General features: G+C 66.6%; 415 protein-coding genes, 1 tRNA gene and 8 pseudogenes (2 of these 424 cut by a window edge). 245 read left to right on the forward strand and 179 right to left on the reverse strand.

The window, feature by feature from the left end; translation table 11 throughout:
• Positions 1-471 carry the final stretch of a heavy metal translocating P-type ATPase gene (locus tag HDC96_RS03685; protein ID WP_179458786.1) on the forward strand. It extends 2,070 nt beyond the left edge of the window, so the window shows 471 of its 2,541 coding nt (coding positions 2,071-2,541); its start codon lies off the left edge, out of view; its stop codon occupies positions 469-471.
• Positions 468-968 carry a Cu(I)-responsive transcriptional regulator gene (cueR, locus tag HDC96_RS03690; protein ID WP_179458787.1) on the forward strand — a complete coding sequence of 167 codons (501 nt, stop codon included), beginning with the start codon at positions 468-470 and terminating at the stop codon, positions 966-968. Before HDC96_RS03685 ends, cueR begins: the two co-directional genes overlap by 4 nt.
• 17 nt (positions 969-985) lie before the next feature.
• On the opposite strand, the gene HDC96_RS03695 is transcribed toward cueR, so the two are convergent.
• Together HDC96_RS03695 and HDC96_RS03700 are read right to left on the reverse strand one after the other, a co-directional pair.
• A complete protein-coding gene (locus HDC96_RS03695) occupies positions 986-1,678 on the reverse strand; it encodes a type 1 glutamine amidotransferase domain-containing protein (protein ID WP_179458788.1) in 693 nt (230 codons plus the stop codon).
• Between the two features lie 95 nt (positions 1,679-1,773).
• Entirely contained in the window at positions 1,774-2,373 is a 600-nt protein-coding gene (locus tag HDC96_RS03700) for a TetR/AcrR family transcriptional regulator (RefSeq protein ID WP_179458789.1), read from the reverse strand.
• Positions 2,374-2,577: 204 nt separating this feature from the next.
• On the opposite strand from HDC96_RS03700, the gene HDC96_RS03705 reads away from it, so the two are divergent.
• The 5 genes from HDC96_RS03705 (at position 2,578) to HDC96_RS03725 (ending at position 7,193) form a co-directional block, all read left to right on the forward strand.
• Positions 2,578-4,080 (forward strand): efflux transporter outer membrane subunit, encoded by a 1,503-nt coding sequence (locus HDC96_RS03705; RefSeq protein ID WP_179458790.1) that lies wholly within the window; start codon positions 2,578-2,580, stop codon positions 4,078-4,080.
• A 28-nt stretch (positions 4,081-4,108) separates the two neighbouring features.
• Positions 4,109-5,239 (forward strand): HlyD family secretion protein, encoded by a 1,131-nt coding sequence (locus HDC96_RS03710; protein ID WP_179458791.1) that lies wholly within the window; start codon positions 4,109-4,111, stop codon positions 5,237-5,239.
• Complete coding sequence (locus HDC96_RS03715) at positions 5,236-6,282, forward strand: DUF2955 domain-containing protein (protein ID WP_179458792.1); 1,047 nt, start codon at positions 5,236-5,238, stop codon at positions 6,280-6,282. The genes HDC96_RS03710 and HDC96_RS03715 overlap by 4 nt, the downstream gene beginning before the upstream one ends.
• 17 nt (positions 6,283-6,299) lie before the next feature.
• Positions 6,300-6,842, forward strand: a complete 543-nt coding sequence (locus HDC96_RS03720) for a hypothetical protein (RefSeq protein WP_179458793.1) — start codon at positions 6,300-6,302, stop codon at positions 6,840-6,842.
• A gap of 81 nt (positions 6,843-6,923) precedes the next feature.
• On the forward strand, positions 6,924-7,193 hold the full coding sequence (locus HDC96_RS03725) for a hypothetical protein (RefSeq protein WP_019184646.1): 270 nt from the start codon (positions 6,924-6,926) through the stop codon (positions 7,191-7,193).
• A gap of 19 nt (positions 7,194-7,212) precedes the next feature.
• On the opposite strand, the gene HDC96_RS03730 is transcribed toward HDC96_RS03725, so the two are convergent.
• Positions 7,213-8,580 carry a PLP-dependent aminotransferase family protein gene (locus HDC96_RS03730; protein ID WP_179458794.1) on the reverse strand — a complete coding sequence of 456 codons (1,368 nt, stop codon included), beginning with the start codon at positions 8,578-8,580 and terminating at the stop codon, positions 7,213-7,215.
• A gap of 190 nt (positions 8,581-8,770) precedes the next feature.
• Here HDC96_RS03730 and cyoA point away from each other — a divergent pair, with 190 nt between their 5' ends.
• Genes cyoA through HDC96_RS03765 form a run of 7 tightly spaced genes read left to right on the forward strand, consistent with a single transcriptional unit; the run spans position 8,771 to position 15,270 of the window.
• The gene (cyoA, locus tag HDC96_RS03735; protein ID WP_179458795.1) at positions 8,771-9,745 is read left to right on the forward strand and encodes a ubiquinol oxidase subunit II; all 975 of its coding nucleotides are present in this window, start codon (positions 8,771-8,773) and stop codon (positions 9,743-9,745) included.
• A gap of 2 nt (positions 9,746-9,747) precedes the next feature.
• Positions 9,748-11,727 (forward strand): cytochrome o ubiquinol oxidase subunit I, encoded by a 1,980-nt coding sequence (gene cyoB, locus HDC96_RS03740; protein WP_179458796.1) that lies wholly within the window; start codon positions 9,748-9,750, stop codon positions 11,725-11,727.
• Positions 11,724-12,362 carry a cytochrome o ubiquinol oxidase subunit III gene (gene cyoC / locus HDC96_RS03745; RefSeq protein WP_179458797.1) on the forward strand — a complete coding sequence of 213 codons (639 nt, stop codon included), beginning with the start codon at positions 11,724-11,726 and terminating at the stop codon, positions 12,360-12,362. Before cyoB ends, cyoC begins: the two co-directional genes overlap by 4 nt.
• The gene (gene cyoD, locus HDC96_RS03750) at positions 12,359-12,682 is read left to right on the forward strand and encodes a cytochrome o ubiquinol oxidase subunit IV (RefSeq protein ID WP_179458798.1); all 324 of its coding nucleotides are present in this window, start codon (positions 12,359-12,361) and stop codon (positions 12,680-12,682) included. The genes cyoC and cyoD overlap by 4 nt, the downstream gene beginning before the upstream one ends.
• Entirely contained in the window at positions 12,679-13,161 is a 483-nt protein-coding gene (locus HDC96_RS03755; protein WP_179458799.1) for a copper chaperone PCu(A)C, read from the forward strand. Before cyoD ends, HDC96_RS03755 begins: the two co-directional genes overlap by 4 nt.
• Entirely contained in the window at positions 13,161-13,733 is a 573-nt protein-coding gene (locus HDC96_RS03760; RefSeq protein ID WP_179458800.1) for an SCO family protein, read from the forward strand. Before HDC96_RS03755 ends, HDC96_RS03760 begins: the two co-directional genes overlap by 1 nt.
• A gap of 37 nt (positions 13,734-13,770) precedes the next feature.
• Entirely contained in the window at positions 13,771-15,270 is a 1,500-nt protein-coding gene (locus HDC96_RS03765) for an MFS transporter (RefSeq protein WP_179458801.1), read from the forward strand.
• Positions 15,271-15,305: 35 nt separating this feature from the next.
• Here the strand turns inward: HDC96_RS03765 and HDC96_RS03770 are convergent, their stop codons facing one another.
• The 3 genes from HDC96_RS03770 to HDC96_RS03780 form a co-directional block, all read right to left on the reverse strand.
• Positions 15,306-16,139, reverse strand: coding sequence for a class I SAM-dependent methyltransferase (locus tag HDC96_RS03770; RefSeq protein WP_179458802.1), 834 nt, complete (start codon positions 16,137-16,139; stop codon positions 15,306-15,308).
• Between the two features lie 85 nt (positions 16,140-16,224).
• Positions 16,225-17,565, reverse strand: coding sequence for an Nramp family divalent metal transporter (locus tag HDC96_RS03775; protein WP_179459603.1), 1,341 nt, complete (start codon positions 17,563-17,565; stop codon positions 16,225-16,227).
• A 73-nt stretch (positions 17,566-17,638) separates the two neighbouring features.
• On the reverse strand, positions 17,639-18,583 hold the full coding sequence (locus HDC96_RS03780) for a LysR family transcriptional regulator (RefSeq protein WP_179458803.1): 945 nt from the start codon (positions 18,581-18,583) through the stop codon (positions 17,639-17,641).
• Positions 18,584-18,679: 96 nt separating this feature from the next.
• Here HDC96_RS03780 and HDC96_RS03785 point away from each other — a divergent pair, with 96 nt between their 5' ends.
• From HDC96_RS03785 to cml, 7 genes are all read left to right on the forward strand, one after another.
• Positions 18,680-19,891 (forward strand): MFS transporter, encoded by a 1,212-nt coding sequence (locus tag HDC96_RS03785; RefSeq protein WP_257018579.1) that lies wholly within the window; start codon positions 18,680-18,682, stop codon positions 19,889-19,891.
• A gap of 46 nt (positions 19,892-19,937) precedes the next feature.
• Positions 19,938-20,708: a hypothetical protein gene (locus HDC96_RS03790; protein WP_179458804.1), complete on the forward strand. Its 771-nt coding sequence runs from the start codon at positions 19,938-19,940 to the stop codon at positions 20,706-20,708.
• Positions 20,709-20,758: 50 nt separating this feature from the next.
• Positions 20,759-21,736 (forward strand): zinc-binding dehydrogenase, encoded by a 978-nt coding sequence (locus HDC96_RS03795; RefSeq protein ID WP_179458805.1) that lies wholly within the window; start codon positions 20,759-20,761, stop codon positions 21,734-21,736.
• A gap of 202 nt (positions 21,737-21,938) precedes the next feature.
• Positions 21,939-22,358, forward strand: coding sequence for a cupin domain-containing protein (locus tag HDC96_RS03800; RefSeq protein WP_179458806.1), 420 nt, complete (start codon positions 21,939-21,941; stop codon positions 22,356-22,358).
• A 77-nt stretch (positions 22,359-22,435) separates the two neighbouring features.
• Entirely contained in the window at positions 22,436-23,092 is a 657-nt protein-coding gene (locus tag HDC96_RS03805) for an SDR family oxidoreductase (RefSeq protein WP_179458807.1), read from the forward strand.
• Positions 23,093-23,168: 76 nt separating this feature from the next.
• A complete protein-coding gene (locus tag HDC96_RS03810) occupies positions 23,169-24,098 on the forward strand; it encodes a M14 family metallocarboxypeptidase (RefSeq protein WP_179458808.1) in 930 nt (309 codons plus the stop codon).
• A 149-nt stretch (positions 24,099-24,247) separates the two neighbouring features.
• Entirely contained in the window at positions 24,248-25,447 is a 1,200-nt protein-coding gene (gene cml / locus HDC96_RS03815; protein ID WP_179458809.1) for a CmlA/FloR family chloramphenicol efflux MFS transporter, read from the forward strand.
• A 9-nt stretch (positions 25,448-25,456) separates the two neighbouring features.
• Here cml and HDC96_RS03820 read toward each other — a convergent pair whose 3' ends face one another.
• Entirely contained in the window at positions 25,457-26,320 is an 864-nt protein-coding gene (locus HDC96_RS03820; protein WP_179458810.1) for a LysR family transcriptional regulator, read from the reverse strand.
• 297 nt (positions 26,321-26,617) lie between these two features.
• Here HDC96_RS03820 and HDC96_RS03825 point away from each other — a divergent pair, with 297 nt between their 5' ends.
• Complete coding sequence (locus HDC96_RS03825; RefSeq protein WP_179458811.1) at positions 26,618-26,989, forward strand: multidrug efflux SMR transporter; 372 nt, start codon at positions 26,618-26,620, stop codon at positions 26,987-26,989.
• Positions 26,986-27,306: a multidrug efflux SMR transporter gene (locus HDC96_RS03830; RefSeq protein ID WP_179458812.1), complete on the forward strand. Its 321-nt coding sequence runs from the start codon at positions 26,986-26,988 to the stop codon at positions 27,304-27,306. The genes HDC96_RS03825 and HDC96_RS03830 overlap by 4 nt, the downstream gene beginning before the upstream one ends.
• Positions 27,307-27,312: 6 nt before the next feature.
• Here the strand turns inward: HDC96_RS03830 and HDC96_RS03835 are convergent, their stop codons facing one another.
• Both HDC96_RS03835 and HDC96_RS03840 read right to left on the reverse strand, forming a co-directional pair.
• Positions 27,313-28,137, reverse strand: coding sequence for an isocitrate lyase/phosphoenolpyruvate mutase family protein (locus HDC96_RS03835; protein ID WP_179458813.1), 825 nt, complete (start codon positions 28,135-28,137; stop codon positions 27,313-27,315).
• 116 nt (positions 28,138-28,253) lie between these two features.
• Positions 28,254-29,162 carry a LysR family transcriptional regulator gene (locus tag HDC96_RS03840; protein ID WP_179458814.1) on the reverse strand — a complete coding sequence of 303 codons (909 nt, stop codon included), beginning with the start codon at positions 29,160-29,162 and terminating at the stop codon, positions 28,254-28,256.
• A gap of 101 nt (positions 29,163-29,263) precedes the next feature.
• Here HDC96_RS03840 and HDC96_RS03845 point away from each other — a divergent pair, with 101 nt between their 5' ends.
• Both HDC96_RS03845 and HDC96_RS03850 read left to right on the forward strand, forming a co-directional pair.
• Entirely contained in the window at positions 29,264-30,025 is a 762-nt protein-coding gene (locus tag HDC96_RS03845) for an SDR family oxidoreductase (protein WP_179458815.1), read from the forward strand.
• 198 nt (positions 30,026-30,223) lie between these two features.
• The gene (locus HDC96_RS03850; protein ID WP_257018580.1) at positions 30,224-30,535 is read left to right on the forward strand and encodes a DUF3817 domain-containing protein; all 312 of its coding nucleotides are present in this window, start codon (positions 30,224-30,226) and stop codon (positions 30,533-30,535) included.
• 710 nt (positions 30,536-31,245) lie between these two features.
• Here HDC96_RS03850 and HDC96_RS03855 read toward each other — a convergent pair.
• The 4 genes and pseudogenes from HDC96_RS03855 to HDC96_RS03870 form a co-directional block, all read right to left on the reverse strand.
• Positions 31,246-31,569: a thioredoxin family protein gene (locus tag HDC96_RS03855; protein WP_176988796.1), complete on the reverse strand. Its 324-nt coding sequence runs from the start codon at positions 31,567-31,569 to the stop codon at positions 31,246-31,248.
• Positions 31,563-32,027 (reverse strand): flavodoxin, encoded by a 465-nt coding sequence (locus HDC96_RS03860; protein WP_179458817.1) that lies wholly within the window; start codon positions 32,025-32,027, stop codon positions 31,563-31,565. The genes HDC96_RS03855 and HDC96_RS03860 overlap by 7 nt, the downstream gene beginning before the upstream one ends.
• 13 nt (positions 32,028-32,040) lie before the next feature.
• Positions 32,041-33,081: a ribonucleotide-diphosphate reductase subunit beta gene (locus tag HDC96_RS03865; protein WP_179458818.1), complete on the reverse strand. Its 1,041-nt coding sequence runs from the start codon at positions 33,079-33,081 to the stop codon at positions 32,041-32,043.
• A gap of 93 nt (positions 33,082-33,174) precedes the next feature.
• Positions 33,175-35,478: pseudogene (locus tag HDC96_RS03870) on the reverse strand (ribonucleoside-diphosphate reductase subunit alpha); the annotation flags it as partial.
• A 504-nt stretch (positions 35,479-35,982) separates the two neighbouring features.
• Between HDC96_RS03870 and HDC96_RS03875 the strand changes: the two are divergent.
• The 7 genes from HDC96_RS03875 to HDC96_RS03905 are packed head-to-tail and all read left to right on the forward strand — an operon-like array spanning position 35,983 to position 45,584.
• On the forward strand, positions 35,983-37,182 hold the full coding sequence (locus tag HDC96_RS03875) for an MFS transporter (protein ID WP_179458820.1): 1,200 nt from the start codon (positions 35,983-35,985) through the stop codon (positions 37,180-37,182).
• The gene (locus HDC96_RS03880) at positions 37,179-38,357 is read left to right on the forward strand and encodes an isochorismate synthase (protein ID WP_179458821.1); all 1,179 of its coding nucleotides are present in this window, start codon (positions 37,179-37,181) and stop codon (positions 38,355-38,357) included. The genes HDC96_RS03875 and HDC96_RS03880 overlap by 4 nt, the downstream gene beginning before the upstream one ends.
• Positions 38,358-38,373: 16 nt before the next feature.
• Positions 38,374-40,026: an AMP-binding protein gene (locus tag HDC96_RS03885; RefSeq protein ID WP_179458822.1), complete on the forward strand. Its 1,653-nt coding sequence runs from the start codon at positions 38,374-38,376 to the stop codon at positions 40,024-40,026.
• Entirely contained in the window at positions 40,026-40,661 is a 636-nt protein-coding gene (locus tag HDC96_RS03890; protein ID WP_179458823.1) for an isochorismatase family protein, read from the forward strand. The genes HDC96_RS03885 and HDC96_RS03890 overlap by 1 nt, the downstream gene beginning before the upstream one ends.
• Positions 40,658-40,909 (forward strand): phosphopantetheine-binding protein, encoded by a 252-nt coding sequence (locus HDC96_RS03895; RefSeq protein WP_176988803.1) that lies wholly within the window; start codon positions 40,658-40,660, stop codon positions 40,907-40,909. The genes HDC96_RS03890 and HDC96_RS03895 overlap by 4 nt, the downstream gene beginning before the upstream one ends.
• On the forward strand, positions 40,906-44,817 hold the full coding sequence (locus HDC96_RS03900; protein WP_179458824.1) for a non-ribosomal peptide synthetase: 3,912 nt from the start codon (positions 40,906-40,908) through the stop codon (positions 44,815-44,817). Before HDC96_RS03895 ends, HDC96_RS03900 begins: the two co-directional genes overlap by 4 nt.
• The gene (locus tag HDC96_RS03905) at positions 44,814-45,584 is read left to right on the forward strand and encodes a 2,3-dihydro-2,3-dihydroxybenzoate dehydrogenase (RefSeq protein WP_179458825.1); all 771 of its coding nucleotides are present in this window, start codon (positions 44,814-44,816) and stop codon (positions 45,582-45,584) included. Before HDC96_RS03900 ends, HDC96_RS03905 begins: the two co-directional genes overlap by 4 nt.
• 156 nt (positions 45,585-45,740) lie before the next feature.
• Here the strand turns inward: HDC96_RS03905 and HDC96_RS03910 are convergent, their stop codons facing one another.
• Positions 45,741-48,020, reverse strand: a complete 2,280-nt coding sequence (locus HDC96_RS03910) for an autotransporter outer membrane beta-barrel domain-containing protein (protein ID WP_179458826.1) — start codon at positions 48,018-48,020, stop codon at positions 45,741-45,743.
• A 199-nt stretch (positions 48,021-48,219) separates the two neighbouring features.
• Positions 48,220-50,805: an autotransporter outer membrane beta-barrel domain-containing protein gene (locus tag HDC96_RS03915; RefSeq protein ID WP_179458827.1), complete on the reverse strand. Its 2,586-nt coding sequence runs from the start codon at positions 50,803-50,805 to the stop codon at positions 48,220-48,222.
• A gap of 352 nt (positions 50,806-51,157) precedes the next feature.
• Here HDC96_RS03915 and HDC96_RS03920 point away from each other — a divergent pair, with 352 nt between their 5' ends.
• From HDC96_RS03920 to HDC96_RS03940, 5 genes are all read left to right on the forward strand, one after another.
• Positions 51,158-51,403 carry a hypothetical protein gene (locus tag HDC96_RS03920; protein WP_179458828.1) on the forward strand — a complete coding sequence of 82 codons (246 nt, stop codon included), beginning with the start codon at positions 51,158-51,160 and terminating at the stop codon, positions 51,401-51,403.
• 156 nt (positions 51,404-51,559) lie between these two features.
• Positions 51,560-52,897 (forward strand): thioredoxin family protein, encoded by a 1,338-nt coding sequence (locus tag HDC96_RS03925; protein WP_179458829.1) that lies wholly within the window; start codon positions 51,560-51,562, stop codon positions 52,895-52,897.
• 520 nt (positions 52,898-53,417) lie between these two features.
• On the forward strand, positions 53,418-53,804 hold the full coding sequence (locus HDC96_RS03930) for a hypothetical protein (protein ID WP_179458830.1): 387 nt from the start codon (positions 53,418-53,420) through the stop codon (positions 53,802-53,804).
• Positions 53,805-53,842: 38 nt separating this feature from the next.
• Complete coding sequence (locus tag HDC96_RS03935; protein WP_179458831.1) at positions 53,843-54,310, forward strand: hypothetical protein; 468 nt, start codon at positions 53,843-53,845, stop codon at positions 54,308-54,310.
• Positions 54,307-54,600 carry a hypothetical protein gene (locus tag HDC96_RS03940; protein WP_179458832.1) on the forward strand — a complete coding sequence of 98 codons (294 nt, stop codon included), beginning with the start codon at positions 54,307-54,309 and terminating at the stop codon, positions 54,598-54,600. Before HDC96_RS03935 ends, HDC96_RS03940 begins: the two co-directional genes overlap by 4 nt.
• Before the next feature lie 19 nt (positions 54,601-54,619).
• Here the strand turns inward: HDC96_RS03940 and HDC96_RS03945 are convergent, their stop codons facing one another.
• Genes HDC96_RS03945 through HDC96_RS03960 form a run of 4 tightly spaced genes read right to left on the reverse strand, consistent with a single transcriptional unit; the run spans position 54,620 to position 58,952 of the window.
• The gene (locus HDC96_RS03945) at positions 54,620-55,225 is read right to left on the reverse strand and encodes a DUF2894 domain-containing protein (protein WP_179458833.1); all 606 of its coding nucleotides are present in this window, start codon (positions 55,223-55,225) and stop codon (positions 54,620-54,622) included.
• Positions 55,215-55,862 (reverse strand): OmpA family protein, encoded by a 648-nt coding sequence (locus HDC96_RS03950; RefSeq protein WP_176988844.1) that lies wholly within the window; start codon positions 55,860-55,862, stop codon positions 55,215-55,217. The genes HDC96_RS03945 and HDC96_RS03950 overlap by 11 nt, the downstream gene beginning before the upstream one ends.
• Positions 55,859-58,264: a DUF802 domain-containing protein gene (locus tag HDC96_RS03955; protein WP_179458834.1), complete on the reverse strand. Its 2,406-nt coding sequence runs from the start codon at positions 58,262-58,264 to the stop codon at positions 55,859-55,861. The genes HDC96_RS03950 and HDC96_RS03955 overlap by 4 nt, the downstream gene beginning before the upstream one ends.
• Positions 58,265-58,274: 10 nt before the next feature.
• Positions 58,275-58,952: a DUF3348 domain-containing protein gene (locus HDC96_RS03960; RefSeq protein ID WP_179458835.1), complete on the reverse strand. Its 678-nt coding sequence runs from the start codon at positions 58,950-58,952 to the stop codon at positions 58,275-58,277.
• Positions 58,953-59,176: 224 nt separating this feature from the next.
• Between HDC96_RS03960 and HDC96_RS03965 the strand changes: the two genes are divergently transcribed.
• From HDC96_RS03965 to HDC96_RS03990, 6 genes are all read left to right on the forward strand, one after another.
• Positions 59,177-60,262: an alpha/beta hydrolase fold domain-containing protein gene (locus HDC96_RS03965; RefSeq protein ID WP_179459605.1), complete on the forward strand. Its 1,086-nt coding sequence runs from the start codon at positions 59,177-59,179 to the stop codon at positions 60,260-60,262.
• 116 nt (positions 60,263-60,378) lie between these two features.
• Positions 60,379-60,795: a host attachment family protein gene (locus HDC96_RS03970; RefSeq protein WP_179458836.1), complete on the forward strand. Its 417-nt coding sequence runs from the start codon at positions 60,379-60,381 to the stop codon at positions 60,793-60,795.
• A gap of 11 nt (positions 60,796-60,806) precedes the next feature.
• A complete protein-coding gene (locus HDC96_RS03975) occupies positions 60,807-61,136 on the forward strand; it encodes a thioredoxin family protein (protein ID WP_179458837.1) in 330 nt (109 codons plus the stop codon).
• A gap of 276 nt (positions 61,137-61,412) precedes the next feature.
• On the forward strand, positions 61,413-63,707 hold the full coding sequence (locus tag HDC96_RS03980) for a GH92 family glycosyl hydrolase (RefSeq protein ID WP_257018582.1): 2,295 nt from the start codon (positions 61,413-61,415) through the stop codon (positions 63,705-63,707).
• Between the two features lie 93 nt (positions 63,708-63,800).
• Positions 63,801-64,142: a type II toxin-antitoxin system prevent-host-death family antitoxin gene (locus HDC96_RS03985; protein ID WP_179458839.1), complete on the forward strand. Its 342-nt coding sequence runs from the start codon at positions 63,801-63,803 to the stop codon at positions 64,140-64,142.
• 3 nt (positions 64,143-64,145) lie between these two features.
• Positions 64,146-64,769, forward strand: coding sequence for an AAA family ATPase (locus HDC96_RS03990; RefSeq protein WP_179458840.1), 624 nt, complete (start codon positions 64,146-64,148; stop codon positions 64,767-64,769).
• Between the two features lie 3 nt (positions 64,770-64,772).
• On the opposite strand, the gene HDC96_RS03995 is transcribed toward HDC96_RS03990, so the two are convergent.
• Complete coding sequence (locus HDC96_RS03995; RefSeq protein ID WP_179458841.1) at positions 64,773-65,390, reverse strand: LysE/ArgO family amino acid transporter; 618 nt, start codon at positions 65,388-65,390, stop codon at positions 64,773-64,775.
• A 101-nt stretch (positions 65,391-65,491) separates the two neighbouring features.
• On the opposite strand from HDC96_RS03995, the gene HDC96_RS04000 reads away from it, so the two are divergent.
• Positions 65,492-66,385 carry a LysR family transcriptional regulator ArgP gene (locus HDC96_RS04000; protein ID WP_179458842.1) on the forward strand — a complete coding sequence of 298 codons (894 nt, stop codon included), beginning with the start codon at positions 65,492-65,494 and terminating at the stop codon, positions 66,383-66,385.
• Between the two features lie 15 nt (positions 66,386-66,400).
• Here the strand turns inward: HDC96_RS04000 and HDC96_RS04005 are convergent, their stop codons facing one another.
• The 3 genes from HDC96_RS04005 to HDC96_RS04015 form a co-directional block, all read right to left on the reverse strand.
• The gene (locus HDC96_RS04005; protein WP_179458843.1) at positions 66,401-67,480 is read right to left on the reverse strand and encodes a catalase family protein; all 1,080 of its coding nucleotides are present in this window, start codon (positions 67,478-67,480) and stop codon (positions 66,401-66,403) included.
• Between the two features lie 131 nt (positions 67,481-67,611).
• Positions 67,612-68,190, reverse strand: a complete 579-nt coding sequence (locus HDC96_RS04010; RefSeq protein ID WP_179458844.1) for a M23 family metallopeptidase — start codon at positions 68,188-68,190, stop codon at positions 67,612-67,614.
• The gene (locus HDC96_RS04015) at positions 68,187-68,804 is read right to left on the reverse strand and encodes a DNA-3-methyladenine glycosylase (RefSeq protein WP_179458845.1); all 618 of its coding nucleotides are present in this window, start codon (positions 68,802-68,804) and stop codon (positions 68,187-68,189) included. The genes HDC96_RS04010 and HDC96_RS04015 overlap by 4 nt, the downstream gene beginning before the upstream one ends.
• Before the next feature lie 182 nt (positions 68,805-68,986).
• Between HDC96_RS04015 and xth the strand changes: the two are divergent.
• Together xth and HDC96_RS04025 are read left to right on the forward strand one after the other, a co-directional pair.
• Positions 68,987-69,763, forward strand: a pseudogene (xth, locus tag HDC96_RS04020) (exodeoxyribonuclease III); the annotation flags it as partial.
• 104 nt (positions 69,764-69,867) lie between these two features.
• Positions 69,868-70,665 carry a helix-turn-helix transcriptional regulator gene (locus HDC96_RS04025; RefSeq protein ID WP_179458847.1) on the forward strand — a complete coding sequence of 266 codons (798 nt, stop codon included), beginning with the start codon at positions 69,868-69,870 and terminating at the stop codon, positions 70,663-70,665.
• On the opposite strand, the gene HDC96_RS04030 is transcribed toward HDC96_RS04025, so the two are convergent.
• From HDC96_RS04030 to pip, 3 genes and pseudogenes are all read right to left on the reverse strand, one after another.
• Positions 70,622-71,302: a hypothetical protein gene (locus HDC96_RS04030; protein ID WP_179458848.1), complete on the reverse strand. Its 681-nt coding sequence runs from the start codon at positions 71,300-71,302 to the stop codon at positions 70,622-70,624. The two genes, HDC96_RS04025 and HDC96_RS04030, sit on opposite strands and share 44 nt — an antisense overlap.
• Positions 71,299-72,522, reverse strand: coding sequence for an MFS transporter (locus tag HDC96_RS04035; protein WP_179458849.1), 1,224 nt, complete (start codon positions 72,520-72,522; stop codon positions 71,299-71,301). Before HDC96_RS04035 ends, HDC96_RS04030 begins: the two co-directional genes overlap by 4 nt.
• A gap of 222 nt (positions 72,523-72,744) precedes the next feature.
• Positions 72,745-73,692: pseudogene (pip, locus tag HDC96_RS04040) on the reverse strand (prolyl aminopeptidase).
• 200 nt (positions 73,693-73,892) lie between these two features.
• Between pip and HDC96_RS18430 the strand changes: the two are divergent.
• Entirely contained in the window at positions 73,893-74,354 is a 462-nt protein-coding gene (locus tag HDC96_RS18430; protein ID WP_179459606.1) for a prepilin-type N-terminal cleavage/methylation domain-containing protein, read from the forward strand.
• Between the two features lie 62 nt (positions 74,355-74,416).
• On the opposite strand, the gene HDC96_RS04050 is transcribed toward HDC96_RS18430, so the two are convergent.
• From HDC96_RS04050 to HDC96_RS04060, 3 genes are read right to left on the reverse strand one after another with little or no spacing between them, the layout of a single operon-like run.
• Positions 74,417-74,668 (reverse strand): hypothetical protein, encoded by a 252-nt coding sequence (locus HDC96_RS04050; protein WP_179458850.1) that lies wholly within the window; start codon positions 74,666-74,668, stop codon positions 74,417-74,419.
• Positions 74,665-76,011, reverse strand: coding sequence for a TFIIB-type zinc ribbon-containing protein (locus tag HDC96_RS04055; protein WP_179458851.1), 1,347 nt, complete (start codon positions 76,009-76,011; stop codon positions 74,665-74,667). The genes HDC96_RS04050 and HDC96_RS04055 overlap by 4 nt, the downstream gene beginning before the upstream one ends.
• 21 nt (positions 76,012-76,032) lie before the next feature.
• Complete coding sequence (locus HDC96_RS04060; RefSeq protein WP_179458852.1) at positions 76,033-77,172, reverse strand: SPFH domain-containing protein; 1,140 nt, start codon at positions 77,170-77,172, stop codon at positions 76,033-76,035.
• Positions 77,173-77,370: 198 nt separating this feature from the next.
• Between HDC96_RS04060 and HDC96_RS04065 the strand changes: the two genes are divergently transcribed.
• Both HDC96_RS04065 and HDC96_RS04070 read left to right on the forward strand, forming a co-directional pair.
• Complete coding sequence (locus tag HDC96_RS04065; RefSeq protein WP_179459607.1) at positions 77,371-77,997, forward strand: sigma-70 family RNA polymerase sigma factor; 627 nt, start codon at positions 77,371-77,373, stop codon at positions 77,995-77,997.
• Positions 77,994-78,668, forward strand: coding sequence for a ChrR family anti-sigma-E factor (locus tag HDC96_RS04070; RefSeq protein ID WP_179458853.1), 675 nt, complete (start codon positions 77,994-77,996; stop codon positions 78,666-78,668). Before HDC96_RS04065 ends, HDC96_RS04070 begins: the two co-directional genes overlap by 4 nt.
• Before the next feature lie 12 nt (positions 78,669-78,680).
• Here HDC96_RS04070 and HDC96_RS04075 read toward each other — a convergent pair whose 3' ends face one another.
• From HDC96_RS04075 to HDC96_RS04090, 4 genes are all read right to left on the reverse strand, one after another.
• Complete coding sequence (locus HDC96_RS04075; protein ID WP_257018583.1) at positions 78,681-80,468, reverse strand: bifunctional diguanylate cyclase/phosphodiesterase; 1,788 nt, start codon at positions 80,466-80,468, stop codon at positions 78,681-78,683.
• A 37-nt stretch (positions 80,469-80,505) separates the two neighbouring features.
• Positions 80,506-82,092, reverse strand: coding sequence for an SDR family oxidoreductase (locus HDC96_RS04080; protein WP_179458854.1), 1,587 nt, complete (start codon positions 82,090-82,092; stop codon positions 80,506-80,508).
• 189 nt (positions 82,093-82,281) lie between these two features.
• Complete coding sequence (locus tag HDC96_RS04085) at positions 82,282-82,476, reverse strand: hypothetical protein (protein WP_179458855.1); 195 nt, start codon at positions 82,474-82,476, stop codon at positions 82,282-82,284.
• 6 nt (positions 82,477-82,482) lie between these two features.
• Entirely contained in the window at positions 82,483-82,734 is a 252-nt protein-coding gene (locus HDC96_RS04090) for a hypothetical protein (protein ID WP_179458856.1), read from the reverse strand.
• Between the two features lie 182 nt (positions 82,735-82,916).
• Between HDC96_RS04090 and HDC96_RS04095 the strand changes: the two genes are divergently transcribed.
• The 5 genes from HDC96_RS04095 to HDC96_RS04115 all read left to right on the forward strand — a co-directional run bounded on the left by HDC96_RS04095 (position 82,917) and on the right by HDC96_RS04115 (position 88,529).
• Positions 82,917-83,462, forward strand: coding sequence for a sugar dehydrogenase complex small subunit (locus tag HDC96_RS04095; protein WP_179458857.1), 546 nt, complete (start codon positions 82,917-82,919; stop codon positions 83,460-83,462).
• Positions 83,463-83,509: 47 nt separating this feature from the next.
• Entirely contained in the window at positions 83,510-85,150 is a 1,641-nt protein-coding gene (locus HDC96_RS04100) for a GMC family oxidoreductase (RefSeq protein WP_179458858.1), read from the forward strand.
• Positions 85,147-86,544: a c-type cytochrome gene (locus HDC96_RS04105; RefSeq protein WP_179458859.1), complete on the forward strand. Its 1,398-nt coding sequence runs from the start codon at positions 85,147-85,149 to the stop codon at positions 86,542-86,544. The genes HDC96_RS04100 and HDC96_RS04105 overlap by 4 nt, the downstream gene beginning before the upstream one ends.
• Positions 86,541-87,812: a carbohydrate porin gene (locus HDC96_RS04110; RefSeq protein ID WP_179458860.1), complete on the forward strand. Its 1,272-nt coding sequence runs from the start codon at positions 86,541-86,543 to the stop codon at positions 87,810-87,812. Before HDC96_RS04105 ends, HDC96_RS04110 begins: the two co-directional genes overlap by 4 nt.
• Before the next feature lie 132 nt (positions 87,813-87,944).
• Complete coding sequence (locus HDC96_RS04115; protein ID WP_179458861.1) at positions 87,945-88,529, forward strand: hypothetical protein; 585 nt, start codon at positions 87,945-87,947, stop codon at positions 88,527-88,529.
• Here the strand turns inward: HDC96_RS04115 and HDC96_RS04120 are convergent.
• Positions 88,497-88,907, reverse strand: a complete 411-nt coding sequence (locus tag HDC96_RS04120; RefSeq protein WP_179458862.1) for a response regulator — start codon at positions 88,905-88,907, stop codon at positions 88,497-88,499. The genes HDC96_RS04115 and HDC96_RS04120 overlap by 33 nt on opposite strands.
• A gap of 166 nt (positions 88,908-89,073) precedes the next feature.
• On the opposite strand from HDC96_RS04120, the gene HDC96_RS04125 reads away from it, so the two are divergent.
• Entirely contained in the window at positions 89,074-89,430 is a 357-nt protein-coding gene (locus HDC96_RS04125; protein ID WP_179458863.1) for a YkgJ family cysteine cluster protein, read from the forward strand.
• A gap of 28 nt (positions 89,431-89,458) precedes the next feature.
• Here the strand turns inward: HDC96_RS04125 and HDC96_RS04130 are convergent, their stop codons facing one another.
• The 4 genes from HDC96_RS04130 to HDC96_RS04145 are packed head-to-tail and all read right to left on the reverse strand — an operon-like array spanning position 89,459 to position 94,113.
• Positions 89,459-90,571, reverse strand: a complete 1,113-nt coding sequence (locus tag HDC96_RS04130; RefSeq protein ID WP_179458864.1) for an ABC transporter permease — start codon at positions 90,569-90,571, stop codon at positions 89,459-89,461.
• A complete protein-coding gene (locus HDC96_RS04135; RefSeq protein WP_179458865.1) occupies positions 90,568-91,755 on the reverse strand; it encodes an ABC transporter permease in 1,188 nt (395 codons plus the stop codon). Before HDC96_RS04135 ends, HDC96_RS04130 begins: the two co-directional genes overlap by 4 nt.
• Positions 91,752-92,768, reverse strand: coding sequence for an efflux RND transporter periplasmic adaptor subunit (locus HDC96_RS04140; RefSeq protein ID WP_179458866.1), 1,017 nt, complete (start codon positions 92,766-92,768; stop codon positions 91,752-91,754). The genes HDC96_RS04135 and HDC96_RS04140 overlap by 4 nt, the downstream gene beginning before the upstream one ends.
• Positions 92,761-94,113: a TolC family protein gene (locus HDC96_RS04145; RefSeq protein ID WP_218842080.1), complete on the reverse strand. Its 1,353-nt coding sequence runs from the start codon at positions 94,111-94,113 to the stop codon at positions 92,761-92,763. Before HDC96_RS04145 ends, HDC96_RS04140 begins: the two co-directional genes overlap by 8 nt.
• A gap of 335 nt (positions 94,114-94,448) precedes the next feature.
• On the opposite strand from HDC96_RS04145, the gene HDC96_RS18320 reads away from it, so the two are divergent.
• The 3 genes from HDC96_RS18320 (at position 94,449) to HDC96_RS04160 (ending at position 96,681) form a co-directional block, all read left to right on the forward strand.
• The gene (locus HDC96_RS18320) at positions 94,449-95,369 is read left to right on the forward strand and encodes a hypothetical protein (RefSeq protein ID WP_179458868.1); all 921 of its coding nucleotides are present in this window, start codon (positions 94,449-94,451) and stop codon (positions 95,367-95,369) included.
• Positions 95,366-96,271: a LysR substrate-binding domain-containing protein gene (locus tag HDC96_RS04155; protein WP_179458869.1), complete on the forward strand. Its 906-nt coding sequence runs from the start codon at positions 95,366-95,368 to the stop codon at positions 96,269-96,271. The genes HDC96_RS18320 and HDC96_RS04155 overlap by 4 nt, the downstream gene beginning before the upstream one ends.
• A 101-nt stretch (positions 96,272-96,372) precedes the next feature.
• Positions 96,373-96,681, forward strand: a complete 309-nt coding sequence (locus HDC96_RS04160; protein WP_179458870.1) for an MFS transporter — start codon at positions 96,373-96,375, stop codon at positions 96,679-96,681.
• On the opposite strand, the gene HDC96_RS04165 is transcribed toward HDC96_RS04160, so the two are convergent.
• A complete protein-coding gene (locus HDC96_RS04165) occupies positions 96,662-97,855 on the reverse strand; it encodes a membrane dipeptidase (RefSeq protein ID WP_179458871.1) in 1,194 nt (397 codons plus the stop codon). The genes HDC96_RS04160 and HDC96_RS04165 overlap by 20 nt on opposite strands.
• A gap of 133 nt (positions 97,856-97,988) precedes the next feature.
• A complete protein-coding gene (locus HDC96_RS04170; RefSeq protein WP_218842020.1) occupies positions 97,989-99,173 on the reverse strand; it encodes a DUF6708 domain-containing protein in 1,185 nt (394 codons plus the stop codon).
• Between the two features lie 114 nt (positions 99,174-99,287).
• On the opposite strand from HDC96_RS04170, the gene HDC96_RS04175 reads away from it, so the two are divergent.
• The 3 genes from HDC96_RS04175 to HDC96_RS04185 are packed head-to-tail and all read left to right on the forward strand — an operon-like array spanning position 99,288 to position 103,396.
• Positions 99,288-100,943: an acetolactate synthase large subunit gene (locus HDC96_RS04175; RefSeq protein ID WP_179459610.1), complete on the forward strand. Its 1,656-nt coding sequence runs from the start codon at positions 99,288-99,290 to the stop codon at positions 100,941-100,943.
• Between the two features lie 34 nt (positions 100,944-100,977).
• Positions 100,978-102,360, forward strand: coding sequence for an aldehyde dehydrogenase family protein (locus HDC96_RS04180; protein WP_179458872.1), 1,383 nt, complete (start codon positions 100,978-100,980; stop codon positions 102,358-102,360).
• A 58-nt stretch (positions 102,361-102,418) separates the two neighbouring features.
• Positions 102,419-103,396 (forward strand): DUF2268 domain-containing protein, encoded by a 978-nt coding sequence (locus HDC96_RS04185; protein ID WP_257018584.1) that lies wholly within the window; start codon positions 102,419-102,421, stop codon positions 103,394-103,396.
• 82 nt (positions 103,397-103,478) lie between these two features.
• Here the strand turns inward: HDC96_RS04185 and HDC96_RS04190 are convergent, their stop codons facing one another.
• Both HDC96_RS04190 and HDC96_RS04195 read right to left on the reverse strand, forming a co-directional pair.
• Positions 103,479-104,039: a DUF4865 family protein gene (locus tag HDC96_RS04190; protein ID WP_179458873.1), complete on the reverse strand. Its 561-nt coding sequence runs from the start codon at positions 104,037-104,039 to the stop codon at positions 103,479-103,481.
• On the reverse strand, positions 104,036-104,434 hold the full coding sequence (locus HDC96_RS04195) for a tautomerase family protein (RefSeq protein ID WP_179458874.1): 399 nt from the start codon (positions 104,432-104,434) through the stop codon (positions 104,036-104,038). Before HDC96_RS04195 ends, HDC96_RS04190 begins: the two co-directional genes overlap by 4 nt.
• A gap of 103 nt (positions 104,435-104,537) precedes the next feature.
• Between HDC96_RS04195 and HDC96_RS04200 the strand changes: the two genes are divergently transcribed.
• From HDC96_RS04200 to HDC96_RS04225, 6 genes are all read left to right on the forward strand, one after another.
• Positions 104,538-105,434: a LysR substrate-binding domain-containing protein gene (locus HDC96_RS04200; protein WP_179458875.1), complete on the forward strand. Its 897-nt coding sequence runs from the start codon at positions 104,538-104,540 to the stop codon at positions 105,432-105,434.
• A 148-nt stretch (positions 105,435-105,582) separates the two neighbouring features.
• On the forward strand, positions 105,583-105,939 hold the full coding sequence (locus HDC96_RS18435) for an excalibur calcium-binding domain-containing protein (protein WP_179458876.1): 357 nt from the start codon (positions 105,583-105,585) through the stop codon (positions 105,937-105,939).
• A gap of 13 nt (positions 105,940-105,952) precedes the next feature.
• Positions 105,953-107,224 carry a serine hydrolase domain-containing protein gene (locus HDC96_RS04210; protein WP_257018585.1) on the forward strand — a complete coding sequence of 424 codons (1,272 nt, stop codon included), beginning with the start codon at positions 105,953-105,955 and terminating at the stop codon, positions 107,222-107,224.
• Between the two features lie 95 nt (positions 107,225-107,319).
• The gene (locus HDC96_RS04215) at positions 107,320-107,847 is read left to right on the forward strand and encodes a DUF6622 family protein (protein WP_179458877.1); all 528 of its coding nucleotides are present in this window, start codon (positions 107,320-107,322) and stop codon (positions 107,845-107,847) included.
• Between the two features lie 132 nt (positions 107,848-107,979).
• Positions 107,980-108,327 carry an RcnB family protein gene (locus HDC96_RS04220; RefSeq protein ID WP_179458878.1) on the forward strand — a complete coding sequence of 116 codons (348 nt, stop codon included), beginning with the start codon at positions 107,980-107,982 and terminating at the stop codon, positions 108,325-108,327.
• Between the two features lie 181 nt (positions 108,328-108,508).
• Positions 108,509-108,994: a DUF2165 family protein gene (locus HDC96_RS04225; protein WP_179458879.1), complete on the forward strand. Its 486-nt coding sequence runs from the start codon at positions 108,509-108,511 to the stop codon at positions 108,992-108,994.
• A 3-nt stretch (positions 108,995-108,997) separates the two neighbouring features.
• Here the strand turns inward: HDC96_RS04225 and HDC96_RS04230 are convergent, their stop codons facing one another.
• Entirely contained in the window at positions 108,998-109,891 is an 894-nt protein-coding gene (locus HDC96_RS04230; RefSeq protein WP_179458880.1) for a LysR family transcriptional regulator, read from the reverse strand.
• A gap of 106 nt (positions 109,892-109,997) precedes the next feature.
• Here HDC96_RS04230 and HDC96_RS04235 point away from each other — a divergent pair, with 106 nt between their 5' ends.
• From HDC96_RS04235 to HDC96_RS04250, 4 genes are all read left to right on the forward strand, one after another.
• Positions 109,998-111,056 carry an alpha/beta hydrolase gene (locus HDC96_RS04235; RefSeq protein WP_179458881.1) on the forward strand — a complete coding sequence of 353 codons (1,059 nt, stop codon included), beginning with the start codon at positions 109,998-110,000 and terminating at the stop codon, positions 111,054-111,056.
• Positions 111,053-112,264: an MFS transporter gene (locus HDC96_RS04240; protein ID WP_179458882.1), complete on the forward strand. Its 1,212-nt coding sequence runs from the start codon at positions 111,053-111,055 to the stop codon at positions 112,262-112,264. Before HDC96_RS04235 ends, HDC96_RS04240 begins: the two co-directional genes overlap by 4 nt.
• Positions 112,265-112,425: 161 nt before the next feature.
• On the forward strand, positions 112,426-113,097 hold the full coding sequence (locus HDC96_RS04245; protein WP_179458883.1) for a carboxymuconolactone decarboxylase family protein: 672 nt from the start codon (positions 112,426-112,428) through the stop codon (positions 113,095-113,097).
• 48 nt (positions 113,098-113,145) lie between these two features.
• Positions 113,146-113,523 carry an antibiotic biosynthesis monooxygenase family protein gene (locus HDC96_RS04250; protein WP_257018586.1) on the forward strand — a complete coding sequence of 126 codons (378 nt, stop codon included), beginning with the start codon at positions 113,146-113,148 and terminating at the stop codon, positions 113,521-113,523.
• 20 nt (positions 113,524-113,543) lie between these two features.
• Here the strand turns inward: HDC96_RS04250 and HDC96_RS04255 are convergent, their stop codons facing one another.
• Positions 113,544-113,891: a hypothetical protein gene (locus HDC96_RS04255; RefSeq protein ID WP_179458884.1), complete on the reverse strand. Its 348-nt coding sequence runs from the start codon at positions 113,889-113,891 to the stop codon at positions 113,544-113,546.
• Positions 113,892-114,036: 145 nt separating this feature from the next.
• Between HDC96_RS04255 and HDC96_RS04260 the strand changes: the two genes are divergently transcribed.
• Both HDC96_RS04260 and HDC96_RS04265 read left to right on the forward strand, forming a co-directional pair.
• On the forward strand, positions 114,037-114,561 hold the full coding sequence (locus HDC96_RS04260; RefSeq protein WP_179458885.1) for a GNAT family N-acetyltransferase: 525 nt from the start codon (positions 114,037-114,039) through the stop codon (positions 114,559-114,561).
• Between the two features lie 147 nt (positions 114,562-114,708).
• Positions 114,709-116,577, forward strand: coding sequence for a hypothetical protein (locus HDC96_RS04265; protein WP_257018587.1), 1,869 nt, complete (start codon positions 114,709-114,711; stop codon positions 116,575-116,577).
• A gap of 10 nt (positions 116,578-116,587) precedes the next feature.
• Here the strand turns inward: HDC96_RS04265 and HDC96_RS04270 are convergent, their stop codons facing one another.
• Positions 116,588-117,649, reverse strand: a complete 1,062-nt coding sequence (locus HDC96_RS04270) for a LacI family DNA-binding transcriptional regulator (protein ID WP_257018588.1) — start codon at positions 117,647-117,649, stop codon at positions 116,588-116,590.
• A gap of 327 nt (positions 117,650-117,976) precedes the next feature.
• On the opposite strand from HDC96_RS04270, the gene HDC96_RS04275 reads away from it, so the two are divergent.
• From HDC96_RS04275 to HDC96_RS04310, 8 genes are all read left to right on the forward strand, one after another.
• Positions 117,977-121,111 carry a TonB-dependent receptor gene (locus HDC96_RS04275; protein WP_179458887.1) on the forward strand — a complete coding sequence of 1,045 codons (3,135 nt, stop codon included), beginning with the start codon at positions 117,977-117,979 and terminating at the stop codon, positions 121,109-121,111.
• Between the two features lie 68 nt (positions 121,112-121,179).
• Positions 121,180-121,938: a SapC family protein gene (locus tag HDC96_RS04280; protein ID WP_179458888.1), complete on the forward strand. Its 759-nt coding sequence runs from the start codon at positions 121,180-121,182 to the stop codon at positions 121,936-121,938.
• Between the two features lie 3 nt (positions 121,939-121,941).
• Positions 121,942-122,961 (forward strand): cupin-like domain-containing protein, encoded by a 1,020-nt coding sequence (locus HDC96_RS04285; RefSeq protein ID WP_179458889.1) that lies wholly within the window; start codon positions 121,942-121,944, stop codon positions 122,959-122,961.
• A gap of 13 nt (positions 122,962-122,974) precedes the next feature.
• The gene (locus HDC96_RS04290; protein ID WP_179458890.1) at positions 122,975-124,504 is read left to right on the forward strand and encodes a tryptophan halogenase family protein; all 1,530 of its coding nucleotides are present in this window, start codon (positions 122,975-122,977) and stop codon (positions 124,502-124,504) included.
• Between the two features lie 64 nt (positions 124,505-124,568).
• Positions 124,569-126,062: a xylulokinase gene (xylB, locus tag HDC96_RS04295; protein WP_179458891.1), complete on the forward strand. Its 1,494-nt coding sequence runs from the start codon at positions 124,569-124,571 to the stop codon at positions 126,060-126,062.
• A gap of 42 nt (positions 126,063-126,104) precedes the next feature.
• On the forward strand, positions 126,105-127,439 hold the full coding sequence (xylA, locus tag HDC96_RS04300) for a xylose isomerase (protein WP_179458892.1): 1,335 nt from the start codon (positions 126,105-126,107) through the stop codon (positions 127,437-127,439).
• 47 nt (positions 127,440-127,486) lie between these two features.
• Positions 127,487-128,896: a sugar porter family MFS transporter gene (locus tag HDC96_RS04305; protein ID WP_179458893.1), complete on the forward strand. Its 1,410-nt coding sequence runs from the start codon at positions 127,487-127,489 to the stop codon at positions 128,894-128,896.
• Positions 128,893-131,457, forward strand: a complete 2,565-nt coding sequence (locus tag HDC96_RS04310; RefSeq protein ID WP_179458894.1) for an exo 1,3/1,4-beta-D-glucan glucohydrolase — start codon at positions 128,893-128,895, stop codon at positions 131,455-131,457. The genes HDC96_RS04305 and HDC96_RS04310 overlap by 4 nt, the downstream gene beginning before the upstream one ends.
• A 17-nt stretch (positions 131,458-131,474) precedes the next feature.
• Here HDC96_RS04310 and HDC96_RS04315 read toward each other — a convergent pair whose 3' ends face one another.
• Positions 131,475-132,530: a LacI family DNA-binding transcriptional regulator gene (locus tag HDC96_RS04315; protein WP_179458895.1), complete on the reverse strand. Its 1,056-nt coding sequence runs from the start codon at positions 132,528-132,530 to the stop codon at positions 131,475-131,477.
• A gap of 111 nt (positions 132,531-132,641) precedes the next feature.
• Between HDC96_RS04315 and HDC96_RS04320 the strand changes: the two genes are divergently transcribed.
• The 14 genes and pseudogenes from HDC96_RS04320 to HDC96_RS04380 all read left to right on the forward strand — a co-directional run bounded on the left by HDC96_RS04320 (position 132,642) and on the right by HDC96_RS04380 (position 150,694).
• Positions 132,642-134,756, forward strand: coding sequence for an alpha-glucuronidase family glycosyl hydrolase (locus HDC96_RS04320; RefSeq protein ID WP_179458896.1), 2,115 nt, complete (start codon positions 132,642-132,644; stop codon positions 134,754-134,756).
• Positions 134,753-136,783: a sialate O-acetylesterase gene (locus HDC96_RS04325; protein WP_179458897.1), complete on the forward strand. Its 2,031-nt coding sequence runs from the start codon at positions 134,753-134,755 to the stop codon at positions 136,781-136,783. The genes HDC96_RS04320 and HDC96_RS04325 overlap by 4 nt, the downstream gene beginning before the upstream one ends.
• Complete coding sequence (locus HDC96_RS04330; RefSeq protein WP_179458898.1) at positions 136,783-138,474, forward strand: glycoside hydrolase family 43 protein; 1,692 nt, start codon at positions 136,783-136,785, stop codon at positions 138,472-138,474. The genes HDC96_RS04325 and HDC96_RS04330 overlap by 1 nt, the downstream gene beginning before the upstream one ends.
• 71 nt (positions 138,475-138,545) lie before the next feature.
• Complete coding sequence (locus tag HDC96_RS04335) at positions 138,546-141,170, forward strand: glycoside hydrolase family 3 protein (protein ID WP_179459614.1); 2,625 nt, start codon at positions 138,546-138,548, stop codon at positions 141,168-141,170.
• 10 nt (positions 141,171-141,180) lie between these two features.
• Positions 141,181-142,650: pseudogene (locus tag HDC96_RS18325) on the forward strand (MFS transporter); the annotation flags it as partial.
• Between the two features lie 27 nt (positions 142,651-142,677).
• Positions 142,678-143,643, forward strand: coding sequence for a glycoside hydrolase family 43 protein (locus tag HDC96_RS18330; protein ID WP_343203005.1), 966 nt, complete (start codon positions 142,678-142,680; stop codon positions 143,641-143,643).
• Positions 143,633-144,481: an aldose epimerase gene (locus HDC96_RS04345; RefSeq protein ID WP_179458899.1), complete on the forward strand. Its 849-nt coding sequence runs from the start codon at positions 143,633-143,635 to the stop codon at positions 144,479-144,481. The genes HDC96_RS18330 and HDC96_RS04345 overlap by 11 nt, the downstream gene beginning before the upstream one ends.
• 256 nt (positions 144,482-144,737) lie before the next feature.
• Positions 144,738-145,436: a hypothetical protein gene (locus tag HDC96_RS04350; RefSeq protein ID WP_179458900.1), complete on the forward strand. Its 699-nt coding sequence runs from the start codon at positions 144,738-144,740 to the stop codon at positions 145,434-145,436.
• 100 nt (positions 145,437-145,536) lie between these two features.
• Positions 145,537-145,911 carry a nuclear transport factor 2 family protein gene (locus tag HDC96_RS04355; RefSeq protein WP_179458901.1) on the forward strand — a complete coding sequence of 125 codons (375 nt, stop codon included), beginning with the start codon at positions 145,537-145,539 and terminating at the stop codon, positions 145,909-145,911.
• A gap of 212 nt (positions 145,912-146,123) precedes the next feature.
• A complete protein-coding gene (locus HDC96_RS04360; RefSeq protein ID WP_123729278.1) occupies positions 146,124-146,387 on the forward strand; it encodes a DUF3653 domain-containing protein in 264 nt (87 codons plus the stop codon).
• 37 nt (positions 146,388-146,424) lie between these two features.
• On the forward strand, positions 146,425-146,868 hold the full coding sequence (locus HDC96_RS04365) for a hypothetical protein (protein WP_179458902.1): 444 nt from the start codon (positions 146,425-146,427) through the stop codon (positions 146,866-146,868).
• A gap of 320 nt (positions 146,869-147,188) precedes the next feature.
• Positions 147,189-147,884, forward strand: coding sequence for a VIT family protein (locus HDC96_RS04370; RefSeq protein ID WP_101101553.1), 696 nt, complete (start codon positions 147,189-147,191; stop codon positions 147,882-147,884).
• Between the two features lie 114 nt (positions 147,885-147,998).
• Positions 147,999-148,718, forward strand: coding sequence for a response regulator transcription factor (locus HDC96_RS04375; RefSeq protein ID WP_179458903.1), 720 nt, complete (start codon positions 147,999-148,001; stop codon positions 148,716-148,718).
• Positions 148,715-150,694: a PAS domain S-box protein gene (locus tag HDC96_RS04380; protein WP_179458904.1), complete on the forward strand. Its 1,980-nt coding sequence runs from the start codon at positions 148,715-148,717 to the stop codon at positions 150,692-150,694. The genes HDC96_RS04375 and HDC96_RS04380 overlap by 4 nt, the downstream gene beginning before the upstream one ends.
• 37 nt (positions 150,695-150,731) lie before the next feature.
• On the opposite strand, the gene HDC96_RS04385 is transcribed toward HDC96_RS04380, so the two are convergent.
• Positions 150,732-151,451, reverse strand: a complete 720-nt coding sequence (locus HDC96_RS04385) for a helix-turn-helix domain-containing protein (RefSeq protein WP_179458905.1) — start codon at positions 151,449-151,451, stop codon at positions 150,732-150,734.
• A 55-nt stretch (positions 151,452-151,506) separates the two neighbouring features.
• Between HDC96_RS04385 and HDC96_RS04390 the strand changes: the two genes are divergently transcribed.
• Together HDC96_RS04390 and HDC96_RS04395 are read left to right on the forward strand one after the other, a co-directional pair.
• Complete coding sequence (locus tag HDC96_RS04390) at positions 151,507-152,424, forward strand: glucose 1-dehydrogenase (protein ID WP_257018589.1); 918 nt, start codon at positions 151,507-151,509, stop codon at positions 152,422-152,424.
• Between the two features lie 93 nt (positions 152,425-152,517).
• Positions 152,518-153,081, forward strand: a complete 564-nt coding sequence (locus HDC96_RS04395; RefSeq protein ID WP_179458907.1) for a GNAT family N-acetyltransferase — start codon at positions 152,518-152,520, stop codon at positions 153,079-153,081.
• 45 nt (positions 153,082-153,126) lie between these two features.
• Here HDC96_RS04395 and HDC96_RS04400 read toward each other — a convergent pair whose 3' ends face one another.
• Together HDC96_RS04400 and HDC96_RS04405 are read right to left on the reverse strand one after the other, a co-directional pair.
• A complete protein-coding gene (locus HDC96_RS04400; RefSeq protein WP_179458908.1) occupies positions 153,127-153,825 on the reverse strand; it encodes a phosphoribosyltransferase family protein in 699 nt (232 codons plus the stop codon).
• 193 nt (positions 153,826-154,018) lie between these two features.
• A complete protein-coding gene (locus tag HDC96_RS04405) occupies positions 154,019-154,846 on the reverse strand; it encodes a universal stress protein (protein WP_179458910.1) in 828 nt (275 codons plus the stop codon).
• A 51-nt stretch (positions 154,847-154,897) separates the two neighbouring features.
• On the opposite strand from HDC96_RS04405, the gene HDC96_RS04410 reads away from it, so the two are divergent.
• The 4 genes from HDC96_RS04410 to HDC96_RS04425 all read left to right on the forward strand — a co-directional run bounded on the left by HDC96_RS04410 (position 154,898) and on the right by HDC96_RS04425 (position 158,696).
• Complete coding sequence (locus HDC96_RS04410; protein ID WP_179458911.1) at positions 154,898-156,277, forward strand: DUF4010 domain-containing protein; 1,380 nt, start codon at positions 154,898-154,900, stop codon at positions 156,275-156,277.
• An 88-nt stretch (positions 156,278-156,365) separates the two neighbouring features.
• A complete protein-coding gene (locus tag HDC96_RS04415) occupies positions 156,366-157,136 on the forward strand; it encodes a universal stress protein (protein ID WP_179458912.1) in 771 nt (256 codons plus the stop codon).
• 20 nt (positions 157,137-157,156) lie between these two features.
• Entirely contained in the window at positions 157,157-157,996 is an 840-nt protein-coding gene (locus HDC96_RS04420; protein ID WP_179458913.1) for a universal stress protein, read from the forward strand.
• Positions 157,986-158,696, forward strand: a complete 711-nt coding sequence (locus tag HDC96_RS04425; RefSeq protein ID WP_179458914.1) for a DUF2238 domain-containing protein — start codon at positions 157,986-157,988, stop codon at positions 158,694-158,696. The genes HDC96_RS04420 and HDC96_RS04425 overlap by 11 nt, the downstream gene beginning before the upstream one ends.
• On the opposite strand, the gene HDC96_RS04430 is transcribed toward HDC96_RS04425, so the two are convergent.
• Positions 158,675-158,974, reverse strand: a complete 300-nt coding sequence (locus HDC96_RS04430) for a metalloregulator ArsR/SmtB family transcription factor (protein WP_032967187.1) — start codon at positions 158,972-158,974, stop codon at positions 158,675-158,677. The genes HDC96_RS04425 and HDC96_RS04430 overlap by 22 nt on opposite strands.
• Before the next feature lie 177 nt (positions 158,975-159,151).
• Between HDC96_RS04430 and HDC96_RS04435 the strand changes: the two genes are divergently transcribed.
• From HDC96_RS04435 to HDC96_RS04455, 5 genes and pseudogenes are all read left to right on the forward strand, one after another.
• Positions 159,152-160,093, forward strand: a complete 942-nt coding sequence (locus HDC96_RS04435) for an MBL fold metallo-hydrolase (RefSeq protein ID WP_343202994.1) — start codon at positions 159,152-159,154, stop codon at positions 160,091-160,093.
• A complete protein-coding gene (locus tag HDC96_RS04440; protein WP_005413386.1) occupies positions 160,090-160,530 on the forward strand; it encodes a YeeE/YedE family protein in 441 nt (146 codons plus the stop codon). Before HDC96_RS04435 ends, HDC96_RS04440 begins: the two co-directional genes overlap by 4 nt.
• Positions 160,527-160,958 carry a YeeE/YedE family protein gene (locus tag HDC96_RS04445; RefSeq protein WP_179458915.1) on the forward strand — a complete coding sequence of 144 codons (432 nt, stop codon included), beginning with the start codon at positions 160,527-160,529 and terminating at the stop codon, positions 160,956-160,958. Before HDC96_RS04440 ends, HDC96_RS04445 begins: the two co-directional genes overlap by 4 nt.
• The gene (locus tag HDC96_RS04450) at positions 160,955-161,392 is read left to right on the forward strand and encodes a TIGR01244 family sulfur transferase (RefSeq protein WP_179458917.1); all 438 of its coding nucleotides are present in this window, start codon (positions 160,955-160,957) and stop codon (positions 161,390-161,392) included. Before HDC96_RS04445 ends, HDC96_RS04450 begins: the two co-directional genes overlap by 4 nt.
• Before the next feature lie 27 nt (positions 161,393-161,419).
• Positions 161,420-161,527, forward strand: a pseudogene (locus tag HDC96_RS04455) (sulfite exporter TauE/SafE family protein); the annotation flags it as partial.
• Here HDC96_RS04455 and chrA read toward each other — a convergent pair.
• From chrA to arsH, 3 genes are read right to left on the reverse strand one after another with little or no spacing between them, the layout of a single operon-like run.
• Positions 161,528-162,730: a chromate efflux transporter gene (chrA, locus tag HDC96_RS04460; RefSeq protein ID WP_179458919.1), complete on the reverse strand. Its 1,203-nt coding sequence runs from the start codon at positions 162,728-162,730 to the stop codon at positions 161,528-161,530.
• A 54-nt stretch (positions 162,731-162,784) separates the two neighbouring features.
• Entirely contained in the window at positions 162,785-163,204 is a 420-nt protein-coding gene (gene arsC, locus HDC96_RS04465) for an arsenate reductase (glutaredoxin) (protein ID WP_179458920.1), read from the reverse strand.
• Entirely contained in the window at positions 163,201-163,989 is a 789-nt protein-coding gene (arsH, locus tag HDC96_RS04470; RefSeq protein ID WP_179459618.1) for an arsenical resistance protein ArsH, read from the reverse strand. The genes arsC and arsH overlap by 4 nt, the downstream gene beginning before the upstream one ends.
• Between arsH and HDC96_RS04475 the strand changes: the two genes are divergently transcribed.
• From HDC96_RS04475 to arsB, 3 genes and pseudogenes are all read left to right on the forward strand, one after another.
• Positions 163,981-164,295 (forward strand): metalloregulator ArsR/SmtB family transcription factor, encoded by a 315-nt coding sequence (locus HDC96_RS04475; RefSeq protein ID WP_179458922.1) that lies wholly within the window; start codon positions 163,981-163,983, stop codon positions 164,293-164,295. The two genes, arsH and HDC96_RS04475, sit on opposite strands and share 9 nt — an antisense overlap.
• A gap of 26 nt (positions 164,296-164,321) precedes the next feature.
• A pseudogene (locus tag HDC96_RS04480) lies at positions 164,322-164,518 on the forward strand (arsenate reductase ArsC); the annotation flags it as partial.
• Positions 164,519-164,556: 38 nt separating this feature from the next.
• The gene (gene arsB / locus HDC96_RS04485; RefSeq protein WP_179458923.1) at positions 164,557-165,615 is read left to right on the forward strand and encodes an ACR3 family arsenite efflux transporter; all 1,059 of its coding nucleotides are present in this window, start codon (positions 164,557-164,559) and stop codon (positions 165,613-165,615) included.
• 106 nt (positions 165,616-165,721) lie between these two features.
• Here arsB and HDC96_RS04490 read toward each other — a convergent pair whose 3' ends face one another.
• Positions 165,722-166,570, reverse strand: coding sequence for an OBAP family protein (locus HDC96_RS04490; protein ID WP_179458924.1), 849 nt, complete (start codon positions 166,568-166,570; stop codon positions 165,722-165,724).
• 195 nt (positions 166,571-166,765) lie between these two features.
• Here HDC96_RS04490 and HDC96_RS04495 point away from each other — a divergent pair, with 195 nt between their 5' ends.
• Together HDC96_RS04495 and HDC96_RS04500 are read left to right on the forward strand one after the other, a co-directional pair.
• Complete coding sequence (locus HDC96_RS04495) at positions 166,766-167,263, forward strand: DUF892 family protein (protein WP_179458925.1); 498 nt, start codon at positions 166,766-166,768, stop codon at positions 167,261-167,263.
• 124 nt (positions 167,264-167,387) lie between these two features.
• Complete coding sequence (locus HDC96_RS04500; RefSeq protein ID WP_179458926.1) at positions 167,388-167,936, forward strand: isochorismatase family cysteine hydrolase; 549 nt, start codon at positions 167,388-167,390, stop codon at positions 167,934-167,936.
• On the opposite strand, the gene HDC96_RS04505 is transcribed toward HDC96_RS04500, so the two are convergent.
• From HDC96_RS04505 to HDC96_RS04535, 6 genes are all read right to left on the reverse strand, one after another.
• Positions 167,921-168,265 (reverse strand): hypothetical protein, encoded by a 345-nt coding sequence (locus HDC96_RS04505; protein ID WP_179458225.1) that lies wholly within the window; start codon positions 168,263-168,265, stop codon positions 167,921-167,923. The two genes, HDC96_RS04500 and HDC96_RS04505, sit on opposite strands and share 16 nt — an antisense overlap.
• Positions 168,266-168,535: 270 nt before the next feature.
• Complete coding sequence (fabF, locus tag HDC96_RS04515) at positions 168,536-169,813, reverse strand: beta-ketoacyl-ACP synthase II (RefSeq protein WP_179458928.1); 1,278 nt, start codon at positions 169,811-169,813, stop codon at positions 168,536-168,538.
• Between the two features lie 36 nt (positions 169,814-169,849).
• Positions 169,850-172,915, reverse strand: a complete 3,066-nt coding sequence (locus HDC96_RS04520; protein ID WP_179458929.1) for an efflux RND transporter permease subunit — start codon at positions 172,913-172,915, stop codon at positions 169,850-169,852.
• Complete coding sequence (locus HDC96_RS04525; protein ID WP_179458930.1) at positions 172,912-174,024, reverse strand: efflux RND transporter periplasmic adaptor subunit; 1,113 nt, start codon at positions 174,022-174,024, stop codon at positions 172,912-172,914. Before HDC96_RS04525 ends, HDC96_RS04520 begins: the two co-directional genes overlap by 4 nt.
• A 62-nt stretch (positions 174,025-174,086) precedes the next feature.
• Complete coding sequence (locus HDC96_RS04530) at positions 174,087-174,716, reverse strand: TetR/AcrR family transcriptional regulator (RefSeq protein WP_179458931.1); 630 nt, start codon at positions 174,714-174,716, stop codon at positions 174,087-174,089.
• A gap of 114 nt (positions 174,717-174,830) precedes the next feature.
• Entirely contained in the window at positions 174,831-175,412 is a 582-nt protein-coding gene (locus HDC96_RS04535) for a TetR family transcriptional regulator (RefSeq protein WP_179458932.1), read from the reverse strand.
• Positions 175,413-175,634: 222 nt separating this feature from the next.
• On the opposite strand from HDC96_RS04535, the gene HDC96_RS04540 reads away from it, so the two are divergent.
• The 4 genes from HDC96_RS04540 (at position 175,635) to HDC96_RS04555 (ending at position 186,466) form a co-directional block, all read left to right on the forward strand.
• A complete protein-coding gene (locus tag HDC96_RS04540) occupies positions 175,635-176,417 on the forward strand; it encodes an SDR family oxidoreductase (RefSeq protein WP_179458933.1) in 783 nt (260 codons plus the stop codon).
• A complete protein-coding gene (locus HDC96_RS04545) occupies positions 176,414-177,415 on the forward strand; it encodes an NADP-dependent oxidoreductase (protein WP_179458934.1) in 1,002 nt (333 codons plus the stop codon). Before HDC96_RS04540 ends, HDC96_RS04545 begins: the two co-directional genes overlap by 4 nt.
• A gap of 85 nt (positions 177,416-177,500) precedes the next feature.
• The gene (locus HDC96_RS04550) at positions 177,501-186,209 is read left to right on the forward strand and encodes a glycoside hydrolase family 94 protein (protein WP_179458935.1); all 8,709 of its coding nucleotides are present in this window, start codon (positions 177,501-177,503) and stop codon (positions 186,207-186,209) included.
• A complete protein-coding gene (locus HDC96_RS04555; RefSeq protein WP_179458936.1) occupies positions 186,206-186,466 on the forward strand; it encodes a hypothetical protein in 261 nt (86 codons plus the stop codon). Before HDC96_RS04550 ends, HDC96_RS04555 begins: the two co-directional genes overlap by 4 nt.
• 54 nt (positions 186,467-186,520) lie before the next feature.
• Here the strand turns inward: HDC96_RS04555 and HDC96_RS04560 are convergent, their stop codons facing one another.
• From HDC96_RS04560 to fusA, 5 genes are all read right to left on the reverse strand, one after another.
• Positions 186,521-187,309: a hypothetical protein gene (locus HDC96_RS04560; protein WP_179458937.1), complete on the reverse strand. Its 789-nt coding sequence runs from the start codon at positions 187,307-187,309 to the stop codon at positions 186,521-186,523.
• A 74-nt stretch (positions 187,310-187,383) separates the two neighbouring features.
• Positions 187,384-188,103, reverse strand: a complete 720-nt coding sequence (locus tag HDC96_RS18335) for a hypothetical protein (RefSeq protein ID WP_257018591.1) — start codon at positions 188,101-188,103, stop codon at positions 187,384-187,386.
• A gap of 68 nt (positions 188,104-188,171) precedes the next feature.
• Positions 188,172-188,834 carry a hypothetical protein gene (locus HDC96_RS04570; RefSeq protein WP_179458938.1) on the reverse strand — a complete coding sequence of 221 codons (663 nt, stop codon included), beginning with the start codon at positions 188,832-188,834 and terminating at the stop codon, positions 188,172-188,174.
• A gap of 145 nt (positions 188,835-188,979) precedes the next feature.
• Complete coding sequence (locus HDC96_RS04575; RefSeq protein WP_179458939.1) at positions 188,980-189,900, reverse strand: M14 family metallocarboxypeptidase; 921 nt, start codon at positions 189,898-189,900, stop codon at positions 188,980-188,982.
• 121 nt (positions 189,901-190,021) lie between these two features.
• Positions 190,022-192,064, reverse strand: coding sequence for an elongation factor G (gene fusA, locus HDC96_RS04580; protein ID WP_179458940.1), 2,043 nt, complete (start codon positions 192,062-192,064; stop codon positions 190,022-190,024).
• Positions 192,065-192,632: 568 nt separating this feature from the next.
• Between fusA and HDC96_RS04585 the strand changes: the two genes are divergently transcribed.
• Positions 192,633-194,831, forward strand: a complete 2,199-nt coding sequence (locus HDC96_RS04585) for a TonB-dependent siderophore receptor (RefSeq protein WP_179458941.1) — start codon at positions 192,633-192,635, stop codon at positions 194,829-194,831.
• A 69-nt stretch (positions 194,832-194,900) separates the two neighbouring features.
• Here the strand turns inward: HDC96_RS04585 and HDC96_RS04590 are convergent, their stop codons facing one another.
• The 7 genes from HDC96_RS04590 to HDC96_RS04620 all read right to left on the reverse strand — a co-directional run bounded on the left by HDC96_RS04590 (position 194,901) and on the right by HDC96_RS04620 (position 201,897).
• Positions 194,901-195,668 carry a heme ABC transporter ATP-binding protein gene (locus HDC96_RS04590; protein ID WP_179458942.1) on the reverse strand — a complete coding sequence of 256 codons (768 nt, stop codon included), beginning with the start codon at positions 195,666-195,668 and terminating at the stop codon, positions 194,901-194,903.
• On the reverse strand, positions 195,665-196,708 hold the full coding sequence (locus HDC96_RS04595) for an iron ABC transporter permease (RefSeq protein ID WP_179458943.1): 1,044 nt from the start codon (positions 196,706-196,708) through the stop codon (positions 195,665-195,667). The genes HDC96_RS04590 and HDC96_RS04595 overlap by 4 nt, the downstream gene beginning before the upstream one ends.
• An 11-nt stretch (positions 196,709-196,719) precedes the next feature.
• A complete protein-coding gene (locus HDC96_RS04600; RefSeq protein WP_179458944.1) occupies positions 196,720-197,754 on the reverse strand; it encodes an ABC transporter substrate-binding protein in 1,035 nt (344 codons plus the stop codon).
• Positions 197,755-197,823: 69 nt separating this feature from the next.
• A complete protein-coding gene (locus tag HDC96_RS04605) occupies positions 197,824-199,206 on the reverse strand; it encodes an ATP-binding protein (RefSeq protein ID WP_179458945.1) in 1,383 nt (460 codons plus the stop codon).
• Between the two features lie 121 nt (positions 199,207-199,327).
• On the reverse strand, positions 199,328-200,335 hold the full coding sequence (locus HDC96_RS04610; protein WP_179458946.1) for an alpha/beta hydrolase-fold protein: 1,008 nt from the start codon (positions 200,333-200,335) through the stop codon (positions 199,328-199,330).
• Between the two features lie 112 nt (positions 200,336-200,447).
• Entirely contained in the window at positions 200,448-201,203 is a 756-nt protein-coding gene (locus HDC96_RS04615) for a hypothetical protein (RefSeq protein ID WP_179458947.1), read from the reverse strand.
• Between the two features lie 85 nt (positions 201,204-201,288).
• Positions 201,289-201,897, reverse strand: coding sequence for a TetR/AcrR family transcriptional regulator (locus HDC96_RS04620; RefSeq protein WP_179458948.1), 609 nt, complete (start codon positions 201,895-201,897; stop codon positions 201,289-201,291).
• 75 nt (positions 201,898-201,972) lie between these two features.
• Here HDC96_RS04620 and HDC96_RS04625 point away from each other — a divergent pair, with 75 nt between their 5' ends.
• Positions 201,973-202,578 carry an NAD(P)H-dependent oxidoreductase gene (locus tag HDC96_RS04625; RefSeq protein WP_179458949.1) on the forward strand — a complete coding sequence of 202 codons (606 nt, stop codon included), beginning with the start codon at positions 201,973-201,975 and terminating at the stop codon, positions 202,576-202,578.
• A gap of 22 nt (positions 202,579-202,600) precedes the next feature.
• On the opposite strand, the gene HDC96_RS04630 is transcribed toward HDC96_RS04625, so the two are convergent.
• Both HDC96_RS04630 and HDC96_RS04635 read right to left on the reverse strand, forming a co-directional pair.
• The gene (locus tag HDC96_RS04630; protein ID WP_179458950.1) at positions 202,601-204,052 is read right to left on the reverse strand and encodes an amidohydrolase family protein; all 1,452 of its coding nucleotides are present in this window, start codon (positions 204,050-204,052) and stop codon (positions 202,601-202,603) included.
• A 110-nt stretch (positions 204,053-204,162) separates the two neighbouring features.
• Positions 204,163-204,768 (reverse strand): glutathione S-transferase family protein, encoded by a 606-nt coding sequence (locus HDC96_RS04635; RefSeq protein ID WP_179458951.1) that lies wholly within the window; start codon positions 204,766-204,768, stop codon positions 204,163-204,165.
• Between the two features lie 114 nt (positions 204,769-204,882).
• Between HDC96_RS04635 and HDC96_RS04640 the strand changes: the two genes are divergently transcribed.
• Positions 204,883-205,878, forward strand: a complete 996-nt coding sequence (locus tag HDC96_RS04640) for a WYL domain-containing protein (protein WP_179458952.1) — start codon at positions 204,883-204,885, stop codon at positions 205,876-205,878.
• A 51-nt stretch (positions 205,879-205,929) separates the two neighbouring features.
• On the forward strand, positions 205,930-206,823 hold the full coding sequence (locus HDC96_RS04645) for a LysR family transcriptional regulator (protein ID WP_179458953.1): 894 nt from the start codon (positions 205,930-205,932) through the stop codon (positions 206,821-206,823).
• On the opposite strand, the gene HDC96_RS04650 is transcribed toward HDC96_RS04645, so the two are convergent.
• The 5 genes from HDC96_RS04650 to HDC96_RS04670 all read right to left on the reverse strand — a co-directional run bounded on the left by HDC96_RS04650 (position 206,816) and on the right by HDC96_RS04670 (position 212,153).
• Positions 206,816-207,088 (reverse strand): hypothetical protein, encoded by a 273-nt coding sequence (locus HDC96_RS04650; RefSeq protein ID WP_019184750.1) that lies wholly within the window; start codon positions 207,086-207,088, stop codon positions 206,816-206,818. The genes HDC96_RS04645 and HDC96_RS04650 overlap by 8 nt on opposite strands.
• Positions 207,089-207,184: 96 nt before the next feature.
• Complete coding sequence (gene crcB, locus HDC96_RS04655; protein ID WP_179458954.1) at positions 207,185-207,583, reverse strand: fluoride efflux transporter CrcB; 399 nt, start codon at positions 207,581-207,583, stop codon at positions 207,185-207,187.
• Positions 207,583-208,884, reverse strand: a complete 1,302-nt coding sequence (locus tag HDC96_RS04660; protein ID WP_257018593.1) for a replication-associated recombination protein A — start codon at positions 208,882-208,884, stop codon at positions 207,583-207,585. The genes crcB and HDC96_RS04660 overlap by 1 nt, the downstream gene beginning before the upstream one ends.
• A gap of 121 nt (positions 208,885-209,005) precedes the next feature.
• Positions 209,006-209,644: an outer membrane lipoprotein chaperone LolA gene (gene lolA, locus HDC96_RS04665; RefSeq protein WP_179458956.1), complete on the reverse strand. Its 639-nt coding sequence runs from the start codon at positions 209,642-209,644 to the stop codon at positions 209,006-209,008.
• Positions 209,645-209,795: 151 nt separating this feature from the next.
• A complete protein-coding gene (locus HDC96_RS04670) occupies positions 209,796-212,153 on the reverse strand; it encodes a DNA translocase FtsK (RefSeq protein WP_179458957.1) in 2,358 nt (785 codons plus the stop codon).
• Between the two features lie 255 nt (positions 212,154-212,408).
• On the opposite strand from HDC96_RS04670, the gene trxB reads away from it, so the two are divergent.
• The 5 genes from trxB to HDC96_RS04695 all read left to right on the forward strand — a co-directional run bounded on the left by trxB (position 212,409) and on the right by HDC96_RS04695 (position 216,256).
• Positions 212,409-213,371 (forward strand): thioredoxin-disulfide reductase, encoded by a 963-nt coding sequence (trxB, locus tag HDC96_RS04675; protein ID WP_179458958.1) that lies wholly within the window; start codon positions 212,409-212,411, stop codon positions 213,369-213,371.
• 114 nt (positions 213,372-213,485) lie between these two features.
• Positions 213,486-214,622 (forward strand): GNAT family N-acetyltransferase, encoded by a 1,137-nt coding sequence (locus tag HDC96_RS04680; RefSeq protein ID WP_179458959.1) that lies wholly within the window; start codon positions 213,486-213,488, stop codon positions 214,620-214,622.
• Positions 214,619-215,368, forward strand: a complete 750-nt coding sequence (gene aat, locus HDC96_RS04685) for a leucyl/phenylalanyl-tRNA--protein transferase (protein ID WP_179458960.1) — start codon at positions 214,619-214,621, stop codon at positions 215,366-215,368. Before HDC96_RS04680 ends, aat begins: the two co-directional genes overlap by 4 nt.
• 86 nt (positions 215,369-215,454) lie before the next feature.
• A complete protein-coding gene (gene infA / locus HDC96_RS04690; RefSeq protein WP_005409596.1) occupies positions 215,455-215,673 on the forward strand; it encodes a translation initiation factor IF-1 in 219 nt (72 codons plus the stop codon).
• A gap of 202 nt (positions 215,674-215,875) precedes the next feature.
• Positions 215,876-216,256: a hypothetical protein gene (locus HDC96_RS04695; RefSeq protein ID WP_179458961.1), complete on the forward strand. Its 381-nt coding sequence runs from the start codon at positions 215,876-215,878 to the stop codon at positions 216,254-216,256.
• Positions 216,257-216,334: 78 nt separating this feature from the next.
• Here the strand turns inward: HDC96_RS04695 and clpA are convergent, their stop codons facing one another.
• On the reverse strand, positions 216,335-218,614 hold the full coding sequence (clpA, locus tag HDC96_RS04700; RefSeq protein WP_179458962.1) for an ATP-dependent Clp protease ATP-binding subunit ClpA: 2,280 nt from the start codon (positions 218,612-218,614) through the stop codon (positions 216,335-216,337).
• A gap of 237 nt (positions 218,615-218,851) precedes the next feature.
• Between clpA and HDC96_RS04705 the strand changes: the two genes are divergently transcribed.
• Positions 218,852-219,007: a hypothetical protein gene (locus HDC96_RS04705; protein WP_179458963.1), complete on the forward strand. Its 156-nt coding sequence runs from the start codon at positions 218,852-218,854 to the stop codon at positions 219,005-219,007.
• A gap of 69 nt (positions 219,008-219,076) precedes the next feature.
• Here HDC96_RS04705 and clpS read toward each other — a convergent pair whose 3' ends face one another.
• Positions 219,077-219,409, reverse strand: a complete 333-nt coding sequence (gene clpS, locus HDC96_RS04710; protein ID WP_179458964.1) for an ATP-dependent Clp protease adapter ClpS — start codon at positions 219,407-219,409, stop codon at positions 219,077-219,079.
• 95 nt (positions 219,410-219,504) lie between these two features.
• On the opposite strand from clpS, the gene HDC96_RS04715 reads away from it, so the two are divergent.
• From HDC96_RS04715 to HDC96_RS04745, 7 genes are all read left to right on the forward strand, one after another.
• Positions 219,505-219,969 (forward strand): hypothetical protein, encoded by a 465-nt coding sequence (locus tag HDC96_RS04715; RefSeq protein ID WP_179458965.1) that lies wholly within the window; start codon positions 219,505-219,507, stop codon positions 219,967-219,969.
• A 1-nt stretch (position 219,970) separates the two neighbouring features.
• The gene (locus HDC96_RS04720) at positions 219,971-220,432 is read left to right on the forward strand and encodes an NUDIX hydrolase (protein WP_179458966.1); all 462 of its coding nucleotides are present in this window, start codon (positions 219,971-219,973) and stop codon (positions 220,430-220,432) included.
• Complete coding sequence (gene mnmA / locus HDC96_RS04725; RefSeq protein WP_179458967.1) at positions 220,429-221,568, forward strand: tRNA 2-thiouridine(34) synthase MnmA; 1,140 nt, start codon at positions 220,429-220,431, stop codon at positions 221,566-221,568. The genes HDC96_RS04720 and mnmA overlap by 4 nt, the downstream gene beginning before the upstream one ends.
• The gene (gene hflD / locus HDC96_RS04730; RefSeq protein WP_179458968.1) at positions 221,565-222,179 is read left to right on the forward strand and encodes a high frequency lysogenization protein HflD; all 615 of its coding nucleotides are present in this window, start codon (positions 221,565-221,567) and stop codon (positions 222,177-222,179) included. Before mnmA ends, hflD begins: the two co-directional genes overlap by 4 nt.
• A 133-nt stretch (positions 222,180-222,312) precedes the next feature.
• Positions 222,313-223,503 (forward strand): methyl-accepting chemotaxis protein, encoded by a 1,191-nt coding sequence (locus HDC96_RS04735; protein WP_179458969.1) that lies wholly within the window; start codon positions 222,313-222,315, stop codon positions 223,501-223,503.
• A gap of 96 nt (positions 223,504-223,599) precedes the next feature.
• Positions 223,600-223,905, forward strand: coding sequence for a hypothetical protein (locus HDC96_RS04740; RefSeq protein ID WP_179458970.1), 306 nt, complete (start codon positions 223,600-223,602; stop codon positions 223,903-223,905).
• A gap of 66 nt (positions 223,906-223,971) precedes the next feature.
• Positions 223,972-224,391 carry a crosslink repair DNA glycosylase YcaQ family protein gene (locus HDC96_RS04745; RefSeq protein ID WP_218842088.1) on the forward strand — a complete coding sequence of 140 codons (420 nt, stop codon included), beginning with the start codon at positions 223,972-223,974 and terminating at the stop codon, positions 224,389-224,391.
• 81 nt (positions 224,392-224,472) lie between these two features.
• Here HDC96_RS04745 and HDC96_RS04750 read toward each other — a convergent pair whose 3' ends face one another.
• Complete coding sequence (locus HDC96_RS04750; protein WP_179458971.1) at positions 224,473-227,256, reverse strand: bifunctional diguanylate cyclase/phosphodiesterase; 2,784 nt, start codon at positions 227,254-227,256, stop codon at positions 224,473-224,475.
• Positions 227,257-227,406: 150 nt separating this feature from the next.
• Between HDC96_RS04750 and HDC96_RS04755 the strand changes: the two genes are divergently transcribed.
• Both HDC96_RS04755 and HDC96_RS04760 read left to right on the forward strand, forming a co-directional pair.
• Positions 227,407-229,512 (forward strand): PAS domain S-box protein, encoded by a 2,106-nt coding sequence (locus HDC96_RS04755; RefSeq protein WP_179458972.1) that lies wholly within the window; start codon positions 227,407-227,409, stop codon positions 229,510-229,512.
• Positions 229,513-229,516: 4 nt separating this feature from the next.
• A complete protein-coding gene (locus HDC96_RS04760; RefSeq protein WP_179458973.1) occupies positions 229,517-231,268 on the forward strand; it encodes an EAL domain-containing protein in 1,752 nt (583 codons plus the stop codon).
• 144 nt (positions 231,269-231,412) lie between these two features.
• On the opposite strand, the gene HDC96_RS04765 is transcribed toward HDC96_RS04760, so the two are convergent.
• The 4 genes from HDC96_RS04765 to flgA all read right to left on the reverse strand — a co-directional run bounded on the left by HDC96_RS04765 (position 231,413) and on the right by flgA (position 234,116).
• A complete protein-coding gene (locus tag HDC96_RS04765; RefSeq protein WP_179458974.1) occupies positions 231,413-232,636 on the reverse strand; it encodes an ATP-binding protein in 1,224 nt (407 codons plus the stop codon).
• An 85-nt stretch (positions 232,637-232,721) separates the two neighbouring features.
• Entirely contained in the window at positions 232,722-233,054 is a 333-nt protein-coding gene (locus HDC96_RS04770) for a flagellar protein FlgN (RefSeq protein WP_172407607.1), read from the reverse strand.
• Between the two features lie 2 nt (positions 233,055-233,056).
• Positions 233,057-233,359: a flagellar biosynthesis anti-sigma factor FlgM gene (gene flgM, locus HDC96_RS04775; protein WP_179458975.1), complete on the reverse strand. Its 303-nt coding sequence runs from the start codon at positions 233,357-233,359 to the stop codon at positions 233,057-233,059.
• 109 nt (positions 233,360-233,468) lie between these two features.
• The gene (gene flgA / locus HDC96_RS04780; RefSeq protein ID WP_179458976.1) at positions 233,469-234,116 is read right to left on the reverse strand and encodes a flagellar basal body P-ring formation chaperone FlgA; all 648 of its coding nucleotides are present in this window, start codon (positions 234,114-234,116) and stop codon (positions 233,469-233,471) included.
• A 105-nt stretch (positions 234,117-234,221) separates the two neighbouring features.
• On the opposite strand from flgA, the gene HDC96_RS04785 reads away from it, so the two are divergent.
• The 64 genes and pseudogenes from HDC96_RS04785 (at position 234,222) to HDC96_RS05100 (ending at position 302,126) form a co-directional block, all read left to right on the forward strand.
• On the forward strand, positions 234,222-235,166 hold the full coding sequence (locus HDC96_RS04785) for a chemotaxis protein (protein ID WP_176989010.1): 945 nt from the start codon (positions 234,222-234,224) through the stop codon (positions 235,164-235,166).
• Positions 235,167-235,245: 79 nt separating this feature from the next.
• Complete coding sequence (gene flgB, locus HDC96_RS04790; protein WP_176989011.1) at positions 235,246-235,641, forward strand: flagellar basal body rod protein FlgB; 396 nt, start codon at positions 235,246-235,248, stop codon at positions 235,639-235,641.
• Positions 235,642-235,644: 3 nt separating this feature from the next.
• Entirely contained in the window at positions 235,645-236,052 is a 408-nt protein-coding gene (gene flgC / locus HDC96_RS04795; RefSeq protein ID WP_088435081.1) for a flagellar basal body rod protein FlgC, read from the forward strand.
• Positions 236,053-236,078: 26 nt separating this feature from the next.
• Complete coding sequence (locus HDC96_RS04800) at positions 236,079-236,765, forward strand: flagellar hook capping FlgD N-terminal domain-containing protein (protein ID WP_176989013.1); 687 nt, start codon at positions 236,079-236,081, stop codon at positions 236,763-236,765.
• A gap of 31 nt (positions 236,766-236,796) precedes the next feature.
• Positions 236,797-238,020, forward strand: coding sequence for a flagellar hook protein FlgE (flgE, locus tag HDC96_RS04805; RefSeq protein ID WP_179458977.1), 1,224 nt, complete (start codon positions 236,797-236,799; stop codon positions 238,018-238,020).
• 32 nt (positions 238,021-238,052) lie between these two features.
• The gene (locus HDC96_RS04810; protein WP_179458978.1) at positions 238,053-238,808 is read left to right on the forward strand and encodes a flagellar basal body rod protein FlgF; all 756 of its coding nucleotides are present in this window, start codon (positions 238,053-238,055) and stop codon (positions 238,806-238,808) included.
• A gap of 104 nt (positions 238,809-238,912) precedes the next feature.
• Positions 238,913-239,698, forward strand: coding sequence for a flagellar basal-body rod protein FlgG (gene flgG, locus HDC96_RS04815; protein ID WP_179458979.1), 786 nt, complete (start codon positions 238,913-238,915; stop codon positions 239,696-239,698).
• 22 nt (positions 239,699-239,720) lie between these two features.
• Positions 239,721-240,413 (forward strand): flagellar basal body L-ring protein FlgH, encoded by a 693-nt coding sequence (gene flgH / locus HDC96_RS04820; protein ID WP_179458980.1) that lies wholly within the window; start codon positions 239,721-239,723, stop codon positions 240,411-240,413.
• Positions 240,414-240,456: 43 nt separating this feature from the next.
• Complete coding sequence (locus HDC96_RS04825) at positions 240,457-241,575, forward strand: flagellar basal body P-ring protein FlgI (RefSeq protein ID WP_179459621.1); 1,119 nt, start codon at positions 240,457-240,459, stop codon at positions 241,573-241,575.
• Position 241,576: 1 nt separating this feature from the next.
• The gene (gene flgJ / locus HDC96_RS04830) at positions 241,577-242,794 is read left to right on the forward strand and encodes a flagellar assembly peptidoglycan hydrolase FlgJ (protein ID WP_179458981.1); all 1,218 of its coding nucleotides are present in this window, start codon (positions 241,577-241,579) and stop codon (positions 242,792-242,794) included.
• An 8-nt stretch (positions 242,795-242,802) separates the two neighbouring features.
• Complete coding sequence (flgK, locus tag HDC96_RS04835; RefSeq protein WP_179458982.1) at positions 242,803-244,683, forward strand: flagellar hook-associated protein FlgK; 1,881 nt, start codon at positions 242,803-242,805, stop codon at positions 244,681-244,683.
• Positions 244,680-245,882, forward strand: a complete 1,203-nt coding sequence (gene flgL / locus HDC96_RS04840; RefSeq protein ID WP_179458983.1) for a flagellar hook-associated protein FlgL — start codon at positions 244,680-244,682, stop codon at positions 245,880-245,882. Before flgK ends, flgL begins: the two co-directional genes overlap by 4 nt.
• A 341-nt stretch (positions 245,883-246,223) precedes the next feature.
• Positions 246,224-247,390: a flagellin gene (locus tag HDC96_RS04845; RefSeq protein ID WP_179458984.1), complete on the forward strand. Its 1,167-nt coding sequence runs from the start codon at positions 246,224-246,226 to the stop codon at positions 247,388-247,390.
• A 72-nt stretch (positions 247,391-247,462) separates the two neighbouring features.
• Positions 247,463-248,653, forward strand: coding sequence for a flagellin (locus tag HDC96_RS04850; RefSeq protein ID WP_179458985.1), 1,191 nt, complete (start codon positions 247,463-247,465; stop codon positions 248,651-248,653).
• Positions 248,654-248,734: 81 nt separating this feature from the next.
• Positions 248,735-249,913: a flagellin gene (locus tag HDC96_RS04855; RefSeq protein WP_179458986.1), complete on the forward strand. Its 1,179-nt coding sequence runs from the start codon at positions 248,735-248,737 to the stop codon at positions 249,911-249,913.
• A 79-nt stretch (positions 249,914-249,992) separates the two neighbouring features.
• Positions 249,993-251,168 (forward strand): flagellin, encoded by a 1,176-nt coding sequence (locus HDC96_RS04860; protein WP_179458987.1) that lies wholly within the window; start codon positions 249,993-249,995, stop codon positions 251,166-251,168.
• A 454-nt stretch (positions 251,169-251,622) separates the two neighbouring features.
• Positions 251,623-253,005, forward strand: a complete 1,383-nt coding sequence (gene fliD, locus HDC96_RS04865; RefSeq protein ID WP_179458988.1) for a flagellar filament capping protein FliD — start codon at positions 251,623-251,625, stop codon at positions 253,003-253,005.
• A 127-nt stretch (positions 253,006-253,132) separates the two neighbouring features.
• A complete protein-coding gene (gene fliS, locus HDC96_RS04870; RefSeq protein WP_179458989.1) occupies positions 253,133-253,549 on the forward strand; it encodes a flagellar export chaperone FliS in 417 nt (138 codons plus the stop codon).
• Positions 253,546-253,842, forward strand: coding sequence for a hypothetical protein (locus HDC96_RS04875; RefSeq protein ID WP_179458990.1), 297 nt, complete (start codon positions 253,546-253,548; stop codon positions 253,840-253,842). The genes fliS and HDC96_RS04875 overlap by 4 nt, the downstream gene beginning before the upstream one ends.
• Positions 253,839-254,420 (forward strand): PilZ domain-containing protein, encoded by a 582-nt coding sequence (locus HDC96_RS04880; RefSeq protein ID WP_179458991.1) that lies wholly within the window; start codon positions 253,839-253,841, stop codon positions 254,418-254,420. Before HDC96_RS04875 ends, HDC96_RS04880 begins: the two co-directional genes overlap by 4 nt.
• Before the next feature lie 87 nt (positions 254,421-254,507).
• Positions 254,508-255,140, forward strand: coding sequence for a response regulator transcription factor (locus tag HDC96_RS04885; protein WP_179458992.1), 633 nt, complete (start codon positions 254,508-254,510; stop codon positions 255,138-255,140).
• A gap of 263 nt (positions 255,141-255,403) precedes the next feature.
• Positions 255,404-256,816 carry an RNA polymerase factor sigma-54 gene (gene rpoN, locus HDC96_RS04890; protein ID WP_179458993.1) on the forward strand — a complete coding sequence of 471 codons (1,413 nt, stop codon included), beginning with the start codon at positions 255,404-255,406 and terminating at the stop codon, positions 256,814-256,816.
• A 14-nt stretch (positions 256,817-256,830) separates the two neighbouring features.
• Positions 256,831-257,208, forward strand: coding sequence for a response regulator transcription factor (locus tag HDC96_RS04895; RefSeq protein WP_026070040.1), 378 nt, complete (start codon positions 256,831-256,833; stop codon positions 257,206-257,208).
• A complete protein-coding gene (locus HDC96_RS04900) occupies positions 257,205-258,701 on the forward strand; it encodes a sigma-54 dependent transcriptional regulator (protein ID WP_179458994.1) in 1,497 nt (498 codons plus the stop codon). The genes HDC96_RS04895 and HDC96_RS04900 overlap by 4 nt, the downstream gene beginning before the upstream one ends.
• A 272-nt stretch (positions 258,702-258,973) precedes the next feature.
• Positions 258,974-259,336 carry a flagellar hook-basal body complex protein FliE gene (fliE, locus tag HDC96_RS04905; RefSeq protein WP_179458995.1) on the forward strand — a complete coding sequence of 121 codons (363 nt, stop codon included), beginning with the start codon at positions 258,974-258,976 and terminating at the stop codon, positions 259,334-259,336.
• A 12-nt stretch (positions 259,337-259,348) separates the two neighbouring features.
• On the forward strand, positions 259,349-260,989 hold the full coding sequence (gene fliF / locus HDC96_RS04910) for a flagellar basal-body MS-ring/collar protein FliF (protein WP_179458996.1): 1,641 nt from the start codon (positions 259,349-259,351) through the stop codon (positions 260,987-260,989).
• Positions 260,990-261,002: 13 nt separating this feature from the next.
• Positions 261,003-261,989, forward strand: coding sequence for a flagellar motor switch protein FliG (gene fliG / locus HDC96_RS04915; RefSeq protein ID WP_176989152.1), 987 nt, complete (start codon positions 261,003-261,005; stop codon positions 261,987-261,989).
• Positions 261,986-262,621, forward strand: a complete 636-nt coding sequence (locus tag HDC96_RS04920; protein WP_179458997.1) for a FliH/SctL family protein — start codon at positions 261,986-261,988, stop codon at positions 262,619-262,621. Before fliG ends, HDC96_RS04920 begins: the two co-directional genes overlap by 4 nt.
• Positions 262,618-263,997 (forward strand): FliI/YscN family ATPase, encoded by a 1,380-nt coding sequence (locus HDC96_RS04925; protein ID WP_179458998.1) that lies wholly within the window; start codon positions 262,618-262,620, stop codon positions 263,995-263,997. The genes HDC96_RS04920 and HDC96_RS04925 overlap by 4 nt, the downstream gene beginning before the upstream one ends.
• Positions 263,998-264,000: 3 nt before the next feature.
• Positions 264,001-264,459, forward strand: coding sequence for a flagellar export protein FliJ (fliJ, locus tag HDC96_RS04930; protein WP_179458999.1), 459 nt, complete (start codon positions 264,001-264,003; stop codon positions 264,457-264,459).
• Entirely contained in the window at positions 264,459-265,610 is a 1,152-nt protein-coding gene (locus HDC96_RS04935; RefSeq protein ID WP_179459622.1) for a flagellar hook-length control protein FliK, read from the forward strand. Before fliJ ends, HDC96_RS04935 begins: the two co-directional genes overlap by 1 nt.
• A 115-nt stretch (positions 265,611-265,725) precedes the next feature.
• Positions 265,726-266,244, forward strand: coding sequence for a flagellar basal body-associated FliL family protein (locus HDC96_RS04940; RefSeq protein ID WP_179459000.1), 519 nt, complete (start codon positions 265,726-265,728; stop codon positions 266,242-266,244).
• Between the two features lie 8 nt (positions 266,245-266,252).
• Positions 266,253-267,260 carry a flagellar motor switch protein FliM gene (gene fliM / locus HDC96_RS04945; protein WP_176989036.1) on the forward strand — a complete coding sequence of 336 codons (1,008 nt, stop codon included), beginning with the start codon at positions 266,253-266,255 and terminating at the stop codon, positions 267,258-267,260.
• Positions 267,257-267,610 carry a flagellar motor switch protein FliN gene (fliN, locus tag HDC96_RS04950; protein ID WP_179459001.1) on the forward strand — a complete coding sequence of 118 codons (354 nt, stop codon included), beginning with the start codon at positions 267,257-267,259 and terminating at the stop codon, positions 267,608-267,610. The genes fliM and fliN overlap by 4 nt, the downstream gene beginning before the upstream one ends.
• Positions 267,607-268,008 (forward strand): flagellar biosynthetic protein FliO, encoded by a 402-nt coding sequence (gene fliO / locus HDC96_RS04955; protein WP_179459002.1) that lies wholly within the window; start codon positions 267,607-267,609, stop codon positions 268,006-268,008. The genes fliN and fliO overlap by 4 nt, the downstream gene beginning before the upstream one ends.
• A 2-nt stretch (positions 268,009-268,010) precedes the next feature.
• Positions 268,011-268,793, forward strand: a complete 783-nt coding sequence (fliP, locus tag HDC96_RS04960; RefSeq protein WP_019184808.1) for a flagellar type III secretion system pore protein FliP — start codon at positions 268,011-268,013, stop codon at positions 268,791-268,793.
• Positions 268,794-268,832: 39 nt separating this feature from the next.
• Entirely contained in the window at positions 268,833-269,102 is a 270-nt protein-coding gene (locus HDC96_RS04965; RefSeq protein ID WP_019184809.1) for a flagellar biosynthetic protein FliQ, read from the forward strand.
• Positions 269,103-269,113: 11 nt separating this feature from the next.
• On the forward strand, positions 269,114-269,905 hold the full coding sequence (gene fliR / locus HDC96_RS04970) for a flagellar biosynthetic protein FliR (protein ID WP_121036735.1): 792 nt from the start codon (positions 269,114-269,116) through the stop codon (positions 269,903-269,905).
• Positions 269,906-270,078: 173 nt separating this feature from the next.
• Entirely contained in the window at positions 270,079-272,223 is a 2,145-nt protein-coding gene (locus HDC96_RS04975; protein WP_179459003.1) for a bifunctional diguanylate cyclase/phosphodiesterase, read from the forward strand.
• Positions 272,224-272,286: 63 nt separating this feature from the next.
• Positions 272,287-273,417 (forward strand): flagellar biosynthesis protein FlhB, encoded by a 1,131-nt coding sequence (flhB, locus tag HDC96_RS04980; protein WP_176989041.1) that lies wholly within the window; start codon positions 272,287-272,289, stop codon positions 273,415-273,417.
• Positions 273,418-273,434: 17 nt separating this feature from the next.
• Positions 273,435-275,516 (forward strand): flagellar biosynthesis protein FlhA, encoded by a 2,082-nt coding sequence (flhA, locus tag HDC96_RS04985; protein ID WP_179459623.1) that lies wholly within the window; start codon positions 273,435-273,437, stop codon positions 275,514-275,516.
• Positions 275,517-275,665: 149 nt separating this feature from the next.
• Positions 275,666-277,312, forward strand: coding sequence for a flagellar biosynthesis protein FlhF (gene flhF, locus HDC96_RS04990; RefSeq protein WP_179459004.1), 1,647 nt, complete (start codon positions 275,666-275,668; stop codon positions 277,310-277,312).
• Positions 277,299-278,186, forward strand: coding sequence for a MinD/ParA family protein (locus tag HDC96_RS04995; protein WP_179459005.1), 888 nt, complete (start codon positions 277,299-277,301; stop codon positions 278,184-278,186). The genes flhF and HDC96_RS04995 overlap by 14 nt, the downstream gene beginning before the upstream one ends.
• Entirely contained in the window at positions 278,183-278,929 is a 747-nt protein-coding gene (locus tag HDC96_RS05000) for an RNA polymerase sigma factor FliA (RefSeq protein WP_179459006.1), read from the forward strand. The genes HDC96_RS04995 and HDC96_RS05000 overlap by 4 nt, the downstream gene beginning before the upstream one ends.
• Positions 278,930-278,945: 16 nt before the next feature.
• Positions 278,946-279,338, forward strand: coding sequence for a chemotaxis response regulator CheY (gene cheY, locus HDC96_RS05005; protein ID WP_179459007.1), 393 nt, complete (start codon positions 278,946-278,948; stop codon positions 279,336-279,338).
• On the forward strand, positions 279,338-279,952 hold the full coding sequence (locus HDC96_RS05010; RefSeq protein ID WP_179459008.1) for a protein phosphatase CheZ: 615 nt from the start codon (positions 279,338-279,340) through the stop codon (positions 279,950-279,952). The genes cheY and HDC96_RS05010 overlap by 1 nt, the downstream gene beginning before the upstream one ends.
• Positions 279,953-279,957: 5 nt before the next feature.
• Positions 279,958-281,805: a chemotaxis protein CheA gene (locus tag HDC96_RS05015; RefSeq protein WP_179459009.1), complete on the forward strand. Its 1,848-nt coding sequence runs from the start codon at positions 279,958-279,960 to the stop codon at positions 281,803-281,805.
• Between the two features lie 79 nt (positions 281,806-281,884).
• On the forward strand, positions 281,885-282,625 hold the full coding sequence (locus HDC96_RS05020) for a flagellar motor protein (RefSeq protein ID WP_176989046.1): 741 nt from the start codon (positions 281,885-281,887) through the stop codon (positions 282,623-282,625).
• Position 282,626: 1 nt separating this feature from the next.
• A pseudogene (motD, locus tag HDC96_RS05025) lies at positions 282,627-283,457 on the forward strand (flagellar motor protein MotD); the annotation flags it as partial.
• 176 nt (positions 283,458-283,633) lie between these two features.
• Positions 283,634-284,416, forward strand: coding sequence for a ParA family protein (locus HDC96_RS05030; protein ID WP_179459011.1), 783 nt, complete (start codon positions 283,634-283,636; stop codon positions 284,414-284,416).
• Positions 284,413-285,714 (forward strand): chemotaxis protein CheW, encoded by a 1,302-nt coding sequence (locus HDC96_RS05035; protein WP_179459012.1) that lies wholly within the window; start codon positions 284,413-284,415, stop codon positions 285,712-285,714. Before HDC96_RS05030 ends, HDC96_RS05035 begins: the two co-directional genes overlap by 4 nt.
• Positions 285,715-285,811: 97 nt before the next feature.
• Complete coding sequence (locus HDC96_RS05040) at positions 285,812-286,120, forward strand: STAS domain-containing protein (protein ID WP_179459013.1); 309 nt, start codon at positions 285,812-285,814, stop codon at positions 286,118-286,120.
• A complete protein-coding gene (locus HDC96_RS05045; RefSeq protein ID WP_019182916.1) occupies positions 286,117-286,482 on the forward strand; it encodes a response regulator in 366 nt (121 codons plus the stop codon). Before HDC96_RS05040 ends, HDC96_RS05045 begins: the two co-directional genes overlap by 4 nt.
• Before the next feature lie 45 nt (positions 286,483-286,527).
• Positions 286,528-288,486 carry a chemotaxis protein CheA gene (locus HDC96_RS05050; RefSeq protein ID WP_179459014.1) on the forward strand — a complete coding sequence of 653 codons (1,959 nt, stop codon included), beginning with the start codon at positions 286,528-286,530 and terminating at the stop codon, positions 288,484-288,486.
• Between the two features lie 587 nt (positions 288,487-289,073).
• Positions 289,074-291,329, forward strand: coding sequence for a methyl-accepting chemotaxis protein (locus tag HDC96_RS05055; protein ID WP_179459015.1), 2,256 nt, complete (start codon positions 289,074-289,076; stop codon positions 291,327-291,329).
• A 217-nt stretch (positions 291,330-291,546) separates the two neighbouring features.
• Positions 291,547-292,326, forward strand: coding sequence for a flagellar brake protein (locus tag HDC96_RS05060; RefSeq protein ID WP_179459016.1), 780 nt, complete (start codon positions 291,547-291,549; stop codon positions 292,324-292,326).
• A gap of 635 nt (positions 292,327-292,961) precedes the next feature.
• Positions 292,962-293,453: a chemotaxis protein CheW gene (locus HDC96_RS05065; protein WP_179459017.1), complete on the forward strand. Its 492-nt coding sequence runs from the start codon at positions 292,962-292,964 to the stop codon at positions 293,451-293,453.
• Positions 293,454-293,626: 173 nt separating this feature from the next.
• Entirely contained in the window at positions 293,627-294,010 is a 384-nt protein-coding gene (locus tag HDC96_RS05070; RefSeq protein WP_179459018.1) for a hypothetical protein, read from the forward strand.
• A 96-nt stretch (positions 294,011-294,106) separates the two neighbouring features.
• Positions 294,107-296,467 (forward strand): methyl-accepting chemotaxis protein, encoded by a 2,361-nt coding sequence (locus HDC96_RS05075; RefSeq protein ID WP_179459019.1) that lies wholly within the window; start codon positions 294,107-294,109, stop codon positions 296,465-296,467.
• A gap of 217 nt (positions 296,468-296,684) precedes the next feature.
• Positions 296,685-298,967, forward strand: a complete 2,283-nt coding sequence (locus HDC96_RS05080) for a methyl-accepting chemotaxis protein (RefSeq protein ID WP_179459020.1) — start codon at positions 296,685-296,687, stop codon at positions 298,965-298,967.
• Between the two features lie 52 nt (positions 298,968-299,019).
• The gene (locus HDC96_RS05085; protein ID WP_179459021.1) at positions 299,020-299,880 is read left to right on the forward strand and encodes a CheR family methyltransferase; all 861 of its coding nucleotides are present in this window, start codon (positions 299,020-299,022) and stop codon (positions 299,878-299,880) included.
• Entirely contained in the window at positions 299,877-300,473 is a 597-nt protein-coding gene (cheD, locus tag HDC96_RS05090; protein ID WP_121036713.1) for a chemoreceptor glutamine deamidase CheD, read from the forward strand. The genes HDC96_RS05085 and cheD overlap by 4 nt, the downstream gene beginning before the upstream one ends.
• A complete protein-coding gene (locus tag HDC96_RS05095; RefSeq protein WP_179459022.1) occupies positions 300,470-301,540 on the forward strand; it encodes a chemotaxis response regulator protein-glutamate methylesterase in 1,071 nt (356 codons plus the stop codon). Before cheD ends, HDC96_RS05095 begins: the two co-directional genes overlap by 4 nt.
• A gap of 367 nt (positions 301,541-301,907) precedes the next feature.
• The gene (locus HDC96_RS05100; RefSeq protein ID WP_179459023.1) at positions 301,908-302,126 is read left to right on the forward strand and encodes a hypothetical protein; all 219 of its coding nucleotides are present in this window, start codon (positions 301,908-301,910) and stop codon (positions 302,124-302,126) included.
• A gap of 139 nt (positions 302,127-302,265) precedes the next feature.
• On the opposite strand, the gene HDC96_RS05105 is transcribed toward HDC96_RS05100, so the two are convergent.
• Together HDC96_RS05105 and HDC96_RS05110 are read right to left on the reverse strand one after the other, a co-directional pair.
• Entirely contained in the window at positions 302,266-302,763 is a 498-nt protein-coding gene (locus HDC96_RS05105; RefSeq protein ID WP_179459024.1) for a hypothetical protein, read from the reverse strand.
• Positions 302,744-303,025, reverse strand: coding sequence for a hypothetical protein (locus HDC96_RS05110; protein WP_179459025.1), 282 nt, complete (start codon positions 303,023-303,025; stop codon positions 302,744-302,746). Before HDC96_RS05110 ends, HDC96_RS05105 begins: the two co-directional genes overlap by 20 nt.
• A 275-nt stretch (positions 303,026-303,300) precedes the next feature.
• Here HDC96_RS05110 and HDC96_RS05115 point away from each other — a divergent pair.
• Positions 303,301-303,693, forward strand: a pseudogene (locus HDC96_RS05115) (LysR substrate-binding domain-containing protein); the annotation flags it as partial.
• A 237-nt stretch (positions 303,694-303,930) separates the two neighbouring features.
• On the opposite strand, the gene HDC96_RS05120 reads toward HDC96_RS05115, so the two are convergent.
• The 6 genes from HDC96_RS05120 to HDC96_RS05145 form a co-directional block, all read right to left on the reverse strand.
• On the reverse strand, positions 303,931-304,293 hold the full coding sequence (locus HDC96_RS05120; RefSeq protein WP_179459027.1) for an energy transducer TonB: 363 nt from the start codon (positions 304,291-304,293) through the stop codon (positions 303,931-303,933).
• Between the two features lies 1 nt (position 304,294).
• The gene (locus tag HDC96_RS05125; RefSeq protein WP_257018594.1) at positions 304,295-305,302 is read right to left on the reverse strand and encodes an RHS repeat-associated core domain-containing protein; all 1,008 of its coding nucleotides are present in this window, start codon (positions 305,300-305,302) and stop codon (positions 304,295-304,297) included.
• 17 nt (positions 305,303-305,319) lie between these two features.
• A complete protein-coding gene (locus HDC96_RS05130; RefSeq protein WP_179459029.1) occupies positions 305,320-309,063 on the reverse strand; it encodes a wall-associated protein in 3,744 nt (1,247 codons plus the stop codon).
• Between the two features lie 1,771 nt (positions 309,064-310,834).
• Positions 310,835-313,420, reverse strand: a complete 2,586-nt coding sequence (acnB, locus tag HDC96_RS05135) for a bifunctional aconitate hydratase 2/2-methylisocitrate dehydratase (RefSeq protein WP_179459030.1) — start codon at positions 313,418-313,420, stop codon at positions 310,835-310,837.
• A gap of 49 nt (positions 313,421-313,469) precedes the next feature.
• Entirely contained in the window at positions 313,470-313,868 is a 399-nt protein-coding gene (locus tag HDC96_RS05140) for a type II toxin-antitoxin system VapC family toxin (protein ID WP_176989067.1), read from the reverse strand.
• Between the two features lie 7 nt (positions 313,869-313,875).
• Positions 313,876-314,100: an AbrB/MazE/SpoVT family DNA-binding domain-containing protein gene (locus tag HDC96_RS05145; RefSeq protein WP_019182937.1), complete on the reverse strand. Its 225-nt coding sequence runs from the start codon at positions 314,098-314,100 to the stop codon at positions 313,876-313,878.
• 283 nt (positions 314,101-314,383) lie between these two features.
• Here HDC96_RS05145 and acnA point away from each other — a divergent pair, with 283 nt between their 5' ends.
• The 3 genes from acnA to HDC96_RS05160 all read left to right on the forward strand — a co-directional run bounded on the left by acnA (position 314,384) and on the right by HDC96_RS05160 (position 320,090).
• Complete coding sequence (acnA, locus tag HDC96_RS05150; protein WP_179459031.1) at positions 314,384-317,140, forward strand: aconitate hydratase AcnA; 2,757 nt, start codon at positions 314,384-314,386, stop codon at positions 317,138-317,140.
• A 245-nt stretch (positions 317,141-317,385) separates the two neighbouring features.
• On the forward strand, positions 317,386-319,062 hold the full coding sequence (locus HDC96_RS05155; protein WP_179459032.1) for a long-chain fatty acid--CoA ligase: 1,677 nt from the start codon (positions 317,386-317,388) through the stop codon (positions 319,060-319,062).
• Between the two features lie 158 nt (positions 319,063-319,220).
• A complete protein-coding gene (locus HDC96_RS05160) occupies positions 319,221-320,090 on the forward strand; it encodes a crotonase/enoyl-CoA hydratase family protein (protein WP_179459033.1) in 870 nt (289 codons plus the stop codon).
• Positions 320,091-320,141: 51 nt separating this feature from the next.
• Here HDC96_RS05160 and HDC96_RS05165 read toward each other — a convergent pair whose 3' ends face one another.
• From HDC96_RS05165 to HDC96_RS05185, 5 genes are all read right to left on the reverse strand, one after another.
• Positions 320,142-322,316: an ATP-binding protein gene (locus HDC96_RS05165; RefSeq protein WP_179459034.1), complete on the reverse strand. Its 2,175-nt coding sequence runs from the start codon at positions 322,314-322,316 to the stop codon at positions 320,142-320,144.
• A gap of 1 nt (position 322,317) precedes the next feature.
• Positions 322,318-323,457: a two-component system response regulator gene (locus HDC96_RS05170; RefSeq protein ID WP_179459035.1), complete on the reverse strand. Its 1,140-nt coding sequence runs from the start codon at positions 323,455-323,457 to the stop codon at positions 322,318-322,320.
• Positions 323,458-323,657: 200 nt separating this feature from the next.
• Positions 323,658-325,175, reverse strand: coding sequence for a lysine--tRNA ligase (gene lysS / locus HDC96_RS05175; RefSeq protein WP_179459036.1), 1,518 nt, complete (start codon positions 325,173-325,175; stop codon positions 323,658-323,660).
• A gap of 126 nt (positions 325,176-325,301) precedes the next feature.
• A protein-coding gene (prfB, locus tag HDC96_RS05180) for a peptide chain release factor 2 (RefSeq protein ID WP_179459037.1) occupies positions 325,302-326,427 on the reverse strand; the annotation gives its coding sequence in 2 pieces (ribosomal slippage) (positions 325,302-326,351 and positions 326,353-326,427; 1,125 coding nt in all).
• 97 nt (positions 326,428-326,524) lie between these two features.
• Positions 326,525-327,394: a LytTR family DNA-binding domain-containing protein gene (locus tag HDC96_RS05185; protein WP_179459038.1), complete on the reverse strand. Its 870-nt coding sequence runs from the start codon at positions 327,392-327,394 to the stop codon at positions 326,525-326,527.
• Positions 327,395-327,569: 175 nt separating this feature from the next.
• Here HDC96_RS05185 and HDC96_RS05190 point away from each other — a divergent pair, with 175 nt between their 5' ends.
• Positions 327,570-328,796 carry an acyltransferase gene (locus HDC96_RS05190; protein ID WP_179459039.1) on the forward strand — a complete coding sequence of 409 codons (1,227 nt, stop codon included), beginning with the start codon at positions 327,570-327,572 and terminating at the stop codon, positions 328,794-328,796.
• Positions 328,797-328,800: 4 nt separating this feature from the next.
• Here HDC96_RS05190 and HDC96_RS05195 read toward each other — a convergent pair whose 3' ends face one another.
• Entirely contained in the window at positions 328,801-331,680 is a 2,880-nt protein-coding gene (locus tag HDC96_RS05195; protein WP_179459040.1) for a VIT domain-containing protein, read from the reverse strand.
• A 148-nt stretch (positions 331,681-331,828) separates the two neighbouring features.
• Between HDC96_RS05195 and HDC96_RS05200 the strand changes: the two genes are divergently transcribed.
• Positions 331,829-332,878 carry a DUF1176 domain-containing protein gene (locus HDC96_RS05200; RefSeq protein ID WP_179459041.1) on the forward strand — a complete coding sequence of 350 codons (1,050 nt, stop codon included), beginning with the start codon at positions 331,829-331,831 and terminating at the stop codon, positions 332,876-332,878.
• Between the two features lie 28 nt (positions 332,879-332,906).
• Here HDC96_RS05200 and HDC96_RS05205 read toward each other — a convergent pair whose 3' ends face one another.
• Both HDC96_RS05205 and recJ read right to left on the reverse strand, forming a co-directional pair.
• Positions 332,907-333,596: a hypothetical protein gene (locus HDC96_RS05205; RefSeq protein ID WP_179459042.1), complete on the reverse strand. Its 690-nt coding sequence runs from the start codon at positions 333,594-333,596 to the stop codon at positions 332,907-332,909.
• Positions 333,589-335,253: a single-stranded-DNA-specific exonuclease RecJ gene (gene recJ / locus HDC96_RS05210; RefSeq protein ID WP_257018647.1), complete on the reverse strand. Its 1,665-nt coding sequence runs from the start codon at positions 335,251-335,253 to the stop codon at positions 333,589-333,591. The genes HDC96_RS05205 and recJ overlap by 8 nt, the downstream gene beginning before the upstream one ends.
• Positions 335,254-335,463: 210 nt before the next feature.
• Between recJ and HDC96_RS05215 the strand changes: the two genes are divergently transcribed.
• A complete protein-coding gene (locus HDC96_RS05215; protein ID WP_179459043.1) occupies positions 335,464-336,573 on the forward strand; it encodes a DUF1176 domain-containing protein in 1,110 nt (369 codons plus the stop codon).
• A 50-nt stretch (positions 336,574-336,623) separates the two neighbouring features.
• Here HDC96_RS05215 and HDC96_RS05220 read toward each other — a convergent pair whose 3' ends face one another.
• The 9 genes from HDC96_RS05220 to HDC96_RS05260 form a co-directional block, all read right to left on the reverse strand.
• The gene (locus HDC96_RS05220) at positions 336,624-337,544 is read right to left on the reverse strand and encodes a phosphoglycerate mutase (protein ID WP_179459044.1); all 921 of its coding nucleotides are present in this window, start codon (positions 337,542-337,544) and stop codon (positions 336,624-336,626) included.
• Between the two features lie 5 nt (positions 337,545-337,549).
• Positions 337,550-338,014, reverse strand: coding sequence for a transcription elongation factor GreA (greA, locus tag HDC96_RS05225; RefSeq protein ID WP_179459625.1), 465 nt, complete (start codon positions 338,012-338,014; stop codon positions 337,550-337,552).
• 8 nt (positions 338,015-338,022) lie between these two features.
• Complete coding sequence (carB, locus tag HDC96_RS05230) at positions 338,023-341,265, reverse strand: carbamoyl-phosphate synthase large subunit (RefSeq protein ID WP_179459045.1); 3,243 nt, start codon at positions 341,263-341,265, stop codon at positions 338,023-338,025.
• Positions 341,266-341,319: 54 nt separating this feature from the next.
• The gene (locus tag HDC96_RS05235) at positions 341,320-341,874 is read right to left on the reverse strand and encodes a hypothetical protein (RefSeq protein WP_179459046.1); all 555 of its coding nucleotides are present in this window, start codon (positions 341,872-341,874) and stop codon (positions 341,320-341,322) included.
• Positions 341,874-343,004 carry a glutamine-hydrolyzing carbamoyl-phosphate synthase small subunit gene (gene carA / locus HDC96_RS05240; protein ID WP_179459047.1) on the reverse strand — a complete coding sequence of 377 codons (1,131 nt, stop codon included), beginning with the start codon at positions 343,002-343,004 and terminating at the stop codon, positions 341,874-341,876. The genes HDC96_RS05235 and carA overlap by 1 nt, the downstream gene beginning before the upstream one ends.
• A 240-nt stretch (positions 343,005-343,244) precedes the next feature.
• Entirely contained in the window at positions 343,245-343,985 is a 741-nt protein-coding gene (gene dapB / locus HDC96_RS05245; RefSeq protein ID WP_179459048.1) for a 4-hydroxy-tetrahydrodipicolinate reductase, read from the reverse strand.
• A 103-nt stretch (positions 343,986-344,088) separates the two neighbouring features.
• Positions 344,089-344,343: a DUF6587 family protein gene (locus tag HDC96_RS05250; RefSeq protein WP_176989092.1), complete on the reverse strand. Its 255-nt coding sequence runs from the start codon at positions 344,341-344,343 to the stop codon at positions 344,089-344,091.
• The gene (locus HDC96_RS05255) at positions 344,343-346,202 is read right to left on the reverse strand and encodes a ferrous iron transporter B (protein WP_179459049.1); all 1,860 of its coding nucleotides are present in this window, start codon (positions 346,200-346,202) and stop codon (positions 344,343-344,345) included. Before HDC96_RS05255 ends, HDC96_RS05250 begins: the two co-directional genes overlap by 1 nt.
• Positions 346,199-346,456: a FeoA family protein gene (locus HDC96_RS05260; RefSeq protein ID WP_179459050.1), complete on the reverse strand. Its 258-nt coding sequence runs from the start codon at positions 346,454-346,456 to the stop codon at positions 346,199-346,201. Before HDC96_RS05260 ends, HDC96_RS05255 begins: the two co-directional genes overlap by 4 nt.
• Before the next feature lie 114 nt (positions 346,457-346,570).
• Between HDC96_RS05260 and HDC96_RS05265 the strand changes: the two genes are divergently transcribed.
• From HDC96_RS05265 to HDC96_RS05290, 6 genes are all read left to right on the forward strand, one after another.
• Positions 346,571-347,359 (forward strand): enoyl-CoA hydratase-related protein, encoded by a 789-nt coding sequence (locus tag HDC96_RS05265; RefSeq protein WP_179459051.1) that lies wholly within the window; start codon positions 346,571-346,573, stop codon positions 347,357-347,359.
• Positions 347,360-347,540: 181 nt separating this feature from the next.
• Positions 347,541-348,434 carry a hydroxymethylglutaryl-CoA lyase gene (locus HDC96_RS05270; protein ID WP_179459052.1) on the forward strand — a complete coding sequence of 298 codons (894 nt, stop codon included), beginning with the start codon at positions 347,541-347,543 and terminating at the stop codon, positions 348,432-348,434.
• Positions 348,431-351,019 carry an EAL domain-containing protein gene (locus tag HDC96_RS05275; protein ID WP_179459053.1) on the forward strand — a complete coding sequence of 863 codons (2,589 nt, stop codon included), beginning with the start codon at positions 348,431-348,433 and terminating at the stop codon, positions 351,017-351,019. The genes HDC96_RS05270 and HDC96_RS05275 overlap by 4 nt, the downstream gene beginning before the upstream one ends.
• A 52-nt stretch (positions 351,020-351,071) precedes the next feature.
• A complete protein-coding gene (locus tag HDC96_RS05280) occupies positions 351,072-351,842 on the forward strand; it encodes an SDR family NAD(P)-dependent oxidoreductase (protein ID WP_176989098.1) in 771 nt (256 codons plus the stop codon).
• A 68-nt stretch (positions 351,843-351,910) separates the two neighbouring features.
• Positions 351,911-352,477, forward strand: coding sequence for an elongation factor P-like protein YeiP (gene yeiP / locus HDC96_RS05285; RefSeq protein WP_121036675.1), 567 nt, complete (start codon positions 351,911-351,913; stop codon positions 352,475-352,477).
• Positions 352,467-352,931: a hypothetical protein gene (locus HDC96_RS05290; protein ID WP_179459054.1), complete on the forward strand. Its 465-nt coding sequence runs from the start codon at positions 352,467-352,469 to the stop codon at positions 352,929-352,931. Before yeiP ends, HDC96_RS05290 begins: the two co-directional genes overlap by 11 nt.
• A 45-nt stretch (positions 352,932-352,976) precedes the next feature.
• On the opposite strand, the gene HDC96_RS05295 is transcribed toward HDC96_RS05290, so the two are convergent.
• The gene (locus tag HDC96_RS05295) at positions 352,977-353,714 is read right to left on the reverse strand and encodes an MliC family protein (protein WP_179459055.1); all 738 of its coding nucleotides are present in this window, start codon (positions 353,712-353,714) and stop codon (positions 352,977-352,979) included.
• Positions 353,715-353,817: 103 nt separating this feature from the next.
• Positions 353,818-354,213 (reverse strand): nuclear transport factor 2 family protein, encoded by a 396-nt coding sequence (locus tag HDC96_RS05300; protein WP_179459056.1) that lies wholly within the window; start codon positions 354,211-354,213, stop codon positions 353,818-353,820.
• Positions 354,214-354,437: 224 nt separating this feature from the next.
• Between HDC96_RS05300 and HDC96_RS05305 the strand changes: the two genes are divergently transcribed.
• Positions 354,438-355,187: a response regulator gene (locus HDC96_RS05305; RefSeq protein WP_179459626.1), complete on the forward strand. Its 750-nt coding sequence runs from the start codon at positions 354,438-354,440 to the stop codon at positions 355,185-355,187.
• On the forward strand, positions 355,187-356,254 hold the full coding sequence (locus HDC96_RS05310) for an ATP-binding protein (protein ID WP_179459057.1): 1,068 nt from the start codon (positions 355,187-355,189) through the stop codon (positions 356,252-356,254). The genes HDC96_RS05305 and HDC96_RS05310 overlap by 1 nt, the downstream gene beginning before the upstream one ends.
• Here the strand turns inward: HDC96_RS05310 and HDC96_RS05315 are convergent.
• The 3 genes from HDC96_RS05315 to HDC96_RS05325 form a co-directional block, all read right to left on the reverse strand.
• The gene (locus HDC96_RS05315; protein ID WP_179459058.1) at positions 356,232-358,049 is read right to left on the reverse strand and encodes a DUF4105 domain-containing protein; all 1,818 of its coding nucleotides are present in this window, start codon (positions 358,047-358,049) and stop codon (positions 356,232-356,234) included. The two genes, HDC96_RS05310 and HDC96_RS05315, sit on opposite strands and share 23 nt — an antisense overlap.
• A complete protein-coding gene (locus tag HDC96_RS05320) occupies positions 358,049-358,342 on the reverse strand; it encodes a DUF2388 domain-containing protein (protein WP_176989104.1) in 294 nt (97 codons plus the stop codon). Before HDC96_RS05320 ends, HDC96_RS05315 begins: the two co-directional genes overlap by 1 nt.
• Positions 358,343-358,403: 61 nt before the next feature.
• Positions 358,404-359,792 carry an FAD-binding oxidoreductase gene (locus HDC96_RS05325; protein ID WP_179459059.1) on the reverse strand — a complete coding sequence of 463 codons (1,389 nt, stop codon included), beginning with the start codon at positions 359,790-359,792 and terminating at the stop codon, positions 358,404-358,406.
• A gap of 204 nt (positions 359,793-359,996) precedes the next feature.
• Between HDC96_RS05325 and serA the strand changes: the two genes are divergently transcribed.
• Positions 359,997-361,238, forward strand: coding sequence for a phosphoglycerate dehydrogenase (gene serA / locus HDC96_RS05330; protein WP_179459060.1), 1,242 nt, complete (start codon positions 359,997-359,999; stop codon positions 361,236-361,238).
• On the opposite strand, the gene HDC96_RS05335 is transcribed toward serA, so the two are convergent.
• Positions 361,235-361,816: an NUDIX hydrolase gene (locus HDC96_RS05335; protein ID WP_179459061.1), complete on the reverse strand. Its 582-nt coding sequence runs from the start codon at positions 361,814-361,816 to the stop codon at positions 361,235-361,237. The genes serA and HDC96_RS05335 overlap by 4 nt on opposite strands.
• 185 nt (positions 361,817-362,001) lie before the next feature.
• Between HDC96_RS05335 and HDC96_RS05340 the strand changes: the two genes are divergently transcribed.
• From HDC96_RS05340 to mtnC, 6 genes are all read left to right on the forward strand, one after another.
• The gene (locus HDC96_RS05340) at positions 362,002-363,480 is read left to right on the forward strand and encodes an amino acid permease (protein ID WP_179459062.1); all 1,479 of its coding nucleotides are present in this window, start codon (positions 362,002-362,004) and stop codon (positions 363,478-363,480) included.
• A 68-nt stretch (positions 363,481-363,548) separates the two neighbouring features.
• On the forward strand, positions 363,549-364,976 hold the full coding sequence (locus HDC96_RS05345; protein WP_179459063.1) for an amino acid permease: 1,428 nt from the start codon (positions 363,549-363,551) through the stop codon (positions 364,974-364,976).
• 646 nt (positions 364,977-365,622) lie between these two features.
• Positions 365,623-366,189 carry a hypothetical protein gene (locus HDC96_RS05350; protein ID WP_179459064.1) on the forward strand — a complete coding sequence of 189 codons (567 nt, stop codon included), beginning with the start codon at positions 365,623-365,625 and terminating at the stop codon, positions 366,187-366,189.
• Positions 366,190-366,498: 309 nt separating this feature from the next.
• On the forward strand, positions 366,499-367,158 hold the full coding sequence (locus HDC96_RS05355; protein WP_179459065.1) for a methylthioribulose 1-phosphate dehydratase: 660 nt from the start codon (positions 366,499-366,501) through the stop codon (positions 367,156-367,158).
• 99 nt (positions 367,159-367,257) lie between these two features.
• Complete coding sequence (locus tag HDC96_RS05360; protein WP_179459066.1) at positions 367,258-367,821, forward strand: acireductone dioxygenase; 564 nt, start codon at positions 367,258-367,260, stop codon at positions 367,819-367,821.
• Positions 367,822-367,824: 3 nt separating this feature from the next.
• Entirely contained in the window at positions 367,825-368,523 is a 699-nt protein-coding gene (gene mtnC / locus HDC96_RS05365; RefSeq protein WP_179459067.1) for an acireductone synthase, read from the forward strand.
• A 103-nt stretch (positions 368,524-368,626) separates the two neighbouring features.
• Here the strand turns inward: mtnC and HDC96_RS05370 are convergent, their stop codons facing one another.
• The 6 genes from HDC96_RS05370 to HDC96_RS05395 all read right to left on the reverse strand — a co-directional run bounded on the left by HDC96_RS05370 (position 368,627) and on the right by HDC96_RS05395 (position 378,451).
• Positions 368,627-371,260, reverse strand: coding sequence for a glycoside hydrolase family 2 protein (locus tag HDC96_RS05370; protein ID WP_179459068.1), 2,634 nt, complete (start codon positions 371,258-371,260; stop codon positions 368,627-368,629).
• A gap of 81 nt (positions 371,261-371,341) precedes the next feature.
• The gene (locus HDC96_RS05375) at positions 371,342-372,535 is read right to left on the reverse strand and encodes an AGE family epimerase/isomerase (RefSeq protein ID WP_179459069.1); all 1,194 of its coding nucleotides are present in this window, start codon (positions 372,533-372,535) and stop codon (positions 371,342-371,344) included.
• Positions 372,532-373,527 carry a carbohydrate kinase gene (locus HDC96_RS05380; RefSeq protein ID WP_179459070.1) on the reverse strand — a complete coding sequence of 332 codons (996 nt, stop codon included), beginning with the start codon at positions 373,525-373,527 and terminating at the stop codon, positions 372,532-372,534. Before HDC96_RS05380 ends, HDC96_RS05375 begins: the two co-directional genes overlap by 4 nt.
• Positions 373,528-373,534: 7 nt before the next feature.
• A complete protein-coding gene (gene fucP, locus HDC96_RS05385) occupies positions 373,535-374,845 on the reverse strand; it encodes an L-fucose:H+ symporter permease (protein WP_179459071.1) in 1,311 nt (436 codons plus the stop codon).
• 44 nt (positions 374,846-374,889) lie between these two features.
• Positions 374,890-375,933 (reverse strand): LacI family DNA-binding transcriptional regulator, encoded by a 1,044-nt coding sequence (locus HDC96_RS05390; protein ID WP_179459072.1) that lies wholly within the window; start codon positions 375,931-375,933, stop codon positions 374,890-374,892.
• A gap of 118 nt (positions 375,934-376,051) precedes the next feature.
• Complete coding sequence (locus tag HDC96_RS05395; RefSeq protein ID WP_257018649.1) at positions 376,052-378,451, reverse strand: GH92 family glycosyl hydrolase; 2,400 nt, start codon at positions 378,449-378,451, stop codon at positions 376,052-376,054.
• Positions 378,452-379,106: 655 nt separating this feature from the next.
• Here HDC96_RS05395 and HDC96_RS05400 point away from each other — a divergent pair.
• The gene (locus tag HDC96_RS05400) at positions 379,107-382,175 is read left to right on the forward strand and encodes a TonB-dependent receptor (protein ID WP_179459074.1); all 3,069 of its coding nucleotides are present in this window, start codon (positions 379,107-379,109) and stop codon (positions 382,173-382,175) included.
• A 134-nt stretch (positions 382,176-382,309) separates the two neighbouring features.
• Here the strand turns inward: HDC96_RS05400 and HDC96_RS05405 are convergent, their stop codons facing one another.
• The 15 genes from HDC96_RS05405 to hisS all read right to left on the reverse strand — a co-directional run bounded on the left by HDC96_RS05405 (position 382,310) and on the right by hisS (position 396,198).
• The gene (locus HDC96_RS05405) at positions 382,310-383,059 is read right to left on the reverse strand and encodes a copper homeostasis protein CutC (protein WP_179459075.1); all 750 of its coding nucleotides are present in this window, start codon (positions 383,057-383,059) and stop codon (positions 382,310-382,312) included.
• Complete coding sequence (locus HDC96_RS05410) at positions 383,056-384,054, reverse strand: N(4)-(beta-N-acetylglucosaminyl)-L-asparaginase (RefSeq protein ID WP_179459076.1); 999 nt, start codon at positions 384,052-384,054, stop codon at positions 383,056-383,058. Before HDC96_RS05410 ends, HDC96_RS05405 begins: the two co-directional genes overlap by 4 nt.
• 33 nt (positions 384,055-384,087) lie before the next feature.
• A complete protein-coding gene (locus tag HDC96_RS05415) occupies positions 384,088-385,089 on the reverse strand; it encodes a glucokinase (RefSeq protein WP_179459077.1) in 1,002 nt (333 codons plus the stop codon).
• 145 nt (positions 385,090-385,234) lie between these two features.
• Complete coding sequence (locus HDC96_RS05420) at positions 385,235-386,833, reverse strand: calcineurin-like phosphoesterase family protein (protein ID WP_179459078.1); 1,599 nt, start codon at positions 386,831-386,833, stop codon at positions 385,235-385,237.
• A gap of 92 nt (positions 386,834-386,925) precedes the next feature.
• Positions 386,926-387,564: a bifunctional phosphoribosyl-AMP cyclohydrolase/phosphoribosyl-ATP diphosphatase HisIE gene (hisIE, locus tag HDC96_RS05425; protein ID WP_179459079.1), complete on the reverse strand. Its 639-nt coding sequence runs from the start codon at positions 387,562-387,564 to the stop codon at positions 386,926-386,928.
• Positions 387,554-388,330, reverse strand: a complete 777-nt coding sequence (hisF, locus tag HDC96_RS05430; RefSeq protein ID WP_070472955.1) for an imidazole glycerol phosphate synthase subunit HisF — start codon at positions 388,328-388,330, stop codon at positions 387,554-387,556. The genes hisIE and hisF overlap by 11 nt, the downstream gene beginning before the upstream one ends.
• Complete coding sequence (gene hisA, locus HDC96_RS05435; protein WP_179459080.1) at positions 388,324-389,058, reverse strand: 1-(5-phosphoribosyl)-5-[(5-phosphoribosylamino)methylideneamino]imidazole-4-carboxamide isomerase; 735 nt, start codon at positions 389,056-389,058, stop codon at positions 388,324-388,326. Before hisA ends, hisF begins: the two co-directional genes overlap by 7 nt.
• Positions 389,055-389,657: an imidazole glycerol phosphate synthase subunit HisH gene (gene hisH / locus HDC96_RS05440; protein ID WP_179459081.1), complete on the reverse strand. Its 603-nt coding sequence runs from the start codon at positions 389,655-389,657 to the stop codon at positions 389,055-389,057. The genes hisA and hisH overlap by 4 nt, the downstream gene beginning before the upstream one ends.
• Positions 389,654-390,727 (reverse strand): bifunctional histidinol-phosphatase/imidazoleglycerol-phosphate dehydratase HisB, encoded by a 1,074-nt coding sequence (hisB, locus tag HDC96_RS05445; protein WP_179459082.1) that lies wholly within the window; start codon positions 390,725-390,727, stop codon positions 389,654-389,656. The genes hisH and hisB overlap by 4 nt, the downstream gene beginning before the upstream one ends.
• Complete coding sequence (hisC, locus tag HDC96_RS05450; protein WP_179459083.1) at positions 390,724-391,812, reverse strand: histidinol-phosphate transaminase; 1,089 nt, start codon at positions 391,810-391,812, stop codon at positions 390,724-390,726. The genes hisB and hisC overlap by 4 nt, the downstream gene beginning before the upstream one ends.
• The gene (gene hisD / locus HDC96_RS05455; protein ID WP_179459084.1) at positions 391,809-393,104 is read right to left on the reverse strand and encodes a histidinol dehydrogenase; all 1,296 of its coding nucleotides are present in this window, start codon (positions 393,102-393,104) and stop codon (positions 391,809-391,811) included. Before hisD ends, hisC begins: the two co-directional genes overlap by 4 nt.
• Positions 393,101-394,012, reverse strand: coding sequence for an ATP phosphoribosyltransferase (hisG, locus tag HDC96_RS05460; RefSeq protein ID WP_121036643.1), 912 nt, complete (start codon positions 394,010-394,012; stop codon positions 393,101-393,103). Before hisG ends, hisD begins: the two co-directional genes overlap by 4 nt.
• Positions 394,013-394,023: 11 nt before the next feature.
• Entirely contained in the window at positions 394,024-394,344 is a 321-nt protein-coding gene (locus tag HDC96_RS05465) for a YerC/YecD family TrpR-related protein (protein ID WP_179459085.1), read from the reverse strand.
• Positions 394,345-394,510: 166 nt separating this feature from the next.
• A complete protein-coding gene (locus HDC96_RS05470; RefSeq protein ID WP_179459086.1) occupies positions 394,511-394,804 on the reverse strand; it encodes a hypothetical protein in 294 nt (97 codons plus the stop codon).
• Positions 394,801-396,198, reverse strand: coding sequence for a histidine--tRNA ligase (hisS, locus tag HDC96_RS05475; RefSeq protein ID WP_179459087.1), 1,398 nt, complete (start codon positions 396,196-396,198; stop codon positions 394,801-394,803). Before hisS ends, HDC96_RS05470 begins: the two co-directional genes overlap by 4 nt.
• 141 nt (positions 396,199-396,339) lie before the next feature.
• Between hisS and HDC96_RS05480 the strand changes: the two genes are divergently transcribed.
• Positions 396,340-397,101, forward strand: coding sequence for a helix-turn-helix domain-containing protein (locus HDC96_RS05480; RefSeq protein WP_179459088.1), 762 nt, complete (start codon positions 396,340-396,342; stop codon positions 397,099-397,101).
• Between the two features lie 48 nt (positions 397,102-397,149).
• On the opposite strand, the gene thrC is transcribed toward HDC96_RS05480, so the two are convergent.
• The 6 genes from thrC to HDC96_RS05505 form a co-directional block, all read right to left on the reverse strand.
• Positions 397,150-398,442 carry a threonine synthase gene (gene thrC, locus HDC96_RS05485; protein ID WP_179459089.1) on the reverse strand — a complete coding sequence of 431 codons (1,293 nt, stop codon included), beginning with the start codon at positions 398,440-398,442 and terminating at the stop codon, positions 397,150-397,152.
• A gap of 31 nt (positions 398,443-398,473) precedes the next feature.
• Positions 398,474-399,406 carry a homoserine kinase gene (locus HDC96_RS05490; protein WP_179459090.1) on the reverse strand — a complete coding sequence of 311 codons (933 nt, stop codon included), beginning with the start codon at positions 399,404-399,406 and terminating at the stop codon, positions 398,474-398,476.
• Positions 399,403-401,925, reverse strand: coding sequence for a bifunctional aspartate kinase/homoserine dehydrogenase I (thrA, locus tag HDC96_RS05495; protein WP_179459091.1), 2,523 nt, complete (start codon positions 401,923-401,925; stop codon positions 399,403-399,405). The genes HDC96_RS05490 and thrA overlap by 4 nt, the downstream gene beginning before the upstream one ends.
• An 89-nt stretch (positions 401,926-402,014) precedes the next feature.
• Entirely contained in the window at positions 402,015-402,143 is a 129-nt protein-coding gene (locus tag HDC96_RS18340) for a hypothetical protein (protein WP_257018595.1), read from the reverse strand.
• A 129-nt stretch (positions 402,144-402,272) separates the two neighbouring features.
• Positions 402,273-403,220, reverse strand: a complete 948-nt coding sequence (locus HDC96_RS05500; protein WP_179459092.1) for a DMT family transporter — start codon at positions 403,218-403,220, stop codon at positions 402,273-402,275.
• Between the two features lie 66 nt (positions 403,221-403,286).
• The gene (locus tag HDC96_RS05505; protein WP_179459093.1) at positions 403,287-403,976 is read right to left on the reverse strand and encodes an AraC family transcriptional regulator; all 690 of its coding nucleotides are present in this window, start codon (positions 403,974-403,976) and stop codon (positions 403,287-403,289) included.
• Between the two features lie 89 nt (positions 403,977-404,065).
• On the opposite strand from HDC96_RS05505, the gene HDC96_RS05510 reads away from it, so the two are divergent.
• Entirely contained in the window at positions 404,066-404,554 is a 489-nt protein-coding gene (locus HDC96_RS05510; protein ID WP_179459094.1) for a GNAT family N-acetyltransferase, read from the forward strand.
• Between the two features lie 54 nt (positions 404,555-404,608).
• Here HDC96_RS05510 and HDC96_RS05515 read toward each other — a convergent pair whose 3' ends face one another.
• From HDC96_RS05515 to HDC96_RS05560, 10 genes are all read right to left on the reverse strand, one after another.
• Complete coding sequence (locus tag HDC96_RS05515) at positions 404,609-404,896, reverse strand: hypothetical protein (protein ID WP_046272599.1); 288 nt, start codon at positions 404,894-404,896, stop codon at positions 404,609-404,611.
• 159 nt (positions 404,897-405,055) lie between these two features.
• Positions 405,056-405,505, reverse strand: a complete 450-nt coding sequence (locus tag HDC96_RS05520) for a PA2169 family four-helix-bundle protein (protein WP_019183020.1) — start codon at positions 405,503-405,505, stop codon at positions 405,056-405,058.
• Between the two features lie 169 nt (positions 405,506-405,674).
• Entirely contained in the window at positions 405,675-405,944 is a 270-nt protein-coding gene (locus tag HDC96_RS05525) for a PQ-loop domain-containing transporter (RefSeq protein ID WP_179459095.1), read from the reverse strand.
• Positions 405,944-406,657: a glycosyltransferase gene (locus tag HDC96_RS05530; RefSeq protein WP_179459096.1), complete on the reverse strand. Its 714-nt coding sequence runs from the start codon at positions 406,655-406,657 to the stop codon at positions 405,944-405,946. Before HDC96_RS05530 ends, HDC96_RS05525 begins: the two co-directional genes overlap by 1 nt.
• On the reverse strand, positions 406,654-407,241 hold the full coding sequence (locus HDC96_RS05535; RefSeq protein ID WP_179459097.1) for a class I SAM-dependent methyltransferase: 588 nt from the start codon (positions 407,239-407,241) through the stop codon (positions 406,654-406,656). Before HDC96_RS05535 ends, HDC96_RS05530 begins: the two co-directional genes overlap by 4 nt.
• Positions 407,238-407,960 carry a PIG-L family deacetylase gene (locus HDC96_RS05540; protein WP_343202995.1) on the reverse strand — a complete coding sequence of 241 codons (723 nt, stop codon included), beginning with the start codon at positions 407,958-407,960 and terminating at the stop codon, positions 407,238-407,240. The genes HDC96_RS05535 and HDC96_RS05540 overlap by 4 nt, the downstream gene beginning before the upstream one ends.
• Positions 407,961-407,983: 23 nt before the next feature.
• A complete protein-coding gene (locus tag HDC96_RS05545; RefSeq protein WP_257018597.1) occupies positions 407,984-408,976 on the reverse strand; it encodes an acyl-CoA dehydrogenase in 993 nt (330 codons plus the stop codon).
• 1 nt (position 408,977) lies between these two features.
• Complete coding sequence (locus tag HDC96_RS05550) at positions 408,978-410,141, reverse strand: zinc-dependent alcohol dehydrogenase (protein ID WP_179459098.1); 1,164 nt, start codon at positions 410,139-410,141, stop codon at positions 408,978-408,980.
• Positions 410,142-410,332: 191 nt separating this feature from the next.
• The gene (locus HDC96_RS05555; protein ID WP_179459099.1) at positions 410,333-410,563 is read right to left on the reverse strand and encodes a hypothetical protein; all 231 of its coding nucleotides are present in this window, start codon (positions 410,561-410,563) and stop codon (positions 410,333-410,335) included.
• 91 nt (positions 410,564-410,654) lie between these two features.
• Positions 410,655-411,143 (reverse strand): YetF domain-containing protein, encoded by a 489-nt coding sequence (locus tag HDC96_RS05560; protein WP_179459100.1) that lies wholly within the window; start codon positions 411,141-411,143, stop codon positions 410,655-410,657.
• Between the two features lie 156 nt (positions 411,144-411,299).
• Here HDC96_RS05560 and HDC96_RS05565 point away from each other — a divergent pair, with 156 nt between their 5' ends.
• Positions 411,300-411,671 carry a hypothetical protein gene (locus tag HDC96_RS05565; RefSeq protein WP_179458226.1) on the forward strand — a complete coding sequence of 124 codons (372 nt, stop codon included), beginning with the start codon at positions 411,300-411,302 and terminating at the stop codon, positions 411,669-411,671.
• A 267-nt stretch (positions 411,672-411,938) separates the two neighbouring features.
• Here HDC96_RS05565 and HDC96_RS05570 read toward each other — a convergent pair.
• Positions 411,939-412,015, reverse strand: a tRNA-Arg gene (locus HDC96_RS05570).
• Between the two features lie 144 nt (positions 412,016-412,159).
• Here HDC96_RS05570 and HDC96_RS05575 point away from each other — a divergent pair.
• From HDC96_RS05575 to HDC96_RS05630, 13 genes are all read left to right on the forward strand, one after another.
• Positions 412,160-412,804, forward strand: coding sequence for a phosphatase PAP2 family protein (locus HDC96_RS05575; RefSeq protein WP_179459101.1), 645 nt, complete (start codon positions 412,160-412,162; stop codon positions 412,802-412,804).
• A 183-nt stretch (positions 412,805-412,987) separates the two neighbouring features.
• Positions 412,988-414,520 (forward strand): aldehyde dehydrogenase family protein, encoded by a 1,533-nt coding sequence (locus HDC96_RS05580; protein ID WP_179459102.1) that lies wholly within the window; start codon positions 412,988-412,990, stop codon positions 414,518-414,520.
• Positions 414,520-415,305: an SDR family oxidoreductase gene (locus tag HDC96_RS05585; RefSeq protein ID WP_179459103.1), complete on the forward strand. Its 786-nt coding sequence runs from the start codon at positions 414,520-414,522 to the stop codon at positions 415,303-415,305. The genes HDC96_RS05580 and HDC96_RS05585 overlap by 1 nt, the downstream gene beginning before the upstream one ends.
• Positions 415,306-415,355: 50 nt before the next feature.
• Positions 415,356-415,640 (forward strand): DUF4190 domain-containing protein, encoded by a 285-nt coding sequence (locus HDC96_RS05590; protein ID WP_179459104.1) that lies wholly within the window; start codon positions 415,356-415,358, stop codon positions 415,638-415,640.
• A 7-nt stretch (positions 415,641-415,647) separates the two neighbouring features.
• A complete protein-coding gene (locus HDC96_RS05595) occupies positions 415,648-416,418 on the forward strand; it encodes a class I SAM-dependent methyltransferase (RefSeq protein ID WP_179459105.1) in 771 nt (256 codons plus the stop codon).
• A 9-nt stretch (positions 416,419-416,427) separates the two neighbouring features.
• Positions 416,428-417,483, forward strand: coding sequence for a quinone-dependent dihydroorotate dehydrogenase (locus HDC96_RS05600; RefSeq protein ID WP_179459106.1), 1,056 nt, complete (start codon positions 416,428-416,430; stop codon positions 417,481-417,483).
• The gene (gene murB, locus HDC96_RS05605; protein ID WP_102788374.1) at positions 417,480-418,529 is read left to right on the forward strand and encodes a UDP-N-acetylmuramate dehydrogenase; all 1,050 of its coding nucleotides are present in this window, start codon (positions 417,480-417,482) and stop codon (positions 418,527-418,529) included. Before HDC96_RS05600 ends, murB begins: the two co-directional genes overlap by 4 nt.
• A 32-nt stretch (positions 418,530-418,561) precedes the next feature.
• Complete coding sequence (locus HDC96_RS05610; RefSeq protein ID WP_257018652.1) at positions 418,562-419,449, forward strand: DMT family transporter; 888 nt, start codon at positions 418,562-418,564, stop codon at positions 419,447-419,449.
• A gap of 229 nt (positions 419,450-419,678) precedes the next feature.
• Positions 419,679-420,029, forward strand: coding sequence for a helix-turn-helix transcriptional regulator (locus HDC96_RS05615; RefSeq protein ID WP_179459107.1), 351 nt, complete (start codon positions 419,679-419,681; stop codon positions 420,027-420,029).
• Positions 420,026-421,333 carry a HipA domain-containing protein gene (locus HDC96_RS05620; protein ID WP_179459108.1) on the forward strand — a complete coding sequence of 436 codons (1,308 nt, stop codon included), beginning with the start codon at positions 420,026-420,028 and terminating at the stop codon, positions 421,331-421,333. Before HDC96_RS05615 ends, HDC96_RS05620 begins: the two co-directional genes overlap by 4 nt.
• 190 nt (positions 421,334-421,523) lie before the next feature.
• Complete coding sequence (locus tag HDC96_RS18345; protein ID WP_257018598.1) at positions 421,524-421,649, forward strand: hypothetical protein; 126 nt, start codon at positions 421,524-421,526, stop codon at positions 421,647-421,649.
• Between the two features lie 181 nt (positions 421,650-421,830).
• Positions 421,831-422,145, forward strand: coding sequence for a metalloregulator ArsR/SmtB family transcription factor (locus tag HDC96_RS05625; protein WP_179459109.1), 315 nt, complete (start codon positions 421,831-421,833; stop codon positions 422,143-422,145).
• 2 nt (positions 422,146-422,147) lie between these two features.
• Complete coding sequence (locus tag HDC96_RS05630) at positions 422,148-422,609, forward strand: SRPBCC family protein (RefSeq protein WP_179459110.1); 462 nt, start codon at positions 422,148-422,150, stop codon at positions 422,607-422,609.
• Positions 422,610-422,705: 96 nt separating this feature from the next.
• Here the strand turns inward: HDC96_RS05630 and HDC96_RS05635 are convergent, their stop codons facing one another.
• Positions 422,706-423,617 (reverse strand): LysR substrate-binding domain-containing protein, encoded by a 912-nt coding sequence (locus HDC96_RS05635; protein WP_179459111.1) that lies wholly within the window; start codon positions 423,615-423,617, stop codon positions 422,706-422,708.
• Positions 423,618-423,879: 262 nt separating this feature from the next.
• On the opposite strand from HDC96_RS05635, the gene HDC96_RS05640 reads away from it, so the two are divergent.
• The 4 genes from HDC96_RS05640 to lpdA are packed head-to-tail and all read left to right on the forward strand — an operon-like array spanning position 423,880 to position 428,936.
• Positions 423,880-425,130: a 3-methyl-2-oxobutanoate dehydrogenase (2-methylpropanoyl-transferring) subunit alpha gene (locus HDC96_RS05640; protein WP_179459112.1), complete on the forward strand. Its 1,251-nt coding sequence runs from the start codon at positions 423,880-423,882 to the stop codon at positions 425,128-425,130.
• 5 nt (positions 425,131-425,135) lie between these two features.
• Positions 425,136-426,179: an alpha-ketoacid dehydrogenase subunit beta gene (locus HDC96_RS05645; RefSeq protein ID WP_179459113.1), complete on the forward strand. Its 1,044-nt coding sequence runs from the start codon at positions 425,136-425,138 to the stop codon at positions 426,177-426,179.
• Positions 426,180-426,182: 3 nt separating this feature from the next.
• Entirely contained in the window at positions 426,183-427,526 is a 1,344-nt protein-coding gene (locus tag HDC96_RS05650; RefSeq protein WP_179459114.1) for a dihydrolipoamide acetyltransferase family protein, read from the forward strand.
• Positions 427,527-427,529: 3 nt separating this feature from the next.
• Positions 427,530-428,936 (forward strand): dihydrolipoyl dehydrogenase, encoded by a 1,407-nt coding sequence (lpdA, locus tag HDC96_RS05655; RefSeq protein WP_179459115.1) that lies wholly within the window; start codon positions 427,530-427,532, stop codon positions 428,934-428,936.
• A 646-nt stretch (positions 428,937-429,582) separates the two neighbouring features.
• Here the strand turns inward: lpdA and HDC96_RS05660 are convergent.
• The 9 genes from HDC96_RS05660 to moeB form a co-directional block, all read right to left on the reverse strand.
• The gene (locus tag HDC96_RS05660; protein WP_179459116.1) at positions 429,583-431,121 is read right to left on the reverse strand and encodes an N-acetylmuramoyl-L-alanine amidase; all 1,539 of its coding nucleotides are present in this window, start codon (positions 431,119-431,121) and stop codon (positions 429,583-429,585) included.
• A gap of 741 nt (positions 431,122-431,862) precedes the next feature.
• Positions 431,863-432,840, reverse strand: coding sequence for a PIN domain-containing protein (locus HDC96_RS05665; protein WP_179459117.1), 978 nt, complete (start codon positions 432,838-432,840; stop codon positions 431,863-431,865).
• A 51-nt stretch (positions 432,841-432,891) separates the two neighbouring features.
• On the reverse strand, positions 432,892-433,884 hold the full coding sequence (locus tag HDC96_RS05670) for a TIGR02391 family protein (protein WP_179459118.1): 993 nt from the start codon (positions 433,882-433,884) through the stop codon (positions 432,892-432,894).
• 282 nt (positions 433,885-434,166) lie between these two features.
• Positions 434,167-434,808: a hypothetical protein gene (locus HDC96_RS05675; RefSeq protein ID WP_179459119.1), complete on the reverse strand. Its 642-nt coding sequence runs from the start codon at positions 434,806-434,808 to the stop codon at positions 434,167-434,169.
• A gap of 203 nt (positions 434,809-435,011) precedes the next feature.
• On the reverse strand, positions 435,012-436,577 hold the full coding sequence (gene guaA / locus HDC96_RS05680) for a glutamine-hydrolyzing GMP synthase (protein ID WP_179459120.1): 1,566 nt from the start codon (positions 436,575-436,577) through the stop codon (positions 435,012-435,014).
• 111 nt (positions 436,578-436,688) lie between these two features.
• Complete coding sequence (gene guaB, locus HDC96_RS05685; protein WP_123729717.1) at positions 436,689-438,146, reverse strand: IMP dehydrogenase; 1,458 nt, start codon at positions 438,144-438,146, stop codon at positions 436,689-436,691.
• A gap of 229 nt (positions 438,147-438,375) precedes the next feature.
• Positions 438,376-439,275: a bifunctional methylenetetrahydrofolate dehydrogenase/methenyltetrahydrofolate cyclohydrolase FolD gene (folD, locus tag HDC96_RS05690; protein WP_179459121.1), complete on the reverse strand. Its 900-nt coding sequence runs from the start codon at positions 439,273-439,275 to the stop codon at positions 438,376-438,378.
• Positions 439,276-439,412: 137 nt separating this feature from the next.
• Positions 439,413-441,239: a monovalent cation:proton antiporter-2 (CPA2) family protein gene (locus HDC96_RS05695; RefSeq protein ID WP_179459122.1), complete on the reverse strand. Its 1,827-nt coding sequence runs from the start codon at positions 441,237-441,239 to the stop codon at positions 439,413-439,415.
• 251 nt (positions 441,240-441,490) lie between these two features.
• Positions 441,491-442,627 (reverse strand): molybdopterin-synthase adenylyltransferase MoeB, encoded by a 1,137-nt coding sequence (moeB, locus tag HDC96_RS05700; RefSeq protein ID WP_179459630.1) that lies wholly within the window; start codon positions 442,625-442,627, stop codon positions 441,491-441,493.
• 293 nt (positions 442,628-442,920) lie between these two features.
• Here moeB and HDC96_RS05705 point away from each other — a divergent pair, with 293 nt between their 5' ends.
• Positions 442,921-443,607, forward strand: coding sequence for a hypothetical protein (locus HDC96_RS05705; RefSeq protein ID WP_179459123.1), 687 nt, complete (start codon positions 442,921-442,923; stop codon positions 443,605-443,607).
• Positions 443,608-443,660: 53 nt separating this feature from the next.
• On the opposite strand, the gene der is transcribed toward HDC96_RS05705, so the two are convergent.
• The 7 genes from der to ndk are packed head-to-tail and all read right to left on the reverse strand — an operon-like array spanning position 443,661 to position 450,266.
• Positions 443,661-445,052 (reverse strand): ribosome biogenesis GTPase Der, encoded by a 1,392-nt coding sequence (gene der / locus HDC96_RS05710; RefSeq protein WP_121042160.1) that lies wholly within the window; start codon positions 445,050-445,052, stop codon positions 443,661-443,663.
• A 12-nt stretch (positions 445,053-445,064) separates the two neighbouring features.
• Positions 445,065-446,273 carry an outer membrane protein assembly factor BamB gene (gene bamB, locus HDC96_RS05715; RefSeq protein WP_176989803.1) on the reverse strand — a complete coding sequence of 403 codons (1,209 nt, stop codon included), beginning with the start codon at positions 446,271-446,273 and terminating at the stop codon, positions 445,065-445,067.
• Positions 446,273-446,911, reverse strand: coding sequence for a tetratricopeptide repeat protein (locus HDC96_RS05720; protein ID WP_179459124.1), 639 nt, complete (start codon positions 446,909-446,911; stop codon positions 446,273-446,275). The genes bamB and HDC96_RS05720 overlap by 1 nt, the downstream gene beginning before the upstream one ends.
• A 59-nt stretch (positions 446,912-446,970) precedes the next feature.
• Positions 446,971-447,834 (reverse strand): RodZ domain-containing protein, encoded by an 864-nt coding sequence (locus tag HDC96_RS05725; protein ID WP_179459125.1) that lies wholly within the window; start codon positions 447,832-447,834, stop codon positions 446,971-446,973.
• A 6-nt stretch (positions 447,835-447,840) separates the two neighbouring features.
• On the reverse strand, positions 447,841-448,638 hold the full coding sequence (gene pilW / locus HDC96_RS05730; RefSeq protein WP_179459126.1) for a type IV pilus biogenesis/stability protein PilW: 798 nt from the start codon (positions 448,636-448,638) through the stop codon (positions 447,841-447,843).
• Positions 448,625-449,830 (reverse strand): 23S rRNA (adenine(2503)-C(2))-methyltransferase RlmN, encoded by a 1,206-nt coding sequence (gene rlmN / locus HDC96_RS05735; RefSeq protein WP_179459127.1) that lies wholly within the window; start codon positions 449,828-449,830, stop codon positions 448,625-448,627. The genes pilW and rlmN overlap by 14 nt, the downstream gene beginning before the upstream one ends.
• Before the next feature lie 10 nt (positions 449,831-449,840).
• Complete coding sequence (ndk, locus tag HDC96_RS05740) at positions 449,841-450,266, reverse strand: nucleoside-diphosphate kinase (protein ID WP_008265389.1); 426 nt, start codon at positions 450,264-450,266, stop codon at positions 449,841-449,843.
• Between the two features lie 320 nt (positions 450,267-450,586).
• Between ndk and HDC96_RS05745 the strand changes: the two genes are divergently transcribed.
• The 3 genes from HDC96_RS05745 (at position 450,587) to HDC96_RS05755 (ending at position 454,964) form a co-directional block, all read left to right on the forward strand.
• Positions 450,587-451,249 carry a TetR family transcriptional regulator gene (locus tag HDC96_RS05745; RefSeq protein ID WP_179459128.1) on the forward strand — a complete coding sequence of 221 codons (663 nt, stop codon included), beginning with the start codon at positions 450,587-450,589 and terminating at the stop codon, positions 451,247-451,249.
• Positions 451,250-451,292: 43 nt separating this feature from the next.
• The gene (locus HDC96_RS05750; protein WP_179459129.1) at positions 451,293-453,665 is read left to right on the forward strand and encodes a 3-hydroxyacyl-CoA dehydrogenase/enoyl-CoA hydratase family protein; all 2,373 of its coding nucleotides are present in this window, start codon (positions 451,293-451,295) and stop codon (positions 453,663-453,665) included.
• 90 nt (positions 453,666-453,755) lie between these two features.
• Positions 453,756-454,964, forward strand: coding sequence for an acetyl-CoA C-acyltransferase (locus HDC96_RS05755; RefSeq protein WP_179459130.1), 1,209 nt, complete (start codon positions 453,756-453,758; stop codon positions 454,962-454,964).
• Between the two features lie 169 nt (positions 454,965-455,133).
• On the opposite strand, the gene galU is transcribed toward HDC96_RS05755, so the two are convergent.
• The 7 genes from galU to rpsA form a co-directional block, all read right to left on the reverse strand.
• Positions 455,134-456,015 carry a UTP--glucose-1-phosphate uridylyltransferase GalU gene (galU, locus tag HDC96_RS05760; RefSeq protein ID WP_179459131.1) on the reverse strand — a complete coding sequence of 294 codons (882 nt, stop codon included), beginning with the start codon at positions 456,013-456,015 and terminating at the stop codon, positions 455,134-455,136.
• Complete coding sequence (locus tag HDC96_RS05765) at positions 456,015-457,922, reverse strand: nucleoside-diphosphate sugar epimerase/dehydratase (protein ID WP_179459132.1); 1,908 nt, start codon at positions 457,920-457,922, stop codon at positions 456,015-456,017. Before HDC96_RS05765 ends, galU begins: the two co-directional genes overlap by 1 nt.
• A gap of 16 nt (positions 457,923-457,938) precedes the next feature.
• Positions 457,939-458,913 carry a glycosyltransferase family 4 protein gene (locus tag HDC96_RS05770; protein WP_179459133.1) on the reverse strand — a complete coding sequence of 325 codons (975 nt, stop codon included), beginning with the start codon at positions 458,911-458,913 and terminating at the stop codon, positions 457,939-457,941.
• A gap of 3 nt (positions 458,914-458,916) precedes the next feature.
• Positions 458,917-460,095, reverse strand: coding sequence for a lipopolysaccharide assembly protein LapB (gene lapB / locus HDC96_RS05775; RefSeq protein WP_176989792.1), 1,179 nt, complete (start codon positions 460,093-460,095; stop codon positions 458,917-458,919).
• Positions 460,096-460,101: 6 nt separating this feature from the next.
• Positions 460,102-460,389, reverse strand: a complete 288-nt coding sequence (locus HDC96_RS05780; RefSeq protein WP_179459134.1) for a LapA family protein — start codon at positions 460,387-460,389, stop codon at positions 460,102-460,104.
• A 103-nt stretch (positions 460,390-460,492) separates the two neighbouring features.
• Positions 460,493-460,798 (reverse strand): integration host factor subunit beta, encoded by a 306-nt coding sequence (locus HDC96_RS05785; RefSeq protein WP_019183098.1) that lies wholly within the window; start codon positions 460,796-460,798, stop codon positions 460,493-460,495.
• Between the two features lie 87 nt (positions 460,799-460,885).
• A protein-coding gene (gene rpsA, locus HDC96_RS05790) for a 30S ribosomal protein S1 (protein WP_019183099.1) crosses the window boundary here: on the reverse strand, positions 460,886-461,373 show its final stretch. Its footprint extends 1,198 nt past the window's final position; only the last 488 of its 1,686 coding nucleotides appear in the window; its start codon lies off the right edge, out of view; its stop codon occupies positions 460,886-460,888.

Genomic DNA, 461,373 nt, shown 5'->3' on the forward strand with positions numbered 1-461,373 from the left:
CTGCCGGACGGCAAGGTCGCGGCGTTGAAGCGTTTCCGCGCGGGCGGCGCCAAGGTGGCCTTCGTCGGCGACGGCATCAACGACGCGCCGGCACTGGCCGAGGCCGATGTGGGCCTGGCAATCGGTACCGGGACGGATGTGGCGATCGAGGCCGCGGATGTGGTGCTGATGTCGGGCGACCTGCGTGGCGTGCCCAATGCCATCGCACTGAGCAAAGCGACGATCCGCAACATCAAGCAGAACCTGTTCTGGGCCTTCGCCTACAACGCGGTGCTGATTCCGGTGGCCGCGGGCCTGCTGTACCCGTTCAACGGCACGCTGCTCTCGCCGATCTTCGCTGCGGCGGCGATGGCATTGTCCAGTGTGTTCGTGCTCGGCAACGCGCTGCGGCTCAAGCGCTTCCATGCACCGATGCAGGCCGATACGCTGGGTAGCGGCGTCGAGGCAGGCGCGATGAGGACCGGACGATGAATATTGGCGAAGCGGCAACGTTCTCGGGCGTGTCGGCCAAGATGATCCGCTACTACGAGCAGATCGGGTTGATCCCTCCGGCGGCCCGCTCGGAGGCGGGTTACCGGCATTACAGCCCGCAGGACGCGCACAGCCTGCGCTTCATCCGGCGCGCGCGCGACCTCGGGTTTTCGGTCGAGCAGATCGGCGAACTGCTGGTGCTGTGGCAGGACCGCGAGCGCGCCAGTGCCGACGTCAAGGCGGTCGCACTGTCCCACGTGGGCGGGCTGAAGGCCAAGATCGCCGAGCTGCAGGCGATGGTGCAGACCCTGGAGCATCTGGCCGAGCACTGCCATGGCAACGACCGGCCGGATTGCCCGATCATCGCCGACCTGGCCGAGCCCGTTGCCGCCGCATCGGACGCGCCGGCGTCCGGGAAGGCACGACGGACGCCGCTGTTCGGGGCCGATACCCCCGTGTCCTCACGCGGGGTATCGGCGCGGAAGCCACGCGCCTGAGTGACGTCCGCCGGTGATCAGGCCTGGTTGGCAGAGGCGAGCGTCTGCATCAGCACGGCCGCGGCTTCGGCGGACGAGGCCGGATTCTGGCCGGTGATCAGCAGCCCGTCGCTGACCACGTACGAGCCCCAGTCCGGGCCCTGCGAGTAGTCGCCACCCGCAGCCTTGAGCATGTCTTCGACCAGGAAGGGCACCACGTCAGTCAGGCCGACGCCGGCTTCCTCGGTGTTGGTGAAGCCGGTGACCTTCCTGCCCTGGACCAGCGGGGCGCCCTCGGCGCTCTTGACGTGACGCAGCACGCCGGGGGCATGGCAGACCAGCGCAACCGGCTTGCCGGCGGCGATGAAGGCCTCGATCAGCGCGATCGAGTGGCTGTCTTCGGCCAGGTCCCACAGCGGGCCATGGCCGCCAGGATAGAACACGGTATCGAAGTCGGCCTGCGAGACGCTGTCCAGGCGCACGGTGTCGGCCAGCTGTGCGTTGGCGTCCGCATCGGCTTCGAAACGACGGGTGGCGTCGGTCTTGAAGTCAGGCTCGTTGCTCTTGGGATCCAGCGGCGGCTGCCCGCCCTTGGGCGAGGCCAGCACGATCTCGGCGCCGGCATCCTTGAAGGTGTAGTAGGGCGCGGCCAGCTCTTCCAGCCAGAAGCCGGTCTTCTTGCCGGTATTGCCGAGTTCGTCGTGCGACGTCAATACGATGAGGACTTTCATGGGTGATACTCCTGTGGGTGCTTGATTAGACTGGTCGTCTAGTGATGGGGCCGAGAAAAACACGCCTATGCCGGCGTGCGTGAGACATCCCTTTGTCAGGGGGCGGTATGCAGAAGGCGGCTGGTCAACGCCACGGCGTCCTGGAAGGGGCGGGCCGTGCGGGCGATCTTGACCATGATGCTGGTGCCCAGCCACAGCTGGTACAGGCGCCGCGCCACCGCATCGGGCGGGTCCTGGAGCGTCACCGATCCGTCGGCGACGCCTGCGTCAAGCGCACGCGCCAGACGATCAGTGATCCCGGTGGTGCCGCGCTGGAGGGCGGCCCGCATGGGCTCGGACAGGTCGGCGACTTCCGCACCGAGCTTCACCGCCAGGCACTTGCCCTGGCAATCCTCGAACGACTGGCTGTCCTGCCACGCAGCGAAATACGCCTCCAGCTGCTGGGCCTTGGTCTGGCCCGACTGCCGGAAAATGCGGTCCATGTCGGCGAGGTACGCGCTGAAGTAGTCCTCCAGCAGCGCCTCCCCGAACGCCTCCTTGGAGGCGAAGTAATGGTAGAACGAGCCCTTGGGGACGCCTGCCGCCGCCAGAACTTCATTAAGGCCGACGGCGGAGAAACCCTTGGCGCCCATGATCCGCTGGCCGGTGGCCAGGATCGTGTCGCGGACGGGCGAGGTGGTGGAGGCAGAGTTCATGGGAGGGACTGTACGCATGATTAGACCGGTCGTCTAGTATCGGGTGAGCCGATGCCCGTTCTGCGCGGGACGGTAGAAATACTGAGATCCAATCCTCCCGTCCAAGCGCATGATGCGCGGAAGGCAGGGGCACCCGGGGGATGCAAGGTGCACGCGCCTGAGGATCGTTTGATCCGCCATCCCCTCCAGACACAGGGTGCCGCCATGACGTGCCCGCAGTCAGTGATCTCTCCGCGCGCGGCATCGGCTGCACGGCCGGTCTGCGTCCGGCGGCATGTACGGTCTGCCCCCGGCGTCTGCGGCGCGGCGCTGCTTGGTGTGCTGGCCACGAGCGGATGCATGTCCACGCCCGGCTACGTGCGGCCCACCGTCGAGGTGCCTGCCGCCTACCGGCTGCCCGGGATCGCATCGGCACCGGCGAACGGCCCTTCGCTCGACGCGCTGGCCCCTTGGTGGCAGGGCTTCGGCGATGCGCAGCTGGATGCGCTCGTCGACGAAGCGTTGCGCGCCAATCACGATCTGGGCATCGCGGTGGCGCGGGTGGACGAGTTCGCCGCCCGGGTCACGGCCGCCCGGTCGGCCGCGTTGCCGCAGCTGGGCTACGGCGTCAGCTCGGGCCGTCAACGTGCGCCGGGGATCGGCGCATCCGGCACGCACGCGGTGGGCCTGTTCGCCAGTTGGGAACTCGATCTCTGGGGGCGCCTGCGCAGCGAGCAGGACGCCGCACGTGCCGAGCTGATGGCCAGCGAACAGGCGCGCCGGGGCGTGGCGTTGAGCGTGGTCGCCTCGGTGGTGGCCGGCTACATCACCCTGCTCGATCTGGATCGGCGCCTGGAGATCGCCAACGCCACCGTGGCCGGCCGCCGCGAGAGCGTGGCGCTCTTCCAGCTGCGCCTGGACGGCGGCGCCCTGTCCGAGTTCGAAATGCTGCAGGTCAGCGCCGAGTACGAAAGCGCCGTGGCGGCCGTGCCGGAACTGCAGCAGGCGCTGGCCGAGCAGGAGAACGCGTTGTCGGTCCTGGTCGGACGCACTCCCGGCCCGATTGCGCGTGGCGGCACCCTGCAGACCCTGCGGCCTCCGGTGCCGCCGGCAGGACTGCCTTCCGATCTGCTCGCGCGGCGACCGGACATCCTGCAGAGCGAGCAGCAACTAGTGGCGGCACATGCGCGGATCCAGGTGGCCCGGGCGTTGTATTTTCCGTCCCTGTCACTGACCGGACAGGGCGGGCGTGCCAGCGCGTCACTGGACGATCTGTTCAGTGGTCCGTCGCGGACGTGGTCCTTCGTTGGCCAGCTGCTGGGGCCGATCTTCGCCGGCGGTGCCATCGATGCGGCAAACACACAGGCGCAGGCCCGCAACGCGCAGGCGGTGCTGGACTACCAGCGCACGATCCAGAACGCGTTCCGTGACGTCGACGACGCCCTGGCCGCCATCCAGTCGAAGACGGACCTGGTGGCGTCGCTGGAACGCCGGGTGGACGCATTGCGACGTGCGGTTGCCCTGGCCGGCGAGCGCTATGACAACGGCTACGCGGATTACCTGGAGGTGCTCGATACCGAACGCGGGCTGTTTTCCGCCGAGCTGGCGCTGAGCAGCGCACGCGGTGACCGCTACCGGGCAAGCGTCGCGTTGTATCAGGCCCTGGGCGGGGATGGGGGGAACCGGGAGATGGCCAGCCGGTCATCGGTTTCCGTCCCGCCGCGCTGACAGCTTCGACACACCACGAGAGGGCACGATGCAGAACCAGACGACAGAAGCAGACCCGACCGAGGCCGGGACCGGCGCAGCGCAGAGCGCGCGGCCGCCGCTGCGGCGGATCGTGCAGGCGGTGCTGGCGCTGTTGCTGCTCGTGTTCGTCTATCACCTCATCGCCGATCGCTTCACCCCGTATACCTCGCAGGCCACCGTGGACGGCTTCCTGGTCCAGATCGCGCCGGAAGTGAGCGGGCCCGTGGTGAGCGTGGAGGTGCGGGACAACCATCCGGTGCGCGCCGGCCAGGTGCTGTTCCGTCTGGATCCGCTGCCGTTCGAGATCGCCCTGCGTGCGGCCCAGGCCAATCTTGCGGTCGTCCAGCAGGGGATGGAGGCGACGGCCGCGGAGGTGCGCGTCGCCACCGCGCAGCTGCAGCGCCAGCGGGTGGAGCTGGCCAGCAGCCAGCAGTTGGGCCGGATCGTGCTGGATCTCGCTGCCAAGCGGGCCTTGTCCGAGACCTCGGCGATCCGCGCCCGCAGTGACATCGCGCGCACGCGCGCGGAGATCCAGCGCGCCGAGGCCGAGGCCGAGCGTGCGCGGATCCGCCTGGGCAGTGGGGAGGGCGGCTCTCCGCAGGTGCTGCAGGCGAAGGCTGCCGTCGAGCAGGCCGCGCTGGACCTGCGCCATGCCACGGTGGTGGCGCCGGCGGCCGGCGCCATCAGCAATCTGCGGCTGGCGCCTGGCCAGTTCGTCGGCCGCGGCCAACCCGTGCTGGGGTTCATCGGCGACGGGCCGCGCTGGGTCACCGCGGCCATGCGCGAAAACCAGTTGGGTCGCATCGCACCCGGGAACCGGGCCTATGTGGCCTTCGATGATCGCCCGGGGCAGGTCTTCGTCGGGCGCGTGGACAGCATCGGCGAGGGCATTGCACGCGGGGGCGAGGTGCCGACCGGTGAGCTGCCGACGGTGACGGCGCCTACCGGGTGGCTGCGCGAGCCCCAGCGTTTCCCCGTGCACATCGTGCTCGACCCGCCCACGCAACCGACCGCGCGACTGCCGGGGCGGAGTGGGGCGCAGGCCAGCGTGGTGGTGCTGACCGCCGAGCGTTCGCTGCTCAATCCACTGGCCCGAGCATGGATATGGCTGGCCGCGCAGTTGAGCTACCTGCAATGAACGCATCCTCCAGCGCGACCACGATCCAGCTACACGGCGTGCTGCGCTTCGCCGTCGCGGTCACCGCTGCGTTCGTCATCGGCGAGGTGATGCAGTGGTGGCCCAGCTTCCTGGCAGCGGTATTTGTCGCGGTGCTGCTGTCCAGCCTACCGGTGCGGCCCACGCCACGCATGGCGCTGGGCCTGGTGATGGTGATGACGGTCGTGGCCTGGCTCCCGTACCTGTTGGCGTCGCTGTTGCGGGGGATGCCGATCGTGCTGTTCGGGCTGACCCTGCTCGGCATGTTCCTCGCCTTCCTCGGCCTGCTGCTCGGGCGCCCGCGGCTGCCGGCGATGCTGCTGCTGATCTGCCTCGCGGTGATCCCGGTGGTGGTGATGACCGCACCGGCGCAGGCCGCCGTGTTGCCCTGGGCGCTGGTACGCGGCATGGCGCTGGCGGTGGTGCTGATGCTGGGGGTCCATGCGCTGTGGCCGGCGCTGCCTGCGCCATCGGCGGCTCCACCGGCCGGCCCATTGCCGGGCTCGCCACTCGCGCTGGCGATTGTCTCGACCCTGGTGCTGTTGCCGGTCCTGCTGGTCTATCTGCTGCTGGGGCTGGTCGATGCGCTGCCGGTGATCGTCACCACGGTAATGCTGGTGATCAATTTCGAGCCGCAACGCAGTGCACGGCATGCGCTCGCGCTGGTACTCGGCAACCTGGCCGGTGGATTGCTGGGCTGGTGCCTGCATGTGGTGCTGTTGAGTACCCCGAATCTGCTGTTCCTGAGCCTGTTGCTGCTGCTGGTGATGATCGGCTTCGGCCGCTGGATCAGCGCTGGGGGCGCGGTCGGTGCCGTCGCGCTGGTGGCCTGCAACGCGGCACTGATCATTTTCGGTACGGCGCTGGCCACCGGCCCGACCTCGGTCATGGTCTGGCTCACCCGGCTGACCCAGTTCGCACTGGCCGGCGCGGTCGCGTTGACCCTGATGCACCTGCTCTGGCGCTGGCTGCCCCGCGCGGCCGCGCCGTCCCCATCCCCTTCCGCGTCCCCCCATCCGCGCTGAGCGCGAGGAGCATTGCCATGACCACCCTCGATTCGCCCCAGGTTCCCGGTGTGCAGCCCTCCGACCCGCGACAGCGGCGGCGACTGATCCTCGGTGTCGCGGTCTGGATCGTGGGATGGATACTCGGTCTGGGCCTGATGCCCGTCGTTGAGGCGTCCACCTTGTCCGATGGCCTGAAAACCACCCTCAACGGCGTCCTGCTGCTCGGGTTCCCCAAGCTGTTCCTGGTGCTTGCGGTGGCGATCATGGGCAAGCCCGGGTTCGCCTACCTCAAGTCGCTGATCGGCGGGCACCTGCGCCGCTTCGCGCCGGCGGCGCAGGTCAGCCCAGTGCGCTACCGGATCGGGCTGATCCTGTTCATCGCGGTCATCGTGCTGAGCTCGATCGGGCCGTACGTCGCGCCGCAGACCGGCTCGCTGCGCATGCAGCACCCGCACCTGGTCGCCATGAGCGGTGACCTGCTGCTGGTGGTCAGCCTGTTCCTGCTGGGCGGCGACTTCTGGGACAAGCTGCGTTCCCTGTTTGTCCGCGACGCCAAAGCGGTGTTTCCGCCGTCGTGAGCGGCCACGGCAGGCCCCCGGTGGCCGGGGGATCACGGTATATTCCCCGGCCCCATTTCATCGCCAGATCCAGACCCCGCCATGAGCACGCCCCGGAAGTACTACAAGCACCCTGCGGAATCCGAGATCGGCAACGGCACGATCTACCTCGAGGCACAGGGCGATGTGATCGTCCGCCAGGTCGAAAGCTATCGCAGCGTGCTGGTCTGGGCCGACAAATCCGGGCAGGCCGACGCGCGTTTCCCGCTGTCCGATCAGCCCTTGTCCTGGCTGGACCTGGATTCGGATGACAGCATCACCGCCAGCCAGTTTGAAGCGGTCTGGAAGCAAGCCAAGGCCGTATCCGGCTGAGGGTGCCGGGGCGCGGGAATCAGACCGTCCAGCCGGGGCGTTCCGCCGCCGCCACATGCATCAGCTGATCCAGCTGGCGCAGTGCCCGGTGCAGTTCCTGCCGGTGGGCGGCCGCGCCCAATGAAATCCGCACCGCATCGTTGATCGCCACGCCTTCGGGCGTGAAGGCCGACGACGGTGCGATGCCCAGGCCCTGCAGCCGCGCGGCGTGGGTCAGGCTGGCATCGGTCCAGTGCGCGGGCAGCCGGCACCATGCGTGCACGCCCGCGCAGTGCTGCAGGAAGCGCGGCGACAACGCCGACTGCGCCAGGTAGCGGCGTTCGGCCGCTTCTTCCTGCACCAGCGTCAGCATCGCCTGCGCGGAGCCATCCAGGATCAGCTGCGTCACCAGGGCATTCATCAGCGGCGGCGCCATCAGGTTGACCGCGCGCAGGGCATCGAGCACCGGTTGCCGGTCCATGCCGTCGGGCAGGCGCACGAAACCGGTGTGCAGTCCCGGGCTCAGGCACTTGGAGAGCGTGGAGATGTAGCAGGTGTGCCGTGGCGCCAGCAGCGCGAGCGGGGCAGGGGCGTCGTCGACCAGCAGCCAGTACGGATCGTCTTCGATCAGTGGCAGGTCCTGCGCGCGGATCACCTGGGCCAACGCCTCGCGGCGTGCCTGCGGCATCGTGTGGGCGGTCGGGTTCTGCGCGGTCGGGTTGAGGTAGATCACCCGTGCGCCCTGCTGCTTCGCGGCGCGCGCCAATGCGTCCGGACGCATACCGTGCGCGTCGCACTCGACCACGTGCAGCCGTCGCTCCAGCACCCGCGCGGCGTGCAGCAGGCCCGGGTAGACCAGGGGCTCGCACAGGATCGTGTCGCCGGCGTCGGTCAACGCCAGCAGCAGCGCCGACAGCGCCGCCTGCGCGCCTTCGGTGACGACCAGCGTATCGGCATCGACCTTGCCGAGGATCGGTTTGAGCCAGTGCTGGGCCGCCCGGTGATCGGCGCGGCTGCCGCCGCCCACGTGATACGTCATCAGATTGTCCGCATCGCTGCGGGTCAGCACGGACGACAGGCCACGCCGCAGCACGTCGGCGACCTGGCCGCCGCCGGGGCTGGGCGGCAGGTTCATGCTCAGGTCGACCAGTTGGGTCAGTTCCACCTGCGGCGGCGCGACGAACGAGCCGAGCGGGCCGCGCGCATCGATCAGACCGCGTTTTCGTCCCTCGGTGAAGGCGCGGGTGATGGTGGTCAGATCCACGCCGAGTTCGGCGGCGAGCGCGCGCTGTGCGGGCAGGCGCTCACCCGGGCGCAGCGCGCCGGACCAGACCGCACGTTCCAGTGCCTGCACGATGCGCAGGTAGACCGGCCCGTGGCCGTCGGCGATGAGGGGGCTCCATTCCATGCGCGCATGGTACGCGCGGCGCAGGGCCGGGCTGCGACAGTGTGTCGCATCATGTATGGATCATGTCGTTGCCTAACGTACGCGGCTGCGGCGGGCACCCCCCATGCATATCGGTCATGCAGGGGGGTGTTCGCCACTTTTCATGATCCGGGCCGCCCGGCCCGGCACTGCGTTGGAAGGGCCGTCACGCATGAACCCCGCTACACATCCCGCTCGCCGCGCCACCCCGGCCGGTCGAGCCCGCGCCGGACGCTGGTTCGGCCTGGCAGCGCTGCTGCCACTGCTCACAGGGTGCAAGAACCTGGAGCTGTTCAACCCCATGGGCAGCATCGCCGAGCAGGAAATGCAGCTGATCCTGGTCTGCACCGGCCTGATGCTGCTGGTGGTGATCCCGGTGATCATCCTCACGCTGTACTTCGCGTGGCACTACCGCGAGTCCAACAAGAACGCCACCTACGCGCCGACCTGGTCGCATTCCACCGCGATCGAAGTGGTGGTGTGGACGATTCCGTGCCTGATCGTGGTCGTGCTCGGCGTGTTGATCTGGAAGAGCACCCACGCGCTGGATCCCTACCGCCCGATCGCGTCGGACAAGCCCGCACTGCGCGTGGAAGTGGTCTCGCTCAACTGGAAATGGCTGTTCATCTACCCGGACCACAACGTGGCCACGGTCAATGAACTGGTGATGCCGGTCGATACGCCGGTGGCGTTCAAGCTGACCTCCGAGTCGATGATGAATGCCTTCTTCGTGCCGCAGCTGGGCAGCATGGTCTACACCATGCCCGCGATGCAGACCCGCCTGCACCTGATCGGCCACACGCCGGGCACCTATGCCGGCATGTCGTCCGCCTACAGCGGTTCGGGCTTCTCGGACATGAAGTTCGATGCGCGGGTGATGACCGAGGCGGACTTCACGCAGTGGCTGGCGCAGTCGCGTGGCACCGACGAGCACCTGGACCAGGCCCGCCTGGCCGAACTGGAGAAGCCGACCCACGGTGCACCGATGCAGCGCTTCGCCAGCGTGGACACCGGACTGTTCGACAGCATCCTGCGCCGTTACGGCGGCATGCCCGACGACGAGATCTGCCTGCCCGGCGAAGAACCCGGCGCGAAATCCCAACTCGTAAGCCTGGCCGCGTCTGCCAGCCGTACCGCGGAGAACTGATTGTGCTTGGAAAGTTGAACCTCGAAGCGATTCCCTACCACGACCCGATCATCATGTCGGCGCTGGTGGGCTCGCTGCTGCTGGGCGTGGCGATCGTCGCGGCCATCACGTATTACAAGAAGTGGGGCTATATCTGGACCGAGTGGATCACCTCGGTGGACCACAAGAAGATCGGCGTGATGTACATCATCCTGGCCCTGGTCATGCTGGTGCGCGGCTTCGCCGATGCGCTGATGATGCGTGCCCAGCAGGCCATCGCCGCCAATGACAGTGCAGGCTACCTGCCCCCGGAGCACTACGACCAGATCTTCACCGCGCATGGCGTGATCATGATCTTCTTCGTGGCCACGCCGCTGATCGTGGGCCTGATGAACATCGTGGTGCCGCTGCAGATCGGCGCGCGCGACGTGGCGTTCCCGTTCGTCAACTCGCTCAGCTTCTGGCTGTCGGCGGTCGGCGCGGTGCTGGTGATGCTGTCGATGTTCGTCGGCGATTTCGCCGCGACCGGCTGGGTCGCCTATCCGCCGCTGTCCGGGATCGAGTACAGCCCCACGGTGGGCGTGGACTACTACATCTGGTCACTGCAGGTCTCCGGCATCGGCACCACGCTGACCGGCCTGAACTTCATCGTCACCATCCTCAAGATGCGTGCACCGGGCATGGACCTGATGAAGATGCCGGTGTTCACCTGGACCGCCCTGATCACCAACATCCTGATCGTGGCGATCTTCCCGGTGCTGACCGCGACCCTGGCGCTGCTGACCATGGACCGCTACTTCGGGATGCACTTCTTCACCAATGACGCCGGCGGCAACGCCATGATGTACGTCAACCTGATCTGGATCTGGGGCCATCCGGAAGTCTACGTGCTGATCCTGCCGTGCTTCGGCGCGTTCTCGGAGATCATCGCCACGTTCTCGGGCAAGCCGCTGTTCGGCTACCGCTCGATGGTCTACGCGACCTCGTCGATCGGCATCCTGTCGTTCTTCGTGTGGCTGCACCACTTCTTCACCATGGGCTCGGGCGCGAACGTGAATGCCTTCTTCGGCATCATGACCTCGATCATCTCGATCCCCACCGGCGTGAAGCTGTTCAACTGGCTGTTCACCATGTACCGCGGCCGGATCCGCTACCACTCCTCGACGTTGTGGACGATCGGCTTCATGGTCACCTTCGCCCTGGGTGGCATGACCGGCGTGATGCTGGCGATCCCGGGTGCCGACTTCGTGCTGCACAACAGCCTGTTCCTGATCGCGCACTTCCATAACGTGATCATCGGCGGCGTGGTGTTCGGTTGCCTGGCCGGCATCAGCTTCTGGTTCCCGAAAGCCTTTGGTTTCACCCTCAACGAGCGCTGGGGCAAGATTTCGTTCTGGTGCTGGCTGGTCGGTTTCTACCTGGCCTTCATGCCGCTGTACGTGCTGGGCTTCAAGGGCATGACCCGCCGCATGAATCACTACGGCGTGGAGGGCTACCAGCCGTGGCTGATCGTGGCCGCGATCGGTGCGCTGGTGATCGCTGCCGGCATCGCCGCGATGTTCATCCAGTTCTACGTCAGCGTGCGTGACCGCAAGGCCAACATGGACCTCACCGGCGACCCGTGGAATGCGCGCAGCCTGGAATGGGCCACGTCCTCGCCGCCGCCGTTCTACAACTTCGCCACGCTGCCCACGATCACCTCGCTGGAACAGCATTGGGACGACAAGCAGCACGGCAGGGCCTGGCAGCGCCAGGACAGCTACGAGGACATCCACATGCCGCGCAATACCGCAGCGGGTGTGGTGATCTCGGTGTTCAGCCTGGTCCTGTGCTTCGCCCTGGTCTGGCACATGTGGGTGCTGGCCGGCATCGGCCTGATCGGTGTGATCGCCACCTTCGTGCTGCGTTCGTACGACCGTGACGTGGACTACTACGTGCCCGCCGCCGAGGTGAAGCGCATCGAAGACGCGCACTTCGCGCAGATGGAAGGAGCCAAGGCATGAGCGGCGATACCCTGACCGCTGCTTCGCAGCACGGGCAGCTCGCGGCCGGTCATCACGACCACGCCGACGAGCACCACGACGACGGCAACAAGACCGTCGTCGGGTTCTGGATGTACCTGATGGGCGACTGCCTGATCTTCGCGGTGCTGTTCGCCACGTTCGGCGTGCTGCTCAACGGCACGGCCGATGGCCCCAGCGGCAAGGAGCTGTTCAAGCTGGGCTTCGTGCTCTCCGAAACGGTGGTGCTGCTGCTCAGCAGCTTCACCTTCGGCCTGGCGATGCTGGGCCTGCAGGCCGGCAGGCGCAACCAGGTGGTGGGCTGGCTGGCGGTTACCGGCGTGCTCGGTGCGGTGTTCATCGGCATGGAGCTGTATGAGTTCGCCGAACTGATCCATGAAGGCGCCACCCCGGACGTGAGCGCGTATCTGTCGGCGTACTTCACGCTGGTGGCCACCCACGGCCTGCACGTCACCTTCGGCCTGCTGTGGCTGGCCATCATGATCCACCAGGTGCTGAAGTTCGGCCTGGACGGGATCGTGCGTCGCCGCCTGGCCTGCCTGAGCCTGTTCTGGCACTTCCTGGATCTGATCTGGATCTGTGTGTTCACCTTCGTCTACCTGCGGGAGTTCGTATGAGCGGCCACGCCACCCTGAAGGGCTACATCCTCGGCCTGCTGCTGTGCCTGGTGCTGACCGGCGCCTCGTTCGCCGTGGTCATGAGCGGGCTGGTACCGCAGCCGCTGCGGCTGACCGCGATCGTGGTGCTGTGCGTGGTGCAGCTGGTCGCGCAGCTGGTGCTGTTCCTGCATATCGGGGCAGGGCGCAGCCAGCGCGAGAACACCGGCATCTTCCTGTGCACCGCCTTTCTGATCGCCATCGTGGTGGCCGGCTCGCTGTGGGTGATGCACAACGCCAACCTCAACATGATGCCGATGCAGATGTCGGGCACGCCATGAGCAGGTCCCGCACGGGCGCCCTGTTGGTCGGGCTGCTGTTGACGAGCCCCCTGATGCCGGTGGTGGCTGCGGCCGCGCCGACCCACGCCGCGGCAACGGTGTCGGTCAGTGATCCGTGGATCCGGCTGCCACCACCGGCGGCGAACGTGGCGGCCGGCTATGCCCAGCTGCATAACGGTGGCGGGCCGGACCGGCTGCTGTCCGCCGCGTCCGCGGCGTTCGCCGAGGTGCAGATCCATGCCATGCGCATGGACGGCGAAGTGATGCGCATGCAAGCGCTGCCCGATGGCCTGGCCTTGCCGGAAGGCCAGACCGTGGCGCTGCAGCCCGGCGGCTATCACCTCATGCTGTTGAAGCCCAAGCGGCCGTTGTCGGCCGGGCAGACGGTGCGGATCAGACTCCGGTTCGCGCACGGTGCCGAACAGGCGGTGGACTTCAGTGTGCGCGATGGTCGGGTCGCGCAGGGAGTGGCGAAGTGATGCGGCGACGTGCCGCGGGCCTGCTGGCGCTGGCGCTGCTGGCCGGCTGCGCGGACGGGCAGGCACCGGTCATGGGCCAGGCGGCCTTTGCGGCCGTGACGCTGCAGAGCAGCGACGGCCGCACGCTCACCATCCGGGATCTGCAGGGCAAGCCGACGCTGCTGTTCTTCGGGTTCACCCATTGCCCCGAGGTGTGCCCGCTGAGCCTGGTCAAGGCGGTGCAGATCAAGCGCCTCCTGGGCCCGGCCGCAGAGCAGCTGCAGGTCGTCTTCGTGACGGTCGACCCGCAGCGCGATACACCGGCGCACCTGCGCGAGTACCTGGCCGCCTTCGATCCGGGCTTCCTCGGCCTGGCCGGTGACGAGGCGGGAACGCGTGCCATCGCCGAAAGCCTGGGCGTGAGCTATCGCCGCGTCGGCGTCGGCGACGGCGACACCGCGACCTTCGAGCACACCGCGTCGTGGTTCCTGCTCGGTGCCGACGGACAGCTGCAGGATGTGTACGGCTATGCGATGAGCGAGCAGGCGATCGTGGAGAAGCTGCGCGGTCGGCTGGCGGCGGCCGGCACGTGAGGCCGTTGACGGCCACGTTCCGAGGGCGGGCACTGCGATGAGCCGTACTGCGCCGCACCGCGCCGACGCCGTGCTGCTGCTCGGCTCGGCCGGCTGCGCGCTCACCGTGCTCGACACCAATGTGGTCGGTGTGGTGCTGCCGACCATCGCACGCGATCTGTCGGCCTCCTTCGCGGACATCGAGTGGGTGGTCAGTGCCTACGTGCTGTGCTTCGCCGCGTTGCTGCTGCCGGCGGGCACGCTGGCCGACCGCATCGGTCGTCGGCGCCTGTTCCTGATCGGCTTGAGCCTGTTCGCGCTGACCTCGGTGGCCTGCGGCATGGCCGGCACTGCGATGGCCTTGTACCTGGCACGGGCCGGGCAGGGCGCGGCGGCCGCGTTCATGCTGGCACCTGCGCTGTCGTTGATCGGGCATGCGCACCAGACCGCCCCCTCGCGTGCGCGTGCCTGGGCGATCTGGGGCGCGATCATGGGCCTGACCATGGTGCTCGCGCCGTTGATCGGTGGCGCCATCGCCACCTGGTTCGGCTGGCGCTGGGCCTTCCATATCAATCTTCCCCTGTGCCTGCTGCTGGCCGGCCTGGCGTGGGCGTTCGTGCCGGAATCGCGCGATCCGGTCAGCCGTCGCATCGACGTGCCGGGCGTGCTGCTGTTCGCGGGGAGCATGCTGTCGTGGACCTGGGCGCTGATCCGTGGGCCGGTGGAAGGCTGGGGCAGTACCGCTGTGTTGCCCTGGCTGCTGGCCGGCACGCTGCTGGGCGCGGGCTTCATCGTGGTCGAGCAGCGCCGCGCCCAGCCCATGCTCGACCTGCGCCTGTTCCGCGTGCCGGCGCTGGTCGGCGCGGTGCTGGCGATGTTCGCCTACGCCGCCTGCGTACAGGTGATGGCCTCGTTGCTGCCGCTGCTGCTGCAGAACGCCCGCGGCGACAGCGTGCTGCAGGCCGGCGTGCACATGCTGCCGTTCGCGCTGGCGATGCTGCTGCTGCCGTTCCTCGGTCGCCGCCTCGGCACGCGATGGGCTTCCGGCCAGATCCTGGCGCTCGGCCTGGGCGTGGCCGTGATCGGCAACCTCGGCATCGCCGTGGCGCTGTGGCAGCACAGCAGTGCGGGCCTGCTGCTGGCGATGGCCGTGCTCGGCAGTGGCGGTGGCCTGCTCAATGGCGAAACGCAGAAGGCGATCATGAGCGTGATCCCGCCGGACCGCGCCGGCATGGCCTCGGGCATCAGTACCACCGCACGTTTCTCCGGCATTCTGATCGGGTTCGCCACGCTGGGCGCGGTGCTGTCCAGCCATGTACGTGGCGCCGCCCGCGGCGCGCTGACCGAGGCCGGGCAGGCATGGACGCCGGCGCTGATCGAGCGCGTGGTGGTGGGCGAGCTGTCCGTGCAGGGCGCGGCCAGCGACAGCCTCATGCGGCTGGCCCGCCACGCCTATGCGGAGGGGGCCGCCTATGCCTTCGTGACGGCCGCCGCGATCGCACTGGGGGCGATGTTGCTGACCCACACGCTGATGGCGAGGCGCTGTTCGCCGGGGTAGAGCGCCGGCGGGTCGCATCCACGCATGGCGTGGATTTACCACGCGCGGGCGCGCACCTCCCAGCAGGCGGCGGTGAACGTCACCGCATCGCCTTCAACGAACGGCGCAAAGGCCTGCAGTACCGTGTCCATGACCTGCGACCGTGCAGCCGCATCGAGTGGCGCATTCCGCAACGCGCTCCCTACCGGTCCCAGCAAGGTCACGTAGGTCGCCAGGTCCGCACGGTCGATCCGGCAGACCACGTCCAGCGGCAGGATCTCGACATCCTCCCAGCCCGCCGCCGTCAGGATCCCCTCGACCTGCGCACGGTCGGCGAACGCGAACTGCCCCGGCCCCCCGGGCTGGCGCGCTGGCAGGGTCAGCCACGGTGCGGCCGCGCGCTCGGCCGTGGTCATGAAGCCATTCTCGTCGGGGTCGCGCCAGGCCAGGGCCTGCAGCACGCCGCCGCGTTTCGCCGCCCGCTGCAGCTGTCCGAAGGCCTGCACGGGATCATCGAAGAACATCACCCCGAAGCGCGACACGATCCGGTCCAGGCTTCCCGGTGCGAACGCATGCTGCTGCGCATCGGCGACGATGAACTCCACGGCCAGCCCGGCACGCTGCGCGCGCTCACGCGCCAGCGCGATCATCGGGGCCGAGATGTCGACCCCGCTGACATGCCCGCCAGGCTCCAGACGCCCGGCAATGGCCAGCGCCACCGCGCCGGTCCCGCAGCCCACATCCAGGACGTGCAGTTCGTCGCCGGGCGGGATCGCCTCGACCAGGTGGGTGGCAAGCGGCGCGAACATCTGGTCGAGAATGCGCTGCGCCTCCACCCACGCCTCACCGGCGGGGCCATTCCATAGCGCGTGCTGCGAGGTGTCGGTCATTGCGTGGCTCGATCTGGGCTTGCCAGTGGGGTAAGGAGCTCGCACTGTGCCACCTCAACCATCGTTGAGGTCAAGTGGGGATGCCTCAGCCCCGCCACACATCCACCAGCAGTTTCACGTTCAAGACGATGATCAGGCCACCGATCAGCCATGACAGCGCGATCAGCCGGCGCGGCGCGACCAGCGCCCCCATCTTGGCCTTGTCCGACACGAACCGCACCAGCGGCACCACCGCGAACGGCAGCTGCATCGACAGCAGCACCTGGCTCAGCACCAGCAATCGCGCGGTGCCTTGCTCGCCGTAGATCGCGGTGACCACCACCACCGGCACGATCGCGATGCCACGGGTGATCAGGCGCCGTGCCCACGGCGCGATCCGCAGCCGCAGGAAACCCTCCATCACGATCTGCCCGGCCAGCGTCGCGGTCACCGTCGAGTTGATCCCGGAGGCGAGCAGGGCGACCGCGAACAGGGTGGAGGCCAGCCCCACGCCGAGCATCGGCGCCAACAGTTCGTACGCCTGCTCGATCTCCTGCACGTCGGTACGGCCGTGCGCATGGAACACCGCGGCGGCCAGGATCAGGATCGAGGCGTTGATGAAGAGTGCCAGCATCAGGGCGATGGTGCTGTCGGTCACCGCCCAGCGCAGCGCACTGCGGCGCCCGGCATCGGTGCGCGGGTAAGCCCGGGTCTGCACGATCGAGGAGTGCAGGTACAGATTGTGCGGCATCACGGTGGCGCCGATGATGCCGATCGCCAGGTACAGCGCCTTGGGGTCGGTCACCACCTGCGCGTGTGGGATGAAGCCGGCCAGCACGGCCTGCAGCGGCGGGGCGGCGATGAAGATCTGGATTGCGAAGCAGCCGAAGATCACCAGCAGCAGCGCGATCACGAAGGCTTCCAGCGCGCGGAAGCCGCGGTTCATCAACAGCAGCACCAGCACCACGTCCACCGCGGTGATGATCGCGCCGGCCAGCAGCGGGATGCCGAACAACAGCTTCAACGCGATCGCCGTGCCGATCACCTCGGCCAGGTCGCAGGCGATGATCGCGATCTCGCACAGCAGCCACAGGCCCAGGTTCACCGGCCGCGAATAGTGATCGCGGCACGCCTGCGCCAGATCGCGCCCGGTCGCGATGCCCAGCCGCGCGGACAGCCCCTGCAGCACGATCGCCATCAGATTGGAGAGCAGGATCACCGAGAGCAGCAGATAGCCGAACTGCGCGCCGCCGGCGATGTCCGTGGCCCAGTTGCCCGGGTCCATGTAGCCGACCGAGATCATGTAGCCGGGGCCGAGGAAGGCCAGCAGCCGGAACCACCAGTGGCCGCCGCTGGGAACGGCCACGCTGGCGTTCATCTCACCCAGGCTGGGCGTGTGCCCGGCCGAGGAAGGCCAGGCAGGGGAGTTCCCGGGGCGGCGTTCGATGTCCACGGCGGCAATATAGCAGAGGCTATGTTAGTAAGGCTTTGCAATTTCAGGTCATGCGAGCTGCTTCCAATCAGCGTGGCGGCGGCAGGCGGCGCATCCCATGGGTGTGTGGCAGGGAGGCCTTCATCGCGTCGATGAAGGCACGCAGCCGACTTGGCATCTGACGCGTCGTGGGATAGACGAGGTGCACCGGCAAGGGAGGCGCCTCCCGCTCCGGCATGAGACGGATCAGCCGACCGGCTCGCAGCGCCTCCTCCACCAGCCAGGCGGACACGACGGCGGCTCCCAGGCCCGCCAACGCCGCCTCGCGCACGACGAATAGATTGTCGGTGAACAGGCGGGGCTGGATCGCGATCTGCAGGGACGGTCCACCGTCGTCGGGCAGCAGCGTGATGCGGTCGCGGTAGTAGGTGGTGAGCGCGATCCAGGGCACGGCGGTCAACAGGGCGGGGTCGCGCGGATCCGCTTCGCCGATCAGCTGTGGCGAGGCAATGACGATGCGAGGCACCTCGGCCAGGGGCACTGCAACGAGGTGTGGCGCGTCCACCGTGCCAACCCGGATCGCACAGTCGATGCCTTCGGCGATGAAGTCCGGATGGCGATCTTCCAGGATCCACTCCAGATTGACCTGGGGATGGCGCGTCAGGAACTGCAGCATCGGGGCCAGCAGTTGCGCCTGCCCGAACGCGTGCGGCACCAGCACCCGCAGCCGCCCGCGCGGCACGTTCACCTCGCCGCGCAGGTCGGCCTGGATCGCGTCCCAGTCGGCGACCAGTGCCTCGGCATGGGCGAAGCACCGCTCGCCGTCTTCGGTGAGGGTCATGCGGTGCGTCGAGCGCTTGAGCAGTTGCAGGCCGAACAGGCGCTCCAAGGCCTGAAGACGCCGGCTCACGGTTGGCTGCGAGGTGCCGAGTTGGGCCGCAGCGGCTGAAAGGCTGCCGCTTTCCACGATGCGCACGAAGGTCCGCAGCAGATCGATACGGTCGGCGCTGGGGACGGGACTGAGGCTGGTCATGCGCGTGGTGTATGAAGAATATGCGGGAAAGCCTACTACACGCCGCGCCTGGGGAGGACGATGCTGGCCCCACTTTCCCCGTGGTTGGAGCTGCCCATGTCTGTCCTGCATATACCTGCCATCGCGCCGCCCGCGCAGACGCTGGCACCGAGGTTGATCCTGGCGATGGCCGCGGCGACCGGTTTTTCCGTTGCTTCCATCTACTACAGCCAGCCCATGCTGGGGGTGATGGGACCCAGCCTGTCCGCGGCGCCCGCCGCCATCGGCCTGGTGCCTACGCTGACGCAGCTGGGTTATGCGCTCGGCATTCTGCTGCTGGCGCCATTGGGCGACCGCTTCGATCGCCGTCGGCTGATCCTGGTCAAGGCCGCGCTGCTCGCCATGGCGCTTGGCGGGGCGGCACTGGCTGGCAGTCTGCCGACGCTGCTGCTGGCCAGTCTGCTGGTGGGCCTGACGGCGACAGTCGCCCAGGACGTCGTACCCGCGGCAGCCAGCCTTGCACCTGAGGCAAACCGGGGCGCCGTGGTCGGGAAGGTCATGACCGGGCTCCTGCTCGGCATCCTGCTCTCACGCGTCGCCAGCGGGCTGGTCGCTGAATGGCTCGGCTGGCGCACGATGTTCGGCCTCGCGGCGCTTTCGGTCGGGCTGATGGCGGTGGCCCTGGGACGGGAGCTGCCGCGCTTCGCGCCGAGTACCACGCTGCGCTATCCGGCCTTGCTGGCGTCGCTGGTGGCGCTGTGGCGCGGGCAACCAGCGCTGCGCCGCGCCGTGTTCGCGCAGGGGCTGCTGGCGGTCGGGTTCAGTGCGTTCTGGTCGACTCTGGCCCTGATGCTGCACAGTCGCTATCAACTGGGCAGTGCGGTGGCCGGCGCCTTCGGCATCGCCGGTGCGGCGGGTGCGCTGGCGGCACCGCTGGCCGGGCGGTGGGCCGACCGGCTCGGCAGCCATGCGGTGGCCCGGATCGCGATTCTGGTCGCGCTGTGCGGGTTTGCGATGCTCCTGCTGGATCCGTGGCTGCCGCGGGTCACGGTGGTGCCGCTGCTGGCGGTGAGTGCCATGGTGTTCGATTTCGGCTTCCAGTCGGCCCTGGTCTCGCACCAGACCCTGGTCTACGGGCTGATGCCCGAGGCGCGCAGCCGGCTCAACGCACTGCTGTTCACCGGCGTCTTCCTCGGCATGGCCGCGGGCGGCGCGCTGGGAAGCTTGGCCCTCGCGGAGTGGGGCTGGATGGGCGTGGCGACCCTGGCGACCGCGGCAGCGGCCCTGAGCCTGTTCGTGCGCCGCCCGCGCCCCCTCCCAACGTCTTAACCCTGAACCGCGTATCTTCACCGCTCTTTTCAGCTGGAGTGGATGCATGCGTTGGATCGTGTTGTTGGCCGCATTGGCGATGCCCGTAGTGGCATGGCTCTCACAGACCGGCATGTTCGGCCCGACCAACGGCGCAGTGTCCGACCAGTATCCGACGCTGCTGGTGGCGGCCGGGTACGCCTTCGCGATCTGGGGCGTGATCTTCCTGTGGGACGTGCTGTTCGGGTTCTGGCAGCTGCGCCTGCGCAAGCCCGACATCACCGGGGTGCGCCCATGGGCCGCCGCCGGTTTCGCGCTGACCGCCGCGTGGATGCCGGTGTTCTCCAACCAGTGGTTCCTGCCGGCGCTGGCGATCATCTGGGCGGCCTTGATCTGCCTGATCGTGGCCGCCTACCGCGCCTCGCCGATCACCGCTCCGGGCGGTCAGCGCGCCTGGGCCGCCTATCCGCTCGGGTTGCATGCGGGCTGGCTGTCGCTGGCGGCCTACCTCAACACTGCCCAGGTGATCGTCGCCTACCGTTGGTTGCCGACCGACACCATGCTCGGCTGGAGCCTGGTGCTGCTGGTCCTGGCCACGCTGCTGGTGCTGGTGGTGAACCAGCTGCTGCGCGGGCATTTCGCCTATCCGGCGGCCGTGATCTGGGCGCTGGCGGGCATGTACGTCAAGCAGTCCGGCTGGGATCTGCCGGGGGCGGGCAACATCGCCACCCTGGCCCTGGTGCTGATCATCATCGTGGTGATCCAGACCGTCTGGCTGCGCGTACGCGCGTACCGCCAGCCGCGCGCGATCGCCGCCGCCCACCGTCATCGTCGTTGATTCCCGTTGCAGGAGACCCCCATGAACATCGTGAAGAAGGAGCGTTGCTGATGCGCGCTGCGATCCATACCACCTTTGGTGACCCCACCCAGGTACTGCACGGCGGCGACGTGCCGCAGCCGACCCCGGCGGCCGGCGAGGTGCGCATCCGCACCGTGCTGGCGCCCATCCACAACCACGACCTGTGGACCGTGCGCGGCCAGTACGGCTACAAGCCCGAGCTGCCGGCGATCGGTGGCAGCGAAGGCACCGGCGTGATCGACGCGCTGGGCGAGGGCGTCGAGGGCCTGAAGATCGGCCAGCGTGTCAGCGCCGCCTCGGTGCATGGCACCTGGGCTGAGCACTTCATCGCGCCGGCACGCATGGTCATTCCGATGCCGGACAGCATCGATGACAACACCGCCGCGCAGCTGATCGCCATGCCGCTGAGCGCGCTGATGCTGCTGGAATTCCTGCAGGTGAAGGAAGGCCAGTGGATCCTCCAGAATGCGGCCAACGGCGCGGTCGGCAAGGCGCTGGCGATGCTGGCCAAGGCGCGCGGCGTGCACTGCATCAACCTGGTGCGGCGTGACGCGGGCGTGGCGGAGATGAGCGGCCTCGGCATCGACCACACCATCTCCACCGCGCAGTCGGACTGGATGGCGCAGGTGCAGGCCGCGACTGGCGGCGCCTCGATCGCCGCAGCGGTCGACTCGGTCGGCGGGCGCGCGAGCAGCGAGCTGATGACCCTGCTCGGCGATGGCGGCACGCTGGTCTCGTTCGGCTCGATGACCGGCGAGCCGATGCAGCTCAGCTCGGGCGACGTGATCTTCAAGCAGGCTACGGTGAAGGGCTTCTGGGGCAGCAAGGTCAGCCAGGCGATGGCGCCGGAGGACAAGCGTCGCCTGGTCGGCGAACTGCTGCAACTGGCCGCCCGAGGTGGATTGAGCCTGCCGGTGGACGGCGTGTTCGGGCTGGATGAGGTCGGTGATGCCGCCAAGGCCAGCCTGGAGCCGGGCCGCAACGGCAAGGTGCTGCTGCGCCCGTGACAGCTACGGTAGAGCCGACCCATGGTCGGCTGTCGCGGAGCCCGCCGGAATGCAGCCGACCCTGGGTCGGCTCTACCGGCACGCTCCATTGATGAGCTGGGCTCATGACGGCATGCCGGTTGTGGCCGCTAGTCCCGGTGCGGCCGCGCCCCTACAGTGAGGGTCAGCGGCGAGCTGCGCCGTTCCTTCAGGAGATCGCGCCATGCCCACCGAAACCGCGCCCATCCGCATCACCAGCGCGGGCACCACCGCCTCGGCGGCCGGTCCGGCGGACTATTTCACCGGCCAGGTGCGCATCGATGCACCGTTCCAGACCGATGCGCCCGCACGGGTCGGCGGAGCCACTGTCACCTTCGAGCCCGGCGCACGCACCGCGTGGCATACCCATCCCTTGGGCCAGACCCTGATCGTCACCGCGGGCGTGGGCAGCGTGCAGGAATGGGGCAAGCCCGCGCGCGACATCCGACCCGGCGACATCGTCTGGATCCCGCCGGGCGTCAAGCACTGGCATGGCGCGAAGGCCGCTACCGCGATGACGCATATCGCGATCGCAGAAGCGGTCGACGGTTCGCCGGTGACGTGGATGGAGCAGGTCAGCGACGCGCAGTACAGCGGCGGCTGAACGACGACGCGCGTCGGGACGGTCGTGTCACATCCGCCTGCGTACCCTTGCAGGCCGATTGAAACAGGAGAACCGTCTTGAGCACTGTCTTCATCGTCGGCGCGGCCGGCAAGGTCGGCCGTCACCTGGTCAAGCAGCTGACCGACAAACAGCATCGCGTGCTCGCACTGCATCGCCGCGCCGGGCAGGGCGCTGAACTGGAGGCACTGGGCGCTACGCCGGTCACCGGTGATCTCACCGCCACCGACGTGGCTGCACTGGCCGCACAGATGGCCGGCAGTGACGTGGTGGTGTTCACCGCCGGTGCGGGTGGCGCAGGCGTGGAAGTGACCAACGCCATCGATGGCCGCGGCCTGGAACTTGCCGTCGATGCCGCCCGGCAGGCCGGCGTGCGTCGCTTCCTGCTGGTCTCGGCATTCCCGGAAGCGGGCCGCAACAAGGGTATGGGCGAGGGCTTCGAGAATTACATGACGGTCAAGAAGCGCGCCGATGTGTATCTGGCCGCCACCGATCTGGGCTGGGTGATCCTGCGCCCGGGCACGTTGAGCGATGCGCCGGGCACGGGCCGCGTCAGCGCCGGTCCGGCGATTGCGTACGGCGATATCCCACGCGCCGATGTGGCTGCCACGCTGGTCGCGCTGGTCGAGCACCCCGAGGTGCGCCGCACGATCATCGAGCTGACCGAAGGCGACCGGCCGGTGGAGGACGCTGTCGCGCAGCTTGCCCGGACGTAAGCGGGCAGCCCGGCGCGGCGAGGCTGAAGGCGATGGTAAAATCGCCGTTCCACACCGCAACACAGACGAGCACGCCATGAACGACGCCTCCTTCTATTCCATCGGCACCCCCGGCCAGCCGTGGGGCGCGGCGGAGAAGGCGCAGTGGCGTGCCCGCCAGGTGCCGCAGCGGCGCTATGCCGAGGACGTGCTGCCAGCGGTCGACGCGCTGCGCGATGCGTTCGATGTGAGCCAGTACGGCACGCTGGACTACGCGCCGGACCAGTACCCGCTGTTCGCGGTGCGCAGCCGCGACTGGAATCCGGCGCTGCCGACGATGCTGGTCACCGGCGGCATCCATGGCTACGAAACCAGCGGCGTGCAGGGCGCACTGCAGTTCCTGCAGACCCGTGCAGCGGAGTATGCCGGCCGCGCCAATCTGCTGGTGGTGCCCTGCGTCAGCCCCTGGGGCTACGAGCGCATCCAGCGCTGGAACGCCGATGCGATCGATCCGAACCGCTCGTTCATGGCCAACAGCCCGGCGGCCGAATCCGCAGCGCTGATGGCCCTGGTCGCGCCGCTGCGCGGCAGCATCGCGATGCATATCGACCTGCACGAAACCACCGACACGGATGAGACCGAATTCCGCCCGGCCCTGGCCGCACGCGACGGCAAACCGTTTGAGCCGGGCCTGATCCCCGATGGTTTCTATCTGGTCGATGACAGCGAGAACCCGCAGCCCGCGTTCCAGACCGCGGTCAATGCGGCGGTCGAGCGGGTGACCCATATTGCCCCGGCCGACGACAAGGGCGAGATCATCGGCTCGCAGGTGGTTGCGCCGGGGGTGATCGAGTATCCGCTGGAGAAACTGGGCCTGTGCGCCAGTGTCAGTGGCGCAAGGTATACCACCACCACCGAGGTGTACCCGGACAGCCCGCGTGCCACCCCGCAGCAGTGCAACGACGCCCAGGTGGCGGCGATCTGCGCGGCGATCGATTACGCTATCGCGCATCCAGTCGGCCGCTGATCCGGCCTGGGAGTAACTGCATGGGAAACGCCAAGTCCTCGGACGAGTAAGCCGCAACAACCCTGGTCGTTGTTGCGGCGCTCTGTCGAACGGCATTGCCTGATAGGACAGACGCTGCGCTGTGTTCTTCACTGCGCGGAGGTCTACGCATGTCTGCTCGAAATCCTGTCTGGACCCACTCCCTGCCTGCAGCGCTCTGGCTGATGGCACCGTTCGATATCCTGGCCTCGCTGGCGATGGATATCTATCTCCCCGTCGTACCCCAGATGCCAAGGGTGCTCGGCACCACGCCGGCAGTCATCCAGCTCACCTTGAGTGTCTACATGGTGCTGCTGGGCGTGGGGCAACTGCTGTTCGGTCCGCTCGCGGACCGGCTCGGCCGGCGCCCGGTCCTGCTCGGAGGAGGAGCGCTGTTCGCAGTCGCCTCGATCGGCATGGCCGCCTCCTCGGACGTGCCGATGTTCATCACGTTCCGCGTGCTGCAGGCCCTGGGTGCCTCGGCGATGCTGGTCGCGACCTTTGCCACCGTGCGCGACGTCTACGCCCATCGTGAAGAAGGGACGACGATCTACGCCGTGTTCAGCGCGATGCTTGCCTTCGTCCCGGCGTTGGGACCGATTCTCGGCGCGTTGCTTGCCGGGGGGTGGGGCTGGCGCGCGATTTTCATCGCTCTGGGGCTGGTTGCGTCACTTGCGCTGGCGAATGCAGCTCGTGGCTGGCATGAAACCCGCCCCATCCGGGCCGATGCGTCGCCGCGACATGTCGGGCGGGTGCTGCGCAGCCTGCGGTTCTGGACCTACACGCTCGGCTTCAGTGCCGCGATGGGCACGTTCTTCGTGTTCTTCTCCACCGCGCCGCGCGTCCTCATCGAGCGCGCGGGCTACGCACCGCTGGCCTTCAGCCTGACGTTCGCCACAGTGGCGTTGGTGATGGTGATCACCACCCGCTGGGTCCGTCGTGGCGTGATGCGCTGGGGCGAGGGCGGCTGCCTGGCGCGTGGCATGGGACTGCTGGTCATGGGGGCGGTCCTGCTCGTCGCGGGACAGTGGTTGGATCGGCCGTCATTCGTGACGTTCATCCTGCCGATGTGGGTGTCGGCCGTCGGCATCGTGGTCACCGTGGCGGTGACCGCCAATGGAGCGTTGAAGGCGTTCGACGACATGGCGGGCCTGGCTGTCGCGGTGTACTTCTGCGTGGAGAGCCTGCTGGTGGGTGTAGCCGGCACCGCGGTGGTGCTGGTGTTGCCCGGGGACACGGCGTGGCCGCTGATCGTATTCCCGCTGGGGATGGCCGTCGTCGTGCTGCTCGCCCTGGCGGCGTTGCAGCGCAGGGAGCAGCCCGCGTCCTGAGGGGGCGCGTCAGGGGGTCGGCAGCAGGAAGTGATCCAGCAGCCACAGCGCCGCCGGCCCCAGCGGCGTGCCCTTTTGCCATACCGCATCGGTGGAGACCAGCCGCGGCCAGCCGGGCAGCGGCAGCTCAACCAGCATGCCCCGGCCATAGCGCGTCACCAGCGAGCGCGGCAACGCCGCCCAGCCGAACCCGTCCTCGGCCATCTCCAGCACCATCAGGTAATCCGACGCCGACCAGGTGCGGCCGCGTGCGTGGCCCTCGCGTGCGGCATCGCCGCTCAGGCAGATCTGGCGGTGGCTGGCCAGATGCGATTCGTCGGGCGCAGGCAGCGCCGCCAGCGGGTGGCCGGTGGCGACGAAGATGGCCATGTCCGCGCGCAGGGGCAGGGCACGCACGGCCAGTTCGGACGGGTAGGCCGGCTGATGCGGGATCAGCCCGAGATGGGCGCGCCCCCGTTTCACCACGTCGAGCACATCGCTGCCTTCGGCATCCAGCCATTCCAGCTCGATATCCGGGAAGCGCTGCTCGAACCGACGCAGCAGATGCTGGTCGGGGTTGAGCTGGTAGATGTCCGAGAACACCAGGCTCAGGCGCGGTTCGACCTCGTCGGCCAGCCGGATGCTGAGCTGCTCCAGGCGATCGGCGGCGGCGAGGATTTCCTGCGCATGGCCCAGCACTTTGCGGCCGTCTTCGGTCAGGACCGGATAGCGGCTGCTGCGGTCGAACAACGTGAGGCCCAGGTCGGCCTCCAGCGTGGCGATCGCGGTGCTGATGGTCGATTGGGTCTTCTTCAGGCGGCGGGCGGCGGCGGAGAACGAGCCGAGTGCGGCGGCTTCGACGAAGGCGTGCAGGGATTCGGGGCCGTAACGCATGGATGTATCGCCTTTGTCGATGGATTCCATCTTTGGAGTGATGGAAAAGGCGATGATAATGGGCGCGTCGCTTGGGTACCATGGTCCGGCCCGCGTGTACCGACCAACGGTCGGTACCTACCGGTGCGGTGCCGATGCGGTCGGTACCTGCACGATGCGGTGCCGATGCGGTGCCGACCTGGTGTCGGCCGCCATGTCACCCGGCCCGCTGCGACGCACGTGCATCCGCCATCCCGGCCGATGCCCCGGTGTCCGACGTTCCGTCGGTGTGCGCCGGCCGCAATCAAGGAGCTTTCCATGCACACACAGGTGCATTCGCAACCCGGTGCCCGTGGCGGTCTGATCGCCTGGGCATGCCTGACCGCGGCGATCGTCGCCGAAGTGGTCGGTACCTCGTTCATGGCCGATGCCGCCCGTCATGGCGGCCACCTCGGCTATGTCGTCATGGCCGTGGCCCTGGCCATTTCGTACTACTTCCTGGCGCTGTCCGTGCGTGGCATCGCGGTCGGTGTGGCCTACGCGGTCTGGGAAGGCCTCGGCCTGACCCTGCTGACGCTGGTCGGCATGTTCGTGTTCAAGGACAGCCTCTCGGTGCAGCAGATGATCGGGCTGGTGATGGCGGCGGCCGGCATCGTCTGCGTCACCCTCGGCGAGGAGCACACGTCATGAATCTCACCGCGTTCCTGTTCGTGCTGTGCTCGGCGCTGATCGACATCGCCGCCAACATGATGGTCGCCAAGTCCGATGGCTTCCGTAAGCCGGCGTGGGGCGTCGCCGCGATCGGGCTGGTCTGGATTGCCTTCGCGTTGCTCGGCCAGGCGGTCAAGACCATGGACCTGGCCACGGCCTATGCGATGTGGGGCGCCATCGGGGTGACCGGCACCGCGCTCTGCGGGCGCGTGCTGTTCGGCAACCGCCTGCGCCCGATCGGCTGGGTGGGGATCGCGCTGGTCACGGGTGCGGTGGTGGTGCTGTCCAGCCACTGAGCCTGATCAGCGGAACAACTGATTCAACACCGCCCCGGAGGCCGCGTCGGCGAACCCGTCGAAGCGGCCTTCGTCCATCAGCAACTGCGAGGCGCGCATCATCCCGGCCCAGGCGGTGCGCGCCATCGCACCGCCCACGCTGACCCGGCGCACGCCCATGCCGGCGATGTCCTGCAGGGTGAAGGGCAGTGCGCTGCCGACCAGCAGGTTGACCGGACGCGGCGCCACCGCAGCCACGACGGCCTCGATCTGTTCGCGGGTGCTGATGCCCGGCGCGTACAGACAGTCCGCGCCGGCGTCGGCATAGGCCCGCAGGCGGGTGATCGCATCGTCCAGGTCGGGGCGGCCGACGAAGAAGTTCTCGGCGCGGCCGATCAGCAGCACGTCCTCACCGGAGGCGTCGATCGCACGGCGTGCGGCGCGTACCCGTGCGACGGCATCCTCCAGCGTGCGCAGCGGATGGGCGGGATCGGTGCTGGCGTCTTCGATGGAAATGCCCGCCACCCCGGTGGCGATGGCGCGGGTGACGTTGCGGCCGACATCCTCCAGCGTGCCGAAGCCATCGCCGAAATCGGCATTCAACGGGAGCGGGGTCGCGGCGGCCAGGCCGTGCAGGTGCGCGAGCGTTTCGTCCAGGGTCAGCGTGCCATCGGCCTGCGCCTGGCTCCACGCATAGCCGGAGCTGGTCGAGGCCAGCGCCTGGAAGCCGAGGCTGTGCAGATAGCGTGCGCTGCCGGCATCCCACGGATTGGGCAGCACGAAGCAGCCGTCCTCATGCAGTGCGCGGAAGGCAGCGCGGCGCGGGCGGGGATCGAAGGGCAGGGCCGTCATGGTGCGCATCCGGTGGGCAGTGGACCGATGGTAACGCCATCGTCCGGCACGCCCGTCGGGCCTTTTCCCACCGCGCGCACAGCCCCACCCGCACCAGCGTCACCGCCGTGCGCCGCTCATGCCATCGGCAACAGCTCCGGCCGGATCACCGCCGCCGCCCAGTCCATGAACGCGGCCACCCGGCGCGGCAGATGACGGCGCTGGGCATACAGCAGCGTGACCGGCATGGGCTCGGCCTTCACTCCGGTGAGAATCTCCACCAGCGTGCCCGCCGCCAAGGCCTGGCGCACGCCCAGCCGTGGCACCTGGATGATGCCCAGCCCGGCCAGCGCCGCCGCGCTGTATCCATCGCCGCTGTTGACCGTCACCGCGCCCCCCATCGGCAGGCTGCGATAGACCTCACCGTCGGGGTACTCGAAACCAGGCGAGCGCTGGCCGAGGGTGCCGACGTAGTGGATCAGGGCGTGGCCGGCCAGATCGTCCAGCGTCGTGGGTGTACCGCGCGCGGCCAGATACGCCGGGCTGGCGCAGTTGATGATCGGCAGCTGCCCGAGCGGGCGGGCGACCAGCGTGTTGTCATCCAGTGGGCCGACCCGCAGCACGCAGTCGAAGCCTTCGCGGATCAGATCGACCCGACGGTCGGTACCGCTCAGCTCGATCTCCACCCCCGGATGCCGGGCCAGGAACTCCGGCAGCTGCGGAATCACCAGTTGCCTGGCCAGCCCACTGGACATGTCCACCCGCAGGCGGCCCTTCAACTGGCTGGTATCGATCCGGAACATGCCCTGCAGATCGTCCATCTCGTGCAGCAGATCGTGCGCGCGCGCCTGGAACTGGGCGCCATCCGCGGTGAGCTGCACCCGGCGCGTGGTCCGGTGCAGCAGCTGCACGCCCACTTCCGCTTCCAGCCGTTGCACGGCCAAGGACACACTGGCTTTGGGCAGGCCGAGGCTGTCGGCCGCGCCGGTGAACGAGCCCAGTTCGGCGACCCGCAGGAAGCAGCGCAGTTGATCGAGGCGATCCATGGATTGTTCGCGAAGTATGGACAGTCAAATCAGCATCCGCTCATTTATGCCGCTCTGCAATGCCAATACGCTGGCCTCCCTTATCCAAGCAGGTGACTGACATGCACAACGCACGCCGAATCGTTCTGATCACCGGCGGCAGCCGTGGCCTCGGCCGCAATGCCGCCCTCGCGTTGGCCGCCGATGGCGCCGACATCGTGCTCACCTACCGCAGCCAGGCCGAGGCCGCCCAGGAGGTGGTCACCCGGATCGAGGCGCTGGGGCGTCGCGCCGCGGCCATTCCGCTGGACATGGCCGACAGCGCCGGGTTTGCTGCCTTCGCCGGCCAGGTCCGCACCGTGCTGGACGGGTGGGGCGAGACCCACCTGCAGGGGCTGCTCAACAACGCCGGCGAAGGGTTGCACGCGATGATTGCCGACACCACGGTCGCGCAGTTCGACGCGCTGGTCGCCGTGCATCTGAAGGGCCCGTACTTCCTGACCCAGGCGCTGTTGCCGCTGATCGCCGACGGCGGCCGCATCCTCAACGTCTCCAGCGGGCTGGCGCGTTTCTCCCTGCCGGGCAGCTCGGCCTACGCGATGATGAAGGGCGGCATCGAAGTGTTCACCCGCTACCTCGCTAAGGAGCTTGGCGCACGTGGCATCAGCGCCAACACACTCGCGCCGGGCGCGATCGAAACCGACTTCGGGGGTGGCCGCGTGCGCGACGATGCGCAGGTCAACGCGATGGTGTCCTCGGTCACCGCGATGGGCCGGCCGGGCAAGCCCGATGACATCGGCCCGGTGGCGGTGGCGTTGTTGTCGCCGCAGACTGCATGGGTCAACGCGCAGCGGGTGGAGGCATCGGGGGGCATGTTTGTCTGAGGGTCGTGTGGCGGCGCTGCGACCGGCGGCGCCGACATCGGTGGGTCACGCCCTGAACGGTGGGGCACGACCGTTGGTCGCGACGCCTTCATGCATGGCTGAGAATGATTCGCATCACTCGCCGTCACTGGCTATGATGCGGGTCCTTTCCGTTACGACCCCGAGCCCCTCTTGAAGCATGCGTCGCCAATCAGCCCCATGGGCCGCGTATTCGCCACGGTCGCCTTCGTTGAAGCCTTGACCTGGGCCGGCCTGTTGATCGGCATGTATCTCAAATATCACGCGGCCGATCCGACCCCGGTCGGGGTCAAGATCTTCGGGCCGGTGCACGGCGTGGCCTTCATGGTCTATGTCGTTGTGTCGGTGCTCGCCGCCATCCGTCTGCGCTGGCCCTGGTGGGCGGCACTGCTGGCGCTGGCCGCGGCGGTACCGCCGCTGGTCACGCTGCCGCTGGAATGGTGGTTCAAGCGTCGCGGGCTGTTGTCTGCGCCGATCGCACGGAATGGCTGACGACAGCATCGGGCCTCTATGTTCGCTGGCCATATGAAGTGAAGAAGGGAGTGTTGCCTGAATTGCAGGTACCGCTTCAATGGAAGTGCTGTGTCCCGGTCGCGGGTTTATATTATCGGAGTGGTTTGGACGTAGAGCTTGCCGATGAGCCAAGGCGTCCGATTGCGATTCAATATTGATAGGCAGCCGAGGTCGTCGCAGACCAAGGTTGGCCTGCGACGATTCCACGTGGCGAGTTCCCCCTACCTCCGAATGTCTGTAGCAAGTTGCGAGTGGTCTCTGCAGGCTTGCATGCAGTTCGCATACTCCTCCGTGCACTTTACCGGGTCTTCCCCTATTTTCAGACAGGTCTTGTAATCGTAATCGCATTGCTTCTCGCAGAACGGAGGTGCGCCATCCGCCACGTATGCTGTGAATACGGCTACCCCCGAGATGATAGCTGCGGTCAATAATTTGACCATCTGCATGGTATCTCTCCATCATGGGCCTGATCATTCAGGCATGCTGATAGTGGATGCAGGGCATTTCGATTTTTGCAACGCAACGCCCAATGTAAGTTTGGATCGAAAGATCTAATCGAATTAGAGCGTTTAAGAGGCTGCAATCCGTATATGCCGACAGTCCCAGCTTCTCACGGCGACGTTGCGCACTGGCGAGGCGCCAGCAAGCGGCGGCCGCGCCCCCTTAGCGAGTTCAGACGTGCATATGCGTCACCCAGCGCCGAGCACGCCAAGAATCTGCTTCGGCGACTGGAATCCCGCCAGCCGCGCGGTTTCGTGACCGTCGCGGACCACCAGCAATGTAGGGGTCTGCCGCAGCCCGAGCTCGCGGAACAATCCTTCTCCAACCGTTTCGAGTCTGACCTTCAGCAGGGTCATGCCAGCGTCTTGAATCGCGCCGGCAACGCTCGCCAGTGACATCTCCAGCATCCGGCATCCCGGGCAGTCGTCCTTGTGGAAGTCCACCAGCAGGGCGGGATGTTCGCGCAGGGCGGCGTGGTAATCCTCGGGGGTCTGGGCGTGCAGGGTCAGCATGTCGTCGTGCTCGTGGTGTGGGCCAACACGGTGTCGGTCCAGTGGTGGATGGCGTGGGTATCTTCGGCGCCGTGCGGCATCTGCTCGATTTCGAGTACCGGGCAGGACGAGCTGAAGAACCGCGCCAGCCGATGCGCGGCGCCGCAGTAGTACTCCTCGCCCCATTGGGTTTCGCCGGTGCCGAACACCGCCACCGGGAAGGGCAGCGGCAACCCGAAGCGGTCACGCAGCGCGGCGACGCAGTCCTTCATTTCCGCCGGGGTACGCCCGGCGTTGTCGGTCCAGGAACCGAGCAGGCACAGCGTGGGTGCCGCGTCCGTCAGCACGGCGGCCACGTCGCCGGCATCGACGTCGAGCCAGTCCACGTGATGCCCCAGCGCTTCGCAGCGCGCCCGGATCAGCGTCGCCACCTCCCGGGTGTTGCCGCTCAGCGAGGCGAAAGCCAGCAGGATGTGCATCTTCCCGGACCCCTTACAGATCGTCGAACCCATTGTCCGAATTGGTCTTCTTGTAGCTGGCGTTGCGCATCTCGAAAAAGTCGGTCTTGGTCTCGGTGAAGTTGTCGGCGTACGCCTTGATCCACGGCATCACGTTGACGTTGGTCTCGCTGTACAGCTTCTCGATGCCGAGCATGCCGGCCATCTTGTTGGCGCGGTACTTCACGTAGCGGATCATCTCGTCCACGTCGATGCCGTCGATGCCGTCGAGCACTTCACCGGTCCAGCGCGTCTCCAGCTGGATGGCGTGCTCGAAGGCTTCATGCACATACGCGGTCAGCTGCTCGCCCTGCAGGGCCGGGTTCTCGCCGATGATGGCGCGGATCAGCTCGCTGATGAACTTGGTGTGGGCCAGCTCGTCGCGGTTGATGAAGCTGATGATCTTGCCGGTGCCGGTCATGCGGTTCTGGCGGACCAGGTTGTAGAAGAACGCGAACCCGGAATAGAAGTTGATGCCTTCCAGGATCGAGGACTGGATCAGCGCACGGATCAGTGTCTCGGCGGTCTTCTCGCGCATGAAGTCGTCGTAGGACTGCATGATCGGCGCGTTGCGGGCGAGGATGGTGGGGTGGGTGCGGGCGATCTCGAAGACGCGGTTCTGGTCGGCGAGGCCGGCGATCGACGCCAGCACGTAGCTGTAGCTCTCGTTGTGGATCACCTCCTGCTGGCCGATGATCGCGGCGTTGGCGTGCGCGGCGGGATCGGTGATGTACTCGGCGACGTTGTAGATGAAGCGCGTCTGCGGCGAGTCCAGCGTGGCGAGCAGGCCGATGATGGAGTCGTAGGCGTTCTTCTCGCGGGCATTGAGCTCACCGTACTGGCGCGCGTCGCCCTTCATGTCGACTTCGTCGGGAATCCAGAAGTTGGTCGAGAGCTCCTTGTACGCCCGGTAGAAGGACGGGTAGGGGATGTCGTTCCAGTTGAGGATGCCGCTGGTGCGGCCGTTGATGATGCCGGTGGAGCGGTTGGGGTGGCGCGGTTCGAGGATCTTGATGCGTTCGAGGGTGATGGCCATGGGGGGTCCTTGGTTCTATGCGATTGCATGGGTTGGCGGGGTTGCCGGCCAGCGGCCGGCACTACCGGTCAAGGGGCTGACGACCAACGGTCGTCAGCTACCACACCATTCGCACTCCGAAATATCGATGTCGTTCGAGCGCACGTAATAGGTCGTCTTCAGGCCTTCGCGCCAGGCACTCATGTGCAGCGCGAGCAGGGTGCTGGCGCGGATGGTGCTGGGCACGTAGAGGTTGAAGCTGATCGACTGGTCCACGTGGCGCTGGCGGCGGGCGTTCTGGCGGATGCTGGCGAACTGGTCGACCCGGTACGCGCCTTTCTCGTAGTACGGGTAGGTGTCCAGCGAGAGCCCCGGTGCGGCGACCGGGCGGCGGAAGTCCTTCTTTTCTTCGTAGTAGAACGCGCCGTAGACCGGGTCGATCGAGGCCGTGGAGCCGGCGATCTGGGCGGTGCTCATGTTCGGGGCAACCGCCATCAGCCAGCCATTGCGCAGGCCGTTGACGCCCACCTGCGCCGCCAGTTCCCGCCAGGCCGGGCTGTCGTAGCCACGTGCGCGGAAGTACTCGCCGTTCTGCCAGTCGCTGCCGACGAAGGCGCGGTAGCGGCCCTTTTCCTTGGCCAACGTCATGCTCGCCTGGATGGTCAGGTAGTTGATGCGCTCGTACAGGCTGTCCGCATAGTCCTCGGCCTGGGTCGAGTTCCACTCGATCTGCTGCAGGGCCAGCAGGTGATGCCAGCCGAACGTGCCCAGGCCGATCGCGCGGTACTTGCGGTTGGTGATGGTCGCCTGCGGCACCGGCAGCTGGTTGAGGTCGATCACGTTGTCCAGCATCCGCACCTGGATCGGCACCAGGCGCTCCAGCACGTCGCTGCTCAGCAGGTCCGGGGCGGCCGTCACCGCGCGGCCCAGGTTGATCGAGGACAGATTGCACACCACGAAATCGCCGGCCTGCTTGGTCGTTACGATCTGGTCGCCGCTGATCATCTCCTGGATCATGCGGGTGGGGCTCATGTTCTGCAGGATCTCGGTGCACAGGTTGCTGGAGTAGATGCTGCCGGCATGCTTGTTCGGGTTCATCCGGTTCACTTCGTCCCGGTAGAACATGAAGGGATTGCCGGTTTCCAGCTGGCTGACCATGATCCGCTTGAACAGGTCGATGGCCTTGATCGTGCGCCGGCTGATGCGCTCGTCGGCCACCACCTCCTCGTACTTCTCGCGGAAGCTGCCCTGGCCGCGCTGCTCATCGTGGAAGTCCTGCAGGTACCAGCCCTTGATCCGCTTCACCTCATACGGATCGAACAGATACCAGTCACCCCGCCGCTCCACAGCCTCCATGAACAGGTCCGGCAGGCATACCGAGGTGAACACATCGTGCGCGCGCAGGCGCTGGTCGCCGTTGTTCAGGCGCAGATCGAGGAAGGCTTCGATGTCGCGGTGCCAGACATCCAGGTACACCGCGATCGCGCCCTTGCGCTGGCCCAGCTGATCCACGCTCACCGCGGTGTTGTTGAGCTGCTTGATCCACGGCACCACGCCGCCGGAGGAATTGGCCACGCCGCGGATCGAAGAACCGGCGGAGCGCACATAGCCCAGGTAGGCACCCACGCCACCGCCGTGCTTGGAGACGCGCGCCACGTCGGTGTTGGAGTCGTAGATGCCCTGCAGGCTGTCGTCCACCGTATCGATGAAGCACGACGACAGCTGGCCGCCCACCTTGCCGGCATTGGCAAGCGTCGGCGTCGCCACCGTCATGTACAGGTGGGACAGCGCCCAGTACGCCTCGCGCACCAGCAGCATGCGCCGCCGCCGCGAGCGCTCGCCGTGCTCGTGCTCGTGCTGCATCAGGTACAGCGCGATGGTCAGCCAGCGTTCCTGCGGCAGCTCGTACACCGCACGCGAGTGGTCGGTGGCGAGATAGCGGGTGGCGAGCAGGTACAGGCCGTTGTAGGCGAACAGGGTGTCGCGCTCGGGCTCGATCATCTGCCCGGCTTCCTCCAGTTCGTCCTTGGAATAGGCCTTGAGGATGTCGATCGAGTACACGTTACGGTCGGCCAGGCTCTCCTGCAGACCCACGTAGGAGCCGTACTTCAGCGTGGCATCGTAGAAGCGGTTCTTGCTGGCGCGCTTGTACAGGCGGCGCAGGTAGAGGCGGGCGGCGAAGTGTTCCCAGTCCGGCGCGGTGAGATCGATGCGCGATTCCGCCTCGCGGATCAGCAGGTCCACCATCTCATCGGCGCTGAGCTGCTGCCGGCGCGCGATCTGCCCGAGCACGCTGCGCAGGTAGTCCGCCACGTCCAGCTGCGGAAACTCGGCGTGCACGCTGTGTACGGTCCGTTCGAGCCGCCCCTGGTCGAACGGCATGCGCCGGTTGCCGCCTTCCTTGGTGATCCACAGCGTTTCATTGACAGTGGCCGCATCAAAGACGGTATCGGTGGGCGGGGTGAGGGTCGAGGCGACGGTGTCGTCGATGTTCATGCGATCTCCTTGCATGGCGCAGTGCCCAGCAGGCGGCGCGGCAGAGCCGAGCGGCAGCCGGACAGTAGGCGTGATGGGTGGGCAGGCCCTGCGTGTGCAGGAATACGTCGCCAGAGGCTCACATCGGTGGCGACGGGCCTTGCTTCCAGGCGCCGGTCAGGTGGTACGACGGGGCGTTCAAGCGCAACGCGGCGTCGTGACGGTGCACCGGGCCTGGCGGAAGCGGGGAGCCGATGGACACAACATAGTGGGGTGCGAGTGGATCGTCAACCGAAGATGTAGTGCTTTTTTGTCGCAGGGCACCAAGGTGGACATGAATATCTCATAAGGCCCGCCCTATCAAACGCAAATGCGAGCCGTTATCATTTAATCGATCACAGGGCGGTGATGCGTTGTGGTTCAACTTCTTATTGGCTGTGGTGTTCAATGTCTTCACGTCCCGTCGTTTCCGGTTTGCCCGCCCTCGTATCCGCCGCCCTGCTCGGCACCATGGCGATGATGGCGTTCGTGTCCGTGATCGGCCCGGTGGTGCGGGTGCTGGGTCTGGCCGAGTGGCACGCCGGCCTGTCGGTCACCGCGGCGGGGGTGTTGTGGATGCTCTCGGCACGCCGCTGGGGCGCGCTCAGCGATCGCATCGGCCGCAAGCGCGTGCTGCTGATCGCACTGGCGGCCTATGCCGTGATCTACGTGGCGCTGGCGGTGTTCGTCGATGTGGCGCTGACCTCACCGCCGGCGATCTGGATGTCCGTGCTGGTCCTGGTCGGCACGCGCGCCCTGGTCGGGTTGTTCTACGCCGCCGTGCCGCCGACCGCCGCCGCCATCGTCGCCGACCAGGCCGCCCCGGGGCAGCGCGGCAGCGTGATGGCCAAACTCGGCACCGCCAATGCGCTGGGCATGGTGCTCGGTCCGGCCGCCGCGGGTTGGATCGCCTACCAGAGTCTCTCGCTCACGCTGTATGTGGCCGCGTTGTTGCCGTTGCTGTCGCTGCTGATGATCTGGTGGCGGCTGCCGAATACACCCCCGGTCGCGCCGACGCACACAGGCCCCAAGCCCACGCTCGGGCTGGGCGATGCACGTCTGCGCCTGCCGTTGCTGGCGGTGTTCGCCGCGATGATCTCGGTGACCATCGCGCAGGTGACGGTCGGCTTCTTCGCGATCGACCGCCTGCGCCTGTCGCCGGCAGACGGTGCGCGCATGGCCGGGCTGGCCCTGACCGCGGTCGGCGTAGGCCTGATCTTCGCGCAGGGCCTGGTGATGAAGCTCAAGGACATCCGCCCGACGCGCTGGATCCTGGTCGGCGCACTGATCTCCGGGTTGGGCTTCGCGTCGGTCGCGCTGGTCAGCGTGCCGTGGCAGCTGCTGGCCAGCTATGCGATCGCGGCGTTCGGCATGGGCTTCGTGTTCCCCAATTTCCAGGCGCTGGCTGCCGATTCAGTGGAGGCGCACGAGCAGGGCGCGGCCGCTGGCACGGTGGCGTCGGTGCAGGGCATGGGCATGGTGGTCGGGCCAATGATCGGCACGCTGCTGTACCGCTGGTCGCCGAGCGCGCCGTACCTGCTGGTCGGCGTGGTGCTGCTGATCCTGGCCATCTCCGCAGCGGTGCACCGTGAGCGGGGTGCGGCATGAACGAGATGCTTGCCACCGGCGTGGCCGAGGAGATGACCGACGCCACCGCCATCGACGCCGCCGATGCGCCGTACTTCCTGCTGCGCAGCCCGCAGCAGGCGATGGAAGCGCAGGGTGTGCGTGCGCGGCTGCCGTCCGGCGCGGCCGCCACGCTGGCCGGGCGCGTCGCTGCGTTCTTCGCCGCGCCGCGCTCCGGCCCGCGCTTGCTGGTGGGTGCGGTGCCGTTCGATCCCGAGCAGGGCGATGCGCTGTATCAGCCGGACCAGGTGTCCGGCCAGCCCACGGTGGTCCGTGTGGAAACGCCAACGCTGGTCGGTGATGTGGTCGCTGAACCGTCTGCGGATGCGTATGCGCAGGCAGTGGCAACGGCCGTCACCGAACTGCAGCACAGCGACAGTCCGCTGAAGAAAGTCGTGCTCGCCCGCAGCCTGCGCGTCACCACCGCGCAGCCGCTGCATCCGCGCGTGCTGGCCGCGCGCCTGGGCAAGGATCCCAGCGTGGCCACCTACGTGGTGCCGGTGCCTGCCGCGGGCGCGGCCGACCCGGCCTGGCTGGTCGGCGCCACCCCGGAGCTGCTGGTCTCCAAGCGCGGTGACCGCGTGCTGTCGCACCCTCTGGCAGGTTCGGCCCGTCGTTCGGCCGATCCCGCCGAGGATGCGCGCGCCGCCGAAACGCTGCTGGCCTCGGCCAAGGATCATGACGAGCACCGCCACGTGGTCGAGGCCATCGTCGCCGCGCTCGCGCCGCTGTGCCACCACGTCGAAGCGCAGCCGCGCCCGACGCTGCATGCCACCGCGACCATGTGGCACCTCGGTACCCGCATCCATGGCACGTTGAGGGACGCCTCGGTGTCCTCGGCCGCCCTGGTCGCCTTGCTGCATCCCACCCCGGCGGTGTGCGGTACGCCGCGCCAGCAGGCGCTGGAACTGATCCGCCAGGCCGAACCGGTGGCGCGGGGTTTCTATGCCGGCGCCGTCGGTTGGACCGACGCCCAGGGCGATGGCGACTGGTACGTGGCGATCCGCTGCGCACGGGTGCAGGGCACGGAAGTGCGTCTGTATGCCGGGGCCGGCATCGTCGCGGACTCACACCCCGATCTCGAGGTGGCCGAAACAGCCGCCAAGTTCATGGCCCTGCTGACCGCGCTCGGCGTCCATGACGTTCGTTCTTTCTGATATGCGGGAGTTGTCCATGAACGCATCCTTCTCTTCCTCCCGGGTGCCGCTGCGCCAGGTCTGGCCACCGGCGCTGGTCGCGCGCTACCGCGCTGCCGGGCACTGGCGTGGCGAGACCTTCCCGGGTTTCCTGCGCGAGCGCGCCGAGCGCTTCGCCGGTGACATCGCCGTCGTCGGTGGTGACACGCGCCTGACCTATGCGCAGCTGTGGCAGGAGGCCGGCCGCATCGGTGCCGGTCTGCTGGCCCAGGGACTGGCACCGGGTGACCGGGTGGTGGTCCAGCTCGGCAACGTGCCCGAGTTCGTCACCGTGGTCTGCGGCCTGTTCCGTGCCGGCCTGATTCCCGTGTATGCGCTGCCTGCGCACCGCATCACCGAAGTCACGCATTTCGCGCGCAAGGCCGAAGCCAGTGCGTACATTGCGGCCGCGAACCATGACGGCTTCGATTACCGCACCCTGGCGCGCGAGCTGCAGGCGCAGCTGCCGGACGTGCAGCACGTCATCATCGCCGGTGATGCGGCCGGGTTCACCGCCCTAGACTCGCTGGCCGGTGACCTGGAACAGCTGCCGGCCGATCCGGACCCGCAGTCGGTCGCGTTCCTGCAGATTTCCGGCGGCAGCACCGGCCTGTCCAAGCTGATCCCGCGCACGCACGATGACTATCTGTATTCGTTCCGCGCCAGCAACGCGATCTGCGGCATCACGCGGGACAGCGTCTATCTGGTCGCGCTGCCGGCTGCGCACAACTTCCCGATGAGCTCGCCCGGGTTCTTCGGCACGCTGTACGCCGGGGGGCGCGTGGTGCTCAGCCCCGGTGCGGGCCCGGACGCCGCGTTTCCCCTGATCGCGCGCGAGCGGGTCACCTGTGTCGGCGTGGTGCCGCCGCTGGCGCTGCTGTGGGCCCAGGCCGCCGCGACCACAGCCCACGATCTCTCCAGCCTGCAGGTGGTGCAGGTCGGCGGCGCCAAGCTGGTGCCGGAAGCTGCGCGCCGTGTCATCGCCGGGCTGGGCTGCACCCTGCAGCAGGTGTTCGGCATGGCCGAGGGTCTGGTCAACTACACGCGCCTGCACGACAGCGACGAGCTCATCGTCTCCACCCAGGGGCGCCCGATCAGCGAAGACGACGAGGTGCTGGTGGTCGATGACCACGGCAACCCGGTCGCAGAGGGTGAAACCGGCCATCTGCTCACCCGCGGCCCCTATACCATCCGTGGTTACCACAACGATCCGGCCGCCAATGCGCGTGCCTTCACCGAAGATGGCTTCTACCGCACCGGCGACATGGTCCAGCGGCTGCCGGGTGGCTATCTGGTGGTGCAGGGCAGGGCCAGCGACCACATCAACCGCGCCGGCGAGAAGATCTCCGCGGAAGAAATCGAGGACCACCTGCTGGCGCACCCGAGTGTGTTCGATGCCGCCGTGGTCTCGATCCCCGATGACTATCTGGGTGAGCGCAGCTGCGCCTTCATCATTGCCCAGGGCGAGCCGACCAAGGCCGCCAGCCTCAAAGCCTGGGTCCGCAGCCGCGGCCTGGCCGCGTTCAAAGTGCCGGACCAGATCGTGTTCGTCGATGCCTTCGGCACCACCGCGGTCGGCAAGATCAGCCGTCGCGAACTGCGTGCCCGGCTGCGCGAACGTTTCATGCAACAGACAGGAGAAATGCGCTGATGGCGCTGCCCAAGATCCAACCGTATCCGCTGCCCACCCAGGCCGAGCTGCCGACCCCACGCGGCGCCTGGCAACCGGACACCGCGCGCGTGGCGCTGCTGGTGCATGACATGCAGCGCTACTTCCTGGCCGCCTTCGCGCCGGATGCGGCACCGCTGGCCCCGGCCGTCGCCAACATCGTGCGCCTGCTCACGCACTGCCGTGCGCGGGGCATCCCGGTGTTCTACACCGCCCAGCGCGGCAACCAGGACCGGCGTGACCGTGGCCTGCAGGCCGATCTGTGGGGCCCGGGCATGTCCGCCACCGAAGAACACGAAGCCATCATTGAGGCCGTGGCCCCGGTGGCGGGCGACCATGTCCTGGTCAAACACCGCTACAGCGCATTCCAGCGCAGCAATCTGGAGACGATGATGCGCGCCCGTGGCCGCGACCAGCTGCTGGTCACCGGCGTGTACGCGCATATCGGCTGCACCGCCACGGTCGCCGAAGGCTTCCAGCGCGACATCGAGAGCTTCATCGCCGCCGACGCGGTCGCCGATTTCTCGCGCGCCGACCATGACCTGGCCCTGCACTGGATCGCCCGCACCTGTGGCGTGCCGATGACCACTGATCACCTGCTGGAGACGCTGGCATGACCGCACTGACCCTGGAGCGCATGCGCGCCGATGTCGCTGGGATGCTCGGCGAAGCCCCCGAGGACATCCAGGACGACGAGAACCTGATGGACCTGGGGCTGGATTCGATGCGCGTGCTCGGTCTGGTGCTGGCCTGGGGCAATACCGGCATCCCGCTGGAATTCAGTCATCTGGCCGAACACGCCACGCTGGGCGGCTGGTGGACCGTGGTGCAGCGGCTGCAGGCCGAGGCGGCGGCCAGCGCATGAATGCCCGTGCGGTGCCGGGCGCGGCCGGGCCCATCGTCCGCGGGCTGAGCGAGGCCCAGGCAGGCCTGTGGTATGCGCAGCGGCTGGCGCCGGACAACCCCGCGTTCAACACCGCCCACGCCGTGTGGATCGAGGGGGCGCTGGATGTCGCGGCTTTCGTGCGTGCCGCCGATCAGGCCGCGCAGGAAGCGGAGGCGCTGGCCCTGCGCATCGTCGAGGACGCGCAGGGCGTGCCCGGCCAGTGGATGGACCCGCAGCACACGCCGACGTTGCAGGTGCTGGATCTGTCCGATCAGCCGGACCCCGCCGCCGCCGCGCGCGAGGCCATGCAGCGCGACCGGCTCAGCCCGGTCGATCCCGCCCGCGATCGGCTCAGCCAACAGCGTCTGTTCCTGCTCGGCCCGGCGCGCAGCGTCTGGTACCTGCGCGTGCACCACCTGGCCACTGATGGCTACGGCATGGGCCTGCTGACCGAGCGCGTCTGCGCGCTGTATGCAGGGCATCCGCAGCAGGCTGCGCTGGCACCGTTGCTGCCCGTGCTGGATGAAGACGCCCAGTACCGTGACAGCGAGCGCCGCACCCGCGATGCCGCTTACTGGCGCGAGGCCATGGCCGACGCGCCGGCCGCCACCGGGCTGCAGGCGGGCGTGGCGCCGGCCGCAGCGGATGCGCTGCGAAACGTGCAGCCGATCGACACCGCCCTGCGCGAGCGCCTGCACACGGCAGCAGCCGCGATCGGCCAGCCCTGGCCGGACCTGTTGACCGCGCTTGGCGCGGAGTACTGCCGCCGGATCAATGGTGAAGCAGAAGCGGTGATCGGCGTGCCCTTCATGGGCCGCCTCGGCAGCGTCTCCGCCCGCGTCCCCGCGATGGTGATGAACGTCCTGCCGCTGCGGGTCGCGGCCACGCACGACAGCGTGGATGCGTATGTGCGCGATATCGCCATGCGCCTGATGCGTGGCCGGCGCCATGGTCGCTACCGGGGTGAGCAGCTGCGGCGCGACCTCGGCCTGATCGGCGGCCAGCGTCGCCTGCAGGGTCCGCTGGTCAATGTGCAGCCGTTTTATCGGCCGCTGCAGCTGGCTGGCGTCACTGCGACGCTCGACGTGCTTTCCACCGGGCCAGTCGATGACGTCACGCTGGGCTTCCGCGGGGATGGCACGGCCGTGCTCGATCTGGAGATCGAGGCCAATCCCACGCTGTACACCCCCACAGAGGTGCAGGCGCATGCCGCGCGCCTGCTGCATTTCGTGTCGGCCGCGCTGGACGTACAGGCCACCGGCGGCACGATCAGCTCGGTGCCGCTGTGCACGCCCGCCGAAGCGCAGCGCTATCTGCATGACATCAATCCCACGGCGCATCCGCTGCCCGAGCTCAGCCTGGCCGCGCTGATCAGCGCACGGATGGCAGCGACGCCGGCGGCCACCGCGGTGGTGTTCGGCGCGGATCGCCTGAGCTTCGCCGAGCTGGAGCAGCGCAGCCGTGCGCTGGCCGTGCAGCTGCAGGCGCAGGGCGTGGGCCGTGAGGCGAGGGTGGTGGTGGCGCTGCCGCGCTCGCTGGAGCTGATCATCGCCCTGGTCGCGGTGCTGCGTGCCGGCGGCGCCTACCTGCCGGTGGACCTGGCCCATCCGGACGAGCGCCTGGCCCGGATCCTGCGCTCGGCGCAGCCGGTCTGCGTGCTGGCGCTGGCGCAGGATCGCGCGCGGTTCCCGGGCACACCCGTGCTGGACCCTACCCAGTGGCAGCGTCACAGTGACGCCGCACTGACCACCGTGCCGCAGCCGAACGATGCGGCCTATGTCATCTACACCTCCGGCTCGACCGGCGAGCCGAAGGGCGTGCTGATCGAGCACCGCGCCATCGTCAACCGGCTGGAGTGGATGCGCGAGCATTACGCGATCCAGCCCGACGACCGCATCCTGCAGAAAACCCCGGCCACTTTCGATGTCTCGGTGTGGGAGTTCTTCCTGCCGCTGATCAGTGGCGCCACCCTCGTCGTCGCCCCGCCCGAAGCGCACCGCGATCCGCTGGCGTTGGCCGCACTGATCCGCCAGCACGCGATCACCACCCTGCATTTCGTGCCGTCGATGCTGGCCGCGTTCCTGGCGGCCCCGGCCGCGAGCGGGCTGCAGCTGCGCCGCGTGTTCACCAGCGGCGAGGCACTGGACGCCGCGCTGCGTGACCGCTTCCATGCCACGGTCCAGGCCGAGCTGCACAATCTGTATGGCCCCACCGAGGCGGCCGTGGATGTGAGCTTCTGGCCAGCCAGCCAAGACGACACTTCCGCGCCGGTGCCGATCGGCCATCCGGTCTGGAACACCCGCCTGTACGTGCTCGACGACTGCATGCAACCGCTGCCGCCCGGCGTCGCCGGCGATCTGTATCTCGGCGGGGTGCAGCTGGCACGCGGCTATCTGGGGCGCGACGATCTGACCGCCGAGCGCTTCCTGCCCGATCCGTTCGTTGCCGGGGGACGCCTGTATCGCACCGGCGACGTGGCGCGCTGGCGCGAAGACGGGGCAGTGGAGTATCTCGGCCGCAGCGATCACCAGATCAAGCTGCGCGGCCTGCGCATCGAACTCGGCGAAATCGACGCCGCACTGCGTTCGGCACCGGGCGTCACCCGTACGGAAGTGTTGCTGCGCGAAGACCGTCCCGGCGAGCCGAGGCTGGTGGCCTACCTCAACGCGGGTGGCCCGTCGCTGGAGACGCTGCGCGCTCATCTGGCCAGCCGGCTGCCGGACTACATGGTGCCAGGGGCCTTCGTGGAACTGGACCACTGGCCGGTCACGACCAACGGCAAATTGGATCGCGCTGCGTTGCCCGCACCAGCGCAGGCGTCTGCCTCGGGCGTTGCGCCGAGCACCGCGACCGAGCAGGCGCTGGCCGCGCTGTTCGCCGAGACGTTGGGACTGAGCACACCGGTCAGCGCCGATGCCGACTTCTTCGCCCTGGGCGGCGACTCCCTCAGCGCCGTGCATCTGCTGCTGGCGATCCAGCAGCGGTGGCGCTGCGACCTCGGCCTGGGCGCGGTATTCGCGGCACCCACGGTCGCCGCGCTGGCAGCCCGTATCGATGCGCCGCCCACCGCCACCGATCATGGGCTGGCCCCGATGATCCGGCTGGCCCGTGGAGATGCGGCGCTCGCCCCGCTGTATGTGATCCATCCTGCCGGCGGCATCGCCTGGAACTACCGCGACCTGGCACGCGCACTCTCACCCGCGCGCGAGGTGCAGGGCCTGCAGTCGCCGGTGCTCGATCCGAGCCGGCCGCTGCCGGACAGCATCGAAGCGCTGGCGGCCGATTACGCGGAGCGCATCCTGGCATTGGGCCGGCCCGGGCCGGTGCATCTGCTCGGCTGGTCGGTCGGCGGCATTCTCGCCCAGGCCATGGCGGTGCACCTGCGTGGGCGCGGCCACGAGGTCGGCGTGCTGGCGCTGCTCGATGCCTATCCCAGCGAGTGCTGGCGGGCCGAACCCGAGCCGGACCCGATCGCCGCGCTGCGCGCCCTGCTCGCCATCGCCGGGCATGACCCCGATGCACATCCCGAGCTGGACAGCCGCGCACGCATCCTGGCCTTCCTGCGCCGCGGCGACAGCGCACTGGGCAACCTGCCGGATATCGTCCTCGATGGCGTGGTCCGGGCCGTCACCGGGACCAACCGCCTGATCCGCGCCCACCACCACACGCACTACGACGGCCTGCTGCTGCACGTGCGTGCCGGCCGCGACCATGTTGCCCGCCCGCAGCTGCAGTCCGCGTTGTGGCAGACCCATGCGGACCACGTAGAGGCGATCGAGCTTCCCTACCTGCACGCTGAACTCACCGGCCGCGATGCCGTGGCGCAGATTGCACCCTGGCTGGATGCGCATCTTCGGCGGCACGACCTACACAGGACATCGGCATGAAACTCACCGGATTCGACAGCACCATCGCACTGGTCACCGGCGCGGGCGGCGGCATCGGGGCGGCACTGGTCGAGCAGTTGCGCGACAGCGGATGCATCGTGATCGCGACCGACGTGGTGGCGCCCGTACCTGTGGCCGGGGCAGGGCAGTCGAGCGTGCACGCCAGAGCACTGGACGTGACCGACCCGGCCGCGGTGGATGCACTGGTGGCCGAGGTGGAGGCCGGGATCGGGCCGATCGGGTTCGGCATCAACGTCGCTGGCGTGCTGCAGACCGGCACCGTCGTCGACACCGACGACACGGAATGGCGCCGGGTATTCGCGGTCAACGCGGACGGCGTCTTCCATGTCTCCCGTGCGCTGGCGCGGGTGATGTCGCCGCGGCGCAGGGGCGCGATCGTCACGGTCAGCTCCAACGCCGCAGGCGTCCCGCGCCACGGCATGGCCGCCTACGCCGCCTCGAAGGCCGCTTCCACCATGTTCACCCGCTGCCTCGGCCTGGAGCTGGCGCCGCTGGGCATCCGCTGCAACATCGTCGCCCCGGGCTCGACCCTGACCCCGATGCAGACCGGCATGTGGGCGGACGAACAGGGCGCCGAGCGGGTGATCCAGGGCAGTCCGGAGACGTACAAGGCCGGCATACCGCTGCAGAAGCTGGCGAGCCCGGAAGACGTTGCCAACTCGGTGATGTTCCTGCTCTCCGACCAGGCCGGTCATATCGCGATGAGCGATCTCTACGTGGACGGGGGCGCCACGCTGCGGGGGTAGGTCCGAACCATGTTCGGATAGCGCGAGGGCAGACCGGAGAGCATCCGACGATGCGTCGGATCCACCCCCGCACCTTGCGCATCACCTGTGCGCGGGTGATGCACTCGCCAGGTGCCGACCGGCGACGACAGGAAGTCGTCGCCGGGGTGCGTGATTTTACCAGCTGGCCCGCAACCCGATCTGCCCAGCCACATCGCGATACCCGCCCTGGCCCTTCTGAAGACCCATGTCGCCCCACGCCGTCCAGCGCTGGCCCAGCTGCAGCGATGCGCCGGCCTTGGCTTCATATCGATCCTTCGGCAGGCCGCCTTCCAGACGATCACCGTCGAAGCGCAGGCTGTTGTCGTCGGCACCATGAATCCAGTTCACGGCCACGAACGGCTGTACGCGGTTGCCGATATCGCTGTTGGCATGACCGAAGAGGCGCACACCCACGCGGCTGGTCAGACCACCAGCATCACTGCCGTCGATCACCGTGCCGTTGGTCTCCACGTGATGGTCCGCGCTGAAATCGGTGTAGCTGAGCTGCAGCTGTGGCTCAAGGAACATCGCCGTGCTGCTGCTGTCGAGCAGCTTGAAGCTGTAACCGGCCTCGACCGATGCGGTTTTCGCATCACTGTCGTAGCGTTCTTTGGTGAGTGCATCACCCTGCACGGTGTTCTTGAACTGCGCGTACTGCGCCCACGCATCAACGTACAAACCGGTCGTCTGCGCCGGATCCTGCAGCCAGCTGGCATAGATGCCCACCGCCTGGCCTTCGACCTTGCCCTTGGCCGAATAGCCTGTCTCGCGCGAGGTCACCGTGTTGTTGGCCCGCCCGCCGCCCAGCATCACGCCGAACTGACCGCGGCTGTCCGCGCCCCAGCTGAGGAGGTCGGTACCCACCTGCAGCACCGAGGTGTCGCCGTTGACGGAGAGCTGATCGGCGATCACGCCATAGTCGGCCTGGTTGCGGCTGACGCGGGCCCAAGCGCCGCGATCGGACAGGCCTCGCGCGGTACCGCCGGTGCGATCGCTCAAACGCATGCCGAACATCTGTGTCGCAGCGGCCTGATTGGCCAAGTACGCACCGGGCTCCGGGCGCAGCACCGGAATCGGCGGCTGGCACTGGGGCAGGGCGGGATTCACCACGCACGGATCCGGATCCGGCGGCACCACGACCGGCGTGCACCCCGGCAGGGTCGGGTCGGCCAGGCACGGGTCCGGCACGACCGGAAGCTCGGACCGCAGATACCAGTTGCCCTCGGTCGGTGCCGCAGTGGTGCCCTGGTGCAGGAAGTACTCGTACTGCCCACCCACCGCACGGCCGGCAAGGGTGAACACGCCAGCGGAGGCGCCGCCCACCTGGATCAGCTGGATGCCGTTGACGGTCTGCGCGCCGGCGCCGCCGACATTGTTCACCGCCACGTTGGTCTGGCCGCTGGTGCTGCCACCGATGATCAGCTTGTCACTGGCCGAGGCGTCATCACCGAGCACGGCGTTGAACAGCAGCGTCCCACCGGCGCCGACATAGTCGCCGCTCACGGTGAGGGTGTTGAAGGCAGTGCCATCGCCCAGCGCGACGGTGCCACCGCCGCCGAGGGTCAGCGCACCCACATCCGAATCACCCGCAAGCTCCCAGCGGCCGCCACCGGCCAGCGCGGCCGAGGTGACGTTGTCGAACACACCGGTGATGCTGGCGTTGTTGCTGAGGTTGACGTGGGTCGTCGAGGTGGCGTCGTTGATGACATTGCCGGTCAGCGCACTGCTCTCGACGTTGAAGTTCGCGGTGGAGCCACCTTCCACTTCGAGTATGTTGCCATTGCCGCCAATTAAGCGGGCACCGTTGCGTGCATATATCGTGCTGTTGGTGGTCTCGCCGTCAAAGCGGACGGCAATGGCGCTGCCCGAGCCGCCCTCTACCAGCGCATTGTCAACGGTCAGGCTGCTATCCGTCTGCGAAGGAGCGCCTGCGGTCACCAAGGTCATGACTACGCCATTGCGGTCGCCCCTGACCTCGCTCTGGCCGGCCACGATGGCCGTGCCAGCAAGCACGGCAATGCCAACGCCGCCGCCTGACGCCCCGGTTGAGCCATCGTCCAGTCCTGCGACCTCGGTACGAACGAGATTGACCGCCCCGCCTCCCGCGACAGCGATGCCGTAGCCCGGGCTGGTGACGGTACTGTCTGCAACGCTGACGGAGGAGGTCGGCTGCGAACTGCCGGCGTCTGCCGCAGTAACGATGCCTGCAAACGATGCGGAGACGATGGAGGAGTTGCGGATGTCACCAACGGCATTGGTGAAGTAGACGCCGCCAGAAGCGCCATTGACTTCCGCGCCAACCAGATTGACCGTTCCCTCCGTTGCCTCAATCGTCAATGTCTGGCCGCCGGGCGTCACGTTGAGCGTGCCGTTGGGATTGACGACCCACAGCTCGGCCGCGTCCCCAGCGTTCACAGTGACCGTTGTTCCCCCGGGTACGTTTCCCGCCATAGCGGGAGCAGCGCACAGCGCAAGACCAATGGCCCCGCCCAAGCGACTGAAGAAGAAGCGGCGGTGCGCGGCCCGACGGTGAGAACCATTGCGGTCGATATACATAATGAGTTCCTTTCAGAAAAGGGAGTTGACTGGTAGATGCTCTGATACTGCGTGTGTATTACCAGCTCGCACGCAACCCGATCTGCCCAGCCACATCGCGGTACCCGGCCTGGCCTTTCTGCAGACCCATATCGCCCCACGCCGTCCAGCGCTGGCCAAGCTGCAGCGAAGCACCGGCCTTGGCCTCGTAACGATCCTTCGGCAGGCCACCTTCCAGGCGATCACCATCGAAACGCAGGCTGTTGTCGTCGGCGCCGTGAATCCAGTTCACCGCCACAAAGGGCTGCACGCGGTTGCCGATGCTGCTGTTGGCGTGCCCGAACAGACGCACACCCACGCGGCTCGTAAGACCGCCAGCATCGTTGCCGTCGATCACCGTGCCATTGGTCTCCACGTGACGGTCCGCGCTGAAATCGGTGTAGCTCAGCTGCAGCTGCGGCTCAAGGAACATCGAGGTGCTGGCGCTGTCCACTACCTTGAAGCTGTAACCCGCCTCGACCGATGCGGTCTTGGCATCGCTGTCGTAACGCTCCTTGGCCAGTGCATCGCCCTGCACGGTGTTCTTGAACTGCGCGTACTGCGCCCAGGCATCGACGTACACACCGGTGGTCTGTGCCGGGTCCTGGAGCCAGCTCGCATACACGCCTACGGCCTGACCCTCGACCTTGCCCTTGGCCGAATAACCGGTCTCGCGCGAGGTCACGGTGTTGTTGGCACGGCCGCCGCCCAGCATCACGCCGAATTGGCCGCGGCTGTCCGCGCCCCAGCTGAGCAGGTCGGTGCCGACCTGCAGCACAGAGGTGTCGCCGTTGACGGAGAGCTGATCGGCGATCACGCCATAGTCGGCCTGGTTGCGGCTGACACGGGCCCAGGCGCCGCGCTCGGACAGGCCACGCGTGGTGCCGCCGGTGCGATCGCTCAAACGCATGCCGAACATCTGTGTTGCAGCCGCCTGGTTGGCGAGATACGCGCCCGGCTCCGGGCGCAGCACCGGAATCGGCGGCTGGCACTGGGGCAGGGCGGGATTCACCACGCACGGATCCGGATCCGGCGGCACCACGACCGGCGTGCAGCCCGGCAGCGTCGGGTCGGCCAGGCACGGGTCCGGCGCCACCGGCAGCGCCGAGCGCAGGTACCAGTTGCCCTCGGTCGGCGCCGCAGTGGTGCCCTGGTGCAGGAAATACTCGTACTGCCCGCCAATCGCACGGCCGGCAAGGGTGAACACGCCATTGGAGGCGCCGCCCACCTGGATCAGCTGGATGCCGTTGACGGTCTGCGCGCCGGCGCCGCCGACGTTGTTGACGGCCACGTTGGTCTGGCCGCTGGTGCTGCCACCGATGATCAGCTTGTCGCTGTCCGAAGCGTCATCACCGAGCACGGTGTTGAACAGCAATGCCCCACCGGCGCCGACGAAGTCGCCGCTGACGGTGAGCGTGTTGAACGCGGTGCCATCACCCAGCGCGACGGTGCCGCCGCTGTTGAGGGTCAGCGCGCCCACATCCGAGTCGCCGGCCAGCTGCCAGCGTCCGCCAACGGCCAGCGTTGCGGAAGTAACGTTGTCGAACACACCGGTGATGCTGGCGTTGTTGCCGAGGTTGACGTGGGTGGTCGCTGCCGCGCCGTTGATGATGTTGCCGGCCAAGGTAGAGCTTTCCACATTGAACGCAACGGTGACTGTGTCGGTCGCCTCAAGCAGTACACCGTTTCCAGCGACCAGGGTGGAACCGTTGCGGACTGTGATATCGGCGACCACAGGCTCGTCGCGTTCCCGCACCAGGATTGCTGGGCCCGAAAGTCCTTCGACACGTGCGTTGGTGAGGATGCGCGCGGCGCTGGCCTGCCGGGAGGCGAGCGCCCGCGCGTTGCGCTGGGCGTGGGTCACGGCAAGCAGGGTGGCCAGCAGGACAGCGCATAACACCGTGACCTGCAGGCGGTAGTGGGTCAGTACCGCACGGACGGTGGGCGGAGACCGATACAGGGCGTTGAGCCAGCGCTCCAGGATGTCCTGCCGGGTATCCAGCGGCAGCGAACGGAACGTCTGGTGGGCCATCTCCATCTCGCCCGCACGATGCGGCAGCGACGCCACGCGCATCTCCACCGGGGGCGCGTCGGGAGCAACCTGCACCGCCAGTCGCGTATCGAAACGTTTGCGGGCCAGCGGGGCCAGGACCGCGTCCACGCCCAGCGCGGCATCGATCGCCCCCCGATCCACCGCGTCGAGCATCTCGTCCACGTTGGCCATCTGGTAGATGTCGACGTCGGGAAAGTTCTGGGCCAGAAAGGCCCGGTATTCGCCATTGCCGATCACCCCGACCCGCATCCCGCCCATCGACGAGAGTGCTGCAGGCGCGGCAGTCCGGCGCGTGACCATCACGGTGCTCCCGCTGTAGAAGGACGGCGACAGTGCTACCGAGGACGGCAGCAGGGATACCGTGGAGGGCAGTGAGAACGCCAGTCCATCGACCTGCTGGTGTTTGAGCAGCAGCGCCGCGCGTTCGATCGACGGCGCGCGCACCAGCTCAAGTCTGAGACCCGACAGGGCCTGTACGGCCTCCAGGTAGGCGCTGGCGCCGCCGTTGGCAGGATCCCCAGAGAGCCCGTGCTGACTGATCAGTTGGGGCCCGATCGCCAGATGGTAGGGCACGCGTTGCGCCGTGGTGGGCCTCAGGGCCAACCATAGGAGGATGCCGCCGAGGGCAAGCAGGGTCGCCTGCCACGCCACGCGACGTGCACGCTTTCGGTCGAGGATCGATGGATACATGCGTGTTAGAAATACACGCGACAGCGCAATAGCGGTATGCAACAAGTACGAAAGCTATGGCCGCTATCGGGAACTGAGGCACGGGGCTGATTCTGTCCCAGGAACATTCGAGACGCCGGGACGTCATCCGCTCCGCCGCCGACCCGCTGTACTCGCGCCGCCGTCACGATGGTTCCACACCTTGCTGCCTCCGCGAACCCTACGATGGAACTCCCCTCCTGACGTTCTCCTCCCCATGACCACAGCACTGCATGATCTCGACGCACTTGAGCCCATCGATATCGACGGACTCAAGGCACAGGGTGTGCCGCCGGTCGCCCAGTACCTGGTGGACCAGGACAAGTTCGTTCTGCTCGGGGGCCAACGCGGCATCTATCGCCTGGCCGGGGCGGATACCGTGTGCTACTTCACCAGCCTGGATCAGATCCGGCTGCATCTGCTGGGACAGTCATTGACCCGACTGACGGTCGAATTGGCGTAAGACATGCGCTGATGATCACTGCTGATGCGATGCACGCACAGTTTTCGTATTTGTTGTATCGACCTGCCGGCATGACCTGCATAGGGTGGACGGTCGGCACAGGCGGTGATCACGCTGATCCCGTAGGTGCCGCTCCTTATCTGACAGGACATCGCGATGCATCTGGCAATACGCTTTTCCCGTGGAGTGATCGGCGTGGGCGCGCTGGCCTGCACAGCTTCCGCCCAGGCGGCTTCGCTGGCTGTCACCGCGCCCACGGTGCCCGATGGGCTTGCGTGGGTACTGGCCATGGCATTGCTGGGCGGGGTTGTGCTGAACCTGATGCCCTGCGTTCTACCGGTCCTGTCGTTGAAGGTGCTGTCGGTGCTGGGCACGGGTGCCGACCCGGTGCAGCTGCGGCGGCACGCACTGTCCTACACCGCAGGCGTCCTGATCTCATTCCTTGCCATCGGCGCGTTGATTCTGGTCCTGCGCTCCACCGGTAGTGTGCTGGGGTGGGGTTTCCAACTGCAGCAACCCGCGTTCGTCGCTGTGCTGGCCTGGATGATGGTGCTGGTTGGCCTGAGCCTGGCAGGCATGTTCACGCTGGGCGGCTCGGTAGGCAGTACGGGCCAGAAGCTGCTGGGCAAACAGGGCTACACCGGTGACTTCTGGGCCGGTGTGCTGGCCTGCGTGGTGGCGAGTCCCTGCGTAGCTCCTTTCATGGGGCCTGCATTGGCGTATGCATTCAGTGCCTCATGGGGCGCTGCGTTGCTGGTCTTCGTGATGCTGGGCCTTGGCCTGGCATTGCCCTTCCTGCTGATCGGCTTCTTTCCGGTGCTCGGACGCTGGCTGCCCCGGCCCGGCGCCTGGATGGAGACCCTGAAAGTCCTGCTGGCGTTCCCGATGCTGCTGACCGCTGTCTGGCTCGTGTGGTTGCTGGGAAACCAGAAGGGCATGAATGCGGTCGCCCTCATCCTGTCCGCCTGCGTGGTGCTGGCGCTGGGCCTGTGGTTGTTCGAGCAGGGCCGCTGGCGCAGCCAGACCTGGCGCAAGGTGCTGGGTGGGTTGGTGATCGTCGCCAGTCTAGCGTCGGTGGGCGCCATCCACCGTCTGCCCAATACCGATGGCAATGCGACCCGTCCCTCGAAGATGATCGGCGCGACGTCCTATTCTGCGCGTGACCTGGCCCGTGCCCGGAGCGAGGGGCGCCAGGTCCTGCTGACGGTCACCGCCGACTGGTGCATTACCTGCATCGCCAACGAGCAGACGGTGCTGGCCACGGACCGCTTCCAGTCCCTCTTGCTGAGCACCGAAACGCTGTACATGAAAGCGGACTGGACCCACAGCGATCCGCTGGTCGGCGCGTTGCTGAAGGAGCAGGGCGCCCCCGGTGTGCCGCTGTATGTGCTCTATCGGCCGCATCAGGAGGGTGAAGTGCTGCCGCAGGTGCTTACCCAGGAGACGATGCGCCAGGCGCTGGTGACGGAACCGGTGGAGGACCAGCAACTGTAGGGCGCCAGCTCGTTCTGTGCTTACATCGGCGAGACGGAGGTGCCACTGGCGAGCAGCAAGGCCAGGGCGGATGAAAGCAAGGTGGTCTTTCATCTAGTACGTCACCTGTAGGGCTCTTCCACTGAAAGACAATGGCCCCGAATGGTTCAGAGTAAGGGTGCCATGGCAATGAACAAGGGAACGCGCTTGGAGATGTTCGATGTGGCCGAGCACCTGCGTACACCCCACGAGATAGGGGCCTACGTCGATGCTTGCATCATCGAAAGCGACAGGGATGCGGCTTTCATCGCCAAGGCGCTGGGCGACATCCCTCAAAGTCACCCGTGCACCGGGCGTGACCCTGCGTGCAAGCGCGGCGTGATGTTGAATCCGTGGGACTTACGGGCACCAGCGTTGAGACGCTCAGCTGGCCACCTTCCCGCACGCGAGGAGTGCTCTAGGGTAGTGGCCGGGGTTTATCGCTGGGCAGACGTAGTCAGGTAGAGTGGCGCAAGAACGGGATGAACGGGGGTTTCAATCCATGTGGCGACAACTTGGGGCTTTGGTTCTGGTGCTGGCACTGGTATTCGGGGCCGCCTACTTCCTGGGCATCTCAGTAGTGGCTCGAAGCGATTTTGCATTCGATACGAGCGACGTGCTGTCCTCGGCTGCCGGCATGTGGTTCGCGCTGTTTGGCGGGCTGATCGCAAGGCAGTACCGGTTCGCGATCATCGTCGGGGTGCTGTACGTGTGCCTATGGGGAATGGCGACTTACTTCGTCAACGCGGTAACCCAGGCAGGCTTCCTGCCAATCTTCCGCATCAATGCGCCGAACATCGTAGTGTCCGTCCTGAGTGGCATGGCGGGCGCATGCGTTGGCGTGTTTGTTCGACGTGGTCTACGCCGCTCTGAAGAAAGCGCCGCTTAGCGTTGATCGTTCGACGGACAAAAACCCCACATATGCCAATGTACGCAGAATTGATCATTGCGCGATCTCTGAAGCTTGCAGCGATTGCGGCAGCGTTTGTTGCCTGCTTCGTACTTGCGCGCAACCTGGTTAGCATGAGTTGCCCGCTCGACGCCTACCCGCCGAGCGTACTGGCGGCGATGTATGTGGCTGTATTGATGCTGATGGTGTACTCGAGGTTCAAGTTTGCATCGAGGGGCCTGGTGAAGCTGCCTGCATCATGGGTTGGACGCGTGCTCGGTGCGGTGGTCGCGGTTGAACTGGTCGGTGTCGGCGTGCTGCTTGCGTGGAACCGTGACTGTGGGAGCATCGTTCGCGCACTCCCGGTCCCGGCAGCGCTTCTGATCTTCTATACGACGGTAGGATTCTCGTTGCTCTTTGGTGATGCCCATCTGGGCATACTGAGGAACGTGATTCGCCTGGGCGTCAAACCGAAGGACTTCCTCCGGGACGGTGATTTGAGATGATTGCACTCAGGGACGTCGTGCTCGGATGGTCAGTGCTTTGTGGCTGGATAGGGTTGCCATGGCTGCTCTGGTTCGCGGCCCATGGGTTGGACAACGTGGTCTGGTTCACCCTGCATCAGATGTATTACCTGCCGCTTGGCAGCTGGATGGGCGAGCCGTTCTTCAGGCCAGATTCCGAGGTGATGTTCTTCGTGCTTCCGGCCGGGCGTTTGCTCACCGTGCTGTTCTATCTTGCCGTCGCAGTAGCGCTCACCCTGTCCCGCCGCGCGTGGAGGCGTAGACGTACATAGGGCGTTCTCGACGCTTCGATCAGCCCGGCGCCTTACCCGCACGCGGCCGCCGCGGCTTCGCCCCACGCGGCACCACCTTCGGCGTCGCCACCAGCACGCCCCACTGATGCAGGTGCTCCATGCCCGACAGCGCATCCAGGTACGCCATGAAATGCGTCAGGTAACCGGGTGAGGTCTCTTTCATCAGCGTCAGGGCGCGATGGACCAGTACACCGGAGTTCAACGGCCCCCCATTGGTGGGCATCTGGGCCAGGGATTCCTTGAGCTGGCTGGCATTGCGAAGCCTGGCCCACGTCGCCCGGACCTCGCCCAGCACCGGCAATTCCGGATACGCAGCACTGTGCTGCCCCGTTAATTCCGTGACCAGCGCCTGCAGGCCGATGCGACCCGATGACAGGCCCGGCTCGGATGTCAGCGATGCCGACGCATCGGCAACCCGCTCAGCGTAACCCGCGACCAACGCGTCCAGCTTCCGTTGCAACAGCGCCCGCACCTCACCGTCATGCATCTGTGCGCGGGCATGCAGGGCCTCGATCACCGCAAAACGCGTGCGGTCCAGCCCGTCGAGCTTGTCCGCTCGCCAGTTCTCGAGAATCTCAGCGGTTGCAACAGGGTTACGGGGCATCCGCGGCCTTGCTCGCCTTGGGTTTCGGGATCGGGGCGATTTCGACGCGGCGGTTCTTGGCGCGGCCATCCTCGTCGGCGTTGGAACTCACCGGCTGCTCCGAGCCAAACGCCGCGGCAAACACCGCATCCGACGGCACGCCTTCGGCGATCAGGGTGCGGGTCACGGTCAATGCACGCTCGGCGGAGAGCTCCCAGTTGTCGGCGAAGCGCCAGTTGCCATCGCGCACCTGCTGGTCGTCGGTGAAGCCGCTGACCATGAGGATTTCCTCGCGCGAGGCCAGGTAGCCCTTCAGCGGCCCGGCCAGGCTCTTGAGGACGTCGACGCCCTCGGGCTGCAGCGTGTCGGAGTTCAGGGCGAACAGCACATTGCCGCGGATGCCGATGCGGCCATCCACCAGCGTCACGCGCCCTGCGGCGAGCGGGCCGGCCAGTGCCTGCTCCAGCGTCTGCCGGCGCTGCACTTCGGCCTGGCGCTGCTTGACCTCCTCATCCAGCCGGTTGGTCAGCTCCAACTGCAGCGCGACCACGCCGACCAGGATCAGTACGAACGCACCGAGCAGCACCGACATCAGGTCGCCGAAGGCGGCCCAGATCGGCGCGCCTCCGTCGGCTTCGACTTCGATCTCGTCGCTCATGCCGAGGCGGCTCCGGCCTTGCTGCTGCGGCGGCCGGCCAGCTGCTGCAGCTCATCGATGATCTGCTTCTGCGAGAGCACGCTGAGGTCGATGACCTCGCGCGCCTGGGCCACGTAATAGGCAAGCTGCTCGTCACTGCGTGCCAGCGACCCGTCCAGCGAGGCGGCGATCTGGGCCAGCCGCTCGTTGAGGCCGTCGCTGGCCGTCCCGAAGGACTGCACGGCACTGCCGAGCGCATCTGCCAGGCTCGCGACTTCCACCGCGCTGCCGGTGACCTGTACGGCCACGCTGCCCAGCTTGCCGGTCTCGGCTTCGATGTGATCGGTGAAGCGGGTGCCGACCCGGTCCAGCAGCTCGGCCGAGGTCGATACCAGTGCATCGACGGCGACGCGCTGTTCGTTGGCGGCGTGGTTGACCGCATCCAGCAGGGTCTCCACGGTCGCCAGCAGGCGGCTGCGTTCTTCCAGCGTAGCGGTGTCGCGGACCAGACTGTCGGACAGTTTGCTGCGCAGTTCGGCGACGACATCGGCCGCGGCCTTGGGCGCTTCCGAAGCGGCCTGGACCAGGCGCGAGATCTCGCTGATCGTCTCGCTGGCGTGCGCCTGGGCCTGCTGGGTGATGTCGTTGGCGGTGCGGGCGAGGGTGTCGCAGATCTCCTGCTGGCGACGGGCCACGCTGTCGCCGGTCTGCTCCCAGCGTTCGCCGAGGCGGGCGCTCATGCCGGTGAAGGCCTCGGTCCACGCGCTCAGACGCTGCTGATCGCGCGCTTCCAGGGCGTCCTGGAGCTGGGCATGCGACTGCTGCATCGCGTCGCCGAGCGACACCGCCTGCGCCTGCAGCGTCGCGGCGGCGGCATCCAGCGCCTGTTGATGACGCTCGCTCAGTGCCGTTGCGGCCGCGTCCTGGCGGGCCAGGGCCTGCTGCCATGCCTCGGCGATCTGCGCCGTGGTGGCGTCCATGCGGCTGCCGACCGAGTCGATCAATCCAGCGGCCCGGGCGTCATGCGTTTCGGTGAAGCTGGACAGCGCGCTGCGCAGTTCGGCAGTCAGCGCGGCATGGGTCTGTTGCTGCGCGGCCTGGGCATCCTGCCAGCGCGTCGCAATCGTGTTGAGCTCGGCGGAGACTGCCTCGAGCAAGGCGCTGGAGCGCTCGCCATGCTGCTCGGCGAACTTGGCCAGTGCACTGCGCAGTTCGGCCGCCATGGCTGCATTGGTCTGCTGCTGTGCGGACTGGGCCGCCTGCCAACCGTCAGCGCTGCTGACCAGCTTCGCGGAGACCGCGTCGAGCAGGCCAAGCGCGCGTTGATCGTGCTGCGCGGCGAATCCGTCCAGCGCGGCGCGCAGGTCGGCGGTCAACGTGGCATTGGTCTGTTGCTGGCCGTCCAGCGCGGCCTGCCAGGACGCGGCGTTGGCGACGCGGCTGGCATCGAAGCCTTCGGTCAGACCGGCCAGCTGGCGCTGCACTGCCTCGGTCACCGTCTCGTGCATGGCAGCGTTGGCGCGGGCGATGCCGGCCAGGGTGGTGTCCATCACCGGCTGCAACGCCGCACCTACCGCGCGTGCGCTTTCGGCGACGCTGTCCTTGAGTGACTGCTCGATCGCGGCCGTCAGGCGTGCGTACTCTTCGTCGGCCTTGGCGTGGAAACTCTGCTGGTTGGCCAGCAGCCGTTCGCCGGAGGCGCTGCTCTGCTGTTCGATCGCGGCCGTCATGGCCTGCAGCCGATCCACCAGCGCGGGCATGAGCTCGGCCTGCTGCTGCAGCAGCCGGAAGGCTTCATTGCGCTGCCAGGACTGCGAGTGCGTGTGCAGGGTGGTCGCGATCTCCACGTCCAGCCGCTGCACCGCCTCCAGGCGCTCACGCCGGCACAGCGCCGAGAGCAGGCCGAGCATGGCGGAGGTGGCGACACCGGCGATCGAGGTGCCGAACGCTACCGCGAGGCCTTCCACCGGCGCGCCCAGCGAACCACGGATGGCCTGCAGGTCGGTCGCGCTCTCCAGTGCCAGGCCGGTGCCACGCAGGGTGGCCATCATGCCGAGCAGGGTGCCGAGCATGCCCAGCAGCACCAGCAGGCCGACCAGGTACGGCGTCAGCACCGGACCGGGCAGGGCGACCCGTTCGCCTTCCACGCGCAGGCGCACCGCGTTGCGCAGGCTGGGATGCAACTGGCCGAGCCAAGCGGCGAGCCCTGCGCCTGCCGTACCCGCACTGGCGCTGGCCGACGCAAGCGAGGCGGTCGCCTGCCGATAGCGATACAGCTCGAGGCCACCGGCGAGGTAGCAGACGGCGATCAGCAGGGCGATCGCGAAGCCGACCGGATGGGTGCTGGCATACCCCGCCCCGATCCAGCACACCGCCACAAGGCCAAGCAGGAAAACTACGTAGTGAAGACTGGTTCTGAACATGACGTCCCGGTTATTGGGTGCGAAGCGCTGCAAGCAGGCCTTCGATCGGTTGAAAACGGAGATCCAGCTCGGCCAGCAGCAGGCTCTGCATGTCGCGGCGGAACACCTCGCGCCAGGCATCGTCGCTGCCGGCCTCGCGCAGGCGTTCGAAATGCACGCCGAGCAGCACCGGCACCTTGGCCAGCAGGCTGTGCTCGCGCGCGCTCAGGGTCTGTTCCATCAGCGCATCGACTTCGGCTAGCCTGGCCATCTCGGGCGAGATGCGGGTCAACATGTCGCGCAGACGGCCACGCAGACGGCTGGTGGCACCGAGCATCGAGCGCTGCAGGGTGATGTAGCGCTCGCGGAACACGGTGTAATCGCTGGACGCTTCGGCACTGCCGGCGTCGACCACCCGGCGAGGCGGCCTGCCAGGCTCAGGTTCCTGAACAATGCTGGCCTCCAGCGTCGCGCGAATCCGCTGGCAGTCGGCATCCTCGTCGGCGTCGAAATCCGGGCCTTCCACCGCAGGCGGGAGCCGGCCATCGAGCGCCTTGGACAAGGTGACCGCCCGCGTCCAGTCCACCCACTCGCTGAGCCGGTCGGACAGGGCCGGGCCCGCCGAGGACAGGTTGCTTTCGGCGAGGCGGGCCAGCAGCCGGATGAAGGCCGGGCCCGGGACAGGCGTCCGTTGCGCGGTTTTGGCCATTGTTCCGGTTAAAACGACGAATTTTACACCGTAATGATCGACCACCGCCCGGGTGCGGGGTTCAGGCTCGGCTAAACGCCCCGTCGCCTGTGCGCCTGGCGAACCGTATCAGTCGATGGAATCCCGGCCCTGCTGCGTAGCGTCTGCGGTGAGGCAACGACTATTCTGTGATCCGATATCACAAGGGAGTGCGGAAGATGGGGTGGACCGGGAAGATCGCGCCGATGGCGCTGTGCTTGGCTGTCAGCGGGACCGTCATGGCGGCCACTCCCGCACCGTCAACCGTGGAAGGCGTGCGGAACGTCCCCGAATTCGCTTTACCGCTCTCGCCCTACCTGAGTCCTGAAGCACAGGCGGCGATGCGAAGCGCGGTGGTCAACGGCGACCCCGTCGCAAAGATGGACAACGCCACCGTGCTCAAGGAATTGGCAGCGATCCGCAAGGGCGCGGACGCGTGGGCCTACGGAGAAATCCAGGCGCTGCGCGAGCGCTATCCGGTTGAGCTGCACCATGAACGCTGGAACGGCGTGCCCGTGGTGCGGGTCGAGCCGCGCAGTGCACCCACCGACCCGGCGCAGCGGCGGCTGCTGATCGAGCTGCATGGCGGTGCCTTCGTGTTCGGGCGTGCGGACAGTCTCGGCCTGCTCGAGGCGATCCCGGTGGCGGCGATGACCGGTGCCACGGTGCTGGCGGTTGAATATCGGCAGGGGCCCGAGCACCAGTTCCCGGCCGCCAGCGAGGATGTCGCGGCGGTATATCGTGCCGCGTTGGAAAAAATGCCCGCGCAGCACATCGGCCTGTTCGGCTGCTCGGCCGGCGGCGTGCTGACCGGCGAATCGCTGGCGTGGTTCGACAAGGAAAAGCTGCCGATGCCGGCCGCGGCCGGGTTGTTCTGCGCCGGCGGCGATGCCCGTTACGGCGGCGACTCGCGCTATGTAGCCGCGGCGGTCACCGATGCCCTGCTGCCGCATGCCGATGGCACGCTGCCGATCATGGAAGACCTGTACTACGGCAAGGTCGATTTCCGGGATCCGCTGGTGTCGCCGGTGTTTTCCGATGCGGTATTGGCCCGGTTTCCGCCCACGCTGTTCATCACCGCCACCCGCGCGGCCGAAATGAGCAACGTCGCCTACACCCACTCCCGGCTGGTGGACCTCGGTCGCGCGTCGGACCTGCACGTCTGGGACGGCCTGGGCCACGCCTTCCACCTGGACGCGCGCTTGCCGGAAAGCCAGCAGGCCTACCGGGTGATGGCGCGTTTCTTCTCCAGGCACCTGCAGATGCCGCTGCCGGCATCCCCGGGGGAGTAGGGCGCACAGGGCCTGCATACGCTGTGCATACATCCGTATGCACGGTGCTTACATGCCGTTGCCTACGGTGGAACCCGAGTGCACCCGCGCTCGGTTTTCCCCATAAGGAGTAGATGATGAGTCAGCAGATTCCCGAAGGTACCCTGGTCGTTGTAGCCGATGGCGGCTCGGCCCGCGTGTTCACCAACGTCGGCACCGCGCACAAGCTGCAACTCAAGCAGGAGGGGGAACTGCAGCTGCAGGCCGTCAGCGATACCGGCGCGTCCGGGCAGGGGCCGTCCGGCTCGGTGCCGCAGGAGATGAGCATCTCCCAGCTCAACGAGGCGACCTTCGCCAAGCAGGTGGCCGCGCAGTTGAACGAAGATGCGCTGAAGAACCGCTACGCACACCTGATCCTGATCGCCGATCCGCAGACCCTGGGCCGCATCCGTCCGCTGCTGCACAAGGAAACCCAGGAGCGCCTGATCAAGGATCTGGCCAAGGACTACACCAACGCGCCGCTGGAGGACATCCAGCGCGCTCTGTCCTCCTGAGGGAAGCGTCCATGGCCTTCGTTCGTGAGTACAGCCCTGCCGACATCACCCGCGCCGATCTCGATGCAGGCAGCGGCTGGGTGCTGCTGGAGTTCGGCACGGGCTGGTGTGGCCACTGCAGCGCCGCACAGCCGCTGCTGCAGAAGTTCCTCGGTGGCTACGACACCACGCATCTGAAGGTGGAAGACGGGAAGGGGCGGCCACTCGGCCGCTCCTTCGCGGTGAAGCTGTGGCCGACCGTGATCCTGCTTAAGTACGGCCAGGAAATCGCGCGGGCGGTACGGCCGCAGGAGAGGGAAGATCTTGCGCCCTTGATCGATGCGCTGGAGCGCGATCCGTAAGTCATTTCATCATCGTGACGCTGGCCGCTGGTGCGTGCGCACTACCTGATGGGCGCGGCGGTGATCGGCGTGATCACCATGCTGTTCGTGCGTTAGACGGCCGGGATGCCGCTGCGTGGCTCGCCGCCGGCGGTCGGCCCGGCGCCGCCAACACCCGCACCGCAACATGCGACCCGGCCGCGCCAGTGCTAGGATCGAGCTCACCTGAATCGATCTAAATTCAACGCCATGACAAAAACGGGGACGGTGCGGTGGTTGGGGCTCGCGGTAGGGGCGATGTTGGTGGCCGGCACGGCCACGGCGGCACCAGCGACGCTCGGCGAACGTGCCTATGCGGCGGTCGATCCGTTCATCGGCACGGCCGGGGAGGGGCACACCTACCCCGGCGCGACCGTTCCATTCGGGATGGTGCAGCTCAGCCCGGACACCCGCATCCAGCCGCGCGAGAAGGCGTATGGCTGGGCGGCGGGGTACCGGCATGACGACACCAGCATTGTCGGTTTCTCGCACACGCACTTTTCCGGCAGCGGCCATTCCGACCTGGGCGATGTGCTGCTGATGCCGGTGCGCACCGATGCCAGCCTGGAGCGGGGCGACCCGGACAAACCCGGCAGCGGCTACACCTCGCGCTTCCGCCACGACGACGAGCGCGCCGAGCCGGGCTACTACGCCGTCACCCTGGATGATCCGAAGGTCCGCGCCGAGCTGACCACCAGCACCCGCGTCGGCGTGCATCGCTATACCTATCCGGCCCAGCAGCCCGCGCGCGTGCTGCTGGACCTGCGCACCAGTCTTTACGACTACCCGGGCAAGATCATGTGGTCACGCCTGCGCGCGCGCGAGGACGGCACCATCACCGGCTTCCGCGAGACCCGCGGCTGGGCACCGGGCCGGCAACTGTATTTCGCGATGCGCTTCTCGCGGCCGCTGACCGGTCACGCATTCCACAACACCGAGACCGACATCGCCTACAAGGGCTTCCCGCCGCCGGGGCACCAGAGCCCGGCCCAGCGTGCGCAGATTGAAGGGCGCCAGCTGGTCGGCACCTTCGATTTCGGCACGCTGGACACGCCGCTGGTGGTGACGGTGGCGATTTCGTCGGTCAGCGAGGCCGGTGCGATCGCCAACCTGGAGAGTGAAGTACCGGGCTTCGATTTCGACCGTGTCCGTGCCGAGGCTAAAACGCAGTGGACGCAGGCGCTGTCGGTGCTGGATATCGACGGCCCCGAGCACGACCGCCGCAGCGCCTACACCGCGCTGTACCACAGCCTGCTCGGGCCGACCGTGTTCATGGACAGCGATGGCCAGTACCGCGGCGCGGACAATGCCGTGCACCGCGCCGAGGGCTATACCAACTACTCGACGTTCTCGCTGTGGGACACCTACCGCGCCCTGCATCCGCTGCTGACTTTGGTGCAGCCGGAGAAGCGCAACAGCGATTTCATCAATTCGCTGCTCGCGCACCAGCACAACAGCGCCTACGGGATGCTGCCGGTATGGGCGTTCCACGGCCAGGAAACCTGGTGCATGATCGGCTACCACGCCGTGCCGGTGATCGCCGATGCCTACCTCAAGGGCATCCGCGGGTTCGATGAGAACAAGGCGCTGGCGGCGATGGTGGCCACCGCGAACTACGGCCCGTACGACGGCATCGCGCAGTACCGCGAACTGGGCTGGGTGCCGATCGATGAAGAAGGCGAGGCCGCCAGCAAGACGCTGGAATATGCCTTCGACGACTGGACCATCGCGCGCATGGCCAAGGCGATGGGCAACACCAAGGTCGCCGCCGAGTTCGAGAAGCGCGCCACGAACTGGCGCAATGCCTATGACAAGGACACCGGGTTCATGCGGGCGCGCAAGCGCGATGGCAGCTTCCGCACGCCGTTCGATCCGAGCGCCAGCGGCTACGGCACGGATTACACCGAAGGCAACGCCTGGCAGTACTCCTGGTATGTGCCGCACGACGTGGCCGGCCTGGCCGCCGCGCATGGGGGCAGCGACGCGCTGCTGGCCCGTCTGGACCAGGTGTTCGAGGCCAAGGTCGACCCCGCGATCTTCGAGCACATGGAAGACATCACCGGCCTGATCGGCTGGTACGCGCACGGCAACGAGCCCAGCCACCACGTGGCCTACCTGTACGCCCATGCCGGCCAGCCGTGGCGCACCCAGGCCCGCCTGAAACAGATCATGGACACCCAGTACGCCGACCGCCCCGACGGTCTGGCCGGCAATGACGACCTGGGCCAGATGTCGGCGTGGTACGTGTTCACCGCGCTGGGCTTCTATCCGGTGGCGCCGGGCAGCGGCGAGTACATCATCGGGCGCCCATTCCTGCCCAAGGCGGCGCTGCACCTGCCCAACGGCAAGACCTTCACCATCGTCACCGATGGGCTGGGCAAGGGCCATGACTACGTCGGCTCGGTGACGCTCAATGGCCAGCCGCTGCAGCGCACCTTCCTGCGCCACGAGGACATCCTGGCCGGTGGCGAGTTGCGCTTCACCCTCCAGGCCGAGCCGAACAAGGCCTGGCCGGGGCAGGGCGCGGAGCAGCCGTACTCGATGTCCCGCTGACCGGCTGCCGGGGTGCCCTTCTGGCCAAAATGGGATTTATGTCCAATTTGGCCAGAAGGGGTATAGTAGGGCCATCCCGTCCTGGAGCGTGCCATGACCCTGCCACTGGATCTGCCCGGCCTTGAAAAGGCCACGGCGTCGTCGGTGAAAACCCGCGGCTGGCCCAGCCTGATGCGGACCGTCCGCGAGAAACAGGCCCTGGTGATCACCAACCACAATCACCCCGAAGCGGTGATCGTGGACATCAAGACCTACCAGGAGCTGCTGGCCAAGGCCGCCGGTGGCGATGCCGACGAGCGGCTGGGCGAGCTGGAACGCCTGCGCGCCGCGTTCGATACCACGCTGGCCAGCCTGGGCCGCGATGGCGGGCTGGGCAAGGTGCTGGGTCAGCCGATCCGCCGTGGCCGCAAGGTCGCCCTCGGCAGCCCCCTCTGACCGATGGGGCGCATTCTGGTACTGGCCGGCGTCAATGGCGCCGGCAAGAGTTCGCTGCTGGGCATGTGGTTGGAAGAAGAAGGCCTGACCTGGTTCAACCCGGATACGTTCACCCGCCGCCTGGTGGAGACGGGATGGTCGCTGGGTGAGGCCAACGCTGCGGCCTGGAACGAAGGCGCGCGCCGGCTGCGGCAGGCGATCGACGAGGGCACCGACTTCGCGTTCGAAACCACGCTGGGCGGCAACACCATCCCGCGTCTGCTGCGTGAGGCGTGCGAACAGCACGACGTGGCGATCTGGTTCTGCGGCCTGCAGAGCGTGGAGCTGCACATGGAACGCGTCGCCGCGCGGGTCAGTCGCGGTGGGCACGATATTCCCGCCGACAAGATCCGCGCCCGCTACGACTCCTCCCGCGAAAATCTGCTGGCCCTGTTGCCGCATCTGGCGGAACTGCACGTCTACGACAACAGCGCCCCGGCCGACGCCGACGGCGCCGAACCGCTGCCGGTGCTGCAGCTGGATCGCAACGGGCTGCACTATCCGGCCTCGGCGATCGAGCTGCTGCAGACCCCGGACTGGGCGAAGCCCATCGTGATGCGGGCCATGGAGCTGCATACCCCTGCGTAGGCGTTACTGCAGGGGCCTGAGCAGCAACAGCACGCTCAGCGTCAGCATGAACACCGCGATGCCCGCGTCCAGCCAGCGCCATGCCCTGGCATGCGCGAACCACGGTTGCAGCCAGCGCGCCCCGACGCCCAGCAGGGTGAACCACGACACACTGGCCAGGCACGCGCCTGCCGCGAACAGCCACCGGGCATCGCCCGGGTAGCGGGTCGAGAGGCTGCCGAGCAGCACCATCGTGTCCAGGTAGACGTGCGGATTGAGGAAGGTGAATGCCAGGCAGACCAGCAGCGTGCGCTGCCATCCCGCCTGCATGTCAGCCGCTGCATCAAGCCCGCCACCGCCGGACCAGGCCCGGCGCGCTGCCATCAGGCCGTATACCGCGAGAAAGGCCGCCCCACCGAAGCGCAGGACCTCGAGCAGCAATGGGAAACGCGCCACGGCGGCACCGATACCGGCCACCCCCAGCAGGATCAGCACGATGTCGCCGGCCGCGCAGACCGCGACCACCAGCGCGACGTGCTGCTGTTTCAGGCCCTGGCGGAGCACGAAGGCGTTCTGGGCCCCGATGGCGATGATGAGACCGGCACCGGCGAAAAATCCGGCGAGGGCGGCAGCTGGCTGCATGGGGAAATCCACGGAAGGGGCGTGCAGGGTGGCTGCAGGAGGGGGATAAGCCCAGCTACATTTCCTGTGGCACGATAAGCATTCCTGATGCCGAGGTCGCCATGAGCCTGCTCCATCCCCAACTCGCCGCGTTCTCAGCCGTTCTGGAGGAGGGCAGCTTCGAGGCCGCCGCGCGGCGGCTCAACCTCACCCAGTCCGCGATCTCCCAGCGGATCAAGGCGCTGGAGGACCGTCTCGGCCAGGTCCTGATCGTGCGCCAGGCACCGTGCCGCCCCACACCCGCCGGTGAGCAGCTGCTGCGCCGCGTACGTCCGATGCAGACCCTGGAAGAAGAGGTGCTCGCCGACTTCCTGCCGGATGCGGAGGTGCGGCATCGCAACGTCTGTCTGGCGGTCAACGACGACTCGCTGGAAACCTGGTTTCTTCCCGCGCTGGCCGCGTTGCATGCTGCGCATGGCGATACCTTCGACCTGCGCGTGGACGACCAGGACCACACGCTGGATCTGCTGCGGGACGGCTCGGCACTGGGCGCGGTGACGGCGGAGGCCAAGGCCCTGCAGGGCTGCAATGTCCATCCGCTGGGCACGATGCGCTATCTGGCGATCGCGGCGCCGGCATTCAAAGCGGCGTATTTCGGTGTGGGCGTAAGCGCGGCATCCCTGGCCACTGCCCCGATGATCGTGTTCAACCGCAAGGACCGGCTGCAGGCGCGGTATCTACGCGCTGTCACGCGCGCCACGCTGTCCCCGCCGGTGCACTACCTGCCTACGTCTACGGGTTTTGTCGAGGCCGCCGCACTCGGGTTGGGCTGGTGCCTGGTCCCCGAGTCACTCGCACTCGCTGCCCTGAAGAGAAACGCGGTGGTCGAGCTGGATCCAGCGCGCTGGATCGACGTGCCGCTGTACTGGCAACACGCCGCGATCCGCTCGACCACGCTTCAGCGCATCACGGCTGCCATGCGGGACGCGGCAAGCAAGGTACTTCGCAATCCGTGACGCGGCCGGCGCGTGTCAGCCGACGGGCTCGTGGATCGGGCAGCCATTGAATCGCGAGCGGAACTGACGCGAGGCGGCCATCACCACGCGGCGTGCCCGATTCAGGCCGCCGAGCGGACGATGCTCGGCCAGCGCGTGCCACGGCGCGAACGCGAGCGCATCCTCGACGCCCGGCGAGGCGTCAGGCTGCCACGCCTCCTGCTGCGCCACGCTCAGGCGTGCGACCGGCAGGAACGGGCTGTCCGCCTCGGGCCAAGCAACCGACGCATCTTCGATCGGCATGCGCTCCACATCGCGGCACAGCTGCACGCGCAGCTCCCATTCGACCGGATTGGGCAGGTCGGTGAAGAAGGCCACCACCGCGTCGCGCTGCGCATCTTCGTCCGAACCGATTTTGTCGCCGGTCAGTGCGAGCAGGGCAGGTGAGATCGGCGCCAACGAAAACTTGGCCATGTACGGACCGTAGAGAAACGGCACCTGGCTGAAGAAGGTCTCCCCCAGCGGATGGTGCTGCGGCTCGCCGCCCATGCCTTTGAGCAGGGCGCTCTGGCCACCGACCGCCTCCAGCGCCGCCTCCGCACCCCGCAGTGTGGCCGAGATCATCCGCTTGGTACGCGGCATCCGCTCGGTGGTCGCGGCGAGCAGCTTGGCCGAACGCAGGAAGCCGGCCACACCGGGGGTGCTGAACGCGCGGCCGTTCACCATCAGGAAGTCCTGCGTGTGCTGCTCCTCGGCACCTTCCGCACGCGCGCCCTGCACGCCGATCACCTTGAGCGCCATCGCGCGCGGGGTGGAGACCGAATCGGGGAGCTGCTCGGCCGGCGGCGAGGACAGCCGCACCCGCGCGTCGTAGCTGCCGGGCCGCGCAAACAGGCCGTGGCGCAGCTCCGCCGGCAGTTCATCCAGCACCCGCAGCCGGCCTTTCAAGAGGCCCTGGCCCTTGGCATGCACGGCGCGGTGCGCGTGGCCTTCCTGTTCGGCTACCGTCAGTGCCATGCGCGCGAACACTTCGGTCAGCTCACGGATGTGGGTGGCCTCGTCCGCATCGGCGTGCTCGAGCGAGGCGTGGTAGAGAACGGGTGGGCGCAACGTCATGGAGGCTCCGATGGGGTCATGGTAGATGGGAGGCGCCGCGAGAGCATTCTGGCCGACACCACAGTCTTCGACCCTAGGCGAGCCGGCGTTAGCCTGGCGCGGAGTAGCGTGAAGAGGGCCTGCACGCGCGCTCAGGGCGCGTCCGGCCATGCCTTCAGCAGCGGCAGTGGATCGTAAGCGCCGTCGGCACCGTAGATGCCCCAGTGCAGATGCGGCGGCGTGCCCTTGGCGTTGCCGGTATCGCCGACGTAGCCCAGCACGGCGCCTTGTTCGATGACATCGCCGCGCGCCAGGCCTTCGCGCCAGTCGTCCAGATGCGCGTAGTAGTAGCGCTCACGCGCCGGGCCCATCACCCACACCTGGCGGCCACCCAGACCACTCTCACGGATATCCGCGACGATGCCGGGTGTCGCGCTGCGCACCTCGGTGCCACGTTTGGCGAAGATGTCCACGCCGGCATGCGTACGATCGCGTCCCCGGGGTGCGCCGAAGGTATCGGCCACTTGGCGTGCCGAAACACCGGCCACGGGAACGGGCAGGGCGGTTGGGGCTGGCATCTGCGACAGGCGCCAGAGCGCGCGGGGCGATTCCGCGATCGGGCTGTTCCAGAGCACGCCGGCCGCCACGATGCAGACGACAAGGACGAACATCCGCACCAGCCAGCGCCGTACGCGCCGCGCAGGGGAGGAGGTGGACGGCGAGGGACTCATGCTGTCCCGCCTGTCTTCGTCGCAGCCGTGCGTCCCGACACATGCAGATGCTCCAGCACATGCCAGCGCCACGGGAACTCGATCGCCTTGCTGATGCCGATACGTGGCCCGACCACCGGCGCCTCTGGTGGCGCCATTCCATCGGACACAATGCGGATGCCACGGTCATTGCGCACCAGATCCGCACCATCCAGCGCCTTGGTGATACCCATCGCCTGCGACAACCGCCCCGGACCACTGGCCAAATCGCGATCGCGCTGGATGGCCGGACGCGCTTCGCGGATCAGCTCCAGCCCCGCCACCGGCTCGAGCGCCCGCAGCAGCACGCCCCAACCCTGGCCGACGTCACCGCAGACCGCATTCGACCCCCAGTGCATGCCGTAGCTGAAATACACGTAGAGGTGCCCGGCCTCACCGAACATCGTGGCGGTGCGCGCGGTCATTCCGCGGTACGAATGCGCCGCAGGATCCTGGTCGCCGGCGTATGCCTCCACCTCGACGATGCGGCCGGCCCGACCGTCATCGCGCACCAGCAGCTTGTTCAGCAGTTCGGGCGCCACGTCGGTGGGGTGCCGCTGGTAGAAGCGTCGCGGCAGAACGGTCCACTTCTTCATGCCAATCCGCGCAATGGAGATACCTTTGCCAGTCCGAAACGAGTCCTTACTGTGACGCGCCGAAGGTCAATACACGATCAACGCGCCGCCATCGTCACGCGATGCTCGCCCGACATTCGCGGCAGGTTGATCTATACAGGGCAATCCTCGGCATCGGATTCCGCCGCCACGAAGCACGCGCCATGCCCGCCAGAAAACGCCTGAAGATCGCGACCTTCAACGTCAACGGCGTGCTGACCCGGTTGCCACATCTGCTCGCGTGGCTGGAGCGCGAACAACCGGACATCGTCGCCCTGCAGGAACTCAAGGCCACCCAGGAGGCGTTTCCGGAAGCCGCCATCCGCGATGCGGGCTACGGGTGCATCTGGCAGGGCCAGCGCGCATGGAACGGGGTTGCGCTGCTGGCACGCGGCCAGGACCCGATCGAAAGCCGGCGTGGCCTGCCCGGCGATCGGAAAGACGACCAGAGCCGCTATCTGGAAGCTGCCGCGCATGGCGTGATCGTGGGCGGCCTGTACCTGCCCAATGGGAATCCGCAGCCCGGCCCGAAGTTCGACGACAAGCTGAAGTGGATGCAGCGCCTGCACAAGCACGCCAAGAGCCTGGTCGCGCTGCCGCACCCCGTCGCACTGATCGGCGATTTCAACGTCGTACCGACCGATGGGGACATCTACGATCCCAAGTCCTGGCGAAAGGACGCGCTGCTGCAGCCAGAGGTGCGCGAGGCATACCAGGCGCTGCTCGGGCAGGGCTGGACCGACAGCCTGCGCGCGGTCCACGGTGACGCACAGATATTCACCTTCTGGGACTACTTCCGAGAGCACTTCGCCCGCGACCGCGGACTGAGGATCGACCATCTGCTGCTCAATCCCGTGCTCGCGCCCAATCTGAAAGACGCGGGCGTGGACCGGTGGGTGCGCGCCCTCGAAAAGCCCAGCGACCACGCGCCCACCTGGATCGAGGTGCTGGCGCCCACGAAACCCCGATAGCGGGCCGGCGCCCATACCGAAAATGCGCCTGAGGCGGTACAGTCGCCTGGCAGGCTGTTTTGAAGGGTATTGCCATGCCATATCGAAGAAGGGACATCGCCCCGGGCGTCGGCGAAGGCAAGCGACTGCCGGCCGGCCCGGAGACCCCGGTGTTCTGCCGGGCGCGTGAGTATCCGGCGGGCACGATCATCGCGCTGCATCACCACCCGGACCGTCATCAACTGGTCTACGCCGAGTCCGGCGTGCTGGTGGTGCAGGCCGGGGCAGGGCGCTGGGTGGTACCCAGCACGCGCGCGATCTGGATTCCGGCCGGCATGGGGCACAAGGTCAGCTGCATCGGCGCGGTCGGCATGCGCAGCCTGTACATCCTGCCGCAGGCGATTGCCCAGCCGCCGGCCAGCGCATCCACGGTCTCGGTGACGCCGTTGCTGGCCGCACTGATCCGCGCCGCCATGGACGTACCGTCTCCGTACCAGGCCGAGTCACGCGACGGGCGGCTGATGCAGTTGATCCTGGATGAGCTGCAGATGCTGCCGGTGCTGCCGCTGCACCTGCCGCAGCCGACCGACCCGCGCCTGCGGGTGATCGGCCAGCAGCTGGAATCCACTCCGGAGGATCCGTCCACGCTGCAGGACTGGGCCATCCGCCTGGGTGTGGACGTCAAAACCATCCAGCGCCTGTGCGCGCGCGAACTGGGCATGACCTTCGGGCAATGGCGCCAACAGGCGCGCCTGCTGCGTGCGCTGGAGCAGCTGGCGCACGGTGAAAAGGTGATCGACGTGGCGCTCTCGCTGGGCTATGCCAGTCCGAGCGCGTTTACTGCGATGTTCAAGAAGCGCTTCGGGCAGCTGCCGAGTCAGTTTTTTCACTGAAGGCGGCCGCAGGAATCCTCTCGAGGAACAGCTGGAGACCTTGCTGGAAGGCGGCGGGCTCCATCGCCTCGGACCGCTTCGGAATCCAGTAGGCCTTGCCGCGGCGATGCAGCGCGGCGCAGGCGATGCGATGGAAGTGCTCGGTTTCGGCCGCGTGCACGATCCCGGTCCAGGCCAACGTCACCGGGCGCTGAGGGTCGCGGCCCAGGCGGAAGCCGTGGTCATCGAAGCGGAGCACGTAGTTGCCTTCCTGCGACGCCAGACGTGTGCGCAATGTGATCTCGGCCAAGCGCAGGCTGAGCGCACCCAGACGGCCGGCGTGCCTGCCTGCACGCATCTCGATGCGCCGGTGCAGGGGCGCGAGGAGGCGATCGGCAAGACGCCACAGCGGCAGCGTGAGCAGTGCAAGCACGATCGCGGTGACCATCGTGGTGGGTGTCGCATCGCGTTGCAGCAGCAGATACGCGCTGGTCACAGGAAACGGCAGCAACAGCAAAAGCTTGAGTGCACCCGGCTGTCCGCGCGCCACCGCATCCAGCAACCTCGCGTCCTTTCGGGCCTCGTGCGCCAAGGCCTCGGCCACGCGCAGCCGGGTCATCGCCGGGGTGAGGGTGTAGTGCAGTTCGATAGGGGTCACGTCATTCTGGTCCTCGGCAGGAACGCGGTCGCCAGCCCAAGCAGCGGCATGTACGAGGTAAAGTGGTACACCCACACCAGGCCGTGCACATCCGCCAGGTTGCCCAGCCCCGCGGCACCGATACCGCCGATGCCGAACATCAGGCCGAACATCAGCCCCGAGACCATGCCTACGCGCCCCGGCACCGCTTCCTGCGCATACACCACCAGCGCAGCGAACGCCGAGGACATCACCAGCCCGATCACTACCGCCAGCACCGCCGTGCCCATCAGGTTGGCATAGGGCAGGGCGATCGCGAACGGTGCCACGCCCAGGAAGGAAATCCAGATCACCGCTTTGCGCCCGATGCGGTCCCCGACCGGACCCCCGATGAAGGTGCCCAGCGCGACCGAGGCCAGGAAGATGAAGAGGTAGATCTGGCTCTGCTGCACGCTCAGGCCGAAGCGCTCGATCAGGTAGAAGGTGAAGTAGTTGGTGAACGAGGCGATGTAGACGAACTTGGCGAACATCAGCACCGCGATGACGGCGATCGCCTGGACCACCTTGCCCCGACTCAACCCGATGCCGTGGCTTGTGGCCAGGCCCTTCATCTTGGCCTGGCCGTGCTGGATGGTCCAACCCGTGAGGCGGAACAGCACGGTGATGGCCAGCGCGGCGGCGAGCATCAACCAGGCGATCGCCCGCTGCCCGTGCGGAATCACGATGGTCGCCGCCAGCAGCGGGCCGATGGCCGAGCCGGTGTTGCCGCCGACCTGGAAGGTCGATTGCGCGGTACCGAAGCGACCGCCCGAGGCCATCCGCGCCACGCGCGAGGCTTCCGGATGGAAGGTGGCCGACCCGATGCCGACCACCGCCGCGGCGACAAGCAGCATTTCGTAGCGGGTCGCCGTGGCCATCAGGGCGATGCCGACGAAGGTCGCGATCATGCCGGACGGCAGCAGATAGGGAAGCGGCCGCTTGTCGGTGTACATGCCCACCCACGGCTGAAGCAGAGAGGCGGTGACCTGGTAGACCAGGGCGATGATGCCGATCTGCCCGAAGGTCAGCGAGAACTGGGCCTTGAACATCGGATAGACCGCCGGCAGCACCGCCTGGATCATGTCGTTGAGCAGGTGCGCGAAGGCAGCGGCGCCGACGATTCGGATGGCGAAGCCCTGGTTCGGGGCAGGGGCTATCGGTTCGGTGGGAATGACGGGCGGGGCAGCGGTTTCAGTGGTCATGGGGGAGAACGATCGGGAACGGGGGGGTATCCACGCGGCTGGGCTAGGCAGCCGGCGCCGTGGCACGACAGCAGGACGCCAAGCGTAGGCCGGAGGTGATGCCCCGTCTCTCGCGAATTGGGCGGTGCTCGTCGCGATTAGGACATGGCCACGTCGTCGGCAACAGGCTCAGCACGATCTGCCGGAACCGCACGTCGCTGACGCCGATGTACAGGCGGGTCCTTACTGACGGTCGGCAAACGCATCCGTCGCGCGCACCAGCGCATCGGCCGTTGCCGGTTCCATCGCGCTGTGGCCGGAGACCACCATCTGCAGCGAGGCCTCCGGCCAGGCACAGGCCAGGTCCCACGCGCTGCGCGCCGGGCAGATGATGTCGTAGCGGCCCTGCACGATCACCCCCGGCAGATGCCGGATGCGGTCGACATCACGCAGCAGCTGCCCATGATCGAGGAAGGCGTGGTTACGGAAGTAGTGTGCCTCGATGCGCGCCTTGGCGAGCGTGTGCAGCGGGTCATCCCCGGAGACGGCATCGACGTCGTGCACCAGAGTCGCGGCGTGATCCTCCCAGCCGAGCCAGGCCTGCGCCGCGGCGATGCGGGTCGCCTGGTCGGGGCTGTCCAGTCGGCGCCAGTAGGCCTCGATCATGTCGCCGCGCTCGTCTTCGGGGATATGCGCTTCGTAGCGCGCCCAGCGCTCCGGGAACACCCAGCGCGCACCGCCGTCGGCCTCGGCGAACCAGCGGTTTTCCTCGGCACGGCCGAGATACACGCCCCGCACGATCACGCCCGTCGCGCGGTCCGGATGGGCCTGCGCATAGGCCAGGGCCAACGTCGATCCCCACGAGCCGCCGAAGACCAGCCAGCGCTCGATGCCGAGCAGGGCGCGGATGACCTCGACGTCGGCCACCAGGTGCTGGGTTGTGTTGTCACGCAGCTCACCGAACGGCGTGGAGCGGCCGCTGCCGCGCTGGTCGATCAGCACGATGCGATAGCGCGCCGGATCGAAGAAGCGCCGATGGACCGGCGATACGCCTGCACCCGGGCCCCCATGCAGGAACACCACCGGGATGCCGTCCGGGGTGCCGCATTCCTAGACATGCAGCGTATGCAGCGCATCCACCGCGATGCGGTGCTCGGCGTAAGGGGTGGCTGTCGGATACAGGGTGCGCATGGTGCGGATCTCGGTGGCAGGTCAATGTGAGGATAGCCCCCGCTGTTGTCATCGTCATGTGCGCGTTTGCAAGAACTTGCAAACGCGCAATGAGTGATGCCTTTTCCAAGTTCTTGCATGGTGGCTGCTGCATCCAGGTGGTCTTCTGTTCGTCACCGGATCACCACATCAAATGCGGCCAAGGAAGCGTAGAAACCATGATGAGATTCTCCGTCCGCAGCAGGTCAGGAGCCGGCGGCGCGCACGGCTTCACCTTGGTGGAGTTGATGATCGTGGTCGCGATCATCGCCACTCTCGCGGCGATTGCCCTTCCCGCGTACAAGAACTACATCGCCCGCGCACGGGTCACCGCCATGGTGGCGGAGCTTTCCCGCGCCAAAGCGGCCGCGGTGTTATTGGTAGCCGAAGCAGATGGCGGGCAGCCTCCCTCTGATATCCCGCCCGCAGCATTGGGTTTGCAGGAATCGAGCGAACTATGCGAGAGAATCCACGTCACTACTTACACGAGGGGCCTGAGGATAGGTTGTAATTATGGACGTTCCGGAGTTGTCCATATGTACTACCAGAGCGAAGAGGGGTGGACATGTTTTGTCGACAACTTCGATCTAAGGGGCTGGGCGCCGGAAGGCTGCCGTCATTACAACCTCCCCCCCGATCCGTAACCAAGGTCACCGATAGAGCACGCCTTCGCCGTCCATCTTCGCGGCAGTGGGCGTGCTCGCGCTCAACTGCTGTCGCGCTGCACCCGTGTCCGATACGCACCCACGTTGTCCCCCCGGATGCGCCGTTCCTGCGTCCCCGTCACGGTATCGACCTTCCGGTCGGCGCCCGTCACCGGCTTGGCTTCGATGGTCGTTTCATGCTCGAACGCATGCGACTTGTCGGTGTTGCGGTAGTACCGGTACAACGCCCAGTACAACGCCGTCGCACCGGCCGGGCCGGCGGCAAGCAACCAGAGTCCACTGTCATCGCTCATGAGGCAGCTACCAGGAAGAAGAGAACGAGGGCTTCAATGATCGTGCCGGTGGTGAGCGCCGCCAGCAGCAGCTTCCACTGCTGCACGGGCACGCTGCCCATGGTTTCACCGGTGCGGCCATTCACCGCGATGTAGTGCAGCATGCCGCCGTTGCGGCCCGGCTGGTGATACGAATAAAGCCACACGGGCAGGTACATCGACACCCAGCGGGTACCGTGCACATCCACGCGTTCGCGCTCCCAGCGCACACCGCGATCGTAGCGGCGCACCGAGCCCTCGACCTGCGCGCGCGCGATCGACAGCAGCTGATCTTCCAGGCGCGGCCGCAGCTTCTCCACGTCGAGATTGCGTTTTTCGGAGGTGAAGCCCGCCAGATAGGAGGCGTTCCACTTCAGGGCGTTCTTGGTGTCGAACGGCAGGATTGCGTTGATGATGTTGTTGGTGTTGGCCTGCGTATCCAGGTTGCCGCGTTCGGCCGAGGATTCCATGGTGAGATCGTCCACGGTGAAATCCACCTGGCGATCCACCTGGTAGACATCGGCGTCGTAGTAGGTCTGCTTGTTCTTCTCGGTGCCCCGCGTGTACTGCCGGGTCTGGATTTCGCCCTTGCCGGACACGCTGGCGCTGACGTTGCTGTCCACGATCATGTAGGGCAGGTAGACGCCGGTGACGTTCTCCGGCGTGAACTGGTCCTTGAACGCCTTGAGCGCGAACAGGCGGCGCTTGTCCACGAACTGGCGGATGCGGGCGACCGCGTCGTCCTTGCTGATGTGGAACGGCAGCACCGCATCGGGCACCGCACCATTGGAAATCTGCTCGTTGACCCCGAACACATGGCGGCACCAGTGGCAGCGCGCCGTCATCGTGCTCTCGGTGTTGATGGTGACTTCGGCACCGCAGCCGGTGCATTTGAAGCTCATCAGGCTGGCGGTATCGGCCTCGATGTCGCGCGCACCCGAGGCCACCACCGTGCCGCGCAGCTTGCTAATGCCTTCGCCGAACCCGAAGGCTTCCTCCACGCGGTCGCCATGCCATTCGTGACGGCAGAACTGGCAGACCAGCACGTCGCTGCCCAGCTTCAATCGGATATCGCTGGAGCCGCACTTCGGGCAGCGGTTGAGGCCGTCCTTGAGCTCGGCCGCCGAGGTATCCAGCGCGACCGGGTCGGGCGCCTGCACTTCATCGCGGATGGGCTGGGGCAGGGTCTCCGGGTCCAGCGGAAAACTGCCGGGCAGGGGCGGCACATCCCGGGGCGAGCCCGGGCCGGTGACCGGTGCCGCCGGGGAAGGCGGCAACGGCGGCGGAACCGCCGGGATCGGCGGTGGGATCTTGGGGTCGGACATGGTGTCGGTGCGCTCGGTGTCTTACAGCCCCAGCGCCTTGGCCTTGAGCGTGTCGTAGTCGTCCTGGGTGATCAGGCCGAGGTCCAGCATCTCCTTGGCCTTCTTCAGCTTGGCGACCGGATCGTCCGCTGCCGGAGCGACCGGCTGCTGCATGCCACCGACCCCGAGCATGCCCGAGGCCATGCCGACGCCGACCAGGCCCGCCGCGCCGCCGTTCTCGCCGGCCGACTGGATGCCCTGGGCCACGCTGGCCTGCAGGTTGGAATTGCCGCGCGAGCCGGCCAGGGCATCGGCGCGCTGCACGGTCTTGAGCAGCTCGCGGGTGTTGGCGTCGTACTCGATCGAGACGATGGCGGTCTTGACGATGGCCAGGCCACGATCGGACTTCCACTGGTAGCCCTGCTCGACGGCAGCGGACAGGCTCTGCGCGAAGCCCAGCGAATCCTGCTGCAGCTTGGTGATGCGGTTGCCCTTGCCGGGATCGTTCGTATACAGGCTGAAGGCCGGGGCCAGCGAGCCGACCACTTCATTGAACAGCTGGCTGGCGGCGGCGTTGTCCAGATCGGTGAAATCGAACACCTGGCCCGGCTGCAGGTAGCTGGCCGGCACGAAGTTCTTCACGAACAGGATCGGATCGACGATCTTCAGCGTGTACGAGCCGCGCGTGACCGCGCCGACCTGGGTGCCGAGGAAGCCGTCATCCCAGTAGATCTCGGACTGCGTACCGAAGCGGTTGTCCGGCAGTTCCTTCAGAGAAACGAAGAAGGCCGCCTGCTGCGACCCCGGCTGGCCGCCGAACTTGAAGCGTTCCCAGCTTTGCTTGATCAACGGGCTGACGAAGCCGTCGCCGGCGAAGATCGACTGCGAATTGGCATCGTCCGAGCGCCATTCGTAGCCGCCCGGTTCGGCGACGAAGCCGGTGATCGCGCCGTCCTGGAACAGCAGCAGGCCGTAACCCTCAGGCACCACGATCTTCGAACCGTTGGTGATGATGTTCGAGGAGGCGCTGGTGTTCGAACCGCGGCCGGCATTGGTGCCGCGCTGCACGGCCGCGAACAGCGCTGCCGTGGAGGGCAGGCCGGTCGGCACGGTGTAGAAGTCCTTCCACTGGTCGGCCAGAACGCCACCGACTGCCCCTGCCACTGCCTGACGAAGACCCATGACCCGCTCCCTGTGATTCGTGGACGGGCACCGTGCCCGCCATGCTCGGCTGACTATATCAGCAGCCGGTGCGCCGGCAGGGGGTGGGGCAGGTCCGACCATGGGGCCTGGTCAGCTGGCGGTTGCATCCAAACTGCCCCGCTGCCCGTACAAGCCGCCATGAACCTCAAGTCGCCGATCGCCCGGAACTGGCCTACGATGGACGCCGACCCGTCTGCTGGAAGGATGACGCCTTTCGAGGCCGCCCGGATGATCGCCGTTCCCGCTCAACCCACCGCGGAGCTGAAGACCTGGGCTGCGGACGTGGCCGCGGTGGCCGGGGCGCGTGATCGCGAGTGCTTCCTGCGCATCTACGACCACTTCATGCCGCGGCTGTGCCGGTATCTCAACGGCCTGGGTGCGGCTGATGGCGTGGCGGAGGATCTGGCCCAGGAAGTGCTGCTCAAGCTGTGGAACCGCGCCGATCTTTACGATCCGTCGCGAAGCAGTCTGGGCACCTGGCTGTATCGGGTCGCCCGCAACCTCCACATTGATCGCGTCCGGCGAGAACACATATGGGTGCATGCCCATGAGGTGGTCGAGCAGGCCGCGGAACAGGATGATGGGCGCGGCTCCCAGGCCGAGCTGCATACCGAGCATGTCCGGCTCAAGCAACGGCTGGATGAACTTTCCGCCACCCAGGCACGGTTGATCCGGATGTCGTATTTCGAAGCAAAGACCCATTCGGAGATTGCCGAAGAGTTGAACATGCCGCTGGGTACGGTCAAATCGCACATCCGCCGGGCGTTCCTGCAGCTGCAGGCGCTGATGGGAGAGCAGCGGTGAACCCTCGCCACCATCTTGATCCTGCCACCGTACTTGGCTTTGCGACCAGCACATTGGCGCCGGAAATGTCCGTGGTTGCCGCCGCGCACCTGGAATCCTGCGCCCATTGCCGGGAGCAACTGCGCTCGGCCGAGCGCCTGGGCGGGCTGTTGATCGAACAGCAGTTGTCGCCGCCGTCCGAGGAACATCGCCAGGCAGCGCTGCGCGAGGCCATGCTCGGCAGGCTGGATGCGCAGGCCCTGCCGGCGGTACCGCGCGATGAGGTGGCGTGCAGCCCCCGCGCCGCCCACGATCCGGATCGTCTGCCCTCGGCGCTTGAGCCGCACTTCGGAACGTCCTACCGGTCGCTGAAATGGCGGTGGATGGCGCCGGGCGTGCACTGCATCCGCGCGCCGGACCTGCCGTCGCTGATCATGCTGAAGATAGCGCCCGGTAAATGCCTGCCCATGCACAGCCATGGCAACAGCGAGCTCACCCAGATTCTCCGGGGCGCGTACAACGACTCGCTGGGGCACTTCGCACCGGGCGACGTAGCTGACCTGGACAGCGAGGTGGAGCATCAGCCGGTGACGACCCCCGGGGTGGCGTGCATCTGCGTTTCAGCGCTGGATGCGCCGCTGGTCTTCAGTGGCTGGTTCGCCCGCAAGCTGCAGCAGGTGTTCAAGCTCTGACCGCCGCGGGAATCACGCGGCGGTGCCGGGCGGACCTTGACTGTCCGGCGGCTCGAATACCTGCATCAACAGGGCGGGCCGCATCGGCCGGCCGAGCAGGTATCCCTGGACCTCGTCGACCCCCATGTCTTCCAGCACGGCCAGTTGCGCGGGCTGCTCGACGCCTTCGGCGACGGTGACATAGCCAAGATCGTGGGCCAGGTGATGGATCGCGGACACTTTTGCGCGTGCCCGTGCATTGGTCGCCACGCCGTCGATCAACGACTTGTCCAGCTTTACGGTATCGATTGGAAGATCGGACAGGTAGCTGAAGTTGCTGTATCCACTGCCGAAGTCATCGATGGCGACCTTGATGCCTGCCTGCCCCATGGCGGTGATCTGCTCGACGGCCGGGGAGCCCGGGTGCAACCATTCCCCTTCGGTGATCTCGACCTCGATCATCGAAGACGGCAGTCGCCTGCGCTCAAGCTTGTCGCGGATCTCCCGCCACGCCGATGCGTTGGAGAGATAGCTGCTGGACAGGTTGATCGACACCGGGATGTCACACCCCTGGTTGCGCCAGGCCACGACCTGGTCCAGTGCGTTGTCCAGCACCCAGTCGGTGACCTCATCCATCAGCGCGGTCCGCTCAAACACGGGAATGAACTCCCCGGGCGGGATCGGCCCGAGGGTCGGGTGGGTCCAGCGGATCAACGCTTCGGCCGATACCGGGCGCCGGCCCGTCAGGGTGAAGCGGGGCTGATACTCCAGATGGAATTCGCCGGCCTGCAGGCCACGCTCTGCATCCGACGCGAGGCGGTACGCGCGGTGCATCGTCTCGTCGCGATGCTCGGAGTACCAGCACAACGGCTCCCGCGCGTCGAACGCCCCATGCATGCTGACCAGCAGCTTGCGGAGCAGGTCATGGCTGTCCCCGTCCTCCGGGTCAACCGCGCAGATCCCTGCGTGGAAGCGCGGCGACATCGGTACGGCTGCGGCCATCAGCGGGCGCAGCATCCGCGTCCGCAGCTCCAGGACCAGGCTCTCCACCTGCGCAGCGCTCGGCACCCTGACGATGAACGCAAAACGCGTCACCCCGACGTGATAGACCGTGGCCACATCCTCCAGCGCGGTGCGCAGACGCACGCCGGCGCGCCGGATCAGCGCTTCCAGGGGCCGCAGCCCCAGCACCTGGCCGACCTGGTTGGCGCGCGGGATGTCCAGGACATCGATCGCCACGGCATACGCCGTTCCCCGTTCGTATCGCGCAAGAATGCCGGGGAGATCCGCGTGGAACTGGTGGCGGCTCGGCAGGCCGCTGACCGGGTCCAGACGACCGGCCATGTTGCGCAGCTCCAGCTGCTCCATGACCAGCTGGGCCAGCGTGGCGAGCTGAGCCTGATCACGCGGGTCGAAGCTGCGGGGATGCACGTCCATGATGCACAGCGCACCGAGGGAAACCCCGTTCTTCGCCACGAGCGGCGCGCCTGCGTAGAAACGGAGGTGCGGGCTGTGGGTGACCAGCGGATTGTCACGGAAGCGGGGATCGGCCAGCAGGTCGGGCACGACCAGCAGGCCTTCGGAGGTCACGGCGTGGGCACAGATCGAGGACCGGATGTCGGTTTCGGCCATGGGCAAGCCGATCCGGGAGACGAAGCGCTGCTTGACGTCTCCCAGGATCGACACGAAGGCCACCGGTGCCCGAAAGGTGTAGCTGGCCAGCGCCGTGATCCGGTCCAGCGAGGGCAGCGCGCCGACGCCCTCGACCTGCATCGTGCTGCAGACCGCGCGTCGTTCGTCAGATGGAGAGGGGGGGCTCATTCCAGCGTATACGTGCAAAAAGGGCGCCCGGATGCGCTTACCAGTCGGTCGGCGCGTAATCCTTCAGGAACTGGCCCCAGACGTGCTCGCCGCTGTTGATGCCGTGGATGATCGGATCGACGATGCGTGCGGCGCCATCGACGATATCCAGCGGCGGGTGGAAGCGCTCTTCCTTGACCTTCTTGGCCGCGATATCCGCCGGATCCTCGTCGGTCACCCAGCCGGTGTCGACGCTGTTCATGTGGATGCCGTCGTTCTGGTAATCGGCCGCCGAGGTGCGCGTCATCATGTTCAGCGCCGCCTTGGCCATGTTGGTATGCGGGTGGCGGGTGGTCTTGAAGTTGCGGTAGAACTGCCCCTCCATCGCCGAGACGTTGACGATGTGCTTGTCGTGGCCGGGCGTGCGCAGCATCAGAGGCTTCAGCCGCGCATTGATGATGAACGGGGCGATTGCGTTGACCAGCTGGGTTTCCAGCAGCTCCACCGAGGGCACTTCGGCCATCAGCATGCGCCAGGAGTTGCGGCCGCGCAGATCGACCTGCTGCAGATCCTGATCCAGGCGACCGTCCGGGAACAGGTGCTGCTGGGCGACCAGCTCATCCTCCAGCAGCGGCACCTGGGACAGCTCGGCTGCCCGGGTCAGGCCATTGGCGGCGTTGAAGTCGCGGCCCTGGACCACCGGCAGCGCGGCCGACCCGGTGGTACCGAGCAGCTCGGCGCTGCGCAGCCCCTCGTAATCGCCGATCAGCCTGCGCAGCGTATCGGGCACCTCCTGCAGCGGAGCGGTCTCACCGGCCATCATGTGCGCGTAGAACTGCGGCGGACGACGCACGGTCTGGCAGGCGTTGTTGATGATGAAATCCAGGCGCGACCGCGTGGCCAGCAGCTCGTTGCAGAAGGCTTCCACGCTCGGCGTGTGGCGCAGGTCCAGGCCATAGACCTGCAGGCGGTGGCCCCACTCGGCGAAATCCGGCTCTTCGGCGTAACGCGCGGCCGAATCACGCGGGAAGCGCGTGGTGACGATCAGTTCCGCACCGGCACGCAGCAGCTTCAGGCCGGCCTGGTAGCCGATCTTGACCCGGCCGCCGGTCAGCAGCGCGACGCGGCCGGTGAGGTCGGCGGTCTCGGTGCGCTTGAAGAAGTTCAGCTCGGCACACGCCGGGCACATCTGGTCGTAGAAGTGATGCAGCTGGGTGAACTTCTGCTTGCAGACATAGCAGTGGCGCAGCTCGGGCGAATGCACCGGCTCCGGCGTGGCCGCGGCGTTCTCGCCGTTGGAAGCGTCGTGCAGACCCGCGGCGTGCGGCGGGAAATAGTTCGGGGTGCTGAACACCGGCTTGCGGCGCAGGGCGCGGATGCCGGTCTGCTCCAGCAATGCCTCGGCCTTGGCGACCTTTTCCTGATGACGCGCCTTGGCCTGTTGCTTCAGCTTCGCCCGGCGGGCCTTGGGCTCGGGGTGATAGACCTTGGCGACGACCTGGTGAAGGCGGACGCGGTCGGCTTCCGGCAGCGTATCGAGCACGCTGCGGTCGGCTTCGATGGCCTCCAGCAGGTCCAGCGCGGTGCGCAGGCGGTCGGTCAGGGGCAGGTCGTCATCGGCGAGGGGCAGGGCGGTGGTATTCAATTCGGATCCGGAAAAGCGGCAGGAAGGCAGGCATGGACGGCCGCGCAATGGCCGCCTGGGCGGGCATTCGCCGGCAGGCCGGGGCAGACGGTGGGCGGGTATTGTCCCTGATCCTGGGATTTGATGCCGGATCGGGTGTTCAGCGGCCGAAAACGCAGGCGCGCCCTGATCGGCCCACTGCCGGCGCGCTCAGCCGGCCGACAGCGAGGCCTGCAGCGCTGTCGCCAGTGCCGCATCACCGTTCACCAGTTCCGTCCACTTCAGGGTCAGACCGTTGCGCTTGCCCTTGGGCACCAGTTTCAAGCCCTCCGGGTCGATCGTGAGCGTGTAGCGCTCGTCGCCGATCTGGACTTCCCGGCGCAGTGGTTTATCGAGCGGCGTCATGACGTTCTACTGCTTCGGCGGCGATTCGCGCTTCGGCTCTGCCGGGGTCTGGGTGCCATGCCCGGAATCCTGCTCTTCGGAGGCTGCCGTTCCACTGCCGCCCCCGGGCACGTTACGCGCGGTATCGCCACCCGCAGGCGCCGTCGCCGCTGCAGGCTGCTCGATCGCGTCGGCATGTTGACCCTGATCGGTACGTTCGGCCTGGCCGCAGGCAGACAGCGCCATCGCCGCAAGGGCACTCAACAACACAGTTCGCATGGCAACGCTCCCGCAGTGATGACGAATCCGGTTTGTAGCGGTGTCGTCGTTGGCGATGCGTGATCAACCCGATGATCACTCTGTGATGACAATCGCATGGAGTACCCTCTCCGCCGTCGATGCTTAGCCGTTCCGTGGTCTACGGGCGGGGAGCCGGCGTGTTCCGGAACAGAGTTCACATCATGAGTATTCCCGAGGGATTGGACGAGAATCGGCGGGCGCACGGTCTCACACGAAGAGGCTTCCTGCTTGCGGTCGGTTCGGTTTCGTTGCTCGCGGCCTGCGGTGGGAAAGCGCCTCCCGCAACAACGCCTGCTGCGGCAGCACCTGCGGCCAAGTCCGATACCGCCTTCCTCGATCTCTCCCATGCCCTGACCGGCAAGACCGATCTGGACCCGGCCACGGCCGACCGGATCGAAAAGGCGTTTGCCCACCTTCAGCCCGAGCTGCATGCGCAGTTCCCCGCTCTGGTTACGCTGGCCGGGCAGGTGAGGGGTCCCACTGCACTGGTCGCCGCCGCCGGCGAGGCCAAGCCGGCAGCGCTGGCCATCATCACCGCGTGGTACACCGGCACCGTGGGCAAGGGCGTGCATGCCGTGACTGTCTCCTATCGCGATGCGCTGATGCAGCGATGCGTGGACGACGGCCTCTCCCCGCCGACCTACGTCCAGGGCGGACCCGCCTGGTGGACCGCCGCGCCCCCGGCCCCCATTCGAGCCCACGCATAAGCCTGCGCGGTTCTCTTTCTTTCTGTCATTGATCTGGAATTCCTCTCATGAAAGCTCCGGTTTTCCGTGATGGCGACGCCGATGCCGACGTCGTGATCGTCGGTTCGGGCGTCGTCGGTGCGTTGATCGCTCACCAGCTGGTGCGTGCCGGCAAATCCGTCCTGGTCCTGGAGGCCGGCCCGCGCTTGAACCGCTCCGATGTGGTCGAGAACTGGCGCAACGCCAGCTTCGAACGGCGCATCGGCAGCGACTTCCAGGGGCCGTACCCGCAATCGAAGTTCGCGACGGCACCGCTGTATTTTCCCGCCAACGATTACGTCGGCCTGACCGGCCCCGATGCCAGCAGCTTCCACCAGGGCTTCATCAAGGCGGTCGGTGGCACCACCTGGCACTGGGCGGCCTCCTGCTGGCGCCATCTCCCGGTCGACTTCAAGATGCAGTCCGCCTACGGTGTCGGCCGCGATTGGCCGATCAGCTACGAGGACATCGAGCCGTACTACTGCCGCGCTGAGGAGGCCATGGGTGTCTCCGGGCCGAACGACCCGGCGCAGCAGAGCCCCTCGGAACGCTCCAAGCCCTACCTGGCCGACATGATTCCGTGGGGCAACGGTGACAAGGTGTTCGCCGAGGTGGTCAATCCGCATGGCTACAACCTGGTGCCGATCCCGCAGGGGCGCATGATCAAGCCCTGGAACGATCGTCCTGCGTGCTGTGGCAACAACAACTGCCAGCCGATCTGCCCGATCGGGGCGATGTACAACGGCGTGCATACCGTCGAGGCCGCCGAGGCACTGGGCGCCAAGGTGCTGGCCGAAGCCGTGGCGTACAAAATCGACACCGACGCGCAGAACCGTGTCACTGCCATCCACTGGTATGACAGCGACAAGGTCAGCCACAAGGCTACCGGCCGCAGTTTCGTGATTGCCTGCAATGCCCTGGAGACGCCGCGCCTGCTGCTGCTCGCGGCCAACGAACAGAACCCGAACGGCATCGCCAACTCGTCCGACCAGGTCGGGCGCAACATGCTGGACCACTCTGGCTTCCACTGCTCGTTCATTGCGGATCGGCCGATCTGGCTGGGGCGCGGGCCGGCGCAGTCCAGCTGCATGGTCGGGCCGCGCGATGGCGCGTTCCGCTCCGAGTACTCGGCCACCAAGATCATCCTCAACAACATCAGCCGCGTGGCGATCGCCACCGACCAGGCGCTGAAGATGGGGCTGGCCGGTGAGGCGCTGGACGCCGAAATCCGCCGCCGCGCGATCTACGGGGTGGACCTGTCGATCAGCCTGGAGCCGTTGCCCGACCCGACCAACCGGCTGACGCTGTCCAAGACCCGTGTCGACGGCCACGGCCTGGCCTGCCCGGACATCCATTACTCGCTGGGCGATTACGCGCGCAAGGGGTACGACAAATCGTGCGAGCAGCTGCGGCACATCGGCACGCTGTTCAATGCGGAAGAGTTCGTGATCACCACGGCGCTCAACGCCAACAACCACATCATGGGCTCGACCATCATGGGCGCCGATCCGCGTGACTCGGTGGTCGATGGCGATTGCCGCGCGCATGACCACCCGAACCTGTGGCTGCCGGGCGGCAGCGCGATGGTCTCGGCCAGCGTGGTCAACAGCACCCTGACCATGGCCGCGCTGGCCCTGCGCGCGGCCGATGCCATCGAGCGTGCGGCATGAAGACCCTCCTGCTCATCACGATGACGCTGCTGGGTGGCCTCAGCCAGAGCGTGCGCGCCGACGATACGGTGGAGCGCGGGCGCTACCTGTCCGTGGCGGCGGACTGCGTGGCGTGCCATACCAGCCCGAAGCAGGGCAAACCGTATGCGGGCGGCTACGCGATCGCCTCGCCGCTGGGCGAGATCTGGGCCAGCAACATCACCCCGTCCAAGAGCCACGGCATCGGCAACTACAGTGAGGCCGATTTTGCCAAGGCGGTCCGCGAGGGCGTGCGCAAGGACGGTGCCCATCTGTATCCGGCGATGCCGTACACCTCGTATGCCAAGCTGACCGACGAGGACATCCACGCGCTGTACGTGTACTTCATGCAGGCGGTGGCGCCGGTCGATGAGGAAGCCCACGCGACCGAACTGCCATTCCCCTTCAGCGTCCGCTCGTCCATGGCGGTGTGGAATCTGCTTTTCCTCGACAAGAAACCCTTCCAGCCCGATCCCGCAAAAGACGCGCAGTGGAATCGCGGCGCGTATCTGGTGGAAGGGCTGGCGCACTGCTCGAGCTGCCACAGTCCGCGCGGATTGATGATGCAGGAAGTGGGCGACAAGGCGTTCGCCGGCGGCTCGCTGGGCGACTGGTATGCGCCGAACATCACCTCGCACCCGATCAGTGGCATCGGCGGCTGGACCGATGACGAGCTCGCCCAGTACCTGAAAACCGGCCGTGTGGCCGGCAAGGGACAGGCGGGCGGTGGCATGGCCGAGGCGGTGACCAACAGCCTCTCCAAACTGCGCGATGAGGACATCCGTGCCATCGTGACCTACCTGCGCACCGTGCCCGCGGTGGCGGACAAAGACGCCACCCGGGCTGCCTTTGCCTGGGGCGATGCCACCCGGACACCGGGCGAGCAGCCGGTGCGTGGCACGGACGCCCCCCTCGCGTCTGGTGCGGTGCTGTACTCCGGCCTCTGCGCAAGCTGCCACGGTTCGCGAGGCGAGGGCAGCCAGGACGGCTACTACCCGCCGCTGGTCCACAACAGCACCGTGGGCATGGCCCGTCCACAGAATCTCGTGGCCACCATCATCGGCGGCATCGACCGCGAAGTGAATGGCGAGCACGTGCTGATGCCGCATTTCTCGCAAGGCTCGTTCGTGCAGGCCTTGAGCGATGCCGACGTCGCGGCGGTCGCGAGCTACGTGCGGACGAGCTTCGGCCCCGGCGACCAGGTCACGGAAGCCCAGGTCGCGCTGATCCGCGACGGCGGCGAGAAGCCACTGCTGGCCAAGATCGCACGCCTGTGGCTGCCGCTGCTCATCCTGGGGCTTGCGGCCTTCATAGGGGTGATGCTGCTGCTGCGACGCGCCTGGAAAAAACGCACGCAGCGGAGGGCTTCGGCATGAAGCGCACGTCTCTCCTGGCCGGCCTCGCGCTGGCGGCATTCGCGGCCAGCGTCCCGGCGTGGGCAGCCGACCCGGACGCTTCCAAACCCAAGCCCGTCGACACCATTGCCCAGACGCCGCTCAGTGCCGACTGGGCGGCCCGGATCTGGCTGCAGGACCGCGGCGTGACGCCGAGCGCGCGCATCGTGATCGCCACGGGCGTCAACAGCGATGGCTACAAAGGGACCGGCTGGTCCACCGCCGAGCACGTCGATGTTGGCGCCCTGATCGATACCGGCAAGGCCTTCGGCTTCGACGGCACGATGCGCGTGGTGCTCTCCGACCGCTTCGGCAATGCGGTCAATGACCGTTCGACCGGCTCCTATGTGCAGAACCAGGCCTTCTATGGCCAAGGGCAGAACCTGCGCTTCAACGAGCTCTCCTATGAGCGGTGGCTGCTGGACAAGCGGCTGAGCCTGAAGGGTGGGTTCTCCTCGATGGGCAACGACTTCGGCGGCTTGCCGTACACCTGCAATTTCAACAACAACGGCCAATGCGGCCATCCGCTGGGGCCGATCTACAGTTCCGGCTGGCTGGACAACCCGACCGGCCAGTGGGGCCTGCGGGTGAAGTGGGCCGATCCCTCGGGCTGGTACGCGCAGACCGGCATCTACGATGTCGTTCCGCTGCGCAAGCAGGCCAACAGCGGGTTCCGCGTGTCCGATCGTGGCAAGACCGGCCTGTTCCTGCCCGTGGAAGTAGGCTACAGCCACGGCAATACCGGGGAGCATTACGGCGGCACCTACAAGGTCGGCTATTACCTGGACACGTCCAATGCCGACGACATCGGCAATCCGGCCGCACCGCGCGCGTCCCATCGCAGCGGCTCGTACATCCAGCTGGCGCAGCGCGTCCTGAAGCCCGAGGGCGACACGGTGCGCGGGCTGTCGGTGTTCGGGGTGGCGACACGTGCGGATGCAAGGACCGGCCTGATGCGGTACTCGTGGGAAGCCGGGCTGAGCTGGCGCGGCGTGGTGGCATCGCGGGAGGATGATGTCCTCAGCCTGGCGTGGACCCGGCTGGATATTTCCGATCGGCTTGCCCAGTACCAGCGCATCACCGGCAAGGACGTGCAGAGCAACGAGCAGTTCGTTGAACTGAACTATGGCGTGCAGGTCACGCCGTGGCTGATCCTGCGGCCCGCGGTGCAGTATGTCGCGCGCCCCGGGGCGTATGAAAGCCGTCCGGACAGCTGGGTGTTCACGCTGCAGGCGCAGGCGACGCTGTGAGGATCGAGGGCAGGGCGTCCGCGTTGCTGGCGCCCGGCCTCACGGCATCGCGGCGTGTCACCTTCGCGGTGTGCAGAACCGGCGGTGAGTGAGGGTCGCTACACTATGCGCCCACAGACAGGACCCTCCCCGTTGAATCCCCGCACTCTGACCTCCGCGCTGCTTCTGGCAGTCATCGGACTCGCCTTGGCACCAGCCACGCTGGCCTCGGACCCCGCCCGCACCTCGGTGCCCACCCGGACGCAGATCAATCAGGCGTTGAAGCTGGTGAACTGCAAGGCTGATCGCAAAGCCTTCCGGACGCTCGCGTTCGCCATGCGCGACGTTCAAGACAGTGGGGAAGCGAAGGCGGGCTGGCAACCGATCGCCACCGAAGGTGAGGGCGATGGCATGCCGCCGGGCGGCATGATGGGCGTCATCGCGGAAATGCGGCTGCCGGCCCCTGTGCGGGTCTTCGGACATGAGACCACCCGGTTGATCCTGTCGCGCATGTCCATCGTCGCGGCGTTCGATGATCCGGGCGTTGCCCGGGAACTCACCGGGACGCTGGAACTGGAGGGCCGGGGGGCAGAGGCACCGCCGGGCGGGATGCGAGTGCTCCATTCCGCGCCCGAGGAGCACGGTGATGGCATCGAGGTCATCGCGCTGGTAGCGGATCGGATCGAGAGCGATCCGTCGCCCATCTCAGTCGCCGGCTGCCTTTACACCACCCGATGACGCCGGCGGCCTGGCCAGTGCTTCCTCGACCCGTTGCTGCAGCGCCTTGACGTCGAACGGCTTGCTCACGAACGGCACCTGTTGATGCGCGCGTGGCACGACCTGGTAATACACCGCTGAGGCGAACAGGAAGGGCGTTCCAAGAGCCGCCAGGCGGTCTGCCACCGGAAACACCGGCCCGTCCCGGAGCTCGACATCCAGAATGGCGGCATCGAAGCGCTGGTGGGCGATGACGCTTAGCGCGTCGCTCACGGAATAGGCGGGAATCGCCGTATGACCCGACTCGTTCAGCACTTCGATGAACAGCCGGGAGAGCTCGATCTCGTCTTCGACGACCAGTACGGTGCGACCAGCAGAAGCAACAGCAGAACGGTTCATGGGGGTGGGGGCGGAGAAGGAGAGGGCATGGTCTGCCTTCGGGTGTCAACGACGGGCCAAGGCCGTTTTCCTGTTTGTTGACACGGGTCCGGCCGGTGCCTGATGCGTACCCAGGGTGCCACGGTTGTAAAATGACCTCCCGTTGACGCCGCCGAGGCCCACCCCGATGCCCTATACCAACCGCGACGCGATACAGCGGTTGCGCGAGCAGATTCCCTCGTTCCGCTGCGTGGTGGGGTGCCACGACTGCTGTGGCCCGGTCACCGCCTCCAGCGAGGAAGTGGCGCGCCTGCCGGTCAAGAGCGATGCCGAGCATGCCGCCGCGCTGGCCGAGCTGAGCTGCCCGTATCTGGGCAGGAACGGCTGCGAGGTCTACGAAGAGCGGCCGTTGATCTGCCGCATGTTCGGCACCACGCCGACGCTTCGCTGCCCCAATGGCCAGCGGCCGGTATACATGCTGGACGAGGCGGTCGAGAACGAGATCCATCAGTTCCTGCGCAGTACCCGGCAGGTCCTGATCTAGCCGGCAGCGGAACCGGGCGCGCACCCCGTCAGTTTGATCTGCGTGCGCCGAGGCGCCACACCGCCAGGCCGCCATACAGGATCAGCAGCACCACCAGCGTCCCTAGTTCGTGGCTGACTTCGCCCAGGCTCGCATCCATCTGGTTCAGGCGCACCATCAGGTTGATGCCGGGCGTGGTGGGCAGCAGGTGGGCCAGCGCGACCAGCGCAGGCGGCGAGGTGACCGCCGGCCAGGACAGGTTGGCCAGGAAGAACAGCGGGATCGAGCAGGCGATGACCACCTGGAACGCACGCTCGCGGGTGGCGAAGAAGCTGCCGACGAACAGTCCGAACGCCACGGTGGCGGCGATGAACACCGTGCCCCCCAGCAACTGGCCGATGGGATTGCCGCCGCGCGGATAGTCCTGCACCCAGGCGGTGAATCCCGCGTAGTAGAGCAGCCCGAGCAGGCCGATCGTGCCGAAGCCCACCGCCATGCCGGCCAGCGTCGGCAGGTCGAAGCGCAGGCGGCGGCCCAGCGCCAGTCGACGGGCGCCAAGCAGCACGCCGATGCCCATGAGCAGGGTCTGGTGCACGATCAGTTCAGCCACGCCGGGCACGATGGCACTGCCGTAGCCCTCCTGGGTGTTGAACAGCGGGCGCTGCACCAGGGTGATCGGCGGCGCCTGGGGTGCGCCCATGAACGCCGCCTGCGACACCGCCGCCTCGCGGGCGAAGGCGGTCAGGGCATCGGCCACGCCGCCCAGTACCCAGCTGGCGCGGCCCAGGTATGCCCCGTTGCCCATCAGCACCAGATAGCCATGGCCGCCGCGCAGGATGTCGCGTTCGAGGTTGGCTGGGATCAGCAGGATGCCCTCGGCCCGGCCGGCCTCCATCGCTTCGCGCGCCTGGTCGACGCTGGCCGGCTGGTCGACGATGCGGACCGTGCGCAGGGCATCGACCCGGCGCAGCAGTTCCCGGCTGGTGGCGCTCTGGTCATGGTCGACCACCACGATCGGCAGGTTGCTGGCCACCTGATGGCGGTAGGCGGCGGGGTAGAAGAACGAGTACAGCACCACCGCGCCCACCATCAGCACCACCGCATAGCGGTCGGTGAGTACCGTGCGCAGGGTCAAGCGCAGGCTGGCGGCGAATCGGTTCATGCGCCGGCCTCGTTCCGCGCAGCCGGCGGTAGCGGATCGGGGCTGCGGGCGGCGGCGATCAAGCGCCAGCCACCGATGCCGCCGGCCACGAGCACCATCAGCAGCAGGGTGCCCAACGGCCACAGCGAAACGCTCCAGGGCGCGCCGACGAATTGTTGCTGGGTCTGCAGCTTGACGTAAGCGGTGAGCGGCAGCAGCACGTTCCAGATCCGGGTGAACAACGGCGCGTCCACCACCGGGAAGGTGGCGCCCGAGAATGCCAAGGCCGTGCCGATGCTCAGGCCGATCGCGGAGAGGGAGGTGCCCATGTCGCGGGTGAGCCCGACAAACAGCAGCGCCACCGCCGCACAGGCGAGATAGAACAGCGGCTGGGCCAGCATCAGCAGCAGCGCGCTGCCGGCGATGCCGTCGCCGCGGAGCAGGGCCAGGTAGAGCACGCCCAGCGCACCGTAGAGCGAGAACAGCGCGACATACGGCGCGATCTTGCCGGCGATGGCCGCCCACGGTGCGGCGCCCAGCCAGTCGCGCAGGTGACCGTCACGGACCTCGCGGCCGAGGCTGGCCGCCACGGCAAGCGCGAGCCCCAGCGAGAGGACCGCAGGGAACAGCAACGGCAGCAGGAACAGCTCATAGCTGCGTGCCGGGTTGTGCAGGATGTCCGACTGCACCGCGATCGGCGGCGCGCGCAGCGTGGCCGGCCCGACCTGTTTGGCGATGCGCTCGCCCAGCAACCGCGCATTCCAGGCGCTGACCGCTTCAACGATATCGCGCACGGCCGACTGGCCGGTGGTGAGGTAGGTGGCGTTGTAGTACGCGAACACCGTGCCCTGGCGGCCGCGCAGCGCATCACGTGTCGCATCGCGCGGGACCAGGACCACCGCGAATACCTCCAGTCGGCGTATCTGTGATTGCGCATCGGCCAGGCTGGACGGCTGGCTGGCCACGCGCACGCCGGGGCTGGCATCGAGCATCCGCGTCAGCTGGCGGCTCTCGGCACTGCGGTCGAGGTCGACCACCGCGATCGGAATATCACGCATCACCGAGGCGGCGAACAGCCAGGCCATCACACCCAGCATCAGCGCCGGCAGCAGGGTGACCAGCAGCAGGTCGGCGCGGTCCCGACGCAGGTGGTGCAGTTCGCGCTGCAGCGAGGCGGTCAGCCCCGCCCACACCGGACGGTTCATCCCTGCGGCCACGCGAACAACACGCTCATCCCCGGCCGGAAGCCTTCGATACGCGCGACCGGGCGCAGCCGGATCTCGAAGCTGCGCACGTCATAGCCGGAGGATTGGCGGGTGGCGCGCCAGGTGGCGTAGTCGCCGGCCGGATTGATGAAATACACCTCGAACTCAGCGTCGCGATCCAGTGCGGGGACGTTGCCGCGCAGCCGGCTGCCCACCTTCAGGCCGCGCATCTGCGACTCACGCAGGTTCACCGAGACCCACATGTGATCGATGTCGACCAGGGTGAACACCGGGTAGCCGGCCGGCACCAGCTCGCCGATGTCGGACATGCGTTTGTTGATCTCGCCCGCCACCGGTGCGCGGCCGTTGACCTCGTCGCGGGCGACGTTGACTTCGGCCACCGCGCCTTGTGCCTGGCGCACCTGGCCCTGCGCGGCGCGCTTGTCCTGGTCGCGGGCACCCGCCAGCGCCTGGTCGTACTGCGCACGCGCCGCATTGGACAGCTCGCGCGAACTGCGCGCCTGGGCCAGGGCTTCGTCACGTTTCTGCCGTGTCATCACCCCTTCGTTGAACAGGTTCTGCACCCGCTGATAGGTGGCGTCGCCGAGGGTGGCACCGGCCTCGGCGCGTTTCCAGTTGGCCTGCGCGGCGCGGATATCCTCGCTGCGGGCGCCTTCGTCGGCCTTGTCGGCCACGGCGCGCGCCGCGTCCAGCGCGCCATGCGCCTGCTCTTCCTTGGCGGCCACTTCCGGGCTGTCCAGCACGAACAGGACCTGGCCGGCCTTGACCCGGTCGCCCTCGCGCACCTTCAGTTCGGCAAGCCGCGCGGTGATCTTGGCGGCGACGTTGACAGTGTCGGCGTCGGCCATGCCCTGCAACTGTTCGGCCGGGGTACGCCAGGCCAGCCACAGGCCGACCACCACCACGATCGCCAGCACGAGCACGATGAGGATGCCGAGCTTGCGCTTCTTCGGCGGCGGCGCGTCGGCCGGTGCCTGCAATGTGTCATTCATGCGCGATCACCTCGTCGCCGCGGCGGCGGAATTCTTCATATCGATCCATCTGTCCACTGATCTCCAGCAGCTGTGCCAGTGCCACGTCATACTGATAGGCCGCCTGCGCGCGTTCCACCTGCGCGCCGCCCAGTCCCAAGCGTGCATCGATCACGTCCAGCGAGGTCGCCTGGCCTTCGCGGAACGCCAGCTCCTGCAGGCGCAGGTTCTCACGGTTCTGTTCGATGCTGCTGTCCAGCAGCAGGTACTGCTGGCGTGCGGTGTCCAGTTCGTACCAGGCCTTGCGGACGCCGAGCGTCACCTGGTTCTCGGCCTCGCGCAGGCCGGCTTCGGCCTGCTCCTGCTGCGCGCGGGCGGCGCTGATCTGCGCGGGACGCGAACTGGGCGACAGGAAGGTGTACTTGAGGCCGATGCCGAACGCCCAGTCCGGATCGGTCAGCATTTCATCGCGACGACGGAAATCGTACTGGCCGAACAGGAAGACGGTGGGCTTGAGCTTGGCCTGCTGCACCCGCACGCCTTGCTCGGCCTGGGCCACCAGGGCACGCAGCCGCGCGATCTGGGGTTGCCGGGCCTGCGCGTCGCGTTCGAACGTGGGCAGCGCACCGATCGGCGCCCGGTGCACAAACAGGGGCGACAGTGGCCGGACTTCGCCGCCACTGCGGAGCAGGGTGGCCAGCGCCGCCTTCAGCGTCTGAAGATCATTCAGCGACTTCTGGTACTCGCGCTCGGCCTTGTCGCGGGCCACGTTGGCCTGCAGGCGCTGGGCACGGGTGGCGAAGCCTTCGCGCTCCAGTTTCAGGGCATCGTCGAGGTGACGCTGCAGGCCGTCGCGCACGTCACGGCGCACGTCCACTGCCTGTTCCGCCAGGCGCTGGCCGAAATAGGCCTGGGCCAATTGCACGCTCAAGGATTGCCGTTGCGATTCGCGCTCGGCGCTGGCCTGGTCGGTGGCACCTGCTGCGGCCTGTTGGGCGGCAGGGATCAGGCCACCGGTGTACAGCGGCAGGACCGCGGTCACCACCGGACGGGTCCGCCAATCGCGCTCGGTGAACTGCAGGGGCGAGTCGATGCCGAAGGCCTCGGCGACGGGGGCCAGCGAGCCGAGGGGCAGGGTCAGGGTCTTCTGGAACTGCAGGCGACGCACTTCCCCGGTGATCTCCGGCAGGCGCAGCAGGCGGGTGGCGTCCTGCAGGTCCTGTTTGTTGCGCACCGAGGCGTCCGCCGCGGCGAGGGCATCGGCCACCTGTTCCAGCCGCTGCTGGGATTGCTGCCAGTCCAGGGCGGGAATGGCGGCGTCGCCCGGTGCGACCTGGGCGACGGCAAGAGCACTGCAGAGCAGCAGGGGGAGACTGGTAAGTCCTTTTAAAGCGCGCGTTGGCGGCCAGTGCCGGCTCACGAGGGGGCAGCTCCGTGGGGTGTGACGGCAAGAGGGTAGTGTGCGTCGCGTGAAGTGCGGGTCTTCACGCGGGCACCTTCGAAGGACATCTACGTGGCGGCAGGCAGGACGATTCCTGCGGCGGGCGCGCAGGAGTACCGGCGCTGGAATGCGGTGATGATGCAGCTGCGCACGGTGGGTGTGTCGCTCGATTACAGCTTCTGATCGAGCGGCCGGGGCGGTGCGGCACCGGAGCAGATATGCTTGCACGGGTCCGCCCCACACCCGCAGGCCGCAGCGCGATGAGCTTCAGACTGGATTCCCTCCTGCGTTCTGCCGCACTGCTGGTGTGTGCGGCGCCGCTGTTGACGGGATGTGCCCGGACCCACCGGGAAACCGTGCTGTCCTCGGACACGTTGAAGGTCGTGGCCGTGACCGAAAGCCGGCTGGACATCAACGTCAGCCGGTATCAGCAGTACACGACGTACGTGCTGTACGTGGACGGCAACAGGCTGTCCGATCAAGGATTCTCGGCGCTCCTGCAGGATCCTGACGCGGCGGGCGATCAGTTCGTGCATACCGATGCCGTGGTGCTGGACGAAGACGCGGTGTTGATCGCCTCGCATAACCGTGACGGGTCACGCTGCTGGACGACGCGGCTTGCCGCACGCAATGGCACGCCGACACTGGACACGATCATGAAAGGGACGGCCGACTGCAGCATCCGCCCGGCCGCTCCGGGCTGGCGGGCACTTTACAGAGACCCCGGCGATCTGACCCTGGTCCGTGAACGACCCTTCCAGGTCCATCCCATCGCGGGGTACTGGTACGCGCTGTGGATCGACGGCGACACCGTCGCCCTGTACCGGAAGGACCGGGATCATGAGCGCCTGGTCGTCAGGCTGGCACGGATTTCTTCGGATACCCCGCTCGCCGAGCAGACCCTGCCGATGCAGACCTATGCGGAACCCGACCTCCTGCATGCCTCGCCCGAGCAGCGACGGCAATGGCTGTTCGACAACTTCACGGTCTCCACGGGCGCCTCTCCCTCGATCGCGCTGCGTTCGGACCATCGACTCGACACGATCACGCCCGAGGTATGGGCGGAGTATCAGGCGATCGAGCGGCAGAACAAGGAACTGGATGCCCAGGCACGTGCCACCGGGGACGCCTGGATCGAGGCCCAGCGCCGGGAGCTGATGGAAGCAGAGACGTCGAAGTGATCGAGACCCGTCTGCTTCAACAGTTCATCGCCGTGGCCGAGGAGCTGCATTTCAATCGCGCGGCCGAGCGGCTGCACATGGCGCAGCCGCCACTGAGTCAGGCCATCCGGAAGCTCGAGGGCCTCGTCGGCGCGCCGTTGTTCGAACGGACCCATCGCAGCGTGGCGTTGACCCCCGCCGGCGTGGCCTTCCTTGAAACCGCCCGGCGCACCGTGCAGTCCCTGGAAGAGGGCATCGCGCAGACGCGCCGGGTCGCACAGGGCATCGAAGGTCACCTCACCCTGACCTTCATCAACATCGCCCCGTATGTCCCTCTGCTGCGCGTGCTTCGCACGTTTCGACAGGCCAACCCCGGCATCACCTTCACGATGCGGGAGGCCACTACCCAGGAGCAGATCAACGCGCTGGAGCAGGGCAGGGCGGACATCGCCTTCATGCGGGCACCGGGAACGACGACACCGCACCTGCGCCTGGCCGCGGTGCTGAACGAGCCCATCTGCATTGCGCTGCCCGTTGGTCATCGCCTTGAAGCCAGCCCGGCCGTCGACCTGGCCTCTCTCAGGGACGAGGCGTTCGTTGCGTCGCCGAGGACACTGGGCAAGGGCTTTCACGACCGGCTCCTCAGCCTGTGCCAGGGTGCCGGGTTCGTGCCCGACATCGTGCAGCACGGCCGACAGATGCAGACCTTGATCGCCCTGGTGGCCGCCGGGTTCGGCATCGCACTGCTGCCCGCCTCGCTGGCGACAGACGGACGTCCGGATGTTGTGTTCCGTCCGCTCCAGGTCGATGCGCCCGAAGCCATGGCACGGTTGGACCTGTTCATGGCATGGAACGAGAACCGCGCCTCTGCGATCCGCGACCGGCTGATCGACGCCGTGCTGCAGGTGTTGCCATCGCGTTGAAGCGGTGAGACGCGCCGCATCTTGCCGCGGTATGCAGACGGTCCTTCACCCACATCCCAGCAGGCACTAGTCTTCGGCAGCTCCGCCGTCGAGGATCCGCAATGCCTGCTGCCATCTATGTGTTTTCGCTGTGCGCCTTCGCGTTCGGTCTGTCTGAATTCGTTGTCGCGGGGCTGTTGACCGCCATTGCCGATGATCTCGATGCGCGGATCTCCCTCGTCGGCACGGCCATCGCGGCCTATGCACTGGGCGCGGCCATCGGTGCACCCTTCATCACCGCCCTGGTCGCCCACTGGCGGGACCGGCAGATCCTGCTGCTGGCCACCGCATTGCTCGGGCTAGGCAGCCTGCTGATGAGTGCATCGCCGAATCTGGTGACGATGAGCGCCATCATCCACATACGTCGGTGAACAGCCGGGCGTAGTTGTTGCCCAGGATCTTCTCGATGCGCGCGTCACTGTGCCCGCGCCGGGACAGCAGGAGCGCCAGGCGGTCGAAGCGATCAGGTTGGTTGAGGTCGGGCAGGAAGGTGACGACATCGCCGCTTTCACCGGGCGCGGAGATGCCGCGCTTGATGCGCTCCTCGACGACGCTGCGCAGCCGCTCGCGGTACGCCGGGGTCAGATCGATCGAGGAGATCATGCCATCGGTGCCCAGGCAGACGTGGTCCTCGCCACAGACGTTGATGGCGTGTTCGATGTGGCGGATCAGATCGTCTGCCGTCGGCTGCCCCTGCTCGCGCAGGAACGGCATCAGGTAGATGCCCGCGACACCGCCCCGCGCGGCAAGCTGGCGCAGTTCCTCATCGCTCTTGTTGCGCGGGTTGTCGGCGAGCGCGGCACAGCCGGTATGACTGATCGTGACCGGATGCCGGGACGCTGCGATCGCATCCAGCGTGGTGCGCTGGCCCGCATGCGAGAGATCGATCAGCCCGCGGCCGGCATCGATCTTCTCGACCAGCTCGCGACCGAATCGGCTCAGCCCGGCATTGGCCGGCTCGAGGCAGCCATCACCGACCAGATTGCGGCGATTGTAGGTCAGCTGGTAGACGCGTACGCCCAGTCCATGGAAGGTCTCGAAGCGTTCAACATCTTCGCCGAACGGCGTCGAATCCTGGAAGCCGTAGATCACGCCAAGGCGCCCGCTGCGTTTGGCATCCACGAGGTCCGCACCGATACGCACGAGGCTCAGGGCGTCCTCATGCAGCGCCCGTTGCCCGTTCCAGTACGCGATGTTGCGCATCGTCAACGCATAGTCGTTGAGGTAGCTGCCGACGCCACTGACGGTAATGGTGCACGCGGTCAGCCCGGAGGCGCGCGCGTCGGCCAGAGAACGTGCACTCAGCGGCGCATAGTCGGTTTCCTCCCGTATATCGAGTGGCCCGCCACTGAGCGCATCGATCACGGTGGCGCGCCGATAGCCCGGCCACTGCGTGCGTGCGGAAGCCGTCGGGGCAGCGGCGCCCGCCTGCGCCGGCAGCAGCAGGGCCCCGGCGGCACCGAGCGCGCAGGCACCCAGAAAATGTCGTCGCGACTGCTTGGCTTCAGAGGGGTCGTTCGTCATCGCGTCCGTGTGGAAATTCATCGGGTCTGTCCCTGCTTGCGTGGCTGGAGGCCGAGTGATGGCGCGATGGCGGCTGGATCGAAGACTCGGCCACCCGGAAGCACCCTGTCAACCGAGCGGATCGCGCATGCCGGCATTTCCTGGCCGCACCACACTACAGTCCGGCTGCCTTGCAGGCATCCACGAAGGTCGCGCCCTGTTTATCCATCGCCGTTTTCACGATCTCATTGGCTTTCACAAGCGCAGCGCTGGGCTTGGCCCATTGCGCTCCCGGCAGTGCCTGGGACCAGGCCACCACTGCTTCCGGCAGCACAGGCCGGTCCCGGCGATGGACCCATTCGGCCAGCAGATAAGGCGCCTTCCAGAATGTCAGTACGCGCCAGAGGTACCAGCGACGAAGCGGCCAGTAGGAGCGCGTGCTGTATCCGTACTTCTCCCGTTGCTCCGGGGTCAGATCGTCGCCGCCATCGTCCAGCGAACCCATCGCGCGAGCATCCTCACGCTCGATCTCGAACGTGTGCATGCCCTCGTAGGTCTTCAGCCGATCCGCGCTCGGCGTGAGGCCCAGTGCCTTGAACCACGGGTTAGGCGCATTGAACTGCTGATGGTCTTCCATGTAGTTGCGGATCGCCGTCCACATGCCCAGGGAGTGCGAATCACTCGGCTGGGACAACAGGATGAACTGCACCCTGTCCAGCGCTTCATCCTCCAGCCCCATGCCGAAGGTGTATTGGCGGGTCGCGCCGTAAGCGGTCACGCCCTGGGAACTGGATACCCAGGCGACAACGCTTTCCCATGGCACGATCAGGACGCGGCGGGTCTTGCGGTCGATGTAGCAGACTTCGCGGCGCTGGCGGTTGAAGCGCACGGGGTAGGGCTTGTCACGCTTGAATGTGTCACCGAGCAGGCCGTAGGCGAATGCTCCCAAGGGAAGCAGGCCGCCAAGCGACCCCAGCGCAAAGACCTGGATGAACGATTTCAACTCGCCCCAGGGATCCGGCCAGTTCTGCGGATAGGCAAGCACGCCGTACAGAACCATCAGGGCCGGCACGCCGACCACCATCAGCACCAGCAACGAGATGGCCCCGGCCAGCCATTTGCTTCCCTCGACCGTTCCCCAGTTGCTTCCGCCCATCTCCAGGAACACATCATTCACGTCCGAGAAGTTTCGACGGGATGCCTGGACCTGGCCGGTGTGAACCGGCAACGGCGACAGGAACAGGGTTTCGCTCAGGCCTTCGACCCGGATTTCACCCGCTGAAGGACGTTGACCGCGGACGTCGAGACCTGGTTCGGCCGCAACCTCCTTGTTGCTTCTCTTGAAGAGACGTTTGAACACGCGCTGTTGCCGGATGGACAACGTTGCATGATTTCACACGGGATAACGACTGTCACCGGGCGGGAAAACAACCCGGCGTATAGTGAGCCCATCCTCACCGCAGGGATCAACGCTATGCAGAAGGGCTCGGATCTACTGGTCAAAGCGCTGGAAAACGAAGGCGTAGACCGCATCTTTGGTGTGCCGGGCGAGGAGAACCTGGACTTTCTGGAGTCGCTGCGGAACTCGCGCATCCAGCTCGTCCTCACCCGCCACGAGCAAGCGGCCGCCTTCATGGCCGCTACCCACGGCCGGCTCACCGGCCGGCCCGGCGTGTGCCTGGCCACGCTCGGCCCGGGCGCACTGAACTTCTCGACCGGCGCGGCCTATGCCCACCTTGGTGCGTGGCCGATGATTCTCATCACCGGGCAGAAGGCCGTGATGAGCGCCAAGCAGGCGCGCTTCCAGATCGTGGACATCGTGGCGTCGATGAAGCCACTCACGAAAATGACGCGCCAGATCGTCAGCCCGGCCGCGATTCCCGCCACGGTGCGGGATGCGTTCCGCGTGGCGATGGAAGAACGCCCCGGCCCGGTACACCTGGAGCTCCCGGAGGATGTCGCCGGTGAGGAAGTGGAAGATGTGCCCGTCATTCCCGTGCATCCCCTGGAACGTCCGATCGCGCCTGCTGCCGCGCTGGATAGGGCGGAAGCTGCCATCCTCGCGGCCAAGCGGCCGCTGGTGATGATCGGCGCGGCCGCAAGCCGGCCGTGGCTCACCGAGGCGCTGTCCGCGTTCGTGGCACGCACCCGGCTGCCGTTCTTCAACACGCAGATGGGCAAGGGTGCGGTGACCGGCGGCTCCAACCTCTACATGGGCACGGCCGCACTGTCCGAGGGCGACTATGTACATGAGGCCGTCGCCCGCGCGGACCTGATCATCGCCATCGGCCATGACACCGTTGAAAAGCCCCCCTTCCTGATGAAGAGCGGCGGCGGCCCCAAGGTCATCCATATCAGCTTCCAGTCGGCCACGGTCGAGCAGGTCTATCACCCCGACATCGAGGTGCTGGGCGACATCGGCCCCTCGGTGGATGCCCTGGCCGGGCGCCTGGAAGGGCGCCTGACGGCTGACGACGGCATGATCGAGCTGCGCCAGAACATCCTGGCCCGGCTCAACGACCGCGCGGAGGAGGACCGTTTCCCGGTCACCCCGCAGCGGTTGGTGCATGACGTCCGCCAGTCCATGCCGGACGATGGCATCGTCTGCCTCGACAACGGCATGTACAAAATCTGGTTCGCACGCAACTACCGCACGCATGTCGCCAACACGCTGCTGGTCGACAATGCGCTGGCCACGATGGGGGCCGGCCTGCCGTCCGCCATGATGGCCGCGATGCTGTACCCGCAGCGGCGCGTCATGGCCGTGTGCGGCGATGGCGGCTTCATGATGAACTCGCAGGAGATGGAAACCGCCGTCCGGCTCGGGCTCAACCTGGTCGTGGTGATCCTCAACGACAGCGCCTACGGCATGATCCGCTGGAAGCAGGCGGTGGATGGCTTCGAGGATTTCGGGATGCGCTTTGGCAATCCTGATTTCGTAAAGTATGCGGAGGCCTACGGCGCGAAGGGCAGCCGGTTGACGGCCGTCGACCAGTTGGTGCCGATGATCGAAGCCGCCTTCGCGGGCGGCGGCGTCCACGTGCTGGACGTGCCCATCGACTATTCCGAGAACACCCGCGTGCTGGTGGATGAACTGCGCAACCGCACCCCGAACGTGGGCTGCGCATGATCGCCTCCGCTGCCATCCCTTCAAGGAGTCCCGCATGTTGACCGTCGTACAGGCCTTCGACCGCGCCCCGATCGCAGAGGTCGGCTTCGACACTGCCACCGCGCTGGAGCACAAGCTCAGCGCCGCCGAGCGGGTGTTCAAGGACCGCGACGGCTGGCTTGCGCCGCACGCGCGCATCGCGATCCTGCGCAGGCTCGCCGCCTTGATGGACGCCAAACGCGACCACCTCGCCCTGCAGATTGCCCGCGAGGGTGGCAAGCCGCTGCCGGATGCCATCATCGAGACCACGCGCGCCATCGATGGCGTCCACAACGCCGCCGATGAGCTGCGCAACTTTGCCGGCCGCGAAATACCGATGGGGCTGTCGGCGGCGTCGGAGGGACGCTGGGCGTTCACCACCCGCGAGCCGATCGGCGTCGTGGCGGCGATCTCGGCGTTCAACCACCCGCTGAACCTCATCGTCCACCAGGTGGCACCGGCCATCGCGGTCGGTTGCCCGGTCATCATCAAGCCGGCCTCGGCAACGCCGCTGTCCTGCCTGGAATTCGTGGCGATGGTGCATGAGGCCGGACTGCCCGAACCGTGGTGCCAGAGCTTCCTCCCGGAAGGTAACGACCTGGCCGAGGCCTTGGCCACGGACCGCCGCGTTGCCTTCCTGAGCTTCATCGGCTCGGCGCGGGTAGGGTGGTCGCTGCATGCCAAGCTGGCACACGGCGCCCGTTCGGCGCTGGAGCACGGCGGCGTTGCGCCGGCCATCGTCGACCGCAGTGCCGATCTGGCCAAGGTCATCGAGCCGATCGTCAAGGGCGGCTACTACCATGCGGGCCAGGTGTGCGTCTCCACGCAGCGCATCTTCGTCCACGACGCTGTTGCCGATGACTTCACCCAGGCCCTCATCGCCCGGGTCGAACGCCTGCGCACCGGCGATCCCACGCTGAAGGACACCGAGGTGGGCCCGCTGATCCAGCCACGCGAGGCGGACCGCGTCACCGAATGGATCGAGGACGCCGTGCGCGGCGGCGCGCAGCTCGCCACGGGCGGCAAGCGCCTCTCGGAGACCACGCTGCAGCCCACCGTACTGCTCGATCCGGCCAGCGACGCGCGGGTGACCACGCAGGAGATCTTCGGCCCGGTGGTGGGGGTCTATCGCTACACCGACCTTGACGAGGCGATCGCGCGAGCCAACTCCCTGCCCACTGCATTCCAGGCCAGTGTGTTCGCCCAGGATATCGACATCGCCCTGCGCGCCGCCAACCGGCTGGATGCCTCGGCCGTGATGATCAACGACCCCACGGCGTTCCGCACCGACTGGATGCCCTTCGCCGGCCGCCGCGAGTCGGGCTACGGCACGGGCGGCATTCCGTACACGATGCGGGACATGTCGCAGGAGAAGATGGTCCTGATGCGCAGAAGCTGAGCGAGACGTGCAGGGCCGGGGACGTCACCCATGAATCCACCCTCCGAGAGGTATCTCCATGTCGACTCTGCACCACCTGCGCATGACCGCACTCGCTGACTCTGCGCGCCGGGTTGTACCACGGAAGGCAGCGACCGCCCTCGTCGTTGTTGGACTTGGGGCCGCGCAAGCGATGCTGGTTTCTCCAGCCGGCGCTGAGCCGCTTGTGGTGACCAGCGACGTCGACCGCTTCTATGCGATCTACGAGGCTTCCGATGGCAAGCCGACAGCGGATCAGCTGCAGCGCGACTATCTGGCGATGGGGTCCGAAGGCTTGAAGCACTTCGCCCGCATCCGCAATATCACCGGGGAGCGCATCGCCAAAGCCATCGCCGATAGACCGGAAATCTATGTCGACGCACGCAAGTGCGCCACGGTGCTCCCTGCCGCCAGGATCCGCGTGGGCCGCGCGTTGAGTCTCTTCTCAGAAATGTACGCTGGCGCCCGGTTTCCGGCGGTGACGGTTTCGGTAGGGCGCGGGCGCCCCGTTGCTGTCGCGGGCCCGAATGACGGCATCAATATCGGACTGGAGGCGCTGTGCGCGACCACCTTCATCAACCCGGATGTCGAAGATCGCTTCGTGCGCGTCATGGTCCATGAATTCGTCCATGTCCAGCAGAATCCCGCGCTGACCGACAAGCCAGACCCCACGGTTCTTGATGTATCGCTTGTCGAAGGCTCAGCCGAATTCTTGACGGAGCTGCTTACCGGTGATGTCGCCTACGCTTACATGGCTGACCTGGTGAAGGGGCGGGAGCTGGAAATCGAGTCAAAATTCCAGGCAGAGATGGGATCAATCGATCTGTCAAACTGGTTGTACAACTCCTCCGCATCCAATCCACAGGACATCGGTTACTGGGTCGGCTATCGCATCGTCAAAGCATACTATTTCAATGCCAAAGACAAGCGTCAGGCGCTCAAGGAGATCATCACGATGGGCGACCCCCACACCATCCTGGCAGGCAGTGGCTGGAAGCCGGGCGTGGTTATCGAGTGATAGCCGTGAGGCCGCGCGACGTTTTCCAGATATGCTCTGATCATCCTCGCAGGATTGGTCGGATGCGGCAGGCCCGGCGTATTCACGCGGTCGGCAACGACACATGCCCGACTGCATACACCTGCGCCGCCGCGTCCTCCAGGACAGGAGCCTGCTTCCATAGCTGGAGGCGCAGCTGAGTCCAGCCAGCGGGATCGAACCCATTTACCACCGCCAGCGCGCCGCGCGCGATTGCTTCGCCCGCCTCCGCAATGGCCTGGGCGCGCAGGGCCGCCAGATCGGCATCGGCGCTGATCGGAGTGAGGGTGCGGCTGGCGTGGCGCGCCTGCGCCAGCCCCGGCGCCAGTTCGGCATGCCACGGCAACCAGGTCTGCACCGCCGGCCGGCCCAGGTCGCGGCACAGCGTGGCAAATGGCGGGCTGGCCAGAAAGTCGGTTTGACCCTGCGGCGTTGCCCACAGATAGAACGGCGCGTACAGATTGACGCTGCCATGCACCCCAGGCTGCCGGCACGCACTGAGCCAGGCCTTCATGCGCAGTTGCGGGTAACCGTCGAACAGCGGCCCCTTGTCGGCGATGCGACGGTCGATCTGCGCCATGTCATGGGCGTCGTCCAGAACGACGCTGTATTGCATGGCGATCATGGTGCCGCCCCGCTGTCATCGGCCGCCGAAATGCCGCCACCGAACGACCAGTCCTCCCAGCCCGATTCGGCGATCACCACCATCACATCCTGGGCGGGAATGCCCGGCGCCTGTTCCAGCTCATCGACCAGTCGCCGGAAGAACGCCGCCTTGGTAGCAGCGGTGCGCGGCTTGCCGGTGGTGATATGGAACAGCACGTACTGATCCGAGCGCGGACCGCCACGGTAATGGCGGTCGAACACGAGTTCGCCTGGGGCATGCTGATGCACGGCCACGAAACGGTCGTGTGGCGGTACCTGGAAGCTTTCGACCAGTGCGCGGTCCAGGGCGTTGTTGAGTGCCCCGAGGTAGGCCGGCGAACGGCCGGCCAGGAGCGAGATGCGGGTAAAAGGCACGGAGAGCTCCGAAGCGGGGCGGGGAGGTGTACTCTCGCCTGCCTGAGGCGTCCTGAAAATCGGATTATTCGGGATCGACAATCCCGCAATATGGGACAGTTATATGCGTCTGACCAATCTCGACATGGATGCGCTGCGCAGTTTCGTGACCGGCCTGGATGCCGGTTCGTACGCGCGCGCCGCCGACCGGCTGGGCCGCTCCACCTCGGCGGTGAGCGCACAGTTGAAGAAACTTGAAGAGCAGGCCGGGGTGCCGCTGCTGCGTCGCTCCGGCCGCGGGCTGGGCCTGACCGGGGAGGGCGACGTGCTGCTGTCCTACGCGCGGCGCATGCTCGGGCTCAACGATGAGGCGGTCGCGGCGCTGCACCGCGAGCCACTGCAGGGCTGGGTGCGGCTGGGCATCCAGGAGGACTTCGGGCAAAGCGTGCTGCCGCAGGTGCTTGGGCAGTTCGCACAGGCCCATCCGCAGGTGCGCATCGAGGGCCGCATCGCACGCAATGCCGAGCTGCTGGACAAGGTGGCCAGCGGCCAGCTCGACCTGGCACTGGCGTGGGACGAGGGCCATGCCGCGGCGGCGCGGATCGCGGCGGTACCGCTGTGCTGGCTGAGTGCGGCCGACGGCGGCCCACACTGGCACCGCAACAGCGGCGAGCCGTTGCCGCTGATCGCACTGGAGGCACCGTGCCTGATGCGCACCCTGGCCTGCGAGGCGCTGGACCGGCTCGGCATCGCCTGGCGGCTGGCCTTCACCAGCCCCAGCCTGGGCGGGTTGTGGGCAGCCACCGCCGCCGGGCTCGGCGTCGCGCTGCGCACGCCGATCGGACTGCCGAGCACGCTGCGCGCACTACCCCCCGGTGCGCATGGGCTGCCGCCGCTGCCGTCGCTGGGCTTGGCACTGCACCGCGCGCCGCAGCAGAGCAGCGCACCGGCCGCGCACCTGGCTGACATCATCGAGCAGGCGTTGCACGCGGCATTGCCTGGCGGTTGGCTGTTGCGGTGAGCTGTTATCTGGTGGACCTGCAGCCGAGGCGTCGTAGACCGCGCCCAGTTCATACAGCCTGCACAGGTATGCACAGGTAGCGCGAGAGGACGAGCTACCTGCGTGATAGCCTTGCCGCCAGGTAGGACAGCCTGACGGGGGGGGCGGCATGGATACCCGAGCCAGTGGGTTCATCATATTGGTTGCGGTCGGGCTGCTTGCATTGATACTGCCTGCCGAAACCCGCGCGCATAGCGGCGGGCTGGATAAAAATGGCTGCCACACCAATCGCGCGACGGGCGACCATCACTGCCATCGGGGCACACCAGCCCCGCTTCGCAACTCCCAGTCGCCCCGGAACACTCTCAGTCCTGTTCCCGCCGGAAGGGCTCGAGCATTTGCAAACTGTGCTGAAGCTCGCGCAGCCGGCGCGGCACCCGTGCGCCGCGGAGACCCTGGATACGGGCCTCACCTTGACCGCGACAACGATGGCATTGGGTGTGAGCCCTACCGTGGCCGCAAGTAGGGTGCCGCCCACCATGGACATCGCCTTGTTGCAGGGCCCCAGCACCTCTAAGATCGCGCTCTGCCACATCCTTCTCAAGCGCCTACGCATGCACGCGACGTCCATGAGTGTTCCCAGTAGTGCGTGGTTTCGCTGCCTCGTTCTCTCCGCCTCGCTTTTTGCCGTGGGCTGCGCGGGCGGGAAGGGCCCAACGAAGGATCTCGGGGCGGAGATCGATGAGGTCGCCGCAGCGCTGGTCGAGCAGCCCTTGCTCCACTCAGCCTCGATCGGCGTCGTGTACCGGGGCAAGAAGGTCATCCGGCATCGCGGCGACATGGAAACCGGGAAACCGGGCGCGCCGACCGATGCGACCCTCTACGAAATCGGTTCGTTGAGCAAGACCCTGGCCGGCACCCTGATGGCCAATGCCGTGCTGGATCGCAAGCTGGGCCTGGACGACGACGTTCGGATGTATCTGCAGGGTGACTATCCGAACCTGCAGTACGAAGGCGACCCCATCCGCATCCGGCACCTGCTGTCGCACACCAGTGGCTTGCCGAACATGTTGCCGGAACGCGCGAACACGGTGCTCGCCGACTTTACGGATCATCGTACGCCCGACGCGCTCAATGCCGTCTATGCGCGCTACGACAAGGCCGACTTCCTCCGGGACCTGCACACGGTCGAGATTCCCCGGGTGCCGGGGAAGGATTACGGCTATTCCAGTGCCGGGACGGAGCTGACGGCACATGTCCTGGAAGTGGTCTACAAGAAGGATTACGAGTCGCTGTTGCGCGCATACCTCGTCGACGCTGCGGGGATGACCGGCCTCAGGATCAGGCTGAGCGATGAAGAGGCGCCCCGTCTTGCGGTCGGCTATCACAGCGACAACCCAGTACCGACCACGCCGATGCCACCGTTGCCGTGGGGTGCATCCGGAAACGCAAAGGCGACGCTTGCCGACATGGTGAAGTACCTGAAGTTCCAGCTGGCCGACGGGCCCGTGGCAAAGGAATCGCATCGTACCCTGGTCACCTTTGATGCCGAGTCCAGCATCGGCTACTTCTGGAACATTGTCCGTGGCGACCCCCTGAAGGGCACTTACTATGCGCACCATGGTGGCGTGCCGCGCTCGCAGTGCTACATCTACATCCTGCCGAAGTACGACCTCGGCATCTTCGTGATCACCAACCAGAGCGGCGACCAGACTGCGCGCGCCCTGGAAACAGCGATCGATACGTTGGTGGAGAGCATCGCGGCGCGGGAGAACGGCGCTGGCAAGGGTGAAGTAATTCCGGATGCCTGACACCTGTCACTTGTGACGGGTTGGTGCAAAGCGAGAATGGACCCATTCCCGCGCGGCGTTGCATCGCCGGCACCCACCCACATCAAGGACTCCCCGTGATCATGCTGCAGCACCTCATCTCGAACACCCCTGTGTGGGTCTGGGCGCTTCTGGTTTTCCTGGTCAGCCGCGGCATCGCTGCCATGAAACCCGGTGAAACCTCGCTCACGAAACTGGCCATCGTGCCGGCTCTCTTCACCGCCTGGGGAGCCTGGTCGCTCGGCCACCGTTTCGGCGGCTCCTGGGACGCGTGGGGCGAGTGGCTGGTGGGCATCGGCGCAGGCATGGCCCTTGGGTGGATGCTGCTGCGACGCGCAACGCTCACCATCAACGCTTCAACCGGGAAGCTGTGGCGCAGTCCGGACTACAGCCTGCTGCCGCTGCTGCTGGTCACGTTCGCGGTGAAGTACGGTTTCGAGGTTGCGCTCTCCGCGTCTCCTTCACTGAGCGCCGATGGCAGTTTCCGCGCGGCCTACCTGCTGTTGTCGGGCGGTTTCACCGGCATCTTCATTGGCAAGTACGTGCGATACCTGCGCGCCGCGCGGCTTGTCATGCCAAGCGGAAAGCTGGAAGCGGCGGGCTGAGCCTGTGAAGCCCTGGCCGACGTGGAACCGGGGCACCCGTGGGGTCAGGGCAGGGCGCGTCGATCCATTCACACGCAGCGGCCTATATTCGCCGCTGTGACGCCGCGCTGCGGCCGAAGTGGAGGCTGTCCTATGAAAACCCGACGCTTGCTTGGCATTACGTTGATGGCCGCAGTGGCGATGGCCACAGCTCCCGCCTGGGCCGACCCGCCGCACCACGCACGGGGCAATGGCCCACCCCCTCACGCCGGCGGCCCCCACAACCGCGATGCCCCACCGCCGGGATGGCAGAAAAAGGCATGGAGACGCGGGGAGAGGCTGCCTTGGGCTGAGGTCGACCGCCGCTACTGGGTGGACGACTACGCGCACTATCGTCTGCGGGACCCTGGTCGCGGTCAGCGCTGGGTGCGACAGTCGGATACCGAGTACCTGCTGGTGGAGATCGCAACAGGCGTGATCATCGACGCACTGCACCGATAGGAACACGCCCCCCCGGCCGGCCGCCATGGCGGGTCGTGGCGTCGCACGCTCAGACTGCCCCAGCCCTCACCTCGATGAGGTCGGGCTGGGGTTTAGCGCGAAGGGGAAGAGGTCGCTGTTGACCTGAATCGCGGTTGAGGTAATAGGCTGCTCAGCCCAGCTTCCTCAGGATGGATTCCCCATGTCGTTGCCGACGTCGATCTGGCTGTTCCAAGCCGTCTACGCGACGGGCTTGACTGTCTGGCTGGCCATCGCCGTCATCGACAACATCAGAGCATTCCGCGAACTGGCCGGAGCGGTGGGCATCACCCTGTCCATGGCACTCCTGCGGCAGGCACCGCCGGTAGAAACCGCGCTTGCGACGCGTGCGGTGACGTCCAGTGTCCTGAGCAGAATCGCAGCACTTGCGCTGCTGGCCCTGAAGCTCCTGGCGCTTTCAGCGATGGCGATGGGATGCTGTCTGCTTCTGTTTGCGAGCGGCATTGATCAGGCCCGTCCGTGGTTGAACCTGGCGCTGAGTTTCTTCACCCTCCTGCTGCTCGCCATGCACCTCGGCGGACTCTGGTTTGCGTACTGGATCCGTCAGGACGACCTGCAGCGCGGGCACCTGATGCTGCTTGTCTGGATCCTGGGCGCATTCTTCCTGTTCAACGGCTCATGGGCGTGAGCGCTAGGCATCCCGTTTGAGCCACGCGACCAACGCGGAGAATGCCGGCGAGGGTTGCCGGCGGTTCGGATAGTAGAGGTGATAGCCGGGGAAGGGCACACACCACTTGTCCAGGACGGCCACCAGCCGCCCCTCGGCAAGGTGATCGGCCACCATCGGCTCGGGCGCATACGCCAGGCCCAGCCCGTCGAGTGCGGCATTGATGACGTGGACCATGCTGTTGAACACCAGCGGCCCGTCGCCACGCACGGTGAATTCCTTGCCCTTCTCCTCGAACTCCCAGGCATAGATGGCGCCGTTCGGGCGGTGCCGGATGTTCACGCAACGGTGGCGCGTGATGTCGGCGGGTTTCCTCGGCTTGGGATGCGTCTCGAAATACTCAGGAGACCCCACCACGACCAGCCGCCAATCCGGACCCACCCGGACCGCGATCATGTCCTTGCTCAGCGCCTCGCCCAGCCGGATGCCCGCGTCGAAGCGCTGTTCCACCACATTGGTGAAACCGTAGTCGACGTAGAACTCGAGCGTGATGTCCGGATACTCGGCGAGGAACCCGGCCAGGCGGGGACGGATGATGGTCTCCATGGAGTCGTCCGTGCAGGAGATCCGCAGCGTCCCGGCCGGGCGGTCGCGCAGGTCGCCGAGTGCCTCGACGCTGGCGCCGATGGCCTCGAAGTGCGGGGCGATGGAGCGCATCAGGCGCTCGCCTGCCTCGGTCGGGGCGACATTGCGCGTGGTCCGGGCCAGCAGCCGGATGCCCAGGCGCTCTTCCAGCAGCCGCATCGAATGGCTCAACGCAGACGGGGTGACGCCCAGGCGAGCCGCCGCCTTGGTGAAACTCTGCTCCTGCGCCACCACCAGGAAGGCTTGCAGGTCGTTGGTCTTCACTGCGCTCATGGGCCAATTGTGAGCTCAACTCAGTAATGCATCAACTTTCAGCCGGCTTATCGCGGTAACGGCCCGGGCCTATCGTGGCGTCCTCACTCCTCCAGAGGCGGTCCGCATGAAACCCACCACGCTGCTGCTGGCGCTGCTCGCCAGCCCCCTCGTTCCACATTCCGCGTGGGCTTCTGACGCGCCAGCGGCCACCAGGACCACGGGGGCGGACAATTTCTACAGGAGCGACCGGGTGACCGGCGAGCGCGTCCGGTTCAAGAACCAGTACCAGATGGAGGTAGTGGGCACGCTGTACCGGCCCGAGGGTCTGGGACGCGACGGCCGCGCGCCGGCCGTGGTGGTCGGTCATCCGATGGGCGCGGTGAAGGAACAGAGCTCGCAGCTGTACGCACAGAAGCTGGCCGAACAGGGCTTCGTGACGCTCGCGATCGACCTGTCCTTCTGGGGTGAAAGCGCGGGCACGCCGCGTCACCTGGTATCGCCGGAAATCTATTCGGACGATATCAGTGCGGCCGTGGACTTCCTGAGCACGCAGTCGTTCGTGGACCCGGAACGGGTGGGCGGCCTGGGCATCTGTGGCAGCGGCAGCTTCGTGATCAGCGCGGCGAAGATCGACCCGCGGATCAAGGCCATCGCGACGGTCAGCATGTATGACATGGGCGCCGCCGTGCGCCAGGGGCTGAACAATGCGCAATCGATGGATCAGCGGAACGAAATGATCCAGGCGGCCGCGCAGCAGCGTCTGGTGGAGTTCAAGGGCGGGCAGCGCGTGTATGTGCCCGGGACCGTGAACACGCTCGAGCCCGATACCCCGGACGTGCAGCGCGAGTTCTTCGACTTCTACCGCACGCCGCGCGGCGCTTACGCGGCCGCCGGCGAACGCCCTGAACTGACCACGCAGCCGCTGTTCAGCAGCCTGGTCAAGTTCATCAACTTCCATCCGTTCAACGACATCGAGACCCTTTCGCCACGGCCGATGCTCTTCATCTCCGGCGACACCGCGCACTCCCGTGAGTTCAGCGAAGACGCGTACCGGCGGGCCGGCCAACCGAAGGAGCTCTACTGGGTGAAGGGTGCCGGGCACGTGGACCTGTATGACCGCACCGACCTGATTCCGTTCGCCAAGCTGACGGCGTTCTTCCAGCAGAGCCTGGCCGGGAAATGAGTCGTCCCGACACCACCGTGGACAGGGGCAACTGGGGCGGCGTACTCGCCATGATGCTGTGCGTCTTCGCGTTGATCGCATCCGAATTCATGCCGGTGAGCCTGCTCACGCCCTTGGCCGCGGACCTTGGCGTGACCGGGGGCCTTGCCGGATACGGGATTGCCATTTCGGGCGCCTTCGCGGTGCTGACCAGCCTGTCGATCTCCCGGCTGGCCGGGACCATCGACCGCAGAACGTTGCTTCTTACGCTGACTGCGTTGATGGCGGTGTCGGGTCTGGTCGTGGCGCTGGCCCCCAACTATCCGGTCTACATGATCGGCCGTGCGCTCATCGGCGTGGTGATCGGCGGGTTCTGGTCACTGTCTGCGGCGACCGCCATGCGGCTGGTGCCCGCAGCACAGGTGCCGCGTGCCTTGGCGATCTTCAACGGCGGCAATGCGCTGGCAACGGTGATCGCCGCGCCGCTGGGCAGTTACCTGGGCGGCGTGATCGGGTGGCGCGGGGCATTCCTGTGCCTGCTGCCGGTGGCGGCTGTCGCGCTGGCGTGGCAGTGGGCCTGCCTGCCGTCCATGGCAGCGGAGCGCAGGCAGCCACAGCGCGGCGTGCTCGTGCTGCTCCGGCGGCGGGTGGTGGCGCTGGGCATGACCGCGTGCGGCGCCTTCTTCATGGGCCAGTTTGCCTTGTTCACCTATGTGCGACCTTTCCTGGAACGGGTCACCAACGCGGGTGATGCCACTGTCCCGCTGGTGCTGCTGGCCATCGGTGTAAGCGGCCTGGTCGGGACACTCGCCATCGGGGCGTTCCTCAGGCGCGGGCTCTACCGCACGCTGGTGACTGTTCCTGCCTTGATGGCGGTGATCGCCGCGGCACTGGTTCCGCTGGGTCCGCAGGTGTGGCCGACGGCCGCACTGCTTTCAGCCTGGGGCCTGCTGGCCACGGCGGCACCGGTGGGGTGGTGGAGCTGGCTGGCCCGCACCTTCAGCAACGACGACGCCGAAGCGGGTGGGGGGCTGATGGTCGCAGTGGTGCAGTGCTCGATCGCGCTGGGTTCCACCCTCGGCGGCCTGCTGCTGGACAGCGTCGGCTTCGCCGGCACATTCCTGGCCAGTGCCGGCGTATTGGTGTTTGCGGCGCTGCTGGCCTATCTCACGGCCGCGGACGCCGGGTCCGCCGCCCCGTCGGCGGTGGCTGCGGAGGCCCGAAGCTGATGAGGCGGATGACGTCGATCACTGGGCAGCTGCTGAGCGTTTGCCTCGCATTCGGTGCGCTGCCGGCAGGGTTGGCCGAGCCGAATCAACACATCGTGGCGCTCACGAAGGTGGCGTCCAACCCGAAGGTCCACTCCGAAACGCATACGAAGGAGACATCGATGAACATCAATCCCACTGACGTGCCAGCCACCACGCTGGATGCCAGGCAGCAGGCCATCATTCCGATCAGCGCCGCCGCGGCAGCCGGTGACATGGCCCGCCTTGGCGAGGCATTGAATCACGGCCTGGACGCGGGGCTGAGCGTGGCCGAGGCACGCGAGATCCTCGTACAGGTGTACGCCTATGCCGGCTTTCCCCGAAGCCTCAATGCACTCGGCGAGATGATGAAGGTGGTGGACGCGCGCAGGCAGCGCGGTATCCACGATGAGGCCGGTCGCGAACCGGTGAAGCCGATACCCAAGGGTGATGCGTTGCTGGCGGCAGGGACGGCCAATCAAACCACGCTGGCAGGTGCGCCGGTCGCCGGACCCTTGTTCGAGTTCGCGCCGCAGGCCAACGCCTATCTACGGACCCACCTGTTCGGGGACATCTTCGAACGTGACAACCTGGATTGGCAGATCCGCGAGCTGGCAACCGTCAGCATGCTGGCTGCGATGTCCGGGGTGGAATCCCAGCTGCAGTCCCACGTCGGGATAAGCATGAACATCGGCGTGAGCGTCGAGCAGCTGCGTGAGCTGGCCGATGTTCTTGACGCGCGTTTCGACCCGCACGCGGCAACGCGTGCGCGCGATGCCATTGAACGTCAACTGGACTCGCTGCGCACCGAGTGACGCGGAGAGAGGTTTTCATCGAATGACGCGCAGGCGTCGGAGAGAGCAATGAACAAGGCAATGTGGTGCATTTCAATCTGTCTGATCGCGCTTTCATTCAGCGCTCGGGCAGAGGAGGCGCAGATGACGAGACTGTCGAAAATCACCGTGGACGCTGCCCATCTCCCCGCCTATCGGGAGGCGCTGGCTGAAGAGGTCCGCGCTTCAATGGCGCTTGAGCCTGGTGTTCTGTCGCTGTATGCGGTGTTTGACAAGGAGGATCCGACACGACTGACCATCCTGGAGATCTACGCCAATCGCCAGGCCTACGAAGCACATGTAAAGAGCCCGCACTTCCTCGCGTACAAGAACGGAACACTGCACATGGTCACGTCGCTGGAGCTGGTGGACGTCGATCCGCTGCTACCGGAGTTGAAGATCAAGTGAGCCGACGGGCAGCGGCCCGCTCAAGGCCCTTGCTGATCGGCATCCGGAGCGCTGGCCGTATCGCCGTCCAGCGTCAGCGGCCTCGCCATGTCCTTGATCCAGCCCCACAGACCATAGAGGACGGCGTAGGCGCTGAGGGCGCTGAGCAACATCGGCCACATCGCTTCTTTCATCAGCTCCCCTGGGTCGCATTGGAGCGGGCCGCTGTTGCCCTTGCCCATCCGCATGCAGCCGTGTTCGGGATAGGCCATCGTATAGGCGCCCCAGGCGAGGAACGCGGCGAGCAGTGCGAACAACAGCATCACGCCGACGTCGGCATCACGATTGCCCAATCGCTCCCAGCGTTGCGCCAGCCGCAGCTTCAACATCCTTCAACATCCCTGTCCATACAGCCACCCATGATAACAGTGCACGATATCGCGCAGACATCGGGTCGGTAGACTTGGTGTCTGCCACAGATGGCGGCAAACTACTGCTGGACGTGGCGTAGCGCCACCGGCAGGAGTGACATGCGTGACTGATCCAGGAAAGGAAGCGCTGACCATCCGTCGCGCCAGGGTGACCGATACATCCGCTGTGCTGCGGTTGTTCGACGAAGTGATTGCGTGGTTCGTGGCCATCGGCAACCCGCAGCAGTGGGGCAGCGAAGCATGGTCGTCCATTCCGCGCCGCATCACCCAGGTGACCGACGCCTGCACGCTGCCCGGCGCTTGGGTGGCTGAAACAGGGCAGGGTGAGGTACGCGCATTCCTGGCGCTGGGCGAGGCCATGCCTTACGTGCCCGCGGCGACCGGGCCAGAGCTCTATGTCCGTGTGCTGGTTGCTTCGCGGGATCCGCGCGTGCGCGGTATCGGCCGCCGGCTGATGGCGTTCGCCGACGAGCAGGCACGTGCCGCGGGCGTCGCCTACCTGCGCGTGGATTGCTATGGCGGAGGCAGTGGCGACCTGGTGCGTTTCTACGAATCGTGCGGTTACGAAAGGCTGTCGACCTTCACCATAGACGGTTGGCCGGGCCAGGTTCTGGGTCGCCGCTTGTAAGGTAGCGGCGTTCCTCATGCAGGCCGTCGATCTCAGATGGGGCGTCTCGATACGTCGCAGCTGCGCGGCTTGGAAGATGGCTCTCGACTCGCTGCATCGGTGCCCTCCAACGTGTAATCTGCACCGCTGCTTTTGACGGCCTTCTCGATGAAACGCATTTTCCTCTGCTGGGTGCTGTGGACCCCGAGCCTGGCGATGGCGGCCCCTGGCGCGTTCGCACCGCAGTTGAGCGGATTCGAGGGTGAGCCGCTGATCAGCGCGGATGGCCGCCTGCTGGTAGCGCCCAACGCAGCAAGGATGGTTCCCTTGTCTGCCGACCGCTGGTATCGAACGGGCTGGTACAACGGAAGCGAGCACGGTCGTCAGACCCGGCCGCAGTGGTTCGACGGCCAAGGCCACATGCTGCGCGAGTCTTCAGGTGGCATCCGGTACGGCGACCGCCTTGAAGGCAGCAACACACTATGGAAGGTCGAACTGCGCGATGAGCAGGACAGCTACCTCGGTACCGGATTGGCAGATGCGCAGGGGAAGGTTCACTTCCAACCGACGCGCGAATCCGGGGACTGGAGGTTCGTCGCGCCGGATCGGATAGCGTGGCAGGGCCGTAGGGGTGGGGCGCGCATCTTCAGTCTGGACGGCCTCGAAGTCCTGCGCATCCAGGCACACGAGATATGGGTAGGCGGGCCCTTCGCAGGTCGCAAGGCCTATGTGATCTGTGGCGACTACGAGATGGCCTCCTGTCGCGTGCAGGAAGAAGGCGGCGCAGTGCTGTTTGAGGGGGACTTCGACGAGGCGCGCGCGGCTGGAGAGGGGTGGTGGCTGCGTAAGCTGGATACCTGGAGGCGTGTCGATGCGGCGGGCGTGGGTGTGGACCGCGCACGGTATCAGGGCATCGCGCTGTGGCCGCATTATCGCAGCAGCGTTGCGGCCGACAGCACCGCAGACCAACCACTGGAGGTCCGCCGCCATGCCAATGGCCTCGACAGCGACACGCCCGAACGCGGCTGGCTGCTGGATGATGGACACTTTGCCGCACTCCCGGCGTCCGGTACCGGCATGATCGTGGAGTACTGCCCGGGGCGCTGGCTGCTGCGCACCGAGTCAGGCGTCGAGCCGATTGTGGACGCGCGTGGGAAGGTACGGGCCCAGACGCAGACCATGGGCTTCAACGAACATCCTGAACTTCCATGGCGGCTACGCCAGGACTATGGCGGCAACGGTGCTGCGATCCTGGATTGTGAGGGTAGCGTGCTGTTTGAGCAGTCGGACGTGCTCAACGTCCGATCGGCGCACGCCGGTGCCATGGGTACGCTGGCCGGAGAGGAAGCGCCGCGACTATGGATTGACGCCGCTCTGCGACCGCATCTATTGCCCAGCGGGCTGCGGCTGCAGGAGCGCTACGTCGCGCCCCCCTTGCTGGTGGCGGAGGATGTAGAAGGCAACAGCCACCTCTACAACACATCGCTGGGCAAGGTCGTAGCGCCGTCTTTCGGCGCTGTCGAAGAACTGACGCCAACGCATCTGATTTTCCTCCGCGACGGACGCTACGGAATGCTGTTGCCCGATGGCCGCGAACTGCTGCCGCCGATCTATGCCCAAATCCTGCCCCTGTCGGCACAAAGAGTCTGGGCGCGGCAGGACGTGGGGCGCGATGGTGACTGGAGAAGCCAGGTCACTCTGTTCGACGGTGCCCTGCGCATGCTGGTGCGTCGGACGTTCGATTCGGGCGGGATGGACAGAGTTTCCGTGCGCGAGGGCGGCGAGCATGTGCCGGAGGTTCTGGCACTGTCGCTCGGGAGCATGACCGTGGGCGACATGACCTATGGGCTGAAGCAATGGCTGGGGGGTGACGGGCAGGTGCTGGCGAGTGCAGTTCACTGCGTGTCGGAGCAACGAGGCCAGGAAGGAGAGTCGGGCGTCCTGTTGGGCAGCGGCTGGCGTGTGGACAGCGATCCACAGCGCCCGTGCCAGGTGCCTACGGACGTGATGCAGGCCCTGCGGGCCAGTGACCTTTGATGTGCGGCCACTACAGGGCCCGCAAAGGCCGCGATACGGACGCCCGCGTGACCAACTGGTGCGGAAGCACATGGTTGACGATGCCGCGCGCCGAAGCAGAGGGGGGTCGAATCTCGCGCAACAGGATGTCGATGGCAGTGTCCGCCATCTCCGCCACCGGTTGACGGATCGTGGTCAGCTCCGGCCACACCATCGTCGACGCGGAGGTGTCGTCGAAACCGACCACCGACAGATCGCGCGGCACCTCCAGGCCGCGACGGTGCGCCACGGAAACAACGGCAGACGCCATGTCGTCGTTGCTGGCGAAGATCGCACTGGGCGGCGTGTGCAGGGCCAGCAGCCCTTTGGCCGCCTCCAGTCCGGAGCGGTAGGTGAAGCAGCCGGGCTGGACGAGTGCAGCGTCGTACGCGATGCCCACGTCAGCCAGCGCATCCCGGTAGCCCTGCCAGCGGTGCGCGCTGGCGGTCTGATTCGGATCACCCTTGATGTAGCCGATGCGGGTATGTCCCTGGCTGATCAGGTGCGACACCATGTCATGGCTGGCCTGGCGGTCATCAATGCGCACACAGGACACCCTGTCACTGAAATGACTGGACGCGATGGAGATGACGGGAATGCCGCCGAGCAGGAATTCGTCGACGATGTCCTTCGACTCACACAGGGGTGGGGGAAGAATCACGCCCGCCACGCTGCTGGACAGTTGCCGTGCCGCCTCGCGACGCGCCTGCGTGCCCAGGTCGTCCCAGGTGGCGATCACCAACTGCGCCGCGGCCCGGGTGGAGCCGCGCAGGGCCCCGACCAGCAGTTCGCGAAGATAGCTGGCGCTGGGATTGGTGTAGATCAACGCGATGCAGGTGTGCTGCGCCGCCGCCAGGGCGCTCGCCGCAGGATTGGGCCGATAGTCCAGTTCGAGCACGCTGCGCATGACACGCTCGCGGTTGCCTTCGCGCACCCCCGCATGGCCGTTGATGACGCGGGACACCGTCATGGCGGATACCCCGGCGTGCGCCGCGACGTCGTCGATGGTGATGGCACTCGCTTTTCGACGGACGGTTCTGTGGCTGTTCTTCAAGGGCTCGTTTCCTTTGCTGCGCTGCATGATGACAAGCGCGACCCCGGATGATTAGTCTGCGGCCGTGACGTGATGGTAGCGCTACCACCTGGCCGGGGTAAGGACCAGTGGGTACCCCCCCCTTTACCACGCGGCTGTTCTGGCAAGCCTGAAAGCGAGTGTGAGTCGCAGTGAGCGCACAGCGCACTGCGATGTTCGGTGTGGAAGACGGGCATCGCCCGTACGTGCCCCCAGGAGGGGCGGTACATCCATTCGATCGTATATGTCAGAGGGGAGAGTCATGAGCGCTTCTACGTTCCGTCGTACCCAAGGCCGGGGGGCTCGTTCATGAGCCGCACGCTGGCGAAGTTCACCTCCAGGGCCATGTTCACGTTTGTGGGCGGCGTCCTGGTCATCAATCCCGCCTTCGCACAGGACGCCTCAACGCCGGCGCCCGTCGCCCAAGCGCAGGCCCAGCCCAGCAGCCCGACGCAGCTGGATACCGTGCAGGTCACCGGCATCCGCAACAGCCTCAGCCAGGCGATGGACATCAAACGCGACTCGGCCGGCGTGGTGGATGCGATCAGTGCCGAGGACATCGGCAAGTTCCCGGACACCAACCTGGCCGAGTCCCTGCAGCGCATCACCGGCATCTCCATCGAGCGCCGTGATGGCGAAGGCGCGCAGGTCACGGCCCGAGGCTTTGGCCCGCAGTTCAACATGGTGACGCTCAACGGGCGCCAGATGCCGGGTGCTGATGCGTTCGGTGCCTCGGGACAGGTCGCCATCGGCGGCGTCGACGGCGGCACCCGCGCGTTCAACTTCGCCCAACTGGCCGCCGAGGCCATCAACGGCATCGAGGTCTACAAGACCAGCCAGGCCAATGTGCCCAGCGGTGGCATCGGTGCCACCATCAACATTCTGACGGCGCGGCCGTTCGACCATGATGGCACCGTCGCCAGTGCCGGTGCGAAGGTCGTCTCCGACCAGAGCCAGCCGTTCGACAGCGACCTGACGCCGGAACTGTCCGGTATCTTCAGCTACAGCAACCCGGAAAAGACCTTCGGCGTGGGTGTGAGTGCGAGCTACCAGAAGCGCAAGGGCGGCTCGGTGCAGGCCACCAACAACTACTGGAACATCCAGCCGTGGACCGGCACGTTGCCCGGCAACCCGACCGTGGTCAACGCACCGGCGATAGGCGCGCTGTACGGTCGCCCGAACGATCTCCGCTATGCGTTCTCCGAGTTCGAGCGTGAGCGCGTCAACGGCCAGGCGGTGCTGCAGTTCGCACCGACCGACGCGGTGACCCTGACCCTCGATTACACCTATTCGACGAACGAGATCACCGAGAATCGTGGCGAACAGGGCATGTGGTTGCAGAACAGCAACTACACCGATGTCACCTTCGACACCAGCGGCGCGGTCGCAACCCCGATCTACATCCGCGAAGTGGCGGGGACCAAGGATTTCGGGCTTGAACAGCAGCGCAGCATGCAGAAGTACAAGCTGGGATCGCTCGGCTTCAATGCCCAGTGGAACGTCACCGACCGCTTCAAGCTGAGCTTCGACGCGCACGACTCGAAGAACGAAAGCCGGCCGAACGATCCGCTCACCGGGGGCGGCTCCATCTTCAGCAGCATCGCCGGCACCAACAACTGCACCACCGGACCGCATTGCGGTGGGTCGTGGGTGCAGGAAATGAACTTCAACAACGGCCTGCCGGTGGGCACCCAGGTCTGGTACCCGAGCACGGCCGATGCCCTCGCCAAGACCAACGGCGTGGTCAATCCAGGCTTCGTGCCCGGCGAGATCGGGTCGCAGGTGCTGCGCGTCAATTCGCAGACCCAGATCAGCGAGATCAAGCAGGGTCGCGTCGACGGTGAGTGGAGCTTCGACAAGGGCCGCTTCCAGTTTGGCGTGGACTCGAGCAAGCAGACCACCCACCGCATCCAGGCCGCGGAGAACTACAACACCCTGGGCGACTGGGGCGTGGCCAACGTGGACGGGGATGTTGCCAACGGGCTGATGGACCTGCTGCAGCCGGTCAACATCGTCGGCTTGTTCAACGACTTCAATGCCAACAGCTTCACCGCCTGGCGCGGCGATGCGGGCCGCCTCGCGCAGTGGGCGGCGGACAACTATGGCGCCAGTCTCGGCGTGAGTCCGCAGCGCGCCGCCGACAACCTGGTGGAGGAGAAGACCAAATCGGCCTATTTCCAGGTCGAACTGGACGGCGAGCTGGGCGGCCTGCGCACCAATACCCGTCTGGGCGTGCGCTATGAAACCACCGATGTGGTGTCGACGTCGGTCATCGCCATTCCGGAAGCGATCGAATGGCAGTCCAACAACGACTTCCGCGTGGTGTTGTCCGACGAGCAACAGCCCTTCACCGAGAAGAACAGCTACAGCTACATCCTGCCCAACCTCGACTTCAGCATCGACCTCATGGACGACCTGAAGGGGCGCGTCTCGTTCGGCAAGAGCATCGCGCGCGCGCCGATCGGCAACCTCTATGCAGGCCCGACCGCACAGCAGCCGTTCGGCTCCGTGCTGATCGATCCGTCGTCGCGGGCCAGCGGCACGGCACAGAACCCGCAGTTGAAGCCGCTGGAATCGGACAACCTCGACCTGGCGCTGGAGTGGTACTTCGCTGACGCGAGCTACGTGTCCGTCACGTACTGGAACAAGCGGGTCGCCAACTTCATCGGCAACACCGTGGTCCAGGAGAACCTGTACGGCCTGCGGGATCCCACTTCCGGCCCGGATGCACAGTCGGCGCTGGCGTTCCTCAACAGCGGCGCCTGCGTGACCCAGGTCGGTGCGGCCAATGCGGCGGCCTGCAACGGCAACGACACCGCGCTGTTCACCGCGCTGGCGCTGCTGCGCAACAATCCCGCCGGGCTGGGTGCCTACAACGGTACGGACGCGCAGGTCCTGGCCACCGAAGCCAGCTACGATCTGTATGGCACGGCGGCCGACCCGCTGTACCAGTTCAACGTCAACCGGCCCATCAACCAGAACGAGTCCAAGCTGCATGGCTGGGAGCTCGGCGGGCAGTACTTCTTCGGCGACACCGGGTTCGGCGTCCTGGCCAACTACACCCTCGTGAACGGCGATGTCGGCTACAACAACGGGGGCGACCCGGGCATCGACCAGTTCTCGCTGACCGGCCTCAGTGATACTGCCAACGCCATGCTGATGTACGAAAAATACGGCTGGTCGGTGCGCCTGGCCTGGAACTGGCGTGACCAGTACCTGATCCTGGCCAACCAGGGCGCCAGCCGTAATCCGTACTACGTGGAAGCTTACGAACAGTGGGATCTCAGCGTGAACTACACCCTGGATGATCACTGGTCGTTTGGGCTGGAGGCGATCAACCTGACCGGTGAGGACGTCCGCTGGCGCTCGCGCACCTCGCAGATGATCGTGAAGCTGGCAGACCAGAGTCCGCGTTATATGCTTGGCGTTCGTTACCGGTTCTGATGTGTGGGGGTGCCGCTGCCCTGGCGGCGGCACCCGTTCAAGGGTCCTGATGGGGTTGAAAGAACACCATGCCGCGTTACGAAATGCTCAACAACATCGCCCACCGCGATCTGCGCGTGGCCACCGACTTCGGCCCCGAGTTCGGCGACGCGGTCGGCATGGTCCCGGCCTACCCGAGCGAGTTCGCCGAACTGCAGCGCGAATATCCCATTTTCCTTCGCAGGGACGCCGCCACGGGCGAGTGGCAGTCCGTGGCCCTGCTCGGGTTCGAGCAGCACGAAAATCTGTTCCTGCAGGACGGCCGATGGAATGCGTCCTACCTGCCCGGGGCGGCAGCCAAGGGACCGTTCCTCATCGGCTTCCAGGACAACCAGATCGATGGCACGCTCATCCAGGAAGCGGTGCTGCACGTGGATCTGGATCATCCGCGCGTGAATGCGATGCAGGGCGAGCCGGTGTTCCTGCCGCAGGGGGGCAACACACCGTATCTGGACCATATCGCAGGCGTGCTGCGTGGCATTCACGATGGCCACGCCTTCGGCGCGCAGATGTTTGCCGCGCTCGATGCCAAAGGACTCATTCAACCGATCACGCTCGACGTGCAGATCGCCCAGGAGCATCGGGTGGGTATCAACGGTCTGCACGCCATCGACCGTGACCGGCTTGGCCAGCTGGATGGCCCCGCCCTTGCCGAGCTCAACCGCGCCGGCTACCTGGAAGGTGCGTATCTGATGCTGGCATCGCTGCACAACATGCGGCGCCTGATCGCCGAGAAGCAGAAACGTCTGCGCCTGCAGGATGCCGCTGCGGCGGCGGGCAGGAACTGACCCGTGCAGGACGGCGTTGCCATGCGGACCCTGGAAGACCTGGAGCCCGGCGCGCTTCCGCTGGAGGCGCTGGTGGCCGCCGGCGAGCCGGTGGTGCTGCGCGGCATCGCGCGCGACTGGGGGCTGGTGCAGGCGGGGTTGCGCTCCACGCAGGCGGCGATGGGGTATCTGCGCGGCTTCGATGCGGGAATCCCTGTCCAATACTCCTTCGGCGGACCCGAGATCGAGGGGCGCCCGTTCTACAACGCGGATTTCACCCGGTTGAACGTCGAGGTCCGGCGTGGGGTGTTGAGCCAGGTGCTGGACGGGATTGCCGATCATCTCGACGACCCGAGGCCACCCACCTACTATCTCGCGTCGCTGCTGATCGATCGGGCGCTGCCCGGCTTCGCGGAGGCCAACGACGCCGGGCTTGCGGGGCAGGGCATCGAGGCCTCGGCGTGCATCTGGATCGGCAACCGCGTGACCGCCTCCTGCCATTTCGACACCCCGGACAACCTGGCGTGCTGCGCCGTGGGCCGGCGCCGGTTCACGCTTTTCCCTCCCGAGCAGATCGACAATCTGTATCCGGGGCCGCTGGAACCCACCCCGGGCGGGCAGGTGGTGAGCGTGGTGGATTTCGACCGCCCGGACTTCGCGCGCCATCCACGGTTCCGTGATGCATTGGCAAGCGCGCAGAGCGCCGAGCTCGAACCGGGGGATGCGATCTTCATTCCTGGCCTGTGGTGGCACCACGTGCGCAGCCTCGCGCCGTTCAATGTGCTGCTGAACTACTGGTGGCGCAGTTCGCCGGCCTTCCTGTCCTCACCGCTGCCGGCACTCCATCACGCGATGTGGGCCGTGCGCGATCTGCCGATCCGCGAGAAGCAGGCCTGGGCAAAGATCTTCGAGTACTACGTATTCGGTCCGGGTGAGCGGGCAGGGCAGCACCTGCCCGACGCCGCCCGGGGCGACCTGGCACCCTTCGACGAGACGCAGGCGCGCCGCATGCGCGCCCAGTTGCTGGCTCGACTCAACCGCTGATGGGAGCACCGCATTGAACGTGGCGAACACAACCGAAGGGCGCATCCGCAAGGTCGTCATCGCCGGGGGCGGCACCGCAGGCTGGCTGGCCGGCTGTGCGCTGGCGCACCAGTTCCGCGACCAGCTCGACATCACCCTGGTGGAGTCCGAGCAGATCGGTACGGTGGGTGTCGGCGAGTCGACCGTGCCGCCCATCCGCACGTTCCACCGTTTCCTGCAGATCGATGAGCAGGAGTTCCTGCAGGCCGTCGCGGGCACGTTCAAGCTCTCGATCTCGTTCGAGAACTGGCGTCGGCCCGGCGACCGCTTCATCCATCCGTTCGGCACGATCGGGCAGGGCACCTGGGCTACGCCGTTCCACCACTTCTGGCTGGACAGCCTGCGCCGCGGCATGCCGTCGGACCTGGGCGATTTCTGCCTGGAAAGCGTGGCCTCGCGGGAGGACCGGTTCTCGCTGCAGACCCAGCCCCAGGTCAATTACGCGTATCACTTCGACGCCGGGCTCTACGCGAAATTCCTGCGCCGCAAAGCTGAAGGCCACGGGCTGCGCCGGGTGGAAGGCAAGATCCGCGAGGTGCGGCAACATCCGCATGACGGCTCCGTTGCCTCCCTGGTGCTGGAAGACGGGCAGGTCATCGAGGGCGATCTGTTCATCGACTGCACTGGCTTCCGCGGCCTGTTGACCGAGCAGACCCTGCATACCGGCTATGAGGACTGGAACGAATGGTTGCCCAGTGACCGCGCCGTCGCGGTGCAGACCGAGTCGGTCGGCCCGCCGGTGCCGTACACCCGCGCCATCGCGCACGAAGCCGGGTGGCGATGGCATATCGCGCTTCAGCACCGGGTCGGCTGTGGCCTGGTGTTCTCCAGCCGCCACATGTCCGACGACGAAGCGCAGGCCAAGCTGCTGCGTGACGTCGACGGGCCGCCGCTGCGCGATCCCTGGCTGGTGCCGTTCCGCAGCGGGCGCCGGTTGAAGGCCTGGAACAGGAACGTGGTGGCGCTGGGTCTTGCGAGCGGCTTCATCGAGCCGCTGGAGTCGACCAGCATCCATCTGACCATCAGTGCGGTGGTGCGCCTGATCCAGCTGTTCCCGTTCGACGGCATCAGCCCGGCGCTGATGGACCTGTACAACGATGTCAGCCGCCAGGAGATGGAGCATGTGCGCGACTTCATCATCCTGCACTACCACGCCAACCAGCGCGACGAGCCGATGTGGAAGGCCTGTCGGGAGATGGAGCTGCCCGAATCGCTCGCGGTCCGCCTGCGCGCCTGGCGCGAACGTGCGCATGCCTGGCAGGACCCCGGCGAGTTGTTCCGGGTGGACTCCTGGACGAGCGTGCTGATGGGGCAGGGGATCCAGCCGGGACCTCCGCACCCGCTTGCCGCTGCCATCAGCGACGCGGACCTGCGCACGCTGTTGATGCGGCTCCGCCAGCCGGTGGAGCAGGCGGCCGCGACGATGCCGTCGCAGGCAGCGTTCATCGAACGCTACTGCAGGGCGGCGCAGGACGTCTGGCCACGGGCCTCAGCCCTGGCCTAGCAGGGCAGCACGCTGCTGCACAGAAATGGTAGCGCTACCTCCATACACCCACGGGATGAGATAGATGGATCTGGTTGCAGGAATCGATGCGGGTACACAGAGTCTGAAAGTCGTGGTGTACGACCCCGCCGGGCGGCAGCTCATTGCCAGCGCGAGCGCCCCTCTGGACCTGGCGTCCGCCGCCGATGGCAGCCGTGAGCAGCAGCCGGCCGCGTGGGTCGCAGCCCTTCAGGCCTGCTTCCGTGCGATCGATTCCAAGGTTCGTTCCCGCATCTCCGCGCTGGCGGTATCGGGGCAACAGCACGGCTTCGTCCCGGTCGACGCCGCGGGGGAGGTCCTCGCACCGGCCAAGCTGTGGTGCGACACCAGCACCTCGGCCGAGTGCGTGCTGATCATGGACGCACTCGGCGGACCAGCGCGCACGATCTCGCTGGCCGGCAACCCCATCCTGACCGGTTACACCGCGTCCAAACTGCCCTGGACGAAGACGCACCGGCCCGACGCCTACGCCCGGCTGGCCACGATCCTGCTGCCGCACGACTACCTCAACTTCGTGCTGACTGGGCAGCGCTTCTGCGAGTATGGCGATGCGTCGGGCACGGGCTGGCTGGACGTGCGCACCCGGACCTGGTCAGCCGACCTGCTGCGCGCGACCGATCCGGAGCGCGACCTGGCCCTCTGCCTGCCGCGCATCGCCGCGCCCGACGAACTGTTCGACATCGATCCGGCCACGGCGGGCGTATTGGGGCTTCCCGGGACGGTGAAGATTGCGGTTGGCGGGGGCGACAACATGATGGCGGCCATCGGTACCGGCTGCGTCGTGCCCGGCCGCCTGGCGATGAGCCTGGGTACCTCGGGCACCTTGTTCGCCTATTCGGACACGCCCGTGGTCGATCCGGACGGCGCCTGGGCCGCGTTCTGCTCGTCCACCGGTGGCTGGCTGCCGTTGATCTGCACAATGAACTGCACCGTGGTGACCGAACAGGTCGCCGACGCCTTCGGCTTCAGCACCCGCGATGGCGATGGGCACCTGCGTGCCACAACCCCCGGTGCCGACGGCCTGGTGATGCTGCCGTTCCTCAATGGCGAACGCACGCCGGACCTGCCGCTGGGCAAGGGCGTCCTGGCCGGTCTGGACACGACGAACATGACCCCGGCACACCTCTACCGCGCGGCCATGGAAGGCGCCACCTATAGCCTGAAGTATGGCTACGACGCCTTCGTCCGCGCGGGCATGCGGTTCGACCGCATCGTGCTGACCGGTGGCGGCAGCAACAGCGCGCAGTGGCGGCAGATGGTGGCCGATGTCTTCGGCCTGCCGGTGGACGTGCCGACCCAGTCCGAGGGGGCGGCGTTCGGTGCGGCATTGCAGGCCCTGTGGGCGCTGGGTCACGCGCGCGGTGACGCCGCCTCCATCGCCGATATCGCGGACCGGCACGTTGCGGTCGATCCGCTGCAGTCCACTCATCCGGATCCGATGCGTACGCACGCCTATGCCACGGCCTATGCACGTTTCCTGCGACATCTCGACGCCCTCACGCCGCTGTATCGCGGCTGATCCCTCTACGCACCACCTCGCACAACGACAGGAAGACGCACCATGAGCAATCAACCCTTCATCGGCGCCAAGGAATACTTCCCCGGCATCGGCCGCATCCCCTTCGAAGGCCGGGGCTCGGACAATCCGCTCGCGTTCAAGGTCTATGACGCGGACAAGGTCATCGGTGGCAAGACGATGCAGGATCATCTGCGCTTCGCGGCCTGCTACTGGCACACCTTCTGCAACGCCGGGCATGATCCGTTCGGTCCGGGCACCCGTAATTTCCCGTGGGAACGCGCCTCGCCGATGGCGACTGCCGAGGCGAAGGTGGACGCGGCGTTCGAGTTCTTCACCAAGCTGGGCGTGCCGTACTGGTGCTTCCACGATATCGACCTGGCGCCGGATGCGGACGACGTCGCCCAGTACGAGAAGAACCTGAAGCACATGGTGGGCCTGGCCAAGGCCCGGCAGGATGCGACCGGCATGAAGCTGCTGTGGGGCACGGCCAACCTGTTCTCGCACCCGCGCTACATGAATGGTGCGTCCACCAATCCGGATTTCGCCGTGGTGGCGCGCGCCGCCGTGCAGGTGAAGGCCGCCCTGGAGGCGACGGTTGAACTGGGGGGCGAACACTATGTGTTCTGGGGTGGCCGCGAAGGCTATGCCTCGCTGGCGAACACGCAGATGAAGCGCGAGGTCGATCACTTCGCGCGGTTCCTCACGATGGCGCGCGACTATGGCCGCAGCATCGGCCTGAAGGGCAACTTCCTGATCGAACCCAAGCCGATGGAGCCGATGAAGCACCAGTATGACTTCGACAGCGCGACCGTGGCGGGCTTCCTGAAAGAGCATGGCCTGCACAAGGACTTCAAGCTCAATATCGAGGCGAACCACGCCACGCTCTCCGGCCACACCTTCGAGCACGATCTGCAGGTCGCCTCGGACCACGGCCTGCTGGGCAGCATCGACGCCAACCGCGGCAACGCGCAGAACGGCTGGGATACGGATCAGTTCCCGACCGACCTCTACGACACGGTGGGCGCGATGCTGGTCGTGCTGCGGCAGGGCGGCTTGGAGGGCGGCCTGAACTTCGATGCCAAGTTGCGCCGCGAATCCACCGACATGGAAGACCTGTTCATCGCCCACATCGGCGGCATGGACGCATTCGCACGCGGGCTGGAAGTGGCCTACGCGCTGCTCAACGACTCGCCGCTGGAACAGTGGCGCACGGCGCGCTACGCCAGCTTCGACACTGGTGCCGGCAAGGAGTTCGCGCAAGGCGCGCTCAGCCTCACGGACCTGGCCGCACTGGGTGCCAAGGGCGGTGAGCCCCACCAGACCAGCGGCAAGCAGGAACGCTACGAGAACCTGCTCAACCAGTACCTGCTGCGCTGAGCGCGACAGTTCGCAGCGATGACACCGAACCGGGGAGGGGCAGGGCAATGAAGCAGGCAGCGAGCGGTGGGGAGAACACCCGGCTGATCGTATTGATCAGCGTGGTGGCGACGATTGGCGGATTCCTGTTCGGCTTCGACAGCGGCGTGATCAACGGTACCCAGGACGGCCTGCACCAGACGTTCCGGTCAGGCGAGTGGATGCAGGGGTTCGAGATTGCCTCGATGCTGTTGGGCTGCGCCATCGGTGCCTTCAGCGCCGGCCGGCTGTCCGACAGTCTGGGGCGCCGCAACGTGTTGATCGTCTCGGCGGTGTTGTTCCTGCTGTCGGCGATCGGGGCAGGTGCAGCGGCGTCGTCGACCATGTTCATCATCGCGCGGGTGATGGGGGGCTTTGCGGTGGGTGCGGCCAGCGTGATCTCGCCCGCGTACATCGCCGAAGTCGCGCCAGCCCGTTACCGTGGTCGCCTCGCGACAGTGCAGCAGATCGCCATCATCAGCGGGCTCACCGTCGCGTTCCTGTCCAACTATCTGTTGGCGGCCACCGCCGGCGCCTCGACCGAGCCGCTGTGGGGCGGGCATGCGGCGTGGCGCTGGATGTTCTGGATGCAGGCGGTGCCCTCGCTGCTGTTCCTGGCACTGTTGCTGACCATTCCAGAGAGCCCGCGCTACCTGGTGGTGAAGCGCCGCAAGGATGAGGCGCTGCACGTGCTGACGCGGCTGTTCGGCGGTGCCGAGGCGCAGGCCAAGCTGGCCGAGATCGACGCCTCGCTGTCGACCGATCACCACCGCCCGCGGCTGTCGGATCTGCGCAGCAAGGCCACCGGGAAGATGCGCCCGATTGTCTGGGTCGGCATCGGCCTCGCCATCTTCCAGCAGCTGGTTGGCATCAACGTGGTGTTCTACTACGGCGCCGTGCTCTGGCAGGCGGTCGGTTTTTCCGAGAACGATGCACTGCTGATCAACGTGCTGTCCGGTGCGCTCAGCATCGGCGCCTGCATCGTCACCGTGCTGCTGATCGACCGCATCGGGCGCAAGCCGCTGCTATGGGTCGGCTCGGCCGGCATGGCGGTGTCGTTGGCGCTGCTGGTGGCCGCATTCGCGAGTGGCTCGCTGGTCGATGGGCGCCTGCAGCTGCCCGGGAGCATGGGCACGCTGGCGCTGGTGGCGGCCAATGCCTACGTGGTGTTCTTCAACGTCTCCTGGGGCCCGGTGATGTGGGTGATGCTGGGCGAGATGTTCCCCAACCAGATCCGCGGCTCGGCACTGGCCGTGGCGGGTGCGGCGCAATGGACCGCGAACTTCGCCGTCACGGTGACGTTCCCCATTCTGTTGGCCGCCATCGGGCTCGCGGCGACGTACAGCCTCTACCTGGCGTCGGCCGTCATCTCGGTCTTCTTCGTGCTCAGGTATGTGCACGAAACCAAGGGCAAGGAACTGGAGCAGATGGAAGGATGAACACCATGACCAATCGACGCCTTACCCACGCCCGCCGTGGCGTGCTGCTGGCCGCGCTGATCGGGGTGCTGGCTGCCTGCGGAAACGATGACAAGGCCGTTGTGCCGGCGGCGGCCGATCCGGATCCGTGGCCGCAGGTGGCCTGGCCGCTGCCCCAGGATGCCGCGCTGGAGAAGCGGATCACCGACCTGATGGACACCATGACGGTGGAGGAAAAGGTGGGTCAGCTGGTGCAGGGCGACATCGCCAGCATCTCGCCGGAGGACCTCCGCACCTACCGGCTCGGCTCGATCCTCGCGGGCGGCAACTCCGATCCCGGCGGCCGCTACGATGCCTCGCCGGCCGAATGGCTGTCACTGGCCGATGCGTTCTATGCCGCCTCGATGGACACCTCGCAGGGCGGCAAGGCGATCCCGGTGCTGTTCGGCATCGACGCCGTCCACGGGCAGAGCAACATCACCGGCGCGACCCTGTTCCCGCACAACATCGGCCTGGGCGCGACCCGCAACCCGGAACTGCTGCGCCGCATCGGCGAGATCACCGCGCTGGAAACCCGTGCGACCGGGATGGAGTGGGCGTTCGCGCCGACCGTGGCGGTACCGCAGGACGACCGCTGGGGGCGTACCTACGAGGGGTACTCTGAATCGCCCGAGGTAGTGGCCAGCTATGCCGGCGCGATGGTCGAGGGCCTGCAGGGCAAGGTGGGCTCGCCAGGTTTCCTTGACGGTCGCCATGTCATCGCATCGGTCAAGCACTTCCTCGGTGATGGCGGAACGACCGATGGCAAGGACCAGGGCGACACCCGGATCAGCGAGGCCGAGCTGGTGCGCATCCACGCCGCCGGCTATCCGCCCGCCATCGCGGCGGGCGCGCAGACGGTGATGGCCTCCTTCAACAGCGTCAACGGCGAAAAGATGCACGGTAACAAGCCGTACCTGACCGATGCGCTGAAGGGGCGCATGCACTTCGGCGGTTTCGTGGTGGGCGACTGGAACGGCCACGGGCAGGTCAAGGGTTGCACCACCACCGATTGCCCGGCCACGATCACTGCCGGCCTGGACATGGCCATGGCGTCGGACAGCTGGAAGGGCTTCTACGAGACCACGCTGGCCGCAGTGAAGCACGGCACGCTTCCCCAGCAACGCCTGGATGACGCCGTGCGCCGGATCCTGCGGGTCAAGATGCGGCTGGGCCTGTTCGAGGCGGGCAAGCCGTCGTCGCGCGCCGTCGGTGGGCAGTTCGCACTCGTCGGCGCGCCGGAGCATCGTCAGGTTGCACGCCAGGCGGTGCGCGAATCGCTGGTGCTGCTGAAGAACCAGGGCGGCGTGCTGCCGCTGTCGCCGAAGCAACGCATCCTGGTGGCCGGTGACGGTGCGAACGACGTGGGCAAGCAGGCGGGCGGCTGGACGCTGAACTGGCAGGGTACCGGCACCACCCGCAAAGACTTCCCGAATGCGGACACGATCTACGAAGGCATTGCGCAGCAGGCCAAGGCCGCTGGCGGCGAGGCGCAGTTGGCGGTGGATGGCGCTTACACCACGAAACCGGATGTGGCCGTGGTGGTGTTCGGCGAGAACCCCTATGCGGAGTTCCAGGGCGACCTGCCGACCCTGGCCTACAAGCCGGGCGACGACGCGGATCTCGCGTTGATCAAGCGGCTCAAGGCCGACGGCATCCCCGTGATCGCGGTGTTCCTCAGCGGACGCCCGCTCTGGGTGAACCGTGAGATCAACGCCGCCGATGCCTTCGTGGCGGCGTGGCTGCCCGGTTCGGAAGGCGCCGGCATTGCCGATGTGCTGCTGCGCAGGCCGGATGGCAGCGTGCAGCACGACTTCAAGGGCAAACTGAGCTTCAGTTGGCCGCGCACCGCGACGCAGTACGCCAACAATGTCGGGCAGAAGGACTACGACCCCCTGTTCGCCTTCGGCTTCGGCCTGACCTATGCCGACAACGGTGATCTGGCCGCGCTGCCGGAAGCATCGGGCGTGACGGGCAACGAAGGGGCCGTCGGCGTGTTCTTCGCGCGTGGGGATGCCGGCTCCGGCATGGCCCTGCGGCTGGAGGGCAGCACAGGGCAGGGGGTGACCGTCACCCAGGTGCCGGAATCCCTCGAGGGCGATCTGCTGAAGGTCACCGGCGTGGATCACCTGGCGCAGGAAGATGGCCGCCGTCTCGCGTGGTCGGGCAAGGGTGAGGCGATCGTCGCGCTGCAGTCGCACACGCCGCTGGACCTGCAGCGCGAGAGCAACGGCGACCTGATGCTGTTGACCACGATGCGCGTCGACGCCGCACCCCAGAGCGAGGCGTGGTTGTCCGTGGGCTGCGGCACGGGCTGTTCGGCACGGGTCGCGCTCGGACCGGCGCTGGCAAAGCTGCCCGTGGGCCAATGGACCCGCGTGGGCGTGCCCTTGAAGTGTCTGGCGGCGGCAGGCGCGGAGGTCGGCAAGCTGGATCGCCCCTGGTCGATCGGGACGGCAGGCGCGATGACGCTCTCGGTGTCACGCGTTGCCCTCGGCGCCTTGAACGAAGCGGAGGCCACCATCGCATGCCCCGGCGCGTGACGATGTGGCTTCCGCCCTCAGCGCTTGGGCGGGCGCGCGACCGAGTCGCGCACCACCAGCCGGTGCGGCATGACGTGATCGGTCAACACGCGCGTGTCATCGCCCTTGCGGCGGATGATGCGCAACAGGATATCGATGGCGGCGTCGGCCATCGCGGCGATCGGTTGATGAATGGTGGTGAGCTCGGGCCAGACGGTCGTTGCCGCCGACGTGTCATCGAAGCCCACCACCGACAGGTCGCGGGGCACCTCGAGGCCACGTCGGTGTGCAACGGAGATGGCCGCTGCGGCCATGTCGTCGTTGCTGGCAAAGATGGCCGTCGGCGGCCGACGCTGGGACAGCAGCTTCTCGGTCGCGGCAAGCCCGGATCGATAGGTGTAATCCCCCTGTTGGACGAGGCCGGATTCGACCTGCAGCCCTGCGTCCTGCAGGGCGGTGACAAACCCATCGTAGCGTCGCGCGCTCGCACTGAGGTCGCTGCGGCCGCGGATGAAGCCGATCCGACGGTGCCCGTGCTGGATCAGGTGTTCGGCCATCTCCTTGCCCGCGTGGAAGTCGTCGATGCGGACGCAGGAGAGATCGTCTCTCAGGTGCCCCGACGCGATCGCGACCACCGGGATGCCGGCGCTGACCAGTTCGGTCACGGCCGCCTGCGACTCGCACAGCGGCGGCGGCAGGATGACGCCATCCACGCGTCCGCCCAAGGCGCGCGCAGCGTTGCGCTCGGCCTCGGGGTCGAAGTTGTCCCAGTAATGGATGACCAGCTGGATGGCCGCGTTGGACGCGACACGCAGCAGGCCCACCAGCAGCTCCCGCAGGTAGGCGCCGCTGGGATTGGTGTAGATCAGCGCGATCCGCGTGTGCTGCGCCGCGGCCAGCGAACTCGCGGCCAGGTTGGGCGTGTAGCCCAGTTCGCGCACCGCGCGCATCACCCGTTCGCGCGTGACATCGCGCACCTTGCCTTGGTTGATCGCGCGCGACACCGTCATCGGCGAGACCCCGGCCAGCGCAGCCACCTCGTCGATCGTCACGCCACTGGTTTTGCGGCGGACCGATTTCTTCGGCTTGTCCAATGCGTGTTGCCTTTCTTCTTTGTGACGCTGCCGCGAGGCGGGCACGTCCGCAGCTTACAAGGTTTGCTGGCGACACTGCTGCTGCGCCGGAATGTCGAGCGGTGTCACTGGATGTTGGGTGTCGCCCTGGCACTTTTCGCCTGCGCGGGCAGCGTGCGCGCGGAGGACGGCTACGCCCTCTGGCTGCGCTACGCACCGCTGGAACCTGCCCTCGCGACCGACTACCGGACACGGCTGGGCGGGGTCGTGGCCCCCGATCAGACCCCGACGCAGCGTGCCGCGCGCGAGGAACTCGTGCGTGGCCTCACCGGCCTGCTGGGTCGCGCGCCGCGTATGCAGAGGGCGCCCAGCGCGGACCCCAGCGTGGTGCTGGGCACCCCGGATTCGTCGGCCATGATCGCGCCCCTCCGCAAGGAGATGGAATCACTCGGCGACGACGGCTACCTGCTCAGGCGTGCGCACATCGGCGGGCGCGACGTGCTGCTGGTGGCCGCACGCCAGGATATCGGGGTCCTGTATGGCGTGTTCCATCTGCTGCGACTGCTGCAGACCGGCGCATCACTCGATGCCCTCGAGGTTCGCGAATCACCACGGCTTCGGCTGCGCGTGCTCGACCACTGGGACAACCTCGACGGCTATGTCGAACGCGGCTATGCGGGTCGCTCGCTGTGGGACTGGCAGACCCTGCCGGAGTGGCGGGACCCGCGTTATACGGACTATGCGCGTGCCAACGCCTCGCTCGGCATCAACGGCACCGTGCTGAACAATGTAAACGCGAGCGCGCAGAGCCTTGCGCCGGCATATCTCATCAAAGCGGCCGCGCTCGCGGACATGTTCCGGCCGTACGGCATCCGCGTGTACCTGAGCGCGCGCTTCAGCGCCCCCATCGAGCTGGGCGGGCTGAAGACAGCCGATCCGCTCGACCCGGACGTGCAGCGGTGGTGGCGCGACAAGGCTGACGAGATCTACGCGCGCATTCCGGATTTCGGCGGCTTCCTGGTCAAGGCCAATTCGGAAGGACAGCCCGGACCGCAGGACTATGGCCGCTCGCATGCGGACGGCGCCAATCTGCTGGCTGACGCGCTGGCACCGCATGGCGGCGTGGTGATGTGGCGCGCCTTCGTCTACGCGCATGAGGTGCCCGAGGACCGCGCCACGCAGGCCTACACCGAATTCGCCGGCCTGGACGGGGAGTTCCGCCCGAACGTGGTCGTGCAGGTGAAGAACGGGCCCATCGACTTCCAGCCGCGGGAGCCGTTCCATCCCCTGTTCGGGGCCATGCCACGCACACCGCTGATGATGGAGGTCCAGATCACCAAGGAGTATCTCGGCTTCGCCACGCATCTGGTGTACCTGGGGCCGCTGTACGAGGAGGTGCTGCAGTCGGACACCCACGCACGCGGCGCGGGCGCCACGGTCGCGCAGCGCCTGACCGGCATCGCCGGCGTGGCGAACATCGGCAACGATCGCACCTGGAGTGGCTCGCACTTCGACCAGGCCAACTGGTACGCCTTCGGCCGTCTCGCCTGGAATCCGGACCAGTCCGCCCGCGACATCGCGACGGACTGGGCAGCGATGACGTTCGCGCCGGATCCCGAGGTGGTGGCACCCATCGTCGACATGATGATGGTCTCGCGCGAGGCCGCGGTGAACTACATGACACCGCTGGGCCTGCACCACCTGATGGCGCGCGGGCACCATTACGGGCCCGGCCCCTGGGTGGACGGCGGTCCGCGCGCGGACTGGACCGCCGTGTACTACCACCGCGCCGACCGCGATGGCATCGGCTTCGATCGCACCGCGCGCGGCAGCAACGCGGTGGCCCAGTACGCCCCCGAACTGGCCGCCGTGTACGGCGACCTGACGCGGGTGCCGGAGCCGTTCCTGTTGTGGTTCCACCATGTCTCGTGGGATCACCGCATGGCCTCGGGACGACCGCTGTGGGACGAACTGGTGGGGCGTTACTCCCTGGGTGTACGCCAGGTAGAGGGCATGCAGGCCACCTGGGCAGGCATGCAGGGCAGGGTGGATGCGCAGCGGCATGCGCAGGTCGCCGCCTTCCTCGGCATCCAGCGGCGCGAAGCGCAGTGGTGGCGCGATGCCAGTATCGCGTACTTCCAGTCGATCAGCGGCAGGCCCTTGCCTGCGGACGAAACCGCGCCGCCACACGCGCTGACCTGGTACCAGCGCTTGCAGTTTCCTTCCGCGCCGGGAGATGGGCGATGAGTCGGACACGGGTGATCGTCTGGATGCTGGCGACCGCCGTGGCATGCGCTGCCATGCCGGCCGTGGCACAGGAACCGGCAACACCGCTGTTGCATCCGCTGTTCCAGGATCACGCCGTGCTGCAGCGCGACCAACCGATTCCGGTCTGGGGCCATGCTGCGCCCAGCACTCTGGTTTCCGTGGCGTTTGCGCGACAAACCGTCACCACGCGCGCGGATGCCGGCGGCCAGTGGCGTGCAACGCTGAAACCCATTCCCGCTGGCGGCCCTCACGAAATGACCGTCCGCGCAGGGCAGACCGCCCAGATCGTGCATGACGTGCAGATGGGCGATGTCTGGTTGTGTTCCGGGCAGTCGAACATGGAACTGCCGGTGTGGCGCGCGCTCGACGCAGACAGTGAGATCGCCTCCGCCACGCACCCGACGATCCGCCTGTTCACCGTGCCCAAGGCGGCAACCGTTACGCCGCAGAGCACGTTCCCGGCGCCGACGGCGTGGAAGCCGGCGTCGCCAGCCGCGGTGCGCGCCTTTTCCGCCGCCTGCTTCTACTTTGCGCGTGAACTGCAGAAGACCGTCGACGTCCCGATGGGGCTGATCCAGGCGGCGTGGGGCGGCTCGCGCATCGAGGCGTGGACCAGCGCCGACTCCCTGCGTACGCAGGGCGGCATGGATCCCGCGCTTGACCTGCTCGCGCTCTACGCGAGCAACCCTGCGGCGGCAACCGCCGGCTGGGGCGAGGTATGGCAGCGGTGGTGGTCGAAGCGCGACGGAGCCCGGCAAGGCGACACTCCCTGGCAGCCGGGCGCAGACAACACGGCATGGCACACGGCACCGGCCGCACTGGGGGCTTGGGAGCGTTGGGGCGTGCCGGACCTTGCCGCGTACAACGGCATGGTCTGGTACCGCACCCAGGTCACGCTGACCGCCGCGCAGGCGGCGCAGGGCGCACGGCTTGCGCTGGGCGCCGTCGATGAGACGGACATGACCTGGGTCAACGGCGTGGCGGTGGGCAGCCAGTACGGTGCAGGGGAGGCGCGGCGTTACACACTTCCGGCCGGTCTCTTGAACGCCGGTGAGAACACGGTGGTGATCAACGTGCTGGATACCTACGGCGAGGGTGGGCTGTCGGGACCGGCCGCCGCCCACGCGGTGGAGCTCGACGACGGCACGCGCATCGTCCTTGACGCACCGTGGCACTACCGGGTGGCGCCCGGTGCACAGGCACCGCCGCTGGCGCCCTGGCATGCCGCCACGGGTCTGTCGACGCTGTACAACGGCATGATCGCGCCGCTCGGCAGCTATGGCCTGCGTGGGATGCTCTGGTACCAAGGCGAGTCCAACACGGGTGACGGCGCCGCTTATGCCAACCGGCTGCGCAGCCTGCGCGATGACTGGCGCAGCCGGTTCGGTGCGCGGATGCCGCTGCTGGTGGTGCAGTTGGCCGGCTATGGGCAGCCGCCCCAGGCGCCGGTGGAGAGTGGCTGGGCACAGGTGCGCGAGGCGCAGCGTCGCGTCGCGGCGGAAGACCCGCATACCGGGCTCGCGGTGGCCATCGACATCGGCGATGCGTACGACATCCACCCGCCCAACAAACAGGAGCTGGGCCGTCGCCTGGCCCGGGTGGCGCGTCACGTGGTCTACGGCGAACGGGCGCTGGCACCTTCCGGCCCGACGGTGCGCACGGCGTCGCGCGCGCAGGGCGAAACAAGGATCGCGTTCGACAACGTCACCGGCACCCTGGTCACGACCGGTGCGAACGGCCCCATAGGATTCGAGCTCTGTGATGCCGACGCACGGCACTGCCGCTATGCCGAGGCGGTGCTGGAGCGGCGCGACGTGCTGCTGTCATGCCGGGATTGCCGGGATTGCGTGGATTGCGTGGAGCCGGCCAGCGGCCGGCACTACCGGAGCGGCGCGTTGCGTGTGCGCTATTGCTGGGCGGACGGTCCGGTCTGCACGCTGCGCGACAGCAGCGGTGCGCCGGCCGGGCCCTTTGAGCTTTCCCTTAACCCTGCGGAGGTTCGCTGATGCGCCTGCTGATAGCCACAGTCGTTCTGCTGTTGTCGGCGACGGTGTCGCCACTGGGTGCTGCGCCTGCGCCGCCGGTTTATTTCGACTGGTTCGAATATTCGGGTCACGACGCGGCCTTTGAAGCACCACTGCCCGCCGGTCACTACCGCAACCCGATCCTGGCCGGCTTCCATGCGGATCCGAGCATCGTCCGCGCCAACGACCGCTTCTATCTGGTCAATTCCAGCTTCACCTACTTCCCGGGTATTCCGGTATTCGAAAGCATCGATCTGGTGCACTGGAAACAGATCGGCAACGTAATCGACCGACCGACGCAGCTGGACTTCGATGGACTGAGCGTATCGCGCGGCATCTTCGCGCCGGCGATCGAATACCACGACGGCATGTTCTATGTGGTCACCACGGCTGTCGACAGTGGCGGCAACTTCATCGCGACCGCGCGTGACCCTGCCGGCCCCTGGTCCGACCCGCACTGGCTGCCCAGCGTGGAGGGCATCGACCCGTCGCTGTTCTTCGACGAAGACGGCACCGTCTACCTGGTCAACAACGATGTGCCGCCCGGTCCGCAGCGCTACGAAGGCCACCGCGCCATCTGGATGCAGCAGATCGATCTGGCCGCGTTCAAGCCGGTAGGGCCGCGCAGGGTGCTCATCGACGGCGGGGTGGAGCCGGCGAAGAACCCGATCTGGATCGAGGGGCCGCATGTCTTCAAGCGCGATGGCTGGTACTACCTTTCCGACGCCGAGGGGGGCACCGGGCCGCAGCATTCCCAGGTGGTCCTGCGCAGCCGCGAGGTCTGGGGGCCGTACCTCCCGTATGCGGGCAATCCGATTCTCACCCAGCGCGACCTGCCGGACGACCGGCCGCTGCCGATCACCAACGCCGGCCATGCCGATCTGGTGGAAGGTCCGGACGGCGCCTGGTGGGCGGTGTTCCTGGCCAGTCGCAATTACCAGACGCGCCACTACAACACGGGGCGTGAGACGTATCTGCTGCCCGTGCAGTGGCGGGATGGCTGGCCGGTGATCCTGCCGGCCGAGCAGGTCATTCCGTACGTGGTCAAGGCGCCGTCGTGGATGCAGGGCAATGCCTCGCAGGCGCCTTCAACCGGCAACTTCGTCGATCGCGACGGCTTCGATGGACCGACGCTCGGCACGGGATGGTTCCAGGTGCGCGTCCCCAAACAGGCATGGGCAGACCTGAGCGTGCGGCCGGGTAGCTTGGCCGTGCACCCGCTGCCGGAGAACCTGGACACACTGCGTAACCCGGCCTTCCTTGGCCGCCGGCAGCAGCATCTGCGCTTCGACGCCAGCACCGACATGACGCGGCCGGCGACGGGGGTGGCGGCGGGGCTTGCTGCGTTCCAGAGCGAAAGCTACTGGTACTTCCTGGGCGTGCGCAGCCTCGGCGGGGAACGCGTGGCGGTGTTCCTGGAAGGGCGCGATGGCAGCGGGGTGACCCGCACCCTGGCCACGCGCAACGCGACGGCGTCCACGTCACTGCGCCTGAAGATCGCCGGTGACGAGGGCAGCTATGCGTTCGCATTCGACACGGGTGATGGGCAGGGCTGGCAGACGCTCGCCGACGACGTGGACGGAACGGTGTTGAGTACGGATCGCGCAGGCGGCTTTGTCGGCGCGCTGCTGGGACCATTCGCGCGTGACGAGCGCGCCTTGAGGAGCAAATGATGACGCGTCCGCCTTACCTCTGCAGTGGCCGTCGTGGCCCCACCTTCCGCACCCTGGTGCTGTGCGCTGCCATGGCAGCGGCGACCGCCGGTCATGCCGCGGAAACCCAGCCCTGGCTGGACACCTCGGCCAGCTTTGAAATCCGCGCCGCCGCGCTGGTGGGGCAGATGACCCTGGAGGAAAAGGCCGCGCAGATGCAGAACGCCGCGCCCGCCATCGAGCGTCTTGGCGTGCCGGCCTACGACTGGTGGAACGAAGGCCTGCACGGTGTGGCGAGGGCAGGGCAGGCCACCGTCTTCCCGCAGGCGATCGGGCTGGCGGCCACCTTCGACGTGCCGTTGATGGAACAGGTCGCGACCACCATCAGCGACGAGGCGCGCGCCAAGCATCACCAGTTCATCCGTGAAGGGTCGCATGGCCGCTACCAGGGCCTGACCTACTGGTCGCCGAACATCAACATCTTCCGCGATCCGCGCTGGGGTCGGGGCCAGGAAACCTACGGTGAGGACCCGTACCTGACCGCGCGCATGGGCGTCGCCTTCGTGCACGGCCTGCAGGGCGACGATCCGGTGTACCGCAAGCTCGACGCCACGGCCAAGCACCTGGCCGTACACAGTGGTCCCGAGGCCGACCGCCACCACTTCGACGCACGGCCCAGCAAGCGCGACCTGTATGACACCTACCTCCCGGCCTTCGAGGCGCTGGTGAAGGAAGGCCAGGTCGACGCGGTGATGGGCGCCTACAACCGGGTGTACGGCGAGTCCGCCAGCGCCAGCACGTTCCTGCTGCGCGACGTGCTGCGCCGGGACTGGGGCTTCAAGGGCTACGTGGTGTCCGACTGCTGGGCCATCGTCGATATCTGGAAGCATCACAAAATCGTGCCCACCCGCGAGGCCGCCGCAGCACTGGCGGTCAAGAACGGCACGGAGCTGGAGTGCGGCCAGGAATACGCCACGCTGCCGGCCGCGGTACGCCAGGGGCTGATCAGCGAAGCGGAGATCGACGATGCGGTGACGCGGCTGTTCACCGCACGGATGCGGCTGGGCATGTTCGATCCGCCCGAGCGCGTGCGCTGGGCGCGGATACCGGCCTCGGTGAACCAGGCCCCGGCGCACGACGCGCTGGCCCTGAAGGCCGCGCAGCAGTCCCTGGTGCTGCTGAAGAACGATGGCGTGCTGCCGTTGTCACGAAACCTCAAGCGCATTGCCGTGGTCGGCCCGACCGCCGATGACACCATGGCCCTGCTCGGCAACTACTTCGGCACGCCGGCCGCGCCGGTGACCATCCTGCAGGGGATCCGCGACGCGGCGAAGGGGGTGGAGGTGCAGTACGCACGCGGCGTGGACCTGGTCGAAGGGCGCGACGATCCCGGTGCGACACCGCTGATCGAGGCGGCGTACCTGCGGCCGTCGGCCGATTCCCCGGAACGTGGCCTGCGCGGTGAGTACTTCCGCATGCCCGATCTGTCAGGGACGCCGGCCCTGGTCCGCACCGATGCGCAGATCGGCTTCCGCTGGGACCGGGGTTCACCCACCGACAACCTGCTGGCCCGCGGCGAAGCGGCGCCGGGGCAGGGCATTCCCAACGATGGCTTCAGCATCCGCTGGCGAGGCCAACTGCTGCCGCCGGTCTCGGGCCGCTACCGGATCGAGGCGGCCGCTGATGACGGCTTCCGTCTCTACGTGGATGGAAAGCGGGTGCTGGACCACTGGGCCAACAGCGATCGCCTGCGCAGCGACGGTGTCGACCTGGACCTGCAGGCGGGCCGCGCCTATGAACTCACGCTGGAGTACTTCGATAACGAACGCGACGCCGGCGTGCGGCTGGGCTGGCGCATGCCCGGGGCGAAGGCGCCGTTCGAGGAGGCGCTCGATGCCGCCCGCAACGCGGACGTGGTGGTCTTCGTCGGCGGCCTGACCGGCGATGTCGAGGGCGAAGAAATGACGGTGAACTATCCGGGCTTCGCGGGCGGCGACCGCACCGACCTGCGCCTGCCCGCCCCCCAGCGCGCCCTGCTGGAAGCGCTGCATGCCACCGGCAAGCCAGTGGTGATGGTGCTGACCGGGGGCTCGGCGCTGGCGGTGGAATGGGCCCAGGAAAACCTGTCCGCGATCCTGATGAGCTGGTATCCCGGGCAGCGCGGTGGCACCGCGGTGGGCGAAGCGCTGTTCGGCGACACCAATCCCGCAGGCCGGCTGCCGGTGACGTTCTACACCGCGGACCAGGCGATGCCGGCCTTCGACGACTACACGATGGAGGGCCGCACCTACCGTTACTTCCGCGGCACACCGCTGTATCCATTCGGCTACGGGCTGTCCTATACCCGGTTCGGCTACGGCAGACTCCGTCTGGATGCGCCCCGCATCGCCGACAACGGCACACTCAAGGTGCAGGTGGACGTCTCCAACACGGGCAAGCGCGCGGGTGATGAAGTGGTGCAGGTGTATGTGCGGCGGCTGGCCGCCGGCGCAGGCGATGCACAGCAGACCTTGCAGGGCTTCCAGCGCGTCCACCTGGCACCTGGCGAGCGGCGCACCGTGGCATTCGAGCTGGACGCACAGCAGGCGCTGCGCCAATACGACGACGCGCGCGGCACCTATGCGGTCCCGCCGGGGGAGTACGAAGTGAGGGTGGGCGGCTCCAGCGCCGACGCCCGTGTGCAGAGCCGCTTCACCGTGGAGGCACGTCGTGACTGATGCCCACCACATGGATGTTCCCGAGCACACGCTGTCCGTCCGGGAGAAGCTGGGCTACAGCCTGGGCGACCTCGCGGCCAACCTGATCTTCCAGACGCTGATCACCTACCTGGCGTTCTTCTACACCGATGTGTACCGGTTGCCGCCCGCCACGGCGGCGACGATCATCCTTGTCATCGGCCTGCTGGGCGCCTTCGTGTTCACCCCGCTGATCGGCATTGCCGCTGACCGCACGGTCAGCCGCTGGGGAAAGTTCCGGCCGTGGATCCTGTGGACGGCGATTCCCTTCGGCGCGCTGTCGCTGCTTGCCTTCAGTACGCCGGACCTCGGCGGACGCGGCAAGGTCATCTACGCGCTGGTGACCTATGGCCTGCTGATGTTCGTGTACGCGGCCAACAACCTGCCGTACTCCGCGCTCAGCGGCGTGCTGACCGGCAGCATGGCCCAACGCAACAGCCTGTCGGCCTACCGCTTCGTGGCGGTGATGATCGCGCAGTTCATCATCCAGGTGCTGCTGCTGCCGCTGGTGCTGATCCTGGGCGACGGGGACCGTGTGCAGGGCTTCGAGCGGGTAATGACCGTGTTCGCGGTCGTGGGCACGCTGTTCTTCCTGATCACCTTCGCCACCACCCGCGAGCGCATCGTACCGGCCAAGGAGCAGACCGGCGGGGTGATGCAGGACCTGTCCGACCTGCTGCACAACCGGCCGTGGAAGGTGATGCTGGCCCTGACGGTACTGGTCTTCATCAACCTCGCCCTGAAGGGCGGCACCTACATCTACTACTTCCAGTACTACATGAGCGAAGCCGCGTTGGCGGGTTTCCTCGACACCTCCGGCTTCAACGGCTTCATCGCGGGATTGAACGCGGCCCTCAACGGATGGGGCCTGTCCGGCTTCACCTGGCCGGAGGATCCGGCGACGTCGGCCTTCAGCCTGTTCAACGCCTGCGGCATCCTCTGCATGATCCTGGGCATCGGCGTCTCCCGCCGCCTGGCCGACCGCTTCGGCAAGCGTGATGTCTTCGGCGGCGCGCTGCTGGTGTCCACCGTGTTCCTGCTGGTGTTCTACCTGTTTCCGCCCACGGCGGTCGGCGTGGCCTTTGGCGCCTTCATGCTGCACGGATTCTGCTACGGCATCACCATCCCGCTGCTGTGGGCGATGATCGCCGACGTTGCCGACTATTCGGAATGGAAGAACCATCGCCGCGCCACCGCGATCATCTTCTCCGCGATGCTGTGCGGGTTGAAGATCGGGCTCAGCATCGGCGGTGCACTGGTCGCCGGGATTCTCGCGCACCATGGTTATCAGGCCGGTGCGGAACAGCAGCCCCAGGCCGTGGTAGACGGCATCCGCCTGACCGTAAGCCTCTACTGCTCCATTCCGTTCCTGGTCGCGGTTGCGCTGCTCTTCCTCTACAAGATCGACAAAGGGATGGAGACGCGCATCGAGCATGACCTGCATCTGCGTCGCCAGGGCAGCACCCTGGATCAGCTCGCGGCGCATGCCATTTCCCAGCCGCTGGTGACCCACATGTATACGGCCGATCCGTCGGCCCACGTGTTCGAGGGGCGCCTGTACGTCTATCCGTCGCACGATATCGACGGCGGCGCGCCCTTCGACGATGAGGGCGGGCATTTCGGCATGGAGGATTACCACGTGCTGCGGATGGATTCGCCCGAGGCCGACGCCACCGATTGCGGCATGGCGCTGCATGTACGCGACGTGCCCTGGGCCGCGCAGCAGATGTGGGCCCCGGATGCGGCCCACCGCGACGGCCGCTACTACCTGTATTTCCCGGCCAAGGACGGGCAGGGCATATTCCGGATCGGCGTGGCGGTGGCGGATCGCCCGGAGGGGCCGTTCACTGCCGAACCGGAACCGATGGAGGGCACGTACTCGATCGACCCGGCCGTGTACGAGGATGACGACGGCACGCATTACCTCTACTTCGGCGGCATCTGGGGTGGCCAGCTGCAGAAGTACCGTGACAACCGCTTTGATGCGACGCACGAGGAGCCCACCGGCGATGCGCCTGCGCTGGGCCCGCGTGTCGGCCGGCTGGACGCGGGCATGACACGGCTGGCGGAGCCCACGCGCGAGGTCGTCATCCTGGACGAGCACGGACAGCCGCTGCGTGCCGACGACCATGCGCGCCGATTCTTCGAGGGGCCGTGGCTGCACAAGTACCAGGGCCGCTATTACCTCTCGTACTCCACGGGCAATACGCACCTGCTGTGCTACGCCATCGGCGACAGCCCGTATGGGCCGTTCACCTATGCCGGCGTGATCCTGAAGCCCGTTGTGGGCTGGACCACGCATCACTCCATCTGCGCGTTCAAGGGACAGTGGTATCTCTTCTACCATGACGCTTTGTTGTCAGGCGGCGTGACCCATCTGCGCTCGGTCAAGTGCACGCCGCTGCAGATGGAAGCCGACGGCAGCATCCGGACGATCGATCCGTATGGCGCTTGAAGCGGCGTCACCGAAAGACGATGCGCAGGCGCCGCTGCCGGGTGGGCGCCTGCACTGGTTGCGGGCAGGCGTTCTCGAGGTCGCGCTTGCACCGGAAGCCGGCGGACGCATTGCCCAGATACGCTACGACGGGGTCGACTGGCTGGTGGGCGAGCAGGAGGGCGGGGCGGCTGCGATCGGATGGGGGTGCTATCCGATGGTGCCTTGGGCCGGGCGGATCCGACAGGGGCGCTTTGCCTTCGATGGCAAAGCGTATGCGCTGCCGCGGAACTTCGGCGGGCACGCGATCCACGGGGTGGGCTTTTCACGGCCGTGGCATATCGACAGTCTCGGGGCGGACAGCGCGGCGCTGTCGCTGGAGCTTCCCGAAGATAAGTATTGGCCCTTCGGGGGCCGTGCGACCCAGGTCATCCGTGTGCTGGCCGACAGCCTGGAGCTGTGCCTTGCGGTGCAAGCCGGCGACCAGGCGATGCCGGCGGTGCTTGGTTGGCACCCGTGGTTCCGGAAGCCGGATCAAGTGCTGTTCTCGCCCAGTGCGATGTATCCGCGGGACGGGGAGGGCATCGCTGCATTGCCCTGCATTGCTCCCACGCCTGGGCCTTGGGATGACTGTTTCATCAATGAGGCTCAGGTGACGCTGGTGTGTGGAGAGCAGCAGCTGCGGCTGCGGGCGGATACGGATCACTGGGTGGTGTATGACGGTGCTGCGCAAGCGACGTGTGTGGAGCCGCAGACTGGGCCGCCTGATGGGTTTACGTTGGTGCCGAACCACCTGCAGCCAGGCCAGCGGCTGCAGCTGACGTTCGAGCTTGAGTGGGAAAGCGACGACCTTGGGTAGCACCGGAACCGTGGCTGCCCATCGCTGCCGCCACCGTGCTGGGCGCGCACACTGTGGTGCCGATTCACTACGGCATCTCGGGAGTTGATGCGTACGACGAAGTGAACGATCCTCTTGACGCCCTGATCCGGGTGGCGCGGGGAACGGCCATCGAGGTTCAGTCAGTGCAACCGGGGGCGTGGGCGGCGTGGCGGTGAAGTCCTGCTGCAACGTCGACGCGCCCAGCCAGAAGCCACTCACCGCCACGGGAACCTGCATGAAGAACCTTGCCTTCGCTGCTTTCATTGCCTCCGTGTTTGTCAGCCCTCTGTCCCATGCGGCGGAGGATTCAGGCCCGTCCCGGCCCTCATTGGGCGCGCTGCAGCGCATCATTGAGTCCCGCAGTCCGGAGACAACGGTCGCCACGCCTGACCATGACAGGATCACTGCCCGACGCATCGATATTGTCGACGAGAACGGGGTTATCCGCATGACCCTATCAGGCCGAACGCCGGCCCCGATCATCGATGGGATCCAATACCGCCGTGCGTTCAACGTCGCCGGGATGGTGCTTTACGACGACAAGGGCAGCGAGCGGGGCGGCTTCGGCACCGCCGATGTGGCCGGAGGGATGGCCGTTCTGGCCCTGGATCATCCGGCGATGGATGCCATCGGCTGGCGCGTCTCACCGGACGGCGAGGTGGCGTTCTCGATCAACCAGGCGCCGCCGCTGCTGCGCGAGCCGGCCCTGGACAACCGATTGGTTCCCGGGGTTAAAACGTCCACGCGCATCCGCATGGTGGTGGGTGCTGACGGAACCCCTGCGATCGCGTTGAACGACAAGGCCGACAAGACACGCCTGCGGCTGACGGTAACCGAAGAGGGCTACGGCGCCATCGAGTTCCTCAATGCGAACGGGGAGGTGATTCATACCCTGGCGCCGGAGGCGGAGACAGAGCTGGCGAAGGCGCAATAGATTCGCCGGCGAACTTTGAAGATGTGGATCGACTCACGTGCAATGGCTGAAGAGCTGCAGTGCATCTCGACATGGAGCGCTACCTGGAGAATCGACGAAAATGCAGATTCTGGACTACGAAGAGCGACTTCGAGCTGCCATGCTGCATAGCGATGTAGCTGAGCTGGACGCCCTCATTGATGATGACCTACTGTTCGTCGGGCCAGCAGGCGTCATCTACACGAAGGCGGATGATCTGCAGCTGCATCGCTCGGGGTCGCAACACATGTCTCAAGCCGACTGGCATGCGGTAGAGGTGCATTCGTACGGCACGACATGCATCACGGTGGTAACTGCCCAGCTGTCTGGCACGCTCATGGGAGCATCATTCTCTGGCTGGTTCCGCTATCTCCGCACTTGGGTGCAGAAAGAGGGCGCTTGGAGAGTGGTTGCCGGTAGCGTGTCGCAGATTGCGGATCCGACGCTGCAAGTGTAGTGCTCATCCTTGCTGGGCTAGGTTCCCGGGAAGGGAGGCAAGACTTGATCCAAAGCCAGACCCGCGAAAGACGGCCCATCATTCATTTCGCATAATGTATATTATGTAAAGAGGCTGGCAGCAGCGGTGAGGTACCACCTAGGCCTGCTGAAGCTCCTGCTGGCATCGCTCTTGCCTCTCCGTGGTTCCAAGGACAAAGCGAGCATTGATGCATGTGCCAGTACCTAACCGGACCCTTCGCGGGCTGGAGCGTCAGAGGCAATTACCTAGTCAGCCCTGACGGCGACCGCATGACACCCGAACGGATTGCCGGGCTGGCATGGCGCGATCAGATGGAACTCAGGGTCGCCGGGTTCGCCTCCCGACGCAAAGCCGAGGCCGGACAGAGAAAAGCCGGTCAGCGCCAGATGGTCAAGGTCGTCGTTGTTGACCTCGGCGACTTCCGTGACCGGCACTTCGGGCGGTCCGCAGGCTGAGGCTAAAATGCCCGCAGGATGCAATCTAGGGGGATTCATGGACAGAGAACGGCAAGAGCCGACATTCAGCGCGCCGGACGTGACGGACCTTCAATTTCGCAGCGACCGGGTTCGTCAGATAAGCCGGGAGACCAGAGGGCCGCCTTGGGGATATATCGCGGCGGGCGTTGTGGTGACAATTCTCATCGCCATGGGCCTGATCGAATGGAATGTCCGCAGGCAGGCAGCAGCGATTACCGCAGAACTGACCCGGCCCATGACGAAGGCCGAGCAGGCAAAATTCGACGCAGACGTAGCGAAGCTCAACCGGGAAGCAGAGGCGGAAGCTAGGGCGTTCCGCCGATCAATGGAGCAGGCGTTAGACACCATGCCCGCTTACGCCGCACCCAATCCGCTGCGTACTGGCGAACGGTGCATAGGCGGAAAAAGGCTACAGCGGATTGAGGGTGGCTGGCGGGATGTGCCCAACGACCCGTGCTAGCCGCCACCCTACCGATTCTGCGCTGAATCGGGGACGTCCCCATGCATCGCTGCGGTGCGGGTCCTGAGCGGCAAGAGCGGCGCAGCTGACATTCATGGTGAGCACGAGCGCGATAAATCCCCATACGCGTGACGTTGGATATCCGATCCGTGCCCTGCCCTTTGGACCAGGTCTGCCTGAGCGGCACCCCGGCAGGATCTTCAGGCATGAATATTCCCATCTTGGGAATAGCTCTGTTGAACAGCCGGGACGCACAGAGTCAGTGACCACGGACGATTAGGAGTACGCTGGAACAGTTCGCTCCCCACGTCGGATACGCCATGAGCCACGGAGAATTTCATCGCAGTCAACGCGGCGGCTGGTTGCGTGCCGGGGTATTGGGTGCAAATGATGGACTTATATCGACCAGCAGCCTGGTCGTCGCCATGGTCGGTGCTGGCGCGGCAACTCAAACGATTCTTGTCGCTGGCCTCTCAGGACTGATCGCCGGTGCACTCTCGATGGCGGCGGGCGAGTACGTTTCAGTCAGCTCGCAGGCAGACGCCGAAAACGCAGACGAAGAGAAGGAGCGCGGGGAGCTGCTGAGCCAGCCGGACGCAGAGTTGCTTGAGCTGACAACGATCTACGAAAAGAGAGGGTTGACGCGACGGCTTGCCGAGGAGGTTGCCCGCGAGCTGACCGCGCATGATGCGCTGTCAGCGCATCTGAGGGACGAACTGGGCATTCACGATGTACTGAAGGCAAGGCCATTCCAGGCAGCGGGTGCCTCTGCAATATCATTCGTCGTCGGCGCCCTGCCCCCGGTTCTTTTGGCTGCAACCCTGGCGCATAGCAACCTGGCGGGAGTTGTCGTCGTAACCACGCTATGCGTCCTGGCCGCGCTCGGGGCTGTTGCGGCGCGGCTCGGTGGAGCATCCCAATTGCGTGGCGCGCTGCGGGTTGTGGTCTGGGGCGCCATCGCAATGGGGGCCACATACGCGATAGGTGCGTGGTTTGGGGTGCTGACCGCGCCCTGATCATGACACTCCGGAAGCCACCGTGGAGCCTTCGCAAAGATGAATCAAGGGCTTGCCGCGTGCAGGCCGCAGCTAAGGGTATGATCATCCTACCTATGCCGTAAGGGCGCGTCGATGGCAGTGCTCGAACGACCCCTGATCGCCCGGCCGCGCATCCTCCTGGTCGAAGACGACGAGGCCATCGCCGGGCTCACGACCCGCTTCCTGCAGAATCATGGCCTCGAGTGCCACATTGCCCCAGGCGTTGCGGCGGCGGAACAATGCCTGTCCCTAGGGGCCGTTGACCTGATCCTGCTGGACCTGGGCCTGCCAGATGGGGACGGGCTGACGATGTTGCGGGGTCAGTCCTGTCAGATTCCGGTCATCATCGTGACCGGCCGAGGTGACTCGGTGGATAGAGTCGTGGGCCTTGAGCTCGGTGCCGATGACTATGTCGCCAAGCCGTTTGATTACCGCGAACTGCTGGCCCGCATACATTCGGTGTTACGGCGTGCACAGCGCCCGTCGACCTCAGCCAGAGATGTTTTCCGCTTCGACGGGATACTCCTCAACGCGTCGGAGCGGGTGGTGCTTGACCGTAACGGAAACGCGGTCCGCTTGACCTCGGCCGAGTTCGATCTGCTTCACGCGCTGGTTCAAGGCGCCGGCACGGTGCTGAGCAGGGATCAGCTGATGAATTCGCTACACGGACGCGACGCGGGCCCGTTCGATCGTGCCATCGACGTCCACATCGGCCGACTGAGGCGCAAGCTCGAACGTGATCCGTCGCAGCCTCAGCTGATCCAGGCGACCCGAGGGGTCGGCTATCGGTTGGCTGCCAGCGTGTCGCCGTGACCGCACTGATGCTCCCGCAGCTGTTTGATATCGTTCCTGATGCGCTGCTGCTGGTGGATGCAGAGGGGCGCATCATCCGCGCCAATGGCAACGCAGAGCGTCTTTTCGGTCATGGCAATGACGGGCTCGTTGGCCTTTCCGTGGAGGCCCTGATGCCAGCCGACGCGCGAGAGCGCCATCTGCAGCATCGCCTCGGTTACATGTCTTCCCCGCGCGTCCGACCGATGGGCCAATCCGATCAGGTGCTGGTCGGCCAGAAGGCGGACGGTCAGCAGTTTCCGGTGGAAATCGCGTTGAGTCCGATCGAGACCGCACACGGACGACACTACCTCGCCTCGGTGCGCGATATTTCGGAGAGTCAACGCGTTCGGCAAGCCTTGGTGCGCGCCAGCTATGATGCCTTCATTGCACGGTTGGGACAGATGGCCCTGGACGCGGGCAGCGAGCAACAGCTTGTTCGCTCATTGCCTGGCATGCTTATCGATGAACTCCAGGCCGACGCAGTCGCGTTGGCCTTTCCTGAGTCGGATGGTCATGCGATAGATGTGCGCGTTGCCGGACAGATCAACGGCGAGGCCCTTTGCCACATACTGTCCTCGCGCTGGGCCCTGCTTGAAGCATCGCTTCCAGTGGACCGCGCCACCATCCTGGATGATCGGCAATTGGAACTGCTGGCCGAAGCTGGTGAGGGGTTTGCGTGTGGTGCAGCAACGCTGCTCCGTGACCGCGACCACCCGACAGGGATCCTGATGGTGCTTTCCACGGATACGCGACCGATCCAGCACGACATCCTTCATCTGATACAGGGCGTCGCAGTCCTGGTTGCGGCGATAATGCAGCGCCGCAGAACGGCGGAGCAACTCGCCCATGCGCAACGCCTGGATGCGCTCGGCCAGTTGACTGGCGGTATCGCGCACGATTTCAACAACTTGCTGACCATCATCTCCGGCAGCCTGCAGCTTCTTGATGACGAGTATGCTCCTCACCAGGGCGCGCGCGATCTTATCGCAGGGGCCCTCCACTCGGTGGCGCGCGGAGCATCCCTCACCTCCAAGTTGCTTGCCTTTGCAAGACGCCAACCCTTGGCTCCGCAATCGGTCAAGCTTCACCAGCTGGTCCACGATCTGGGCACCATGCTGCAACGAATCCTGGGCGAGTCATTCTCATTGACGATCGAATGCCACCGTGGCCTCCCACCTGCGCATGTGGACCCCTGCCAGCTTGAGACTGCGTTGGTCAACGTGGTGTTGAATGCGCGCGACGCCCTTCCGGGAAACGGCGAGATCCTGCTCTCGGTGGGCGAGCAATGGGTCAGACCGCAGGAGATGGAGGAGCTGCAGGCCGGGCACTACATTGTCATCCGGATCACGGACCGCGGCATGGGCATGTCCGCCAGTACCGCTCGGCGTGCAGTCGAACCCTTCTTCACCACCAAATCGATGGGCCAAGGAAGCGGGCTTGGCCTGAGCATGGTGTATGGCTTCACAAGACAGAGCCGAGGCATGTTGCACATTGACACCGTGCACGGCCGAGGCACAACGGTAAGCATGTACCTCCCGGTCGCAACGTCCCTGCCAGAGCGCGTGCTGCCCCCGCGACATCGCGTGGAAGGCGCGCGGCAGACCATTCTGGTGGTGGAAGACGATCCGGGCGTGCGACGGATTGCCGTATCGTTTCTCCAGGCGGCGGGCTATGTCACTTTGGAAGCATGTGACGCGGTCGAGGCACTTGCGATCGCAAAGATGCACCCGGAGACGGCCTTGGTCTTCAGCGACGTCATGCTGGGAGGCGCGATGAACGGCCATGCGCTGGCATCCACCTTGCGCGAGCAGCTGCCCGGCTTGGCGGTGCTCCTGACCACTGGCCACGATGACGCGCCCGATGTCAGTCCCGACCTCGGGCACTGCGGCACCTTGCTACGAAAGCCGTATCGGCGCGAGGATCTGTTGGTCGCGATCCAGCAACTGATCGCCTGACAGCGGTTTTCGCACCCGACATGGGCGCCTCAAGAGGTCAGTTCAGCGTTGTTGACTGCGCACGCAGGCGCGGCAGATCGACGATGCGTATATGGGAACGACTGACCTCGATCAGGCCTTGATCCTGCAACCTGTGCAACGCGCGGACGACTGTCTCGATCTGCATGGCAAGAAAACTGCCGATGTCGGCACGCGTCATACAGAGCAGCATCTGTGTCGCGCTGAAGCCGCGCTCGGCCAGGCGCGTGGAAAAATCAAGCAGGAACGATGTCAATCGCTGCTCGGCATTCAGGCTGCCGAGCGCCAGCATCCATTGCCAATCTCGTCTTATCTCCGAGGCGAGTATCCCGGTCAAGCGCGCCTCGAATCCAGGAAGGCACTGACGCAGAAGGAAGGGCTGCAGCTCCCATATCTCGCCGTCATTCAGCGCGATCACGTCGCATGGATACGCAGCCAGGTCCAGTGCTTCCTGCCCGAGCAGTTCGCCGCGCATCGGGAACGCCGTCACACGTTCTCGGCCGTCTTCACTGATGAGCGCACTTTTGAAGATGCCCGACCGCACCAGGAACAATCCACGAAATGGCTGGCCTGCGCGGATGACGTGCTGCTTCCTGCGAACACGGCGTCGGACCAGGGGCATGCCCTGCAGCAGGTGCTCCCAGCTCCCGCCAACACCGGCGGCGACGCCGCCTTGAAGGCCGACCAAGGGTTCCACACCCGCCGTTTCGAACGTGACGTGACTGGGAGTTTCCCACATATCCGTTCCTCCACCTGACCCATACCCAATCTAGGCACGGGCGGGCGCCTGGCGAATGGCGGTGGAGAACTGTTTTGTAAAGATCTGTAAAGAACCGCATCTCTTGATGCAGGTCAACACGCCCTTTTCCGGTACGCCGCCAAATGAAGACAGGTATGGGGGTGCTGTGCGCACCTCCGGCCTGAAGAGGACGCTCCAGATGAATCGATTGAAAGGAAAGGTCTGCATCATCACGGGTGCGTCAGTGGGCATTGGCCGCGCCTGCGCAGTTCGCATGGCCGAAGAAGGCGCCGCGGTAGCCCTGTTCGACATACATGACGGAGAGGGCAACGCATTGGTCAATCAGCTGGCTGGCGCTGGCTCTGCCGCGATCTACTGGCACGTCGACGTTCGGGAGGAAGCCAGTGTGCAGAATGCCATCGACGCCGTCGTGGATCGGTTTGGACGTCTGGATGTCATGGTCAACAATGCCGGAATCGCTGGCGCCAACCGTCCGACCCACGAGCTCAGCGAGGCCGATTGGGACCAGGTGCAGGCAGTAAATGTGAAAGGCGTCTTCTTCTGCACCAAGCATGCCCTGCCCCACATGCGCAGGAACCGTGCCGGCAGCATCATCAATCTTTCTTCCATCTATGGCTTGGTGGGCGCAGCCGACCTTCCCGCTTACCACGCATCCAAGGGCGCGGTCACGCTGATGAGCAAGACCGACGCGTTGATCTATGCGAGCGATGGCATTCGGGTCAATTCGGTGCACCCTGGCTTCATCTGGACGCCGCTTGTCGAGCAGCACCTGCGAGACAGCGGTACCGCTGATCTGGTCGCCGGTAGACACGCGCTGGATCAAATGCACCCGTTGGGCCATGTCGGTACGCCGGACGATATTGCCTGGGGAGTGGTCTACCTTGCATCGGAGGAATCCCGATTCGTCACGGGCTCGTCCCTGGTGATCGACGGCGGCTACACGGCGCGCTGAGCTTGCAGGTAACACCACGTACGTTGACCTGCGTCAATTTGCTGGCTGCGGCAGGGTTCTAGCATGCATGCGTCCCCGTTAGCCGTGGCTGCCATGAACACTCCAGACCTCCCCTCTCCCCTTTCCCCCGAGCTTTTTCCACGCTGGATAGAGGTGCTGCGCGACCGCACGAGGGTATTGATTCGACCCATCACGGCGGCGGACAGGGATATCGAGCGCGCGTTCATTGAGGGCTTGTCGCCACAGGCCCGCCGTTTCCGGTTCCTGGGCCAGATTCGTTCGCCCAGCGAGCAATTGCTGACGCAGTTGACGGTGCTGGACCATACTCACCAGGTCGCCTTTGCCGCGGTCGTTTCCGACGAGTCGGGTGAGCAGTTGATCGGCGTAAGCCGTTACAGCACCACTGCCTCCGGGGATGCTTGCGAGTGTGCGGTGACGGTCGCCGACGAATGGCAGGGACGTGGACTGGGGGTGATCCTCATGAACCACCTGATTGCCATCGCCAGGTCGCAAGGCATCAAACATATGTACTCGATTGACGACGCTCAGAACACACAGATGCGGGAGCTGGCCAAGCATCTGGGATTCAGCAGCCGTATCGACGCCGACGACCATTGCCAGGTCATCCATGAGTTGCCCCTCGATCCCAGCACCTGACATCGCGGAGGGCAGCATCGTGTAGCTTCTGTGGTGCTCAGGCGATCACGGCTTTCCTGTTCCGAGCGAAAGACAGCCCGCGCACGTCCCGTCACCATCGGCCCATCGCATCGGCTTGGGGAACAACGCACGTACCGCCTGTCGGTCAGTGACCACGGGGTACTCCAGAAAGTGCGCGGCTACCGCATTGACCGAGTCTGTCGCGGCCAGATAGATGCACGCATCGGCCAGCCCCGACGCTCGTGCCAGGGTTTCCGTCGTGGTGACCGGTGCCGCATACACCAACAGCGCCGGACCATACACGCGTACCATTCGCAAGGCAGCCTCAATGGTGGAGGGTGTCGCCGAGCCGTCATCGAGCACGATGATCGTTCGCTGCGCCAGTCCAGCCGATGAGCAGATTCCACAGCGCCTGCGATGCGCCTGAGCCTGGGCCACGAGCGCTTGCTGCACATCCTCGAGACCGGCTTTGCCGACCGTTGTGTCTGGACTGCCCAAGGGCGGTGACGATTCCGCCCGCTCCCTGCGGCTGGCGATCGCCACATGGAATGAAGCAGTCGCCCGCACGGCGGGCATACCCGCGAGCCTCAGCTGCGCCCCAAGCGCATCGGCGATGAGCCGTGCCATCGGCAACGCGGCACATGAAACGGCCAGTATGGATGCCCGGCTTTGCTTGTACGCGCTCAACGCGTCCACGAGCCCGAGAGCTGCTTCAAGACAATCCCGGAAGACAAAGTGCGTCACGACGCTGTCCTGTTTGGCAGAAGGTGCTTCTCGCCGCCCATGCCGCAGGGTGGCGACGCTCTATGGCCTCTGCGGGCCATGCCGGACCGTGCTCATCCCGCGTCCAGGTCAGTGTGCTGTAGATGCTCGGGGATGCATGTAGAGCACCACAGCTGCCGTTCAACAGCCAATGGCTACCGCCCTTCCTCTGACCTCAGTGGGCGAACAGTACTGGTACCGGACTGTGCCGGATCAGTGTGCGGGTCACGCCGCCGAACAGGAATTCCGAGGCACGGGATCTGCCGTAGCCACCGGCGACAATGCAATCGGCGCCGCTCTCCTTCACGAAGTTCAGTATGGCCGGTCCTGCCCCGCCCTCCTCATAACCGCGGTGCACAGGCGAGGCTGTTACGCCATGGCGCCGTAGATGAGCGACCAGGCGCAGACTGGCGTCGTCCTCCCTGCTCGGATCGTCCGGATCGGAATCGATATACAACAGGTGCACGCGCTGTGCAGCGATCAACAACGGCAAGGCATCATGGACCGCGCGAATGGCTTCCCTGGTGCTTTTCCACGCAATCACAACATGACGCGGCACCGCGTCGCGGGCGCCCGGCGGGACAAGCAGCAACGGCACCCCCGATTCCACCAGCAACGAGGAGACCAGCGTGTCCTCAGTGCCGGGGTCATCGCGATGCAACCCCAGGATGGTCAGGTCAACGCATCCTGCCTGAGGCATCACCTGATCCACCGGCCCCTCCCACACCCTCTCGTTCGCACATACGAGCCAATCCACACCCGCGCCTGCCAGCCGCTCCTCCAGCGTGGTGGCAAGCACCCTGACCGTTTCCTTGGCCGGTTCGTGAAGAGCGGTGTAGACGGCTGGGTAGTACATCCAACCCGTCGCGACCGGCACAACCACACTGGCCCCAGCCAGTGCTACCAGGCGGCTCCCCTGCTCACGCGAAAGCGCCGTGGCGAGACCCAGCGCCTGCTCGTGCAGGCGGCCCAAGACGAAGGGCAACAGAATGTCGCAGTACATGCTCGCTCTCCCCGGGGTGAAAGAGCCGGTAGCTTGAACCCAGCGCGACGAATGAACTTGATCGAAGTCAATCAAAATTCCCTTGGATCGTTGACCTGGGTCAAGTCATCCCGGGATTCGTTCTGGACAAATGCCGGAGCAGAATCGCCTTTGACCGATTCCAGTGGGCAACCAGACATGCTGAGCATCGTCCAGGATCCGGCAGGCACCGCCGCGGGGCTGATTACCGCCGCTGTCGTGGGCGCCGTTGTTGGACTGGTCTGGCAGCGGGCAGGCGGGAGGATGGCGGCGGCCCACACGCGCTTTGGCGGCAGTGTTGTGCTTGCGCTGGTCGCGATCTCAGGCGGGTTGGGAGCGCTGCTGGGAGGCGCGGCTCTGGTAGCTGGCGCGGTACTGCTGGGCCTGGTTGTCTGCCCTCGCCGGCGATACTCCCAGGCAGCTGCCGCCCATCTGATTGTGCTGCCTGCCCTGTATCTGGTCGGCGCCCTTGCAGTAAGTACACCGGCAACGGCGATCCTCGCCGGCAGTGCCATCCTGGTGATACTGGTTGGGGGGCCTGCCCTGATACGGAAGGTGAATACGAATGTTTCCAACCGGGACCTTCGGGACATCGCAACGGTGCTGGCCGCGGGCTTTCTGATCCTTCCCTTGCTTCCAGACCGCACCGTCGACCCTTGGGAAGTCATCAACCCGAGTCGGCTCGGCACCCTCATCGTGGCGCTGATGGCAGTCAGCGTCGGAGCGCACCTAGCGCTGCGCCATCTGGGGCCCAGGTCGGCCCTGGCCTTGACCGGCTTCGCCGGTGGGTTCGTCTCCAGTACCGCCACCATTGCCGCAATGGCGGACGGGGCGCGGTCGTCGCCTCGACTGGCGCCTGCCTTCGCAGGAGCGGCCTTGCTTTCCAACGTGGCCATGATCCTGCAGTTGGGCCTGGTAATGGGCACGCTCGCACCTGCATTGCTCGCCTACAGCATGGTCCCGCTGGTCTGCTCGGCAATCGTGGCCATGGGGACAGCATTGGCATTCGGATGGCGGTCCTTGCTCAGTACCTCAGCAGTGTCCGGGCTGGCCATCGTGCGGCCATTTAAACCGTTGGCGATCCTGGTTTTTGTTGGGCTGATCGTCATTCTGCTTCTGGCAGCAAGTCTGCTGCGAGACTGGCTGGGTGACGAGAGCCTGCCCTGGACTCTGGGTATCTCCGGCATTGCCGACGTACACGCCGCCACCGCCTCTGCCGCCCAGATGGTGGGTGCGGAGCAGATCAGCAACGGTATCGCGATACAGGCGATCACCATCGCACTTGCGACCAACTCATTACTGAAATGCTTGATTGCCGCGGCAAGAGGCGGATGGCGCTTCTCTGCTCCGTTGTTGATCGGGACCAGCCTGATCGTCGGAACGTTCGCTGTGGCCGCCGGGCGTAGCGGGTGATCGTCAACACCTTGACCCACGTCAATATCTCCGCGCAGGACTGGCGGAGAATGAGGGGCAACGCCGGCCTCTGTGTGCAACAGCCACGATGGATATTCTTGTCCCTTTGACGGATACGCCCGCTGATGCTTCTGCCATGCAGCTGGCAGCAGCGCTTGTCGGCGCCCGTGGCGGGCACGTCACGCTGGTGCAGCCAGTGGAATCTCCGTTGCCCGACGTTGCACGCACCGAAGTCCCGCCCAGAGTCGCCACGCTCTTGCGCCGGGTCGCGCAGTGGAGCGTTCCTCATGACATCCAGATCGAGGACGGGCGCGCGGAACGTCCTGTGGACGCGATTGCCCTGCGCGCACAGGGTTTCGACCAAGTGATAATGGCGTGCGCCGGACATGACCACGCCGAGCGCAGGCTGCAACATGCTCAGTTCTCTTCACTGGTGAGCCGATCCGGACGCCCCATCCTGGCATTGCCAGGGAGAACCCGTTTCGACGGAATCTTCAAGCGGGCCGTCATCGGCTGGAGTGCAACCCCCGAATCCGCTCGCGCGGCACATGATTTCCTGAGCTTGGATTTCGCGTGCGCCCTTGTGGTTACCACCGTGGACGGAAGTGACCGGGTCAATGAACATGCTCAGGCGTTCGTCAACAGTCTGGTGCGGCAGGGGCGAGAGGCGACATTTACTCCCGTGTCGTCATATGGGAGGAGCGTGGCTGAAGCGCTGCTGGGCCACGCATTCGATAGTCAGGCGGATCTACTCGTCTGCGGCGCCTATGGCCATTCGCGCGCGCGCGAATGGCTGCTGGGGGGAACGACGAGGGAGCTCTTCGAGCGCACCCTCACTCCCCTGTTCCTGTCACGTTGACGCACCCGGATGCCAGAGCCATGTTGAAGGATATTCTTGTGCCTTTGTCAGACTCATCGGCAGATGACGCGGCCATCCGCTTCGCCGTCGAGATCGGCAGGTCGCAGGACGCGCGGGTGCGCATCATCGAAACGTTCGACCTGCCTCCGCCGGCGATCGGGACTGCTGATCCGACACCCCGCGCATCGTTCCTGGCTGCCCAGGACGCATGTCGGCGGGAGGCCTCGGAAAGAGCCTCAAGGATCAGGGCCAGAATCGCAGAGCACCCTGGTGTTTCCGTAGAAGTTCACGAAGCGGGCATTGAATCTCCTGCAGAGCTCGCCGCTCGACTGGCCTTCTCTGCGGATCTGGCCATTGTCGGGGGCTGGTCAGGATTCGCCAAGGCCGACCCAGCGGGCGTGGCCCTGTTCAATGCGCTGCTTTTTGACGCGGGAAGGCCCGTCGTGGTGGTGCCGCCGCATTGGCGGGCAAGCGACCACTCGTGTGCGATTGTGGGTTGGAAAGACACCCCAAACGCATGCCGCGCCCTGCACAGCGCGATCCCATTGCTACAGCAGGTGAAGACTGTCCTTCTGGTGGAGATATGCAGCCATTCGGACGAGATGGAGGGTGCTGCTGGCACTGTCACAGCTTCCCTCATTGAACACCTCCGGAGCTGGGGCATCGCCGCATCGGCCACCCGGCTGCTTGCCAGACACCGCCGTTCCAGCGAGGTCCTGCTCGATCACGCCCGCGCGACCAAGGCGACGTTGATCGTGGTTGGCGGATACGGACACTCCCGCCTGCGCGAGCGGACCATCGGAGGGATGACGATGGAGCTATTGCAGGGGGCGACCATTCCGGTCCTTTATGCCCATTGAGTACCCCCAACGCCAGGATCGTGCCTCGGCAACGGCGAAAGGCAGATTGGGGAGCACGCAGTCGGACTCCTGGCGCTTCGCGCTGTTCTGCCTTGGAATCTACATAGGGTGCTGGCTGCTTGCCGCAGTCGAACCCTACCACCGGCGCGACTGGTTGCTGGAGAATCTGCTGGTATTCATCGCCATTCCCTACGTTGTCTTCCAGCAGTGGAAGCGCCCGTTCCGGCCCGCAACCAATGTCTCGCTTCTGCTTTTTCTGTGCCTGCATGCCGTGGGCGCTCATTTTACGTACTCGGAAGTCCCTTACGACGCTTGGGCGCAGAAACTGGCGGGCTACAGGATCACCGACCTGTTCGGCTGGGATCGCAACCATTTCGACAGACTCGTTCACCTCGCCTACGGCCTATTGGTCTTTCCCGCGGCGAGAGAGCTCTACGCAAGGCGTGCTGTGGCCAGCGAGCTGACGCTGACCCTGATTGCCACTCAGTTCATCGTCGCCACGTCCGCTGCCTATGAACTGATCGAATGGGGCGCGGTTCTGGTGGTCGACCAGGACCTTGGAATGGCTTATCTCGGCATCCAGGGCGACGTGTGGGATGCGCACAAGGATGTGCTGTTGGCGTCGGCTGGAGCGATCATCAGCGCGGTGGGTGCCAGCGTACGGCACGCCACGTCTGCTCACTCCCGGTCGTCGGACTGATCCACGCAGAAGATCCTGTGCATGGCAACCAGCATCGCCTCAACGCGGCTGTCGTTGATGCGATAGAAGACTGAACGTGACTCTCGCCGGGTCGTCACCAGATGCCGTTGACGCAGTTCGGCGAGCTGCTGGGAAAGGGCCGGCTGTCGGATGCCGGTGGCCTCCTCGAGGGCACCGACGGTCGACTCCCCTTGGGACAGCTGACAAAGCAACAGCAGACGCGACGGCGTGGCCATGAAGCGCAGCAACTCGGCCACTTCAGGCGCCCGTTCCTTCATGTCGGCCAGATTGTTGGCGGTGAGGCGGTTGGTCAAGAGCGGGGCACCAGAAAGGAGAGCTAGAGCGTACCTGTTAATCCGCACGCCAGCTGAACCGGACAAAGGACACGAGAAGGCACTTACATAGTTTACGTAAGTATGTATTACTATCCATCATCCAACCACCGGGAGCGAGTCGTGAACAGGCCTGTCGTCGTCGATTCTTCATTGGAGAGAGCTCAAGACATCGTGCGTGAAGCGCGAGGTGGCCGCACGCCTTCGCCTTGCGTGAAGACGTTCTTCGACCCCGCCACCTTTACGGCCAGCCACGTGGTACGCGACCCCCGGTCTTCGGCGTGCGCCATCATCGACAGCGTTCTTGATTTCGATATGCCCTCTGGACGCACCTCGACCGACTCCGCCGCGGCGCTGGTCCAGTACATTCATGACGAAGGGCTGCAGGTTCAGTGGCTGCTGGAAACGCATGCCCACGCCGATCACCTTTCCGCTGCACCGTGGTTGCAGCGGCAGGTCGGCGGAACGCTTGCCATTGGCGAGCACATCACCGGCGTGCAGGACACCTTCGGCAAGGTGTTCAACGCTGGCAAGGAGTTCAAGCGCGACGGGAGCCAATTCGACCATCTGTTTGCCGATGGCGCGGAGTTCACCGTTGGGAATCTCCAGGCAACTGCCTTGCACGTGCCAGGCCACACCCCTGCGTGCATGGCCTACGTCATCGGGGATGCGGTCTTTCCGGGCGACACTCTGTTCATGCCGGACTACGGCACGGCCCGCTGCGACTTCCCCGGTGGCTCGGCCCGCCAGCTCTATCGCTCCATCCAGCGTCTACTGGCCCTGCCGGATGACGCCCGGGTGTTCCTCTGCCACGACTACAAGGCCACGGGCCGGGATCGGTTCGCATGGGAAACCACCATAGGCGCGGAACGAACCGCGAATATCCATGTGCATCAAGGCGTGACGGAGGACATGTTCGTGGAGATGCGTGAGAGCCGCGACGCGACGCTCCCCATGCCGCGCCTGATCCTGCCCTCAGTGCAGGTCAACATGCGCGCGGGCCATCTGCCCGACCCGGATGACAACGGGGTGCGCTACCTCAAACTGCCGGTGGACCTGCTATGACCCTCCCCTCTTTGGCGTGGTACTGGCCCGTCATCGGCGGCCTGATGATCGGTACGGCAGCAGGTGGATTTCTGCTGCTGACCGGTCGCATTGCCGGCGTCTCCGGCTTGCTTGCCAACACTCTTGGCCTGTCGTCCGCTGGCGACCGCTCCTTGTCGGCCCTGTTCCTGGCAGGGCTGCTGGTGGCGTCCGGGCTGGCGCTCGCGGTCAAGCCCATTTCGCTGCCGTCGCTTTCAATCTCCGCTACGCCGTTGTTGGTGTTGGCCGGGCTGCTGGTCGGCTTTGGAACGCGCCTCGGATCTGGCTGCACGAGCGGTCACGGCGTTTGCGGCCTGGCCAGGCTGTCACCACGCTCCATGGTTGCCACGGGCGTTTTCATGCTCATGGGCATGGCGACCGTGGCGGTTGTCCGCATGATGATCGGAGGCGGAACATGATCCGGCTGGCGGCAGTTCTGTGTGGCGCCTTGTTTGGCCTGGGCCTGGTCGTCTCGGACATGGCCAATCCCGCGCGCGTACTCGCCTTTCTTGACGTCACAGGCAGGTGGGATCCATCACTGGCACTTGTCATGGCCGGGGCGCTGATTCCGTCAGCGATCGCCTATCGATGGGTCCGCGCACGCAATGCTCCTGTGCTCGCTGCGGCGCTGCACATTCCCAATCAGCGTCAGATCGACCGGAACCTGGTCATTGGCGCGGCAGTGTTTGGCGTTGGGTGGGGGCTGGCAGGCGTATGCCCGGGCCCGGCCATTGCACTGTTGCCAACGGGTCAACCCTTTGCACTCGTTTTCGCGGCCGCCATGGTCGTCGGCATGCTCCTCCACTGGCTCCTCCCCCGTCCCCGCTCAACAGAGAATTCGCCATGAATCTGCACTCACTTGCGCCGAGCTTGCATGTGACCGACCAACTGGTTCCCACTGACATACCTGCCTTGAAAAAGGCGGGCATCTCGAGTGTCATCTGTAATAGACCCGACGGCGAGCAGCCGGACCAGCCCGATCACCTTGCACTGCAGGCGGCCTGCTCCAGGGCGGGCCTGGGCTTTGCCTATCTGCCCGTCGTGCCTGGCGCCATCACCGATGGACATGTGCAGCAGTTTGGCGTGCTGCTGGAACAACTGCCTGCACCCATCGTCGCTTACTGCAGGACCGGCACCCGCTCGACGTCGCTATGGGCCCTATCCCAGGTTCGTAACGGCGGCGCTACGCCCGAACAGGTGCTGTCCATTGCCGGTGAGGCTGGTTACGACCTGTCCTCTCTTGCTTCGCGCCTGCGAGGCGCCCCCTCTTCCGCTGCCTAACGGCCAACCGACATGGAAGCCCCTCCCGGAGCGCGCGCATCTGCAGCGCTGGCAGAGCACCGTGGAGTGTTGAATGTTGCATTCGCGCTACTCATTTTCATGACGGCGGCTTATATGCTCTGGCAGATGCCCTGACTACCGCGCCATCGCCCAACCCGCCATGGCAGCCAGCAACACCACCACGATCGGCGGTGCACGCGCGACGACCAGTAGCCCGAACGCAACCAGCGCCATCGTGACATCCCATCGGTCATGGATCGCACTCGTCCACACCGGGTCGTACAACGCTGCCAGCAGGATCCCGACGACCCCGGCGTTGACGCCTGCAATTGAACCCTGCAGATCCTTGCGGTGGCGCAGCGACTCCCAGAAGGGCAGCACTCCTACGAGCACGAGAACGGCAGGCATGAAAATGACCGCCAATAGCGTAAGACCTCCTGCCCAGCCACTCAACGGACCCGCGGCCATGGCCCCCAGGTACGCTGCGAATGTGAAAAGAGGGCCCGGCACCGCCTGCGCCGCACCGTACCCGGCGAGCAGATCTGTCGTGCTCACGGTGCCGCTCTGGACAACCGCGGTCTGCAGCAATGGCAGCACGACGTGGCCGCCGCCAAAGACCAGGGCGCCGGCGCGGTAGACCCCCTCCAACAGCATGGCCAAGGGGGATCCGCTCGCCGCGGCCCACACCGGCAGCAGAACAAGTGGCAGCACCAGTAGCACCAGTGCCACCGTGCCGGTTCTTCGCGAGACGGGATAGCCGCCGTCTGATTGTCCGGAAACGGGTTCGATCTTCAGCATCCAGCGACCGAGCAGTCCGCTGAAGATGATCACCACGATCTGGCCGACGACCGAGGGCATGGCCAAGGTCAACACAGCGGCAACAAATGCCATCCCTGCGCGCAGACGGTCCGGGCACAGGGACCGGGCCATTCCCCATACCGCTTGGGCCACCACGGCAACTGCCACGATCTTCAGGCCATGCAGCCAGCCGGATTCAACGATGCCCTGGTATCCGGCAACGCCCAAGGCAAACAGGATCATCAGCACGGCCGAGGGCAGGGTAAAGCCTGCCCAGGCGGCCACCAGACCAGGCCAGCCGGCTCGACGCAGGCCAAGCGCCATTCCAACCTGGCTGCTGGCCGGGCCCGGAAGTAGTTGGCACAGGGCCACCAGATCGGAATAGCTACGGTCCGTCAGCCAACGGCGACGCTCGACGAACTCGTGGCGGAAATAGCTCAGGTGGGCAATCGGGCCGCCGAACGACGTCAGTCCCAGTCGCAGGAACACCAGGAAGACGCGCCACGCGCTTTCGGTTGTTGCGGGATCGAGCGGCGACATAGGGCATGACCTCCTGTGGTTCTCAACGGCAGCGAGCCCAGCCAAGCAATGGGATCACGGCGTCGAGCTTCCGGTATGCCCGGTCACCCACTCTCCATCTTCCTTTCGGAACGGTCCGGGCAGCGGCGGCAGGATGTCCAGCACCACTTCTGATGGCCGACACAGACGGGTACCCCTATCGGTTTGTACGAAAGGACGATTGATGAGTATCGGGTGCGTCAGCATCGCATCAAGCAGCGCGTCGTCGCTCAGTGCAGCATCGCCCAGTGCCAGCTCGTCATACGGCGTGCCCTTCTGCCGGATGGCATCACGCACGCTCAACCCAGCCGCCGTGATGAGGTCGACCAGGCGCGCGCGGCTGGGCGGGTGGGCCAGGTAGTCGATCACTTCCGGTTCGATCCCGGCGAAGCGGATCAGCGCGAGTGTGTTGCGCGAGGTGCCGCACTTGGGATTGTGGTAGATGACAGCGTTCACGCACTTTCCTCCTGATTCAAAATGGTCTCGACCACGCCTGCAGCGGCCGCCAGCGCCGCCGCTTCAACGGCGCCCTTGCGCTCGCTGTAGCGGTCGACCAGGTAGTCACTGCGCCCGCGCATCAGCAGGGTGAACTTGACCAGTTCCTCCATCACGTCCACCACGCGATCGTAATACGCCGAAGGCTTCATTCGACCTTCGTCGTCGAACTCCTGCCACGCTTTGGCGACCGACGACTGGTTGGGGATCGTCACCATCCGCATCCATCGGCCGAGCACGCGCAGCGCGTTGACCACGTTGAACGATTGCGAGCCGCCGCAGACCTGCATCACTGCCAGCGTGCGGCCTTGGGTGGGTCGCACGCTGCCCTCTTCCAGTGGCAGCCAGTCGATCTGGTTTTTGAATACCGCAGTAAGGGTGCCGTGGCGTTCCGGGCTGATCCATACGTGGCCTTCCGACCACAGCGAGGCCTGGCGCAGCTCCTGCACCTTGGGGTGGGTGGCCGGCACCGAGTCAAGCATCGGCAGCTCATGTGGATCGAACAGGCGGGTTTCCGCCCCGAGCTGTTCCAGCAGCCGCTGCGCCTCCAGCGCCAGCTTGCGACTGAACGACTGAGGTCGCAGCGACCCGTAAAGGATCAGGATGCGCGGGCGATGCCGCTGCGCGGCAGGGTCGTTGAGCTTGGCGGCCGTCGGGATATCCAGGGCACCTGGGACCACGTTGGGGATCTGCTGCACGGGGTTGTCCTGCGGTTTCGATTCCACTATTCTAGAATCATGGAACATAACAACGCAACCCACGCTCTTGCTGCCCTGGGCCACGCCACCCGCCTGTCGATCTTCCGCCTGCTGGTGCAGGCCGGCAGCGGCGGCAAGCTGGCCGGCGACATTGCCCAGGCCCTCTCCTTGCCTGGGGCCACCCTCTCCTTCCACCTGAAGGAACTGCTGGCTGCGGGCCTGATCAGCGCCGAGCAGCGTGGCCGGACCATCTGCTACCGGGCCGAGTTTGTGGCGATGAACCAGCTGCTGGCCTACCTCACAGAAAACTGCTGTGCCGACGAACAGTCCTGCGAACGCCCCACTGGCTGCTGACCAACCCTCCCTTGGAGATCGCTCGAATGACCCGTCGCGTCTTGTTCTTTTGTACCGGTAATTCCGCGCGCACGGCCTGCGCAGCAAGTCCTGGGACGAATTTGCCGAAGCGGATGCCGCTGCAATGGATCTGATCGTCACCGTATGCGACAGCGCGGCCGCCGAGGCGTGCCCGGTTGTGTTTGGCGACGTTGTGCGGGTGCACTGGGGCCTGTTCGATCCGATTGCGCAGATCCACTGACCGTCCTCCCGGAAAATTCCATGACCACTGACACCTCCCGCTTGTCCTTTCTGGACCGGTACCTGACGCTGTGGATCTTCGCCGCCATGGCGCTGGGCGTCGGACTGGGGGCGCTGTTCGAAGGCATACCCAGCGCGCTGAACAGCCTCTCCATAGGGTCGACCAACATCCCGATCGCGATCGGCTTGATCCTGATGATGTACCCGCCGCTGGCCAAGGTGAAGTACGAAGAACTGCCACGGGTCTTTGCCGACAAGCGGGTGCTGATGCTCTCGTTGCTGCAGAACTGGATCGTCGGTCCGTTCCTGATGTTCGGCCTGGCCGTGCTGTTCCTGCGCGACTACCCCGAATACATGACCGGGCTGATCCTGATCGGGCTGGCCCGCTGCATCGCCATGGTGCTGGTGTGGAACCAGCTCGCCCGCGGCGACGCCCAGTATGTGGCTGGACTGGTGGCATTCAACTCGATCTTCCAGATCGCACTGTTCAGCGTCTACGCGTGGTTTTTCCTTTCCTGGCTGCCGCCGGTGTTCGGTCTGCAGGGCAGCATCATCGATGTCAGTTTCTGGACCATCGCCGAGGCTGTTCTGATTTACCTTGGCATCCCGTTCCTGGCCGGCTTCCTCACCAGCCGATGGCTGAAGGCGCGCAAGGGCGTGCAATGGTATGAAGAGAAGTTCCTGCCCGCCATCAGTCCGATCACCCTGGCTGCGCTGCTATTCACCATCGTAGCGATGTTCAGCCTGAAGGGCGGCGACGTGCTGCGGATTCCGATGGACGCGGTACGCATCGCGATCCCGCTGACGCTGTACTTCATCATCCAGTTCGTCATCAGCTTCTTCATGGGCAAGCTGATCGCCAAAGACTATCCCCGTACCACCGCGATCGCGTTCACTGCAGCAGGCAACAATTTCGAACTGGCGATCGCTGTGGCCATTGCCGCTTTCGGCCTGGCTTCGCCGGTCGCATTCGCCGCGGTCATCGGCCCGCTGGTGGAGGTGCCGGTACTGATCCTGCTGGTCCACGTCGCCTTGCGGCTGGGCAAGCGCTACTTTCCGGCTGATGCACGGAGCGACTGATCAAACCCGTAGTGGAAACCCGGTGCAAGGTCGAGGACAGACGAAGTCCTCCCGTTCGCCATTCAGCCAACATGGCAGGCCCATTTCACTACCGCTCGCACGCGCCTCACCGGGCAGGAGCCATCGAACCAGGCGGCGCCCCACCTAAGTGTCCGGAACTGCCCTTGGACGTCGCATTCTTGTGGCCGATGGATGGCGCGTCAGCCTCTTCGCTCCCATCGTGAGCATGTCCGCCGGTCGGGTCCTCGATCTGGATGACTGTCCCCTTCTGCCACGCATCCGCTCCTGCATCGATGGGCGGCGCGGCGATGTCGGCACGGCGTTTTCGCTTGTCCTCACTACTGACGCCCAACCGTGCGTCGCGTGCAGCCACCATCGCAGGGTCCGCCTGGCCATCTGCGGTGAAGCCCATCATCAGCTGCGGCATGCCTCGGGGCAGATCCTTGTCCAGGTCTGTGTGCCACGTGTGCCAGGTTTTGCCATACGTGTGGATGAGCTTCTCCATCAGCTCGTGCTCGGCCACCTCGGGAATCCCTGGCGCGATGAGTTGACCGGATTTCACCTCCTGAACGTGGCTGTGCCATAGCGCCTTCTCCTGCTCGGGAAGGCCTGCGAAGAGCTTCTCACTGATGATGTACTCCACCCCCATCAACTTGGCGTCTTTCACGTTGCCGTCGTAGATGGTGCACTGGATCACATCCTCGTTGAGGATGGAGCAGTAATGGTGCGCCTCCATCTGGACCTTCATCTGACCGTTGTAGAAATGGAACCCGTCCAGATAGGCGTTGAGGGCATCGACCGGCGGTCGGTCCTGCAGCACGGCTGCCCCGGTCTCGAGCGCTTTGGTCTTCGCGCTTTCTTCGGCCCCGGGCGCTTGGACGCTGGACTCTGTGTTTCCTCCCCCGCACGCAGACAAGGCGAAGATGACAGCGACACATACTACGGTTCGGTGCATGACGGCTTCTCGTGAAAGTCCCACTCGTCCAGCCTCTTTCTAGCCCTTCGACCGTCGGGCGGCCGTGAACAGGTGTGCATGCAGTGCGCAGAAGACATGGCAGGCGTGTAGCAGACCTTCACAGCTCTGCGCACGAACCTAACGGGAGAGCCCGTAGCTTCAGCGCTCCACCCGCCACCAACCTGGAGGACCATCATGGCGATCAAGACCGCTGAAGACCTGTTCATCCACGAACTGTCGGACATTTACAGCGCGGAGAAGCAGCTGACCAAGGCGCTGCCCCGCCTTGCGCGCGCCGCCGCCAACCCGGACCTGGCTGCCGCCTTTGAAACCCACCTGGAGGAAACCCAGGGCCAGATAGAGCGCATCGACCAGGTTGTCGAATTGCTCGGCATCCGTCTCAAGCGCATCAAGTGTGCCGCCATGGAAGGGCTGGTTGAGGAGGGGAAGGAAGCCATCGACAGCATCGAAGAGGGACCGGTGCGCGATGCGGCTCTCATCGGCGGCGCCCAGAAGGTCGAACACTACGAGATAGCGTCCTACGGCACGATCGCAGCGCTCGCCAAGCAGCTGGGCTACAAGGACGCGCTCCCGCTTCTCCTTGAAACCCTCGAAGAAGAAAAGGCAACCGATGAGAAGCTGACGATCCTGGCCAAGTCGGGTGGGAATGCCAAGGCGGCAAAGGCCGCCTGAGGCCCGTGGCCCGGATTCGGCAGCTGATCCAGGAGCGGCATGCACCGCCGCTCCTTCACTAGCCATTATCGAGCCGCTGCCGACGCCTTACGACCAGACGGACGATTGAGGTGGGAGGAAAGCCATGGGTATTCCCAACCCCGCGCTCGTGATCATCGATATGTTCACGTTGTTCGACTTCCCGGAAGCCGTCCAAGTGAAGCCCAAGGCTCTGGAAGCGGCTCAGCACATCGCAAGGCTCGCGCGGCATTTCCGCGAGCGCGGCCATCCGGTGATCTACGCCAATGACAATTTCGCGAATTGGCAGATGGACTTCAAAGAGTTGGTGCGGCTGTGCCTGTCCACGGAGGGCGCGTCATCGGCGATCGCGAAAATCCTCCAGCCGGAGCACGGTGACTACTTCGTGCTCAAGCCCAAGCACTCGGCCTTCCTCGCCACCCCACTCGCCGTGCTGCTTGCCAAACTTGGCGTAAGGGAGCTTGTCGTTGTCGGAATGACAGCGGAGTCCTGTATCACGGCCACATGCTTCGATGGCAACGCCAGAGAGTATGAAATGATCGTGGTAAAGGAAGCGGTCGCCGGCATCGGCTCTCGTAAGACCACGACATTGCAATTGCTCCACGCATCCAGCGCAGCCACCGTTCTGAAACTGGCCAGCTACCTGCGCCGTTGAGGCGTTGCATAGGCCCGAACAAACAGCGCGACGGTTGCATCGCTCCGAGAGACACGCCTGGGCCCCTCCGGCAAGCCATGCTCCGTGAGCACCAGCCTCAGGAAATTATCGCTGTCCGCGGCGTTGGTCGGGCACGCGGAAGCCTCGATGAAGACGTCTTCTGCAAGCGTCAGATACGGTTCCAGCACCGCATTCCACTGGTCTCTGTAGACGTCACTGGCGGGACCGGAGCGCGACAACGACCCGCAGAACGCCTGACACGAAGCATCCGCCGCCAATCGGCCGATGCCGTCAGCGATACGCCTCAACGCCTCGCCAAGATCGGCCATCCCCATGCATGTCGAGCATCACTGAGGGCATCGCTGCGAGATGGCCGTCCATGACCGTCCTGTAAAGACGCTCCTTGTCACGGAAGTGCGCGTAGAGGGTGACCTTCGTAATGCCACAGGCCTCTGCGATGCGCTTCATCGTCGCACGCTCAAAGCCCTCCTCCGCAAACACGGTGGCGGCGGCATCAAGGATGCTCCTTCGGCTACGCGCTCTCGCCCGCTCCCAACGCAGCGTGGTTTTGCTTGCGCCGCCGGTTGAGGCCACGGCATTCACAGGCGCCGGAACAGCGCGCTGGCATTCACCCCGCCGAAGCCAAATCCATTGGTCAGGGCGAACGCGATATCCGCCTTCCGCGGCACGCCGCCTACGATCGTCAGTCCTTCCGCCAATGGATCCGGCCGAATCAGGTTGAGCGTCGCGGGCGCGATCTGATCACGTAACGCGAGCACGGTGAAGATGGCCCCGATGCCCCCCGCCGCCCCCAGCAGATGCCCGGTGCTGGACTTGGTGGCGGAAATCAGAAGATCGGGTCGGGTACCGAACAGCGCACGCATCGCCGCGAGTTCTGCGCGGTCGCCCACCTGGGTGGACGTGGCATGCGCGTTGATGTGATCGACCTGCGCCGGCGTAATGCCTGCCTGTGCCAGCGCGATCTCCATCGCCCGCCGCGCCCCGCTGCCGTCGTCGGGCCCGGCTGTCAGATGGAAGGCATCGGAGGTCGTGCCGTAGCCAACCAGCTCGGCAAGCGGCTTGGCGCCGCGCGCCAAGGCGTGGTCCAGGCGCTCGATCACCAGCAACCCTGCCCCTTCGGACATGACGAATCCGTCCCGCTGCTCGTCAAACGGGCGAGAGGCGGCCTGGGGCGTGTCATTGAACGACGTGCTGAGCGCCTTGGCCGCCGCGAAGCCGCCCAGGCTGACCCGGTGCATCGCCGCCTCCGCCCCACCGCACAGCGCGATGTCCGCCTCACCGGACTTGATCAGCCGTGCTGCATCACCGATGGCCTGGACACCCGCTGCGCAGGCCGTGACGGGTGCGCCCTGCGGGCCTTTGAACCCGTAGCGTATCGATGCCTGCCCTGCCGCCATGTTGGCCAGGAAAGTCGGCGCAGTGAAGGGCGACAGCCGGCCAGGCCCACGGCTTTCGGTGGTGTGGACCGCATTGACGATCGATCCAAAACCGCCGATGCCCGTGGCAATCACGGTCGCCGTTCGCAGCAGCCCGCGCTCATCGGCATCATGCCAACCCGCCTGCGCAAGCGCTTCATGCGCGGCGACCAGCGCAAACTCAACGAACCGGTCCATCTTCTTGAGATCTTTCGGCGCGATGATGCCGGTCGAATCAAAACCCGCCTCCGGGTCTTGAACGCAGTCGGGCACGCGGCCGCCGACTTCGCAGCCGGTCCCCGCCGCAAGATCGGCACCCAGCGCCCCGATCCCGGAGCGCCCGGCCAGGAGGCGCGACCAGACGGTTTCAACCCCGCAGCCGAGTGGGCTGACCACGCCCATTCCGGTCACCACGATGCGGTCTTTGTCAGCAATGCTCATGAGTCACTTCCCATATAAAAGAGGTCCGGGCCAATATCAGGCAACGGGGGTCTTTTCCGCTCGGACCTTGAACCAGATGGCATACATCGCCGGGAGGAACACCAGCGTCATCACGGTGCCGGCGATGGTGCCGCCGATCAACGTGTAGGCAAGCGTTCCCCAGAACACCGAGTGGGTCAGCGGAATGAAGGCAAGCACCGCTGCCAGGGAGGTCAGGATCACTGGACGCGCGCGGTGAATCGTCGCCTCAATGATGGAGTGGAAGGTCTCCATCCCTGCTTGTTCGTTCTCATGGATCTGACCAATGAGGATGAGCGTGTTGCGCATCAGGATTCCCGACAACGCGATCAATCCAACCAGCGCGTTGATGCCGAACGGCTGCTGGAACAGCAGCAGCGTTGGCACCACGCCAATCAGCCCCAACGGACTGGTCATGAACACCATCATCATTGCCGAGATGGAGCGCACCTGCAGGATGATGATCAGAAGGGTCACCGCCAGCATGATCGGGAACAGCGGCAGCATGGCGCTCATTGCCTTGCCCGATTCCTCGATGGAACCTGCCTGCGCAATGGCGTAGCCCTCAGGCAGCGAGGCAATGAGTGGCTCGAGCTGCCTGCTGATCGCGGCGGATACGTCCGGTGGCTGCAACGCATCGTCGATGTCACCGCGCACGGTGATGGTGGGCACCCGATCACGACGGCGCAGCACCGGCTCTTCCATCCGGACCTCCACTGTGCCGATCTGGGACAGCGGCACGCGCTGGCCAGCCGCACCGACCAGGGTGAAGTCCGCAATCCGGCCAGGATCCAGGCGTGTGTCGCCGCCGGATCGAGCGACAACCTCGACGGTGCGGATGTCCTCACGAACAGCCGTGACGGGCACCCCGCTCAGGAAGAACTGCAACTGCTGCGAGACAGAGGCCGACGTCATCCCCATCGCTTGCAGGCGGTCCTGATCCAGCGTGAAGTGCAGCGTCGGCGTGCGCGCACCCCAATCGGTGTTGACCGTGCGCATCATCGGGCTGGCGTGCAGGGTCTGCTCGACCTTGGCCGCAATGCCACGGACGACATCCGGATCCGGACCACTGACCCGATACGCCACTGGGTAGGGCGAGTAAGGCCCGAACACCAACTGCGTCACCCGCACACGCGCCTCGGGCGCCAAGCCCTCCGCCACCGCTCGGCGAAGCTTGGCTTTCAAGGCATCGCGCTGTTCCTGGCTGTCAGTGCGCACCACGATCTTGGCAAACGCCGGGTCCGGCAGTTCCGGCGAGATGGCGAGATAGAACCGGGGCGCGCCCTGACCGATGTAAGCCGTGACGATCTTCGCTTCTTCCTGCGCCGAGAGCCACTTCTCGACCTTCTGGGTCGCCAGGCTGGTCTGTTCGATGGCCGTGCCGTAGGGCATCTGCACTTCGACCAACACCTCCGGACGGTCAGAGATGGGGAAGAACTGCTTTTTCACCAGCCCCATGCCCACCACCGAGAGCACGAACAGTGCGATCACCGAGCCTGCGGCAAGCCACTTGCGCGCAATCACGCGCGCCAGGATCGATCGGAAGCGGTTGTAGCGCGGCGTGTCGTAGAGACTGCTGTGCCCGCCTTCGACGGCCTTGAGTTCAGGGAGAAGCTTCACACCCAGGTAAGGCGTAAAGAACACCGCGACCACCCACGACACGATCAGCGCGATGCCCACGATCCAGAACATGTTGCTGGTGTATTCGCCCGCAGTGGACCGGGCAAAGCCGTTGGGCATGAACCCCACCGCAGTCACCAGGGTGCCAGCCAGCATCGGCGCTGCCGTATGGCTCCACGCGTAGGCCGATGCCTTGACCCGGCTGTAGCCCTCTTCCATCTTCACCACCATCATTTCAATGGCGATGATCGCGTCGTCTACCAGCAGGCCAAGCGCCAGGATCAGCGAGCCTAGCGTGATGCGGTCGAAATTCTTGCCGGTTGCGGCCATGACCATGAACACGGCAGCCAGCGTCAGCGGCACGGCCGCAGCCACCACGACACCCACTCGCCAGCCCATGCTGACAAAGCACACCAGCATCACCACCAGCAGCGCGGCGAAGAACTTCATCATGAACTCGTCGACCGACGCACTGATGTTCACCGCCTGATCGGTGACCTTGTCCAGCGCCATCCCTACCGGGAGGCCCGCATTGATTCTCTTGACCTCCGCGTCGAGTGAGGCGCCGAGATCCAGGCCGTTCCAGCCGTCACGCATGACGATCCCAAGCAGCATCGCCGGCTCGCCGCCGTTGCGGATCATGAAGGCCGACGGATCCTCATAGCCCCGCCTGACGGTCGCAACGTCCCTCAGCTTCAGCGTCCTGCCCTGTGCAACGACCGGCGTATCGCGGATCTTCTCCAGCTGGTCCAGCGCCCCATCCAGGCGGATGAAGATCTGCGGACCCATGGCCTCGACCGAGCCTGCGGGCGTCAGGGCATTCTGTCCGTTGAGCGCCCCGAACACCTGCTGTGGTGTGATGCCAAGGTTCGACAGGCGTTCGTGCGAAAGCTCCACATAGATGCGCTCGGGCTGCTCACCGATGATGTTGACCTTCTTCACGCCAGGCACGTGCAGCAAGCGCTGGCGCAGGGTTTCAGCGTCGCGTGCAAGCACACGGAACGGCTCACCCTTCGCTTTCAGTGCGAACAGAGCGAAGGTGACATCCGCGTATTCGTCGTTCACCATCGGGCCGATCACGCCTGCCGGCAGGTTCGCCGCTTCGTCGGCCATCTTCTTGCGCGCCTGGTAGAACTCTTCCTGCACGGCTGAAGGCGGCGTACCGTCCTGCAATGTCAGCGTGGTGAAGGACAAGCCAGGCCGCGTGTAGGTTTCGCTGCGGTCATACCAGCGCAGTTCCTGCAGGCGCTTTTCCAGCTTCTCGGCGACCTGGTCCTGCATCTCCGTCGGCGTGGCACCTGGCCAGGCCGTCACGATGGTCATGACCTTGACGGTGAACGCGGGGTCCTCCGCGCGGCCGAGCTGGAAGAACGACACGATGCCGGCAACGGAAATCAGAAAGATCAGAAAGACCGTGATAGCGCGCTCGCGCACCGCAAGCGCGGACAGGTTGAACCCACTCACTGATGCGCCCCATCTGCAGCGGTGCTCCTGGCCGTGTCAGCCAGACGAACCACCTGCCCTTCCCGCAGCAGGTGTGCGCCAAGCGCCGCCACGCGATCCGAGGCCTTCAACGGGCCCTCGACCAAGGCCTGATCGTCGCCCAGCTGCTTGACGGCGACCGGCGTCCAGCTGGCTTTGAGCGGCTCACCGCTGATCACCCATACGCCGGTTCCGGTGCCGGGATCGAACAACGCCCCCAGCGGAACCTCAAAACCAGCCGGGACGCCGGCAGGGGCCGAGCCTGCAAGCTCGACCGCCACCGTTGAACCCAGCGGCAGTGCGGCGCTGCCCTCTTCCAACGTGTAACGGGCTTCGAAGGTCCGGGTTGCGGCGTCTGCCGATTCAGAGAGCACGCGCAACCGCGCGGGAATCCTGCCGTTTCCCCCGAACGAAGACGCCAGGGCGACCGAGCCGATCAGGGGACGAAGCGTTTCCGGCAGTTGGACGACCGCCTCTCGGCTCCCCGCGCGGGCAAGCCGGGCAACCACCTGCCCCGCCGCCACGACCTGACCCGGCTCGGCGTTGATGGTCATGACCACCCCGTCGGCATCGGCAACGAGCGCTGTGTACTGGCTCGCATTGCGCGCAACCCGGGCCTGGGATTCGGCCGCTCCGAGCTGAGCGGCCGCCGCATCGGCCGCCGCTTTTATCTGGTCGTAGGATGATCGTGACACGACGCCCTTGGCCGCCAGATCGCGATACCGCGCTTCGTCGGCCGTGGCCTGCGCGCTCTGCGCACGCGCCGCGATGACGGCCTGCTGCTGGGCGGCCGCGGCCAGGTTCAGATCGTTGGGGTCCATCCGGTAGAGCACATCGCCGCGCTTGACCGTCTGACCCGTCTCGACGAGGCGCTCAGTAAGCTTGCCTCCCACACGGAATGCCAGGTCGCTCTGCACCCTTGCCGCGATGGTGCCGGTGAATGTGCGCGCGTTTCCCGCGCCCGGTTGCACGGTGGCAACCCGGACGATGGGCGGCGCGGTCCGGGGGTCGATGTCATCCGACGTTCCGCAGGCTGCAAGGAACAACGGAACAACACAGGAGATGGCTGTGAGTACAAAACGGCGCCGCATACAGACTTCCGGAGTGGGGTATCCGGACGCATTCTGTTCCTAGTGACCATTTACGTCAATGGTCACTGTCGTAGCGGGGACAGACTCCGAAGGACCAGGTCCTGCAGCGCGGTGGGCGCTTCCTCATGCCAGACCGACAGGTGGGGAAGCGTTACGGGGTTCAGATAGGGCACCAGCACCTGGTAGACCGCGCGGCTGGTCTCGCCAAGCGACGTTGAGCTCTCGAACGCGCCGGAGACACGTCCGTCTTTCAGGATCTCTTCGACAAGCTGCCGGATGCGGACTTGGTAGGCCTGGGTCGAGGGCCAGTGATCCGTCGCGGCCGCCACCGCAATTTCATAGAGCCGGCGTTCCTCGAGGAACAGGCGAAGACTGGCCTCCACGATGACGGTGAACAGAACACGAAGCCTTTCAGGCGGCGCTTGAACGCCCTTCAAGGCAGCATGCACCTCGCTTTCGATCTCCCCGAGGCAATTGGCGCAGATGACCTCCCCGATGGCTTGTTTGGAGGCAAAGAACTTGTAGATGTAGGCCTTGGAGAAGCCGATGGCCTTGGCAAGGTCGGACACCGTGGTCTTGTCGTAGCCGTAGTGACTGAAGTGCCCGGTGGCCGCCTTGATGATCTGCGTGCGCACATCGTGCTCGGCGGGGCCGCGGCCGGCGTCGAGCGCTGCGGAGGGTGAAATGGACATGGGCCAAGGGTAGCGCCGCGGAGTGAACCGGGCAATCGGTGACCGATCGGGTATGGGTTCACCCCAGCCTGTTGCCGTGGTGACCGCAACGGTACTCAGCGCCGAAGGACAGCCTCAGGCCACAGGGGCATCCGGCAACCGCGCCAGTATGTCGTCCCGACAGGCGTCCAGAATCTCGTCGGCGAGCGCCGCATCATCCGGGCAGGACCGCGACAACACCACCGCGCCCACCGCCTGCGCAATCAGGGCGATCCGCCGCGCACGGCTGCGCTCAGCAGCAGCGGCATCCACGTGACCCTCGGGACCTGCTCCCGCTGCCAGCCGCGCTTCGATACCGGTTGCGAACGCAGCCTTGACCGATGCCGGCTGACGCGCGGCGTCCGTGCACAGTGCCGCCATCGTGCAGCCCTGCCCTGGCGCATCCCGGTGTTCACGGGACAGGTAACACGTCAGGAACGCACGCAGATCTGTCTCGGCCAAGGCCTCGGCGGATGCCTCAAAACCACAGGTGGCCGCCTCCGCCATCAGGTCGGTCTTGGAGGCGAAGTGCTTGTAGAAGCCGCCGTGGGTGAAGCCTGCGGCCCCCATCAGGTCTGCCACGCCCACGCCATCGTACCCCCGCTCCCGAAACAGCGTGGAGGCGGTTTCGACGATGTGCGCCCGGTTGGCCTGCGCCTGTGCCTTGGTGACCTTCATGAACGATGCCCTGCAACGCTGTGCTGCGGAAGTAAGGCACTTTATCACACTTAGATTACGTGCATAATCAAACCGTTGACATCTAAGATTACGGTCATCATCATTGTGTCGCAGCCGCGCTCGTGGCCTGCCGCCTTCCTGAAGACCGCGCGACATTGAACGTATTGACAGATGCGACGCCGCAATAGCCGTTCGCCCCCCCCAATTTCCACGAGACACACCATGAGCCTGCTTCCCACCGTCCTCATCACCGGCGCCTCAAGCGGCATCGGCACCGTTTACGCCGAACGCTTCGCACGCCGCGGCCACGACCTGGTGCTGGTCGCGCGCGACAAGGCGCGCCTGGACACACTGGCCGCCCGCCTGCGCCAGCACACCGGGGTGGCCGTCGACGTCCTGCCGGCCGACCTCACCCAACACACCGATCTGGTCACAGTGGAAACCCGCCTGCGCGATGACGCCCGCATCGGCATCCTGATCAACAACGCGGGCATGGCCCAGACCGGCGGCTTCACCGCGCAGTCGGCCGACAGCATCCATCAGCTGGTGACACTGAATACTCTCGCCCTGACGCGCCTCGCCGCGGCCGTTGCACCGCGACTGGCCGACGCCGGCGAAGGCGCGATCGTGAACATCGGCTCGGTGGTGGGTCTGGCCCCCGAGTTCGGCATGACCGTCTACGGTGCGACCAAAGTCTTCGCCCTGTTCCTGTCGCAGGGGCTCAGCCTGGAACTGTCGCCCAAAGGCGTGTATGTGCAGGCCGTGCTGCCTGCCGCCACGCGCACCGAGATCTGGGAGCGTGCCGGCATCGACATCAATACGTTGTCGGAGGTGATGGATGTCGGCGAGCTGGTGGATGCCGCCCTGATCGGCTTTGATCGTCGCGAGACCGTGACCATTCCGCCGCTGCACGTCGCCGAACGCTGGGACACACTGGAGGCATCGCGCCAGGGCCTGCTCTCGGACGTCCGGCAGGCGCAGGCAGCGGAGCGCTATCGCGCATGAAAGCCTTCCTCATCGACCGCTATGGCAAGAACGAAACAGGGCGCATCGATGACGTGCCGACGCCGTCGCTGCGCGATGACGATGTGCTCATCCGGGTGCATGCTGCAAGCGTCAACGCGCTGGACACGAGGATCCGGCGGGGCGAGTTCAAGGTGATCCTGCCGTATCGCCTGCCGCTGATTCTGGGCAACGACCTGGCCGGTACGGTGGAGCGCGTCGGCGCCAGCGTTCGCCAGTTCAAGCCGGGCGACGAGGTGTACGCACGTCCCGACGATGACCGCATCGGTGCGTTCGCGGAGTTCATCGCCGTCAAGTCCACGTCTGTGGCACTCAAGCCCAGCAACCTCACCATGGTGGAGACTGCCTCGCTGCCGCTGGTCGCGCTGACCGCGTGGCAGGCACTGGTCGAAACCGCCCAGCTGAAACCCGGGCAGAAGGTGTTCATCCAGGCGGGCTCCGGCGGCGTCGGCACCGTGGCCATCCAGCTGGCCAAGCACCTCGGCGCGCTCGTTGCCACGACAACCAGTACGCCCAACGTAGCCTGGGTGAAGGACTTGGGCGCGGACGTGGTCATCGATTACAGGCAGCAGGATTTCGCTACGGAACTGCACGACTACGATGTGGTGCTCAACAGCCTGGGCAAGGATGAACTGGAGCGCTCGCTGCAGATCCTCAAGCCGGGTGGCCATCTTATTTCCATCTCGGGACCGCCCACGCCCAGCTTTGCAGCTGCGCGCGGGCTGGCCTGGCCGCTCAAGCAGGTCATGCGCCTGCTCAGCCTTGGCATCCGCAGGAAGGCAAAACTGAAAGGGGTGACGTACTCCTTCGTCTTCATGCGGGCTGATGGGGCGCAACTGAGCACCATCACATCGCTCGTCGAGTCCGGCGCAATCGCCGCCGTCATTGATCGGGTATTTCCGTTCCAGGATGCCGAGGGTGCGCTGGCGCACGTGGAGAGCGGTCGGGCGAAGGGCAAAGTGGTGGTGGAACTGCCGTAGGCACCCAGCCGCACCCGACCTTCACAGCTACCAAGGCACCCCAAATGCAACTATGAAGGCCGCGACCTGCCCCCCTCGGTAACCCATGCCCCACTTTCGTCGTCTTTTTGGTCGTTGGCTCCGCCTGCGTCGTGTAGTGCGTTGGCGTTGGCGTGAGCGCCAGGCCTCGGTCCCGGCCATCGAAGCCACCGAGGTCCCACTGCGTGCCGCGCTGTACAGCGTTGAACAGATGGAGGTGTACGGCCGCGCACTGGCGCGCCAGCATCGGGTGCGGATGCGACCTGGCGCAGAGCGCCTGCTCGATCGCCTGCAGGCCAACGAGCGTGTCCTGGAAGACGCCAACACGCTGCTCAGCAACGTAGTGCGCGAACAGCGGCCGGTGACCCCGGCCGGGGAATGGCTGCTCGACAACTACTACCTGATCGAAGAACAGATCCAGACCGCGCGACGCCACCTGCCGCGCGGCTACAGCCGGCAGTTGCCTTCGCTTGTCGGCGGCCCCTCGGCCGGGTTGCCGCGCGTGTATGAGCTGTCGATGCAGGCCATCGCGCACGGCGATGGCCGCATTGACGCCGATACCCTGGGCCGCTTCATCGCCTCGTATCAGTCGCTCGCGCCGCTGAGCCTGGGCGAACTGTGGGCCGTTCCCATCATGCTGCGCCTGGCCCTGCTGGAGAATCTGCGGCGCATGGCGGCGCGGGTGATGCGCGACGGGACAGACCGTGGCCTGGCCGCCCAATGGGCGGACAACCTCAATCGCGCGGCCTCCGACACCCCTACCGATGTGGTCCTGGTGGTGGCTGACATGGCACGGTCCGAGCCACCTCTGACCGGCGCCTTCATCGCCGAGCTGACCCGCTCGCTGCAGGGGCGCGGCGGCGCATGGGCCATGCCCGTCGCCTGGCTGGAACAGTGGGCAGCCGCGGCCGGGCAGCGCATCGACGAACTGGTCGCCGCCGAGGGGCAGCAACAGGCGGCCGATCAGGTCTCGATCGGCAACAGCATCGGCAGCCTGCGCTTCCTCTCCACCATGGATTGGCGCACCTTTGTCGAAGATATGAGCGTGGTCGAGCAGCGGCTGCGGGACGACCCCATGGGCGTCTATGCGCAGATGGATTTCGGCACCCGCGACGCCTATCGCCACGTGGTGGAGAAGATTGCCCGCGGCAGCCGCGTCGCCGAGGAGCGCGTTGCGACCATCGCGCTCGACCTGGCACGGGCTGCGCCGCTCGAGGGGCCTCGCACGCACGTGGGCTACTGGCTCGTCGGCGAAGGCGTGAACGCCACCATTGACGCAGTGGCCGAGGCAGCCCCGCGCCACCGCAAGGCACCGCGACTTGCGCATCGCGTGCCGCTGGCGCTGTACCTGCTGCCGATCATCCTGCTTGCGGTGCTGGCCACCGGCGGCCTGCTGGCCACCGGCAGTGGCGCGGCGCCCCTCTGGCTGGCCGCGCTGCTCGGGCTGCTGGTCTTCAGCGAGCTGGGCATCGTCCTGGTCAACTGGACCGCGACGGTGCTGGTCACGCCCAGGCCGCTGCCCAAGCTCGATTTCAGCGAAGGCATCCCTGCCGCATGCGCCACCGTGGTCGCGGTCCCGTCGATGCTGTCCAGCATCGAGGGCATCGACGTCCTGACCGAAGCGCTGGAGGTCCGCTTCCTGGCCAACCGCGATCCCCAGCTGCGCTTCGTGCTGCTGACGGACTTTCTCGATGCCGCGGCCGCCGAGACGCCGACGGACGCCACCCTGCTTGCGCATGCCGTGGAGCGGATCGAGGAATTGAACCGTCGTTACGCGCCAGAGCGCGGCGATCGCTTCTACCTGCTGCACCGCCCCAGGCAATGGAACCCGGGCGAAGGCGTGTGGATGGGACACGAGCGCAAGCGCGGCAAGCTGGCCGCGCTGAATGCCCTGCTCCGCCAAGGCAATGCGGCCGCGTTCATGCGCGTCGTCGGTGACGCGGCGGCTCTGATCGGCGTCCGCTACGTGATCACCCTGGATTCGGACACACAACTTCCGCGGGATGCGGCACGCGCCTTCGTCGCCACCCTGGCGCACCCACTCAACCGCCCGCGCTTCGATCCGACGCTGCAACGCGTGGTGGAAGGCTACGGCATCCTGCAGCCCAGCGTCGGCACCAGCCTCGGCCGGCGCCGCACCTCGCGTTTTGCCCGGATGTTCGGCAGCGAGCCGGGTATCGATCCGTACACGCGCATGGTCTCGGACGTCTACCAGGACCTGTTCGACGAAGGCTCGTTCGTGGGCAAGGGCATCTATGACGTCGAAGCCTTCGAGCATGCGCTCGAGGGCCGCCTACCCGAGAACCGCATCCTCAGCCATGACCTGCTGGAAGGCTGCTATGCACGCGCAGGGTTGGTGAGCGACGTGCGCCTGTACGAGGACTATCCCGAACGCTACGCCGCCGACGCCAAGCGCCGTGCACGCTGGATCCGCGGCGACTGGCAGTTGCTGCCGTGGTTGCTGCCGTGGACACCGCGCCCGGGATCCGGATGGGAACGCAACCGGCTCAGTCTGCTGTCGCGCGGCAAGTTGCTGGACAACCTGCGCCGGAGCCTGGTGCCGATCGCGGCCCTGGCCCTGTTGATGGCGGGCTGGCTGTATGCCGGGAACCCGGCCGCATGGACGGCGTGGGTGCTGGCGCTGTGGTTCGCGCCGCCGCTGATCGGCATGCTGCGCGATGCGCTGAGCGTTCCGGAAGACACGCCGCTGGAAGCGCACTACATCATGGTCGGGCGCGGTACGTTGCAGTCGTTGCTGCGCGCGTCCACCCAGATCGCCTGCCTGCCCTACGAAGCGTTGCTGGCCGGTGGTGCGATCCTGCGCACGCTCTGGCGGATGGCCATCACCCGCCGTCACCTGCTGCAATGGAACCCCTCCAGCGAAGTCGAGCGCCGCCTTGGCGGCGACCGCGGCGCGGAATGGCGTGTGATGGCGCCGGCGTCGCTGCTGGCGCTCGCGTTGGCGGCGGTCGTGGCCAGCGTGCATCCGCAGGCGCTGCCTGTCGCCCTGCCCTTGCTGCTGGCGTGGACCTTCGCGCCGGCCTTGATGGCGTGGCTGGGCCGGCCGCCGGCGGCGAGCGTGGCGGAACTGTCCGTGACCCAGCGGGCCTTCCTTGGCCGGCTGGCGCGGCGCACCTGGTCGTTCTTCCAGGCCTGGGTGCGCGAGCAGGATCACTGGCTGCCGCCGGACAACATCCAGGAGCATCCGACGCTGGTCGTCGCGCGCCGCACCTCGCCGACCAACATCGGCCTGTCCCTGCTGGCCAATCTGTCCGCGTGGGACTTCGGGTATCTCCAGCAGGGTGCGGTCGCCAGACGTACCGCCCTCACGTTCGATACGCTGGACCAGCTGCCGCGCCATCGCGGCCACTTCCTGAACTGGTACGACACCGAAACCCTGGCGCCGCTGCCGCCGCGCTACGTCTCCACCGTGGACAGCGGCAACCTGGCTGGCCATCTGCTGACGCTGCGCCAAGGCCTGCTCGCGCTGGTCGACGCGCCTGTCTTGGCGCCGCACACGTTCGACGGCCTGGCCGATACGCTCGGCGTGCTGGAGGAGGAACGGCAGCGCCATCGCCCGGATGACAGGCACCTCGGCGAGGCGCTCAACCACCTTCGCCAGCGCTTGGCGTCAACGCGTACCGACCTCCCCCGCGGGACGGCGCAGCTGCTGGCCCGGTTGCAGGAGCTGGCCGGTCTGGCCGACGCCGTGCTGGCGCAGTGGCCGGCACCGGAATCGCCCGAGGAAGGTGAGCTGCACTGGCCCGCCCTGTTCGCTGCCGAATGCCATGCCGCCCAGGCGGCACTCGCCGACCTCCCTGCCGCTGCCGGCGCGGACGGCGAGGCGCCGGTGCCCAGCCTGCGCCAGCTGGCCGCCCTGCCCGGTACGGCGGGTGCGGACGCGCGCGCGCGCATCGAGCAGCTGCACGCCCTGGCGCACCGTGCGGGGCAGTTCTCGCTGATGGAATACGGGTTCCTGTTCTACCGTAGCCGCAACCTGCTCTCGATCGGCTACAACGTCGACGACCACCGCCTCGACAACAGCTTCTACGACCTGCTGGCCTCCGAAGCGCGGCTGTGTGCCTTCGTGGCCATCGCCCAGGGCCAGTTGGCGCAGGAGAGCTGGTTCGCGCTCGGCCGGATGCTCACCGAGGTAAACGGCACGCCGACGCTGCTGTCATGGAGTGGCTCGATGTTCGAGTACCTCATGCCGCAGCTGGTGATGCCGAGCTATCCGGACACCCTGCTCGACCAGACCGCACGTCACGCGGTCGAGGCGCAGATCGTCTACGGCCGTACCTTGAACCTGCCGTGGGGCGTATCCGAGTCCGGCTACAACGCCGTCGATGCCCGCCTGAACTACCAGTATCGGGCGTTCGGCGTGCCGGGATTGGGCCTCAAGCGCGGCCTGGGCCAGGATCGGGTCATCGCGCCCTATGCCAGCATGATGGCGCTGATGGTGGCGCCGGAGGCGGCGTGCCAGAACCTCCAGGCGCTCGAAGGATTGGGCTTCTCCGGACGCTTCGGCATGTACGAAGCGATCGACTACACCCCTGCCCGCGTCCCGCCGGGGCAGGATCACGTGCTGTTGCGTTCGTTCATGGCCCACCACCAGGGCATGGGCCTGCTGTCGCTGGATTACCTGTTGCGCGACCAGCCGATGCAGCGTCGCTTCGTTGCCGATGTCGAGTTCCAGGCCACCCTGCTGCTGCTGCAGGAACGCATCCCGCGCATCGGCGTATTCCATCCCCATGAGGTCGAATCCCTGGGCGAGCACTCCGCCATGGCCGAGCACGAGACCTCCCTGCGCGTCCTGCGCGATCCGGGTGGTCCGCGTCCGGAAGTGCAGCTGCTGTCCAACGGCCGCTACCACGGCATGCTGACCCATGCCGGCGGCGGCTACAGTCGCCACGGCGACCTGTCACTCACCCGTTGGCGCGAAGACGGCACCACCGATGCCTGGGGCTCGTTCTGCTATCTGCGCGACGTGGACAGCGGCGAGTTCTGGTCTGCCGCCTACCAGCCCACCTGCGTGGCAGTGGACAATTACGAGGCGATCTTCTCCGACGCCAAGGCAGAGTTCCGCGGTGCCCGCCGCGGCTGCGAGAGCCACCTGCAGGTCGCCATCTCCGCCGAGGACGACATCGAGCTTAGGCGCCTGCGCCTGACCAACCGCAGCCGTCGCCAGCGCACGGTGGAAATCACCACCTATGCCGAAGTGGTGCTCGCCCCCGCCGCATCCGACGATGCGCATCCGGCCTTCAGCAACCTCTTCGTGCAGAGCGAGATCCTGTCGGCCAAGCAGGCCGTGCTGTGCACGCGCCGGCCGCGTTCGCACGACGAGGTACCACCGTGGATGTTCCATCTGGTGGCGGTGCATGACGCCGAGGTGGTGGCGATCTCCTACGAAACCGACCGCGCACGCTTCCTCGGTCGTGGCAACACGCCGCGGACGCCGCAGGCGTTGACCACCGATACCGAGCTCTCCGGCACGGACGGCTCGGTGCTCGACCCGATCGTGGCGATCCGCGTCCGCGTGGTTCTTGAGCCCGAGCAGACCGTGCAGCTGGACATGGTGTACGGCATCGGCGCCGACCGCTCCGGTTGCGAGGCACTGGTAGACAAATACCGTGATCGCCGCCTGGCCGACCGCGTCTTCGACCTGGCCTGGACGCACAGCCAGGTGGTGCGCCGGCAGATCAACGCCAGCCAGGCCGAGGCGTCGCTGTACGAGCGCCTGGCCAGCCACGTGTTGTATGCCAATCCGCTGCTGCGCGCGGGCGCCGCCGTCCTCCAGCAGAACCAGCGAGGACAATCCGGCCTGTGGGGCCATGCCATCTCCGGCGACCTGCCCATCGTCCTGCTCAAGGTCACCGACGCCGAGAACGTGGAACTGGTCCGGCAACTGGTGCAGGCACATGCGTACTGGCGCCAGAAGGGCCTCAACACCGACCTGGTCATCTGGAACGACAGCAAGGCCGGCTATCGGCAGGAACTCCAGGATCAGATCCTGGGGATGGTGGCGGCCAGTTCGGAGACCGGCCTGCTTGATCGCCCGGGCGGCATTTTCGTGCGGCCGGTGCAGAACATGAGCCACGAGGACCGCATTCTGTTGCAGGCGGTCGCACGGGTGGTGATCAGCGACGAGGACGGCACACTGGCCGCGCAGGTGGGACGCCAGCCGCTGCCGGTGCGACGGATTCCGGCCCTGGTGCCGCAGGCGGAGCAGCAGGAGCTGGCCCTGGCGATGGACGCGACGCCCGGGCTGCCCGTCGTCGCCGACCCGGGTCCCGAACCCGGACTGCCCCCGGGCGTCGAGCACGACGAAGAGGTGGACGACCCTTGGCCGTTCCTTCCGTATCGCGGCGCAGGCCGATTCGACAACGGCACCGGCAGTTTCAGCGAGGACGGCCGCGAGTACGTCGTGGTGGTGCGCGAAGGCGCCCCGACCCCGGCGCCGTGGGCCAACGTAATCGCGAACGCCCGCCTGGGCACGGTCGTCAGCGAGAGTGCACCGGGCTATACCTGGTTCGAAAATGCACACGAATTCCGCTTGACGCCCTGGCTCAATGATCCGGTGTCCGACACCGGCGGCGAGGCCTTCTACGTGCGCGACGAGGACACCGGCCGTGTCTGGTCGCCGATGCCGCTGCCATGCAGGGGCACCGGTGCGTACCGTACCCGCCATGGCTTCGGCTATACGGTCTACGAGCATATCGAAGACGGCATCGCCAGCGAGTTGTGGGTCTTCGTCGATGTCACCGCGCCGCTGAAGTTCTCGGTCCTGCGCTTGCACAACCTCTCGGGCAGGCCACGGCGGCTGTCGGCCATCGGCTACGTTGAATGGGTCATGGGCGACCTGCGCACCAAGTCGCGGATGCACGTCGTCACGGAACGCGACCCGCAGACCGGGGCGCTGCTGGCGCGCAACAGCTACAGCACCGAGTTCGGCGGTCGCATGGCCTTCTTCGACACCGATGCCGAGGGCTGCGGCTGGACCTGTGATCGCCTGGAGTTCATCGGCCGCAATGGCGGCCTGCATGCACCGGCGGCGTTGCGTCGCGAACGTCTGGATGGACGCTTGGGCACGGGGCTGGATCCCTGCGCGGCGATCCAGGTGCCACTGGTGCTGGCGCCGGGCGACCGCAGTGAAACGACGTTCCGCCTTGGCGCGGGGCGCGACCGCGAGGAAGCGGTCGCGTTGGCACGAAGCCGCCAGGGTGCCCATGAGGCCATCGATGCGCTGGATGCCGTGCGCATCCACTGGCGGAATGTGCTGGCCACCGTGCAGGTACGCACGCCGGACCCGGCGTTGGACGCACTGGCCAATGGCTGGCTGGTCTACCAGACCCTCGGCTGCCGCTACCTGGCGCGCAGTGGCTATTACCAGTCAGGCGGCGCGTTCGGCTTCCGCGACCAGCTGCAGGACGCACTCGCCCTCGTACACGCTCGCCCGGATCTGACCCGCGATCACCTGCTGCTCTGCGCTGCCCACCAGTTCGCCGAAGGCGATGTGATGCACTGGTGGCATCCTCCGCAGGGTCGCGGCGTGCGCACCCGTTGCTCGGATGATTATCTGTGGCTGCCCCAGGGTGCGTGCCGCTACCTGGAGGTGACCGGCGACGCCAGCGTGCTGGACGAAGTGGTCGGCTTCATCGAGGGACGCGCGGTGACACCGGAAGAGGAAGGGTATTACGACATGCCCACGCCTTCGACACAGCGCGGCACCCTGTATGCGCACTGCGTCCTCGCGCTGGAGCGCGGTTGCCGGTTGCTCGGCGAGCGCGGCCTCCCGTTGATGGGGACCGGCGATTGGAACGACGGCATGAACCGCGTCGGCGACCAGCAGCGCGGTGAGAGTGTGTGGCTCGGATTCTTCCTCCACGACACGCTTCGCCGCTTCATCGTGCTGGCCAACGCGCGGGGCGATGCAGCCCGTGCGCAGTGGTGCCAGGAGCAGGCCGAGCGTCTGCGTCAGAACCTGGAACAGCACGCCTGGGACGGGGCATGGTACCGCCGCGCCTGGTTCGACAACGGCACCCCGTTGGGCTCCTCGCAAAGCCAGGAATGCCGCATCGATTCGATCTCCCAGAGCTGGTCGGTGCTGTCAGGCGTTGCCGCGCCGGAGCGTGCCCGGGAAGCACTGAATTCGCTCTATACGCATCTGGTGCGAAAGGACGCCAAGCTGATCCAGCTCCTCGATCCGCCCTTCGACAAGACAACGGAGGACCCCGGCTATATTCGTGGCTACGTACCGGGCGTTCGCGAGAATGGCGGCCAGTACACCCACGCGGCTGTATGGGCGGCGATGGCATTCGCACAGCAGGGCGATGCGGTGCGTGCCTGGGAGCTGGCCGGGATGATCAACCCGCTCAACCACACGCTGGACCCGGAGGCAGTGCAGACCTACCGCGTCGAACCGTATGTGCTGGCAGCCGATGTATACGCCGTATCGCCGCACGTCGGCCGCGGCGGCTGGACCTGGTACACCGGTTCGGCCGGCTGGATGTATCGCCTGCTGGTCGAATCCCTGCTCGGCATACGTCGTGACGGCGATCGTCTGTCGCTTGAACCGTGCCTGCCCGATCACTGGCCGTCCTTCGAACTGAGCTACCGCTTCGGGCGCAGCCTGTACGAGTTCGTGGTGACCCGCACTGCGCAGGGCCAGCCGACGCTGCATGTGGATGACGTCCTGCAGCCGGACCTCACCGTCCAGCTCCGCGACGACGGTCACTACTACCGCGTCGCGCTTGACTTGGCGGCGCCTCCGGGATGAACGTTCGCCCCGAAATACAGGTACAGCTCGATGCGCTGGCCGAGATGCTGGTCCACTGGGTGGCGCAGGTGCGCCATCCAGCGCAGTTCTGGCCCCAGTTCGAAATGCTCGCTGGAGAGATTCTGGATCAGTGCGCGCACGGGGAGAGAGACAACGCATGCGCATGCATCCAGGCCATGCTCAAAGAGCATGCGCTGGAGCTTCCGGCGTGGCACGAACGTGATGAAAGCGTGCCGCCGAAAGAGCCAGGGGCGTGATGACCATTGCTATGGAAGGTGGACAGCAGCAGCACCATTGGATCACTGCGGGATCTACTGCTGCCAGATGAATCCTACGATAAGAATGATCAGCACCTGGGCAAGCAGGACCATTGCGACCGGGCGTTTGCGTACGAGTGCCGCTGCGATCACACCCGCCACCACGGCGCAGGCCGCGCCGACAGGCAAAAGTAGAAGAAGCGAGCTTGATTCCCACATCGATAGCGGTTGAGCCGCCAGCGTGTAGAGCACAAGAATCAGGAAAGCACCGAATGCGGCAACGGCAGAGCGCTTCAAATAGACCATCAACGCCTTCCTGGTTCTGCCTGCTCCAGCAGCAGGCCATGCCAATTGCTGCGAGCCTTCATCCAGGCTGCCGCCAACATGCTGCCGAGTCGTACAGCGGACTATTGGCACCGATTCCGACGCCACATCTACGATGTGGTTGCCACAGTGCACTGCGTAGTGCTTGAACGGTCCTGGGTACTCGTCGTCAGCGAAGGTACCAGCCGTGACAAAGTCCAAAAATCTTGATTTGGAGTAGATTCGCAGTTGCTCGCCCTGCCATTCCTCTGTGTCGTCCCAACGGCAGTAAGATTCATCTCGCACCGCGTAGCTTACGTAGGTTCGCCAGATCAACTCGAAACGACGAGAATCCGTGGTTACCTCGATCGGCCGGATACCGCTGAGCGAGACGCCGTTGATTTCAATTGACTCCGTCCGATCCAGCACGAGCGCTTCATCAACTACGATGCGAAGCGCATTCTCTTCGGGCTCTCCGATCTCGGCAAGAATGAGGTGTTCGCAGGTATCCAACTGCTCAGCTGAGGTCATATCGTTCATCAGGTTAGGGAACTCAGTTTGGTACGGCCACATTGCCTGTCAAACCCCCCACGCCAACTGCGCACGGGCTCTTGTTACTTGCCGAGAGCGCGTTCGCTCTGAAGGGCCGACTCAAGCAGATTGACGTAGGTGTCTACTCGGGTGCGCAACCCGATCAGCAGCCAGCCCGCCGCATACAGCAGCACCATCATCCAGATGAGCAGGCCAGCCACCAGGTTCACATCGAACGCCGACGCCCAATCGCCCCATTTCCAGTTGCGGAACTGCAGGTAGAGCGCGACCAGGACCGGGAAAATCCCCAACCGCTGAAAGCCGCCGTAAACAAGGCCCATCCGCTCATTCATGCGATCGCGCAATGCGCTGGCAAATCTCAGCATCTCCTCTGTCTGCGCGCGTGGAAACCCACGCAGCTCTGCAACGAGCTGGCGCCAGTACGCAAGATCGACGTCCATCTCCGCGGCATGCGCCAACCGCGGCTTGATCAGCTGAGGCAGTTCACGCTTTGCCATGAGAATCAGGTGGATCGCGAACCCGGCAAGCTCCACCGCCAGACAGGCGGACAGGACCCCTGCTGCCAGCTGTGGGCCAATGACACGCGGCGACAGAGCGGCAACGAGCAACCCCACGCCAGCGGCACCTACCCCGACCCAGACCGACGCCCGCTCCACGCGGGAGGGTTTCGGATAGCGACTATGCGCAACGTACGCTGCCACTTTGTCGTGCAGCCAGGAAAAACTCAGCGCGAGTCCAGCGTCCCGCTGTCCAGATGTTCGTGATTCCGTCGTGGTGTCCATTCCTGACCTTTTGGCTCCCTGTCAACGGCAGATCATAGCCCCAGACACTCGGGTGAGGAGAGCGCCCGTCAGCGCACCCAGTACACGGCCTTGAGCGCCTCCGCCAATCGCGATGCCGCCTCTTCCTGCGTGAACGGTGGCGTGCGCGGCGGATCGTAGACCTCCGGGCGCGTGCCCGCCACAACCAGATCGATCGCGTAGCAGCTCCCGTCATGGACCGCGCGGTAACCCTCCGCGTTGACGTAATGACTCATCGCCGCATCGCCGGCGGTGAAGTGGGTGAACGGCACGCCACCAATATCGACGAACGCCACTGCTGCGGGACCCGTCGCTTCGGCAGGGATCTCCAGGCAGGCTCTGACTGCCGCCGCATCATTGCTTCGCCCGATCCGCAGTTCACCGGCCGTCACCCGATCCGAGCCGTCCAGCACCAACGCCACCAGCGGTGCGCCCACGCTGTCCGGCGGTGCGAACAGCTTCCACGTCGGCGAGGCAAGGTAGTCGCGCTGGAAATCGTGCGCCACCCGCGTTCCCGCGACCGGACCGACCGCAATGCCCGAAGCACTTTCCTGATAGACCGGTGCCGGCCGCCCGGCCGTGGTCACGGCGCCCCCGGGATCAGCTGCCTTCGCCGCCCCCGGGTCCGCGCCGCTGGGCGGCAGCAGCGGCGCAGCACCGCCCTCGCCCTGCGGTGAACAGGCACACAGCAGCACCGTCAAAGCGGCGGCCATCCATCCTGCGTTGTTCTGGATCTGCATCTGCATGGAAGGCTCCAGTGGCAATGATCCCAGCCTGCCTCGCGGTCCGTGAACGGCATGCCATGTCGTCCGCGGAGGGCACGGCCGGTTGCGAGCGCTGGCTGAAGAGCTGACCCGGTCAGCGCTGGGCGAGCGCGTAATCCAGTGCCGCGCAGATGGCCGCCACCTGCGCGTCATTGCACTCGGTAGGCGACGTGCGCGGGCTGTCCGGATACACCTCGGTCGTGGTGGCGTAGCGCGCGTCGGTGAAACCGGCGCACGCCCCGATCGAGCGCGACTCGCCCCAGACCACGCCCGGTGACTGCAGCGGCATGCCGATCAGCTCGCCGTTCGCATCGGCCGGGGCGATGTGTGTGATCTTCTCGACCGCGGCGATCAACGCCTGCTGGAAGGCCGGCTGCGGATCTTCGCTGTTGCCGATCACGTAGAAGCCGTCCGGAATGATGTCCGGCACCAGCGCGATACCGTCGCGCGCGCAACGCGCCGGATCGAACTCGTGCAGGTCACTGTCGGTGGTTTCGTGCAGGTCCATGTGCACCAGCAGCGTATCGCCGCGTGCCGCCATCCAGCGCATCAGGGACGCGGCTTCCTCGATGATGCCCTCGCCTCGGAAGCTGCGGTTCGGATCGATCGCCTCTGGATTCCAGCGCTGGATGCGCTCGTAACCCCACGGGCTGACACAGGGCGCGACGATCAGGTTGATGCGGCCCGCGTACGCCTCGGCGTGCTGGTCCAGGAACTGCAGCGCGCCATGCACGCCACTGGTCTCGTAGCCATGCACGCCACCGGTGACCAGCGCCGTCGGCAAGGCCGGATCCCAGTCGTGGCTGACCACCGCGAACAGCGGGTAATGATCCGGCGCGTAGTCGAGCTGACCGTACTGCACGACATCAAAGCGCTCGCCCAGCCGCTCCAGCGTGGCCACGACATCATCGTGGTAACTGCGCTGCCGTTGCTGCCCTGCCCGCCACTGCGCGCGTTCCGCGTCGCCCCAGGGCTGGCCGGGGGTGCCGATCGGGTAGAAATGCGTGTTGCTCATAGCGGTACTCCAAGGTGAAATCCGGTCGCTGCGCGGGTTGGGCTGCGCGCGACAGTGCGATGGATATTCTATGAAAAAAGGAGCCGGTTGCCCGGCTCCCCTTCTTTTTCCACATCAACGGTCAGGCCGTCTGCGCCGCCTCGTACCCGTTCAAGCGCATGTCGCTGGACGCGCGCCCCTGGGTCAGCGAGCGCAGCGAGGTGGTATAGCCACCGAGCCGGGCCAGCGGTGCATAGCCCAGCACTTCGGCCTGCCCATCCTGGTCCTCGATCGAGGCCACCCGCCCACTGCGGCGGTTGAGGTCGCCGACCACATCGCCGACGTTGCCCGACGGTGCATGGATGGCGATCTCCATCACCGGCTCCAGCAGCTGCGTGCCCGCCTGGGCCAGCGCCGCTTTCACCGCTTCACTGCCGGCACGATGGAAGGCCATGTCCGAGGAGTCCTTGACGTGGGTCTGGCCGTCGACCAGCGTCACCTCGATACCGACCACCGGATGGCCCAGCGGACCTTCGCCCAATGCCGCACGCACGCCCTTCTCCACCGCGTTGACGAATCCGCGCGGGATCGCGCCGCCGACGGTGCGGTCGACGAAGCTCACCTCGCCGTCCTCGCGCGGGGTGATGTCGATCAGGACCTGGGCGAACTGGCCCTGGCCACCGGTCTGCTTGGCGACCTTGCCTTCCACCCGCTGCACGGCACGCTTCGGCGTCTCCTGGTAGGCCACGCGCGGCTGGCCGGTGCGGACGTTGACGCCCCACTCCGTGCGCAGGCGCTCGACCATCACCTCCAGATGCAGCTCGCCCATGCCCCAGATCAGGGTCTCTCCGCTGTCCGCATCGGTCTCGACACGGAACGACGGATCCTCCTGCGCCAGGCTGGCCAGTCCCTGGCTGATGCGGATCAGGTCCGAGGCCTTCTCCGCCGTCAACCGCCATGCCAGCACCGCATGCTGCGCCTGGATCGTATCGAGCAGCAGCGGGCGCGAGGGCGCACTCAGCGTTTCACCGCTGACGGCATCCTTCCAGCCCAGCACCGCGACGATGTCACCGGCCACGGCCTGCTTGATGTCGTGGGTCTGGTCGGCCTGCACCCGCACCAGGCGGCTGACGCGTCGCCCGTGTACATGCTGCGAGCTGGCCAGCGCATCGCCCACCTTCAGCGTGCCCGAGTACACCCGCACGAAGCTCAGCGCACCGTGGTTCTGGTGCGTGATCTTGAACAGCAGCGCCGCGAGCGGACCATCGGGATCAGGGGGCAGCAGCAGATCGTTGCCGTTCTCGGTGGCGACCACCGCCGGCCGATCCAGTGGCGACGGCAGATAGTCGACCACGGCATCGAGCAGCGTTTCCACGCCCTTGCTCTTGAACGCCGAGCCCGCGAGCACCGGTACGCCGGCACCGGCCAGGGTGCCGCGACGGATCGCCGCGCGCAACTGCGCGTTGTCGATCGCCGCGCCTTCCAGCCACGCCTGCGCCAGCACGTCGTCGGCATCGGCCACGGCCTCGATCAGCGCCTCGCGCTGCGGCATCCACTGGGCCGCCTCATCGGTCGTCCAGGCATGACGCAACGCCGTGCCCTTGTCGTCCCAGTGCACGGTGCTGCGATCGACCAGGTCCACCCAGCCGTTGAACTGGCTTTCGGTCCCGATCGGCACCCCGAGCGCCCACGGCGTGGCCCGCAGCTTCTCGCTCAGTTGCGCGAGCACGCGTTCGAATGCAGCACCCGTGCGGTCCATCTTGTTGACGAAGGCGATCAGCGGCACCCCGTGGCGACGCGCCTGGCGCCAGACCGATTCGGACTGGGGCTGCACGCCATCCACGGCGGAGAACACCGCCACCGCGCCATCCAGCACGCGCAGGGAACGCTCCACTTCGATCGCGAAATCGATGTGGCCGGGGGTGTCGATCAAGGTCAGGTGGTGGATCGGCTGGTCGCGCGGCGCCCAATGCGCCTGGACGGCGGCCGCGCCGATGGTGATGCCGCGCTCGCGCTCGATCGCCGAGAAATCGGTGGTCGCCGCACCGTCGTGGACCTCGCCGACGCGATGGATCTCGCCGGTTTTCCACAGCAGGCGCTCGGTGAGCGTGGTCTTGCCGGCGTCGATGTGGGCAATGATGCCGAGGTTGCGCCGGAGGGACAGGGTCTGGGTATGGGTGTTCATGGGATGGGTCTCGCTGCCAACATCGGGGAGCCGCACGCCGCCGTTGGCTAACGGGCGTGCGGCCAGGTTTGGGGCTCGGCGATCTGGTGCATGGCACGTTCTCCTTCAAACAGTTCTGGTGCGTGGAAACGAAAAGAGCGCCCGGTGGGCGCTCTGCTTGGGGTCCAGGGTGACCGGTGTTCCGGTCAGCAGCCTCGCACTCCGAGTGACAGACGCGCCCGTGCCGCGTAATCGCGGGTCAGGGTAAAAAACGTCAGAAGCGGCATCGGAGTCATGAGGGTCACCTGGGGTGTAGCCGGCATTGTAGACCTCCCGTGGCCGGCTACAAGCCCTGATTAACATCACCCATGCAACACTGAACCCCACGCACTCCGATAAGGCTCGTTGTTGGCACACCGACATAATGAGCAATTCGGACATGAGAATGGGTCGCAATTGCGTATATGACGGGAATCCTTAAAATGGCGGCCTATGCGTCGCCAGCGGCGACGCCCGCGCGTCAGGCTCCGCCCCTAAAAGCAACGAGCCGCGCTCGCGCCCCTCCTTCCGCGTTGCCGAGTTGTTGCCCATGACCTGCTGCTCCTCCCCGAATCCGCGCCGGTTGCGCCCCAACCTGCTGGCCCTGGCCTGCCTGGCCGCCGCGCTTGCTCCTGCCGCCCATGCCCAGACCGCGACCGATCTGGATGCGGTGCGGGTCAATGCCTACCGCGCCGCCAACAGCACCAGCGGCGCGACCAAGACCAGCACCGCGCTGGCCGAAACCTCGCAGTCGGTCTCCGTGATCGAGCGCGCCGAACTGGATGCCCGTGGCGTGCAGTCGCTCAACGATGCGATGCGCTATGTCGCCGGCGTCAGCCTCGAAAGCTCGGGCATCGACAACCGCGTGGACGATTTCCGCATCCGTGGCTTCGATGCCGGCAGCTGGTCCAACAACGTCACCCTGGATGGCATGCGCGCGCCGCAGGGCAGCCAGTGGAACCGCAGCATGTTCGACAGCTGGAACCTGGAGCGGGTGGAAGTGCTCAAGGGTCCGTCCGCCGTGATGTATGGCCAGGTGGCGCCGGGCGGCATGGTCAACCAGGTCAGCAAGACCCCCACTCCGGACCAGATGCAGCAGCTGCGCCTGGGCGTCGATGCGAATGGCCAGTACAGCGCCGCTTTCGACGTGGGCGCCGGCACTGCGGGGGATGATCACCTGTTCCGCCTGGTCGGCCTGTACCGTGACGGCCAGACCCAGATCAAGCGCACCGAACAGGAGCACTGGTTCCTCGCCCCCAGCTACACCTGGCAGCTCGCCGAACGCACCCGCTTGACCCTGCTGGGCCTGTACCAGAAAGACGATGGCGGCTCGACCTACCAGTTCCTGCCGGCGGCCGGCACGCTCAATCCGACGGCGTCGGGCTACATGAAGAACAGCACCTTCATCGGCGAGCCGGACTGGAACACCTTCGACCGCACGCTGTGGACCGCCGGCTGGATGTTCGAGCACCAGTTCAACGACCACCTCACGCTGACCCAGAGCGCGCGCCGCACGCATGTCGATTCGCTGTTCCGCAGCGTGGTCACCTTCGGCGCACTGAATGCCGATGGCCGCACCCAGAACCGCCGCGGCGTGATGGGCACCGGCGACTCCGATGGCGACACCTTCGATACCCGCCTGCAGGCGCGCTTCAGCACCGGCGCGGTCGACCATACCGTGCTGCTCGGCTGGGACTGGCAGCGTGCGGACTGGGAAGGCGTGCGCAGCGCCATGAGCAGCCCGCGCCCGATCGACATCTTCAATCCGGTGTATTCGACCTACCGGCCGACGGTGAGCACGGAAACCCCGACCGCCGGGATCAATCGCCAGAGCGGCGTGTACCTGCAGGACCAGCTGGCGCTCGGCAACTGGCGGATGACGTTCGGCGGCCGCTACGACTGGACCAAGGACGACAGCAGCAGCGCCAACCGCAACATCGCCACCGGCATCTCCACGCCGGGCGGGCGCAACGTGATCAGGAGCGAGGCGTTCACCGGCCGCGCGGGTGTGCTGTACGTGTTCGAGAACGGGCTGACCCCGTACGTGAGCTACGCCGAATCGTTCCAGCCCTCGACCAAATCGCCGCTGGACAGCTTCACCCAGACCGCGTTCGAGCCGGTGACCGGATCGCAGTGGGAAGCCGGCCTGAAGTACCAGCCGGCCTCGGTGGATGGGCTGGTCACCCTGTCGGTCTACGACCTGCGCCAGCAGAACATGATCGTGGATGATCCGGTGGCCTCGCATCGCAACTGCGGCGCGACCGGTACCGCCACCTGCTCGATCCAGGGTGACGAAGGCCGCGTGCGCGGCATCGAACTGGAAGGGCGGATCACCCCGATCGAGGGCTTCAGCCTGATCGGTGCCGCCTCCCGCATGGACTCGGAAATGACCCGTTCGGCGCCCTACAAGGGCAGGGAACTGGCGATGGTGCCCGACTACAGCGCCTCGTTCTGGGCGGACTACACCTTCCAGGCCGGCGCCCTGCAGGGTCTCAGCCTGGCGGCCGGCGCACGCTACAACGGCGTCAGCTACGGCGACAGCGCCAACCTGTACCGGATTCCGTCCTACACCCTGTTCGATGCGGCGATCCGCTATGACGTGGGCCGGATCGGCGGCACCCAGGTGCAGCTGGCACTCAACGCCAGCAACCTGGCCGACAAGCGTTTCGTGTCGACCTGCACCGGCGTATCGTCGTGCTATTACGGCAGCGGCCGCACGGTGATGGCGACCGCCAGATTCGGCTGGTAATCCGTAAACGGCAGGGCTGGCCGATGGGCCGGCTCCCGTCACACCGTCAACGCGCCGGCCAACCCGGCGCTACGCGTCGGTCACCACCACCAACGGAACATCGCGCTGCGGATGCCGCAGCACCAGCACCGGCTGCTGGTAGACCCGCTCGATATGCTCGCGCGTCAGGACCTCGGTAGGCGTCCCGTCGGCGGCCACGCGGCCCTGTTCCAGCAACACGATCCGATCCGCGTAGGCCGCGGCCAGATTCAGGTCATGCAGCACCACGATCACACAGGCGCCGGCATCGGCCAGCTCGCGGACCGCGCGCAACGTGCGTTCCTGATGGCGGAGATCCAACGCCGCCGTCGGCTCGTCCAGCAGCAACAGCGGCGTGTCCTGGGTCAGCACGCGGGCGAAGGTCGTCCGCGCCGCCTCACCGCCGGACAGATGCTCCACTTCCCGCTCGATCAACGCATGCAGGTCGGCACGCGCCAGCGCATCGGCGATGCAGGCCGCGTCTGTGACCGGGTCCGGCGGATGCGGCAGGCGCCCCATCGCGACCACTTCATGCACACGGAAGGCGAACCGGACCGCGTGCTCCTGCGGCATCACCGCGCGCTCGCGCGCCAGCGGCTTGGCCTTCCACTCCGCCAGCGGCTGTCCACGCAGCAGCACGTGGCCCTGCTCCGCCTCCAGATCGCCGGCAGCCACCGCCAGCAGCGTCGACTTGCCCGCACCGTTCGGGCCGACCAGCGCCGTCACCGTGCCGGGCACGAAATCCAGCGTGATGTCATCCAGGATGCGACGTGCGCCGCGACTGAGCTGCACCGACTGCAGTTGCAGCAACGCGCTCATGCGCCGCTCCGATGGCGCTGACGCATCACCAGCCACAGGAAGAACGGCGCACCCAGCGCGGCCGAGAACAGACCCAGCGGGATCTCTGACGGTGGATCCAGCGTGCGTGCGGCGGTGTCGGCGACCACGATCAGCAGCGCTCCGGCCACGGCCGAGACCGGCAGCAGCCAGCGATGGCCGGGGCCGACCAGCAGGCGCACGACATGCGGCACGACCAGACCCACGAAGCCGATCGAGCCGGCGAATGCGACCGCCGCACCGACCAGCAGCGCGCTGAAGGCGATCAGCTTGAGCCGTGTGCGCTTCACATCCAGCCCCAGGTGCTGGGCCTGGCGCTCACCGAGCGCGAGCATGTCCAGCGGCGTGGCCAGCCGCAGCAGCGCGATCGTGCCGAGCACGAACACCGGCGCCACCGCGATCACATCCCGCCAGTCGGCCTGGGCCAGCGAGCCCATCTGCCAGAACACCAGCGACTGCAGCTCGCTCTCGCTGGCAATGTAGGTCAGGAATCCGATCATCGCCGAGCAGAACGCGGCGATGGCGATGCCGACCAGCAGCAATGTCGCCGTGCCACTGCCCTGCCCCGGCCGTGCCAGCAGGTAGGTCAATGTGATCGCGCCACCGGCACCGGCAAAGGCGGCCAGCGGCAGCGTCCATGCACCCAACGCGCCGGCCCCGAGCACGATCGCGGACACCGCGCCCAAGGCCGCGCCCTGGGTGACGCCGACGATGCCGGGGTCGGCCAGCGGATTACCGAACAGACCCTGCAGACTCGCACCGGCCATCGCCAGTGCGGCGCCCACCATCGCGCCCAGCAAGGCACGCGGAATGCGCAGCTGCCAGACCACCGCCAGATCGCGGGTGCTGACGCTGGCCGGATCAGCCAGCCCCAGCTTCACACCGATCGCCTGCAGCACCTCCATCGGCGGCAGCCGCAACGGGCCCACCGCGAAGGAGGCAATGATCGCGATCAGCAATCCCACCGCGGCCCAGATCAACACGGTCGCGCCACGGCGGCGCGCAGGACTCGACACCGCCATGCTTTACGCCCTCACGGACGCGGCACGGTGGCGAAGGCCGCGGCCAGAGCGACCGCGCCGCTGCCCGAGGCGACACTGGCGGACTTCAGCTCCACGTCCGGCATCACCCACACGCGATTGGCCGCACCGGCCGGCGTCTGCCGCAGGGTCGGATACGCGCGCCACAGGCCGGCCTGGCCACCGAACAGGGCCAGGTCGTTCTCGGTCACCAGGATCACGTCCGGCGCAGCGGCCACCACGCCCTCATTGCTCAGTGCCGAGTAGTTGGCCACGCCAGCCTCGTCACCGATGTTGATGCCACCGGCCAGCGTGATCAGCTTGCCCGAGGCGCTGTCCGAGCCCGCCACCGTCGGCGCGCCGCCGGCACCGGTCGCGGAAACATGGATCACGCGCGGGTGCCACGCCAGCGCCGCACCACTGGCCTTGGCCGCATCCAGCTGCGACTGCACCTTCGTGGCGAGTGCGTCACCCTGCTCGGCCATGCCGACCGCGGCGGCGACCTTGCGCACCTTGTCGGCCGCCGGCTGCAGATCATCGACGATCACCGCCGCTTCGCCTGCGCCGCGCAGCTTGGCGGCCAGATCGGAGTGACGGCGCAGGCTGTTTCCCAGGAACAGGGTGCCCTGCAGGCTCAACACGCCTTCCACGCCCGTGGTGCGGTTGAACAGGAATTGTTTGGGCGCCTTGCGCCCGGATTCGGTGGCGGAGCGCAGCGGCGCGGCGTACACCTGATCGTCCAGGCCAAGCGCTTCGAGCACGGCGATGATGTCATCGCCGCCGGCAATGATCTTCGAGGTGTCGGTCACCGTCGTGGCCACGCCATCATCGGAGTTGACCTGTGCCGGCAACTGCTGGGTGGCGCCGTCGATGTCGGGCACGTCCACGCCCACCACACGCTGCCAGCCTTCCGGCAGTGCTTCGGGAGTCTGCGCGGCCGATGCGGCAGCGGTGTCGGTAGCAGGTGCAGCGGGCTCTTTCGAGCACCCGGCGATCACGGCGACCAGGGACAGCGCCAGCAGGCTGCGGCGGACAACAATCGACTTCATGGCAGTTCCTCTTCAATCAGAACGGCGGGGCTGTACGCCCCGCCGCCGGTGCAACGCTCTCCGCGGAACTCAGTTCGCGCGGGCGCTGATGCGGGTGATGCGGTCGCCCTTGGGATCCTGGGCATCACGCGACTTGTTGACGGCAAACACGTTGCCCTTGCCATCTTCACGCACATGGTTCGGGAAGGTGCCGCCATCCAGGTTGCCGACCACCCTGCCGTTGCCGTCGACCACGGTCACCGTACCGGCACCGCGGTTGGTCACGTAGGCGAGCTTGGACACCGGCTCGAATGCCACGTTCAGCGCACCCGCGCCGACCGGCACGTCGTGCAGCACCTTGCCGCTGGCGACATCGACGATCAGCAGGTTGTCCGTGCCCTGCGAGGCCACGTACAGCCGACCTGCCGAAGCGTCATAGGCCACGCCGGAGGCGCTGATCGAGTTGCCCAGGTCGATGACCTTCTCCACCTTGCCGGTGGTGGTGTCGATCACCGCCGCTTCGGGCGTGCCGATGCTGACGGTGAACAGCTTGCCGGCCGCTTCATCCAGCACCAGGCTCATCGGGACGAACTTCTTGTCGTCCACGCCCGAGGCCAGGGTGATCGGCTCCAGCGGCTGCAGGGTACGGGCATCGAACACCGACAGATGGTCTTCACCGGCGGCCGAGGCGAACACCTTGCCATGGCGACCATCGACCACGATGTCGCGGGCATGCGGCACCGCGCCGACGTCGAACTGGCGCACCAGCGACAGGTCCTTCTGGCGATATACGGCCACGGTGTCCTGGCGGGTGTTGGTGACCCACACGTTGCCGTTGGCATCGTCCACGCCCACGCCATACACCGCGAATACCGCACCGCCCTTGCCGCCCGGCACTGCGGCCGGGGTGATCTTCGCGGTGACCTTGAGCGTCTTCGGGTCGAGCTTGAGCAGCTGCGACTGGGTCACCGGCGGGCGACCGACCGCCGCGGTGACGAACACCGCATTGCTGGCCGCGCTGTAGGCCGACTGGTACAGGCCCTGGACCAGCTTGGCCGAGGTCTGGTTGAAATTCTGCTGGCCGCTGAGCGGCAGGTTCGGCGAGACGCGCAGCGACAGCACCGTTGCCGCGGACGGCTGGCTGGCACGCACGATCACCGGCTGCTGGCCGGGCACGGCATCGGCGGGAATCGCGACGTTGCCCTTGAAGTTGCCCTCGGCGTCGACCACGTACGGGGTGGCGTTGAGCACGGTCTCGCCGCGCAGCAGGGTGACGTGCTGGCCCGGCACGAACTGGCGGCCGATCACCTCGGCATCGCTGCCCGGCACCACGTTCTGGCCACGGCTGATCACTTCACCACGGAAGCCGTTGGCCGGCGCATCGAACACCTGCTGCGCGAACACGGCAGGACTGGCCAGCGACAGCGCAATGGCCAGGGCGGCGACACGCGGGAGGGTTTTCAGGGTGTACATCAGCAGACTCCTTCTGTTGGGGGCGCGCCGGTTGGCGCGTTGTCACAGTGCTTGCCTTGGCGTGGCCGCGGTCCGTTGCGGCGGTGGCACAGGGCCACGGAACTGCCTGGGTAACGAAAAATCAGGACGCCGGCACGGGCGTGCCGCTGCGATCGGCGATGCCATACAACTGGCTCAGCGTGGCCCTGAGCGACGCCGGCAGCATCGGCCCATGGCCAAGGCCGGGAAATTCGCGGTACTGCACGGTCAGGCCCGGCACCTTGGCCAGGCGGGTGGCCAGCTGCTGCGCGGCATCGGGCGTCGCCCCGCCGATACGGCGCAGGTGCGCGACCACGCGCGGATTGGTCATGTCGCGCACCCCGCGGTTGCCGGTGCGCTCATCGCCGCCGAGCATCACCGTCACCTGTGCCGGCTGACCCTGGGTGTTGGCAATGAACTGGCGCTCCATGTCGCCCAGCGGCGCGCCCTGGCTCCACCACAGCGATGGGCTGGCCGACACGTAATGCTGGAACGCGGCCGGGCGGGTATACAGCGTGCTGACCACGAACAGGCCGCCCAGCGAATGGCCCCACAGCGACTGCTGCTGCAGATCGATGCTGGCGCGGCGCTGCACTTCCGGCTTGATCCGGCGCTCGATCAGATCGAGAAACGCATACGCACCACCACCGCTGGACTGCGACGTGCCGTTTTCGTCATCGGCGGTATCGATCCACGCGGTGTAATCGCGGGTGCGTGCCGCGGAATCGATGCGCAGGTCGTTGTCGTAACCGATGAACACCAGCACCGGCGCGGCATGCGCGGCCAGATCGGCAAGCATCGCCTGGTCGAGCACCATCGCCGCGGCGTTGCCGTCGAGCATGTACAGCACCGGTGCCGGCGTGGCCGAGGCCTTCGCCGGCACACCGACATTCACCCGCCAGCGTCGGGCGTGATCCGGACTGTCGAGCACGAAGTGTTCGAAGCGATAACTCTGCGCCGGCTGGTCCAGTACCGTCTCACCGACTTTCTGCTCGGGATTGCGCTGCTGCGCCGACGCCGGCGACAGCGCCGCCATGCCGATGGCGGTCGCCACGCCCAGCGTGCGCAACCACGGCGATACGGAAGAGATCAGCGACGACGAAACAATCATGACTACCCGGAGCGAGGGACGGTGCTATCGCGCCAGTGTAACTCAAATGAGAATGGGTATCACTGACGTTGCGCTGACCGCCCTGCCCGGGCGCCCTGGAACGCCCGAGGTTTCAGCGCGCGCAGTCACCCGACGCCGTGCGCGCCTCACCCACGGTCGCGCCCCCTTTCCCACTGGCCGACAGCCAGCCTGCCAGGGACATCGCATCCGGTATCCCCGCCGCCATCGGGGCGGACGAGATCACCAGTTCGCGCGACGTGCCGACCGGCTCCAGCTCGGCCAGGCGCGCCGCCTTGTCACCGTCGGTGCTGACGAAGTCGTCCGGCCCCGAACGCGGCGTCTTCGTGGTGTTCGCGGTCTTGACCGCCTTGACCCGCAGCTCGCCGGTGGCACCACCGGTAACGGTCACCGCGTACTGCTCCTTGCCATAGGCCCAGGAGGTCTCGCGCTGCACCGTGGCTGCCTGCCCATCGGCCGGCAGTTCCAGCGTATCGCCTGCGAGCCCCTGCACCATCGCCATGCCCCCCATCACCGCCATGTACATGCCGTACGCGCGCATCTGCTTCTCCTCGGCCGTCTTCGCCGCGGGCGCACCCGGCCAGCTCGCCTCGAGATTCAGATGCGCCTTGCCGCTGCACAGTGTCAGCACGACCGGCCGACCCTCGCCTTCGCCAAGGCTGATCAGACTGTCGCCGTTGTGGAACTGCTGTACGCGCCCGATCAATGACGCGCCGCGCGTCGGCACCTGGTTCACCTCGACACGGGACGCGCTTTTCAGACGCTCATTCAACGACACGGTCGTCGCGGTGGCGGGCAAGGCCGCGCCGATCGCGGCAGCGAGTACGAACACAGGGAAAAAAGCGCGCATGGCATCCAGTCCAGAAGGGCGGGACATCATACGCGCCCACTCGACGACCGCTTCGCACGTCCTCGCCCTGTCGTGCAGGCAGCGCTCAGCCGCGCGCCACCATCGCCATGATGGTCGCCGCCAGCTCCTGCTCCGCCTGCAGCGGCGTGATGTCGCCGGTGGTCGCTGCAGCAGAGAGACCTTCCGCGGCGCCGAGCATGCCCCACAGCCCCGCCTGCGCCAACGCGCCTGCGGGTGCGAAGGGTGACAACAGCGCGCGGCACTGCTCAAGAAACACGACGTCGTACTCGCGCTTGATACGCGCCAGTTCCGGTGAACCGGCCAGCGCAGCGATCACGCCCGGAATCTCACGCCCCTGTTTCATCACGCACGCCACGTAGGCTTCCGCGATGACCTGCGCCTTGTCCTCAAGCGTCGGGCCACTGCCGGCGAACCGCGCCTCCATCACCACACCCTGGCGCGCATCGAAGTCGCGGTACAGCGCGGCCAGCAGACCGGCCCGCGTACCGAAATGGTCATACACCACCGGCTTGGTCACGCCGGCCTGCTCGGCCAGACGCCCCAATGTGAGCGCATCGGTGCCTTCCTCGCGGATCAGCCGCCACGCCTCTGCCAGCAGCTGGCGCAGACGGTCATCGCGGGTCATGCGGCGGCGGGGTGCCACGGGGGCAGGCGCAACGGGCGGATTTGACATGGCTATATACCAATCGTAACTTACGTTCCGTAACTTACCGAAAGTATACAAGCCCTTCCCCGCCCCAGGAATCCCATGCACGCGCTCATCGTCGTCTCCCACCCCGATCCCGACTCCCTGACCCACGCCGTCGCGACCCAGATCGCAGCAGGCATCACCGCCAATGACGGCAGCACCGCCGAGCTCGCCGACCTCGACGCAGAGGGCTTCGACCCGCGTTTCAACCGGGCGGACCTGCAGGGCCACCACCGCAACGCCCCCGTCCCTGCCGATGTCCTGGCCGAACAGGCCCGGCTCGACCGCGCCGATGCCGTGGTGCTGGTGTTCCCGGTCTACTGGTGGGGCATGCCTGCCCTGCTGAAGGGCTGGATCGATCGGGTCTTCTCCAATGGCTGGGCCTATGACGACAGCAGCGGCCAGGGCGTGCTCAAGAAGCTCGGCCACCTGCCCGTCCATCTGGTCGGGCTCGGCGGCGCCGACGACCGCACCTGGCAGAAGCGCGGCTATACCGGTGCGATGAAGACCCAGATCGAGACCGGCATCTTTGACTACTGCGGCGCGCCGGTGCGGTCGTCCACGCTGTTGCTGGAGACGGACACGGGCGACGCACGCGCGCACCTGCAGACCGCGCTCTCACTCGGTCAACGCATTGCAGGCAACGCCGACGTACCCGGGCACTGAAGCCCGGGCGTACCGACAGGTATCAGGGCGTCGGTTTGGCGCCCTCTGCCTTCCACGCCGCGACCTTCGCTTTGGTCTGCTCGAGCAACGCATCGAGCGCCTTGCGGTCATAGCCCTGGCCCCGCAGCACCACGTACTGGATGCCGCGCGTGGCCTCGATGTCCTCCAGCGGATTGCGCTCCAGCAACACGAGGTCGGCCGCTTTGCCGGGCGCGACCGCGCCGTAGCGATCCAGCGTGCCGAACCAGGCCGGGCCAGCGCGCGTCGCCGCTGACAGGGCCTGCGCCGGCGTCAGCCCTTCCTTGACGAACAGCGACAGCTCGTCATGCAGGCCGATACCCGGATAGTTGAACGAATTGAGGAAGCCGGCATCGGTACCGGCCATGATCGTGACGCCGGCCTGCTGCAGCATCGGCAGCACGGCGGCGACCTGGTGGTATTCCTGGTGGCGGGCCTGGATCTGCGCGGGCGTCGCCTTGGCCGCGCGTTCGACGCGCCAGGCATAGGTCGCCTGCAGTTTCGGTCCGATGTAGGCCAGGTACGGATCATCGCGATGATCGTCCTGGTCGAGGAAGTCCAGGATGCGGCCGCCATTGAGGGTCGGGGTCACGAACACCCCCTTGGCCGCGAAGCCACGGTAGGCGGCCATGGCGGTATCGGGATCGAAGCCGGCATCCAGGCGTGCGGTGGCCTGCGCGCGATCGATGCGCTTGGCCGCGAAGTCCGCGGCGATGCCGGCTTCGTCCTTGACCCCCGCCTTGTAGGCATAGTCCAGGTGCTCGATGGAACTGATGCCGGCATCGACGGCCTGCTGCACGGTCAGCGCCATCGGAATATGCCCGGACGCACGCAGGCCGTTGGCGCGCGCTCCGCGTACGGCGGCCAAGAACAGCTCCGGCGTCAGCGTGCTGTCGGTGATCTTGACGAAGTCGACCTTGTCTCGCTTCAACCGCAGGAAGGCCGCATCCAGATCGGCCTGGCTGCCGACCTCGATCGTCCCCTTCCAGACCGGCTTCACGCCTTCGATCTTGGCGCCCGAGGTGAACAGCTGCGGGCCGGCCAACAGGCCGCGGGCGATCTCGCCACGCCACTGCAGCACCTGCTCGGGCAGATCGCCCGAGGCGTCACGGATGGTGGTGATGCCATGGGCGATGTACAGCGGCAGCAGCGCCTTGTTCTCTTCGATGAGCGCCGCCCCCCCACCGAAGTGCACATGCATGTCCCACAGCCCCGGGATGAGGTAGCGCCCCTTGCCGTCCACCTGCTGCGTGGCCTGCCATGCCTTGCGCATGGCCCGGTCGCTGCCCACCGCGACGATGTCCTGGCCCCGCACGACGACGGTCTGGTCGGCCCGCGTGGTGGCGTGCTCCACGTCGACGACGGTGGCATGGCGGATCATCAGATCGGCCTGCTCGGCCGCGAACGCGGCGGGGGCCAGTGCAAGCAGCACCGGAAGGGCAAGACGCAGGGACATGGGCAGTGCACCGGAGTTGAAGAACCGGGCCACCTTACGGTCGGGCCCGGTCCATTCACCAGTTAAATTTTGGAATGCGCCTCATGCACATTCCCGATGCAGCCAATGCCTCAGACCTCGCCCTGCATCGCGGGCCGTGCCTGCACCTGCTGCAACCAGGCCGCCACGGCCGGATGCGCGTCCACCGCCGCCCCCATGTAGGTGCCATACCCCACCACCTGGCCCACGACCAGATCCACCAGCGAGTACGCGTCACCGAGCATCCAGGGCTGCTGCGACAGGCGCGCCTCCAGCAGGTCCAGCAATCCGTTGGCGGCGTGGATGCCGGCCGCCGCATGGTCGGCACTGCGCAGCGCATCGTCCATGGTGGCCAGCCACACGCGGCCGATCACCGCGCCATAGGTGACATATGCCCAGGTGCACCAGGACATCGCCTCCAGCCGCGCCGGTGTTCCGTCCTGCGGCCACAGGCCCTTGGCCACGCCGTAGTGCTCGCCCAGCCACAGGTGGATCGCCAGGCCTTCAAACAGCGGCGTGCCATCCACCACCAGGCACGGCACCTTGCCGTTGGGGTTGATCGCCAGGTACTCGGGGGTGCGCTGCTCGCCGGCGCGGATGTCGATCTTGACGCGCTCGTGGGGCACCGCCAGTTCGGCCAGGGCGCAGGCGATGGGGGTGGCGCTGGACATCGGGTGCCAATAGAAGACGAGGGACATCGGAAACTCCTTGAGGGTGATGAGGGGTGCGACCGGAGCGGTCCTGCACCGTCGCCTCAAGGCTAGCCGCCCTTGCGGACAGAACCCGCCCGCAATGGCTGCTACGCTTTGCCCATGCTGACCGCCTCCGCCCGCCTGCTGAGCCTGTTGTCCCTGCTGCAGTCGCGCCCGCACTGGAGCGGCGCCACGCTGGCCGAGCGCATGGAGATCCATCCGCGCACCCTGCGCCGCGACATCGACCGGCTGCGGCAGCTCGGCTATCCGATCCACGCCAGCACCGGCGTGGCCGGCGGCTACGCGTTCCGCGCAGGGCGTGCCCTGCCGCCCCTGCTGCTCGATGACGAGGAAGCCTTGGCGGCGGCGATCGCCCTGCGCACGGCGGTGACCGGCACCATCAGCGGTATCGAGCAGACCGCGATCACCGCGCTGGTCAAGATCGAACAGGCCATGCCGCCACGCCTGCGGCCGCGGCTGGAGGCACTGCGTTCGGCGATCCTGCCGACGGACCAGATCGGCCCCCTGGTGGATGCCGGCCGGCTGACCACACTGGCCGCCGCCTGCCGCGACCAGGTGCAGCTCGCCTTCGCGTACACCGATCGCGAAGGCCAGCCGAGTTCCCGCCAAGTCGAGCCGCAGGGCGTGGTGCACACCGATCGACGCTGGTATCTGGTGGCCTGGGATTGCCTGCGGGCGGACTGGCGCACCTTCCGCATCGATCGCATCGCCAGCGCACCGGTAGTGGGCGCGCACTTCGCGCCCCGGGCGGGCCCTGGCGATGGCGACCTGCGAAGGTGGGTCGCCCGCTCGCTGTCGCTCGGGCAGTATCCCGATGAGGCGCGGATCATCCTGCATGCGCCGCTGGCCGCGCTGCGCCAGCGCATTCCCGCGTCGGCCGGCGTGCTGGAAGTCGTCGATGGCCAGCGCTGTCTGCTGCGTTGCGGCGCCAATCCGATGGGCTCGGTGATCTATTGGCTGCTGGCCATGGACCTGGAGTTCGAGGTGCTGGGCCCGCCGGCGCTGATCGAGCGGCTTCGCGAGACCGGCGAACGGGTGGCCCGCAGCCTGACACAGCACGCTGCCGAGGCCGCGCCGATGCCCGGGCGCGCTTAGCCGCCCGGCGTCGCCATGGCGGACCTCGCCATCGCGCTTCACAATGGCAGGATGACTGCCAGTGAAAACCCGAATCGCACCCTGTTCGACCTGGACCTGCTGCGCGCGATGGTGATGGTGGCCGACTGCGCCAGCTTCACCACCGCCGCGGCGCGCCTGCACTCCACCCAATCCACCATCAGCCAGAAAATCCGCCGACTGGAAGAGATGGCCGGCCATCCGCTGCTGGTCCGCGGCAACCGCGACGTGCACCCGACCGACGCGGGGCAGCTGGTGCTCGGCCATGCCCGCCAGCTGCTCGCGTTGAACGACCAGCTGCTGGAAGCGCTGGCCGGCACCACCGTCGCGGTGACGGTACGGCTGGGCGTTCCGGAAGACTTCGTCAGCGAAGCCACCAGCCAACTGCTGGGCGCCTTCAACCGTGACCACCCGCAGGTCAAACTGGAAGTCACCAGTGGACTGAGCCGCGACCTGGCCAACGCCTACGATCACGGCGAGCTCGATCTGGTGCTGGTCAAGCAGCGGCGCAGCAGCCGTGCCGCAGTGAGGTGCTGGCCGGAAACCATGGCCTGGATCGACAGTGCGCGCCACCCGAGCATCGACCTGGATCCGGTGCCGCTGGTGACCTTCCCTCCCCGCGGGCTTTACCGAGACGACATCATCGATGCCGTCGAGGGCATGGGCCGCCGTTGGCGGATCAGCTTCACGAGTTCAAGCCTGAGCGGCATCCAGGGCGCGGTAGCCGATGGCATGGGCATCAGCCTGCTGCCGGCGCGCGCCTTGCGTCGCGAGCACACCGTGCTGGGCATCGAACAGGGACTGCAGCCGATCGACAGCTTCGAGATCGCCCTGCTTCACCGCGCCACGGCCGACCCGCTGGTGAAAACGCTGGCGTCGCGGCTGTCCGGCCTGATCGACCAGGAGCGTGCGGGCGCGCTTACTTGAGCTGCAGCGGGTAGCGCTGCCACAGCACGTGCACCAGGAATCCGGTCAGTTCCGGATCCTTGCTGGTGATCGATGCACGGATCTTGTCCAGCAGCACCATGTCGCTGCAGTTGCGCACATCCGCGTGGCCGGCCTGGCCGGCGCGGCGCGCACGGTAGCGGGCGGCACGCTGTGCATCGGTCATCGCGTAGCCGAACGTGGGCGGACGGCCGCGCTTGCGCGGCAGCGTCAGTTCCAGTGTTCCGGGGTCTTGTTCATCGCGCATGACGGACGAGGATGCAAACGGGGGCGCGCACGATATCGTGAGACATCACTTTAATCCAGCGTTTTCAGCGGATTTCTGCGTTTGCGCAGCGTGGGCTCAGCGCAGCGCCTCCGCCACGCGCGCTCCCGCCCACACCAGCAGCATGCCACCCATCAGGCTGACGCCGAGGTACAGCGGCACCATCAGGCTCCGATCCGTGCGGGTGAACACCAGCGATTCGAGCATCAACGAGGAGAACGTGGTGAGACCACCGACGATGCCGACGATCAGGAACGCGCGCCAGTACACCGCCGCGGTGCCGCGACTCTGCAGCCAGATCATCACGTAGCCGGCGACGAAGGCGCCGAGCAGGTTCACCGTCAACGTGCCCCACGGGAAGCCCTGGCCGAAGTGGCGCAGCATCGCATCGCCGACCATGAAACGCAGGGCCGCGCCCAGCGCGCCGCCGGCCATCACCAGGCCGAGCTGTTGCCACCAGACACCGATGCCGTTCATCACGCCTCGCCCTTGTCCGCGCGTGCCTGCGCGCGCGCCGCACGCAGGCGGTCCAGCTTTTCTTTCAGCTTGATCTCCAACCCGCGCGGCACCGGCTCGTAATACACCCGCTCGCCCATCGCATCGGGGAAGCCGGTCTGGTCCAGCGCGATCCCGCCGTCGGCGTCGTGATCGTATTGATAGGTCTTCCCGTACCCCAGCTCCTTCATCAGCTTGGTCGGCGCGTTGCGCAGGTGCAGCGGCACCTCCTGGGTGCCGGTGTCGCGCACTTCCTGCTTGGCCTTGTTGAACGCGGCATAGCCGGCGTTCGATTTGGCGGTACTGGCCAGGTACAGCACCAGCTGCGCGAAGGCGAGCTCGCCTTCCGGGCTGCCCAGCCGCTCGTAGATGTCCCAGGCCTCCAGCGCCATCGACTGCGCGCGCGGATCGGCCAGCCCGATATCCTCGATCGCCATCCGGGTCAGGCGCCGCGCCAGATAGGACGGATCACAGCCGCCATCGAGCATGCGGGTGAGCCAATACAGCGCGGCATCCGGATTGGAGCTGCGCACGGACTTGTGCAGGGCCGAGATCTGGTCGTAGAACTGCTCGCCGCCCTTGTCGAAACGACGGGTGCGGTCGGCCAGCACCTGCACCAGCATCTCCGGGCTGATCCGCCCGCCATCGCCGGTCGCCAGTTCGGCGGCGATCTCCAGCAGGGTCAGTCCGCGGCGCACATCGCCATCGGCGGCGGTGGCGATCTCGAGCAATGCCTCCGGCGCCACCTGCAGATGCTCGCCGCCCAGACCGCGCTCGGTGTCCTGCAGCGCGCGTTCCAGCGCCTCGACGATGTCCGCCGGCGACACCGACTCGAGCACATGCACACGGCAGCGCGACAGCAGCGCCGAGTTCAGTTCGAAGGATGGATTTTCGGTGGTGGCGCCGACGAACACGATCGTGCCGCGCTCGATGTGCGGCAGGAAGGCGTCCTGCTGGGCCTTGTTGAAGCGGTGCACCTCGTCGACGAACAGCACCGTGCGTCGCCCCTCGGCGAAACGCTGGGCGGCTTCGGCCAATACCTGGCGCACCTCGGGCAGGCCCGACAGCACCGCCGAGATCGCGCGGAACTCGGCATCGGCGTAATGCGCGAGCAGCAGCGACAGCGTGGTCTTGCCGCAGCCCGGCGGGCCCCACAGGATCATCGAGTGCACATGGCCGGACTCGACCGCGCGGCGCAGCGCGCTGCCCGGTGCGAGCAGGCGCTTCTGGCCCACCATCTCATCCAGCGTCTGCGGGCGCATCCGCTCGGCGAGCGGACGCATGTTGTCCCGATCCACGGTCAGAAGATCAGGCCCATTGAAAGTCGTTCGGTTTCTGGCCACGTGTCTAGTGTATCGCGGCAGATTGCAGGGGGGATGCCGGCCAGCGGCCGGCACTACACCGTCATTCGCCGATGACGTCCACGCCCTTGGCCGGGGTGAAGCTGAAGGTGCCCGCGGCGAAGCTCGGGTTGCGCTTCCAGCCGGTGAAGTTGATCACCGTGCGCTGACCCACGGCATCGACCACTTCCATGCGGGCCAGGCCCTGGCCGTTGAAGCCCAGCGCGGCGTACTGGAAGGCGGTATCGGTGTCGCGCTTCGGGCTCAGCGCCAGCCACTGCAGGCCATCGCGCACGGCGGCTTCTTCGCTGACGTCGTACTGCTTGTCCAGCAGCGCCGGATTGATCAGGGCGGTCAGCGGGCTGTTCTGCTCTTCCTGGCCCTGCGGGCGCACGCTGGCCTGCTCCAGGTCCGGCTCGTAGACCCAGACCTTCTTGCCATCGGCCACGATCAGCTGTTCGTGCGGTTTGATGTACTCCCAGCGGAACAGGCGCGGCGCGGAGAGCGCGACACGGCCGCTGGTGGTTTCCTTGACCTTGCCCTTGCTGTCGAACACCTGCTGGCTGAACTGTCCGTCCAGGCCCTTCAGGCTCTGGGTGAAGCGGTTGAGCTCATCACGGGCGCCCGCCCAGGCCGAAGCCGAACCAACACTGGCCACGACCAGGGTGGCGGCAAGCAGGGAGCGGCGGAAGGTGGTGTGCATGCGAGGTATCCAGGCGAATGGGAAGGATGGAAGGGAGTGTGCCCATTCAATGCTGAATGGGCGATCAGGGGGAGCCGCGCCGGACCTGCCGGTACAGCGCGCGGAATACGGCGCGGGCAGCGCCCGGCTCCAGGCCAGGCCGAGCCCGGCGTTACTTGGGCGGCGGCGGCGCCAGCACGCTGCGGTCGCCGTTGTGCTCGGGCGGGCTGACCACGCCTGCCGCTTCCATCGCTTCGATCAGACGCGCGGCGCGGTTGTAGCCGATCTTCAGGCGACGCTGCACACCGGAGATCGACGCGCGACGGGTTTCGGTGACGATGCGCAGGGCCTCGTCATACAGTGGATCGGACTCATCGCCGCCACCGCCGCCCGACTCCGGCAGGCCGCCGGGGCCAACCACCACGCCATCGCCCATCATCTGCACTTCGTCCAGCACGCCGGTGATGTAATCGGTCGGGCCACTGGCCTTGAGGTGCTCGACCACCCGATGCACTTCCTCATCGGAGACGAACGCACCATGCACGCGGTCCGGCAGTGCGGTGCCGGGCGGGAGGTACAGCATGTCGCCGTGGCCCAGCAGCGTTTCCGCGCCGGACTGGTCGAGGATGGTGCGCGAATCGATCTTGGAACTGACCTGGAAGCCGATGCGGGTCGGGATGTTGGCCTTGATCAGACCGGTGATCACGTCCACCGAGGGACGCTGGGTAGCCAGGATCAGGTGGATGCCGGCCGCACGCGCCTTCTGCGCCAGGCGCGCGATCAGCTCTTCGACCTTCTTGCCGACGATCATCATCATGTCGGCGAATTCGTCGATGAAGATCACGATGAACGGCAGCGTCTCCAGCGGGCGCGGGGCCTCGCCGAGCTCCGGGTTCGGCTTGAACAGCGGGTCCATCATCGGCTGGCCGGCGTCCTCGGCGTCCTTGACCTTCTTGTTGAAACCGGCCAGGTTGCGCACGCCCACCGCGCTCATCAGTTTGTAACGGCGCTCCATTTCGGCCACGCACCAGCGCAGGCCGTTGGCGGCCTCCTTCATGTCGGTGACCACCGGTGCCAGCAGGTGCGGGATGCCCTGGTAGACACTCAGCTCGAGCATCTTCGGGTCGATCATCAGCATCCGCAGGTCTTTCGGCGAGGCCTTGTACAGCAGGCTCAGCACCATCGCATTGACCGCCACGGACTTGCCCGAGCCGGTGGTGCCAGCGACCAGCAGGTGCGGCATGCGTGCCAGGTCGGCCACGGTCGGGCGGCCGGCGATGTCCTTGCCCAGCGCCAGGGTCAGCGGGCTGGCCGACTTGTCGTACTCCTTGGAGCGCAGCAGTTCGGACAGGTAGATCATCTCGCGGGTGACGTTGGGGATTTCCAGCCCCACCACCGACTTGCCCGGGATCACATCGACCACGCGCACCGACTTCACCGACAGCCCGCGCGCGATGTCCTTGTCCAGCGAACTGATCTGGCTGACCTTGATGCCCGGGGCGGGCTCGATCTCGAAGCGGGTGATCACCGGGCCCGGATACGCACCGACCACCTGGGCGTCGATGCGGAAATCCTTGAGCTTGAACTCGATCTGGCGCGACAGCGTCTCCAGCGTGCCCTCGTCGTAGCCCTTGGGCTGCGGCTTGGGATCGTCCAGCAGCGCCAGCGGCGGCAGATCCGAGCCATCGCCGTTGACCCCGCGGAACATCGGAATCTGGGTCTCGCGCTTGGCGCGGTCACTCTTCTCCAGCACCGGCTCCGGGCGCGGCTCGATCTTGACCGGCTCGCGCTTGGCGCGGACCTCGGCGTCGACCTTGCGCACTTCCTGGCGCTCCTCGCGCATCGCGCGGGTCTGCTGCCACTCGGTGGCCTGCTCTTTCTTCTTGTTGAACAGCGGCGGCAGCGCCAGCACCCAGTTGCCGATCTTTTCCATCACCACGAACCAGGAAATGCCGGTCGCCAGGGTGATCGAGGCCAGCAGCAGTACCAGCACGAACAGATTGGCGCCCAAGGCGCCGAAACCGACGCTCAGTGAACTGCCGACCAGCTTGCCGAGAATGCCGCCGGCGTGCGCCACATCGGCGACGAACAGCCGCAGGTGCAGGAAGCCGGTGCCGGCGATCAGGAAGCCGACCAGGCCGACCAGGCGCAGCGCGGGATCGAGATCATGCTCGCCCTTGGCCTCGCGCTTGAGGCCGAACATCGCGATCCAGGCCAGTGCGCCCAGCACGATCGGCAGCACGAAGGCCATGTAGCCGAACAGCTGCAGCAGCACGTCGGCGATCCAGGCGCCGGCGCGGCCGCCCATGTTGTGGACCGGCGCGACCACGCTGCCGGTATGCGACCAGCCCGGATCGGTGGCCGAGTAGGTGAACAGACTGGCCACCAGATACAGCAAGGCCGGGGCGACCGCAATCAACCCCAGATCGCGCCACAGGCGCTGCCGGCGCGGATTGTCCACGCTGGCCGGTTTGCGCGGCGCTGCCTTGCTGTCGGACGCCTTGGCTCGTTCCGGGACCTGTTTCGCCACCTTAGACCACACCTTGGGAATGCACTGTTAGTGCTTGATAATAAACGACTGGACCCTACCCCGGTAGGTGTCGACCGCCGGCCGGCACGGCCCGCGTCAAAACACCGGCGCAGGGAGGTCAGTCGCGCTCGGCGGGTCGCCGCGTTCCACTGCGCGCCTTGAATCGCCCCGCCCCTGCCGCCACTCTATGACTTCGCTCGGATGCCGCGCAATCACTGTGCAGGCACCCCGTCCTACCTTCTATTGCGAGCTTACATGAGCAACTCCAAGCACTCCCGCCTGTTGATCCTTGGTTCCGGCCCGGCCGGCTGGACCGCCGCCGTCTACGCCGCGCGCGCCAACCTCAAGCCCGTCGTGATCACCGGCCTGCAGCAGGGCGGCCAGCTGATGACCACCACCGAGGTGGACAACTGGCCTGGAGATGCGCACGGCCTGATGGGCCCGGACCTGATGACCCGCATGCAGGCGCACGCCGAGCGCTTCGAGACCGAGGTGATCTTCGATCACATCCACACCGCCGATGTCTCCCAGCGTCCGTTCAAGCTGATCGGTGACAGCGCCGAATACACCTGCGACGCCCTGATCATCGCCACCGGCGCCACCGCCAAGTACCTGGGCATCCCCAGCGAAGAGGCCTTCAAGGGCCGCGGCGTGTCGGCCTGCGCCACCTGCGATGGTTTCTTCTACCGGGACCAGGACGTGGTCGTGGTCGGCGGCGGCAACACCGCCGTGGAAGAGGCCCTGTACCTGTCCAACATCGCCCGCAAGGTCTACCTGGTCCACCGCCGCGACACCCTCAAGGCGGAAAAGATCATGCAGGACAAGCTGTTCGCCAAGGTCGACGCCGGCAAGATCGAGACCGTGTGGCACCACCAGGTCGAGGAAGTGCTGGGCAACGAGGCGGGCGTGACCGGCGTGCGCGTGAAGTCCACCCTGGACGGCAGCACCCGCGACATCGAGGCCCACGGCTTCTTCGTGGCGATCGGCCACCACCCCAACACCAGCCTGTTCGATGGCCAGCTGACCATGAACAACGGCTACCTGGACATCCGTTCGGGTCTGGGCGGCAACGCCACCCAGACCTCGGTGGAAGGCGTGTTCGCCGCCGGCGACGTGGCCGACCAGCACTATCGCCAAGCGATCACCTCGGCTGGCTTCGGCTGCATGGCCGCGCTGGATGCCGAGCGCTACCTGGATGCCAAGGGCCAGGCAAGCTGATCCGACGCGCGTCCCGCGCAGCACACTAAGGCCGGTGAATCATTCACCGGCCTTTTTGCTGGGCGGCACCGTCCCTGCGCGCTGCGCCCGCCCCGGCTGCTCTATCCTCTGTCCATGCCCGATCCACGTTTCCTGCACCGTCTCTCCGATGTCCCCGCCGCTGCCTGGGACGCCCTGCACGACGGACGCAACCCGTTCCTGTCGCACGCCTTCCTCGCCGGCCTTGAAGAACACGGCTGCCTGCGCCCGGAATGGGGCTGGCGGCCGCGCCACTTCACCCTGTGGGAGGGTGACACCCTGCTGGCAGCGATCCCCGGCTACCTCAAGGACAACTCGCACGGCGAGTTCGTGTTCGATCACGCCTGGGCCCACGCCTATGCCCAGCACGGTCTGGACTACTTCCCCAAGTGGCTGGGCGCGGTGCCGTACTCGCCGGTGACCGGCCCCCGCGTGCTTGCGCGCACCACCGAAGACAGGCGCGCCCTGCTGGCACTGCTGGCGGGCGAAGTGGCGCGCCTGGGCTGGTCCTCGGCCCACGTCAACTTCCATCCTGCCGACGAGGACGCCAGCTTCAGCCCGGACTGGCTGCTGCGCGAGGACATCCAGTTCCAGTGGCACAACCCCGGTGGCTGGCAGACCTTCGACGACTTCCTCGGCGCGATGGATCACAAGCACCGCAAGAACATCCGCCAGGAGCGCACCAAGCTCGCGCGCAGCGGCGTCACGTATCGCATCGTGCAGGGCGATGAGGCCACCGAAGCCGACCTGCGTGCCATGCACGGCTTCTACCTGCAGACCTTTGCCGAGTACGGCAACTCGCCCGCACTGACGCTGCCGTTCCTCCAGCATCTCGCCCGCACGATGCCGCGCGCGCTGGTGATCTTTCTGGCCCTGCTCGACGGCGAGCCGGTGGCCGGTGCGCTGTGCCTGCGTGGCGCGGATACGTTGTACGGCCGCTACTGGGGCGGCGCCACCCTGCCCGGGCTGCACTTCGAGACCTGTTATTACCAAGGGATCGCCTACTGCCTGCGCGAAGGCCTGGCCCGCTTCGAACCCGGCGCTCAGGGCGAGCACAAGCTGGCCCGCGGCTTCCTGCCGCACACGGTGCGCAGCCGCCACTGGATCGCAGAACCGGCCTTTGCCGAAGCCTTGGTGGCGTGGTGCGCGCAGGAACGCGCCGAGGTCGCCCACTATGCCCGTGCGCTGGCTGCGCATACCCCGTTCAAGGCCGACAAGGTCGACCCGGCATGAGCCGACGGTTGCCCTGGCGCCTGGACGACGCATCCGACGCCCCGTTCCCGCCCGCGGAGACCGCGCTGCGCGATCCCGACGGCCTGCTCGCGCTCGGCGGCGATCTCTCGCCGGTGCGGCTGCTCAATGCATACGCGGGCGGCATCTTCCCGTGGTTCTCCGAGGGCCAGCCGCTGTTGTGGTGGTCGCCGGACCCGCGCATGGTGTTCCGCACTGACGCCGTGCACCTGTCCAGCCGCTTCCGCCGCTCGTTGCGGCAGAGCACGTGGACGCTGCGGGCCGATACCTGTTTCGAGCAGGTGATCGATGCCTGCGCGGTGAGCCCGCGCCCGGGCCAGGACGGCACCTGGATCACCGAGGACATGCGCGATGCCTATGTCCACCTGCACCGGCTCGGCTTCGCGCACTCGGTGGAGGTGTTCGACGACGCGCGGCTGGTCGGCGGCATCTACGGGGTGGCGATCGGGCGGATGTTCTTCGGGGAAAGCATGTTCAGTGCGGCATCCGGCGGCTCCAAGGTTGCCCTGGCCGGCCTGGCCCATCGGCTGGCCGGCTGGGGCTGGCCGCTGATCGATGCGCAGGTGGAAAACGCCCACCTGCTGCGCATGGGCGCCGAGCACTGGCCGCGGCAACGCTTCCTCGCGTTGGTGCGTGAACAGGTCCAACAGCCAGCTGCCGCAGGCGATTGGAGCGATCTGTTCGGTACGCTGGCCGCCGCCGCCCTGGCCGATCCTGGCGCGCCTTAACCAAAACTTTGCATCAAACGCCCGACGCGCGTAAAATGCCCGCTCTTCAGGCCAGCTCGGCCGGTTACAGAACTGCACAGGACTACATGTCGAAAGACGACTCCATCGAGTTCGAGGGCACCGTCAGCGAGACGCTGCCGAACACCACTTTCCGCGTACGACTGGAAAATGGGCATGAAATCATCGCCCACATCTCCGGCCGCATGCGCAAGAACTACATCCGCATCCTGACGGGCGACCGCGTCAAGGTCGAAATGACCCCGTACGACCTGACCAAGGGTCGCATCACCTACCGCATGAAGTAAGCGGTCCGGGGGTTGTTCCCGCCAGAAGGCCAGCCAGGTGCTGGCCTTTTCGCGTGGGCGTCCTTCAGTGCGGCAGGCCCCACCCTGCCATGCGGCACCCTGACCCAGTGCACCCTGACGTCGGTCAGGATGCCTTGCTGCAGATTCGCCCTGGCACGCAACGGTCCACTCTGGCTCTCGATCCAATCCGGATCCCGACCCGATGTCCCCCGCCATGAAGCGCCCGACCTCCCTGTTCCTGCTCGCCACCTGCCTTGCCGCCGCCGCGTCCGTCCAGGCCGCCGAACCGGCCGCGCCGGCCGACTGCATCACCCTGTCCCCGGACAAGCAGGTAGTGCGCAACCGGGCCGACCGCGATGTACTGCTGCGCAGCGGCGACCAGCACTATCTGGTCCGTTTTGCCCGCTCCTGCAGTAGCGCCGCCATGTCCCCCAAGCTCGACTTCGCCACCCCGGGCCAGGACGGCCAGCTGTGCGGTGGCGGCGTGAGCAAGCTGCACACCAACAGCCAGAGCTGTGATGTTGCCGCGGTCGAGCCCCTCACTGCAGAACAGTTCAATCGCAAGGCCCGCGCCCGCCGCTGAGCAGGCACCCGGTCCGCGCACAGAAAAGCCCCCTTGCGGGGGCTCTTCTTTGTTCCCTCGACAGGTTCGGCCGCGCGATTACACGGTGGCCGGCAACAGGCGCTCCGGCTCGGCCTCGGTCTCGACGAACAGCTGGTCGTCGCGCACATCGATGCTGACCCGGCCGCCGTTGACCAGCTTGCCGAACAGCAGCTCATCGGCCAGCGGACGCTTGATCTTGTGCTGGATCACGCGGGCCATCGGGCGAGCCCCCATCAGCGGGTCGAAGCCATGGTGGGCCAGCCAGTCGCGCGCGGTCGGCGTGGCCGACAGGCTGACGTGCTTTTCCTGCAGCAGCATTTCCAGCTCGATCAGGAACTTGTCCACGACGCGCAGGATATGCTCGAAGCCCAGCGCCTGGAACTGCACGATCGCATCCAGACGGTTGCGGAACTCCGGCGTGAAGCTCTTGCGGATCACTTCCATCGCGTCGGTGGCATGGTCCTGTCGGGTGAAGCCGATCGACCGCCGCGAGGCCTGCGCCGCGCCGGCGTTGGTCGTCATCACCAGTACCACGTTCTTGAAGTTCGCCTCACGGCCGTTGGTGTCGGTCAGCACACCGCGGTCCATGACCTGCAGCAGGATGTTGAAGATGTCCGGGTGGGCTTTCTCCACCTCGTCCAGCAGCAGCACGCAGTGCGGGGTCTTGACGATCTTCTCGGTCAGCAGGCCGCCCTGGTCGAAGCCGACATAGCCCGGAGGCGCACCGATCAGGCGGCTGATCGAATGCGATTCCATGTACTCGCTCATGTCGAAGCGGACCAGCTCGATGCCCAACTGCAGCGCGAGCTGCTTGGTGACCTCGGTCTTGCCGACGCCGGTCGGGCCGGAGAACAGGAAGTTGCCGATCGGCTTCTCCGGATTGGCCAGCCCCGAGCGGGCCAGCTTGATCGCCGAGGACAGCGTCTCGATGGCCGGGTCCTGGCCGAAGATCACCATCTTCAGGTTGCGCTCCAGGTGCTGGAGCACGTCCTTGTCGGTCGCGCTGACCTGCTTGGCCGGAATCCGCGCCATCTTGGCGACGATGGTCTCGATCTCCTCGATGTCGATCAGTTCCTTGCGCTCACCGTCCGGCAGCAGGCGCTGGCGGGCACCGGCTTCGTCGATCACATCGATCGCCTTGTCCGGCAGCAGGCGGTCGTTGATGTGCTTGACCGACAGATCCACCGCGGCCTGCAGCGCGTCATCGGCGTAGGTCACGCCGTGGTGCGCTTCGTACTTGGGCTTGAGGCCCTGCAGGATTTCGTAGGTCTCGCCCACGGTGGGTTCCACGATGTCGATCTTCTGGAAGCGCCGGGCCAGGGCCCGATCCTTCTCGAAGATGCCGCGGTATTCCTGGAAGGTGGTCGAGCCGATGCAGCGCAGCTCGCCGGAGGCCAGGGCCGGCTTGATCAGGTTGGAGGCATCCATGGTGCCGCCCGAGGCCGAGCCGGCGCCGATGATGGTGTGGATCTCATCGATGAACAGCACCGCGTTCGGCAGCTTCTTCATCGCGGTCAACACGCCCTTCAGGCGCTTTTCGAAATCGCCGCGGTACTTGGTCCCGGCGACCAGGGCGCCCAGGTCCAGCGAGTAGATCACCGCATCGGCGAGCACGTCCGGTACCGAGCCTTCCACGATGCGCTTGGCCAGGCCTTCGGCGATCGCGGTCTTGCCCACGCCAGCCTCGCCCACGTACAGCGGGTTGTTCTTGCGGCGGCGGCACAGGACCTGGATGGTCCGCTCGATCTCATCGGCGCGACCGACCAGCGGGTCGATCTTGCCGTTGCGGGCCTGCTCGTTGAGGTTGCTGGCGAACTCGGCCAGCGCATCGCCCTTGCCCTCGCCTTCGGCGCCCTCGGCGCGGCCCTCGCCATCGGCGGCAGGCGGCACTTCGCCCTCCTCGCCCAGCTTGGCGATGCCATGGGAGAGGTAGTTGACGATATCCAGCCGGGTCACATCCTGCTGGTTGAGGTAATACACCGCATGCGAGTCCTTCTCGCCGAAGATCGCCACCAGCACATTGGCGCCGGTGACCTCCTTCTTGCCCGAGGACTGCACGTGGTACACCGCGCGCTGCAGCACGCGCTGGAAGCCCAGGGTCGGCTGGGTATCGCGCCCGTCATCTTCGGCCAGGCGGGAGACCGAGGCCTCGATGGCCTGTTCCAGTTCCTGGCGCAGGCGCTCGGCATCCGCGCCGCAGGCCTTCAGGACAGCCTGGGCGGACGGATTGTCGAGCAGGGCCAGCAGCAGGTGTTCCACCGTCATGAATTCATGCCGGGCCTCACGGGCGCGCTTGTAGCACTGTCCGATGGTGTGTTCGAGGTCTTTACTGAACATGATTAACTCCGGCGGCTGTTGGGAACAATATGCGGCCAACCATCACGATTTCCATCACCCTAGCGGATCAGTGCGTTCATACGGCGTTAGCACTCCGCCGATCGCGCCCTCTAGTGGACGAGCCTCCATCATGCACGAACTTCCGGCCACGAAATGGCAGCTCCACCGTGACGGCGATGTCATCGAGACCCGCGGGGCAGGCGCTGGCCGGTACGCCTGCCCCATGGCACCCCGGCGATGTTGAAGATGAGCACGCATGCCGAAGAACCCAACGGCCACCTGCTGCTGGACGGGTGGGACGGCGACGGCGCCGCGCGGGCGGTGCCCCCGCTTCAGGGGCTCAGCGATCTGCTGCCCCGTCTGGGGCGCGGTGGATGTTGGCGGGCGCTGTGATCGCTGGTGGAACAGTGCAGATCGCGGGTGCAGCGGCTGCTGGCCGACCCGCGCGAAGGGCTTGCGCCCTCAGCTGCTGGCCTTTTCCATCGTGCACAGCAGCGGATGCTGGTTCATGCGCGAGAATTCGTTGACCTGGGCAACCTTGGATTCGGCGACCTCGCGGGTGAACACCCCGCACACGCCGCGACCGCGGGTATGCACATGGAGCATCACCTGGGTGGCCTGGTCCAGGTCCATGGAGAAGAAGTGCTGCAGGACGGTCACCACGAAATCCATCGGGGTGTAGTCGTCGTTCAACAGCATCACCTGGTACAGCGGCGGCGGCGCGACCTCGGGACGTGCAGGCTCAAGCAGCACGCCGTGGTCGTGATGAGTTTCGTGGGAAGTCTCGCGGGGCATCCCCCCATTATAGGGCCCCGCTCTCCCGGATTGGACGTCGCCCCCTGCGGCCCTTCACAATCTGCACTCTCCAACCAGACATTCACAGGGATTTCATGAAAAGGATTGCTGCCGCACTGCTGCTGGCCGTGACTGCCACCGGCGCCCATGCGGCCGAGCCGGACAAGGCCGTCGGGCGTGCACTGGACAAGCTCGACTACACCTACGAGGTGGACGAGGACGGCGACTACAAGATGGTCTTCGACATGGACGACGGCCGCAGCCAGCTGGCCTTCGTGCGCTCCACGGTCGAGGAATTCGGCAAGCACACGATCCGTGAGATCTGGTCGCCGGCCTACAACGCGCCGGGCAAGCAGTTCCCCGCCGCCGTTGCCAACCGCCTGCTCGAAGATTCCCAGGACGCCAAGATGGGTGCCTGGGTGAAGCAGGACCAGCTGGCGATGTTCGTGGTCAAAGTCGACGCCAACGCCACGCCGGAGGCGCTCAGCGACGCGATCGATGCCGCGGTCCGCACCGCCGATGCGATGGAGCTCGAGCTGACCGAGCAGGACGAGTACTGAGGTGAGCGCCGTGCAGGAACCGCGCTGGACGCCCCATGTCACCGTGGCCACCGTGGTGGTCCGTGACGGGCGTCTGTTGCTGGTCGAGGAGGCGATCGACGGTCGCCAGGTGCTGAACCAGCCTGCTGGGCACCTGGAGCCGGACGAAAGCCTGGCCGCTGCCGCGGTCCGCGAAACGCTGGAGGAAACCGGCTGGACGGTGCGCCTGAGCGCCTTCATCGGCACCTACCAGTGGACCGCCCCGGACGGCACGCCGTTCCTGCGCTTTGCCTACGCGGCCGAGGCGCTCTCGCACGATCCCGCGCGTCCCCTCGACGCCGGGATCCTGCGCGCGCTCTGGCTGACTCCGGCCGAGCTCAACGCCGATCCGGCCCGCCTGCGCAGCCCGCTGGTGTGGCAGGTGGTCGCCGACTACCTCGCCGGCCAGCGCCATCCGCTGTCGCTGGTGAAGGAGGTCGCATGAGCACCCCACGGATCATGGTCGGGGTCTCCGGCGGCGTGGACTCCTCGGTCGCGGCCTGGCGGCTGGTCCAGCAGGGCGAGCCGGTGGCCGGCCTGTTCATGCAGAACTGGGCCGACGACGGCAGCGGCGACTGCCGCGCCGAAGATGACCGCCGCGACGCCGTAGCCGTCTGTGGCCTGCTCGGCATCCCGTTCCACTTCCGCGATTTCTCCGGCGAGTACTGGCAGGGCGTGTTCGAGCACTTCCTGGCCGAGTACGCGGCCGGGCGCACGCCCAACCCGGACGTGCTGTGCAATCGGGAAGTGAAATTCAAGCATTTCCTCGACGCCGCGCGTGAGCTCGGCGCCGAGCGCATCGCGACCGGGCATTACGCCCGCATCGCGCAGGTCGGCGGGCGCTGGGCGCTGCTGCGCGGTGCCGACCGCAGCAAGGACCAGAGCTACTTCCTGCACCAGCTGGGCCAGGAACAGCTGGCCGCCACGCTGTTCCCGATCGGCGATCTGCAGAAGAACGACCTGCGCCGGATCGCCCGCGACGCGCGGCTGCCGACCCACGCCAAAAAGGATTCGACCGGGATCTGCTTCATCGGCGAACGCGACTTCCGCGAGTTCCTCGGCCGTTACCTGCCGGCGAAGACCGGCGAGATCCGCGATCCTGATGGCGCCCTGATCGCCGAACATCCCGGCGTGTTCTACTTCACGCTCGGCCAGCGCGAGGGCCTGAACATCGGCGGCGTGCGTGGCCGGCCGGCCGCGCCGTGGTACGTGGTGGGCAAGGATGTCGCCAGCAACGTGCTGTATGTCGACCAGGACCGCGAGAGCCCCTGGCTGCAGTCGACCCGGCTGCATTCCGAAGTCGCCCACTGGATCGCCGGCGCTCCGCCCGCGCGCCGGTTCGACTGCACCGCCCAGACCCGCTACCGCCAGCCGGATGAACCGTGCACGGTCACCGTGCGCGACGATGGCACCCTGGAGGTGCGCTTTGCCCGGCCGCAGCGTGCCGTCACCCCGGGTCAATCGCTGGTGTTGTATGACGATGAGGTCTGCCTTGGCGGCGCCGTCATCGCCGCCACCGATGCGCCACTGGAACAGCGCCTGCGTGCCACCCCTTCTCCTTTCGAGGTATCTGCTGCATGAGTTTTTCCGTCGACGACCGCGTTCTTGCTCTGGCCGGCATCGCCCAGGCCCTGCAGCAGGTGCGCCGCATCGCCGAAACCGGCCACTCCGAAGCCGCCGTGGTCCGCACTGCGGTCGACAGCGTGTTCCGCATCGACGCGGCCAGCCCGCAGGAGATCTACGGCAGCGCCAGCAATGTCGCCCCGGGCCTGCGCCTGCTGCACAACTACCTGAGCAGCCAGGGCCAGGACGAGCACGTGCCGCGGCTGGCGCTCTCGGTCCTGCAGCTGGAGCGCCGCTTCGTGCGTGAGCACGCGCTCGTGGCCAAGGTCAGCACCGGCATCGAGCGCGCCCAGGCGCAGGCCAGCGAGCTGGGCGACAGCGCCCATCCCGACGTGCTCGCCGCGCTGGGCGGCCTGTACGCCGACACCATCAGCAACCTCAAGCCGCGCGTGATGGTCCAGGGCAACCCGCACTATCTGGGCCAGGCCGGCGTGGTTGCCGAGATCCGCGCCCTGCTGCTCGCCGCGGTCCGTTCGGCGGTGCTCTGGCGCCAGACCGGCGGCCAGTACTGGGATTTCCTGTTCTCCCGCAAGACCATGCTGGAAGCGATCGCCCGCCAGCTGCGCTGACCTATGCAGCCACCCATGGGGTGGCTCTACATGGGGGCCGGAACGTGCGGTTTTTGATCGAATGTGTGGTGCAGGACTAAAGCAAACCGGGGTACGGCCGATACAGCATCCGTGCACCTCCCCGAGAACGTCCATGTACTCACGCCTCTTCATCCGCCTGGCCGCCCCCCTGGTCCTGACCCTTCTGCTTCCCTTTGCCATTGGCTTCGAGTGGCCAGCCGCCCTGCGTTGGGCGATCCTGACCACGATGACGCTCAGCTGGCTCGGCTTTGCCTGGTGGTCCGCCCGCGCCCAGACCCAGCGTTCGCCTGAACAGGCCCGCATCCTGCGCGAGCAGGACCAGCTGCTGACCGAGCTGCGCTCGTTCGTCGGCAACGAAATCGACGGCTCGCGTGGCGAAGTCGAACGTGCCCGCGACCTGATCCGCCACGCGGTCAGCGGCCTGGGCAGCAGCTTCGATGCCATGAACCGCAAGTCGCGCCAGCAGAGCCAGGCCTTGGCCCGCATCGTCGACCGTGCCGGTGAAGACGGCGGTGCCGGCGTGGACGTGGCCCGTTTTGCCCAGCATGCCAGCCAGCGCATGGAGCAGCTGGTCGAAGCGCTTGAGCAGGTCAGCGGCCAGAGCAGCAACACCGTGCAGCACATCGACCAGATGGCGCAGCACCTGGACGGCATCTTCGCGCTGCTGGAAGACGTCAAGTCAATCGCCGACCAGACCAACCTGCTGGCGTTGAACGCCGCCATCGAAGCAGCGCGTGCCGGTGAAGCCGGTCGTGGTTTCGCGGTGGTTGCCGACGAGGTCCGCAACCTGTCCGAGCGCTCGACCACCTTCAACGAGCAGATCCGCAAGCTGGCGCACAGCTCCAAGGACGCCATCGCCAAGGTCCGCGAGACGGTTTCGCACATGGCCTCCCGCGATATGGACCGTTCCCGCGAAGCGCGCCACGAAGCGGCGCAGATGCTGGAGAACGTGGCCCAGATCAACGCCTCGCTGGGCGATGGGATGCGCGAGATTTCCGACTGCGGCCGTGCCATCGACAGCAGCGTCGCCGAAGCGGTCCGCGCCCTGCAGTTCGAGGACATCGCGACCCAGGCCCTGGGCGGCGTGCATACCCACCTGGATCGCCTGACCGCGATCAACCGCGAAGCCGTGGCCCTGCAGGAACTGCTGCACCGCAGTGGCGGCGTGTTCGACGAAGAAGTCGTGACCGCCCTGCAGCGCACCGGCGCCCGCCTGCGCGACATGCGCACCGAGTGGGAGCGCCCACCGCACAAGGCGGTCGCCCAGCAGAGCATGGCCGCAGGCGCGGTCGAACTGTTCTGATCCAGCGGTAACGTGCCGCACGCGGCACACCCTGCGGCCCCGGTACCCCCGGGGCCGTTGCGCTTGCCCCCCGCCCTCGCTGCAGATGATGGTCCGATGTTGAATGCGTCCGTGTTGTCCGTTGCATCCGTTATCCCCGCCGAGCTGGACCCGGCGGTGCAGAGCAGTGACGGCGTCGTTCCCGTTGCCCTGCCTGCAACCTTGGCGGTGCCGGCCACCCCGCTGCAGGGGCGCGACCTGATTGAACGGCTGGAGCAGCTCGCCCGCCAGGAACTGGCGCAGCTGGCCAGGCATCCCTCGCACGCTGTTGCCACCCTGCCCTCCGCCATCGATCCCGCCATCGCTGGCCTGGCGTGGGACCTCGGTTTGAGCGGTGATGATCTGGACGCGGCTGCGCGTTAAGGGCACGACAACCCGATATCGCTTCGCGCTGCCGCGAATGGCCTCGATACGCAAGACCTCAAGGGCCTGGACGCGTACGTCGACAGTGCTGCGCTGCAATCCGCACCCGCCTCCCGCGAGGAGGTCACGATTCTCTCGCCCTTCGACAACCTGGTCATCCACCGTGATCGCCTCAGTGCGCTGTTCGGCTTCGACTATCGGATCGAGTGCTACACCGCCGCCCCTAAACGCGCGTTCGGCTACTTCTGCCTGCCTGTCCTGTTCGGAGACAGGCTGGTGGCGCGGGTCGACTGCAAGGCCCATCGCGGAGAAGCGCGGTTCGAAGTGATCAGCACACACTGGGAAGCGGCCGCGGATCGGAATGAGGTCCTGCCACATCTCGCCAGTGAGCTCGAGCGCTTTGCCGGGTTCAATGGATGTGCCACGCTCGATGACGCTGCCCTGAGGAAGCGCGCGGGTCGGCCGAGGGCGCTTCAACGGGGCTAGCGATACCCTTGTCGCCGCCTCCGCCTGGCCGGCAGTGCCATGCCAGGCGCATGGCCCGTCAGGAGGCGACGCGGGCCATCCTCACACGCTTTGCGTCACCGCCACATAGCTCTCGCGCGAGGGCGTCTGGGTACCGAGCTTCAACCACTGCGCCAGATCGCGCGGCGCCAGCGGACGCGAGTACAGGTAGCCTTGGATTTCGTCGCAGCCCTGGCGGCGCAGCATCGCCTCTTCCTGCTCGGTCTCCACGCCTTCCGCGACGACTTTCATGCCGAGCGCGTGGCCCAGGTGCACGATCGCCTGGGTGACTTCGGCGGTGCCGGCGTCGTGCAGCATGCCCTGCACGAAGCTGCGGTCGATCTTCAGGCGGCCGACCGGGAAGCGGTTGAGGTAGTGCAGGTTCGAGAAGCCGGTGCCGAAGTCGTCCACCGCCAGCGGCACGCCGTGGCGCTCGAGGACATCGAAGCAATGCCGCAGCACATCGGTGTCGCGGATCAGGGCGGACTCGGTCAGCTCCAGCTCGAGGCGCTGCGGTGGCCAGCCGTGGGCGTGGCAGATATCGATCACGCGCTCGGCGAAGCCGCGGTCGCGCAGCTGCACGGCCGAGACATTCACCGCCACGCGGTCGAACTTCAGGCCGGCGGCGTCCCACGCAGCGGCCTGGCGGCAGGCTTCGGCCAGCACCCAGTCGCCGATCCGCACGATCTCGCCGCACTTCTCGGCGATCGGAATGAACTCGGCCGGGCTGCAGTAGCCGATGCCGGGACGATGCCAGCGCAGCAGCGCCTCGATCGCCGGGGGCTGGTCGTTCTCTGCATGCAGCAACGGCTGGTAGGCCAGGGTGAACTCTTCGCGTTCGATCGCGCCCAGCAGCGCGTGCTCGATCTCCAGCTTGCGCTGGATCTTGGCCAGCGCGTCCTGGCTGTAATACTGGTAGGTATTGCGCCCGGCTTCCTTGGCCGCGTACATCGCCGCATCGGCGGCGCGCAGCAGTGATTCGAAATCCTGGCGGCTGTCGTCGAGCATCGCGATGCCGACGCTGGCGCCGACCTTGAGCGTGCTCTCGCCGCGGTGCAGCGGCTCGGCCAGCGAAGCAATCAGCTTGCGTGCCACGTGGCCGGCATCTTCCGGTGCCGCCAGGTCGCGCAGCACGACGATGAACTCGTCGCCACTGAAGCGGCCGAACAGATCGTTGTTGCGCAGGCTCTGGTGCAGGCGCGAGGCGGCCGCCTTGAGCAGCGCATCGCCGGTGGCGTGGCCGAAGGTGTCGTTGATGGTCTTGAAGCCGTCCAGATCGATGAACAGCATCGCCAGCGGGCTGCCGCGATCGCGGGCTTCCTCGATGGCGTCGGCGGTCTGCTCGCGCAGCAGCATGCGGTTGGGCAGGCCGGTGAGCAGATCGTAATGGGCCAGCAGTTCGATGCGCTCGTTGGCTTCGCGCTCGCGGGTGATGTCACGGAACAGCACGACGAAGCGCGTCGGCAGGCCGTCGCGCCTGTCCAGTTCGATCAGCACCTGGACCCAGATGCGCAGGCCGGACTGGCGGTAGAAGCACAGGTCCAACTGCTCGGGCAATCCGCCGTCGGCGATGCGCAGCAGGGCCGCCTCGAAGGCGTCGCGCGAATCCTGGGTGTACAGGCCCAGCGCCTGGTCCAGGCTGATCGGCTCCTTGCGCAGCCCATGGATGCGGTAGCACTCCTCGGTCCACTGCATGTGGCGGGTGCCGACCTCGATCTCGCAGCCGCCGATGCGGCCCAGCGCGGAGACCCGGTTGAGCAGCTCGGTGCGCCAGCGGATCAGCGCGTCGGTCTGGTGTTGTTCGGTGATGTTCTGGACCTGGCCCAGCAGGCGCTGGATGCGCCCGTCCGGGCCAATCAGCGGCTGCATCCATACGCGCAGGTGCAGCGCGCCCGTGCCCCGGACCAGCTCAAGCTCCAGCGTGGTCGCCGCGCCATCGCGCCACATCCGGCGCCAGGCGCCGCGCAGCCGGCCACGCGATTGCGGCTCCAGCTGCCGCAGCCAGTGCCGTCGGCCGTGCATGGAATTCTCGCCCATCTCCAGCAGCGCCCGGAACTCGGGCGACCACCAGAACCGGCGTGCGTCCGGATCCCAGGACCAACTGCCCATGCTGGCGATGCGCTGGGCTTCGCGCAGGTGCACCTGCTGCTCGCGCAGCTGGGCTTCCATCTGCTTCTGGGCCTGGATGTCGGTATGGGTGCCGACCATGCGCAGCGGCTGCCCGTCGGCGGTGCGGGTGACCACCCGGCCGCGGTCCAGCACCCAGCGCCACCCGCCGTCCGGGTGGCGCGCGCGGAACTGGGCGGTATAGGCGTCGCTCTCGCCGCGCAGGTGCGTGTCCATCGCCACGCGCACCGTCGGCTGATCATCCGGGTGGACGTTCTCCAGCAGCGCGCTGACGCCCTCGGCGCGGACGTGGGAGTCTTCCACGGGCTGGCCGTCCCAGCGTCGTGAGCGGCGCACGCTGTCGCTGGGCAGGTCCCAGTCCCACAGGCCATGCCCGGCATGGTCCAGCGCCAGTTCCCAGCGGCTGCCCGCGTAAGCGGCGACCGGCTCGGGCACGCTCAGGGTGAAGGCCAGCAGGTGCCCATCCGGATCGTGCACGGCGCGCATCCAGCCATCGAACCGGCCGCCGGGCCCACCGGGAAGCTGGCAGGGCACCAGGCCGCCGTCGGCGGCGAGCAGGCGCAGGTCTTCCAGTACCTCGCCGTATGCAGCGATCGTGGCGGGCAGGCCATGCTCGCGCGCGGCCGGGTTGGCGGCGACCGGACGACCGGCACGGTCGAGGATCACCAGCGCTGAGGCCAATGGGTGCTGCAGCAGACTCGCGATAATCCCTTGGTCCACGCCCTGTAACTCCGATAACGCACCCGACAACCGGGGAACGCAATCGTTAACGGCGGGCGATGCGGATTATTGAGTTCCCTCGCGCCCTGCATCCTCACCCGGGGCAGGTAAGATGACGCTTGCCTTGTCCGATTGGCCCCGCCCTGCCCCATGTCCCCCCCCCTGCCAGGCCCTTCCGAACGCGCTGCCGAAGCCCCGCTCGCCCGCGATCTGCGCCGCGACCGCTGGCGCGTGGTCGTGGCCTACCTGGTCCTGGCCCTGGTCTGGATCCTGTGCAGCGACGCGGCGGTCAAGGTGGCGGCCGGGGATCTGCAGACGGCCGCGCAGTGGCAGACCATCAAGGGCACCTTCTTCGTGGTCGCCAGCGCCGCACTGATCTATCTGCTGCTGCGCCCGCTGGCCCAGCACGTGCTGCATACCCACGCGCGGCTGGAGCATTCGGAAACGCGCCACCGGCAGATGTTCGAGGGCAACCCCGGCCCGATCCTGGTCTATGACCTGGAATCGCTGGCGATCCTGGACGTCAATCCGGCTGCGGCAGGGTTCTTCGGTTTCAGCCGCGAGGCCTTCACCGCGATGCCGATCACCGCGCTGTGGCCGCCCGGGCACGAAGCCATGCTCGAGGCCAAGCTGGAACAGATCCGCGCCAACCCCGAGCAGCTGTGCGTGATCACCGCCGATCTGCGCCTGAGCGACGGCAGCACACGGCGCATGGAGATGCGCAGCAACTTCATCGATTACGGCGGCCGCCGTGCGCGGCTGCTGATCGCGATCGACCGCACCCGCGAAGACCAGGCCCTGCTGCGTCGCGACCAGGCCCTGGCCCGGGTCGAGGAAGCGCACGAGATGGCGCGCATCGGGGCCTGGGAAATCGACCCGGCGACGGGCCTGGGTCGCTACTCCAATCAGGTCTACCGCCTGCTTGGCCGGCGCCCGCCCGACGCCCGGCGCTGGCACCGCTTCGACGAGCTGCTGGTCCCGGCCGATCCGGCCACGGCGGCGCTCACCGAACAGCTGCTGCAGGAGATGAGCTCCGGCGAGCCGGTGCAGATCGATGTGCTGCTGCCGCTGCTGGCGATGGACGGGCGCGGCCTGATGGTGCACCTGCGCGCCGAGAGCGGCCAGGATGATGCCGGTCGCCCGCGCGTGCTCGGCACGCTGCAGGACGTCACCGAGCGCGAGCAGTCGCGGCGCCTGCTGCGCGAGCGCGAAGAACAATTCCGCGAGCTGGTTCGGGTGCTGCCCGATGGCGTGGTGATCCTGTCCGATGAGCACGTGCTGTATGCCAACGCGTGCGCGGCCACCCAGTTCGGCTACGGCCACAACACACTGCTGGGCGAACCACTGGCCGCGCTGGTCACCGCCGATGACCTGCCCCGCGTGCGCGCCCAGCTGTTCGCGCAGTTGCCGCCGCAGAGCGCGGGGGCTGGCGAGGTGATCGGCATGCGGCGTTTCAACGGCGACGCCTTCCAGGCCGGGCTGGCGGTCGGCGATGTGCGTTACGGCGGGCGCAACTGCAAGCTGCTGATCGTGCGCGACCTCAGCGAGCCCGAGCGTATCCGCGAGGCGCTGGAAACCAGCAACCGCGAGCTGCAGGCCATGGCCGGGCGGTTGTTCTCGCTGCAGGAAGATGAGCGCCGGGCCATCTCGCGCGATCTGCACGACGACATCGGCCAGGCGATCACCGCGATGAAGCTGTCGGCGTATGCCGCGCAGGACGAGCAGGATGCCGCCCGCCGCGACGAGGACCTGGCCCAGATCATCCAGTTGGCCGACGCGACCGTCGGCAAGCTGCGCGACATCTCCACCCTGCTGCGCCCACCGCAGCTGGACGCGCTGGGTCTGGAAGCGGCCCTGCGCTGGCAGGCGGGCGTGCTGTTCCGCTCGGCGCCGATCGAGCTGCTGCCGGATATCCAGTCGCTCCCGCGGCGGCCGGCCGGCGACATCGAACAGGCCTGCTTCCGCATCGCCCAGGAAAGCCTCACCAACGTACTGCGCCACGCACGCGCCAGCCAGGTCAACCTGCAGCTGCGCGATGTCGACGATCACGGCCTGCACCTGCAGGTACGTGACGACGGCGAGGGCTTCGATCCGGATGGCCCGCGCGGGCTGGGCCTGATCGTGATGCGCGAGCGCGCGCAGAGCGTGGGTGGCACGCTGCGCATCGAATCGGCGCATGGTGCCGGTACCCTGATCGACCTTTACCTGCCGTACCGCGCCAGCGGCGCGACGGCTCACGACACCCTGGAACACTGAGCGCATGTGGAACCCTTCTCTGCCCCTGGTCAGCATCGAAGATGCCCCCCCCCGCCTGGGGGCCGGCAATCCCGAACTGCAGGCGATGGTGACCGAGGCCGCCTCCGGCGGCACGCCGCTGATGCTGATGCATGTGGATATCGACCACTTTGCTTCGGTCAACGAGAACATGAGCGCCGAGGTCGGCGACCAGGCACTGGTGCTGGTCGCCCAGCGCCTGCAGCACCACCTGCGCGGCCGCGGCAAGCTGTGGCGGCATGGCAGCGATGAATTCCTGCTGGCGGTGCCGCGTTCGGCCGACATGCCGCTGCCCGAGGACCTGGCCGAGGAGATCCGCCAGCAGCTGGAGCTGCCGCTGTCGGTGCTGCCGTACACGCTGTTCATGACCGGCAAGCTGGGCGTGAGCCTGTGCCCGGAGCATGCCACCGGCGTGTCGCGCCTGCTCGACCATGCCGAGGACGCGCTGTACCAGGCGGCCCGCGAAGGCGGCAATGCGGTGCGCATCCACGCCGTGGACACGCCCTCCAGCGCGCACAGCGAGAGCATCATCGCGCGCCAGATTGTCGACGCCATCCCCAATGGCGAGCTCAAGCTGCGCTACCAGCCGCTGGTCAGTGCCCGCGACGGCCACGTGGTCGGCATGGAGGCGCTGCTGCGCTGGCAGTCCCCTACCCTCGGCATGCTGGTGCCGGAGCGCTTCATGCGCACCGCCGAACGCCTGGGCATCATCGTGCAGATCGGCACCTGGGTGCTGGAAGGCGCGCTCAAACAGGCCAGGCTGTGGCGCGACCAGGGTTTCGATGACTTCACCATCGCGGTCAATGTCTCCACCCTGCAGCTGCTGCGGCCCAACTTCTTCGCCGAAGTGATGTCGCTGATGCAGGCTGCTGGCGTCCCGGCGCAGATGCTGACGCTGGAGATCAACGAAAGCGCGCTGACCAACAATGTCAACTTCGTCCACGAAACCCTGGTCAACCTGCGCAATGAAGGCATCAGCCTGAGCCTGGACAATTTCGGTACCGGCGATTCCAGCCTCAGCGCGCTGGTCCGCTATCCGGTGGACAAGCTCAAGATCGACCGCAGCTTCATCAAGAGCGCGCCGGCCGGCAACCGCGAGGCCGCGATCGCGCGCGCGATCATCGCCATGGGCCACCAGCTGGGCATGACGGTGATCGCCAACGGCGTGGAATCGCAGGCGCAGCTCGGCTTCCTGCGCCGCAACGACTGCGACGTGTTCCAGGGCTATCTGTTCGGTGAACCGATGTCGGCTGATGCGGCCGGCATGACCCTGCGCCGGCGCTACCTGCGCCCGGAGGCCTTCGCCGAGACGCGCCCGGACCGGACGCTGCTGCTGCTGGACGACGAAGAGAACGTGCTGCGCTCACTGGTGCGCCTGTTCCGTCGCGATGGGTACCGGATCCTGGCCGCGGGCAATGTGCGCGATGCGTTCGATCTGCTGGCGATCAACGACGTGCAGGTGATCCTGTCCGACCAGCGCATGAGCGACATGAGCGGCACCGAGTTCCTGGGCCGGGTGAAGATGCTCTATCCGGATACGATCCGGCTGGTACTGTCCGGCTACACCGACCTCAACACGGTGACCGACGCGATCAATCGCGGCGCGATCTACCGCTTCCTGACCAAGCCGTGGAACGACGACGAACTGCGCAAGCACATCCACCAGGCGTTCCGCACGCATGAAGAACAGCGGCGTGCCAACACCGCCCCGGTGGCAGCGGCGCCGGCCGCCGACTGACAGGCGCGCGCAACCCGGGTAGTGCCGGCCGCCGGCCGGCTCCAGGGGATCTCCGATGCGTGCGAGGAGCCGGCCAGCGGCCGGCACTACCCATGTCTGATCGTTGCGAGGAGCCGGCCAGCGGCCGGCACTACCCCGCTTCTATCAGCGCGGCTGCTTGATCGGCAGCACCAGCCGGAACCGGGAGCCCACGCCCGGGGTGCTGTCCAGGTCGATGCGGCCGTGGTGCTTGTTGATGATGCTGTAGGAGATCGACAGGCCCAGCCCGGTGCCGCTGCCGACCGGCTTGGTGGTGAAGAACGGATCGAAGATGCGCTGGCGCAGGTCCGGCGAGATGCCGCCGCCGGTATCTTCGAACTCGACCCATACCGTGTCGCCGTCCACCCCGGTGCGCACGTTGATCGTGCCGCGGTCGGCGATGGCATGCCCGGCGTTGAGCAGCAGGTTCATGTAGACCTGGTTCAACTCGGACGGCAGGCACTCCACCAGCGGCAGTTGGCCGAACTCGCGGTGCAGGGTCACCTTGTACTTGAGCTCGTTCCAGATGATGTTGATCGTGGATTCCAGGCCCGCATGCAGGTCGACCAGCTTCCACGACTCATCGCGGCCGGAATACGAGAAGTCCTTCAGGTCGCGCACGATGCGCGTCACCCGCTCGATGCCCTCGCGCGATTCGGCCATCAGCTGCGGCAGATCGCGGCTGATGAAGTCGATGTCGAAGCGTTGGCGGATGTCGTCGATTTCCGGGATCAGCGCCTTCGGGTCCGGCGCACGCAGGGCCCGCTCGTAGGCTTCGATCACGGTGAACAGGCTGCGCAGGTATTCCTGCAGGCTGCCCAGGTTGGAGTGCACGTAGCCGATCGGGTTGTTGATCTCGTGCGCCACGCCGGCGGCGAGCTGGCCGATCGAGGCCATTTTCTCCGACTGCAGCAGCTTTTCCTGGGTGCCGTTGAGGCGCAGGTAGGCCTGGCGCAGCTCGGCATGGCGCTGCTGCAGCTCGCGCTCGTAGTCTTCCTGGCCTTCGATGCGCCGGAACAGCGCCAGGTAATGCCGCTGGCCGCCATCGTCGTGATGGTAGACATGCGCGATGACCATCCGCTCGCCGACCGGCAGGCTGCCGTTCCAGTGGCCGTTGAGGCGCGCCTGTTCCAGCGCGTCGGGCGGCAGCAGCTGGCGCAGCCATTGCGCCGGGGTCAGCTCGGCGTCGCGTTCGTCCTGGCCGAGGATTTCGCTGACCGCGGCATTGGCCAGGGCCACGCTGCCATCCTCGCGGAACAGCAGCACGCCCTCCTTGATCCGTTCAAACAGGGCAAGCAGGACCGGATGCGGAGGCAACGGCGCGGTGACAAGGGCGGAGGTTACGGTCACGGTCACATCGAGGCAGCAGGAAACAGGCGCTCAATATACGCGGTGACGTTCACATCGGCAGCCCGGGGCCGCCAGACGGGGGAGATCAGGCGACCGCGAGCGGCCGCCGGGTGTTGAGCGTGTGCGACTGGCCCTTCGCATCGTACGCCGCAGCATCTTCGCTGCGGCCCAGCTGGCGCAGCGCCCAGTTGACCTCGCGGCGGCGCCGCGAGAGCAGCACACCGTTGGCACGGTTGCGCTCGGCCAGCTCCTGCACGCGCTCGGCCTGGCCGAGCGGCAGGGCCGCCTCAAGGGCCCGCAGGGCCTCCAGCTTGGCGCCGGTCGCGCGGATCAGGGCCTGCACGTCATGCTCGACCAATGCCTGGCGTTCGACGTCCAGGGCATCGCTGAGGCGCTGCAGCGGCTCGCTCATCGCCAGCTTCATCCCTGCAGCTGCTGGTCCAGCTCAAGCATGCGCGAGGCGATCGCGTCGGGGTTGATCTTGTAGGTGCCGTTCTGCAGCGAATCGCGCACGGCCTGGACACGGTCGGCGTCGATCGCCGGGGCCGTGGACAGTTCGCGCTGCATCGCCTGCAGGGTGGTGGCTTCGCCGGTCAGGCGCAGGCTGTCAGCGGCTTCCACCGGGCGGGCCGGTGCATCGGTGCTGACGCTCGGCTTGTTGCCCGGAGCGACGCTGCGCAGATGGGCGGTGGCCTGCAGGTTGCCGTCGATTTTCTGGCTCATGGAGTTGTCCTGGGAATGCGGTTCACAAGGGATAACGGCCGGTCGGGCGCCATCTTTAGGGGAATATTGCAGGTTTTACGGGAAATGTGGCCCGTATTCACACTCGTGTTCAGCGCGTCACTAAAACGTCACCGCTGGCCGCGACGGTGCCCTGCACGATCTTGCGCGAGGAGAGGTTCTCGACCGAGACCCGCTCATTCTCGCCGGCATCGGCCATGGCGCGTCCGGCGACCCGGACCTCCACCCCGCCCCGCCGCGACACCAGCGCGACACTGTCGCCCCGGCGTACGAGCCGCTGCGCGACCAGATCATTGGCCGAGAGCAGGCTGCCGGCGCTGAGGGTCCTGCGCGCCACCCGGCCGACGGCGGCAGCCGGATCGGCCAATGCCGCACCGGCGATCCGGGCCGCATCACGCTGGCCGGTCGTGATATCGGCCGCCGACAGGGTTTCTCCAGCGGCCACGCCCCGGTTGAGAATGAGCACGGTCTGGTTGCGGCGCACCTTGACCGGTACGAACAGGCGCCAGCCGCCCGCATCGGGGCAGCTGACCTCCACGGTGCTGGTGCCGGTCGGCTGGGCCGCCAGCGGCTGGCCACAGGCCGGCAGGCGCAGGGCCGAGTCCAGCGTGGTGTCGCCTTCACTGCCGGCCGGCAAGGTGCCCAGCGCCGCTTGGCGGATGCTGTCCACCGGCTGCCAGCCACCGGCGGCCCAGGCGGGTGCCGCCAGCAGCAGCGCGGCAAAGACAAGAGAACGCATGGGCACTCCAGGGGCAAGGAACATGCGCAGCACGATGCAAGCCGCATGCCGAACCGGCGTGCACGCCGCGCTCAAGTCATCGCCACCGCCGCCGATATCAAGCCCATGTCCCATGACCTGCTCAACCGCATCGACCAGCGTACGCGACTGGCCGGCCACAATCGTCTGGCCCTGCTGCTGTTCCGGCTGGGTGGACGTCAGCTTTTTGGCGTGAATGTCTTCAAGGTGCAGGAAGTCCTGCGCCGTCCGGGCCTGTTCCAGGTGCCCGGGCTGCCCAGCCAGTTCGCCGGTGTGGCCGATGTGCGTGGCCGTTCGGTGCCGGTGCTGGACCTGGGCCTGGCGATCGGCCACCCCGAGCGTGAGCCCGATGCCGACAAGGCGCCGGGCTACCTGGTGGTGACCGAGTTCAACCGCTCGATCCAGGGATTCCTGGTCAGCGGTGTGGAACGCATCGTCAACATCGCGGTGGAGGACATCCACCCGCCGCCGGAACTGGGCGCTGAATCGAGCTACCTGACCGCCGTCACGCGCTTCCAGGGCGAGCTGATCCAGGTGATCGACGTGGAAAGCGTGCTGGCCGACATCGCCGAGATCCGCGGCGAGGCGGTGCTGGACCCCTCCATGGCCCTGCCTGCCGATGCCCCGCCGATGCAGGTGCTGGTGGTGGACGACTCGCGCGTGGCCCGCCAGCAGATCCGCAGCGTGCTCGACCAGCTGGGGGTCGGGGCGACCCTGCTGTCGGATGGCAAGCAGGCGCTGGACCACCTGCTGCAGATCCACGCGTCGGGCGAAAACCCCGCCGAGCGCTACGCCATGGTGATCTCCGATATCGAGATGCCGGCGATGGATGGCTACACCCTGACGACGGAAATCCGGCGTCACCCGGGCCTGGCCGGCCTGTACGTGCTGCTGCACACCTCCCTGTCGGGCGTGTTCAACAACGCGATGGTCGAGCGGGTCGGGGCGAACGCCTTCGTGGCCAAGTACTCCCCGCATGAGCTGGCGGACTTCCTGCTGGACCGCCTGCGCAAGGTCGCGATGGCGGCGTAACACGCCGCCGCGGACCGGCCCGCCGGCCCTCTGGCACGCCGCTTGCACTGCCCCAGGCATCGTCCCGTGGGAGTGCGTCATGCCCAATCTGATTTCGAACTATCTGGGTGTCCATGCCCAGGCCATGCCGTTGCGAGAGCAGCGGATGAAGCTGATCGCCAGCAACCTGAGCAACGCCGACACCCCCGGGTACAAGGCCCAGGACCTGGACTTCGATGCCGCCCTGCGCAACGCCCAGGGGCTGGATGCCAATGGTCTGATGAAGACCACCAGCGAGAAGCACTATGAGATCGGCGGCGGGTTGAACCCGTTCCAGATCGCCAAGGACGGCGTGCAGCCGAGCATCGACGGCAACACCGTCGACCCGGATGCCGAACGTGCCGCCTACGGCCGCGCCGCGCTGGAATACCGCGCTTCGCTGAGCTTCGTCGAATCCAAGGTGCGCTCCATGCTCACCGCGATCACGGGGCAATAAGCCATGAGCAACCTGCCCATCTTCGATATCGCCGGCTCCGCGCTGCAGGCGCAGTCCGTGCGCATGAGCACCATCGCCTCCAACCTCTCCAACGCCGACACCGTCGCCGGCTCGGCCGATGCGGTGTACAAGCCGCTGGAGCCGATCTTCCAGTCGGTGACCAGCCGCACCGACCCGAACATCACCACGGTGCAGGTCAAGGAAATCAGCCAGAGCAATGCCGCGCCGATCCAGCGCTACGAGCCGGGCCATCCGCTGGCCGATGCCGATGGCTACATCTACCAGCCTGACGTGGACCCGGTCGCGCAGATGGTCAACCTGATCTCCACCTCGCGCAATTACCAGGCGGGCGTGGAAATGCTGACCACCGCCAAGGAACTGGCGCTGGCCACGCTGACCATGGGTCGCTGACCCTCTTACCGCAGGAATCCACTCCCATGAGCAGCACCAACGGCGTTGGCCAGAACAGCAGCGACATCTACACCGCGCTGGGCCTGAACGCACCCAACAGCGATACCAGCAAGAAGAAGAGCACCCTGGACCAGGCCGATTTCATGCGCCTGATGACCGAGCAGCTGCGCCACCAGGACCCGCTCAAGCCGATGGACAACACCCAGATGGTCGCGCAGATGGCGCAGCTGTCGCAGGTCCAGGGCATCACCGACCTCAACAACACGGTCAAGGGCTTCCAGGATTCGATGTCCAGCGACCAGATCCTGCGCGGCGCGGCCCTGGTCGGCCACGAAGTGCTGGTGCCGTCGGAGAAGCTCGCGCTGGAGAAGGAAGGCGATGTCACCGGCATGGTCGCCGCGCCCGGCGCCGGCTTCGTGACGGTGGACATCACCGACGCCAACGGCGTCAAGGTCAACCAGATCAGCGTGGAAGCCAAGGCCTCCGGTGAAGTCACCTTCGACTGGGACGGCAAGGATGCCAACGGCAACCGCATGGCCGAAGGCACCTACACCATCGCGGCCTCGCACACCGATACCGCCGGCACCAAGACCAAGCTCAACACCTACGTGCAGGCCCCGGTGGAGAGCGTCACGGTCGGCACGGACGGCCTGTACCTCAACCTCAAGGGTCTGGGCACGGCCCCGATCGACTACGTGCTCCGCATCAGCTGAGCCGCCCCACCCGCATCCACAGGAGCATCCCATGGGCTTCAACGTCTCGTTGTCCGGCATCAACGCAGCCAATGCCGATCTGAACGTCACCGCGAACAACATCGCCAACGTCAACACCACCGGCTTCAAGCAGTCGCGCGCCGAGTTCGCCGACCTGTTCTCGGCCACCAGCTACGGCCTGTCCAAGAATGCGGTCGGCTCCGGTGTGCGCCTGACCAACGTCGCCCAGCAGTTCTCGCAGGGTAACAACGAACAGACCGGGCGCAGCCTGGACATGGCCATTTCCGGTGAGGGCTTCTTCACCCTGAACATGAACGGTGCGCGCGTGTACTCGCGTGCCGGCAACTTCCAGACCGACCAGGCCGGTTATGTGACCAACCCGCAGGGTGCGCGCCTGCAGGTATTCGCCCCGAACGCCGACGGCACCAACTTCGATGCCGGCCGCCTGACCGACCTGCAGCTGCTGACCACCGACAGCCCTCCCAAGCAGACCGGCAAGGTCGATGTCAGCTTCACCCTGCCGGCCAACGCCAAGGAACCGACGGTCGCCACCTTCGACCCCACCGATTCCAACAGCTACAACCACTCCACCGGCGGCATCACCGTGTATGACTCGCTGGGCGTGAGCCACACCCAGACCTCCTACTTCGTGAAGACCGCAAACCCGAACGAGTGGCAGGTCTACAACTATGTGGACGGCAAGGCGGCCGGTACCCCGACCACGCTGCAGTTCTCCGACGGCGGCGCACTGACCAGCCCGGCCAACGGCCAGATCGTGATGGATCCGTTCACCCCGACCACCGGCGCCGGCGTGCTGTCGATGTCGCTGAACCTGAGTGGCTCGACCCAGTACGGCGAGAAGTTCGCGCTGCGCAACACCCAGCAGGACGGCTACGCGGCAGGCAAGCTCAACGAGATCACCGTCTCCGAGGAAGGCATCGTCTACGCGCGCTATTCCAACGGCGACGACAAGCCGCTGGGCCAGGTCGCGCTGACCACCTTCAACAACGCGCAGGGCCTGGAAGCCAAGGGCAACAACCTGTGGACGGAGAGCTTCGCCTCCGGCACGCCGCGCACCGGTTCGCCGGACAGCTCCAACCTGGGCAAGATCCAGGCCGGTTCGCTGGAAGCCTCGACGGTCGACCTGACCGAGCAGCTGGTCAACATGATCACCGCCCAGCGCAACTTCCAGGCCAACTCGCAGATGGTCTCCACGCAGGACCAGATCACCCAGACCATCATCAACCTGCGTTGATGAGCCACTGACCGCAACACGGGAAAACACCGATGGACAAGGCACTCTACGTCGCAATGACCGGTGCACGTGCGTCCCTGCAGGCGCAGGGCACGCTGTCGCACAACCTGGCCAACACCGACACCCCCGGCTTCAAGGAGGCGCTCGCCAACACCGAGGCCTTCCCGATCAAGGGGACCGGCTACGCCTCGCGCGTGGATGCCCTGCACGTGGACGCCGGCTTCAACCGGCGCATGGGCGCCCAGCAGATCACCGGCAACCCGCTGGACCTGTCCCTGCAGGCCGGCAACTGGCTGGCCGTGCAGGCGCCCGGCGCCAATGGCGGCGAGGCCTATACCCGCGGTGCGGCCCTCTCGATCACGCCCAATGGCCAGCTGGTGACCGCCGGCGGCCATCCGGTCCTGGATGAGAACAGCAACCCGATCGCGATCCCCCCGCACCAGGCGATGGACATCGGCAACGACGGCACGATCTCGATCATTCCGCTCGGCGAAGGCCCGCAGACGATGGCCAACATTGGCCGCATCCGCGTGGTGCAGGCCGAGGATGCGCGGCTGGAGCGTGGCCTGGACGGGCTGATGCGCAACACCGACCCGCAACAGCCGTTCGTGCAGGCCCAGGGCAAGTCGCTGGAAAGCGGCCAACTGGAAGGCAGCAACGTCGATGCGGCCGGTGCGCTGGTGCAGATGATCCAGCTGCAGCGCCAGTACGAAATGCAGGTGAAGGTGATCAAGCACGGCGACGACAACGCCCGCAGCGCCAACAGCCTGCTGCGCCTCGGCAGCTGATCGCCCCGGTGACGTAATCCCGGCGCAGTTGTGGCACGCGCCATGCATTGCCCTTCGCAAGGGCCGCACCACGCGGCCATCCGCTACAACACAGGAATGACGCCATGAACCAGGCATTGTGGATCGCCAAGACCGGACTGGATGCGCAGCAGACGCGCATGTCGGTGGTTTCCAACAACCTCGCCAACACCAACACCACCGGTTTCAAGCAGGACCGTGCCAGCTTCGAAGACCTGCTGTACCAGCAGGTCCGTCAGCCCGGTGGTGCATCGTCGGCGCAGACCCAGCTTCCCACGGGCCTGCAGCTGGGTACCGGCGTGCGCGTGGTGGCCACCTCCAAGAATTTCGAGCAGGGCAGCCAGCAGCAGACCGGCCGCGCGCTGGATGTGATGGTCAACGGCCGCGGCTTCTTCGAAGTGCAGATGCCGGACGGTTCCTCGGCCTATACCCGTGACGGCTCGTTCCAGCGCAACCAGGATGGCGAGCTGGTCACCAACAGCGGCTACCCGGTGCAGCCGGGCATCCAGATTCCGGAAGGCGCCCAGTCGCTGACCATCGGCACCGACGGCACCATCAGCGTGAAGATGGCTGATGACGCCGCCTCGGTGGAAATCGGCGCGCTGACCCTGACCGACTTCGTCAATCCGGCGGGCCTTCAGGCCCGCGGTGAAAACCTGTTCCTGGAAACCACCGCCTCCGGCCCGGCGCAGAACGGCAATCCCGGCCTCAACGGCCTGGGCACCGTTGTGCAGGGTGCGCTGGAAGGCAGCAACGTCAACGTGGTGGAAGAGCTGGTCTCGATGATCGAAACCCAGCGCGCCTACGAAATGAACGCCAAGGCGATCTCCACCACCGACGCGATGCTCGGCTATCTCAACCAGAACGTCTGATCGGTCGACCCGGGAACCTGCCATGTCGCGTCTTGCCCCTACCCTCCGCCTGCTCGCCGCCGCCGTCATCGTCGCCACCTTGAGTGGCTGCGTGATCGCCGGCGATGTGCGTCCCTACCCGGCCATGGCGCCGGTCGAACCGGTCATGCCGCCGTCGGCCCAGGCCACGGCCGGCGCGATCTACGCCGCCGGACCGGGCCTGCAGCTGTACTCGGACCGTCGCGCACGCGATGTCGGTGACCTGCTCACGATCACCCTGACCGAGAGCACCACCGCGCAGACCACCGCCAACACCTCCACCTCGAAAGAGTCGGAGCTGAGCATCGGCACGCCGACGATCTTCGGTGCACCGGTGACGCTGGGCGGCAAGGATATTCTCAGCGCCAGCGCCGCCGGTTCGCGCGATTTCACCGGCAAGGGCACCAGCGCGCAGAGCAACCGCCTGCAGGGCAGCGTGACCGTCACCGTGATCCAGCGCCTGCCCAACGGCAACCTCGTCGTACAGGGCGCCAAGAACCTGCGCCTGAACCGTGGCGATGAGCTGGTGCAGGTGCAGGGCATCGTGCGCGCGGCGGACATCTTCCCGGACAACACCATTCCCTCCAGCCGTGTTGCCGATGCCCGCATCGTCTACGGCGGCCGCGGCGCGATCGCCCAATCCAATGCGATGGGCTGGTTGAGCCGCTTCTTCAACTCGGCGCTGTCGCCGTACTGAGCCTGACATGACTTTCTTTCTCTCCCTGTTCGGGCAGCGACGCATGGCGTCGCGCTACAACACGACGCGGGCGGTGCTGGCGCTGCTGGCCGTGTTCGCGCTGGCTGCGCCTGCGTCCGCCGAGCGCATCAAGGACCTGGCCCAGGTCGGCGGTGTGCGTGGCAACGCGCTGGTCGGCTATGGCCTGGTGGTCGGTCTGGATGGCAGCGGCGACCGCACCAGCCAGGCACCCTTCACCGTGCAGAGCCTGAAGAACCTGCTCGGCGAACTGGGCGTCAACGTGCCGGCCAACGTCAATCCACAGCTGAAGAACGTGGCGGCCGTGGCCATCCACGCTGAACTGCCGCCGTTCGCCAAGCCCGGCCAACCGATCGACATCACCGTCTCATCGGTGGGCAACGCGGTCTCGCTGCGCGGTGGCTCGCTGCTGATGGCGCCGCTGCGCGGTGCCGACGGGCAGGTCTATGCGATCGCCCAGGGCAACCTGATCGTCGGCGGCTTCGGTGTGCAGGGCAAGGATGGCTCGCGCGTCTCGGTCAACGTACCCAGTGTCGGCCGCATTCCCAACGGCGCCACCGTGGAGCGCGCCCTGCCGGATGTGTTCAGCGGCGGTGGCGACATCACCCTGAACCTGCACAAGAACGACTTCACCACGGTCTCGCGGATGGTGGCGGCGTTGAACAATGCGTTTGGCGAAGGCGCTGCGCGCGCCATCGATGGCGTCACCGTGTCGGTGCAGTCGCCGTCCGATCCGGGCGCCCGCATCGGTCTGCTGGCCCGTATCGAAAACCTGGAGCTCACGCCCGGCAGCGCGCCGGCCAAGGTGGTGGTCAATTCGCGGACCGGCACGGTGGTCATCGGTTCTCAGGTGCGTGTCGGCGCGGCCGCGATCTCGCATGGCTCGCTGACGGTGACCATCAACGAAAACCTCAACGTCAGCCAGCCGGGTGCGTTCAGCGGCGGCCAGACGGCGGTCACGCCACAGTCGACCATCACCGCGACCAACGATGGCAGCCGCATGTTCAAGTTCAACGGTGGCACCACCCTGGATGAAATCGTGCACGCGGTGAATGCCGTGGGCGCCGCCCCGGGCGATCTGATCGCCATCCTGGAAGCCCTCAAGCAGGCTGGCGCGCTCAGCGCCGAACTCGAGGTGATCTGACATGCGCATCCAACCGGCCCTGGAACTCAATCCCGCCCAGCCCAACAGCCCGGCCAAGGTCGACAAGGTCGCCCGCCAGCTGGAGGGCCAGTTCGCGCAGATGCTGATCAAGAGCATGCGCGAGGCGAGCTTCGGCGATTCCCTGTTCCCCGGTGAAAACACCATGTTCCGCGAGATGTACGACCAGAAGATCGCCGACGCGATGACCCGCGGCCGTGGCCTGGGCCTGTCGAGCATGATCGCGCGCCAGTTGGGGGGCGCCGAAGGCGACGCGGCCAAGCCGGTCGACACCACGCTCAACCCGGCCGCCGCGCTGCGCGCCTATCGGCTCAATGCACCCGCCGCGGCCATGCCGCTGCCGGCCAGCGCCGCACCGTCGGCACCGCGCGAGGTCGATCTGCTGCAGCAGCTGGGTGGCGGTGAGCCTTCCGCCGTGCTGCAGCCGATGGAACGCGCGCTGGACCTGATCGCCGGCCGGGAAAGCAGCCAGATGCATGAGGCCATCGGCCGCAATGATCCGTACGCCGCGGTCACGGAAACCGATCCGGCCGCATCCGACTGGGCGATGGCCGATGACCGTTGGAGCGGCGTCAACCGCACGACCGCGGCTGCCGGTCCCAGTGCGGTCGACAACCTGGCCGCCTCCACCGCGGCCGCCGAACTCGGTCCGCATACCCCGGCCGGCTTCGTCGCCAGCATCTGGGGTCATGCCCAGCAGGCCGCGCGCGAACTGGGCGTGGATGCCAAGGCGCTGGTCGCCCAGGCCGCACTGGAAACCGGCTGGGGCCGCAAACTGGTCCGCCGCAGTGGTGGCGACAGCTCGCACAACCTGTTCGGGATCAAGGCCAACGGCTGGCAGGGCGAGCGCGCCACCAGCGGCACCCATGAGTACGTCAACGGCGTGCGCCGCAACGAAACCGCGAGCTTCCGCGCCTACAACTCGGTGGGCGAGAGCTTCGCCGACTACGTGCGCCTGCTGAAGACCAGCCCGCGCTACCAGAACGCCCTGCAGGCCGGCAGCGACGTGCGCAGCTTCGCCCAGGGCCTGCAGCGCGCCGGCTATGCCACCGACCCGACCTACGCAGCCAAGATCGCCGCGATCGCCGGCGGCCCGACCATCGAGCGCGCCGTCGCCGCGGTGAGCGATGCCGGCCAGCGCCTGGGCCGCACTTTTGCCAGCACCGCCAGCCCGACCGGGCTGGGTGTCATCCGTCGTTGAGGTAATCCATGTCCAGCGTACTCTCCACCGGCACCAGCGCCCTGCTCGCCTTCCAGCGGGCGCTGGCGACCACCAGCCATAACGTCGCCAACATCAAAACGCCGGGCTACAGCCGGCAGAAGGTGGACTTCGCCACGGCCGACCCGCAGAACTACGGGTACGGCGACGTGGGCAACGGCACCCGCATCACCGACATCCGCCGCGTCGCCGATCAGCTGGCGATCTCGCGGCTGCTCGATGGCAGCGGTGAACTGGCGCGCCTGAAGCAGCTCTCCACCATGGCCGACCGTGTCGATGCGATGTTCTCGGACAAAGCCACCAACGTCGCCGGCGTCTGGTCGAACTTCTTCGATTCGGTCAGCGGGCTGTCCTCCAACGCCTCCGGCAGCGCCGACCGGCAGAACATGCTGGACAGCGGCAAGACCCTGGCCAACCGCTTCCAGCAGCTCAATACCCAGCTCAACAACCTCAACGGCGAGGTCAACAACGGCCTGATCGCCGGTGCCACCGAGATCAACCGGCTGGCCCAGGAAATCGCCCAGCTCAACGGCGCGATCGGTGGCAATGCGGCGACCGCCGCACCGGACCTGCTCGACCGCCGCGACCAGCTGATCGCCAACCTCGTCGGCTACACCGGCGGCACCGCGGTGATGCAGGACGGCGGGCTGATGAACGTCTACACCGCCGGTGGCCAGGCACTGGTGGTCGGCACCACGGCCTCCAAGGTCACCACCGTGACCGATCCCTACCAGCCCGAGCGGCTGCAGCTGGCGCTGGAAAGCCAGGGCCAGAAGATCACCATCGAGGGCAAGACGCTCGGTGGCCAGATCGGCGGCCTGCTGGAGTTCCGCGACACGGTGCTGACCCCGGCCCAGGCCGAACTGGGCAAGCTGGCGATCGGCATGGCCAGCAGCTTCAACGATGTCCACCGCCAGGGCGCGGATCTGTACGGCAACATGGGCGGTGACTTCTTCACCATCGGCAACCCGCGCATCACCGCCAACAGCGCCAACACCGGCACGGCCAGCATGAGCGCCAGCTTCGGTGATCTGTCCAAGCTGGACGGCCAGAACATCGTGATGAAGTTCGATGGCACGCAGTGGCAGGCTACCCGCGCCGACACCGGCGCCAGCATTCCGATGACCGGCAGCGGCACCGCGGCCGACCCGCTGGTCCTCAATGGCGTCTCGCTGGTCATGAGCGGCACGCCGGCCAAGGATGACCGCTTCCTGCTGCAACCCACCGCAGGCGTGGCCGGCGGCATGGAAGTGGCGATCACCGACACCTCCCGCATCGCCGCCGCCGCCCCGATCAAGGGCACCGCCGCGATGGCCAACACCGGCAGCGGCAAGCTGACCGGCGTCAAGGTAACCGATCCCAACAACGCCGCGCTGCGCACTCCGGCGGCGATCGTGTTCACCAGTGCCACCGAGTACACCATCGACGGCGTCGGCCCGCACACCTACACCGCGGGCCAGACCATCAGCGCCAACGGCTGGAGCTTCGTCCTGGATGGCGCGCCCAAACTGGGCGACACCTTCAACATCGGGCCGACCCCAGCCGGCTCCTCGGACAACAGCAACGCCCTGCTGTTGGCCAAGGTCGAGCAGGCCAAGACCTTCAATGACGGCACGGTCACGCTCGGTGGCGCACTGGGCGGGCTGACCACCCAGGTCGGCGCGGCGGCCCGCTCCGCGGAGTATTCCCTGCAGGCACAGCAGGTGATCACCGACCAGGCCCAGGCCGCACGCGACTCGATCTCCGGCGTGAACCTGGATGAAGAAGCCTCGGACATGCTCCGCCTGCAGCAGGCCTACCAGGCCGCCTCGCAACTGATCTCCACGGCCGACAACATGTTCCAGACCATCCTCGGAGCCGTCTCGCGATGAACAACCGCATTTCCACCGGGATGATGTTCAATCAGTCGGTGTCCCTGATGCTCGCCTCGCAGGCGAAGTTGAGCCACCTCGAGCGCCAGATTGCCACCAGCAGCAAGATCGTCTCGGCCAAGGACGATCCGGTCTCGGCCGGCAGCGCGGTCGGCCTGGACCGCACCCTGGCCTCGCTGGACCGCATGCAGCTCAACGCCGGCAACGTGCAGAACCGGCTGGGCCTGCAGGAAAACGCGCTGGCCCAGGTCGGCGACATGATGGGCCGCATCACCGAGCTGACCATCTACGCCAACAACCCCGGCCTCGCCGCGGCCGACAAGCAGTCCCTGGTCACGGAAATCGAGGCCATCCGCGGCAATCTGCTCGCGGTGGCCAACAGTACCGACGGCACCGGCCGCTACCTGTTCGGTGGGACGGATGATGGCAGTCCGCCGTTCAGCCAGGTCGATGGCCGCGTCGTCTACAACGGCGACCAGACCCAGCGCCAGGTCGAAGTCGGCCCGGACACCTATGTGCAGGATGCCCTCCCCGGCAGCGAGATCTTCATGCGCATCGTCACCGGCGACGGGCATGTGGACGGCAAGCCCGGCGCCGGCAATACCGGCAGCGGCGTGCTGACCAACGTCACCCGCGACAGCGATGGCAGTTGGAACGGCGAAGGTTTCAGCGTGCGCTTCACCGCCGCCGATGCGTACGACCTGCTGGATGCCGGCGGCAACGTGGTATCCAGCGGCACCCTGAAAGCCGGCGACGACGTGGTGGTCAACGGCGTGCGCCTGCATATCGAGGGTGCGCCGGCGGCGGGTGACACCTTCGAGGTCAGCCCGGCCGGCAGCCGCGACATTTTCGGCACGCTGGATTCACTGATAGGCGCACTGAAGATGGATACCGGCACCCCCGCCCAGCAGGCGGCCCAGCAGAACCTGCTGCAGAGCGGCCTGCGCGACGTGGCCCGTGCCTCGGAGCGGATGATCGACTCGCGCGCCGCCGGCGGTGCCCAGCTCAAGGCGCTGGACAACGCGTCGGACATGCGCGAATCGAACGTGGTCACGCTCAAGACCACGCTGTCGCAGATGCGCGACCTGGACTATGCGGACGCACTGAGCCAGTACCAGTTGGAGAAGACCGCCCTGCAGGCGGCGCAGACCCTGTTCTCGCAGATGCAGTCAATGTCGCTGTTCAACATGATCCGCTGACCGCTCCTACACCCTGGGTTGGCCTGAAGGCCGCGATGCATTGAGCATCGCGGCCTTTTTCGTTCTGGGGCGCCGTTGGCACCGGTCTACGCGGGAGACCATGCCCCGTACCTCTTCCCCTGCTTCCAGGCCCACGGCGGCCGAACGCCCCGCCCGGCACCGCTGCGGCCCGTGAAAGCCAGGCGCCTCCCCTCCGCTGAAGATCCGCGTGAATCTCTGCCTAAAGGTTGTTGACAAAGCGCCGTTATTGATTTGGCAACAGCGAAGCACACAGCCAAAAACAAAAAAACGGCGGCGCTTCGTTCCATTCACCACCGGGATACCATTAAGGGAGACGACCCATGGCACAGGTAATCAACACCAATACGATGTCGCTCAACGCTCAGCGCAACCTGAGCACCAGCGGCAACTCGCTCGCTACCACCATCCAGCGCCTGTCGTCGGGCCTGCGCATCAACAGCGCGAAAGACGACGCCGCCGGCCTGGCCATCAGCGAGCGCTTCGGCACCCAGATCCGCGGCACCGATGTCGCGATCCGCAACGCCAACGACGGCATCTCGCTGGCCCAGGTCGCCGAAGGCTCCCTGAGCGAAATCGGCAACAACCTGCAGCGCGTCCGCGAACTGGCCGTGCAGGCGTCCAACGCGACCAACTCCGCCAGCGACCGCAAGGCCCTGCAGGCCGAAGTCACCCAGCTGGTCAGCGAAATCGACCGCGTCGCCAAGCAGTCCGACTTCAACGGCACCAAGCTGCTGGACGGCAGCTTCACCAGCCAGCTGTTCCAGGTCGGCGCCAATGCCGGCCAGGCCATCGCCATCAACAATGTCGTCGATGCCAAGGCCAGCTCGCTGGGCAACGCCAAGTTTGCCGCACCGGTCGACAGCACCGCCGACGTCGGCGCCATCACTGACCTGGCCGGCGTCACCATCAACGGCGCCGCCATCGGCACCATCACCGGCAAGACCACCGCCGAGTTTGCCGCCTCCGCCGCCGCCCAGATCAACAGCAAGATCGGCGAAGCCGGTGTCTATGCCGAAGTGGTCACCACTGCCGGCACCCCGGACACCCATCGCCTGAAGCTGACCTCGGTCCAGGCCGACCGTGACCTGGTCATCGACGGCGCCGCCCAGCTCGGCCTGGCCGATTCCACCGCCGCCGCGCCCAGCTCGGTGGCCGCCACCGCGACCTCCAGCTTCGTGCAGGACCTGGACGTTTCGTCCTACGTCGGCGCACAGAAGGCCTTGGAAATCGTCGACAAGGCACTGGAATCGGTCAACAGCGTGCGCGCCGACCTCGGCGCCATCCAGAACCGCTTCACCTCCGTCGTCGCCAACCTGCAGACCTCCTCGGAAAACCTGTCCGCTTCGCGCAGCCGCATCCGCGACACCGACTTCGCCAAGGAAACCGCAGAGCTGACCCGCACCCAGATCCTGCAGCAGGCCGGTACGGCCATGCTGGCCCAGGCCAACCAGGTGCCGCAGAACGTGCTCAGCCTGTTGCAGCGCTGACATGAGCCGCTCCTGAAGCACGTCATGAGCGTCTAACCCAACTCACGTGCAACCGCTCAAGGACCTCTTCCCATGGCACAAGTCATCAACACCAATACGATGTCGTTGAATGCTCAGCGTAACCTGAGCACCAGCGGCAGCTCCCTGGCCACCACCATCCAGCGCCTGTCGTCCGGTTCGCGCATCAACAGCGCCAAGGACGACGCGGCTGGCCTGGCGATCTCCGAGCGCTTCGGCACCCAGATCCGCGGCACCGATGTGGCCATCCGCAATGCCAACGACGGCATCTCGCTGGCCCAGGTCGCGGAAGGTTCGCTGACCGAAATCGGCAACAACCTGCAGCGCGTCCGTGAACTGGCCGTACAGGCCTCCAACGCCACCAACTCGGCCAGCGACCGCAAGGCCCTGCAGGCGGAAGTGACCCAGCTGGTCAGCGAAATCGACCGCGTCGCCAAGCAGTCCGACTTCAACGGCACCAAGCTGCTGGACGGCTCCTTCTCCAGCCAGCTGTTCCAGGTCGGTGCCAACGCCGGTCAGGCGATCGCCATCGACAAGGTGGTGGATGCCAAGGCCAACGCGCTCGGTGGGGCGAAGTTCGACACCAACGCTCTGGCGCTGGCAGATCCGGGCACCAATGCCGACTTCAAGACCAGCGGCATGAAGATCAATGGTGTCGACATCGCCGATGTCGACGTCAAGCAGGGCGCAGATGCCGCTGCTACCGGCAAGGCCTCGCGTGAAGCGCTGGTCAGCGCGATCAACGCCAAGATCGGTGAAACCGGTGTTTACGCCGAAGTCAACGGCACCGCCGGCGTCACCCTGACCTCGGTCAAGGACAGCGTCAACACCGACGGCACCTTCAAGGCGATCACCGCCACTCCGGGCACCTGGACCGGCGCCACCGCACCGACCTTCACCGCCACGGCAGCCGGCGCCGCACCGGCAAACGAGTTCGCCAGCGAACTGGATGTCAGCACGGTCAAGGGTGCCCAGCAGGCGCTGGAAATCGTCGACAAGGCGCTCGGCTCGATCAACAACACCCGCGCCGACCTCGGCGCCATCCAGAACCGCTTCACCTCGGTCGTGGCCAACCTGCAGACCTCCACGGAGAACCTGTCCGCATCGCGCAGCCGCATCCGCGATACCGACTTCGCCAAGGAAACCGCAGAGCTGACCCGCACCCAGATCCTGCAGCAGGCCGGTACGGCCATGCTGGCCCAGGCCAACCAGGTGCCGCAGAACGTGCTCAGCCTGCTGCGCTGATCCACGGCTGCCGCGTCGGCGCCGGTCTGACCGGCGCCGACCCCGACGTCCCGTGTTCCACCCACGCCTGAAGGAACTCCCATGGCACAAGTCATCAACACCAACACGATGTCGTTGAATGCTCAGCGCAATCTGAGCACCTCCGGCAGTTCGTTGGCCACCACCATCCAGCGCCTGTCGTCCGGCTCGCGCATCAACAGCGCCAAGGACGACGCGGCTGGCCTGGCGATCTCCGAGCGCTTCGGCACCCAGATCCGCGGCACCGACGTGGCCATCCGCAATGCCAACGACGGCATCTCGCTGGCCCAGGTCGCCGAAGGCTCTCTGACCGAAATCGGCAACAACCTGCAGCGCGTCCGTGAACTGGCCGTGCAGGCGTCCAATGCCACCAACTCGGCCAGCGACCGCAAGGCCCTGCAGGCCGAAGTGACCCAGCTGGTCAGCGAAATCGACCGCGTGGCCAAGCAGTCCGACTTCAACGGCACCAAGCTGCTGGACGGCTCGTTCTCCAGCCAGCTGTTCCAGGTCGGCGCCAATGCCGGCCAGGCCATCGCCATCGACAAGGTCGTGGATGCCCGCGTCGAGTCCCTGGGCACCAGCACCTTCGCCACCGGCGCCACGGCTGCCGTTGCCGCGGTCGCCACCGACGTGCGCTTCGGCGGCACGGTGATGGGCGTGGACATCGGCACGGTCGAGGTCAAGAGCGGTGCCAGCGTCGGTGACGCCGCCAAGGCGATCGCCACCGCGATCAACGGCAAGATCGGCGAAGCCGGCATCTACGCCGAAGCCAACACCGACGGCACGTTGAAGCTGTCGTCGGTCAAGGAAGGCAAGGCCGTCGTTGCCGCCGACGTCGCCCTGACCCGCAGCAACTACCAGGCCGCCACCAGCGACTGGAGCGCCGCCGCGGCCACCAGCGCGTACACCGCCGGTACCGCCACCGATGCCAACGCACAGAAGCTGGATGTCAGCTCGGTGCTGGGCGCACAGCAGGCGCTGGAGATCGTCGACAAGGCGCTGGGTTCGATCAACAACACCCGCGCCGACCTCGGTGCCATCCAGAATCGCTTCACCTCGGTCGTGGCCAACCTGCAGACCTCCACGGAGAACCTGTCCGCATCGCGCAGCCGCATCCGCGATACCGACTTCGCCAAGGAAACTGCAGAGCTGACCCGCACCCAGATCCTGCAGCAGGCCGGTACGGCCATGCTGGCCCAGGCCAACCAGGTGCCGCAGAACGTGCTCAGCCTGCTGCGCTGATCCCGTTTGATCCGAAGGCGCCGGGCAACCGGCGCCGCTTCCACCGCAACACGTCCCACGTACGCCTGAAGGAAACCCCATGGCACAAGTCATCAACACCAACACGATGTCGTTGAATGCTCAGCGCAACCTGAGCACCTCCGGCAGCTCGCTGGCCACCACCATCCAGCGCCTGTCGTCCGGTTCGCGCATCAACAGCGCCAAGGACGACGCGGCTGGCCTGGCGATCTCCGAGCGCTTCGGCACCCAGATCCGCGGCACCGACGTGGCCATCCGCAATGCCAACGACGGCATCTCGCTGGCCCAGGTCGCCGAAGGCTCGCTGACCGAAATCGGCAACAACCTGCAGCGCGTCCGTGAACTGGCCGTACAGGCCTCCAACGCCACCAACTCGGCCAGCGACCGCAAGGCCCTGCAGGCCGAAGTGACCCAGCTGGTCAGCGAAATCGACCGCGTCGCCAAGCAGTCGGACTTCAACGGCACCAAGCTGCTGGACGGCTCGTTCTCCAGCCAGCTGTTCCAGGTCGGTGCCAACGCCGGTCAGGCGATCGCCATCGACAAGGTCGTGGATGCCAAGACCAATGCACTGGGCGGCGCGCAGTTCGCCACCGGTACGATCGCCGCATCTACCACTGCTGCCGACGACACCGACACTGCCGTTGCAGCGTTCACCATCACCGACAGCAAGGGCACCGTGGTCAGCTTCGACGCGATGACGGTCAAGAGCGTCGGCGATGAAGCAGCCAATCAGGCGGCGACGGGCAAGGCGATTGCAACGGCCATCAATGCCAAGATCGGCGAAGCTGGCGTGTATGCCGAAGCCGACGCGGCCGGCGCGGTGACGCTGAGCTCCGTGAAGGACAGCGTCAACGCCAGCGGTGCCTTCACCGCCTTCTCCACCACCGCAGCGGATTACACCGCTGGCGCGGCGCCGACCAAGGTCTACGCCGACAAGATCGATGTCTCTTCGGTCAAGGGCGCGCAGCAGGCACTGGAAGTTGTCGACAAGGCGCTGGGCTCGATCAACAACACCCGTGCCGACCTCGGTGCCATCCAGAACCGCTTCACCTCGGTCGTGGCCAACCTGCAGACCTCCACGGAGAACCTCTCGGCCTCGCGCAGCCGCATCCGCGATACCGATTTCGCCAAGGAAACCGCAGAGCTGACCCGCACCCAGATCCTGCAGCAGGCCGGTACGGCCATGCTGGCCCAGGCCAACCAGGTGCCGCAGAACGTGCTCAGCCTGCTGCGCTGATCCACGCCTGCATCGTCCCCGCCGCCGGCTTCGGCCGGCGGCGGGGGCAACCCGAGGCGTCGCAAGGCACGCGCAGGAACGGGCCATGGCCATGGGACCGGACTCTCTCCCGGTCGCCACATCATCGTGGCCATGGCCCGCCCCTGCGGCAGAACTGTTATCAGCGCTGTTTGTTTGACTGAACACCCCGGGTGGCTTCGTCTCCCCCCGCTTTTCAGTAGCCTGACCCCTCCTCTGCATTGGAGGAGGGTTTTTTACAGACCCCCTATCAAGGGCGCGGATCGCCGCCCCTGCCCCAGGGCTCCTGCAACCGGCGTGCCAAACCCGCCCTTGCCCTGGCTGGCACAACTCCTGCATCAACGTGGTTCTAAAGACCCGGCGGCTACGGCCGCTACTTTCGTTGATGGCATCGCCCTGCGACTTCACTGCAGTGGCAACAAACAGGAGATACAACGTGGCGGACTTCGGTTACGGCGGCATCGGTTCAGGACTGGATATTTCCGGCATGGTCAGCAGCCTGGTGGCTGCCGATCGCAAGCCGGCGGACAACGCACTGAACCTGCAGCAGTCCAAGGCCAAGATGCAGCTCTCGGCGATCGGCACGGTCAAATCCGCGTTCGACACCCTGAACACGGCGTTGAAGGCGCTGAAGGCCAACACGGCCTTCGATGCGCGCACGTTCACCGCCAGCAAGCCCGGTACCGACGAAATCTTGACGCCGAGCGGTACCAACGCGGCCGCGGCCGGCAGCCACGTCATCGACGTGAAGGAGCTCGCCACCGCGAACAAGTGGATCGCCGACACCTCGCTGCCGAAGACAGACACCTTCGGCGCCGGAACCCTGACGCTCACCGTGGGCGTGGGCGACAAGCAGAAGACGCTGAACATCGACGTCGAAGCGGATGACACGCTCAGCTCGATCCGCACCAAGATCGAGAAGGCCGGCCGCGCCTCGGGCGTGCAGGCCACGCTGATCTCCTCGGGCGACAACCAGTATCTGTCGATCTCGCAGGAGAAGTCCGGTACGGCCAATGCCATCAAGCTGACCGCCGACCCGTCGAACGCCAAGCTCGCCGCGCTGGCCGACAGCCTGAAAGAGCGCACACCTGCCGCCGACGCCAGGCTGATCATCGACGGCGTGGAAGTCACCAGCAGCGAAAACACGGTGACCGACGTCGTCCCCGGCCTGACCCTGAACCTGAAGAAGACCGGCGAAAGCACCGTCACCATCAGTACCGACGTGGCGGCCGCACGCAAGGTGATGCAGGACTTCGTCACCGCCTACAACGGCGCCATCGCGGCGATCAACACCGCGACCAAGTACGACATCGAGAACAAGGAGCCGTCCTCGCTGACCGGTGATGCCCAGATGCGCGGCGCCTCCAGCCAGCTGCGCAGCATGATGGGCGGCATCCTCAAGGATCTCTCGGCCGCCGGCCTGGACCCCAAGAAGATCGGCCTGCAGACCCGCGCCTATCCCAACGCCGATGGCAGCCTGGTGCTGGATACCGCCAAGTTCGACGCCGCCCTGGTCAATCAGGGTGGCGCGGTACGCGAAGCCTTCACCGGCGATGACGGTGCAGCCGCCAAGCTGTTTGCGATGGTCGACGGCTATGTCAGCACCACCGTGGGCAAGGAAGGCGCGTTCGTCTCGCGCACCAAGAGCCTCAACACCACGCTGACCGACATCGACAAGCGCCGCAAGGCGCTGGATGTGCGCATGGAGGGTGTGTCCGAGCGTTACAAGAAGCAGTTCCTCGCGCTCGATTCGCTGATGAGCAAGCTGAGCCAGACCATGACCAGCCTCACCTCGCAGCTCTCGCAGCTCAGCGGCTGATCGATCGCGGCAGCGGACTCAAGTTGAACCGGTCCGCTGCCGATATCACTGGCAGGACACCCGCAGGCTCCACCCGGTGCCGACGATGTCGCGAACCTCGCGGCCCCGCATGAAGGAGACATGATTGATGTACGGTTCCAACCGTCAATTCACCGAGCAGTACCGCAAGGTCGGCGTGCAGAGTTCGGTTACCGATGCCGACCCGCACAAGCTGGTGGCGCTGCTGCTGGCCGGTGCCTGCGAGCGCCTTCGTCTCGCCCTGGCCTGCCTGGAACGTGGCGACCAGGCGCGCAAAGGCAAGGCGATCGGCGAGGTCTGTGCGATCGTCGGCCACCTCAACGGTTCGCTGGACCATGAGGCCGGCGGCGAGATCGCGGGCAATCTGTCCTCGCTGTACGACTACGTGATGCACCGGCTGACCGAAGCCAACCTGCACAACGATCCGGCCGCGCTGACCGAAGCCCTCGAGCTGCTCGGCGAGATCGACGCCGCGTGGAATGCCATCCCGCAGCAGCAGCGCCAGACTGCGCAGGCCGCCCCGTGAGTTCGCTCGGCGCGCTGAACGCCCGGCTCGATGCACTGGAAACCGCGCTGCGCGACGAGAATTTCGACGAGGCCGGGCTGCAGCTGGACGCCCTCGACGCTGCCCAGCGTGACTACCTGGCCGGCCCGTCGGCCCTGTTCGATGTGCCGGGCCTGTCCTCGCTGCAGGCGCGCCAGCAGCGCATCATGCTGTTCATGATGCGTCAGCGCGAAGACGCCAGCCGCCACATACACAACGGCCACCAGTCCCTTCGCGCCGCGCAGGCGTACCTGACCGCAGAATCCCTGTCATGACCGACCTTCGCACCAGCGCCATCCATCACCCGGCCGAAAGCGAGCTGTTCGATGAGACGCTGAGCTGCGAACTGGCGCTGCCGGCCGAGTTCCGCATCGGCAGCGCGGTGATCCGCCCCGGCACCGCCGAGACCCTGCTGCGCAGCGTGGCCCTGGTCGAAGACGCGCGCGGCGACGACGGCCATGACGACCGCAGCGACGCGACGCTGCAGGTACAGCGCCTGGAAGCCAAGCTGGATCTGGTCATGGTGCTGCTGGGCCGGCTCGTGCGCCAGACCACCCAGGACCTGCCCCTGCGTCCGCTGCGCTGGTCACGCCGCGGCATCCGCCTTGAACAGGGCGCGCGCAGCGGGGCCACGCCGGGAAGCATGGGCGTGATCCGCCTGCAGCCCTGCGACTGGCTGCCCGACCATATCGACCTGCCGGTGGTCATCGTCGCCGAAGCCGCCAATGGCTCTGGCGCCCACTATCTCTGGCTGCGCTTCGAAGGGCTCAGCGACGCGCTGGAGATGGCGCTGGAACGTCATCTGTTCCGCCTGCACCGCCGCCAGATCGCCGAAGCACGTCGTCTGCGCTGACCATACGCTCCCGACTGTGACCCATTCGGCTTGGCGGTAGGCCTTCACTCCGTTAAGGTGGCGGCCTCCCCGCTTCCCTAGCAGCCTGTGCGCGTTCTCATCGTCGATGATCACACCCTGGTCCGTGCCGGCCTCAGCCGCCTGCTGCAGGGCTTTGCCGACGTCGAGGTCATCGCCGAGGCCAGCAACGCCGAACAGGCGCTGCAACTGAGCGTGCAGCACGCCCCGGACGTGGTGCTGATGGACCTGTCCCTGCCCGGCCGCACCGGCCTGGAAGCCCTGAGCGACATCCTGCTGCGTACGCCCGGCTCGCGCGTGGTGATGATGACCATGCATGACGATGCCGTGCACGTCCGTGATGCACTCGACCGGGGTGCGGTCGGCTTCGTGGTCAAGGATGCTGCCCCGCAGGAGCTGGAACTGGCGCTGCGTGCCGCCCATGCCGGCCAGGTGTTCCTGAGCCCGCAGATCTCGGCCAAGATGCTGGCGCCCATGCTGGGCCGGGAAAAGCCGGTCGGCGTGGCAGCCCTGTCACCGCGCCAGCGCGAGATCCTGCGCCAGATCGGCAAGGGCGAAAGCAACAAGGAAATCGCCGCCGACCTCGGCATCAGCGTCAAGACGGTGGAGACCCACCGCGCCCGCATGATGGAATCGCTGGGCTGCCGCCGCGCCAATGATCTGGTGCTGCTCGCCGCCCGCCACCAGCACGAACTCGAGTGATGCGCGCCGGTTCTCCGGCACACAGCGGACAGCCGGGCCATCGGTGACGGATTATTGAAGCCAGGCCGGCGGTGCTGGCGACCACAGTACAAGGCCCGACCGTCCCTCACCGTCAAATTACCGCGCTGGTGTAGGGGTTCTCCCTACACGCTGTCAGGCATTTGACGACCCGACTCAGGAACCCCCTGATTCCCGGCGTACGGGAACAGAAGCAAGATGTGTTCCATAACGCACCGGGGAGTCGGTGCGAACGGGGAACCACCTTGAAAGCCTCCATGTCGACCCAGATGGGTCAGCAGCTCCACCTCACGCCGCAGCTTCTGCAGTCCATCCGCCTGCTGCAGCTTGATGGGATGCAGCTGGAACTGGAAATCCGCCGCGCACTGGATACCAACCCGCTGCTCGAGCTCGAGGAAGCGCCCGAGCCGGTGGCGGCCGAGACCGCCGAAGCCGCGACCAGCCAGGACGTGGCCGCCTTCGACGAACTGCCCGAGAGCACCATGTGGGACGTCGCCGGTGCTGGCTGGCAGGATGGCGACGATGACCGCATGCAGCGCGTGGCGGCCGGCGAATCCTCCGATCCGCAGCTGCGCGCTTTGCAGCGCCTGGCGATGGAACTGGATGCCCGCGAACTGGCCGTCGCCGGTTTCTGGCTGGAGCACTGCGACGACGCCGGCTATCTGGACGCCCCGCTCGCCCAGCTGACCCTGCTGGCCAGTGCCCGCTGCGATGTCGATGCCGCGGGCGTGGAAGCGGTCCGCCAGCAGATCCTGCACGGTGATCCGGTCGGCCTGGCCGCGCAGGACCTGCATGAATGCCTGAGCGTCCAGCTGCGCGCCCTGCCCGGTAGGGTCCCCGGCCGGCATCTGGCCCAGCGCGTGCTCGATCACGGCCTGGCCGCGCTGGCCGCACACGATTACCCGGCCCTGGCCCGGGACCTGGATGCCGAAGTCGCCGATATCCATGAAGCGGTCCGCCTGATCCTGTCGCTGCAGCCGCGCCCGGGCGAAAGCCTGCTGCCGGACAGCAACGGCGTGGTCATTCCGGACGTGGTCGCCTGGCACGCCGATGGCCAGTGGCGCGTGGCGCTCAATCCGGCCACCAGCCGCCGCCTCAGCATCAACCCGCACTACGAACAGGCCCTGGCCGAGACCACCGAAGCGGCCCAGCCGCTGCGCGACATGCTGCAGGAAGCGCGCTGGCTGACCCGCGGCCTGTCGATGCGCTATGACACCCTGCTGCGCACCGCACGGGTGATCATCGAGCGCCAGTCCGGCTTCCTGACCCGTGGCGAAGAAGCCATGGCGCCGCTCACGCTGAAGGAAGTGGCCGACGAAATCGGCATGCACGAGTCCACCGTCTCGCGCATCACCACCGGCAAGTACCTGCAGACGCCGCGCGGGACGCTGGAACTGAAGCATTTCTTCGCAGTGCGCCTGGAAGGTGCCAGCGTCTCCGGCCAGGCCGTCAAGGCCATGGTGCGTCGCCTGATCGAGTCCGAGCCGGCCGCGCGCCCGCTGGCCGATGAAGCCATCGCCGGCCTGCTCTCGCGCCAAGGGGTGAACATCGCCCGCCGTACCGTTGCAAAATACCGCGAACAACTGGACATCGCCCCGGCGCGCGAACGCCGCCGCAGCCATGCCAGCACCCCGCACCTCCTGGCCCGGGTGGGCTGAAGGAAATGGAAGACATGAACAAGCTCACCGTCCTGCTGGTCGACGACCACGAAGGTTTCATCAACGCCGCCATGCGCCACTTCCGCAAGGTCGACTGGCTCGATGTGATCGGCAGCGCCGCCAATGGCCTGGAAGCGATCGAACGCTCCGAGTCGCTGCGCCCGAAGGTGGTGCTGATGGACCTGGCCATGCCGGAGATGGGCGGCCTGCAGGCGACCCGCCTGATCAAATCGCAGGACGACGCACCCTACATCGTCATCGCCAGCCACTTCGATGACGCCGAACACCGCGAGCACGCCCTGCGCGCCGGGGCCGACAACTTCGTCAGCAAGCTGTCCTACATCCAGGAAGTGATGCCGATCCTGGAAGGCCTGAAGGGGAACGGATCATGAGCGAGTCACGCATCCTGGTCGTGGACAACGATGCGGTCCGCGCCGAACGCACCGTCGCCCTGCTGGAATTCATGGACTTCAACCCGCGCTGGGTGGCCGACGCGAACGATTTCGACATCACCCGCCATCGCCCGAACGACTGGATGGCCGCGATCATCGGCGGGCTGGACAGCGCCGAGCGCAGCGACGCGCTGTTCGCGTGGCTGGGCAAGGGGGCGCTGCCGCCGCCGGTGATGCTGATCGATGGCGACACCACCGCTTTCGCCCGGCAGCACGGCCTGCATGAAGCCAATGTGTGGCCGCTCGAAGCCCCGCTGCGCCATGCGCAGATGGAAGGCCTGCTGCGCCGCGCCAGCCTCAAGCGCCTGGATGCCGAGCACCAGGCCGGTGCCGTGCAGGAACAAGGTCCGACCGGCGACGGCCCGGCGGTCACCCAGCTGCGCCGCATGATCGAACAGGTCGCCGCGTTCGACACCACCGTGCTGGTGCTGGGCGAATCGGGCACCGGCAAGGAAGTGGTCTCGCGCTCGATCCACCAGCGCTCGCCGCGCCGCGACGGTCCGTTCGTGGCGATCAACTGCGGCGCGATCCCGGCCGACCTGCTGGAAAGCGAATTGTTCGGTCACGAAAAGGGCGCTTTCACCGGCGCGCTGAGCGCCCGCAAGGGCCGCTTCGAAATGGCCGAAGGCGGCACCCTGCTCCTGGACGAAATCGGCGACATGAGCCTGCCGATGCAGGTCAAGCTGCTGCGCGTGCTGCAGGAGCGCAGCTTCGAACGGGTCGGCGGCAACCAGACCATCCGCTGCAACGTGCGCGTGATCGCCGCCACCCATCGCGATCTGGAATCGCGCATCGCCGACGGCAAGTTCCGCGAAGATCTGTTCTACCGGCTCAACGTGTTCCCGATCGACGTGCCGGCCCTGCGCGAGCGCAGCGAAGACCTGCCCGCGCTGGTCACCACCATTGCCGGCCAGCTGGCCCGCACCGGGCGCGGCGAAGTGCGCTTCACCGGCGAAGCGCTGCAGGCGCTGGCCACCTACGAGTGGCCGGGCAATGTGCGCGAGCTGACCAACCTGGTCGAGCGCCTGGCCGTGCTGCACCCCAGCGGGAACGTGCGCGTGCAGGATCTGCCGGCGCGCTACCGCGGCGATTTCGCCGTCCCGGCCCCGGTCGTGGCGGCCGTACCGGCGGCGGCCGCCGACGAGCGCCTGGACCTGCGCAGCTTCTCGTTCCACACCCCGGGCGCCCAGGGCACCACGGCAGCGGACAACGGCAGCGGCCCGACTGCCCGCGCGCCGGCCCTGCCGGACGACGGCATGGACCTGCGCAACCACATGGCCAGCATCGAGTTGAACCTGATCAACGAAGCACTGGAACGCACCCAGGGCGTCGTCGCCCACGCTGCCCAGCTGCTCGGCCTGCGCCGCACCACGCTGGTGGAAAAACTGCGCAAGTACGGCATCGAGCGCGACCAGACCGAACTGGCCGGCTGAGCGGATTGGCAGCTGGAAAGCAGAAGCCCGGGCACGTCCCGGGCTTTTTTTTTTGACCCCACCCTCCGCCGGTTTTCCGGCGTCGGCTCTCCGGCGCGCCACAGCAACACACTGCCGCTGGCGCATGCCGCCGCACCGCGTCCGCCCTGTGCACAGGGACGGCTGAATACGCAAACCCCCGCCCCCCTTACAAAACTGAATCGCTCATCGGTTTCGGCACGGCACTTGCAACGTATTCACCCGTAACCCACCCCTGCTTCGGAACGTTCCAGATGTCGCACTCCGTCACCTCGATCCTTTCTCAGATCCGCACCTTCCAGACCCAGATGGGGCAGCCCGCCGTCAGTCCGCTGACGGAGGTGCCGCGCAGCAATGCCATCCAGGGCCTGGTGGCCCCCCAGGAGATCCAGGGCCCCAGCTTCACCGAAACCCTGCGTGGCGCCATCGCCGGCGTCAACGATGCGCAACAGAAATCCGGCGCGCTGGCCAAGTCCTTCGAACTGGGTGAACCCGGTGCGGACCTGGCGAAAGTGATGGTCGCCTCGCAGCAGTCCCAGATCGCCTTCCGCGCCACCGTGGAAGTCCGTAACCGTCTCGTCCAGGCTTACCAGGACGTGATGAACATGCCGCTGTAAGGATAGAAACGCATGGCCCTGTCGCTCTCCAAAGAATCGCTGAACACCGAAAAGGCTGGGCAGTGGTTCGACCGGCTGCAAAGCCTGCAGATCACCCGTCGGCTCGGCCTGATGGCGATGATCGCCGTGGCCGTGGCGGCAGGGCTGTTCGTGTTCTTCTGGTCGCAGAAGCCGGGCATGGTGCCGCTGTACACCGGGCTGGACCAGAAGGCCACGGCCGAGGCCACCGACCTGCTGCGCGCGGCACAGATCCCCTTCGAACTGGACCCCGCCACCGGCGGCATCACCGTGCCGGAGAAGAATCTGCACGATGCCCGCCTCAAGCTGGCCGGCTCCGGGCTGACCGGCAGCGGCCGCCTCGGCTTTGAACTGATGGAGCGCGACCCGGGCTTCGGCGTCAGCCAGTTCATGGAGAACGCCCGCTACCAGCACTCGCTGGAAACCGAGCTGTCGCGCACCATCAACACGCTGCGCCCGGTCCGCGATTCGCGCGTGCACCTGGCCATCCCCAAGCCCAGCGCCTTCACCCGCCAGCGTGACGTGGCCAGCGCCTCGGTGGTGCTGGAACTGCGCGGCGGGCAGCAGCTCGAACGCGGCCAGATCGATGCGATCGTGCACATGGTCGCGGCCAGCATCCCGGACCTTGCCCCCGAGCGCGTGACCGTGGTCGACCAGAGCGGGCGCATGCTCAGCGTCTCCGACCCCAATAGCGATGCGGCCATGAATGCCGCGCAGTTCGAGCAGGTCCGCCGCCAGGAAACCTCGTTCAACCAGCGCATCCGCGAGCTGCTCGAACCGATGACCGGCCCCGGCCGCGTCAATCCGGAAGTCAGCGTGGACATGGACTTCTCGGTGATCGAAGAGGCCCGTGAGCTCTACAACGGCGAGCCGCAGAAACTGCGCAGCGAGCAGATGAGCGAGAACAGCAGCAACGTGCCCGGCCCGCAGGGCGTGCCCGGTGCGGCCAGCAATACCCCGCCCGGCCCGGCGGCCGCCCCGGCCACCGCCCAGGCACCGACCGAAACCTCGAAGAACGCCACCCGCAACTACGAGCTGGACCGCACCCTGCAGCACACCCGCCAGCCGGCCGGCCGCATCAAGCGCGTCTCGGTGGCGGTGCTGGTGGACAACGTGCCGCGCGCCGGTGCCAACGGCAAGATGGCCGACCAGGCCCTCTCGGCCGCGGAGCTGACCCGGGTCGAAGCCCTGGTCAAGCAGGCGGTTGGTTTCGATGCCGAGCGTGGCGATACGGTCTCGGTGATGAATGCCCCGTTCGTGCGTGAGGTCACCCCGGTCGAAGGGCCGAAGTGGTGGGAGCTGCCACAGGTACAGGACGCACTGCGTCTGCTGCTGGGCGCGATCGTGGTGCTGGCCCTGGTGTTCGGCGTGCTGCGCCCGGCGCTGCGCTCGATCACCGGCCAGACCAAGCCGAAAGACGACGAACTTGAACCCCACACTGCCGATGTGCAGCTGGTCGACGATGGCGAGGGCCTGCCTGCGATCGGCAGCGAACGCCTGCACGCGGCTGGACATGAACCCCTGGCGCTGCCGGTGGACTCTTACGAGGAACGACTGCGCATGGCGCGTGAAGCTGTAAAGACCGATTCCAAGCGCGTGGCCCAGGTGGTCAAGGGCTGGGTGGCCAATGATTGATGCACCTCCCCCGCTGACCGGCGTGCAGCGCGCCGCCGTGCTGCTGCTTTCGCTGGGCGAACTGGACGCGGCCGAAGTGCTGCGCCACATGGAACCCAAGGAGGTGCAGAAGATCGGCATCGCCATGGCGACCATGACCGACATCACCCGCGAGCAGGTCGAGCGCGTCATGGACCAGTTCGGCAGCGAGCTGGGCTCCAAGACCTCGCTGGGCGTCGGTTCGGACGATTACATCCGCAACATGCTGGTGCAGGCCCTGGGCACCGAAAAGGCCGGCAGCCTGATCGACCGCATCCTGCTCGGCCGCAACACCACCGGCCTGGACGCACTGAAGTGGATGGATCCGCGCGCCGTCGCCGATCTGGTCCGCAACGAGCACCCGCAGATCATCGCCATCGTGATGGCCCACCTGGAAACCGACCAGGCCGCCGATGCGCTCAAACTGCTGCCCGAGCGTACCCGGGTGGACGTGCTGCTGCGCATCGCGACCCTGGATGGCATCCCGCCGAACGCGCTCAATGAACTCAACGAGATCATGGAGCGCCAGTTCGCCGGCAACCAGAACCTGAAGTCGTCCAACATCGGGGGCGTGCAGTGCGCGGCCAACATCCTGAACTTCATGGACAGCGGCCAGGACCAGGCGATCCTGGGCGAGATCGCGCGCATCGACGCCCCGCTCAGCGGCCGCATCCAGGACCTGATGTTCGTGTTCGACGATCTGGTCGACCTGGACGACCGCGAACTGCAGCTGGTGCTGCGCGAAGTCAGCGGCGAACGCCTTGGCCTGGCCCTGCGCGGTGCCGACATCAAGGTGCGCGACAAGATCACCCGCAACATGTCCCAGCGTGCGGCTGAAATCCTGCTGGAAGACATGGAGGCCCGTGGCCCGGTGCGCCTGTCCGATGTGGAAGTGGCGCAGCGCGAGATCCTGGCGATCGTCAAGCGCATGGCCGATGAAGGCACCGTCACCATTGGTGGCAACGCGGAGGCGATGCTGTGAACAACGCCGTGCGCTGGCTTGCCCCGGACCTGCTGGCGGTGCCCGAGCCGGCACCGGAAGAACAGTTCGACCTCACCGAACCGGATCTGGAGTTCGAGCCGGAGCCGTTGCTGCAGCTGCCGACCCTGGAGGAGATCCAGGCGATCCAGGACAACGCCGAGAAAGACGGCTTCGACCAGGGCCACGCCGAGGGGCTGGCCCAGGGCCAGGCCGAAGTGCGCCGCCTGATCGCGCAGATCGAAGGCATCCTCGACAACTTCAGCCGGCCGCTGGTGCGGCTGGAGAATGAAGTGGTCGCCGCGCTCGGCGAGCTGGCGGTGCGCGTGGCCGGCAACCTGGTCGGCCGTGCCTACGAAGCCGAACCGGAGCTGCTCGCACAGCTGGTCAACGAGGCGCTGGACGCCGTGGGCGGTGCAAGCCGCGACGTGGAAGTCCGTCTGCACCCCGATGACATCGCCGCGCTGGCCCCGGTGCTCAACCTGGCCCCGAACCAGCGCCTGACACCGGACCTGAGCCTGAGCCGCGGCGATCTGCGCGTGCACGCCGAAGCCGTGCGCATCGACGGCACGCTGGATGCGCGCCTGCGCGGCGCCCTGGACGCGGTCATCCGCAAAGCCGGAACCACCCCATGAATACCGAGCCCCTGCCCCCGCCCGCCGACTGGACCGCCGCACGCAACCTGCGGCTGGCCTCGCGGCTGGACAACATCCGTCCGGACACCGCCCATGGCCGCGGCCTGATCCGCGAAGGCGTGCTGCGCCGCGCGGTCGGCCTGACGCTGGAAGCGGTCGGCTGCGAAGCGCCGATGGGCGCCAGCTGCAAAGTCGAAGTGGCCGATGGAGGCTGGGTCGATGCCGAAGTGGTCGGCTTCGCCGGTGAACGTACGTACCTGATGCCGAGCGCGGAACTGCATGGCCTGCTGCCCAATGCGCGGGTCGTGCCGTCGCTCGGCCGCGGTGGCGTGGAGGTGGGTGAAGGCCTGCTGGGCCGCGTGATCGACAGCGACGGGGTGCCGCTGGATGGCAAGGGCCCGATCCGCGCCGAAGGCACGGTCGGCATGGCCGGCGTATCGATCAACCCGCTGGCGCGCGAACCGATCACCCAGCCGCTGGACGTCGGCGTGCGCGCGATCAACGCGCTGCTGCCGATCGGTCGTGGTCAGCGTGTCGGCCTGTTCGCCGGCTCCGGCGTGGGTAAATCGACGCTGCTGGGCATGATGACCCGCTACACCGCCGCCGACGTCATCGTGGTCGGCCTGATCGGTGAACGTGGCCGCGAAGTGCGTGATTTCGTGGAAAGCACGCTCGGCGAAGAAGGCCTGCGCCGCGCGGTGGTGGTGGCCAGCCCGGCCGACCGCCCGCCGCTGGCCCGCCTGCACGGCGCCTACCGCGCCACCGCGATCGCCGAGTGGTTCCGCGACCAGGGCTTGAATGTCCTGCTGCTGATGGATTCGTTGACCCGCTTCGCCCAGGCCCAGCGTGAAATCGGTCTGTCGGTCGGCGAGCCGCCGACCACCCGCGGCTATCCGCCGTCGGTGTTCGCCAAGCTGCCTGCGCTGGTCGAACGCGCCGGCAATGGCGCGAAGGGCCGCGGCTCGATCACCGCCTTCTACACCGTGCTGACCGAAGGCGACGATCCGCAGGATCCGATCGCCGATGCCGCACGCGCGATTCTCGACGGCCACATCCTGCTCTCGCGCCGCGTCGCCGACAGCGGCCTGTACCCGGCCATCGACGTGGAATCCTCGGTCAGCCGCGTGGTCACGGAAATCGCCGACGAACCGTGGCGTCTGCGCATCCGCAAGCTCAAGCGGCTGGTCTCGGCGTACTCGTCCAACCGCGACCTGATCGCGATCGGCGCCTACCAGCGCGGCAACGACCCGGCGACCGACGAGGCGCTGGAGCGCTGGTCGGACATTGTTGAATTCCTCGGCCAGGACGTCGGCAAAGCCGCCGACCTGCCGCACAGTCAAGCCGCCCTCAAGCGGCTGGTGGAACCAGAGACTTAAGCCATGATCCAATCCAAGCGCTTCGACCCCTTGCTGAAACGAGCCCAGGACCACGAAGACGAGGTCGCCCGCGACCTGGCCGAGCGCCAGCGCGCGCTCGACACGCATGTGTCGCGCCTGGATGAGCTGCGCCGCTACGCCGAGGAATACGCCGGCGCCCAGATGTCGGCCACCAGCCCGGCCCAGCTGATGAACCGCCGCGCGTTCCTGGATCGACTGGACAGCGCGGTTGCCCAGCAACGGCAGACCGTGGACAACAACCGCGAGAAGGTCGACGCCGAGCGCGCCCGCCTGTTGCTGGCCAGCCGCGACAAGCAGGTGCTGGAACAGCTGGCCGCCAGTTACCGCGCGCAGGAAAAGGTGGTCACCGACCGCCGCGATCAGCGCGAGATGGATGACCTCGGGGCCCGGCGCTCGCGCCAGGCGCAACGCGAAGACAGCGAGAACGGAGGCACCCCGTGATGCCCCCCGCCCTGCTCGGGGGTGCCGCATCCGCACAGAATGCGGGCGGCACCTCGCCCAGCCCCCGTGCGGACAGCGCCAGCGGCAGCGACCGTCGGGACTTTGACGCGCTGCTCAAGCCGGGCAATGAGGCACCGCGCAACGACACGCCGCCCAAGTCCGGCAGCAGCCGCGACGCGGGCAAGAGCACCACCACCACTACGCCCGGCCAGGACAAGGACGCAACGACGCGCCCCGCCAAGCCTGGCGCCGAGAAGGCGGACGACACGGTCGCCGCCACCGACGCCACTGGCAAAACACCGGCCACGGCGGAGAAGCCGGCCGCCGAACCGACCGACGACACCGAAGCCGCCTGGCCGCCACTGGGGCTGGCCGGGCTGGCGTTGAACGGGCTGCCGGTGCCGGCGCCCACGCCGGTCACGCCCGTGGCGACCGGTCCCGCCGCGGGCGCCAATGCGGCGCTGCCGGCCTTGGCGACTGCAGCACCGGATGCGAAGGCCACCACGCCGGCGCTGGCCACCGCGCCGTCCACCGACGGCAGCATCGCACTGCCCGCCGTGGCCGCCGAGGCCGCGCCGGCCGACGATGCGCCGCTGCTCAAGACCTTCACGGACGCCTTGAACGTGGCCACCAACGACGGCCCCGATGCCCCCGCCAGCCCGTTGCTGCATGCGCTGCAGGGCATGACCGAGGCCAAGCCGGCGGTCGCCAGCCTGTTCACCGGCTCGCCGACCGCCACCCCGCATCTGGGCGGCGAAGACTTTGACGATGCCGTCGGCGCTCGCGTCGGTTGGCTGGCGGACCAGAAGATCGGCCACGCGCATATCAAGATCACCCCGAACGACCTGGGCCCCATCGAAGTGCGTCTGCAGTTGGACGGCGACAGGGTGCATGCCACCTTCACCAGCGCCCACGCCGATGTGCGTCATGCGCTGGAAAGCAGCCTGCCGCGCCTGCGTGAGCTGCTCGGCGAGCAGGGTTTCCAGCTCGGCAATGCCGACGTTGGCCAGCAGCAGACCGCGCCCGACGGCGGACGTGGCGATGGCAGCGGCGGGCTGACCGGCGACGACGGAGAACCGGCGCTGGCCGACACCACCCTGTCCCCGTCCCAGCTGATCCGCCAGCGCGGCCTGGTCGACGCCTACGCGTGATCGCGTCGCGGCGGTGGCCTCAACCACCCCGCCAGAAACCCGACGCACGTCTTCTCCAGCATTCAGGCACGCACTTTGCATGTAGGCAGGAAGCAATCCTCTGGAGCTTCCCCTCGTGGCCGCAGCCGCCGATAAAACCAAGAAATCCGCCGACAAGGACAAGACCGCCAAGCCGCGCAGTCCGCTCCTGGTCACCGCCCTGGTCGCGGTGCTCGCCGCCGGCGCCGCCGGTGGCGGCGTCTGGTACTTCACCCAGTCCAAGCACGACGACAAGACCACCAAGCCGGCCACCAGCAAATCCGCCGTGCCTGCCCCGGCGCAGTACTTCGGGCTGGAACCGCCGTTCGTCGTCAACCTCAACAGCAGCTTCGACGGCCCGCGTTACCTGCAGGTCGAAGTGCAGCTGATGAGCCGCGACCCGGCCGCGATGGAAGCGATCAAGCTGCATGCGCCGGCCATCCGCGCCAAGCTGCTGATGCTGTTCTCGCAGGTCGAGCCGAGCGACATCGCCGACCGCGCCGGCAAAGAGCGCCTGCAGGCCAGTTCCCTGGCCGAAGTGCAGAAGCTGCTCAAGGCCGAGACCGGCAAGCCCGGTGCCGACGAATTGCTGTTCACCAGTTTCGTGACCCAGTAAGGGCGACCATGAATGACCTGCTTTCCCAGGACGAGATCGATGCCCTGCTGCATGGCGTGGACTCCGGTGCGGTCGAGACCGACATCGACGCGCCCACGCCCGGCGAGGCGCGCTCGTACGATTTCGCCAGCCAGGACCGCATCATCCGCGGTCGCATGCCGACCCTGGAAATGGTCAACGAGCGCTTCGCGCGCCTGTGGCGCATCGGCCTGTTCAACCTGATCCGGCGCTCGGCCGAACTCTCCGTGCGTGGCATCGAGCTGATCAAGTTCAACGACTACATGCACTCGCTGTACGTGCCGACCAACCTCAACCTGATCCGCTTCAAGCCGCTGCGCGGCACCGGGCTGATCGTGTTCGAGCCGACGCTGGTGTTCGCGATCGTGGACAACTTCTTCGGCGGTGATGGGCGCTACCCGACCCGCATCGAAGGCCGCGAGTTCACCGCCACCGAAATGCGCGTCATCCACCTGCTGCTCAAGCAGACCTTCGCCGACCTGCAGGAAGCCTGGGCGCCGGTGATGGACGTGGAGCTGGAGTACATCAACTCCGAAATCAACCCGCACTTCGCCAACATCGTGACGCCGCGCGAGTACGTGGTGGTCTGCCGCCTGCACGTCGAGCTCGACGGTGGTGGCGGCGACATCCACGTCACGCTGCCCTACTCGATGCTCGAGCCGATCCGCGAGCTGCTCGATGCCGGCATCCAGAGCGATCGCAACGACCGCGACGCGAGCTGGGGCGTGATGCTGCGCGAACAGCTCAACATCGCCGAAGTCACGCTCTCCAGCGTGCTGGCCAGCAAACGCATGACCCTGCGCGAACTGACCGGCCTGAAGGTCGGCGACATCCTGTCGATCGACATGCCGGCGCAGGTGCCGTTGTGCGTGGAGAACATCCCGGTGTTCACCGGCGAGTTCGGCATCGCCAACGGCTGCAACGCCGTCAAGATCACCGCCACCCATCCCCCGGGCACCCGCCCACGCGTTCCCGTACTCCAGGAAGTCTCGAAATGAACGATATCGAATCCAACGAACCGCTGTCCGCGGTGGAACCGACGCCAGCGCAGTTCACCACGCTGCAGTCCGATGAGAACCTCGGTCCCGAGCTGAACCTGGATGTGATCCTGGATGTACCGGTGACCCTGTCGCTGGAAGTCGGCCGCGCCCGCCTGCCGATCCGCAACCTGCTGCAGCTCAACCAGGGCTCGGTGGTGGAACTGGAACGCGGTGCCGGCGAATCGCTGGACGTGTTCGTCAACGGCACCCTGATCGCCCATGGCGAGGTGGTGGTGATCAACGACCGCTTCGGCGTGCGCCTGACCGACGTGGTCAGCCCGAGCGAACGGATCCGGAGACTGCGTTGAGTGCCGGGCTGCTGATCGCGGCCGGCGCCTCGACCGTCAAGGTCGGCCAGCATGCCGCGGCCGCACCGGGCATGTTCGGTGCGGTGCTGGCGTTGCTGGGCGTGCTGGCATTGATCGTCGGGCTGGGCTGGTTGCTCAAGCGCATGCCCGGCAGCGGCTTCCGCCCGGCCGAGGGGCTGCGCGTGGTCGCCAGCCTGACCGTCGGCGCCAAGGAGCGCGTGGTGGTGGTCGAGGTCAATGGCACCCAGCTGCTGCTGGGTGTCACCGCCGGCGGCATCAACACGCTGCATCAGCTGCCCGAACCGCTGCCGACCCCGCCGCCGGCGCGCCTTCCCGAGTTCAAACACCTCCCGAATTTCGCCCAGCTGCTGCAACAGCGGCTGCGCAAGGAATCCTGATCATGCGTGGCCCCCGTACCTCTTGGACCCGTTACCTGCCGCTGTTGCTGACCGCCCTGCTGTGCGCGCTGCCGGCCCTGGCCTGGGCCGCGCCCGGCGTGCCGGGCGTACCGGCGTTGCCGGACGTGAATGTCGGCAAGATCGGCGGCCAGCCGGTCAGTCTGCCGCTGCAGACCCTGCTGCTGATGACGGCGATCACCCTGATCCCGTCGATGCTGCTGGTGCTGACCGCCTTCACCCGCATCATCATCGTGCTCGGCCTGCTGCGCCAGGCGCTGGGCACCGGCCAGACACCGTCCAACCAGGTGCTGCTCGGCCTGGCCCTGTTCCTCACCGCGATGGTGATGCTGCCGGTCTGGCAGAAGGCGTGGGGCAGCGGCATGGCGCCCTACCTCAACGGCGAGATCGATTTCCAGACCGCCTGGACGCTGACCACCCAGCCGCTGCGCGCCTTCATGCTGGCCCAGATCCGCGAGACGGACCTGATGACCTTCGCCGGCATGGCCGGGCATGGCACCTACTCCAGCCCGGATGCCATCCCGTTCCCGATCCTGGTCGCCTCGTTCGTCACCAGCGAGCTGAAGACCGCCTTCGAGATCGGCTTCCTGATCTTCATTCCGTTCGTGATCATCGATCTGGTCGTGGCCAGCGTGCTGATGTCGATGGGCATGATGATGCTCTCGCCGATGCTGGTCTCCGCCCCCTTCAAGATCCTGTTGTTCGTGCTGGTGGATGGCTGGGTTCTCGTGGTTGGCACCTTGGCCGCCAGTTTCAATGCGGTCTGACCGCCCCGCCCTGTTGACCGATACGGACCCGAGACCGACATGACGCCCGAACTTGCCCTGACCGAACTGCGTGGTGGCCTGATCACCGTGCTGTGGGTCGCCGGCCCACTGCTGCTCACCGTGCTGATCGTCGGCGTGGTGGTCGGCGTGGTCCAGGCCGCGACCCAGCTCAACGAACCCACCATCGCCTTCGTGGCCAAGGCGGCGGCACTGACCGTGGTGCTGTTCGCACTGGGCAGCCTGCTGATCGGCCACCTGGTCGAATACACCACGCTGCTGTTCCAGCGCATTCCCCACCTGATCGGCTGAGGCCCGCCGCCGTGGATTCCGCGACCCAGATGGCAGCCGATGGCCTGCAGGCCTTCGGCATGATCGGCACGATCCTGTGGACCATGCTGCGCATCGGCGCGATGCTGATGGCCATGCCGCTGATCGGCACCCGCGCGGTGCCGTCGCGGATCCGCGTGCTGCTGGCCGGTGCGCTGGCGATCGCACTGTCGCCGATGCTGCCGCCGGTGCCGGAATGGACCGGCTTCGATGCGGCCACGGTATTGACCATCGCCCGCGAGCTGGCGATCGGTGTCTCGATCGGGTTCGTGTTGCGGCTGGTGTTCGAGGCCGGCGCGATGGCCGGCGAGCTGGTGGCCCAGGGCACCGGCCTGGCGTTCGCGCAGATGAGCGATCCGCTGCGCGGCGGCAGCTCCGGCGTGATCGGGCAGTGGTTCTATCTGCTGTTCGGCCTGCTGTTCTTCACCGTGAACGGGCACCTGGCGCTGATCTCGCTGCTGATGGACAGCTACAAGGCCTTGCCGATCGGCACCTCGCTGCCCGATCCACAGGCGTTCCTGAGCATTGCCCCGACCTTCCTGCTGCAGGTCTTCCGTGGCGCGCTCACCCTGGCCCTGCCGCTGACCGTGGCGATGCTGGCGATCAACCTGGCCTTCGGTGTGCTGGCCCGTGCGGCGCCGGCCTTGAACCCGATCCAGCTGGGCCTGCCGGTGGCGTTGCTGCTGGGGTTGTTCCTGCTCACGGTGCTGGCCGGCGAAATGGGCCCGCCGGTGCAGCGCCTGTTCGACGCGGCGTTCGATGCCGCCGACAGCGTCAGCCGCTGACCCGGGACACGCCGGGACAGCCACGCCACCGTCCCGCGGCGCCGCGCGCCTGCCCCTTGCGATCCCCCCCGGGCCTGGCGTTAGTCTTGGCTGAAGACGATGCCATCACCGGTACTCTTCGGTGATCGCGTTTTGTCGTATCGCTCAGATGTTGACCAGGGAGAGCGTCATCCATGCTGATCGGCAGTTACACCCCGTGGTTGGTGGTCGTTTCGTTCCTGGTCGCCGTGCTGGCCTCGTTCACTGCGCTGGACATGGCCAGCCGGGTCACCACCGCGGCCACGCCCCGCACCACCTGGCTGTGGCTGGTCGGCGGCGGCTGCGCGATGGGGCTGGGCATCTGGTCCATGCACTTCATCGGGATGCTCGCCTTCCGGCTGCCGATCCCGCTCGGCTACGCGCTCGGCCTGACCACGGTCTCGCTGCTGGCCGCCATGGCGTCTTCGATCTTCGCCCTGTGGCTGGTCTCGCAACCCACCCTGCCGCACGGCCGCCTCGCGCTCGGCGCCGTGCTCATGGGCAGCGGCATCGCCTCGATGCATTACCTGGGCATGGCCGCGCTGCACATGCAGCCCGGGATCGACTACCACGCCGGCTGGGTGGCGCTGTCGCTGGTGATCGCAGTGGTCGCTTCGTGGACCGCGCTGTTCATCGCCTTCCGCCTGCGCAGCACGCACCGTCGCCTGCGCGACCGCGCCGCACCGGCTCTGGTTCTGGGTACCGCGATCGTAGGCATGCACTACACCGGCATGGCGGCCGCGCGCTTCCCGGCCGGCAGCATCTGCGGCGCGGCGGCCGGTGACGGCCTGCAGGCGCAATGGTTGGCACTGGTGGTCCTGGTGCTGACCATCGCGATCCTGGCGGTGGTGCTGATCGTCTCCTGGCTCGACCAGCGCATGGAGGCGCAGCTGCTGCGGCTGCGCAACACCGACCTGAGCAGTTCGCTGGACGATGCCCACGCCGAGCTGACCCAGGCGGCACTGCACGATCCGCTGACCCGCCTGCCCAATCGCCGGCTGCTGCAGCAGCGCATCGAGCAATCGCTGGCCGAGGCCGAACAGCGTGGCAGCCGCTTCGCGGTGATGTTCATGGATCTGGACGGCTTCAAGCAGGTCAACGACGCCTACGGCCATCAGACCGGCGACGCCCTGCTGGTGGCCGTCGCCGACCGCACCCGCAGACTGCTGCGGCCGGCGGACATGATGGCGCGGCTGGGCGGCGACGAGTTCGTGCTGGTGGTGCCGATCGAGAACGACGAAGACGTGGCCACACTGGCCAGCCGCATCATCCAGACCGTCGGCTGCGAGCCGCTGCTGCCGCGCCACGATCTGCAGGTGACCGCCAGCATCGGCATCGCGATCTGCCCGGACCATGCCGCCAGCGAACGCCAGCTGATGGGATTCGCCGATGCGGCGATGTATCAGGCCAAGGAAGCCGGCCGCAACGCCTACGTGCTGTTTGCGGACTGGATGAATGACAGCGCCGAGCAGCAGTTCCAGCTGCTGGCCGACCTGCGCCGCGCGATCGGGACCGAACAGCTGTTCCTGCACTACCAGCCCAAGACCCGCGTGGCCGCGCAGTCGGTCAGCGGCGCCGAGGCGCTGATCCGCTGGCGGCATCCGCAGCAGGGGCTGATTCCACCGGACCGCTTCATCCGCCTGGCCGAGCGCAGCGGCGTGATCAACGAGATCGGGCGCTGGGCGCTGGATGAGGCCTGCCGCCAGCTGCGTAGCTGGCACGACGCCGGGCATGACGGCTGGACGGTCTCGGTGAATCTCTCGCCGATCCAGTTCGCCTCGCCCAACCTGCTGCAGGAGGTCCGCGAGGCGTTGCAGACCCACCGCATCGAACCACGCCGGCTGATCCTGGAGATCACGGAAAACACGGTGATGCGTGATACCGAGGCCAGCCTCACCCTGCTGCAGGCCATGGCCGCGCTGGGCGTGGGCATCTCCATCGACGACTTTGGTACCGGCTACTCCAGCCTGCTGTACCTCAAGCGCCTGCCGGCCACCGAGATCAAGATCGACCACGCCTTCGTGAGCGATCTGGAAAACAGCTCCGAGGACGTGGTGATCGTCTCGGCGATCGTCGCGCTGGGGCATGCCCTGGACATGGACATCGTCGCCGAGGGGGTGGAGACCGTCGGCCAGCGTGTCTACCTGGAACGACTGGGCTGCGATTACCTGCAGGGGTATCTGCTGGGGCGTCCGGTGGATGCCCAGCGTTTCATGCAGCTGCATGACCTGCCCCGGCCGCGGGTGGAGGTGGCGGCGGGATGGACGCCGCAGGCGCGGCCGGGCGCCTCGGCCGGGTGATGTCCGCCGCCGGCGGAATGGTTCTTGCACGGACCCGGGTATCTCCTCCCGTATCGCGCCCCGATGTCCGAGAACGAACAAGCCGGCGAAAAAACCGAATTACCCACCGAAAAACGCCTGCGCGATGCCCGGGAACAGGGCAACATCCCGCGCTCGCGGGAGCTGGCGACGGCGGCCGTGTTCGGTGCCGGTGTGCTGGCGCTGATGGCGTTCTCCGGCACCATCGCGCGCAACGCCAAGACCTGGATGCAGTTCGCGCTGAGCCCGGAGCCGGGCCTGCGCCTGCACCCGCAGGCGCTGTTCGGCCACTTCGGCGAGCTGCTCCTGCGGCTGCTGCTGGGCATGTGGCCCCTGATCGTGATCTGCCTGCTGGCCAGCTTCCTGTCGCCGGTGGTGATGGGCGGGCTGCGCTGGTCGGGCAAGGCGATGATGCCGGACTTCAAGCGCATGAGCCCGATGGCGGGCATGAAGCGGCTGTACGGCCCGGAAGCCATCGCCGAGTTCACCAAATCCCTGCTGCGCATCGCCTTCGTTGGCACCGCGGCCGGGCTGGTGGTGTGGCACGGCATCCGCCCGCTGCGCGACCTGCTCAACCAGCCGCTGGAGGCCGCCATGGTCCACGGCCTGGGCTTCACCCTGAAGCTGATGCTGGCCACCGGCGGCGCGATGATGCTGCTGGCCGCCATCGATGCGCCGTACCAGCGCTGGAACTGGATGCGCAAGCTGAAGATGACCCGTGAAGAGCTGCGCCGGGAGATGAAGGAAAGCGAGGGCAGCCCCGAGGTCAAGGGCCGCATCCGCCAGCTGCAGCAGCAGATGTCCAACCGCCGGATGATGGAAGCGGTCCCCACCGCCGACGTCGTGGTGGTCAACCCGACCCATTACGCGGTCGCCCTGAAGTACGAGGGCGGAAAGATGGGCGCGCCCACCGTGGTCGCCCTGGGCGTGGATGAAACCGCCCTGCGCATCCGTGAAGTGGCCGACGGCAACAAGGTCGCCATCGTCTCCGCCCCGCCTTTGGCACGCGCCTTGTATCGGGAAGGTCAACTTGGAAAGGAAATTCCCGTGAGACTGTATTCGGCCGTGGCCCAGGTGCTCTCCTACGTCTACCAGCTGCGCAGCTGGCGGACCGGCCCGATGCCGGCCTCGCCCAGCATCGATATCGATGAGTTCGGCAAGGGAGGCCGCCCATGAGCGCCCAGCCTGCCGGAATGAACGTGCGCCGCGCACTGGACATGATCCGCCACGGGCTCGGTGCCCCGCTGATCGTGCTGGCGCTGCTGGCCATGGTGGTGGTGCCGCTGGCGCCGGCGGTGCTCGATGCACTGTTCACCTTCAACATCGCCATCTCGCTGATGGTGCTGCTGGCGGTGGTGTACGTGAAGCGCCCGCTGGACTTCACCATCTTCCCCATCGTGCTGCTGATCACCACGATGCTGCGGCTGGCGCTGAACGTGGCCTCCACCCGCGTGATCCTGCTCAACGGCCAGAACGGCCACGAGGCGGCCGGCAAGGTGATCGCCTCGTTCGGCGAGTTCGTCATCGGCGGCAACTACGCGGTCGGCATCGTGGTCTTCGCGATCCTGACCATCATCAACTTCGTGGTGATCACCAAGGGTGCCGGACGCGTCTCCGAAGTGACCGCCCGCTTCATCCTGGACGCCATGCCCGGCAAGCAGATGGCGATCGACGCCGATCTCAACGCCGGTTTGCTGACGCGTGAAGAAGCCAAGGCCCGCCGCGAGGAGGTCCGCGAGGAAGCCGACTTCTACGGCGCGATGGACGGTGCCAGCAAGTTCATCCGTGGCGATGCGATCGCCGGCATCCTGATCCTGTTCATCAATCTGGTCGGCGGCCTGGCGGTCGGCGTGCTCCAGCACGGCATGCCGTTCGGCGATGCCGCGGCGACCTACACCCTGCTCTCCATCGGTGACGGCCTGGTCGCGCAGCTGCCGGCGCTGCTGGTCTCATCGGCGGTGGCCATGCTGGTCACCCGCGCCTCGCGCTCCCAGGATATGGCCCAGGCCATGATGAGCCAGGTCTTCGGCCAGTACCGCGCGCTGACCATTGCCGCCGCGATTCTGGCGGTGGTCGGTCTGGTGCCGGGCATGCCCAACGTCGCCTTCTTGACGCTGGCCGCCATCCTCGGCTTCATCGCCTGGAAGGCCTGGAAGAAGAGCACGGCCGAAGCCCGCGCCGCCGAATCCCCGGCGGCCAACCGCCCCGACACCCTCGGCCTGCCGGGTGCCGCGCCCTCGCCGACCGCCGAACTGACCTGGGACGAACTGCGCCCGGTCGATCCGCTGGGCCTGGAAGTCGGCTACCGGTTGATCCCGCTGGTCGACAAGAACCAGGGCGGCGAACTGATGGCCCGGATCAAGGGCGTGCGCCGCAAGCTCACCCACGACATCGGCTTCCTGATTCCCTCCGTCCACATCCGCGACAACCTGGAACTGCCGGCGAGCGCGTATCGCCTGCTGATCCACGGCGTGCCGGTGGCCACCGCCGAAATCCATCCGGACCGCGAACTCGCGCTGGACCCGGGCAGTGCCCTGGGCACGCTGGAAGGCATCGCCGGCAAGGATCCCGCCTTCGGCCTGGATGCCACCTGGATCCAGCCGCACCAGCGCGCCAATGCCGAATCGATGGGCTACACCGTGGTCGACCCGGCCACCGTGGTCGCCACCCATCTGTCGCACCTGATCCGCGAGCACGCCCCGGAACTGCTCGGCCACGAGGAAGTGCAGCAGCTGCTGGCCAACCTGGCCAAGAGTGCACCGAAGCTGGTCGAGGATCTGACGCCGAAGTCGCTGCCGCTGTCGGCGGTGGTGCGGGTGCTGCAGAACCTGCTGATCGAGCGCATTCCGATCCGCCAGCTGCGCAAGATCGTCGAATCGCTGGTGGAGAGCGCGCCGACCAGCCAGGACCCGGCCGTGCTGACCGCCGCCGTGCGCAACGCGCTGGGCCGTTTCATCGTGCAGGAGATCGCCGGGATGTCGCCCGAGCTGCCGGTCTTCACCCTCAACCCGCAACTGGAACGCGTCTTGCAGGAGTCCACACAGGGCAACGGCGCCGCGCTGGAACCCGGACTCGCCGAGCGACTGCATCAAAGCCTGGCCGAATGTGTCGGCAAGCAGGAAGCGAAGAACGAGCCCGCGGTCGTGCTGGTGCCCGGCCCGGTACGTGCCGCGCTGGCACGGCTGGTACGCCACAGCGTCCCCTCGCTGTCCGTACTCGCCTACAGCGAGGTGCCCGAGGACAAACGGTTGAAGCTGGTCGGCACGATCAGTTGAGCCGGACCTCCGACGGCACCGCGACAGAAAACAGACACCTCATTCGATTTCACCGCAGCAGGAAATAAAGGGACTCCCTGACCGTGCAGACCACCGACAACCAGCGTTTCCCTTCCACCACTCCGCCGCCCCAGTCCCGGTACCACAGCATGAAAATCAAACGCTTCGTCGCCTCCGATATGCGCTCGGCCATGAATCTGGTGCGCAAGGAACATGGTCCGGACGCCGTGATCCTGTCCAATCGCCGGATCGAGGAAGGTGTCGAGATCGTGGCGGCGGCCAACTACGACGAGAGTGCCGTGCAGCGTGCACTGGAAGCGGCCCGCAAGGACGTCGCCCCGGCGCCGGCACCGCGCCCACGCAGCGCCGCCGATGCCGTGATCGCCGCCGTGACCCGCCGCAAGGTCCCGGTCGCCACGCCGGAACCGGTGGCCGCCACCACCTCGGCCGTGGCTGCGCTGGCGCGCGCCGCCGTCGGCGCGACCGGCCGTACGCTCGATACCGCCAACGAAAGCGTCCCGCAGCGCGGCAGCGATGGCTTCGCCGCCACCCTGGCCCGCGCCAGCGTCAGCCCTGCCGTCAACGAACCGTCGCTGCCGGAGCAGATCTTCGCGCCGTTCAATGTCGAACAGGCCGCCGCGGCTTCGCCGGCCCTGCCGCACGAGGTCGCCGCACCGGCCCCGATCAACCGCGCCCGCTTCGTCATCGATCCGCCGCTGGAGGAGATGGACGAGACCGCCGTGCCGGCCGCCGCCGCCCTCGCGCCGCTGCCGGTCGTGGCCGCGGCCCTGCCGCCGGCGCTGCCGATCGCCGTGACCGTCGCCACCGCCGCCAATGAAGCGGCACCGGTCGTGGCCAGCGTGCCGGAACTGATCGTGGTTCCGCGCGACGACGAAGAGATCCGCCAGTTGCGCCACGAAGTGGCCGGCATGCGCCACGTCATCGAGCGCGAGATGCACCGCTTCACCGACGAACGCCTGCGTGGCTCGCCGGTCCGTGCCGCCGCGCTGGACCTGATGGACGAGTACGGCTTCGACGCCGGCATCAGCCGCGACGTGGCCATGCAGATTCCGCTGGATACCGAAGCCCACCGCGGTCGCGGCCTGATGCTCGGCCTGCTCTCCAAGAAGCTGCCGATCGCCCCGGTCGACCCGCTCGAAGCCGGCGGCGTGATCGCCCTGGTCGGCCCCACCGGCGCCGGCAAGACCACGACCATCGCCAAGCTGGCCTCGCGCTTCGCCGAAGCGCATGCCGCCCGCGACGTTGCCCTGGTCACCACCGACACCGGCCGCATTGGCGCCCGCGAGCAGCTGTACGGCTTCGGCCGCCAGCTCGGCATCGCGGTCCATGAGGCCAGCAGCGGCAGCGATCTGAACCAGCTGCTGGAGCGCCTGAAGGACTACAAGCTGGTCCTGATCGACACCGCCGGGCTGGGCCCGCGCGACCGCGCCCTGGCCGCCCAGCTGCAGTGGCTGCGCGCCGCCGAGCAGATCCGCACCCTGCTGGTGCTGCCGGCCAACACCAGTTTCGGCGACATGGACGAGGTCGTCCGTCGCTTCAGCGCCGCCAACCCGCAGGGCGTGGTGCTGAGCAAGCTGGACGAGACCGGCCGCTTCGGCACCGCCCTGTCGGTGGCCGTGGATCACCGCCTGCCGATCACCTGGGTCACCGATGGCCAGGACGTTCCCGAAGACCTACACCGTGCCAGTGCGGCCAATCTCGTCCTTCGCCTTGAAGATTTGCGCCGCGCGGCCGATATGCCCTGCAACCCGGAGTTGAACCATGCCGTCGCGTGAGTACGCCAAGCTGACCAAGACCTTCCCGTTGTCGGCTACCCGAAGCCAGCCGCTGGGCCCGGTCCGCACCATCGCCGTCACCGGCGGCAAGGGCGGCGTGGGCAAAACGAACGTTTCGGCCAATCTGGCCGTGGCGCTGGCGGACATGGGCAAACGCACGCTGCTGCTGGACGCCGACCTCGGCCTGGCCAACATCGACGTGATCCTGGGCCTGCAGCCGAAGGTGACCCTGGCCGACCTCGTCGCCGGACGCTGCACCCTGGAAGAAGTGATCATGGAAGGCCCAGGGGGCGTGCTGGTGGTCCCGGCCGCGTCCGGCCGCCGCCACATGGCCGAACTGCAGCCGGCCGAGCACGTCGGCCTGGTCAACGTGTTCTCCGAGCTCGAACGTGAGCTGGACATCATGATCGTGGATACCGCCGCCGGCATCACCGATGGCGTGCTGACCTTCTGCCAGGCCGCGCAGGACACTGTGGTGGTGGTCTGCGATGAGCCGGCCTCGATCACCGATGCCTACGCGCTGATCAAGGTGCTCTCGCGCGAACGCGGCGTGGACCGCATCCAGGTCGTGGCCAACATGGTCCGCGACCCGAACGAAGGCCGCGTGCTCTACGAAAAACTGACCCGCGTCTGCGAGAAGTTCCTCGCCGATGTCTCGCTGAACTACCTGGGCTGTGTGCCGCAGGACGACTGGCTGCGCCTGTCGGTGCAGCGCCAGCAGCCGGTGGTGAAGGCCTATCCGTCCAGCCCGTCGGCGCTGGCATTGACCGAGATCGCGCGCCGTACCGCGCGCTGGCAGGCGCCGACCGAGCCGCGTGGCGGGGTCGAGTTCTTCCTGGAACGCATCCTCAAGCAACGCGGGGTGACCGCATGAAAGGCGCTGCACAGTACAAAGAGGTCCAACGGGCGGCGGCCAACGAATGCATCGCCCAGCACTCCGACCTGGTCCGCCGCATCGCCCACCATCTGGCGGCGCGCCTGCCGGCCAGCGTGGAGGTCGATGACCTGATCCAGGCCGGCATGATGGGCCTGATCGAGGCCTCGCGCAGCTACGACGCCGACCAGGGCGCCTCGTTCGAGACCTATGCCTCGATCCGCATCCGCGGCTCGATGATCGACGAGATCCGTCGCGGCGACTGGGTCCCGCGCTCGGTGCACCGCCGTGCCCGCGATGCCGCCGCGACCATCCGCCGGCTGGAGCAGAGCACCGGCCGCGCCGCCAGCGCCACCGAAGTGGCCGCCGCGATGGACATGCCGCTGCCGGACTACCTGCGCCTGATGGAAGACGCCTCGCGCGGCCAGGTGCTGAGCCTGGAATCGCGGATCGAAGACCAGGGCGAGCTGGATACCGTCGCCCAGGGCGGACCGACCCCGCAGCAGGTACTGGAGCGCGGTGAGTTCGGGCGTGAGCTGGGCAACGCGATCGGCCTGCTGCCCGAGCGCGAACAGCTGGTGCTCTCGCTGTACTACGAGCAGGAACTGAACCTGAAAGAGATCGGCGCCGTATTGGGTGTCAGCGAATCGCGCGTGTGCCAGATCCATGGCCAGGCCGTGCTGCGCCTGCGGGGCCGGCTGAAGATCTTCGAGGCGGCCGACGCCGGCCTCGAGAACCATTGAAATCGAGGAAAGTGCTTTGAACAAGAACATGCGTATCCTGATCGTCGACGACTTCTCGACCATGCGTCGTATCGTCAAGAACCTGCTGGGCGATCTGGGCTTCACCAATACGGCCGAAGCCGAGGACGGGCATGCCGCGCTGGCGTTGTTGCAGAGCCAGCCGTTCGATTTCGTGGTCACCGATTGGAACATGCCGGTGATGACCGGCATCGACCTGCTCAAGGCCGTGCGCGCCGATGCCAAGCTCAAGACCCTGCCGGTGCTGATGGTGACTGCTGAAGCCAAGCGCGAGCAGATCATCGAAGCGGCGCAGGCCGGCGTCAACGGCTACATCATCAAGCCGTTCACCGCCCAGACCCTTGAAGAAAAGCTCGGCAAGATCTTCGAACGCCTGGCGGCGAGCGCCTGATGGAGACCCTGAGCGACAAAACCGCGCTGGTGCAGCGCCTGCAGGACGCCCTGGCCGCACTGGAAAGTGGTGACGAAGCCGGTTGGCGCCGGGAAATCGACGCCCTCGCCGCGCTGCGCACGCAGCCGATGATGGCCGGCCTGAACCGCCTGGCCCGCGAGCTCGGCCAGGCCCTGGGCGATCTGCCCAGCCTGCCCAGCGAAGCCGGCGAGCTGGATGACGCCTGCGCGCGCCTGGACCACGTGGTGGCGATGACCGAACAGGCCACCCACCGCACCCTGGACCTGGCCGAGGAATGCCGCTCGCTCACCGAACAGCTGCGCGCCAACGGGTTGACGCCCGACCAGGGCCAGCAGCTGGACCGGATCCGCCACAACCTCACCGAAATCGCGCTGACGCAGAGCTATCAGGACCTCACCGGGCAGATCATCCGCCGCGTGGTCGGGATCGTGCGTCGCGTGCACGAGGGCTTCGGTGCGCTCGGCCTGCCGCCGCAGGACGACGAAAAGAAGCGCGACAACAACGGCCTGGCCGGCCCGGCCGTGAACGGCCTGGATCGCCACGCGGTGTCACAGAACGACGCCGACGACCTGCTTTCGGACCTGGGACTGTAACGCTCATGAGTGCTGTTCCAGACGATATCGCTGCCGACTTCATCCTCGAGGCCCAGGAAATCCTGGACCGCCTCGGCGAACAGCTGGTGTCGCTGGAGCAGGCGCCCCAGGACACCGACCAGCTCAACGCCGTGTTCCGGGGCTTCCACACGCTCAAGGGCGGTGCCGGCTTCCTCGGCATCCAGGCGATGGTTGAGCTGTGCCACGCCGCCGAGGAAACCCTCGGCATGGCACGCTCCGGCCAGGCCACGCTGCAGGCCCACCACTTCGATGCAGCCCAGCAGTCGCTGGATTACCTGCAGTCGATGCTCGACTCGGTCTCGGCCGGCACCGAGCCGGGCTATGCCCCGCCGGAGCTGATCGCCCAGTTCGATGTCAACGGGCCGGCCACGCCGGCGCCGGCGCCGACGCCTGCGGCTGCGACCACGGCCAGCAGCGGCGGCGAGATGATCACCGATGATGAGTTCGAAGCGTTGCTCGACCAGTTGCATGGCGGTGCCGCACCGACCGCCGTCGCTGCGCCGACGCGCGATGACGGTCTGATCGGCGAGGACGAGTTCGAAGCCCTGCTCGACCAGCTGCACGGTGGCGCCGTTCCCGGTGCCAAGGCCGTCGCCGCCGCGCCCGCGCCTGCCCCGCGCGCCGTGGCTGCGCCGGCCACACCGAGCGCAAAGCCTGCGCCGGCCAAACCGGTCGCCGAAGCCGAACACACCGTGCGGGTGGATACCAAGCGCCTGGATGCGATCGTCAACCTGATCGGCGAACTCGTGCTGTCGCGCAACCGGCTCAAGACCCTGCGCGCACGCCTGCACGATGAAGAACTCGACCGTGCCGTGTCCACGCTGGACATCGCCACCGCGCGCCTGCAGTCGGCGGTCATGCGCACCCGCATGCAGCCGGTCGGCAAGGTGTTCTCGCGCTTCCCCAAGGTGGCCCGCGATGTCGCGCGCTCGCTCAAGAAGGAAGTCGAGCTGGAGCTGATCGGCGCGGAAACCGAACTGGACCGCAACCTGGTCGAGGCGCTGGCCGATCCGCTGGTGCACCTGGTCCGCAACGCAATCGACCACGGCGTGGAAATGCCGGACCTGCGCGAGGCGCAGGGCAAGCCGCGCAGCGGCCATGTGCGGCTCTCGGCCCAGCAGGAAGGCGACTACGTCAGCATCGAAGTCCAGGACGACGGCGCCGGCATCGACCCCGAACGCCTGCGCCAGAAGGCGCGGGAGAAGGGCTTGATCGACCCGGAAGCCGCCGCCCGGCTCAGCAGCGAAGAGTGCCTGCACCTGGTGTTCCTGCCCGGCTTCTCGACCAAGCAGCAGGTCACCGACATCTCCGGCCGCGGCGTGGGCATGGACGTGGTCCAGTCGCGCATCCGCGAGCTGAGCGGCCAGATCCAGATCCAGTCCGAGCTCGGCCGTGGCAGCCGCTTCATGATCCGCGTGCCGCTCACCCTGGCGATCCTGCCGACCCTGCTGGTGCAGGCTGGCGAGGACGTCTACGCCCTGCCCCTGGCCCGCGTGATGGAGGTGCTGCATGCCCCCAACACCTCGCTGGGCTGGTTCGACGGCCGTGCCGTGCTGGACCGCAAGTCGCACACGCTGGCCCTGGTCGATCTGCGCCATTGGCTCGATGTGGAGCCGATGCCGTCCTCGCTGCTGACCATCGTGGTGCTGCAGGCCGGTGAAGCCCGCTTCGGCCTGGTGGTCGATCAGGTGCGTGGCCGCGAGGAAGTGGTGATCAAGCCACTGCCCAAGGCCCTGCGCGGGTTGCGCGGCTATGCCGGTGCCACCCTGATCGGCGACGGCCGGATGGCGCTGATCCTGGACGTGGACGGGCTGCGCACCCACCACGATTGATCCCGTGAAAGTGTGACCGCCGCATCACTGGATTCCTTCGGCGTCTCAAGTCCCATTCACACAAGCCGATAACGGACCCATGGACAGACTCAGCCTCATTGGACTTTTCCTCGCCTTGGCCTCACTGGTCGGCGGCAGCATCCTCAAGGGGGCCGGTCTGGCGTCGCTGTGGTCGCCGGCCGCCTTCGTGATCGTCATCGTCGGCACCATCGCCTCGATCCTGCTGCATACCTCGCCGGCCGTGTTCAAGCACGCCTTCAAGATCGTGCGCTGGGTGATCCTGCCGCCGAGCAGCGACCGCCGCGAGCTGATCCAGCAGATCGTGGAGTGGAGCAACATCGCCCGCCGCCAGGGCCTGCTCGGCCTGGAAGCCCAGGTCGACGCCCAGGACGATCCGTTCCTGCGCAAAGGCCTGCAGCTGCTGGTCGACGGCGTGGAGCCGGAGACCATCCGGCACATGATGGAGATCGAGCTGAGCAGCCAGGAGAGCCAGGATCTGGCTGCGTCCAAGGTGTTCGAGGGCATGGGCATCTATGCGCCGACGCTGGGCATCATCGGCGCCGTGCTCGGCCTGATCGCGGTGATGAAGAACCTCGCCGACCCGAGCAAGCTCGGCCACGGCATCGCCGCGGCGTTCACCGCCACGATCTACGGCATCGCCTCGGCCAACCTGCTGTTCCTGCCGGTGTCGGCCAAGCTCAAGAGCGTGATCCACCACAACAGCCGCGACCGCGAGATGATCATCGAAGGCCTGATCTCGATCGCCCAGGGTGAGAACCCGCGCAACATCGAAACCAACCTGTCCGGGTTCCTGCACTGACATGGCCCGTCGCAAGCACCACGAAGAACATGCCAACCATGAGGCCTGGGCGATCCCCTATGCCGACCTCATGACGCTGCTGCTCGCCTTCTTCGTGGTGATGTACGCCATCTCCTCGCTCAACGAAGGCAAGTACCGGATCATGGCCGATGCGCTGACCACCGCGTTCGGCGGCGCGCCGCGCACGATCAATCCGGTCCAGGTCGGCAACCAGCAGGTCCAGGGAGGCGGCTGGGACAGCCCCTCGGTGATCAGGGCCGGCACCAGGATCGGCCCCTCCGCACCGGCACCGACCAACGACCCGACCCTGTTGCCGGCGATGGCCTCGCAGATGCGCATGCCGGTCTCGATCCGCAACCAGGAGCAGCTGCAGCGTGCCGAGCGCCAGCTCAACGGCATCGCCGACAAGCTCACCGCCACGCTGGCCCCGTTGATCGAACGCGGGATGATCACCGTGCGCCGCACCGAGCTGTGGATCGAGGTCGAGATCAACAGCGACATCCTGTTCCCGACCGGTTCGGCCACGCTGGACGTGCACGCACGCGACACCCTCTCCAAACTGGCCGAAGTGCTGCGCGATGCGCCCAATGGCGTGCGCGTGGAAGGCCACACCGACAACATCCCGATCGCCACCTCACTGTTCCCTTCCAACTGGGAACTCTCGGCCGGGCGCGCGGCCAGCGTGGTGCATCTGTTCGCCGACCAGGGCCTGCAGCCGGCACGGCTGGCGATGGTCGGTTATGGCCAGTTCCGCCCGCGCGAAGACAACGCCAGCGCCGAAGGCCGCAACCGCAACCGGCGGGTGATGGTGATCATCCTGGCCGATACCGCGCAGGGCATCGACCCGATCACCGACCGGCTCAGTGCCGATGCCGACGCGACCGATGCCGCCAAGGCACCTGCCGCTGGCACCCCTGTTACCCCCATCGCACCGGTGCAGTTGCCACCGGTGCCGGCCGGCAGCCGCGTTGGCGCCGCCGTTCCGCCCGCAATGAAGGAGTGAACCGCATGCGTATCTGGGCTGTTGCCAATCAGAAAGGCGGCGTGGGCAAGACCACCACGACGCTCGCGCTCGGCCGCGGCCTGGCCGCGCAGGGCCACCGCGTGCTGTTGATCGATCTGGATCCGCATTCGTCGCTGACCCGCGCCTTCGGCGTCGCGCTGGATCCGCCGCCGCAGGGCGTGCTGGAACTGTTCGGCGCACCGCCGGCCGAGCTCTCCACCCTCGCCCACCCCAGCGACATTCCGGGCCTGGACTACGTGTGCGCACAGGCGGCCCTGGCCACGCTGGAACGCCGCAGCGCCAACCAGCCGGGCCTCGGCCTGGCCCTGCAGAATGCGCTCGGTCGCCACCAGGGCCAGCATGACTACATCCTGCTCGACTGCGCGCCGACCCTGGGCCTGTTGATGATCAACGCACTGGCCGCGGCCGACCGCCTGATCATCCCGACCCAGGCCGAGCCGCTGGCCCTGCACGGATTGGACGGCATGGTCCGTACCGGCGAGATGGTCGAGCGCTCGCGCCGCCGTCCCCTGCCGATGTCGATCCTGCCCACCTTGTTCGACCGCCGCACGCGCGCCGGCAACGATACCGTCAAGCAGATGCAGGACAAGCACGGCCATCGCGTCTGGGAAGATGCAATTCCGGTCGATACCCGCATCTGCAACGCCGCCAGCCTGACCGTGCCGGCGCAGTCCGGGGATTACCCCGGCCGCGGCCTGGCCGCCTATCGCCGCGCGCTGGAATGGATCCTGGCCGACGATGCGCAGCAGATGGAGCGCGCGGCATGAACACCGCCGGCGTACTCGACGACTACCTGGAGCAGCTGCTGGGCGACGCGATGCCGGCAGCGGCAGAGGCGCCGCTGCACGTTGCAGCTGCCGACGCTGTGGAAACTGTGGAAGCTGTCGAAACTGTCGAAGCAAAGCAGGCGGACGCTGCAACGGTCGATGTGACCGTCACTGCGGCGGCGCCCGCCGCTGCGGAGGATGTCATCGCCCCGGGCTTCGATGACCTGCTGGATGAACTGCGCAACGATCCGCTGCTGAGCGGGGCGATGACCTTGTCCGCCGCCCCTGCGGTCGTCGAGGCCGCGGTTGAAACGGATGCTGCGATCGCGGCGGCACCCGTCGCAGCACCTGGCTTCGATGACCTGCTGGACGAACTGCGTAACGATCCCCTCCTCAGCGGATCGATGACGCTGCCCGCAGAGACGGCGGCGCCGGACACCGAGGCGTTGCCAGCGTCGGGCACCGCGCCGGCCCCGGGCTTCGACGACCTGCTCGACGAACTCCGCAACGACCCGCTCCTCAGCGGCGCCCTGCCCGCGCCCGCGGACGAGGCCCGCCCGAGCTGGGACGACCTGCCACCCGAGGTCGTCTACGAAACCGGCCCCGTGGCTGCCATCGCCCCACCCGTTGCGCCCCCCGCACCGGTCGTCGCGCCCACGCCTGCACCTGCCCAAGTCCCTGCAGCCGTCCCCGTTGCACCGGCCGCACGTGCACCGGCAGCGCGCTCGATGCCGGCCATGGCGCCCATGCTGGCCGCCACCAGCGCCCGCGCCAATGCACCCTCGCTGGCACAGAGCCGCCCCGGCAGCTGGGAAGAGTTGCAGCGGCAGGCACGCGACCCGGCCTCGAGCCCACGCGAGAACCGCCGCGCCGCCGAACGGACCTCGCGCTGGCTGCGCCTGCGGTGTGGCGCCCAGGCCTACGCGCTGGAACTGCTGAAGGTCCAGGAGGTAGTCCTGCCCGTGCCGCTGCTGCCGCTGCGCGGCACCTCGCCGGCGATGCTGGGCATCATGAACCTGCGTGGCCAGGTGGTGCCGGTGATGGACCTCGGCATCCACCTGGGCAGTAGCGCGGCCGGCAACGATGCCAATACCCGCATCGTGGTCCTGGAAGAGAACGGCGAAACCATGGGCCTGCGCGTGTCGGCGGTCGAGGATGTCGCCAACCTCACCGACTCCCAGATCGAGCCCCCGGACACCGCCCGCATCTGCCAGATCTCCAATGATCTGTTCCGCGGCGTGGCCCGCGGCGGCGCGCAGCCGATGATCCTGCTGGACGCGACGCAGTTGCTGAACTGACGTAGCGGCGGAGGCCGGTGCCGCGTTGCGCGGTCTCCGCTAAAGCTTTGTTGGTTTGGGCCGTTATAGACCTCGGAACCGTTTGTCCGGAGCAATGATGAGCACTGTGGCCTTGGGTGATGATCTCGGAATCGAGACCAGCACCGAGCTGAAAACCCGTTTGGCCCCCCTGGTGGATCAGGCCGGCGATCTGACGCTGGATGCCAGCCAGATCGGCCGTATCCATACCGCCTCGCTGCAGGTGCTGTGCGCATTCGTCGAGGCCCGCCGCAAGGCCGGGCATCCCACCGGATTCCACGGTTGCACCGCAACCTTCCGTGATGCCGCGCGCCTGCTCGGCGTCACCCAGGCCCTCGGCCTGGATGCACCCCATGACAACCTGAAATCTGTGGAGAACGCTGCATGAGCGCACGTATCTTGGTGGTGGACGATTCGGCGTCGATGCGCCAGATGGTCTCTTTCGCCCTCACCTCGGCCGGCTTTTCCGTCGAGGAAGCCGAAGACGGCGCGGTCGCCCTCGGTCGAGCCAAGGGCCAACGCTTCAACGCGGTGGTCACCGACGTCAACATGCCCAACATGGATGGCATCTCGCTGATCCGTGAACTGCGCCAGCTGGCCGAATACAAGTTCACGCCGATGCTGATGCTGACCACCGAATCGGCTGCCGACAAGAAGTCCGAAGGCAAGGCTGCCGGCGCGACCGGCTGGCTGGTCAAGCCGTTCAATCCGGAACAGCTGGTCGCCACCGTCCAGAAAGTCCTGGGCTGATCCCGCTTCACCCTTCCCTCCCCTCGCAACTGGACACCCCGCACCATGAGCATGGATCTGCAACGTTTCCACGCCACCTTCTTCGAAGAAAGCCGCGAGGGGCTGGATGCGATGGAAGCTGGCCTGCTGGCGCTCGAATCGGGCCAGCAGGACCCGGAAATCATCAACTCGGTATTCCGCGCCGCGCACTCGATCAAGGGGGGCGCCGGCACGTTCGGCTTCGACGCGATCGCCGCCCTGACCCACGTGCTGGAAACGCTGCTGGACGAACTGCGCGCTGGCAAGCGGGCGCTGGAGCCGGCCGCGGTCGACGCGATGCTGGCCTCGGTGGACGTGCTGCGTGCCCTGCTGCGTGAAGCCGAACACGGCCAGGCCGCCGATCCGCAGGCGGTCGCCGAGGTCAAGGCGCGGTTGGAAGCAGTGCTGTCCGGTCAGGCCGCCGTTGCGGCGCCGGTCGTCGCCGCCACGGTCGATGACACCCCCGAGGCGTGGCAGATCGGCTTCGTGCCGGCACCGTCGCTGTTCATGAGCGGCAACGATCCGCTGCGCATCATCCGCGAGCTCGAGCACCTGGGGTCGCTGCAGGTCGCCGCGCGCCTGGACCGCCTGCCCGGCTTCGATCAGCTCGATCCGCTCGAGGCCCACCTGGCGTGGGATCTTGGCCTGGTCGGCAAGGTGCCGCGCAGCAAGATCGAAGACACCTTCGCCTGGGTCGTGGACGACTGCGAACTGGACATCCGTCCGGCCGCACCGCCGAGCTTGGCCACCAGCGCGCCGGTCGAGGCCAAGCCGGCCGCCGCCGTCGCCGCTGCACCGGCCGCTGCTGCACATGAAGCCGAGACCTCGATCCGCGTCAGCGTCGACAAGGTCGATGCACTGATCAACCTGGTCGGCGAACTGGTCATCACCCAGGCCATGCTCAAGCAGGTCTCGCATGCACTGGACCCGGCGCAGGCCGAGCAGCTGCTGACCGGCCTGGACCTGCTGGAGCGCAACACCCGCGATCTGCAGGAAGCGGTCATCGGCGTGCGCATGCTGCCGGTGGACGCGGTGTTCCGCCGCTTCCCGCGCCTGGTCCGCGATCTGTCCTCGCGCCTGGGCAAGCATGTGCGCCTGCGCACCATCGGTGAAGGCACCGAGCTGGACAAGGGCCTGATCGAGAAGATCGCCGATCCGCTCGTGCACCTGGTCCGCAATTCGATCGACCACGGCCTGGAAATGCCGGACGTGCGTCGCGAGGCGGGCAAGGACGAAACCGGCACGATCACGCTCGCCGCCTCGCACCAGGGCGGCCACATCGTGATCGAAGTCAGCGACGACGGCCGCGGCCTGAACCGCGACAAGATCCTGTCCAAGGCGCTCGAGCGTGGCCTGAGCGTGCCGGACAACCCCACCGATTCGCAGGTGTGGGACCTGATCTTCCAGCCGGGCTTCTCCACCGCCGATGCCGTCACGGATCTGTCCGGGCGTGGCGTCGGCATGGACGTGGTCCGCCGCAACATCCAGGCACTGGGGGGCGAAGTCCAGCTGGAAAGCCAGGCCGGCAACGGCACCCGCGTGCTGATCCGCCTGCCGCTGACCCTGGCGATCCTGGACGGCATGACCGTCTCGGTCGCTGGCGAAACCCTGATCCTGCCGCTGGCCTACGTGCTGGAGGCCCTGCAGCCGCAGGCCGACGATGTGCGCACCATGGCCGGCGAAGGCCGCGTGCTGCGCGTTCGTGGCGAGTACCTGCCCATCCTCTCGCTCAGCGAGTACTACGGCTACGGCGGGCGTGCGCTGGACGATCCGCTGGTGGTGGTCGTTGAAGGCGATGGCCAGAAGATCGCGCTGGAAGTGGACGAACTGGTCGGCCAGCAGCAGGTCGTGGTCAAGAACATCGAGAACAACTACCGCCGCATCAGCGGTGTCTCCGGCGCCACCATCCTCGGTGATGGCCGGGTCGCGCTGATCGTCGACATCGGCGGCCTGGTGCGCTCGCTCAAGGTGCCGCAGGCCGCATGACGCACGGCAGGTGCCGGCCGACGGTAGTCGGCACCTGCGGGGTGGATCCACGCCATGCGTGGATGCTCTTCATTCCGGGCGCTTGAACGCCTGCGACAGGCGCTTTGGGTTGGCTTGAACCTCGGAAACTTGCCGCACGACCGGCGGCTGGCGTCTTCGGGTGCTTGTGCCGCGCTGCGCGCGGTCTCCACGCATGGCGTGGATCTACCGTCATCGCACCCGTTGCCCACCGGCAGCCGTGCCGTGCCTTGTCGTGTCGTGTCGTCACGACACGTCATGCCTCACCCTGCCTTGCACGAAACTGTGACCTCGAACGTTGCCGATACTCGGACGTACTGAGGCATACCTCGCGGCACTGAAACGCAACGCCCGCCACTGCTTGCTTCTGCAACCATCACGACAGCATCGGGGGCTGCCTGGCCCCAACGAAAAAATGTGACATCGAACGCTCAAGTTGCGGCGACACAGCGCCGCTATCCCGAGTGAGAGCGCTGACATTTTCTTCACGCGCCCTGCCCTGCGTCCTCTCCATCTTTCGCCCAGCGCCCCCACGGCTGTGCGCCACCGCCCTGCCCGGAGTTCCTGCCATGAAGTGGTTCCACGATCTGCCCATCGCCCGCAAGTTGGCCGTGGGGTTTACCCTCACCACGCTGATGACCGTCGTCCTGGGCGTGTTCGCCCTGGTCCGCCTCAACGGCGCCAATGCCGAACTGGTGTCGATGGCCGGCAACAACATTCCCAGTCTGCAGCACCTGGGTGAAGCCCGCTCCCTGCTGGGCGAGCTCCGCACCTATGAGCTCGCCCAGCTGAGCATGCTCGACCAGCCCGACAAGGTGGCCGATTACAACAAGCGCATGGACGCATCGACCAAGCTGGTCAAGGACGAACTGGCCGCCTATGCGGCCCTGCCGGCCAACGACCGCGAACGCGCGCTGTATGCGAAGGTGGCCGCCGATACCACTGCCTACTTCGCTGCCAACACCGAGATGCGCGCGGCCGTGGCTGCCGGCGACAGCGTGCTGGCACAGGACGTGTCGGACAACAAATCGCGCCCTGCACGCCGCCAGCTGTTCGAGGACCTCAAGGAACTGGGTGCCTACAGCAACAGCCTGATGGCCGCCCGCATCGCCGACGCCAATGCCACCCACCACGCCAGCGTGGTCGCGATCATCACCTGCATGGTGCTGCTGTCGCTGCTCGCTGCGGCCCTGGCCTGGGCGATCTCGCGGGTGATCACCCGCCCGCTGGTCCAGGCCGTGCACGCCATCCAGTCGGTGGCGCGTGGCGATCTGTCGGTCAACATCCAGGCCACCAGCAAGGATGAAGCCGGCAAGATGCTGGCCGCCACCCGCGACATGACGGTGATGCTGCGTCGCTTCTCCGAGCAGACCCAGCAGATGGTCGAGATGCACGCCGGCCCGGACATCAGCCACCGCATTCCGGAAGATTTCCCGGGCGTATACGGCCAGCTGGCTGTCGGCGTCAATACGGTGATCTTCGAGCACCTGGACGCGATCAAGGACGCGATCAACGTCCTGAACCAGTACGCCGCCGGCGACCTCTCGCCGAACGCCCGCCGACTGCCCGGCACCCGCGCGATCCTGCACGAATCGATGGATGCGGCCAAGAACAGCCTGCTGGCGATCAACACCCAGATCCAGTCGCTGGCCCAGGCGGCGGCGGCCGGTGACTTCACCCAGCGCGGCGATGCGCTGCGGTTCGAGCACGACTTCCGGGTCATGATCGAGAACCTCAACACCATGATGCAGGTCGCCGACGGCAACCTGTCCCAGCTCTCGCACCTGCTGCAGTCGATCGCCGCCGGCGACCTGACCGCACGCATGCAGGGCGATTTCCACGGCGTGTTCGCTGCGATGCGCGACGATGCCAACACCACCGTCGCCCAGCTGACCCAGATCGTGGGCCGCATCCAGCAGGCCTCCTCCAGCATCAGCACCGCGGCCGGTGAGATCGCCTCGGGCAACAACGACCTGTCGCGCCGCACCGAGCAGCAGGCCGCCAACCTGGAAGAAACCGCGGCTTCGATGGAGGAGCTGACCTCCACCGTGCGCCAGAACGCCGAGCATGCCCGCCAGGCCAACCAGCTCGCCATCGGCGCGCACTCGGTGGCCTCGCAGGGCGGCGACGTGGTCGGGCGCGTGGTCAGCACCATGCACGAAATCGACGCCTCCTCGCGCCGCATCGCCGACATCATCACCGTCATCGACGGCATCGCCTTCCAGACCAACATCCTGGCGCTGAACGCCGCAGTGGAAGCCGCACGCGCCGGTGAACAGGGTCGCGGCTTCGCGGTGGTGGCATCTGAAGTGCGCACCCTGGCCCAGCGCTCGGCCGGCGCGGCCAAGGAAATCAAGGGGCTGATCGACGAGTCTGTCGGCAAGGTGGCCGAAGGCTCGCAGCTGGTCAACCAGGCCGGTGCCACGATGGGCGAGATCGTCGCCTCGGTGCAGCGCGTGACCGACATCATGGCCGAGATTTCCGCCGCCTCGCAGGAACAGTCGGCGGGCATCGAGCAGGTCAACCAGACCGTCGTGCAGATGGACGAGACCACCCAGCAGAACGCCGCGCTGGTGGAAGAGGCCACCGCCGCCGCCCGTGCCATGGAAGAACAGGCCGGCCACCTGACCGACGCCGTCGCGCTGTTCAAGCTGGACGGGCAGGCCTACGCGGCTCCGGCGGCCGCACCCACCGCCGTGGTGCGTTCGCCTGCCGTGGCGCGAGCCGTCGCCCCGGCCAAGCCGCGCAGCGTCGCCGCCGCACCGCGCCGGGCAATGGCCCGGGAGCCGGCACTGGCCAACGACGCCGAGTGGCAGGAGTTCTGATCGCACCCGCCACGTGATCGACTGACCCTGACGACACCCCGCCCCGGCGGGGTGTCGTCGTTTCACCGGCGCCTCGCCGGCACGACACGCCGGAACTGCGGCCGGTCGTCTTGGCGGGGCGACACAATTCCCCCTACATAAATGTGAACTACTGCCGATAAACGGACAGAGCCCCGGTATCTACGCGTGCCGGCACCCGCCCAACCCAGCAGATTCCATGTCCGAAGGCAGCCACGACGCACACGACCGACTCCATGCCACGCACGACGATGGCACGGATGACCGGTACCTGGTCCGCAATCCCCGCCAGATCCGGCAGTTGCTGCAGGCGCTGATCGACCAGCGTTCGTTGATCAACGCCCACCTGGGCGGCCGCGACCAGTCCTTCCCCACTGCGGTGCTGGAACTGGACGACGACGAGGATTCGCTGTTGCTGGACGGCAGCCCCTCCGAGTCCTCCAACCGCGCTGCCGAAGAGGCCGGCCATCTGCTCTGCTTCGCGCAGCTGGACCGGGTCATGGTGCGCTTCCGCCTGGACGGCCTGGAGCGCGTGCGCAATGAAGGCCACGTCGCCTTCCGCGTGCCCTTCCCCGAGGAGCTGGTGCACCTGCAGCGCCGCGAGCTGTATCGGCTGGAAACGCCGATCACCGATTCGCCCCACCTGCAGTTCCCGATCAACGAAGACCGCAGCGAGATCCTGCAGTTGCGCGTGGTGGACATCAGCGGCGGCGGTCTGGCCGTCACGGTACCGGTGGACTGCAACGTGTTCTCGCTGCAGAAACGCTACGCCGCCCAGCTGGACCTGCCCGATGGCAGCCCGCTGCATGTCTCGCTGATCGTCTGCAACCAGTTGGCGGTCAAGCTGCCCAACGGCGTCGAAATGAAACGCATCGGCATGCGCTTCGACGACCTCCCGCGCGGCGGCGACAGCGCGATCCAGCGCTACATCTTCCGCATCGACCGGCAGCGGAGTGCGAGGAAGAATGGGGAGAGTTGATGGCTGCTTCAACTGCGTGGCGGTTTGATGCTGCGTGACTGAGTCGGCGCGGGTGGGTTGGCGGGACACGCCGTGAATCCGTCCATGGAGGCTCATGTCGCCGCATCCATGCGGCTCATGGTCCCACCAACCCACCCGCGCCGCCCCTTGGACAGTTGGCTGGGCCAGAGTTGAAGGCAGCGGCGATGGGGATGGAGAGCTGCCGAGCAAAGCTCGGCAAGACGCCCTCCGACTGAGGCGGTGTGCTGACGCAAAAAAGTGTGTGCGCCACGACGGGCCACGTCCGCTCCAGCTCCAGCTCCGGCTCCAGACTCTAGCTACAGCTGTTGGCCTCGCTGTTGGCCTTGTCGTCGTTCTCGCTGTTGCCATTGCTGCTACTGACACACCGACGCACTGTCGAGGGGCTGGTGTGGGTGGGTTGGCGGGACCATGAGCGCCATGGATGGCGCGACATGAGCCTCCATGGACGGATTCACGGCGTGTCCCGCCAACCCACCCACACCAGCCCAGCCGCCGAATGCAGCACCGCCAATGCCGTTGCTCTCGCCAAGCACCCCTAAAGTCGCCCCCGACCAGGCCGATATCCAGCGTGACCCCCGGTTATTCGACCGCCACGCCCGATCCAGGACCCCTCGATGAACGACAAGAACAGCAACGCCACCAGCGACGGCGGCGAATACCTCAGCTTCACCCTCGGCGCCGAGCACTACGGCGTGGACATCCTCAAAGTCCAGGAAATCCGCGGCTACGACTCCGTCACCCGCGTCCCCGATGCCCCCGACTACATCAAGGGCGTCATCAACCTGCGCGGCACCATCGTCCCCGTCATCGACCTGCGCCTCAAACTGCGCCTGGAAAATGCCACCTATGACGCCTTCACCGTCATGATCGTCCTCAACGTCGAAGACCGCGTCGTCGGCATCGTCGTCGACAGCGTCTCCGACGTCATCCCGCTGGCCGCCGACCAGATCCGCCCGACGCCCGAATTCGGCGCCGCCGTCGATACCCGCTTCATCTCCGGCATCGGCACCCAGGACGATCGCATGCTCATCCTGCTGGATATCGAAACCCTCCTCGACAGCGCCGACATGGGCCAGACCCCGGTCATCGACGACGTCGCCGCCTGAGACATCCGTCACAGAACAGTCCACGAGCGCTGCCCGGTCCGCACCGTGGCGGCAACTGAAGCAAAAACCCGCTTCAGTTCCGCCCGGGCCGGCCGATAGCTGGTCTCAGAACCCGGCTGCACTGGATCGCCCATGGCCGGGCCAACTGCCCCTATCCCCGGAGAATTTTCCCGATGAAGTCCCTGCTTGCCCTGTTCTCGGTCGCCGTGATCGCCTCCTCCGCCTCCACTGCATTCGCCCAGTCCGGTGAAATGATTCCGCCGGAACTGGCCCCGCGCTCGGTCGGCAAGGACGGCATGGTCTGCGGCAAGGTCGAGAAGGCCCGCTACGCCGAAGGCTCCGAAGGTCAGCCGACCTTCCTGTACATGGGCGGTGCGTTCCCGCGCCACACCTTCTCGGCCCGCATCGCCGGTGCCAACCGCGGCAAGTTCAGCTTTCCGCTGGAAACCCTGGAAGGCAAGACCGTCTGCGTGATCGGCAAGATCGCCCGCGATGCCTCGCGCGCTGAAATCGAAGTCAGCTCGCCGGCCGGCCTCAAGCTCGCCAACATCAAGTAATCCGCCGTACGCCCTGCCACGCCGGCACTGGCCGGCGTGGTCGCTGCAACCGGCCCCGACGGCCGGACGCGTTTGCCACTGGAGACCGCACCTGCCATGCCGTGGATCAACAACCTCAAACTGATGCCCAAGTTGATGCTGACTTTCGGCGTCCTCCTGCTGGTAATGCTGCTGCAGGGCATCGTGGCCTATCGTGGCCTGCACTCACTCAACAACGTCACCACCGAACTGGCCGGGCCCCGGATGGACAGCATCCGTCTGGCCGGCGAACTGCGCGGCATGGTCGGTGAGTACCGCAACTCTGCTTACCAGGGCCTCATCCGCGCCAGCGATGACGTGAAGGCCGAAGCCAAGTCCCGCGCCGCGCAGCTGCGCACCCAGATCGATGCCTCGATCAAGAAGTATCCCGCGCTGATCGACAATCCCCAGCAGAAGAAGCTGTTCGACACCTTCGCCAAGGATTGGACCGACTCGCTGGCGTCTTACGACGCCGTCACCGAAATGCTCGAGCTGGACCTGCCTGACGACGCCATCGACACGTTTGTCGGAGAAACCCGCGCCAAGCACCGCAAGGCCTCCGCCGCCCTCGAAGCGCTGATCGCCGAAGACAACCGCCTTGCGCGCGCCTCGCGCGAAGAAGCCGAGTCCACCTATGCCGCCTCGGCCACGCTGACCGTCATCACCCTGCTCGCCGGCGCCGCCCTGGGCCTGGTGCTGGTGTATCTGTTCGCCCGCTCGCTGGTGGGCAGCATGCGCGGTGCCGTATCGGTCGCCAATGATGTCGCCAGCGGCAAGCTGGATGGCCACATCGACGTCAGCCGCAAGGATGAAGTCGGCGACCTGCTGCAGGCCATGCAGCGCATGCAGCGCGACCTGCGCGAACGCACCGAAACCGACCAGGCCATCGCCCGCGAGAACCTGCGCATCCGGACCGCGCTGGATTACAGCTCCACCGGCGTCTACCTGACCGATGCCCAGCACACGATCGTCTACAGCAACCGCGCGCTGCAGCAGACCCTGAGCCAGTACGAAGCCGACATCCGCAAGGATCTGCCGGACTTCGATGCCGCCGCCTCGCTGATCGGCAAGTCGGCCGCCACGCTTGAACACGGCAGCGAGATGGATGCCAAGACCCTCGCCCAGCTGCAACAGCACGGCGTCAGCCGTCGCCCGATGCAGTTCGGCGAAGCCCAGTTCGCCCAGGTCATCTCCTCGATCGCCAACGAGCAGGGTGAGACCGTCGGCCACGTCATCGAATGGCGCGACCGCACCCCCGAAGCGCTGGTGGAAGCCGAAGTGGCCCGCGTGATCGCCCAGGCCGCTGCTGGCGATCTGTCCGGCCGCATCGACAGCGACGGCAAGGACGGCTTCTTCCTGCAGCTGGCCCAGCAGCTCAACGGCCTGCTGGACGCCAATTCGGCCAGCATCGAACAGGTCTCCAACCTGCTTGCCGCGCTGTCGCAGGGCGACCTGACGGTGCGCATGCACGGCGACTTCCAGGGCGTGTTCGCCCGGATGCGCGACGACGCCAACGCCACCGCCGAGCAGCTCAGCGGCATCGTCACCCGGATCAAGCACTCCAGCCAGCAGATCAACTCCGCTGCCAGCGAGATCGCCACCGGCAACAGCGACCTGTCGCGCCGTACCGAGCAGCAGGCCGCCAACCTGGAGGAAACCGCCGCCTCGATGGAGGAACTGACCTCCACCGTGCGCCAGAACGCCGAGCATGCCCGCCAGGCCAACCAGCTTGCGATCGGCGCGCACACCGTCGCCTCGCAGGGCGGTGACGTGGTCGGCCAGGTGGTCACGACGATGAGCGCGATCCAGACCTCGTCGAAGAAGATCGCCGAGATCATCTCGGTCATCGACGGCATCGCGTTCCAGACCAACATCCTGGCGCTGAATGCCGCGGTCGAAGCGGCACGTGCCGGGGAGCAGGGTCGCGGCTTCGCGGTCGTCGCTTCCGAAGTACGCACCCTGGCCCAGCGCTCCGCCGGTGCAGCCAAGGAGATCAAGGGGCTGATCGACGACTCCGTCGGCAAGGTCAACGATGGCTCGGCGCTGGTGCAGAAGGCCGGCGCGACCATGGGCGAGATCGTCGCCTCGGTGCAGCGTGTGACCGACATCATGGCCGAGATTTCCGCCGCCTCGCAGGAACAGTCGGCCGGCATCGAGCAGGTCAACCAGACCGTCGTGCAGATGGATGAAACCACCCAGCAGAACGCCGCGCTGGTGGAAGAAGCCACCGCCGCCGCCCGTGCGATGGAAGAACAGGCCGGCCAGCTGACCGATGCCGTGTCGATCTTCAAGCTGGACGAGCAGGAGGTTGCACCCGCTCCGGTCGTGGCCGCCCCGCCGCGTGCCGCGCGTGCGCCGCTGGCGCAGGCAGCCGTGCGTCGCCCGGCCTCGCGCCCGGTGGCCACCGAACTGGCCGACGGCGACTGGCAGGAGTTCTAAGCCCCTCTGCCGCTTGTCGTGAACTCAAGCCCCGGTGCTTCGGCACCGGGGCTTTTCGTTGCCCGACTGAATGGTCGATGGCCGTCGCACTCAATAGTCGGCCATATCGGCCGATAACAGCATTGCCCGACACTTCGTCGCGGCCAGCCAGGATGGTGATCGCCACCGCGTGCTCCTGGCATCGCCACGTGCTTTTGCCCGCTCAGATGCCCTGCCCATGAATCTATTCCGCCGCTGGAACCCGTACTTCTCCAACCTGTCCGTCAGGCGCAAGCTCAACCTGCTGACCCTGCTGATCGCCTTGGGCGTCATCGCCCTGTCGGTGGTCGCCGCGCGCATGCAGTACCTGGATTTGACCGACACCCGCAAGGACAGTCTGAAGACGCAGGTCGAACTGACCTACGGCATCCTGGGGCATTACCATCGGCTGGCGGACAGCGGTGAACTGACCGAGGCGGCGGCCAAGCAGGCCGCGCTGATGGCGCTGGAAAGCATGCGCGCCGACGGCGATACCTATTACTACAACGTCTACGACACGCATTACCGCATGCTCATGCACCCGTTCCGCAAGGAACTGATCGGCCAGGACATGAAGGATTTCCGCACCGATGACGGGGTGCGCGTGTACTACGACCAGATCGGCATGGCTCGCCTAGGCGGCGGCTTCGTCTCCTACCAGTGGGCCAAGCCGGGCACCGACAAGGAGGTCGAGAAGGTCGCCTTTGCGGGCATGTACGCGCCCTGGAACTGGGTGGTCAGCACCGGCGCTTACATGGACGATGTGCAGCAGCAGGCGCTGGTGTTCACCGCGATCATGGCAGCCACCGGCGGAAGCGTGGTCCTCATCGTGCTGGCGCTGAGCTGGCTGATCGGCAACCGCATCACCCTGCCCCTGCGCCAGGCTACCCACGTGGCCGAGAACATCGCCCGCGGCAAGCTGGACAGCCGCATCGGCGAGCAGGCCCACGACGAGCCCGGCCGCCTGCTGGAAAGCATGGCCCGCATGCAGGAACAGCTGCACGCCGTGATCAGTGGCCAGCGCGAGATGGCCAGCCGCCACGATGCGGGCAATACCGGCTACCGCATGGACGAGACCGCCTTCCCCGGCGAGTACGGCCTGATGGTGCATGAAACCAATGCGCTCGTCGGCGCGCACGTGCAGACCATGGACGATGTGCTGGCCGTGGTGCAGCGCTATGCCCAGGGCGACCTCAGCGCGGACATCGCGCGCTACCCGGGCGAGAAGGCCGCGATCACCCGCACGGTCGATGCGGTCAAGCAGAACCTGGGCAGCATCAACGGCGAAATCCAGCGCCTGGCCGCGGCCGCCGCCGCCGGTGATTTCAGCCAGCGCGGCGACACGACCCGCTTCGATCATGATTTCCGCCGGATGATCGGCCACCTCAACGCGATGATGCAGGTCAGCGACGAGAACCTCGGCAAGCTCTCGCAGCTGCTGTCGGCCATCGCCGAAGGCGATCTGACCGCACGCATGCAGGGCGATTTCCAGGGTGTGTTCGCCACCATGCGAGACGATGCCAATGCCACCGTGGCCCAGCTGACCCAGATCGTCGGCCAGATCCAGGAGGCCGCCGGCAGCATCAACCTGGCCGCCGGCGAAATCGCCACCGGCAACAGCGACCTGTCGCGCCGCACCGAGCAGCAGGCCGCCAACCTCGAAGAAACCGCCGCCTCGATGGAGGAACTGACCTCCACCGTGCGCCAGAATGCCGAGCACGCGCGCCAGGCCAACCAGCTCGCGATCGGCGCGCACTCCGTCGCCTCGCAGGGCGGCAACGTGGTCGGCAAAGTGGTCACCACGATGGCCGCGATCCAGACCTCCTCGAAGAAGATCGCCGAGATCATCTCGGTCATCGACGGCATCGCGTTCCAGACCAACATCCTGGCACTGAACGCTGCGGTGGAAGCCGCACGCGCCGGTGAGCAGGGCCGCGGCTTCGCGGTCGTGGCCTCCGAAGTGCGCACCCTCGCCCAGCGCTCGGCCGGCGCGGCCAAGGAGATCAAGGGGCTGATCGATGACTCGGTCGGCAAGGTCGCCGAGGGCTCGCAGCTGGTCAACCAGGCCGGCGCCACCATGGGCGAGATCGTCGCCTCGGTGCAGCGCGTGACCGACATCATGGCCGAGATTTCCGCCGCCTCGCAGGAGCAGTCCGCCGGCATCGACCAGGTCAACCAGACCGTGGTGCAGATGGACGAGACGACCCAGCAGAACGCTGCGCTGGTGGAAGAAGCCACCGCGGCCGCGCGCGCGATGGAGGAACAGGCCACCCAGCTGGCCGACGCCGTGGCGATCTTCCGCCTCGACAACCAGGTTGCCCAGGCCGTGAGCGCGGTCACCGCGCGCGCCGTCGCCGCGATGGGGCCGGTACGCCCGGCCAGCCGCCCGGCACCGCCGGCATCCCCTGCCCTGCGTGCCGCCGCGCCGGTGCGCACACCGCGCAGCACGCCGGCCGATGACGGCAACTGGCAAGAGTTCTGAGTTCCCGCGGCGATCCGTGATCGCCGCACCCCCTTTCCCTGCGAGTCCGCCCGTGTCCACGCCCCCAGCCAACGCCGCTTCACCGAATGCTCGCGAATTCGAGTTCGCCGATCGTGATTTCCGCCGCGTCTGCGAGCTGATCTACCAGCGCGTCGGCATCTCGCTGGCGCCGGCCAAGCGCGACATGGTCTACGGCCGGCTGTCGCGCCGGCTGCGAGCGCTTGGCATGCGCAGCTTCAGCGACTATCTGGACCAGCTCGAGTCCCATGGCGGCGACGAATGGCAGGCGTTCACCAATGCGCTGACCACCAACCTCACCGCGTTCTTCCGCGAGCCCCACCACTTCGAGAAGCTGGCCGACGAACTGCGTCTGCGCGCCGGCCACGGCACCCTGCAGCTGTGGTCGTGCGCGGCCTCGACCGGCGAGGAACCCTACTCGATGGCGATCACCGCCTGCGAGACCTTCGGCACGCTCAAACCGCCGGTGCGCATCCTGGCGACCGATGTCGACACCCAGGTGCTGGCCACCGCCAGTCGTGGTGTGTACGCCATCGACCGCGTGTCCGGGCTGGACCCTGCGATCAAGAAGCGCTATTTCCAGCGCGGCAGCGGGCCCAACGAAGGCCATTGCCGGGTCAACCCGGCCCTGCGCGACCTGATTGACTTCCGCCCGCTCAACCTGCTCGCCAACCGTTACGACGTCGGCGGCCCGTTCGATGCCCTGTTCTGCCGCAACGTGATGATCTATTTCGACAAACCGACCCAGCGCGGCATCCTCTCGCGGCTGATCCAGCACATGGGCGATGACGGCCTGCTGTATACCGGCCATTCGGAGAACTACCTGCACGCTGCCGACCTGATCCAGCCCTGCGGCCGGACCCTGTACAAACGTGCGCCCGGAGCGCCGGCATGAGCCTGCCGATCCGCAACGACGAGGTGATGCGCTATTTCGACAGCCGCTTCCAGGTCACCGCCGCCAAGCTGCTGCCGACCCAGTACCTCGCGGTAGACGACAACACCGCACTGACCACCACGCTGGGCTCCTGCGTGGCCGCCTGCCTGCGCGACCCGGTGCTGAAGATCGGCGGCATGAACCACTTCCTGCTGCCCGAGGGCAACGTCGGTGATGGCGCGCCCGCGCGCTACGGCAGCTACGCCATGGAGCTGCTGATCAACGACCTGCTCAAGCGCGGCGCGCACCGCAAGCGACTGGAGGCCAAGGTGTTCGGTGGCGCCAACGTGCTCAAGGGCTTCACCAGCAACCCGGTCGGCACCCGCAACGCCGAGTTCGTGCGCCAGTACCTGCAGGCCGAGCACATCCCGATCATCGCCGAGGACCTCTGCGGCATCCACCCGCGCAAGGTGTGGTTCTTCGCCGATACCGGCCGCGTGGTGGTGCAGCGCCTGCCGCATGCCCATGAAGCCGAAGTGGCCGCGACCGAATCGGCCGTGCGTGCCCGCCTGTCCAAGGCCCCGGTCACCGGCGGCGTGGAGTTGTTCGAATGACCCACGGTGCACCCTGCAAAGTCCTGATCGTCGACGACTCCGCGGTCGTGCGTCATATGCTGAGCGAAATCCTCGACAGCGATCCCGGTATCGAAGTGGTCGGCACCGCCGCCGACCCGCTGCTGGCGCGCGAGAAGATCAAGCGCCTGGCCCCGGACGTGATCACGCTGGACGTGGAAATGCCGCGCATGGACGGCCTGGCCTTCCTGGAAAACCTGATGCGCCTGCATCCGCTGCCGGTGGTGATGATCTCCTCGCTGACCGAGCGCGGCGCCGACACGACCCTGCAGGCGCTGGCGCTGGGCGCGGTGGACTTCGTCTCCAAGCCGAAGTTCGACGTCGCCCGTGGCCTGCAGGCCTACGCCGAAGAGATCATCGGCAAGGTCAAGATGGCGGCCCGCTCAAGGGTACGTACGCTCGCGCGTCCCCCCACGCCGCGCATCACCCTGGATGCGGTGGCACCGAAGGCGCCACCGCGCAGCATCCAGTTCCGCACCACCGACCGCCTGATCGCGATCGGCGCCTCCGCCGGCGGCACGGAGGCCCTGCGCGTGGTGCTCGAAGGCATGCCGGCCGACGCCCCGGCCGTGGTGTTGACCCAGCACCTGCCCGCCACCTTCAGCACCCCGTTCGCCGAGCGCCTGGACCGCCATTCGGCGATGTCGGTGCGCGAGGCCAGCGATGGTGAAGCGGTGTTGCCCGGCCACGCGTACCTGCCGCCGGGCGGCAAGCACCTGCGGATCATCCGCGACGGCGCCCGCTGGCGCTGCCGGATCGACGACGGCCCGGCGGTCAACCGGCACAAGCCGGCGGTGGACGTGCTGTTCCGTTCGGTGGCCGAAAGCGCCGGCGCCAATGCCATCGGCGCGATCCTCACCGGCATGGGCGACGACGGTGCCCGTGGCCTGCTCGATCTGCGCAACGCCGGCGCCCCGACCCTGGTGCAGGACGAAGCGACCAGTGTGGTCTGGGGCATGCCGGGTGCGGCGTTCAAGCTGGGCGCAGCGGAGGAGATGGTGCCGCTGGAGCGGATTGCGGAGCGGTTGATGGCGTTGGCGCGGGGTTGACGCGGCTGGCGCGCGAGACCCTGCTGCCGCAGATGCTGGCGCGCTTCACCCGTGTGAAGTCGGCTGAGTCGGTTAACGACATCGAGGGGCCCTGTGCGGAGCAGGTGAGCGATCTGCGTGCAGGAAGCTTGGGCCTGCTGATAGGTGCGATGCGCGACATCCTGCGACTATGCAATGTCGCGCAGCAAGGCCGACTCGAAGATGACCCAGTGATTGTCGGGCGCAGCGGGCACCCGCTGGCCGGTGCGTACGCGCTGGGAAAGCACGTTCCGCCAGCATGGACATTAACCGCCGCGCCTGCGCATCGAATGCGGCTCGGTGCTGATCCACCCGCAGCCTGCTGCTGGAGGACGCCTGGCTCACCCTCATGTCATGCGACCAGTTCGTGACCGAACGCCGCGCCGGCCTGCTCTGCGAAATCGGCGGTGCCGGCGATGACCTGCGCCGCCGCATCGGCCTCAGCATGCGCGCCGACTGGCACCGGACCCGCCTGCAGCAGGCGTTAGTGGAAACTTTCCGCGCCGTCTGCGCCGAGCGCAGCAACGACGCTGACAACGCGTGGCCGTTCCGGTATCCCCGACGGTAACGATCGCAGAAACGAGGCCATGATCACCGTGGCGGCAGGCTGCAACCCTACCGACGGCTCGCAGAGCGGTCGGCTACGATGCATCTTCTCCTGCATGCGAAGGCACTGGAACAGTTCGCCATGTCTAGCTGGATGAAAGTCATTTGTCCAAGCCTTGCGGCAGCCTAGGCTGCAGGTCAGCACAGGAGCCAACAAATGGAAGCATCCTTGGGCCGCTTGCAATCGTCACAGTTCCCAACGTCGCAAAGTCTCCGAACGGCTGGTCGGAATAAATGCCCTGTACGGTGATTGGACAGAGGGCCTCGTCCTTCCAGTCTCCCTCGCCAAGGATAGGACGCATCTCGGCAAGTGCGGCCTCCAACGTTGTCTGGTCCATTTGCACCGCGATGCCGCCGACTGCCTTCTGGTACAGAAAATAGTCTTTTCCTGAATACAGAACCAGTTGGCCAAAGCCGCGGACAAGGTGTCCACTGATTTCGATCCGGCGTCCCGCGTATTGCTCGCGCGAACCCCAAAGATCACCAAAAGAAAGTGCGCAGGTCTGGTCCTTCCCCTCCCCGTAGCAGTGCCGCGGTGCAGCAGCTGCTGCACCGAATGCAGACGCAAGAATGAGCCCACTAAGGAGCGGAATACTCAACATTCTCATCAGTGTTGCCACCATTCTGCAGGTATGACCAACCATACATCTTACCGTTCGTCAGTCCAACAAACACTTCGAAATCCAGAGGGACGGATCGACCAGAATTCACCTCTCTATACATTGACTGGGCCATCTGGATGTCTTCACCACTGAAGAATTTCGTGCCGGGATGTGTATGAGCGTAGCCGATGGGGGCGAACTTTTCTCCAAGCCCCGACACGGAGCTGTTGAGTGTCATCCGCGTGATGGAATTCTTCATGCCGTCGCTGACCGAGCTTCCCAGAATTGCGCCTTGGCCCATGCCCTGGAAGATTCGTACACCTATCTCAGAGCCGAATTTTATGCCTACTGGCATTACAGCGTCGAACCATGCTTTGGCAGCAGCACCTGCGGTCTTGAATTCTCTATTGCGGAGCCCGGAAGTACGCGCCGTCGCTTCTGCGGCAGCTCTCCCACCGATATTGCCTGCGTCACTTGGGCTACGATCTTCCTGCGCGCAGCGTCCACCCGTTGACCAGCAGCGACCAGTTGGACTCCGATCAGCTGCTGGAGTGACCCTGGGTGATCTCCGCCAGCGGCGCCCCCGTACGCGTACGATGGGAGCGCATGTTCCGCCGGCATGGCCATGAACCGCCCCGCCTGCGCATCGAATGCGGCTCGGTGCTGATCACCCGCGGCCTGCTGCAGGAGGACGACTGGCTCACCCTGATGTCACGCGACCAGTTCGTGATCGAACGCCGCGCCGGCCTGCTCAGCGAGATAGGCAGTGCAGGTGACGATCTGAGCCGCCGCATTGGCCTCACCACCCGCGCTGACTGGCACCCCACCCGCCTGCAGCAGGCGTTCGTGGAAACCTTCCGCGCCGTCTGCGCCGAACGCAGCAACGACGCCGACAACGCGTGGCCGTTCCGCTACCCGAGACGATGATGACGGCAGAAACCGGCGCCTGATCATCGTGATCGCAGGGCCGGTTCCCAAACGACCGCCGATACCTGCTCCTGGTGCATTGACGCATTGAGCTCTAAGGAAATCAGCCCCGGCGCATTCGTTACGTGACAGCTCCATGAGCCAATGAATCGATCAACCCCCAGCAGTTGCTTGGGATGAGACCCCTACCGTTACGTGGCGGCAGGAGTTGACACGGCAGACCACGGCACCTGCGCGTTACGGCGACTCAGATGAAGGGTAAACGAAAACAAGCGCGAACTCTGTTGCAGCTTCGTTCGAAGGAACCTCGAATCTGTATTTCTTCAAGGTTTCCCGGGCTGCAACATCCATCGACCGGTTTTCGGAGCTTCTATCAATTCTGACATCTATGGGACGCCCGTTCTCATCGATCTGGAATCCAATCCTGACACAGGCGTCGGGGTACTTTGAGCCTAGAGGATCCCTTGGCACCTTGAACGGCTGCTTGTAGACAACAAGCTCCTCTGTGTTCTCTACAACCTTATCCCAGCCCCCAGACCTGCAATCGCATCCAGATACCGCGGCAGCCGTCATCATCAAGTAGGCAGTGATGCCGATCATCTTAATTACCTCCAACCAAGGGGTCTGGCACCGAAAGTCCAGAGTAATGGGTTCTCAGTGGCATTCCCAAGTATTGCCTGTAGGGGTTCTCCAGGAATCGAACTGCGTTGAACTCGTCGGCATCAGCGTTTGAGGTTGCCGCACTGTAACCAAACGTGGCACCAGCCATAGGCGTATGACCAATCTCGTGGGCCAGTAGAACATCCAGGCCAGCACCGGAGAATTCTCTTCCGAATTTATTTGACTTCAAGAATTCGCGCCACTGCAAACTGTAGGTCACAATATTAGTGCCAGCGTAACCGGCCGAGAATACTGGAGGATAGCCAGAACTAGGAAGAATCTGTTCAAGATCTATCTTTTCACCACTCTGTACGGCGCGTCGTCCGATGGCACCGCCAACGCCAGATCCCAAGAATTTTTTCAAAGCTGTTCGAGTCTCACCTGGAAAAGCTGAAGCCGTTGCCTCCCCTCCCATCGTCGAAACCGAGCTATGAGTGAAAACCTTGTCTACGTTTCGTGCGTCCAAGCTAGTTGCGGATGAAGCCTGGGTCGTGAACTCCCCCGTACTTTTGCACGTTCCGTCACCATTCGCCATCCTTGAGCCGGTGCATCGCCCATCCGGGTCATAAAATCGATAGGGATTACTGTTCGCGTATCGATAACGATTGAACATCGAGACCGGGCTCGCGGAAGCTGTCACAGGGTCAGAACTAAGGAATAATCCGACCACTGGATCATAATAGCGCTGCTGCATATAGGTCAGCCCCGTTTCCTTGTCCGAGACATGCCCGGTAAACCCTGGCGAATCTTCCGGCGCACTCCCAATGTTGGCGCCATAAGGCTCGTACACGAAACGAGCGACGACAGCTCCACTTTCGTCGCTCTCCGCTACCGGAGACCCCAGCGCGTCCGTATGAATATAGCGCACCACCTCCTGCGCACTGGTCGCGAATGCAGAAAGTCCCAGGCAGATGGTCGCAGCACCACGCAATACCATGTTGGTCCTCATCAAAGTATCCAGCGCACTCATCGCGGCACCCCACCACCATCTTCATCCAGATCACCGAGGTCATTGATGGGCTGCGGCGTTGGTGGATCCGACCATGCCGAACAACCACTGGCGTTGCATGCGCGAATCACATGGCTCGGCGCGCAGTAATTCGAGGAGTTCTGAGGCGAGGACACAGACGTTGCGGGGCCGTCGTACTGAAGACTTCCGCCGGGCACCTGCAATTGGTAAGAGGTGGCGCCCACACTGGCCGCCCACTTCATATCGCAGCGCTGCTTGGAAAGGCGGGCGATACGCCAACGGGTCTGCAGCGAATACGTGATCTGGGGCGTTGCAGGCGGCGGCGTAGAGACAACGCTGGCAGTGTTGGAGTAGCCACTGCAGCCTGCCTCATTGCAGGCCTTGACCTGGTAGTAGTACGTAGCGAACCCCAGCCCCGCAAGTGAGGCCTGGGTGGATCCATCGTGCTGGACACCCGTCCAGCCAGCGCCATTGACGTTCTGCTCCAGCAAGTAGCTGACCGCCATCGGAACGGGCGTCCAGCTGACCGTAACGCTGCCGTTTGAACTGCTTCCCGGCGCACTGAGCGAGGGCGCCGTAGGCGGTTGGATCACCGTCACGGCGCCTGCACCCGAGTACGGGCCCCAGCCCGCCGCATTGCCGGCGCGTACGCGGTAGGAATAGGTGCCGGTTGGCTTGCTCCCGAAACCCTGCGACGTTGACGCGTGAGACACCACCAGTGCCCAGCCACCGCCATTGATGCTCTCTTCCAGCCCGTACACGTCCGCACCAGCCACCGGCGCCCAGCTCACGGTGTAAGTGCCACCCAGGCTCGTGGCCTGAACGGAGAGGACCGGCGCGGAACCTGGCGCGTACACCACCGTCGTCGACGCCATGTTGCCGGGCCCGCATCCGGATGCATTACAGCCATGCACACCATAGTTGTAAGGACCGGCAGGCTTCGCGGTGAGGGTCAGCGTCCGCCCTTCCACGCACTGGAGCGATGCCCACGTCCCGCTGCCGATCTGCTCGGTCACGCAGTAGCTGGAAGCGCCTGCCACTGCAGTCCAGCTGAGGGCGATGGTTCCGCCCCCGGAAACGCTGGGTACACTGAGCTGGGGCGCCACCGCAGGCGGCAGTTGAACCGAAACCTTGGCCGCTGCGCTCCAGGCGCCGCAGACGGTCTGAAGACAGGCCCGAACCGTGTAGGAGTAAGTCCCGCCCGGCCTGCCTGCGGTCGACCAACTGCGCCCCGCGCCTGAGAAGACGTCGGTTGCAGTCGCTGAGTCGATCTGCTCGCGAAGCTCGTAACGATCCGCCGTGGCCGCAGCTGTCCATGACACCTCGAACGTGCCAGTTCCGCTGAAGGACGGAGCCGTCACAGTCGGCGCGGCCGGGGCGATGTACTGCGTAGCTTTCGCCACCAGGCTGCCATTGAGGTGGACATACTCGGTGCTGGTGCCTGCGCGGTAGCTGCGCTGGCGCTTGAGTAGGCCGTCATTGCCGTAGAGCGACCAGATTGATGCAGAACCATCCGACGCCAACTGCAGCAGACGACGCCCATGCATTTCATAGCGGTAGCTTTCGGCGCCGGCTGCCTGCAGCAATCGGTTACCGAAGTCGAACACGAAGGCAGCGCCGTTGCGCTTGACCATGTTCCCCTGCACGTCATAGTCCAGGGCGATGGTCGTTGCGCCACCGCTGTTCTGCACGTTCGTCATGCGATTGCGCGCGTCGTACCAGTAGCCATGGTCCTTCACGCCACCCAGCCGAGCCGACCGGATGTTGTCCAATGCATCGTAGGTGTAGCGGAACGCGCCATCTCCACCGAACGAGGGAGAATCAGCGCTCACCAGACGGTCGAGCCCGTCATAGGCCATCGTCCGAGTGCGGTCGGCATCAAGATGGTCCACGATTCTGCCCACGTTGCCATTGGCATCGTACTCATACGTGGTATCCAGTGCCCCGCCGCCGTCGGTCACGCGCGCCGGAAGCTGCCGGGCGTTCTGTGCCATCGAGTGGACCAGACCGTTGCCATAGGTGAACTGCTTCATGCCACCGTTGGGGTAGTACTGGACGTTTGAAGCATACGACCCTGCCTTGGTTGCCTGTCCAAGGCCATTGGGCGCGTAATCAACCTGGCGGCCGCTGGGATAGGTGATCGATGCCAGTGCCCCACCTGGGTCGTACGCATACTGGATGACCTCCGAGCCGATCGTCATCTCGCCGACGTACTCTGCACTGATCAATCCACGCTTGTTGTAGATATAGGAGTTGGCGGCATGCGATGTTCCGCCTTCACTCAGCGTGTAGACCTTGAGCGGCTTGCCATCCGGCGTGTACTCCCAGTTCTGGTCGCCATTGAGGTCTGGAAAGTGCAGGTTTGTTACCCGATTCCGCGCGTCATACCTGCGGATCACCTGTCGGGCCGTCGCCGCGGCAGCGCCGGCGTCGCAGCTGTCCGTCTCAGGCAGGTCCAAGCCTGCCGCACTCCACGCAAGGTTCCCAGCCCCATCGTAGGCCATCAACGTGGAACCAGTCTCAGGTTCGACGCTCTTGCACAGCAACTGATTGCCGTCGTACACATAACTCCGCGTCAGGCGCGTGCTTCCATCCTGGCTGCGGCGGGTGATGCTGCGTGGTTTGCCGAACACGTCCCGCTCAATCTCGGTCACCACTCCCTCAGGGTGAGCGATGGTCAGCGGCGCATCGGTCGAAGGCCCACCGAAGGCCTGGAAGCGCGTCGTCGTGCTTTGGCCGCGCGGGTTGGTGACACGCACCTGGCCGCCAGCCAGATAGTCGGTCAGTGTGGTCAGCAGGCCCTGTTCGCTGTCCACCGAAGCGGATCGCGCACGCCCCAACGCGTCGTACGTCGTCCACACGCCAACACTGACTGCCGGCGAGGTCGACGGCTGCGATGCGAAGGCCTGACGCCCCGCCTCATCGTAGGCGAAGCGCTGGAACCGCTGGGTAGCGCCCTGTTGTGCGGCGTCATACTCCTCGGTGACCAATGGCCGCCAGAACGCATCGAAATACACGTACTTCCGCGCGTTCCCCGTTGCCGTGGTCTGCCGCCAGTGCCCTGCCCCGATTCCATGTTCGGCTCCCGCAACCTGCTCGAACGACTGCGTTGTCTTTGCCCACGCAGTCGTGTCGCCAGTCGGCCAGTTGATACCCGAAACTCGCCCCATCGGATCGTACTCATAACCTATCTGAGTACCGACTTCATCAGTGACACTGGTCAGCCAGCCATTGTCGTCCACCAGCGCAGAGCGGCTGGTGCCGTCGGCAAAACCAATCGATTGTGGAATGCCCCGCTTCCACCCGGAAACGTTTGTCACGTTTCCGTTGCCGTCGATCACCGAAGCTACAGTACCGTCGCCGTTCCACGTGAGCCTCTGCGCCACCTTCCCATACTTCAGTATCTGCATGGGACGCATTAATTCGTCGTACTGCGTTTGCTCGACTGCAACGCCAGTCTCCGCATTGATCACTTTTGCCACACTGCCCAAGATCCAGCGCCCACGCTCATCCTGATATTCCGTCACATCTGTGCGGGAGCCGGTTGGGCTCGATTGGTTCACACGGATGGGGCGGGCCATATCATCGAAGGCCAGCATGCTGGTTTGATAGCTCACTCCATCCTGTTCAATGGCCTCCGCCACAACGGGGCGCACCTGTGCTGTGCTTGGGTCCTCACCGTTCCAGATAATGCCGAAGCGCGGCGCGAAGGGCTGGCTCACCACTTCGGTGCTGGTCATGTACAAACTGGAGCTCGACCTAAGGATGTTGCCAGCTGCATCCAAAGTACTGGATCCCAGAAGGCGTCCTTCATTCAGCGCGTATTGCGATCCGTAACGATAGCGAACCGAGGATCCATCCGGATTCTTGACACTGACAGTCTTCTCGCTCTTGCACGTCGTGCACGGATACACGCCACCCGTATCAGGGTTGCCCCAAAGTGCTTGGTAGCCGCTACCGTAGCCGTAGGACCAGGTAAGCGGCGCATCTATTCCAGGACCAGTGACCGTCTTGGAGAATAACGAAACCACATCAAAGAAGTTGGGCGTTGCGAGTTCGTAGTAGTACGATCCATTGCTTGCAGTCTTTCGTGAGCACTCTGAGGCGTGTATGCCACTCCGATAGTGACGTGCGTTGCGGAGATTGAACTCGCCCACTGCTCCCGACGGATGACCAATTACCATTGTCAGCGCAGCCGTCAACTCAGGTGGTTGCTCTCCGCATCCTGGACGTGTGTTTCCATCCCAGAGAGGCGAAGAGACGCGCAGAGCACTGGAATAGCTATACGTCCAACGGCTCCCATCTGGCTGTACCACCGCCGTGAGCCGATCAGCACCGTCCACTTGCCCGTGAGAGTACGACCACGTTCGCCCCGCTGCGGACGCAGTTGCGAGGAGATTTCCGTTATATACCAGGCTGATCTCGCGGCCGTCGCTTGACCAGATTCGTACGGGCCGTCCGTCTCCGTTGTAAGCGTACCGAACCCAGTTTCCGAAGCGATCCTCCACCCGGGTCGCCAACAGATAGATGCGCTCCCGTGAAGATCTTGCCCGCGAAATCCCTCCAAGAGACTTCTCCAACGTACCTGCATAACGCGTTGTGGAAGTGTCGAAGTAGTAAGAAAGACCCTCCGTCGTACGGACACGATATCCTTCGCCGGTCAAGCCCGACTGCATTGGAATGCAGTCAATTGCGTCCCGTTGAGAGGTTGACCACTTTCGCGCGACCCCGTCACTGGGACGGGGGGTATTTGCCTCCGCGAGCAGCATGACCCGGTCACTACCATCCGGGATGTGGATAGTATTGCCCTGCCATATGTCGGTGAGCTTGAATGCTATGTTGTAAGTAGGAGCCATTGACACGGAGCATCGGGTGTCAGGCCATGAGCCGACACCTCCGAACGTACCGGATACGTGGGGCACATCTACTTCCCAACCGCCTATTCCATCAATGTTGGCATTGAAGCTGGCCGGAGTTCCTACCAGGTCAAGCTCTACGCTAAAGCGACGCGTCAACCTTACAGGTAGGCTGTTGTTGCCTGGCAGATCGATATCAGTAGCTAAGAACTGGGTTTTCCCCGTGTAGAGGTTGACCTTCTCTCCGAAGAGATCGTCCTGCAGCGCAGTAAGGTTCTGAGCCGACTCGATGAGTTTTCGATACTCCTGATACGGCTCAATCGCCGCTGCGGGGAGAATGACTGCCCCCACCATCGCCGCAACTGCGACACGCAGTCGCCAAATTCGTACTTGCACCTACGGACCTCTCCCTTTGACCGCATACGCTCGCGCTGCCCTCAGCAAACGACGCGTCCATGCGCTTTTCGATTCGCCCAGTCTATCAATGCCCTCTCTGCGAAAAGGGAGACGAGCGTCGCAGTAGTGCACTTAGCAACATCAGGCGGTCACCCGTAGATGCAACAAAAAACCCCCGGCTTTCACCGGGGGTTTCTGTTTTCAGCCCATCGACCAACGGTCGATGGCTACCGGTCGCCGGGCAGCGCCCGCCGCCGGATCAGGCAGCGACCGTACCGGCCACTTCCTGGTAATCCTCGATCTGGTCGAAGTTCATGTAGCGGTAGATGTCCTTGCTGCTGGCATCCAGCACGCCGATGTCGGCCATGTACTCTTCCTTGGTCGGGATGCGACCCAGACGCGAGCAGATCGCGGCCAGTTCGGCCGAACCCAGATACACGTTGGAATTGCGGCCCAGACGGTTCGGGAAGTTGCGGGTCGAGGTCGAGAACACCGTCGCGCCCTCACGCACCTGCGCCTGGTTGCCCATGCACAGCGAGCAGCCCGGCATTTCCATGCGTGCGCCGGCGGTGCCGAAGGTGCCGTAATGGCCTTCCTTGGTCAGCTCCGAGGCATCCATCTTGGTCGGCGGTGCCACCCACAGCTTGGTCGGGATGTCGCGCTTGCCTTCCAGCAGCTTGGCGGCCGCGCGGAAATGACCGATGTTGGTCATGCACGAACCGATGAACACTTCGTCGATGGCCGCACCGGCGACGTCGGACAGCGTCTTGACGTCGTCCGGGTCGTTCGGGCAGGCCACGATCGGCTCGTGGATGTCGGCCAGGTCGATCTCGATGACGGCGGCGTATTCGGCGTCGGCATCCGGGGCCAGCAGCTCCGGGTTGGCCAGCCAGGCTTCCATCTTCTCGATGCGGCGTGCCAGCGAACGGGCGTCCTGGTAACCCTCGGCGATCATCCACTTCAGCAGCGTGATGTTGCTGGTGAGGTACTCGATGATCGGCTCCTTGTTCAGGTGCACCGAGCAACCGGCGGCCGAACGTTCGGCCGAGGCATCGGACAGTTCGAACGCCTGCTCGACCTTCAGCTCCGGCAGACCTTCGATTTCCAGGATGCGGCCGGAGAAGATGTTCTTCTTGCCGGCCTTGGCCACGGTCAGCAGGCCGGACTTGATCGCGTACAGCGGGATCGCGTTGACCAGGTCACGCAGGGTCACGCCCGGCTGCATCTTGCCCTTGAAGCGGACCAGCACCGACTCCGGCATGTCCAGCGGCATCACGCCGGTGGCGGCCGCGAAAGCCACCAGGCCCGAGCCGGCCGGGAACGAAATGCCCACCGGGAAACGGGTGTGCGAGTCGCCGCCGGTGCCGACGGTGTCGGGCAGCAGCATGCGGTTGAGCCAGCTGTGGATCACGCCGTCGCCCGGGCGCAGCGAGATGCCGCCACGGGTGGAGATGAACTCCGGCAGGGTGTGGTGGGTCTTGACGTCCACCGGCTTCGGGTACGCCGCAGTGTGGCAGAACGACTGCATCACCAGGTCGGCCGAGAAGCCCAGGCAGGCCAGGTCCTTCAGTTCGTCACGGGTCATCGGACCGGTGGTGTCCTGCGAGCCCACCGAGGTCATCTTCGGTTCGCAGTAGGTGCCCGGGCGCATGCCCTGGCCTTCCGGCAGGCCACAGGCGCGGCCGACCATCTTCTGCGCCAGCGAGAAGCCCTTGCCGGTATCCGGCGGGTCCATCGGCAGGCGGAACAGATCGGTCGGGGCCAGGCCCAGCGCTTCACGCGCCTTGGCGGTCAGGCCGCGGCCGATGATCAGCGGAATGCGGCCACCGGCGCGCACTTCGTCGAACAGCACATCGGACTTGACCTTGAATTCGGCGATGACGGCGCCGTCCTTCAGCGCCTTGCCGTCGTACGGGCGCAGCTCGATCACATCGCCCATGTTCATCTGCGACACGTCGAGTTCGATCGGCAGGGCGCCGGCGTCTTCCATCGTGTTGTAGAAGATCGGGGCGATCTTCGAGCCCAGGCACACGCCGCCGAAGCGCTTGTTCGGGATGAACGGAATATCTTCGCCGGTGAACCACAGCACCGAGTTGGTGGCCGACTTGCGGCTGGAACCGGTACCGACCACGTCGCCCACGTAGGCGACCAGGTGGCCCTTGTCCTTCAACGATTCAATGAACTTCACCGGGCCGCGCTTGCCGTCTTCTTCCGGCTCGATGCCATCACGCTTGTTCTTCAGCATCGCCAGGGCGTGCAGCGGGATGTCCGGGCGGGTGGTGGCGTCCGGGGCCGGCGACAGGTCGTCGGTGTTGGTTTCGCCGGTCACCTTGAGCACGGTGATGGTCAGGCTTTCCGGCACCTGCGGACGGCTGGTGAACCATTCCGCATCGGCCCAGCTCTGCAGCACGCCCTGGGCGTTCGCATTGCCCGCCTTGGCCTTTTCCTGCACATCGTGGAAGGCGTCGAACACCAGCAGGGTGTTCTTCAGCGCATCGGCGGCGATCGCACCGACGGCGGCGTCGTCCAGCAGCTGGACCAGCGGCGCGACGTTGTAGCCACCGAGCATGGTGCCCAGCAGTTCGGTGGCGCGCTCGCGCGTGATCAGCGGATTGACTTCGCTGCCCAGGGCGATCGCGGCCAGGTACGAGGCCTTGACCTTGGCAGCGTCATCGACGCCGGCCGGCACGCGGTGGGTCAGCAGTTCCAGCAGGAACTCGGCCTCGCCGGCGGGCGGGTTCTTCAGCAGTTCGATGACGTCGGCCGTCTGCTGGGCGCTCAGCGGCAGCGGCGGGATGCCAAGCGCGGCGCGCTCGGCTACGTGGTGGCGGTAGGCTTCCAACATGACAACTCCCGGGTGATTCTTTGAAAGAATGCGGTTTAAAAGTATGGGCTCAGGCGTGCGGCACGATCAGCTTCAGGCCCTTGAAGTAGTCGCGGTAAAATTTGTCGTTCCAGGTGATCAGGCCGTCGCACTGCAGCAGTGCATGCGACCCGACCATGAATTCATCCAGCCCGCGCGGTTTGGCGCCGCGCTGCCGGTGGCGGCGATGCATCTCGCCGGCGCGCAGGGCCGATTTGGCCTCCAGTGGACTGAAGTGGACGCCCATTTCCTCGAGCGCCTCCTGCACTTCGGCGCCGCCGCGCAGCGATGCGCAGATCTCGGCCAGGGTCACCCCGCAGATCACCACGCGGCCGCCGACCAGGCTCTGGCGCAGGCCGGCTTCGACTGCGTCGGCCTGCGGACCATTGCTGAGCAGCTCGATCAGGACCGGTGAATCGACGGCGATCATCACGCGCTCATTCCTCGTCGCGGACCGCGCGCACGGCCGCTTCGGCCGAATCGAAACCATCCAGCGCGAATTTGCCGCGGGCACGGGAGATCGCATCGTCCACGCTCTTGCGCAGGATGATGCGGCTGCCTTCGAGCTCCACCTTCAGCTGCGTGCCCTTGGTCAGGCCAAGCGCATCACGGACCGCCTTGGGCAGGGTGATCTGCCCGCGCTCTGCAACGGTAGCTTCCATCGGTACGCCCTCCAAAGTATGCACAAATTATACATACTTCCGGGGGCATACTTCCATCGGAGTACTGATCTGGCCGCCAAGACCGTTGGCACAGAAAGGATCTGTCTCATCCATGACACGAGGGATACATATCTCCGTGTAGCCTGAGACCAACTGCCGCAGGTGGCATCCGGCTGAATCGTTCATACTCGGAGCGATCGCCGGCCTACCGGTCAGCGGCGAACGCAAGCAGGTCTGCCTCGGGCGGGCCACTGCAAGCCATCCGCAAGAGGAGTCACCCGCAATGAGCGATTCGTTCTCCACCCGCAGCCAGCTGGACGTCGGCGGCACGACCTACGACTATTTCAGCCTGCCCAAGCTCGGACAGACGTTCGACATCTCCCACCTGCCCTACTCGATGAAGATCCTGCTGGAGAACCTGCTCCGGCATGAGGATGGCGGTGTCACCGTCGGCAAGGACCACATCCAGGCCGTGGCCCAGTGGGATCCCAAGGCCGAGCCGGACATCGAGATCGCCTTCATGCCGGCCCGCGTGGTGCTGCAGGATTTCACCGGCGTGCCCTGCGTGGTCGACCTGGCCGCGATGCGCGATGCGGTGGTCAAGCTCGGCGGTCGGCCGGAGCAGATCAATCCGCAGATTCCCTCCGAGCTGGTGATCGATCACTCGGTGCAGGTCGATGTGTTCGGTACCCCGGACGCGCTCGATCTCAACGGCAAGATCGAATTCCAGCGCAACCAGGAACGCTATGGTTTCCTGCGCTGGGGCCAGAAGGCCTTCGATAACTTCAAGGTGGTGCCGCCCAATACCGGCATCGTCCACCAGGTCAACCTGGAGAACCTGGCCCGCGTCGTCATGACTGCGGACAAGGATGGCAACGCAGTGGCTTATCCGGACACCGTGTTCGGCACCGACAGCCACACCACCATGATCAACGGCATCGGCGTGCTGGGCTGGGGCGTCGGCGGCATCGAAGCCGAGGCGGCCATGCTCGGCCAGCCGTCGTCGATGCTGATCCCGCAGGTGGTCGGCTTCAAGCTGACCGGGCGCATGCCCGAAGGCGCCACCGCCACCGATCTGGTGTTGACGGTCACCCAGATGCTGCGCAAGCACGGCGTGGTCGGCAAGTTCGTCGAGTTCTTCGGCGAAGGCCTGCAGCACCTGCCGCTGGCCGACCGCGCCACGATCGGCAACATGGCCCCGGAATACGGCGCCACCTGCGGCATCTTCCCGATCGACGAAGAGTCGCTGACGTACCTGCGCCTGTCCGGCCGCAGCGAAGCGCAGATCGACCTGGTCGAAGCCTATGCCAAGGCCCAGGGCCTGTGGCACGACGCCAACACCGCGCACGCCAGCTACAGCGCCACGCTGGAACTGGACATGGGCCAGGTCAAGCCGTCGCTGGCCGGCCCGAAGCGCCCGCAGGACCGCGTGCTGCTCGAAGACGTCAAGCAGAACTACCGCGAGAACCTGGTCGGCCTGACCACCAACCGCGACAAGCGCAACGATGACGTGTCCACGTTCGTCAACGAAGGCGGCGGCGCGGCGGTCGGCAACGAGCAGCTGGCGAAGGGTTACAGCGACGTGGAGCTGGAGGGCAGGAAGTTCCGCCTGAAGGACGGCGCGGTGGTCATCGCCGCGATCACCTCGTGCACCAACACCTCCAACCCGGCGGTGATGATCGGTGCCGGCCTGCTCGCCCGCAACGCGGCGGCCAAGGGCCTGGACCGCAAGCCGTGGGTCAAGACCTCGCTCGGCCCGGGCTCGCGCGTGGTCACCGATTACCTGGAAAAAGCGGGTGTGCTCACCGAGCTGGAAAAGATCGGTTTCTACGTGGTGGGCTATGGCTGCACCACCTGCATCGGCAACTCCGGCCCGTTGCCGACCGAAGTGAGCGCCGGCATCGCCGCCGGTGACCTGGTGGTGGCCTCGGTGCTGTCGGGCAACCGCAACTTCGAAGGCCGCGTGCACCCGGAAGTCAAAATGAACTACCTGGCCAGCCCGCCGCTGGTCGTCGCCTACGCCATCGCCGGCACCACCGACATCGACCTGACCACCGAGCCGCTGGGCACGGGCAGCGATGGCCAGCCGGTGTACCTGCGCGACATCTGGCCGAGCAACAAGGAAATCGGCGACGTGATCGCCGCGACCATCGGGCCGGAGATGTTCAAGAAGAACTACGCCGACGTGTTCAAGGGCGACACCCGCTGGAACACCATCAAGTCGCCCGACGGCGATCTGTATGAGTGGGACGGCAGTTCGACCTACATCAAGAACCCGCCCTATTTCGAGGGCATGACGATGGACGTCGGCCACATCGACGACGTGCATGGCGCCCGCGTGATGGGCCTGTTCGGCGACTCGATCACCACCGATCACATCTCCCCGGCCGGCAACATCAAGAAGGATTCCCCGGCAGGCCGCTTCCTGCAGGAACGTGGCGTGCAGCCAGCCGACTTCAACAGCTACGGCAGCCGCCGCGGCAACGATGACGTGATGGTGCGCGGCACCTTCGCCAACATCCGCATCAAGAACCTGATGTTCGGCGGCGAAGAAGGCGGCAATACCCTGTACTTCCCGAAGGACGGGGGCGAGCCGCAGAAGCTGGCGATCTACGATGCGGCCGTCAAGTACAAGGCCGAGGGCATCCCGCTGGTCGTGTTCGCCGGCAAGGAATACGGCACCGGCTCCTCGCGCGACTGGGCGGCCAAGGGCACCAACCTGCTGGGCGTCAAGGCGGTGATCGCCGAGAGCTTCGAGCGCATCCACCGCTCCAACCTGGTCGGCATGGGCGTGCTGCCGCTGCAGTTCAAGAATGGCGACAACGCGCAGAGCCTGGGCCTGGACGGCTCGGAAGTGGTGGACATCACCGGCCTGCAGGATGGCGCCAGCAAGTCGGCCACCCTCACCGCGACCCGGGCCGACGGCACGAAGAAGACCTTCGAGGCCCATGTGATGCTGCTGACCCCGAAGGAAGTGGAGTACTTCAAGCACGGCGGCCTGCTGCAGTACGTGCTGCGTCAGCTGGCGGGCAAGAAGTAAGCCAGCCGCCGCGTTGCCGGCGGCACCGGGTCACGCCCCCGCGGTCGTGACCTCCCGGTAGCCCACGACCGTTGGTCGTGGGCAGGAACCGCACATGTCGCAAACAACGCGCTCCGCTGCCCCGCCTCCCCCTTTCTTCACCGGCCCTTCGCCTTTTCCATTCGGGACGGTATGCTGCCGAGGCATGAAACGGCGGATACTCTCCGTCATCGCATCACATCATCCACGTTTCCTGGAGGGGGAATATGAGTCTGGAACGACCCTGGCTGCAGAGTTATCCCAAAGGCGTACCCGCCGAGATCGACGTCAACGAGTTCCAGTCGGTTTCGGCCGTCTTCGACACCTCGGTGGCCAAGTTCCGCGACCGCCCCGCCTACTCCAGTTTCGGCAAGGTCCTCACCTACGGGGAAACGGACGCGTTGGTCGAACAGTTCGCCGCCTACCTGCTCGGTGAACTGCAGCTCAAGAAGGGCGACCGCGTCGCCCTGATGATGCCCAACTGCCTGCAGTACCCGATCGCCACCTTCGGCGTGCTGCGTGCCGGCCTGACCGTGGTCAACGTCAATCCGCTGTACACCGCCCGCGAGCTCAAACACCAACTGGTGGATTCCGGCGCGGCCGTGCTGGTGGTGGTCGACAACTTCTGCGATACCGTGCAGCAGGTCATCGCCGATACGCCGATCAAGCAGGTGGTGACCACCGGCCTGGGCGACATGCTCGGCGCCAAGGGCATCGTGGTGAACTTCGTCCTGAAGTACATCAAGAAGATGGTGCCCAACTACAGCCTGCGTGGCGCGATCCGCTTCAACCAGGCACTCAAGCTGGGCAGCCGCCACACCCTGCCCAAGGTCGAGATCGACCACGACGACGTCGCCTTCCTGCAATACACCGGCGGCACCACGGGCGTGGCCAAGGGCGCGATGCTGACCAACCGCAACCTGGTAGCCAACATGCAGCAGGCCTCGGCCTGGATCTCCGCCTCGGGGATCGAGATGGGCAAGGAGGTGATCATCACCGCCCTGCCGCTGTACCACATCTTCGCGTTGACGGCGAACGGCCTGGTCTTCATGAAGTTCGGTGGCTGCAACTACCTGATCACCAACCCGCGCGACATGAAGGGCTTCGTCAAGGAGCTCAAGGCGACCCGCTTCACCGCGATCACCGGCGTCAACACGCTGTTCAACGGCCTGCTCAACACTCCCGGCTTCGAAGAGGTCGATTTCTCCTCGCTCAAGATCACCCTGGGCGGCGGCATGGCGGTGCAGCGCGCCGTCGCCGAGCGCTGGAAAAAAGCCACCGGCGTGACCCTGATCGAGGCCTATGGCCTCACCGAGACCTCGCCGGCCGCCTGTATCAATCCACTCAACCTGGCCGAGTACAACGGCGCCATCGGCCTGCCGATTCCCTCCACCGATGCCTGCGTGAAGGATGACGCCGGCAAGACCCTGGCCGCCGGCGAAGTCGGCGAGCTGTGCATCAAGGGCCCGCAGGTCATGAAGGGCTATTGGCAGCGCCCGGAGGACACCGCCCAGGCGGTCGATGCGGAAGGCTGGCTGCACACCGGCGACATGGCGCGGATGGACGAACAGGGCTTCTTCTTCATCGTGGACCGCAAGAAGGACATGATCCTGGTGTCCGGCTTCAACGTGTACCCCAATGAGGTCGAAGACGTCATCGCAATGATGCCAGGCGTGCTCGAAGTCGCGGCGGTCGGCGTGCCCGATGACAAGTCCGGCGAAGTGGTCAAGGTGGTCATCGTCAAGAAGGACCCGAACCTCACCGCCGAGATGGTCAAGGAGCACGCGCGTGCCAACCTGACCGGCTACAAGCACCCGCGGATCGTGGAGTTCCGCAAGGAACTGCCGAAGACCAATGTCGGCAAGATCCTGCGCCGCGAACTGCGCGATACGCCCGCGCCGTAACGGTTCCCCAACGGTTTCATCTTCACAGGGCCCCTGCCGGCAACGGCGGGGGCCTTTTGCGTTGCGTGAGATGGCGGGGGTGTAGGATCGCGGCGTGTGGACCCGTCAGGCCCGCCGCCCACCGTCCTCCCAGCGGGCCAGCCTCCGAGGAAATCGCCATGAGCACCATTGAAAAGCTGCCCGTCAACCACCGCTACGCCACCATCCGCACCGAGACCACGGGTAACGACGACGCCCATTGGCTGTACATGCATGCCGATGCCGCCAGCGGCATCCGACCGTGCTGCCGCAAGGACATGCTCGATGAAATGTGGACGTTCATGAGCGCCATCACCCGCACCCCGGCCGAGCGCAACAGCGGCAAGCTGCGCCATTTCGTGCTCGCCTCCGATGCGAACGCGTACAACCTGGGCGGCGATCTGGACCTGTTCACCCGCCTGATCCGCGAGGGCAACCGCGACCGCCTGCTGACCTACGCGCAGCGCTGCGTGGAAGGCGTGCACCACCTGCACACCGGCTTTGGCGGCGACGTGCGTTCGATCGCACTGATCCAGGGCGACGCGCTGGGCGGTGGCCTGGAGATGGCGCTGGCCTGCCACACCATCGTGGCCGAGGAAGGCTGCGGCATGGGCCTGCCGGAAGTCCTGTTCGGGCTGTTCCCGGGCATGGGGGCCTACTCGTTCCTGTGCAAGCGCGTGGCGCCGCAGCTGGCCGAGAAGATCATCCTCGACGGCCGCGTGTATTCGTCCGAGGAGATGCATGCGATGGGCGTGGTCGATGTGCTGGTGCCTAAGGGCCAGGGCGTCAAGGCGGTCGAGGACCTGATCCGCCAGCACCAGCGCATTCCGCATTCCTACCTGGCGATGAATGCCGCACGCAACCTGGCCCAGGCCGTGCGTTACGACGAGCTGCTGGAAATCACCAAGGTGTGGGTGGACTCCGCGCTCGCGCTGGGCGACAAGTCGCTGCGCACCATGGATCGCCTGATCAAGGCCCAGACCCGCCGCGCCACCCTCGACGTCGCCTGAGTCACCCCCCTCCCCTGTGTTGTTCAAGCCCGGCGGCCGCCGGGCTTTTTTTCAGCGCATGTCGCCGCCGTCGTCCGCCTGGCCCTGGGTCCGGCGCTGCGCACGCGCGTCCAGGGCCTGCCGGCCTTCCTTGATCCCGGCCTGCAGCAGGGTCACGCGCTGCCGCCATTCACTCTTGAGCTGCCAGTCGGCCATGCGCATCAGGTCGCCGGCACGATTGGCGACGCGGACCAGACCGAGATTGCTGGCCACGCCCTTGATCGCGTGCGCCTGCTCACGGAAATGGACCCAGTCGCTGCGCTCCCCATCGGCCAGTGCGACGCCGACGCACTGCTCGGCATCGGCCAGGCATTGGCGGATGAACTCACGTTCGAAGCCCTCGCCCATGCCAAGCGAGGCCAGCTCGTCGAGCACGCCCGGATCCAGCACGCCATCAAGTACGGTGGCGGTGCGCACGATCGGCGCACTGGCCTTGAGCTGGCCGTTGGAGGCGATGTCGGCCAGCACGTCCAGCAGCCGCACCGCGACGACGGGCTTGGCCAGGAAGGTATGCGCACCGGCCTGGGTGCAGCGCTGGATCGCCTCGGGGGTGACATCGGCGCTGAGCACCAGCACCGGCGTGCGCGGACCACCACCGGCCTGCATCACGCGCAGCTCCTTGAGCATGTCCAGGCCACTCATGCCGGGCATGTGCAGATCGACGATGGCCGCATCGAAATCGCTCTCGGCCATCGCATCCAGCACTGCTTCGCCACCGTTGACGCACAGCACCTTGTGGCCGGCTTTCTGCAGCAGCCGCTGCAGCACCATCCGGTTGGCCTCGTGATCGTCGGCGACCAGGATGTGCATGCTGCGCACGCGCGCGCGATGGCGCAGGAAGGGATCGGCGAAGGCGATGACATTGCCGTTGCGGTCCGGCAGCCCGTCGCCGACCAGGGCCGGGGTGACCGTGCCCAGTGGCACGCGCGGCGGCGCGAACGGCAGCTCGAACCAGAAATGGCTGCCCTGCGGCGGATTCTCTTCGTAGCCGATAGCGCCGCCCATCGCCTCGACCAGGCCCTTGGCGATGGTCGTGCCCAGGCCGGTGCCTTCGTGGCGGCGCGCCATGCTGACGTCGGCCTGCTCGAATGCCTCGAACAGCCGCGGGCGCATTTCCGGCGCGACGCCGATACCGGTATCGAGGATGTCGAAGCGCAGGCGCACCCCGCTGTTGGATTCGGCATGCAGCACCGCGACGCGGATCTCGACCCGGCCGTGGTCGGTGAACTTGACCGCGTTGCCCGCGATATTGAGCAGGATCTGGCGCAGGTGACCGAGATCGCCGCGCAACAAGGGCGGCACGGTATCGGCGACCTTGACCCGGTAGTCCAGCCGCTTGGCCTTGGCCTGCGGCAGCAGGATCAGCCCGATCGCCTGGATCACATCGGCCAGCGCGAAATCCTCGGCGGTGACGCGCAGCTTGCCCGCTTCGATCGCGGAGATGTCGAGAACTTCCTCGACCAGCGCCAACAGGCTGCGCGAGGAGGCCTGGATGGTGTTGACGCACTCACGCTGCTCGTCATCGAGCTTGGTCGTGGCCAGCAGCTCTGTCATGCCCGACAGGCCGTTGAGGGGCGTGCGGAACTCATGGCTCATGTTGGCCAGGAAGCGGCTCTTGGCCTCGTTGGCGCGGCGCGCCTCGGCCATGGTCCGGGTCAACTGGCGCAGCAGCGTGGAGAAATACAGCGGCACCGCCGCCAGGCCCAGCCACAGGCCGAACGCCAGCCGGGCATTCTGCTCCCAGTACGGCGTGAGCAGCGCGGTGCTGCCGAAGCTGACCATGGCCATCGCCACGGCCACGTACAGATAGTTGTTGCCGTAGCGCATGCCGTTGCCGACGGTCACCCACATCACCACGATGTAGACCCAGGCCAACGGCTCGCCCATCTGCACCATGCCGGCGGCAATCAGTCCGTAGTCGGCGAGCATGCCGGCCACGCGGCGCGGATCCGAGCGCCCCGGCCGCCACAGCAGCCAGCCGAACAGCCCCAGCGACAGCGTCAGGCCGGTCAGCACGATCGCCAGCACGCCGTGGTACTGCGCCGGCGGCAGGTCGTGGCGGGGTCCCGGCATCAGGACATACAGCAGGATCAGGGTGATCAGCACGATGCGCACGATCGCCTGGCCGTGCTCGGTGTCCGGGCGCTGCGCCAGACGTTGCTTCAGGCGCGGGTACAGACGACGCATATCACATCCCCGGGCGGGATGACGCAGTGGAGTGCTGTGCGCAGATCTCGTCAAGCTGGAGGCGGCCGCGCAGCAGGGCATCGACGCAGCGCGGATCGAACAACCGACCACGCTGGGCGTACAGATAAGCCAGCGTGGCTTCCATGGTCCATGCTTCCTTGTACGGACGGGGTGAGATCAGGGCGTCGAACACGTCGGCCACCGCCACGATCCGCGCTTCCAGCGGAATCGCATCGCCGACCAGGCCATCGGGGTAGCCGCTGCCGTCGTAACGCTCGTGATGGCGCAGCGCGATCAACGCACCGACCTGGATGAAACGGTTCTGGCTGCCGCTCAGCAGTTCATAGCCGATCCGCGGGTGCCGGCGCATGATCGCCTGCTCCTCGTCGTTCAACTTGCCCTGCTTGAGCAGCACGGCATCGGGAATGGCGATCTTGCCCATGTCGTGCAGGGGCGCGGCCATCTCGATCAGCTTGACCTCCTCTTCCGGCAGCCCGAGCTGCTCGGCGATCAGGCCGGCGACATGCGCCATGCGCTCCAGGTAGGCGCTGGTGCCGGCATCACGGAACTCGATCGCCCGCGCCAGCCGCGACAGCGTCTCGCGCTCGCGTTCCTCGACCTCGTGCATGCTGGCCAGCAGCCGCTGCTCCAGCGACAGCGCGCGCTGCTTGACGTTCTCCGACTGCTGGCGCAGCTGCAACAGGTTGTAGCAGCGCGCGCGCAGTTCCCGCGGGCGGATCGGCTTGACCAGGAAATCGATCACCCCGGCCTCCAGCGCGGCCTGGCGGACCGGCTCGTCGCCGACCACGGTGATCAGGATCACGGGAATGTCGCGGTGCTTGGGCAGGCGACGGAAACGGCGGGCGAACTCCAGCCCGTCCATCTCCGGCATGCGGTAATCCAGCAGCAGCAGATCCACCGCGTGCGACTCGCACCAGGCCAGCGCCGTCAGCGGATCGCCGAAGTCGTGCACGGACAGTTCCGGCGCGATGTCCTCGATGACATGGCGCAGCATGGTACGCGCGGACGTCTGGTCGTCAACGATGACAATATTCAAGGCTGCTTCTGCCTTCTTCCTTGACCACACTGGAACATGCTGCGGAGAGAATACTCCGCCGCTCAGCACACTGGCACCTTGCATGGGTCCGCCTCCCGTCATGAACACCCCAGTTCATGATCGTCGTCACAGTGTGATGCCGGTGTCGGCATCCCCCTGCGACCCGTCATGGTCTGTGGCCAACACGCATAGCGCCTGTTAAAGCCACGCAGAAACCATACTCGCGCGGCCACGGGAGCGGAACCCCCATCCGGACGTGCCCCAAGCACGCCCGGACGCAGGTCTCAGTTTTCGGGACGCATATACGGGAACAGCAGCACGTCACGGATCGAGCTGCTGCCGGTCAGCAGCATCACCAGGCGGTCGATGCCGATGCCCAGGCCGCCGGTCGGGGCCATGCCGTACTCCAGCGCGCGGATGTAATCGGCGTCGTAATGCATGGCCTCGTCGTCGCCGCCTTCCTTCGCCGTCACCTGGGCCTGGAATCGGGCCGCCTGGTCTTCCGGGTCGTTCAACTCGGAGAAGCCGTTGGCCAGTTCCTTGCCGTTGATGAACAGCTCGAAGCGGTCGGTATAGCCCGGCTGGTCGTCGTTGGCACGGGCCAGCGGCGAGACTTCCACCGGGTGGTCGGTGATGAAGGTCGGCTGGATCAGGGTGTGCTCGACGGTGGCCTCGAAGATCTCCAGCAGCAGCTTGCCCCAGCCGTAGGACGGCTTGATCCGGATCTTCAGGCGCTCGCAATGGGCGGCCAGCGCATCGCGGTCAGTGCAGTCGGCCGCGCTGATCTCCGGGTTGTGGTGGCGCACCGCCTCGTCCATGCGCCAGCGGCGGAAGGCCGGGGCCAGGTCGATGGTGGCGCCATCCCACTCCACCGTGGTGGTGCCCAGCACCTTGCTGGCCACGTCACGGATCACGCCTTCGGTCAGGTCCATCACTTCGGTGTACGTGGCGTAGGCCTCGTACAGCTCCATCATGGTGAATTCCGGGTTGTGGCGGGTGCTGACGCCTTCATTGCGGAAGTTGCGGTTGATCTCGTACACGCGCTCCAGCCCACCCACGACCAGGCGCTTGAGGTACAGCTCCGGGGCCACGCGCAGGTACAGATCCAGGTCCAGCGCGTTGTGGTGGGTGGTGAACGGCTTGGCCGTGGCGCCGCCGGGGATGTAATGCATCATCGGCGTTTCGACTTCCAGGAAGTCGCGGTTGTCCAGCCAGGCGCGCATGGCGCGGATGATCCGCGAGCGCTTGATGAACACTTCGCGCGACTCCGGGGTCACGATCAGGTCGACATAGCGCTGGCGATAGCGCTGCTCCACGTCGGCCAGGCCGTGCCACTTGTCCGGCAGCGGGCGCAGCGACTTGGTCAGCAGGCGCAGGCTGGTGGCCTTGACCGACAGCTCGCCGGTCTTGGTCCGGGTCAGCCCACCCTCGACGGCGATGATGTCGCCCACGTCCCAGCCCTTGAAGGCGGTGTAGGCATCGCCCAGGGTGCTGCCCTGCAGGAACAGCTGGATGCGGCCGGACTCGTCCTGGATCTGGGCGAAGCTGGCCTTGCCCATCACGCGCTTGGCCATCAGGCGGCCGGCCATCTTGACCTGGCGGCCACTGGCTTCCAGTGCTTCGGCGGTCCACTGTTCGGCGTCGGCGAACTCGGCCTGCAGGGTGCCGGCGAAGTGCTCGCGGCGGAAATCGTTCGGGTAGGCGATGCCCTGCCCGCGCAGGGCGGTCAGTTTCGCGCGGCGCTCGGCGATGAGGCTGTTCTCGTCGACGGGGGGCTGCGGCGCGGCGGTCTGATCGTTCATGGCGTGGGTCTATGTATGTCGGGGGGAGGTACGGTCCCCGCCATCATGCCGATGGTCGGGGCGGATTGCGAAACCGGGCGCGGCCCGGGCACAACGGATCGGGGCCGCGCGTGGCGGCCCCGACGGTCAGGCGTCGGTGCGTTTGGCACCCACGGCCAGGCCGGACTTCAGGCTGGCTTCGACGAATTCGTCGAGATCGCCGTCCAGCACCTTCTGCGTATCGGAGCGTTCGATGCCGGTGCGCAGGTCCTTGATACGGCTCTGGTCGAGCACGTAGTTGCGGATCTGGCTGCCCCAGCCGATGTCGGACTTGGTGGCTTCCACCGCGTCGCGCTCGGCGTTGCGCTTCTGGATTTCCAGCTCGTACAGCTTGGCGGCCAGCATCTTCATCGCGTTGTCGCGGTTCTGGTGCTGGCTGCGGCCGGTCTGGCAGGCCACGACCGTGTTGGTCGGGATGTGCGTGATACGCACCGCCGATTCGGTCTTGTTGACGTGCTGGCCACCCGCGCCGGAGGAGCGGTACACGTCGGTACGCAGGTCGGCCGGGTTGATATCGATCTCGATGTTGTCATCGACTTCCGGCGACACGAACACCGAGGTGAAGCTGGTGTGGCGGCGGTTGTCCGAATCGAACGGCGACTTGCGCACCAGGCGGTGCACGCCGGTCTCCGTCTTCAGCCAGCCATACGCGTAATCGCCTTCCACGCGCAGCGTGGCCGACTTGATGCCCGCGACGTCGCCGCCGGAGACTTCCATCAGTTCGGTCTTCCAGCCGCGCGATTCGCACCAGCGCAGGTACATGCGCAGCAGGATTTCGGCCCAGTCCTGGGCTTCGGTACCGCCGGCACCGGCCTGGATGTCGACGAAGGCCGCCGCGGTATCCATCTGCCCGGAGAACATGCGCTGGAACTCCAGCTGTTCGACGTGCTTCTGGTACTTGTCCAGGTCGCTGACCACGGCCAGGGCGGTTTCTTCGTCCTGTTCGCTTTCGGCCAGTTCCAGCAGTTCGCCCGACTCGGTCAGGCCGTCGAGGATCGTGGCGATGCCGCCGACGGTTTTGTCCAGATTGGCGCGTTCCCGGCCAAGGTTCTGGGCGTACTCGGCGTTGTTCCAGATATCCGGGTTTTCCAGTTCCCGGGTTACTTCTTCCAGACGCTCTTTCTTGGCGTCGTAGTCAAAGATACCCCCTGAGCGAGAGCACGCGATCGGTGAGATCGGTGATGCGCTGGCGGACAGGATTGAGCTCGATCATGTCGGCGATTAATGCGTGCGAAAAGACTGTCCATCATAGCCTATCCGGGGCTTGCCCGGCCAAGCCCGCGGGGTGCCGGCCCCCGTGCGCATTGACCTCACGCCGCCCCCTGCACAGCCAGCGCCTGCCGGAACGAGGGCAGCTGCCGGCGACTGCACGGTATCCGGCCTCCATCGTCCATGTGCAGCAGGGCCTCGCCCCCGTCCAGCGGCTCGATCGAGACCAGGTGCCGCACGTTCACCAGCCAGCTGCGGTGGGCGCGCACGAACAGGGCCGGATCCAATCGTTCTTCCAGCGCCGCCATGGTGCTGCGCAGCGGGTAGTCATGCCCGCGCACCCGCAGGTTGACGTAGTTGCCGGCCGCCTGGGCGTACTCGATGTCACCGGTGGCGACCAGGAAGTCGCGGCCCAGCTTGCGCACCAGGAACCGCTCCGGACGCTCCACGGCGTCCACCGGCGGCGCATCGTCCGGCGCGGCCAGCAGATGCGCCTCGCCCTGCCGACGCCGCCCGAACCAGCTGAAGAAGTGCTCGATCGCCACGAAGGTGAAGAAGGCACGGACATCCTTGAGGTACTCGTACATCAGGCGCACCGGCCAGGTGGCATCGTCCTGGTAGTGGTAGCCGAGCGCGGCATAGGCGAGATGGCGCAGCCCCATCATCCCGGTGACATGCACCAGTGACCACCCCACGCTGGCCAGCAGGTACAGCGGCAGCCGCCGCTTCCAGGTATCGGCGTGCAGCGGCCAACGCTGGCAGCCCGACCACAGGACCGGCAGCGTCAGCAGGATCATCGTGACGCTGCTCAGCTCCCAGATCATCGGCTGCCACAGGCCCAGGTCTTCGCCACGGCGGCCCGCATCCATCACTTCCACCAGCGCATTGGCCACCGCCGTGGTCAGCAGGATCACCGACCACACCAGCATCCGCGCACCCGGCCGCCACCGCGCGGCACGTCCGTTCGCCATTGAATCGTCCATTCGCAAAGGGTCGTCAGCCTGACTCATCCCGCCATGGTAGTGCGCCCCACCCGTCCCTTGGCGACCGCCATTCGTCACTTGCCCCCGGCGGCAGGCCCCTTCGCCATGGCAGACCGCGCGGCGACTGCGCACCGTGCAGCCTCCTTTCCTGCCTGCCCCGTCCATGCCACGCCGCCACGACATCGACGCCCTGCGCGTGCTCGCCTTCGCCCTGCTCATCCTCTATCACACCGCCATGGCCTACGTGGACGGCTGGGGGTTCCATCTCAAGAGCGACTACACCGCCGAGTGGCTGCAGTGGCCGATGCTGCTGGTGAACCGCTGGCGGATGCAGCTGTTGTTCCTGCTCTCGGGTATCGCCATCGCCTTGATGCGGCCAGAGACGCGCATCGCGCGCTTTGCCATGCTGCGCACGTGGCGGTTGCTGCTGCCGCTGCTGTTCGGCATGGCCGTGGTGGTGCCGATCCAGCCTTATGCCGAGGCGCTCACCAACGTCCATATCGAACCCGGCTTCGGCGCCTTCCTGCTGCGCTACTGGCAGATGCCGGCCTGGCCGCAGGACACGTTTGCCGGCTGGCAGCTGCGCATCACCTGGAACCACCTGTGGTACCTGGCCTACCTGTGGGTCTACACACTGGTGCTGGCGCTGCTGATGCCGGTGCTGGATACCCCTGCGGTGCGCCGCGCGGTGGAGCGCTTCGCCCGGGCGCCGGCGCCGATCCTGATCGGGTTGCCCACGCTGCTCTCCTTTGGCTGGGTGGCCTGGCTCGATCCCCGGTTCCCCTCCACCAACCTGCTGTTCGGCGACTGGTACCAGCACGCCAAGTACGGCACGGTTTTCCTGGCCGGCTACCTGCTGGCCCGCGCCACTCCGTTCTGGGCGCGCGTGGTCGACCTGCGCCGGATCACCCTGTGGGTGGCGGTCATTGCGGCGGGCTGGTACTTCGGCATCCGCATCCTGGGGCGGGTATTGCCTGCCGATTCGCTGCTGCGGCAATGGCCGGACAGCATCTGGACGCTGCAGGTGATGGCCAGCCAGTCGCTGTATCTGTGGGCCGTGCTGCTGACCCTGCTCGGCTGGGCCAAGGTGCATCTGGATCGCCCGTTCCGCTGGCTGCCGTACTGCACCGAGGCCGTGTATCCCTGGTACATCCTGCATCAGAGCCTGATCATCGCCCTGCTGTTCTGGCTCAAGCCGCTGCAGCTGGGGCCGTGGTGGGAGCCGCTGCTGGTCCTGACCGGAACCGTGGCGGGCTGCCTGCTGCTGCACGAAGGGCTGATCCGGCGCGTTGGTTGGCTGCGCCCTCTTTTCGGACTGCGCCGGCAGCGGCTGCCGCCGATGCGTCCCGCCACCCGTGGCGCAGCGGCGGGATCACCGGAAACGAGCTGAGCAGCTACTTCACCTCGAACTCCCCAACCAGCACCGTCTCCGCCCGGTCCTTCAAGCGCAGCGTGACCTGCTGGTCGCGCTGGTCGCGGCTGCCCCACTTCGTGCTCAGCCGCAGCATCAGCGTGGTGGCACCGGTGACCAGCTGCTCGCGGCTGCCGAAGTAGTTCGCCTCGATCCTGTAGGTGCCCGGCTTGGCATCACGCAACGAGAACTGCTCCGGGCCGTAGCCGCCGGTGAAGTCCTGCGACATCTGCCCGCCCTGGTAGGTCAGCCGGTTGCCGTAGTAGGCGCGCTCGCCGTTGGGATCGGTGACCCACAGATCCATGTCGCTGTTGTCGCTGTCCCAGCTCAGCACCACGCGCAGGTCCAGCGGCATCGCACGACGCAGGCGCGGGTCGATGGCCGAGGCGTCGACGCGCTCCCGTGCGATCAGCCGGGTCAGTTCATCCAGCGCGATCAGCGAGATGCCGTCGAAGCGGCCATCCCACGGCCGGACCACCACCTCATAGAGCGACGCCACCGCCGCCTGGTACTGCCCGGCTGCTTCCAGGGCCAGGCCCAGGTCACGGAAACTCTGCGGCTCCTCCTCGCCCATCGCCAGCACCTGGCGGAACACCGGCACCGCCAGCGCCGGCGCCTTTGCCTGCATCAGGCGGTAGCCGAGCACGCGCAGCACGTGGCGATTTTCCAGGTCCATCTCGGCCAGGTTGGAGAGCACGCGCAGCGCGAGATCACGCTGTCCGCTGGCCAGCAGCTGATCGGCCACGTCCAGATAGAAGGCGCTGCTGCCGGCGTGCTGTTCGCGCTCCTGCAGATACAGCGGATACAGCTGCGCCGGCGTGGCATCGCGCAGGCGGCGTGCATAGGCCGAATCCGGTGCCCACGGCGCCAGCGTCAGGGTGATCTGGCCGCTGTTGGCCTTGGGTGCCGACTTGGCGCGACGTTCAGTGGTGGCCTCTGCCTGATCGGCAACCGCCGAGGCAGTCAGCTCGACACGGTCCAGCGCCATCGGCGCCGCAGGTGCCGGCGGTGGCGCGGCCATCGCCATGGCGACTGGCGCGGCGACGGCGTGCACGTCCGGCTTGGGCCGCGGTGGCGCATCCTTGGGCCAGCGGGTATTCCACCACTGCTCGCGCTCGGCGAACTGGCGGGCGATGCCATCCAGGCGGCGTTTCCGCTCGCTTGCCAGGTCCGCCACCGTCACTGCATGGCGCTGGTCGTAGGCCGCGCGCAAGGGTGCAGACGGACGGATGCCGTAACGCAGGTAGTCCTCCAACGTTTCAAGAACCAGCAGCGAGGTATCGGCGGTCACCACACCGAACTGCTGCGACAGCGCCTTGGCCGCCGGCGCCCCGGCCGGGTCCGCCGCCAGTGCGGCCAATCGGGCATTCACCCACGCGTGGGCAACCAGGCCGCCTTCCACCCCACGTGCGTTCGCGACGTCGAGGGTGATCGGCTGCGGATCGCTGCCGCCACCGCGCAGAGACAGCAGCACCGTCGCATCGGGACGCAGCACGCGACCGGTGACGCGGATCCAACCCTGCGTGGCGCTGGAGGCATCCACGTTCACGTCCTCCACGCCACGTGCCCGCACCTCGGCGACCTCGACCGGCTGCTGGAGCAGCAGCGGCATCACGCCTGGCACCTCCGCCTCGCTGCTCACCTGCAGCAGTTGGCCATGATGGGCGCTGGTCCAGGCGCGCAGGCGCGGCGTGTCGGTCTTCGCACCGGCGCTGCTCAGCGCATACAGGCGTTGATCGCGCGACAGCGTGGGCAGCGTCTGGCTGCCGTAGTTGGCCAGGCCATCGCTGACCAGCAGGTACTCGCGGATGGCGGGGTTGGGGGTCCAGTCGCCCAGTGCGCTGGCGCCATCGTTGGGCAGCGCCCGCAGGTACTCGCGCAGTGCCGACCAGTCGCCCTTGTTGATGGTGAACTCCCGCGGCGTTTCGCTGCGGTCACGCAGCACGGTCAACTGGACCTGGCCGGTGCCGAGGGCCCGGAAGTAGCGATCCAGCACAGCGCGTTCCGCCGCACCGTTGCGTGTACCGGCCGAGCCCGATGCATCCCAGAGCAGGCCGATGCGCCGAGGCAGGACACGCGCAGCGGTGGACGTGCGAACCGGCACGCTGGCCAGCAGATAGCGCTGCCCCTCATGCAGGCCAGTGACCACGTCAGTGCTGCGCGCGAGCGGAAGGCTCCACTGCAGTTGTGCCGGCAGATCCGCGCCCCGCCCTTTCCACTGCGCCGCATAGGCGCGGGTCTTCAACGTGAACCCGAGTGGATTGACCCCCACGGCGACCGGCTTGCCCGTCCCGCTGGCCTCCAGCCGGACCGTTACCTGCTCCGCCTGCCGTGCAAAGAACACGGGCAGCGACCACTGCAGGCCCTGCGGTACGGTCGGCAGGCTGTCGCGCAGCACCAGACGGACGCGACGCTCACCGCGCGCCGGGATCGGATAGAGGCGCAGTCGGAACTGATTGCCAGCGGTCTGCTCCAGAAGCCCTGGATCGACCTGGCGACGCTCGATCGCCTCGAAGACCTGGCGGCCCTGCGCCTTGGGGACCGGCACCGCGTCGCGCAGCTCACCACCGATATCCAGTGCGAACCCGGCCACCTGTTGGCCCGCGGCCAGTGGGAACGCCAGCTGCCCTTCCAGCACCCGGGCATTGGGATTGTGGAACGTCATCTCGATCGTGGTTTCACCCAGTCCCGCCATGACACGGCTGTCGATACGGGCCTCGGTCAGCCGCACCGGCACTTCGGCGCCCGCCACCTGCAGGATCGGCGGCCGTGGCGGCGGGAAACGCCGCGCCTGGGCGTGGACGCTGGGCGACTGCCAGCACAGAAGAGCGAGCAGACCGATACTGCGCAGTGCGAGTCCCATGTGACGCTCCTGATCCGATGACACTCCATTGAACGCGCGGCGATCAACAACGGGGTTGAGCGCTGGCAACCGCCTGTTCCGGTCATGGACGCCTCACCCGTGCTGGGCCAAGATCGCCCTCCACGGATTGATGGACCAAGGATGCCGCATGCGCCTGTTGTTGACCGCCCCGCTGTTGATGGGGCTTGCCCTGCCCGGCTACGCCGCCGCCCCCGTTGAGGGCGTGACGTTCGGCCACCGCGACTGGATGCTGGCCTGCGACAACACCCGCACCTGCCGCGCCGCCGGTTACCAGGCCGATGAGAATGGTGGCGACCCGGTCTCGATCCTGCTCACCCGCGCGGGTGGGCCGGGCCAGCCAGTGCAGGCCGAACTGATGCTGGGCCAGTACGACGACAACACCTCCACCCAGCGGCTCAGCCTGCAGATCAATGGCGCCTCGCTGGGCCCGATGACGTTCGATGCCGCCGAGGGCACCGCCACCTTTTCCGCGAAGCAGCTCGCGGCCCTGCTCGCTTCGCTGGCACGCAACAGCCGGATCGAGTTGATCGGCGACGACGGCGCGCGCTGGACGGTGTCCGATAAAGGGGCTTCGGCCGTGCTGTTGAAGATGGATGCGTTCCAGGGCCGCCTGGGCACGCCGGGCGCACTGATGCGAAAAGGCACCCTTGCCGAATCCTCGGTGCCGCCCGCACTGCCGGTGCCGGTCGTGCAGCTGGGCAAGCCGGTGGCGACCCGCCCGGCGGACGAGGCGCTGGCCGCATCACCGGCGCTGCGCGCCGCCCTCGCAGCGATGACCTCGGCCGACGACTGCGAAGCGCTGGGACCCAGCGGCAGCCTGTCGCCGGATGGTGAACCCGAGGCACTGACCGTGCAGCGGCTCAGCGCCGACAAACTGCTGGTGTCGCTGAGCTGCTGGCGCGCCGCGTACAACACCGGTGACGGCTACTGGGTGATCAACGACCGCGCGCCGTACCAGCCGCGGCTGGTCACCACGGCAGCCGTGGGTGATGACGTACGCACCATCCAGGAGGCGCACAAGGGCCGTGGCCTTGGCGATTGCTGGTACTCCACGACCTGGGGCTGGACCGGCACGCAGTTCGTCAGGACCGCCGACAGCAGCACCGGCCTGTGCCGCCTGGTGGCCGCCGGTGGCGCCTGGGAAATGCCGACGCTGGTGACCGAGGTCCAGGAGTAAAACATCACACAGCCATGCGCGGCGACGCTCAGCCGTCGTCGTCTTCCCAGCCGTCGAAGGGGAACAGCGCCGGAAGGATCGTCTCCATGATCGCCATGCTCTGCATGACGGCGTGGTCGGCCGAGTACGGGCGCGAGAATACGGCGTGGTGTGCGTGCACAGGCCGGTCCGGTGCGCTGGACAGCTGTTCGACGTAAGCAGCAAGCAGACGTTGCGCGGCCTGATGCCGATCCGGACCGTCCTGGGTCGCGCGCAGCGCTGCATACACGGGGCGCAGCGTTGCGGGATCGGGCAGCTGGCAGGTGTACGCCAACGCGCCGGACTGATCGTCCGCATCCCGGTAATCGTCCGGGTCGTCCGAGGGCTGGTAGTCCGTGGCCACGCAGCGGGTCCTGCTCAGCCGCGCCATCACCGCGGCAACCGCGTCATCGACTGTGATCGGACCGGTGGACGCGCCGTCTCCGCCCTCGATCCGTGCGGCCAGTTCGTGCCGCAGCAGCCACGCCACGCTCTGGCGCGAGCCTTCCAGGTCGGGGAATTCGAAGCCCTCGCGGGCGGAGAGTTCGGTGCGTGTAGTCTCGTCACCCTGCAGCACGATGCGGCTCTGCAGGTCGAAACGTTCGGTGGGCGATGGGAGCATGTGGGCGTCTGCGGAAAGGGAAAGCGAGGACAGCAACAGGCTGGCCGACAACAACAGGCTGCGGCGCAGGTCAAGCATCCGCGCAGTGCTCGATGATCAGCTGGATCGCGCCGCCTCCCCGGTAGTCATCACTGACCAGCCGATAGGCGATGTGGACGTGGTTGGCCGGCGCATTGCCGGTCCAGCCGCTGAAGTGGATCGCGCTGACCGGCTCGGGGCGGCCCGGCACGCGCAGGCTGAGCTTGAGGTGCTTCTCTTTGAGCACCTGCCAGCGCGCCACCTGGAAGTGACCATCGAACAGCGGCTCGGGGAAGCCCTGCCCCCACGGCCCGGCCAGACGCAGGGCCTCGGCATGGGCGAAATCCAGCTCCTGCGGCAGCAACTCGCCGTCGGTGAGCAGCAGCTGCTGCAGCGAGAGCGGATCCAGCGTGCGCTCCACCACGTCCACGAAGGCCAGCTCGAACGCGGCCAGCTGCGCATGCGGCAGGCTGAGGCCGGCGGCCATGGCGTGGCCACCGAACTTGTCGATCAGGCCCGGGTGCGCGGCGTTGACCAGCGCCAGCGCATCACGGATGTGGAAGCCGGGAATCGAGCGCGCCGAGCCACGCAGCGAATCACCGCCCGGCTCGGACGGCGCAAAGGCGATCACCGGGCGATGCAGGCGATCCTTCATCTTGGAGGCGACCAGGCCGACCACGCCCGGATGCCACTCGGCATCGAACAGGCAGGCGGCGACTGGACGCACACCCTCGGCACTGAGCACCGCACGGGACACCGCCAGTTCCGCGTCGTCGGTCATCAACTGCTGGACCGCACGGCGCTCGGTGTTGATCGATTCCAGTGTCGTGGCGATCTCACGCGCGTGGGCGCGGTCTTCGGTGAGCAGCAGCTCGATGCCCAGCGCCATGTCTTCCAGCCGGCCGGCCGCATTCAAACGTGGGCCTAGCGCGAAACCGATGTCGCTGCCGGTGAGGCGCGAGGCATCGCGCCCGCTGGCCTCGATCAGCGCCTGCAGCCCGACGCAGCCCTTGCCGCTGCGCAGCCGGCGCAGGCCGGCCGAGACCAGGGCGCGGTTGTTGTCATCCAGCGCGACCAGATCGGCGACCGTACCCACCGCGACCAGATCCAGCAGGGTCAGCAGGTCCGGCTCCGGCGTCGTGGCAAACGCGCCCTGCCCGCGCAGGTGGCGGCGCAGCGCCATCAACACGTAGAAGATCACCCCGACGCCGGCCAGCGCCTTGCTTGGGAATGCATCGCCGCTGATGTTGGGGTCCACGATCGCATCCGCGGGCGGCAGGTGCTCGCCGGGCAGATGGTGATCGGTGACCAGTACCTTCCAGCCGAGTGCTTTGGCCGCGTTGACGCCGGCGTGGCAGGCGATCCCGTGATCGACCGTGACCAGCAGGCCCGGCTGCAGGTGCGCCAGGTCGGCCACCAGCGACGGGGACAATCCATACCCGTGCAGGACGCGGTTCGGCACCGCGTGCACCACGTCGCACGCCCCTAGCATGCGCAACCCACGCACGCCCACGGCGCACGCTGTGGCGCCGTCGCAGTCGAAATCGCCAACCACCAGGATGCGGGCGTTGCTGGCAATCGCCCCGGCCAGCAGTTCCACCGCGTCCTGCATGCTGCCCAGCAGATCCGGCGCATGCAGCTGGGCGAGCTTTGGCTGTGCCTGCGCGGCATCGGTGACCCCGCGTGCGGCGTACAGGCGCTGCAGCAGCGGCAGCATGTCCTCGGGCCAGCCGGCCACGGGCACGGCGTCGCGACGCTGCAGGGTGACGGCGTGCGTGGTGGTCGGGGAAGCGGCGAGCGGCGCAGCGGCGGCGGTGGAAGACATCGGCATCGCCGGGTTGCAGAGAGTGCCGCCATGATACCGGCTGGCTCCGGTAGCTGCTCTGCGGGTACATCGGTCGACACGTGCGTTCCCGTTCATGCGCCGATGACGGATACTCCCCTCCGGCTTCCACCCGGCTTTTTCATGTCTTTCTCTGCATTGCCGCTGCGCCTCGCCATGGCCCTCTCACTGGCACCGGTCGCCGCCGCAGCGGCTTCTTCACTGGGTACGTCGTTCTTCGAGCACGACTGGCTGCTGGCCTGTGACAACACCCGTACCTGCCGCGCCGCCGGGTTCACTGCCGACGCACCGATTGCCTTCAGCCTGCTGTTCGAACGTGTCGGCGGGCCGGACACCCGGGTCACGGCGATGCTGGGCTACGTGGACGGCGCCGAATACGGAGACGCCGGAGAGAAGACGCCGGCGCCCAGGCCCAGCGGCGCGCTGCAGCTGCGCGTGGACGGCCGTGCGCTGGGCACGGTGGTTCCCACGCAGCCGGAGGCACCGGCCACGCTCAGCCAAGCACAGGTAGACGCGCTGCTGGTGGCGCTGCGGCGCGATGCGCCCATCGCGATCGTTGATGCGGCCGGCAGCGCCTGGCCCATCTCCAACCGCGGTGCCACGGCCATGCTGCTGAAGATGGACGCGGCGCAGGACCGGCTTGACACCCCCGGCGCGCTGATCCAACGCGGCACCCGGCCAGAGTCGAGTGTGCCGCCAGCCTTGCCCAGGCCGGTGCTGAAGAATCCGCCACCGCTGGCGGAAACGCGGCCGGAAGATGCGGCGCTTGCCGAACGCAAGGACCTGATGGACGCGCTGCTGGCCGGCCGCGACATGCAGGCGGTGTGCGCATGGCAGGAGGATCGGGTTGAATCGACGTCACTGGACGTGCACCGGCTGGACCCGGCGCACCTGCTGGCGTCCATGACCTGCCACGGGCCGGGCTACTACGCGAGCGGGCCGAGTTGGGTGATCCGCGCGCAACCGCCGTTCGAGCCGGCGCTGGTCAGCACCGCGCACGTGTTCCTGAGGCATCCGGACGCGGTGCTCTACGAAGAGAGGGACGAGCGGACGCTGGGCCGCTGCGGGTTCGGGCGCTACTGGGTATGGGATGGCACGCGGTTCGTGGTGAGCCGCGAATACGTGACCGGGTTGTGCCGGGCCATGCCGGGCGGCTTCTGGCACCTGGCCACGTTCGAGACGGAACTGCGCTGAGCCCAGGGCTGGCCAGAGGCACGAACGCCGACCCTCGGTCGGCGCTGCACTCAGGTGTCGTGCAGCTGCACCGGCTTCTTCCAGAACCGCCAGCGCTGGCCTTTGTCGATCTCCACGCACGTGCCGTCCTCGAAATCCAGGACCAGCCGCGTCAATTCCCCCCGCGCGATCGCCGCCAGCAGCGGCCGGATCGCCTCGTTACCCAACTGCTCCAGCGAACGCAGCTGGCGCAGGTCCACCAGGGCATCCACGGTCTGCTCGCCATCGGCCTGCAGGCCTGCCGCCTTGGCCAGCGCCTGCAGCAGCGCATCGCGGCTGCGGACCTGGGCATGCGCGGTGGTCACGCGTTCGGGCAGCTCACCGCCGCCCCAGAACCACAACGAGTTGATCGCCCGCTTGCCATCGGCCACGCGCTGCTGGTTCCTCGCGTGCTGATGCAATACCACCTGCGCCTCGGTCAGCAGGGCGCGCCAGCGGCGGCCCGCATCGCCTTCAGGGAGATGGGCAAACAGATCATCGCCGAGCACTTCATCGGGCTCGGCGAATACCGGCAGCGTGGTGCCGGCCGGCAGGCGCAGATACCAGCGGGACGGCACCGGGGCATCCAGCACGAAACCGTAGCCGGCAAACAACGGCTGCAAGGCCGGCAGCAGATGCATGACATCGGCCAGATCGGGCCGCAGGGTATCCCCGTGCCCCATCAGGCGTGCGCCATGCATGTCCGGCACCACGTTGGCCGGATCGGCCCGCAGCCACACCGCGCCGTCGGCGTCGCCGACATCCAGCTGCCGGGTCAGGGCTGCGGCCGACCACGCGTCCGGCTGCGCCTGGAAGTGCCGACGCAGCTGGGCGCGCTCGCCCGCCTCGACGCTGCGGCGTTCCGCACGCCCCAGCGCCCTGGCGACGTCATCGGGCAGCGGCGCCGCCGGAAACCGGCTGCGCGCCGGCAGCAACAACGTCGCCGTGGCCATCGCCGTCAGTCCAGGTACTGGACGCTGACGATTTCGTACTCGCGCTGGCCGGCCGGTGCGTCGATGGTGACCGCATCGCCTTCCAGCTTGCCGATCAAGGCACGGGCCAGCGGCGAGGAGATCGCGATCAGGCCCAGCTTGATGTCCGCTTCCAGGTCACCCACGATCTGGTAGCGCTTTTCTTCTTCGCTTTCCACGTCCGACAGCTCGACGGTGGCGCCGAACACCACCTTGCTGCCGGCGTTGAGCTTGGTGATGTCGATGATCTCGGCATGCGAAAGCTCGCCTTCCAGCTGCTTGATGCGGCCTTCGATGAAGCCCTGCTCCTCGCGCGCGGCGTGGTACTCGGCGTTCTCCTTGAGATCGCCGTGCTCGCGTGCCTCGGCGATCGCCGCGATGACCTTCGGGCGCTTGACCGACTTCAGGTGGTCAAGCTCTTCGCGCAGACGCTGCGCGCCCTTCAGGGTGATCGGTGCTCTCATGCGTTCAACTCCTTGTGCAGTTCCTGCAGCGACCAGACCGGGCCGGTCCCGCGGAATTCCAGTGATTGCACCAGCGCCATGGCGCCGGCGATGGTGGTCGAATAGGTGACGCGATGCTGCAGCGCTTCGCGACGGATCGAGAACGAGTCGTTGATCGCCGCGCGACCTTCAGTCGTGTTGACGATGTAGACGATCTCGCCGTTCTTGATCGAATCGACGATGTGCGGACGACCTTCGACGACCTTGTTGACGATCTCGCAGTCCATGCCGTGCTCCTGCAGCCACGCGCCGGTGCCACGGGTGGCGACCAGGGTGTAGCCGCGCTCGAGCAGGGCCTTGGCCACCGGCAGCACGCGCTTCTTGTCCGGATCACGCACCGAGACGAAGGCCTTGCCCAGCGGCGGCGCCTTGATGCCACCGGCTTCCTGCGCACGCGCGAAGGCGGCGCTGAAGCTGCGGCCCACGCCCATCACCTCACCGGTGGAGCGCATCTCCGGCCCGAGGATCGGATCCACGCCCTGGAACTTGGCGAACGGGAAGATCGCTTCCTTCACCGAGTAGTAGCCCGGCACGATTTCCTTGGTCGCGCCCTGCTCGGCGAGGGTCTTGCCGGCCATGCAGCGCGCGGCGATCTTGGCCAGCGGCATGCCGGTGGCTTTGGAGACGAACGGCACGGTGCGCGATGCACGCGGGTTCACTTCCAGCAGGTAGACGATGTCTTCGCCGTTCTCGCCCGCCTGGATCGCGAACTGGGTGTTCATCAGGCCGACCACGTTCAGGGCCTTGGCCAGCTCGACGACCTGGCGACGCAGCTCGGCCTGGGTCTCGGCGGACAGCGAGTACGGCGGCAGCGAGCAGGACGAATCGCCCGAATGCACGCCCGCTTCTTCGATGTGCTCCATGACGCCGCCGATCAGCACGTTACCGTCCTTGTCGGCAATGATGTCCACGTCCACTTCCACGGCGTTGTCGAGGAAGCGGTCCAGCAGCACCGGCGAATCGTTGGAGACCTTCACCGCGTCGCGGACGTAGCGGGCCAGATCGGATTCACCGTAGACGATCTCCATCGCACGGCCGCCCAGCACGTAGCTCGGGCGCACCACCAGCGGGTAGCCGATCTCGCGGGCCAGCAGCAGGGCTTCCTGGTCGTTGCGGGCGATGCGGTTCGGCGGCTGCTTCAGGCCGAGCTTGTCGACCAGCTGCTGGAAACGCTCACGGTCTTCGGCCAGATCGATGGAGTCCGGCGAGGTGCCGATCACCGGCACGCCGTTGGCTTCCAGCGCGCGCGCCAGCTTCAGCGGGGTCTGGCCGCCGTACTGCACGATCACGCCCTTCGGCTGTTCCAGCTCGACGATCTCCAGCACGTCCTCCAGCGTCAGCGGCTCGAAGTACAGGCGGTCGGAGGTGTCGTAATCGGTGGAGACGGTTTCCGGGTTGCAGTTGACCATGATGGTTTCGAAGCCATCATCGCGCAGCGCCAGTGCCGCGTGCACGCAGCAGTAGTCGAACTCGATGCCCTGGCCGATGCGGTTCGGACCGCCGCCCAGGATCATGATCTTGTCGCGGTTGCTCGGCGCCGCTTCGCACTCGTCCTCATAGGTCGAATACAGGTACGCGGTGCTGGTGGCGAACTCGGCGGCGCAGGAATCCACGCGCTTGTACACCGGGCGCACCTTGTGGGCACGACGCAGCGCACGCACGGCCGCTTCGTTGGTGCCGGTCAGCTCGGCCAGGCGGGCATCGGAGAAACCGGCGCGCTTGAGCTTGCGCAGGCGCGCGGCGTCCAGCGCATCGATGCCATCGGCGGCCACCCCGGCCTCGGCCTGGATGATCTCTTCGATCTGGTCCAGGAACCACGGGTCGATGTGCGACAGGGCGAACACGTCTTCCACGCTGAAACCGGCGCGGAATGCATCACCGACGAAGAACAGGCGCTCCGGGCCCGGGGCCTTGAGCTCGCGCTTGATCGTGGTGATGTCGTCTTCGTTGGACAGGTCCAGGCCGGTCGGGTCCAGGCCGATCTTGCCGGTTTCCAGGCCACGCAGCGCCTTCTGCAGCGACTCCTGGAAGGTGCGGCCCATCGCCATCACCTCGCCCACCGACTTCATCTGGGTGGTCAGGCGCGCATCGGCGGCCGGGAACTTTTCGAAGGCGAAGCGCGGGATCTTGGTGACGACGTAATCGATGGACGGCTCGAACGAGGCCGGGGTCAGGCCGCCGGTGATCTCGTTCTTCAATTCGTCCAGGGTGTAACCCACGGCCAGCTTGGCCGCGACCTTGGCGATCGGGAAGCCGGTGGCCTTGGAGGCCAGCGCCGAGGAGCGCGACACGCGCGGGTTCATTTCGATCACGACCACGCGGCCGGTGGTCGGGCTGATGCCGAACTGCACGTTCGAACCGCCGGTATCCACGCCGATCTTGCGCAGCACGGCGATGGAGGCATCGCGCAGGCGCTGGTATTCCTTGTCGGTCAGGGTCTGGGCCGGGGCCACGGTGATCGAGTCACCGGTGTGCACGCCCATCGGGTCCAGGTTCTCGATCGAGCAGACGATGATGCAGTTGTCGGCGGTGTCGCGCACCACCTCCATCTCGAATTCCTTCCAGCCCAGCACCGACTCTTCCACCAGCACTTCGGTGGTCGGCGACAGCTCCAGGCCGCGGGTCACGATATCGACCAGCTCTTCGCGGTTGTAGGCGATGCCGCCACCGCTGCCGCCCAGGGTGAAGCTGGGGCGGATGATGGTGGGATAACCGACGCGGGTCTGGATCTCGATCGCTTCTTCCAGCGTGTGCGCGACCGCGGCGGACGGGCACTCCAGGCCGATCTCACCCATGGCCACGCGGAACAGCTCGCGGTCTTCGGCCATGCGGATGGCATCGCGCTTGGCGCCGATCAGCTCGACGTTGTACTTCTCCAGCACGCCGTTGTCGGCCAGGTCCAGCGCGCAGTTCAGCGCGGTCTGGCCACCCATGGTCGGCAGCAGCGCGTCGGGCTTTTCCTTGGCGATGATCTTCTCGACCGTCTGCCAGTTGATCGGCTCGATGTAGACGGCGTCGGCCATCTCCGGGTCGGTCATGATCGTGGCCGGATTGCTGTTGACCAGCACCACGCGGTAACCCTCGTCGCGCAGCGCCTTGCAGGCCTGCGCGCCGGAGTAGTCGAACTCACAGGCCTGGCCGATGACGATCGGGCCGGCACCGATGATGAGGATGGTTTTAAGGTCAGTGCGCTTGGGCATTGTCTTCTCTAAGTCTGGACAGCGAGGCAGATGGGGGTGATCGCACGCTGTCGATCAGGAAATATCGTCGGGGTTCATCACGATCCGGCACTGGTCCTGCAGCGGCTTGGCCAACTGCGCGCCCAGATTGTCCGGCATCGCCGGCCCGCTCTCGAACGACGCCACCAGCCGACGATAGGCCGGGCTGCCGATGAAGGCGGCAAGCTGTGCGCGGTCCGGCCCAGCCAGACCGGCAGCGGCCTTGGCCTCGGTGTTCTCGGGCGTGGAATTGGCGAAGCCGCCCGCCAGGGCCTTGCCCGCCGGCGTGGCCAGGAAGCGCGACCACTCGGCGATCACGGCGTCGCCATCGCTGCCCAGACCCGTGATGATGGAACCACGGAACTGCGCATCCAGCAGATCGCGCACGGGGGCCTGCGCGCACTGCTGATCAGCCTCCGGCAGCGCCTTCAGCGCCGGCGTGGTGTCGATCACCAGGCTGGCCATGGTGGTGCCCAGCGTGCCCAGGCCCAGCGTCTTCACCACCGCCGCCACGTCGGCATCGGCGGCGGGCGCAGCCTGCGCCGCACCCGCGACACACCACAGCAACGGCAGCAGCGCGAGGCTGCGCATCAAGCGTTCGCCTCGGCCATCAGCGCCACGAACCGGTCGAACAGCGGACCGACATCGTGCGGGCCCGGCGAGGCTTCCGGATGACCCTGGAACGAGAACGCCGGGACGTCGGTGCGCGCGATGCCCTGGTTGGTGCCATCGAACAGCGAGCGGTGGGTCACGCGCAGGGTCGCCGGCAGCGACGCTTCATCGACCGCGAAACCATGGTTCTGCGAGGTGATCATGACGCGACCACTGTCCAGGTCCTGGACCGGGTGGTTGGCGCCGTGATGGCCGTGACCCATCTTGACCGTCTTCGCGCCGGAGGCCAGCGCCAGCAGCTGGTGGCCCAGGCAGATGCCGAAGGTCGGCACCTTCTTTTCCAGGAAGGTCTTGATCGCGCCGATCGCGTAATCGCACGGTTCCGGATCGCCGGGGCCGTTGGACAGGAACACGCCGTCCGGATGCATCGCCAGCACTTCGGCGGCCGGGGTCTGCGCCGGCACCACGGTGAGCTCGCAGCCGCGCTCGGCCAGCATGCGCAGGATGTTCAGCTTGGCGCCGAAGTCATAGGCCACCACCTTGAAGCGCGGCGCGGCGTTGACGAAGGCGTTGCTGTCCAGATCCAGCTGGCCCTCGGTCCAGGTGTAGCTCTTGTCGGTGCTGACCACCTTGGCCAGATCCATGCCCTTCAGGCCCGGGAACTTGCGCGCCGCTTCCAGCGCCGTGTCCACGTTCAGCCCCTCGCCGGCCATCAGCGCACCGTTCTGGGCGCCGCGCTCGCGCAGGATGCGGGTCAGCTTGCGGGTATCGATGCCGGAGATGGCGACCACGCCGCGCTGGAGCAGCCAATCCTGCAGCGACACCTGGCTGCGCCAGTTGCTCGGGCGGCGCGGGACATCGCGCACGATCAGGCCGGCCGACCATACCTTGGCCGCTTCATCGTCCTGGTCGGTCATGCCGGTGTTGCCGATATGCGGGTAGGTCAGCGTGACCATCTGCCGGGCGTAGGAAGGATCGGTCAACACTTCCTGATAGCCGGTCATGGCGGTGTTGAACACCACCTCACCGACGGACAGGCCGGGCGCGCCTACGGATTCGCCCTCGAATACGGTGCCGTCTTCGAGGACGAGGATTGCGGCTTGGGTCACGGAAATCTCACTTTGGCTACCGAGGGGTCGCCGAAGTCACGCCTGCGCTTCACGAAAAAGCGGCTGCAAAAAAGCGCGGACTGCGGTTCTGGACCGGTCCGGCTGTCGTGATTCGGCGAGCGGGAATTGTAAAGGGAAGCCGGGTTCGACGCCAGTATCCGCGTGCAATTGCCCTGTTCAGGCCGATAAAGGGCGCAGCGCCGGTTCAGGCGCGCGCCCCGCTGGCCCCGCGGGCCCCATTCAGACGGCAGGCGGCGGCGTCGCCCCATCCAGCAGGTCGCGCACGCGGTAGCTGCCCGGCGCACGGCCCGGCAGCTGGCGGGCGGCAAACAGCGCCCCTCGGGCGAAAATGTCGCGGTTGGTCGCGCGGTGGGTCAGTTCGATGCGCTCGCCCAGCCCGGTGAACTGGACCAGGTGTTCACCGACGATGTCGCCGGCGCGCAGGCTGGCGTAGTGCGGCTCGGCCCCGCCCTTCTCCGCCGCCGCGCCCAGGGTCAGGGCCGTGCCGGAGGGCGCGTCCTTCTTCTGGGTGTGGTGGGATTCGACGATGTCGCAGTCCCAGCCCTTCAGCGCGGCGGCTGCACGCTCCACCAGCTCGTCCAGCACCGCCACGCCCAGGCTGAAGTTGGAGGCCCAGACCAGCGGAATCCGGCCGGCCGCCTGGATCAGCGCCTGGCGCTGCGCCTCGCTGATGCCCGTGGTACCGGAGACGAAGCCGGCGCCGCGCTCCACGCACAGCGCCAGCACCGGATCGAACCCCTCGGGCAGGCTGAAATCGATGGCGACATCGAACTGGGGCGCACCGCCCAGCTCACTGCTGGCGAAGTGCGGCACGCCCTCGACCACGCGCTGGGCCGGCGAGCGGCGGGTGACCGCGGCCACGACCTGCAGGGCGGGGGTGTCGGCGGCAAGGCGGAGCAGCGCCTGGCCCATGCGGCCGGAGGCACCGTGGATGAGCAAACGTAGGGGAGTGGTAGTCATGCCCGCAGGCTAGCGGGTGGTGGCGAGGATGTACAAGAGGTTTTGTCGCGGCCCCGCCACGTACGTGTAGAGCCACGCCATGCGTGGCTATACCTGGGCTGTGTCAGTGCTGCTTGGGCGGCGTCGGCCCACAACTGTCGCAGCCGCCACACGCACCACCGCCACCCGTGGCCGGTGGCGCGATCCTGCGGCCCAGCGCCTGCAGCCAGGCGGCACGCTGCGGCTTGACCAGCCCCAGCGCGATCGCCCCGCGCGCCCGGCGCACGGTGCCCGGGAACTGCTTCTTCATCACCACCCACGCGCTGACCAGCACGGCCAGCGCGATCACGGCGTACTGCAGCAGCAGGCCGGTCTCCATCAGCCGCCGCCCAGTGCCACGGTCACCTGGTAGGTGATCAGCGAGGCGATGTAGGCGGCCGCGAACAGGTAGAACGTGGCAAAGCCCATCTGCTTCCACGAGTTGGTCTCGCGCTTGATCGTGGCCAGCGTGGAGATGCACATCGGGGCGTAGATGTACCAGACCAGCAGCGACAGCGCGGTGGCCAGCGACCAGCCATCGCTGATCAGGGGCGTCAGTGCCTGGCTGGCCGCATCGTCATCGGCGGCGGACAGTGCGTACACCGTGGCCAGAGAAGCCACCGCCACTTCGCGCGCGGCCAGGCCCGGGATCAGCGCGATGCAGATCTGCCAGTTGAAGCCCAGCGGCGCGAAGAACACCGCCATCGCGTGACCGATCTGGCCCGCGAAGCTGTAGTCGATCGCCGGCATCGTCGCGTTCTCCGGCGCCCCGGGGAACGACAGCAGGACCCACAGCAGGATGGTCAGCGCCAGGATGATGCCGCCCACGCGCTTGAGGAAGATCATGCCGCGTTCGTACAGCCCGACCGCCAGATCGCGCGGGTGCGGGATGCGGTAGGACGGCAGTTCCAGCATCAGCGGATGCTCGCTCTTGTCGCGGCGCCACTTCTTCATCGTCCAGGACATCAGCAGCGCGCTGACGATGCCGGCCGCGTACAGCCCGAACAGGACCAGGCCCTGCTGGTTGAACACGCCCCAGATCTGCTTCTGCGGGATGAAGGCACCGATCAGCAGCGCATACACCGGCAGGCGCGCCGAACAGGTCATCAACGGAGCGACCAGGATCGTGGCGAGCCGGTCGCGTGGGTCCTGGATGCTGCGGGTGGACATGATGCCCGGCACCGCGCAGGCGAAGCTGGACAGCAGCGGGATGAACGAGCGCCCGGACAGGCCGGCCGCGGCCATCATGCGATCCAGCAGGAAGGCCGCGCGCGGCAGGTAGCCCGACTCCTCCAGCGCCAGGATGAAGGCGAACAGGATCAGGATCTGCGGCAGGAACACGATCACCCCGCCGACGCCGGCGATGATGCCGTCGGTGAGCAGGCTGTTGAGCGGGCCTTCCGGCAGCGCGCCCCCGATCCACCCACCCAGTGCGGCGGTGCCGGCCTCGATGAGGTCCATGACCGGGGTGGCCCAGGCGTAGACGGCCTGGAAGATCAGGAACATCACCACCGCCAGGGTCAGCAGCCCGAACACCGGGTGCAGCAGCCAGCGGTCCAGCGCGTCGTCGATCTTCGCCGTACGCGTCGGCATGCTCACCGAGGCGGAGAGGATGTCGCGCACCTGGGCGTGGTAATCGGTCTCGGCCGCGGGCACTGCCACCGGTGCCTGCAGGTGCGGCACCATCGCATCCAGGCGCTCGACCAGCCTGGCCGCGCCATTGCGACGCACCGCCACGGTCTCCACCACGGGCACGCCCAGCGCCTGTTCCAGCGCCTGCACGTCGATCTTGATGCCGCGGCGCTCGGCCGCATCCACCATGTTCAGCGCCACGATCATCGGCTTGCCCAGCTCGCGCAGCTCCAGCGCGAAGCGCAGATGCAGGCGCAGGTTGGTCGCATCGATCACGCACAGCAGCACGTCCGGGGCAGCCTCGCCGGGGTAGAAGCCCCGGCACAGATCACGGGTGATCGCCTCGTCCAGGCTGGCTGGCTGCAGGCTGTAGGCGCCGGGCAGATCGAGCACGGCGAACTCACGGCCGGACGGCGCACGCAGGCGGCCTTCCTTGCGCTCGACGGTCACGCCGGTGTAATTGGCCACTTTCTGGCGGCTGCCGGTCAGCTGGTTGAACAGCGCCGTCTTGCCGCTGTTCGGGTTGCCGACCAGCGCGATGCGCAGGGCGTTGGTCGCGGCGCTCATGCGTGGGCCTCCCGGGCCTGCAACGCGGTGACCAAGATGCGGGCCGCCTCACTGCGGCGCAGCGCGAAACGCGTGAACCCGACCTGCACCAGCAGCGGCTCGGCGCCAACCGGACCACGGGCGACCAGACGCACTTCTTCCCCTTTGACGAAGCCAAGCTCCTTCAGTCGGCGGGCGATCGCATCGTTTGCGTGTAGTTCCTGCACAGACTCCACCACGGCGGAGCTGTACAGCGCCAGATCGGACAACGTCACGGAGCGCCTTCTCGATGATAGGAATGGTTATCAATTGTACCATCGGCGCACCGCGTCATTGCCGCTGACCCATGGCCCGCTATGATCTGTACATGTAATGGAGCAAGCCGACCCATGAGTGATGCACTACGGATTGAACGCAGCGCCTCGGTGCTGACCCTGTGGCTGAACCGCCCGGCCCTGCACAACGCCTTCGACGCCTCGTTGATTGCCCAGCTGACGGCCGCCCTGGAGGCCGCCGGCCGCGACGACCACGTCCGCGCGGTGGTGCTCGCCGGCGAAGGCGCTTCGTTCTCGGCGGGCGCGGACATGCAGTGGATGCGTGGCATGGCCGCCGCCAGCGAGGAAGACAACCGCCAGGACTCGCTGGCCCTGGCCCGGCTGATGCGGACCCTGGACGAGCTGCCCAAGCCGACCATTGCCCGCGTCCAGGGCGCCGCCTTCGGTGGTGGGGTCGGCCTGGTCGCCTGCTGCGACATCGCCATCGCCAGCACCAGCGCCCGCTTCGGGCTGACCGAAAGCCGCCTGGGCTTGCTGCCCGCAGTGATTTCGCCCTATGTCATCGATGCGATCGGCCCCCGCCAGGCGCGGCGCTGGTTCGCCACTGGCGAGCATTTCGACGCCGAGACCGCCCTGCGCATCGGCCTGGTCCACCAGCTGATCGAGCCGGAACGGATCGACGAGGCCGTCCAGCGCCAGCTCGGCCTGCTCGACAAGGCCGGCCCGGTCGCCTCGTCCTCGGCCAAGGAGCTGGTCCGCCGGGTCGCGCTGGGCCGCGACCGCGACGCCACCGACCGCGACAACGCGGCCCTGATCGCCCGCCTGAGGGTCTCGGCCGAAGGCCAGGAGGGCCTCGGCGCCTTCCTCGACAAACGCGCCCCGCATTGGGTCACCCAGGACTGAGCCCGTCAGGGCTCCCTCCTACGCCGGCGGGATGGCCGCTTTGCCGCCCATCCCGCGTATCCCCTTTTCGTGGCCTGCCGGGGACCGTGGGCCGCCTTTCGTCTGACAGGAATCTCCGTGACCTCTACCCCGCCCCGCCCCCTGCTGGTCGTCCGTCGCTCCGTTCGCGGAGGACTGGCCCATGGATGATTTCGTCCGCATCGTCGAGGTCGGCCCGCGCGACGGGCTGCAGAATGAAGCCCAGCCGGTCGCCACCGCCGACAAGATCGAACTGATCCGCCAGCTCTCGCTCACCGGGCTGCGCACCATCGAGGCCACCAGCTTCGTCAGCCCGCGCTGGGTGCCGCAGCTGGCCGACGCCGCCGAGGTCTACACCGGGATCGACCGTCGTCCCGGCATCGACTACCCGGTGCTGGTGCCCAACGAACAGGGCTACGACCGGGCCCGCGCGGTGGGCGTCCAGGAAGTGGCGGTGTTCACCGCCGCCTCGGAGACGTTCAACCGGACCAATACCAACGCCGGCATCGAAGAGTCGCTGGCGCGCTTCGCGCCGATCCTGGAGCGGGCCAAGGCTGACGGGGTCAAGGTGCGTGGCTACGTGTCCACCGTGCTCGGTTGCCCGTACCAGGGCGAGGTCGCGGTGAGCGAGGTGGTGCGCGTCGCCCGTGCGCTGCACGACATGGGCTGTTACGAAATCTCGCTCGGCGACACGATCGGCGTCGGCACGCCGCGCAAGGCACGCGCGATGCTCAAGGCCGTCGCCAGCGAGCTGCCGATGGCCGCGCTTGCCGTGCACTTCCACGACACCTATGGCCAGGCGTTGGCCAACATCGATGCCTGCCTGGACGAAGGCGTGCGCGTTGTCGACTCGGCGGTCTCCGGTGCGGGCGGCTGCCCGTATGCCAAGGGTGCCAGCGGCAACGTCGCCAGCGAGGATGTCGTCTACATGCTGCACGGCATCGGCATGCGCACCGGCATCGATCTGCCGGCGCTGGCCGCCACCGGGCGCTGGCTGGCCGCGCGCCTCGGGCGCGAGACCGGCAGCAAGGCTGGCAAGGCGCTGGCGGCGACATGAAAAGCGGCGGCCGGCGCAAGGACGCTGCGGTCGGTGATCACCTCACCGCCCACGTCCACGCGCTGGCCGCCCTGGAACGCGCACTGGCGCACTCGCCCGGTGAGTTGCGCGGCCTGCTCGAAGATGTCCAGCAGGCCCTGCAGGAAGCCATGGACGAGCGCCAGCTGGCCCTGCGTCGCTATGCCGCGCTGTTCGATGCGGTCCCGGACCCGGTCAGCATCCTCAGCGAACGCGGCGTGGTGCTGGACCTCAACAAGGCCGGCGTGCGCGCCTACGGCCGCCCCCGCGAGGAGATCGTAGGGCAGCCGATCGAGCTGTTGAACCCCGACCTGCCCGGCGACCATCTGGACCCGGTCTGGGAGGCCCTGCACCGGGGCGAAACCTATGTCATCGAAGTCACCAACATGCGCGGCGACGGCAGCCGGTTTCCCGTCGAGGTGCATTCCGCCGGCTTCGAACACCAGGGCGAGCACTGCATCGTGGCAGTGGCCCGGGATCTGAGCAGCCGCTGGCAGGCCGAATCGCGCTACCGGCTGCTGATGGAGTCGATCGACAAGGGCGTGATCCTGTTCGATCGCCAGCTGCGCGTCGTGTCCGCCAATCCGGCCGCTCACCGCATTCTCGGCACGGCCGGCAATGGCGGCAGCCTGCAGGCGATGCTGGCGCCGGAAGACTGGATCAGCGTGGACGAGCACGGCCACCCGCTCACCCGCGAGCAGTGGCCGGCCGCCGTGTCACTGCAGACCGGCCGCATCGTGCGCAGCACCATCGTCGGCCTGTACCACCGCCCGCGCGGACGGATGATCTGGATCTCCACCACCAACGTGCCGGTGTACGGCAACGGGCGCGATGCACCGGACCATGTGTTCGGTCTGTTCAGCGACATCACCGAACTCAAACGGAACAACACCCTGTTCGACCGCGCGCAGTCACTGGCGCACATCGGCGGCTGGGAGTGGGACCGTGGCCTGCAGCGCCTGTACCTGACCGACGAGGCGACCCGCATCCTCGGCCAGGCGCTGCCGATGCGCGACATGGCCGAGCTGCTCGAGTGCCTGCGCCTGGATGACCGTTCGCAGCTGCAGCAGGCACTGCTGGACGTGATCGACAAGCAGGTCTCTTTCGAGCTGGAACTGCAGGGCCAGCGCAGCGACGGTCACTCGTTCTGGGTGCGCATGATCGGCGAGGCCGAGGTCGGGGATGTGGATGCCGCGCGCATCGCCGGCACCGTGCAGGACATCACCGCACGCAAGCAGGCCGAGGAGACACTGCGCATCCAGGCGCGCACCGATCCCCTCACCGGAATCATGAACCGCGACGCGGTGCTCAATGATCTGGCCACGCGCATGGCCAACCCGACGCACTGCCGGGTCGCCGTGCTGTACATCGACCTGGACCGGTTCAAGATCGTCAACGATCTGCTCGGCCACAACGCCGGCGATGAACTGCTGATCGATGCCACCCGCCGCATCGCCACGGCGATCGGCACCGAAGGATTGCTGGCGCGGTTCGGCGGCGACGAGTTCCTGGTGGTCTGCGATACCCGCGACCAGGCCGACCAGCCCGAGCAGCTGGCCGAGGCCATCACCCGCGCCTTCAGCACGCCGTTCCGTTTCGGCGCCGACGAGTTTCCGGTGACCACCAGCATCGGCATCGCGCGCGCGCCGCAGGACGGACTGCGCCCGCAGCAGCTGATCCAGAACGCCGACATCGCCATGTACGACTGCAAGCGGCGCAGCCGCAACGGTTGGCAGGTATTCTCGCCCGAGCTGGCCCAGCGCCAGCACGATCGCCTGCAGATCGAGAGCCGCCTGCACCGCGCGCTGGACGACGATGAGTTCCATCTGGTGTACCAGCCGCAGGTCAACCTGCACAGCGGCCAGCTGATCGCCGCCGAGGCACTGATCCGCTGGCGCAACACCCAGCTGGGCGAGCTGCGCCCGGATATCTTCATCGGCCATGCCGAGACCACCGGCGACATCGTCCGGATCGGCCTGTGGGTGCTGCGCGAGGCGTGCCGGCAGGTACGCCGCTGGCAGGACGACGGGCTCGGCATCGTACGGGTGGCGGTCAACGTGTCCTACCGGCAGTTCGTCGGCGAAGACCTGGCCCGGCACGTGCGCGCGGTGCTGGATGAGTTCCACCTGCCCGGCAGCGCACTGGAGCTGGAATTCACCGAACGGGTGTTGATCGAGGACGCGCCGGACACCCTGCGCACCTTCGCGCAGCTGCGCGAGATGGGCGTGCTGCTCACCATCGACGACTTCGGCGAAGGCTACAGCGCGCTGAACTACCTGCGCCGGCTGCCGATCCACGGACTCAAACTGAGCCAGCTGTTCGTCGAGGGGGTCCCGGGCAACCGCTCGGATGTCGCCGTCTGCGAAGCCGTGTGCGGGATCGCCCGCAGCCTCGGACTGGGACTGGTCGCCGAGGGCATCGAATCGGAGGCTCAGCGCCAGTTCCTGCAGACACTGGGGGTCTCGGTCGGCCAGGGCTTCCTGTTCGCGCCGGGGCTGGCACCGGATGAGTTCGCCCGGCGGCTGGCGGCGCGCGCAAGGGTGGCCGTGGGCAGTGCACAACCGTGATCGCGACCGCTTCCGTTAGAATCGGCGGTTCTTGAACCAGCGGGATCGTGCAATGCAGCTGTCTTCTGTCCGCGCCGTCATCACCGGCGGTGTCTCCGGCCTCGGCTTGTCCGTGGCCCAGCACCTGGTCGCCCATGGCGCCAAGGTGGCCCTGTTCGATCTCAATGACGAGAAGGGTGCCGCGGCCGTGGCCGAACTGGGCCAGGCCAATGCGCGCTACTACAGCACCAACGTCAGCGATGAAGCCGCCGTGGCCGCGCAGATCGAGGCCGCCTGCGACTTCCTGGGCGGGCTGAACGTGGCGGTCAACTGCGCCGGCATCCTCGGTGCCGGCCGCGTGCTGGGCAAGGAAGCGCCGATGCCGCTGGCCAACTTCCAGGGCACGGTGATGGTCAACCTGGTCGGCAGCTTCAACGTCGCCAAGGCCGCCGCCAACCGCATGCAGCACAACACCCCGGGCGAGGACGGCGAGCGCGGCGTGATCATCAACACCGCCAGCGTGGCCGCCTATGAGGGCCAGATCGGCCAAGCCGCGTATGCCGCCTCCAAGGGCGGCGTGGTCAGCATGACCCTGCCGATGGCCCGCGAGCTGTCGCGCTTCGGCATCCGCGTGATGACCATCGCCCCCGGCATCTTCTGGACCCCGATGGTCGACGGCATGCCGCCGGCCGTGCAGGAATCGCTGGCCGCCTCCATCCCGTTCCCGCCGCGCCTGGGCAAGCCGGACGATTTCGCCGGCCTGGTCGCCTACATCCTGGGCAACACCTATCTCAACGGCGAGACCATCCGCCTTGACGGCGCCGTGCGTCTGGCGCCGAAGTAAGCGAGCACGCAACCCGTTGGGTGCCCGGTTCCGGCACCCGCCACCTCCACGAACCGACCTTCATTCCCATGAAAGCCAGCGACATCAAGAAAGGCAACGTCGTCGAATTCAACAACGGCGTCTACCAGATCCGCGACATCGAACGCAGCTCCCCGCAGGGCCGCGGCGGCAATGTCCGCTTCCGTTTCATCATGTACAGCGTGCCCGGCGGCAACAAGCTCGATTCCAGCTTCGATGCCGACGACAACCTGCCGGAAGTCGAACTGCTGCGCCGCCAGGCGACCTACTCGTACATGGACGGTGACGCGTTTGTCTTCCTGGACGACGAGGACTACACCCCGTACATGGTCGACGCGGACGTGCTCGGCGATGACGCCGGCTACATCACCGATGGCCTGACCGGCATCTACGTGCAGGTGATCGACGAGACCCCGGTGGGCGTACAGCTGCCGACCAGCGTGGTGCTGGAAGTGGTCGAGACCCCGCCGGAGCTCAAGGGCGGCACCGCCACCAAGCGCCCGAAGCCGGCCAAGCTCAGCACCGGCATCGAGATCATGGTGCCGGAGTACATCGCCAACGGCGAACGCGTGCTGGTCAACACCACCACCGGTGAATTCGCCGGCCGTGCCGACTAAGCGGTCCGCACCGACGGTCCTGCTCCTGCTGCTCGCGGCGTGCTCGCCGCGGGCAGTGGAGAGCGAGACGCTGGACCCCAACGCCGCGGCCGCCGCGGCAGCGGTCGATACCACCGGCAATGCACGCTGCGACGTGCCCGCCGAGCTGTTCGTGGCCGAAGACATCCGCATGTACTGCGCGATGCCGGGCGACGTGCAGGCGTTCCTGGGCCGCGAAAGCGCGTGCCAGCACTTCGCCGGCGAAGAAGCGTACGACGAGGACCGCGCCCGCGAACTGGCGTATGCGATCCATGAGTACTGCGACGACCGCGCCGGGCTGTTCAACCAGCTTCTGCAGCGCCATGCGGACAATTGCCTGGTGCACACCGAACTGATGCTGCTCGGCACCCGCAACGAACTGGTCCTGGATACGCGCAGCCGCGCGCTGCCCAATCCCTGCCCACGCGGCATGTGATGCGTCACCGGACGCGCATGCGCGCATCCGGTGACGACGGATCGATCAGGGCTTGGCCGCCAGCGAGGGCGCACCGGCAAAATCGCCGCAGCCGTGGTACTGGCGGGCGCCGACGGTCAGCATCGCGGTGGCCCCGAAGGCCTGCCCGCTCATGTCGTCCTGGCACACCGTGCGCTGGAAGGTCAGCTTGACCGGGGTGCCATCGGCGGCGGTACCGGACCAGCCATCACGGCCCTGAGTGGGGCTGGGAATCTCGAGCTTGCGCTCGCCGTAATCCATCTCGATGTGCAGCGCCGGCGTCGCGCCCGCACCGACCTGGGCCAGCCACCCGGGCTCGTTGCCGGTCGCGCGGAACCCGCCCGCCGCATCATCATCCGCATTGGCCGTGGCGTTGGCCGGCGGTGCTTCGCCGCCCTGCTCGCCGGTACCGGTGCAGGTGCGATCCGGTTCGCCCTTGAGGATCAGGATCCCGTCGGTGGTGCCCTTGGTCCAGAATTCGTTCCCCTGCCCATCGCCATACTTGGCACCGGACGCGGCCGGCTGCGACGACATCGCGAAGGTGCGGTCGCCCACCACCACCGTCGCCGAATCCTGGCCGCGGTAGGTGGCATGCACTTCCAGCTCGCCACAACGGAACGCGTAGCTGCGCTCATCTGCCGTGGAGGCATCGAGAGGGGGTGGCGCTTCGCTGCCGTCGGCGGCGGGGCTGCTCTCGGTGGCCGGTTGGCAGGCGGCGAGTACGCCGGTAACGGCCAGGCTCAACAACCAGGGAGATGCGCGCATGAGGAACTCCTTGCGATAACGTCGACAACACTTGATCGTACCTGCCGCGCCGTGAGGACAGGTGAAGCGGCGCTGACCCCGCCCGCCCCGCTGAACGCGCGGTTCAGTGCCACGGCAGCGATGCGGGGAGCACGCACATCGACAGCAGATGCACGCCGGGCGCGGTGCTGCTGCGCGCCCAGACCCGCAGCAGGCGCATTGCGTGCAGGCGTGTGCCATGGTCGCCGTCAAGGTGCACACGCACCTCGCCGGTGACCAGCACCATTCCCCCGCAGGCCAGGTGTTCGGTGGCACGGCGCTCGATCGCAGCGATCCGCAAACGCTGCTCGGCCCAGCTTGCCAACAACGGGGACGCATCCTGGCGGTGGCCGTCGTGGTCGGTCAGGAACAGCGCCGGCGACAGCAGCGCGCGCACCTGCTGCGGCTGCCACTGGACCAGCGCATCCCAGAGCCGCGCCTCGGCTGCCTCGACGTGTGCCGGTTGCAGCAGCGTGGTCATGGGTGCACCCGCCATCGTCGCAGCCTCATGCGACTGCCGCGCACGCGCCGTGTCTCGTTCGCCGCCCCAAGGGCAGGCATCCATCTGGAGTTCTTCATCCGCAGCACCGGGCCGGAACACCGGCTGAAATCACGATGGCGGCAGTCTGCGCGGCCACGGTGGGGTTTCGATGGAGGAAGTGTGGAGATACGATGGAGCACAAGCACCTTCCGGCCCTGCCCTGCATGCCCGCCTCCGATTCACCCGGCGCCCCTACCGCGCGCTGGGATCATTCGCTCAACGCCCTGGTCCTGATTGTCGAGGACGAACCCGAGATCGCCGACATCGTCGCGGCCTACCTGGCCCGCGAAGGCCTGCGCACGCTGCGCGCGCAGGACGGCCTCAGCGCCCTCGCCCTGCATCGCAGCGCGCGGCCGGACCTGGTCCTGCTCGACGTGCAGATGCCGGGCATGGACGGCTGGACCGTGCTCAACACGCTGCGCCAGCGCGGCGATACGCCGGTGATCATGTTGACCGCGCTGGACCAGGACCTGGACAAGCTCACCGCGCTGCGGATGGGCGCGGACGATTACGTGGTCAAACCGTTCAACCCAGCCGAAGTGGCCGCGCGGGTGCGTGCGGTGCTGCGCCGTACCTTGAATGCGCCGCGCCCGAGCGCACCGGAGATCCTGCGCGTGGGCAGCTTGGTGATCGATCCGGCGCACCACGCCGTGCATGTCGAAGGCGATGGCTACAGCCACGAACTGCTGCTCACCCTGACCGAATACAAACTGCTGCACTGCATGGCGCTGGCACCGATGCGCATCTTCAGCCGCAGCGAACTCATGCACGCGTGCCTGCCGGAAAGCGAAGCGCTGGAGCGCACCGTGGACAGCCACGTCAGCAAGCTCCGGCGCAAACTCGATGATGTCGGCCTGGCCAACGTGCCGGCCAGCGTGCGCGGCGTCGGCTACCGGCTGGCGGCGGACCATTGATGCGCCGCTCGGGCCTGAGCCGGCACATCGTGCTGTCGATGTCGATGATGGTGCTGGCGGTCATCGTGATGGTGATCCTCAGCTCCTACCTGCTGTATGCCGTGCTGGTGGCGTTCTACCCCGGTGCCGCCGAGGAGTCGGCCAGCTGGGTGCCCAGCGGCCCCGAGCTGGTCTGGATGGTGGGCGTGACCCTGATCGGGCTCACCCTGGCCGTCGCCGCCTCGGTGCGACTGTCCCAGCGCATCCTGACCCCGCTCAATGCGGTGGTGGACAGCATCGGCCGGCTCGCCGATGGCGACCTGGGCGCGCGCGCCGCGATCAGTGATCGCTCGCTCGGCGAAGTAGCGCTGCTGGTGGACGACTTCAACGCGATGGCGCGCCGGCTGCAGAACATCGAGGCCGACCGGGTGATGTGGCATGCGGCGATCGCGCACGAGCTGCGCACGCCGGTCACCATCCTGCGCGGCCGCCTGCAGGGCCTGGCCGAAGGCGTGTTCGCCCCGGATGAAGGCCAGTTCCGCAGCCTGCTGGCCCAGGTCGAAGGGCTGTCGCGGCTGATCGAGGACCTGCGCGTGCTGAGCCTGGCCGACAGCGCCCGCCTGGATGTCCGCCGCGCCCGCAACGATGTGGTGCAGGAGGTGCAGTCGGTGATGACCCTGGTCGACCCGGGCTTCCGCAGCAGCGGCTTCGTGCTGGAGCTGGAAACCTCGCGCGAGGAGCATCCGGCGCATTGCGACCCGACCCGGGTCCGCCAGGCGCTGCTGGCGCTGCTGGAGAATGCGCGGCGCTACGCCACGCCCGGCAGGGTCCGCATCGCCGTGCACGACACCGCCACCCACGTACAGATCGCCATCGACGACGAAGGTCCCGGCATCGATGCGCCGCTGCGTGAGCAGATCTTCGATCCGTTCCTGCGCGGCGATGGCTCGCGCTCGCGTCAGCGCGGTGGCAGCGGGCTGGGGCTGGCGGTGGTCAAGGCAATCGCCGATGCGCATGGCGGCCATGTGGCCTGCACAGCCAGCACGCTGGGCGGCGCGCGCTTCGTCATCGAGCTGCCGCGGCAGTGACGCCGTCTTCCCGGGCCAGTTCGCGCATCCGCGCGCCGAGCCGGGCCAGCGAGCTGTCGATCGTGGCCAGCTCGCGTTGCTGCCGCACCGGCAGGCGTTGCTTCAACTGCCGTTGCAGCGCCTTCCAGGCCGGCGCGCCCTGCGCACTGAGCTGTGCTGCAGCTTCGGCGGCCATCGCGCGCTCATCGGCGGAGGGCAGACCGTAGCCTCCACCCTTCACCAGGGCCGCCGGGCTGACCAGCTGCCCGGTGTCCTCGAGCAACGCGCGCAGCGTGTCGCGCGCCGCGGGATCGCCCGCGTCCGGATCGCCGAGCAGCCGCTTCAGGACATCGCGCGCACGGAGTTCTTCGCGGCGCAGTGCCGCCTGTTCCAGCAACAACAGGGCCGCCGTGGCGCGCAGATCGCCCTGCTCCACCCAGCGTGCCCGCTCACTGGCCGGCTGCCGCAACCAGTCGCCGACGTTCGCCGTGCCCAGCGGCAGCTGCCGGCGGGCGACATCGAACAGCTGCTGGTAATGCGCTTCCGCCGACGCGAAGTAATAGCCCTGCCGGGTCGCCTGCCCCCGATCGTCCAGCACGCTGGCATCCGCCACGCCCAGCCGCTCCAGACGGGTCAGCAGGCCGCGCGGGGTGAGCCGGTTCAAACCGGGCGACGCCAGGCGCGGCACGCCTTCCTGCAGCAGCTTGCCGGTTTCCACCGCGCAGTTGTTGCTGACGAACAGATAGCGCCCGTCGTAGCTCCAGTGCACCTGCGCGACACGCTCGAGCAGGCTGGCGATGTCCTGCTCATCCATCGCCAAAGGCACCGAGGAAAGCCCCCGCAGTTCGAGCTGGGTGTATTCGTTGATGACCTGGTTGAGCGGCAGCACGAACAGACGCGAGGGATAGGCACCGGTCAGCCCGCGCCAGCTGGAAATCTGCACATCGCCGACGAAAGCGCGGTAGGACAGCACGCGGTGATGGGACAGGTCCATCCGGCAGGCCGGCCCGCGTGGTCGTCCCGGCGCGCAGATCACCAGCCGCAGCATGCTGTGGCCCCAGCGGCTCATCAGCTGGTCATTGCCCTCGGCGAGCAGGTAGTCGACGCCGTAAACCCGCGCTGGATCCAGCTCGAGCAGCGTCGCAGCGCCCGCCTCCTCTTCGGCCTGCATCAGCGGCAGACGGGCGTCGCAGTCGACCGCGTGCGCGGTCGGCCCCAGGTGCTCGGCGAACCACGCGGCGACGGCCGGTCGACGGCAGGCGTACCCGGGATCGAGCAGCAGATGCTCGGCGTTGACCGCCAGGAACTCGGCCGGGCTGGCACGCTCGTAATCATCGGGGCTGCGCCCGCTGAAGGCGTTGCCGGTGCGGCCGAGTTTCCACGGGCGTCGTTGCCAGCCGGCCAGATCGCGCAGCCGCGCGTCGCGTGACCAGCCGCCCTGCGACGAACGGTCCAGCACGTGGGTCAGTTCATGGATCAGTGCCGCCTCGAGCGGGCGCGGCAATGGTTGATCCTCCCGCACGCTGTCGAGCAGTGCGCGCTGCAGGGTGATCGTGCCGTTGCGGGCACGGCCGTGCACATGGGCCGGCAGCGCGTCCGACCAGCGGACCAGGACCGGCTGCTGGAACCGTGCCTGCCACCCGGAAGGAAGGCGCGTGCGCACCTGCTGCAGGGCGCGCTCGGCGGCGACGATCTGCGCCGTGTTCAATCCCTGCGGCTGCAGTTCCAGCTGCAGCGCGGCGTGCGCCCAAGGCGCGGCCAGCCACGCGATCAGGACCGCCCAGCGCCAGCGGCGGACCTGACCGGCGGGTTGCATCAGCGTGCCAGCAGGGTCCTGGCCAGCGCCATGTCACTGGCCTGCTGCGCGGCACCCTGCTCGCGCAGGTGCAGCAGCGCCGCTTCCAGGCGTGCGCCACGGATGGCGCCGTCGCTGGCCACGAAGGCCGCGGCATCATCACGCGCATCGAGCACGATCTTGTCATCGCCCGAGCTGGACGAACCGGCCGAGGACGCGCCGGATGCGGAGCCGGCGGAGCTGCCGGCAAAACTGGACGCCATCGCAGACAGCGGCAGGGCAAGCACGGCAAGAAGCAGGATCGGACGCATCATCAGGGTGTCGTTCGTGGTGGAAAGCACAGAGCGTATAGGCTGCGTGAAATCCTGTCTTGTCTCAGAGGTCGAAGACCTTGCCGGGATTCAGCAGCGCTTGGGGATCAAACGCGCGTTTGACCGCCTTCATCAAGACGATTTCCGCGGCGCTGCGGGTGCTGTCCAGATAGCCCTTCTTGACCAGGCCGATCCCGTGCTCGGCCGAAATGCTGCCGTCGAACCGGCTCAGCACGCCGGCGAGGAGCTTGGTGACATGCTCGCACTGGGTCAGGAACTCGGCATCGGCGGTGTCGTCCGGCTTGAGCACGTTGATGTGCAGGTTGCCGTCGCCGATGTGCCCGAACCAGACCACGTCGAACTGCGGGTACGCCTGCCCGATCAGCGCCTGGGTTTCGGCGAGAAACGCCGGCATCGCCGAGATCCGCACCGAAACATCGTTCTTGTAGGGTTTGTAGCGCGCCACCGCCTCGGTGATGCCTTCGCGCAGCCGCCACAGCTGCGCGGCCTGCGCATCGCTCTGGCTGACCACGCCATCGCTGACCCAGCCGTGCGTCATGCAGTCTTCGAAGGCGGCCATCGCGGCGGCTTCCTGGGCCTCATCGCCGGCAGCGAATTCGGTCACCACGTAATACGGATGCACCTCATCGAACGGTGCCTGCGCACCGTGCGCCAGCACGTGCTCGAGCGCGCGGTCGGTGAAGAATTCGAAGGCCTGCAGCTGCAGCCGTTCGCGGAACGCGGCAAACACCTGCATCAGCACCTCGAACGAGGGCAGCGCCAGCAGCATCACGTTGCTGGCCGGCGGCGGGTCGGTGAGCTTCAGGGTCGCTTCCACGATGACGCCCAGCGTGCCTTCCGAGCCGATCAGCAGCTGGCGGAAGTCGTAGCCGCTGGAATTCTTGATCAGGCCCTTGTTGAGCTCGACCCGCTCCCCGGCCATGGTCACCACCGTCAGGCCGGCGATCCACTCACGGGTATTGCCGTAACGGATCACGCGGATGCCGCCGGCATTGGTGGCGATGTTGCCGCCGATCGAGCACGACCCGCGCGCGGCGAAATCCACCGGGTAGATCAGCCCGTGCTCGAGCGCCGTGTTGTGGACCGCCTCCAGCGGCATGCCGGCCTGCACGGTCAGGGTGCGGTCGACGGCATCGAAGGCCAGCGGCTTGTTCATCCGTTCCAGGCTGAGCACCAGTTCCCCATGGGCTGCCACGGCGCCACCGGACAGGCCGGTCCGGCCGCCGGAGGGCACCACCGCCACGTTGCGGGCACTGGCCCAGCGCAGGATCGCCTGCACCTCCTCGACCGTGCCCGGCAGCGCGATCGCCAGCGGCGCCGGCGTCCAGCGGCGGGTCCAGTCGCGGCCGTAGTGCTCCAGATCGGCCGGATCGGTCTTCAGGCGCAGCCCGGGGCAATCGTGCAACAGCGAATCAAGGCGCGGATCGGTCATGGGGCGTCTGGCAGTGCCGGGGGAGCCCGCAAGCCTGCCAGCCGCTACCGGCCGCGTCCAGTCGCCAGGGCGTCGATCGCCCTCGCCAGCCCTACCTAAATAGGTGCATCTGAAACTGTCTGGCCATCGATTGGCGCACCGCACCATGGGCGCCGGCTTCTGGCATAGTTGGGGGCTCCCGCCGCCACACGTCGCACGCCGCCCATGTCGCCGAAAAAGACCTCGTTCCCGAAGCAGGATATCCGCGTACTGTTGCTCGAGGGGGTCAGCCAGACCGCGATCGACGTGTTCACCGCGGCCGGCTATTCGCAGATCGAACTGCACAGCAAGGCGCTGCCCGAAGACGAACTCAAGGCCCGGATCGCCGAGGCCCACATCGTCGGCATCCGCTCGCGCACCCAGCTGAGCGCGGACGTGCTGGTGCATGCCAAGCGCCTGATGGCGGTCGGCTGTTTCTGCATCGGCACCAACCAGGTCGACCTGGAGGCGGCGGAACTGGCCGGCATCCCGGTGTTCAACGCGCCCTACTCCAACACCCGCAGCGTGGCCGAGCTGGTGATCGCCGAGGCGATCATGCTGACCCGCGGCATCCCGCAGAAGAATGCCGAGTGCCATCGCGGTGGCTGGTCCAAATCAGCGGCGGGCAGCCACGAGGTGCGCGGCAAGACGCTGGGCATCATCGGCTATGGCCACATCGGCACCCAGGTCGGCGTGATGGCCGAGGCGATGGGCATGCAGGTGATCTTCCACGATGTGGAAACCAAGCTCTCGCTGGGCAATGCCCGGGCAGCGATCAGCCTGGACGACCTGCTGGCGCGCGCCGACATCGTGACCGTGCACGTGCCCGAAACCCCGGCCACGCAGTGGATGATCGGCGCCGATGAACTGGCGCGGATGCGACCTGGCGCGCACCTGATCAATGCGGCACGCGGCACCGTGGTCGACATCGATGCGCTGGATGCGGCGCTGCGCTCGGGCCATCTCGGCGGCGCGGCGCTGGACGTGTTCCCGGTCGAGCCCAAGGGCAACGGCGATGCCTTCGTCTCCCCGCTGACCGCCCACGACAACGTGATCCTGACCCCGCACGTGGGCGGCAGCACGCTGGAAGCGCAGGACAACATCGGCGTGGAAGTGGCGGCGAAGCTGGTCCGCTACAGCGACAACGGCAGCACCCTCTCGGCGGTCAACTTCCCGGAAGTGACCCTGCCCGAGCACGCCGAGAGCCTGCGCCTGCTGCACATCCACCAGAACGTGCCGGGCGTGCTGTCCAGGGTCAACGAGATCTTCTCGCGCCACAACGTCAACATCGACGGCCAGTTCCTGCGCACCGATCCGAAGGTCGGCTACGTGGTGATCGACATCACCGCCAGCGAAGCCCAGGCCGGCGCGGTGCGCGACGAGCTGGCGGCGATCCCGGGCACGCTGCGCACCCGTGTGCTTTATTAACGCGCCAGCCAGCGCTTGGCCATGCGCGGGAGGGAATCGTCCCCATCCGGGGTCTCGATCGCCGCGTTGGCCACGTCACGGATATCGCGCCAGGCCAGTGCCAGCGACTCTTCGCTGACCGCGAACTGCTCGCTGCCCAGCGCCCGCACCACGTAGCGGGCGTCGTAATGCCAATGCCCGGGCACGTCCCTGCGTTCGGGAATCCAGTGCTTGTCGATGTCGAACAGTTCGCCATCCTCCAGCACCAGCGCGGTCAGCCCGGACTCTTCCTCGGCCTCCTTCAGCGCGACCTGGGCCAGATCGCGCTCGCCGTCGGCATGGCCGCCCAGCTGCAGCCAGCGGTCCAGCTTGCGGTGGTGGGTCAGCAGCACGCGCTGCCCGTCGGCGCTGACCAGCCACGCGCTGCCGGTGAAGTGCCCGGCCAGGCGCTCGCGCAGGAACGGGTTTTCCGGATCGTCCAGCAATGTGCTGAATTCGTCAGCGAGCGCCGCGTCCCCGGGGTGTCGGCGGGCGTAGGCGTCAAGCTGACTGCGCAGGGCAGCGTCAGGAACGGCAATGGATTCGGGGTTCAACGACATGGCAGGCGCGGGCATCGTGCGGATTTGGCCGATTATCGCTCGGCCATGCTGCATTTGTGCTTGTACAGCGGCTTCAGCTTTGGCTAAGGTACAGCGGGCCCCGCACCGCTGGGGCGCCCAGTCGCCATCAGGGCGTGCGGCAATGTACCGCGCGCCTCACCTTTGTTCATTTAGGGAAGCACTGCATGCTGAAGTCTCTGTTGAGGGTCAAACCGGTCGCACCGGCACCGCACGTCGATGCCGGCGAGCCCATCGAAGGCAGCCTGGACGGCGAGCCCACACTGAAACGGACCCTCACAGCGAAACACCTCATCCTGCTCGGCATCGGTGCGGTGATCGGTGCCGGCATCTTCGTGCTCACCGGTCAGGCTGCGGCGAACCACGCCGGCCCTGCGGTGATGCTGTCGTTCGTGTTCGCCGGCTTCGCCTGCGCACTGGCCGGCCTGTGCTACGCGGAGTTCGCGGCGATGATGCCGGTCTCCGGCAGCGCCTACTCCTATTCTTACGCCACCCTCGGCGAGGGCATGGCCTGGTTCATCGGCTGGTGCCTGGTGCTGGAGTACCTGTTCGCCTCGGCCTCGGTCGCGGTGGGCTGGTCGGCGTACCTGATCAGCTTCATCACCACCACGCTCAACATGCCGTTCCCGGACGCGCTGAGCGCCGCGCCCATCGCCTGGACCGGCCATGAGTTCATCGCCTCCGGCAAGCTGTTCAACCTGCCGGCGGTGCTGATCGTGGCGGCCGTTTCCGGCCTGCTGTACGTCGGCGTGACCCAGTCGGCCTTCGTCAACGCGATCATCGTGGCGATCAAGGTCACCGTGATCTGTCTGTTCATCGGTTTCGGTGCGGCGCATCTGGACCCGGCCAACTGGACCCCGTTCATCCCGGAGAACACCGGCGTGCCGGGTGAGTTCGGCTGGAGCGGGGTGTTCCGTGCGGCGACCATCGTGTTCTTCGCCTACATCGGCTTCGACGCGGTCTCCACCGCCGCCGGCGAAACCAAGGATCCGCAGCGCAACATGCCGATCGGCCTGCTCGGCTCGCTGGCCGTGTGCACCATCGTCTACATCATCGTCTGCGCCGTGCTGACCGGCATGATGCCATACCACCTGCTGGGCACCGACAAGCCGGTCGCCACCGCGCTGGAGCCCTACCCGACCCTGTCCTGGCTCAAGACCGCGGTGGAAATCGGCGCGATCGCCGGCCTGTCCTCGGTGGTGCTGGTGATGATGATGGGCCAGACCCGCATCGCCTACACGATCTCCCGCGACGGCCTGCTGCCGAAGATCTTCGGCAAGGTGCACAAGCGCTTCCGCACCCCGTACTGGAGCACGATCGTGGTGGGTGCCGTCGCAGCCACCCTGGCCGGCACCGTGCCGCTGAACGTGCTCGGCGAGCTGGTCTCGATGGGCACGCTGCTGGCATTCGCCACGGTCTGCATCGGCGTGCTGATCCTGCGCTACACGCGCCCGGAGCTGGAGCGTCCGTTCCGCGTGCCGCTGGTGTGGGTGATCTGCCCGCTGGGCGCGCTGGCCTGTCTGTTCCTGTTCTACCAGGCGTTCGTGGTGCACTGGCACCTGTTCGTGGCGTGGACCCTGCTGGGTCTGTGCATCTACTTCGGCTACGGCATCCGCCACAGCAAGCTGAACAAAAAGAACGCCTGAATGCTGCCGGGCCGGCCCAGTGCCGGCCCGGTCGTTTGATACGTCGCGCCTGAGAAGAATTCCAAACCATGTTCAAGCAACTGTGGGCCACCAAGCATCCGCACGCCGCCCATGAAGACGCCAACGGGCTGAGCCTGCGCCGTACCCTCGGCCCCTGGGGCCTGACCGCGCTGGGCATCGGCGCGGTGATCGGCGGCGGCATCTTCGTGATCACCGGCCAGGCCGCGGCCAACCATGCCGGCCCGGCGATCATGCTGTCGTTCGTACTGGCCGCGATCTGCTGCGCGTTCTGCGCGATGGCCTACGCCGAGTTCGCGGCGATGGTGCCGGTCTCCGGCAGTGCCTACACCTATACCTATGCCACGTTCGGCGAGCTCTCGGCCTGGTTCATCGGCTGGATGCTGGTGCTCGAGTACGGCGTCTCCGCCTCGGCAGTGGCGGTCAGCTGGACCGGCTATTTCCTGAGCCTGCTCAGCCATTTCGACATCCATCTGCCGGCCGCGCTGGTCAGTGCGCCACTGGATGGCCAGCTGCGCCCGACCGGCGCCATCGCCAACATCCCGGCCGCCGTGCTGGTGCTGCTGCTGACCTGGCTGTGCTACGTGGGCATCAGCAAATCCTCGGCCATGAACATGGCGATGGTGGTGCTCAAGACCGCGCTGATCCTGCTGGTGATCGTGGTGGGCTGGAAGTATGTGGATCCAGCCAACTGGACGCCGTTCATTCCGGAGAACGAAGGCCCGGGCAAGTACGGCTTCGATGGCGTGCTGCGCGGCGCGGCGATGGTGTTCTTCGCCTACATCGGTTTCGAGGCGGTCTCGGTGGCCGCGCAGGAATCGCACAAGCCGCAGCGCGACATGCCGATCGGCATGATGCTCTCGCTGGTGATCTGCACGGTGCTGTACATCGCCATGGCGGCGGTGATGACCGGGCTGGTGCCGTACCAGCTGCTGGGCACGGACGAGCCGGTGGTGACCGCGGTGGCGGCGCATCCGCAACTGGGTTGGCTGCGCGTGGTGGTGGAAATCGGCGCGCTGATCGGGCTGTCCTCGGTGGTGCTGGTGATGGTGATCGCGCAGCCGCGCATCTTCATGATCATGGGCCGCGACGGGCTGCTGCCGCCGCTGTTCACCAAGATCCACCCCAAGTACCGCACGCCGCACATCAACACGGTGATCACGGGCATCGGCATCGCGCTGCTGGCGGCGGTGTTCCCGCTCGACGTCCTCGGTGAGCTGACTTCGATGGGCACGCTGATCGCGTTCGCGGCGGTCTGCGCGGGCGTGCTGATCCTGCGCCGCACCCAGCCGGACCTGCCGCGTCCGTTCCGGATGCCGATGGCGTGGCTGATCTGCAGTCTGGGCGTGCTCAGCTGCATCGCGCTGCTGACGGCGATGACGGCGCACAACTGGATGCTGATGGGCTTCTGGACGCTGGGCGGTTTCGCGATCTACTTCAGCTACGGTTATCGCCATAGCCGCCTGCGTGGAAAGTAAGAATCACGCCTAAGCCAACGGCCGACGCACCGGCCGAAGCGTCAGCTGTCCTGTTTCGGCCGGTTTGGCGGGGTGGTGTGGGTTCGCGGGGGACGCCGTGAATCCATCCATGGAGGCTTATGTCGCCGCTCGCTCATATGCGCTTTCCTGCGCATATGGCGAGACCGGGGCTTGGCTCCTGCCCAACCCGTCTGGCGCATGCGCCCGACCCATGCGGCTCATACCCCGCCAACCCACACCACCCCGCCTATGACAGAGTCCGGGTGACGGTGCCCACGTCAAATGCGACGTCCAGACTCGGCTTTGCCTTTTCCTCGGGCTCCGGCTTGGGCTAGGGCTTGGTGCCAGCGCCCCTCGCCGTCTGCGAGGCCGGACGCGGCAAGGTTTGAGGGAGCATGAGCGCTTCGTCGGCCGCGTGTGCCCGAGGGGCTGAGCGCCTCGACTATAAGCAGGAAGCGATGTCGTAACCGACATGTTGTCGTCTATTCTCCTGAGGGGACCCCCTATGATGTGTCCAACTCTCGGATGAAGACGGTCGAATGACACCAAGACCGAATGGAACATATTTCGCCAAGACGGGAAGTGATGCAAAAGCCTTCGACGAAAATGTTCCCAAGTCGGTCCTTGATAGCCCAAGGCTGAATCAATGAAGATTTATCAGGGTAATATTTCAAAAGAGTCGTTGAATCTGTTTTTCTCGGATATTGGCTCCGGGGAATTTTTCTCGTATGCGGGGCACTTCGTCTCATTGGAACAAGCGATTTCTGTTCTGGGCCTACTCTCTCCCGACTTTATTGAGGTTGATGGCCACGTTTTCTGGCTACCCAACGCCAAGCAATACGATCCGCAAAAATTTCAGTTGACGGGACTGGTCGAGACCGAATTCGGCGCATTGAAGAAAAGCGCATCACCTAGAGACGTTGAGCGATACAGGAATATATTTTCAATAAATCAGTTCTTCTCAAAGTGGGAAGATGCACAAGATCGCCCCATATTTAAGGCTGGCCTCTCGAAGGAAGATTATCGCCCTTGCCATCTGTTTGCCGAGCAGATCATGCGACATTGGAGGCGCGCGCTATCTGAATCCTTCCCGCAGAAGGTATTTCATTTTGAGATATCCGATGATCTCCTTGATGAATATGGGGTTTGCCTAACATTCTGGCAATGGCACACCCACATTCCCAAGCAACTCATCACACATCCAAATCGCTGAGAAGATCGCATACTCATCCCTGCGTTCCGACCTGAAATCCCCCTGCCGCCGCGGACCTACCACGAAGACCACAGTCCCTAATTTCGGGTGGATCATCGCTTCCCAGTGGCTGCGTGATCACCTGATCGACAGCGGTTTGACCCGCGACGACGATTTGCTTCATCCGCAGAGCTGCCCCAGCGACATCCTGGCCCATGACCGTAGCTATATGGAACGTTCTGGGCAGGACGACCAGCCCCGGTCCCACCACCCCCGTCCAGCCGAACATAGAGCCTGCTTTTAGCGCTTGACCTAGCTAAAATGACCGGCATGAGCACCCCCACCTTCCCGTACGACACCGCGCGCCTGAGCGAACTGGCCCAGCTGCTGATCGACAACGTCCGCGAGCTGGCCCACGCCGGCTGGACCCCGGCCACCAGCAGCAACTTCTCCCACCGGCTGGATGACCGCCATGCCGCGATCACCGTCTCCGGCAAGGACAAGGGCCGGCTGGTGGAGGACGACATCATGGTGGTGGATTTCGACGGCAAGGCCGTCGGCCGCCCGCTGCGCCCCTCCGCCGAGACCCTGCTGCACACCCAGCTGTACCGCCGTTTCCCGGAGATCGGCTGCGTGCTGCACACCCATTCGCCGGTGCAGACCATCGCCTCGCGCCTGTATGCACCGCAGGGCCACATCCGGCTGGAAGGCTACGAGCTGCTGAAGGCCTTCCACGGCAACAGCACCCACGAGATGGCGGTCGATGTGCCGGTGTTCGCCAACACCCAGGACATGGACGTGCTCTCGGCCCAGGTCGATGCCCTGCTGGACACCCAGCCGCTGTGGGGCTACCTGATCGACGGCCACGGCCTGTACGCGTGGGGCCGCACCATGGCCGAGGCGCGCCGCCACATGGAAGCCTTCGAATTCCTGCTGCACTGTGAGCTGGAACTGCGCAAGCTGCGCGGCGGATCGCGCTCAGATTCCTGAAGAGAATCTGTATTCCGCGCTTCGGCATCAGTGCGTCGCCCCCACCCCGGCGCCGCACTGGTACCCTTTCCTTCCCCTCTTCGCCTCGATGCCGCCGCCATGAGCCGACTCCGCATATTTGATGACACCGCCCCGGATGTCCCGCTGTTCGACAGCCGGGATGGCGAGGCGATCGCCGCCGAACTCAAGCCGATCGGCGTCACCTTCGAGCGCTGGCAGGCGGCCCACGACGTCGCGCCGGGTGCCAGCCAGGACGAGGTCTTCGCCGCGTACAAGGTCGATATCGACCGGCTGGTTGCCACGCACGGCTTCAAGAGCGTGGACGTCGCGTCGATCGCGCCGGACAACCCGAACCGCGCCGAGCTGCGCAGGAAGTTCCTGGACGAGCACTTCCACAAGGAAGACGAGGTCCGCTTCTTCGTTGCCGGGTCGGGGCTGTTCACCCTGCATGTGGACGGCAAGGTCTACGAGATCGAGTGCGTCAAGAACGACCTGATCGCCGTGCCCGATGGCATCACCCATTGGTTCGACATGGGCGAGGAGCCGAGTTTCGTGGCGATCCGCTTCTTCACCGAGCCGGATGGCTGGGTCGGCCATTTCACCGGCAGCGACATCGCCCAGACCTTCCCGCGTTACCACCCCGCACAGCACCAGGCCGACTGATCCATGCCGCATCCGACCGTCATCCTCACCGATATCGAGGGCACTACCAGCAGCATTTCGTTCGTCAAGAACGTGCTGTTCCCGTATGCGCGCAAGGCGCTGCCGGCGTTCGTTGCCGCGCATGGCCAGGAGCCGCAGGTGCGCCGCTGGCTGGACGCGGTGGCGGTCGAGATCGGCGGCGCCTGCCAGGACAGCCTGATCGTGGAGACGCTGCAGGGCTGGATCGACCAGGACCGCAAGCACACCGCACTCAAGGCGCTGCAGGGCATGATCTGGGAAGCCGGTTACCGCAACGGCGATTACAAGGCGCACTTCTATCCGGAAGTGGCCGCCGTGCTGAAGGGCTGGCATGCCGAGGGCAAGCCGCTGTACGTGTATTCCTCCGGTTCGGTCCCGTCGCAGAAGCTGTTCTTCGGCTTCAGCGAGGCCGGTGATCTGACGGGGCTGGTCTCGGGCTGGTTCGACACCGAAGTCGGCGGCAAGCGCGAGGCGGACAGTTACCGCCACATCGTCGATGCCATCGGCGTGCCTGCCGCGCAGATCCTGTTCCTGTCCGATGTGGTGGAGGAGCTGGATGCCGCCCGCGAGGCCGGCCTGCAGACACGTCTGCTGGATCGGCGTGAGGATTACCCGTTGCCGCGCAGTGGTGAGGCCACGCACGGCCATGACCGCGTCGAGAATTTCCAGCAGATCACGCTGTAACCGGGTACATCCACGCGCCTGCACGTTCGTGAGGTAGATCCACGCCATGCGTGGATGCTCTTCGCGCGATCCCAGCACCGCGCCAGCCACGCATGGCGTGGCTTTACCGGATGACGTCTGCCAGGGACTGCAGGCGCAACGTCCGGCGCAGCGTCGCCAGATCCGCATCCGCGCGCAGCCGGATCGTCACCGTCTCGCCCGGCACCAGTTCCAACGCATTGTCGTCGAGCGTGGCATCCAGCCCATCGAACGCGATCCACAGCGCACGCACCAGCGTGGGCGAGCGCAGGGTCAACACGTAGCCGTCACTGTCGGCGCGCAGTTCACTGTCGATGGTCGGGCGTGACAGCGCCAAGGCCTTGGCCGGCATGAAATACACCACCTGCTGCGACAACAGTCTCCCGCCGTCGAACAGCTCGACCACCGCCACGGTGCGGGTCGGATCGGCCCCCTTCAACAGGTCGGCATCGGCAAATCGCCCCACCTCCAACGCGGACAACGGCGGCAGGGCCACGGTATGCCGCTGCTCGCTGCGCAGCGCGCCATCGAGATCGATCACGCGCAGCCGCCAAGTGGCCTGCAGGCCCTGCTGGCGATCATTGAGCAGACTCACCCTGGTCATCCCGTCGTCGCGCAGCGCCGCCACCGCGTGGTCGGCGAAGAAGCGCCGGGCGTGGAAATGCAGCGCCTTCCAGCGCCCGGCGTAGTCGATGCTCGACCACGACGCCCCCGGCCACACATCGTTGAGCTGCCAATACAGCGAGCCCATCGTGTACGGCCGTGAGACACGGTGATGCAGGGCGGCCAGCTGGATGCCGTCGGCCTGCATCACCTGGCTCAGGTACACGAATGCCGGGAAATCACGGGGCGTGCCGTACTCCTCCTCGATGTACTTGAGCAGGCGCTGGTTACCCTCGCCCGCCATGAATTTCTGGTGTGCGCGCACCGTCGGGCTGTCGACCCGCTGCTCGGCGGCGGGAATGATGCCGTCCAGCGTGCGCAGCACCGGCCAGGCCTGCAGCCCGTACTCGGACATGAAACGCGGCGTTTCGCGCAGGTAGGCGGTGACCGGCAGCGCCGGATTGCCCCACACCTGCCAGTAGTGCTTGTCGCCGCGGGTGGAATCGTTGGCCTTTTCGTCCAGGTCGTTGCTCGGCGAGCTCGACCAGTACGGCACGCCCAGTCCCTCCTCGGCCACCACCTGGCGCAGATCATGGCCGAACAGGTCCACGTAGCCCTGCCAGACCTTCGCGGCGAACACCGGATCCGCAGCCGTCAGGTCACGGCCGTGGCCCCAGTCCTTCCACGCGGTCTCTTCTTCGTTGTTGCCGCACCACAGCACCACGCTGGGGTGATGGCGCAGGCGCCGCACGTTGTCGCGCGCTTCGTCGACCACGTTGGCGCGGAACGCCGGATCGTAGCCGGGCTGCATGCCGCCGCCGAACATGAAGTCCTGCCAGACCAGCAGGCCCAGCTCGTCGGCGATGTCGAAGAACACGTCGTCTTCGTAGTAACCACCGCCCCAGTTGCGCAGCATGTTCATGTTCGCATCGCGCGCCGCGGTCAGCTCGCGCCGGATCCGCGCCTCGTCCACGCGCGCCGGGAACATGTCGAACGGAATCACGTTGGCGCCCTTGGCGAAGATCGGCACGCCGTTGATCACGAACGCGAAGCCCTGGCCGCCGTTGCGGTCCGCCTCCCGCCGCAGTTCGACGGTGCGCAGGCCGGTGCGCTGCTCGATGCGGGACGCCTCGGCAGTGCCCGGTGCCAGGGTGGCACGCACGGTATAGCGCGCCTGCTCGCCCTGCCCGACCGGCCACCAGCGCCGCGGCTTCTGCAGCGTCACCGGGATCGTGATGCGGTTGTCGCCCGCCTGCAGCATCGCCCTGCGATCGATGCGGGCTACGCGCTTGCCGTCCGGATCCAGTATCTCCAGCTGCACCGGGGCGGTGCCCACCGCCGCACTCTCCACCTCGACCGCGACCTCGAGGTCCGCGCGGGCCACATCCAGGGTGCGAGTCTGCACAGCCACCGCGGTCAGCCGCTGTGCGTTCCAGCTCTCCAGCCGCACCGGCCGCCAGATGCCGGCGGTCACGTAACGCGGGCCCCAATCCCAGCCGAAGTGGTAGCCCGGCTTGCGCACGAAATTGCCGACCATCGCGTCCTTGGGCTCATCGCCATAGGGCGAGGGGTAGTTGCCGGCGATCTTGTGCGGCATCGCCTGCACGTCCGGCAGCAGCGTGCGGATCGGCGAGCGCAGCACGACGCGAAGTTCATTGCCGCGGGCGCGCAACCTGCCGTCGACCCGCGCACGCCAGGTGCGATGGCTGTTGTTCGCCTGCAGCAGCGGCTGGCCGTTGAGGGTGACGGTCGCGAACGTATCCAGGCCTTCGAACGCCAGCTCGGCATGCGCGCGCGCCAGCGTCGCCGCATCCACATCGAACTGCGCACGGTATTCCCAGTCGGCGAGGCCGATCCACTGCAGGCCGGCCTCGGGGGCGCCAACGTACGGATCGGGAATCTGTCCCTGTGCCAGCAGGTCGGTATGCACCGCGCCAGGCACCTGCGCGTTGCGCCACCCGGCCAACTGTGGATGGGCGCGCAGCTGGGCATCGCCGGGCAACAGGCGGAAGCTCCACTGGGCCTGCAGCGGCGCGGCCGTCGCCGGCAGCCCCCACGATCCCACCAGCAGCAACAGCAGCCAGCAGGCCGCACGGACGACACGGAAATGACGCATGGCAGCCTGCCTCGTTGTTGACCCGCTTATGCCGGCCGGCCCGGGGCCGGCACGTTCAGACACCCACTGGCGATCCGCCGATCAACGCACCACGTTGAGCACTTCGTAGCAGGCGCCCATGGTGTGGTAATCGGTCTTGCCCGCCGGGCTCTTCTCGTCGCTGTACTTGCGGTTGTCCGCATCCAGGATGCGATACCAGGCGCCATGGCGATGATCGATCATGTGCTGCCAGGCGTAGCCCCACATCCTGTCATACCAGTCCCAGTACGCGGCGTCGCCGGTGCGCGTGGCCAGCAGCGCGGCGGTGGCCAGCGATTCGGCCTGCACCCAGAAATACTTGTCGTCATCGCAGACGCTGCCATCCGGCGCGAAGCCGTAGTACAGCCCGCCGCGCCCGGCGTCCCAGCTGCGTTCCACCGCCACATCGAACAGATGCCGCGCCGTCGGTACCAGCCAGTCGGCCTGCACGTGGCGGTCCAGGATCAGCAGCAGCTTGGCCCACTCGGTCTGGTGGCCCGGCTGGAAGCCCCACGGGCGGAACAGGTGCTTGGGGTCGTCGCGGTTGTAATCCCAGTCGATCTGCCACTGGGTGTCATAGTGCTCCCACACCAGGCCATCGCCCTGCGCCGCCTGGCGACGGGTCATGTGATCGGCCAGCAGCAGTGCGCGATCGAGATAGCGCTGCTCACCGCTCGCCTCGAACGCGGCCAGCATCGCCTCGCACATATGCATGTTGGCGTTCTGGCCACGGTAATCGCTGAAGTGCCAGTCTGCGTCGGCTTCGTCCTTGTACAGGCCGAACGCCGGTTCCCAGAAGCGCGTCTCCAGCAGCTGCCAGGTCTCGTCCATCCACGAACGCGCCTCGCCGATCCCGGCTTTCAGCGCGCAACTGTAGGCCAGCAGCACGAAGGCCACGCCATAGCAGTGGTTGGTGGCATCTTCGACCACGCCATCGCGCAGCGTCCACGCATAACCGCCGGTCGCCGGGTTGCGATGCACCTCGCGCAGGTAGCGCAGACCATGCTCGACCGCCGCCAGGTCCTCGGGCTTGCCGAATTCGCGGTAAGCCATCGCATGGTTGAACACGAAGCGGGTGCTGCTGACCAGATGACGGTGGCTGGCGTCGTACACGCTGCCATCGTCACGGTAGTAATGGAAGAAGCCGCCGCTCGGGTCGACTTCATGCGGCTGGTAGAACGCCATCGTCTGCGCGATGTGGGCGCGCAGGAACGCGGGCGAGCGGAAGTCGGGGGTCGGCGGAACCGGCGTGGTCATGCGGCGTCATCCTGTTGTTGCTGCAGCAGTTGCTGGACTTCATGGAGGCTGGGCATCGCGGCGAAAGCGCCCTTGCGGGTCACGGCCAATGCACCGACGGCCGCGCCGAAGCGGATCGCCTCCACCAGCCCGGTGGGGTCCTGGCAGAACGCGGCGAAACCGGCGCCGTCACCGCCGCGCTCGCCGATCCCGAACAGCAGACCGCCGACGAAGGCATCGCCGGCCGCGGTCGAATCGACCGTGGTGACGCGGAAGCCGGTGAGCACGCCGTGGGCGTGGCGGGTATGCCAGCGGATCGGTGCGGCGCCGTCGGTGATCACCACCGCCTGGGCCTGCGCGGCGAGCAGGCGCTCGACCACCGCGGCATCACCGCCGGGCACCGAGGCCGCCAGGTACTCCAGTTCCTCACGCGAGAGCTTGACCAGGTCGGCCAGCGACAGCGCTTCCCACAGCCGCGGCAGCGGGTCGACACCGGTCGGCCACAGCGCCGGGCGCAGGTTGAGATCGAGGCTGACCATCGCACCGGCCTGGCGGGCGCGACGCATGCCCTCCAGCGTGGCATCGGCGATCTCCGCCTCGGTCAGGCTGTTGGAGCACACATGGAAGCTGCGCGTACCGTCGAAGCAGTTCGGGTGGAAGTGCGCGCTGCGGAACAGCAGGTCGGCCGCCGGCGGGCGGTAGAAACTGAAACTACGCTCGCCGCTGGCGTCCAGCGCGACGAACGCCAGCGCGGTCTTGGCCGCGTCGGTGCGCACGATGCAGTCGGTCGCCACGCCGGCACTGGCCAGGCTCTCGGCAAGGAAGTCGCCGAACATGTCCTGGCCGAGCATGCCGGCGAAATGGGTATCCGCACCGAGCCTTGCAGCCGCTACCGCGACGTTGGCCGGTGCGCCACCGGCGTACTGCAGGAAGGCCCGAGGGGTGTCCGGGGTGGCCGGCGGTTGGGCAAGTAGATCGATCAAAATCTCGCCGAAACAAACAATCTTGGACATCGTGGCCTCAAGCTCCCTGGCGGAATCCGACGGCCGGGCGCGAACCGGACAGGCCGTAGAAGATGATGTAGCCGTAGCAGATCAGCGGCAGGATGAAGGACTCATGCAGCCCGATGCTGTCGGCCAGCAGACCCTGCAGGTACGGCACCACCGCGCCACCGACGATGGCCATGATCAGCAGGCTGGAGGCCTTGTTGGTCAGCGTGCCCAGGCGTTCGATGCTCAGCGCGAAGATGGTCGGGAACATGATGGAATTGAACAGACCCACCGCCACGATCGAATACAGCGCGACCTGCCCCTGGCTGAGCATGGTCAGCGCCAGCAGTGCGACGTTCATGCCCGCGAACAGGGTGAGCAGCACGCGCGGCGAGAACCGGGTCATGATCGCCGAGCCGGCGAAACGACCGATCATCGCCAGCGTCCAGTACGCCGAGACGTAATGGGTGGCTTCCTTCTCGGTGAAGCCGCCGATGTTGGGCAGCGACAGGTAGTTGACCAGGAAGCTGCCGATCGACACTTCCGCACCCACGTAGAAGAAGATCGCCAGCACGCCGAACAGCACGTGGCGATGGCGCAGCGCATCCATCAGAGTGTGCTTGCTGGTATCGGCCTGCTCGGTGGTTTCAGTCAGCGCCGGCAGGCGGAACAGATAGACGAACACCGCCAGCAGGAACAGCGCCACGGCCAGGCCCACGTACGGGCCCTGCACGGACTGCGCTTCCTGCACGCGGTAAGCGATCTGCTCGGCGGCCGGCAGCGCGCCGATCTCGTCGGCACTCTTGACCGTGTTGCCCAGGATCAGCAGCCCGCCGAAGATCGGCGCGATCGCGGTACCCAGCGAGTTCAGCGCCTGGGCCAGGGTCAGGCGGCTGGAGGCCGTCTGCTCCGGGCCAAGCAGCGCCACGTACGGGTTGGCCGCGACCTGCAGCACGGTGATGCCGGTGGCCAGCACGAACAGGGCGCCCAGGAAGGCTTCATACACGCGCAGTTCGGCGGCCGGCCAGAAGCCCAGCGCACCGACCGCGGCAATCGCCAGGCCGGCCACGATGCCCTTCTTGTAGCCCAGATGCGCGACCAGCCGGCCGGCGGGGAGCGACATCAGGAAGTACGCACCGAAGAAGGTGAACTGCACCAGCATCGCGCGGGCGTAGTTCAGTTCGAACACCGCCTTCAGATGCGGGATCAGGATGTCGTTGAGGCAGGTAAGGAAGCCCCACATGAAGAAGATGGTGGTCGCCACGGCCAGCGCGACACGCGTGTTCACCACGGGCGCAGCGGAGGATGAGGATGGGAGGCGGGGCGTAGGAGAGATGGGCATTCAGGTACGCGCCTCAGTGCGCGAGCAGGTGATTGGGGAAACCATCAGACGGTCATCGCGCCACTGCTCTCGCGAACGCGGAGCTGGACCGGTGCAACGGTGCGGGCCGGCGCAGCGTCGGGATGGTCCAGACGCAGCAACAGCAGTTCGGCTGCCTGCCGCCCGCGCTCGCGCGGGTTGACGGTCAGCGTGGTCAGCGGCGGCGATGCCACCGAGGCCTCGGAAATATCGTCGAAACCGGTCACCGCGAAGTCGCGGCCCGGCTGCACGCCGCGAGAGGCCAGGCCCAGCATCAGGCCCAGCGCGACGCTGTCGTTGTAGCAGACCGCTGCGGTCGGCACCTCGCCCAGCGCGAACAGCTCGCCCGTCCGCGCCGCCGCATCCAGGCGACTGGGCGAGGTTTCGATCAGCCACGCCGGCTGCACCGGCATGCCCGCCTCGACCAGCGCCTGCGCATACCCGGTACGACGCTGATGGCACGAACTGGAGACCGCATGGCCACCATAGAACGCGATGCGGCGGTGGCCCTGTTCGATCAGATGACGGGTGGCCAGGTAGGCACCCTGCTGGTTGTCCAGGGTCAGGAAGTCCCACTCGGCGCCGGGCAGTTCGCGGTTGAACAGCAGCACGTTGGCATGGCCGAGCACCTGGCGGAGCTGCGCGGTATCGCTGCCTTCGGCCGGCGACAGGATCAGCCCGGCCGGCATGTGCTCCATCAAGGTGGTCAGCACGGCCTGCTGCCGCTCCGGCGATTCACCGGTACTGCCGAGCAGCGTCACGAAGCCCTTGCCGCCCAGCGCTTCGTCCACCCCGGAGGCGAATTCGGCGAAGAACGGGTTGGACAGGTCGTTGATGACCAGGGCCACGCTCGAGGACGTGCGCCGACGCAGGTTGGCCGCGCCGCGGTTGTAGACGTAGCGCTGGCGCCGCAGTTCGGCCTCCACCTTGGCACGGGTGTCGACGTTCACCAGGGGGCTGCCACGCAGCACCAGCGACACGGTCGCGCGCGACACGCCGATCGCTTCGGCGATGTCGGTCACGGTGACCGCGCGCGTGCCTTTGCCGGCGGGGGTGGCCTTGTCTTTCATCGGGTCGTCGGGTTCCTCAAGCAAGGTGCAAGCCTAAACGATCGCATTGGCCAGCGGTCCGCGCCCGTGCCGGCGGTCAGCCCCGGGGGGACGACCTCGGCGCAGGCGGGCGCGCCGCTCATTCCAGCACGGCGCCGGGGGTGGCGCAGAACGAGGCCGGCAGCGCCTCGGCCTGCGTGCCCCAGCCGTTCTCCGGGGCGGTGCTGCCCAGCGCGAAGGCGATGGTGCCACCGCGCTGCAGCTGCGCCCAGTCCAGCCACACCGGCGCATGCGCGCGGCCGTCGACCTGGACGTTCTGGACGTACTGCAACTGGCGGCCATCGGCGCCCGGCGCCTTCAAGGTGAGTGTCCTGCCCTGGCCCAGATCGATCTCGGCACGGGCGAAGCGCGGCGTATGCAGCAGGAACTCGCCGCTGCCCGGCACCGCCGGATACAGACCGAGCGCACTGAACAGGTACCAGGCCGACATCGTGCCCAGGTCATCATTGCCGGTCACGCCGTTGGGGGCGTTGGTGAACAGCTGCTGCGCGGCGCGCACCACGGTCGCGGTCTTCCACGGCTGGCCGATCAGCGTGTACATCCACGGCGCGTGCAGGTCCGGCTCGTTGTTGGGGTTGTAGCGGAACTGGTTGTAATAGCTGTACGGCCCGACCACCCATTCCTTGCGCGCGGCGGTCAGCGGCGACTTCACCAGTGCGTCATAGGCGAAGAACGTATCCAGACGGCGGGCCGCCTGCTCACGACCATGCATGGCCTGGACCAGGCCGGGCACGTCCTGCTGCGCCAGCCACTGGTACTGCCACGCGGTGCCTTCATGGAAACCATGGTGCGAGCGCGGGCTGTACTTGCCGTCGGCGGGCAGGTACCACGCGCCATCTTCCATGCGCGGACGCGGGAAACCGTTGAAGTCGCCCTCCTCGTCCCGCACCGACGGGTCCCACACCTTGTGCCAGTTGCGGCCGCGCTCGCGCAGCACGCCGGCATCGGCGGCATGCCCGAGGCCATCGGCCATCTGTGCCAGCGCGCAGTCGGCCAGCGCGTATTCCAGCGTCGCCGAGCCACCGTGGTGCGGATCCACGTCCATGCCCTTGGAGGGGAACGCGCGGTCGTACTGCACGTAGCCGTTGGCCAGGTAGCTCGGATTGCCCGAACGGCCTGCATGACGGGAGTTCATCGGCGGCACCTCGAACGCGTTCTTGCGCAGCGCGGTGTAAGCCTCGCCTTCGCGGCCAGCGAGCGCGCCGAAGCGCCACAGGTCCACCAGGAACGGCGTGACCGGATCACCCGTCATGATGTTGGTTTCGAAGTTGGCATAGCCCCAGCGCGGCAGCCAGCCGCCCTGCGCTTCGATGGCCAGCAGGGTCCGGCCGATATCGCGCGCGACCTCCGGCTTGGTCAGCGCCAGCCACTGATTCTGTGCGCGGTAGGTATCCCACAGCGAGAAGTACTCGTAGTAGGTCCAGCCTTCGGCATGATGGATGGCGTCGTCGTAGCCACGGTAGCGGCCATCGGCATCGCTGCCGGTCAGCGGCTGCAGCAGCGCGTGGTACAGCGCCGTGTACAGCACGGTGCGGTCATCGGTGCTGCCGCCCTGCACGCGCACCGCCGCCAGTTCCCTGCGCCACTGCTGCTGCGCCAGCTGGCGCATCTGGTCGAAGCCGAGCAGGCGCTCGCCCTGCATGCCATCGCTGCGCAGGTTGGCACGCGCGCCTTCGGCGTCCACGTGCGAGATCGCGCTGACCGCGGTCACGGCGCGGCCCTTGGCCAGGTCGAAGCTGAGCCAGGCGCCGCTGGGTTTGAGTTCGCCTTCCATGCCGTGGCGTGCGCCCGGCAGGCCGCCGCCCTCGCCCCAGGTACCGAACGCTTTGAACGGGCGATCGAACTCGATGCGGAACCAGGTGGTGTACTGATGCCCACCGCAGAAGCTCTTGGTGACCAGCTTGCCTTCCACGGCACGGTCGCCGACCACGTCGACCACGCTGCCGATCACCGAATGGCGCTCGTTGGCCTGGCCAAGGTTGACCAGCACATGGCCGGTCGTCGCATCGGCGGCGAAGGTGTAGCGTTCGGCCGCAGCACGGGTGCGCGCGGTGGCCTCGGCATCGATGCCGCCGTAACTGGTCAGGCGCACCTTGTAGTAGCCGGCCTGCCCCACTTCGCCGTCGTGCGTATAGCCGGAAGCGTAGCGCTTGTGGTCGAAGCTCTTGGCGTCGTCGGTGTTGAAGTCACCGCCCGGGCCGATGCTGCCGGTCACCGGCAGGACCGACACCTGGCCGCCCTGCTCCCAGCAGCCGGCACCCGACAGGAAGGAGTGGCCGAAGCCGCGGATCTTGGGATCGTCGTAGCGCCAGCCAGCGTAGTGCTCACCGATCGGGCTGACCTGGATCAGGCCGAACGGCGCCGAGGCGCCCGGGAACGTATTGCCATCGTCCTTGCTGCCGATGAAGGTGTTGACCTCACGCTCCAGTGCAGCGGGCGCGGCCTGCAGCAACAGCGGCGCGCAGCTCAGCGCCAGCAGGCAGGCCAGGCTGGCCAGCGGGCGGCGGCGGGCCGGGACGTCATGGGCGGCGGGGACAACGGAAGGACGGTTGGAAAAACGGGTCACGGACACGGACTCCTTGGCGGACGTGGCGGCAGCGCGAACCTTTGGCGGTGGGCGCCGCGGGTTCCCTGGACTGGGCGACCCAATCCACACCCCGGTGAATTTAGATCGATTTAAGTAAAGCACGGGAATTTCAACGGATGCATTCTGCGCTGCAACATCGATGGCCGATTGCCAGCACCCGACCCTGCCCGAGGCTGCGCAGTGCCTGGCAGTGCCCGGTGCCGACGGCCGACAACCCGCCCCATCGGCCGATATACCAGGCTAAAGCCCCCGACCCAGCAATATCGCGGGATCGGCCGGGGTCAAGCGAAAGCACGCCCCCTGTCCATATTGCGGAGCAGCATGCTTCCCTCGCGCGGTCGTGCTAAAAATCCCCCGCCAATCGTTTAGATCGATCCAACTTAAAACGGTCACGATTGCCGGAAGTGGGGAGCCGGGGGACTGCCCCACGCGATGCATGCGGGACGCGCCAGGCAACTCGACGCTCTGGAAAATGGGCTCCAAACATTAGATCGATTCAAAGAATTCGTATCGCCACCGTTTCAATCCAGGAGAGGGAGAGAGTGGAATGAAGATGTCACGCATGCACCGCCGCGTTACGTTGTCCGCGGCCATCGCAAGCGCCTTGGCCGCGGCCGTCGTGCCCGCCAGCGCGTTCGCGCAACAAGCGACCCCGGCCGCGACCGGTACCCCTGATGCCACCACGCTCGACAGCGTGACCGTCACCGGCTACCGCTACGCCATCGAAAAGAGCCTGCAGCAGAAGCGCGACGCCAATGCCGTGGTCGAAGTGATCACCGCCGAGGACGTGGGCAAGTTCCCCGACAAGAACGTCGCCGACGCGCTGCAGCGCGTGCCCGGCGTGGTGATCACGCGCAGCGGCGGCGAAGGCAAGAGCGTCAGCGTGCGCGGCCTCGCGCCCGACCTGACCCTCACCCAGTTGAACGGCAATTACGTCGCCACCTCGGAAACCAACAACGAGGCGTCGCGCTCGTTCAACTACACGCTGCTGCCGTCGAACATGCTGTCCAGCGCGGAACTGTTCAAATCGCCGGAAGCGCGCATCGACGAAGGCGGCATCGGCGGCACGGTAATCCTGCACACCCGCCGTCCGCTCGATATGGAAGCCAACTCCGGGTACGTGAACCTGGAAGGCACCTCGTCGGACACCAGCCACGACATCGATCCGCAGGCCTCGGCGCTCTACTCCTGGCACAGCAAGGACGAACGCTTCGGTGTGCTGGTGGGCGTGACGCAGCAGACGCGCACCAGCCGCACCATGGAAGCCAGCACCGAGGACTATCAGTGGTATGGCGCCGGCGACGCGCGTGATGCCAACGGCAACGTGCTGCCGCAGGATGGCATCCACTACTGGTGGGGTCAGTCCGGTTTCAACAACCAGACCGGCGGCAACTACAGCGACTTCTTCATGCCGACCTCGGTGAATTTCGCCGTGAAGGAAGAGAAGCGCGAGCGCAAGGGCGGCCAGCTGACCTTCCAGTTCAAGCCGCTGGACAACCTGACCCTGACCGCCAATTACTTCCGCTTCGAGCTGCAGGGGGATTACACCCAGAACATGCTCAAGGTGCCGGAGTGGAGCATGGCCCGCTTCAACGGCGACGGTAACTGGGCCGGCGGCCGGCTGCTCAACGGGCTCGACTTCGATCCCAGCGGCAGCATCGTGACCGGCGCGCAGTTCGAGAAGCTGCCGGGCAAGGCCTACATCTGCAGCGAAGAACAGGCCGCAGCGGCCGGCCTGGCGCCGGGCGGCTGGGGTCCGGACGATTGCACCCTCCCCACCCCGCAGCTGACCGGTGGCTACAGCAAGGAGAAGGCGCTGTCGCAGACCGCCGACCTGTCCGTCGAGTGGGACATCAGCCCGTTGTGGAAAGCGTCGTTCACCGGCGGCCGTACGTGGTCCGAAGGCGGCCCGTCTATGAACTTCCGCATGTCGGCCAAGCCGCGCCGCAAGGTTGGTGCGGACTACCTGTCGGGCAATCAGTACACCGCCTGGGACCTGACCGGCACGCCGTCGGTGCAGTTCTCGCCGGACCTGCAGCAGCAGCTGATGGCCGGCATTGCCGAAGTCGACACCGGCTCGACCGACTCGTCGTGGATGCAGACCGAGGTCGAACAGAACTACTTCCAGGCCGACTTCACCAAGCTGTTCGAAACCGGCTGGCTGGACTCGATCCAGTTCGGCACCAAGTACCGTGACGGCAAGGTCCACCGCAACACCGGCAACACCTACTGGGTGTGCCAGGGTCTGGACCCGTCCGACTACGACAACAACCGTTACCAGGCTGGCTGCGATTCGACCGCCGGCGATGCGCAGCCGGGCTTCTTCCTGTCCAACCCGATCAGCAACATCGCGGGTGGCTTCAACGCCAACGTGTTCCCGGGCATCAACTACCCGGCCTACATCAACTACCTCAACCAGACCTACGGCGGCTCGCACAACCGTACCGAAGAAGACTTCGTCTACGACGTCAACGAGAAGATCTACTCCGGCTACTTCCAGGCCAACTTCCGTACCGAGCGCCTGCGCGGCAACGTCGGCGTGCGCGTGGTGCGCACCGAGCAGTTCGCCCAGTCCAGCGATTCGGTCGAGCGCTTCAACGACTACTTCGTCGACAACGCCAATGGCTCGCCGATGAGCTGCGATGATCCGGCCGCGGATCCGACCCTGCGCTGCCAGGGCGGCTTCGTGCGCCTGCCGGACAACCAGGTCCGCGACAAGGTCTACACGCTCAGCTCGCTCGACAAGACGTACACCGACTTCCTGCCGAGCTTCAACATCGCCTGGGACATCACCGACAGCCTGGTGCTGCGCGGTGCAGCATCGAAGGTCATCGCACGTCCGGGCTATACCAGCATCGCCTACCCGGGCGGCCTGAACTACATCAGCGAGGAGTACAGCAACGACCGCCGCGTCGCCGGTGGTACTGACACCCCGGGCTGGTACGGTTCCGGCAGCAACAAGAACCTGGAACCGTTCAAGGCCATCCAGTTCGACCTCGGCGTGGAGTGGTACTTCAAGCCGGGCTCCGCCGCGGGTGTGGCGCTGTTCCGCAAGAACGTGGACAACTTCACCGTGCCGGTGGTGCGCGACCAGCAGATGACGGTCGGTGGCCAGACGGTCACCGTGCAGAAGTACCGCACGGAAGCCAACGGCCGTGATGGCGTTTCGCAGGGCGTGGAAGTGTACGGTCAGTACACCTTCGACATGGGCTTCGGCGTACAGGCCAACTACACCTACAACGACACCAACCTCGCCTCGATCGTGCTGGATGGCGAAGAAATCGGTGCGTCGCCGCTGGTGGGCAGCGCCAAGAACCAGGCCAACGTCACGATCTTCTACGAGAACGACACGATCCTGGCCCGCGCCTCGTACAACCGCCGTGGCGAGGTGGTGGGCGGCCTGAACAACGGCCTGACCACGTACACCAAGCCGTACGACCAGCTCGACCTCAACGTGGCGTACAACATCACCCCGGACTGGACGGTCACCGCCTCGGTGCTGAACGCCACCAAGTCCGAGCTGCGGAGCTACATCGGCGGTGACAGCGAAGCCCGCCTGCTGTCCAACATCTACGCCGGCCGCCAGCTGTACTTTGGCGTGAACTGGAAGTTCTAAGCACCACCCGCCCCGCCTCCGGGCGGGGCAACGGTCCTCCACGGCAGCTGCGCTTGTACAGGCGGCTGCCGTTTTTTTAACGGCGTTTTTCTTAACAGGGACGGAGGTAGTTAATTGCGGCCATGCGTCACGGATTAACTACCTCCGTCCCTATTATCAAGAGCCGCGCGCAGTGCGCTGACGTGCGCTGTGTCGGTCACGTTCCAGTCCGGCGACAACCCGGTCAACGCCGGATTGCGGTGACGCATCGCCGAGGGCTGCCTCGCCTTCGCGGAGGCGTGCAGTTCAACGCACCCGCTGCGGTCGGCCACCTCGATGACGTTGTCCGCAGTGATCCCCGCGCCGGCCATCAGTGAGAGCCGATCGCCTGCCTGCGCCACCAGGGCGGCCAAGACATCGGCACCGGCCAGGGCACTGGCCTGCCCGCCCGAACTCAGGATGCGCTGGCAGCCCAGCGTCACGATCTGCTCCAGCGCTGCCGGCAGATCACGCGCGGCATCGAACGCACGGTGGAACGTGATGCCGAGCGGGCCTGCCGCGGCCACCAGTTCACGGCACAACGCCATGTCGATGCCACCGTCGGCATCCAAGGCACCGATCACCACACCGTCGCAGCCGAGCGCACGGCAGTACGCGATATCGCGCAGCATGATCTCGGCCTCCAGCGCGGTGTAGAGGAAGTCGCCGGGACGCGGCCGGATCAGCACGAACAACGGAATCTGCAGGCGATCGCGGGCAACAGCGATGCTGCCCTGCGACGGCGTGGTACCGCCCTCGGCCAGGTTGTCGAACAGTTCGATCCGATCCGCGCCGCCCTGCTGGGCGGCCAATGCGGAGGCCACCGAATTCGAGGCGATTTCCAGCACCCGCCGCCGCGCGCTCACGTCTGCTCGCTCGTGTAGACCGAAGCGGAATCGCGCAGATCGTCCTGCCGGTCCTTGTCGCAGACTGCGTAGACGAAGCCGCGATGCAGCGCATAGGCGCCGACCTCACCGTGCTTGTTCAACGCGAGGAAGCACACCTGCAGAGTTTTGCTTGCCTCAGGGCGCTTGCGCACTACCCGGGCGATCGCCTCGCGGCAGGCCTCGGCCGGCGAGCGGCCCTGGCGCATCAGCTCGACCACCAGGAAGGAGGCCGCGTTGCGGATCATTTCCTCACCCACGCCCGAGGCCGTCGCCGCACCGACCTCGTTGTCCACGTACAGGCCCGCGCCGATGATCGGGCTGTCGCCCACGCGGCCATGCATCTTCCAGGCCATGCCACTGGTGGTGCAGGCACCGGCCAGACGCCCTTGGGCATCGATGGCGAGCATGCCCAGCGTGTCGTGGTTGCTGCTGTCGCCGGGGCGGCTGCGTCGCTCGGCATTGATCTCGGGGGTGTACTGCGCGGTCTTGAGCCACTCACGCCACGCCTTCTCGGCTTCCGCGGTGAGCAGCTTCCTGCGTTCGAAACCCTGCTGCACCGCGAACTGCTGCGCCCCCTCGCCCACCAGCATCACATGCGGGGTCTGTTCCATCACTCGCCGCGCCACCGAGACCGGGTGTGCGATATCGCTGAGCGCCGCCACCGAACCACAGCGGCCGTCGCCGTCCATGATGCTGGCGTCCAGGCTCAGCACCCCATCACGATCCGGATTGCCACAGCGCCCGACCGTGGGGTTGCACAGGTCGCTCTCTGCCCAGCGTGCGCCGGCTTCCACCGCATCAAGCGCGGAGCCGCCGGCCGACAGCGTTTTCCAGGCCACCTGGTTGGCCCCCACGCCGAAATCCCAGGTGGACACGACGCGCGCGCCAGTGGCGGTGCGTGCCTGCAGCGTCGGCAGCGCGAGGGCGCCGGCCGCCAGGGCACTGGCCTGGAGAAATCGCCTGCGGTCAGTCATGGGTACGTCTCCAGGTATAGGACAATGGAAAAACTACGCGACGCTACAGCGATGCTCCGCATGCCAGACCGCCGCGCCGAGCACGCCGAGTTCGCCGTGGTCCACGCGCCAGATCGGCACCTGGCGGAGCACGTCCTGCATTACGCCCTTGGCCAGGAAGCGCTCGCGGAAGCGGCCATCGCGCAGGAAGCGGTCCACGCGCGTGGAGATGCCGCCGGCCAGATAGACCGAGCGCGCGCCGAAGGTGGTGGCCAGATCGCCGGCCAGACTGCCCAGCCAGGCGCAGAACACCTCCAGCGTCTCGACCGCAAGCGGATCGTCGCCTTCGTGCGCGGCCGCGATGAGGGCTTCGGTGCTGGTCCAGTGCGGGGTGACGCCACGGATATCGCACAGGCAGGGATACAGGTTCATCAGGCCGCCCCCGGACAGCACGCGCTCGTTGTCCACGTGCTCCCAGCGCTGCAGCAGGCGCGAGAGCACCTCCAGTTCCAGCGGATTGCAGGCGTTCAACGCGGCGTGGCCGGCTTCGCTGGCCAGCACCGGACGCTCGCCGCCCTCGAAACGCAGCGCCGCGCCCAGTCCAGTGCCCGGGCCCAGCACCAGCGCCGGCCATCGCGGGCCCACGTCGGGTTCGCCGTTGAGGGCCACCATGGATTCCGGCGCCACGTGCGGGATCGCATAGGCGACCGCTTCGAAATCGTTGATCAGCGCCAGCGACACCAGCCCCGAATCGTGACGGGTCTGCGCGACCGACACCGGCCACGGCAGATTGGTGTTGACCAGGTGATCACCGTCCAGCAGCCCGGCGATCGCGACCACGGCACTGTCCGGCGCTGCCGGCAGGGTGGCGACGAAATCGGCCAGGATCGCGGCCAGGCTGGGATGATCAGCGCAGGCATAGCGCTGAAGGCCGCTCAGCCGTGGCGCAGCGCCCGCGCACACGGTGGCCAGCGCGACGCGGGCGAACGTGCCGCCGACATCGGCCACGATCAGCGTGTCAGAGTGGGAATCCCGCGGGGCCGCCGTCCGCGACACTTCAGGTTGAGCCGGAACCGGTACCGCTGCGCTCACTCGTTTGCCTTGGTTGAATCGATTGAATCCCGGCGATTCTCAGGCATCGCCGGGGGAATGCAAAGCCACACCTGCCATACAGCGCCGTACTGAAACGACCGCGGCGCGATCAGGGCTTGGCGGTCTGCAGGCGGTAGCTGGTGCTGGCCGTCGCGGTCGGGCCGTCGCCCTGCACTGCACGCACTTCCACCTTGTGCTCCCCCACGGCAAGGTGGGTGGGCAGCGCGCCGCGCCACAGGTGCGGCGACGGCGTGGCTTCCGGCGAGCGGTCGAAACCACGCAGGCGCTCGGCGGTATCGTCGGCCACATTTTCCTGCAGCAGGCGCGGATCGGGCTGTTCGACGCGCTTCATCGGCTGCCAGGCGCCGTCGTCCACGCGGTACTCCACCAGCGAATCGGCCTGGCCCATGAACACGTTGGCGTACACGCCCCAGGCCGGGTACGCGCCCTGGCGCAGCACCTTCGGCGCGTGCAGGGCGATCTGGTAATCGTCCGGCGCGCGCGCCACGTAATAGCGCAGGCCATACTCGCCACCGGGCTTGACCGAGAGCACCGCATAGCCGTTCGGGGTGCCATCGCTCATGGTCGCATCCGGGATGCCGTTGCTGTCCTTCACACCCGACCAGAACGCGCCGCAGGCCGCGCCCACGTTGTACTCGTGCAGCGGCGTGCTGCCCTGCCAGCCTTCGGCGGCACCGTGGTAGTAGTGCTGCTGGGTGTGGCTGTGGCCGCTGAGCACCAGCACGTTCGGGAAGTCCTTGAGCAGCGCGAACAGCCTTGCGCGGTCGGCATGGCGGAACGTCTCGCGGCCCGGCGCCGCATCGAACAGTGGGATGTGCATGCCGAGCACGATCAGCCGATCGCGCGGCAAGCCCTTCAGATAGTTGCCGAGGAAGGTGAACTGGTCCGCGCGCAGGCCGCCGACATAGCTCGGCTTGGCTTTGGGGTCGTACACCACGTCATCGAGGAAGACGAAGCTCGCCCCGCCCTCTTCCACCGCGTAGGTGTCCGGGCCGTACACGGCGCGCCAGCTGTCCAGCGAATGCGCGTCGTTGCCGGCATCCATGTCCAGGTCGTGGTTGCCCGGCACGTGGAACCACGGCACCTGCAGCTGCGCGGTGACCTTGTTGATGTCCGGGTAGAGGCTCAGATCGTCGTTGACGATATCGCCCAGGGTGGTACCGAGCCGCGCCGGATGCTTGCCGATGATCGGATCGACGATGGCGCGCTGGTAGTAGCCGATGTCCTGGCGGCTGGCGGTCTGCGAATCGGTGAAGACCAGCATCTCGAAGCCGTTGCGCGCCGCGTCCGTGCCCTTGGCCGGTTCCAGCGCGAAATCCCAGTTGCGGGTCGCGCCGCCGGTGGCGTGTATGCCGTCGTACTTAAGCTTCGGCGAGCCCTGCGGCGCATAGTGGCGCCAGTACGAGGGCAGCCCATTGGCGGCCGCCGGGAAGCGGTATTCGTCCGGCTTGATCACGAACACGGTCTGGCCCTCGCGTACCGGCAGGCTGTAGCTGCCATCGGCGGCGGTGCGCACGATCGTTTCGCCGTTGGACACCTGCACACCGGCCAGGCCGGGATCGGTCGGCCCGCGTCCCGGCTTGCCGTCGCGCTCCTGATAGACCTTGCCGGTAATCGTCGTGCCGGCAGCCCAGGCAGGCGAAGTCATCAACAGCAGGCAAGCCAGCCAGGCGGCAGTACGGGTCATCGAGGGCGGTCCGATCGGGGGGGGGAATTGTAGAGCCGCACATCATCGCCTGCACCGCGTTTCACCGACGTTAAACGATGTCCCGCCCGGGCTTACCCCGCGTGGCGCGCCGCCAGCACCGCCACCGCGTCGTGCAGCGAGAGGCCACGCGCACGCAGCAGCACGGTCAGATGGAACAGCAGATCGGCCGACTCGCCCAGGAGCGCGTCATCGTCCTGGACGACCCCGGCCAGCGCGGTTTCGACGCCCTCCTCGCCCACCTTCTGTGCGATGCGGCGGATGTCGCCGTCGAACAACGACGTGGTGTAGCTGCCGGCCGGGCGCTGCTGCTCACGTTCGCGCACCACGGTATCCAACCGGCCCAGGAAGTTGCCCGGCGCCTGCGGGAAGCAGCTCTCGCTGCCGGTGTGGCAGGTCGGCCCGGCCGGGCGCGCACTGACCAGCAGGGTGTCGTTGTCGCAGTCGATCCGCACGGCGGTCACCGCCAGCACATTGCCGGAGGACTCGCCCTTGGTCCACAGCCGCTGCTTGCTGCGGCTGTAGAAGGTCATGTGGCCCGTGGCCAGGGTCTGCTCCAGTGAAGCCGCAGTGGCGTAGCCGAGCATCAGCACGCGCAGTGTGTCCGTATCCTGCACCACCACCGGCAGCAGGCCATCGCCCTTGCCCCAGTCCAGCTGCGCCAGCGCAGCGCGCGACGGGCGCACGTCAATGGAATTCACTTCAATAGACATCTCGAACCTCGATCTGCTGCTCGCGCAGGAACTGCTTGAGCGCGGGAATGGCGATGGCACCACTGTGGAAGACGCTGGCGGCAAGTGCGCCATCGACGTCGGCCTGGTCGAACACATCGGCGAAGTGCTGCATTTCGCCGGCGCCACCGGAGGCGATCAACGGCACCTGGCACAGCGCGCGCGCCTGGCGCAGCTGGGCCACGTCGTAACCGCGGCGGACGCCATCGCTGTCCATGCAGTTCAGCACGATTTCGCCGGCACCCCGGCGCTGTGCCTCCACCAGCCAGTCCAGGGTGCGCACCGCCACCGCCTGGGTCTTATCCGGGTCGCCGCTGAAGCGGCGCACCCGCCATTCGCCATCCGGTTCGCGCACCGAATCGATGCCGACGACCACGCACTGCACGCCGAAGGCATCGGCCAGTTCTTCAATGAGCTCCGGCCGGCCCAGCGCCGGGGAGTTGATCGAAATCTTGTCGGCGCCGGCGTGCAGCACGCGACGCGCGGTCTCGACATCGCTGATGCCGCCCGCCACGCAGAACGGAATGTCGATCAGGCGCGCGATGCGCTCGATCCAGGCGACATCGACGGCGCGCCCCTCCGGACTGGCGCCGATGTCATAGAACACGAGTTCGTCCGCGCCCTGGTCGCGATAACGCATCGCCAGCTCGGCGATGTCGCCCATGTCCACGTGGTCGCGGAAACGCACGCCCTTGACCACGCGACCATCGCGCACGTCCAGGCACGGGATCAGGCGGCGGCTCAGCATGCCAGCGCTCCTTCCAGGGTCATGCGCCCTTCCAGCAGCGCCTTGCCGAGGATCGCGCCGCCGCAGCCGACGGCCTTGGCCTGGGCCACGTCGTCGGCATCACGCACGCCGCCGGAGGCCTGTACCGCCACGCCCGGCAGCAGGCGCGCCAAGTGCTGGTACAGAGCGATGTTCGGCCCCGAAAGCATGCCGTCGCGGGCGATATCCGTGCACAGCAGGTGCCGCATGCCGGCCTCGGCGTAGCGCTGCGCCAGCACGTCCAGGGTGTCCTCGGCGGTCTCGGTCCAGCCGTGCACCGGCAGCAGCCAGCGACCATCCTCGGCCTGGCGCGCGTCGAGCGCGATGGTCAGCCGTTCCGGGCCGAATTCGCCCAGCCAGCCGATCACCGCGTCCGGCTCGCGGACCGATACCGAACCGACCACCACGCGGGTGGCACCGGCGTCGAGGATGCGCGCAACGTCATCGCGCGAGCGCACGCCGCCGCCGGTCTGCACCTGCAGGCCGGTCTGCGCCGCGATCGAGGACAGCAGCGGTGCCAGGGTGTAACCGCCCGCACGGGCTGCATCCAGATCCACCAGATGCATCCAGCGCGCGCCCGCCGCGGCAAACGCGTGCGCGCGCGGCAGCGGGTCATCGCCGTAGGTGGTCTGCTGCGCGTAGTCGCCCTGCAGCAGGCGCACCACGCGGCCTTCGCGGATATCCAGGGCGGGATAGACGATGAAACTCATGTCGGTTCGTTCTCGATGAAGTTGCGCAGGATGCGCGCGCCGGTGTCGGCCGAACGCTCCGGGTGGAACTGGGCACCACTGTGCCGGCCGCGCTGCACAACGGCCGCGAACAGCCCGCCGTGATCGCAGGCGGCCACGGTGTCCTCGCCCAGCGGCGCGGCGTAGCTGTGGACGAAGTACGCGCTGGCCCGTGCCGGCACGCCGGCCAGCAACGGCGACTCACGCAGCGGCAGCAGCCGATTCCAGCCCATGTGCGGCACGCGGATGCCGGTTGCAGGGCGCAGGTGGCGCACGACCCCGGGCAACAGGCCCAGGCATTCGACGTGGCCTTCTTCAGAACCATCGAACAGCAGCTGCATGCCCAGGCAGATGCCGAGCAACGGCGCCTGCAGGTCGCGCAGCGGCTGGACCAGACCCTGTGCATGCAGGCGTGCCATGCCGTGCGGGGCCGCGCCGACGCCGGGCAGGATCACCCGCGAGACCCCCTCCAGGCCCTGCGCATCGCGGACCAGCCGCACCTGCACGCCCAGCCGCTCCAGCGCATAGCGGACCGAGCCGAGGTTGGCGCCGCCCGCATCGATCAGCGCAACCTCGGTCACAGCGCCCCCTTGGTGCTCGGCAGCGCGGTGCCCTGGCGTGGCAGGGCCTGGCGCAGCGCGCGGGCCAGCGCCTTGAAGCAGGCTTCGACCTTGTGATGGTCATTGTCGCCGCGCACGCTCAGGTGCAGGTTCAAGCCGGCCGCATCGCACAGTGATCGGAAGAAGTGCGGCACCAGCTCGGTCGGCATGTCGCCCACGCGCTCGCGCTTGAACTCGCCTTCGAACACGAAATACGGGCGGCCGCTGAAATCCAGCGCGGCGCTGGCCAGGGTTTCATCCATCGGCAGGGTGAACCCGTAGCGGCCGATGCCGCGCTTGTCGCCGAGCGCCTCGCGCAGGGCCTGGCCCAGCGCCAGGCCGGTGTCTTCAATGGTGTGGTGCTCATCGATGTGCAGATCGCCCTCGGCCTGCACGCTCAGGGCGAAGCCACCGTGCTTGCCGATCTGCTCCAGCATGTGATCGAAGAACGGCAGCCCGGTGTGGGTCTGCGGTTCGGCGGTGCGATCCAGATCGACCTCGACCCGGATCCTGGTTTCCTTGGTGTTGCGCTGCACGGTGGCCCGACGCGGCGCATCGGCCAGCTCGTGCGCGATCGAGGTCCAGTCCCAGTCGCCGCCGAACTGTTCGGTGCGCAGCTGGAAGCCACGAATCTTCATGTTGGCGGCGAACTGGATGTCGGTCAGGCGGTCGCCCACCATCGCCGAGCGTGCCCAGTCGATGCTGCGGTCCTGCAGGTACGGCAGCATCAGGCCGATGCCCGGCTTGCGGGTCGGCGCGTTGTCCTGCGGCCAGGTGCCGTCGATCAGCACGTCGCGGAAGGTAATGCCCTGGCTGGCGAAGATCTGCAGCATCAGGTCGTTGGGGCCATCGAAGCTGGCCTGCGGATAGCCTTCGGTGCCCAGGCCATCCTGGTTGCTGACGATCACGAACTTATAGCCGGCATCGCGCAGCTTGAGCATCGCCGGGATCACATCGCGCACGAAGCGCAGCTTCTCGTAGGCGTCGATCTGGAAATCGGCGGGCTCTTCGATCAAGGTACCGTCGCGGTCGACGAACAGAATCGGGTTCATGCGGCAGCCCTCCGGGCCGTCAGGGCAGCGAGTACGCGGTCGTTCTGTTCCGGGCTGCCGAGGGTGATGCGCAGTGAATCGCCCAGCTGCGGCGCGGCACGCTGGTCACGCACGACCACACCGGCTGCGAGCAGCGCATCGAACGCGCCCTGTGCGTCGGCGAAGCGGGCCAGCAGGTAGTTGCCCTGCGAGGGATAGACGCGCAGCACGCCGGGCAGCGTGGCAAGGCCGGCCTGCAGCCGCGCGCGTTCGGCCTTGATCTGTGCGATGCGCTGGCTGGTCACCGCGAGGTTCTCCGTACCAAGGCCCGCCAACGCGAGCTCGGCACAGGGTGCGGGCACGGGATACGGGGCCTGGCAGCGGCGCAGCACCTGGATCAGGGCGGCATCGGCGATCAGGCTGCCGATGCGGGCGGCGGCCAGCGCATGCGCCTTGGACAACGTCCGCAGCACGGCGATGTTCTGGTAGCGGCCCAGCAGCGTGCTGGCGGAGGCCTGCTCCGCATACTCACCGTAGGCCTCGTCCACCACGACCAGCGCCCTGCCCTGCAATGCGGTGGCCACGCGCTCGATCTCGGCCAGCGTGATCACGCTGCCAGCGGGATTGGACGGCGAGCACAGGAACACCAGCTTGGCGTTGCCCGACAGTGCAGCGGCGATCACCGCATCGATATCGGCAACCAGCGCATCGCCCTGCTCGACCAGCGGCACCTCGATCACCGGCGCGTTCTGCAGGCGGGCGCAGACGGCGTACATGCCGAACACCGGCGGCGTGGTTACCACGGCATCCCGGCCCGGCTCGCACAGGGCGCGCACCAGCAGATCGATGGCCTCGTCACTGCCACGGCCGATCAACAGCTGCTCCGGCGCGCAGCCATAGAGCTCGGCCAGCCGATCACGGAGGGCGGCCGGCTGCGGATCGGGGTAGCGGCGCGCGACACCGGTGACGTCAGCCGGATTGGCCCAGGCCGATTCGTTGGCGTTGAGCCAGACATCGCCGACCAGCGCGCTGCTGCGCGCCGAGGAGTACCCGGTGAACGCCTGCAGGTCCTCGCGGACCAGCGACAGAAGGGATCCGGTGCTCATGCCGCCGCCTCCATGCGCAGGGTCACGGCATTCTCGTGCGCATCCAGGCCTTCGGCGCGCGCCAGCACGCGGGCGCACTCGCCGATCGCGGCGATGCCCGCAGCGGTGGCCGACTGCACGCTGATCAGGTTCTGGAAGCTGGCCACGCTGACGCCGCTGTAGGCGCGCGCGGCGCCCGCGGTCGGCAGCACGTGGTTGGTGCCGCTGCAGTAATCGCCCAGCGCTTCGGGGGTGTAGTCGCCGAGGAAAACCGAGCCGGCCGCTTCCACCTTCTCAAGCCACGCGCGCGGATCGCGCAGCGCCAGGATCAGATGTTCCGGCGCATACCGGTTGCTGATCGCGAACGCATCCTCCAGCGCATCGACCAGGATCAGGCGCGAGGACGCCAGCGCCTGCGCGGCGATCTCCGCGCGCGACAGCTCCGCCAGTTGCGCTTCAACCTCAGCTTCAACCCGGTCGACCATGCCTGCGTCGTCGGTCAGCAGCAGCACCTGCGAATCCGGACCATGCTCGGCCTGCGAGAGCAGATCGGCCGCGACGAACGCGGGATTGGCGCCGGCGTCGGCAATGATCAGCACTTCCGACGGCCCGGCCGGCATGTCGATCGCAGCGGCGCCGTCCTGGGCGACCTGCTGCTTGGCTTCGGTCACGTAGCTGTTGCCCGGGCCATACAGCTTGTCGCAGGCCGGGATGCTGTCGGTGCCATACGCCATCGCCGCGATCGCCTGCGCGCCGCCCAGCTTGAACACGCGGTGCACGCCGGTCAGGCGCGCGGCCACCAGCACCGCAGGATCGGCACTGCCGTCCTTGCGCGGCGGCGTGCACAGCACGACTTCCCGGCAGCCGGCCAGCTGTGCGGGCACGCCCAGCATCAACGCGGTCGATGGCAACGGCGCGCTGCCGGCCGGCACATACAGACCCACCCGGCCGATCGGGCGCACCACACGCTCGCAACGCACCCCGGGCGCGGTCTCGACCGCATACCCCTGGCTCATGCCGGCCGTGTGGAAGGTCCGGATACGCGCGGCGGCATCGATCATCGCCTGGCGCAGTTCGGCCGGGACGGCCTGTTCGGCAGCGGCGAACTCCGCCTCGCTGATCTCGAAGCTCTCCGGTGCCACCCCGTCGAAGCGCAGGGTGATCTCACGCAGTGCGGCATCGCCGCCTTCGCGCACCGCCGCGATCAAGGTCGCGACGGACTCACGGGTACGCGCCGCCACGGCCTGGACCGGGCGCTGCAGCGCCTGCGCCTGGGCGCCGGCATCCAATTGGGACCACGTCAAACGATTCATGCCAGCGACCGCTCCACACTCAACACCATCAAGCCCTGCGCACCCGCGCGCTCCAGATCCTCCAACCGCTGCCAGGTCAACGCACCGTGGCACATGGTCTGCAAACGCAGGTGGCCGCCGTCATCGGGCAACTGCACCAGCGGATCGGCATCGGGCAGCAGGCGGGTCAGTTCGGAGACGCGGTCCAGTGCGGCGCGGAACATCAGCAGCTTGCTGTCCTGCACCTTCACTACCCCATCGAGGCGGCGCAGGAGCATCGCCATCAGGCCGGCGCGGGCGTCATCGGGCGTGCGTACCGGCCCGGCCAGCACCGCCTCGCTTTCCAGCAGGGTTTCGACCGGCTTGAGCTGGTTGGCGGCCAGGGTGGCGCCGCTGGAGACCAGATCGCAGATCAGATCGGCGGTGCCCAGCCGCGGGGCGATCTCGACCGAGCCGGACAGTTCGACCACCTGCGCATCCACGCCGCGCTCGGCCAGCCAGTCGGCCAGGATCGCGGGGTAGCTGGTGGCGATGCGCTTGCCGGCCAGCTGCTCCACGCCCGTCCATTCCCACTCCTCCGGCACCGCCAGCATCAAGCGGCACTGCCCGAAGTTCAGCCCGCGCAGCGCCTGGTAGGCGTCCGGCAGACCGATCCGGCGGCGCGCAGCGCCCTGCTCGTCCAGCTCATTGCGGCCGACGATGCCGAAATCGCACACGCCATCGGCGATCAGGCCAGGGATATCGTCGTCGCGGACCAGCAGCAGGTCCACCGGCAGCGATTCGCCGTAGCAGAACAGCTTGTCGCGGCTCTGCCGCCAGCTCAGCCCGCAAGCGGTCAGCAGGCTGCGCGCAGGCTCGGCCAGCCGCCCGTTCTTCTGGATGGCGATACGCAGCCGGTCACGTGCCGGGGCGGTCTGGGTTGCACTCATGGGAGAGGTCTCTACTCGGATTCGGGGGAGGTCGGCGTGGCGGCGATGGCGGCGGCGTAACCGCCGTGGCCGTGCTCCAGCGAGCGCGCCACGCGCCCGGTGGTGGTCACGCTGACCCCGGTCAACTCATGGATCTCGCGATACGGCACGCCCTGCTGCAGCAGCGGCACGACCTTCCAGCGGTCGGACAGCGCCTCCAGCTCGGCCGGCGTGCACAGGTCGCGCAGGAACGCGGTCACCGCCCCGGGATCGGAGAGGGCAGCAAAGGCGCGCGCCAGGGAGGCCAGATCGGCCTGGGCATCTTTTTCACGGGGGATCGGACGTAGTTTCATCGTATCAATGTAATAGCGTGCTATTACATTAGCCCAAACGAGGGGGCACGGTCAAACCGCTGCAGTGAGCGGACCGGGAGTGTTCAGGGTCCGGAAACGAACAACGCCCGCGTGGGCGGGCGTTGTTCCGGGTCTCCAAGGAAGCGTGCCGACCCACGGTCGGCACCTACCGGCAGCGGACCTCGGCGCGCAGCGCGCCGCTGCCGAGGCATTCGCCCAACAGGCTGCCCTGGCGGCTGGGAAGCTGCTCCAAGGCCTCCAGGGGGCCTGCGCCGCTGGGGCACACGCTGCTGGCCAGCTCGCGCAGGTCGTGCTCCAACAGCTGCTGGTCAACCATGTGGCAGCGATCGACGGTCAACCGGTAATGCCCGGGGCCGATCCGTTTGCTGCGCAGCTGCGGGTCGCTCTGGCAGCCGGCGAGCAGGAGCAGCATCAGCGCCCCTGCGGCGGTCTGCTTCATGCCATCGCCTTGGCCTGCTCCAGCTCGACCTGCAGTGCGCTGGCCAGCTCGTCGCGGGCGACCTCGAACTGCTGCTCGCGCAGCAGGTCCTTGACCGCGACCACGCCACGCGCCAGCTCGTCCTCACCGGCCAGCACGACGAAGCGGATGCCCGCCTTGGCCGCGTACTGGAACTGCTTGCCGATCTTCTTCGGCTCCATCTGCACTTCGGCATTGATGCCGCCGACGCGCAGGCGACGGGCGATATCCAGCGACTCGGGCAGGCCGTTGTCGTCCATCAGGGCGACCAGCGCGTGCACGCTGCTGTCCTCGATACCGGCGATCAGGCCGGCTTCGCGCAGCTGCCAGAACAGGCGGGTCAGGCCGATCGAAATGCCCACGCCCGGCAGCTTGGACTTGCTGTAGTGGCTGGCCAAGTCTTCGTAACGGCCGCCCGAGCAGATCGAGCCGATCTGCGGGTGGTCGGTCAGCGTGGTCTCGTAGACGGTGCCGGTGTAGTAATCCAGGCCGCGCGCGATGGAGAAGTTCAGGCAGTACGCGGTTTCCGGCACCCCCAGCGCCTTGACCAGCTGCAGCACTTCGCGCAGTTCGGCCACGCCCTGCGTGAGCGTTTCGCTGGCAGCCCCATCAACCAGCAGCGCATCCAGCTGCGCCAGCGCATCGGCATGGCTGCTCGAGCGCACGGCCACGAACGCCAGGATGCGCTCGACCTGCTCGGCCGGAATTGCAAAGCCCTCGCCCACCAGCGTCTCGCGCACGTAATCGGCGCCGCGCTTGTCCAGCTTGTCCACTTCCCGCAGCACGGCCAGCTGGCGCTCGCCATCGGCCACGCCCAGGCTTTCGAAGAAGCCGCGCATCAACTTGCGGTTGTTGAGCTGCACCGAGAAATCGCCGATGCGCAGTTCAGCGAACACCGCATGGATGACCGCCAGCACTTCGGCGTCATAGCGGGTGCTCAGCGTGTCCTTGCCGATCACATCGATGTCGCACTGGTAGAACTCGCGGAAGCGGCCGCGCTGGGCGCGCTCGCCACGGTACACGCGCTGCATCTGGTAACGGCGGAACGGGAAGGTCAGGTCGTGTTCGTGCTCGGCGACATACCGCGCCAGCGGCACGGTCAGGTCGAAGCGCAGGGCCAGTTCCGGCAGCGCTTTCTCTTCCGCTTCGGCGGCGTTGGCCAGCGCACCGGTGGACTGCACGAAATACACCTGGCGCTCGGTCTCGCCGCCGGACTTGGTCAGCAGCACATCGGACAGCTCGAACACCGGCGTCTCCACCGGCAGGAACCCGAACCGCTCGTAATTGCGGCGGATGACGTCCAGCATGCGCTGGAACGCGATCTGCTCACGCGGCAGCAATTCCATGATGCCGGGCGGCGTACGGGGCTTGATCACTTGCGGGACTCCTGCGGAAACGGGGGGATGAGCGAGCGGCATATTCTAGCCGCAGCCGGCGCAACCAGCCGCATCCCGGCGCCGGGGCCGGGCCAAGGGCGGCATGAAGTATCATGGGCAGGCCCCGCTTGCTGACCTGACATGACCCGGCCTCACCCCGGTACCGCGCTTTCCGCTGTTGAAGACCCCGCCGCCCCCGGCTGCTCGCCCCTGCGCGACTGCCTGCATTGCTCGGTGCGGCACCTGGCGGTCTGCTCGGCGCTGTCGCCGGATGAAGTGCAGGCGCTGGAACGGGTCACCGTCTCCCTGGCACTGCCGCTGGGCTCCACCCTGGCCCGTGCCGGTGAGCCGCGCCAACATGTCTATACGATTACGGCCGGTGCGCTGCGCCTGGTCCGCACGCTGGCCGACGGCCGGCGCCAGATCAGCGGCTTCGTACTGCCCGGCGATTTCCTCGGACTGAGCGGCAGCGATCATCACCGTTACGATATCGAAGCCATCGCCGACAGCCGCGTCTGCCGCGTGGCCTTGCCGCAGATGAAGGACCTGCGCTCGCGCTTCCCGCACCTGGAACGCAAGCTGCTGCAGCGCGCCTGCCAGGAGCTGGATGCCGCCCAGGACGCCGCGATGGCGCTGGGCCGACTGCAGCCGGCCGAGAAAGTCGCCGATTTCCTGCTGCGCCTGGCCGCGCGCGAAGCACTGCTCGGTGAACCCGGCCTGCGCGTGACCCTGCCGATGGGCCGTGGCGACATCGCCGACCATCTTGGCCTGACCATGGAAACGGTCAGCCGCACCTTCACCAAGCTGCGCCAGCAGGGCCTGATCGCCCTGCCCCATCTGAACACCGTCGAGATCCTGGACGAAGCCGGCCTGCAGAAGCTCTCGGCCGACGAATCCTACTAGGCGTGCCGGGTGCTGCCCGGCTCTCCGGCGTTCCGCGCGTCAGCCGCCTCACCCGCGCAACAGCACCTCGCGCAGCGCCCCATACTCGGGGGCACATGCCTCGGCCGCCGCAGGCCGCTCCAGCAAGGCGGCCAGTGCCGGCGGCACCTCCAGCGGCGTCCCGATCAGCGGCTCCACCACCGACTCGAACTTGGCCGGATGCGCCGTCGCCGCGACCGCCCAGTGTCCCTGCACGCCCGCGGCCCGCAGATGCTCCAGGCGCGCCACTGCGGTTGCCGTGTGTGGACAAAAGACTTCGCCATGCAGGTCATGGCGGCGGCGGATCAGTTCGCGGATCGCCGCATCATCCACCGCCTCGGCAGTGAACGCGGCTCGGAGCGCCACATCATCGTCGTTGTACAGCCAGCGCAGTCGCTCGAAGTTGCTCGGCGCGCCCACGTCCATCGCATTGGCGATCGTCGCCACGCTGGTCCGCGCCTGGTAGGCCTCGCCGTGGAAGTAGCGCGGCAGCACATCGTTGGCATTGGTGGCCAACGCGATCTGCCCCAGTGGCAGGCCCATCGCGCGCGCCAGGATCGCCGCCATCGCATTGCCGAGGTTGCCGGTGGGAATCACCAGGTTCAGCACGTGGCCGGTCTGCGCCTGGTGCACCAGCGCCGCGTGCGCGTAGTAACTCATCTGCGGCAGCCAGCGGCCCAGGCTGATGCTGTTGGCCGAGCTCAACGGCACCTGGGCCTGCAGCCCGCGATCGCCCAGCGCCTGCTTCACCATCGCCTGGCAATCGTCGAAGGAACCGGCCACCCGCAGCGTCTGGATGTTGTCGCCGAAGCAGCCCAGCTGATGCGCCTGCCGCGGCGAGACCCGGCCATCCGGGTACAGCACCACCACGCGGATCTCCGGCTGACGGTGGAAGGCGGCCGCGACAGCCGCCCCGGTGTCCCCCGAGGTGGCGACCACGATCGTCAGCGGTCGTTCGCGCCCCTGCTGCAATCGGGTCAGGCATGCGGCAAGGAAGCGCGCACCGAAATCCTTGAACGCCGCCGTTGGGCCATGGAAGAGCTCGAGGACATGGTCATCGGCGGTCGCCAGCGGACGCAGTGGCGCATCGAAATCGAAGGCCTGCCCGCACAGTTCAGGCAGCGCCTTCTCCAGGGCATCGTCATGGAAATACGGGGCCAGCACCGCCGCGGCGGTCTGTGCGAAGGAACCCTGCGCTGACCAGCTCTGCAGCTGCGGGCGATGGTCGGGAACATACAGGCCGCCGTCCGGGGCGAGGCCGGCGGCAAGCGCCTGGCTGAGCGAAGCGGCGGGTGCAACGTGACGCGTGGAAACAAACTTCATCGGATATCCCAACGTAGAAAGAGTGGAAGCGTCACAGCAGGCGCGCGGCGGGGGCATTCAAGGGCGACACCCAGCCCTGACTCGCGAAGCCTGCGTCCGCGAACGCCTGCTGGACCGCGCCCTGCGCAGCAAGCGCCGCATCACGCTGCTCGAACCAGGCAAACACGCTCGGCCCCGCGCCGGAGATGCTGGCGCCCATCGCCCCGGCATCCAGTGCCGCATCGCGCGCGGCGGCAAACCCGGCGATCAGACCGGCCCGACGCGGTTCGATCAGTACGTCACGCAGGCCGGCGCGGACCAGCGAGGCATCGGCGGTGTAGCAGCCACTGAGTACCAACGCCAGATTTGCGCTCTGCGCAACAAATTCGCCGAGCGCGTAATGCCCCTGAAGCGCGGCGCGTGCGCGACGCGTCTCCAGCACCGCATCCGGATGCACCAGCAGGCTGTGCCACGCGGCCGGGACCGGCACCGGCACCAGGCGATCGGCGGTGCTCAGGACCACGCCACCCAGCAGCATAGGGCCGAGGTTGTCGCCATGGCGGCCACCACTGGCCACCGCCTCGCCGGTCAACGCGAACGGATACAGCGCCTCACGCGACAACGGCTGCGGCAACAGCGCATTGGCCGCGACCAGCGCCGCCACGCACGAGGCCGCCGAACCGCCCATGCCCGAGCCCAGCGCGATGCCCTTGTCGATCTCCACCTCGAAGCCGAACGGCAGATCCAGCGCGGCGCGCAGCGCGATCAACGCGGCGCCGGCGGTGTTGTCCTCGGCGACCCGCGGCAGATCCACCGTGGTGCCGCGGATCGCGTGGATGCGTACCACCGGCTCCGCGATCCGCCGCACCGTCACGGTATCGCCGACGCCCTCGATGGCGTGGCCGAGGATGTCGAATCCCACCCCCACATTGCCGACCGAGGCCGGCGCGAACGCACGTGCTTCAACGATGGTGCCGTCACTCACAGGCGTGCTCCTTCGCCCACCGCCACGCGCAGCACATCGGCGAACACGCCGGCGGCGGTGACCTCCGGCCCGGCCCCCGGGCCCTGCACCACCAGCGGGTTGTCGCAGTAGCGGCGCGTGGTGAACTGCACCACGTTGTCGGTCAGGCGCAGGTTGGCGAAGGCATGCCCGGCCGGCAGCGCGACCAGGCCGACTTCAGCGCCGTCCGGCGTCAGGCGCGCCACATAGCGCAGCACCGCGCCGTCCGCTTTGGCGACTGCCAGGCGCTCGGCGAACATCGCATCGATCTGCGGCAGGCCGGCCATGAAATCGTCCACGCTGGCCTGGCGCAGTGCTTCAGGCACCAGACTCTCCACGCGCACCTGCTCCAGGCTGAGCTCACGGCCCGCCTCACGCGCCAGGATCACCAGCTTGCGCGCCACATCCACGCCGGACAGATCATCACGCGGGTCCGGCTCGGTATACCCCATGCCCCGCGCCTGGCTGACCAGCGCGGAGAACGGCACCTGGCCATCGTATTTGTTGAACAGCCATGCCAGGGTTCCGGAGAAGATGCCGTCGATCGCCAGTACTTCATCGCCGGTATCGACCAGGTCGCGCAGCGTGGTGATCACCGGCAGGCCGGCGCCCACCGTGGCCTCGTAACGGAAGCGCGCGCCGCTGCCGGCGGCCGCCTCGCGGATCGCGTGATAGCGCTCCAACGGACCGGCACCGGCCTGCTTGTTCGGGGTGACCACGTGGATGCCCGCCGCCAGCCAGCCGGCATAGCGATCAGCCACGTCGGCGCTGCCGCTGCAGTCGATGATCAGCGCGTGCGGCAGGTGGGCGGAGAGCAGGTGTTCGGTGAATGCGTCCAGATCGCTCGGCTGCGCAGGACCGGACAGGGCCGCGCGCCAGTCGCCTTTCAGGCCGCGCTCGTCCAGCACCATCCGCGTGCGCGAGGCCACCGCGCGCAGGCGCAGATCCACGTTGGCGCGGCCGAGCAACTGCCCCTGCGCCGCCTGCAGCTGGTCCAGCAGCGCCGCACCCACGTTGCCCGGGCCGATCACACCGACCGAGAAGGTCTGCGGCGACAGCCAGAAGCCGGCATGCGCCGCGCGCAGGGCCTTGGTGGCGTGGCGGCTGTCCACCGCCACGGAGATGTTCCGCTCGGACGAGCCCTGCGCGATCGCCAGGATGTTCACCTGTGCGCGGCCCAGCGATTCGAACAGGCGCGCGGCCACGCCGGGCTGCCCGGCCATGCCATCGCCGACCGCGGCCAGCACGCTGACGTTGTCGGTGAGCTGCACGCGCTGCACCTGGCCCAGGCTCAGCTCGTGGGCGAAGGCCTGCAACAGCGACTCGCGCGCACGCACGGCCTCGGCCTGTTTCACCACACAGCAGATCGAATGCTCGGAGGAGCCCTGCGAGATCATCACCACCGACACATGCGCATTGCGCAACGCCGCGAACACGCGCTCGGCCGTGCCCGGCACGCCGATCAGGCCGGTGCCTTCCAGATTGAGCACGGCCAGGTCCGGGCTCAGGGTCAGCCCCTTGATCGGGCCGGAAACAGTGCGCTCGGCGGTGATGCGCGTCCCCGGATGATCCGGATGGAAGGTGTTGCGGATGATGATCGGCAGGCCACGCTCGATCGCCGGGGACATCGTCTGCGGGTGCACCACCTTCGCACCGAAGTACGCCAGCTCGCAGGCCTCGTCGTAACTCAGCGCTTCCAGTTGGACCGCCTCGGGCACCACCCGCGGATCGGCCGAGAGCACACCGTCCACATCCGTCCAGATGTGCAGCTCATCGGCGTTGAACAGCGCGGCGAAGATCGCACCGGAATAGTCGCTGCCGTTGCGGCCGAGCGTGGTGATGCGGTTCTGGCGGTCGCGGGCGACGAAGCCGGTCGCCACGATGCGCACCTGCGGGTGCTGAAGGCGCCACTGGGCCAGGCGTTCGGCGCTGCGCACCCAGTCCACATCCACGCCCAGCTCACCGCGCTCGATCACCAGCACATCGCGCGCATCCAGCACCGCGCAGTCTTCGCCCAGCGTCTGCAGATATTTCCCGAGCAGCTGGGCCGAATACACCTCGCCCATGCCCTGCACGCGGTCCAGCACCTCGGTGGGCAAGCCACCGATCACCGCCAGCGCGCCCAGCACCTCGGCCAATGCGTCGAAGCGCTGGTCCAGCCACTCCACCGTCGCGCCGGCGTGCTCACCCAACAGGGCCACCGCCGCGCCGCGATGGCGCGCACGCAGCGCATGCCACTGCTCGCGCCAGGCCGAGCCCTCTTCGGCCGCCAGCGTCGCCACCGCGATCAGCGCATCGGTGACGCCCTTCATCGCCGAGACCACGGTGACCTGCGTCGCCTCGTCACGCGCCAGCAGCAGCTGCGCCACGTGGCGATAGCGTTCGGCATCGGCAACCGAGGTGCCGCCGAACTTGTGGACCACGGTGGCCACGCCGGCCCGCGACGCGACGGAAACGGCAGGCAGGGCGGAAGGTGGAGCGGAAGCGGCGACAGAAGACATGCTGACCTCGATGGGAGGCCCCGCGTCATATCAGGTTCGAGAGTCTTCCCCGCCACCTGATCTGGGTGCGGGGCCGTGGTTTTCGGAAATTACGCGAAGACGACGGGCCGCACCGGGCGAGTGGTGGCGGTGGTAATGATGGTGGTACCGGTCGACACGGCCTGGCCGCCCGCGGAGGCGGGAACGAGCAGGTGGGCGTGGGCGACGGTGATGACCATGGGCCAAGAAAACTACGCCGCCGCCCTGCTTGTCAAGTGCTGCACCGCAAAAGTTCGCCGAACGTCATCTGCACTGATCGTCGGCCAACAAGTTGCGAATGACACCATCCAGGCGGCACAACGGCTGCCCTAGCCCACGTGCTCGGCCACCGCCGCGGGCGGCCGATGCGCATGCGCGCACATCAGCACGCCGGACACCAGGCAGATGATCGCCACCGTCTCCATCAGCGTCGGCCAGCGCTGCTGCCAGGCAAAGCCATAGAGCAGCGCGAACAGGGTCTCGAACACGATCATCTGCCCGGTCAGGGTCAACGGCAGGTTGCGGCTGGCGCGGTTCCAGCACGCGTTGCCGAGCACCGAGGCCACCACGGCAACGCCTGCGCTGATCAGCCAGAAGTTCAGCCACTCGCCGGGGGGATGCACCGTCGCGCTGGTCAGGAAGGCACTGGGCACCAGCACCAGGGCGAGCCCGCCGGTGGTGATGCCGGTCAGCAGCGACCAGTCGTGCCCGGACAGGTCCGGCCGGCGCGCCAGCCAACGGCTGTTGCCGATCGAATACACCGCCCAGGACAACAAGGCACCGACCGCGCACAGCAGGCCCAGCAGCCTTCGCCCGGCCGAGCCCTCAGCGTGTTCGGCCATCAAGGCCTCATAGCCCACCAGCGCCACGCCGAGCAGGCACAGCAGCAGCGCAGGGGCCAGGCGTCGCAGCGGCACGGCGCCTTCTTCGCGCACGCCGGCCAGGGTCACCACCACCGGAATCAACCCGACGATCAGCGAAGCGGCGGCACCGCCGGCCCACTGCACCGCGTTGGCCAGCAGCAGGAAATAGACCAGGTTGCCGGCCAGGCTCAGCCACAACAGGCCCCGCCACTCGGGCCCGCCGAGCCGGTCCTTGAGCTGCCGCCAGCGTGGCGCCAGCAGTACCACGGCGATCAGGCCATAGACCAGGTAACGGCCGGCCGAGAGCTGCACGGCGTTGAAGCTGTGCAGCATCGCCGGGGCCAAGAACACCACGCCCCACAGCGCGCCGGCGGCAATGCCATTGGCGATGCCCACGCCCATCGATCGTTTCATTATGGCTCGCGCCTGTGCATTGGCCGCGCAGTGTAGGAGCCGCGGGCGGCGGCGTCTTGACCGAGGCTATTGCCGCCGGAACGCCTGCGGGGTCAGCCCGGTTTCCCGGCGCAGGGCGCGGGTCAGTGCACTGTGCTCGGAATACCCGGCATCCAGTGCGATCGTGGCGATGCTGTCGGTGCTGGTGAGCAGCCGATGCTTGGCCCAGCGCAGCCGGCAGGCGCTGAGCCAAGCCTGCGGAGGCACCCCGAACTCCTGCACGAAGGCCGCGTGCAGGCGACTGCCACTGATGCCGACCAGCGCCGCCATGCGGGCCACGCTCCAGTCCGCGCCGGGACGGGACGTCAGCCGGGTGCACAGCGCATGCAGTCGCGCTGCGCTGCCGGCGGGCGCGTACTGCTGCAACAGCACTGCCAGCAGATCGTCGTTGGCGTGCGCGGCCGCACCCGTCAGGCACTGCCGCAACCCCTTGGGCAGGGCCAGCCAGCGCTGGCGGCGCAGGTGGTCGAGCGTATCGTCATCGATCACCCCGGCCGGGCAGTCGACGATCAGCATCAGGTGGTCGCCATCGCCGGTCTGCGCATGTCCCTCGCCGGGCGCGACGAAGGCACCCTGCAGCACATCCAGGCGGCCGCCAACCGCATCAACTTCAACGTCCAGGTCGCCGCGCAGCGGCAGCACCCATTGCGCGAAATCGTGCCGATCCACGTCGCTGGAGGTTCCGTAACACCGCAGGTGGCAGGCGCTGGCAGGCATGCCGATAGTCTGCGCGCACGGCAAAGGGCACCGCAAGCCGCGCTTGCGCGTACCATGGCGGCCGACCCGTACAACATGGAGCGTTTACCGTGGCCTGCAGCATCGTTCCCCTGAGTGATCGCCCCGACCTGCTGCCGGTCGTGGCCGGATGGTACTTCCAGGAATGGGGGAACCATGTTGCTGGACTGAAGCTCCTGGACGAGCAGCAACGGCTGGAAGTCTTCCTGCACGGGGACGAGCTGCCGCTGCTGCTGATTGCGCTGGACGGTGAGGTTCCCGTCGCCGCCGCGCAACTCAAGTTCCACGAACGCACCGAACGGCCCGAACGCCTGCATTGGCTGGGCGGCGTCTACGTCGATCCAGCGCACCGCGGGCGCGGCCTGGCCGAGAAGGTCATCGCTGAACTGGTGGTGCGCGGCCGGGCGCTAGGCGTCCGCGACATCTACCTGCAAACCGAAGCCGATGATGGCGGTCTGTATCGCCGGTTGGGCTGGGCCCCGTTGGAGTCCGTGCAGCATGCCGCCGGGATGCCGGTGCGGATCATGGTCCGCAGCGTGGCTGCCGATCCACTCGACTGAACGCGCAGTGGCGGCCGTCGGCCGCAGGGATGAATGCGACGCCGTTGAACGGCGTCAGCGGAAGCGCACCGGCTGCGGTGCCGGGCGGTCGGCGAGCGAGCCGAGGGTGAAGGTGTAACCGGCTTCTTCCAGCAGCTTGCGCATGCGCAGCTCCGCGCGCTTGGGATAGGCCAGCGACGTCGGTGCATGCAGCGCGTACGAGGTCGATTTCCCGGGCAGCGTTTCGCGGGTCACCGAGGACTGATTGGTCTCGCACGCGTTGGCCCACAGGTCCATCAGCACCTTCGGGCCGATGGATTGATTGTTGCTGAGACGAAGCGTCAGCCAACGCATGTGTTCCATGACAAATCCAAGCGGCTCTTTGTCCCGAGTATGCACCAATTCCCGCACCACCGTCCGGCGGCGTGCGGGCCCTGGCCAACGCCGGGGTTGCCGGGCACAAACGAACAGCCCCGGCAGTGCCGGGGCTGTTCTGGTGACGCCTCAGGAAGCGACTGGCACTCAGTGCTTCATGGCGTGCTTGCGGTCGCGCATCACCGCATGGCATTCCTGCACCTGCGGCAGCAGGCGCTGCACTTCCTGACGCGCGGCCGGCGAGGTGTCGGCGTCGGTCAGGGTGTCCTTGAACGCCTTCAGCAGGCGATCCTCGGATTCTTCCAGCTCGGCCACGTAACCGTACTGCTTGTCGCCCAGGGTGGCGCGCACCTTGCCGTAGAACTGCTGCATGGAACCGACGAAGGTGCCATGGTCGGCCGGCTTGCCGCCTGCGGCGACAACGGTGGCGCTCAGTGAGCGGACGATCTCATTCTTGACACCGGCAATACGGGTGAAGAGCGCCGCCAACTCGGCATCTTCGACCTTGCCTGCGGCCTCGGTGTAGAACTCCTGGCCATCGCGGGCGATTTCGATCAGGTCGTTCAAGTTATGCGCGGTCTTCGATTCGGTATTCACTGCGATGTACTCCTGTTGGTCCGGTTTGGCCCGTGTGTTGTTGTCGGGGTGAGTCGACTTTTCCGCATCGGCCATGAAGTCGGCGTGACACTGAAATACAAGTGTTCAGCGAGCTCAACGCACTGCGTGATCGATGTGCACGGCGCGTCGTCTTGGTGCGAAATGCGTGTTACTTCCCTGCCCTTTTCCGCTTGATCCATGACAGGCATTGCCCGGCCACCGCGGTGAGCAGGATCAGCGAATTGGTCACCACGAACACGATCGATCCGGTGGCCGCGCTGTACGCGATGAACAGCACGGAGGCGGTGATCTGGCCGACGAACAACCACGTCGATACCGCCTGCGCGTCGTCGGCCGTCCACTGCTTCCAGATCTGCCGCCACAGCGTGGCGATCAATACCGCGGTCGCCGCCCAACCGAGCAGGTCGATCGGCTCCATCAGCGCGCCAGCAACGACGTCGGCGCGACGTCGCCCATCACCTCATCCGTCGCCAACGCAACGCGCTGCTCCAGGCGACGCAGGAAGTCGCTGAAACCATGCGGTGCACGCGCCTGCCGGCGGGCGCTGGTCATCACCCGCGGTCTGGCCAGGCGCGCGACCCGCATGCCCGCGCCCTGCATGGTCTGGATGAGCGCGACGTCCTCACCGGTCGCCAGTGGCGCGAAGCCGCCCGACTGCCGATACGCCGCCGCGCTGAAGCCCATGTTGGCACCGTGCACGTGCGGATGCCCGTCCACCGCATGCTCACCCTGCAGGAACTGCTCGCGCACGGCCTGCGGATAGTCCAGCCAGTCGCCTACCGCCACTACGCCGCAGAACGCACTCGCGCCGCAATGAAGCTGCCGCGCAATCCAATCCGGTGGGACCACGCTGTCCGCATCCGTGCAGCCGATCCAGCGGGCGCCGAGCGACAACGCCCGCTCGCTGGCCGCCGCGCGGGCGACGCCTACGCAGCCGGCCTCCACGCTGACCACCTCCACCCCCATGCGCTCGCAGATCCAGCCGGTCGCATCGGTGCAGCGATCCAGCGCCGCCACGATGACCACCCGCTCATCGCGCAGGGCCGGATGCAGGGCGGCTACCTGCAGCGACTGCAGGCAGGCAGCGATCAGTTGTTCTTCGTTGTGCGCGGGAAGGGTCACGGCAATCATCGCAGACCCTCGCGCTCGGCGACGGACGTGGTATCGGCTGACCACCCCTCCAGCAGCATGTCCTCGTCACGATAGGAAAACAGGCGGGGCAGACAGGCATCCAACTGCGCGTGCACGAACGCAGCGCTGCACCGCGCCTGCTCGAACGACACGCGCCAATGGCAGGCGATCACCACACCCTGCGGCGCCAGCGAGGTGACCACCTGCGCGGCGGTCTGCTGCATGTCGTCCGGGGTCAGGTAGTAGCCCATCTCACCGAGCACGATCAGATCGAACCTGCCGGCCGGCCATGACTGCGGGTGTCGTGCCTGCTCGATGGTGACGTGCGCATGGCCCCGCGTCATCACGCGCGCGGCGGCGACCGCGCCCTCGCTCAGGTCGGTGGCGAGCAGCTGGTCGCAGCGCTCGGCCAGGGCCGCCGTCAGGACCCCGTTGGAGCAGCCCAGCTCCCAACCCCGGGGAAAACGCGCACGCGGCAGGCTCGCCAATGTGAGCGCGCGCTTGCGGCGCTCGTACCAGCGGGTGCGGTACTGGAAGGGATCCTCTTCCTGGTACAGCGCGTTGAAGTAGGCGACATCGCTCATCCGATCAGTACCTCGTAATTCCGTTGGAACCGCTGCAGCACCGTGGCAGGCAGGATGGGATCGCAGTCCAGCCCCTCCACCGCACCGGTCTGGGTCACGAACTGCAGGATGGCCTCGCGCTTGCGCGCCACGATGGCGTCATCGAGCACATAGCGCGTGGCGGGCACCCAGGCCGTCGGCGCCACCTGCGGGTCCAGCCAATGCCACCCCCAGACGGGATATTCCTTCAGTGCCGCATCTCGCGTGGCGGAGGCCCGCACACACGCGCGGGCGACCGCTTCATGGTCCGGATGTCCGTCAAAGCGCCACGGCGCCAGCACCAGATCATCGGCCTGCAGGACGTCCGCGAGCTGCACGGCAATCCATGTTTCGCTGGCCGCCACCGCGCCATCGTCGATGTGCCAGGAGAGCCGCTCGGCACTCGCCAGGCCCAGGCAACGAAGCGCCTCGTCCAGTTCCGCGGCGCGGGCCGCGCGCAGCCGCTCCGGCGTCCACGCGGGGTGATCGGGGTAGCAGGCCTCGCCATCGGTTACCGAAACCACCGCGATTTCCACGCCCTGCTGGTGGGCAAGCGCCATCAGCCCGCCGCAGGCAAGCACTTCATCGTCGGGATGCGGCGATACCACCACCAGCCGCCGGGCAGTGCCGAACAACGCCGCAGGCGATCCAACGGGCAGCGTCTGCAACCAAGGCGATGCCGACCATTGCGCTTCAGTCACGCCGCCGCCTGCGATCTGACGATTCACAGCGTCCACGCACGCCCCTCCCGGTGCATCAGGTTGCCGAGATGCTGCCAGTCGCGGTCAGCATGGCTCTGGCGGATGAAGACGGTCAGGTCGGCCCAGCGCCGCGCGTGGGCGGGGTCCATGCACATCGGCCCAGGACCCAGTGCCCTCCCCACCCGGTCCAGGGTCAGGGTGGCAGCCCTTTCCACCACGCTGCGTGCCCGCACGATTTCCTTCTGGTGAGGCAGCTCGGGCTGCGCATCGATCAGCGCGGCCAGCTCGCGCAGCAGTGAGGCGCACGGCGACAGCGCCAGATCGATCTCACCCAGCAGGCCGGCCACCGTGCCCGGCTCATCGGCCCGCGCGTTGTGCAGCAGCGGCTCGGCCAAGGCACTGGCGCCACCGAACCAGCAGGCGGCAATACCTGCGCCGCCGTGCCAGAACCCGGGGCGCTGCAGGTAAGCATCTGCCGCCCCGACCTCGATGGCCGGCACCTGATCGAAGCGCGCGGTTCCACTCGGCACCCGCGCCATGCCCGTGGCCTGCCACGTCTGCGGCAGGAAACTCACGTTGGTGCGGCGCACCGGCGCCAGGAACAGGCGCGAGCGCCCGTCATCGCGCACCGTCACCAATGCGTGGTCGACCCAGCTGGCACCGGAGCACCAAGGCTTGTCACCGGAGAGGGTGCCGCTGGCCCGATCGAAACGCAGGGTCGCCGCTGGTCCTTCGGCCGCCCATACCGCTCCCAGCCGATCGCGGTCCGGTGTAGCGGTGCCCAGTTCTTCGAGGATCGCCTGCGCGTCGTAATGCGCTTCGAGCACCTTGGCCAGGCACAGATCTCGTGCCGCGATATGCGCCAACGCCTGCCAGCGCAACAGGGTGTCCCCGCCGCCGGGTCGCGGCAACGAGGGTTGATGTTCGATCCACGCGCGGGCCTGCGCCTGCAGGTCATCGGTCTCGGTCACCGGCTGCGGAGCGGCCGGTACGGCAACGGGAGCCACGGCACTCATGTCAGGGCGTCAGGATCACCTTGCGGCAATCCTCCTCTTTGCGGTCGAAGATTTCATAGCCACGCACTGCGTCTTCCAGCGACAGGCGATGCGTCACGATCACGCCCGGGTCCAAGCGGCCTTCGCCGATGTGGTCGAGCAGCTCCGGCATCAGCTTCTGCACATGGGTCTGGCCCATCTTGAAGGTGAGGCCCTTGTCGAACGCATCGCCGAGCAGGAAGCCATGGATGAAGCCGGCATACACGCCGGGAATGCTCACCGTGCCCCCGCGACGGGTGGCTGCGATGCACTGCCGGATCGCCACGCCACTGCTGCCTTCCACCTTGAGCGTGGTCAGCGCCGATTCCAGCGCGCTGCCCTCCGCTTCGAAACCCACCGCCTCGATCGTGGCGTCCACGCCGCGTCCGTTGGTCTGGGTGATGATGTACTCAGCGGGATCCTCGACCTTCGTGAAGTCGATCGGAGTGACCCCGTAGGTCTGCTGCGCGAAGGCCAAGCGATACGGCAGATGATCGACCATGAAGATCGTCTCCGCCCCCAGCAGGCGGCAGCACGCCGCGCTCATCAGCCCGACCGGACCGGCACCGAAGATCGCCACCGTGGAGCCGGGCTTCACCCCGGCATTGATCGCGGCCTGGTAACCGGTCGGCAGGATGTCGGAAAGGAACAGCACCTGCTCATCGGACAGCGCATCGGGAATGCGTAGCGGCCCGACGTTGGCCTTCGGCACGCGCACGAACTCTGCCTGCCCGCCCGACACGCCGCCGTAAAGATGGCTGTAACCGAACAGCGCCGCCGGCGGGCGGATGCCCTTCTGGTTCACTGCAGCACCCTTGCCGGTATTGGTGGTCTCGCAGGCCGCGAACTCGGCCAGGCGGCAGTGGAAGCATTCGCCGCACGCGATCACGAAGGGAATCACTACGCGGTCGCCCGGGCGCAGGTCCATCACCCCCGCGCCGACCTCCTCCACCACGCCCATGAATTCATGGCCGAGCACGTCGCCGGTGTGCAGATCGGGAATCTTCCCGCGGTACAGATGCAGATCCGAGCCGCAGATCGCCGTGGCGGTGACGCGCAGGATGATGTCGTCCGGGGCGGCCAGCGCGGGGTCCGGCACGGTATCGACCCGGACATCCTTGCTGCCGTGGTAAGTCAGTGCGCGCATAGCAAACTCCGTTATCCAAGTACCTCTTTGGTACGTGGTACGGCGTGGCAGCGTCGTGACCGCACCGTGTGCGGGGTGTCTATCCGGCCGATTCCGCGGCACGCCAACCCCGCTGCGCTTGGCGCCTCAGACTGCGCGAGCACTGAATCATTCATCCTGACCGCGCGGCCTGATCCAGCCGCACGGGTCGCTTACTCCACGGAAGGCGCCGAGGGCGTCTCGGGATCCGGCGGCATTTCCTGCGGCGGCGACGCTGGCGCAGGATCACCCTCCGGCGGAATTTCCTGCGGGGGATCCTGTGCCGGTGGATCGCCGCGGCCGGGTTCTTCCACCGGCGGCACGGGCTCCGGGGTCGGGTCCGGCACCTGGGCGATCACATCATCGAAGGAGGCCATCGTTTCACTGTCCAGTGTCATGTACATCGCGCGTGCTCCTGTTGTAGGACTGCGCCCGACGCTACGCGGCGTACCGTCAACATCCAGAGACGGCGAACTGCCGGGCGAACGATCCGGCTCAGTCACCTCCCTCGGAGCGGCTCTTGTTAACGGTGATCTCGCCGGAGGTTTCCAGCACCGCCAGCTCGACCTGTCCGAAGCCCTCGCAGCCATTGGCACGCATCGCCACCTCCAGGTCGGCCGGGCTGACATTGCAGCGCTTCACCTGGTCCCAGTAGATCGTGCCGTGCCGCGCCAGCACCACCGGCACGCCCTCCACGATCTGGTTGAGGCGCTTGCTGCGCGCCCCGACGAACCCGACGAACCAGTTCAGCCCGATCAGGGTCGCCGCCAGGATGAGCCCACCGGGCAGCGAGGTGTCCTCGCCGATCAGCGAGTTCTGCACCGCCGTGCCCAGCAGCACGATCACCAGGATATCGAAGGGCGTCGACTGCCCGATCGAGCGCTTGCCACTCATCCGGGTCAGCAGCAGGACCACGACATACACCGCGACCGCGCGGAACACGAACTCCCACCATTCCATCCCCAACTCGAACATCTCATGCATCGCGGCAGCCTCCGTGTGGCGAGGTCTGGACGATAGAAAGTCCGAAGTGAAGCCGGTGGGAGCACCCGCCCTTCACGGCACCCCCGCTCCTTCGTAACAGCCCCAGGGCTAGCGTCGAGCCATAACCGCCCTACCCGTTCGCGCAGGAGCTACACCATGCAGCACGACAAGACCCCGCCCGCCTCCACCAAAGACGCCCACGCGGCGCACAACCTGCCGCCGGCGGAAGGCAAGGTCGACAGGAAGCGCACCTCCGAGAACCACGACGAAGCGCTGGAAGAGACGTTCCCGGCCAGTGATCCCATCTCTCCGTTCGTCGCGGCCAAGCCGCCGAAGGATGACAAGGACGCGAAAGATCCGGACGCCGACCGCCTGAAGGCCGAGAACGACGGCTACAACCAGCACGGCCATGGCAAGGGCGGCAACGCCGGTGAAGGTGAGCCGGACGGCGTGCGCGAGGACGACGGCATTAACCAGCCGAACTTCGGCCAGCACGGCACTGCAGGCAAACAGACGCTGGATCACTGATCAACGAGGACATGTCATGAACACGACATCGCGAGCACCGGCCACGAAAGAAGACGACCAGCAGAAGAGCCACACGCCGGACAAGTTGAGGAACGATGATGCTCGGTGGAAGGATAAAGACATGCCGGAGGCGGAGCATGGGGCTACGCCTGAGGATTATGAGCGGCCGGGGAAGGTGTGACGTCCGGAGTGCCTGAGAAGGTCACTTCACTGCCGGGCGATCGAGCCTTCCGCCGCCGGCATCGCACCGCCCTGAACGGGCGACGATGGTGACCCCGGCCCGATTCGAACGGGCGACCTTCCCCTTAGGAGGGGGACGCTCTATCCAGCTGAGCTACGGGGCCACGGAGGGCGTAAAGGATACAGGCAAACCGCGCATTCCATCCAATCACCGCCACGCACGCACCACGAATGCCCCGTTACCCGCCACTCATCCCCGGGCGCGGCAACTGCCCTATGCTCCTGTGCCCCCGCGATGAGTGACGTAAATGCATTCCCTGTGGGTCCTGCTGTCCCAACTGGGCGACAGCCGCTGGTTGCTGCCGTTGAGCGCGGTGCTGTTGCTCTTCGGCGCCCGGGCGAACCGTGCGCTGCGCATGCGATGGGCGGCCGGACTGATCGTTGTCGGCGGGCTGTCCCTCGCCTCTAAACTGGCGTTCCTGGGGTGGGGCATCGGTTGGGCGCGGCTGGATTTCACCGGATTCAGCGGCCACGCAACGATGACGGCGGCGGTGTATCCGGTCGTCTTCTACCTGATGCTCCAGGGGCGGGTGCGGTGGCCGCTCGCCGGCGCGGTGCTCGGTGCACTGCTCGCCGCCGCAATCGCTTACTCACGGCTGCCATTGAACGCCCACTCGGTGTCGGAGGTCGTCAGCGGATCGCTGTTGGGCATCGCCGTCAGCGCCATGGCCCTGCGGGCCCGGGATGACACCGCCAGGACGCCACTGCCTGCCATCGCCGCCGCCGTGCTTGGCGCAGCGATGGCCCTGGTGCTCTTGTCGGGCGTGCGGACGCACGATCTGGTGATGCGCTTGGCGACCGGCTTGTCCGGACGCGGCGAGGTGTTTACCCGCGCCAGCGCCTGCAGCCACCCGGCCTCGCACGCGGCGCCTGCCTGCCAGCCGAAGCGCTGATCACCCTGGCGGGGCGAAGGGGGTCAGTGCGACGTCCGCCATACGCCGGGCAATGGAGGCGCCCAGGCCGCTGCACCGCCAGATGAGGCATTGCCCCCCTCTGTTACCATTCGGGGTTCAGCTCGCCGCCCCCCACCCTGCCAGCGGCCAGCGCCTTACAAACGCAACGCAACAGGAGTTTGCATGTCCTCTGACCTGCTCAAGGCCCTCGGCCTCGACGCGACCAACGCTGGCACCTACCTTGGCAACGGCGAGTGGTCCACGGCCACCGATGCCGGTGTGATCACCCCGGTGAACCCGACCACCGGCGAAGCCATCGCCCAGGTCTACGCGACCACCGACGCCGACTACGAAACCATCGTGGCCCGCGCCCAGGAGGCCTTCAAGGTCTGGCGCACCACCCCGGCCCCGCGCCGTGGCGAAGCCGTGCGCCTGTGCGGTAACGCCCTGCGCGCCAACAAGGATGCCCTGGGCTCGCTGGTCGCGCTGGAAATGGGCAAGAGCAAGCCCGAAGGCGATGGCGAAGTGCAGGAGATGATCGACATCGCCGACTTCGCCGTGGGCCAGAGCCGCATGCTCTATGGCTACACCATGCATTCCGAGCGCCCGGGCCACCGGATGTACGAGCAGTACCAGCCGCTGGGCCTCGTCGGCATCATCAGCGCGTTCAACTTCCCGGTCGCGGTGTGGGCATGGAACTCCTTCCTGGCCACGATCTGCGGCGATATCTGCCTGTGGAAGCCGTCCAACAAGACGCCGCTGACCGCGATCGCCTCCATGCGCATCTGCAATGAAGCGCTGCGCGAGGGCGGGTTCCCGGACCTGTTCTTCCTGATCAACGATGCCGGCACCGAGCTGTCGCAGAAGATGGTGGCCGACAAGCGCGTGCCGCTGATCAGCTTCACCGGCTCGACCCAGGTCGGCCGCCAGGTCGCCGAGAAGGTCGCGCATCGCCTCGGCCGCTGCCTGCTGGAGCTGGGTGGCAACAACGCCATCATCCTGGACGAAACCGCCGACCTGAAGCTGGCGGTCCCGGGCATCGTGTTCGGCGCCGTCGGTACCGCCGGCCAGCGCTGCACCACCACGCGCCGCCTGATCGTGCACGAATCCATCCATGACGACGTGCTGGCCACGCTGATCAAGGCGTACAAGCAGGTCGAAGGCAAGATCGGCGATCCGACCGACCCGGCCAACCTGATGGGCCCGCTCAACAGCGAAGGCGCGGTGGAGCAGTTCCTGGCCTCGATCGAGAAGGCCAAGGCCAGCGGCGGCACCGTGCAGACCGGCGGCACCCGCATCGACCGCGCGGGCAACTTCGTGCTGCCGGCCATCGTTACCGGCCTGAAGAACAGCGACGAGGTCGTCCAGCACGAGACCTTCGCCCCGATCCTGTACGTGATGAAGTACAGCACGCTGGACGAAGCGATCGACATGCAGAACGGCGTGCCGCAGGGCCTGTCGTCCTCGATCTTCACCACCAACCTGAAGACCGCCGAGCGTTTCCTCTCGGCAGCCGGTTCGGACTGCGGCATCGCCAACGTCAACATCGGCACCTCGGGCGCGGAGATCGGTGGTGCGTTCGGTGGCGAGAAGGACACCGGCGGTGGCCGTGAGTCCGGCTCGGACGCCTGGAAGGTCTACATGCGCCGCCAGACCAACACCATCAACTACTCCGACTCGCTGCCGCTGGCCCAGGGCATCAAGTTCGACCTGTGATGGACGCCGCGCCCCGCCTGCCGGCCGGCCCGCGCCTGGAGTTCACCGGGCGCCGGGTGCTGATCGCCGGGGGCAGCAAGGGCATCGGGCGCGCGATGGCGCTGGCGTTTGCTTCGGCAGGCGCCCGCGTCTCGGTCTGCGCACGCGGTGAGGCCGGTCTGGCCGCGCTGCGTGCGGATGCCGGGGCCCTCGGCTTGGCCGTGCATACGGCCAGTGCCGACCTCTCCCGGCTGGACGACATCGGCCGCTGGCTGGCCGATGCCGCGCAGGCCCTCGGCGGCATCGACGTGCTGGTCAACAACGCGACCGGCTACGGTATGGCCGACGATGAGGCGGGCTGGGAAGCCAGCTTGAACGTCGACCTGATGTCGGCCGTGCGTGCCTCGCGGCTGGCCTTGCCCTGGCTCCAGCAGTCCAGCGATGCCTGCATTCTCAACCTGGCCTCGATCGCCGCCCAGCAGCCGCGCCCGGGTGGCGCGCCGTATGCGGCCGCCAAGGCCGCGCTGATGCACTACACCACCTCGCAGGCCCTTGCGCTGGCACCGCAGCGCATCCGCGTCAACGCCATCGCCCCCGGCTCGATCGAGTTCGAGGATGGCTTGTGGGCGCGCCGGCGCGAGCAGGACCCCGAGCTGTATCGAAACACCCTGGCGAAGATTCCGTTCGGCCGCTTCGGCGAGCCGGCGGCCATCGCCAACGCCGCGCTGTTCCTGTGCTCGCCGCTGGCGGGCTGGATCACCGGGCACACCTTGAATGTCGATGGTGGCCAGGTCCTGATGGGATAAACCCGCCACTGGCCCTATCATCCAACCACCCCACCGCGACCAGGACCTGCATGAGCCTTCCGCCCCGACAAACGAGTGCCATGGCCGTGGTCAGCCTGATCATGGGCATCCTCGGCTGGACCGCCCTGCCCTTCATCGGCAGCATCGCGGCGATCATCACCGGCCACCTGGCCCGTGCCGAGATCCGCCGCCGGCCGCTGGAACTGGAAGGCGACGGCATGGCGCTGGCCGGCCTGATCCTGGGCTGGATCGTGGTGATCGGCAGCCTGCTCGCCATGGTGGTGGTGCTGTTGTTCTTCGGCGGACTGGCCTGGTTTGCCGCTACCCAATCGTGAGGTGCACATGAGCCGCTCGGATTCGACCGAACGCTTCAGCAGTCGGGTGGCCGACTACGTCCGCTACCGTCCCGACTATCCCCCGGCCTTGCTGGATTGGCTGCACCAGGACATCGGTGTGCCCACCGAAACCCTGGTCGCCGACATCGGCGCCGGCACCGGCATTTCCACCCGGCTGTTCCTGGCCGCCGGCCACCCGGTCATCGCGGTGGAGCCGAACGCGGCCATGCGCGAGGCCGCCGAGCAGTTGCTCGCGCCTGATTATCTGCGCCTGAAGGTCGCCGACGGCACCGCCGAGGCCACCGGCCTGGCCGACAACAGCGTCGGCCTGGTTGCCGCAGCACAGGCCTTCCACTGGTTCGATACCACCGCCGTGCGCCGCGAATGGGCGCGCATCCTGCAGCCCGAAGGCATGGCCCTGGTGTTCTGGAACTCGCGCCTGCTCGATGCGTCCCCGTTCCTGATCGGCTATGAGCAGCTGCTGCTGGAGTTCGGCACCGATTACACCGAGGTCGCCGAGCGCTACCAGGACGATGACACCATGCGCGCCTGGTTTGGCGAGGGCCTGCGTGGCATGGCCCGGCTGCCGAACGTGCAGCGCATGGACTACGACGGCCTGCGTGGCCGCCTGCTGTCCTCTTCGTATGCACCGCAGGCCGGTCACCCGCGCCACGCGCCGATGCTGGAGGCACTGCAACAGCTGTTCGACGCCCACGCGGTGGACGGGCAGATCGCCTTTGAATACCAAACCCGTGCCTTTGTCGGCACGCTGGACTGATTGAACGCCATGTACTCGCTTGCCCGCCCCTTCCTGTTCGCCTTTGATGCAGAACGCGCCCACGGCCTTGGCCTGAGTGCGCTGGACCTGGCCTATCGCACCGGCACCACGCCGCTGATGGGCCGCCGCATCGCCCCGCTGCCGACCAACGCGTTCGGAGTGAGTTTCCCGAATCCGGTGGGCCTGGCCGCCGGCCTGGACAAGAACGGCGAGCACATCGATGCGCTGCTGGCCCTGGGCTTCGGCTTCGTCGAGATCGGCACGATCACCCCGCGTCCGCAGTCGGGCAACCCGAAGCCGCGCCTGTTCCGGCTGCCAGAGCACCACGCCATCATCAACCGCATGGGCTTCAACAACCTGGGCGTGGATGCGCTGGTGCGCAATGTCGAACGCGCCAAGCGCCGCACCGGCCTGCTCGGCATCAACATCGGCAAGAACAAGGACACCCCCAACGAGCAGGCGTTCGACGATTACCAGCACTGCCTGCAGAAGGTGTATCCGCTGGCCGACTACATCACCGTCAACATCTCCTCGCCGAACACCGCCGGCCTGCGTGAGCTGCAGGAAGAGACCGCGCTGCGCCAGCTGATTTCGCAGCTGCGCGAAAGCCAGGAAAGCCTCGCCGCCAAGCACGGCAAGCGGGTGCCGATGCTGGTCAAGGTCGCCCCGGATCTGAGTGATCGCGACATCGATGCCGCCGCGCGCGTGCTCGGCGAACTCAAGGTGGACGGCGTGATCGCGACCAACACCACCATCGATCGCAGTGCCGTGGCCGGTGACCCGCGCGCGAACGAAGCCGGCGGCCTGTCCGGTGCACCGCTGCTGGGCCAATCGACCCTGGTGCTGCGTCGCCTGCGCGCGCGCCTGCCGGAGTCGATGCCGTTGATCGGCGTGGGCGGCATTCAATCCGGCGCGGACGCGGTGGCCAAGATGGCCGCCGGCGCCGCGCTGGTGCAGTGCTACAGCGGCCTGATCTTCCGTGGCCCGGAGCTGGTGCATGACTGCGTGGAGGCGATCCGGCGCCGCAGAGAGGCGCCCAGCCGCGGCGCGGTGGCACCGCTGTGAACGACGCCATGACCGCCTGGGCCATCACTGAAAACGCCTCACTGAAGGCGCTCAACACTTTCCATGTCGACGCCACCGCCGCGCAGCTGCTGGAGGTGTTCGATCCTTCCGTGCTGCCGGAGGTGCTGGCCCTGCCACGCGTGGCAGAGCAGCCGCTGCTGGTCTTGGGCAGCGGCAGCAACGTGCTGATCGCGGACAACGTGGAGGGCACCGTGCTGGTGTTCGCCAACCGCGGCATCGAGATTCTGGAGCACCGCGCCGACCACACCATCGTGCGTGCCGGTGCCGGCGTGAACTGGCATGGGCTGGTGATGTGGTCGTTGCAGAACGGGCTGTCCGGGCTGGAAAACCTGGCCCTGATCCCCGGCACCGCCGGCGCCTCCCCGATCCAGAACATCGGCGCCTATGGCGCGCAGGTCGGCGAGTTCATCCAGGCGGTCGATGCCTGGGACCGACACGAGAACGACTGGGTGCGCTTCGATGCGGAAGGCTGCCAGTTCGCCTACCGCGACAGCATCTTCAAGCACGACCCGGACCGTTACCTGATCACCGCGATCGAGCTGCGCCTGCCGCTGCTGCATGGCCTGCGCCTGGGCTATGCCGGGATCGCCGAGGAAATGGAGGCGATGGGCGTTGAGCTGCCGGTGGCTGCCGATGTGGCCAACGCGGTGATCAACATCCGCCGCCGCAAACTGCCGGATCCGGACGTGCTCGGCAACGCGGGCAGCTTCTTCAAGAACCCGATCCTGCCGCTGGAACAGGTGGAGGTGCTGCTGCAGCACTTCCCCGAGCTGCCGGTGTTCCCGGCCGACGACGACAGCCGTCGCAAGATCTCCGCAGCCTGGATGATCGAAAGCTGCGGCTGGAAGGGCTATCGCGATGGCGATGCCGGCGTGGCGCCGAGCCATGCGCTGGTGCTGGTCAACCATGGCCAGGCCACCGGTGAAGAACTGCTCGCGCTGGCGCGGCGGATCTCCGCTTCGGTCCTGGAGAAATTCGGCGTGCCGATCGAACCGGAACCCAGGCTGATCGGCGCACAGTGGTGAACCCCGCCCCCGCCTTACCGGTGGCCACGCCGTTGCGGGCCGCCCTGCTGATGCTCGGCAGTACGCTGGCCTTCGGCCTGATGGCGATCGCGATCCGCTACGCCACCCGCTACGTGCCAACCCAGGAAGTGGCGTTCTTCCGCAACGCCTTCGGCCTGCTGGCGCTGCTGCCGATGCTGATCCGCCCGGGCAGCGCGCCGCTGAAGACGCAGCAGCTGCCGCGTTACTTCCTGCGCAGCGCGATCGGGCTGGCCTCGATGCTGTGCGCGTTCTGGGCGATCGGGCATCTGCCGATCTCCCAGGCGATCTCGCTCTCCTATTCGACACCGCTGTTCGTGACCATCGCTGCCGTGCTGTGGCTGGGCGAAACCGTGCGCATGCGCCGCTGGGCGGCGGTGATCATCGGCTTCATCGGCGTGCTGATCATCGTGCGCCCGGGCTCGACCAGCTTCACGCCTGGCACCCTGGTCGCCGTCGGCGCCGCGGTGCTGAGCTCGCTGGTGGCGATCCAGATCAAGCAGCTCACCCGCATCGACAGCGCCGATACGGTGGTGTTCTACACCTATGTGTTCTGGGTGCCGCTGTCGCTGGTGCCGGCGCTGTTCGTCTGGGTCTGGCCGACCGGCCTGGCCTGGGTCTGGCTGGTCGCGACCGGCGTGCTCGGCACGCTCGGCCAGCTGCTGTGGACACGCGCCCTGCGCCTGGGCGAGGTCTCCGCACTCACTCCGATCAGCTTCATGCAGCTGCCGCTGGTCAGCCTGCTGGGCTGGCTGCTGTTCAACGAAACGCTGGACCGCTGGACCGTGATCGGTGCCGGCATCATCCTCGGCGCGAATGCCTACATCGCCCACCGCGAAGCGACGCTGGCACGGCGGGCGAAATCGCAGGCGGCAACAGCGGCGGCGAAGCCCGGGGAATGAACCGACGCGTCGCCGGGATGGGCCCCGTCCCGCGTAGATCCACGGCATGCGTGGATGCACTCGGACGATAAACGGATCTCGTTAAGCGTCATTCCTGGCACCTTACCACTAAAAATCGCAATAAAACGCCATTTATGTCACTTTGTTGAAGTGCATTTTAATGTCGTAACTCGCCAAACTTGACGCTTTATCGCAATAGTGCGATACAAAGCGCCAGGAGGGTCACCTTATGACGATCACACATCTGATGACGGACGAGGCTGTCCTGGCTGAGCTGGGGCAACGCCTAGCCCGCGTGCGACTCTCGCAAGGCATCACCCAGGAGCAGCTGGCCGATGCTGCGGGCGTCTCCAAACGCACCGTGCAGCGGCTGGAAGACGGCACGCCCGCCCAGCTGGCCAACCTGATCCGGTGCCTGCGCGCCCTCGGCAGGCTGGATGCGCTGGAGGTGATGCTGCCCAGCGACGGTCCCAATCCGATCGATCTGCTGGAGCGCCGCGGCCACCAGCGCCAGCGCGCTCGACCGGGGGTGGCAGAGCCGGCACCGGCCAAGCCTTGGACCTGGGGCGATGAGCAATGAACACCACGGCCGAGGTACGCCTGTGGGGCAGCCGGATCGGCGCGGTGACGCTGGCCGACGGCGAGCGGATCGCACAATTTGCCTACGACCCGGCATTCGCACGTTCCAGCATCGAGGTCGCCCCGCTGACCATGCCGCTCGCGGCGGATCGGATCTACGGTTTCCCCTCCCTCAACCCGGCAGGCTTCCATGGCTTGCCCGGCCTGCTCGCCGACGCCCTGCCGGACAAGTACGGCAATACCCTGATCAATGCCTGGCTGGCCACCCAGGGCCGCACCCCGGACAGCTTCAATGCGGTGGAGCGGCTCTGCTACACCGGCACGCGCGGCATGGGGGCGTTGGAGTTCTCGCCTGTACATGGGCCGCGCGTCCGCACGGCACACAAGATTCAGATCGATGCCCTGGTTGCGCTGGCCACCGAGGTCCTGAGCAACCGCGACAACCTGCGTGCCTCGTTCGGCGATGAAGAGCGCGCCGATGCGCTGCGCGACATTCTGCGCGTGGGTACCTCGGCCGGTGGCGCACGGGCCAAAGCCGTGATCGCCTGGAACGAAGGCACGGGCGAGGTCCGATCGGGCCAGGCCGCAGCGGCGCCAGGCTTCAGCTACTGGCTGCTCAAGTTCGATGGCGTGCAGAACAACCGCGACAAGGAACTGGCGGACCCCAAGGGCTACGGCGTGGTGGAGTACGCCTACGCCCTGATGGCGCGTGACGCGGGCATCCAGATCAGCGAGTGCCGACTGCTGGAGGAAGGCGGCCGCCGCCACTTCATGACCCAACGCTTCGACCGCACCGATGCAGGGGGCAAGCGCCATATGCAGTCGTTGGCGGCGATGGCCCACTTCGACTTCAATGATCCCACTGCCTACTCCTACGAGCAGGCCTTGCTGGTCATGCGCCAGTTGCGCCTGCCCATGGCGCAGCTGGAGGAACAGTTCCGGCGGATGGTGTTCAACGTGATCGCACGCAACCAGGACGACCACGTCAAGAACATCGCCTACCTGATGGACCGGCAGGGCCAGTGGTCGCTGTCACCTGCGTTCGACATCACCTGGGCGTACAACCCGGACGGCGACTGGACAGCGCGGCACCAGATGTCGATCAACGCCAAGCGCGAGGGTTTCGAGGTGGCCGACCTGGCCGCCTGTGCCGCGACCGCCTCGATCAATGCCCGCCGCGCCCGGGACATCATCGAGCAGGTCCGGCACAGCGTGCTGCGCTGGCCCCGGTTCGCCGACGAGGCCGGCGTCGCCGAGCACTGGCGCGATCAGATCCGCGGCAGCCTGCGTACGGACATTCGCTGAGGGCCGACCTCACGCCTGCGCAGCCTTCCAGGCGAGGGTCGCGCAATAATCTCGCGCAGTCCTGCGTGGTCACGCAGGTGGTGCAAGTGTCGCCTGTGAATGGTGTGGATGGTTTCCTGTACCACATCCGCCGGCAACAGCGCGCCCAACTGTCGGCGAACCGCCAGACCGTCGCCCGCTGGAATGGCAGGTGCTCGCCGAGGTGGTCCATTCGCGGCTGCGCTTCCCGCGTTATCTCGGCGACATGCCGCATGCCTGGATCGGCGCCGAATACGGTCGCACGCTGTTCGGGATGCTGATGCGCGAAGTGAGCTGAGAGCCAGAACCCGGTCAGCCCCTGCCGGTCGACGGGACGACGCAAGCCTTGGTCCCGTCGTGGCGGTGCTTGGCATGACCGGCATTGACATGCAGGCGTTTACCTGCATATTATCGGATCGTCGACGGGCGCCATCACATGCACAGGGCGTTACCTGGATCACGAGCAGCGAGGAACGTGGATGGATGCAGACAAGGTGTTCAAGGCGCTGGGCGATCCCACCCGCAGGGCGCTGCTGGATGCGCTCTGCCAGAGCAACGGTCAGTCGCTGGGGCAGCTCTGCGCGCACCTGCAGATGGCACGGCAATCGGTCACCCAGCATCTGGGCCTGCTGGAAGAGGCCAACCTGATCAGCACCGTCAGGCGCGGCCGCGAGAAGCTGCACTTCATCAACCCCGTGCCTCTGCACGAGGTTTACGAGCGGTGGGTACGCAAGTTCGAGCACCAACGGCTGAGCCTGCTGCATGACCTGAAAAAAGAACTCGAAGGAGAATGACGATGTCCACGGTGTCTACCTGCTTCATCCACGTGATCTATATCGCCTCCACCGCCGAAAGCGTATTCGAGGCCATCACCCGGCCAGAGATCGCCCGCACCTATTGGGGCCATGAGAACGTCTCGGACTGGCAGCCCGGTTCACGCTGGCAGCACGTCCGTGCCGACGCGGCAAGGAAGGTCGAGCTGGTCGGCGAGGTGGTCGAAAGCACCCCGCCCTCGCGCCTGGTCATCACCTGGGCCGCCGCGTCGCAGGCCGATGACGCGCAGGCCTACAGCCGGGTGACGTTCGATATCGTGCCGTATGACGGCATGGTCCGGCTCACCGTGACCCATGACCAGCTTGAGCCGGGCAGCGGCATGGATACCGGCATCCGGCAGGGCTGGCCGATCGTCCTGTCCAGCCTCAAATCCCTGCTGGAAACCGGCAAGGGCATGGACGTCTTCGCCAGGCCGCTGGGCTGAGCCAAGCGTTGATCCTGATGGTGCTGGCGGTCTTCGGCGCGGCCGCCGGCGAACTGGCGGCGACCATGTTCGGCTGGCCGCGGATGCCATCGGCGCTCATCCGCCACAGGCAAAGACCAGGAACTGATGCAGTGCGCGTGCCGGCGCGGACAGGTCTTCGTCCGGGCGCCAGACCAGGCCGACTTCCATCGGCGGCACCGCATCGGTGAGGGTGCGTACGTCGATCCGGCGCCCCTCCAGCGACCAGGGCCGATAGACCATGTCCGACAGGATGCTGACCCCGAACCCGTAGGCGACCATGCCGCGCAGCGCTTCCAGCGACGAGGTCCGGAACACGACGTTGGGTTCGCGCCCGACCGAGCGCCAGTAGCGCATCGCCGACTCCTTGCCCTCGTCGACCATCAGCATGATGTACGGATACGGCTCCACGTCGGCCGGGCTGATCACCTGCAGCTGCAGCAGCGGATGCGACTCGGCCAGCCACAGCTGGCGGCGCGAGCGGATCAGCACCTGGCGCCGCAGCACGTAGGGCTCGGCCATGTTGGAAATGATGCACAAGCCGAAGTCGAGGTCGCCGCTGCTGACGCCCTGCTCGATCGCGGCACGGTCCATGTCGACCAGGTCGACCTCCACCTGTGGGTAGGAGCGCTTGAAGCGCGCCAGCAGGCTCGGCAGGAAGTAGCCCAGCACCGTATAGGACGCGCCGATCCGCACCCGGCCCGGGAGGGTGTTGGCCAGGAACATCGGCTCGCTGAGCGCGTCCTGCAGCGTATCCAGGATGTGCCGCACATGCTGGTGGAAGCGGTGCCCCTCGGCGGTGAGGCCGACCCCGTGCGGCATGCGGTCGAACAGCTTCAGGCCCAGCGAGGCTTCCAGCTGGGCGACCGCCGTGGTGATCACGGATTGGGAGACGTGCAGCTTGCGCGCGGCCTGCGAGAACTGCCCCAGTTCAGCCGCTTCGGCAAAGTAACGCAGCTGGCGCAGGGTCATGTTGGCGGGGATTTGCATGCACGGGCTCCCACGGAATGAAGATATCTGAATAAACAATACCTCATACGCAATTAAACAAATTTACGATAAGCCGCTGTGCCTCTAGACTTCACACTGGGTGCAATGCGCCATGGCCCCAGCCGCCTTGCAAGCGCTGGTCCTTACCCGCTTCGCGACGAGATCCTGACCGGATGTCGGCGCGCCAACATCGCCATTACCGTTGCCCCCCGCCTGCGGTATGCCTGTAGCTCCATGACCCAAGCCCAGCGAGGCCCCTGACATGTCATCACCCCAGATTCCCGCCACGAGCGAGCCGTTGCATCTGCACGTGCCCGAGCCCAGCGCCCGTCCCGGCCAGGCCACCGACTTTTCCTATCTGAAGCTGAGCCCCGCCGGCGCGGTCGACAAGCCGCCCGTGGACGTGAGCGCCAGCCAGACCGCGCCGCTGACCGGCCAGCTGATCCGCGTGCTGGACGACAATGGCGACGCCGTGGGCCCGTGGGCCGCCGACATCGACGACGCGGTGCTGCTGCGTGCCATGCACGCCATGCTCAAGACGCGCGCCTATGACGCCCGCATGCTGATCGCCCAGCGCCAGAAGAAGACCTCGTTCTACATCCAGTGCCTGGGTGAGGAAGCGATCGCCGTCGGCCAGACCCTGGCGCTGCGCGATGACGACATGCAGTTCCCGACCTACCGCCAGCAGGGCATCCTGGTCACCAAGGAAGTCTCGCTGGTCGACATGATCTGCCAGGTGCTGTCCAACGCCGCCGACCCGCTGAAGGGCCGCCAGCTGCCGATCATGTATTCGTACAAGGATTACGGCTTCTTCTCGATCTCCGGCAACCTGACCACCCAGTACATCCAGGCGGTGGGCTGGGCGATGGCCTCGGCGATCAAGGGCGACACCCGCATCGCCACCGCATGGGTGGGTGATGGCGCGACCGCCGAAGGCGACTTCCACGCCGCGCTGACCTTCGCGCACGTGTACCGCGCCCCGGTCGTGCTCAACGTGGTCAACAACCAGTGGGCGATCTCCACCTTCCAGGCGATTGCCGGCGGTGAGAACACCACCTTCGCCGCGCGCGGCGTGGGCTACGGGATTCCGTCGCTGCGTGTGGACGGCAACGATCTGCTGGCCGTGTACGCGGCCTCGCGCTGGGCCGCCGAACGCGCCCGCAGCAACCTCGGCCCGACCCTGATCGAGTGGGTGACCTACCGCGCCGGCCCGCATTCGACCTCGGATGATCCGTCCAAGTACCGCCCCGCCGACGATGCCCAGCACTTCCCGCTCGGCGATCCGATCGACCGCCTGAAGCAGCACCTGATCAAGCGCGGCCTGTGGAGCGAGCAGCAGCACGACGAAGTGCGCACCGAGCTCGATGCCGAGGTCCTGCGTGCCCTCAAGGAAGCCGAAACCCACGGGTTGCTCGGCAGCGACAACCGTCCCGGCGCGGCCCTCATGTTCGAAGACGTCTACAAGGACATGCCCGAACATCTCCGTCGCCAGCGTCAGCAGTTGGGAGTCTGAACACCATGAGCGGGATTGAACAGAACAACACCGGCGGCACGCCGATGACCATGATCCAGGCGCTGCGCTCGGCGATGGACGTGATGCTGGAACGCGACGACAACGTGGTGGTCTTCGGCCAGGACGTGGGCTACTTCGGCGGCGTGTTCCGCTGCACCGACGGCCTGCAGACCAAGTACGGCAAGCAGCGCGTGTTCGATGCGCCGATTTCCGAAAACGGCATCGCCGGCGCGGCGATCGGCATGGCCGCCTACGGCCTGCGCCCGGTCGCCGAAATCCAGTTCGCCGATTACATCTACCCGGCCTACGACCAGATCGTGTCCGAAGCGGCGCGCATGCGCTATCGCTCCGGCGGCAGCTTCACGTCCTCGCTGGTGTTCCGCACGCCGTGTGGCGGTGGCATCTACGGCGGCCAGACCCACAGCCAGAGTCCGGAGGCGATCTTCGCGCACGCCACCGGCCTGCGCACGGTGATGCCGTCCAACCCGTACGACGCCAAGGGCCTGCTGATCGCCTCGATCGAGAACGACGATCCGGTGATCTTCCTGGAGCCCAAGCGCCTGTACAACGGCCCGTTCGATGGTCATCACGACCGCCCGGTCACCGCGTGGTCCAAGTACCCGAACAATCGGGTGCCGGAGGGCTACTACAACGTGCCGCTGGACAAGGCCGCCATCGCCCGCGAAGGCAAGGCCCTGACGATCATCACCTACGGCACCACCGTGTGGGTGGCCAAGGCCGCCGCCGAAGATGCCGGGATCGACGCCGAAGTGATCGACCTGCGCAGCCTGTGGCCGCTGGATCTGGACGCCATCGTCAACTCGGTCAAGAAGACCGGCCGCTGCATCGTGCTGCACGAAGCCACCCGCACCTGCGGCTTCGGCGCCGAACTGGTCGCGCTGGTGCAGGAGCATTGCTTCTACCACCTGCAGGCACCGGTGGAACGCGTTACCGGCTGGGACACCCCGTATCCGCACGCGCAGGAATGGGACTACTTCCCGGGTCCGTCCCGGGTCATCGATGCAATGCAGCGCGTGCTGGAGGACTGAACCATGGGACATCACGTCATCAAGATGCCGGACATCGGTGAAGGTATCGCCGAAGTCGAACTGATCACCTGGAAGGTCGAGGTCGGTGGCCCGGTCGCCGAAGACCAGGTCGTGGCCGAGGTCATGACCGACAAGGCCATGGTCGAGATCCCCTCGCCCGTGTCAGGCACCGTGGTCTCGCTGGGCGGCAAGCCCGGCCAGATGATGGCCGTCGGCAGCGAGCTGATCCGCCTGGAAGTGGACGGTGCCGGCAATGCCAGCGCGGCCAGTGCACCGGCCGCCGCGGCACCGGCCGAACCGGTTGCTGCGCCCAAGGCTGCCGCACCGGCAGCGGCACCTGCGGCCGCCGCAGAGTCTGCACCGGCTGCGACGCCGGCCAAGGCCGCCGCTGCCTCCGCACCCGCCTGCGCCGCCAAGCAGGACGCGCGTGGCGCGGTCACCAACGGCGTGCTCAACGCCGGTGAAGCCCCGCTGGCCTCGCCGGCCGTGCGCCGCCGCGCCTGGGACCTGGGGATCGAGCTGCGCTACGTGCCGGCCACCGGCCCGGGTGGTCGCATCCTGCAGGCCGATCTGGATGCCTACGCCGCCGCCGGTGGCAAGGCACAGCCGGTCGGTGGCAGTGCCGGCGGCAGCAGCTACGCACGCCGTACCGGCGAGCAGCAGGTGCCGGTCATGGGCCTGCGCCGCAAGATCGCGCAGAAGATGCAGCAGTCCTGGACGACCATTCCGCACATCACCTATGTGGAAGAGATCGACGTCACGGAAGTGGAAGCCCTGCGCGCCAAGCTCAATGAGCGCTGGGCCAAGGAACGCGGCAAGCTGACCCTGCTGCCGTTGCTGGCACGCGCGGTCGTGCTGGCCGCGCGCGACTTCCCGCAGATGAACGCCCGCTTTGATGACCAGGCCAACATCGTGACCCGCTACGAGGGCGTGCAGCTGGGCATCGCGACCCAGAGCGAGGTCGGCCTGTCGGTGCCGGTGGTCGCGCATGCCGAGTCGCTGGACCTGTGGCAGACCGCCGCGGAAATCGCGCGCCTGGCCAGTGCCGTGCGTGTGGGCAAGGCGACCCGTGAGGAGCTGTCCGGCTCGACCATCACCATCAGCAGCCTCGGCGCGATTGGTGGCCTGGTCTCGACCCCGATCATCAACCATCCGGAAGTGGCGATCGTCGGCGTCAACCGCATCGTCGAACGCCCGATGTTCCGCGAGGGCCAGGTGGTGGCACGCAAGCTGATGAATCTGTCGTCCTCGTTCGACCATCGCATCGTCGATGGCATGGATGCGGCCGAGTTCGTGCAGGCGATCCGTACGCGCCTGGAAACCCCGGCCCTGCTGTTCGTGGAGTAAGCGATGTCCAATACCCTTCAAACCCAGTTGCTGATCATCGGCGGCGGTCCCGGCGGTTACATCGCCGGCATCCGCGCCGGCCAGCTCGGCGTCAAGACCATCGTGGTCGAGGGCGTCAATCCGGGTGGCACCTGCCTCAACATCGGCTGCATTCCGTCCAAGGCGCTGATCCATGCCGCCGAGGAATTCGCCAAGGTCACCGCCTATGCGGCAGGCACCTCGCCGCTGGGCATCAGCGTGCAGGCGCCCTCGCTGGACCTGGCCAAGACCGTGGCGTGGAAGGCCGGCATCGTCAAGAAGCTGACCGGTGGCGTCAGCGCGCTGCTGAAGAAAAACGGCGCGCAGCTGATCAAGGGCTGGGCCACGATCGTCGACGGCAAGACCGTCGAGATCGCCGGTGCCGCGGAAGATGGCGGCACGCTGCGCATCACCTGCGAGCACCTGCTGCTGGCCACCGGTTCGGTGCCGGTGGAGCTGCCGTTCCTGCCCTTCGGCGGCAAGGTCATCTCCTCGACCGAAGCCCTCTCGCCGACCTCGCTGCCCAAGCAGCTGATCGTCGTCGGTGGCGGTTACATCGGCCTGGAACTGGGCACGGTGTACCGCAAGCTCGGCTGCGAAGTGACCGTAGTCGAGGCCCAGGAACGCATCCTGCCGGCCTACGACGCCGAGCTGACCAAGCCGGTGGCCACGCACCTGGAGAAGTCCGGCGTGAAGCTGCTGACCGGCCACAGCGTGCTCGGCCTGGCCGACAACGGCCAGCTGCGCGTGCGCGACAAGGACGGTAACGAAATCGCGCTGGACGCCGACCAGATCCTGGTCGCGGTCGGCCGTCGCCCGAAGACCGACGGCTTCAATCTGGAATCGCTGCAGCTGGATCTGACCGGCAAGGCGATCAAGATCGACGACCAGTGCAAGACCTCGATGCGCAACGTGTGGGCGATCGGCGATGTCGCCGGTGAGCCGATGCTCGCGCACCGGGCGATGGCACAGGGCGAACTGGTGGCCGAGATCATCAGCGGCAGGAAGCGCCACTTCGTGCCGGCCGCGATTCCGGCGGTGTGCTTCACCGATCCGGAAATCGTGGTGGTCGGGCTGTCGCCGGACGAAGCCAAGGCACAGGGCATCGAGACCAAGGTCGCGCTGTTCCCGTTCGCGGCCAATGGCCGTGCGATGTCGCTGGAATCCACCGATGGCTTCGTGCGCGTCGTCGCACGCAGCAGTGACCACCGGATCCTCGGCTGGCAGGCCGTGGGCGTGCAGGTCTCGGAACTGTCGATCGCCTTCGTGCAGTCGATTGAGATGGGCGCCACGCTGGAAGATATCGCCGGCACGATCCACCCGCACCCGACCCTGGGTGAGGCGGTGCAGGAAGCGGCGCTGCGTGCGCTGGGGCATGCGCTGCATATCTGAGGGTGTGTGGGTTTGATGGACGACGAAGGGCCCGCATTGCGGGCCGTTCGTTTTTTGGGGATCAGAGCTGCGGCACTCGCGGCATCGACCTGGGCCACATGGCGCGATGACCGTCCGCCAGGCCCCTACTTCTGGTGCCTGCTGGAATCCCGCGCCAAGTTCTTTTCGACCTTCAACTGCGTAACCAACCACCGCCCCACCTCCAGCGCCGAGGCCGGGTTCTGCCCGGTATTAGCTTGCGATCCACCACCACATGGGCGGTCCACGGCATGGTGTTGCTACTGAACCTCGCACCCGCCCGCTGCAGCGCGGTCTGCGGGCAGAACTACATTTCACCGCCGCCCAGCAGTGGCTTGGCCTGCTCTTCCTCCTGGTTGAGTGATCTGCTTCCCGGAAAATACTCACGGCAGACTTCGTCCAGCGCAACATCGAACAACGTCCGCTTCCGGCCAGCAGCGGACACCCGCGACCTGAGCAGCCGCTATCGAATTACCCCTTCGGGCAGGCGAGCATCCGAGCCATCAGTTGAGCAGTCGGCCACCAAACGATTGTTTTAAGAGACTCTTCATGAGTAGACGGGAGGTCGGCCTCACTTTGCTGGCGCGATACAGCGACCCGGATGTTCAAGGGTCGCCGCGCTGCTAAGTCAGGCTGCAGCGTTACATGTGTATGTATGCTCGACCGGAGCGGTCTCTACCCCATCGGCGTCGACCAACCATCGCTTGTACCGGAAGGTCCCGGACTGTCCTGCTTGGTTGCTGGTGCAGTTGATCTCCTGGGTTATGGGTGAACTGACCGGAGAATTCACCGTGCGATTGAAGCTTGAACAGTTCCAACCAGCAGCGCACGAAACAGGCTGAGAGTAGACTTTCACGGGATACGTCGGGTTTCCCGAGTAGGCGATGGTGTAGTTGAAGGGAGTGTTGACTGTGCCCGTTACCGTCGGGATGGAATCGATCTTGAATGTTTCACACTGCTTACCTTCATGGTAGAGCCTGATGCCTTTGGCCATACCTGCTACTGCTCGCGCACGAAAGTTGTCGCCTTGCAATGCAATTGCATCTTGTGGATTGCTGTGGAACCCAAGTTCAATAAGGGCCGCCCTTTTTGATGCATCGGTCAAACGAAGCTCGCCATAGTTCCCGTCCCGTGGCTGCACGTCGATGCTCCAGTTCGTATATGTCGGATGTGACTGAATAGTTTCCTTCATCGAGCAGAGGATCCGCGCGACGAAAACGGCGTCCTCCGCGCGACCGGTCTGATAAAAGCCCAACGTGCCGCGGACGGCGGTGTTCGGTAACCCATTGGTGTGAATATGCAACGAGTAGTTTGCGTTCATGTGATTGGCAAACAGCGGGCGAGCACGGATATCGTCGTCTTCCTGGCCATTCGGATCATTGTCATTGTCCAGTGAATTCCATATCCCCGGATTGCTCGGATACTGGCTCTCAAGCCAGGTCCTGGCCGACATCTTCCACCACGGGTGGCCGCTGGCCACATGCGTCGTGGTTCCATTGGTGCGCGCCTTGGCGACACTCATATGGGACTTGTTGATGAGATCGGTAGATACATCACGGGCGAAGTAAGGAGTGACAAAGTCTTCCTGCATACCGTTCATAAAAGGACGGCGGGTCTCCCACTGCCGGCTGATCGGGTTGTAAAAGTACCCATGTCCTGCAGACACCATGACGATCACAGGAGGATCATCCTGTCGGGTTTCCTTACCGGTGCTGAGCGCAGACTTCTTCGTCGGCAGATCCGGATGGTAGTAGAAGATGTCCTTACCGCCGTATTTACAGGTGTAGCCGTTGACGCTCACGACGTCCTTGAGAATGGAGATTGCTTCACTCACCAAGGAGTGGCATTGACGCTCCGATGCAGCGCCGGCGGTGTCAGGCACGGCATCGCGCCCCAGGTCTATCACCAACCTTCTTTCTTTGACTTCTAAGACGGTCGTGATCACGATCTTCTTCTGCCCTGGAAGCTTGGGCTCCATGTTCACAGCTTGCTGCAGCTCCTTGGCGAGCAGCTTCTCAATTTCGGCCCGGTCAAATGCATCCATCTGAGAGGCTGGTTTACCTGCAGTGTCAGGCACCTGTGCAAGGGCCAATTGCGTTGTACTGATTGCCGCGGCCACTAACGTAACTAGAACTACTCTGGAACCCAATTTGCTAAGAAGTTTCATGATTCATGGTCCTTTGATGATCGTCCATAAGTACGGGATACCTCTTGCAATCGTGTCGGTTCACGCCGGTTGGCGATGGACGTGGACAGGCTTTGCGATCCCAGTTTAAGCACGGGCGACCAGTATGCAGGTAGGATTATTCCTACATAACCTTGTGTTTCATCACGTTCTGCGACCTGAGTCGGAAAAATGGCTTGCAGGCCACACTTGACACATCGGATCAAGAACGATCTAGCAACCTGTTCCGACGGGCGCACTCAGCGACCACGCCTCTCACTTCGTCAGGGACTGGCAGGAGTCCATCGCGGGTCGGAAGGTCATCAGCCGCCGATACCCTCTGACCTGTGTTGATAGTTCGCGGGGCCGGAACTGAAATAGCAGGCAGATGGCTTGGCTAAGTTCGCTATCGGGCGCGGAGTTGATGTCTCTCAAAACTTCAAGAGCGGCGGCCAGACGTACCGCGTCCTGACGAAGGTCAGGCGTGGCAGGGCTCGTGGACGGCAGGGTCACCTCCCATCCGCACTGATTGCTTATGGAGTTGACCGACACGCTGATGGTGGCCCTCGCCCCAGGGGTACTCAAGAACTGAACCAAAGCCGCCTGGTCGAATGCGCGATTGAATCGCCCAGGCTTCTGTAGACAATTGCGGAGCAATATCGTTGTCCGCTTCCGGCCAGAAGCGGACACGATCCAAGGCGCTAGTCGGCTCTGCGGCCAAGCAGTGCCGCATTCACCTAGTCATTACCCATCCTTCTGCGCAGCCTTTGCGCCAAGCATTCCCTGAAGAAGTTCTATTTGTTCGGGATCGGTGAGCGCGCCTATACGAGGAACGGCCACTCGCCTGAGAAAAGTGAAAACATCATCATCGCTAGCGATCCACCCAAACTGGTTGTTAGCAACTGCCGCCGCGAGAATCCGCTGGACCTCTTTCAAAGAGAAATAGCCAAACTGTTCCAGTTTCGCAATGAGGTTGTGCGTGACAGCAAAGGATCCAGACTCTGCCAAGCTATCGATCAGTGCCTCTTTATCCTTGTCGTACGAAAACGCAACACCGTCAAAGTGCTCCTTGAGGAATGACGACAATGTCCTATAGACAAGGAGCTTTCCATGCATCGTATCGCTCCATTCTTTCGCCAAAAATGGATGAGGTCGGGTTTCATCAAGAGTTGAATAGTAGTCACCATCTTCGCTTATTACATGAAGATTCTGGCCGCCCGGCACCGCGCCGAGCAAGGCAATCCAGTTGACGGCATCTCCCATAGACCCGTTCTTTCCCGGAGGATTGCCCAACGCGCTCCGCATCTGGGCTTTGGCGAACAACTCTGGCGTAGTGGGAATGGGGTTGCTCTTCGCGAAAATTTCTTTGATCAGCGCATCCGTCAGTAGACCACTTTCAAGTACATCCGAGTCCACCTTATTCGAAATTGACTTCGCTAGCTCCTGCAGCTCCATGCTTTTCTGTCTGATCTGCTCATACTCCTCGTACTGCTTCATAAAAGCAGGAAGCTGTGCTGCGAACTTTACGTCCTTGAATTTCTTGAGGGCATCCTTGATCTTGTTCTCCCGATTGCGGGAAAACTCGTTGCAGACCTGCTCAGTGAGATGCACCGTCGCTGCGCCGTGTTCATGCGATGCAAAAATATTACTCAAGGCGTCGATCTCCTCCTTAGTGAAGTGAAAGAAGTTGAGAAGAATATTTGTGTCGATAAAGACATGCATGGATGTGTAGCACCTGAACTGATTGGGACCGCTAAGCGGGCGTGCCTCAAATTAATCGCTAGAAGGATGGCCTGGATTTATGGACTTGGATATTACAGACAAGAGGTAATCAATCCAGCCAAGGATTTGAAGCACCCTCTCAGCGGGCATTTCGCCAAGAAGCTTGTGCTGGACCTGATTTCGAATGAACCCGAATGTCCCTAGGAACAGCAATTGAGCAGCCTCTTGCTCAGCACGGACGTTGCTCACGGTTAGGATTGGGTTATCAAGATTGAAAGCTTGCGTTATTAGCTGCTTTGCGCTCTTCCCCTCATCACACGACGTAACGATTCTTAGGCGATTCTCGAGAATCCGTGTCGCTTCGGACACGACGGTGTCGTTCCTATCGCTCTGCCCGTTCTCTTGGAATTGATTGAACAGGTCGAGGCAGCGAGTGCGTAACTCATGATCTAAGATCTCGATTGAGCCAACCAATACGGGTCGCGGACGCGCCGTATTTAGAAGTGACTCGCTCTGCGGCTGGGGTTGAGAGTCCGCTGCCACAGGATCACTCCCGTAGGTGGCAAGAAGCTCCAACGGCGACGCGTTCTTGAATACTCCAGAGAAGTGAAACATCTCTTCTTTGGAGCTGATCTCTCGATCTACAGAGGCGAGGGTAGACGAGGTGACATTCGTTCGAGCAGCCAATGCGTTTCGACTCCGCCTTAGCTTGGCGAGGTAGAGTAGACCAACGGACTTCATGAATCTCACAAGCCAATGGGATGGCGAAAGGCTCACATCCCATGAGTCGTCCCTTTCTGCAAGCTTCTCCTCGAGCCATGTCTTGATCCGTTGCGTTCTTTCCTTGTCACGCTGAAGCCCAAGCTCACGGCGAGTCTCGTCGGTGATTAATGCGGCGAGATCTGGGTCCGACGACAACTCGACCTCTTCATCGCCCAAGAGAGTGAGATAAAAATCGATAGCGCGAAGTACGAAAAGGATGGTTCCCCGATCAAACATCACCCAGTTGTATTGATAATCGTCGTGGTTTTCAGAAATCTCCATGCCCCCCCCCCAATCTACTTAGTCGGACTCGTGGTCCGAGTATACGATTCATCCAAAGCAGAGCCACACCAGACCGTTGGCCCTGTCTGATTGCCGCCCAAGCGTTAGGAACTTGGGGCACGCCCCTAGATGCCAGCTTCGGGCTAAAGAACCAGCCCTCACCAAATGTCGATGAGAGCCTTCCAAGGCCGCTGTGTCAATGTCCGCTCCCGGCCAGAAGCGGACATTGATTAACACCCTAATTAAGCCGCGCCGCGACGCCGCGTCGCCTTGAATAAACTGTCAGGGCGCACTTGTGGCCACGCCTTGAAGTCGCTCCAGCTTTCTCAGTTTATGGACCAGGAGGCTTGCTCCACTCTCGTCCACGAAATCTTCATACATGACCGTGCTGTCTCTAAAATGCAGATCCAAGCGATTCAAGACGGCTCTTAGCACAGCGAGCATCTCCTCTACCAATGTCCTACTAATGCCGCTAAGAGGATCGGAATTGCGACTTCTGAGGTAGTCATGATCCTGATGAGCGATGCGCTTGTTTCGATGCTCGCGGGCGAACTCCGCTGCAACTAATGCCTTATCACAGAGATTCTGCACCTCGCCCTGCAGCTCTGTATTGGAGATTAGCGGAGGCAGAGACTGGATCGTAAGATTCTTCTTCTTCCCTGTCGTCGGCGGGTCCGTCATCCGAGAGACACCCAATAGAACACTGTCCCACAGCTCGTCTTGAACGATTTTGAAGAACAGGCCAGAGGTCCGGTTAAGCAGGTGGACCGTGTCGGGGTCGCCGCCGAAAAGCTGGCGGTACTGTTGCCAAAGAACGTGAAGTTCTACGAGCTTTCGGTACAGCTCATAGAAGCTGGCCCCAAGCTCTTGTCCCATCGAGGAGATGTACTCACTACGGACTTCATTCATGGACCGAGTGACCATTGGTGTGCGCCCCAACTACCTATTAGTCGGACCCGTGGGTCCGGTTAAACTAAGTATCCACAAAGCACCGTATGGTGGCTCCCCCCGGATACAGCTCGATATTAGGGCGGCTGGGTCCGGCTAACAAGCCAGCGTAGCACCGGGCTAGCGCTAGCGGACAACACAAACAACAAGGGCGCCTCGCGGCGCCCTCGTCATTCAACTCATTCCCACTCAATAGTCGCCGGCGGCTTCCCCGAGATGTCATAGACAACCCGCGACACCCCCCGCAACTCATTGATGATCCGGTTGCTCACCGTGCCCAGGAACTCATACGGCAGATGCGCCCAATGCGCCGTCATGAAATCGATGGTTTCCACCGCGCGCAGCGCAATCACCCACTCATACGCACGCGCATCACCCACCACGCCCACCGACTTCACCGGCAGGAACACGGCAAACGCCTGGCTGGTCTTGTCGTAGAGGTCAGCCTTGCGCAGCTCATCAATGAAGATCGCATCGGCCTTGGCCAGCAGTTCGGCGTATTCGCGCTTCACTTCGCCGAGGATGCGCACGCCCAGACCCGGGCCCGGGAACGGATGTCGGTAGACCATGCTGCGCGGCAGGCCGAGCTCGACGCCGAGGCGACGCACTTCGTCCTTGAACAGCTCACGCAGCGGCTCGACCAGGCCCAGCTTCATGTGCTCGGGCAGGCCGCCAACGTTGTGGTGGCTCTTGATCACGTGGGCCTTGCCGGTCTTGCTGCCGGCCGACTCGATCACGTCGGGGTAGATGGTGCCCTGCGCCAGCCACTTGGCGTTCTTCAGCTTGGTGGATTCTTCATCGAAGATGTCCACGAACAGGTTGCCGATGATCTTGCGCTTGGCTTCCGGGTCGCTGACGCCTTCGAGCTTGGCGAAGTAGCGGTCGGCGGCATTGACGCGGATCACCTTGACGCCCATGTGCTCGGCGAACATCGCCATCACCTGGTCGCCCTCCTGCCAGCGCAGCAGGCCGGTATCGACGAATACGCAGGTCAGCTTGTCGCCGATCGCCTTGTGCAGCAGCGCGGCCACGACGGACGAATCGACGCCGCCGGACAGGCCCAGGATCACTTCGTCATCGCCCACCAGTTCGCGCACGCGGGCGATCTGGTCGTCGATGATGTTGGCGGCGGTCCACAGGGTCTCGCAGCCGCACACGTCCACCACGAAGCGGCGCAGCAGCGCCTGGCCCTGCAGCGTGTGGGTCACTTCCGGGTGGAACTGCACGCCGTACCAGCGCTTTTCTTCGTTGGCCATCGCGGCCACCGGGATGCGATCGGTCACGGCGGTGACCGTGAAGCCCGGGGGTGCGACGGAGACGTGGTCGCCGTGGCTCATCCAGACGTTCAACTTCGGCTCGCCGCCGTGGTCGCTCAGGCCCTTGAACAGCGCATCCGGAGCGACGACGTTGACTTCGGCATGGCCGAACTCACGCTGGTCGGCCGCTTCGGTGGCACCACCAAGCTGCGCGGCCAGGGTCTGCATGCCGTAGCAGATGCCGAAGATCGGCAGGCCGCTGTCGAACACTTCCTGCGGCGCGGCGGGCGCGCCCGGCAGCGTGGTCGATTCCGGGCCACCGGACAGGATGATGCCCTTGGCGCCGAACGCGGCGATGTCGGCCGGGTTGTGGTCCCATGCCCAGATCTCGCAGTACACGCCGAGCTCGCGGATGCGGCGCGCGATCAGCTGGGTGTACTGGGCGCCGAAATCGAGGATGAGGATCTTGTCGTTATGGATGTTGGTCATGGTGCCCGGGCAATGCAGGAGTGAATACGGGGAACACAGATTCGTTACCGGCGGCGGATAGAGAAAGAGGAACGGGAATCAGCTTCCTCGTTCCTCTTTGCTCATGCCGCGTCAGGCGCGGTAGTTCGGCGGCTCTTTGGTGATCTGCACGTCGTGGACGTGGCTCTCACGTTGGCCGGCGCCACTGATCTTGACGAACTTCGGCTTGCTGCGCATGTCTTCGACGGTGCCGCAGCCCACGTAACCCATGGTGGCGCGCAGGCCGCCCATCAGCTGGTGGATGATGCCGCCGACCGGGCCGCGATACGGCACGCGGCCTTCGATGCCTTCGGGCACCAGCTTGTCGGCGCTGGAGGCGTCCTGGAAGTAGCGGTCCTTGGACCCCTTCTCCATCGCGGCCAGCGAGCCCATGCCGCGGTAGCTCTTGTAGGAGCGGCCCTGGAACAGCTCGGTCTCGCCGGGCGATTCCTCGGTACCGGCCAGCAGGCCACCGATCATGATGGTGGAGGCACCGGCGGCGAGCGCCTTGCCGATGTCGCCGGAGTAACGGATGCCACCATCCGCGATCAGCGGGATGCGGTCCTGCAGCGCCTCGGCGACCAGGTCGATCGCGGTGATCTGCGGCACGCCGACACCGGCGACGACGCGCGTGGTGCAGATGGAGCCAGGGCCGATGCCGACCTTGACCGCGTCCGCGCCGCTGTCCAGCAGCGCCAGTGCGGCTTCACCGGTACAGATGTTGCCACCGACGACCTGCACCTGCGGGAAGTGCTTCTTGACCCAGCTGACGCGGTCCAGCACGCCCTGCGAGTGGCCGTGCGCGGTGTCGACCACCAGCACGTCCACCCCGGCGGCGACCAGCGCCTCGACCCGGCGGTCGGTATCACCACCGACGCCGACGGCCGCGCCGACCAGCAGGCGGGTGGCGGTGTCCTTGGCGGCGTTCGGGTAGTCGGTGTTCTTCTGGATGTCCTTGACGGTGATCAGGCCGCGCAGGGCGAACTCATCGTTGACGACCAGGATCTTCTCGATGCGGTTGCGATGCAGCAGCTGCAGCACTTCATCGGAGGCCGCGCCTTCCTTGACCGTGATCAGGCGATCCTTCTTGGTCATGATGTGGCGGACCGGATCGTCCAGCTCGGTCTCGAAGCGCATGTCACGGTGGGTGACGATGCCGACCAGCTGGCCGCCGCCGTCCACGACCGGCACGCCGGAGATGTTGCGCGCCTGGGTCAGGGCCAGCACGTCGCGGATGGTGGTTTCCGGGCCGACGGTGATCGGGTCGCGGATGACGCCGGCCTCGAACTTCTTGACCTTGGCGACTTCGGCAGCCTGCTGCTCGACGCTCAGATTCTTGTGGATGATGCCCATGCCGCCGAGCTGGGCCATGGCGATGGCCAGGCGGGCTTCGGTGACGGTATCCATGGCAGCCGAGAGGATCGGAAGCTTCAGCCGCAGGTCGCGCGTCAGGCGCGTTTCCAGACTGACATCCTTGGGCAGGATGATGGAATGAGCGGGGACGAGGGAGACGTCGTCGTAGGTGAGAGCTTCAGCCTGGATGCGCAGCATCGGCATACCCGAGATGTGGGGAAGCGCGACATTTTACCCTGATTCGGGCGTCTTTGGCAGGGGGCGGATGCGACGCTGTGTCGCGTACCCGGCTCTGCGGTTCAGCCATGGGCGGCCCGCGGGCCCGGCAGGGGGAGAGCCCCCGAAGTTCGGGGGCGGCCGCGAAGCGGCGGGGGCGTGGGTGCTGGTAAGTGGGGACCCAAGGTTTGCGCAGCAAACCTTGGGAGCGTCAGCGCGAATGCGTGGACGCGTACCCCTCCGCCGCCTCGATGGTGTTCTGCATCAACGTGGCCACGGTCATCGGCCCTACCCCACCCGGGACCGGGGTGATCCAGCTGGCACGCTGGGCGGCGGCCTCGAAGCCGACATCGCCGACCAGGCGTCCATCGTCCAGGCGGTTGATGCCCACGTCGATGACCACGGCACCCGGCTTCACCCATTCACCCGGGACGATGCCCGGGCGGCCCACGGCGACCACCAGGATGTCGGCGTTGCGCACCGACTGCTCCAGCACGTCCTTGGGGGTGAACTTGTGGCAGCTGGTGACGGTGCAGCCGGCGATCAGCAGCTCCAGCCCCATCGGGCGGCCGACATGGTTGCTGACGCCGACGATGGTCGCGTTGCGGCCGCGGACCGGCTGGTCGGTGTGACCCAGCAGGGTCACGATGCCGCGCGGGGTGCACGGGCGCAGGCCGAACTCGCGCAGGGCCAGGTGGCCGACGTTTTCCGGGTGGAAGCCGTCCACGTCCTTGCGCGGGTCGATCCGGTGGATCAGGCGGTTGGCGTCCGGAATGCCCGGCAGCGGCAGCTGGACCAGGATGCCGTGGATCTTCGGATCGGCGTTGAGCTGGTCGATCAGGGTCAGCAGCTCGGCCTCGGTGGTGCCGGCCGGCAGATCGTAATCAAAGGCTTCGATGCCCACTTTTTCGGCCGCACGGCGCTTGTTGCGCACGTACACGGTCGAAGCCGGGTCGCCACCGACCAGCACCACGGCCAGGCCCGGACGGCTGCCACCGGCAGCCAGGCGGGCATCGACCCGGACCTTGAGGCTGTCCAGCAGGTCTTCGGCGATGCGGCGGCCGTCGAGAATGCGGGCGGAAGAAGCGGTGTCGGAAGTCGGTGAGCTCATCGAGGGCGGCAGGCGTGGGGGCGACGGCCGTCTATTGTCCCCGATTCGGCCCGCCCCGCCCACCGGTAGTGCCGGCCGATGGCCGGCACGTGGAATGGGCCCACCTGGGTGCCGGCCAGCGGCCGGCACTACCACCCTCATTCTTCTTCGGGCACCTCGTCGGCGTTGAGCGTGCGCGCCTTGCGCTTGGGCGCGGTGAACGGCGTCGGCGTGGGCACGCCGGGCAGCGCAGTGCCGAACACCATGTGCGCGCCGGCGCGCAGGTCTCCGCCGGCCATCTCCAGCTCGAAGCGTTCCGCATCCCGTTCGCGGATCTGCTCGGCGATCTCGCGCGCATCGTCCGGATCGGCACCCAGCTCCATCAGCGCGGCCTGGCCGAACTGCAGGGCCGACTCGAAGGTCTCGCGGATCTGGAAGTCCACCCCGGCATGGATCAGGCGCAGCGAATGTTCGCGATCGAACGAGCGCACCAGCAGCTTGGCCTGCGGGAACTCGTGGGTGACCAGCTCGACGATGCGATCGGCATCCTGGTCGCTGTTGACGCAGACCGCGATCGCACGCGCCGACCCCGCGCCAGACGCATGCAGTACATCCAGGCGGGTACCGTCGCCGTAGTAGATCTTGAACCCGAAGCGCTCGGCGTTGTGGATCATGTCCACGTCGTTGTCGATGATGGTCACATCCACATCGCGCGCCAGCAGCGACTGACTCGCCACCTGGCCGAAGCGACCAAAGCCGATCAGCAGCACGCTGCCGGACAAACCGTCGGCTTCTTCGACGCCATCGAGCGAGACTTCGCGGTCTGGCATCAGCTTGTCGTGCAGCAGCACGAACAGCGGCGTCAGTGCCATCGAGAGCACGACGATCGCGGTCAGATTGGCGTTGACCTGCACATCGATCACACCGGCCACGGCCGCGGCGGAGAACAGCACGAACGCGAACTCGCCGCCCTGTGCCATCACCACGCCGCGATCCAGCGCCTGTCGATGATCACTGCCGAGGATGCGCGCGACCACGTAGATGCACACCGCCTTGGCCAGCATCAGCGCGAACACGCCCGAGACGATCAGCGGCCAGTTGTTGGCGACGACGGTGAGGTCCAGCGCCATGCCGACGCTGAGGAAGAACAGGCCGAGCAGGATGCCGCGGAACGGCTCGATGTCCGCTTCGATCTGATGGCGGAAGGTGGATTCGCTGAGCAGCACGCCGGCGAGGAACGCGCCCATCGCCATCGACAATCCGCCCAGCTGCATCAGCAGCGCGGCGCCGAGCACGACCAGCAATGCAGCGGCCGTCATCACTTCGCGCGCCTTGGCGGCGGCCAGGATGCGGAACAGCGGATTGAGCAGGAAGCGGCCGACCAGCACCAATCCGACGATCGCACCCGCCGCGATGCCGACGGTGACCCAGCGCGAACTCTCGCCGGCATCGCTGTGCACGGGCGCCATGAACGCCACGACAGCCAGCAACGGCACGATCAGCAGATCTTCGAACAGCAGGATCGAGACGATCTTCTGGCCGGTCGGCAGCGCGATGTCGCCGCGTTCGGCGAGCAGCTGCATCACCACTGCGGTGGAGGTGAGCACGAAACCGGCGGCGCCGATGAAGGCCACCGGCAAGGGGAAGCCGAGCAGCATGCACACGCCGGTCAGCACGGTGCCGCAGACCACGATCTGCAGCGTGCCCAGGCCGAAGATCTCGTTGCGCAGGCTCCACAGGTGCGAGGGCCGCATCTCCAGCCCGATCACGAACAGGAACATCACCACGCCGAGCTCGGCGGTATGCAGGATCGCCTGCGGATCGGAGAACCAGCCGAACCCGAACGGGCCGATCGCCAGGCCTGCGGCGAAATAGCCCAGCACCGAGCCCAAGCCGAGCCGGCGGAACAGCGGCACCATCACCACTGCCGCACCCAGCAGGGCGACCACTTTCACCAGTTCACTGGCACCTGCTTCCACCGCCATGCGGTTGTTTCCCCGGACTGCACAAGATGGGTCAACGATAGGGCAAAGCGGTGAAGGGCAATAGCGCGGATGATGCGTTTTATCGTGCTGAATTCAGAACGATATTCAATCCGGATGCCGCATCGTCCCAACATCACCACCAAACTCACCGATAGAGCCACGCCACGCGTGGCTGCGCTCACCCGGCGCCCCCTCGCCGACGGGATCCACGCATAGCGTCCCGGCGAACAGCATCCACGCATGGCGTGGATCTACGCGCCGCTACAGAACGCCGCGTAATCGATGTAGCCCGGGAAGGCGCGCCCGGGCGCACACAGCGGGCAGGCCGGATCCGGGCGCAGGCGTGTCTCGCGGAAGCGCATGCCCAGCGCATCGAAGCTCAGCAGCCGGCCGATCAGTGGCTCACCGATACCGAGCAGCAGCTTGAGGACTTCGGTGGCCTGGAGCAGCCCGACCATGCCGGGCAGCACGCCGAGGACACCGGCCTCGGCACAGTTGGGCGCGAACGCCGGGGGCGGCGGCTCGGGAAACAGGCAGCGGTAACAGGGCGCGGTGCCGCGCTGACGTCCGGCATCGAAGACGCTGACCTGGCCGGTGAAGCGCTCCACCGCCCCGTACACCAGCGGGATGCCGTGCTGGAGGCAGGCATCGTTGAGCAGGTAGCGCAGCGGGAAGTTGTCCGAGCCGTCCAGCACCACGTCGACACCTTCGAGCAGTGCATCGATGTTGGCCGAAGTGACCCGCGCCTGCACAGCCTCCACGTCCAGCGAGGGATTGAGGGCAAGCAGGCGTGTGCGCGCGGAGAGCACCTTGGGCTCGCCGACGCTGGCATCGGTATGGATGATCTGCCGATGGAGGTTGCTGCGGTCGACCACGTCGTCATCGGCGATGCGCAGGTGCCCTACCCCGGCCGCGGCCAGGTAGAAACTGGCCGGTGCACCCAGGCCGCCCGCGCCAAGCACCAGCACGCGCGAGGTCAGCAGCGTCTTCTGGCCCTCGACACCCACCTGCGGCAGCAGCAGATGCCGCGAGTAGCGCTCGTTGAAGTCGCGCTCGGCGTCGCTCTGGATCGGCTGCACCAAAGGCAGTCCCTCGGCACGCCATGCGGTGGTACCGCCCTGCACGGACGCGATATGCGTGTAGCCCAGGTTCGACAGGAAAACCGCGGCGTCCATCGAACGCCTGCCGCTCTGGCAGATCAGGACGGCCTCACGATCGAGTCCCGGCAGGTGCGTGCTCGGCTCGGCCTGGAGATCGCCCCTGGCAATGCCGAGCGCGCCTTCGGCCATACCGGTGGCACGTTCATGCGCTTCACGCACGTCGATCAGCAGGGCGCCGTGAGCAATGCGCTGGCGGGCCTCGGCGGGAGATAGCTGCGGGATGTCCATGCCGACATTATCGCGCACGAGGGTGTAGGCCGGTGCCCGGCCCTCTTCCATGTACAGCCGCCGGCCAGCACGTGGCGCTTGGCTCCTGGCGAGCTGGCAGCGTGGGTGTCGATGCGCGCGGCGTATAAAAGTAAGGAAGCTGCTCCGCCCTGGAAAGTTGGGGCGATTCACGTGCGTGTAGGGAAACCAGTGAATTGCAAATAAGCGTGACCGAGCACGCAATTTGAAGACAATCCCGGATATAGCCTGTCCGCGCCTCGATAAGCCCCCGATGACCAATGCCAAGGATTGCCATGCGCATCATCTATCTATCAAGAATGCCATTCATTTTCGCTACGCTAGCGGTACTGCCAAGCACGCCGGCCATGGCTTCATCGGCGCCCATCACCCATGCCAATGGAACGCCCATTGAAAACATCGGCCGTCCCGAGCGCGTGCGCATCGAAAAGATGCTCGACAAGGCGCTTTCGGAAGCTGCCGAAAACCTGGCACTCATCGAGGGTCAAACGGGATTCAACATCCGGACGCGGCTCGTTCCAGAGCGCCGCACCGTGATCATAGACCTGGGCGGGCGGGCGGTTCCCTCCCATACGGGCGCGGAACTGGAGGACCAGCAACACCGTCTGGCGCTTGTGGCGCTGGATCTGCTGCGCGGAGTCGTCGCCGTGGATGGCGCGGAGTTCCAGTTTGCCGGCCACGACATCCACCAGCTACGGCCGGATCCACTGCCCCCGATTGAACCGCGCCAGCGACAAGGCTCCAGAACGAACGTTGCTCCTCCGAAGGTTGCGCTGGCGGGTGGACATGGGCTGTATTTCAACTATCAGTACAACGATTGGCGTGCCCAGCGTCATCCGTCAAACGGGATTACCGAGGATTTCATCACTCCGTATGTTGCCCGCGTCGCGTGGCTGACAGATGCAAGCGGCATCAAGACCAAGGAAGTTGAGTACACCTACAGCTGTACAGCCAACGCTTGAAATGCGCTGCAACTGGATGCAGAAGAGCCGGCTTTCGCCGGCTCTTCTTTGGATCACTTGCCCTTGACGTGCTTGATCAAGCGGCGCTTGCGCTTGAGCTGACGTTCGGTGAGCACGTTCTTCTTGCCTTCGTACGGGTTCACACCCTCGCGGAAGATGAACTGCACGGGCGTGCCGACCAGCTTGAAGCGCTTGCGGAAGAAGTTCTCCAGGTAGCGCTTGTACGACTCCGGCAGGTCTTTCAGACGGGTGCCGTGGACGATGAAGGTCGGCGGATTGGAACCGCCCGGATGCACGTAACGCAGCTTGGACACGTGACCACGGATCGCCGGCGGCGGGTTGGTCTCGTACGCCGTTTCCAGCGCCTTGTTGACTTCGCTGGTGCTGAACTCGTGCGTCGCCGAGGCGTGCGCGGCGTGGATGCAGCGGAACAGCTCACGCAGGCCCGAGCCGTGCTTGGCCGAGATGCGCACCACTTCCGCCCACGGCACGAAGCCGAGCTTGCGCGATACCAGCGCTTCAGCCTGCTCGCGCTGGTAATCGGTCAGGCCATCCCACTTGTTGATCGCCACCACCAACGCACGGCCGGCATCGAGCACCGCGCCGAGCACGCTGGCGTCCTGATCGGTCACACCTTCGGAGGCATCCAGCATCAGCACCGCGACCTGGCACTGCTCGATGGCCTGCAGGGTCTTGATGACGCTGAACTTCTCGACCACTTCCTCGACGCGCGCCTTGCGACGCAGGCCGGCGGTATCGATCAGGCGGTACTCACGCCCGTCGCGCTCCATGTCCACCGCGATCGAGTCGCGGGTGGTACCAGGCACTTCGGAGGCGATCATGCGCTCTTCGCCGAGCAGACGATTGACCAGCGTCGACTTGCCCACGTTGGGGCGGCCGACGAAGGCGATGCGAATGCGGTTCGGATCGGTGTCCAGGGTCTCGGTGGTGCCCTCTTCCGGCAACCGTTCCACGACCTCGTCCAGCAGATCATCCAGGCCCTGGCGGTGCGCGGCCGAGACGGTCAGCATTTCGCTGAAGCCGTAACGGGCGAACTCCGAACGCACGGTGTCTTCGTTCATACCGTCGATCTTGTTGATCAACAGCAGGGTCGGACGGGCCAGCCTGCGCAGCCAGGACAGGATCTCGTCGTCCATCGGGCCCTCACGGGCATCGACCACGAACAGGATCAGGTCCGCTTCGGCGGCGGCAGCGCGGGCCTGGCGGGCGGTAGCGCCGGCCAGACCTTCTTCTTCACCGGCGATACCACCGGTATCGACCACCAGGAACGGGTGGTCCTCATCAAGACGACAAACACCGTAATTACGGTCCCGGGTCACGCCGGGCTGGTCATGGACCAACGCGTCGCGCGTACGGGTAAACGCATTGAACAGCGTGGACTTGCCGACATTCGGCCGTCCAACCAGGGCGACCAAGGGCAGCATCGCGGTAACTCCTTATTGTGCCAACCGGAACGCGGTCAGCTTTCCATCAACGTTCTGCACCAGCAGAATCCCATCGGCGGCTACCGGCTGGGCCAGGAGGGCGTCGCCGCCACTCTTGGCGCGCGCCGCGAACTCACCGTTATCGGTCCGCAACCAGTGCAGATACCCCTTGTAATCACCGACCACAACGTAATCGCCATGGATGACCGGACCGGTCAGCGAACGACGGGCCAGGCCCGTCTGCGACCACATGGCCGAACCGCTGGCCTTGTCCAGGCCGAACACGCCGCCCTTGTTGTCGGTGACGAACACAGTGCTCGAGGTCAGGGCCACGCCGCCGGCGCCACCATGATCACGGGCCCACAGCGGACGGCCGGTCGGGCCCTCGATCGCCATGGTCTGGCTCTTGAAACTGCTCACGAACAGCGTATTGCCTTCCAGCACCGGCGCGCCGTCGATATCGGCCATGCGGTCCAGCTCGGTACGGCCTTCGCCGGTGCCGACCATCTGGTCCCACAGCGTGCGGCCGTCCTGCATGGCCAGCGCGGCGACGGAGCCGTCGTCATTGCCGATGAACAGCACGCCCGGGCCGGTGACGACCGGCGCGTTGCCGCGCACGGTCAGTGCCGGCAGCTCGCGCGGGTTGAACCAGCGCTGGGTGCCGTTTTCGGCATCCAGGCCGGTCACGCGACCGTCGTTGCTGCGCACGAACACCATGCCCTGGCCCACGGCCGGTGCGGAAATCACTTCACCCGGCACCTTGGCACGCCACTTTTCGGTGCCGTCGGCCGCGTTCAACGCGATGACTTCGCCGTCCAGGGTGCCGATGACGACCAGGCCGTCACCCACGCCCGGGCCACCGGACAGACGAAGCTTGGGCTTCTTCTTTTCCTTGGCCGGCTCGTAGGTCCAGACCTTCTTGCCGGTCTGCAGGTCGATGGCATGCACGCCACCGTAGATGGCGGCTGCGTAGACGCGGCCATCGGCGACCACCGGGCCCTGGCGGACGCCGATGCGCTTCTCGCCCTTGCCGACGTTGGCCGTCCAGATCTTGTCGACCTTGGCGGTGGCATCGAACTTGACCAGTTCAGCCGGTTCCAGCGCCTTCTTGGCCGCCGCGTCCTTGCCGGCGAACCAGCCCTTCATCGTGCTGCAGCCGGTCAGGGCCATGCCCAACAGGGCAACCGTGGCAACGCGCTTGATCATGACCATCTGATTCATTACACCGACTCCGCAGGATCGGTGACGGTGCCACCGGCATCCGTCAACTTGGTTTCCAGCAGGCGCCGCTGGGGCGCTGCCACGTCCAGCGTCTTGAGCGCCTTCTCATACTGCTCGCGGGCAGCATCACGCTTGCCCTGCGCCATCAGTGCATCGCCATGGATTTCCAGGCTGGCGCTGTCGGTCGCGGTGCCGAGCTGGTTGATCGCATCCTCGGTCTTGCCGGTGGCCACCAGCAGGCGCGCGACGCGCTGCTCGATCACCGGCTTGAATTCGGGGTCGGCCTTGATCGCGCGCAGGGTCGCCAGCGCGTCTTCGTTCTTGCCGGCATCGACCTGGGCCTTGGCCAGCTGCAGGGCAGCCAGATCGGCATAGATGTTGGCCTTGCCGCTTTCCAGGTCCTTCACACCCTTGGCGGCCTGCTCCAGATCCTTGTCTTCCAGGCTCTTGAGGACGATCTGGTACTGGACATTGGCGCCGGCCAGGCTGTTGCTGTGCCGGGTCTGCCACTCTTTCCAGCCCCAGATGCCACCGATCGCGATGGCTACGCCAGCGAGGATGCTGACACCGTTCTTCCGCAGCCAGCCGCGGACGCGTTCACTTTGTTCGTGCTCGTCGAGCAGGTCGTCGATCGCCATGCGTACTCTCGCCCCGCCCATGAGGAGGAGCTATTTGAATTGGATTGGGGAAACGCGGTTCAGTGCGAAACTGGGACCACGGAGCCGTCAGAGGATACCGTAAAGCGTGCCACGTTGGCTCGCTGGTACGGCGAAAGGTCGACGATAGTGCCGGCCTGCTGAACCTCGACCGCCGATGCATTGCCCAGCACCATGCGGGCCACCTGGCCCGGTGCGAAGCTGCGGGTCTCGCCCGACTTGATCAGGGCCTTCTCGACGGTGGTGCCGTCCGGCCCGGAGATATCCACCCAGCTGTCGCCTTTGAACTGCAGGCTCAGTGCGCCGGCCTGCGGCATCGGCGCGGACGCCGGACGCGGGACCGGGGTCAGCGATGCCAGGTACGGCGCGGCCGGTGCCGTCGGCTTGGCCGCCTCGACCGCCACAGGTACGGCCGGATCCGGGGTCTCGCCCCCGGCCACCGGTACCGCCGCCGGGATCACATCCAGCGAGGCGGTGTTCGGGATGCTCGCCGTGCCATCGAAATGGCCGCGGGTGGCGAACCAGACCGGCACGGCCAGAACCGCGGTGATGCCGACATACAGGACGCGACGCCCCAGGCTCTCGGCAATGCGCCGGGCCCGCGGGGTATGGGTATGGCTGACCAGCTGCGGCGGCACGATCGGCCCGATATGGGCCTGCTCGAGGATATCGCCGATGTCCACCTTGAGCAGACGGGCGTAGCTGCGCAGCTGGCCGCGGACGAAGACCGGCGCGCCGAGGCGCTGCCACTGCTCGTCTTCGAGGGACTTCACGACCTGGACCGGCATGTGCAGCTGCTGCCCCACGGCCTCCAGGGTCAGTCCGGCCGCTTCCCGGGCCTGGCGAAGACGAGCTCCGCAACCGGCCGCAGAATCAAAAGCGTTCACAGTCTGGTCATCAATCACAGTGCTTCAACCCCGGGGATTAGGTGCCGCATCCTGCGGAAATTCGTCATGAATTCGCTGCAGATAGCGACCGGATGCCACGCTGTCGCCAAGCCGCGCCTCGATTTGAGACGCAAGTTGTAACACGGAACGTGTGGCCGGTGCAGCCGTCAAACGCCGTTGCGAAAAGGCGCGGGCCTCGAAATAACGCCCTTGGGCGAACTCGTTGCGGGCCATCGACTCCAGCGCGTAGGCATTGACCGGATCGATCTCAAGCGCCCGGCGCAGGTCCGGAACCGCCCGTTCGGGCTGCCCGGCATCCAGCGCACAGCCACCGGCATTGGCCAGGGCAGAGGCCGGCGTCGTATAGCCCGGCGCCTGGAGGGCCCGATCAAACCAGACCAGCGACTCGGCCGGACGGCCATGAGCACATAGCCACGCGCCATAATTGTTGAGCACATCGCCGCGCTCCGGGCCCAGCTCGGCGGCCTTGGCGTACAACTGCCCCGCCTCGGCCTGGTTGCCGCGCTGGGCGGCGATGGCCGCCAACAGCATGTAGGCCTCGGGACGCCGCGCATCGATCTTCATCGCCGCCCGCACCCGCTTCTCGGCCGCCTCCGGCGAGCCCGCACGCAGCGACTCGCCGGCCAGGACCATCTGGTCCTGGTAGTTCACGCGCTTGCGGATCTCGGGGTTGTCGCGGGCCTCATAGGTCGGCGCGACCTCGAGGGTACCGGACGGCGGTTTGATGCCCTGTTTGCCGCAGCCGGCCAATGCCAGCGCGATGAAAACAACGGCTGGCAATCGGCGATCAGGCAGCGGCATCCCGGTCTTTCCCGTCCTGCAGCGTTTTGTTGAACTCGGCCTGGCGGCGCGTGCGATCCATGACCTGGCCCTTGAGCTGGCCACAGGCGGCATCGATGTCGTCGCCACGGGTGCGCCGCACCATCGTCAGCACCTTCGCATCGAGCAGAATCTTCTGGAAGGCGCGGATGTCGGTTTCGCCGGAACGCTCATAGCGCGTGCCCGGGAATGGATTGAACGGAATCAGGTTGACCTTGCCCGCGTTCGAGGCCTGCACGGCGTTGTCGAACTGGCGCATCAGCCGCGCCAGCTGGCGGGCGTGCTCGGGCTGGTCGTTGATCCCCTTCATCAGGGTGTATTCGAAGGTGACCGATTCGCGGCGCTTGTTGGCGCGCAGGTAGCGTGCGCACGAGGCCATCAGCTCGACGATCGGGTACTTCTTGTTGAGCGGGACCAGGGTCTCGCGCAGGGCATCATTGGGCGCATGCAGCGACACCGCCAGCGACACGTCGCTCTCGGCGGACAGCCGGTCGATCTGCGGCACCAGGCCGGAGGTGGACAGCGTCACGCGCTTGTTGGCCAGGCCGTAGCCCAGATCGTCGCGCATCACGCTCATGGCGCGCACGACGTTGTCGAAATTCATCAACGGCTCGCCCATGCCCATCATCACCACGTTGGTGAGACGACGCTGCTTGTGCGGGATGTTGCCCAGATGGCGCGCCGCCACCCACACCTGGCCGATGATCTCGGCGGTGGAGAGGTTGCGGTTGAAGCCCTGGGTCGCGGTCGAACAGAACGTGCAGTTCAGCGCGCAGCCGACCTGCGAGGACACGCACAGCGTGCCGCGGTTCTTGTCCGGGATGTAGACCGCTTCGATCGCGTTCTTGCCGTCGGTGCCCATGGCCAGCAGCCACTTGTGGGTGCCATCGGCGGAGGGCTTGTCGAACACGATGTTGGGGACCAGCACCTCGGCATGCTGCTTGAGCTTGGCGCGCAGCGCCTTGCCGAGGTCGGTCATTTCATCGAAATCGGTGACGTAGTGATGGTGGATCCACTTCATCACCTGATGGGCACGGTAGCGCGCTTCGCCGAGTGTCTCGGCGAAGAAGCGCTCCAGACCCTCGCGATCGAGGTCGAGCAGGTTCTGCTTGGCCACAGCCGGGCTCGACACGAGCACGGATGGGATGGCGGTGGGCTGTACGACCTCGTTCACGGCATCACTCTCAGCGCGAGACGACTTCAGTCGCGGCGAAGAAGTAGGCGATTTCGATCGCGGCATTCTCAACCGAGTCCGAGCCGTGGGCGGCATTGGCATCGATGGATTCAGCGAAGTCGGCGCGGATGGTACCGGCGGCGGCTTCCTTCGGGTTGGTGGCGCCCAGCAGATCGCGGTGGGCCAGGACGGCGTTCTCGCCTTCCAGCGCCTGGATCATCACCGGGCCGGAGATCATGAACTCGACCAGCGCGTTGAAGAACGGACGCTCGCGGTGCACGGCATAGAAGCCTTCGGCTTCACGGCGCGACAGCTGCTTGTACTTGGCGGCGACGACCTTCAGGCCGGCCTTTTCAAAGCGGGCGTAGATTTCACCGATGACGTTCTTGGCGACGGCGTCCGGCTTGATGATGGAAAGGGTGCGCTCCAGCGCCATGGGAATACTCCGTTGGGCGGGCCACTTGATCGGCCCGAGGTTAACATGAAAAAAACCCGCGTCAAAACGCGGGCTTAGCCTGATATACGTGCGCCAATTCTAACGTGTAAGCCCGCGGTACGGTAGTGCCGGCCGCTGGCCGGCAACGCCATGGCTGCGGTGGTTGTGCGCCCCGTTCAGGGAATGAAGGGGTGCCGGCCAGCGGCCGGCACTACCTCGAGCGGGGATGAACAGATGCCGCGCTCTGCTGCGCCGCACAATGCGGCAGCGCAGCCACGGGTCTAATATCAAACAATCGTTTGATTGAACTTCCCTGCCCCATGGCCAAACCCGCCCACTTCTCCACCAAGGACCGCATTCTCGGCGCCGCCGAGGAACTGTTCGCCCTGCATGGGTTCGCGGGCACCTCGCTGCGCCAGGTCACCAGCCAGGCCGATGTGAACATCGCCGCGGTCAACTACCACTTCGGTTCCAAGGAAAACCTGGTCAACGAGGTCTTCCGCCGCCGGATGGATGAAATGACCTCGGCGCGCCTGGCCCAGCTTGACGCCGCCCGTCGCGAACACCCCGGTGAACTGCGCCCGGTGCTGGCCGCCTTCGTCGAACCGGCCCTGGCCATGGCCCAGGACCGCCAGACCGGCGGCGCGTTCGTGCGGGTCATCGCCCGCGCCTACGCGGAAAAGAACGACAACCTGCGCAAGTTCCTCTCCGACCATTACGGCCACGTCCTGCGTGACTTCGGCAAGGCGATCTCCGCCTGCGTGCCGGGGCTGAGCAAGGAGGAGCTGTACTGGCGCCTGGACTTCCTCGCCGGCTCGCTGACCTATGCCATGGCCGACTTCGGCCTGATCAAGCGACCCGCCGGTGTCACCGAAGCGGCGCATCGTGCCCATGCCGCCCAGGAACTGATTCACTTCGCCGACGCAGGATTCCGCGCCAGCGCGGCTACCGCCCCTGCGGCCACGACCCTCTCCACCCCGTAGAGCCGGGCCACGCCCGGCTTCCAGACAACAAAGGCTTATCGACATGTCCAATTCCCTGCTAGTCCGCCGTGCCGCCGTGCTGGGTGCCGGCGTCATGGGCGCCCAGATCGCCGCCCACCTGACCAACGCCGGCGTCGACACGGTGCTGTTCGACCTCCCCGCGAAGGAAGGTCCGGCCGATGGCATCGTGCTCAAGGCCATCGCCAACCTGGGCAAGCTCAGCCCGGCCCCGCTCGCCAGCAAGTCCTACGCCGAGGCGATCACGCCGGCCAACTATGAGACCGGCCTGGAGCAGCTGAAAGACTGCGACCTGATCATCGAAGCCATCGCTGAACGCATGGACTGGAAGCAGGACCTGTACAAGAAGATCGCCCCGTTCGTGGCCGATCACGCGGTGCTCGCCTCCAACACCTCGGGCCTGGGCATCAACAAGCTCGCCGACGTGCTGCCCGAGCAGCTGCGCCACCGCTTCTGCGGCGTGCACTTCTTCAACCCGCCGCGTTACATGCACCTGGCCGAGCTGATCCCGGCCACCACCACCGATGCCGCCGTGCTGGAAGGCCTGGAAGCGTTCCTGGTCACCACCCTGGGCAAGGGCGTGGTGTACGCCAAGGACACCCCGAACTTCATCGGCAACCGCATCGGCGTGTTCTCGATCCTGTCCACCATCCACCACACCCAGGAATTCGGCCTGGGCTTCGATGAAGTCGATGGACTGACCGGCCCGCTGGTCGGCCGCCCGAAGTCGGCCACCTACCGCACCTCCGACGTGGTCGGCCTGGACACCATGGCGCACGTGATCAAGACCATGGGCGACACCCTGCCCAATGATCCGTGGCATGAATTCTTCAAGTCGCCGAAGTGGCTGGACGCGCTGATCGCCAAGGGGGCGCTCGGCCAAAAGACCGGTGCCGGCATCTTCCGCAAGGTCGGCAAGGACATCGTGGTGCTGGACCTGGAAAAGCAGGACTACCGACCGGCCGATCGCACCGCCGCCCCGGAAGTGGTCGAGATCCTGAAGATCAGGAACCCGGCCGAGAAGTTCGCCAAGCTGCGCGAGAGCCAGCACCCGCAGGCGCAGTTCCTGTGGGCGACCTTCCGCGACCTGTTCCATTACAGCGCCTACCACCTGGCCGACATCGCCGAGACCGCGCGCGACGTCGACCTGGCCATCCGCTGGGGCTACGGCTGGTCGCTGGGCCCGTTCGAAACCTGGCAGGCTGCCGGCTGGAAGCAGGTTGCGCAGTGGATCGCCGATGACATCGTCGCCGGCAAGAGCATGAGCAGCGCCCCGCTGCCGGATTGGGTGTTCGATGGCCGCGACGGCGTGCACGCCGCCGAAGGCAGCTACAGCCCGTCGCGCAACGCCAAGCTGCCGCGCTCGGCGCTGCCGGTGTACCAGCGCCAGCGCTTCCCGGATCCGCTGCTGGGCGAGAGCTTCAGCCCGGGCGAAACCGTGTTCGAGAACGATGGCGTGCGCATGTGGCACGACGGCGACGGCATCGCGGTGGTCAGCTTCAAGACCAAGATGAACACCGTTTCCGACCACGTGCTCAATGGCCTGCAGGAAGCGATCAAGCGCGCCGAGCAGGACTACAAGGGCCTGGTGATCTGGCAGCAGAAGGAGCCCTTCTCCGCCGGTGCCGATCTGGCCGGTGCGCTCGGCCTTCTGCAGGCCGGCAAGGTCGACCAGTTCGAAGAGATGGTGCACAACTTCCAGCGCACCAGCCAGGCGATCAAGTATTCGCTGGTGCCGGTGGTGACCGCCGTGCGCGGCCTGGCCCTGGGCGGGGGCTGCGAGTTCCAGATGCACAGCGCCAAGAGCGTGGCCGCGCTGGAAAGCTACATCGGCCTGGTCGAGGCCGGCGTCGGCCTGCTGCCGGCCGGTGGTGGCCTGAAGGAGCTGGCCGTGCGCGCCTCGCACGCGGCCGGTCCGGGCGGCGACGTGTTCGCCGAGCTGAAGAAGACCTTCGAAACCGTCGCGATGGCCAAGGTCTCCAACTCGGCGGTCAACGCCAAGGAACTGGGCCTGATGCGCGCGACCGACAAGGTCGTGTTCAACAGCTTCGAAGCACTGCACATCGCCAAGGCCGAAGTGCTGGCGCTGGCCGAAGGCGGCTACCGTCCGCCGATGCCGGCCCGCCGCATCCAGGTCGCCGGTGACGTCGGCATCGCCACGTTCAAGATGATGCTGGTCAACATGCTGGAAGGCCGCTTCATCAGCCCGTACGACTACGAGATCGCCGTGCGCATCGCCACCGTGCTGTGCGGCGGCGAAGTGGATCGCGGCACGCTGGTGGACGAAGAGTGGCTGCTGACGCTGGAGCGCAAGCACTTCGTCGAACTGGCCCAGCAGGAAAAGACCCAGGCCCGCATCGCGCACATGCTCAAGACCGGCAAGCCGCTGCGTAATTGATGGCGCGCCGGGCGCGACGGACCCGTCCGCGCCCGGTAGGTGCCGACCGTTGGTCGGCACACCTGTCCCCACATTCAAGAGATCACTGCAATGACCAAGCAAATCCAGGACGCCTACATCGTCGCCGCCACCCGCACCCCGGTGGGCAAGGCGCCCAAGGGCGTGTTCCGCAATACCCGTCCCGACGACATGCTGGCCCACGTGCTCCGCGCCGCGGTCGCGCAGGCGCCGGGCGTGGACGTCAACCGCATCGATGACGCGATCATCGGCTGCGCGATGCCCGAAGCCGAGCAGGGCATGAACGTGGCGCGCATCGGCGTGCTGCTGGCCGGCCTGCCGGACACCATCGCCGCACAGACCGTCAACCGCTTCTGCTCTTCGGGGCTGCAGGCCGTGGCGATGGCCGCCGACCAGATCCGCTTGGGCAACTCGGACCTGATGCTGGCCGGTGGTACCGAATCGATGTCGATGGTGCCGATGATGGGCAACAAGATCGCGATGGCCCCGAGCGTATTCGACAACGACCACGTCGCCATCGCCTACGGCATGGGCATCACCGCCGAGAAGGTCGCCGAAGAGTGGAAGGTCTCGCGCGAGGACCAGGATGCGTTCGCCCTCGCCTCGCACCAGAAGGCCATCGCCGCGATCCAGAACGGCGAGTTCAAGGACGAGATCAGCCCCTACGACGTGCGCACCCGCCAGCCCGACCTGGCTGACGGCCGCCGCATCATCACCCGCGACAGGATCGTGGACACCGACGAAGGCCCGCGCCTGGATTCATCCGCTGAAGGCCTGGCCAAGCTGCGCCCGGTGTTCCGCAACGGCCAGTTCGGCGGCACCGTCACCGCGGGCAACTCCTCGCAGATGAGCGATGGCGCCGGTGCGGTGCTGCTGGCCTCCGAGCAGGCGATCAAGGACTACGGCCTGACCCCGCTGGCGCGCTTCGTCAGCTTCTCGGTCGCCGGCGTGCGCCCGGAAGTGATGGGCATCGGCCCGATTGCCGCGATTCCGAAGGCGCTCAAGCAGGCCGGCCTGACCCAGGACCAGCTCGACTGGATCGAGCTCAACGAAGCCTTCGCCGCGCAGTCGCTGGCGGTCATCCGCGATTGCGGCCTGGACCCGTCCAAGGTCAACCCGCTGGGCGGCGCGATCGCCCTGGGCCACCCGCTGGGCGCGACCGGCGCGATCCGCACCGCCACCCTGCTGCACGGCCTGCGCCGTCGCCAGCAGAAGTACGGCATGGTGACCATGTGCATCGGCACCGGCATGGGCGCGGCGGGCATCTTCGAATCGCTGTGAGGCAATGATCGGTGCCGGCCGATGGGTCGGCACCGGTCGCGTCGGTAGGCATCGACCGTTGGTCGATGCGGCAACCGGACCAAACGCAGAAGGGCAGCCGCGAGGCTGCCCTTTTCGTTGGGGTGCGTACCGACCAACGGTCGGTACCTACCGGTTGATCGCCTTGCGATCAGCCTTCGGCCAGCATCTTCTGCAGCACTTCGCGCGCAGGACCGGCCAGCTTCTCGTTGTCGAGGGCAAAACGGATCGTTGCCTCGACCAGGCCCAGATGGGTACCGCAATCGAAGCGGCGGCCCTCGAAGCGGAACGCATCCACGCGCTCGGTCTTGAGCAGTTCGGCGATCGCATCGGTCAGCTGGATTTCCCCACCCGCACCGGTACCGGTTGCTTCAAGCAGCTCGAAAATCTTCGGGCTCAGCACATAACGGCCAACCACCGCCAGATCGCTCGGGGCGTCTTCCGGCTTGGGCTTCTCGACGATGGCGCTGATCTTGCCCTGGCGGCCGTCGAAGGCCTCGGTGGCCACGATGCCGTAGCTGCCGGTCTTCTCATGCGGCACGTCTTCCACCGCGATGATGCTGGCGCCGGTGGCTTCGTTGGCATCAGCCATCTGCTTGAGCGCACCGTTGCCACGGTTCCAGATCAGATCGTCCGGCAGCAGCACCGCGAACGGTTCATCGCCGACGATCGCCTTCGCGCACAGCACCGCATGGCCCAGGCCCAGGGCTTCGGCCTGGGTCACGAACACGGCGCGCACGCCGTTCGGCAGCACATGGCGGACCAGCTCAAGCTGTTCCTTCTTGCCGGCGCGCTCGAGTTTCTGCTCCAGCTCGTAGGCCTTGTCGAAGTAATCGGCGACCGCGTGCTTGTAGCGGTTGGTGATGAAGATCAGCGTGTCACAGCCCGCCTCGATCGCCTCATCAACGGCGTACTGGATCAGCGGCCGATCGATAATCGGCAGCATTTCCTTGGGAACGGTTTTGGTGGCGGGAAGGAATCGCGTTCCCAACCCTGCGACAGGAAATACCGCCTTACGAATACGCTTGCTCATCAGAACCTGTTGGCCTCACGCGCCGGAAAGGCCAGCACTTTAGCAGAGCTGACGTGATCGTCCTGTTGTAGCGGAGAGAACTCCGGCATGGTGGCAAACAGAATGCTGTTGATCGCATCGGTGTCATAACTGATGATCGCCTCGCGCAGTTTCGGCACGTTGGCCAGTACCTGCTCGCGCGCGAACGTGCGCACGCCAGCTTCGAGAATCTTCGGATGCGCGGTCGGGCGATAATCTTCGTCCGAATAGAACAGCGTCTCGTGCAGTTTCTCGCCCGGGCGCAGCCCCGTATAGACGATGGCGATGTCCTTGTACGGCTGCTTGCCGGCCAGGCGGATCATCTGCTCGGCCAGCACGCGGATCGGCACCGGCTCGCCCATGTCCAGGGTATAGATCGCTCCATGCGAAGCCGAGGCGGCCGCCTGCAGGATCAACTGGCAGGCTTCGGGAATCGTCATGAAGTAACGGGTGACTTCCGGGTCGGTCACGGTGACCGGGCCGCCCTTGAGGATCTGCTCGCGGAACACCGGCACCACGCTGCCGGCCGAGGCCAGCACGTTGCCGAAGCGCACGGTCACGAAACGGGTGTGGCTGGTCTTCTGGTCCAGGCTCTGGCAGATCATCTCCGCATAGCGCTTGCTGGCGCCCAGCGCATTGACCGGGTCGACCGCCTTGTCGGTGGAGATGAAGACGAAGTGCTCGATGCGGGCTTCGACGCAGGCGCGGGCCACGGTCTCGGTGGACAGGATGTTGTTGCGCACCGCCTCGCGCAGCTGGCGCTCCAGCACCGGCACCTGCTTGTAGGCGGCGGCGTGGAAGACCGAATCCACCCGCGACAGCGACAGCGCGTGGCGGATCACCGCGGGATCGCCGCAGTCACCCAGCACCGCCTCCACGACCAGATCGGGGAAGCTGCGCTGCAGCTCGGCCTCGATGGTCAGCAGCAGCAGCTCGCTCATCTCGACCAGCACGATGCGCCCTGCCCCATGGCGCGCGCACTGGCGGCACAGTTCAGAACCGATCGAACCACCGGCGCCGGTCACCAGGACCGTGCGGCCGCCCAACCAGCCCCGGATCAGCGCCCAGTCCGGCAGGATCGGCTTGCGGCCGAGCAGGTCCTCGATCGCCACTTCCTTGAGCTGACCCGGCAACGAGTGGCCGAGCAGGATGTCATTGAGCTTGGGCACCATGCGGAACGGCACGCCGGTGCTTTCGCAGATGGCCACCACCCGCTGCATGCCCACGGCATCCAGCGACGGGATGGCGATCACCAGCAGCTTGGCGGCGGTTTCACGGACCACGGCGGGGGCGTCTTCCAGGGTGCCGAGGATCGGCAGGCCCTGCAGCTTGGCGCCCTGCAGATGCGGGGCATCGTCGAGCAGGCCGACCGGCTCGAAATCGCCGGAGCGACGCAGATCACGTACGAGAGCTTCCGCCGCCTGGCCGGCACCAAGGATCAGCACGCGGCGGGCGGTGACGTCGGACTGCAGCGCCTGGTAGTCCTTCCACGCGCGGTACAGCAGGCGCGGGGCACCCAGCAGCGCGGACAGCGCGAACGGATAGATCACCAGCACCGACATCGGCACGCCTTCGAAGCGCTTGTAGGCCAGCGCCACCACGATCGCGAGCAGGCCGATGAAGCTGGCTTTGAAGATGTTGAGCAGATCGGCGACGCTGGCGAAGCGCCACAGGCCGCGGTACAGGCCCACCCGCCAGAACACCACGGCCTGGATGACCAGCACCAGCGAGGTATCGATGTTCCACAGCGGCAACGCCGGCGCATCGGCCAGCATCGAATAGCGTCCCGCGTGCAGCAGCTGCCAGCACGCCCAGACCATGAACAGGTCGTGGGCGACGATGGCCGCGCGGGGCATCAAGCCGGTAAGTCGGTCCTGCCAAGGCGTCATAAACAGCGTAATCCTTCTAGTTGCGCATTCCCTTGCGCAGGAGCAGCCAAAGGCCGGACGCGAGGATCAACCACGCGATGGCCACGGCAGCCTCCCACCTCGGCTGCAAATTCGTGCATGCATTAAACACTGCCGCACTGAATATTCCAAAAACAAGATACATCCCGGTGACGGAAGTGTGGCTTGCACCCCCTTTCACCGCGCGCTGATAGAGATGCTGCGTGTGGGGTTCCATCCAGCGCTGTCCCGACAGGATGCGCGAAAGCAATGTGAAGCCCGCGTCCACAAGAAAGGCCGAAAGCGGCACCAGCAACAGCAGCCAGTGGATATCCGTGCGCACGCTGACCAGGCAGACCAGGGCCGCGATCGCATAGCCGAGCGCCCCGCTGCCGACGTCGCCCATGAAGATGCGTGCCCGCGGGTAGTTGAACGGCAGGAAGCCCAGGCAGGCCAGTCCCAGCACCACGCCGGCCAGCCCGTAGGGCGGGGGCAGCACCATCGCGAAGGCGAGCCCGGCCAGGATGGCCTGGGTGGTCGCGATGCCGTTGATCCCATCCATGAAGTTCCAGATGTTGATCAACGAAGTAGCAAACAACAGCGCCAGCAGCGCCTGCCAGGGATTGCCGCTGGCGTGCCAGACCAGCCCGGCCAGCAGTGCCGCGGCGATCACATGGACCAGCAGGCGACGTACCGCCGGCAGCGGCCGATGGTCGTCCCACCAGCCGATCCCGGCAACGAGCACCAGGCCCAGCGCGAACACCGCGAGCGTGATCCAGGCCGTGGGCCAGATCACCGCCGCGACCACGCAGGCCAGCAGCAGGGTCAGAACGATCGCGATGCCGCCGCCGCGCGGCGTCGCCACGCCGTGGCTGCGCCGCTCGCCCGGCTCATCCAACAGATTGCGACGCAGCGCATACGCGCGTGCGCCCCAGGTCAAGCCCGCCGATACCGCCAGCACCGCCAGCAGCCCCGCCATCCAGGCGACCATCATGGGTCAGAGCACCGCGTAGTTGAGCAGCGGCTTGACCGTGCCCCATTCCTTGCAGCTCGGGCACTGCCAATGGTGGGTGCGCGCACCGAAGCCACACCGGGTGCAGCGGTACGCCGGGTTGCGGACCAGCAACTGGTCGGTGATGTGCTTGAGATCGTGCAGGGTCGCGGTGGAATCAGCGCCCTCGGCCAGGGTCAGGTCGATCAGCGCCGATTCGCCACGTACCGACGGGCGGTCCTTGAGCTGGCGCCCGAGGTAGGCGCGGGCCGGGGCAACACCCTCCTGCTCTTCCATCAGCTGGGTCAACGCCAGCACCGGCGCGATGCCGCGGTAGTGCTCGGTCATCTCCGACAGGAACGCGCGTGCGCCGCCGAGATCACCGACCTTGCGGTAGTTCTGCATCAACGCCTGCAGCACTTCGGGCAGGTACTCCGGATCGTTGCGTGCCGCACGTTCGAAGGCACGGACCGCGGCTTCGGCGTTGCCGGCATCGTCTTCCAGGCGGCCTTCGATGATGCCGGCACGGACCGACATCGCATCGGCCTGGTAGGCACGTGCGATCGCAGCACGCGCTTCGTCGATCTTGCCGGCCCCGCGGTAGCGCTCGGCCAGCTCGCACTCGAACTGACCGATCAGCTTGCCCATCGGCTCGCCGGTGACTTCCTCGAAGCGGCTGGCGTTGTCGATCGCCTTTTCCCAATCGCGCTCGGCCTGGTAGATGCCGATCAGGTGCTTGAGCGCCTGCGGGGCACGCTGGTCGATCTGGGCCAGCTCGGTGAACACGGTTTCGGCGCGGTCGAGCAGGCCGGACTTCATGTAGTCCTCGCCCAGTGCCAGCAGTGCCTGGACGCGTTGCTGATCGCTCAGGTCCGCGCGGTTGACCAGGCCCTGGTGCAGGCGGATCGCACGATCGACCTCACCGCGACGACGGAACAGGTGGCCCAGCGCGACCTGGGTCTCGAAGGTTTCCTTGTCCAGTTCGGCGATGTGCAGGAACAGCTCGATCGCCTTGTCCGGCTGCTCATTGAGCAGATAGTTCAGGCCGCGGAAATACGTGCTGGACAGATGGCTGACCTGGTTGTCGCCATGGCGCTGGCCACCGCGACGCCCGATCACCCAGCCCGACAGCGCGGCCAGGGGCAGGAACAGGAAGAACCAGAACCACTCGGAGACAAATTCCATCGGCGCTCAGCGTCCGTCGAATGTAGAAGAAGAAGAAGGGGGTGCCACGACCACGGCGGGCGCGGCCTTCTGCGCACGGCGCAGTTTGGCGTACAGCGGGATCACCATGCTGGCGAGCACGAGGCCGCCGCCGATGAGGGCACCGGACAACAGGGCGATGATGATCGCCACGCCGGTGGTGGAATTGATCTGGGTAAAGCCCAGGCTGATGATGATCGGTTGCGAGTTGAGGGCGCCGATGATGAGGCCCACGACCAGAACCGCCAGCAGGATCAGCAGACGTACGATGTTCATGCAGCAGCTCCAGTTCCGTAGGGCTCAAGAGTAGCGGACTAACGCTCCGCTCTACCAGCCGACTCCATGGAAATCATGCATCCGCCCCGTGGCGGATGGACACTCAGGCAGGATCGCTTTCCAGCGGCACCACGGCGCTGACGCGCTCACGCAGTTCCTTGCCCGGTTTGAAGTGCGGGACATGCTTGCCCGGCAACGCGACCGATTCCCCGGTCTTGGGATTGCGCCCCAGCCGTGCCGGCCGGTAGTGCAACGAAAAACTGCCGAACCCGCGGATCTCGATGCGATCCCCGCCGGCCAGCGCCCCGCCCATCATTTCCAGCAACGACTTCACGGCCAGATCGACATCGTCCGACTTCAAATGCGCCTGTCGGCGCGCCAGGATTTCGATCAGCTCGGATTTGGTCATTACGGGCTCTTGGGGAGGAACTCAGACCCTGAAACGGCCCGGACTGATGTCCGGGCCGCCCAGGAAACTACGACAGCGACAGACCGATTACTCGGACTTGTTGCCGTTCAGCTGTGCACGCAGCAGCGCGCCGAGCTGGGTGGTGCCGCTGGAAGCCGAAGAGGACTGGTATTCCTCCAGCACTTCGCGCATTTCCGCGTCGTCCTTGGCCTTGATCGACAGCTGCAGGGTACGACCCTTGCGATCCATGCCCACGAACTTGGCTTCAACCTTGTCGCCGACCTTCAGGAACTGGGTCGCGTCGTCGACGCGCTCGTTCGCAACGTCGCGAGCAGCCACGTAGCCTTCGATGCCGTCAGCCAGTTCGATGGTAGCGCCCTTGGCGTCCACTTCCTTGACCACGCCTTCGACCTTCGAACCCTTCGGGTTGGCAGCCATGTACTGACCGAACGGATCCTGCTCCAGCTGCTTGACGCCCAGGCTGATGCGCTCGCGCTCCGGATCGACGGCCAGGACGACGGCGTCCAGGTTGTCGCCCTTCTTGAAGTTGCGGACCACGTCTTCGCCGGTGGTGT

Source organism: Stenotrophomonas sp. JAI102, from assembly GCF_013409105.1.
GTDB classification, from domain to species: domain Bacteria; phylum Pseudomonadota; class Gammaproteobacteria; order Xanthomonadales; family Xanthomonadaceae; genus Stenotrophomonas; species Stenotrophomonas maltophilia_AA.

Bases quoted from the DNA above. Each gene is read 5' to 3' on its own strand.
- cueR (WP_179458787.1), top strand. From the start codon at position 468: ATGAATATTGGCGAAGCGGCAACGTTCTCGGGCGTGTCGGCCAAGATG.
- HDC96_RS03695 (WP_179458788.1), bottom strand. From the start codon at position 1,678: ATGAAAGTCCTCATCGTATTGACGTCGCACGACGAACTCGGCAATACC.
- HDC96_RS03700 (WP_179458789.1), bottom strand. From the start codon at position 2,373: ATGAACTCTGCCTCCACCACCTCGCCCGTCCGCGACACGATCCTGGCC.
- HDC96_RS03705 (WP_179458790.1), top strand. From the start codon at position 2,578: ATGACGTGCCCGCAGTCAGTGATCTCTCCGCGCGCGGCATCGGCTGCA.
- HDC96_RS03710 (WP_179458791.1), top strand. From the start codon at position 4,109: ATGCAGAACCAGACGACAGAAGCAGACCCGACCGAGGCCGGGACCGGC.
- HDC96_RS03715 (WP_179458792.1), top strand. From the start codon at position 5,236: ATGAACGCATCCTCCAGCGCGACCACGATCCAGCTACACGGCGTGCTG.
- HDC96_RS03720 (WP_179458793.1), top strand. From the start codon at position 6,300: ATGACCACCCTCGATTCGCCCCAGGTTCCCGGTGTGCAGCCCTCCGAC.
- HDC96_RS03725 (WP_019184646.1), top strand. From the start codon at position 6,924: ATGAGCACGCCCCGGAAGTACTACAAGCACCCTGCGGAATCCGAGATC.
- HDC96_RS03730 (WP_179458794.1), bottom strand. From the start codon at position 8,580: ATGGAATGGAGCCCCCTCATCGCCGACGGCCACGGGCCGGTCTACCTG.
- cyoA (WP_179458795.1), top strand. From the start codon at position 8,771: ATGAACCCCGCTACACATCCCGCTCGCCGCGCCACCCCGGCCGGTCGA.
- cyoC (WP_179458797.1), top strand. From the start codon at position 11,724: ATGAGCGGCGATACCCTGACCGCTGCTTCGCAGCACGGGCAGCTCGCG.
- cyoD (WP_179458798.1), top strand. From the start codon at position 12,359: ATGAGCGGCCACGCCACCCTGAAGGGCTACATCCTCGGCCTGCTGCTG.
- HDC96_RS03755 (WP_179458799.1), top strand. From the start codon at position 12,679: ATGAGCAGGTCCCGCACGGGCGCCCTGTTGGTCGGGCTGCTGTTGACG.
- HDC96_RS03760 (WP_179458800.1), top strand. From the start codon at position 13,161: ATGCGGCGACGTGCCGCGGGCCTGCTGGCGCTGGCGCTGCTGGCCGGC.
- HDC96_RS03765 (WP_179458801.1), top strand. From the start codon at position 13,771: ATGAGCCGTACTGCGCCGCACCGCGCCGACGCCGTGCTGCTGCTCGGC.
- HDC96_RS03770 (WP_179458802.1), bottom strand. From the start codon at position 16,139: ATGACCGACACCTCGCAGCACGCGCTATGGAATGGCCCCGCCGGTGAG.
- HDC96_RS03780 (WP_179458803.1), bottom strand. From the start codon at position 18,583: ATGACCAGCCTCAGTCCCGTCCCCAGCGCCGACCGTATCGATCTGCTG.
- HDC96_RS03785 (WP_257018579.1), top strand. From the start codon at position 18,680: ATGTCTGTCCTGCATATACCTGCCATCGCGCCGCCCGCGCAGACGCTG.
- HDC96_RS03790 (WP_179458804.1), top strand. From the start codon at position 19,938: ATGCGTTGGATCGTGTTGTTGGCCGCATTGGCGATGCCCGTAGTGGCA.
- HDC96_RS03795 (WP_179458805.1), top strand. From the start codon at position 20,759: ATGCGCGCTGCGATCCATACCACCTTTGGTGACCCCACCCAGGTACTG.
- HDC96_RS03800 (WP_179458806.1), top strand. From the start codon at position 21,939: ATGCCCACCGAAACCGCGCCCATCCGCATCACCAGCGCGGGCACCACC.
- HDC96_RS03810 (WP_179458808.1), top strand. From the start codon at position 23,169: ATGAACGACGCCTCCTTCTATTCCATCGGCACCCCCGGCCAGCCGTGG.
- cml (WP_179458809.1), top strand. From the start codon at position 24,248: ATGTCTGCTCGAAATCCTGTCTGGACCCACTCCCTGCCTGCAGCGCTC.
- HDC96_RS03820 (WP_179458810.1), bottom strand. From the start codon at position 26,320: ATGCGTTACGGCCCCGAATCCCTGCACGCCTTCGTCGAAGCCGCCGCA.
- HDC96_RS03825 (WP_179458811.1), top strand. From the start codon at position 26,618: ATGCACACACAGGTGCATTCGCAACCCGGTGCCCGTGGCGGTCTGATC.
- HDC96_RS03830 (WP_179458812.1), top strand. From the start codon at position 26,986: ATGAATCTCACCGCGTTCCTGTTCGTGCTGTGCTCGGCGCTGATCGAC.
- HDC96_RS03835 (WP_179458813.1), bottom strand. From the start codon at position 28,137: ATGACGGCCCTGCCCTTCGATCCCCGCCCGCGCCGCGCTGCCTTCCGC.
- HDC96_RS03840 (WP_179458814.1), bottom strand. From the start codon at position 29,162: ATGGATCGCCTCGATCAACTGCGCTGCTTCCTGCGGGTCGCCGAACTG.
- HDC96_RS03845 (WP_179458815.1), top strand. From the start codon at position 29,264: ATGCACAACGCACGCCGAATCGTTCTGATCACCGGCGGCAGCCGTGGC.
- HDC96_RS03850 (WP_257018580.1), top strand. From the start codon at position 30,224: ATGGGCCGCGTATTCGCCACGGTCGCCTTCGTTGAAGCCTTGACCTGG.
- HDC96_RS03855 (WP_176988796.1), bottom strand. From the start codon at position 31,569: ATGCTGACCCTGCACGCCCAGACCCCCGAGGATTACCACGCCGCCCTG.
- HDC96_RS03860 (WP_179458817.1), bottom strand. From the start codon at position 32,027: ATGCACATCCTGCTGGCTTTCGCCTCGCTGAGCGGCAACACCCGGGAG.
- HDC96_RS03865 (WP_179458818.1), bottom strand. From the start codon at position 33,081: ATGGCCATCACCCTCGAACGCATCAAGATCCTCGAACCGCGCCACCCC.
- HDC96_RS03875 (WP_179458820.1), top strand. From the start codon at position 35,983: ATGTCTTCACGTCCCGTCGTTTCCGGTTTGCCCGCCCTCGTATCCGCC.
- HDC96_RS03880 (WP_179458821.1), top strand. From the start codon at position 37,179: ATGAACGAGATGCTTGCCACCGGCGTGGCCGAGGAGATGACCGACGCC.
- HDC96_RS03885 (WP_179458822.1), top strand. From the start codon at position 38,374: ATGAACGCATCCTTCTCTTCCTCCCGGGTGCCGCTGCGCCAGGTCTGG.
- HDC96_RS03890 (WP_179458823.1), top strand. From the start codon at position 40,026: ATGGCGCTGCCCAAGATCCAACCGTATCCGCTGCCCACCCAGGCCGAG.
- HDC96_RS03895 (WP_176988803.1), top strand. From the start codon at position 40,658: ATGACCGCACTGACCCTGGAGCGCATGCGCGCCGATGTCGCTGGGATG.
- HDC96_RS03900 (WP_179458824.1), top strand. From the start codon at position 40,906: ATGAATGCCCGTGCGGTGCCGGGCGCGGCCGGGCCCATCGTCCGCGGG.
- HDC96_RS03905 (WP_179458825.1), top strand. From the start codon at position 44,814: ATGAAACTCACCGGATTCGACAGCACCATCGCACTGGTCACCGGCGCG.
- HDC96_RS03920 (WP_179458828.1), top strand. From the start codon at position 51,158: ATGACCACAGCACTGCATGATCTCGACGCACTTGAGCCCATCGATATC.
- HDC96_RS03925 (WP_179458829.1), top strand. From the start codon at position 51,560: ATGCATCTGGCAATACGCTTTTCCCGTGGAGTGATCGGCGTGGGCGCG.
- HDC96_RS03930 (WP_179458830.1), top strand. From the start codon at position 53,418: ATGTGGCGACAACTTGGGGCTTTGGTTCTGGTGCTGGCACTGGTATTC.
- HDC96_RS03935 (WP_179458831.1), top strand. From the start codon at position 53,843: ATGTACGCAGAATTGATCATTGCGCGATCTCTGAAGCTTGCAGCGATT.
- HDC96_RS03940 (WP_179458832.1), top strand. From the start codon at position 54,307: ATGATTGCACTCAGGGACGTCGTGCTCGGATGGTCAGTGCTTTGTGGC.
- HDC96_RS03945 (WP_179458833.1), bottom strand. From the start codon at position 55,225: ATGCCCCGTAACCCTGTTGCAACCGCTGAGATTCTCGAGAACTGGCGA.
- HDC96_RS03950 (WP_176988844.1), bottom strand. From the start codon at position 55,862: ATGAGCGACGAGATCGAAGTCGAAGCCGACGGAGGCGCGCCGATCTGG.
- HDC96_RS03955 (WP_179458834.1), bottom strand. From the start codon at position 58,264: ATGTTCAGAACCAGTCTTCACTACGTAGTTTTCCTGCTTGGCCTTGTG.
- HDC96_RS03960 (WP_179458835.1), bottom strand. From the start codon at position 58,952: ATGGCCAAAACCGCGCAACGGACGCCTGTCCCGGGCCCGGCCTTCATC.
- HDC96_RS03965 (WP_179459605.1), top strand. From the start codon at position 59,177: ATGGCGCTGTGCTTGGCTGTCAGCGGGACCGTCATGGCGGCCACTCCC.
- HDC96_RS03970 (WP_179458836.1), top strand. From the start codon at position 60,379: ATGAGTCAGCAGATTCCCGAAGGTACCCTGGTCGTTGTAGCCGATGGC.
- HDC96_RS03975 (WP_179458837.1), top strand. From the start codon at position 60,807: ATGGCCTTCGTTCGTGAGTACAGCCCTGCCGACATCACCCGCGCCGAT.
- HDC96_RS03980 (WP_257018582.1), top strand. From the start codon at position 61,413: ATGTTGGTGGCCGGCACGGCCACGGCGGCACCAGCGACGCTCGGCGAA.
- HDC96_RS03985 (WP_179458839.1), top strand. From the start codon at position 63,801: ATGACCCTGCCACTGGATCTGCCCGGCCTTGAAAAGGCCACGGCGTCG.
- HDC96_RS03990 (WP_179458840.1), top strand. From the start codon at position 64,146: ATGGGGCGCATTCTGGTACTGGCCGGCGTCAATGGCGCCGGCAAGAGT.
- HDC96_RS03995 (WP_179458841.1), bottom strand. From the start codon at position 65,390: ATGCAGCCAGCTGCCGCCCTCGCCGGATTTTTCGCCGGTGCCGGTCTC.
- HDC96_RS04000 (WP_179458842.1), top strand. From the start codon at position 65,492: ATGAGCCTGCTCCATCCCCAACTCGCCGCGTTCTCAGCCGTTCTGGAG.
- HDC96_RS04005 (WP_179458843.1), bottom strand. From the start codon at position 67,480: ATGACGTTGCGCCCACCCGTTCTCTACCACGCCTCGCTCGAGCACGCC.
- HDC96_RS04010 (WP_179458844.1), bottom strand. From the start codon at position 68,190: ATGAGTCCCTCGCCGTCCACCTCCTCCCCTGCGCGGCGCGTACGGCGC.
- HDC96_RS04015 (WP_179458845.1), bottom strand. From the start codon at position 68,804: ATGAAGAAGTGGACCGTTCTGCCGCGACGCTTCTACCAGCGGCACCCC.
- HDC96_RS04025 (WP_179458847.1), top strand. From the start codon at position 69,868: ATGCCATATCGAAGAAGGGACATCGCCCCGGGCGTCGGCGAAGGCAAG.
- HDC96_RS04035 (WP_179458849.1), bottom strand. From the start codon at position 72,522: ATGACCACTGAAACCGCTGCCCCGCCCGTCATTCCCACCGAACCGATA.
- HDC96_RS18430 (WP_179459606.1), top strand. From the start codon at position 73,893: ATGAGATTCTCCGTCCGCAGCAGGTCAGGAGCCGGCGGCGCGCACGGC.
- HDC96_RS04050 (WP_179458850.1), bottom strand. From the start codon at position 74,668: ATGAGCGATGACAGTGGACTCTGGTTGCTTGCCGCCGGCCCGGCCGGT.
- HDC96_RS04055 (WP_179458851.1), bottom strand. From the start codon at position 76,011: ATGTCCGACCCCAAGATCCCACCGCCGATCCCGGCGGTTCCGCCGCCG.
- HDC96_RS04060 (WP_179458852.1), bottom strand. From the start codon at position 77,172: ATGGGTCTTCGTCAGGCAGTGGCAGGGGCAGTCGGTGGCGTTCTGGCC.
- HDC96_RS04065 (WP_179459607.1), top strand. From the start codon at position 77,371: ATGGACGCCGACCCGTCTGCTGGAAGGATGACGCCTTTCGAGGCCGCC.
- HDC96_RS04075 (WP_257018583.1), bottom strand. From the start codon at position 80,468: ATGAGCCCCCCCTCTCCATCTGACGAACGACGCGCGGTCTGCAGCACG.
- HDC96_RS04085 (WP_179458855.1), bottom strand. From the start codon at position 82,476: ATGACGCCGCTCGATAAACCACTGCGCCGGGAAGTCCAGATCGGCGAC.
- HDC96_RS04090 (WP_179458856.1), bottom strand. From the start codon at position 82,734: ATGCGAACTGTGTTGTTGAGTGCCCTTGCGGCGATGGCGCTGTCTGCC.
- HDC96_RS04095 (WP_179458857.1), top strand. From the start codon at position 82,917: ATGAGTATTCCCGAGGGATTGGACGAGAATCGGCGGGCGCACGGTCTC.
- HDC96_RS04100 (WP_179458858.1), top strand. From the start codon at position 83,510: ATGAAAGCTCCGGTTTTCCGTGATGGCGACGCCGATGCCGACGTCGTG.
- HDC96_RS04105 (WP_179458859.1), top strand. From the start codon at position 85,147: ATGAAGACCCTCCTGCTCATCACGATGACGCTGCTGGGTGGCCTCAGC.
- HDC96_RS04110 (WP_179458860.1), top strand. From the start codon at position 86,541: ATGAAGCGCACGTCTCTCCTGGCCGGCCTCGCGCTGGCGGCATTCGCG.
- HDC96_RS04120 (WP_179458862.1), bottom strand. From the start codon at position 88,907: ATGAACCGTTCTGCTGTTGCTTCTGCTGGTCGCACCGTACTGGTCGTC.
- HDC96_RS04125 (WP_179458863.1), top strand. From the start codon at position 89,074: ATGCCCTATACCAACCGCGACGCGATACAGCGGTTGCGCGAGCAGATT.
- HDC96_RS04130 (WP_179458864.1), bottom strand. From the start codon at position 90,571: ATGAACCGATTCGCCGCCAGCCTGCGCTTGACCCTGCGCACGGTACTC.
- HDC96_RS04135 (WP_179458865.1), bottom strand. From the start codon at position 91,755: ATGAACCGTCCGGTGTGGGCGGGGCTGACCGCCTCGCTGCAGCGCGAA.
- HDC96_RS04140 (WP_179458866.1), bottom strand. From the start codon at position 92,768: ATGAATGACACATTGCAGGCACCGGCCGACGCGCCGCCGCCGAAGAAG.
- HDC96_RS18320 (WP_179458868.1), top strand. From the start codon at position 94,449: ATGAGCTTCAGACTGGATTCCCTCCTGCGTTCTGCCGCACTGCTGGTG.
- HDC96_RS04160 (WP_179458870.1), top strand. From the start codon at position 96,373: ATGCCTGCTGCCATCTATGTGTTTTCGCTGTGCGCCTTCGCGTTCGGT.
- HDC96_RS04165 (WP_179458871.1), bottom strand. From the start codon at position 97,855: ATGAATTTCCACACGGACGCGATGACGAACGACCCCTCTGAAGCCAAG.
- HDC96_RS04175 (WP_179459610.1), top strand. From the start codon at position 99,288: ATGCAGAAGGGCTCGGATCTACTGGTCAAAGCGCTGGAAAACGAAGGC.
- HDC96_RS04180 (WP_179458872.1), top strand. From the start codon at position 100,978: ATGTTGACCGTCGTACAGGCCTTCGACCGCGCCCCGATCGCAGAGGTC.
- HDC96_RS04185 (WP_257018584.1), top strand. From the start codon at position 102,419: ATGTCGACTCTGCACCACCTGCGCATGACCGCACTCGCTGACTCTGCG.
- HDC96_RS04190 (WP_179458873.1), bottom strand. From the start codon at position 104,039: ATGATCGCCATGCAATACAGCGTCGTTCTGGACGACGCCCATGACATG.
- HDC96_RS04200 (WP_179458875.1), top strand. From the start codon at position 104,538: ATGCGTCTGACCAATCTCGACATGGATGCGCTGCGCAGTTTCGTGACC.
- HDC96_RS18435 (WP_179458876.1), top strand. From the start codon at position 105,583: ATGGATACCCGAGCCAGTGGGTTCATCATATTGGTTGCGGTCGGGCTG.
- HDC96_RS04210 (WP_257018585.1), top strand. From the start codon at position 105,953: ATGGACATCGCCTTGTTGCAGGGCCCCAGCACCTCTAAGATCGCGCTC.
- HDC96_RS04220 (WP_179458878.1), top strand. From the start codon at position 107,980: ATGAAAACCCGACGCTTGCTTGGCATTACGTTGATGGCCGCAGTGGCG.
- HDC96_RS04225 (WP_179458879.1), top strand. From the start codon at position 108,509: ATGTCGTTGCCGACGTCGATCTGGCTGTTCCAAGCCGTCTACGCGACG.
- HDC96_RS04230 (WP_179458880.1), bottom strand. From the start codon at position 109,891: ATGAGCGCAGTGAAGACCAACGACCTGCAAGCCTTCCTGGTGGTGGCG.
- HDC96_RS04235 (WP_179458881.1), top strand. From the start codon at position 109,998: ATGAAACCCACCACGCTGCTGCTGGCGCTGCTCGCCAGCCCCCTCGTT.
- HDC96_RS04240 (WP_179458882.1), top strand. From the start codon at position 111,053: ATGAGTCGTCCCGACACCACCGTGGACAGGGGCAACTGGGGCGGCGTA.
- HDC96_RS04245 (WP_179458883.1), top strand. From the start codon at position 112,426: ATGAACATCAATCCCACTGACGTGCCAGCCACCACGCTGGATGCCAGG.
- HDC96_RS04250 (WP_257018586.1), top strand. From the start codon at position 113,146: ATGAACAAGGCAATGTGGTGCATTTCAATCTGTCTGATCGCGCTTTCA.
- HDC96_RS04255 (WP_179458884.1), bottom strand. From the start codon at position 113,891: ATGTTGAAGCTGCGGCTGGCGCAACGCTGGGAGCGATTGGGCAATCGT.
- HDC96_RS04265 (WP_257018587.1), top strand. From the start codon at position 114,709: ATGAAACGCATTTTCCTCTGCTGGGTGCTGTGGACCCCGAGCCTGGCG.
- HDC96_RS04275 (WP_179458887.1), top strand. From the start codon at position 117,977: ATGAGCCGCACGCTGGCGAAGTTCACCTCCAGGGCCATGTTCACGTTT.
- HDC96_RS04280 (WP_179458888.1), top strand. From the start codon at position 121,180: ATGCCGCGTTACGAAATGCTCAACAACATCGCCCACCGCGATCTGCGC.
- xylB (WP_179458891.1), top strand. From the start codon at position 124,569: ATGGATCTGGTTGCAGGAATCGATGCGGGTACACAGAGTCTGAAAGTC.
- xylA (WP_179458892.1), top strand. From the start codon at position 126,105: ATGAGCAATCAACCCTTCATCGGCGCCAAGGAATACTTCCCCGGCATC.
- HDC96_RS04305 (WP_179458893.1), top strand. From the start codon at position 127,487: ATGAAGCAGGCAGCGAGCGGTGGGGAGAACACCCGGCTGATCGTATTG.
- HDC96_RS04310 (WP_179458894.1), top strand. From the start codon at position 128,893: ATGAACACCATGACCAATCGACGCCTTACCCACGCCCGCCGTGGCGTG.
- HDC96_RS04320 (WP_179458896.1), top strand. From the start codon at position 132,642: ATGTTGGGTGTCGCCCTGGCACTTTTCGCCTGCGCGGGCAGCGTGCGC.
- HDC96_RS04325 (WP_179458897.1), top strand. From the start codon at position 134,753: ATGAGTCGGACACGGGTGATCGTCTGGATGCTGGCGACCGCCGTGGCA.
- HDC96_RS04330 (WP_179458898.1), top strand. From the start codon at position 136,783: ATGCGCCTGCTGATAGCCACAGTCGTTCTGCTGTTGTCGGCGACGGTG.
- HDC96_RS04335 (WP_179459614.1), top strand. From the start codon at position 138,546: ATGGCAGCGGCGACCGCCGGTCATGCCGCGGAAACCCAGCCCTGGCTG.
- HDC96_RS04345 (WP_179458899.1), top strand. From the start codon at position 143,633: ATGGCGCTTGAAGCGGCGTCACCGAAAGACGATGCGCAGGCGCCGCTG.
- HDC96_RS04350 (WP_179458900.1), top strand. From the start codon at position 144,738: ATGAAGAACCTTGCCTTCGCTGCTTTCATTGCCTCCGTGTTTGTCAGC.
- HDC96_RS04355 (WP_179458901.1), top strand. From the start codon at position 145,537: ATGCAGATTCTGGACTACGAAGAGCGACTTCGAGCTGCCATGCTGCAT.
- HDC96_RS04360 (WP_123729278.1), top strand. From the start codon at position 146,124: ATGTGCCAGTACCTAACCGGACCCTTCGCGGGCTGGAGCGTCAGAGGC.
- HDC96_RS04365 (WP_179458902.1), top strand. From the start codon at position 146,425: ATGGACAGAGAACGGCAAGAGCCGACATTCAGCGCGCCGGACGTGACG.
- HDC96_RS04370 (WP_101101553.1), top strand. From the start codon at position 147,189: ATGAGCCACGGAGAATTTCATCGCAGTCAACGCGGCGGCTGGTTGCGT.
- HDC96_RS04375 (WP_179458903.1), top strand. From the start codon at position 147,999: ATGGCAGTGCTCGAACGACCCCTGATCGCCCGGCCGCGCATCCTCCTG.
- HDC96_RS04385 (WP_179458905.1), bottom strand. From the start codon at position 151,451: ATGTGGGAAACTCCCAGTCACGTCACGTTCGAAACGGCGGGTGTGGAA.
- HDC96_RS04390 (WP_257018589.1), top strand. From the start codon at position 151,507: ATGGCGGTGGAGAACTGTTTTGTAAAGATCTGTAAAGAACCGCATCTC.
- HDC96_RS04395 (WP_179458907.1), top strand. From the start codon at position 152,518: ATGAACACTCCAGACCTCCCCTCTCCCCTTTCCCCCGAGCTTTTTCCA.
- HDC96_RS04405 (WP_179458910.1), bottom strand. From the start codon at position 154,846: ATGTACTGCGACATTCTGTTGCCCTTCGTCTTGGGCCGCCTGCACGAG.
- HDC96_RS04410 (WP_179458911.1), top strand. From the start codon at position 154,898: ATGAACTTGATCGAAGTCAATCAAAATTCCCTTGGATCGTTGACCTGG.
- HDC96_RS04415 (WP_179458912.1), top strand. From the start codon at position 156,366: ATGGATATTCTTGTCCCTTTGACGGATACGCCCGCTGATGCTTCTGCC.
- HDC96_RS04420 (WP_179458913.1), top strand. From the start codon at position 157,157: ATGTTGAAGGATATTCTTGTGCCTTTGTCAGACTCATCGGCAGATGAC.
- HDC96_RS04425 (WP_179458914.1), top strand. From the start codon at position 157,986: ATGCCCATTGAGTACCCCCAACGCCAGGATCGTGCCTCGGCAACGGCG.
- HDC96_RS04430 (WP_032967187.1), bottom strand. From the start codon at position 158,974: ATGAAGGAACGGGCGCCTGAAGTGGCCGAGTTGCTGCGCTTCATGGCC.
- HDC96_RS04440 (WP_005413386.1), top strand. From the start codon at position 160,090: ATGACCCTCCCCTCTTTGGCGTGGTACTGGCCCGTCATCGGCGGCCTG.
- HDC96_RS04445 (WP_179458915.1), top strand. From the start codon at position 160,527: ATGATCCGGCTGGCGGCAGTTCTGTGTGGCGCCTTGTTTGGCCTGGGC.
- HDC96_RS04450 (WP_179458917.1), top strand. From the start codon at position 160,955: ATGAATCTGCACTCACTTGCGCCGAGCTTGCATGTGACCGACCAACTG.
- chrA (WP_179458919.1), bottom strand. From the start codon at position 162,730: ATGTCGCCGCTCGATCCCGCAACAACCGAAAGCGCGTGGCGCGTCTTC.
- HDC96_RS04475 (WP_179458922.1), top strand. From the start codon at position 163,981: ATGGAACATAACAACGCAACCCACGCTCTTGCTGCCCTGGGCCACGCC.
- arsH (WP_179459618.1), bottom strand. From the start codon at position 163,989: ATGTTCCATGATTCTAGAATAGTGGAATCGAAACCGCAGGACAACCCC.
- arsB (WP_179458923.1), top strand. From the start codon at position 164,557: ATGACCACTGACACCTCCCGCTTGTCCTTTCTGGACCGGTACCTGACG.
- HDC96_RS04490 (WP_179458924.1), bottom strand. From the start codon at position 166,570: ATGCACCGAACCGTAGTATGTGTCGCTGTCATCTTCGCCTTGTCTGCG.
- HDC96_RS04495 (WP_179458925.1), top strand. From the start codon at position 166,766: ATGGCGATCAAGACCGCTGAAGACCTGTTCATCCACGAACTGTCGGAC.
- HDC96_RS04500 (WP_179458926.1), top strand. From the start codon at position 167,388: ATGGGTATTCCCAACCCCGCGCTCGTGATCATCGATATGTTCACGTTG.
- HDC96_RS04505 (WP_179458225.1), bottom strand. From the start codon at position 168,265: ATGGCCGATCTTGGCGAGGCGTTGAGGCGTATCGCTGACGGCATCGGC.
- fabF (WP_179458928.1), bottom strand. From the start codon at position 169,813: ATGAGCATTGCTGACAAAGACCGCATCGTGGTGACCGGAATGGGCGTG.
- HDC96_RS04525 (WP_179458930.1), bottom strand. From the start codon at position 174,024: ATGCGGCGCCGTTTTGTACTCACAGCCATCTCCTGTGTTGTTCCGTTG.
- HDC96_RS04530 (WP_179458931.1), bottom strand. From the start codon at position 174,716: ATGTCCATTTCACCCTCCGCAGCGCTCGACGCCGGCCGCGGCCCCGCC.
- HDC96_RS04535 (WP_179458932.1), bottom strand. From the start codon at position 175,412: ATGAAGGTCACCAAGGCACAGGCGCAGGCCAACCGGGCGCACATCGTC.
- HDC96_RS04540 (WP_179458933.1), top strand. From the start codon at position 175,635: ATGAGCCTGCTTCCCACCGTCCTCATCACCGGCGCCTCAAGCGGCATC.
- HDC96_RS04545 (WP_179458934.1), top strand. From the start codon at position 176,414: ATGAAAGCCTTCCTCATCGACCGCTATGGCAAGAACGAAACAGGGCGC.
- HDC96_RS04550 (WP_179458935.1), top strand. From the start codon at position 177,501: ATGCCCCACTTTCGTCGTCTTTTTGGTCGTTGGCTCCGCCTGCGTCGT.
- HDC96_RS04555 (WP_179458936.1), top strand. From the start codon at position 186,206: ATGAACGTTCGCCCCGAAATACAGGTACAGCTCGATGCGCTGGCCGAG.
- HDC96_RS04560 (WP_179458937.1), bottom strand. From the start codon at position 187,309: ATGAACGATATGACCTCAGCTGAGCAGTTGGATACCTGCGAACACCTC.
- HDC96_RS18335 (WP_257018591.1), bottom strand. From the start codon at position 188,103: ATGGACACCACGACGGAATCACGAACATCTGGACAGCGGGACGCTGGA.
- HDC96_RS04570 (WP_179458938.1), bottom strand. From the start codon at position 188,834: ATGGCCGCCGCTTTGACGGTGCTGCTGTGTGCCTGTTCACCGCAGGGC.
- HDC96_RS04575 (WP_179458939.1), bottom strand. From the start codon at position 189,900: ATGAGCAACACGCATTTCTACCCGATCGGCACCCCCGGCCAGCCCTGG.
- fusA (WP_179458940.1), bottom strand. From the start codon at position 192,064: ATGAACACCCATACCCAGACCCTGTCCCTCCGGCGCAACCTCGGCATC.
- HDC96_RS04585 (WP_179458941.1), top strand. From the start codon at position 192,633: ATGACCTGCTGCTCCTCCCCGAATCCGCGCCGGTTGCGCCCCAACCTG.
- HDC96_RS04590 (WP_179458942.1), bottom strand. From the start codon at position 195,668: ATGAGCGCGTTGCTGCAACTGCAGTCGGTGCAGCTCAGTCGCGGCGCA.
- HDC96_RS04595 (WP_179458943.1), bottom strand. From the start codon at position 196,708: ATGGCGGTGTCGAGTCCTGCGCGCCGCCGTGGCGCGACCGTGTTGATC.
- HDC96_RS04600 (WP_179458944.1), bottom strand. From the start codon at position 197,754: ATGAAGTCGATTGTTGTCCGCCGCAGCCTGCTGGCGCTGTCCCTGGTC.
- HDC96_RS04605 (WP_179458945.1), bottom strand. From the start codon at position 199,206: ATGTACACCCTGAAAACCCTCCCGCGTGTCGCCGCCCTGGCCATTGCG.
- HDC96_RS04610 (WP_179458946.1), bottom strand. From the start codon at position 200,335: ATGATTGTTTCGTCGTCGCTGATCTCTTCCGTATCGCCGTGGTTGCGC.
- HDC96_RS04615 (WP_179458947.1), bottom strand. From the start codon at position 201,203: ATGCGCGCTTTTTTCCCTGTGTTCGTACTCGCTGCCGCGATCGGCGCG.
- HDC96_RS04620 (WP_179458948.1), bottom strand. From the start codon at position 201,897: ATGTCAAATCCGCCCGTTGCGCCTGCCCCCGTGGCACCCCGCCGCCGC.
- HDC96_RS04625 (WP_179458949.1), top strand. From the start codon at position 201,973: ATGCACGCGCTCATCGTCGTCTCCCACCCCGATCCCGACTCCCTGACC.
- HDC96_RS04630 (WP_179458950.1), bottom strand. From the start codon at position 204,052: ATGTCCCTGCGTCTTGCCCTTCCGGTGCTGCTTGCACTGGCCCCCGCC.
- HDC96_RS04635 (WP_179458951.1), bottom strand. From the start codon at position 204,768: ATGTCCCTCGTCTTCTATTGGCACCCGATGTCCAGCGCCACCCCCATC.
- HDC96_RS04640 (WP_179458952.1), top strand. From the start codon at position 204,883: ATGCTGACCGCCTCCGCCCGCCTGCTGAGCCTGTTGTCCCTGCTGCAG.
- HDC96_RS04645 (WP_179458953.1), top strand. From the start codon at position 205,930: ATGACTGCCAGTGAAAACCCGAATCGCACCCTGTTCGACCTGGACCTG.
- HDC96_RS04650 (WP_019184750.1), bottom strand. From the start codon at position 207,088: ATGCGCGATGAACAAGACCCCGGAACACTGGAACTGACGCTGCCGCGC.
- crcB (WP_179458954.1), bottom strand. From the start codon at position 207,583: ATGAACGGCATCGGTGTCTGGTGGCAACAGCTCGGCCTGGTGATGGCC.
- HDC96_RS04660 (WP_257018593.1), bottom strand. From the start codon at position 208,884: ATGCGTCCGCTCGCCGAGCGGATGCGCCCGCAGACGCTGGATGAGATG.
- lolA (WP_179458956.1), bottom strand. From the start codon at position 209,644: ATGCACACCACCTTCCGCCGCTCCCTGCTTGCCGCCACCCTGGTCGTG.
- trxB (WP_179458958.1), top strand. From the start codon at position 212,409: ATGAGCAACTCCAAGCACTCCCGCCTGTTGATCCTTGGTTCCGGCCCG.
- HDC96_RS04680 (WP_179458959.1), top strand. From the start codon at position 213,486: ATGCCCGATCCACGTTTCCTGCACCGTCTCTCCGATGTCCCCGCCGCT.
- aat (WP_179458960.1), top strand. From the start codon at position 214,619: ATGAGCCGACGGTTGCCCTGGCGCCTGGACGACGCATCCGACGCCCCG.
- infA (WP_005409596.1), top strand. From the start codon at position 215,455: ATGTCGAAAGACGACTCCATCGAGTTCGAGGGCACCGTCAGCGAGACG.
- HDC96_RS04695 (WP_179458961.1), top strand. From the start codon at position 215,876: ATGTCCCCCGCCATGAAGCGCCCGACCTCCCTGTTCCTGCTCGCCACC.
- clpA (WP_179458962.1), bottom strand. From the start codon at position 218,614: ATGTTCAGTAAAGACCTCGAACACACCATCGGACAGTGCTACAAGCGC.
- HDC96_RS04705 (WP_179458963.1), top strand. From the start codon at position 218,852: ATGTTGAAGATGAGCACGCATGCCGAAGAACCCAACGGCCACCTGCTG.
- clpS (WP_179458964.1), bottom strand. From the start codon at position 219,409: ATGCCCCGCGAGACTTCCCACGAAACTCATCACGACCACGGCGTGCTG.
- HDC96_RS04715 (WP_179458965.1), top strand. From the start codon at position 219,505: ATGAAAAGGATTGCTGCCGCACTGCTGCTGGCCGTGACTGCCACCGGC.
- mnmA (WP_179458967.1), top strand. From the start codon at position 220,429: ATGAGCACCCCACGGATCATGGTCGGGGTCTCCGGCGGCGTGGACTCC.
- hflD (WP_179458968.1), top strand. From the start codon at position 221,565: ATGAGTTTTTCCGTCGACGACCGCGTTCTTGCTCTGGCCGGCATCGCC.
- HDC96_RS04735 (WP_179458969.1), top strand. From the start codon at position 222,313: ATGTACTCACGCCTCTTCATCCGCCTGGCCGCCCCCCTGGTCCTGACC.
- HDC96_RS04740 (WP_179458970.1), top strand. From the start codon at position 223,600: ATGTTGAATGCGTCCGTGTTGTCCGTTGCATCCGTTATCCCCGCCGAG.
- HDC96_RS04755 (WP_179458972.1), top strand. From the start codon at position 227,407: ATGTCCCCCCCCCTGCCAGGCCCTTCCGAACGCGCTGCCGAAGCCCCG.
- HDC96_RS04760 (WP_179458973.1), top strand. From the start codon at position 229,517: ATGTGGAACCCTTCTCTGCCCCTGGTCAGCATCGAAGATGCCCCCCCC.
- flgM (WP_179458975.1), bottom strand. From the start codon at position 233,359: ATGAGCCAGAAAATCGACGGCAACCTGCAGGCCACCGCCCATCTGCGC.
- flgA (WP_179458976.1), bottom strand. From the start codon at position 234,116: ATGCGTTCTCTTGTCTTTGCCGCGCTGCTGCTGGCGGCACCCGCCTGG.
- HDC96_RS04785 (WP_176989010.1), top strand. From the start codon at position 234,222: ATGTCCCATGACCTGCTCAACCGCATCGACCAGCGTACGCGACTGGCC.
- flgB (WP_176989011.1), top strand. From the start codon at position 235,246: ATGCCCAATCTGATTTCGAACTATCTGGGTGTCCATGCCCAGGCCATG.
- flgC (WP_088435081.1), top strand. From the start codon at position 235,645: ATGAGCAACCTGCCCATCTTCGATATCGCCGGCTCCGCGCTGCAGGCG.
- HDC96_RS04800 (WP_176989013.1), top strand. From the start codon at position 236,079: ATGAGCAGCACCAACGGCGTTGGCCAGAACAGCAGCGACATCTACACC.
- flgE (WP_179458977.1), top strand. From the start codon at position 236,797: ATGGGCTTCAACGTCTCGTTGTCCGGCATCAACGCAGCCAATGCCGAT.
- HDC96_RS04810 (WP_179458978.1), top strand. From the start codon at position 238,053: ATGGACAAGGCACTCTACGTCGCAATGACCGGTGCACGTGCGTCCCTG.
- flgG (WP_179458979.1), top strand. From the start codon at position 238,913: ATGAACCAGGCATTGTGGATCGCCAAGACCGGACTGGATGCGCAGCAG.
- flgH (WP_179458980.1), top strand. From the start codon at position 239,721: ATGTCGCGTCTTGCCCCTACCCTCCGCCTGCTCGCCGCCGCCGTCATC.
- HDC96_RS04825 (WP_179459621.1), top strand. From the start codon at position 240,457: ATGGCGTCGCGCTACAACACGACGCGGGCGGTGCTGGCGCTGCTGGCC.
- flgJ (WP_179458981.1), top strand. From the start codon at position 241,577: ATGCGCATCCAACCGGCCCTGGAACTCAATCCCGCCCAGCCCAACAGC.
- flgK (WP_179458982.1), top strand. From the start codon at position 242,803: ATGTCCAGCGTACTCTCCACCGGCACCAGCGCCCTGCTCGCCTTCCAG.
- flgL (WP_179458983.1), top strand. From the start codon at position 244,680: ATGAACAACCGCATTTCCACCGGGATGATGTTCAATCAGTCGGTGTCC.
- HDC96_RS04845 (WP_179458984.1), top strand. From the start codon at position 246,224: ATGGCACAGGTAATCAACACCAATACGATGTCGCTCAACGCTCAGCGC.
- HDC96_RS04850 (WP_179458985.1), top strand. From the start codon at position 247,463: ATGGCACAAGTCATCAACACCAATACGATGTCGTTGAATGCTCAGCGT.
- HDC96_RS04855 (WP_179458986.1), top strand. From the start codon at position 248,735: ATGGCACAAGTCATCAACACCAACACGATGTCGTTGAATGCTCAGCGC.
- HDC96_RS04860 (WP_179458987.1), top strand. From the start codon at position 249,993: ATGGCACAAGTCATCAACACCAACACGATGTCGTTGAATGCTCAGCGC.
- fliS (WP_179458989.1), top strand. From the start codon at position 253,133: ATGTACGGTTCCAACCGTCAATTCACCGAGCAGTACCGCAAGGTCGGC.
- HDC96_RS04880 (WP_179458991.1), top strand. From the start codon at position 253,839: ATGACCGACCTTCGCACCAGCGCCATCCATCACCCGGCCGAAAGCGAG.
- HDC96_RS04895 (WP_026070040.1), top strand. From the start codon at position 256,831: ATGAACAAGCTCACCGTCCTGCTGGTCGACGACCACGAAGGTTTCATC.
- HDC96_RS04900 (WP_179458994.1), top strand. From the start codon at position 257,205: ATGAGCGAGTCACGCATCCTGGTCGTGGACAACGATGCGGTCCGCGCC.
- fliE (WP_179458995.1), top strand. From the start codon at position 258,974: ATGTCGCACTCCGTCACCTCGATCCTTTCTCAGATCCGCACCTTCCAG.
- fliF (WP_179458996.1), top strand. From the start codon at position 259,349: ATGGCCCTGTCGCTCTCCAAAGAATCGCTGAACACCGAAAAGGCTGGG.
- HDC96_RS04925 (WP_179458998.1), top strand. From the start codon at position 262,618: ATGAATACCGAGCCCCTGCCCCCGCCCGCCGACTGGACCGCCGCACGC.
- fliJ (WP_179458999.1), top strand. From the start codon at position 264,001: ATGATCCAATCCAAGCGCTTCGACCCCTTGCTGAAACGAGCCCAGGAC.
- HDC96_RS04935 (WP_179459622.1), top strand. From the start codon at position 264,459: ATGCCCCCCGCCCTGCTCGGGGGTGCCGCATCCGCACAGAATGCGGGC.
- fliM (WP_176989036.1), top strand. From the start codon at position 266,253: ATGAATGACCTGCTTTCCCAGGACGAGATCGATGCCCTGCTGCATGGC.
- fliN (WP_179459001.1), top strand. From the start codon at position 267,257: ATGAACGATATCGAATCCAACGAACCGCTGTCCGCGGTGGAACCGACG.
- fliP (WP_019184808.1), top strand. From the start codon at position 268,011: ATGCGTGGCCCCCGTACCTCTTGGACCCGTTACCTGCCGCTGTTGCTG.
- HDC96_RS04965 (WP_019184809.1), top strand. From the start codon at position 268,833: ATGACGCCCGAACTTGCCCTGACCGAACTGCGTGGTGGCCTGATCACC.
- HDC96_RS04975 (WP_179459003.1), top strand. From the start codon at position 270,079: ATGCTGATCGGCAGTTACACCCCGTGGTTGGTGGTCGTTTCGTTCCTG.
- flhB (WP_176989041.1), top strand. From the start codon at position 272,287: ATGTCCGAGAACGAACAAGCCGGCGAAAAAACCGAATTACCCACCGAA.
- flhA (WP_179459623.1), top strand. From the start codon at position 273,435: ATGAACGTGCGCCGCGCACTGGACATGATCCGCCACGGGCTCGGTGCC.
- flhF (WP_179459004.1), top strand. From the start codon at position 275,666: ATGAAAATCAAACGCTTCGTCGCCTCCGATATGCGCTCGGCCATGAAT.
- HDC96_RS04995 (WP_179459005.1), top strand. From the start codon at position 277,299: ATGCCGTCGCGTGAGTACGCCAAGCTGACCAAGACCTTCCCGTTGTCG.
- HDC96_RS05000 (WP_179459006.1), top strand. From the start codon at position 278,183: ATGAAAGGCGCTGCACAGTACAAAGAGGTCCAACGGGCGGCGGCCAAC.
- HDC96_RS05010 (WP_179459008.1), top strand. From the start codon at position 279,338: ATGGAGACCCTGAGCGACAAAACCGCGCTGGTGCAGCGCCTGCAGGAC.
- HDC96_RS05015 (WP_179459009.1), top strand. From the start codon at position 279,958: ATGAGTGCTGTTCCAGACGATATCGCTGCCGACTTCATCCTCGAGGCC.
- HDC96_RS05020 (WP_176989046.1), top strand. From the start codon at position 281,885: ATGGACAGACTCAGCCTCATTGGACTTTTCCTCGCCTTGGCCTCACTG.
- HDC96_RS05030 (WP_179459011.1), top strand. From the start codon at position 283,634: ATGCGTATCTGGGCTGTTGCCAATCAGAAAGGCGGCGTGGGCAAGACC.
- HDC96_RS05035 (WP_179459012.1), top strand. From the start codon at position 284,413: ATGAACACCGCCGGCGTACTCGACGACTACCTGGAGCAGCTGCTGGGC.
- HDC96_RS05040 (WP_179459013.1), top strand. From the start codon at position 285,812: ATGAGCACTGTGGCCTTGGGTGATGATCTCGGAATCGAGACCAGCACC.
- HDC96_RS05045 (WP_019182916.1), top strand. From the start codon at position 286,117: ATGAGCGCACGTATCTTGGTGGTGGACGATTCGGCGTCGATGCGCCAG.
- HDC96_RS05050 (WP_179459014.1), top strand. From the start codon at position 286,528: ATGAGCATGGATCTGCAACGTTTCCACGCCACCTTCTTCGAAGAAAGC.
- HDC96_RS05055 (WP_179459015.1), top strand. From the start codon at position 289,074: ATGAAGTGGTTCCACGATCTGCCCATCGCCCGCAAGTTGGCCGTGGGG.
- HDC96_RS05060 (WP_179459016.1), top strand. From the start codon at position 291,547: ATGTCCGAAGGCAGCCACGACGCACACGACCGACTCCATGCCACGCAC.
- HDC96_RS05065 (WP_179459017.1), top strand. From the start codon at position 292,962: ATGAACGACAAGAACAGCAACGCCACCAGCGACGGCGGCGAATACCTC.
- HDC96_RS05070 (WP_179459018.1), top strand. From the start codon at position 293,627: ATGAAGTCCCTGCTTGCCCTGTTCTCGGTCGCCGTGATCGCCTCCTCC.
- HDC96_RS05075 (WP_179459019.1), top strand. From the start codon at position 294,107: ATGCCGTGGATCAACAACCTCAAACTGATGCCCAAGTTGATGCTGACT.
- HDC96_RS05080 (WP_179459020.1), top strand. From the start codon at position 296,685: ATGAATCTATTCCGCCGCTGGAACCCGTACTTCTCCAACCTGTCCGTC.
- cheD (WP_121036713.1), top strand. From the start codon at position 299,877: ATGAGCCTGCCGATCCGCAACGACGAGGTGATGCGCTATTTCGACAGC.
- HDC96_RS05095 (WP_179459022.1), top strand. From the start codon at position 300,470: ATGACCCACGGTGCACCCTGCAAAGTCCTGATCGTCGACGACTCCGCG.
- HDC96_RS05100 (WP_179459023.1), top strand. From the start codon at position 301,908: ATGTCATGCGACCAGTTCGTGACCGAACGCCGCGCCGGCCTGCTCTGC.
- HDC96_RS05110 (WP_179459025.1), bottom strand. From the start codon at position 303,025: ATGAAGAATTCCATCACGCGGATGACACTCAACAGCTCCGTGTCGGGG.
- HDC96_RS05120 (WP_179459027.1), bottom strand. From the start codon at position 304,293: ATGATCGGCATCACTGCCTACTTGATGATGACGGCTGCCGCGGTATCT.
- HDC96_RS05125 (WP_257018594.1), bottom strand. From the start codon at position 305,302: ATGAGGACCAACATGGTATTGCGTGGTGCTGCGACCATCTGCCTGGGA.
- HDC96_RS05130 (WP_179459029.1), bottom strand. From the start codon at position 309,063: ATGACCAGCACCGAAGTGGTGAGCCAGCCCTTCGCGCCGCGCTTCGGC.
- acnB (WP_179459030.1), bottom strand. From the start codon at position 313,420: ATGTTGGAAGCCTACCGCCACCACGTAGCCGAGCGCGCCGCGCTTGGC.
- HDC96_RS05140 (WP_176989067.1), bottom strand. From the start codon at position 313,868: ATGATCGCCGTCGATTCACCGGTCCTGATCGAGCTGCTCAGCAATGGT.
- HDC96_RS05145 (WP_019182937.1), bottom strand. From the start codon at position 314,100: ATGGAAGCTACCGTTGCAGAGCGCGGGCAGATCACCCTGCCCAAGGCG.
- acnA (WP_179459031.1), top strand. From the start codon at position 314,384: ATGAGCGATTCGTTCTCCACCCGCAGCCAGCTGGACGTCGGCGGCACG.
- HDC96_RS05155 (WP_179459032.1), top strand. From the start codon at position 317,386: ATGAGTCTGGAACGACCCTGGCTGCAGAGTTATCCCAAAGGCGTACCC.
- HDC96_RS05160 (WP_179459033.1), top strand. From the start codon at position 319,221: ATGAGCACCATTGAAAAGCTGCCCGTCAACCACCGCTACGCCACCATC.
- HDC96_RS05165 (WP_179459034.1), bottom strand. From the start codon at position 322,316: ATGCGTCGTCTGTACCCGCGCCTGAAGCAACGTCTGGCGCAGCGCCCG.
- HDC96_RS05170 (WP_179459035.1), bottom strand. From the start codon at position 323,457: ATGCAAGGTGCCAGTGTGCTGAGCGGCGGAGTATTCTCTCCGCAGCAT.
- lysS (WP_179459036.1), bottom strand. From the start codon at position 325,175: ATGAACGATCAGACCGCCGCGCCGCAGCCCCCCGTCGACGAGAACAGC.
- HDC96_RS05185 (WP_179459038.1), bottom strand. From the start codon at position 327,394: ATGGCGAACGGACGTGCCGCGCGGTGGCGGCCGGGTGCGCGGATGCTG.
- HDC96_RS05190 (WP_179459039.1), top strand. From the start codon at position 327,570: ATGCCACGCCGCCACGACATCGACGCCCTGCGCGTGCTCGCCTTCGCC.
- HDC96_RS05195 (WP_179459040.1), bottom strand. From the start codon at position 331,680: ATGGGACTCGCACTGCGCAGTATCGGTCTGCTCGCTCTTCTGTGCTGG.
- HDC96_RS05200 (WP_179459041.1), top strand. From the start codon at position 331,829: ATGCGCCTGTTGTTGACCGCCCCGCTGTTGATGGGGCTTGCCCTGCCC.
- HDC96_RS05205 (WP_179459042.1), bottom strand. From the start codon at position 333,596: ATGCTTGACCTGCGCCGCAGCCTGTTGTTGTCGGCCAGCCTGTTGCTG.
- recJ (WP_257018647.1), bottom strand. From the start codon at position 335,253: ATGCTGCCGCTGCTGCAGCGCCTGTACGCCGCACGCGGGGTCACCGAT.
- HDC96_RS05215 (WP_179459043.1), top strand. From the start codon at position 335,464: ATGACGGATACTCCCCTCCGGCTTCCACCCGGCTTTTTCATGTCTTTC.
- HDC96_RS05220 (WP_179459044.1), bottom strand. From the start codon at position 337,544: ATGGCCACGGCGACGTTGTTGCTGCCGGCGCGCAGCCGGTTTCCGGCG.
- carB (WP_179459045.1), bottom strand. From the start codon at position 341,265: ATGCCCAAGCGCACTGACCTTAAAACCATCCTCATCATCGGTGCCGGC.
- HDC96_RS05235 (WP_179459046.1), bottom strand. From the start codon at position 341,874: ATGCGCAGCCTCGCGCTGCTGCCGTTGCTGTGGTGTGTCGCGGGTGCG.
- dapB (WP_179459048.1), bottom strand. From the start codon at position 343,985: ATGACTACCACTCCCCTACGTTTGCTCATCCACGGTGCCTCCGGCCGC.
- HDC96_RS05250 (WP_176989092.1), bottom strand. From the start codon at position 344,343: ATGGAGACCGGCCTGCTGCTGCAGTACGCCGTGATCGCGCTGGCCGTG.
- HDC96_RS05255 (WP_179459049.1), bottom strand. From the start codon at position 346,202: ATGAGCGCCGCGACCAACGCCCTGCGCATCGCGCTGGTCGGCAACCCG.
- HDC96_RS05265 (WP_179459051.1), top strand. From the start codon at position 346,571: ATGAGTGATGCACTACGGATTGAACGCAGCGCCTCGGTGCTGACCCTG.
- HDC96_RS05270 (WP_179459052.1), top strand. From the start codon at position 347,541: ATGGATGATTTCGTCCGCATCGTCGAGGTCGGCCCGCGCGACGGGCTG.
- HDC96_RS05275 (WP_179459053.1), top strand. From the start codon at position 348,431: ATGAAAAGCGGCGGCCGGCGCAAGGACGCTGCGGTCGGTGATCACCTC.
- HDC96_RS05280 (WP_176989098.1), top strand. From the start codon at position 351,072: ATGCAGCTGTCTTCTGTCCGCGCCGTCATCACCGGCGGTGTCTCCGGC.
- yeiP (WP_121036675.1), top strand. From the start codon at position 351,911: ATGAAAGCCAGCGACATCAAGAAAGGCAACGTCGTCGAATTCAACAAC.
- HDC96_RS05295 (WP_179459055.1), bottom strand. From the start codon at position 353,714: ATGCGCGCATCTCCCTGGTTGTTGAGCCTGGCCGTTACCGGCGTACTC.
- HDC96_RS05300 (WP_179459056.1), bottom strand. From the start codon at position 354,213: ATGACCACGCTGCTGCAACCGGCACACGTCGAGGCAGCCGAGGCGCGG.
- HDC96_RS05305 (WP_179459626.1), top strand. From the start codon at position 354,438: ATGCCCGCCTCCGATTCACCCGGCGCCCCTACCGCGCGCTGGGATCAT.
- HDC96_RS05310 (WP_179459057.1), top strand. From the start codon at position 355,187: ATGCGCCGCTCGGGCCTGAGCCGGCACATCGTGCTGTCGATGTCGATG.
- HDC96_RS05315 (WP_179459058.1), bottom strand. From the start codon at position 358,049: ATGCAACCCGCCGGTCAGGTCCGCCGCTGGCGCTGGGCGGTCCTGATC.
- HDC96_RS05320 (WP_176989104.1), bottom strand. From the start codon at position 358,342: ATGATGCGTCCGATCCTGCTTCTTGCCGTGCTTGCCCTGCCGCTGTCT.
- HDC96_RS05325 (WP_179459059.1), bottom strand. From the start codon at position 359,792: ATGACCGATCCGCGCCTTGATTCGCTGTTGCACGATTGCCCCGGGCTG.
- serA (WP_179459060.1), top strand. From the start codon at position 359,997: ATGTCGCCGAAAAAGACCTCGTTCCCGAAGCAGGATATCCGCGTACTG.
- HDC96_RS05335 (WP_179459061.1), bottom strand. From the start codon at position 361,816: ATGTCGTTGAACCCCGAATCCATTGCCGTTCCTGACGCTGCCCTGCGC.
- HDC96_RS05340 (WP_179459062.1), top strand. From the start codon at position 362,002: ATGCTGAAGTCTCTGTTGAGGGTCAAACCGGTCGCACCGGCACCGCAC.
- HDC96_RS05345 (WP_179459063.1), top strand. From the start codon at position 363,549: ATGTTCAAGCAACTGTGGGCCACCAAGCATCCGCACGCCGCCCATGAA.
- HDC96_RS05350 (WP_179459064.1), top strand. From the start codon at position 365,623: ATGAAGATTTATCAGGGTAATATTTCAAAAGAGTCGTTGAATCTGTTT.
- HDC96_RS05355 (WP_179459065.1), top strand. From the start codon at position 366,499: ATGAGCACCCCCACCTTCCCGTACGACACCGCGCGCCTGAGCGAACTG.
- HDC96_RS05360 (WP_179459066.1), top strand. From the start codon at position 367,258: ATGAGCCGACTCCGCATATTTGATGACACCGCCCCGGATGTCCCGCTG.
- mtnC (WP_179459067.1), top strand. From the start codon at position 367,825: ATGCCGCATCCGACCGTCATCCTCACCGATATCGAGGGCACTACCAGC.
- HDC96_RS05370 (WP_179459068.1), bottom strand. From the start codon at position 371,260: ATGCGTCATTTCCGTGTCGTCCGTGCGGCCTGCTGGCTGCTGTTGCTG.
- HDC96_RS05375 (WP_179459069.1), bottom strand. From the start codon at position 372,535: ATGACCACGCCGGTTCCGCCGACCCCCGACTTCCGCTCGCCCGCGTTC.
- HDC96_RS05380 (WP_179459070.1), bottom strand. From the start codon at position 373,527: ATGTCCAAGATTGTTTGTTTCGGCGAGATTTTGATCGATCTACTTGCC.
- fucP (WP_179459071.1), bottom strand. From the start codon at position 374,845: ATGCCCATCTCTCCTACGCCCCGCCTCCCATCCTCATCCTCCGCTGCG.
- HDC96_RS05390 (WP_179459072.1), bottom strand. From the start codon at position 375,933: ATGAAAGACAAGGCCACCCCCGCCGGCAAAGGCACGCGCGCGGTCACC.
- HDC96_RS05400 (WP_179459074.1), top strand. From the start codon at position 379,107: ATGAAGATGTCACGCATGCACCGCCGCGTTACGTTGTCCGCGGCCATC.
- HDC96_RS05410 (WP_179459076.1), bottom strand. From the start codon at position 384,054: ATGACTGACCGCAGGCGATTTCTCCAGGCCAGTGCCCTGGCGGCCGGC.
- HDC96_RS05420 (WP_179459078.1), bottom strand. From the start codon at position 386,833: ATGACCCGTACTGCCGCCTGGCTGGCTTGCCTGCTGTTGATGACTTCG.
- hisIE (WP_179459079.1), bottom strand. From the start codon at position 387,564: ATGTCTATTGAAGTGAATTCCATTGACGTGCGCCCGTCGCGCGCTGCG.
- hisF (WP_070472955.1), bottom strand. From the start codon at position 388,330: ATGCTGAGCCGCCGCCTGATCCCGTGCCTGGACGTGCGCGATGGTCGC.
- hisA (WP_179459080.1), bottom strand. From the start codon at position 389,058: ATGAGTTTCATCGTCTATCCCGCCCTGGATATCCGCGAAGGCCGCGTG.
- hisB (WP_179459082.1), bottom strand. From the start codon at position 390,727: ATGAACCCGATTCTGTTCGTCGACCGCGACGGTACCTTGATCGAAGAG.
- hisC (WP_179459083.1), bottom strand. From the start codon at position 391,812: ATGAGCACCGGATCCCTTCTGTCGCTGGTCCGCGAGGACCTGCAGGCG.
- hisD (WP_179459084.1), bottom strand. From the start codon at position 393,104: ATGAATCGTTTGACGTGGTCCCAATTGGATGCCGGCGCCCAGGCGCAG.
- hisG (WP_121036643.1), bottom strand. From the start codon at position 394,012: ATGAGTGCAACCCAGACCGCCCCGGCACGTGACCGGCTGCGTATCGCC.
- HDC96_RS05465 (WP_179459085.1), bottom strand. From the start codon at position 394,344: ATGAAACTACGTCCGATCCCCCGTGAAAAAGATGCCCAGGCCGATCTG.
- HDC96_RS05470 (WP_179459086.1), bottom strand. From the start codon at position 394,804: ATGAAGCAGACCGCCGCAGGGGCGCTGATGCTGCTCCTGCTCGCCGGC.
- HDC96_RS05480 (WP_179459088.1), top strand. From the start codon at position 396,340: ATGACCCGGCCTCACCCCGGTACCGCGCTTTCCGCTGTTGAAGACCCC.
- thrC (WP_179459089.1), bottom strand. From the start codon at position 398,442: ATGAAGTTTGTTTCCACGCGTCACGTTGCACCCGCCGCTTCGCTCAGC.
- thrA (WP_179459091.1), bottom strand. From the start codon at position 401,925: ATGTCTTCTGTCGCCGCTTCCGCTCCACCTTCCGCCCTGCCTGCCGTT.
- HDC96_RS18340 (WP_257018595.1), bottom strand. From the start codon at position 402,143: ATGGTCATCACCGTCGCCCACGCCCACCTGCTCGTTCCCGCCTCCGCG.
- HDC96_RS05500 (WP_179459092.1), bottom strand. From the start codon at position 403,220: ATGAAACGATCGATGGGCGTGGGCATCGCCAATGGCATTGCCGCCGGC.
- HDC96_RS05505 (WP_179459093.1), bottom strand. From the start codon at position 403,976: ATGCCTGCCAGCGCCTGCCACCTGCGGTGTTACGGAACCTCCAGCGAC.
- HDC96_RS05515 (WP_046272599.1), bottom strand. From the start codon at position 404,896: ATGGAACACATGCGTTGGCTGACGCTTCGTCTCAGCAACAATCAATCC.
- HDC96_RS05525 (WP_179459095.1), bottom strand. From the start codon at position 405,944: ATGGAGCCGATCGACCTGCTCGGTTGGGCGGCGACCGCGGTATTGATC.
- HDC96_RS05530 (WP_179459096.1), bottom strand. From the start codon at position 406,657: ATGATTGCCGTGACCCTTCCCGCGCACAACGAAGAACAACTGATCGCT.
- HDC96_RS05535 (WP_179459097.1), bottom strand. From the start codon at position 407,241: ATGAGCGATGTCGCCTACTTCAACGCGCTGTACCAGGAAGAGGATCCC.
- HDC96_RS05545 (WP_257018597.1), bottom strand. From the start codon at position 408,976: ATGAGTGCCGTGGCTCCCGTTGCCGTACCGGCCGCTCCGCAGCCGGTG.
- HDC96_RS05550 (WP_179459098.1), bottom strand. From the start codon at position 410,141: ATGCGCGCACTGACTTACCACGGCAGCAAGGATGTCCGGGTCGATACC.
- HDC96_RS05555 (WP_179459099.1), bottom strand. From the start codon at position 410,563: ATGTACATGACACTGGACAGTGAAACGATGGCCTCCTTCGATGATGTG.
- HDC96_RS05560 (WP_179459100.1), bottom strand. From the start codon at position 411,143: ATGCATGAGATGTTCGAGTTGGGGATGGAATGGTGGGAGTTCGTGTTC.
- HDC96_RS05565 (WP_179458226.1), top strand. From the start codon at position 411,300: ATGCAGCACGACAAGACCCCGCCCGCCTCCACCAAAGACGCCCACGCG.
- HDC96_RS05575 (WP_179459101.1), top strand. From the start codon at position 412,160: ATGCATTCCCTGTGGGTCCTGCTGTCCCAACTGGGCGACAGCCGCTGG.
- HDC96_RS05580 (WP_179459102.1), top strand. From the start codon at position 412,988: ATGTCCTCTGACCTGCTCAAGGCCCTCGGCCTCGACGCGACCAACGCT.
- HDC96_RS05585 (WP_179459103.1), top strand. From the start codon at position 414,520: ATGGACGCCGCGCCCCGCCTGCCGGCCGGCCCGCGCCTGGAGTTCACC.
- HDC96_RS05590 (WP_179459104.1), top strand. From the start codon at position 415,356: ATGAGCCTTCCGCCCCGACAAACGAGTGCCATGGCCGTGGTCAGCCTG.
- HDC96_RS05595 (WP_179459105.1), top strand. From the start codon at position 415,648: ATGAGCCGCTCGGATTCGACCGAACGCTTCAGCAGTCGGGTGGCCGAC.
- HDC96_RS05600 (WP_179459106.1), top strand. From the start codon at position 416,428: ATGTACTCGCTTGCCCGCCCCTTCCTGTTCGCCTTTGATGCAGAACGC.
- HDC96_RS05615 (WP_179459107.1), top strand. From the start codon at position 419,679: ATGACGATCACACATCTGATGACGGACGAGGCTGTCCTGGCTGAGCTG.
- HDC96_RS05620 (WP_179459108.1), top strand. From the start codon at position 420,026: ATGAACACCACGGCCGAGGTACGCCTGTGGGGCAGCCGGATCGGCGCG.
- HDC96_RS05625 (WP_179459109.1), top strand. From the start codon at position 421,831: ATGGATGCAGACAAGGTGTTCAAGGCGCTGGGCGATCCCACCCGCAGG.
- HDC96_RS05630 (WP_179459110.1), top strand. From the start codon at position 422,148: ATGTCCACGGTGTCTACCTGCTTCATCCACGTGATCTATATCGCCTCC.
- HDC96_RS05635 (WP_179459111.1), bottom strand. From the start codon at position 423,617: ATGCAAATCCCCGCCAACATGACCCTGCGCCAGCTGCGTTACTTTGCC.
- HDC96_RS05640 (WP_179459112.1), top strand. From the start codon at position 423,880: ATGTCATCACCCCAGATTCCCGCCACGAGCGAGCCGTTGCATCTGCAC.
- HDC96_RS05645 (WP_179459113.1), top strand. From the start codon at position 425,136: ATGAGCGGGATTGAACAGAACAACACCGGCGGCACGCCGATGACCATG.
- HDC96_RS05650 (WP_179459114.1), top strand. From the start codon at position 426,183: ATGGGACATCACGTCATCAAGATGCCGGACATCGGTGAAGGTATCGCC.
- lpdA (WP_179459115.1), top strand. From the start codon at position 427,530: ATGTCCAATACCCTTCAAACCCAGTTGCTGATCATCGGCGGCGGTCCC.
- HDC96_RS05660 (WP_179459116.1), bottom strand. From the start codon at position 431,121: ATGAAACTTCTTAGCAAATTGGGTTCCAGAGTAGTTCTAGTTACGTTA.
- HDC96_RS05665 (WP_179459117.1), bottom strand. From the start codon at position 432,840: ATGCATGTCTTTATCGACACAAATATTCTTCTCAACTTCTTTCACTTC.
- HDC96_RS05670 (WP_179459118.1), bottom strand. From the start codon at position 433,884: ATGGAGATTTCTGAAAACCACGACGATTATCAATACAACTGGGTGATG.
- HDC96_RS05675 (WP_179459119.1), bottom strand. From the start codon at position 434,808: ATGGTCACTCGGTCCATGAATGAAGTCCGTAGTGAGTACATCTCCTCG.
- guaA (WP_179459120.1), bottom strand. From the start codon at position 436,577: ATGACCAACATCCATAACGACAAGATCCTCATCCTCGATTTCGGCGCC.
- guaB (WP_123729717.1), bottom strand. From the start codon at position 438,146: ATGCTGCGCATCCAGGCTGAAGCTCTCACCTACGACGACGTCTCCCTC.
- folD (WP_179459121.1), bottom strand. From the start codon at position 439,275: ATGAGCTCACCGACTTCCGACACCGCTTCTTCCGCCCGCATTCTCGAC.
- HDC96_RS05695 (WP_179459122.1), bottom strand. From the start codon at position 441,239: ATGGCGGTGGAAGCAGGTGCCAGTGAACTGGTGAAAGTGGTCGCCCTG.
- moeB (WP_179459630.1), bottom strand. From the start codon at position 442,627: ATGGACATCCCGCAGCTATCTCCCGCCGAGGCCCGCCAGCGCATTGCT.
- HDC96_RS05705 (WP_179459123.1), top strand. From the start codon at position 442,921: ATGCGCATCATCTATCTATCAAGAATGCCATTCATTTTCGCTACGCTA.
- der (WP_121042160.1), bottom strand. From the start codon at position 445,052: ATGCTGCCCTTGGTCGCCCTGGTTGGACGGCCGAATGTCGGCAAGTCC.
- bamB (WP_176989803.1), bottom strand. From the start codon at position 446,273: ATGAATCAGATGGTCATGATCAAGCGCGTTGCCACGGTTGCCCTGTTG.
- HDC96_RS05720 (WP_179459124.1), bottom strand. From the start codon at position 446,911: ATGGCGATCGACGACCTGCTCGACGAGCACGAACAAAGTGAACGCGTC.
- pilW (WP_179459126.1), bottom strand. From the start codon at position 448,638: ATGCCGCTGCCTGATCGCCGATTGCCAGCCGTTGTTTTCATCGCGCTG.
- ndk (WP_008265389.1), bottom strand. From the start codon at position 450,266: ATGGCGCTGGAGCGCACCCTTTCCATCATCAAGCCGGACGCCGTCGCC.
- HDC96_RS05745 (WP_179459128.1), top strand. From the start codon at position 450,587: ATGGCCAAACCCGCCCACTTCTCCACCAAGGACCGCATTCTCGGCGCC.
- HDC96_RS05750 (WP_179459129.1), top strand. From the start codon at position 451,293: ATGTCCAATTCCCTGCTAGTCCGCCGTGCCGCCGTGCTGGGTGCCGGC.
- HDC96_RS05755 (WP_179459130.1), top strand. From the start codon at position 453,756: ATGACCAAGCAAATCCAGGACGCCTACATCGTCGCCGCCACCCGCACC.
- galU (WP_179459131.1), bottom strand. From the start codon at position 456,015: ATGAGCAAGCGTATTCGTAAGGCGGTATTTCCTGTCGCAGGGTTGGGA.
- HDC96_RS05765 (WP_179459132.1), bottom strand. From the start codon at position 457,922: ATGACGCCTTGGCAGGACCGACTTACCGGCTTGATGCCCCGCGCGGCC.
- HDC96_RS05770 (WP_179459133.1), bottom strand. From the start codon at position 458,913: ATGATGGTCGCCTGGATGGCGGGGCTGCTGGCGGTGCTGGCGGTATCG.
- lapB (WP_176989792.1), bottom strand. From the start codon at position 460,095: ATGGAATTTGTCTCCGAGTGGTTCTGGTTCTTCCTGTTCCTGCCCCTG.
- HDC96_RS05780 (WP_179459134.1), bottom strand. From the start codon at position 460,389: ATGAACATCGTACGTCTGCTGATCCTGCTGGCGGTTCTGGTCGTGGGC.
- HDC96_RS05785 (WP_019183098.1), bottom strand. From the start codon at position 460,798: ATGACCAAATCCGAGCTGATCGAAATCCTGGCGCGCCGACAGGCGCAT.